This is a genomic window from Paenibacillus taichungensis (assembly GCF_047302525.1).
Lineage (GTDB): Bacteria > Bacillota > Bacilli > Paenibacillales > Paenibacillaceae > Paenibacillus > Paenibacillus taichungensis_B.
Window position 1 is genome coordinate 4,435,618 of the sequence record NZ_CP168020.1, and the last position, 461,373, is coordinate 4,896,990.

Genomic DNA, 461,373 nt, shown 5'->3' on the forward strand with positions numbered 1-461,373 from the left:
TGCCGGAACAATCAGCTTCAATTCATCCTGCATGACCGGCTCTACAATCATATCCGGGTGGTTTACTGGCGCTTCAATCAGTCCAAAGTTAAGCTGATGTTTCAAGATATCGTCCATAATTTGCGTAGTATTCATCACTTTCATAACGATCGAGATATCAGGGTATTGACGAGCAAAAGGACCCAGCATTCGTGGCAACACATACTCACCAATCGTCAAACTTGCCCCGAGCTGCAATCTCCCTTGAAGCATCTGTGTAAACGCGGACATCGCCTCATCTGTCTGTCTGACCAACTCTACACTGCGTTTGGCATGAGGCAGTAATGTCCGCCCCGCCTCGGATAATTCTATTTTCTTGGTAGAACGAAGCAGCAGCTTGGTCCCAAAATAATCCTCAAGTGATTGAATCTGCATCGTCACCGCAGGTTGTGTCATATGTAGTGCTTGCGCAGCCGCTGAAAAACTTCCCTTCTCTGCTACGGTATAAAAAATATGCAATTGATGAAAATTCATATCTTCGCCCCTCTTCTGTACGCTTTCCCCATTGTAGCCGATTTCCTGAATTCCAACAAAAAAAGCATGCAGCTTGTCTGCATGCGATGTAGCCTGAATCTATCAATTCGAAAATATGGATTATTCCAAACTTACTTATGCTTGCGACTGTTCTTGACAAGAGTCATTCGTCTTGAATGTCTTAGCCAAGAATAATACGATTTTAAATCCCGCAGTTCAATCGTCTCGGACATTTTCCCCAGAAACGTAACAACAATCATCTTATGAAGCGGATTGCCAGCAATGTCATATTCCCCTTCAAGTTCGGAAAATTCAGCAACCACGACCAGATCTTCGTCGATCAGGTAAACATCCTGCTCATTACGGTAGTATGGTGTAATACGGTCCTGCTTCAGACACTCCCATAACCATGCCGCAATATGGTCATCATCATTACGTGCCGGCTCAATACGGTCTGCATACCGCATCTTGGCATGATTGGTAATGACGATGTCGGCCACTTTTTTGTCTCCAAGAGCCACGAAAAAAGGCTCGTACGTGCTCCAACGTTGCATCACCTTATCACGCATGGGAATCACTCTCCACCAGATAGGACTTTCTATCTATTTATTTACCCAATATATTACAACATAAGTCCCGCAACCTCAAGGCGTAAGTTCAGATTTTTTCACAAAATCCAGTTTATGCCTAATTCAATAAAAGAGCGGCCCCGAAGGGCCCCTCTGGTTAATCGTTTCGAAATGTTCAGTGCAACAAGTTCACTGCACATTCGCAAACCATTTTTGTTATATCCCGTAAAAACTCGTTTTGTCCATCGTTTTGCTAGCATACTCTGTTTTAATCTCATTCCGGTAGGAACGTTCGACCTTGCGCACATAGGAAAGTCTGTTCACATTTTTCATCGTATCTTCAGCCCGCTCTGCATTAACATACATGACGACATAATGCATACGGCGGGAGATGTAATGAACGGTACCATACTTTTCGAGATTACGAGCCGCTTTCAAATCACTGACCCATATAATGAATCCTGTCCTTTCCGCAAACATCATTTTCCCCGCCTTTCTATAATGGAGACCGGATCCTCGGAAAGGTCCGGTCTGTCATGAATTTATTTTCTTATCAAATCTTAGCTACAACCACACTTGCCTCCGCTACCGCAGCCGCCCTTCGGATTCGGATCATTGCTCGGTACCTTGATGGTCGTTGACACGGCGAATGCAATCGTCTCCGACATCTGGAACAACATATCGTCCAATGCCTTCTCCGCCTGTTTGAAGCGGGCTACCGCCTCGAAATGTTCCAATTCAAGCTCTAAAGCCTGAACCTGATCTTTTGCGGCGTGATAGTCCGGGTGAAAATGCCCAAAACGCTGGGTTTCTTCAAATAGTTCCTTTTTGGCGTCCAGCTTGCGTATTCCCGCCTGAATTTCAGGGTTCGTCTCCACTTGCTGCTTCCAATATAAATAATCCGATACTTCGGCTGATTGGTTAATCATGTCGCCCAGTTCATATGCGCCCGTTAACACTTGGGCCATATCGACCGTGTTCATTTCCGCTACGCTCATGAAATTCATCCTATCTATATATAAAGTTCTACTTAACGTAGACTACTTCATCATATCATATCCCCGAAAAGTTAAGAAGAGTTTTTCCTGCAAATAGAAATAAAGGGAACAGGCGATCTGCTTTGGCAAAGTCGATCAAGTTTATGCATGGTCCGGAATAATCAAGCGTATCTGGTTCCATTCGTTAGGCGAAAAAGTACGGCGTTCTGCGGGATCTGTATCATCCTCCGATATGGACCAGCCTGTTAGTGTCCAATCTTCATGACCTTGAATCTGATCGGGGATAACATAAACGATATTGCTGTCCAGCTTCAGACCCAGTTTTGTCTGCCATTCAATGGCTTTCGCAGCAATCTGACGAGCTGTGGATACATGATACCCTCGCCACTCGTTATGCCACATCTCAGGGATCTCTCCGTATCCGGGAAACAGACCCGACTGCTCCGTGATGGAATGATCCTGTTCATACGTGTGAAGTTTGGAGTCACCTTGAATGAGCCCTACCCTTCCACGAATATAAAAGAGTTCCTTCTGCACCTCAAGTCCGTCTTTGAACTCATCTGCTCCGACAATGGACTCATCTGCAATTGCCTTCGACTCTATCCCGTTCAACTCCTCAGGTAATTCACTTCTCGATTCATATATCCATATATCCTTTTTCTTAACTTTATCCACCGATTCATCCTGATCAACATTCTGCCCAGCATCCATGCCAAGTCTGTCTGCATCCTGCCCCCACTGCTGGATCGCTAGCTCCACATGTTCAGGCACTCCCGAACCGGCATACCGTCTAAGGAAGTTTATCATTACATCAGCTGTAAGACCGATCTCTGATGCAGCGATGATTCGTTCCTTTGTTATGCGATATATGGACATTCGATCTCGACTCACAAGCTCTGCACCAATGTCCAGATTCCAGCGGACTTGGGGAGTTACATCTGGCGGAACCATAATTTCAAAGTCAGGCTGTACAAAAATGGTATTCTTTCCCGCATGTTCTTCCACATGATCCACAAAGTTCAATAAAACTCCCGGGTCAATCTGCCAGCGATATAGAAGCTCTCCCGCCACTGACTCACCAACCTCACCATATCCCAAACCTGCCAGAACATCGAGCCAACCCCGGATATGTGTTAAGAAGGATCCTGAAGAACCTCCACTCTCTCTACTTTCCATTGATTCTTCCAGATCGTCATGGTCTATAGTTCCTACTGGAATACTCAACCATTCATTTTCCTGTGAAGCAAACATCAGCAATTGATGACGAAAATGTTGAAGTTTAGGCTCCGCTATACCATATCGGTCCATACATACGCTATAGATTTCTCGGTGCATTGAAGACCACGACAACGTTAACCAGTGATAAAGACGATCAAATGACACATGCATCCGATTATGCACCTTTTCAATCAAACCCAGACTGAGCAGCAAATCAATAACAAGTGCCACATGGACTGGATACACATCCGCATGATCGTAGCGAATACCTAGTTCGGTGAAGTCTTCAGGGCCCAAAACCGTCATCCGACTTAATCTCTGCACCATTTTCTTGTGGATAGTTCCTTTACTTGTTAATGGGAGTCCTCCTTGAGCTTGACTTTCTCTTACCATCCAAGCCAATACATGAAGAAGCTCTGCAGCAATATCCGGCTTTCCCTCTCGAACAATCTTCACTTTCTGGACTTCATTACTGGATATGGACTTATCTATTTTCATTTCATCCTGTAATACATTCAACTTCTGCTGAGCGAACTGACCAACCCGTGCTGCATAAGCAATGGTTAACAAAGAAAGTAGTGATTCCGGTATGTAATACAGACGTTCTCCCCAAGACTTGCGCACAGCTTTGATCCAGCCTTTATGCCGAAGCGCTATAAACGCCATCACCGCTTCAGCTCTGCTAAGACCATCTGTAGCCCACTCTGCTGATGTCAGCATGTTGGAAAAGGGTTGTCCGGCATATTTGCAAAAAATCACACCAAGTACCGTTCTTTCAACGCATGAAAGCTCTTTTAATGAATTCACATCCAGATTACCTTGTGTATGCATTGCTTCTCAGGCCTTTCCCATTATTTTTAAGTAGAGATGTAACCCGCCTTTTCATTGCAATTCATGAACAATTTTGTACTCATATCCTTGTTCGACCAGAAACATCTGACGACGTAATGCAAACTCCTGTTCCTTACTATCCTCGGATACAAGGGCATAGAAATAAGCTTTATTTTCTCCAGACTTCGGCCTTAAGATCCGACCCAATCGCTGGGCTTCTTCCTGCCTTGAACCGAAACTTCCAGATATCTCAAGTGCCACAGCAGCATCCGGCAAATCTACGGCAAAATTGGCAACCTTGGATACTACAATCGTTTTGATCTCACCACGCCGGAACGCTGCAAACCATTTCACTCGCTCTTGTTGGGACATCGAACCCGATATGAGCGGCGCTGCAATTTCCCGGGCAATGCTCTCAAGCTGATCCAAATACTGTCCGATGACAAGCGCTGGCGTCCCCTCATGATGGTCCAATATCCGTCTGATCACAGCTAATTTGGCCGGATTTTCGGCTGCAAGGCGAAATTGATGCTTCACCTCCGCTTCCAAATAGTTTGATCGTAGTTCAGGAGTGAACGGGATGCGTATTTCCTGGCACTGTACATTCGCAATCCAGCCTTGCTGCTCTAATTCTTTCCACGGCATGTCATATAGTTTCGGACCAATTAGCGAAAATACATCCTGTTCACAGCCATCCTCACGCACCAATGTTGCTGTCAACCCCAGTCTTCTTGTAGCCTGAATATCTGCAGTAGCCCGAAATACAGGTGCTGGCAGCAGATGGACCTCATCATAAATGATGAGTCCCCACTGACGTTCACTGAGCAATTTGATATGGGTAAAATCAGCATCTTTGGATTTTCTATGTGTAAGAATCTGATAAGTAGCCACAGTCACAGGTTTCACCTGTTTTTTCTGACCAGAATACTCACCAATCTGTTCACTCTTTATCGTTGTTTTGTCCTGTAATTCCTGAATCCATTGCCGCACGGATGTGGTGTTCGATGTTAAGATAAGGCACTCACATTGCAAACGTTCCAATACCGCCATCCCAATAACCGTTTTGCCTGCACCGCAGGGAAGAACAAGCAGACCACTTCCTCCCATGCCTTCGCTACCTTCAAATGCATCCACTGCATCTCGCTGGTAAGGGCGTAACCTGAATCCTTCTGAACTGTCACTTTGAGTATTCGCTTGCCATTCAAACGGAAGACTTGTTCCTTCTCGATATCCCGCGTAATCCAGCACCGGATAACCCAAACGAGTCAGTTCACGCTTCAGCAATCCGCGTTGCTCACCGCCAAGTATGAGCTCATGGGGATCGACACGTTCCATCCGAAAAGCCGAGATGGTCTTCATACTGCTTAATTCATCCAGCAATCGTTCATCTTCACTCACGAGACGCATTCTCCCATGATCTGCCTGTGGCTTCAATTGCAGCTTCCCATATTGATGGATAATTCTTTGGATATCTTGAATCAGGGCGGCAGGAACATTCCAACGAGACACTGATTCCAGACTTGCTATCACTTGATCAGCACTCCATCCGAGTGCAGCGGCATTCCACAGTGATAACGCAGTGATGCGATATGTATGAAAAGCTGCAGGTGTCTTCACCAGTTCGGCATACATTCCTAGTTGAGCTCTGGCCTGGTCAAATCCAGGATGTCCCACTTCAAGCAATACTGTAAAATCACGCTGGACAATACAGGCGTCCGTTTTCTCCATTCCGCTTCCTCCCTAATTTGAAAATGAGTTATATGTTTTTCCGAATAACAGGCATCACAAAAAGTCCAGTTCCGGTTTCTTCCGAAATTGAACCTGTATAATACAACAGTTCGACCTTAACTTAAGCTTTATAAAGACCTAACAAAAAAAGCACCCTGCTCATACCTTGGTATGAATAGGATGCCCAACTATACTCAGATCATTCGGCTGTATATCCTTTAGCCATTGCTATAAATAGTTTCACAGCATTTTGCATGGCATCCTCATCAAAGTCAAACTTGGGATGATGATGCGGATAGATGGCATTCTTCTCCGGGTTGCCTGCTCCTACAAACATAAAGCAGCCAGGAATCTGTTGTAGGTAATAAGCGAAATCTTCAGCTGGCATCAACATCGGTGACTTCTGTACATGTTCTGCACCAAATACATCTACCGCTTCCTTGAAGAATCGTTCCGTTTCCTGCTCATCATTCACGACAGGAGGATATCCCATAATATAGTTCAACTTCGTCTCGGCACCATAGATCTCTCCGGTCTGAGCCACGATCGTATGCACACGTTCCTTCATGATACTGCGCGTCTCTTCATCGAAGGTTCTCACTGTACCCGTCATTTTACATAACTCGGCAATGATATTCTGTGCTGAGCCCGCCTGCATTGTGCCAATCGTCAACACTGCGGGACGCAAAGGATCCACCGAGCGACTGACAACCGTCTGCAATTGCATCACAAGGGCTGAACCAGCCACGAGGCTGTCCACCGTGGATTGCGGCATGCCGCCATGTCCACCTTTTCCTTTGATCTCAATATAAAAGTCATCTGCCGCTGCCATCATCGGTCCTGGTGTGCTCGCAGCTACGCCTACTGGAAGCGGGGTCCATAGATGAATACCATAGATGACATCTACCCCTTCAAGACCGCCGTCAGCTATGACCTTGAGCGCACCACCTGGAAGCAACTCTTCTGCAGGTTGAAACAAAAAGCGAATCTCACCCTTGATTTCATGTTTATGGCGACTGAAATACAGTGCCGTGCCTAGCAAAATGGACATGTGACCATCATGGCCGCAGGCATGCATGGCTCCTGCTTGTTGTGACGCATATTCAACGTCCTTCTCATCCTGGATCGGAAGTGCATCCATGTCTGCACGAAGCATTACGACAGGCCCTGGCTTGTCCCCACGAAGGGTACCTATAACCCCGTGTCCGCCAACGTGCCGTTTCACTTCAACGCCAAAGCTCTCCAGCATACCCGCTACAAAAGAGGATGTCTTCTCCTCATGAAAGGAAACCTCAGGATTCCGATGAAGATGACGACGCCATTCTACCATGTGGATTTGCAGGTCATTCCACCATATATTATTTGTCATGTCTCTCCATCCTTTCGCTCTCTATACGGGACTTTCATCAAGCCCGAACCTTCCTCTTGAAACCTATTGCTGTATATTGTAGCAGAATTGGAAGAAAACCGATACGAATGACCGCTTGAAAGCTTGCACGGGAAGGGGAAACATACTATCATAAACTAGAGAAAAGAACGAGATTTATACTCTCGGAAGCTTATGAGGAGGATCAGACGCTTATGATTTTTGAGAATACAGGCTTGGATGGCTTGAAGAGCGACTTGGCATACCTGGATGAGAGCGCCGAGAAAGTCGGATTTGTCCGGTGGCAATGGGAATATTATCGTGCTACATATGACTACAAAATTGAAGATGAACAAACCAAAGCGGAATACTTTGTACGTATTAATACCCGTGCGATAGATGGCAAACTCGAAAAACCGGATACGGTTCTCGCAGTTGAAGCTGTTTATCTTGGAAAAGCAACCTTTCCACATGGTCTGGATTATGACTCTACCGTACCGCAGCCAGTCGTGAAGCTGGCGGCCCAAAAACTACAGCAGCTTAAAGAACTGCTGGAAGCATAGGCTGGGCCGAACCATGAAACAACAAACGGCCCAAACGAAAACGAAGAGAGGCACGCCGGATTTTCAACTGCTAATCCTCACTTTATTGTTGGTGGGCTTCGGACTGGTGATGGTGTTCAGCTCCAGTTCCAGCATTGCAATTGCAAACAAAAGTTTTAACAATGATGCCCTGTTCTTCACGAAAAAACAACTTATGTGGGCGGTTATCGGTTTAGTGGGCATGTTTTTTGCCATGAATATCCGATTTAACAAATACAAAAAACTTTATGCACCATTTTTCTTACTCACCACGGTACTGCTACTAATTGTATTGGTTGCAGGCAAGAAGGTAAACGGTGCCCGAAGCTGGATTGAAATTGTCGGCTTCAGTATTCAACCTGCAGAATTTGCCAAAATCGCCATTGTTTTGTACCTTGCAGCGCTGATCACCAAAAAAGGTGAACGGTTCAGGGATCTTAGGACAGGATATATTCCCGTGCTGGTCATTGTCGGGTTCATTGCAGGACTGATTATGCTGCAACCTGATTTTGGTACCTGCTTCATTCTGGTTTCTACGTGCGGACTGGTCATTTATGCGGGTGGAGCAAGTATGAAACACATTATGGGTTCCATTTTATTGGTAGTGTTGGGAGCAGCATTGGCGCTTGGAGCGAACGCCTTGTTTTCTTCCATGTCTTCTTCAGATACTGCAGATAGCACCACTACTACGGAAGCTGCACAGAACTATAAAATCGGGCGCATTCAGGCATTCCTTGATCCTTTATCCGACAAAACAGGTGGAAGCCTTAACCTCTATCGCTCCCTTGTTGCAATCGGGGATGGAGGCATAACCGGCTCCGGAATCGGACAAGGTACAATGAAGCTGCATTATTTGCCAAATGCCTATAACGACTTTATTTTCTCCGTAATTGGAGAAGAGCTCGGCTTTGTTGGAACTGCTCTGTTTCTGTTGGTCTACCTCTACTTCATCTGGCGAGGCATTATCGTCTCCCTTCGCTGTCCCGATCCATTTGGGACGCTGGTTGGTATTGGTATTATGGGATTAATTGCGATCCAGGCCTTTATTAACATTGGGGGCGTAACTCAGACCATTCCGGTGACAGGGGTTACCCTTCCGTTCATCAGTTACGGCGGTACCTCACTCTTTGTGATGATGGTGGCCATGGGAATCCTGCTCAGCATCTCGCGCACCAATAATTTGGACGTCATCAAGGAAGAGAAAACGAAGTCGGTGACGGTTCAGACATCCCGTACCTCTCCCGCACTTCGTTCACGTGAATCCATTCGCCGAATTCGGTAATGTATTGGAAACAGAAAAAGACTTCGCATCGAATTCGATGCGAAGTCTTTTTGGTGTTGTCTATCTAGATGAAGAACCAGGTCAATATACCGCTGTTCTTCCATCACGGATTGCTAAATTTTACAGATCGTCGCCTCTGAAAGATACGCCTTCTACCTTTACATTGACTTCAACAACACGTAACCCGGTCATGGTCTCTACCGCTTCTCTTACATTCTGCTGGAGCATGCGGGAAACTTCATGAATCGGTGTCTCGTACAGAACGATGATGCGCAGATCAATGGCTGCTTCCAGCTGGCCGACCTCCACGCCTACGCCTTTCTGTACGTTTTTACCGCTCAGGCGCTTGGCCCAGCCCTCTGACAATCCTCCAGACATTGCGGCAATTCCGGGTGTCTCCATCGCAGCCATTCCGGCAATTTTCGCCACTACGTCATCGGCAATCCGGATGTTTCCGCCCTCTAGTTGAAGTTGTTCTGCCATGCCACATCCTCCTTCACTTCGTTACTCGTATTTTAAATCCTTTCGACCCCAAAAAGCAAATTAAACTCAAAAAGATGCGTTTACAACCTACCATGATTTGGTTATATTGAAATATGAAAATAATCTCATAAGTGTTTAGTAATATCGTTTAAAACAAAATAATAAGTTACCGAGGTGTTTGTTGTGAGAAACCGAATTTCATCCATTTTGCTGATTGCCACCTTTGCACTCAGCGCCGTCGCCCACTACTTGAAATGGGATTCGATTCTGCAATTCGTCATTTCAGCCATTTCGGTTATTTTTGTGGCCGGTTTTTTAGGCAAAGCCACCGAAAATGTAGCCCATTATGCCGGACAGCGGTTAGGCGGATTTTTGAATGCTACATTCGGCAATGCCGCCGAATTGATCATCGCCATTTTCCTCGTCAAAGAAGGATTGTTCGACATGGTTAAGGCCAGTTTGACAGGCTCCATTATCGGTAACCTGCTGCTGGTGCTTGGTCTAAGTATCTTTGCCGGAGGACTCAAGTTCAAAATTCAGAATTATAATGTATCCCTTGCCGGTCTAAACGGCTCTCTGATGATTGTAGCCATCATTGCCCTGTTTATTCCAGCCGTCTTCCTGAATACCCATTCCATCACACAGAAGGATACGAATACACTCAGTCTCATTGTCGCAGGCTTGCTGATCCTTGCCTACATAGCGTGGCTAGTGTTCTCCATGGTTACACACAAGAACTATCTCGCAGATGTCACTGTGGATGAAGATGAAGAATTGCCGCATGAACATGCACCCGAGTGGTCTAAGAAAAAATCAATTCTCTATCTTGTTCTTGCAACCGTCATGGTTGCCTTCGTCAGTGAATGGCTCGTTGGCACCCTTGAGGTGTTTACTGAACAATTCGGACTCAGCGAACTGTTCGTCGGTGCGTTCCTCGTTGCCATTATCGGTAACGCCGCGGAACATAGTGCAGCCATCATGCTTGCCATGAAAAACAAAATTGGTGCCGCCGTGGAGATCGCAGTCGGCAGCAGTTTGCAAATCGCACTCTTCGTTGCCCCTGTGCTCGTTTTTGTCAGCTACTTTACAGGCAGAACGATGGACATTGTGTTTACAACGATTGAGCTGGTCGCCATTGGTGTAGCCGTATTTATCGCCAAGTCCATCACCCAGGACGGTTCAACGAACTGGTACGAAGGTCTGCTCCTAATGGTCGTGTATGTTATTTTGGGTGTATCTTTCTTCCTGGTATAACGGTACTCCCATGATCCTAAATGATAGACAAAAAATAGCGCGTAAAAGGCAGCCTGGAAATCGCATTTCCAGGCTGTTTTTTCTTTTTTCCCTCTGCCTGAACCACATCAGACGAGCTGTTCCAATTCAGGCGCACAAAAAAAGCATGCAAACACCTGCATGCCTTCTATTCTGACCCACGCTATTGCAGGCTATTGCTCATTCTTCTTGTTCAAAGCTTCATATAGAATCGCCAGATTCCGCTCAAGCGCGCTTACCAGCTGCTTACCAGCACCTTCTGGAAGAAGCCCTGCACGAACAGCAAAATCGACTTCCTTGGAGAACCCATACATCTGTGTATCCAATACTTCCTCATAGAGAGGGCAGTAGCGGGTAGCCAGATTCTCCATCTGTACTTCAATAAGCTTCTGTATTTTATCTGCATCTTCTTGAAGAAGACTGATCGCTTTCAAGTGCAACTGGTCCTGCAGATCAGATGAAGTCATGCATTTTTCCCCCCTATGTCCCAAAAATCGCGTAAAGACGTTCTACCTCTAATATTAGACGAAATCAGGAGCTAATACAAGAACCTGACCAAAATAACCATAGATTATGAAGAGCTTTATTCCTGCCTAATCCCCCTATTTTACGGAGGTCTTGCCGTACACCTGAATTATCTCATGCAAAAAAAAGCACCTCTGCCATAATAGGCAGAGATGCTTCTTAGTGCCATTACTCGGATGCGATACTTACATTCAGTCCATGTTTGGCAAATACTTCTGACATAGCTGCTTTGGCTTCAGCTGCATCCGGGCCATGAACGTGCAGTTCATAGCTGTGCGTGCTGATCAGCGTTGTAAACAGTCCGAGAATACTTTTTACATCGATATACTTGTTCTCTGAATGAAGTACGATTGAAGAAGTAAATTTGCTCGCTGTTTGAGCAATTTCAACTACCGCTGCGTTATTACTCGACATAGGAATCCCTCCGTCTTTTCACTTTTGGTATCATCTATTAATTACCACTACATGATACCGTGAATCCGCTTTCCTAGCAACAGCAAAATACTGTTCCTACTTCAGACGATCCGGATTGAGGCATTCCAGCTCAGGAATAACGAAAATACCGTCTTTACGGATCAATACATCATCAAAATAAATTTCGCCACCACCGTAGTCTGGACGCTGGATCAACACCAGATCCCAGTGAATGGAGGAACGATTTCCGTTATCTGTTTCTTCATATGCTTGGCCTGGCGTAAAGTGCAAGCTGCCTGCAATTTTTTCATCAAACAGAATGTCCTTCATCGGGTGCAGGATATGTGGATTAAATCCAATTGCGAATTCACCGATATGACGCGCGCCATCATCTGAATTCAGAATTTCATTGATGCGGTCTGTATCGTTGCTTGTTGCTTCAACAATTTTACCTTCTTTGAAGGTGAATTTAATATTTTCAAAAGTAATGCCGTTATACAGCGTTGGCGCGTTATAACTAATCGTTCCGTTCACTGAATTACGTACAGGGGCACTGTACACTTCTCCATCCGGAATATTTTTTTGGCCAGAACATTTCTCTGCACCGATATCTTTAATGGAGAAGCTCAGGTCTGTTCCTGGTCCAGTGATACGCACTTTGTCCGTGCGTTTCATCAGATTAGCCAATGAATCTTGTGCTTTGTCCATTTTAGCGTAATCCAGGTTACAAACGTCGAAGTAGAAATCTTCAAACGCTTCTGTGCTTGTATTCGCCAGCTGTGCCATACTTGCATTCGGGTAACGAAGCACAACCCATTTTGTATGTTTTACCCGTTGCTCGCTATGTACCGGATGGGAATAAAGTGAATTGTACATTTTCATTTTCTCTTCCGGTACATCGGACAGATCATTCACATTCTCCCCTGCACGGATACCAATGTAACAATCCATTTGTTTCATCCGGTTCAGATCGATCTCTGCCCAGGTTTTCATCATTTCTTCTGTCGCATTTTTGAGCATGGCACGCTGTACTGTTTTGTCAGTCAGCTGTACAAAGACGTTACCGCCTTTTTTGCCTACTTCTTCAATAATTGCATTAATCAGATCACGCTCCGTGCCGATCATCTCAACCAGCACATTCTCGCCGGGCTGTACATCTACAGAGTAGCCCACCAGATTGGCTGCGAGCTTCTGAATTCTTGGATCCTTCATCGTGTAAACTCCTCCTGTCATCCGCTATTCCTGAATTGAACAACGGTAAATTACGATACTATTGTAGCACGCTACAACGATCCCGTCAGCAGGCAGCCCCGCAACTTATCTATTCATAAGCCCTGAAGTTTACATCCGTGACAAGAGCTTCTTTGTTCCTTTTGCTGTTCATGTCCTTATAGCTCACCTGGCTTTCCGAGGAAAGTCGCAAGGGCAAGCTAGTTTTCCGATCTACAGTTAGATGATACACCGTCTGTACCTCGGCCTGTTTCATCATCTCTTGCATCGATGTTTCCCCTTGCTCCCACACTTTGTTCAAATCCTTCTCCAGCTTCTCCTGACTACCTCCCTTAACCGTAGTTGCCTTATGCATATACTCTGCCCGAATCGCATTCATCTCGTCGTCAAGCTGCGCGAGTGCCCACGTTTTGGCGTCTTTTGGTGCGAGTTCAATTCGCAGTATTTTCGTTCGACGGCCTGAACCGTACTCTGACTTTATCGTTTTGTTCAACCGATCGATACTTTCCATTTGAGCGATGGGATTAAAACGGGACAGCGATCCGCGCAGGGGCTCATGTTGGGCAGTTAAAGCCATCCATTGTCCTTGTTTGCGTTCAAAAGTTGCACTGAATCCACTCGGTTGCCCGTTATTGTTAACAGCGGCGGCATTTACTCCTTTTACTCCCGTTCCGGCAGCAGTCACAGCTCCAGGCAGCCTCGTTTGCAAGGTCAAGCGGTCATGATCCTCCAGCTTGCCCTCAAATTTAAACTGATTTTCGAACAGCCCGTTGCTTTCGCGTCGTAATCCCGCTTCCCCATCAAAACTCAGCTTTTCTTTACCTGCAATTCCTGATAAAGCCAGTGAAAATAATTCCTCAGGAGTTCGATCTCGCTCTAACAATCCACAACCAGGAGCACACAACACAACAATGCTCAGAATCAACAATAGCCCACGTATATACCGACGGTTCAACATGTTCTATTCCACCTTTCCATCAAACTTTCTCCATAGCCTGCCCCTCCCTTATTTGCTTATACTTCCTTCCTTTGGCATCGCCTCTTCAAAAAAATAAAGAGAGGACGACTCCGCAATCGGAATAGTCCTCTCTTAACGTGTAACTTCCTGTTCTTCCATGACGATCCGATTTCGACCACCATGCTTCGCATCATACAAGGCCATATCAGCCCGGTAAAATAACGATTCCACACTAACCTTCTCATCCATCCAGTTCCATTCGGCAATACCGCTGGATACGGTTACGGAAGGCCTTGTTTCTTCAGCAACCCTGGTGCGAATGATTTCCGCATATTCCAGTGCCTGACGAGCACCAATCTGAGGCATATAGATGGCCAGCTCTTCCCCGCCCCATCTGGCGCAGATGTCCTCAGGCCGGACGGAACTTGTTACAATGTCGCTTACCTGTTTCAATACCTGATCACCTGTTTGGTGCCCAAACGTGTCATTCACCTGCTTAAACTGGTCAATATCCACAACAACCAGTGAGCCACAGAATTCATGAGCCTGACGTTCATGGATCACACTATCCAGGTAATGCCTCACATATAGTCCCGTCAGCATATCCAGGTTTGCCAAACGTCGTACCTCGGCGTGAAGCGTTGCATTGGAGAGAGCAAGTCCAATATGAATGGACAGCATCTGCAGCAAACGGTAATTATCGTACGAAAAATACTGCTTTTTCGGATGCCCCAGCAAAATGGCACCCTTCACTTCACCATTCACCCGAACAGGTGAAGCGATCAATGACATCGAGCCGGTAAGATCCATGAAGACCGATGACACTCTATCGTATTTCGCATAATTGGATAGGATGAGCGGTTCTTCGGTTTGATACAGCAACCCTGCTATTCCATAATCAATTGGAAACGATTTGCGACATATCTCATTCACATTGGATGACATCACTTCGAAGTGATCCGTACTGTCATTCAGTTGAAGAATACAACATGATTCAGCCTGAAAGATGTCCTTCAACTCCTGCTCGGAGAATTGATAGATCTCCATTAGCTGCAGGCTCTTGTTCAAACGTTGTGTCAGATCGTTGATTAGACGAAGTTCCTGGATCAACATATTCGATTGCTCGTGCAGCTTGGCATTTTCAAAAGCAGTTCCTGCTGTATCCGCCATCATCGTAATGAGTTGCAGATCGGAATCTTCCATTAACTCCTCATTCATCTCAATATGAAATACACCATAGATCCCTTGTTTACCTTTTAGAGGAAGGCCAACCTCCAGAATACGATGTTCACCTTCATCCGATCGAACAACAATGAGCTTTCCTTCCATAAACGATTGTACACAGATGTCTTCTCCACGTTCATGAACAAGCAACGGTTTAATGCGAGGGTTGAGACTGCTCTGATCCTGAGACATATACAATGTCATTCGGGTTGTTGGATATAAGTAGTCAATACTGTCAAACACTTCATCCAATATGGCGTCCACATCCATTTTGTCATGCATCCGTTGAACGATTTGGAACAGAATCGACCTTCGGTGCTCTTCACGGGCCGTTTGTTCATGAGCATGTAATAGATCCGTCATAAATATGTATTCAAATCTTCGGTAAAAGCAGGTACGATAATGCAATGCCTCCGATCGAACAACGGCTTCAGACGTGTCATCTCGATTTTGCTCGTAGGTTACAGCAGTGAAGACAGCAAACATATCCTTGTTTGTCCTGGAGAAGAGAGGTTCAGCCATTAGATGGTACTCTCCATTTTCAGTGGTTCCACGTAACGACTGAGCCTGTCCCGTTTCAAGGCATTGCATCACAGTCGAATGTACATCGAGCAATGGAGCCCCTTCAATCCCTTGCCCCATACAGATCCCTTCTGTATTCCATACGTTGTATATTATCGATGATCTGTCTGAGTGTGGCCGCCGTTGGAAATGCCAGTCGGTGTATGCTTGTTGCAGCAGGCTTCCCAAATATGAAAAATCAAAAGGTGTGATGTCCATTTTTTGCATCCAGAATACATGCGCTTCGTGAGGAGCGGCAGAAGATGCGGAATCGCCCGAACTTCGCGAATTCAAGCTGGCTGGTTTACTTCTTAGATGTTCTAACATGTCAGGCGCTCCTTTGCACCGTTTTTGCATCCACTCGGATGCATTAATCTGCAGACGTTATCGCAAACCTGCAAATTCTATGCGATAACCTTAATGTACAAGATCATTTAAAGTTAAGATACAATCTATTTTACTCTCTTTAAAGCATTTTTGCATCCATATTTCAGAAAATTGTCCCATTATTTTGGGCCTAAGGACCTATCGACAAATTTAGACGTTTTTTTGCTTTTATCACAGGCTTGACTTTGGTTCTAGTAAACTGTAAAATAAATTGTTGATGAAGACTACTAATGGGTCTTTAAATTTGGGCATTACCGGTTGTGTCACCCTCATTCTTTTTGTTGCTTTCAGGACAGCGGCTGAACTTTCCTGATCGTTCTATGCGTGGCTTAGCCCGCATCAACAAATTGGAGCGCAAACAGAGCCCTATATGAACTTTAACTAAAAAGGAGCTACTTTAAACATGGCACGTTACACTGGTCCTAAATTTAAATTGAGCCGTCGCCTCGGCATTTCCCTGAGCGGAACAGGCAAAGAATTGAAACGTCCTTTCCCTCCAGGTCAGCACGGAGCTAACCAACGGAGAAAAATCAGCAACTACGGTATGCAATTGCAAGAAAAACAAAAACTGCGTCACATGTACGGTTTGGGCGAGAAGCAATTCCGCACTCTCTTTGCTAAAGCGCAAAAAATGCAAGGTATCGCAGGTGAAAACTTCATGTTCTTGCTTGAGAGCCGCCTTGATAACCTCGTATACCGCCTTGGATTCGCTAACTCCCGCGCTGGTTCGCGTCAGTTGGTATCCCACGGTCACGTAACTGTAAACGGCAAAAAAGTTGACATCGCTTCTTACCAAGTAAGCACTGGCGACGTTATCAGCCTGCGTGAAAAAAGCCGCGGTCTTTCTTCCGTTAAGGAAGCTTTGGAAAACCGTCCGCATCTTCCGGCATACGTAGAATTCAACGATACTGCTCTGGAAGGCAAATTTATCCGTTTGCCTGAGCGTTCGGAATTGTCCCAAGACATCGACGAAAAACAAATCGTCGAATTCTACAACCGTTAATCGTTGGAATTTCATTAAGCTTCACACCAAACAGCTGTCCGAGATTTTCTCGGCAGCTGTTTTTTTATTTCAAGAGAAACAAAGAGCAAAAAAGGAGGTCGTACCTGCATCTAATGTATGGATATGGCCTCCTTCCTATACATAGTACATCTATTTACGTCCACTCTCGGACACTCAATGCTTCCACGTTTTACTGAAATTCTCCACGACTTCTCATGATATGTAATTCAATTCCGCATGATATATATTATAATCCAAGAAAGAATGGCAATTTTCGACCATTGCTTGTATTTCTCAGGCATGCAAACCAGCCTTTTTATGCTATAATAAGTGCTGTTAAAAGGAGGAAGACACTGAATGGTTGATGTTAATAAGAAACAACCCGATGAACAGCCTGCCCGCAAGCGCAGTTTTGCCCGCAGACTGGGTAGTTTCGTCAAATGGATGGTTGTCCTGGGATTCATGGGGGTACTATTTGTAGGCGGTGCTCTGATGGGATACGTCAGTTCCATTGTAAAAGACGAACCTGTCCGTTCAAGGGCGCTGATTGAACAAAAAGTCAGCGAAAACTCCATCACAGGCTTTGCTTACTTTGCCGACGGCAGCCCGATCGGTCAATTACGAACAGAAGAAGATAGGCGTCCGGTCACCTTTGACCAGATCCCGCAGAAGGTTATTGATGCAGTCATTTCGATTGAAGACAATCATTTTTACGAACATAAAGGTGTAGACATGAGCGGAACGCTCCGTGCCGTGAAACAGAAAGTGCTGAAAGAATCTGTTCAAACCGGCGGAAGCACACTGACTCAACAATTGGCTCGGCGTGTATTCCTCAATCTGGATCGAACCGAGGATCGGAAAGTGAAAGAAATATTACTTTCGCTCCGACTCGAACGTTTCCTGACCAAAGACGAAATTATGACAGCGTATCTGAACAAGGTTCCTTTTGGTAACGGCTCCAGTGGATATAATGTATATGGAGTCAAGGCAGCTGCCAAAGGACTGTTCAATATTAATGATTTGAGCAAATTAAACACAGCTCAGGCTGCTTATCTTGCAGGATTGCCTCAGCTCCCCTCCTCTTACTCTGCCTTTAATGGAAAAGGCGACTTTGTTGAGGACAATTTTGAGCGTGCAATCAATCGTCAGCATCTGGTCTTGCGCCGTATGCTGGAACTGGGCAAAATTAATCAATCCGAGTATGACGAAGCTCTTGCTTTTGACATCAAGAGTTCACTCGCACCCAAAACCATCAAAGCTTACAATACTTATCCATACCTTATGATGGAAACGGAACGACAAGCTGCACAGATTTTAATGAAGCAACTGAATTCGGATAAAGCTGACGGCACTGATGCCAATGCGGATACAGCCAAGGATACGGATGCCGATACACCGCAAAAAGAAAACAGTGCTCTGCTGGAAGAAGCTCAGCAGCAATTGCGTACAGGCGGATATCGTATCTACACGACTATCAACAAGAGTATCTACAAAACGATGCGTACCATTGCCGAAGATGACAGTAATTTCGCTGCTGACGATCCCGTGAAGGGAAAAGAACAGACTGCTGCCATGTTGATCAATCACAAAACAGGCGCCATTCTCGGCATGATTGAAGGCCGTGATTTCCAGGATGAACAGATGAACTATGCAACCCAGATGGTGCGTCAGCCTGGTTCAACTATGAAACCCATTGCTGCTTATCTGCCTGCACTGGATGAAGGACTGGTTCAACCGGCTTCCATTATTGATGATTCACCGATAATTCTGAAGGACGGCCAGACCGGATTCCATATTCCGAAAAATGCCAACAATCGCTACCAGGGACTTGTGACTGCCCGTAGAGCACTCAACTACTCACTGAATGTTCCTGCGCTGAAGCTGTTCAACGAAGATGTTGGTATCGACAAATCATGGGCTTTCGCCAAGAAGCTTGGGATTACCACCATCCAACCGATTGACTACCAAGCCCAGACTGGTGTTCTTGGAGGACTTCAGTACGGTGTTACCGTTGAAGAGCTTACCAATGCCTATGGAGCCATTGCCAACAATGGTGTGTACAATGATTCCTATATGATTAGCAAAATTGTAGACTCAAAAGGGAATATCGTATATAAACATGATGCAGAACCTGTTCAAGCTTTCTCAGAACAGACGGCATACCTGATGACAGATATGCTTCGCACCGTTATTACGGAAGGTACAGCAGATAAAGTTCGTGAAAATTATAAGTACTCCAAGAGTGTGCCTATCGTAGGCAAAACGGGTTCAACCCAAAACTATGCCGATGTCTGGTTTGAAGGCTATACGCCGGATGTCACATTGGGTGTATGGGTTGGATACAAACAGCCGATAAACACGCTGGAGACAAGATCACAGAAAAAACGTGCACAGCAGCTGTGGACGCAAATTATGAATCAAGTCATCGCTACAGATAAAGAAATGTTTGTAACCGATTCGTTCAAAAAACCATCCGGAATCGAGACACGAACCGTATCCGCTTATAGCGGCAAATTGCCAACATCTCTGACTGACAGATTTGTCACTGATATTTTCAATAGCAAGTTTGTGCCGAAGGATAGCGATGATGGCGTCGCAAAAGCCAAATATATCACTTACAATGGTGTGAACTACATTCCGCGTGATGAAACGCCTGGAGACATGACGAAAGAGAAAACCGTCGTCAAGCGTAAGAAACCGATCTCTGATCTCATCAAGGAACTGCAAAGTGCATTCTCACGTATGAGTCGTCACGAATCACTTGCGTATTACCTGCCGGAAGATGCCGATTCAGACATGCCGACACAGGTCGATCCAAGAACGGATAACGGCAAAGCACCAGATGCACCAGGCAATGTGAGAATTTCCGTCGCCAATGGGAACGCCGTGATTACGTTTAATGCAACACCGGAAAGTGACGTGGTTGGTTATCGCCTGTATCGCTCAGTAAATGGCGCCGGATTCCAGAATCAGGGGCAGGTTGTCCTGACAGGTGAGTCCAGATCATTTACTGCATATGCACAAGGTGGAAACTTTGCGTTCTACGTTACAGCAGTGGATGTAGCTGGTCGTGAGTCTGCTCCTAGCGCAGCAGTTAGCAGTGCAGGAATAGTAGAGCCTCCTTCAGATGAAGAAATAAATGAACCGATTAATGTTCCAGGTACAGTCGTTACACCGGAAGATTCCCAGAATGAGAACGCCGCAACTACGGCTCCGGCTACACCTGGCCAAGTGAGCGTGTCGGCGCTTTCCCAAGGACTGCGTATTCAGTGGGCCTCCAATCCGGAATCGGATGGCGTTCAAAGTTATGCTGTATATTTTAGTGAGACAGGGGCAGCCCCTTACACCAAAATTGGCACAACTTCAGGTACCTCCATGGACTACGGAGTACCTGCATCTACCAGTGGATGGTTCAAGGTATCCGCTAGCAACAGCATAGGCGAATCTGAGCCGTCAGGAGCCGTGCATTTCCAACCGTAATACAGAGTTATCATGACTCCACTCTTAACCCCATTCTCGCATCATGAGGATGGGGTTTTGTTATTCATTGATACCCAAAAGTAAAAGCCTGATCCGCAATGAGATACGGATCAGGCTTTGAATTGGAATCATGGGACATGCAGGCACGTTGTATCCGCTGGTTTACTCTTTAGTCTTCAATGGTCGATAGATCACCTGTCGGCAGGTCCAACTCCCAAGCTTTCAACACACGGCGCATAATCTTGCCGGAGCGAGTCTTGGGCAGTTTATCCTTAAACTCAATCTCACGCGGAGCGGCGTGGGCAGACAAGCCTTCTTTTACAAACCGATAGATCTCTTCCTTCAGTTCAGGTGTCGGCTCATACCCCTCACGCAGTGCCACAAAGGCCTTAATGATCTCTCCGCGGGTTACATCCGGTTTGCCGATAACGCCCGCCTCTGCTACCGCAGGGTGCTCTACGAGCTTGCTCTCCACCTCAAAGGGGCCAATGCGTTCGCCTGAAGAGTTAATGACATCATCAATCCGGCCCTGGAACCAAAAGTAGCCATCTTCGTCCATATAAGCGGAATCACCGGATACATACCAGCCAGAAAGTCGGAAGTACTCCTCGTATTTGGCCGGGTTATTCCAGATCTTCGCCATCATGGACGGCCAGGAAGTACGAATAGCCAGGTTACCCATACTGTATGGCGGCAGTTCCTGTCCTTGATCGTCAATAATGGCGGCTTCAATTCCTGGTAATGGACGACCCATGGAACCTGGTTTAATTGGCATGCCCGGGTAGTTACAGATTAATTGTCCACCCGTCTCCGTCATCCACCAGGTATCATGAATTCGCTGTCCATAGGCTTTCCAGCCCCAACGGACAACTTCGGGATTAAGTGGCTCACCCACAGACATAACGTGACGGAGACTGCTCAGATCATGCTGGGCAATGGTCTCTTCGCCTGCTCCCATCAACATGCGGAAAGCCGTCGGCGCACTGTACCATACGCTAACTTTATTTTTCTCAATGGTGCTGTACCAGTCTTGCGGACTGAAACGTCCTCCACGAATAACGTTGGTCACACCATTCAACCACGGTGCAAAAATTCCGTAGGAGGTACCTGTTACCCAACCTGGATCGGCTGTGCACCAGTATACGTCATCCTCACGCAAATCGAGTACAACCTTGCCGGTGTAATAATGCTGAATCATCGCATTCTGCACATGATATACACCTTTCGGTTTGCCTGTAGAGCCGGAAGTATAGTGAATCAGCAGACCGTCTTCGCGAGTCAGCCACTCCACTTCCATATCATCCGAAGCTGCGGACATCTCTGCATCAAAGTCGATGAGTCCTTCTTCCGTCTGCGGACCGCCACCCACAACAAAAATATGCTTCAGTTCAGGCAATTCGGAACGTTTGATTCGTCCCAGCAATTGAGGGGTCGTCACCAGTGCCACAGCTCCGCTATCCTCCAGCCGGTCCTTCACCGCAGTTTCCATGAAGGCTTCAAATAGCGGACCTGCAACAGCCCCAACCTTCAATATGCCCAACAGACTAAAATAGAGCTCAGGACTGCGAGGCATAAAAATAAATACACGATCACTCTTAGCAATACCATATTTGCGCAGAACGTTACCGAAGCGACTCGACTGCTCACTCAAGTCAGCAAACGTGTATGCCTCTTCACGAGAAGCATCACTGTATAATAGCGCCGTTCTTCCGCCTCTTCCTTCCAGCACATGACGATCTATCGCTTCATGCGCCATGTTGACTTTCCCGCTGGCGTGCCACGTAAAGTGCCTTTCAACCGTTTCCCAATCAAATTGGCTTCGGGCCTCCGTGTAATCGCCCAGATTAGATTCAGACACAACCGTTTGCAGCATCTCACCATGTGCTTGACTCATGCTTGCCAGCCTCCTTCAACTCGACATTTCGATTCCCAATATGGGTCACTTCTGATTGCCTTTGTGTTGACTGAACTTCCAGTTAGCGCTTACATTAGTAGAGAGAACTTCTCATCATGTACTTGCCAGGCCAAACCGATGAACCCAAACTGCAGTTGAATTGTGAACATTTTTTGTCTACGCAATTATAGCAAATCTTTTCAATCATCGTCTATGGCTTTTCAAATTTTTGGTTTTTTGCTATAAGTAGGGGGAGAGAGGAGCATGAACTATGGAGCATATTAAGGAGCATCATATGCGTTCCATCTTCAAGTCCGGCCACCGAATCATCATTGAGGGACCAGTTCAGGCCGCGACGATTACGCAGCTTGAATTTCATTCCGATCTGGATGCCTTCCGGCGCCCTTCGGAACAACAGGAGGCATTGGCCGAAATTGCCGCATTACCCGAAGGTCGAATCATAATAGCGCGGGAAAATGAGACCATTGTCGGTTATGTGACTTTCCATTATGCAGATGAATGCGAGCGTTGGTCGGAAGGCAATATGACTGATCTAATTGAGCTGGGCGCCATTGAGGTTGCGGGTTCCTATCGCTCTCTCGGGATTGGGCGCGAAATGCTGCTCACTGCGTTTGAAAATGGACAGATGGAGAAATATATCATATTCACAACGGAATATTATTGGCACTGGGATTTGAAGGGCAGTGGCCTTTCCGTATGGGATTACCGCAAGATGATGGAAAAATTGATGCAAACCGTAGACATGACCTGGTACGCCACCGATGATCCCGAGATTTGTTCACATCCGGCAAACTGCCTCATGGTCCGCATTGGAAGCCAAGTACCCCTGGAATCGGAAGAACAGTTCGACCGCGTGCGATTCCGCCATCGTTTTATGTACTAATCACGAATTCACATGGATGATTCCGAATACGTATACATAGAAAAACCGCCTCTCCGCGAACAGGTTCATCATGGATGATCTGCAACGAAGAAGCGGTTTTTGTTGCTTTTTAAGCCTTTATCATGCTCAACATGCGTATACCTTATGGGGTTACATATGTTCCAGCATATGTTCAACAATACGGTGAGAGCGCTGGGAAGACTCCACAGTAAACTCGGCAAAGTTCACATGTGCTGATCCATCTGCTTTGTCTGACATTGCGCGAAGTATAACGAACGGTACACGGTTCATGAAGCTCACTTGCGCTACGGCAGCTCCCTCCATTTCCGCACATGCCCCATTCATTTCGGTATACAGCATTTTCACCGTATCCTTGCTTGCAATGAATTGATCTCCTGACAGCACTTTGCCGATCAGATAGTTCGCTTCCTGCGCTTTGCAGGCTTCTTCAGCTAACTCGATAAGTGATGCTTCCGCTGGAAAGGCGGACGTCTCCTGGTAAGGAATAACCCCGCGCTCAAATCCAAGTGGGGTTACATCCATATCATGCTGTACACATTCGGACGAGATGACCATATCTCCAATATTCAACTCTGGATTAACTGCACCCGCGACACCTGTGAAAATAATACGGTTAACCTGAAAACGATCAATCAAAATCTGTGTCGTCACAGCCGCATTTACTTTACCCACGCCTGATTTGCAGACCACAATCTGCTTACCCAGCCATTCGCCTGCAACATAGGTAATACCGGTTTGTTTTACTGTCTCTAGTTGCTTCATACCAGCCAAGAGAAGTTCTACTTCCTCATCCATTGCACCAATGATACCGATTGATTCTCGCATGTTCTAACCTCCTGTATACATTTTGCATGTTAACCTGGACATGTTTCCCTCCAAGTATGTTTTTCCGTCTAGGTTCAGAGCCCCATTCAGCACAAAAGCTCCGTTTCCGGAGCTTCCGTCATTCCACTATGTAGAGAGAATGCCTTCTCCCTTTCTTAAACCATTGCCATTTCAATCAGAAATGACGATGAACCATCCAAGCCTGTATTTAAACTACGTCTGCATGGCTTACAGACAGACGAAGAATCGTTTCATGCGGCAAAATAACCCGTGGGTTTTCCACATTTTCTTTCTTCATCAGCTTGGTCAGCAAACGCATCGCTACAGCGCCCAAGTCATACATCGGTTGAGCTACAGTAGTCAACTGAGGACGGACCATGGAAGCCATACGAATGTTATCCACACTGATGATGGAGAAGTCATCCGGTACTTTCAGACCTTCATCCTGAATGCTGTGAATAGCACCAATTGCCATCTCATCTGTTGCAGCGAAGATTGCCGATGGTTTTTTCTTCAATCCGAGGAAATACTTCATCGCTTCTACACCGGACTCATAACGATAGTTACCAATGCGTACGAGATCCTCCTGATATTCCATACCTGCTGCTTCAAGCGCTTTCTTGTACCCTTGGAAACGGGCATAACCGTTGGCAGGATCTTGCAGTGTACCACTGATCATTGCGATTTCCTTGTGTCCATGACGGATCAACGTATTTACAGCGTCAAATGCCGCTGCTTCATGATCGATATCTACAGAAGGGTATGTGCCCTTCTCGTCACTTGTTGCACAGAGAACAATCGGCACAGCCGCTGATTGGAACGCCTGAATATGCTCGTCCGTCACAGTTCCACCCATGAATAGCAGACCGTCCACTTGTTTCTCCAACAACGTGTTAATTACACGAATTTCTTTTTCTTTCTTCTTATCCGCGTTACACAAAATAATGTTGTAGTGATACATATTCGCAATATCTTCAATTCCGCGGGCAATCTCTGCAAAGGTTGAGTTCGAAATGTCCGGAATAACGACCCCGACCGTGGTAGTCTTCTTGCTCGCCAAGCCTCTGGCTACCGCATTCGGACGATATCCCAACCGATCGATGGCTTCATATACTTTTTTGCGTGTCTGTGGCTTAACATTAGGGTTATTATTAACAACCCGTGATACCGTTGCCATAGAGACACCGGCCTCACGTGCCACATCATAAATGGTTACCGTCACAGTACTTCTCTCCATTACCAGTAAATTTTCATACCATTTTCATTAAGATTTATATTACGACAAATTTATGCATTAATCAATTAAAATAGGCTTTAGGACTCACGCAGTGCTTTCGTGATTGTGGTTGAAGTAATATTCGAGTGGGAAGTATGCCATACAGGAATTCCCTTTTTGACTAGAATCGCCTGCGGAGATTCGTGCTTAACACCCAGCTTGTCCGCTGCTTCATTGGACACAGGGCGATCTTCCACTACATAAATGATACCGTATTTCACTTGTTCACTTGGACTATTTTGCAAATAATCGTTCATCTCCTGATAGGCGTTCGCGCTGATCGGGCAGCGTGTACTGTGCTTAAACAGAAGCAAGGGTTGATCCTCGGTAGCCTCCACTGCGGAGTTTAGCTGTTCAATACTTGTCATTTTAGTCATGTCAGCCATTTGATATACATCCCCCTTTACCAGGATTACCGCTATGTTGAGCGTTTTCACTCTACGATATCTTAACAAAAAGCGGGCGAAAAAGCCAATTTTCATGAAAACAAGCATTTTGCACGTCAAATTAGACAGCATTCGAGAAGTGCGCCTGCCATACAAAGCCGGATAATTGACCTAATCTGCGCTGTGTTATTTCGATCCATTCTTCATCATTAGACTCTTGGGCGTAACCCATAATATCCAGCAGCAGGTTAATTCTCTCCTCCACAGCATGTTGCATTCGATGCTCCATCTCACGATCCGTTGCATCCGGCCAAGCCAGCAGTTGTTCATGGAAGAGGTCCGCAAGTTCATTTCGCTCTCCAAACGATACATCCTGTTTTGTTGGCTGTTCACCGAGTGTACTGATGCACTCTTTCAAATCCGGCTTGACCGGTTGAAGCACTTCATAGGAAACGCAGTCTGTACAAGCAAATACAGGTACGTTACGAATCTCTACCTTTTTGGCATATACCACCGTTCTTAATTCCAGTTCCATTACATGTCCGCATCTGCACGTCTTACGCACAGTCATCACCTCATTCGTTCTATACTCTTATATAGATACCATTCGACCTATTTCCGCTCAAATCCTGCTATAAACCAGAGGTTGCACAAATTACCACTGTCTCCAGATGAAGGTTGTCGAATGTAGGCGTTCATTGAGTTGTAATCGCTTCCCCAATGGCGAGATTGCATGACGATGAAGTCACCATGAGAATCTGTTACAATAAAGACGCTATGTGCTAATTACCGCAAAAGGAGAGATGATGATGATGAGATTAACAGGCAAAAAAGTCATCGCCCTGGTCGATGAAGAATTCGAAGATCTGGAACTGTGGTATCCGGTACATCGTGTTCATGAAGAAGGCGCTGAGGTGCATCTCGCCGGAGAGAAAAAAGGCAAAACCTACATTGGTAAATATGGTGTTCCCGCCGAGGCGGAATACAGTTTTGATGAACTGGATAGTTCACAATATGATGGTATTCTTGTACCCGGGGGCTGGGCACCGGACAAGCTTCGTCGCTATCCCAAAGTACTTGAGCTCGTCAAGGAAATGCATGCGGATCGTAAGCCGATTGGACAGATCTGTCACGCAGGCTGGGTACTGATATCCGCCAAAATACTGGACGGGGTTACGGTCACATCTACACCGGGTATCCGGGATGACATGGAAAATGCCGGAGCCATCTGGAAAGATGAAGCCGTTGTTGTGGATGGACACATCATTTCAGCTCGCCGTCCACCTGATCTTCCGCCGTATGGCAAAGCATTTTGCGATGCACTTGCTGAAAAATAAAACAAAGCCCCGCGCCATATGGCGTGGGGCTTTATCGTTAAAAAAAGACTATTTTCCAAAATTGTACAAAAGTTAATATTTTCACTTAAAGGTATTTATTTGAAAATATCCCATTCAAGATGCATTCGATCCACTCTGTTCATCCGGACTGCCCATCGAATCATTGAAGACCTGTAGGCGCTCTTCGATGTCTGCACTTGTCCGCAGGCTGAAGCAATCATGGGCTGCCTCTTTGGCAGCAGCAGCCGTTGTATTCAATACCCTGTGCTTCACACGCAGCAAGGATTGTGGAGACATGCTCAGATTGCTGATCCCCAGCTCCAGCCATAGGGGAATCGAACGTTCGTCTCCTGCCATCTCTCCGCAAACACTGACATCAATCCCTCCAGTATGAGCCGCATCGACTGTTGCGCGAAGCATGCGCAGTACAGCCGGGTGATACGGATGATACATATGTGCAATCTGCTCATTCATTCGGTCTACAGCCAGTACATATTGCACGAGATCATTCGTACCGATACTGAAGAAATCAGCTTCTTCGGCAAGCAAATCGGCTATCATCACCGCTGCCGGAACCTCAATCATGATGCCCACCTGAATATGCGGATCGTACGGCAATTCGCGCTCGTCCAGATCAGACATCGCTTCACGCAGGATTTCATTGGCCTCCTGAAGTTCTTCTACCGAAGAGATCATCGGGTACATAATTTTGACATTGCCCGCAGCACTGGCCCGCAGAATGGCTGTGAGCTGTGTTTTGAACAGATCTTTGCGGTCCAGACTGATCCGAATCGCACGATATCCGAGAAATGGATTATCTTCTTCTGGCAGTTCAAAGTAGTCTAGCTGCTTGTCACCACCAATGTCGAGCGTACGAATAACGACAGACTGTCCTGCAGTTTTCTCAGCGACAAGACGATAGACCTCATACTGTTCCTGCTCACCCGGGAACGTAGCACGGTCCATGTATAGGAACTCTGTCCGGAACAACCCCACGCCCTTCGCCCCATGTTTCAGTGCCATATCCAGTTCCTTGACGGAACTGATGTTAGAAGCCAGATGCAGAACGGAACCGTCTTTGGTTACGGCATCTACTGTTGCAAGTACCTGCAACTGCTCTTTTTTCTTCAATTGTTTGCTGCGAATCATTGTGTAACGTTCAATTGTCTTGCGATCCGGCTCCGTAAATACGAGGCCATTATCTCCATCAACAACCAGCATATCTCCGGTCTCCACCGGCATGCCAAGACTCGCTTCCAGACCGGAAACGAGAGGAATGCCAAGGGCACGAGCCATAATTGCCGAATGTGACGTTTTGCCTCCGATAAGTGTCACAATGCCCAGCACGTGGCTTGGATTCAAGTGCGCTAATTGAGAGGGAGACAGCTCTTTGGCCACGAGTATATAAGGCTGGGTATCCGATGGAAGCGTAATTTCCGGTGCGCCCAGCAGATGCTTTAACAAACGGTTACCCACGTCCTTGATGTCGATGGCCCGCTCCTTCATATACTCGTCTTCGAGCAGATCAAACATGGTGACAAAATGATCAATGGCCTCTTTGACGGCTACTTCTGCAGCTTTGTACTGCCGTTCAATAATGCCGCGAATTTCGTTCATGAACACCGGATCTTCCAGAATGGCCAGATGCGCATCAAAGATGCTGGACTCTTCAGGACCGACGACTTCCTTGAACTCATTCTTGATATATTCAATCTCATCCTTCGATGTCCGTATGCCCTCGTACAGCCGTTCGAACTCTTGGGCGAGATCCACCGAATCCATCTTCTGATCCGGCAGATCCCATTCCCAACTGGGCAGGACAAATGCTTTGCCGATGGCTATGCCTGCAGCGCCGTTGATGCCTTGTATCTTCATTCTACCCCTCCAACGTTCCTGTCATAGAGCACCACGGACATAACGGATGCCTGACCTTTCTTAACTTGCTTAAATGGAGCAAAGCTCCATGATTTGACACGATCGGGATTCGTGATGACCATCGGTGTCGTCAGCGATGCCGCCTCGGCTCGCAATACAGCCAGGTCAAACTTGATTAACAACTGACCGGGCTCCACCGTATCCCCTTCCTGAACAAAGGCTTCAAAGTGGCCTTTCAGTTGGGATGTGTCAATACCGATATGCAACAGGACCTCAAGTCCTTCCCTGGTGGAGATGCCCAAGGCATGCATCGTTGGATACATGTGCATAATCGTTCCGTACACGGGTGAGACCAGCTCTCCCTTTTCCGGGACAAAGGCTACACCATCGCCCACAAGCTTGGCTGCAAAAATCTGATCCGGCACCTCTTCAATCGGCAGCATTTTGCCCTGCACAGGAGCACAGAACAGAACTTGTTGCAGATCCCGTTCGAGCAGCTTCGCAATCTCTTCCCGGATTAATTCCGAATAGGTGCCAAATACCACTTGTACGTTACCGCCACCCAGCTTGATGAGCCCAGCAGACCCCATACTCTTCATTGCACCTGTATCGATTAACCGATCATTATGCACTGTGAGTCGAAGTCGTGTAATACATGCCTCAACCTGCACAATGTTTTCTTTCCCGCCCAATGCTTCCAAAATAAGAGGAGCTTGATAAGGAATGTTACCTACCCAATCTTCCAGCATGGACCCCTCTTCGCGTCCTGGAGTTGGAATCTTGAACGTGCGAATCGCCCACCTAAACAGGAAATAATAGACTAACCCATATAGTATGCCAATCGGTATGAGCTTCCAAGCATTCTCCGATAGATGGAAATTGAGTATGTAGTCAATAATGCCAGCCGAGTAGGAGAAACCATGGCGTATATCAAGCCAGTAACTGATCCACATTGCAAGTCCTGACATGACTGCATGCACGATGAACAGATAAGGTGCCGCAAACAAAAAGGCAAACTCAATCTGCTCCGATACCCCTGTCAGAAAACAAACGAGTGCGGAAGTGAGAAAAGTTTTTTTGATTTTCGGCTTCAGGTCTTCCCTTGCCTCCTGAATAATCGCAAAGGCAATCGCTGGAATCGCAAACATCATGATCGGGAATAACCCGGCCATAAAATACCCTGCTGTTGGATCACCCGCAAAAAATCGCGGCAAATCCCCTTGTACAATATTGCCGTCTGCTGTTTCATACGTCCCCAGTTGGAACCAGAACACATTGTTAAGCAGATGATGCAGTCCGAAGGCCACCAGCACCCTGTACAAGACCCCATATATAAACAGCCCAAAACCGCCGAGACTGTATTCCCAGGTGGCGATGGCGTTCAATGCATGTTGCAGAATGGGTGCGATCCATAACATAAAGAAGGAGAACAGTGCCGAGCACAGCCCTACTATGAGCAAAACAAACCTTGAACCGCCAAAAAACTGTAAGATTTCAGGCAGCTTAATGCTTTTGAACCGATTATGCGTCACCCCGGCAAGTGCGCCGAGAATAATTCCGATTAAGGAAGCAGGTTGAACGGTGCCATCCCCGAAATTGCGAGTCACCTGATCATATATCACAATACCAGCCAGAGCAGCGAGTCCCGCTTGTCCGGCCTGGTTGGAGAGTCCCAGCGCTACACCGACAGCGAACAAATACGGCAAAAAATAAAAAATACCGTGTCCGGCCACGGTAGACACTTCACCAACAACTTTCAATCCCCAGGCGTCCCAGGGCAAACTGCCAACACTCAGCAAAATTGCGGCGGCGGGCAGGACCATTGTAGGCAGCATTACCGCTCGTCCGAGCTGCTGCAAGGATCCGAGCCAATTCATGGCGACCTCTCCTTTCTATCCTAGATGGTAAGCTTTACGCAACGTTTTGTCAAAGCAAAACAGTAACCTATTGACAATTTGTATTACTCTCCCGCCAGGCATGACAAAAGGAGGGTATTTCTTTGGTCCCCCAATGATTAAATAGAGCGGAATACCGCTTAAATTTAACTTCATTCGATCCTCTAATCTGCAAAGTATATTTTATATTCCAATTATACAACAGAAAAAATCCCGTCAACTCGAGGTTAACGGGATTTTTAGTGATCGAGATTTAACCGCGTCCAGCACCGCGCAGAACGATGGAATCCTCTACCTTGATACAACGATTCGTTACCGCTGTCATACCGTTCTCAGCAGCAATCTGTACGGCTTCATCACTGTGGATACCAAGCTGAAGCCACAATACATTTGCTTTGATCGCCGCAGCTTCACGAGCGACATCCGCGCAATATTCATCACGGCGGAATACGTTCACGATATCTACCGGCTCAGGGATATCCGCCAGGGTCGCATATACCGTCTCACCGAGAATCTCACCTTGTACCTGTGGATTTACCGGGATGATGCGATAACCTCTGCTTTGCATGGCTTCCGCTACCATATAGGAAGTGCGATCTGATTTGTCCGATAAGCCGACGACTGCGATGTTGCCTGCCTTGCGTAAAAGTTGTCCAATTTCTTCACGAGTAGGATTGTTAAATTCCATGTTCAAGCACCATCCTTTTCTGATTAAAGTGCGTGTTCAAAAGACAGGTTTTCAGTTATTTACTCTTTTACCCATTGAACCGAGGCGCCAAGCGCCTGCAAATGATCGAAATATTGCGGATAAGACTTGGCTACATGGTGTGCATCCCGAATACGAAGCGGTTCTTTGGAACGCAGACCGACAACGGTCAGTGCCATAATTACCCGATGATCGTAGTGAGCGTTAATCTCAACGCCACCTTCGACGCCTTCCGGACGACCATGTACGATAATCTCGGCCTGACGTTCTTCTACGTTGGCTCCTGCCTTCCGCAGTTCGTTCAAATAATCTGTAATTCGGTCACATTCCTTGTAACGTAAGTTCTCTACATTATAGAACCGTGAGGTTCCTTCCGCAAACACTGCCGCCGCTACCATGGCCAAAACCGCGTCTGTAGCGGCATCTCCATCGAATTCCACCGCTTTCAATGTACCGTTACCTTGCACATGTACCACATCGTTCTCATGAGTCAACGGCACTTCCATCATACGCAGAACGTCAACAATAGCACGCTCACCTTGTTTGCTCTGTTCCATCAATCGCAAAATTTTAACATCTGATTGGGTGACAGCCGCGGCCGCGAGGACAGCTGCTGAACCCGGATAGTCTCCTTGAACCGTATATGTTTGCGGTTTATAGGCTTGGCCGCCAGGTACGCGGAAGGACATGTAATCATCACTTGCATGAATGACGATACCCGCCTGTTCCAGTACTTCCAGCGTCTGACCAATGACCACTTTAGATTTCAAGTCGTTCAATACTTCAATCGTGCTGTCTTCGGCCAGAAGCGGAGTTACAAACAGTAACGCGCTCAAATACTGGGAGCTGACGGAACCGGATACACGGATATGTCCACCCTTAGCCTGCCCCCCTTTGATCGTGATTGGCAAGCGCCCTTGTTCGTGCTGTACCTCAACACCGAGCTGACCAAGCGCATCGATCAGGTCATCATGTGGACGTTTACCAAGAGAATCCGGGTACGTATTTACAAACGTAACCTCAGGACAAAGTGCCGTTACCCCCATCAGGAAACGCAGCACTGCACCCGCATTGCCTACATTCAATTCACGCACATCACGTGGATGGCTGCCAAAGCCCTTAATGACGATTTTGCTGTCATCTTCTTCAAGCACCGCTCCAAGATCACGAATACATCTGCGCATAGCGTCACTATCTTCACTGTGAGCCGGGTAATGGATCGTACTCGTGCCTTCTGCCAGCGCAGCAGCTAGCAAGTAGCGTGTGGTGTAGTTTTTGGAAGACAAAGCTCCAATTTCCCCGTTCAGGGATGGTGTCGGTTTAACGATAACGTCCATGGATGAAATTCTCCTTCATTGATTATAATGTGCTTCGTTAGATGATCCTGTTACGTATTTGGTTCAGGATACATGCGGTGATGCTGTACTGCCAAATTGACATTCCATACATCGCTTGGGTATCATTATAGGCGTTAAGTCCATACAGAAAAGAGGACCTGAATATGACACAAATTGCTGAAATTGAAACTTCTGAGCTGCGCCGCCGTTTGCAGGCGGGAGAGAAGCTGCAGATGATAGACGTCCGTGAGGACGATGAAGTCGCACAAGGCATGATCGAGGGAGCGAAACACATCCCGCTTGGACAGATTCCGGACAGACTGTCCGAAATCCAAAAGTCTGGTGAGATTGTTCTGATCTGCCGCAGTGGATACCGTAGCGAGCGTGCTTGTGAGTACTTGCAGCAGCTCGGATATGATGGCTGCACCAATATGGTTGGCGGCATGTTGCAATGGCAAGAGGAAGACTAAATAGCATCAGGATCGGGGGCGAAAGTTAGGATAACTGCAATCAGCAGTTCTCGGTAACCACTGTGCATCCTGATCCTTAAGTCAGTCAAACGGGCCAATCGGCCCGTTTTTCACATCATTCTAACGCGATCACATGGCTCCATTCCCACTTTAAATCCTTCGGCATATCTTCTTCCGAATGCGAAATGTAAATGTATCCCTCTCATGCATCGACCTGCACTCATGTGTAGTGTCTATCCCTAAACTCACTGACGAGAAAATGAAATAATTACAAGCTTAGACGCGGTAATGCGCTAAAATTAAACGAGTCACTTCAGAAGCGGATAACTCGGTTGTATCCACCGTGTAATGCGCAAACCGGTATGCGTCCTTCCGTTCCTGCATAATGGTCTGAATGCGTTCCTCGGCATTACCTGCCAAGAGCGGACGGTTCTCGCAGCCGCTGACGCGTTCTACTATCACTGCCGGATCAGCAGTCAGGGCAACCACCCAGCCGTTCTTCGACATGACATCACAGTTGTCCGAACGCAGAACCACACCGCCTCCGGTTGCAATCACTTGCGCCTTTTTCTCTAACACCGAGCACAACATGCGACTCTCGGCGTCGCGGAAATACGTCTCTCCCTTGCCTGTGAACAACTCAGGAATCGTACAGCCTTCCTCTTTTTCCACCGCGGCGTCTACATCAATCAGTCGGTAACCAAGCTCGCGTGCGAGCATGTCAGCAACGGTTGATTTGCCAGTTCCCATCATGCCGATGAGAATAATATTGTTAGACTTGCTCAAGGTGTACACTCCTTTAATTCAAGCAATTCGTGAGCACTTTTGTCCTATCATAACACAGCCCTGCGGACGGGGGAAGGCCATAGTATGACGACTTCCCTCCAAGCATCCGCAAGCACTTCCAGAGCATATCGAAGCATGTCCATGTACTCCAAACGATTTTAACGAACTCAGATAAGTTTATTTTTAAATTATAGGCGATTTTAAAATTCTAACGAATCTCAGAAAACTTATTTCACAAGAACACCCTCAAAACAGCGCAATTTCGCTCTAAATGTTCTAAATAGGATCATCTTCTGAGTTCGTTAGAGAATAGAAAAGGTTAATATCCACGAAATAGAGCATCTCAGGTTCGTAAGATGTAGGACCAGCTTACACATACGGTAAAATAAAGAGACCTGGAGCTCATCGGTATGAACCGACTCTCCAAGTCCCCTTTTCAAGATTCTGTCCATGCCTTTCTTTCAGCCAAGGCTCCTGATTCAGGACACTTTAGCCAAATCTCATGGACTTGCGTATACGTTATTATTCCATCCAGTTGTGGTGGAAGCTACCTTCTTTGTCCAGACGTTTGAACGTATGAGCACCAAAGTAGTCACGTTGTGCTTGCAACAGGTTCGCAGGCAAACGCTCTGTACGGTAGCTATCGTAGTAGGATAATGCACTGGAGAACCCAGGAACCGGAACGCCTTGAGTTACCGCAGCAGCTACAACTTCACGCCACGCACCTTGGTAGGATTCTACAATGTTTTGGAAGTATGGATCCAGAAGCAGGTTTTTCAATGCTGCATCTTTGTCATACGCTTCTTTAATGTTTTGCAGGAACTGCGAACGGATGATGCAACCACCACGGAAGATCATGGCGATGTTGCCGTATTTCAGATCCCAACCGTATTCGTCAGATGCTGCGCGCATTTGGGCAAAGCCTTGTGCGTAGGATACGATTTTACTTGCAAACAGCGCTTTGCGCACATTCTCGATGAACGCTTTTTTGTCACCGGAGAATGCTTCAACCGCAGGTCCGTTCAAGATTTTGCTCGCTGCCACACGCTCGTCTTTCATCGCAGACAGGAAGCGGGAGAATACGGATTCCGTAATCATGGACAATGGTACGCCGAGATCCAGCGCGCTTTGGCTTGTCCATTTTCCTGTTCCTTTTTGTCCAGCTGCATCCAGAATGACATCAACCATTGGTTTGCCTGTTTCCGGATCATATTTGGAGAAGATGTCTGCCGTGATTTCGATCAGGTAGCTATCCAGCTCTCCCTGATTCCATTCTGTAAAGATGGCATGAAGCTCCTCAACGGATACATTCAACACGGATTTGAGCAGATGGTAAGCTTCACCAATCAGCTGCATATCTCCGTATTCGATACCGTTATGCACCATTTTCACATAGTGTCCGGCACCATCTGGTCCGATATATGTACAACAAGGATCGTCACCGACTTTGGCCGAAATGGCTGTCAGGATCGGTTCAACCAGCTTGTACGCACTCTCTTGTCCACCTGGCATAATTGCTGGGCCTTTCAGAGCGCCTTCTTCCCCACCGGATACACCTGTACCGATGAAGCGAATGCCTTTGTCTTCCAGCTCTTTGCTGCGACGTTGGGTGTCAGGGAAGTATGCGTTACCGCCATCAATGATGATGTCGCCCTCATCCAAATGAGGAAGCAGTTGTTCGATGGTTGCGTCGGTTGCATAACCAGCTTGTACCATGATCAGGATTTTGCGCGGGGATTCCAGGGATGCCACAAACTCTTCAATGGAGAATGTGCCTGTCAGGTTTTTACCTTCGGCTTCTTTCAGAAGATCGTTGGTTTTCTCCGGGGAACGGTTAAATACCGACACCGTGAAACCTCTGCTTTCAATGTTAAGGGCCAAATTTTTGCCCATTACTGCAAGTCCAATGACACCGATCTGTTGTTTCGCCATCTGGTCCTCCATCCTTTGCTCCAATTAATTTTATTGAAATGAACTCTCAACAATACCCCCATTTTAACGGTTTTACGCATAGAAGTGAACCCCGGACCATGGTCGCACAGCGAGAAAACACCCCAATTACCTGAGGTGTTCATCGTATTTTCATAAATACAGCGTTATATTTCAGCCTTCCAGCATCAACATGTGCCGTGACAACTGCATTAAGACTTTACGACAGGTATTTGCTTTTTCGATATTATCCATCTGAATGGCGGCATGCAGACGCTCCAGTTCATCGTCCACTTCCATGCGCAGCAGCATGAGTCGCTCCTCGCCTTCATGCGAGAGAAACATTTCTTCCATTTCTTCCGCCGTCGGCGCAGGTTCCTTTTGAAAAATAACTCGCTGTTTGAACCCGGATACTTCAACGAGACGAATGACTTCACCAAACAAAATATTCTCCACGGTCATCTGCTGATCCTTAAATCGTTTCACAACAGCATGCCCGCGTGTATCCCCAATCAGCTTCTCCAACCATTCCGCAAGCTTTGCGTCCTTGATAATATAATCTCCGGTCATCTTGTAATTCCCACTGCGCGTCTGTTGAAAACGGAGCTTTACCAGTTTGCGTCCGGTGCGGACTGACAGAATAAAAAAGGTTTCGTCCTCGCTCCAATATAGTGAATACCCCTCACGAATAAGGTCTTTGATCAAATTTTGGATATGCCGACGGTTGAACCGCAGCTCCAGATTGCAATATTCAACTTCATAACTCTTATTCACGGCACTCCCTCCATCTGTACCGGAGATGCTCCGGCCATCTTCTTCAATCGCTTCTACTCAATCGGCTTACCCTATTTTATACTTCATTTTATGTAAGGGTACTTGGTTATTTGACTATTTTTCACCAATTGATCCGGAGGATCGCAGCTTTCCGCAGATGCACAGGGGCAAGCCCCCGTTTTTCATGATATAATGGACGCGAAATGGAGGTATACAGTATGACTTTCTCAGGTTTTAACAGCAGCGATTTTGATGTATTTCAGATTCCTGGGCTGGAACCGCGTATGGAAATGCTGATTGAACGTGTTCGTCCGAAGCTGGAAGAGCTTGGTACTGAACTTACGCCTTACCTGACAGATTTATGCGGGGAAGAGATGTTTGTCCATGTCGCCAAACACGCACGGCGTACCGTCAATCCTCCAAAGGATACGTGGGTCGCCTGGGCATCTTCCAAACGTGGATACAAAGCACTGCCTCACTTTGAAGTGGGCATGTTCGATACACATGTTTTTGTCATTTTCGCCATCATCTACGAAAGTCCGAACAAGGCTGCATTCGCCGAAGGGCTCGAACGACAGTTGGATGAAGTGCGCAGCAATCTGCCTGGTCAGTACTATTGGTCCATGGATCATATGGCTCCTCACGGTACACTGCAAAAGGACATGCAGGATGAAGATTATGACAAAATCATCACCAAGCTGAAGACAGTGAAAAAAGCAGAGGTCATGTGCGGTCTGCGAATTGATCGCGATGATCCGCTTGTTGCGGATGGAGAAAAGTTCCTGAAAACGGTTCGTTCAACGTTCAAAACGCTGCTGCCGCTCTACAAGATGTCTTTGTCTTAAGTAGACATGGAGTACGGTGAACGATTAGTTCCCGGAGTTGATCACCGGCGGGCAGAATAATCTTCCCGTCGTTAGCTGAATGGATGCAATGGATGCACCATGCTACATAAAAAGGGAGTTCCACAACCTCTACGGTTGTTGGAACTCCCTTTTCTTATTGGATCAACCTTATCAGACTTCAATAGCATCATTTGGCAGGAGCTGTACGATACGGTTTACGGGATAACACATAGTGCACAACAGCAAGTCCAGCCATAACGACAGCACTTCCGATAAATGGAGCCGGATGACTAATGTGATCCCACAGCAGTCCGGATACAATCGGTCCTACGACCATGCCTGAACCCTGAAGGGTCAGGAAGAAACCCCAGATCGCTCCGCGTTCTCCTTTGGGAATCAATGTGGCTACAAACGCATTCCAAGCCGGGAGAATCATCGCATAGCTGACGCCAACCAGCATCACGATACCGAACACAACAGGAATAGACGTAATGGAAGAAAAAGCAAACAAGCTCACTGCTGCCATCAAAAAACCGATGTTCAGGAACGGTGCCGTTCCAAACCGGTCTACCATTTTCCCTACAGGCAACAGTGCAATGACCGTAATGCCACCACCCGCTATCAGCAACAAGCTGTACAGGTTGGGCGAGATGTGCAGGTCTGTGCGAGTGTATAGGGTAATCACGGGACTGAGAAGACCAATAACAAAGGACTGCATGAACAGTGCAGGATATACGAGCGGATTCACATTAAGGGTGCTGCGTACCCGTTGCAATGTGCCCTGGACACTGTTTTTGAGTCGGATGAAAGGCGTAAGAATATTCGGTTTAGCCGGATATTTCATATCTGCCCGCTTGGTTTCACTTTCCGCATGCTCCCCCTCAACAACTACACGTCCGGGTAGAATCAAGGCCACCAGAATGACTAGAATTGCAACACCCATCAACACCAGGAAAATGGTGCGATAATCGTGATGCGTCCGTTCCAATAACCAGTTCATTCCGATCGGCCCAAGTCCAGTCCCTCCAAGTGCCGCCATCTCCAGCGCACCCATGGCTGTACCGTTCTTGTTCTGCGGCCCCGACATCGCGGTCACGCCCGTCATGGCGCAAGGCCAAAGGGGTGACGTACCAACTCCAAGAATGAGACAAGCCATGGCAAGGCCAAATGCACTTTTGAAAAATATAATCATGATTACAGCAACTAATGTACAAATTAGCGCCGTCACCATTGTTGCCCGGAACCCGATTCGTTCTGCTGCCCAGCCAGAGGGAGCCCGGAACAGATTATCTCCCAAATATTGAAGGGCAAAGGCCACACCAATCACACCAGCGGACAGGCCCAGAATATTGTCCATATACACGGGCAAAATAGCGACCAGCAGGGCACCTTTAATAATTTCAACTAGAAAAAGCGTTAGCCACATGGCGATAAAGAAAGGTGATCGCAGGATTTTGGCTGGTTTTGTATTGGTTTGCATTCTTTTTCCCCTTTCGATGCTTGCTTGCCCATCTCCTATCCTTACTGTAACCCTCGGGGATGTGTCCAAATCTCAGCAATTCGGAAAATTGTCAAGCAATACTGCTTGCATTCGGTTCTTAATTTGCTATACTCAAATTTGTTTGAGATTACAAAATGATAAGTTTTCAGCGAAGCTGAACTAAATCCGTGATCGCAAGAAAAACATCCGCTACATGCGGTCTGTCTTCATAGAATTTACGTCGAAAGACGTTTTTCTTACAAATTATAATTAGGAAAGGTTGTGACAGCACTGATGGATCACCGCCGTACGCCGCTGTTTACCGCTTTAAAAAATCACGCGGCACTCAATCCGGTGCAATTTCATATTCCGGGACATAAAAAAGGATTGGGAACGGATACCGAATTTCGTGAATTTATCGGCGATAATGCCCTCTCCATAGATTTGATTAACATCGCACCGCTAGATGATTTGCATCAGCCAACCGGTGTCATTGAGGAAGCGCAGATTCTGGCAGCCGATGCCTTCGGAGCCGATTATACCTATTTTAGTGTACAAGGCACAAGCAGTGCCATCATGACCATGATTCTGTCGGTATGTGAACCGGGTGACAAGATTATTGTGCCCCGTAATGTGCATAAATCGGTCATGTCTGCCATCATTTTCTCAGGAGCGAAACCCGTGTTCGTCTCTCCTGCGCAGGATGCCAATCTAGGGATCGATCACGGTGTCACTACAGGCGCGATCCGACGTGCTCTTGAGCGTCATCCCGATGCCAAGGCATTGCTCGTCATTAACCCAACGTACTTCGGCGTATGTACCGATCTAAAAGAAATTGTTGAACTGGCGCATAGCTATCAGGTTCCAGTACTTGTGGATGAAGCGCATGGCGTACTCATTCATTTCCATGAAGATCTGCCGCTCTCAGCCATGGCCGCCGGGGCTGATATGGCTGCAACGAGTGTACACAAGCTGGGTGGTTCGATGACCCAGAGTTCTGTACTTAACCTGAACACGAAGAATGGATATGTGAATCCGCAACGTGTACAAACCATTCTGAGTATGTTGACTTCAACGTCGACTTCATACATCCTGCTGGCTTCGCTCGACACGTCGAGACGTAATCTGGCTCTGAATGGCCATCAGATGGCACAGAAAGCCATTGATTTGGCTGAGTTTGCAAGACGCTCCATTAATGATATGGACGGACTATATTGCTTCGGCAGAGAGCTGCTGGGCACAGAGGCTACCTTTAATTACGACCCAACCAAAGTAACCATTCATGTTCGCCACCTTGGAATTACAGGCTACGAAACAGAGAACTGGCTACGTGAGCATTACAACATCGAGGTGGAGCTCAGTGATATGTATAATATTCTGTGCCTCATCACGCCGGGAGATACGGATGACTCCGTAGAAATCTTGCTGAACGCCCTGCAAGATCTATCCCGTACGTATTATCAAGTGAATCCAGCCCATGAGCTGGTGGTTAAGGTTCCAGATGTACCACAGCTGATGCTGACTCCACGTGATGCGTTCTATGGTGATACCGAAGTCATTCCTTTCAAGGAATCCGCAGGCCGGATTATTTCGGAATTCATCTACGTATATCCACCAGGAATTCCGATTTTGCTGCCAGGTGAGGTTATCACTCAGGAAAACATTGATTACATCATTGATCATGTTGAAGTTGGACTTCCTGTAAAAGGACCCGAAGACCGTAGCGTAACCAACGTGAAAGTCATCGTGGAAGCAGATGCAATATTCTAGAACATCCACCTCTGCATGAGGTTGATCGATCTCTAAGGACCAAGCGGGATGCTTGGTCTTTTTTATTTTTTCTCCACGCAGACTTGTCCTGCCTTGGGCTTATGATCTCTGTATCGTTTGCATTTTCCCACCTATTCCACTGTCTCTATCGCAAGAAAAAACAGCATATACACCTAATAAAAAGCAAACAAAAGGCCCCCTGTGATCAAGGAGCCTTCTTGCTTTATTCCAAAAGGATGACTATTCTTGGCTTGCAACGAGTTCGTTGTACGCCGCTTCAACACGGGTCCACTCTTCTTCGTCTTCAATATTGTAGAGCACCATTTCCTCGTCTTCTTCTTCCATACGCAGAATGATGCCGTCAGCTTCAGGATTGTTACGTTCCAGCAGGAGCGCATAAACATGCTTCTCCACGTCAAACGTCTCCACCAAAACCATCTCCACGTCATTTCCGTTCTCGTCTGTCAGTGTCAGAAGAACTTCTTCATGCTCGTGGTCGTGGTCGTGGTCTTGACCGCATCCGCAGGCATCGCCGTGTTCATGTGTGTGATCGCTCATTGATATACCTCGCTTTATAAATAGAAATTGTGTAACCTTGCATATCGTAACATGTTCAATGGTTCAGGTCAATTTAACCGCCAAGGTTATTTTTGCTTCAATCGTTCAGCGCGGTAATGATTTTCTCGGCTGCCAGCACATAATTACTATTTGCATTTTCTTTAATATAAAAACCGACTTGGTACTTGCCAGCACGGCTGAAATCATACGTAAAATCGTACGTCCGGAACCAGAAGTTATCCTTCTGTGTCTTAAGCTCCTGGGACTGAATATCCTTAACCTCACCACTTGGATTGGTAATCGTCACCTTCACGGCAGCTATATCCGTTGTCAAACTGTCGACTTGTGAGAACACATTAAATTTCAACTTACCCACGTTCACGTTGCCAAACACGGTATCTCCCTTGAAGAGAAAAATATGTACATTCGGTTTGATAACCGTTACTCTCTTGTTTGTGCTATCCCATCTGGCGATTCCGCCCGCTTCCCTTACAGGTACATAGGTCGTTCCGTCAATCAGATAACCACCGTCAGCTGCTTCCTTGCCGTTAATGAGAACCCGAATCTTCTCGTTCACTGAATCTGCAAACAATAAAGACCCGCCGAGCAAGGAGAATACCGTGACACACAGCAAAATTCTTTTCCATTTCATTCCGTCAATATTCCCTCCCCTGCTGCTAGCTGTTGTACATTTATACTGCAGGTTCATCCACAAAGTTGCGCTGTTTTTCATCATTTTTCATTTTTTATCCAGAATATTTTCCACCCCTTGGAACGATCAAAAAGAGGCGTTCCCTGTTAAAGGACGCCCCTATAGTATAGTTGTTGACAATACGTAATTATACGAACTTCTTGTAGGTCAAACTTATTATGCTGCTGACTACGAAGTATGACGAGTCAATATACAAGGTACACCCTTGCCTACAGCTCCATCGGTTCGCATCCGTGCTGCATAATCCATTCCTCGTGTACAGGGGGTCTTGCAACGCTCACATACATCCGAAGTAACCAATTTCATGGATACACGAAGTTTGTCACTCTTTAACGCGGGAGCCTTTTTTCCCTTTGCTTTTGCCATCCCGAATTCCCCATTTCCCCAATTGCTTGCTGATGTAATGCATCATATGGGGATTCGCCCGGTTGTGTGTCAAAAGCAATAAACTTCGTGCGTGATATGGTTAAATGAAGCCGCCGTTTGCACGCAGCGTCTGTCCTGTAACCCATTGCGACTCTTCACTGACGAGGAAAGAGATTACATTTGCAATGTCTTCCGGTTCACCCAGACGACCAAAGGCATTCATTTTACGCAGCCCTTCGAGCTGTTGCTCCGTCTTTCCGACAGAAAACAATTCTGTATTCACCGGACCTGGTGCAACAGCATTAATAGTGATTTGTCTGGAGCCAAATTCTTTTGCAAGCTGACGAGTAATCTGTTCAACTGCTCCTTTGGTTCCCGCGTACACGCTGTATCCCGGAAACATCTGTCCAGTTACAGAAGTGGAGAAGTTAACGATTCGGCCCTGGGCCTCCATGTGTTTCAACGCTTGCTGACAAGCAAAAAATGTACCTTTTACATTAATAGCAAACTGCTGATCGAATTCTTCCTCAGTCACATCTGCCAAAGGCGTTGTCTTCATAATGCCTGCATTGTTAATCAGAATATCAACTTTTCCAAGCTGGCTAATCGTTTCGGAAAATAAACGCTCCACATCTTCCTTCCGGGCAAGGTCGGCCTGAACGGTAATGGCAAGCACTCCTTTTTGGCGAGCAATATCTGCCACCTGTTCTGCTTTGTCGGGGCTGCTCGCATAGTTAATGACGACATCTGCGCCCAATTCAGCGAGTTGCTCTGCTATAGCACGTCCGATCCCCCTGGATGAGCCAGTTACAATGGCCACTTTACCTGTTAACTTTTTCATTTACGATTACTCCCTCTCTTGTTCCAAATGTAATAATCCCTTTTCTATTAACAACCATACCTGTGCAAATTCCGCATCAATTGTAGGACTCTGCCATTCATAGGCGTGTGCAGGATGATGAAAACGAGCTGTAGCTTGAAGGATCGCCGTTGCAACCACATCTGGGTTGTTAAATTGGAACTGGTTCTCCTGCTGGATGATCTCACTCAAATGACGTACAAGATGTTGCACATGTTTATCAATAATATCTGCGGATTCCTGGGTTACCCGTGCGTACATCTCAAACAACTCTGCATCGGATTCGGCATAATGACGTTTACGAGCGATTAATGCTTCTATATATACTTTCAGATGACTTGTTCCCTCTCCGGTGTAACTCTGATCCTTAGTTATTGCCGTCAAAGGCGCGATAATCTCATCTTCGAGCCATTGTGCGGTCACACCTTCAAGTAATTCTTTCTTGCTTTTATAGTGCCTGTAAATCGTACCGTGACTAACCCCAAGCAATTTAGCGACATCCGTAACAGATGTTTTGGCAACACCGAAGCGCCGGAGAGTTTCCTGCGTTGCTGCGATAATTTGTTCCTTGGTTAAAAATTCAGAAGTTTTGTCCTTATCCATATGATTAAGATGGTTACACCATCCTCAAGTCACCTCCGTTGAAATTAGATTAACACAGCGAATAACAAATGACAAATATTTATTTCTGTCATTTGTTATTCGCTTGATGGTTTTATATGTACGAGCGTAAAAAAAAGAGCCCATTTAATATGGCCCTTATCCAAAGTTTTAATGTTTCTCTTTTTCTAAAAAACAAATTTAAACAATACGAAGATCACCGCAAGTATCCCACCGAGAATCAGCCAGTTGCTGATTTCCCACCAAATGCTTTTCCCTCCGGCTAAAAGCTGTTGTTCATTTTCTTCATGGCGCTGTTTGTGTGTATGTGATTCGGAGGCATGGGGCGGCTTGCTGAAGTCCATCATATACATTCCCCTTTCCAGCAGCTTTAATCTTATCGTTCCATTATAACCCATAAATGAGCAGAAATTTATTAATTCTCAAAAAAGAGGCTATTTCCATACAACAAGAGAGGAAGCGTGTCATTGATCCATTGTTCCATAGGCTCGTTCCGCCCCTGCAGGTTCCATTGATAAGCCGCGCCATACATCCCCCAGCTTAAAAGGACTGCTGCTGTCTCTTTACGAGAGTTTTGCTCCGGGTTGGAGGTTTTCTGACGATTCAGCAGTTGCAAAATAATAATCTGTATTTTTTCTCTAATCTGAAGTTCCAGTACGGGTCCCAGTGACCTGTAACTTCGTTCGCAGCGAGTACTGACTTCAGCATGAAATTCACACAGAGCTGTTAATATTTTTCTCAAGACTTCTTCATTAAATGTATCATCCTGATCCATTCGATCATTCAATTTCTCCATGAATGAATAAGTAACGGTCGAATCCAGAATGGCAAATTTATCGGTGAAGTGTGCATAAAATGTGGCTCGATTCACCGTAGCTTTTTCGGTAATATCCCCCACGGTCAGAGAATCAAAGTCCTGATGCTGCAAAAGGGATAGGAACGCATCCTGCAGTAGCTGACGTGTCCGTATGACACGAGGATCCTGGTTATTTTTGATCGTCATTCGAACGTCTCCTCGCCTTTTGCAAAATGTTCACAACAAAAATATAGGAACTGTTGTCTACGCAACGATTCTGCATTTTTGCTGATTGTAAGCCTGATTGGATTAGTATAGCATACTTAACAACAATCGTTGTTTACATTACTCTAGTTGTCTAGTCTATTTACAATCATAGAATGAAAAGGAGAAACATGATATGAAAACCATCGTCATTGTTGGCGCAGGCCCCGGACTCGGGATGGCTATAGGACAGAAATTTGGACAAAACGGATTTCAGGTAGCTCTGGTATCACGAAACCAAGACAAACTCGATAACCTGGCAGCCCAGTTAAAATCAGAAGGTATTGAAGCATCAGGCTTCGCAGCCGATTTATATAACCCGGAACAATTGACACAAGCTTTTGACCAAATCAAAGAGAAGTACGGTTTTATTGATGTGCTGGAATTCAGTCCTACCGTTGGACAGTTTCCTCCGACACCTGCCATGAATGTTACTGCGGATAATGCACTGGATCAGTTCCAGGGTCTGGTACTTGGTGCAATTCATAGTGTGCAACAGGTATTACCGGCTATGCTGGAACGTCAGACTGGAGCGATTCTGTTCACTACCGGACTTTCTGCTATATATCCAATTCCGATGATGGGTAACGTGGGAATCGCTTTGGGCGGATTACGAAACTATGCCAACAATCTGCATACGGACCTCGCTCCGAAGGGCATTTATGTGGGTCACCTCTCCCTGGGTATATTCATCAAGCCGGATACACCAACAGATCCTAAATACATTGCTGACGCTTGGTATGAGATGTATGTGGAGAAAAATAAAGCTGAGGAAACATTCCCGGTTGGTGTTACTCCAGAAACGATTATCTGGTAACTGGAGATTTTCAAAAGATAGTTTTGCGTTGATATATATAAAACCACCCTTTTCACTTAAAAAGTGAAAAGGGTGGTTTTGGTATTCACATAATGACTAACACAAGTTATACGCATGGATGTGAGGCTTAACAACTATTACTTCAGGCTATTACTTCAAGCTCTCTCATTTAGCAGACAATTCTTCTTCCGTGACCCATTTATGATTCTTCACCGGATCTCCGCCTGTGGTCGGGGTATAATCAACCATATATACCGTCGTTTGCTCAGCGGAGTCAATCGTTGCCTTAGCCCCTTTCATTCCTGGCATGTGGTCAGCGTTCAGCACAACCTCTGCTCCTGCTGCATACGGTTGATCCGAATGGTCCTGAATTTCCTCTTGGATGACCCATTTATGATTTTTCACAGTGTCTCCCCCTGTGGTTGGTGTATACGAGACTGCATACGCTGTCGTCTCATAGGCTCCCACAATGGTCGCTTCTGCACCCTTCATTCCAGCCATATGGTCCGTACTCAACACGACATGGCTGCCCACTGGATATGTAGGATTTTTCTTTTCCTGAAGCCCTTCCGGTATTTCTCCCGAATCCGAGTGGTGCATCTCTCCTGTGCTCGCTGTATGACTATCACTACTGCTATTATCCTGCTCAGCATTCTTGCCACATCCACTTAACATCAGACTGCCCGTGATCACCGTAGTCAGTAATACCATTGCATACTTTTTCATGAGTTGCACTCCTTTGGACTTTCGAGTTCTACTCTTATAATATACCCCGTACGGGTATATTTCAATCGTGATTTATTTCTTTATCTATTATTGATATCGCTAAAGAATTAAAAAACATATCAAAAAACCTCCGATTTCTCGGAGGCCTTCAGTATTTATGGTACATGCTTCAGACTTCAACAATGAAGTCCAAAACGAGACCGTTCAATCGACTTGGCTCAATGATTAGGCTAGCCCCACGGTAACATTAACGTTCCCTTTGATGCCTTTGGAATATGGGCAGTAGTCATGAGCAAGTTTGACAAATTTCTGTGCTGTCTCCTCATCCAGACCCTCAATTTTAACTTCAAGTTCCACTTCCAGCTTCACACCATTATCCGTAGGGTCTGTCACGAGCATAACCGTAGCCGATACTGTGCTTCTCTCAATTTCGACTTTGTGTTTCTTCAACTGAAACTCCAGCGCTGAATTAAAGCAAGCACTGTAGCCTGCTGCAAACAATTGCTCTGGATTCGTAGCTGTCGTCACTTTGCCTCCCAGTTCAGGTGGGGCAGCGACATCAAGCATAAATATGTTATCTGGCGATTGCACAATCCCTTGACGTCCACCTGTATTGATAACTGTAGTTTCATATAATGTTTTCATGAGTATTGGCTCCTCTGTATGTTTAGATTTTATTTTTGTAAAGATGATTTCTCTTTTGTTTTGATTACAATTAGATTGTACACAATTTAATTGTGTTTGTAAATCATTATTATAAAATTAAAAACAACCATTCCCTCTTGTAATAGCAGGAAATGGTTGCTCCGTAATTGATAAATATCTATTACTGATCCAAAAGTTGAATCTACCTAATATATATTAGCTTTTACATTTTCTTCTCAAAGCCCTCCATCGGTGCAAGCGAATTCTGGTAGTCAGTCCCTTCCTGACTGTCGGTAGTAAAGTGCATGACCTCCCGAAACGAACCTTCCAGATAAGTCTGCATGGCCAATGGAATGCGCAATTCATCCATATCCGACGGGGATATTTGGTAACGAATGCTGCCAAGGTCTCCTGCTTTCACTTTCTGTACCCATTTCGGCTCGCGAATCAATTCCCGTCCGAGTGCAGCCAAAGTTACCCCGGCGTTGATAACTTCTTCTGCGTCCTCCGGCCGCTCAATCGATCCGATACCGATCAGAGGTTTTTTGTGATCCAAAACCCGGACGAATTTAGTTAAGATCGGCTCCTTGTCATCGGGTTGGTTTAAAGAGGTTCGTTTGTAACTTCCCATCGACAGATGAATGTAATCAATCCGAGTGTCTGTCAGAGCCTGGGCAAAAGCCAAGGAGTCTTCGAGCTGGATGCCCGGCATATGAATTTCTTCCGGTGAAATCCGGTAACCGAGGATAAAGGGTTTATCCGCATGGGCATCGATCACCGATGCAACCTCCTGAATGACTGCCAGCGGAAATCGCATACGATTTTCAAAACTACCACCCCACTGATCTGACCGTTGATTGGAATTGACGGAGAAAAATTGCTGCAACAGATATGTGTTGGCCCCGTGAAGCTCTACCCCGTCAAAACCAGCTTGAATAGCCCGTAAGGTTGCTCTGCCGAAGTCCTTAATAATGCTTTCGATTTCCTCAGGTGTTAATTCACGCGGCGTCTCCGAGCCGATTGGATGAGCGGCAGCGATTGCACTCGCACTGGTGGGTTGTACACCTCTTAGCGTTTTGGAGTTCGTTTTGCGCCCTGCATGAAAGATTTGCACAATGGCTTTCGTTCCGTCTTTCTGAATGGCTCTTGCAATTTTGGACAGTCCTTTGATTGTAGAATCACTTGCGATGGAAAGCTCACCTTCAAAGCCTTTTCCTCCATCGGTTACGTACGCGACACCTGTAATGATCATTCCAGGGCCACCAGCCCGTTCGGCATAATAATCGACTTCATCATTGGTGATGGAACCGTCGAAGAAACTGGACATTGTTGTCATTGGCGCCATGACCACTCTATTTTTCAACGTAAAACCATTCGCAAATGTATAAGGCTGCAAGAAATTACGATTACTATTCTCCATATATATTCTCTCCTTTTATTAGGCTTGTTCGCCCTTGTCTCTGTTTCATGAGTTATTGTATAGTAGTGTGATATGTGAGTATAGTATGCACTTAAAAGGTAGATACTATCTAAAAGGAGAGTGGAATATGGAAACTGCGGAGGAAGTAAACGTTAAACCCTTTTCACATGCCATGTCGTTGATCGGTGGAAAATGGAAAATGCATATCTTGTTTTGGTTATGGAAAAAAGAAACATTGCGATATGGAGAATTGAAAAGAGCCTTGGGAGGGATTACGCATAAAATGCTAAGCTCTCAACTGAAGGAATTAGAGGCCGATCAATTAATTATCCGTACAGAGTACCTACAATTACCACCCAAAGTAGAATACTCTTTGTCTCGTGAAGGATTAACGCTGATGCCTGTGCTTGAGGTTCTCTGTAATTGGGGAAAGCAGAATCTTGCTGATTTGCAAAAGAATTAGTGATCTTATTGCATTGCTGCGAAGGATGTATTTCTTTTAATTTCCGTCCCCCAATTGTCCCCCAAGACTTTCATAATGCCTTGTTCTAAAACTAGACAAAAGAAAAAAGCCCTTGCTGCGCAAGGACTTTTTGTTATGATCTGTAGTGGGCTCGAACCACTGACCCCTACCCTGTCAAGATAGTGCTCTCCCAGCTGAGCTAACAGATCATGATATCTAATTGTTTTCCAATCAAGTAACAGTATCATATCAAGTAACCGTGTTCATTGTCAATCGTTTTATTGGTAATATTTTATTCGAATTGGTGCACAATAAAGGAATGATTACCATTTTGATGACGAGGTGACTTCCATATGAGGAACATGAAAGAACGTAAGCTGCGTTTATTTATCACAGCCAAAAACTTAGCCTGTTTGATTGCGCTTGTTGCATTAATATACGTTTCTGCCGGTTGTAGTTTGGAACGGGATGAACATACCGTACAATTCCAACAGTTGAAAGTGCCCAATGAGGTTAATGATGACCTGCCCGTTTGGCTGGATGTATATTCCAAGTCTGTTGTGCATGACGTTTACTCCCCACAAGGCAATGTTGAAGTCTTACCTTGAGGAACTTTATGTCGCATTTCACTCGTCTTCGTCCCACTTTTTGGAATACGCCTTCTTGGTCACATAATACAACAAAGCAATCATTCCGGCCGCCATCAAAAGGGTGATTGCCATCACTCCTGCCATGCCCATGGTTCGCACCTCCTCTCCCAGTATGTTCCAGACTTAACTATACAGGAAAAGCATTTTTTTGTATAATTCACTCTGATAGCGTAGAGCAGAAAGAAGGAATGGAATTGGCAGCTGAGATTAGTTATGTAACGACTGAAGAACAACTCGAGGAAGCACTGGATATTCGCAATCATGTTTTTGTAATCGAGCAGCAGGTGCCTGCTGACATTGAGATTGATCAATATGATATCATCAGTCCTGATGTGCATCACGTATTGTTGAGTAAAGATGGACAGGCTGTAGCCACAGGGCGCCTGATCTATTACACCAAGGATACCGCCAAAATGCAGCGTATCGCTGTACTCAAATCTCATCGTGCATTTGGGTACGGACGTGTGCTTCTGTTAGCCATGGAAGAACGGGCACGTGAATTGGGATTGGCCTACTCTGTTTTGGACGCACAATGCCAGGCGCAGAAGTTCTATGAGAAGCTCGGATATGAAGTAATCTCTGAAGAGCCTTTTTATGATGCAGACATTCTGCATGTTCGTATGCAAAAGAGCCTATAAATAAACCTCTGCGTGCGATATGAACCTATGTTGTGCATACTTTTTTTTGATCCGGACAGGCTAAAGAGGTAACCAGATTCCTATTTGGTCAGATAAGGAGAGTGTGACATCATGGATCAAACGACACGCGAAAGCTTCACAGCAGTACAAAAAAATGGTGACGGCGATCTGACGGCGTTTCAAACTTCATCCGGACGTGTGCTGGATTACCAACAAGCACTGGCAGAAGTAAAAGCAGGATCAATTGCAGGTGTGAACGTCTTTAAAGGCAAAGATGGCGAAATGTACATTCGCGGTGACGCAGACGGCGACCCCACCAATAACCTTGATCAACTTCCTATCTTCTAATAGATGTATGCTGCCTAACAAGGCGCCTATCCGGCTTTCCGGGTTGGCGTTTTTTGCGTTTTTAATATTCGGTAAAATATTTCACGGCATCGCCAGCAGGCTGGCTTTTGCGAGTGGGTTGTGGTTCCTGCTCCCATGCTTGCAGAATTAGTATACCTTCCAGCGTAGACTTGTTCTCCCACACAATATGTTGCCTGCGCTCAAGCTCAAGCAGTGACTCATGAATGAACGCCTTGCTTCTTCCCGTCTTATTCTCCAGCTCATCCATTCGTGGCAATCGGCGGCGCTGGCCTGCATAATTAACAATAATACGCAAAATTTTGCGTTCAAAATCATTCAGCATATTTCTTCCTTCCCTTCCTTATGGAGTACGGGACGCCATGCCAGAATACCTTGTTCCAGAAATGTTCGGGGTGCCCCCTCTTTCCCTGCGGATGCTCTAATCTTCCCTTCCCGTACACTGTTGATTCGAATCTGCCGCTGTGTAATATGCCCTGCACGATCCATGTAGACGAGCTCCACCATCTGACCAATATATTTCCCTAGCATAATCATCCCTCCAATAAGAACATGTGTTTGTTTTATTATTATATGCGAACGTAAGTTCTTTATTCAACAACTAAAAAAAGGATTTTTTTGAAATAAAAAAACCAGACTCACTCCCTTTCATAGGGAAGTCTGGTTCCTGTCCTGCCTTGCTGTCCAGTTCATGTTCAGTTCAACGTCGATCCGATTCCGTGAATTGTACTTTTTTCAGCTGCTGGGTCGACGGGTTAAAATCAACATTTACAAATACAGCAAATTGTTTACCGTCTTTGTTACGTACCCATAGCTTGAACTGTTCACGGGATTGGTCTGCTGTTAGTGAGGTGCGGCCGATGTGTTTGTAATCCAAAATGTCCACGTTGTACTTGGTTTGCGTTTCCTTCACTGCAATGATTCCCCACTTCGCATAATCCGGAATCGCAGTTGCTGAACTTGTTGCTAGTCCACTTAAACTTAGTATCACCGTCATCAGGACTACGATGAGCATTCTCATATCATTCACTCCTCGGGGCAATGTTTACGTTAGCCTGCCCTGTAGAAGTTTATTTTACACCAGTAGACGAATGATAAACGTAATCGGTTGCTGGAGCGATTGAACCGTACTTATCGCCATCTTATACCGTTCGATTGGTGAATTGATGCTTATCCCCCAGTCACCCTCCAATAAAAGATTTCGCGGTGGTGGATCTTCCGGCTTTTCCAAACCGTACTTTTCTATGAGCTCATTTTTTCTTTGTTGATCCAGCTCACTCGAATAATCTGCATATGCTGCCGTAACATCGCTACATCTAAAAACGGCAAGCAGCAGCACACCCCATCCTACCATAATCCAACTTTTGCGCACTCTCAGTTTCTCCTTCATTTAAATCAGATAATGACAACCATACTTAACTTCATTCGTCCTGATTGTACATAAATAATACGGGATTGGAAATAACAAATGTAGACTCAGCTACATACGCCTTAAGCCTCATTTGCATAATTATGGGTTTAGCGTATTCGATAAACGTGTAATAGGCCATGACAGCATCACTTCATTATTCTTAACACTCATTTCAAGGAGGTTACACCCGAATGTTCAAACGTATGGATGAAATCGCAATTGAAATCCCCAATGTCGAGAGACCGGACCCGAATGCAGCGGCAGCGATACAAGAATTGCTGGGTGGTAAATTCGGAGAGATGTCAACGTTGAACAATTACCTCTATCAATCCTTTAATTTTCGTTCCAAGGAAAAATTGAAACCCTTCTACGATCTGGTGATGAGTATCACCGCCGAAGAATTAGGTCATGTAGAGCTTGTGTCTCATGGCATTAACAAATGCCTCAGAGGTTCCACCGAATACAAAGAGCCTGACGATACACCACTTGGTTCCGTGAAGGATGCGCGTCTGTCCTATCATTTCCTGGCTGGTGCACAGGGAGCAATGCCTTTCGACTCCATGGGTAATCCATGGACAGGCGCCCATGTTTTCAACAGTGGGAATCTGGTCGAAGATCTATTGCATAACTTTTTCCTCGAATGCGGAGCACGTACTCACAAAATGAAAGTTTACGAAATGACCGATCACCCCGCAGCCCGGGCAGTTGTTGGCTATTTGCTGGTACGCGGCGGCGTGCATGTGGTCGCTTATGCTAAAGCGCTTGAGATCGCAACCGGTGTGAATGTAACCAAATTGGTGCCGATTCCATCCCTGAGCAATAAATCCTTTAACGAGGCGTGGAAATACGAAGAAAAAGGCCTACACACAAAGCTGTATACCTATAGTGATAAAGACTTTAATGCGATCAGTCAGATCTGGAAAGGGACACACCCCGAAGATGGACAACCGCTGGAAGTCATTCAAGGCGTGCCTGAAGGTTTCCCGATCCCAGAAGCTCCTGCGGTGGAAGAAGAATTCGCACCAGGTATTTCGCAGGAAGACTTCCAGGAAATTGCACGACGTCTGAAGATGGCGGGAAATATTGCGGATTAAGGTAGCGTTATGTAGTGGAGGTATTAGTTGTTGTTGATATAGCATGAAATGGATTGAGCCCTCAGATCTTGCTGCTTCAGTGGCAGGATCGAGGGCTTTATCATTGATATATTAAAACATGGATTTAATGCTGTTGATGAACTTTTGCCCTGTGTTTGCTTCCGTCAGTGTAATGTCCCACATCACTATATTTGTCATCAGATTTGAACTACCATTCATTACTTTTATAGTCAGTTCATTAACTCCCTTTAACGGAGTTTGAAAAGAGTCAAGCTGGTTCTCCCCGCTGTTCGCTGATACAACCAAAGAATAAATTTCTGTTCCATCGGCGATAAAGCTTACTGTAATACTCTCATTGCTTGTTGTGCGGACAACATCGTCCGGTATAGCGAAACAACCTGTCATATTTTTGTATTTTCTATTTAAGAGATATGAAAACTCATTCGTTTTTTGTTTTTTTCTACTGTACAGATTGATTTGAGGCTCAACATTTGTCTGGCCTACTGTAAAACCGGAGAGTTCTTCATCCCATACTACAGCCCCGTCACTCGAAACAAGTTCATTCAGTGCAACACTTTTTCCGTCAACGTTATCTAAATAATGATTGAGGCCTCCAACAATAGTGACCATTCCAATTGAAAAAATAATCGCTGTCAGGAAGATTCGAATAAATCCTTTTAATGTAGTCCGATGATGCTTTACTATCCGCTGTGCTCCATATCCCACGGCAGCCCCTAAAGTATTAATCAGGATATCGTCTATATCAAACGCACCTAAACGGGAGATCATTTGCAATGTCTCTAACATCGTAATACAGAGAATGAAAATGCTGATAAAGCGAATAAACCCACAGCGAAAGAGGAGCGGAATGATCACCCCGAAGGGGATGAAAGCTATAAAGTTCCCCATTTCAAAAAACCAAATCTTAAAATCTCTCCCCATTGGAGAATGTAAAGGAATTCCTTGAGGAGATAAGCTGTATCGCAAGCCCTGATCAAGACTGGACGAGCTTCTATCGAAGCCCAGGAATAAGAAATAAAATGTTAAACAAGTATATAACGATAACAATACAATAATGAATTTTCTTGACTTTCCTTGATACAAAATCAAAATCACACCTTCTTTTTTCAATAAACTTCTACATCATCAAATCATTCCTACACTACAATCTGCAGAAATTGCCTCGACTTGATGAGCGTTCTGCACATGTTAGGATATTTATGCAGTCAGCTCATTCGTAGTGATTGCGGGATAGAAAGTAGCGCTGTTCTTCGAGGGACTCACGTTGCTCCTTGATTTCTTGGCAACCCTGAAAGGCTATGCCGTTCAAGGTTGTTTTGCACTGCTCCTTAGTATGAACTTTTCTGAATCACAAAATGAAAAATACGCTTCTTAAATTGCTTGTTATTGTATTTTATTCAGTAGTGGTACTATAACCTCATCCAATTCTTCAAGGATCTCACTTTTTGTAGGATTTTTCAAAATTCTTTCCAAATCATTCTTCAATACTATTAGATATCGCGAAGGCAATCTACTAATTAGTCCCGTCAGCATAAAATATTCCCACTGTGAATCTTTTGTTTTAAATACATTTTGAATATAAGGAATAAGTTCTTCTCCGAATCTTAAAAGTAAATCTTCTACGGATCTGGCAATGGGCCAATTCCCATCTTGCAACCACTCCATAAGCTCAGGAATGATATCTCTCAACTCTTCATTACCTAATTCACTTAACTTACGCACCGCTTCAGTATCATGCTTGTCGCGGGGAAGCCATTCTCTAACATTCATACCTATCTCCTCTGTTCATCCAACAATGAAATTCTACATCCTTACTCCTGCTCCCCTACTGGCTCAATGTCTTCTACTTTCACTTCTATCTGATCCTGAGTATCCGTCGTTGACATTGCATCTCGTATACGAATGGTCCATGTTCCTATATCCTCATCGAAATCGACATTCTCAATTACAGGAATACGTACTTGCTCTCCGTCTGATGAGTACAATCCAGCCCGGATGGCATCCTCCTCACTCATATGAGCACCATCTGGAGTGGCCGGGCAAGCTACAGCAATCGTTTCCGCTCTGGCTTGTCCAGGGTAAGGCTCGTTTTCGGGGCTGCCATCCGTCCAGACTTCAACATAGGAGCCAACCTCTGGATTAGGCGCATTGGAGAACCATTTTGCCGGATAATACCGACTTTCTCCTCCGTTAGCACCGAAGTCTTCATATGCAGGATCAACCACTAGAATGGAATCGCCTTCGCGGTCAACCACATAACCAGTGAATCCATCTTCACTTGGTGTATTCGCTTGAGTTTGCACTGAATTACAATCGTTATATCCCGAACATCCGGTAAGGCATACGATCAGGATCGGGAGCGATATCAGAACTCGACGAAGATGGGACATATGTAAATCCCCCTTTATTAAAACCTATTTCTAATTTCAACGTTCCATATATGGTTATTGTTGCATGCAAACATATGTTTATCATAAACATGAGGGCAACAAAATCACTTCTTTCTGTAATGCTTATACCCATACCTTCCCCAGATCACTAATGCCACGCATAACAAGAGGGCACAGTATGCCCAGGTAAAAAACAAAGCCAGTCCCAATCCAATGTTGGCATCCAGCCGCTCCACACCCCACTCTGTATACAGCGCAAAGCCCAAAGGCACAGTCCCCACAACAAATAATCCGATCAATAATCCACCCCAACGTCTGAAGACGGATTTGGCTCCTGCCTTCGAATTCTTTCGAATACCTTGCACCAAGATGACCAGAATCAAAATCAATATCAGCCAGGTCATGAGAATTACCAGCATAGTGTTCATAACGTTCGCCTCCTCCATTTAGAATTGTTTTATTTTTGTACAAAGGATTTCCGCCTGTTTGTCCATTGTACAACCTACCCCGCTTTCGATAAACTGATCACATTCGAACTAAATTGATAATGATTATCATTATAAAATAAGTAACCTATGCGGGAGGAACTATAACGATGAAAGCAACACGCAAGCTCGGTCCCCTTATACTCATGATTACCCTGATTGGCGCGTTGTTATCAGCCTGTGGTAGCAAAGCATAACCATCCACAACGACCGCTGAAGCAGAATCAGGTGAATCCACCACCTCAACTCAAGCGGAGTCCGAACAAAGTGAAACTAAGAGATCGTTTGCTCAAGTCATGCCACGTATTTTAAAACATCCTCTGACTTAGATGCGTGATTCTCTTCTCTTGCCAACAGGCACAACTTGAAATTAAAAAGTAGAAAAAGACGCCTTCGCTTACTCAGGATAATGAGTAGACGAAGGCGTTATTTTTTAATTCTTATACAGTTTTCTTATATTACGTTCACAAACGCTCTGTTACGTTCAGGCACCAAACTGTGCATAATGCAGACGGCTGTATACTCCACCTGCTTCAAGCAATTCTTCGTGTCTTCCCTGCTCTGTAATCCCTTGCTCGGCAACAACAATAATGCGATTCGCATTTTTGATCGTAGCCAATCTGTGGGCAATGACTAATGTAGTCCGTCCTTCGGACAATTCCGCAAGGGATTGCTGGATTGCTGCTTCTGTCTCAGTATCCAGTGCAGATGTAGCTTCGTCCAAAATTAGAATTGGAGGATTCTTCAGGAACATACGCGCAATGGACAAGCGCTGTTTCTGTCCGCCGGACAGTTTCACACCGCGTTCACCAATTAACGTGTCCATTCCTTCCGGCATGGAAGTGATCAGTGTTTCCATCTGTGCACGACGAGCTGCCATCCAGATTTCTTCTTCTGTTGCATCCAGCTTGCCATACGCGATATTCTCACGAACTGTTCCATCGAACAGGAACACGTCCTGCTGAACAATTCCGATCTGACTGCGCAATGAATCCAGCGTCATGTCTTGAATCTCCTGACCATCGATCGTGATGCGACCTTCCAGCACATCATAGAAACGAGGCAGCAGACTGCACAACGTTGTTTTCCCTGCACCGGATGGTCCTACAAGGGCCACTGTTTCGCCGGCGTGAATATTCAGATCAATCCCTTTAAGAACAGGCTCCTGATCCGAATAGCCAAAAGTCACCTGCTCATATCGGATATCTCCACGCAGATGAGATACCGTAGTGGCACCCGGTCGATCTTCAACGTCCGGCTCCATATCGAGCAATTCCGTATAACGTTTGAAACCTGCAATCCCTTTTGGATACGTCTCAATAACGGAGTTGATCTTCTGAATGGGTGTAAGAAACACATTGGACAACATAATAAATGCAATAAATTGACCATAGCTCATACTGCCTTGAATAACAAACCATGTGCCGCATACCAGTACAAAGAGGGATACCAGCTTCATCAGCATGTAACTGATGGAAGAGTTCCAGGCCATAATTTTGTATGCGATCAGTTTGGTCTGACGGAAACGGCTGTTGTTTACAGCGAATTGTGCTTTTTCATGCTCTTCATTAGCAAAAGCCTGAACCACGCGAATACCACTTACATTGTTTTCTACACGTGCGTTGAAATCCGCTATATCCCCGAACATTCGGCTAAATGCCTTGGACATCTTGCTGCCAAAATACAAGGATAGATAAATAATGAGCGGCACGATGATAAATGTTAACACGGCCAGATTTCCGTTAATGCTCATCATGATGCTGAATGCACCAATCAACGTCATGACTGCGATAAATACATCCTCCGGACCATGATGGGCAATCTCGCCGATATCCATCAGATCATTGGTCATACGAGAGACCAGGTGTCCGGTTTTGGTATTGTCAAAGAAACGGAATGATAGCTTCTGTACATGATTGAAAAGAGCTTTACGCATATCGGTCTCGATGTTAATGCCAAGCTTATGTCCCCAGTATGTAACAACAAAGTTGAGGAATGAGTTTAATAGATAGATCGCGAGCAGCGCAAGACATGCCCATAATATCCAGTCCCAGCGTCCCCCTGGCAAAAGGTCATCCACGACTCTATTGACTGCCAGCGGGAAGGCCAGTTCCAGCAGAGCTACGAAAATCGCGCAGCTAAAGTCCAGAATGAACAGCTTTTTGTAAGGCCTGTAATAGGCAAAGAAACGGCGAAGCATGGACTTAAGCCCTCCTTATAGCAACCATACAACATGATTGCCTTTCTATTTCGTTTTGCTCAAGAGATACAGGAAGTATGGGGCACCAATGATGGCAACCAGAATACCTGCTGGAATCTCTGAAGGCTGCAAAATTACACGTCCAAGCGTATCTGCAACAAGTACAAGCAATGATCCGACCAATGCGGATGCAGGCAAAAGGAACTGATGTTTTGGTCCCACGAGACGACGTGCCAAATGTGGACCGATTAGACCCACAAAACCAATGCCGCCACTGACGGATACGCATGATCCGGCTAGTCCCACGGCAGCAGCCAGCAGGATCAGTCTTTCGCGTTCTACCGGAGCGCCGAGACCACTTGCTGTTTGATCACCAAGGTTCAGTACATTGAGCACACGGGCTTTATACAGAACAAGCGGTACAAGGACTATGAGAAACGGCAGCAGCGCCGTTACGAATTTCCAATTGGAACCCCAGATGCTACCTGCCATCCAGGTCGCTACAAATTGATACTTCTCCGGACTGAGCCGAAGTGTTAGCACGATCATGGCTGAGCTGATCCCTGCTGCTACCCCAATCCCTGTAAGCAACATGCGAGTAGGCATGAGACCCTCTCCCTTTTTGTAAGAGAGCACATAAATCAGAAATGCAGCAAAAGTTGCACCGATCAGGGCCAGGATTGGCAGCAAAAATACTGGAGCAGCCGTCGTTGTCGGGAAGAAGGAAACAAACAACATAACAACCAATCCGGCTCCAGCGTTGATACCGAGAATCCCTGGATCAGCCAGAGGATTTCGGGATACCCCCTGCAAAATACAACCGGATAGTGCAAGTCCCGCACCGACCATAACCGAAATGACGATACGCGGCAAACGGAATTCAAACAGGATCAGTTCCTGCTTAGCTGTCCCACCGCCAAACAAGGTCCGCATAACCTCAAGTGGAGAAAGCCGAGTGAAGCCTGTATTCATACTGATAATAAAAGCCGTAATAATCAACGCACCAAGCACAATCATGACAATGGTGCTTTTTGTTCTCTTTTTGCGTTCTGCTCCAACCAGAGTTGAGGATTCCATCGTTACAGAGTCCTCCTTTCTTTACGCGCCAGATAGAGGAAGAAAGGTACCCCAATTAGGGCAACCAAGGCGCCAATTGGCGTCTCATATGGCGGGTTAATCATACGTGCAGCCAGATCCGCGAATACGAGCAGCAGACTGCCCATCACTGCGGAACATGGAATAATCCAGCGATAATCGACCCCAACTAATTTACGTGTGAGATGGGGGATGATAAGCCCTACAAAACCAACAGCACCAACCACGGATACCGCTGTACCTGCGAGGATCAGTACAACAATCAGACCAACCAGCTTAATCAAGCCAGTACGTTGACCCAATCCAACGGCGATGTCTTCTCCCAAGCTAAGCAGCGTAATGGAACGGGAGATAATAATCCCTGCAATAAGCGCAGCTAAAACCCAAGGAAACATGACTTCCAACTGGGACCACTTTGTCCCGGCTACACCGCCAGCTGTCCAGAAAGCGAGGTCTTGTCCAATTTTGAAATACAGTGCAATCCCTTCACTGAGTGCTGACAGCATCGCAGACACTGCCGCCCCCGCCAGAACGAGCCGGAGAGGTGTAAGTCCGGATTTGGACGCTGCACCGAAACCATAGACCAACAGAACCCCAAGTCCTGCCCCCACGAAGGAGTACAGAATAATATACATATATGGCATGCCCGGGAAAAAGGCAAAGCAGACAGCGAGCGCAAATCCTGCGCCAGCATTCAGTCCGAGCAACCCGGAATCTGCCAGCGGGTTACGGGTCATCCCCTGCATAATGGCACCGGCTACTGCGAAGCAGGCACCCACCATCGCTCCGCCAAGAATACGCGGTAACCGAATCTCCCATATAATCTGATGCGGAGTCAGTTCAGGATTAAAGTTAAAAATCGCCTCCCATACAACGCCCAGCTTGATATCTGCGGCCCCAAACGAAATGGACAACGCCATACCCAGCGCGAGCAGCAGAATCCCCCCTGTCAGGATCAATGTGGCAGCCCAGGGACGAGTGTGTATTTTGGCTGTCGGTGATTCCGCAGGTTGACTTGCCGATGAAACTTTCGAACTCATATGCCCCCACCCTTGTTATGAGTGATGTAGACAGATCCTATGTACATAACATTCACCTCTCTATTAATACAAAACTGATATTGATATTGATTCTCATTCCCATAGACCATTGTATGTCAACTAACTGTCTCTGGCAATGGACAAATGGGACATGTTTATTGCATAAATGAATTTTTGTACTAAAAAAGCTGCATGGAGTATAAGAACTCCAATGCAGCACCTTGGTTTTAAATATGAATTAACGACTATGTACAGCAGTCAATGCTGCCAGTACATCAGGCACATCTGTAATGATTCCCTGCACACCCATGTCGATCAGTTCCTGCATTTCGGCAGGATCATTCACCGTGAACGGATGTGTTGCAATTCCCTGAGCCAGCGCAGCAGCAACTTCTTCTCGTGTTACAGCCAGCTTGTAGGGATGCAGAGCAGAAGCTTCCAGTTTGGCAGCATAATCATATGGGCGGTACAGCTTTTCCATATATAGAAGTGCTGTACGAATTTCCGGGGCAAGACGTTTGCACCTCACTAATGAGGCATGATTGAAGCTGGAAAGAATGACCTGTTGTTCCATGCCCCAATCCCGAATCGCTTGTAGCATCTTTTCTTCCATTCCCTTATAACTGATAATACCATTTTTCAATTCAAGGTTAAGTAAAATGTCTTTCCCCCGAACCAGATCGAATAATTCATCCAAAGATGGAATGCGTTCTCCAGCAAAATCGGCATGGAACCAAGTTCCTGCGTCAAGAATACGCAACTCCTCATATAATTTATCCTTGACCCAGCCTTCTGCTCCGGCAGTGCGGCTTAACGTCTCATCATGTATCAGTACAAGTCTACCATCACTGGACAGCTGCACATCCGTTTCAATGCCTGTCGCTCCAAGCTGCAAGCTGCGTTCAAATGCAACCATCGTATTCTCGGGACATACGGCGGATGCTCCCCTATGGGCAATATTTTCAATTCTTTTCATTCCAGCGCCTCCTGAGTTCAACATTAACTCTATGATTCTCACTATAAACGCAGTTTGTCATACCTGTATTAACAGAGCGTTTAATTGTATGCTTCGTCCGTGTATAGGGCAACATCTTGGAAGGCTGGGGATTCACTCATTTTGTGAACTCAATCTGTAAAGCAGACATAATATAGTATCAGTCATAGACAACTGCACTCCGCTGTAAGGAGGTCGCCCTTTGAAACCCCTAACGAAGAAGAAATCGGTATCTCCCAAATCTTCCTCCAAAAAAGCTCCCTTACCCAGAATTTCTGCAAAAAGCAGATCCAGCAAACCCAGCTGTAAAACCCGAACTCCACCCGGACCACGCCAACACATGAAAAAGGCATCCGTTCGGGGTCTGGCTGTTCCCGACAAAACGAGTAATCAATCATCTATTATTAATGAACAGAGTCAACTGGATAAGTTGGCTTTTATCGCTGCCATCCTTGCTCTTATTGCAGCCGCAATTGGACTATACATTGCCTGGAAAACACTCAGTTTGCCTGGTGATACTGTGGTAACGGTCTAACTCCCCTCGCCCCACTCTGTCTCTCTTTACCATGGAGGCGGAGTTCTTTTTTTTGCAGACAGAAAAAAAACCGTTCCCCTGAGACACCGGCCGTACCGGCGTCTCTTGGAAAGGCCATTTCTTCATCGGGCGTTGTCCCGGCGACTACGTCACCGTCCCGGAATGGCTGATCGATTTACAGAACGAATGTACGAGAGATGATAACGAGCAGGATGAATAACACCAGAATTGCGCCTGTTGATGTCCATGCTCCACCGCCAAAACCTCCGTAACCGTATCCTGTGCCTTTGATTTCGCTCATGAGTGACACTCCCCTCTTTTTAAGAAAGTACACTATAGACTATGTTTGGGGAGGGAACTTGCTTGGGCACATCGGAAAGTTTTCCGCTGGAGCGGGTAGTTATTTATCATGAAGCTGTGACCACTTCTGGGTCAACTGTGCCGGAATATAGGATGACATCCGGTTCAACAGTTCAGCCGGGTCAGACTCCAGACTCCATAGACTGAGATGTGAGGTATTGGAAAATCCTTCATGCACGCTGTGCTCAACCATTTTCATCAGCGGCTCGTAATATCCGTTTACATTTAACAAACCGACGGGTTTACGATGAATGCCAATTTGTGCCCAGCAAAGAACCTCGAATAATTCTTCGAATGTCCCCATACCACCAGGAAGCGCTACAAATCCGTCGGACAGCTCGGCCATCGTTGCCTTGCGTTCATGCATCGTTCCCACTTCAATCAGCTGCGTAAGACCACCATGTACGACCTCTCCGCGGAATAAACCAGTCGGCATGACACCAATCACTTCTCCACCCTGTTCCAGAGCAGCATCGGCGACCGCACCCATTAATCCCATACATGAACCGCCATAGACGAGAGCGTACCCGCTATCGGCGATCTGTTTACCCAATTTAATAGCCTGCTGTGTGTAATCGGGGTGATTTCCCGGGTTGGAGCCTGCAAAAACACATATACGTTTCAATGGGTTTCACTCCTTCTCATTATCTATTTCATTAGTGTATAACATGAGTGTAAATACTATGTTACATCACTCATCATACACAAGTGAATAAAAAAAACACCCGACCGTTTGCAGCCGGCCGGGCTCCCATAATTAGTACACATCTTTTAGAAGGGGTTGTTACTGTTTACTATAAAGGCCGAACATTAAATCCATATGATCTTTGCATGAAATGAATATTAAATATCAGTGGACTTATCGTATCCCACGCCGTGAGCGCACCACAAACATATGCTTGTCCTTGCGAAGAATCCGGCCGTCTGCAAGCTCAACCTGATCATCATCATGACGTATAATCGTTGTGGATAATGCTACAATTTTGGCCCGACGCCAAATCATAACCTGTGATTTGAAATAGATGGCATTTTCAAATTGTACCGCCTTTTTCATCACATATCCAACCTTATGCACCTCGGAACGCGCTTTTTTCAAGGGAAGGCTTTCTTCAGGCAGAGGCCGGATCATTGCGATATTGTCGAACGATACCTTGATCCGCTTGGGTCCGATTCGTACACAATCCGCTTCTTCATCCCACTCGACCAGCGTTCCTTTCAGTGGCTCTCGTATGCCGGTTGCACGATATACGGCTACTTTCCGTCCTACCCAATGTCGCAATGCCTTCGCCCCCCGTTTGTCTAGTTTTCCGGTATCGTCCAATCAATCGGTTCAATACCTTTGGAGGTCAAAAATTCATTGGCTTTGGAAAAAGGACGACTGCCCAGGAAGCCACGATGTGCTGCAAGCGGACTTGGATGCGTAGACTCCAACACCAGGTGTTTATCCCGGTTAATGAATGCCCCTTTCTTCTGGGCATGACTGCCCCAAAGCATAAATACCATCGGTTCTGAACGTTCATTCAATGCCCGGATGACAGCGTCTGTAAACGTCTGCCATCCCAGTCCCTGATGGGAGTTCGGCTGCCCTTCCCGTACCGTCAGAACCGCATTAAGCAACAGCACACCCTGCTCTGCCCAATGAACCAGCGATCCGTGATTCGGAATCGGCAGACCTAGATCCGCGTGAAGCTCCTTATATATATTTTTCAAAGAAGGAGGAATGCGCACCCCCGGTCTGACAGAGAAACTTAATCCTTGAGCCTGACCTGCTCCGTGATAAGGATCCTGACCGATAATAACAGCCTTGACCTTATGATACGGGGTCAGTTTAAGAGCCGAGAACAAATCTTCCTTGGGTGGAAAGATGGTCTGTGTTTTATACTCGGCGGCGAGTGCATAACGAATGTTGTTGAAATACTCGGCTTCAGTCTCTTCCTGAAGTACCGTGTCCCAATCATTTCCAAACATATGTAAAGGCTCCTTTCCCTGATGAATACATATCCGTGCAGTCCACATAACGAACTGCCACCTGCGTGAGCCGTATCCTACGACTCATAGACTATCCACCATTTTAACATAACCGGGGACAGCAGACCAGAAGTGTACATCAGGGGAATAGGTTGCCTGTATAACTAACGTTACTTCAGACTTACCACGGAATGGCTATCGCTGTGAATTGATGCGTTCTGAATCTGTACTTCAGCGTTAAAGCAATTCTGTACCTTGTTTATAGTTAATTGAATTCAGACTTGAACGGGTACACCCTCATCTTTATTGACCAACACAGTGCTTATTCTTCTGAGCCCCTCTTCAAGAACCGAACGCGGACATGCCAGGTTCAGACGGATACACCCGCCTCCATTAGCTACAAACATATGCCCATCTTCAAGTAATACCCCCGCTTGTTCAGCGAAAAATAAAGGCAGGTTTACATTTTGGGGGACGTATGCCGTAATATCAATCCATGCCAGATACGTAGATTCCGGAATATGAAAGATCGCCTGTGGCAGATAACGTTTCACATATTGATCCACAAAGGAAAAATTGTCATCGAGATACGTTTTCAACTGTTTCAACCATTCGTCGCCATGTTCATAAGCAGCTTGAGTCGCAGCAATGCTCAGCGGATTTTTGAATCCATAATGCCGTGTTTGCCAGATCGTTCGGAGTCCTTCATTTGCAATAATTACGTTGGAGAACATCAGGCCCGCCATGTTGAACGTTTTGCTCGGCGACATACAGGTAACAATTCGATCCGTATCCGGGAACAGCTTGGCAAGCGGTGTATGCTTCTTTCCTGTACGCAGCAAATCACAGTGAATTTCATCCGAAATTACCCACACGTTATGGTTCAGACAAATCTCGCCCACACGTTGTAACTCTTCTGTTGACCATACCCGTCCGGACGGATTATGCGGATTGCAAAAAATACATAACGTGACTTGTTCATCGCTGGCTTTGGCTTCAAAATCTGCAAAGTCTATTGAATAATGTCCCTGCTCGTTGATCAGATCTGAGCAAACTAGTTCAAGATGATTATGCTCCGCAGCCGATTTGAAAAAACCATAGGAGGGTGTCACAATCAGCACCTTTTCATTCGGTTTGCAAATATATTCAACTAATTCATATAGAGCAGGAATGATCCCATGCGATGTCTCCAGATGCTCCTTGGGAAAAGACCAGTCGTAGTATCTGTTCATCCAGTTGGAGACAGCTTCGTAGTATGCCGGATCGAACACCTGGGAGTACCCCATAATTTTCCGGTCCAAACGCTCCTTAACTGCTTCCCGTATTTCGGGAGGTGTGGCAAACTCCATATCTGCAATCCACATGCGAATAAATTCTTCATCCTTAAAGGGAAATTTCATATCTTCTGTTGCATTAAAAATATATTGACGGAAACCATCCGTATTCATGGCATTGGTTCCTGTGCGATCGATAATCTCATCAAAATCATACTTCATAGCCTTCTGCGCCTCTTTCTCTCTGTTCTCCATCCTGGGATGAGGTTCTGTTAGACACATTATTTCATGGCTTAGAAGTGACATCAAACGCAATACAATCTATTCAAAAGAAACAAATCCATCTTAATGTTTCTTCTGAATAGGTATTTTCATGAAAAAAGTGTTATATTTTTCGTATAGATTGATTTTACCAATGGGTTTCACCTTTTCTCATATTCTTAAGAAACTTAGCAGAAGGAGATCCGATATGAACACCATCAACAAAGAAGTCGGCAAGAAAATCCGTAATTTTCGCAAATGGAAAGGGTTAACGGTCCAGCAGCTGGCAGATCAGATTCACAAAAGCAAAGCTACTCTGTCCAAGTATGAGAGCGGAGATATTACACTTGATGTAGTCACGCTGCATCAAATTGCTGATTCATTGAACATTCAAGTGGAGCAGCTGCTGTATATCGAGCCCAAGCAAGCTTCTCCTCTTATGAATACGGTACCGTCCAGCTTTTTCAAAAATTCCACAAGATTTTATTCGTATTTTTATGACGGGCGAAACAATAGCCTCATCCGTTGTGTCATTGACATGATGGCACAGTCGGACGCGAATCGTTATCGAACCGTAATGTATATGAACGTCAAGAATTTTGAGAATTATCAAGAATGCGAAAATATGTATTGGGGCCACACCGAGCATTACGACACACTCACCACGCTGATTCTGAAAAATCAGGCTACACCGCTGGAGAATCTGTATATTAACATTTTAGCATCTTTTCAGGAGTCCGAGAAAAAGTGGGGATTGATGGCAGGTGTTTCCTTCCGCCCCTTTATGCCCATCGCTTTGAAAATGCTATTCTCTCGAACGCCCTTGCCTGAGAATCAGGAGTTATATAACGAGCTGAAAATTTCTAAGGAAGATCTGCGTACGTTAAAGATCTATAATATGCTCGCCGTCACCTAAACCTTCAACATAAGCTGCTGATTGATCAGATTAGATTGGAAAAGAAAACCCGGTAACAAGAAAAGGGCGGCAGTTATAAGCTATTACAGCTCATAAAAGCGCCCTTTGGGATCAGATGTTTATTGCTTCATGCTTCGACTTGATGCATCATTCGATTAGTTCTTGATTAAATCAAGGGTTTCGTCAAATAATTGCTTCTGGTCCTCAATCTTGTTTTCATTACCGATAACACAGCGTTGCTGCTGCTCCAATATGGCGGATACCACTTCCGCAAAACCTATAATGTCACTTTCTGTTGTGCTTAGCACTTCATCCCGTTCTTTCTGAAGATCGGCTTCGGTGACATTAGACAGATAACATTCCAGAGAGAATGATCCTTCGCCATAAGGCGTTCTTGGTGTATCGAGGTCCTGGATGGCGCCAATGATATATCTCGTCATTTCCCGTGTATCTGCTTTGAAATCCTTCAGGTATTGCGGCATCTCTTCATAAACTTTGTATGTTTTTTCGAGATTCGGGTCGCGGTACGATGCTACATAGCTGTCTCCGTTACGTCTGAAACCTGACATGCAGCCGTATGCTCCGCCTTTGGCCCTGATATTGTTCCACAAGTAATCCAGAGATAGAATCCCCTGCAAGACACGGAGTGAGCCTGTGTACGAATACCCTTTATCAATAAAGTTACCTGTTTGAACAACATATTGGACTTCAGATGGTGATCTGAATCCTTCTTTGTGATGAACAGGTGTAAATGCCTCTTTTTCTTTGGCAACATCTTGGGTGAACAGCTTCGCTTTCAAATCGGATACCTGTTTCTCTAAGCCCGTATATCCCTGATCATCCGCAGTGTAACTTACCAGCAAGTTTTCTGGTCTGAAAATAAAGCTAGTCAACGATTGAAGGCTGGTCGACAGTTCTTCTTTTCTAGCCTCAAAGTTCGCCTGAAGCTCCTCAAGCCACTGGTAAAAGGCGATGCCGCTAACCGCTTCCCTGAAGTCTGCAACAGCCGAGTGTTTAGAGGTAGAACGGCCAATTCCCGCTGAATGCCCTCCGCTGATCAGATTGCGCTGCAAGTTGCCTTTCAACTGAGCAATAATTTCGTATAAACGCTTCGAATCATCAAATTTGGACGTAAACACAATTTCCTTGATCATGTCAAAAGCAAATCCAAGCTTGTCATACAGCACTTTGGCGTTGAATTCATACGTAGCCTTGAAATCACGGTGCTCATGCGCGTTTGCATACGTACCGATGCCACTATGAATGCCCCCGGAATGAATGTGAATTTCATTCGACAATTCATTAAATGAGAAATTCTGAGTGTCGACGTAACCAAGCACACTTTTCAGCAATCCAACATACGGCAGCAAACGCCGTGGGACTTCCTTAATATCGAACAACAGTCTCAGATAACCGATCCCATTGGTATAGATGTTATGGTGCAGAACGGTTGTACCTTCGACCTGATTTACCGTCTGATACAGCGTCGATGCTTTCGGTTCAATATCCTCTATCGATAACGTTGGAATCACCTGTTGTTGTTCCTTGGTTGAAGGTGCATTCTGGTACTCGGCAAGAGCCTCAGTTCTCTGAATGAGTTGCTGAATCTCTTCCTGACTCAGTCCCGCCTGAACTGATTTCAGATGTGCTTTCAGCGCTTCCTCTTTACGTGCGTTCAATCCTTTATCCGGGGTGACAGCAACGAAAGAAGTATGCGTATTTTTCAGTAAATACGTCTCAATCAACTTCTCGAAGTAACCCTCGGTCATCTTCGTTCTCAGCTCAGCAAATACGTCATTCGCTTCCAAATGAGTAAATGGAGCTTCGACATCATACAGCCAGCTTTGCAATGAGGAGAAACCATAGATTAATCCTTTGGGCATTCTTCCATAATCGGCTTCACGGTGGTTGAATTCATAGGAATTAATACCTGCGAGCAGCGCTTTTGGATCAAAGCCTTCTTTCACAACACGCTCCAGCACCTCTTTTACCGTCCCCAGAAAATCTTCTTTGCTTGCCAGATTACTCTTCTTCAATCCAACGGTGAACACAGGCTGATACAGGCTGTCATCATACGTACCATATACATCCTTCGCAATGCCCTTATCCAGCAAAGCCTGCTTCAGAACCGCTCCTGGAGCGTTAAGCAGTGCGTACAGCAAAATTTGAAACGAGATGTTTAATTCCTTGTCCAGACTTGTTCCAATGACCGCATTATAGGTCAAGAAGCTGTTATCCACTTCTGATTCGGTACTTCCGGCAGAATATGTCTTAACTGCGTCCACTCTTTGTCCGAATGCAGGCTGGAGCTGAATGGCAGAATCAATCTCGATTCGATCATACTCACTCAGATAGTTTTCATCTAACCACTGCAATTTCTCTTCCATATCCATATCCCCATACAAATAAATGAAGCTGTTGGACGGATGATAGTATCTGGAGTGGAAATCCAGCAAGCCTTGATAGGTCAGATCGGGAATTGCATCGGGAAATCCGCCTGATTCACAAGAATATGTAGTATCCGGGAAAAGTGAATTCAGGACTTCTCTGCGCACAATCCGTTCCGGTGAAGAAAATGCGCCCTTCATCTCGTTATATACAACACCGTTATAAGTTAACTCATCTTCAGCTGAGGTCAGCTTGTAATTCCAACCCTCCTGCAGAAATATTTTTTCATTATCATAAATATTCGTGTGGAGTACCGCATCCAAATAAATATCCATCAGGTTATGGAAGTCATGATCATTCCGACTTGCAATCGGATAGATCGTTTTATCGGGATATGTCATCGCATTCAGAAATGTATTAAGAGAACCCTTCAGCAATTCAACAAAGGAATCCTTGGCCGGAAATTTCTTGGAGCCACACAGTACGGAATGTTCCAGAATGTGAGCTACACCTGTATTGTCTTCCGGAGGAGTACGGAAACCGATACTGAACACTTTATTATCATCCTGATTAGATAAGAGTACAATTTTGGCTCCGGATTTCTGATGTTCCAGGAGATACGCATCTGACTTCAACTCTTCGATTCTGCGTTCCTGCAGCACCTTATAGGGCTTAAGCTGTTTCAACATGGGTCGAGTCCTCCGTCCATAAAATTGTTTATTTTGTTATGCAACCTTGAGTTCTTCAAGTTCAAAGATAAAGGTAATTTATGCCTACGGATAGTATACACCATCGATCCTGGTAATTCATAATGGGCAGCCCCACAGGCGTCATCTGATATGTATTATCATTTTTTAATGTTTATGAACCTGAATGGCACGGCAAAGAATAACAAAATTTTCAAACAAAAAAAGATCGCATGAACAACTTGTTTAACAAGCGTCATGCGATCTTTTCTTAGGATGCCGAGGACCGGGATCGAACCGGTACGGTAGTCACCTACCGCAGGATTTTAAGTCCTGTGCGTCTGCCAATTCCGCCACCCCGGCATATGTATGTATTGCTTCATCACTTCAGGCGACAAGAAATATCTTACCATAAAATTTATCACTTTGCAACACCTTAATATAAAATAATCCAAAAAAAATGAAACAGGCACTGCCAGCGTTAGCGAGCAGTGCCTAGAAAGTTCGAGTTGCGGTCCCGAACTTTCTTTAAACCATCTATATTAAGGGAGGTGTGAAATAAGAATACCTCCCCAACATTAAAAAAACCTAAAATCAGGCTTAAATTAAACTAAAAAAGAAGAATAGGTGCAATTCGGGCCGCCTCTTCCTCGCTGCATTCCACAACCACCAAGATATGCCCCTGCACCAGCCAATCTTCATAATAATTAGCATCTTCTTCGGAGACCCCTGCTTCTGTCAAGGTAAGCACCAGATCATCCGTGTCATTTCCAATCTCGTTGCCTGCGAGTTTACGTACCGCTTTTCCGATGGACATCGTCTGATCCATCCGCTTGCCCAGACCAGCAAGCACCCCTTTAAGCACGCCTAGTGCACCGTCTGTTCCTGCGCCCTTCAGAGGCATAGGCAAACCAGTCTTCTCGCTTACCATTTCGAGATTAACCTGTTCTTTGGCTACCGCACCCAAATATTTATCTGCTATACCTTCTTCTTTTAAGTTATTCAGCATGATAATGGCTTCATTCTCCGTGCGTACAATTCCAATCAGCAATTGTGTCATTTATTCCCCCTCCTTTTACCCTTATATAACCCTTGTTGCTTCTTCAAAAACGGATCACATGTAATAAGTCCTTTCACCTATGTAAAATTTAATTTCTGATCTGGAAATCTATACCTAGTTCTGATAGACTAGATAAAGAAGACAAATTAACCATTGAAATTATTGACATATCGAATTACTATTCCATAACCAGGAGCAATGACATATGAAAAAAGAGGTAGAAATTGCCATTCGACGCAAACAACAAATCATCGTTCGTAATACAAGTGGACAAACGGTAGCTGGATTTCCGGAACGTACAGCCGATGCTTCCATTCTTTCCTTACGGACAGTCCATGGAAGCCTGTGGATTCCATTCGACGAAGTGGAACAAGTCACACGTCTGTTAAGCATTCGCTCTCATCATTTAAGTGGAATGCAGTTGTGTACGGCTGATCTGTAAACAGGGAACAAGTACTTCATGTATTTATACGTGAACTAGACGTGTTTATTTCGTCCTTCATAAAATAAACCAGACGCTTCGACGTCTGGTTTTATTTTTGCCTTTTACGCTATGCCACAATTTTTCAAAGCCAAGGCATTTCTGCATCAATTACTTTCTCATTCATAGTCCGTCGTTATTTCACCACAAACTTTACTCGTGTTCCATCCGGATATGTACTTAGTTGGTTTCCCACCCATGAGCCTGCACCACGATTATCTTTGGGACTAATATATTGGATATCCGCACCCGCACCGCCTTCCGCACACATCGCCATTGGCCATTCATCCCGGTCTTTCCCCTTTTTGACCGGAACACCTTTGAGTGACAAATCCCGATTACCTTCAGCTCCACTGCGATCAATGGTGCATACATCCGAATGTCCTGCTTTGATGGCCGTCTTGATATGATTGGCCGTTTCGGGATATCGCTCGGCTGGGAATGTGATAGTATGATCTACGCCCCCCTTGCTTCCCCCAAATTGGGACGGTATATCCAGAGACCATTCTCCCCCAACCCATGCATAGAGAGCTACCATTAACATTGCCACCAGCGTCAATATCTGCTTTTTAAATCGTTGCTTGCCCTTGCTCTTTCTACTTCTGCGTCTTTTACTCATGCTGTTTCTCCCCCATTCAACACTTGCATTATACCAGAACGCCAGTTCGCTAAACAATATAAAAAAACAGCCGACATTTCCCGGCTGTTCTGCATAGACTACCCCACGTTAGGAATCGCCTGTTGTCGAAGTAAAGGCAAGGTAACCTGAAACTTCGTTCCTTTTCCCTCGATACTCTCCACCGATATTTGACCATTCATCAATTCGAGCAACTCTTTGCAGATGGTGAGTCCAAGTCCGCTGCCGCCAAATTTGCGTGCGTGGGAGACGTCCGTCTGCGTGAATGCTTCAAACAATTGATTAATTTTATTATCTGGAATGCCAATTCCCGTGTCGTGTACAGTGAATACCAGGATAACGGTATTCCCTCGCTGCTCCTGAATATCCATCTGTAATTGCACTTCACCTTGTTCCGTGAATTTAATAGCGTTGCTGAGTAGGTTATCCAGCACTTGTCGGAGACGCAGAGGATCTCCCGTGAGTACATCAGGAGTAGCCAGATCCGCATGACAGAGCAAGCGAATTTGTTTATTCTGCGCCGCGAGTTCATGTGTCTTAATAATCTGTTGAATCAGCTTCAACGGCTGAAACTCAATTTGCTCCACTCTCATTTTCCCTCTGCCCAGCTTGGCCATATCAAGACTATTGTTGACAATATTCAGAAGAGCTTCCCCTGACTGGCGCGCAAGCTCCAAGTACTCTTTCTGCTCCTCACTGTTGTCACCCATGCCGACAAGTTCGATCATGCCCATAATCCCGTTCAGCGGCGTGCGAAGTTCATGGTTCAGCTTCCCAATGAACTCCAGCTCTCCCCTACTGTTCATTTCTGTTAGCGAAGCTGCCATCCGCAACTGCTGCTCACCATATTTCCGCTCCGAAATATCGTATTGAATCCCTACAAAAAACAGACATTCCCCTGAATCATCGAAAATAGGATCGATATTCAGTTCATTCCAGAATTTCTGTCCATGCTTCGTATAGTTCAGAATCTCTGTCTTGATCGACTGCTGCTTCTTCAACGCTTCGCGAATTTTCTGTACGGTTTCCGGGTCCGTATCCGGCCCTTGCAGGAACCGACAATTCTGTCCCATCGACTCTTCTGCACTATATCCGGTTAATTCACTAAAATATTCATTTACATACATTAGCGGAAAATCAGGCAAGGTAGCATCGACTACGGTCACGGAAGATTTAATCTTAGAGATAATAAATTCCCATTGTATAGCGAGTTGATTGTATTTAGTCATGCTTCCTCCTTCATCTCACCAAACTTTGTTGTGTTGTGTTCATGCTCATAATGAAGCTATCGATAACCCGATGGTATGTGATTATATAAAAACAATATAATTAATTGTAACATAGTTATTCAAGCCATGTGTTCCTTGGGTAATATCTGATTAATACAGTCACAAAAACTTATCATGTCATCAGGAGGATCACTCATGAAATTTTTATTAATCGTCATTATTATTATTTTGCTTGTTTTCTTCTTCTCCAGACGTAAACGTTAATTTTGAGCCGGTCATGTAAAATGAGGAAGGAAGATCGGGCATGAGAACCCTCTTTTTTATATTCATGACACTTTGTATCATTAATTTGTGCTTCCCGAAATTTGGCTGGTACTTGCGTTATGGCTGGATTTCCCGGGGAGAGGCTGAGCCCAGCAGACCTTATATGGCGATGACCAGAATGACCAGTCTGTTGATGCTGCTTATCGCTTTTACGCTCGTTGTGGCTTGAATTATAGAAACCAGAACGGCAGCTGTCCCTTGGGACAGCTGCTTTTTTGCTGCTTCAATGACGGGAAAATGACAACTTTGTTTGTGGTGCGTTTGCAACGATACCCGTAATATATAATTATCGTTGTGGAAAGGACACCTTAGCATGAACATCGCATTTTATCCATATTGGGCTGCCAAAACGCTGCTTTCTCTCATTAATGTTATATATATCATGGTTATCACGACGTTTATTTACGGTCAGACCGGGTCTGTCCTTTACGCTGCGTTGTTTCCATTCATTCAAATGTCAGCGCGTATCGTGGCAGGATTTACTGCACCACTGCTTGTGAACCGTTTCGCATTCTCCAGGCTGATTATTAGCATTCCTTTAGCCAAAACATTGATGATTACCGGAATCGCCATCGCATTTACCGATCTCACTGCTCACATTCCTCTTCTGCTTGTGGGAATAGCGATCCTCTCGTTCCTGGACGGATGGGAGTCTCCATTAATAAGCACATTAACCCCACGATTGGTTCAAGGAGAAGATCTGGTGAAGGCGAATAGTTTTCTCTCGTTCTCTACTCAGACCGTGACGATCATTGGATATGCGATGACAGGATTCATTGTTATGCACTGGGGTGCTTCACAAACATTTTGGGCAGCTACAAGCTTATCCTGGGCTGTCCTGCTTCTGATGATTACGATCAGCTCACTTACCCGCGATATTCGAGAAAAAGTCGAGAAGTCCACTTCCAGATGGGATGTATTAAGGGAAGGTTGGCTTATCCTTTGGAAAAATCGGTCGTTGCGCCTGATAACGTTCATGGATCTGGTTGAAGGTCTTGCTGGCTCCATCTGGATCGGCGCTATCACGCTTGCTTTTGTGAAAGAAGCTTTGGGCCAAGAGGAAGGTTGGTGGGGACTTATCAACTCCAGCTATTCTGCCGGCACCATTCTTGGGGGAATTCTGGCCATCACCTTGGCCACTCGCATACAGAAGCACTTGATCTCCAGTATGGCCATAGGTTCTCTTCTCTTCAGCTTGCTGACCATCGCATACGGTTTAAACAGCCTTCCTTGGCTTGCTCTGGTATTGTGTATGCTTATGGGTCCTGCTTATCAGATCCGCGATATTGCTCAGCAGACGGCTTTTCAGACCAGTGTGCCCATCGAATCCCTGTCCAAGGTATACGCAGCACATGGAATTATTCTCTCAGCTGCCATGAGCATATCTACGGTAATCTTCGGTCTGATTGCTGATCAAATGGGGATTCGGCTGGTATATTTGATTGGCGGTGCCTTATTCATCGTATCCTCCCTGTGCTCTTTCCGGTTAAATCGAATTAAAGAGCAAAATGATTAAATCAAAAAAAGACGAGCACACATCTGCTCGTCTCCGCTGCATCCGAACATCATCGGTGCAGCCATTTTATTCTCAATCTAATCGGTAATCTGTCAACGGCTTGCCTTGTTTATAATACAGCGCTGGTGACAGTATATTGAAGAAAATATGCACATCAGGCAAATCCGCTTCTTCCAAAATAACCTGCATTGAGGAAGCAATCCGATTATGAATCTCCTGATCACGTTGGAACATCAGGATCTCTACTGAAGCCGGAGAAGGAGTAAGGGCTTGTACGTCATGACGTTCTGCCTTCATTCTCTCCCGCGGAATATTGGTAATCAACGCAAATTGCTCCGTGATGCGGGGTACAACTTCCTCCAGTTGGGGTCCTGTGAATCCTTTAAAACGAATAAACGGCATTGCTATCCCTTCAATCTCTATTATTAGTCTCTTATGTGATTTTAAGCACATTGTTTTCGGTTGTCAAATCTCTTTCATCATATCATTTTTTCATAGAAACGCAGAAAAGCCCCGCTGAGGTCTCAGCGGAGCATACACGTAACCAGGGTCTCACCTTGTTCTACAGCGGCTTACAGCCAGAAAGATTTAGTGATAATTACGAGCAGGATGAAGAGTACGAGAATTGCGCTTGTGGAAGTCCATCCGCCAAATCCACCAACATTGCCGCCACAACCGTATCCAACTTCACTCATTTGATTGGCCTCCTTTGAATTTCAAGGTATGCCATAACATATGTCGATTCTAACATGAATGACCGGGCTATACGGCAAGCTAACCGGCCCAATCATTTTGTATTCTGTTAGTTGAATTATGCCGAAGGAATGATTTGGATGTTCACATCATTTCCTGGTACTTCACGATAGAGGTCCGCTGTATTTTGCTTCTCCAAGACAATCAAACGAGTACGTGTATCGTTTCTGGACGCGAAGACCACTCGCCCATCCGGGGCAATACAATAGGCGATTGGAATTGAAATTTCACTGTCACGATACGAACCGTCCGCATGGCTGGTCCCCATAACAATGCATTGATTTTGTATCGCCATCTGCCGTGCTTCTTCAATCCACTCTGTATACTGCTCTTCACTGAACATCCCCACACCAATGGAATGCATAATCATATCCACTCTGCCAATACTCTCGTTGCGAAAACCTTGCAGCACCAGCTCGTCACATAACAAGGTGCTTATGGTCCACCCCTGTTCCTTAACTACCTCAGCAGCGGTATACTTCGCTTTCTCCAATACAATCTCTCCGGCCTTGTTAATGATGATCGAACGGTCCTTGGGACGTTCATTCAACCTGCGATGACCTGACACAATCATCGTTCCATATACAGCCGCCAGACGTCTGGCCTCTTCCACGTTCTGATTCAGGTAGCCTTCAGGAAAGAACAACACATCCGCTTCTGGATGTTGTTTCAATTCCGCTTCCAGCTGCAGCAATTGTTGTTCCAATCTGGGTTGTCCAATAATAATCTTCAACGTTTATCCCCCATTCATGAATAAAAGCCGGTTCATACCTGTATCAGGTACGAAACCGGCTTAAAGGTTGTACAGGCAGGATTCCTGCTCATCGCACTTCGCTTCAAGAGTAATTGTCTTTGGCATATCGTTACGTCTAACAATTACTTTTACAGTTTAAATGATATGTAGTTAGGAATTTCTGTGTTCAATTCTATCATAAATCTCCTGCCCGTCATAACCTCCATCTGTAGTTATATCCTTAGTCAACAGTATAACATCAGCGGTCGCAGCTGAATTCGCACCCAGTACTCCCAGAACTGCCAAAAATGGATAGAATAGAATGGTCAGAACCTTCTTCATGTACTCATCTCCTCTTCCGTATACAGGAAATTTTTGTGTGATCATCCTAATAATACGATGAAGAGAAGTAAGTTTCAATCTTTATAGACACTCGAAGCTTTTCAACAAATCTATTGCTTCCTCATGATCAGGTTCCAAAGCCAGTACTTTCCGCGTGTAAGCCAGCGTTTCTTCTTCCAGTTCAAGTTCATAACAACACACAGCCAAGTCGTACAGCACAGCTGAGTTCTGTTTTCTCCAATCAGCATCTAACGACAGCTCCAGAAATCGCTTGGCGTCCTCATACATATACATCCCATATAACAGCTGACCTACAAGAAACGCCACATCCCCTAGCCGCTCCATTACATAATATGAAGACCACATGATGTGGATTCCAGACTGAATATCAAGCATTTCCTCATCGCTTGCATCCGGTAGAAGGTTCGAAATCCGGTTGGCACTAAGAATCAAAAACTCAGCATCATATCCGCCCAGACGCCAGAACGGTATAATTTGCTTCAGTTCCATCCGCTCTACCTGATGATCCATCCATTCTTTCATACTAAAGAAATCATCGGGTCCAAAACGTTCAACAAATCGGTGATACGCAAGTCGAGTGTTTATGTACCCCAGTGGTTCGTCCACCATCAACATACATCCAACGTTCAGGTCTTTATAATGATGTGTTGTGAAACGAGTGTGGGCTCCTTGCTGTTCCAATACATATTGAATGGCATGATAATTTGCCGTTAAAGAAAAACTTCCATGAAGTACGAATTCAGGCGGATCGGCGAACTTCCAGTTGTCCAGTCGATGGTCCCCTTTATCCGCAGTAATCAACACATATCCTGACTCTGATAACTTGTTCAATCGTTCGAGACAGGACAAACCGACTGCCGGGAACATAATGTGCGAATCCTCCAACTCTTCCTTGTACAGAGCGATAAGCTCTTGATATGGATAGTCTTCTGCACTGTACTCAGGTGCACGGCGGTATTCATAACTCAGTATCATGTTTTGCAGCAACTCGGCAGGCTCCGAATGAAGAGGAGATTCTGGAGATTGGACCAGTACGTCACACTCATATATCTCACCCTCACCGACATAAATTAATTCCTGTGGAATGCTGTCAAAAAAGTAATTGGCAATCAACAGCAAAGGTTGCTTCAGATCGCCTGGTCGAATAACTGTATCCGCCACTACCAGATTCAACTCGGTGTCCTGTATCGCGTCAAAACGTGCGAAATCCAGTATTCCTTGGTCAATAAAGGATTGCATGGACAGATGCTCTCTCCAGCCCAATACATTATCTTCGACCAGATCGGTCATTACATATCGAAAAGCTGGCAGCTCCACGCCTGCAAAATCTTTCAACTCTGTCAGTTTGAACAGAATTTGGTGCGCCAAGCGGCCTACGCCCGCTCCAAGTTCCAGAATGGTCACTGTCTCGGCCGTCTTTCCTTTGCTGGCGAGATCTTGAAGAAAACCAAAAATCATCTCGGCATACGCCATTGCAATCATGGGGTTACTCGTAATATATTGCGGAACCTGATTCTCGGTCCAAGCGTGCAGCCCTTTCTGTTCATAATATGCCCGCTGCCAGTCCCATACCGGAGCTTCACTGAAGCGGAATCGTTGTCCTTCGTTTTGCATCATTGGTTGAAAACCTGCTTTCCATTCATAATTTCATCGACTTCTCGGACTTTCAATTCCATGCTCTCATAGACCGTTCCCTTAATCTCTAACGCATTATATCATAAACGATGCCTGAGCAAATGAAGGCGCTCAACGTTAGTCCGAATATACCGCTCCATCAAAGTTCTCCTACACGGATCGTACCGAGCAAGTTAGAGCGCTGATAAATGCAGTGTACGTCATCTGAGTTGTTATTGATGGATTGAAACCATTCGCATAGAACGTAATAACCTAAGGAGCCAGAATGCTCAAGCTGAGCGTAGACGTCGCAGAATAGATAATGGATCCGTTGCCAAGGTTCCTCTGACAATTGTTATCGTTACACCTACGAGGGCTAATGGAAGCTACACTGAAACACTTCCTTTGAATTGAACCAGTGGGTTTGCTCCTGGCGGTTTGCAGGCCAATCTGACCAAACAGTTGAGGTGTATTGATTACGAGGAACGGGATAGCAATAGAGTTGGCCAAACTCGCATCAAGAAACTCATGGAATCTACCTACTATTAATAGGGATATGATAGTATATCTGAGATTTGAGATATGGCACAGACAGACAATGATTTTTGGAAAAAGGGCATATGAAAAGGACACTGCCCGTATTGCTACGGCAGTGCCTCTCTCGTTTAGCTTGCAAATTTGCAATTAAATATTGAATATTCTTCTTTTTAGAATGGCTTAATCGAGGTTATGTTCGTTTTTCTCCATTCTCTCTTTTAATAATCGAATCTCTTGCTTCAAACCTGAGATTTCCTCCCTTAAACCAGATCTTTTTATTGCCATTGAGAACACAGCATATAAAATCAGACCTACCAAACCAATGAAAATAAATATAGTTAAAATCCCTACAAAACCCACAGCACTAGCACCATTCATAACTTTAAATTGTCACCCTTCCCTCATGTTTTTTTATTATAATAACATAATATTAGCAATTATTGGAATTATTATAAATAACATAATCCTTACTCCTCTATCTACATTGCATATGTATGAAGACAGAAAAAAACCCTTGCTATGCAAGGGTTTTGAGAGAATGGGCCCTACAGGACTCGAACCTGTGACCAATCGGTTATGAGCCGACCGCTCTAACCAACTGAGCTAAGGGCCCTGAACAAAAGTGTATAACGTTCAGATGATGGCTGTGAATCATCCAGTAAAACTAAATTGCGGGGGCAGGATTTGAACCTGCGGCCTTCGGGTTATGAGCCCGACGAGCTACCGGGCTGCTCCACCCCGCGTCAGTAAGAAATATTAAAACAGCGACTTAATTAATATACACCATCCCTATCCCATATGTCAAGGGGTAATGTTAGGGAATGAAGCGAACGCCATACCGCCCCTTTTTTGAACGATATACTTCCACTTCTGCTGGCTCGTTATGACCGTAAATCCAACCATCCTGCTCCATCCGTTTTGCAAGACACCCTGCCTGAAATTTGGTTGCATACAATTTGCTGAAATATACCCAGTGCATTCCACTCGTCCTTTCTTGAAGTCATCATTTATCCCTGCTTTTGTAGAATACCCCAATTCCATAAAAATAGCCGCCGAAGATATAAATCTCCAGCGGCTACATCTATGATTTTATTACAAGATCATCTAACTTTTATTGAAACGTGGCTTTAGGGTTCTTTTTCAACTTCTCTAACATCTCGTTCCCTTTGGCTGCCCATTCACCAAGCGCTTCTTTTGGTGTTTTTTTGTTTTCAAGCACTTGATTGAAGAATTCCATGCCCTTATCATTTACTTGCCACAGATTCGGCATTTTTTGATACATTTTATCCAAGTTCGTATTGGTCGGAGGTACAGGTTTCAAAGTATAGAATGCCTGAATGTTGTAATCCAAACCATCCTTCGGTTTAATGAAGCTCTTCCGAGAAACCATCTCATAACTGCTGCGCGCTTTGATCTTCGCCCAATCTTCACTGTTCATATACTTGATCAATTCCCATGCATCATCAGGGTTCTGAGCTGAACTATTAATGGCCATGAGGTTACTAAGATAAATATTGCCTCCGATTTCAGGAGCCTCCGGATGAACCGGAGGTGTCACAACATCCCAGTCTACCTTCGTAAAGTCTTTCATTTTATCCGCATTTTTATTGGCATCGATCAATTGATTAATGTAGCTGTAATCTCCGATTACCATCGCTGTTTTGCCATTCAGGAACATATCATTCTGAAGCGGATTATAACGTCCACTGTCATCCTGATCCTGCGGTTCGTCTCCTTTAGGAATGACTTTATCCAGGGCAAGCTTGCTTATGGTGCTCCATACTTTCTCCCATTGTGGAGAATCTACAGTCATTTTCTCTGCTTTGTCATCAAAAACTTTCAACTGTAGAGAATTATAATACTGCTGCATTGAATAATATGGAGAACCACCTTGATAGGTACTGAAAGAGAAACCAAATACATGGTCTTTTCCTTCACCTTTGGTAAGGCGTGTACCCAAGTTGAAAATATCATCCCAAGTCATGTTATCCGTTGGAGGCTCCACGCCTGCTTTCTCAAACATACCCTTGTTATAGAACAAAGCAGAAGAGGAGAACGTTGGCGTCAAAGCGTAGATGCTCTGATCTCCCAAATCCTTGATTCCTTCGAGAACACTTGGCACAATATCCGTAGTATCAAACTTATCTTCCTGCATCAGTGGGTCCAGTTGTTTCACCATGTTTTCCTGAATTAACGACTTGACTGTCGCCGTATCCGCCACGATGACGTCTACCGGGTTATCCCCTGTCATAATCTTCTTCAAGCTTTCCATCGTATCCGGAATGTCCTGCTGTTCTTCCTGGTTACCATACCCATACATGCTGCCCTGATCTACCGCAGGTACAACTTCAATCGTTATATTTGGATGTGTCAATTCAAAAGCATCGGTAAACTGCTGACGGAAATAACTGTCATCCTGTCCCCCCCATAACGTCGCTACACGCAGTACACGCTGCTCGTTATCCTTGGACTCACTCGCTGTACAACCCGCAAGCAGCGGCAAAGCCAGACTGGCTGTAGCCAGCACGGCTAGCACCCGTTTTCCCCAAAACCTGTTCTTCATCTCCCAATTCCCCCTCTAAAATTATCTTGGCGGTGTAATGACAATACGTTCACCGTCAAATTCCAATGTGGCACGATTATCAATGGACAGCGCCTCCAGATACTCCTTGGGCACCTGAAGTCGTCCCGCACGGTCAATAATGACAAAAGCTTCATGAATATCCGGGGCTCCTGCCTCCGATAAGCCATGTTCGTCATCCAGATTCGGATTGCGTTTCACAAACTCGGTGCTGGTCAAGCCGTCCCGAATCGCCACGATCCGGTCCACCTTGCCAGCGAGGGTTAGATCATGAGTAACAATCACAATCGTGACCCCGAGCTCCTTGTTCATTTTGCGAAAAATGCCCATGATGGTATCACATGTCTCTGAATCCACCGAACCTGTTGGCTCATCGGCAAGCAGCAGCTTGGGGCGATTCGATAGCGAGATGGCAATCGCCACCCGCTGCTGCTCCCCACCGGACAATTGATGCAGCTTGTTGTGCATCCGATCCTTCAGTCCAACCCACTCCAGCAGCTGCATGGCATAGGCGCGATCGCGCTTGCCTCCCAAAATCATGGGTGTTTCCACGTTTTCAAGTGCTGTGAGGTATGGCAGCAGGTTACGGCCGTTATTTTGCCAAATGAACCCTACGGTATGACGTTTGTACTCGACCAGTTGGGCGTCTGTCATTTTCAGCAAATCCCAATCCCCGACAACGGCTGTACCGGCTGTTGGACGATCAAGTCCACCCAGAATGTTGAGCAATGTGGATTTACCACTACCACTGTTACCGATAATGGCCATCATTTCACCTTGATTGACAGTCAGATTGAGACCTTGAAGGGCAACGACTTCCACATCGCTGGATTTAAAAATTTTGACAAGTCCTTCGCATTGGATCACGTTTACCTCTCCTCTCCCATTTTGACTGCCTGGTGAACCCGCAGCCTGCGGATTTGCCACAGCAGCATCGTTGCTCCAATGACCAGCATGACCACGGTCACGCCGTACAGTTGCAGCATATCTTTCTCTTCAAATACAATTCGGAACGGAGGTACCTGTGCGGACACATTATCTGTCGTTTGCAGGAAGGGCAGGAACAGACGACTGGATACCTGACCAATGCCAATACCGAGAATGATGGACAGACCCGCCGTGAACACCTGCTCTAACAGCAACATACCGCTCAGTTGCGCCCGGGATAACCCCATCGCCCGCAGGACACCGAACTGTACTACACGCCCGGATAGATTGAAGAACCAGTACAGAATGTATCCGATCAGGGAAATAATCACCGACACAAGGAATCCGAGACTCAGTATGCCGAACACCCCGCCCCTTGATGGATGTTTGCCCTGGGATACCAGCTCTGTACGCACATCGCGTACAGACGATAATTCAATGCCTTCTGCTGCAAGTTTCTCCATCAAAGGAGCGACTTTGGCATCCGGCTCCATCTTCAGCCAGACCTCATATGGAATTAGAGGCACCTGATCATAGATGTAATCCAGATTGGCAATGAAGAACGGCATTTGATCCGGGTACTGGGCAGGCCAGTACGGTATAATGCCAAAGACCACAAATTCAATCGCCTGGCCCTGTACACCAATGGAGACGAGGTCTCCGGTTTTGAGCTTGAATTTGTCTGCAAATTTGGAAGAGATCAATACGGCCCCTTCATATTTTCCAAGCAAGTCAAGGTACTTATAAGGATGAGCCGGGAACAGATCGTTGCGGAACCACGCCACTTGGGCAAAATCCACATTGTCGATCCCCACCAGCATTCCCTGTCCACCTGATTTGCCAGAGACAATAATATTGCCTTTCGTCTGCAGCACTCTCGCTGCATGTTCGACACCATTCAGGCTGCGGAACACTTCAAAAGGTGGCTCGGAATAGATCATCTTCGTGGGTTGTGAAGAACCACCGCCCCCACCTGATCCACCTCCGCCGCCGTTACCACCACCTCCAGAACCACCGCTACCGTTTCCTCCACCTTGCTGTCCACCGCCTGAACCTCCGCTTTGTCCGGAACCCGTTGGTTTAACCTCAGGTGTGCCCTCCCATACCGTCTGCATAATAACATCCGAACCATATCGGTATAACGTACGCTCAGTCGAGTTCAGATCAATAGTACGAGCCGCTGCCGAGTTATACACACCAAGTCCGAGTGTCAATACAAGCAGGATCATCAAAGGATAATAAGAAGATGATGAACGCGAAAGCTGTGTCAGTGTCAGATACAATGGAACCGGGAGAAACTTTCGTCCAATCAGCTGAATGAGCTTCAAAATCCACGGGAACAACCGTAAGAAGAACAGTCCCAGTGCAAAGATGGCGAGTGCCGGTACAAAGAACAGAAACGGCTGCACCTGAAGCTGATCTGTCGTCATTCCGGTCTGGAACGTCAACATTTGCCGTTCATAGAACAAGTAGTATCCATATCCGGCGAGCCCCAACAGCGCGATATCCAGGAACCAGCGCTGCCATACCGGCGCACGATCTGTACGTGCTTGCCGCCGCTTAGCCGACACAATCGTGGCCCGCGCATAGGTTACTGCCGGAATGAGCGAGGCTATAATTGCCACCAACACGGCGATAAGGCCAAGCAGGATAGCTTCTTTTGATATTCCAATTGGAATGGATTTACGATCCACGAACGACAGAAATCCGCTCGCTGAACCGATGCTTTTCGCCATAAACCATCCAAGAAACGGTCCGATGACAAGAGCAATCGCTCCCAGGAATATACCTTCAAGCAGATAAAGAGAGAATATCTGCCGGGCAGAAGCTCCACGACTGCGCAGAACTGCGATGTCACTTGCCTGCTTCTGTAACGACTGTCTGGCATTCATGGCAATAAAATAAAAGACCATCGCAATCATCGGTGCTGCCAGTGTGAACAGCATGGTCTGCAATTGCAGACTCTGACTGCGGAATTGTTTCAGCAGATCCCCGAAGGTGATGTCCACTTTCGTATCCTTCAACCGCTGATACAGATCGATATCCAGCCTTTCCAGCACAGAGGTCAGTCCCGAGAGCTGGCTTGTTTGAATCTCTTTCAGATCAAATGCATAATACCAACGTGAATTCTGAAGAGGGATCCCTTTTTCCTTTAACAAAACATTATTAAATACCGATTCATCCACATATAGTCCGTTCATCATACCGTCAAATCCCTGTACCCAATACGGGCTGCTAGGATCATCCGCTTTGAAAGAACCTATAATCTTCACACGCAACGTAATATCGAGACCGCTGTAAATCGGATATTCCAGAACATCTCCGATATGCAGATCGTTACGATACATGCCCTCTTCCAGCATGACCGCTTCAATAGTATCGTCCTTGACCTGGTTGCCCGGCTTCACTCCCGCAGAATAATTAACCTGTGCATCCAGGCCTGTCATCGTACCCAGACTCATGCTCCGGACCCGGCTGGCATCCACTTTGGTTGGGTCTTCCGGGTTCACCTCTGTGCTGCGGATGGAACGGGAGTTCACATACGTATGAAAAGGAAAACCGATGTCACGGGGCACATCCTCGCGAATATATCGATCCACCTCTTCCAGACCACGTGTGTCTGTCTTAACACCACCAGGTGCCTGGTAACTCATGAGCAACGAGCCGGCTGGCAGTCCCTCACTGTTATCCTGCAGCGTCTGGGCCACGACCCGCTTCAGCGCACCATCGGCATACATCGGAATACTAACGGTGAACGCTACCGCCACAATCAGTCCGATCAGTGTGCTGAACGTCATCCAGCGAGTGTTCCACATTTTGCGGAACAACAGTCGAAGCAATGGCAGCCCCATTAGCGGCCCACTACTTTCTGTCCAACGGTCAGACCTTTAAGAATCTCCACATCCGTGGATGTCTGCTGCCCAACTTCTACGTCCACTTCACGCTTGCTTCCATCACTCTCCAGCACTTGCACGTACGTTCTTGAACCGATGGAGCGCAGAGCGGATACAGGAATGACAATCGCATTCTCTGTACGCTGCGTGACAATCGACACCGTTAGAGGTGTACCGCGTTCAACCCCTTTGGGCATTTTCGCCAGCGAGACGATAACATATTGATCCAGGCTTTCTTTCGCTGGAGGCGTTCCGCCTTCCCCCGAACCTCCGCCGTTACCACTTCCACTTCCCGACGCTTGGGCTACAGGCATCACTTTAACTTTGCCAGCCACTTTGCCTGCGCCATTAATGTCCACATCCGCCTTCATGCCAGCCGAGAACTTTTCCAGATCTTCCTTGGCAAACGTAGCTGCGACAACCAGGTTGGATGTATCTGCTATGGTCGCAATCGGGTCATAGGCTTTGACAGCCGCGCCCTTCTCCACCTGCACGGCAATGATTGTTCCACCGAATGGAGCGGTCAAAGTGGCTTTACCCAACTGATCCTCCAGATCGGCGAGTTCCTGACGAAGCTCTTCAAAGGCAATCGTGGACTCTTCGAACTCTACCGGGTCCATCTCATCCCGTTTGCGAAGCGTTTCCTTCATTTGGACTTCCGATTTGCGAATCTGTAGGTTTTTGGCCCGAATTTCCTTCTCCACGCTCTCTACATCAAGAACAGCGAGGAGTTGACCTTTTTTCACTTTATCCCCTGGTTTTACATTCAACTCTTTGATATGCATACCGTCCAGCGTAAAATAGACCTTTTCTTCCCGCTGGCTCATCATTTTGCCGCTTCCGCTTACTTTCTTCTCCAGCGTCTCTGTCCGAACTTCATATTCCGGCTTCTTGGAGATCGTTGGCGGTGTAATTGGCGGAAGTACTTCTTCCTCTGTTTCTGCCGGCAGCAAAGAGCAGCCGGACATCGTTGCAGCCACTATCGCACTAAGCACAAAAAGCGCTGCGCGTTTCCCCCTCTTCGGAGCGGCCCCTTTACTTGATAAATCTGCCGTCCGCCATTTCATAAACATGGTCCGCAACCTCCAAAATCGTAGGATCGTGTGTAGTCATACAAATCGTTACTTGTTCAACTTCAATAATATTGCGAAATACAGCCATAACCTGTGCCCCCATTTTGGAATCAAGTTCAGCTGTCGGCTCATCCGCGAGCAATAATCTCGGTCTGTGGGCTATCGCCTTGGCGATAGCCACCCGCTGCTGCTCTCCCCCGGACATCTCGAATGGACGGTGCTTGACTCGTTTGGTTAGTCCAACCAGATCCAGACAATGACCTACCCGGTCCTTCCATTCCGAACGCGGCACGTCCGCCATGCGCAGCGACAGCTCTACATTTTCCCAGGCAGACAACAAGGGCATCAGCGCATACGCCTGAAATATAAAACCAATTTCTCTGCGCCGCAAAGCGGTCCGCCGCCGGTCACCCCAATCCTGAAGAGGCTGGCCGGAGAACAGAATGTCTCCACTGGATGGCTGATCCAGCCCACCCAGCATATTGAGCAGCGTCGTTTTCCCTGAGCCTGAACGCCCTTTCAACATCACCAGCTGTTGCGGGTTCACTTCCATATCGATGCCTTTGAGCACATGAATAATACGGCTACCCGTCTGGAAACTGCGATGAACATTGCGAACCTCCAGCACAGGTCCGTCATATGGAGGCAACAGATCCTTCTTGGAGGACTTGGACTTCACTTCAGGTTCAGCTGCTGCAACCGCAACCTCCTCTTGGCTTGTTTCACTGGTTATGTCGTGCGGGTCGATGGATGTATTCTGCGGTTCACTTATGTATGCCGATTCCTCCTGCCCGACTGGTTCCTGCTGCTCCCTTTGTCCGACTGCACTGTCCTCGCCTGACTGGCTCTTGGCAGGTCTGATTTTGGAAAATAAATTCTTCATGCCAGCAATCACGCTCATCCTTTCTTCATATCCCGTTCACTTCATCAAGACACTAAAAATAGAAATCTATTCCATACTACACTGCATTATAAACGACGGATCACAACTAAAAGTTACAAGCTTTTTACAACGTTCCCGTGAAAAAGTTAATATTTTGATGAACAAACGAAAAAAGCACCCCAAAGTGCGGGATGCCTCTTGAATATTCGATGAATTTGCCTCTATGGCGGCAATCATTACAATTTTGATACCGTTCACAATCAAACTGTTCAGTCGGATGTGAATGATATTATTTACCAAATGAAGAAGGATCTTCACGCCAGGATTTGAGCAGTTCAAAATCACTTTCCTGGATTGTCCCCTCAGCCAAAGCCACATCCATCAAAGCGGTATAATTAGACAGAGTTTGCAGCGGAATTCCCGCTTCTTCAAAAGCCTTAATGCCTTTGTCGAGCTGATAGCTGAAAATCGCCAGTACTGCCAGTGGAGTCGCCCCGGCTACACGTACCGCTTCAGCGGCTTTAATTGAACTGCCACCAGTCGAGATCAGGTCTTCAATGACAACAACCTTCTGCCCCTCAGTGATCAGTCCTTCAATCAGGTTCTCTTTGCCATGTCCTTTGGCTTTATCACGAATGTAAGCCATAGGCAGATTCAGCTTTTGCGCCACCCAGGCAGCATGTGGGATACCCGCGGTTGCTGTACCTGCGATGACTTCTGCATCGGGATATTGATCACGAATGATCGCAGCAAAGGCTTCAGCAATGTCGTTACGAATCTCGGGATAAGACATCGTTAGACGGTTATCACAATAGATTGGTGATTTGATGCCGGATGTCCAGGTAAATGGCTGCTGCGGACGCAACGCCACCGCTTTAATTTTCAACAGTTGGGAAGCAATATGGTTAGGAATCTCAGTAAGTTCGATCATGCGTTCAACATCTCCTTCAAAATGGTTTCTGCCGCTTCACGTGGATTGGGAGCGCCCGTAATTGGTCTGCCTACAACAATGTAATGGCTGCCTCTGGCAATGGCTTCACCTGGCGTCAGGACACGAGTCTGGTCTCCGAGGCCACTTCCCGCTGGGCGGATGCCTGGTGTGACCGTGTGAAAATCACTGCCACAGGCTGCGCGGATCGCCGGTACTTCCAGCGGGGAAGCAACGACGCCATCGAGACCTGCCTCATGGGCCAGTCCTGCATAACGGACTACTGCTGCCTCAACGTTGCCCTGGATGCCAATCTCGGTATTCATCGTTTCCTGACTGGTACTAGTCAGCTGGGTAACCGCAATAATCTCAGGTCTGCGAAGAGAAGGATCAGCAGCCAGAGCGGCCTCTGCACCTTCACGTGCGGCACGCATCATGCTTGTACCTCCAGCTGCATGCACATTGAACATATCCACTCCCAGACGGGTTATGCTTTCAGCACCCCCACGAACCGTGTTTGGAATATCATGCATCTTCACATCAAGGAATACCGAGTACCCCTTCGACTTCAGCTCCCGAATAAAGTCCGGGCCAGCGGCGTAAAAGAGCTGCATGCCCACCTTCAGATAACAGGGAATACCTTCGAGGGCCTGTACCAATTCCTGCGCCTGCTCCGCTCCGGGATAATCGAGTGCTACCATCAGACGGCCAGCCATTTCGTTGAAATTCGGGTGATTCATATTCCAGCGCTCCTTCCAAAAGCTTGATTTTTCCGTTTTTGCCCGATATAAAGGACATCCCGCCAGCCCGAAGGCTGACTGATGTCCTTGATCAGTGACAAATCGTCTTATTTATTGTACAAGAGCTGGCATAGCCTCAGAGGAAAAGTTGATCGTTTGCAGCATGATCAACAGGGCACGGATCGTATCCAGTGAAGTCATACATACAATGCCGTTCTCTACCGCCTCACGACGAATACGGAATCCGTCACGCTGCGGGGTTTTGCCTTTGGTCAGCGTGTTGAACACAAAGTTTGCTTCGCCGCTACGAATCATATCGAGAATGTTCGGCGAACCTTCACTTAATTTGTTCACCGTCGTCACCGGAATGTTCGCTGCTTCAAGCGCAGCCGCCGTACCTCCGGTAGCCATGATTTTGTATCCCAGTCTATAGAAACCTTCAAGCAGTGGAACAGCTTCCTCTTTGTCTTTATCCGCTACCGTTACCACGATTGCTCCGGTGGCCGGGATCTTCATGCCTGCACCGATAAGACCTTTGAACAACGCTTTAGCGTAATTCGGGTCACGACCCATAACCTCACCTGTGGATTTCATCTCAGGTCCAAGCGTTGGTTCCACACGACGCAGCTTCGCGAAGGAGAAGACCGGAACTTTTACGGAAACATGATCCGACTCAGGCCATAGACCATCGACATAACCGAGGTCTTTCAGCTTCACGCCCAGAATGGCTTGTGTTGCCAGGTTCGCCATCGGAATGTTGGTTACTTTGCTCAGGAAAGGTACTGTACGGGATGAACGCGGGTTCACCTCGATGATGTACACTTGACCCTTATGGATAACAAACTGGATGTTAACCAAACCGATCGTTTTCAGTTCTTTTGCAATCTTGATTGTAATCTCTACAATTTTCTCTTTGAGATCCTGGGACAGGTGCTGTGGCGGATAGACCGCGATAGAGTCACCGGAGTGAACCCCTGCGCGCTCGATATGCTCCATGATACCCGGAATCAATACCGTTTCACCATCACAGATCGCGTCAACCTCAACCTCTTTACCCATCATGTAACGGTCGATCAGGACCGGATGCTCCGGATTGATTTTAACCGCCTGTTCCATATATGTCAGCAATTCAGCATCGGAGTATACAATCTCCATCGCACGACCGCCGAGTACATAGGAAGGACGAACCAGTACCGGGTAACCCAGACTTTGAGCCGTTTCAACCGCATCATCTACCGAAATGACCGTTTTACCTTTTGGTTGTGCAATTTCCAGACGGGAGAGCAAACGCTCAAACTTCTTGCGATCCTCTGCCTCATCAATGTTTTCCAGATCTGTTCCGAGAATCGTTACACCAGCGGCACGTAGTGGTGCTGCCAGGTTGATTGCCGTTTGACCACCAAACTGTACGATAACACCTACTGGCTGTTCCTGTTCGATAACGTTCATTACATCTTCGAAGAACAGGGGTTCAAAGTACAAGCGATCCGATGTATTAAAGTCCGTAGACACCGTCTCCGGGTTGTTATTGATGATAACTGCTTCATAGCCTGCTTTTTGCAGAGCCCATACCGCGTGTACTGTTGAGTAGTCAAACTCAATCCCTTGACCGATCCGGATTGGACCAGAACCAAGTACGACTACTTTTTTCTTATCTGAAGGAATGACTTCATTCTCAGTTTCGTAAGTAGAGTAGTAATATGGCGTTGTTGCTTCAAATTCAGCTGCGCACGTATCTACCATTTTGTAGACTGGGCGAAGGTTTTCCTCTTCACGGCGTGCTCTGATTTCAGCTTCTTTCGTTAGCGTACCTCCTGGTTGACCTTCAGCACGCAGCTCAGCAATGGCACGGTCTGTGAAGCCAAGACGCTTCGCTTGATATAAGGTTTCGGAGGACAATTCGGATTCCTCGCGAATGCGATCTTCGAAGCTAATCAGCCCTTCGAGTTTATCCAGGAACCACCAGTCAATCTTCGTCAGATCTTGAAGCTGTTGCAATGTATAACCTCTGCGGAATGCTTCAGCGATCAGGAAGATACGCTCATCGTCGGCTTTGACCAAACGCTCGTTCAGCGTTGCTTCATCAAGTGTTTCGGCATCTTTCAGATACAGACGGTGTACGCCGATTTCCAGGGAACGAACAGCTTTATGAAACGACTCTTCGAATGTACGGCCAATCGCCATAACTTCGCCTGTCGCTTTCATCTGTGTACCCAGTTTGCGGTTCGCCGAGATGAACTTGTCGAACGGCCAGCGTGGGATTTTGCTCACGATATAGTCCAGTGTTGGCTCAAAGCATGCATATGTTTGGCCCGTTACCGGGTTCACGATTTCGTCCAGTGTGTAACCCATGGCAATTTTGGCAGCCATCTTAGCAATCGGATAGCCCGTTGCTTTGGAAGCTAGTGCCGAAGAACGGCTTACCCGTGGGTTAACTTCGATAACATAGTATTGGAAGCTGTGCGGATCAAGCGCAAACTGTACGTTACATCCACCTTCGATGTTGAGGGCACGGATGATTTTCAGGGAAGCTGAGCGCAGCATTTGATATTCACGGTCAGACAACGTCTGGCTTGGCGCCACAACGATACTATCACCTGTATGAACACCTACCGGGTCAAAGTTTTCCATGTTGCAGACTACGATACAGTTATCGTTTTTGTCCCGCATAACCTCATACTCGACTTCTTTCATGCCAGCAATGCTTTTCTCCACCAGACATTGCCCGATCGGGCTGTAACGAATTCCTGCTGCTACGGTTTCACGTAGTTCTTCTTCGTTCGCACAGATCCCGCCGCCTGTTCCGCCAAGCGTGTATGCTGGACGGACGATGATTGGATAACCAATCTCATTCGCAAAATCAAGTGATTCCTCAAGTGTTGTTACGATTACACTCTCAGGCACAGGCTGCTCCAGTTCGCGCATCAGATCACGGAACAAATCACGGTCTTCCGCTTTCTCAATGGATGTGAGTTGTGTTCCGAGCAGTTTGACATTCTCACGCTCAAGGACGCCAGCACGTGCCAGTTCCACAGCCATGTTCAGACCCGTTTGACCGCCAAGGGTTGGCAGCAAACCGTCTGGACGTTCCTGACGAATGATTTGCGTTACAAAATCCAGTGTAATCGGCTCAATGTACACTTTGTCAGCCATGTTGGTATCCGTCATAATCGTAGCCGGGTTGCTGTTGATGAGTACAACTTCCACGCCTTCTTCTTTCAGTGCCTGGCATGCTTGTGTACCGGCATAGTCGAACTCGGCCGCTTGACCGATGACGATTGGACCTGAACCAATCACCAGGATTTTTTTGAGATCTTTGTTAATCGGCATGTTATTGTGCTCCTTTCACTGCGGCTGCCAGTACGGCTTGACGCGGCTGTTGCGGGTGAGTAATCTTGTGCTCCCGAATCATCTCGATGAAGCGGTCGAACAGATAGCTGTTATCATACGGTCCTGGAGCTGCTTCCGGGTGATACTGAACGGAAAACGCCGGGAATGTTTTATGTTTCAGACCTTCAATGGTCTTATCGTTATTGTTGATATGTGTCACTTCAAGCTCTGTATTTTTCACAGATTCTTCGTTTACGGTGTAACCGTGGTTCTGAGATGTGATGAAGCAACGTCCGCTCTCCAGTTCTTTGACCGGGTGGTTTCCGCCGCGGTGTCCAAACTTGAGTTTCTCTGTATCGGCTCCTGCCGCAAGTGCAAACAGTTGGTGACCCAGGCAGATTCCGAAGATCGGATATTCGCCGAGCAGTTCACTGATCATTTTAACCGCGTGAGGTACGTCTTTCGGGTCCCCAGGGCCGTTGGACAGCTGAATGCCATCCGGGTTCATGCGGCGAATTTCGTCCGCTGTTACATCATGCGGAACTACAACAACGTCACAGTTGCGTTTGCTGAGTTCACGCAAAATTCCTGTTTTTGCACCGTAGTCAACCAATACAATACGTTCAGCCGTTCCCGGGCTGTTGTAGACATGTTGAGTAGAAGTCATAGGAACCTGGTTACGCAGCTCAGCGATGCTGGTGTCTCCCATCATCTCCAGTAACTCTTCCACAGGTTTCGATCCTGTTGTGAGAATTCCTTTCATTGTGCCGTGGTGACGAATCCGGCGAGTCAGCATCCGTGTATCAATCTCGCTGATCCCAACGATGCCATACTCTTTAAGCAAATCGTCTACGCTGTATTCCGCACGCCAGTTACTTGGTGTCGGCTCATGACGGCGTACCACAAAACCGTGTACGAACGGACGAATCGACTCGAAGTCGTCCCGCGTAATGCCGTAGTTACCAATCAGTGGGTACGTCATGGTTACGATTTGACCGCAATAAGAAGGATCCGAAAGCACCTCTTGATAGCCTGTAATTCCCGTATTAAAAACGACCTCACCAGTTGTTTCACCTTCAGCACCGAATGCTTTCCCGGTGAACAGTGTGCCGTCTTCCAACAATAATCTTGCCTGTGCCTGCATCCCATTTCACTCCTCTGTGTTTATCAAAGTTGAATACTTTGAGTTGAACATGGGGGACGTTACGTTTGGTGCGGCTCCGTGGGCAGAAAACCCTTTGATCGCTGTTATCCCCGGATTACTTTGATCCCATTCTTCAAATGGAGTAATCCGGTGATAAAGGCGAACGCTTTGCTTCTTCGGGTTCTTTCTGCCCACTCCGCAGTTACGTTGGTGTCCATGTTCAAAAGCATTATTCAACTTTTCTTTGTTTCGTATATTGGACTCTCGGCATTGGTCTGCCTCGAGTTAGTTGTAAAGATGTTATTGAATTAAAGAGTTAATGATTCATTTGTGTAGCGATTTATTGTTGTACCGTGTTATTCCACACGCTTTTGCCGTCCACCCATGTCTGTACCGGCCATCCTTTTAGCTTCCAGCCTGTGAATGGTGTGTTTCTTCCTTTGGTAGCAAAAGTTGCAGGATCAACTGCTTGTTCCTGGTTCAGGTCAATCATCGTGATGTCCGCAGGTGCACCCTCTTCCAGCTTGCCAGTATCCAGTCGGAATACCCGTGCCGGATCAGCTGTCATGCGTTTAACGAGGAAGTCCAGGCTCCAAAGCCCTGTTTCCACAAACTTCGTGTACAGCAGCGGGAAAGCTGTCTCGAATCCAACGATACCGAACGGTGCCAGCTCCATGCCTTTTGCTTTCTCTTCTTCGCTATGAGGCGCGTGATCGGTAACGATCATGTCCAGCGTTCCGTCCAGCAAACCTTCGATACAAGCTTGCACGTCGCGTGGTGAGCGAAGAGGCGGGTTCATCTTCCAGTTGGCATCCATGCCAGGGATATCTTCATCCGACAACACCAGATGGTGAGGACATACCTCGGCAGTTACTTTAATACCGATGGACTTCGCCAGGCGAATCAAGCGAACCGACTGCTCCGTACTTACGTGGCAGACGTGGTAGTGAACTCCCGTTGCTTCTGCAAGCAGGATATCCCGGCCTACGTGGATGGCCTCAGATTCATTAGGGATACCTTTGATACCGTGACGCTTCGAAAACTCGCCTTCTGTCACATATCCACCAACTACCAATGAGTCGTCTTCGCAGTGAGCGATGACTGGCATATCCATGCTTGCTGCGAGGCTCATAGCATCTTTCATCATTTGAGCGTTTTGTACGCCCACGCCATCATCCGTGAATCCAATCGCACCTGCTTCTTTCAAAGCAGCAAAATCCGTAAGTTCACGTCCAAGCTCGTTCTTCGTAATAGCTGCATAAGGCAGTACTTTAACCAGGTCGGCTTCTTTGGCTTTATCCAAAACCAACTTAACGACATCCGCGCTGTCTGTTACCGGTCTTGTGTTCGGCATGCAGGCAATCGTTGTAAACCCACCTTGCGCTGCCGAACGGGCACCCGTCTCGATCGTCTCTTTATGCTCGAATCCAGGTTCACGCAGATGCACGTGCATATCAATCAAACCGGGAATGACCAGTTTGCCTGAAGCATCGGTTACGCTATGCGCTGATTGCTCTGCTTTCAATACCGCTTCGTCTTCCACTCCAGCGATCTTTTGAATTTTTCCTTCATCTATAATGATCGTTTTCCGTTCAAGTTCCCCTTGTTGATTCAAGATGTTCGCGTTCTTTATAATCTGTAGCATAATTGCCCTCCGCTTCGGTTCTGTCCGACTTGCCAGACAAGTCGGATGATTTTCTTTATCGTGTACCCTCACATTGCTCTATAAGAACTTCCGTCCCGTCAGCCTAAGACCCACAGCCAGACCCTGTTACAGTTTCATCGCACGTTCCATAACCGCCATGCGGATTGGAACACCGTTTGCCATCTGCGGGAAGATCCGTGATGCTGCGCTCTCCACTACCGCGTCATCTACCTCGACATTGCGGTTCACAGGAGCAGGGTGCATAATGATTGTGCTTGGTTTCAGGCGTGATGCCCGTTCTTCCGTCAATCCGTAGTGTTCGCGATAATCCTCAGCCGAAGTAATCAGGCCATGTTTATGACGTTCCAGTTGAACTCGGAGCATCATGACTACATCCGCATCGAGTGCTTCTTCCAGACCTACATAAGGCGCGTGTTCTGCGAGCTCCGGTGCCTGCATCGTTTGCGGTGCGCAGAAGCGCACATCCGCACCAAACTTTTGCAGTGCCCACAGATTGGAGCGAGCTACCCGGCTGTGCAGGATGTCTCCGATGATCGACACACGCAAACCTTTCAGCTCACCGAAAGCCTTCCGCATCGTGTAGAGATCCAGCAGCGCCTGGGTAGGGTGCTCGTTATTCCCGTCTCCGGCATTCACTAGTGGAACATTCACTTTCTGAGCCAGTTGTTGCAGAACACCCGAAGGTTTCAACCGGATCACTCCTGCGTCAATGCCCATGGACTCCAGTGTGCGTACCGTATCATAGATGGATTCACCTTTCTCCACGCTTGATGCAGCCGCCGTGAAGTTCAGTACTTGTGCACCCAGACGTTTTTCTGCCATCTCAAATGAGAAGCGAGTACGCGTGCTGTTCTCGAAGAACATGTTGGCTACGAAATGGGATTCCAGTACAGGAACCAGTTTCTCCTTCTGTGCTTCCCAGTGTGCTGCTCTGTTCAGAATGGATTCGATCTCATCGCGACTAAGGTCCTTAAGGCCAAGCAAGCTCCGGTCCTTCAATGCTGGTTGTGTAATCATCATGCCTGTTCCCCCCGGTCCTGAATGATCTTGACTTCGTCCTGTCCGTCCGTTTCCATGAGCGCAACCTCGATCTCCTCTGATTTGGAAGTCGGCACATTCTTGCCGATAAAATCAGGTCGAATCGGAAGTTCCCGGTGTCCGCGATCTGCGAGAACCGCCAGCTGAATGTTCTGTGGTCTTCCACAGTCCATCAGGGCATCCATCGCTGCGCGAATCGTACGTCCGGTATAAAGCACATCATCGAACAAAATCACTTTTTTGTTATGAATCAAAAGTGATTCAGGTGTCATCGTCAACAGTTCCTTGCGATTCGCTTTATTCTCATCCAAGCGATCATCGCGATAAGGGGTCACATCGAGCTCTCCCCAAGGGATCGGTGTACCTTCGATTTCTTCAATCTTGGCGGCGATCCGTTCTGCGAGGTATACACCCCGTGTTCGAATTCCGATCAGTACACAGCCCTCAATACCTTTGTTTTTCTCCAAAATCTCATGGGCAATCCGTGTTAATGCGCGGCGGATCGCGGTTTCATCCATAATGACATGTGTCTCTGTGCTCATGCGTTCAGCCTCCTCAGGATTTACCTTTCAGATCATGGCCCCGTGACGAGGAGAACAAAAAAGACTCCTTGCCGTGTTTATTGGCAAGGAGTCTCCGAACTTCAGACCGCTCTGAAGAAAGTTTACTCTCGGGATGCATCGCTTCATTTGCCGCAGCAAAAAACGATGTATCGTTCACGTTACCTTGCCAGTCTCACGGGACTGATTTAAAGGTGCTATTCATGTCGTTCATATTGAAGGACCTCACAGGGTTCTATACTCAATATGTCCGTTTGTCTTCATGAATTATGACAGAAAGACAACCCACTGTCAACACCTCAACATCACAGGCGAAATTCCTCTACTGTATTCCCTTTAGAATCAGCAGTTCGGCTGAAAAACATCCAAACACATCACATTTCATTCGTTATTCATAATTATACAATAATTCTGTATATTTATCCATAGGAAATTGCGGAGAAACTTACAGCCAAAATAATCCTCTGACTATATTCAACGTTAAGACAGAGCCCTTCCCCTTTGGAACATGCAGTGAGTTTCGTATTATCTGCCTTAAGTTTTGAAGGCATTTTTAATATGATCCATCTCTTCTAATTTTAGAGTTCAACGTCCAGAAACACAGAATACATGAAGGCTCTGCATTAGTACCCAGTGAAATGGGTAAAGTTTATAAACATGAAACAATTCATTGAAGCTGTAATAAAGCCGATATACATAAGGATTTACAAATATGCGACATAGAAATAAGATAAGACCTACAATTATTTACATTTAGGAGGAAGTTATGCGTCACATTTGGCATGTTTACAAAACAGACTGGTTGCATATTTTGAAGGTTCCCACAGGTATATTTCTAATTGTGGCTATTATTTTACTGCCCGGGGTGTATGACTGGGTCAACGTGAAATCCGTATGGGACCCGTACAGTAACACCCAGGGGATCAAAATTGCGGTGACAACCCAAGACAAGGGTGCAACTGTTGCAGGAACTAACGTCAATATCGGAGACGAACTGGTAACCAGCCTGAAAGAGAACGAAAAACTGGGATGGACTTTTGTGGACCAGGCTGAGGCTGATCGTGGTGTGCAAACAGGAGAGTATTATGCAAGCCTACTCATTCCCGGGGACTTTTCATCCAAAATTACAGGCATCGTTGACGGGAAGCTGGAGCGCCCAGAGGTAATCTATACCGTTAATGAGAAGGTTAATGCCATCGCTCCAAAAATCACAGGTTCCGGTGTATCTGCGATAACAACACAAATCAATGAAAATTTCACTGAAGCCGTCAGTCAGGCTGTTCTAACCAAATTGAAGGAAGCCGGAGTTGAGATCAATGCCCAGCTCCCAACTTTGCGCAAGATGGAGAATGGCATTTTCACGCTGGAGAAAAATCTTCCGGCGATACAAGCTGCAGGTCAAAAGGTACTGGAAGTGGAAAAAGCCATGCCTGGTATTGTAAAAGATGCTCAAAAGATCGTCGAGATCGAAAAAAAACTGCCCGAAATCAATGAAGCCACACAATATGTGCTCAAGGTACAGGAGTATTGGCCACAAATTAATGATGCGGCTTCCGAGGTGTTGGCTATTCAGGGGCGGATTCCCGATATTCAAAAAGCCGTAGAACGTATTCAAGAAGTGGATGCAAACTTTGGTCAGGTATCAGGTGTCATCCAAACGGCCCTCGATAAAACCGACAAGGCTCTGTCCATCGTAACGGCCGCAGAGCAAGATCTGGACAAAGTATCACAACTCGCTGGTAACGGGATTGAGCTGGCCGAAGGCTTGAATCAATTTGTAGATTCCAGTGAAGAAGCGTTTCAGGCTATAGGCCCGGCGATCCGGCAAAACCTGCTGCTGGTGCAACAAATCGCAAACGCTGCGTCAGACGTATTTGGGCAATTGCAAAATACGGATCTTAATAACCTGCCGACAGCAGAAGATCTGGACCGGATCGCTGCCCGCTTAGGGATTGCGGTAAAACTCGTCGACAGTATGGCAGAACTACTGGGCAAAATCGACAACTTGCTTCCAAGCCATCCACTTGCCGATAAAATTACGCAATTGAACACCATTTCAGATAAACTTCAGTTGCAAATCCGCCTGGCTGGGATTATCAGTGATGCTCTGCGTCGCAATACAACTCCGCCCGCAGACGTCATCGCCCAGTTAAATGCTCTGTCCAAGGACATTAGCAGCGGCATTGGTAATATCATGAACACCTACGAGAGCGAAATATCGCCGGCTCTTGCGGCTGGTGCGGATAAGCTGAGGTCTATCCTTTCCACTTCAGCAGATGCACTACAGGGAGCAAGGGATCGAATTCCGGATATTGCGGATATTCTTGCATCAGCCAAAGAAGGGATTACGTTTGGGCAGACTGAATTGACAAAAATCCAGAGCGAACTGCCTCAAATACAATCTAAGATCCATGAGATATCAGAGACACTCGCGAACAAAAGTGAAGGCTTTATCCAAGCTTTGAACACAGTGTCTTCATTAATTCGAAACGATCTGCCCAAGCTGGGGACCAAGTTGAACGAAGCAGCTGATTTTGTTCGGAACGATCTGCCTAATGCCGAGAAACAGATAGGTAAGGCATCCGATTTTGTACAGAACCAGCTTCCGGAGGTCGAAAAAGGAGTACATCGTGTTGCCGCGCTTGTACGTGATGATCTGCCAGCATTGGAAAGTGCCATCAGCAAGGCTGCAGACAAACTTAGGGAAGTCGAAGGCAATAACCAGTTTGCCGAACTCGCCAAGCTTTTGCGCGGCGACATTGAAGAAGAAAGTGCTTTCCTTGCAAGTCCGGTGCAAATCAAGGAACAACAGCTTTACCCAATTCCGAATTATGGATCGGCAATGTCACCATTTTATGGCGTGCTGTCCTTGTGGGTCGGCTCAACGCTGCTGATTTCTCTGCTTCGTGCCGAAGCTGAGAATCCAGAGGGCAAGTTCAGGGGGTACGAGTTGTATCTTGGGCGTCTCGCCACTTTTCTGACCATTGGATTGCTTCAAGCGGTCTGTGTCAGCCTGGGAGATATCTTGATCCTCGGAACCTACGTCGCAGATAAACTGTGGTTTGTCCTGTTTGCCATGCTGGTGAGTGCCGTATTTGTTACCATAACGTACACCCTGCTGTCCGTTTTTGGGAATATCGGAAAAGGGATCGCGATCATCTTCATGGTGTTCCAGTTCTCCAGCTCCGGCGGTACGTTTCCGATCAGCATGACATCCCCCTTTTTCCAGGCATTGAATCCGTTCATGCCCTTCACGTATGCGATCAGTCTGCTGCGTGAGTCGGTCGGCGGCATCTTGTGGTCGACTGCCATCAAGGATATTCTATGGTTGTGCATGTTCATTGCGCTGAGTCTCATCGTTGCTCTCGCTTTGAAACGTCCACTCAGCAGTCTCACCAAACGTTCAGCCGAGAATGCCAAGAAGACCAAAATTATTGCTTAAATCATTTGTTTGACTCTAAACAAGACAAGGCCATTGGACTGTTAATCCAATGGCCTTGTCTCGTTGTATAGGATAATTAAAATGTCTGATTATTTCACTGTACGTTCCTGTTCCAACTGATTATAGGACTGTTTAATAGTTGTTAAAGTTTCTACATGACGATAGATGTTGTTCCCTGCAGTGACGAGAATACACAGCATGATCAAGCCTATTAGCACTTTTTTGCCCATCCCCGGACGAAGACCGATGACGAAGCCCCCACCGAGGAGGAAAAACGCAAACAGATAGTGTCCTGCATACAGGTACATATCGTATTGAAATACCGCCAGCCCGAAACCAACAACGATATGAAGTAAAAATGCAAACAGAATGTATGGCACAAGAGTCCACACTTCCCGTTCACGGATGCCCTTGATAAACCCAGTGAGCGCCAGCAGCAGAATAAAAATACCCGTGAGCTGAATATAGATCGGATTGGAACGGGACAGATCCGTTACAAACGCGACCATGCCCGGGTCCAGCAAATGCACTTTCGGTGACAGCATCGGATTAATCGTTAGCAAGCTTAGAGCTTTCCAATGAACTGCGAACTGAAATGGAGTGGCATAGCTTGTCCCCCCATTTTGAATGCCAAGCAACCAATTGCTGACCCAACTGCGACCTCCAAACGCGATGTACTGGATCCCTGTCAATACTATGATGAAAGCAACGGCCAGTGCCATAATCCCGATGTACTTTTTCCAACCAGACTTGCTACGCCACGTACGCAAATTGATAAATATGGCGGCCGCAAACGGCACAATGTTGGTCGACGTCAGTCCGAAGTTGATGGATGCCAGCAGCGCATTCGGGATGTAGCGGACATCTTTGCGTTCACGGTTGTATTGCATATACAGCACAGAGAACAGGATAACAAACTGTACATACGGATAGGAATCCGGAATCAACGCAGTAAACATCAGATAGGAGCTGAAACCGAACAATAAAGCGAAAAGTATCGGTGTAGTGCTTTGTTTATCTTTTTGATTCAAAAACAGAAACACCAGCACAACCGAACCCGCATTCACAAGGGACTGCAGGACAAGAAAGAACCAATTCCCGCCCAGCAATTGAGCACCTGCTTCAAGCGTGACCGCTAGAAATGAAATTAACGGATGAATAACCGAAGAACTGTTGTCTCCGTAATACATGGAAGGATCGAAGTTAAATAAATTAAGTGGAAACTGCGTCGTACTAAATGGCGTGTATGACCCAAGAAGCTCTGTGTGATTCGCAATGTACGTCACGTAAGGTCCATTCATGAGAGCGTAAAAAAGAGCAAAACCCGCAAACAGGCAAAATGCCGTCCAATTGGTTCTGCGATTATAAAATATGTAGTCCAAAAATTTCATGCGTTCACATCCAGTTTCATTATTCTAGAAAACCAATAAACACAACCCGCCCATAATACAAGCGACACCTATCCAGCGCAAAGGACCTACTGTTTCCTTAAAGGCAAACCGCGCTATAATGAGCGTCCACACATACGTTAACGCATTGGCTGGCAGCACAACCGTTAAGGGAAGGAATTTCAACAATACAATGTTCAGCAGCGCACCTGTACCATAGAATCCTAGCCCCATTAGAACATGCAGCTTTTTGCGGCTGGTGGCGTAGGCTTTCAAACCCGCTCCCCCCATCGCTCCACACAGGGTCATTGCAATTAGCACAGCAATCATCCAGCTATCGGTCAACACTGGTCAACGTCACCCCAATTCCAAGCAGCACAACAGCGGCCAGCTTCTGCACCGTAATTTCTTCTCCTAGCAAAAAGTGTCCATAGATCAGCGCAAACACATAGCTGGCACACATCAAAGGGTAGGCTACAGACAGCTTTTCCAAAGCAAAAGCCTTGATCATCAAAATGGCACCCAGTCCATAACAGAGAAAGCCGATGCCCAGATAGACCCACTCAGTTAGCCCCCACTTCCAGAACAATTGGCCCGTTGCTGTAAGAAAAGCGGAGACCAGCATTAACAGCTTGCCTGTATGGCGCCCTTTTATCTCCCCCACGACAATGCCTCCATCTCTGGCACGCGCTTGTTAATAAAGTATCGCTGACTCACCAACTGCATCACTGGAAGATCGGATAAGGAGTCGGAGTAGGAGCAGGATTGATCATAATCAATCACCATTTTTTTCTCATCCAGATAGGCCTGAATTCGGCGAACCTTCTCATCCCCTTTGCAATTGCTGCCTTCGATCCTACAGGTATAGCCATTCGAGTGACGAACCAAATCGGTACCAATGACATGATCCACCCAGGGAAAGTTTTTAAAATATTTCATATAGGCATGCGGAGATGCGGTCACCAGCAATACATGATAGCCTGCTTCCTTACGGTGCTGCATCTCTACACTTGCCTCCGCAAAAATGGCAGTACGCAATCGTGTATCAAAAAAATGCTCCAGATCTTTTTCGGACATGCGCTCAATGCTTTTGAAATAGGAACGTTTGACACGTTCAACGGACATTAGACCTGCCTTGAACAGCGCGGTATGATATGCAATTACAGGCAATCTCCATACCTGCCATGGGTAACGCCGAACGCCGTAATGTACAAACTGAAACATGGAATCTCTGCGTATAATTGTTTTATCAATATCAAAGATGGCGACTTTCGTGCTTTTCACTTTGATCCCCCTCTACCTTCCAGACTCTAACTTTTATTCAAAAATAGCAAAAATCGAAATAACACTTATGACATACAAAATGACCGTAATCAAGATGGGCTTGTCCTCAAACAGAACTCGATCAGGCGAACCACCTTGGTTCTTCATATGAATCAGATACAAATAACGGAACATGCCGTATATGACCAAAGGAATTGTCCACATTAAATGAATGGTGCGATCGGATGTGAATGTGAAGAGCGAATAGCTGATAATGGTCGCCGTTGTGACAATGGTATTGAACTGATCCAATAACGTAATTGAATAGTTATCCAATACTTTACGATGCGAACCGGTATTTCCCTCAAGCAGGGTAAGTTCATTCCTCCGTTTGCCGATAGCCAGGAACAGGGACAGCAGCATCGTACAAATGAGAAACCACGGCGTAAATGGTACATGGATCAGCACACCGCCCGCAATCGCACGAAGCACAAATCCAGCCGCAATGGTCATCATATCCAAAATAACGAGATGTTTCAGTACAAATGAGTACGACACATTCAAAAGGAAATAAACAATACATAACACTCCGAATAACGGGTTCATCACGAAGGCTGTCCCGACGGAAAGAATCAATAACAGAATTCCGAACAGCAAGGCGTGAGCCGGGTTGACCTGTCCAGAAGCAAGGGGACGGAACATCTTCATCGGATGCTGACGATCTCTGTCTCGATCTACATAATCGTTTAAAATATAAACGCAGCCTGCAACCAGGCTAAATAAAATAAAACCTAGCAAAGTCGATATAATGGTCTCAGTCCGAATTTCCTCAAATGAAAAAAGCAGCGCGGCAAACAACAGCAAATTTTTGGTCCATTGTTTTGGTCTCAATAATTTAAGCAATCCTGAAATGGTATTACCTGTCCCTGCAGCAGGTGTAGACACGGTACTGGTACGTGATGATAACAATTTCCATAACTCCCTTCAAAAGCAACTTCTGACTTATATAAATAACGTAAAGATCTAATCATATGTTGCTTGTATAATTTTGTAAAGGGATTACAGGAAGAATTTATATTTTTTCGCATAAAAAAGAGACCGTTTCCGGTCTCTTTTTTCTCTACATCATTATGATTATGTGAACTCAATTAAAATTCGAATTGCACGTCGCTCAGGCGGCGTTTAATTTCAGCGATAACACGTTTCTCTTCCTCTTCCCCTTTAGCTTCAAAGGTAACGGAGAAACGAACAAAGTTACCGGCATCATCCCAAGGCACCGAAGAGATCAGTTTCTCACGGATCAGGAACTGGGAGAAGTCTTCACCTGATTCAAAGCGGCGGCCTCCAGCAATACCTTTTGGAGCTTCAACATAAAGGAAGAAGGAGCCTTTAGGTTTCTCAGCCTGGAAGCCCAGCTCGTTCAGTGCAGCTACCAGCAGGTCGTGACGACGGGAATATTTCTCAGCGATTTTTTCCGTGATTTCCGGGTGGTTCAATCCATAAGCAGCAGCCTTTTGGATCGCGATGAACTGACCGGAGTCATTGTTGTCTTTCACGTCGCTGAATGCTTTGACAACAAGCGGGTTACCTGCAACAAAACCAATTCTCCAGCCTGTCATGTTGTAGGACTTGGACAGGGAGTGCAATTCCACACCCACATCCTTCGCACCTGGTACAGACAGGAAGCTGAACGGTTTTTTGCCGTCATATGTCAGTGCTGCGTATGGAGCATCATGTACAACGACCACGCTGTATTTCTTCGCCCATTCAACCACTTCCGTAAAGAACTCTACGGTAGCACTAGCGCCCGTCGGGTTATTCGGATAGTTCAGATAGAGCAACTTCGCACGTTTCGCAATCTCTTCTGGAATAGCCGACAGATCTGGCAGGAAGTTGTTCTCCTTGGTCAACTGGATGTTGAACACTTCACCACCCAGGTATTTGGTGTGTGTACCCATAACCGGATACCCTGGCACCGTCATAATTGTTACATCACCTGGATTGATGAAGCAAGAAGGCATCATCGCCAAAGCTGGCTTGGAGCCGATGGAATGAACGATTTCAGTTGATGCATCGATACCTTCAACATTAAATACATTTTTCAGGTAAGCAGCTGCCGCTTCCTTGAATTCAGGAATACCGTTATCCGCGTATCCACGGTTTTCGGGTTTGGAGGCTTGCTCCGCCAATGCAGCTACGATGCCTGCATCTGCCATCTCGTCTGGTTCACCTACGCCGAGGTCAATCAATTCTACATTGGGAAAATCTTTTTTAGCCGAAGCTTTGGCACGTTTGATTTTCTCGAATTTATAGATGTTGGTGTCTTTACCATAGTTGGAGCCGCCAATACGGTCGGCAAAATTAGTCTGAATGTACGTTTCCTGATATTTATCGATACTCATGATTTTGTTCATCTCCTCATTTGACGCAAATTTCTACACTTTAATATGAAGCATTTGCGCGTTCAAAACCATGGACAAATTATCCGAACATTTGTACTTTCTCGAGCTGTCAGCGGCTACGCAGTGAGGCTAGAACATCTTCCATATCTTGCGGAAGCGGAGCTGTAAATTCAAGGTATTCTCCGGTCGTTGGATGTACAAAACCGAGAATTGCCGCATGAAGGGCTTGTCCCTGCATTTTGATCCCTTTGTTACGACCATACGTCGGATCTCCAACAAGCGGATGACCAATGAACTTCATGTGAACACGAATCTGGTGGGTACGTCCTGTCTCCAGTTTCAGTTCCAACAACGTGTAGTCATTGATACGCTCGGTGACGGTAAAATGCGTGACCGCATGTTTACTGTTACGCTCTGTAACGGTGTACATTTTGCGATCATTGGTATCTCGACCAATCGGTGCATCAATCGTACCCTGATCATGGCTAAGATGCCCATGAACGAGTGCAATATATCGTCTATTCACACTATGCTCTTTGAGCTGAGCGGCCAGCGAGGCGTGAGCACGATCATTTTTGGCAGCCATAATTAGACCTGATGTGTCCTTATCGATCCGATGCACAATACCGGGACGCAGCTCGCCGTTAATGCCTGAGAGATCTTTACAGTGATACATCAGTGCATTAACAAGTGTTCCTGACGTATGTCCTGGTGCTGGATGTACAACAAGGCCACGCTGTTTGTTGATAACAATCAAATCACTATCTTCATACACCACTTCAAGTGGAATATCTTCAGCAATAATCTCTACAGTCGTCGGTTCAGGGATCAGAAGCTCTACCAGATCGCCTTCAGATAATTTGGCGTTAGCTTTGACTTTAGCCCCGTTCACTGTTACGAATCCGTCTCCGATCCACAATTGAACTTGGGAGCGCGATACGTTATCCATGGATTCTGTAATATATTTGTCAATTCGTTCTTTATTATGTTCAGCGGCAACCGTCCATTCCATACGATCATTGCCATTCAAGAGTTCATCGTCATGCGTTGACGTGTCTCCGTTAGTCTGTTCTTCATTTTGCGATTTACTCATGATGTTCATTCCCTTCGACCTTTGCGGCTGCTTTCTCGCGCCGTCCTTCAAGCAACGTTTCCACAATAATCAATACCACACCGATACAGATCGCTGAGTCGGCTATGTTGAAAATGGGAAACGTATAGCTACCAAAATTAAGCTGGATAAAATCGACAACTTCTCCGGTCAAAGCCCGATCCAGGAAGTTACCAATAGCTCCCCCAAGCACCAAACTAAGCGCCACAGGCAGCAATTTGTGCGGAGTATCTTTTACCTTTTGCAAATACCAAACCAAAGCCACCACGACAACTAGTGTAACCACAATAAAGAACCAGCGTTGATCCTGTAGAATACCAAAAGCTGCACCTGAGTTACGATGTGATGTGATGACAAAGAAATTGCCAATCACCGGAATTTCATCTCTAAGTTCCATCCGGGTTGCAATTAGGAACTTCGTTCCCTGATCGACTAAAAATACGATAAAAGCGAGGATATAATACACCACGTTTGTTTGTCACTCCGTTCTTGTCTTTTCCAAACGATACCAGGCTTTACGCCAGACTTGTTCATTGTAGCACAGCTGTTTGGAAATCGTCCACGACGCGGTTAGCCGCAGCCTGGATGGCAAAAACGATAACATTTCCCTTCTGTAATTCAGCACCAAATGGTACATCCTACAACAGAGTTAAAATCCGGAGTTCATACGGAACAGAAAGGGGAAAATGATGTCACATTTCACTGCCAAACAACTGCAATCGTTACGTTCCCAACTGATAACCGAAAAGAGCGATATTGAACATAGACTGGAGCAGAACGAACATTATGGTCTTGGTGACTCCATGAAGCTGCAGACAGGTGAATTATCACCGATTGACAACCATCCGGGTGATGTAGCTACCGAGATGTATGAGCGCGAAAAGGATATTTCCCTACTGGAGCATGATGAATTTCAACTGGAGCGCATCGATTCTGCTCTGCATTCCATCGAAGAAGGGCATTATGGAACTTGCGCCGTGTGTCAGCAACCTATCCCATATGAACGCATGCAAGCTGTTCCTTACACCAAATACTGCAAAAAGCATCAACCGGAAACCGTTGTCTCCGAAAATCGCCCTGTCGAGGAAGAGTTCCTCGCTCCTGCCTTTGGCCGCACAAGCCTGGATGAACGTGATGACCAGAACGGCTTCGACGGCGAAGATGCATGGCAGATTGTTGAAAGTTGGGGCACCTCCAACACGCCGGCCATGGCTGAGGGACGCGACATCGACAGTTATGACGTTATGGCGATTGAAGCCACTGACGAAGTGGAGGGCTGCGTTGAGGCATATGAGAGCTTTGTCGCAACCGATATCTACGGTCATGACGTGTCCATCGTACGCAATCGGCAATATCGACAGTATCTGGAGAACCGTGAAGGTGATGGTTTGTTAGAACCGGATATCGAGTCAGACGACTCGTATTAAACCTACAATTACCTAATAAGTGTTCAATTCCAGCTGTCGCTGCACAATCCGTACAATATCTGCGATGTAATCACCCACGATGGGGAGATTAAGCGCGCCTAGCACTTGTAACACGTAAATGATGGTTGCTGCAAAAAAAGTAAAACCGATGGCGATCCCCACGCCCCTTGCGGCGCCAGACAACAAATTAAGTCCGATCAGCTTCCACGGTCGGTTCAGCAATTCCGTATACTGTGCGATTCGTGAACGTTCGAGTTCATTCGCGAGCCGGTTAGTGAGCTTGTGAAGTTCTTCAATCTTGTCCTCCGCATTCTTGGAATGCGTGGTTTCTGAATTAGACGGCGATTGGGTATCCTGTTCGTTCATAATTTACTCAGTTCCTTTGATGTATATAGAATGTCTGCACAATAGAAATCATTGCCCATTTGCTGAAAAACCAAACGAGCCAGGACACAGGATTGTTCTCCTGCATCTGAGGCTCGTTGGCATGTCTGTCTCTATATACTGTCCTATTTGAAATAGAGTTACTCTGTCCACGTTAAAGTCTGACAAAGCTATCCTTTCTTCAGAACCGCCTTACGTGAAAACTACTGTTTTACCCCTCGATATATACACCGAAGGTTTTACCTCCGGCTTCAATGCGTTGCATCGACTCGTTCGTTCCGAAGGTAACTTCGGTTACGAGGACATTCTCACGCAGCACATGATCAAAGGCCTGGATCGCTTCTTGAAGAGCAGAGTCCACATCCAGCGTCAAACGTACTCTTTTCTCAATCGGCAGATCCAGCTTCTTCCGTGTGTCTTGAACTGCACGAATGACTTCACGAACCCAGCCTTCCTGTTCGAGTTCTGCTGTAATCTCCGTATTGAGAGCTACCGTCAAACCATAGCCGGATGCCGAGGCAAAACCGGACTTGGCTTGTTTCTCCACCAGCAGTTCTTCACCCGTCACTTGCAGCTCTTCGCCTTCCGGAGAAACGACGTTCAGAACATCTTCTGTCACCACTTTACGCGTCTCATCTGCTGACATTCCCTTGAAGAAATTCTGCAGGAAGCCTACGTTTTTACCGTATTTTTTACCCGCCACTTTCAGGTTTAGCTTCAAAGTGAAATCAACGAAATCCGCATCATCATGCTCGGTACGAATAGTTTTGACATTGATCTCATCCTTGATGATCTCTTCATAACTTGCCAGATCGAAGCCTTTATCCAGGGAAACGATCAGTTCAGACAACGGTTGACGTGTCTTGATACCTGTTTCGTTACGGACGTTACGGGCAAGTTCAACGATTCGGCGTGCTGTCTCCATATCCTGCTCCAGATCCAAGTCAATCAACGTTTCATTAGCAACCGGATAATCATCCATGTGCACACTCTCACCGGTAGTCAGGTTCAGATAGATATCTTCTGCAAGCATCGGTGTGAATGGAGCTACCAGCTTGGCTGTAGTCACCAGCACTTCGGTAAGTGTACGGTAAGCGTCCAGTTTATCTTCTGTCAATCCGCTACCCCAGAAACGGTCACGGGAACGACGGATGTACCAGTTACTGAGTTCATCTACAAACGCTTCAATGGCTTTGGAAGAGTTCAGATAGTCGTTAACAGCCAGCGCTTTTTCTACAACGAGAATCAGGCTGTTCAGTCTTGACAAAATCCAGCGGTCCAGGTTGTGTGAAGACAACTTGAACGGATGCTCCTGTGGATCAAATCCATCAATCGTAGCATACAGCGTCAGGAATGCATGGGTGTTGACCAGCGTATCCACCATTTTGGATTTCGCTTCGCCCACAATGCCTTTGGAGAAACGTTTGCTGTTCCACGGTGCGCTGTCAGACAGCAAAGCCCAGCGGAATGCATCTGTACCGTATTCTTCGATAACTTCCCAAGGATCGATAACGTTACCTTTCGATTTGGACATCTTTTGTCCGTTCTCATCGAGCACGTGGCCTGTTGCCATAACCGCTTTATAAGGCGCTTTGCCTGTCAAAAGTGTAGATACGGCCAGCAAGCTGTAGAACCAGCCGCGTGTTTGGTCAATTCCTTCACAGATCATGTCTGCCGGATATTGCTGTTCGAAGATTTCTTTATTTTCAAATGGATAGTGCTGCTGAGCAAACGGCATGGAGCCGCTGTCGAACCAGACATCGATCACTTCCGGTGTACGTTTCATTTCATATTTGCCACAAGAGCTCATGACTTTGACGTCATCTACATACGGCTTATGCAGCTCCAGATTCTCAGGCACGTCCCCAATGGCACGAGCACGCAGTTCAGCGATGCTATGCGGTGCGAATTGTTCACCCGTCTCTTCACATACCCAGATGTTCAGTGGCGTTCCCCAATAACGGTCACGGCTGATATTCCAGTCTACTAGATCTTCAAGGAACTTCCCGAATCGCCCGTCACGAACGTGGCCCGGGTACCAGTCCACTTCACTGTTGTTGGCGATCAACTGATCCTTGATTGCAGTTGTTTGGATAAACCAGCTGTCCATCGCATAGTACAGAAGTGGTGTATCACAACGCCAGCAGAACGGATAGCTGTGCTCATATTTTTCTTTGCTGAACAAACGTCCTTTTTCCGACAGGTATCTTACGATATCAATATCGCAATCCTTGACAAAACGTCCGGCAAAATCAGTTACCTGTGGCACAAACTTGCCTTCCAGGTCCACCATGTTCACAAAACTGATGCCATTCTCACGACATACACGATAGTCATCTTCACCATGTGCAGGTGCCATGTGTACAATCCCTGTACCACTTGCATCGGTTACAAAACCTGCGCCCAGGATGATGTTTGCTTTCTCAGCCTGTACGTAGTTGAACGGAGGATCATATGTTTTGCCAACCAGGTCAGAACCTTTCAGGGCACCGATGATTTCATACTCACCTTTGGCATCCTTCATGACTTTCTCAACGAGATTGGTCGCCATGATGTACACTTCGTTGTCCTGACGAACACGGGAGTAGTCCATATCAGGGTTCACGGCAAGCGCAACGTGTGAAGGCAATGTCCAAGGGGTCGTTGTCCAGGCAAGCACGAATTCGCCGCTGTCCTCCAGCTTGAATTTGGCTGTAGCACTGAGGTCTTTCACGTCTTTATACCCTTGCGCTACCTCATGGGAGCTAAGTGTAGTCTGGCAAGACGGACAGTAAGGACTCACACGGTGACCACGGTACAGCAGGCCTTTTTCATGAATCGTCGCCAGAATGTTCCACACACTTTCGATGTAATTGTTGTCGAGTGTGATATATGGATTATTCATGTCTGTCCAGTAACCGATACCTTCGGTCAGATCGCGCCATTGTTGTTCGTATTCGAACACGCTAGCTTTACATTCGTTAATGAATTTTTCCACGCCATAATCTTCAATTTCCCACTTGTGAGAGATACCCAGCTTTTTCTGAACACCCAGTTCTACAGGCAGACCATGTGTATCCCAGCCTGCTTTACGAACGACGCGGTAACCCTTCATCGTGTTATAACGTCCCACGAAATCCTTGATTACTCGGCCCAGTACGTGACCGATATGTGGTTTACCATTGGCTGTAGGCGGTCCCTCATAAAATACGAAGTTCGGCTTGCCTTCCCGGTTTTCGATGGATCTTTTGAATGTATTCTCTGTTTTCCATTTGTTTAACACACGTAGTTCTCTGGCACGTGCTTTCTCTTTGACGTCAACTCGTTGCATGATAATCTTCCTTTCAAGTATGGATTGTGGACCGTCCACAAAAAGCGTTTCAATCCCCCTAAATCCCCCTTACCAAGGGGGACCCCATAGGCGCTCCGCCCTCTGGACACCCGGAATGGGTTGTCTTTGGCGGGAACTGCGGCGGCGTTGGCGAGGGTGTGTATGTTGGAGTCGGCCCTCTTGCGGCTGTCCCCTTCGGGAACGCCGCAGGGAGTTGCCGGACGCTTCGCTCCTCCGGCGGTTGGCTCTCTCCTTGAGGTCCCTTCGGGCCTCATGTACGTTCGCCTTAGCGAACCCCAGTGCCGGACGCTTCGCTCCTCCGGCGCTGGCTCTCTTCTTGAGGTCCCTTCGGGCCTCATGCACGTTCGCCTTGGTGGAACCCCGCTGCCGGACGCTTCGCTCCCCCGGCGATTGGCTCTCTCCTTGAGGTCCCTTCGGGCCTCATGCACGTTCGCTACTTTTTTTGGACACAAAAAAACCTCATCCCTGGAAAGGGACGAGGTTATGCTCGCGTTACCACCCTAATTCTGTTCATCACAAACCACATCCAATATAATTGGGTATGCTCTGTCATCAACAGCGCTTATGCCCCGCTTAACTACAGCAGGGTGCCGATATAACGTTCGGCTCACGGTTTCGCTTACACACGGCCAATCCTTCACCGCTTCAGCGTCACTTCTCCGGGGAGATATTCGGCTATAACTCATCCATTGGCTTGCACCAAACGCCAACTCTCTGAGGGATGAGATCATAACGTACTGAACCCGTCATGGAATCACTATTCATTATGAATATAGTTATAGCCTCTTTACAGGCAAAAGTCAACCAGGCGGATAGACTAATAAATTTCCTTCATTTCCCGCTCACGGTCACGGACTTCCTGCTCCCGGCTCTCCAGCGCTTCCCAACCATCCTGAGTCAACAGTTCAAGCTGTGCTTCCACAAGTGTACGGAAACGGGCACGATAGATAGACGCCTGCTTTTTCAGCTCTTCGACTTCCAAAGCAATTTTGCGTGATTTAGACAAAGATTCGTTTACGATCCGGTCCGCATTTTTCTCGGCTTCCTTCACGATCAACTGTGCTTCTTTTTTCGCATTGTTCTTCACATCATCCGCAGCTTCCTGAGCAATGATGATCGTTTTACTCAGCGTCTCTTCAATCGTTGCAAAATGATCAAGCTTCTCCTGAACGGACAGCAACTGATTGCTCAGCTCTTTGTTTTCGCGAATGACGCCTTCGTAATCTTTGATGACTTGATCCAGGAATTCATTGACCTCATCCTCGTCATACCCGCGCAAGCGTCGGGAAAATTCCTTGTTGTGTATGTCCAGCGGCGTTAATGGCATGCTGTCCACCTCCTGTAAAAGTTCCTTCCCGGACTGAGAAGGTTTGCAGCATATGGGTTCCACCCAAGGGGCCGTATATGTGATGCCCAATCCTGGCACGAATACGGAATGCAGGATCAGACTCTGATCCTTTGGAGGGTCATATCAACCTTTGCACTTTAATGTATATCGGAAACACCGAATGTTTTTTGCACCTTTACCTTAAACATTTCGACAAGAAAGCGGGTTTTCCTGCAACACACTTAGGCAAATTTGCCGATTTTTACGCGGCAGCGTCCCTTTTTGGTCATACCATCCTGTTCCATCACCTTGAATCGACCAAATCCTTGAATGGATACCACATCTCCCGCCTTCAGCGTTTTGGACGGATCTTCCTCCACTTTCCAATTCACACGACAGCGGCCAGCCTTGATCGGAACCAGAACTTTACTGCGACTAAGCCGATACACATCTGCACAGATGCCATCCAAACGCAGGGAAGCCACGGTAATGTCCATCGTCTCCAGTTTGCTCTCGGACCATTTCAGTTGATCCAGTGCCAACAACTCCGTAAACACATGTACCCGGTGCACCTGATTCAGTTGAAGCGATAAAAAAGCGCCGGTTTCCGACGCCACCACAGTATGGCACCCGTCCTCCAGCACTTGAATATCACCGATCTTGCCACGTTTCATGCCAAGCCCGAGCAGGGCACCCATATAGTCCCCATGCTCCAGCTCTTTGATTTTCTGATCGTCAGACGTAATGCTCATGACCTGCATACTCATATCTTCATCGTCCAGATACCGATAATCCGGTGCAATCAGCGCACGCTTACGTTCAGCTGTTTCATAACCACCATCCAGACGAATCTGTACATCATCTCGACGGTTCACAAGCGTTTGTAAAATAAAGGCCTGTCTGGGATCAAGAAAGTCAGTTAGCTTCAAGTCATGATACTTACCTGCGCGTTCAACCCAGTCTGAGGCTTTATCCACAAAATCCCGCTCGTCATGACTAAAATGCTCGTAAATTTCACCGCTCATCTATGTTCACCCTACCTTAATATACAAAGTATCGGAGGATGGAGATCAGCCCATTAAGCGCGAGTTGAAGAACGATCAACGCCACAATCGGTGAAATATCCAACACACCGAACAAAGGCGGAATAAATCGGCGGAAAGGTCTTAAATATGGTTCCACAAACTTACCTAGCCATTCACCGATGAAGCTCTCCCGTGCGTTGGGAAGCCATGACATCAATATGTAGACAATGACCATGTAAAAGTAAATCTGGTATAACGTGTACAACACGCTTTCAATCTGATACAAAAGTGGCTCACCTCATTCTGTTATAATCTTGCTCGCTGTCAGCCAGTATTTCCGTAATTGAACCCTGAATTTCAACCGTATCTGGCGTACAGAGAAAAATGTTGCCGCCAATTTTTGAAATACCGCCGCCCAGTGCATACACTGTGCCACTCAAGAAATCAATGACGCGCAGTGCCTGATCCTGACGCACCCGCTGCAGGTTAACTACAACTGTACGATGGGAGCGCAGATGGTCAGCAATCTCCTGTGCTTCGTCATAAGAACGCGGTTCATAAAGGACGACTTTAACATTTTTCTGGGAATGAATGCTCACCACATTATTACCCCTTTGGTTTCTACGTTTATCGAGACTTGAGGTTTCAGCTTCCTGTTGATCAGGATCATGTTCCTCTTGTGCCGCCATACGTTCACGTTCCACAATCTCTTCCTCTTCCTGAAGCCCGAGGAAATTCATAAACTTATTCATTACGCCCATTGCGAACCCTCCTCTTTTCCTACGAGAATCGATCCAAGCCGAACCCAGGTTGCCCCTTCTTCAATCGCCACTTCAAAATCATTGGACATGCCCATCGACAACTCGGTCAATGGCTCCGCTGTCAAAGCTTGTCCATTCAAATGGTCTCTAAGCTCACGCAGTCCGCGAAATACGGGACGTGTAAGCTCCGGATCTTCCTCATGGGGTGCCATGGTCATCAGGCCGATGACCTTCAGGTTGTTGAACGAACTGATTTCACGCAAAAAGGAACTCGCCTGTTCAGGCTGCAAGCCATACTTGCTTTCTTCACCCGAAATATTCACCTGCAATAGTGTTTCCACCTGGATGCCAAGAGACGCCGCCTTTTTATCCAACTCCTTGGCCAGGGACAAACGATCCAGTGAATGTATGTAACGGAATTTACCGATGACGTCCTTCACCTTATTCGTCTGTAAATGACCGATAAAATGCCAGGTTCCCTGCTGACCGAATGCTTCCCATTTCGCTTGTGCATCCTGCCAGCGGTTTTCGCCAATATGCTCAAGACCGTGGTCCAGCACAGCTCCCGTTGTTTCAAGTGAGACATATTTCGTGACAGCAATCACATTCACATCTTCACGTTGACGGCCACTGCGCTGACACGCGGCTTCGATCTTCTGATTTACCAGTTGTATACGCTCCTCCAATGACACAGAGGGTCACCTCTCTTCCAGCCCAATCCAGCTCGCCATTCTCCCGGTAATGCCATTTTCTTTACGATACGAGAAAAATAGCTCGGGATTGCAGCTTGTACACCAAGTTGTACATTCGATATGATCCGGCAATATTCCTGCTTTCATCATAATGTGTCGATTGCATTCTTTCAAGTTTAACATCGTTTTGCCATTTGCGGCAGGCCGATATACTTGATTAGATGCAGAGTTCTTGTATTCATCATTACCCGAGGAGTGGTCCAGCCAAACCCGTACATGCTGCATAACCGCTTCATCCACTTCATAACAGCAATCCCCAATGGAGGGACCTATTGCAGCATGGATATCCTGTCTGCGGCTTCCGTATTCCTGCTCCATCTTTTCGACCATTGATTCGGCTATACCGGCAACTGTACCTTTCCATCCGGCATGAGCAAGTCCCACCGCTTGTTGTACGGGGTCATAGAAGTAAAGGGGTACACAATCTGCATAAAAGGAAGTCAGCAGCACACCAGGCACATTGGTGACCAAACCATCCGTATCCTGTAATGCAGACTGTCGATCCAGCAAACCTTTACCCCGCTCTTCAGCTGTGATTACAGCAACATGTTTACCATGTACCTGTTCTCCACAAGTCCAGGATTCCAAAGGGAAACCCAGCTTTTCAGCCACAAGTTTGCGATTATTCAGCACGTCAGCCGGATCATCACCCACATGATAGGCACAGTTGAGACTGGCATACGGTGTGCTTCCGACACCACCCTGCCTTGTCGTAAAACCGGCTTTCATATGCTTAAACTGCAATTTCCACGGCTCCACATATAGTAACAACGGGTCAGGACCCCAATTTGAGTTCTGGCTTCCCGACCGTATTTCCTTATCTAAAATAAACGGTTCCATCTTCTCACCTCACAACTTCCAGTGTACCAAATGAACCCCGTTCTGTCTCGGTTATATCGTTCGGCGCTGGTTCCGATCCAACCGTTCAATACGTTCCACCCGGTCCATCGGGCCGTTCTGCTCGTCATACAAGCGGGCTTCACGATCGCGCTCATCGTAGTTATTTTCCTTCATTTCATCCATTTTAACCAAAATCACATCCGAACCGATCTTCACAATGTTTCTCCAAGGGATGATTAGATCCGTTCCCCCGCCGAATAGCCCCATAAAACGACTGTAACCTGGCACAACAATCGCTTCAATTCGTCCCTGCTTCAGATCCAGCTCCAAATCGCTAATCTGACCCAGACGTTTGCCATCTGTAATGTTAATAACATCTTTGGTTTGAAAATCCGAAATTTTCATCCCGCTGCCCACCGGTTCACCTGTATTCACTTTCATTTGGTCCCGCCCCCCGATTAATCCGCTTCTGCCCGTTCTCCGCTTCTATACAATATATGTTTCATACGCGAAAAATGTCCTCTTTTTCGAGGAAAGGCAATGGAACAATTCCAAATCCCTCTGATGTCGAAATCCAAAAAGCAAAAAGACGATCAAAGGAATATTTCATCCCTTTGATCGCCTTCTGGCTTACCCCTTGTTACGACTTCACATGTTTCTGCATTTGTTGTATCGCTGATTTCTCCAGACGGGATACCTGCGCCTGGGAAATGCCAATTTCATCAGCCACTTCCATCTGGGTTTTCCCTTCGAAAAACCGCATCGACAGAATCATTTTCTCCCTTTGACCGAGACGGTGCATCGCTTCACGCAGTGCAATTTCCTCAATCCAGGACACATCCTTGTTTTTGTCATCGCTGATCTGATCCATCACATAGATCGGATCTCCACCATCATGATAGATCGGTTCGAAGAGCGAAACCGGGTCCTGAATGGCATCCAATGCAAAAACCACATCTTCCTTCGGCACATTCAGTACCTCAGAAATTTCGAATATCGTCGGTTCACGGGAATTTTTATTCGTCAGGCTGTCACGCACCTGAAGTGCTTTATAAGCAATGTCCCGCAAGGAGCGAGATACCCGAATTGGGTTATTATCGCGCAGGTATCGACGGATTTCACCGATAATCATCGGCACCGCGTAGGTTGAAAATTTGACATTCTGGGATAAATCAAAATTATCAATGGCTTTCATCAGGCCAATACATCCAACCTGGAACAGATCATCGACAAACTCTCCCCGATTGTTAAAGCGCTGAATGACACTGAGCACAAGACGTAGGTTGCCATTCACTAATTTCTCCCTTGCTGAGCGATCATGGTGTTGCTGAAGGGAATGAAACAATTCCCGCATTTCTGTGTTGGTGAGGACAGGCAATTTTGCGGTGTCCACGCCACAAATCTCGACTTTGTTTCGGGTCATCGTGATTTACCTCCCAAGGAGAAACATTAATGTACATTATCTCCGGGGCAGGCTTTTTTATTCGCACTTGGCATCCTTCCCATTAATACCCATTATGAAAAATGCTCCTGTTCAGACCATCTTGTTGAACTCCTTGCGGAGTCTTTTAATGATTCTTTTTTCGAGACGAGAGATATAGGATTGGGAGATTCCAAGCAGATCGGCGACATCTTTTTGTGTCTTTTCCTCACCATCCGTCAAGCCAAAGCGAAGCTCCATAATCATTCGCTCTCGCTCGGTTAATTTTTCCAATGCTTTATGCAAAAGCTTCCGGTCTACCTGTTCTTCGATATTCCGATAGATTGTATCGTTCTCTGTACCGAGTACATCGGATAATAGTAGTTCATTTCCATCCCAATCAATATTGAGTGGTTCATCAAAAGAAACTTCTGTACGAATTTTACTGTTGCGTCTCAGGTACATCAATATTTCATTTTCGATACAACGGGAAGCATAGGTTGCCAGCTTAATTTTCTTTTCCGGGTCAAACGTATTAACGGCTTTAATCAAACCGATTGCACCGATGGAGACCAGGTCCTCGATATTGATACCTGTATTTTCGAATTTACGTGCGATGTATACCACCAGTCGCAGGTTCCGTTCAATCAGCATGGCACGGATCGCCGAATCCCCTGAAGACAACTTTTGCAACAAAAATTCTTCTTCTTCACGTGTTAATGGGGGCGGTAGCGCCTCACTGCCTCCGATATAATAAATCTCTTCACTTTTCAAACCAAGCAGAAATAATAAACGATAGTACTGTAGCTGCGCCACCAGTTTCCATTTTACAAGCATGTACGTTCCTCCTATACCACATTCAGCGGCTTTTCTGTTGCTCCCGCAGAGATAGCCGTAGACTGCGCAGAAGCAGCGTCTTGCACAAGCTCAGGGTGAATCACGGCCTGGTATTTTCCATCGGATGACAGTACGCCCCCGTCCAACCCTATTAATACCTTTGTCGTCTCATAACACATCTCATCCATCGTTACCTTCACCCGGTCTGGCTTCATCGCAAGCATAAACGCAGTTCCTTTGTTAATGCCTCGATAGGGTACAAGCCTTAAACGATCCTGCCAGTGGAAATCCACCTGATCGAGCTCCATGATAAGGTTGTCCGGCGCCTCATCCTTCAACCTGCCCTTCCATGCAGCAGGCAGCATGTCTTGCCATAACGACACCTCCATTACCATGACGGGCATACGTGAAAGGGGGTCTGTGAGTTGATTTCCTGTATCCAGAAGGCCTGTACAAGAAATAGTCACATCATCAATAAAAACCTCCACTTTACCCAAGTACGTTGTCATTCGGTCTGTTTTTCGTTTTGAGCTCTGCACGGCTTTGAATAGAAAAAGCACGGCAAAAAAGACGACAAACGTGAACCAGAAGGCAATTTTCAAATCAAAAGACATTCCACCTGATGCCGTAAACCAAATGCCGTTGAACAATTCCCCAGAGCTTTGCAGCATGTAGTGCACACCCAGAATTCCCCCTGCGGCGACAAAATTGATTACATAGAAGGTACCCAAGGTCCTCATAAATGCCTGAAGACCCTTAAACCCAAATGCAATACTCAGCATCACCAGAGACAATCCAAACTTGATCAAAAAGGTGAACATAAAATCAAACTCCGGTACAAACATCATGACCACGTACAGCGCACCCACGATCGCGGACAGCAACCATCTCCACCAGACCAGCTTCGTTTTGCGCATCCAGGCCGTCAGTCCGATGAGTGCACCGTCAATACACAGGTTCGTCAAAAAAATAAGATCCACATATACAACCACATTCTTCACCTGCCTGCGCGCAACATATCGAAATAACGTTATCCCGATATTCATGAGCATATTCACAAGTATAAGGAGCTCACTTTTCAAAGTCTGTCTAATCATGGGGGGATCGTTCCAACTTTTTTTGTCGGAATTGCTCAGACCCGTTGTTCAGAATTTGTTCAATACGATGTGATAGGATAATAAAAAAACAAAAAGACCCGGTTACTCCCATCAGGAGTACCGGGTCTTCATTGAAATCTATTGGAGTATTAATCGTTGTTATTATTGCGTGAACGATTGCGCAAAAATGTCGGAATATCCAGCTGATCATTGCTCGGCTGATTTCCGAACGGACGCAGGTTCGGAGAACGGTTATCCGCAGGCTCACTTGCTGGAGCAGGTTTACGTCCTGGTGGGGGTGGAGCAGGTTTATCTTCAAAGCCGGTTGCAATGACCGTCACTTTGATCTCCTCCTTCAAATCCTCATCAATGATGGCACCAAAGATCATGTTCACTTCCGGATCGGAAGCGGATGTAACGATCTCCGCTGCTTCATTGACTTCATACAGGGACAGGTTAATGCCACCCGTAATGTTCATGATAACCCCACGTGCACCTTCGATGGATGTTTCAAGCAAAGGACTCATGATGGCTTTGCGTGCCGCTTCTGCTGCACGGTTCTCGCCAGTCGATTCACCGATACCCATCAGCGCAGATCCACGCTCGTGCATAATCGTTTTGACGTCTGCAAAGTCAAGGTTGATCAGACCCGGTACTGCAATCAGATCGGAGATACCTTGTACCGCTTGACGAAGCACGTTATCCGCTTGGCGGAATGCTTCCAGCATCGGTGTCTTTTTGTCAACAATCTCAAGCAAACGGTCATTCGGGATCACAATCAGTGTATCCACTTTTTCCTTGAGTGCTTCGATCCCTTGTTCTGCATGGCTGGAACGCTTGCGCCCTTCAAACGTGAACGGGCGTGTTACAACACCCACGGTAAGTGCGCCGCACTCTTTGGCGATTTCGGCAATAACCGGAGCCGCACCTGTACCTGTACCGCCGCCCATACCCGCTGTAACAAATACCATGTCTGCACCTTTCAAGGTGTTCATGATCAAATCGCGGGATTCTTCCGCTGCTTTTTTACCTACATCCGGGTTGGCGCCAGCGCCAAGACCACGGGTTAATTTATCACCGATTTGCAATTTATGCTCGGATTTCGCGAGGTGCAACGCCTGAGCGTCCGTATTTACCGTAATAAATTCTACACCTTGTACACCGTTTTCGATCATACGGTTGACTGCATTGCTTCCGCCGCCGCCTACACCGATGACTTTAATTTGAGCCAAGCTCTCCATCTCGAAATCAAATTCCAACATATTATTCCATCTCCCCCTCAATGTGCATGGATGGCCCGTCCAATTTTTGATTGAACCGAATCAATTTCATATATCGACGAACGAAAGCGTTTATTTTAGAACCAGCGCATTCAAACGGCTTCAAGAATTGTATGAAATGGATTCAACCTGTTATATAAATTCGCTGAACATATTTTTCAGCCGTTCGAACAGACCTGGTTTTTGCTCCGATTCCTGGGCCGCATTCGGCTTAGGACGGTTGGTCGGTTTTTTGTTGTTATTATTGTTGTTGTTGTTTCCACCGCCGTTGTTGATCGAGGGACGAATACGCAAACTGCGGATTACACTGTGCAAAATGCCGACTCCGCTCGTGAAGCCAGGGTCACGCACACCGATATAATCCGGCACCGCAACTCGTACCGAAGCAGCAAGCTCATGCTGAGCTACCTGCAGAACACCCGGCATAGAGACCGTACCTCCCGTTAGTATATAACCTCCAGGAAGATCATTGTAACCAAGACGCTTCACTTCTTGAGAAATCATCTGGAATATTTCTTGAACCCTCGGTTCGATAATAGCCGCCAGATCCTCTTGAGAGAATTCCTTGTCTACGTTGCTGCCGATCCGTGTTACTTTGAACATGACATCCGCAGCAGCATCATCCAGCCATGCGCAGCCATATTTCAGTTTCACCTTTTCGGCTTGATCTGTTAATGTACGCAGACCATAGGCAATGTCATTAGTTACAAACTCCCCACCGATAGGCAGCGTTGAAGTTGCGACGAGACTGTCTTCTTCAAAGATGGCAATGGTTGTAGCCCCTGCTCCGATATCAACAAGCACGGAACCCATCGTTTTTTCATCCTTGGACAATGCCAGCTGACCTGCTCCAAGTGACATGAGTACCAAATCACTTACTTTCAGACCCGCTTTTTCCACGCAGCGCAAAAGATTATGTATCGCGGTTTTTGCACCCGTAATGATGGTCGCCTCTACTTCCAGACGAACACCAATCATACCACGGGGGTCCTGTATGCCCTCCAAGCCATCTACAACATACTGCTTGGCTACAACATCAATAATTTCCCGTTCCGGTGGAACCGCAATCACTTCGGCTGCTTTCAACACCCGCTCCATGTCTTCTTCTCCGATTTCACGATCCTCGTTAGACACTGCCACGACGCCGTGACTGCTCATCAGTCCGATATGATTTCCCGAGATTCCAACATATACTTCGGATATTTGAATACCTACCATACGTTCTGCATGATCCACTGCATTACGGATCGATTGCACCGTTTGATCGATATCTACGATTACACCTTTGCGAATTCCCTCCGAGTCGGCAGATCCAACTCCAATAATATTAAAGGTTCCATTATTCATTTCCCCAATAATAGCGCGAATTTTGGATGTACCGATGTCCAAACTAACAATGATGTCATTGTTGCTCAAGTCTGTGGCACCTCCTGACTCCAAATAGTAAAATACGTTCGGGTTTAAACACTCTTAAAATATATTCAACACACTTTAGGCTTTCCCTCTTTTTTCTACAATTTTTTTGGGTGCCAAGATCTGGTTGCGAGACATAAAACCTTGAAGAAAAAAGAAGGAGGCAACTCAAGTGCCATAAGTTCAAGTGTATCATTTTTTCTTCGTCTCAGAAAGAACAACTTTCAGTGGATAAAAGGGGCTAAACCCCGATCCCGCCTGGTTTTGATTACTTCTCAACCGAATAAAAGGTGGAAATCAGGGAGTTGCTCCTGGTTCAGCATCTTCTTCCGGGTTATCCGGAATGAAAGGCACGTACGTATCAGCCTCCAGCATCGTGATTTTCCCTGGCCGTTCCGTCTCAATGACCTGGTTGAGATACTCTACCTTATTGGACAATAGAGAAACGGTTGTAATCACTTCAAACTGTGACTTGGTATACATCCGAATCTGATCCGGGAATGAAGGTGTAGGATTCGGAATAATCTCTGAAATATCCGTCGTTAATTCATTCGGGATCTTGGCCAACGTTTCACTCAGCTTGGCCTTGAGCGGATCATCCGCCTTCCACTGGGTCAAAATCGGTTTCTCTACGGCAACTCCAATGGTGGCAGGAACCGTTAAGCTTGTCCCGCTTGCCAGTATGGCTTTTAGCGTACCGTCAGAACCAAGTTCATACGCAACCGTTGGATATTCCTGCACCTTGATAAGAATAGTCCCGGGAAATTGTTTATCCACAGTTACGGTTGATATAGCCTTGATCGTTTTCAGTCGCTCAATCACATCAGCAGAGGTTGTCCCAAAAAACTGTTCGCCCTCCTTCAGACCGCTTTTCTCCAGCAGTTCCGAAGTTGTTGTGTATACATTACCCGTAATCTCAATTGCCGAAATCCGACTCATCGAAGAACGAAAAAAAAGTACAGCAAGTAATACAATAAAAAGAAGTAAAAGAATAAAAACAATTTTACGGCTTGTGTTTCGTTTAGGCCGATTCTTCTTCAGAACCGGAATTTGACTTTTAGGCATAGGTCGCGCTCCACAAAGCCTCCGGCCCCCTTCCCTTAAGAAGGGGACTCAAAGGACGTTAATTGGCAAAATCCAGCTGCTTCGAAACGGGGGACTGTCGCTCAACCGAAGCTCCAAGGCTCTGAAAGAGCTTCTCGATACGATCGTACCCTCTATCAATATGATGCACTTGCTCCACAACCGTTTTTCCCTGGGCAGCAAGGCCAGCAATGACTAGTGCTGCACCTGCACGCAGATCGGTTGCTTCCACTGTAGCCCCGTACAAACGGGGAACGCCACGGATAAATGCTGCATTCAGGTCTACCGAAATGTCGGCTCCCATGACATTCAGCTCATCCACATGTTTGAACCGACCCTCGAATACCGTTTCCTTCATCACACTGAAGCCGTCTGCCAGACTGAGCAGCACCATAATTTGCGACTGCAGGTCTGTTGGAAATGAAGGATACGGAGAAGTCACAATGCGGTCAACTGATTTGGGACGGCTCATACAGCTCACCGTCATTATATCATTGCAGACTGTGATTTGAACACCAGTACGCTTCAACACATGTATAAGGGAAGTAAGATGGGCCGGATTGCAGTGTGTAAGCGTTACATTCCCTCTCGTTGCTGCGGCTGCAATCATCACCGTTCCTGCAACGATCCGATCAGGTATAATTTCGTAAGAACAAGGCTTGAGTTTCTCCACACCATTAATGGTAATCGTATCCGTTCCAGCACCGATAATCCGTGCACCCATAGCATTCAGAAAATGTTGCAAATCCTGTATCTCAGGTTCTCTGGCTGCATTAAATATCGTTGTTGTACCCTCAGCCGTAACAGCAGCCATCATAATATTTTCTGTGGCTCCTACACTGGGGAAATCCAGATGAATGTCTGTACCCACCAGCTTGCGCCCGCGGCATATGATCTGCTGATCCAACTCTTCAATCGAAGCTCCGAGCGTCTCAAGGCCCCGAAGGTGAAGATCAATTTTACGTTCCCCAATGGCACAGCCACCTGGCTGGTACACGGATACTTGCCCAAACTTAGCCAGCAATGGTCCCATCAAAAAAATGGAAGAACGCATCTGCTTCATGAGATCCTCAGGCACATCATATGACCGGATGGACGATGTATCTATCGTCACTGTTCCCTGTTCATGCCGACACGTGCATCCAAGTCGTTCCAGGATATACAGCATCACTTCAATGTCCAGCAAGTGTGGAACGTTGTGCAGCGTAACTTCTCCGTCTGCCAACAAACTTGCGGCCATGATCGGTAAAGCGGCATTTTTTGCTCCATGGATGCGTATGGATCCTGAGAGGGGTTTCCCGCCTTCAATCACCAATTTGTCCAATGTATCACCTCCGGGGTTTACCGTTCACCCACTACGAAGACTTCCGGTACCAGGTTAATACCGTTTTGAGATGATATAGTGTTCTGAATCTGCTGCATTAGGGTGATAACGTCCTCTGCTGTTGCTTGGCCTGTATTGACAATGAAATTGGCATGCATGGTGGATACCTGTGCGCCTCCTTGAGTCATACCCTTTAGCCCCGCTGCTTCAATCAGGCGGGCGGCATGATCACCAGGAGGATTTCGGAACACGCTGCCAGCACACGCCATCTGCAGTGGCTGTGTACGGCGTCTACGGTCTTTATAAGCCGCCATCGATTCCGAAATGACTTTGCGTTCTCCCTGCTGGAGTGCAAATGTAGCCTCCAGCACGATGCCTCTCCGGTCATGCAGAACAGAGTGGCGATAGGCAAATTCCATGTCCTCCTTGCTGTAACGTACCAATTCCCCTGTCTCCAGTACAATCTCAGCGGATTGAAATATCCGTGACACATCCGATCCATGGGCACCAGCATTCATATATACGGCTCCGCCGACTGTTCCGGGGATGCCGCTGCCAAATTCCAAACCGGTCCACTCTTTCTTTGCAGCAACAACACTGAGTTTAACAAAGGAATGTGCCGCTCCGGCAGTTACCCCGCCCTCGTGAAACTCGGCATAATCAAAGCCTTCTCCCGGTTTCACGACAACTCCGCGTATTCCCTTGTCAGACACCAACATGTTTGAACCCCGTCCAAGCTGCATCCATGGGATCTGATGTTTGTGCAGCAATTGGATGAGATTGACCATCTGCTCCTTGTTTTCCGGTATGACCAGCGCATCTGCAGGACCGCCGATCTTCCATGTGGTGTATTTGGCTAGCGGCTCGTTTTCAAGAACTTTGCCGACATTGTTCTGGGATAGTAACGATATCCACTGCTGCATATTAACATCCTCCTTTACTTCAAAACCGATGAGCACGGCAATTTTCGTTGCTGCAAGCCGTGTTGCGGCGCCATGGAACGATTGTCACGATTTATAGGGTATCTTATGTCAGTCCCGCCGTGTGTGTGACAATCGCCCAAAACGCACTTTAACGCCCTGCAGCAAGACGCCGAATCTCGCTCACAAGTACCTCGGCTGCATCAGGTTTCCCCAGTTCCCTGGAGGCTTCCGCCATCCTTTTGCGCGCCGCTTCGTCATTCATAATTCCAGCAATCGCTTTATATAGCGCCTGGCCTGTCAGATCCTTCTCCAGCATCGTAAGCGATGCACCGCCACCCTCAAGCGTACGAGCATTCGCCTCCTGATGATTATTCGTCACGTTAGGTGACGGAATCAGAATGGATGGAATACCTAGAGATGTAATCTCGGCAAGGAATGATGCCCCTGCACGATTTACGATTAGCGACGTGCATGCAAGAACCTCAGGCATGTTGTGTACATAAGGCAGCACATGCAGATGATTTGGCATCGTTCCAAGGGAACTCCGGATCGCTTCACGCGTTTCATCAAAATATGAATCACCAGTCACATAGACCACGTGCACATCTTCAAGCTTGGCCAGCATCGGTGCCATATCCACCATGGCTTTATTGATTGCTTTCGCACCACGGCTACCACCAACCACAAGAACAACTCGGCTGTCCATGGGTACACCCAATGTCGCAAAACCACGATCGCGGCTAGCTTGAGCTACCGTTGTAGCCCTTGGATTCCCGGTATACACAACCCTTTTGGCTCCAGAGAATGCTTTCTCCGAACCCTCAAAACTAACAGCTACCGTGTCCACATACCGGGTAAGGAACTTGTTAGTTAACCCGGGAATGGCATTCTGCTCGTGAATAACACTTGGAATACCAAGTTTGGCTGCTGCATAAACGACAGGCCCACACACATAGCCCCCCGTACCGATGACAACATCGGGTTTGAATTCCTTGAGCATTTTCTTGGCTTTGCGTACACCTTGCAGAAATCTCATCACAGTCTTCACGTTGTCAAAGGACAATTTCCGGCGAAAACCTGTAATATCAATCGATTGAAACGGAATATTCTCTTGTGGCACCAGTTTGCTTTCCAGTCCACGGGTACCACCGATATATAAAAATGTCGAGTCGGGATTCTCCGCCTCACATTGCCTTGCTATAGCAACGGCCGGATAGATATGCCCACCGGTACCGCCGCCACTTAGAACGACTCGCATCGTACATTCACCTCGCATAACGGGATAAGTTCAATAAAATGCCTAACGCTGTCAACATCAAAGTCAGAGATGAACCGCCATAACTGATGAGTGGGAGTGTAATCCCCGTAACCGGCATAAGCCCGATCACAACGCCAATGTTGATAATGACCTGCACGGCCACCATACCCACAATGCCTACGCCCAACAGACTGCCAAAAGCATCCGGTACCGTCATCGCTACGCGCATCCCTCTCCACACCAAGACCAGAAACAGCAATAATACAATCATTCCACCAATAAAGCCAAGCTCTTCTGCCAAAATGGAAAAAATAAAATCCGTTTGCGGCTCGGGTACGTAGCTGTATTTTTGTCGACTCATACCCAGCCCCAAGCCCGCAAGTCCTCCCGGGCCGATCGCATATAAAGATTGAATAATCTGATATCCGGCACCAAGTGGATCAGACCACGGGTCCAAAAAAGCCGTTATTCGCTGCAATCTGTAAGGAGCTGCCGCAATCAGTCCGGCAAACCCTGCTATACCGCCGAGGGCAAGCAGTGATAGATGTTTCATCCGTGCTCCTGCTGTGAAAATAATCAGCATCGATGCACCCATCATCACGGTGCCTGTCCCCAAATCGGGCTGAAGCATAATAATGCCAAAGGCCAAACCAATCAAGCCGAGCGGTGGCAGAAGCCCCGTCGTGAACGTTTTGATTTTGCCGGGTTCCTTGCTTAACCAGTGAGCCAGAAACAAGATCATACCCAGTTTCATGAATTCTGAAGGTTGTATGCCGAATGAGCCAATGCCCAACCAGCTTCGTGCCCCTCCCCGAACCACTCCGATGCCAGGAATCAGCACCCCAATCAGCATTATAAAACAGGCAATCAGTATAGGCTTTGCATACTTTCTCCAGACCCGGTAGTCCACATTTGCCGTAACAAACATGGCAGCAAGTCCAAGTCCGGCGAACAGCAGCTGTCTTTTGACAAAGTAAAATGAATCACCATAGTCATGAAAAGCAAGCACCGAGCCCGCACTGTATACCATAATAATGCCGATGGCAAGCAATGCCAGAATACAAATTAGGAGCCAGAAATCCGGCGCCGGTCGCGTCTGTTTCATCAGGAGGCCACCCCTTGCATGGAAGTAGGGGCTTTTCCACCCCCCTACTTACAAGTTATGCGCCGCCTCTTTAAAAATGCGTCCCCGCTCTTCATAGGAAGCAAACATGTCCCAGCTTGCACACGCCGGTGATAACAAGACCACATCACCTGGAGCTGCAAACTGTGAAGCTTCCTGCACGGCAGCGGTTAACGTCCGGGCAGCGTCCTCCTCATTATCGACGACCTTAATTTGCTTTAATCCCGCCAGTTCCGCGACCTTTGCAATTTTCTCTCGTGTCTCTCCAATAGCAACCACAGCTTTCACCCGCTCTTGGAACAATGGCAGCAATTCCATCATGTCTGATCCACGATCCAGTCCTCCGGCAATGAGCACAACCGGTTCCTTGAATGAGTTCAGCGCCATTACGGTTGCTTTGGAGTTAGTCGCTTTGGAATTGTTGTAATAGTTAGCTCCATTATGTTCAAGTACATACTCAAGACGGTGTTCAACCCCCTTGAAGTCAGCCAGAGGCGCAGCAAGCACAGATGGGTCGGCTCCAGCGGACACAGCAATAGCTACTGCTGCCAATGCATTTCCCACATTAAATCGTCCTGGGAGTCCAATGTCTTCCACATCAATAATGACGTAATGGTTGCCCTGACCGTCTGCGTAGATCACCTGACGCTTCACATCATCCTCTTCCCCATCCACGTATGGAGGATCAGCATATACCCCTGCTTCAAGCTTTTCTGTCAGCGAGAATGGGAGCAGTCTTGCTTTGATATAAGGAACCAGTCCGCGGCATACCGGATCATCCCAGTTCAGGATAGCTACATCCTCCGGTTGTTGGTTGGAGAATAATTTGGCTTTGGAAGCCACATAATCATCCATGTCCCCATGGTAATCCAAATGAGTCTCCGCCACGTTTAGCAAACTGGCAATGCGCGGACGGAAATCGGATGTGCCTTTCAGTTGGAAACTGCTAAGCTCCACCACCATCCAGTTATCCGCAGAAGCCTGCTCTGCCGCCTCACACAATGGCGTTCCAATATTACCGGCAACGATAGGTTTCAAACCGGCAAGCTCTAACATGTTGCCTACCCACGTTGTTGTGGTCGTTTTTCCGTTAGAGCCAGTGATCCCGATCATAGGCGCAGCACATAGATGGTAAGCTACCTCCACCTCAGTCACCACTTCTATGCCTAAGGCAAGTGCCTGTTGCACAGGAGGCGCCTGATAAGGAATGCCCGGATTTTTGACTACAAGCTTCACATCACTATGAATCAGATCGTCCGGATGTCCCCCGCATACAACAGAAATTCCCAAAGCCTCCAATTCGGATGCTTCGGGACACTGTTCTCTCTCTTTTTTATCATTAACTGTAACTATTGCGCCGGCACGATCCAGCACTTTGGCAACCTGCACGCCGCTTTTGGCCAGTCCAAGCACAACCACTTGTTGCCCACGATATGATTCAGGATGATTCATTGTTTACAACCCCTTGTTGAGATAAAGTCCAAGAGCGGCCAAAATGGCACCTACCGCCCAAAAAGTAATGACAACTCGCCATTCCGACCAGCCACTCAGTTCAAAGTGATGATGAATCGGGCTCATTTTGAATACGCGTTTGCCACGAGTTTTGAAAGATACTACTTGAATAATAACGGACAGGATTTCGATGACGAAAATACCGCCAATGATGACAAAAAGAAGTTCTGTCTTCGTCACAATCGCAACGGCACCAATCGCACCACCAATTCCGAGCGAACCTGTATCTCCCATAAACACTTTGGCCGGGTGTGCGTTATATACCAGGAAACCAAGCACCGCACCAATCATCGCCGCCGCACATACCGCTGCTGGCATGGATGTTGCCTGCATCGCCACAATGGCAAATGCCCCAAATGCGATGGCGCTCACGCCGGACAGCAAGCCGTCCAGACCATCGGTAAAGTTAACTGCATTCGTGATGGCAAGCATCATGAATACCACAAACGGATAGTAGAACCATCCCGTCCAGTCAAAGGAGACTGATGTACCTGGAATCGATATGGCTGTACTGTGTCCATTCTGGATCAGCAAGTAGCACATCACTGCACTGAAGAACAACTGACCAATCATCTTTTGTCTAGCCGTCAGCCCCAGTGATCGTTTAAATACAATCTTGATGTAGTCATCCAGGAAACCAATCAGACCGAAGCCGAGTGTAGCCACCAGTAGGACGTAAAAGTCCGTATTTTTGACCGCTGAAAATTTCAAAAAGGCCAATGTGAACGCGAGTAAAATAACTACTCCGCCCATTGTAGGTGTTCCGCTTTTTTTCAGATGGCTCTGTGGCCCATCTTCCCGAACCTGCTGTCCGAACTTCATTCGACGCAGCAATGGAATCAAGAGCGGTGCGGCAATCACCGCCAAAATAAATGAAACACCGATTGTTAACAGTAATACCTGAAAATCCATGGGTTCACCCCTCTAGTCTACTCTATTCTGTAATGGAGCTATTTTTAGCGCTTCGACCACATCTTCCAGCTTCATGCCCCGGGAGGCCTTAAACAAGACAACATCTCTGGATTGGAGATTCTCCAGTAGATATAGGGTCAATTCTTCCTTGCTCTCAAAAGTGTGTACGGCTTCTGCTGGCATGTTTTGTCTTGCTCCTTCTGCGATACTCGCAGATAAAGGGCCATAAGCCAGCACCATATTCATTTTGTCGGGTGTGATATATTCACCGATTCCCCTATGGAGCTCATGCTCCTGAGGCCCCAGTTCTAGCATATCACCGAGCACGGCTACTTTGATCCGATACCCCTTGAGGCCCTCCAGCACATCCACAGCGGCTTTCATGGAGGTTGGACTAGCGTTGTAAGCATCATTGAGCATGGTCAAACCACTGACACCGTTAATAATCTCGATACGCATGCCGGTTAATTTCAAACGTGACAGTCCTGCTACAATCTGTTCAGCAGCCACTCCAAAATGACGGGCAACCGCTAATGCAGCAAGACAGTTGACCACATTATGTGTTCCCAATAATGGCAGTGTAAGAGCACCCTCTCCAGACTGCTTGGTTGTAAACGCGACCCCGCTCTGTGCATTCATAATGCCGGTAGGATAATCATCATTATCCGTCTGCAAGCCAAATGTATACCGCTGAAGTCCTTCAGGCAGCTTAGTGGCTGGCTCTGCCAGAACCTGCTCAATCAACGGTTCGTCTCCGTTGTAGATTAGTAACCCGCCTGGTTTCATGCCAGCAGCAATTTCAACTTTTGCCCGAGCAATCTCCAATCGAGATCCCAGTTGAAGTAGATGGGATTCTCCAATATTCGTGATGATTGCGACATCCGGCTGGGCAATTAAAGATAATTCTTCAATCTCCCCTCGGCCGCTCATGCCCATCTCCAGAATTACGATCTCAGTGTCCGGTTCCATACTAAGTACGGTAAGCGGCAAACCAATATGGTTATTGAAGTTGCCTTGGGTCTTATGCACTTTGAACGTTGTAGACAGAATGGCATCCACAATGTCCTTTGTTGTTGTTTTACCATTGCTGCCTGTAATGCCTACAACGGAAGCTTTGTTTTCTCTTAAATAGGAGGACGCAAGCTCCTGCAATGCAACCAGGGTATCCTCCACAATAATCACAGCACCTTGAGGTGCAGTTCCGTGATCCTTTTGCCATAATGCCCCGGCAGCGCCCTTCTCTACACAGGTTTGCACAAATTCATGTCCGTCAAACCTTTCGCCCACAAGCGGGATAAAGAGACTACCTCGAACGGGCTTACGCGAATCTGTAAATACACCTTCAACACCAACATCACCATAGGCAGCAACGTCAGTTAGTGTTCCTCCACACATCTCGGCCAATTGTGCCAATGTTCTTTTTATCAATTGGATTTGCCCCTTATCGCTTCTTTCGCTATGATCCGATCGTCAAAGTCCGTCTTGGTTGTGCCGATAATTTGATAGGTCTCATGCCCCTTGCCCGCAATCAATACTACATCGGCAGGGCTTGCCATTTCAATAGCTTCATGAATCGCCTGGCGCCGGTCCACAATCATCGTATAACGGTCCGATTGAATAGCATCTTCAATCAGGCCCTGTTCAATATCCTTGAGAATCAGATCGGGATCTTCTGTCCGCGGATTATCGGAAGTAACAAATACGATATCGCTATACTTCGCTGCAATTTTGCCCATTAGAGGCCGCTTCGTACGATCTCGGTCACCACCACATCCAAATACGCAGATCACACGGCCTTCAGCAAATTCCTTCACCGTCCGCAATACGTTCTCCAGGCCATCTGGGGTATGAGCGTAGTCAACAATGACAGCAAACGACTGTCCTTCGTCAACAGCCTCAACACGTCCATCTACGCCGGGTACCGTCTCCAAGCTACGTTTGATCTCCTCCAGCGGAATGTCTTCAACCAGAGCAGCAGCGATGGCAGCCATTGCGTTGTACACATTGAATTTGCCTACCATGCGTAAACGAATATCGGTGCTGCCTCTAAATGTGTCTACATGGAAGGAAGTACCTTGTGAGGTGATTGAAATCTGGGATGCGCGTACATCCGCATTTTCCTCCATGCCATATGTAATTACTTCAGCTGCCGTTACAGATATAAAATAGGCTGCAGCGGGATCATCTGCGTTGATCACTGCAAATTTGCGCTTGGAAGCATCCGTAGTATATCCGTTACCCAACCGTGCAAAGAACAGTCCTTTGGCTCCGCGATATTCTTCCATGGAATGATGGTAATCCAGATGATCCTGCGTCAGATTGGTAAATACCGCCGTACGGAATTCCGTCCCCTTCACCCGACCTTGCTCCAAAGCGTGGGAGGAAACTTCCATAACACAACAGTCCGTGCCCGCTTGGACCATATCATTCAGACTGCGCTGTAGATCAAGTGCTTCCGGTGTAGTACCTGACATCGGGTACGTGCGCCCGTCATAGCGCATTTGAATAGTCCCGATTAATCCTGTTTTTTGACCAAAGTCACTCATGATTTTTTCAATTAAATAGGTAGTCGTTGTTTTTCCGTTGGTTCCCGTTACACCAATCATATTCATCTTGCGGCTTGGTGAGTCAAAAAAGGAATCCGCCAGTACAGCCATAGCGAAACGACTGTCTTTTACGAGCAGCTGTGGAACAGGCACATCCAGCTCTCGTTCCACAACCAGAGCGACAGCTCCAGCATTTACTGCCTTCTCAGCATAGTCATGTCCGTCAACCGTATGTCCTGGAAGACAGATAAACAGATCTCCCGGTTGTACCTGGCGAGAATCTGTCTGTAGGTTTTGACATTCTGTATTTGGTTCGCCAATGACACGGGCGGTTGTCAGCATTGATGAAATTTGTTTTAAAAGCACATGAATAACCTCACTTTTTCCAAGTTTACTTCAATTTCAACATATCTCTGTATTCATTATTATCGTCAATACAGCCAATTAATGAAACGCAACTCAGTGCATTTTGTTGCGGTGGGGATCAAGAGCCCCATCAGGGCTCTTGTCCTTCCTCCTTGGTATGATCATGAATATCATTCAGAACATCACCCATATAGATGCGTATAGTAGAACCCTGATCAACCCGTGCTCCTGGCTTTGGAGCCTGGTTAATGACATATTTCCCACTGCCGGATTTGGCCAACATAAAGTTCATATTCAGATCCTCATACAGGTCTTCGACCGTAGCTCCAGTCAGATCGGGAACCGTCACGATTTTGGTTTCTCCATACTTGTATTCTTTGGCTACCTGATCCTTCCGAACCGGAACATTCATATAATGCAACGCATCCTCCAGAATGTTCTGTACGATCGGTGCGGCAACCACGCCGCCGAACTGAATCCCTTTCGGGTTATCCACCGCAGTATACACAACAATCTGCGGATCATCCGCAGGAGCAAAACCGATAAAGGATACAATATGCTCGGTAGAGGAATAACGTCCATTGATTACCTTCTGGGCTGTACCCGTTTTGCCGCCAACCCGGTATCCATCAATAAACGCCGGACGTCCCGTACCCTTGGCAACGACACTCTCTAGTGCTTCTCGCACTTGCTTGGACGTATCTTCCGAGATGACTTGACGAACTAGTTCCGGCTTGGCCTCTTCCATCACTTCACCCGTTTCCGGATGAACCCATGCCTTCGTAACATAAGGCTTGTATAGTTTACCACCATTAATAGCTGCCGACACAGCCGCTACTTGCTGAATCGGTGTAACGGATACCCCTTGACCAAAAGCAGTGGTCGCAAGCTCCACAGGTCCGACCCGTGACAGTTTGAACAGAATTCCGCTGGCCTCACCGCTCAGATCGATGCCTGTTTTGGTGCCGAATCCGAAGTCTTTAATATAGGAGAATAATGATTCTTTGCCCAGTCTCTGACCCAGTGCAACAAATCCAGGGTTGCAGGAGTTCTCCACAACTTGGAGGAAGGTCTGACTTCCATGGCCGCCCTTTTTCCAGCAACGCAGGCGTGCGCCTCCTACTTCAACAAATCCGGGATCATAGAACTGATCCTGCGTCAGATTTACTTTTTTCTCTTCAAGTGCTGCTGCGAGTGTAATAATTTTAAACGTTGAACCTGGTTCGTACGTCATCCAGATCGGTAAATTCCGGTTGTATACATCGGCCGGATATTGCTGATAATCGGCTGGTTCGTATCCGGGTCTACTGGCCATGCCAAGGATTTCACCCGTCTTAGGGTTCATTGCAATGGCAAGCGCCGAGTTAGCCTGGAACTTGACCATAGCCTGATCCAGCTCGCGTTCCATGATGGACTGAATCGATTTATCAATAGTCAGCTTCAGGTTCAGACCATCCTTTGGTTCCACATACTTCTCAGATGAGCCCGGCATAAGCCTTCCGGCCGCATCGGACAAGTAGGACACACTGCCATTCAAACCGTTCAGTTTATCATCATACTTTTTCTCTACACCCGTTAAGCCCTGATTATCAATGCCTGTAAAACCAAGAATATGAGCCGCCAGATCATCATAAGGATAAAAGCGTTTATTATCCTCAGCAACAACGATACCCGGAAGCTTCAAATCACGGATGTGCTGAGCCTTCTCCATCGTAATTTTGCGGCCACCGGGTTGTAGTCGTACAATTAGTTCTCTTTTCTTGATGGTTGCCAGCACTTTCTCTTCGGTCATACCCAGCAAAGGAGCCAGTGCTCTTGCTGTTGTCTCCGCTTCCTTCACCTGGGCAGGAATCGCCATAATGGTTGGTGTGGTTATATTGTAGGCGAGAGAGGTTCCATTTCGATCCAGGATCTCTCCCCGTTTGGCTGAATAAGGAATATTCCGCCGCCAAGACTCTTCCGCTTTCGCAGATAGTTCCGGTCCTTTCCCTAACTGTACATAAGCAAGCCTGATCACCAAGGCTGAGAATAACAGAACTAAAATCACTAAACTCCATAACAACCTGCGCCGCAGATTTACGCTTGACCCCTTCACGAAAAGATCCCCCCACTCGTCCCAAAATCATGATTGTGTTCAATTCATGAATATTCAGGACAACCGGGGGTTAGAACAAGCTGTCTGTGATCTCTATGGAAGCGAAGCCCCGTCCGATGTGTTATCAGACGATTTTGTCTCATTTAAAGGTGGATTTGTAGTATCCGTTTTGCCCGTTTCTTCGGTGTTACCCGTTCCATCAGCTGCTCCCTGATTGATAGTCTCGTCCCCTAATGCTGGATCAGAAGACTCGGGAGCTTCATCTGCTATACCGGTAACTGCCGCTTTGGCCGTCTGCAGCACAAGCTCAACCGTTCTCTGTTCGCCTGCCACCTGCTCCGTTTGCTTCACCACATATCCTTCACCTTTAACGGTCACGCCCACTTTCATGAGGGAGAGCACTTCAAGTGCATCTCGTAGAGATTCGCCAGTCAGATCAGGGATCTTCATTTTGCTGCTCTCTTCGGTCAACAGGTAGATTCGTTGGCCAGGATTCATGGCTGCACCCGCCACAGGATACTGGCGAATAACATTTTCACCCTGACCAAGCGTCTCATAGGCAATTCCTGCGTTCAATAGTTGGCTTCTAGCCTGTTTGGCTGTCTTACCTGACAGATCAGGAGCTTTAGCTTGAACGACCGGCGTTGTTTTTGACTTTTTGTCAGTGGTCTTTACTGTATCTTTGGGAACTCCCATGTACTGAAGAGTCTGGCTCACAATCTTCTTGAATACCGGAGCAGCTGCAGTACCTCCGCCAATATTGGAACCATCTGGCTGGTCAATTACAATCAACATCGCGATTTTGGGATTATTAACGGGTGCAAATCCAATAAACGAAACGACGTCTTTGGATTTACTGTATTCCCCGTTCACTACTTTTCTAGCAGTACCCGTTTTACCTGCCACACGGTATCCTTCGATATAAGCATTGCGCCCTGTACCAATCGTTTGGTCAGCTACAACCTGTTCCAGATACCCGCTCACCAGTTTGGAAGACTCCTTGGAAATGACCTGACGAACAACCTTCGGCTTGATTACTTCTGATGTACCGTCATTCGGATTAATAATTTCCTTAACCAGATGCGGTTCCATAAGTTTGCCGCCGTTGGCAATGGCCGAAATGGCTGCTACCTGCTGGATTGGCGTTACTTGTACAAGACCATGACCGTATGCTGCTGTGGCAATTTCCGATTTATAAACCAGCGGCTTGATTGGTGAAGCCGATTCACTCGGCAGATCAATGCCCGTCTTTTTACCAAAACCGAATTGGTCTATGTAATGACGCAAACGTTCACCGCCAAGCATGTTATATCCCAGATTAACAAACGCAATGTTACTTGAACGTTTGACACCTTCCAAGTAGGAGATCCGGCCATAGGCGTGACCGTTATCACTGATTGGATAGCCACCGATATAGATTCTCTTGGATTCAAACGTAGCATTCGGATCAAACAGCTTCTCTTCAACCGCACCCGCCAGAGTAACAATTTTAAAAGTAGACCCTGGTTCATAGATGGATTGTATCGCATGGTTGATAAAATTTTTCTGATCCGGCGTTTCCGCATACGTATTAGGATTAAAGGTCGGCCAATTGGCCATTCCTAAGATTTCCATCGTGTTAGGATCTGCTGCAATGACAGTCATGCTCAGTGGATTGTACTGGGCTACCGCTTCTTTCATTGCATCTTCGATGTAGTACTGAATTGTATCATCAATCGTCAGCTTCAGATTGTTCCCGTTTTGCGGAGGAAGATAATTATCCTGGGAATCAGGAAGCTTAATACCTTTTGCATCCTTCTGATAGTTCAGATAGCCATCTGTACCTGTAAGCTGTTCATCATAGGAGACTTCAAGTCCGTTAACAGCCTTGCCATCACGGCTCATGTATCCCAGCAAATGAGAGGCGAGCGTTTCTTCCGGATAATATCGCTTCGACTCCTGTGTCATGACAATCGCGTTTTGACCCTTGTAGTTATCTTTCAGTTCTTTGCGAAATTCTTCTACTTTAGCAGCCAAATCAGGGTTAATTTTATACCCTTCACTTCGCACTTCACGTTGTTGAAAGAATGTCCCATCTTGCTTTTTCGCTGTTACAAGTGCGCGCATTTCACTCTCGCTTTTACCCAATAAACTAGATAATTTGTCAATAACCACATCTTCAATCCCAAGTTGATTAATTATCTTTGGGTTTACAGACACCGTGTAAGCAGGCGCATCCGTGGCCAGAATGTTACCATTGCGGTCTGTGATTGTCCCGCGACTGGCCTTGATGGTTTGTTCGCGTTCGACCAAACCAGCCGCTCGCTCCTGCCAAATACCTCCATTAACAACCTGAATAAAAAATATGCGGGTTATCAATACAAGAAAAAAGAGGGTAATACATCCCCCTATAAGCAACGTGCGCATCTTTATTCTTTTTACCATCGGTACACCTCTTTTGCTTCAGCATTTTGTATGGCTTGATACAAAATGTTCTACTTATTTGCTGTATCCGAGGACGATTCAGTACCTGTCGAGTTCGTTGTACTTGTTGAGCGAGGTACAAAAATGACATCCTTACCGGAAGCCTCAACGTAACCAAGTTTGCGAGCATTCTCGATGACCAGATTGTTCAGTTTTTCTTTTTCCACTTGCAGATCTGCAATAGTTTTCTCTGCTTCTCTCACGTCAGACAACGTCGTCTGTGCCTGCTTATTCAGATCATAGATGTGAGCGTAACGCGACATCATAACACCACCCACAACAATGACTGCAACCAGAGTAATCAGATACAAAAATTTCTCGCGTGCCGGAAGACCGGTACGACGGGTTACCACTTTGGTGGTTTCCTTGTACCGCTGCTGGGTCACACGTTCTTGGGACGCCTTTTCTTTCACTGCCAGATTACCACGTGTATATGCCATACTCCGACTCTCTCCTCCGCTCTTGATTTACAGTTTCTCGGCTACGCGCAGCTTCGCTGAACGAGCACGGGAGTTTTCGGCCAGTTCCGTTTCCGTTGGAATCAGCGGCTTTCTGTTCACTAAACGCATGACACCCGTACCTCCGCAAACACACAACGGGAAATCGGGAGGGCATGTACATTTCTCCAGATAACTGCTAAAAATCTGTTTGCAAATTCGGTCCTCAAGTGAGTGAAAAGTAATAACAGATACACGTCCGCCTGGTGCCAAGCACCGAACGGCCTGATGTAACGCTTCTTCGAACGCGCCTAGCTCATCATTAACGGCAATTCGCAATGCCTGAAAGCTGCGTTTTGCAGGATGTCCTCCGGTACGACGAGCCGCCGCTGGAATCCCTTCTTTGATCAACTCCACCAGTTCGCCCGTAGTCTCAATTGTGGACTGCTTTCGTTTTTCAACAATGACACGAGCAATTCTTCTTGAGAATTTCTCTTCACCATAGCGATACAAAATGCGGGCTATCTCCTCTTCCGGCCATTCGTTAACAATCTCTTTGGCGGTAAGGGATGCGTCCTGATCCATGCGCATATCGAGTGGAGCGTCGTGATTGTAGCTAAATCCACGTTCTCCTTCATCGAATTGCGGCGATGATACCCCCAAGTCGTACAAAATACCATCTACCTGCGGCACGCCATCTCTCATCGGAACATCCAGTTCTTTCAGTACCTGTTCCAGATCACGGAAATTGGTTTTGACCAATGTAATCCGCTCTCCATACGGAGCCAATTTTTCACGCGCGTTATCCAAAGCCCAATCATCCTGGTCAAGTGCGATCAGACGCCCCCCTGGACCGAGCTTGGATGCAATCACGGAGCTATGTCCGCCACCGCCTAAAGTGCAGTCCACGTATATACCGTCCTGCTTGATGTTTAAACCCTCTGTTGCCTCTTCTTTGAGTACGGTTATGTGGTGAAACAACCTGCACCCCTCCTGACTTTATAGATCAAAATTAAAATCGACCAGCTTTTCGGCAATGTCGTTGAATGCTTCTTCGGATTGATTGAAATAACTCTCCCATATGCCTTTGCTCCAAATCTCCACCCGGTTCGACACGCCAAGAACAACGCAATCCTTGTCCAGCTTGGCATACTCTCTAAGATTGCCCGGCAAATTTACCCTGCCCTGTTTGTCCAATTCACATTCGGTGGCACCCGAGAAAAAAAACCGGGTAAACGCACGTGCATCGGATTTCATCAATGGCAGTGCTTTGAGCTTCTGTTCCATGCCCCCCCACTCCTCCATGGGGTACACGAAAAGACACTGGTCCAAACCCCGTGTGACAACGAAAGACGGTCCCAGAGATTCGCGGAATTTAGCCGGAATAATAACCCGACCCTTGTCATCAATGCTATGTTGGAACTCCCCCATAAACATTGGCCCACTCACTCCTCACCCGTTTCTCCCACTTTGCCCCACTTTCCACCACCTAAGCATAATAGATTCGCACAAAAAAATCAAAACCCTTCTTACTGGCTTTATTTTTTTTAATTTAATAATCGCAAAAAAACGTCTTTGATCCTGTCACTCAGGATCAAAGACGTTTCCCGTTTACGGGCAATCGCACGTACACCCGCATATGAGCCATATCATTAATAAACCATTTTAAACCCTTTGAAGCACTTAATCAGCTTGTAATTAATGGATGCCCCTTAGAATCTCCAGCTGTCCAGATATCTTTCCTGCTCGGCGGACAAGGAGTCGATGGCAATATTAAGGCTTTCCAGTTTGTAGCTGGCAACCTGTTGGTCAATGTCATAAGGTACATTAACAACGGTTTTACCCAGTTCCGCATAGTTCTCGCTCACATAACGCAGACCCAGCGCTTGCAATGCAAACGTTGTATCCATAATCTCGGCAGGGTGTCCATCGGCTGCACCCAGGTTTACGAGACGTCCTTCAGCCAGCAAATACATCTTACGGCCATCTTTGAAGCGATATTCTTCAATGTTGCGGCGTACGGTACGAATCGAATCGGAACGTTTAGCAAGTTCAGGTTTGTTTACTTCCACGTCAAAGTGACCCGCATTGCTAAGAATTGCTCCATCCTTCATCACATCGTAATGCTCTCCGGTGATCACATCTTTATTGCCGGTAACAGCGATGAAGAAATCACCCAATTTTGCAGCTTCCACCATCGTCATGACACGGAATCCGTCCATATGTGCTTCTACGGCTTTAATAGGATCAATTTCAGTTACGATAACATTTGCTCCGAGCCCTTTGGCACGCATCGCTACACCTTTACCACACCATCCATAACCCGCTACAACTACGTTCTTTCCTGCAACGACCAGATTGGTTGTACGGATGATACCATCGAATGCAGACTGACCTGTACCGTAACGGTTATCAAACAAGTATTTGCAATAAGCGTCATTGACTGCAACCATTGGGAAACGCAATTGTCCTTCTTTCGCCAAAGCTTTCAGACGAATGATGCCCGTTGTCGTTTCCTCTGCTCCGCCACGAATCGTGGCAGCTAGATCAGGACGTTCAGATGCAATAATAGTGGCAAAGTCTCCACCGTCATCAATAATCAGATCAGGTTTCACTTCAAGTGCACGGAGTTGCAGCTCTTTGAACTCTACAGGGTCCGGATTATGTTTGGCATACACGGTAACGCCGTCTTCCACTAGAGCAGCACAAACATCGTCCTGTGTTGACAATGGATTGCTGTGTGTAATCGTCACTTCTGCACCACCAGCTTGGATGACTTTCGCCAGATAAGCCGTTTTGGCCTCAAGATGAAGGCAAATAGCTACTTTCAAACCTTTAAACGGCAGATCCTGTTCAAATTGGCGACGAATGCGGTTCAACACCGGCATATGTGCTTCTACCCAATCAATTTTCAGATGCCCTTCCGAAGCGAGTCCCATATCCTTAACGATACTGTTTTGTAATGCAGGGGTAGTCATTCCTCATCCTCCTTGATTATCTATTCCTTCTATTATAAAAGGTCACTACAATGTGATCACTTGGTGTTGTCCACGGAATTCGTTCTGACTTTCAATCAGTTGTCCAATCCACTCGGTTCCATAACGGTTCAGGTAAAAGAGTGCGTTATGCACTCGTTCCTGTGGTTTGTTCATGGGAAAGAGTGAGTTTTGCATCCCGTTCCAGTGCCTTAGACTCACATTGTGCTTATCTTTGATGGCTTTGTGGGTCTGCTGTTGCAGATACTGCATCTGTTCGCTGATCTTGCCTACATTGGTATCTCCAATTCGGTCCAGACCAGGATGAATCTCTGCGATCTGATCAAGCAATGGACGATATAGATCAGCAAATGCTTGCTGAACGCGCTCGAATTGTTCATCGACCTGGAAGGTCTCCTGCTGTGCCAGCCATTGTTCCTTCTTTTCTTCCATATGATATTGAACGTCCTGGAAAGAAAGACCGTACTGCTTCATATGTTTGTGATGAACATCTTCCATAATGGTAAAGGACAGACGTGGAAGCAAGATAGGCATCTGCAACCCGAACCGGCCAAACGCTTCACGTGTCAATCCCCAATACGCGATCTCACCTTGACCCAAGATAACAGCCGCTACAGGTAAAATGGAATCTTGCATCAATGGCCTGGTCAATACATTGTTGCTAAACCGCTCGGGGTGTTCAGCCAGTTCCTGAAGCAGTCGCTTTTCTGTAAATGAAACCAGACCTTTACGGTCGCTGTACAAGCCGTCTTTCAACATCAGAAGCAACCGTGCCCCTTCATGTATGTAAAACAGATTGGCCCCATCTTCCGCGACTTCAGCAGGCATGGCATATCCGGCTTGTTCCAATGCGGAGGCACCTTGTGCATATGCTTGGCGTAATGTCCCATTTTCACGAATCAAACGCTCAAATATAGGCTGCTCAAGTCTGCGCAAGTCTGGATCTGCAGCATCCATCAGAATAAGTCCACTGCTGGCAAACAACGCTGAGATTAACCGTGCAAACGCATCACTCAGGTTCGAACTAGACTGATGGATCTCCGTAACCAGCTTCATTAATCCTGGTTTGTGCACCGTATCCGGTAACAGATGCTCCACCTGCTCCAGCACGGTCATCCATTGTTCCGTTTCCACATGGACATAACTCACAGAATCCCTGCCTGCAAACCGCCCTTGTAACTTGATCTTCGTCATGTCCCCGCTGGCGTCAGGCAAGTATGTGTGGTTGACTTCATCCCAGTCATGGTCTTCACCTGCAATCCAAAAAACGGGAACGACCGGCCGCTGTAGCCTGTTCTCCGCTTCCCTCGCAGCTGCAACTACACTTGCTGCTTTGTAAATTACAAACAACGGACCTGTAAGCAGGCCGCTTTGCTGCCCTCCCGTAACAACCAACGCATCTTGTTCCGCGAGACGTGTGATGGATTCATGGACTGCACCATGATCGTTCACCCGTTTATTATATATACGTAGATACTCTGCCAGACGTTGACGAGGAATACGTGTGTTCTCCGATTGGTCCAACCACTCGGCACGCGTATGAAGCCCCGATTCCCAGCGAATGTCATACTCGTAAAGGCCACGCGCAGCATCCCTTGAACAGACATAGTCTTCTGCAAGTCGCGTTCCGCTGCGGAGTGCCTCGGTAATACCTTTCATGAGGTCTGCCTCCTATTCTGCTTCAAAGAGCCTTTCTTGATTGTACCGAATGAGAGCCCTCTTCGTCAAAAGAAAGTGCATCAAAAAAATAAAAAACCGCCGAACAAAGTCGACGGTTTGATATTCATGGATAAGTCCAAATGAAAAATGTACTTTTTATACGTAAGGTTCTGCAACCCAGTGACCTTTGGATACCTCAATCAATTGAGCATTCTCCAGGTTGTATGGATCATTTGCAGGACCACCAGATCCATTCTTAAGCGCTTGTTCTTCCGGCAGCAAAATGCGACGTTTGCTCGCTTCTACTTCCGGATCAGGTACAGGGATCGCGGACAGCAATGTTTTGGTGTAAGGGTGAATAGGATTAGCATAAAGTTCTTCACTTTCTGCCAACTCAACCACTTTACCCATGTACATTACAGCTACACGGTCACTGATATGTTTAACCATGGACAAGTCATGCGCAATAAACAGATATGTCAAGCCGAGGCGTTGCTGAAGTTCTTCAAGCAAATTAACGACCTGAGCCTGAATGGACACGTCCAATGCTGACAATGGCTCATCACAGATGATGAATTTAGGGTCTACGGCCAATGCACGGGCAATCCCTATCCGTTGTCTTTGACCACCTGAGAATTCATGTGGATAACGGAGTGCATGGCTAGGATTCAGACCTACCAGGTCTAGTAGTTCTTCAACGCGTCTCTTCCGCTCTGTCCGACTTGATGCCAGACCATGAATATCAAGAGATTCACCGATGATATCCATAACGTTAAAACGTGGGTTCAAGGATGCATAAGGATCCTGGAAAATCATCTGCATATCTTTACGCATTTCTTTCATTTTGCGCGGGGACAGCTTGTAGATATCCGTTCCATTAAAGTTAACATTTCCGCCTGTTGGCTCATAAAGGCGCAGAATTGTACGGCCAGTTGTGGATTTACCACAGCCAGACTCCCCTACAACTCCAAGTGTTTCGCCTTCAAAAATATCAAAGCTAACATCATTAACCGCTTTTAGAATGTTCCCTTTGCCCAAATTGAAGTATTGTTTCAGGTTCTTCACTTGAACCAGCGGCTTGTTGGCACCTTTGATAATACCAACTGGAGTAGGCTTTTCTTTTTTAGGCTCGTCCAGACGAGGCAGAGCATTCAGCAATTTAATCGTGTATGGATGTTGAGGATTACTGAAGATTTCAGCAGTTGTTCCTGTTTCAACAACTTCGCCTTCCTTCATAACGACAACACGATCACACATTCCTGCGACTACTCCAAGGTCATGCGTGATAAGCATGATCGAAGTTCCAAGCTTTTGCTGCATGTCCTTCATAACATCCAAGATTTGTGCCTGAATCGTTACGTCGAGTGCAGTTGTTGGTTCATCCGCAATCAGAAGGGATGGACGGCATGCCAAGGCAATCGCAATCATAGCACGCTGGCGCATACCACCGGAAAATTGGTGTGGGTAATGGTTCATACGCACATCCGCATTTTTGATGCCTACAAGTTCGAGCATTTCCAATGCGCTTTTTTCCGCTTCTTTTTTGGACATATTCTGATGCTTGCGCAGCACCTCGGTAATTTGCTTACCAATTTTGATGGTAGGATTCAAAGAAGTCATTGGATCCTGGAAGATCATGCCGATATCTTTACCACGGATGGCTTCCATCTGTTTATCTGTCTTATTCAGCAGGTCCTGCCCGTGAAAAGTAATTTCTCCGCTTTTAACCTTCGAAGGCGGGGAGGGAATCAATTTCATGATGGTTTGGGCAGTAACACTTTTACCACTACCAGATTCACCTACGATCCCCAGCGTCTCTCCTTTGCCAAGTTCAAAACTCACATTTTTAACGGCATCAAATTCACCAGAACGCGTCGTAAATGACACACTCAGGTCTTTGACTGTTAAAATCGGCTCCATAATCCCACCTCCTATTTCTATTTACGTAATTTCGGATCAAGCGCGTCGCGCAAACCGTCACCAAGCAAGTTAAATGCGAGCATTGTCATAACCATCAAACCTGCAGGGAACCACATCCGCCAAGGATACAGCGTCCAGCCTGTAAGTGCATCATTGATCATAGATCCAAGAGAGGATTTAGGGGCAGATACACCCAATCCGAGGAAGCTCAAAAATGCTTCTGCGAAGATGGCATTTGGGATGGACAACGTCAATGTAACGAGAATTGGTCCGACAGCATTTGGCAACAAATGACGGAAGAGTTGACGTCCCGTGCTTGCGCCCATGGAACGAGCAGCAAGGATAAAGTCTCTGTTTTTGAGTTGCATAATCTCACCACGCACAATCCAAGACATACTGATCCAGCCTGTGATGGTAAGTGCAATGATAATCGTTGTCAGACTTGGCTCCAATACAACCAGCAACAAGATAACAACGAGCATGTAAGGCAGGGAGTACAGGATCTCGGAGAACTTGTTCATGATGCCGTCAACACGCCCACCGTAGAAGCCCATAATTGCTCCATAAATTACCCCAATGACAAGGTCAATTAAAGCAGCAGCTAAACCTACAGTAAGAGACACACGTGCACCTACCCAGGTTCTTACCCATACATCACGACCCAGTTCATCTGTTCCGAACCAGTGTGCTGCACTCGGTGCAGCATTGGCATTCAACAAATCATTGGAATAATAATTATAACTTGAGAACAAAGAAGTTGGACCAATCATAGAGAAAATGACAACAAGGACTAGAACAGCCAAACTAATCATAGCGGCCTTGTTGGTTGCAAGTCTATACATAGCGTCTTTGAATAGTGATACACTCTCTTGCGATTTCAACGCTGCCTGACTATCCAGGCCTGTGTTCACCGTTTCATTATTGTTGTTATTCGTGCCAGACAACGTTATGCCCCCTTCCGGCTTTCTAGCTTAATTCTAGGATCGATCAGCACGTAAGCAATATCCGTAAGGAAACGTGCAAGCATCAAGAGAATACCATAGAAGATTGTGATCCCCATAATCATCGTATAATCACGATTCGTAATACTTTCTACGAATACTTTACCAATCCCACCAATATTAAAGATCTGTTCAATAACAACGGAACCTGTAATAATGTTCGCTGTCATTGGACCAACATAAGTAACGACTGGCAGAATACCGTTCCGTAAAACGTGTCTAAACATAATAGCCGGCCATTTCAAGCCTTTGGCTTTGGCTGTCTTGATGTAATCTGCATGCAACACTTCCAACATGCTTGAACGCGTCAAACGAGCGATAAAGGCAATTGGAGATGCCGACAGTGCGGCAACCGGAAGCACATAGTCGAGCGGGCCATCGAAGCCCATAACATTAAACCAGCCGAGTTTGAATGCAAAAACATATTGCACCAGGGATGCGAGCAAGAAACTCGGTACAGCAATCCCGATAACAGCCAGAATCATTGTAATATCATCAATCAACTTGCGATGGTACACTGCGGCAATAAGCCCCAACAAGACACCCACAACAATTGAGATAATAATCGCAAAGATTCCTAGCTTCAGCGATGCTGTAAACGTTTGAGTGATCATACCAGTTACATCTTGATTCAGGTATTTCATAGAAACCCCGAAATCACCTTTGATGATTCCACCCATATACTTCAGGTATTGTTCATACATCGGTTTGTCCAAACCATACTTCACTTCCAAAAGTGCCCGGATTTCAGGTGATACTTTTTTCTCGGATGTAAAAGGGTCACCCGGAATGGCCTTCATCAGGAAGAAGGTTGCTGATGCGAGTATGAAAAGCGATAGCAGCATAAATAGCAGTTTTTTCAGCACGTACTTAACCAACCCTTGCACACCTCCACAAACAATATTTTGTATACAAATCGATTGTAGAATTAGACATGAATAATGTCCAATCCATTTATCGGAAATTTCAAGAATTATAAGGAAAATCGGTGCACATACAAAAAAATCGGGATATATATGGAATTCCACATATATATCCCGAAGTAATCATATAGACTTCAGAACAACTTATTTCTCTTCCAGATATGCACGAGTGAAGTCAATAGCTCCACTGAAATCAAGTTGTACGCCTTTCAGGTAAGGCTTAGTCAAAGATACGTTAGTGTAGTAATAGATCGGCAATACGCCCATTTCATCTTGAATCAGGATTTTCTCAGCGTCAGCAAAAGCAGCCATACGAGTAGCTGGATCTGCAGATTTTACAGTCTCTTTAACATCTTTGTCATACTGTTCGTTGCTGAATTTGGAATCATTGTTTGTGTTTCCAGTAGTCCACATTTCCAAGAAGTTGTACGGATCGTTGTAGTCAGCAGACCAGCCCGCACGAGCGATTTGGAAGTTTTGGTTTTGACGGTTCTCAAGGAATACGCCCCACTCTTGGTTTTCCGTTTTCACGTCAACACCAAGGTTTTTCTTCCACATATCAGCAACAGCAAGAGCGATTTTCGCGTGACCGTCACTAGTATTGTAGATCAAAGTTACTGCTGGCAATGTTGTGTAGCCTTCTTCTTTCATACCCTCAGCAAGCAATTTCTTAGCTTCTTCTACGTTTTCAGTGAAGAAGTCATCTTTGTGCTCATCACGGAATTCGCCGTTTTCACCGCGGATACCTGGAGGTACAAAGCCGAAAGCCGGAATTTGTCCACCTTGTGTTACTTTGTCAACGATCAATTGACGCTCAATTGACATTGCAAAAGCTTTACGGATTTTAACGTTGTTAAATGGAGCTTCATTAACGTTGAACTGGTAGTAGTACGTACTTGCAATACCAGTAGCTTTAAACTCGTCCGGCAATTCCGCTTTTACAGAAGGAATTTGGTCGGAAGGAATTTCACCGTTAGGTGCGCCTGTGTAGTCCAATTGTCCAGACTTGTAAGCTTGCAGTTCGGAAGCACTGCTGTTTGTCAGGGACATGTTAATTTCAGACAATTTGATGTCAGAAGCTGCATGGTAGCTTTCGTTTTTCTTCACGACGATTTTTTGACCTTTAGCGTATTGATCCATTGTGAATGGTCCGTTAACGATCATGTTTTTGTAGTCTGTGAAGAATTTGTCATTCGTGTCAGCAGACTTGTGTACTGGGTAGTACGTGTAGAATGCTGTCAGACCCAAGAAGTAAGGTGTTGGGTTTTCCAACGTTACTTCCAACGTGTGCTCATCAGTAGCTTTAACACCTACTTGAGAGAAGTCTGTGATTTTAGTACCTTTATATGTTTCGTCTTTGCTCAGGTTGTAACCCTCAGCACCTTTGATGTAATACAATTGGTAAGCATATGGAGAAGCTGTTTCCGGTTTCAAAGCGCGTTCCCAAGAACGTACAAAGTCTTCGGCAGTGATTGCATCACCGTTGCTCCATTTAGCATCCGGGTTCAGGTTGAAAACATATTTCAGACCATCTTCGGAAATTGTCCAGTCTTTAGCAACACCTGGAGCTTCTTTGCCATCAGGGTCGATACGCACAAGACCTTCATACAAGAATTTCAGTACAGTGTTGGTTTGGCTGTCTTTTGCTTGAGCCGGGTCTAACGTAGGAGGTTCAGCTGACAGGTTAATTTTCAGGACTTGATCTTTAGCAAGACCATTTCCTTCGGTTGCAGAACCAGTATCGGTGTTACCTGTGCCTTCGTTTTTCGATCCGCACGCTGCAAGTACGGTACCGAACGCCAAAATCAGCGTCAAAAGGACTAATAGACTTTTCCTTTTCATCTAACACTTTCCCCCTAAATTGATGTGGTATATGTTTATAGATTATACAACCACCGGTCAAAAAAATCTACATTACTTTTTCAGAAAGTAATGTTTTTTTCAGTTTTCGACAAAATCGACACATTTTTTAGCCCTTTTGCGTTATGTATCCTCACATCTGTTTCATGAAGTATCTAAATAATCCAAATATAGTAAACAAAACATACCCAAAACTCATGATAACAAAAGCCATGCGCCAAACGGCCCGGAACATTCGACCCCCATCGACCTTACCTTTGAGCCGATTTTGTGCACCTCCGATGAATCCAAGCGCTATTAGTATGAGTATTAGTGTTAAATAAAATCCAAAATTCGAATCAAATGTTAAGTTGAATAACGCCGATACAGAGAATATAAGGAATAAGGTTGTTACATCCATTGCCGAGCGCAGCGCCACACGCTTATCTTTTTTCCATCCATAAATGATCCAATACACAAGAAAAAACGGAAAGAACGGCAGTATGCTCAGCATAATAAAAAATCCCATTAACTCACTCCTTCCGGTTGCATACCTTCAATCAGATGAAGCAGTACTTCATGCATCGGAGCAGACAGGCCACACCGACACGCCATGCTTACGATTTGCCCGTTAATGGATTGCACCTCCGTTTGTTGTCCATGCAGAACGTCCGACAGCATGGAAGATGTATTCGAGGCGGTGGAACGACAGACGGAGAGGATTTGTTCCCACACATCCACATCAAGAAGTATTCCGCTTGCTTTGTATACCGCCAATGCCTCGTCGTACAGCTGACGCATAAACATGATTCGCTCTTCCTTTGTAATTAATTCACCGTTAGGAATACGCCATATCGCGGTAAGAGGGTTAATGACAGCATTGATTAACAACTTCCTATAAATCAGCTTATCGATTTCATTCGACACTGTACAGCCAAATCCTGCCTGCTGCAAAAGTCCCTGTAACCGAATGGGTTCATTTGGATCCATTGGCGTTAGAGATGAGATACGTACATCTGCACTTTTGCCCAACCAGGTCTCTCCTATACCTGCACGGATGACTCCATCTTGCTGACGTTTCGCCCCTTCTGTGGTTATGACGCTGTATATATTGGAATGTGGCATATTGGATTGTACATCATCCAGATGTCCAACCCCGTTTTGGAAACATGCGATGTTCATCACTCGCGTCTTCAATGAATCAATTTCACGTATAACATCATGTATCGCTGTCTGCTTCACCATTAATAGTAGCCAATCTCCAGGTGATTGTTCCCATACTCGGGTTAAATCCGTAATCGGCTTGACCTGGATATGGTTAGGCGTAATCTGAATGGTTTTCTCCCTTTCAATGACCTTAAATCCTTCTATACTCAGTTTATTCGCCTGTTCAGCCGTTCTGGTCCAAAATCGAACCTCGTTGCCTGCGTCCTGAAGCTTTCCTCCATACAAAAGACCCAGTGACCCTGATCCTACAACGTCAATGATCATGCTGCATCCCTACCTCTACTCCAATAGTTACTTTTATCTATAATAGAACAAAAACAGCAAACAAAAAACCCATCATACCCGCCGTTATGTAACGGAGGTGTGACGGGCTCTAATCTAATGCTGATCATCAAACACATTTTGCTTTTATTCAATTCGTTCCAGATTCCCGTTGGCGTCCATTTTGAATCTCGTTTTGAGTTCTTCTTCTTCTTCTGTCAGAAATGCGAGTCTACGAGCACGATCCATAATCTGAATCAGTGCTTTATAATCGTCATTTACAACACGATAATCGGTCTGTACTTCATTCACTTCCTTAGAGAGACGATCATTCTCGCAACGCAGTTCATGAAGTTCATCCTCTTTTTCACGAAGCTCTTTCTCAAGCATCTTGAGCTGGCGACCGTTTTCCTGCACAGTTCCCTTCCATTGCCGCAGGAATCGTATAACTGCATCAATGGATAGAGAGTCTTCCGAAATACCATCCGCTTTGTACAGATTTTCTTCTGTATCGAGTGTGGACAAAGCTGCTACCTGTGGTCCAAGCAAAGCCGGTTGTTTGCGGAGATAACTTCGTTTTTGTCGTTGAGCCTTAGCATTGCTAATAGCAGACTCATACTTCTTACGCACACAGCTGTTCCAGCGAAAACCGCAAGCGGCAGAAGTTCTGCCTATTTTTTCGCCAACCTCTTCAAAAGCGGCCAATTGTGTACTTCCTTCCCGAATATGACGCAAAGTAACCTCAGCCAAAATCAAATCGTCCTCTGTACTCCAAGCATCCTGTCTCACTGCAGTCATGCTATAATACCCTCCTAACAACATCCTAAAATAACCGTCCCCATAACCGGATTTCCCGGCATGTGAATTAGGTATAAAAGCTGCTTCATTCATTCTTATGCCTCTCATAGAGTTCATAGAATTGATTTCATACTAAAATGTATTTCCACATTTATGTGTGCTCATACGTTACATATGCAAAACAAACCATACATTAACTCTTTTCGGCCAAAAAAGAATTCGCTTTCATATCCAATTTTGTTTACACCTTTTTCCTTTCCCGGTATAATGTTGTGTAGACAATCTATGAACATACATAGGAGAGGAGGACTTACCGTGGCGCGCATGTTTCGGGTACTCGGGTTCTTCACGCTAGCGATTGGCCTGATGGCTTTTGCGGGAGACCTGGTCGAAATGGCTTTGCTTTTTTTCCTGCAGACTGCGTTTTTTGTCATTTTGGGATATTTGAAATTTACCGAACGTACGTACATATTGCTCTTCTGGGGTTATATGATCGTGACATTCACAGGGTTCAGCTACTGGACCGTATTCCAAATGGATTTGCCGCTCTAATCCGCCAGCAGCATCAAAGCGATCCGGCTACAGTCGGATTGCTTTTTTGTGGTTTTCAGATTAAATGACTATTCTTTGTGTTATGTAACCACTACGGATATTTCACGTATCTATTTCATATATTGTCTGGAAGAGATAAGCCAGTTCGCATCATATGTAGATATGGAAAGGAGAATGATGGGTGAAACGTCGATACGGCATTCCTGGCTTCATCGCATGTATTATATTTTTGATCCAGCTACCTTGGACTTATGCCTATGGAGAGCCTTCATCTGAGGATACACGCGAAATATTGCAACAAAGCCTATCCATCGTCGAAATCGATCATGAAATCGAACGTATTGCAACAAGACAAAAACAGCTGGACGAACAGCGTCAGACGTTATCCATTCAGCTTCAGGAACAGGAAGAACAGATACATACTCAGCAAGACCGTGCGGGTGCAGTTGTGAGATCCTACTATACCGGGGAGCGTGATAGTCTCTTGATGACGGTTCTGGGTGCAAGATCCATGAAAGACCTGTTCATTCTATACGATTACTATCAGATTATTATTGGCAGGGATCAGGCTGTTCTGGACAAGTATCAGGATCGATATCGCACTATGCAGCAAACGTCTGCCCAGATTAATCAGACCTCTGTAGAACTGTCTGAACTTAAAAACAATCTTCAAAATCAACGTGAACGAGTACTTGCATTACAGAAAGAAGTGGACGGAAAAGTAGCTGCCAGCGGGGATGCTGCAGCCATGCAGAAATTGATGGACGAGTTGACCATCTATTGGGAGAACATCGGCATTTACGAGGTCAAGCGATATTTCAAAGCATTGGCATCAGCCATGCAGAACCTGCCACAATTTATCCAGGAACAAAACGGAGGAATCTCCACTACCGGAACATCGTACACCATTCGAATCGGACAAGATGAGTTAAATACGTTTCTACGTTCGCAGAATCCGATCTTTGAAGACTTCGCCTTTCAGTTCGACAAAGATCGAATTACTGCTTCTGGGCAGCGTGATCAGTTGCAATTAAGCATTGAAGGACATTATACGGTTGAGAGTGAACCGCAGAATTCAATTCGTTTTCATGTCGATAAACTTGTGTTTAATCAGTTAGAACTACCTGATACCACACGTCGTATGTTGGAACGGGAATTCGATCTCGGATTTTACCCACAGAAAATTCTGTCGTTTGTCAAAGCCACAGAGGTATCCACAAGCGAAGGCATACTTGAAGTAAAGCTCGCCATTTCATTTTGACGAGCTTTGCAAGGCAATAATGCTTTTGACGTACTGATTAGCCGTGATCTCTCCCGCGAGAAGTTGTTGGATCTTCTTTTGAAAGGCAGAAGTTAATATAGGACTTTCCGTCATTACGGCTTGTGAAGATTCAGCTGGAAACCAGGATTTTACATCCGTCGCATCATACTTCTTTATTAGTTTCTGTGACTCAAGTTCTAGTTCTTGCTGCTTTGCTGGTAAATAGTTAGCCTGTTGGTACCACTCCGATTGCACGGCAGAGGAAGTCATTCCTTCAATCCAGCGGCTTGCCTCTTCCGCCTCAAGTGATCCAGCTGCGATAACAAGACTTCTTGATCTCAGCGGTTCTAACGCACTGAAAGCTATCTTCTCTGATGAACCCTGTTCGCCTGCCACGCCTTGATCTCCACTCAACAAACGTGATAGCAATGTTACTACCATAGGAGCCCCCGTTTGCTCACCAGAAGCAGAGATCGTCGGATTTATGGATTCGACCGTAATATGCGACTGAATCTGATCCAGCAGCTGTATGCTCTGTTGGTACGCCTCCGTTTGCGAGGAAGTTTGCGCTTTCTTAATTTTGTCGGGGGCCATGCCTGGCTCAAACTGATTCAACCACGCACTTACCGCGTGAAGGTCATTTAAGTTTACACTTATCAAATCCGTTTCATCTTGCGTTGCTTGTTGTACAAGTTTGTTCCACTGTTCCTTATTTTCGGGTAAACCTGCCAAACCGGCTTCGTCCAGGAATGAAGAGCGAGCTGCGAGTACATAGGCGTCAAAATCAAACGGCATCCCCCATTGGTAACCATTCCACTCTGTCATTTCCCGCAAGCCAACCACAGTTTCTCCCAAAGACTTGGACAGCGTTGTACCGTTTAACGGATACAGATGTCCTTTTTTGGCATGATATTGAACTTCCGCGCTATCCAGAAGAATAATATCTCCGCTCTCCCCTACCGAAAATTTATTATCAAGCACTCGCTTATATGTATCTGACTCCAAATTCCGAAGACTGATTTCCACATGTTGAGAAGTTGCTACTTCATTAGCCATTTTTTTAAACGACTTAAAGTCGGTCTTAGACATCGAGACTACAATCTCTAGTGGAGCATGTTGGTCTTCGCTGCGCGATGACGTGTTGGGAAATGCATCTTTTTCCTGATCTCGTTCCTGATTAAGCTGTGAACCTCTAAAATCAAAACTGGGAGACAGAATCGTTAACGAAAGCAGTAGCACTGCGAACAAAACAACCTGGTGTCCACGCTTCATTAACTTCCCCTCCTTGCTCACCTAATTTTTTCCTGCAACACTCATTGTAACAAATAAGTAGTGCTCTTGTCCTATCCTGCCAAAAAACAGTTTTCCGATATTTTGCATACCTCGAGCATATCGAGTTCTGTGCAATAACTGATTTTTATTTTTTCAGCAAAAAACCGGCCCTAAGAGCCGGTTCAATAGAAACATTTTCCGGGAAATAAACTTCCCGTTACCTTACAATAAATCCGCTGCAAGCTGAGCCAACTTGGAACGTTCTCCTTTTTCCAGCATAATATGTCCGCTGATTCCCTCTTGCTTGAATCGCTCCACAATATACGTCAAACCATTACTTGCTGAATCCAGATAAGGGTGGTCTATTTGCTCAGGGTCACCCATCAAAATAATTTTACTGCCTTCTCCTACCCTCGATACAATGGTCTTCACTTCATGTCGAGACAGGTTCTGCGCTTCATCGATAATGATAAACTGTCCTGGTATAGACCGTCCACGAATATAAGTGAGTGCCTCAACCTGAATACTGCCAAGACCCATCAAAATTTTATCAATGTCGCCTGCTTTTTTGGTATCAAACAAAAATTCCAAGTTATCATAAATCGGCTGCATCCATGGTCTTAGTTTTTCTTCTTTCTCACCAGGGAGATAACCGATATCTTTCCCCATTGGCACAACCGGACGGGCGATCAATAATTTTTTGTACTTATGATCATCCTCCACTTTAAGCAAACCTGCAGCAAGCGCCAACAAGGTTTTCCCCGTACCCGCCTTTCCTGTAATCGTGACAAGTGGAATGTCATCATTCAGGAGCAGTTCTAGGGCCATACGCTGTTGCGCGTTACGTGCACTGATGCCCCAAACATTATCATTACTCAGGAAAAGTGGTTCCAGCTTCGTTCCCTCTGTATTTACTTTGAGCAAAGCCGATTTATTGGTTCCCATCTCATCCTTGAGAATTACAAATTCATTCGGGTAAAGCGAATAAGACAATTGTAACGGTTTGATCGGTAGAAAGCGATATGTGTAAAACTCATCAATGACCGAAGGATGAACCTTCAGGGCAGTATACCCTGGATATAATTCACTAAGACCTGCCGTTCGATCTGATAAGTAATCCTGTGTGAAAAGACCGAGTACATCCGCTTTGATACGAACAAGCACATCCTTGCTGACCAGAACCACTTGTCGCTCAACGACCTCTTTCTCATTTTCCTCAATCTGATAATTCAGGGCGACGGCCAAAATCCGATTATCGTTGGACACTTCTCCAAACATTTCCTGTACTTTCACAAAACTACGATGATTCAGTTCCACTTTCAGATTGCCTCCATTAGCTAAAGGGACGCCACTGTGCAGATGTCCCAATTCACGCAACCCATCAAGAAGTCTCGATACATTACGGGCATTACGCCCAATTTCATCGGCATTTCTTTTTTTGGAGTCGATCTCCTCCAGTACAACCGCGGGAATGATTACCTCATGTTCCTCAAAGGCAAATATGGCATTGGGGTCATGCAGAAGCACGTTCGTATCCAATACAAAAATCTTTTTCATTCAATCCCCTCCAAAGCGGCGTCGTTAAAGGCATGGATAAGTGTGATCTTTCAGCAGCGACATGGACAATCATGCTCCCATACATAAATGTATTCGACTAGGACAAAATAATTGTCAACCATTCTGAAAAACTCCAGGAAAGGATGAACATTTATGAAATATTGGGTTTGCACGCTGCTTCTGATCTTTATACTTACAGGCTGCAACAGTTCTACACGTAATGCCTCGCAGCAACAAGGTCAGCATGCCAAAGGTTACGGAGGAAATGTTACAACTCAGCAAGACCAAAGGAAAGGATCTCACATGCTCAATACTCAGGAAGATCGGTTGCACCCTTCAGCTGTGGACCATCTGACCGAAAATACAGGCGAGGTTCATGAGAAAAACGTCATGGACAACACCAAGGCCGATCGGATGCCAAACGAAAAAAGGGTCACCCACCTCAAAACACTTGCCAAGCAAGTGGAAGGTGTCAAAGATGCCAACTGTGTCATTCTTGGCAATACAGCCGTAGTTGGCATTGATGTTGATGGTGATCTGGAACGTGCACGAGTAGGTACAATTAAATACTCTGTTGCCGAAGCTCTTCGTAAAGATCCAGAAGGTGTGGATTCCATTGTTACCGCAGATGCTGATGTCACTGAACGCATTAAGGAAATTGGTGAGCATATTCGTCAAGGTCATCCAATATCCGGTTTCGCTTCAGAACTCGCTGACATGGTGGGCCGGATCATTCCCCAACTACCCAAAGATGTCAAAGTCCGTCAAAATCCGGATGAACATGTTGAACGTGAACAACAAATGCAGCAGCTGCATTCTTCTGACAAAAGACAACAAAAAGCCCAGTGATCTCTCACTAGGCTTTTTTCATTGCAGTAAAAACCTGCTCATCTAATTTCTCAGCAGCACGCTGATCATATATTTTGACATATTGAGGCACAGAGGACAGTTGGGCTCCATAAAAAAGGGCATTCCTTACCGCTTCAATGGAAATGTCGAAACAGCACATGTTAAACGGTACATCCTGTAACGGATTTTGTCGTACGGAAGCACGTCCGTTTACCGCATAGACCATCTCTTCTCCAAAAATAGTGACGGTAATGACCGGATTCTCGATCATATTGTTCACGAGACGTGAACGATGATCAATCGCCACACGAAGGGTAGAAGCATTCTCCGCATAAATCCAGGAAATTGCTGTTGATGTCGGACCTCCAGATTCAATGTCCACGGTGCTCAAGAGCACAAAGGTTTCGTTCTTGAATTGCTGTAAAAGAGATTCAGTCAATTGTGTGACGGCTTCGGACATCCAACCAGCCCCCTAATCTTCTTTATGCAATTCTTAATTCGTTGTTGATGATATTATAGCATACCATCAAACTCGCTTCCAATCCTAAAAGAATGAATGTTACTCGGCTGTTGGAGATGCTGTTACTTTACCTGAAAGTGTATCCTGCAACGCCTGTTTTGCATTAGCCAATTCAGTTTCGTTGATATATACATATGGACTTCTCCACTCTCCGGTTACAGGTGTGTAGTGCACATCCGATTTGGAAATATTCCAATAGGTTGAAATGAAGTTCTTCATTTGCTCCGATTCCACATCTGTTGTCATGTTATCGTCAACAGCGCCTATCACTTTACCAATCTTCGTTACGCCTCCCAGTGATTTTAACTGATCCAACATGGAATTCAACACTTGATTCTGACGTTTATTTCGGTCAAAGTCGTTGGATTCATCTGTCTTCGGCTTACAGTTCGATTTACGGTAACGAACAAAATCAAGTGCTTCTTTGCCATCCAAATGCTGTGCACCAGCTACCAGGTTAATATCCGTGCCATCGGCCGTATCTTTGTAACACATGTTTTTATCCACTGTCACATCCACGCCACCTACAGCATTAACCGCATCACGGAACGCTTGAAAATTCAGTACCGTTGTATAATTGATATCCACATTCAGATATTTGCCCATCATTTCTTTCATTTGATCCTCTGCATTTTTACCAGAGGTTTTTTCTTGCGCTTTAAATTTAGGATAATAGGAATTCAATTTATTCGCCTTATATCCATCCAACTGAATACGGGTGTCCCGAGGTAAAGATACAATGGTTGCCGTCTTGGTCTCCGGATTCAGAGAAGCTACCATAACCACATCCGAGAGATACGTACCTGTTTCGGGACGGTTATCCGTACCTAGCAGCAACATCGTAATGGGTTTGGTTTTCGCTGACATTCCAGCTGGTACTGGCTTGTCAATGCCCGTATCAGCTACCTGATTGTATACCCAATACAGATATCCACCGCCTACCACAATTGCAATAACCAATAAACTTAAAATCAGTCTGCCAAAGGTTCGCATCCGTTTCTTCTTCTTTGGTTGCTTGCCCTTGCCGTTCTTCGATCCAGAAGCGCCGGATTGAGTCGGTGCCTGTTTCCGTGGAGGCAGTCCGTTCGAATTCGAGTTCATATCTTCAACACCTTTATCACATCTGTTTTGGCCTATATATAAGACAACCGCTTTCCCTAAGGAAAACGGATGGTCTATACTATACAGAATTTATGAGTTTCGAGCGGCAGCTTCCGCTTTTTTCTTTTGACGACCTTCAATAAAATAGCGCACTCGCACTAACAGCATCAAACCAACAGCCACCAGCAAACATTGAATAATTGGCAACTTGTCGATTTGAAAAACAAGAAGCATGAATGTGCCCATCGCCATCAATATATAGAGAACGATTTCCTTACCAAGCGGTAATTTCTGACGTACCCGAAACACCTTGTTATATACGTAAGTAATCAATACAAAGATGACGATGTAGGCTACGATCGGGTTTGATGCGAACCATGCTTGCATACACAGCTAGCTCCTTTCGTGTTCATGCTAGATATAAGTCTATTGTTGATGATACCCTTTCGATAACTCAAGAGAAGTGCATCCGTAGTGACCGTTTCGGTTTCGGATCGTTCTTTCGATCGCTGTTGTCTCCAAATTTTCTTGAACGAATCTTCAAAGGTTAAAATTTGGAGACAAAGGCGAGCGCTTCGCTTCTTCAGAATCGATTCCGATCCCTTCACTACTTTGCTGTACAAACCTTTCGTTACTTTCCGTGTACCCTCAAACATTAACTTATATCATTTATTTTAGTTGTAGTTAGGCGTTATTTTGTAGCCATTTTACGTTGTTTCTCTGCACGCTCACGCTCTGATTTATTCAGGATCTTCTTACGAAGACGAATAGATTTCGGTGTAATCTCACAATATTCATCTTCATTCAGATATTCAAGCGCCTGTTCCAACGAGAAGATAATCGGAGTTTTAATTTTAACCGTATCATCTTTACCTGAAGAACGAACGTTAGTCAGTTGTTTTTCTTTGCAGATGTTAACAACGATATCATTGTCACGTGTATGTTCACCAACAATCATACCTTCGTAGATTTCAGTACCTGGCTCCAAGAAGAGAGTACCGCGATCCTCAACGCCCATCATGCCATAGAACGTAGACGTACCATTTTCAGTTGAGATCAGTACGCCTTGGTGACGTCCACCCACTTGACCGGATACTACTGGAGCGTAGCTGTCAAATGCATGGTTCATTACACCGTAACCACGAGTCAATGTCAGGAAGTTTGTGCTATATCCGATCAGACCCCGTGCTGGGATCAGGAACTCCAGACGTACTTGACCACTACCTGTGTTAATCATGTTAACCATCTCTGCTTTACGTGCGCCCAGGCTCTCCATTACGGAACCCATGCTCTCTTCAGGGATATCAATCAACAAGCGCTCAAGAGGTTCCATTTTCTTACCGTCAACTTCTTTAACGATAACTTCCGGTTTGGATACTTGAAGCTCATATCCTTCACGACGCATATTTTCAATCAGGATACCCAAGTGAAGCTCACCACGTCCGGAAACGATAAATGCATCTGGGCTCTCTGTTTCTTCAACACGAAGGGATACGTCAGTTTCCAACTCTTTGAACAAACGCTCACGAAGTTTACGGGAAGTTACCCATTTACCTTCACGACCTGCGAATGGACTGTTGTTCACGAGGAACGTCATTTGCAGTGTAGGCTCATCAATTTTCAAAACTGGAAGTGCTTCTGGGTTGTTCGGATCAGCAATGGTTTCACCAATGTTGATGTCCTTGATTCCTGCAATCGCAACGATGTCGCCTGCTCCTGCTTCTTCTGTCTCAACACGTTTGAGACCTTGGAAACCAAACAGTTTTTCGATACGTGCAGTTTTGCTCTTACCATCACGCATAATAACCGTTACAGTTTGTCCTTGACGGATCACACCGCGGTTAACACGACCAATGGCAATACGGCCAAGGTATTCATTGTAGTCCATCAAAGTTACGAGGAATTGAAGCGGCTCTTCAACATTCTCTGTTGGGTGAGGGATATGACTAACGATCGTATTGTAGATCGCCATCATGTTGTCATCCTGTTTAGCAGGATCATTTTCCATGCTGGATGTTCCGTTCAATGCGGAAGCATATACAACAGGGAATTCAAGTTGTTGATCATTGGCACCTAGTTCAATGAACAGGTCCAATACTTCATCAATTACCTCAGTCGGACGAGCCGCTGGACGGTCAATTTTGTTTACAACAACGATAGGTGTCAGGTTGTGCTCCAGTGCTTTACGCAATACGAATTTTGTTTGTGGCATGCAGCCTTCGTAAGCATCAACAACGAGCAATACGCCGTCAACCATTTTCATGATACGTTCCACTTCACCACCAAAGTCGGCGTGTCCTGGTGTATCCACAATATTGATCAGGTAATCTTTATAGGTAATAGCTGTGTTTTTGGCCAGAATCGTAATACCGCGTTCACGCTCCAAATCGTTGGAGTCCATTGCGCGCTCCTGTACCGTTTCGTGATCACGGAAAGTACCGGATTGCTGGAGCAACTTGTCGACGAGCGTTGTTTTCCCGTGGTCGACGTGGGCAATAATCGCAATATTGCGAATGTGTTCTCTTGAATGCATGGTTTGTATCCATATCCTTTCCAATTTCAATTCTTATCTACTAAACTTCCCGCAAATTCGCAGGTTACTCACCCAAAATAAGCGTCGGTGATATCCCGACGCATGCCTATATCCCTTATATTATAGTTGATCATAGGTAAAAATCAAGATATTTCGCTCGAAAGACCGCTGGGAATGTTACCAGCCTCTCCCTTGGCGTCCTCGGCCAAACAGTAACCACATCCCGCCTACAATTAAAAGTACCGCCAGAACGTAGATAATACCGGTGTGAAGCAGTGTAAATCCGAATAAAATAATTGAAAGGATGCCCACGCCCAATGCAACTGGTAGTACCATTGCAGGTCTTCGGTGATCGGCCAGTGCATATTCAAGCAAACCAACGGCAATCCCCAGCAAAAATGCAGGCCACAGGTTGCTCATCAATCCGCTGCCCCATGTATTCGTGATCCCGAACAACAGACCATAGACGGTTAACGTACCTGCTGGAACGAGTGACCAAGATGGTGTAAGCCTTGCATAATATAATGCATGAAGAGCAATACCAGGCAACAAGATGAGCAAAGGCCAGAAGTGCCGTCCAATAAAGCCAAACACACCAAATTTGCCGAGTAAAATAATTAAACCCGCAACCGCAATAAATAGTCCAATTGCTTTTTCATTTCTCATTCTCATCTACAATCACCTCTTATAACATTTGGCTATGTACCCCGTAAGATAAACTATAAGCATACCATGATGACTGACTGTTCCCAGCCTTCTTCTAGTGTAGCCGATGTGTATGCAAAAAACTACACTTTATGTCGTACTTCGCCTCTCTCCATTATCCTGTATTACCCTAAAATGATCGGTCTATGACTTATTCAAGTTCGCCCATTCCTTCAGAACAAATAAATATAGCAAAAAACCGCCCTAAAAAGGGCAGTTAGCCAGAAAAATTTACATTTCCTTTTGTTCAAAATCATTTTACACGTTTCGACGAACAAACTTGTGCGCTCCTCCAACCGCGATTACAAGACAAGCCATAGCTATAGGCAGTAGTGTATGCGCCTCAGCTGCCAAGCCACCGAGCCACTGTCCCAGCTTTGGATCATTCATCACCATCTCACCTGCTGTGAAGGCCAGAATACCTGAACCGGCAAACACCAGAATCGGAAATCGCTTCAACAAACCGACAATTAATCCGCTGCCCCACACCACAATCGGAATACTTATGGCAATCCCGATGACCGTGAGCGCCAAGTCCCCATCCGCCAGAGCAGCAATCGCTAGAACGTTATCCAGACTCATGACAAAGTCAGCAATCAAAATCGTTTGGATTGCTTTCCAGGTCGTCGACGCCTTACGAATATGTACTTCATCTTCATTCTGAAGCAGCAGCTTGACAGCGATCCAGAGCAACAGCAAACCGCCAGCCGCCTGAATAAAAGGAATGCCCAACAGCAGCACAGCTGCAAAGGTTAACAAACAGCGCAAAACAACAGCGCCGAAAGCCCCCCACCATACCGCCTGTTTGCGCTGTCTCGCCGGCAAATCCTTGCTTGCAAGTGCAATAACAACCGCATTATCTCCACTTAGAACCAGATTGATCATTAATATTTCGGTCAACAGCCATAGCGTATCCATGCTTCTCATCCCCCCACTCTAACTTGTATGTCAAAGTTGTCCATGCTATTCTTAAACGTTGAACAAGCTTTCTCAGGTTTGGATATATAGAAGGAGTGACATCGTATGGAGCTGTTTAGCCCCGCTTTTTGGCTAGCGTTGTTGAACGTTGTATTTATTGATCTAATTTTGGCTGGCGATAATGCCATCGTGATTGGTCTCGCAGCTCGAAATTTGCACCCTTCTGTGCAGAAAAGGGCGATTCTTTACGGAACAGGCGGCGCACTTTTGATTCGTATTGTAGCCACCGTGATTGTGCTCTGGCTGCTTAAAGTGCCATGGCTACTCCTTGTTGGGGGATTACTCCTGATCTGGATTGCGTACAAGCTATTAGCAGATCAAGGGGAAGAGCATTCGGATATCAAGGCCGGCAGTTCTCTCTGGGTAGCCGTGCGAACGATTGTCATCGCAGACGCTGCCATGGGACTGGATAACGTCATCGCTGTTGCTGGTGCAGCACAGCAGCACTTGGTACTTGTTATACTCGGACTACTGATCAGTGTACCTATTATCGTGTGGGGCAGTACGTTGTTTATCAAATTAATTAACCGTTTCCCTTGGATCATTTATCTTGGAGCCATCGTGCTGGGGTATACGGCTTCTAACATGATTACAGAGGAACAGCGTCTCGTGCCTTTCTTCACTGAGCATCCTGCACTTAGAATCTTATTTATCGTTATAGTCACTGCTGGTGTCGTGTTTGCCGGGTATCGCAAACGTGCAAGCAGCAATAAACCAGGTGGAGAGCGGCAGCATTCCTATTCCTAAGCTTTTAATAAATGATGCTCTCATCAACCACAGGCACATAAAAGAAGGACTGACCGATATCATCGGCCAGTCCTTTTTCTTTATGAAGATAACATAGTCCTTATTATGTCATTCAATACAGAATGAGGGTCCTCAGAACCACTCTTCTTTCATGTCATTAACTTCATCCTGCTGATTGGTTACCATAAAGTTTTCACCTGCATGTAGCGTAATTGTTTCTGTCTGCTGCACCGCCTGCTCCACCCATTCCGGCAGTTGACTCATGGTCGATTCAATCTTGTCCACAATTCGAAGATTCGGATTGGTGGATGGGGATTTTGGTACAAAAAGAGTACAACAATCCTCATAGGGCAGAATCGATATATCGTACGTTCCGATCTGTTTAGATAATGTAATAATTTCCTGTTTGTCCATCATGACAAGAGGTCGCAGCAACGGCAAATCCGTCGCACGCCCGATGACATTCATGCTTGGCAGGGTCTGGCTCGCTACCTGACCCAGACTATCTCCGGTAATCAGTGCAAGCGCACGTTCACGTTCAGCCAGCTTGGTTGCAATACGTAACATGGAGCGGCGCATCAGTGTGATGATCAAGTTATCCTGTCCCAGTTGGGTAAATGCAGTTTGAATTTCCGTAAAAGGAACCAGATGCAGCTTAATTGTACCTGCATGATCTGCAAGCGCACGCGCCAAATCAATGACCTTTTCTTTGGCACGCTGGCTTGTGAACGGATAACTGTAAAAGTGTACGCATTCCACTTCCAAGCCTCTGCGCATCGAAGACCATGCCGCTACAGGACTGTCTATGCCACCCGATAATAACAGCATCGCTTTTCCATTTGTACCCAAGGGGAATCCGCCTACGGCTGGAATCACCTCACTGAAGATATACGTGCCCTGATCCCGAATTTCCACGCGCAGTTCAATGTCAGGTTGACGCACGTCAACGCTTAACTGCTGGAATTTCCGAAGAATCGGAGAACCCACCAGATGGTTCATTTCATGCGAAGAATTGGGAAACTCTTTCCATACACGCCGTGCATTAACTTTGAATGTGGTACCGTCTTTGAATTCAGACTCTCTCTCATCCATAAAAGCAATGGCTGTCTCCACGATTTGGTCAGTTTCAGATGGGGTCACTTTAACGGGACTGATCGACATTACGCCGAATACTCGTTTCAGCACAGCAATCAGTTCTGTATGAGATTCTCCACCCAGATCGACATACAATCGTCCAAACTCCTTACGCAGACTTGCACCTGGATAAGGTTTGAGCAGGGAACGTACCTGGGTGATGATTGTTTTTTCGAACCGGGCACGGTTTTTTCCTTTTAACATAAACTCTCCGAAACGGAGAAGCAGCATATCATATTTCATCTAAATCACATCCGCCTTTCCAACGGGCGCAGCTGCGCCACCATCTGATGTAAAGCCTGCTCCAGCAGAGCCACATCTTCTTCTGTATGTTCATCTCCAAGACTAATACGTAATCCACCAGCAGCACAAGCATTATCCCTGCCCATGGCAAGCAATACCCTGCTGGGTTCAGCCGATCGCGAAGAGCAGGCAGATTGTGTAGAAACAGTTACTCCAAGTTGTTCAAGGGTATGCAGCGCCACTTCTGCCTTCATTCCAGGATAGGAAAAATGAACAATGTGCGGTGCACCCTCTTTACGACTATTTAGCACAAGTCCGGGAATTATATTTATGACCTCCATAATACGGTCTCGCAAAATGGTTGTACGCTGCGCAAAGTCAGCCTGACGTTCCGCAGCGAGACGCATCGCCTTCGCCATACCCACAAGCAAAGGTACATTTTCAGTACCCGCTCTTAGTCCCTGCTCTTGGGAACCCCCTGACAGTAAAGGCGTAAGCTCCACCCCACTTCGTACGTAGAGAAGACCAGCTCCTTTGGGACCACGAATCTTGTGAGCAGACAAACTGTACAGATCCGCGCCCCATGCCGCAGGTTTAGCTTCCATCTTGCCAAAACCCTGCACACCATCTACATGAAAAAGCACCTTTGGTGCTTCCTTTTTCAGTCGTGCACCGATTTCAGCAATTGGATGTATCGCTCCTGTTTCATTGTTCACATGCATCAGACTCACAAGCACCGTATCCGATCTTATGGCATCCATTACCTGCTGGGCGCTAACCAGACCATCGGAATCCACGGGAAGCCAAGTGACCTCCCATCCCCACTGCTGTAGCTGCACAAAACTCTCGTATACCGAAGCATGTTCCGTTGCAGTTGTAATGATGTGTTTGCCCCGAGACTGATACTGTAATGCCGCCCCTTTAATGGCAAGATTGTTGCTCTCAGTTGCGCCTGAGGTGAATACGATTTCTTCTGGTTTCACATCAATTGCGGCGGCACAACCAGATCGCGCTCGGCGCAAAAGTTGATGGGCTCGCTCACCATATCCATGTATCGATGACGGATTCCCATATTGCGCCTCCATAATCTCGGCGATTGTCCGAACGACATCGGGATGAGGAGGCGTCGTTGCTGCATAATCAAAATATTTCAAATGAGGTTCCCCTCCTTGTCTCTTCGTTGTGGAATCTACAGTGAGCATTGTAACACGATCCCCGCTCAACACAAAAAGACCAAACAGGAACTAAGCACATTTAAGGCTGCTGTTCCCGCGTTTGATCTCTTCCTGGACGTACTGTTGTGTTGCCATTTCTTTGGTCTATACCATTTATACCATATATTTAGACTGTGCTTTTTCCACTTTGGAGATATAAGCCTGTGTTTCCGAAGGGAGGCGGTTAAGTACACTCATCAGTTCAGCGTCACTCGATACACCCAGACTCGAAACCCGTCCCGGTCCGGCATTATAAGCAGCAAGTGCCATCTTCACCTCGCCCCCAAAACGCTGGAGCTGAAGAGACAGGTATTTGGTTCCACCATCTATATTCTGAGCGGGATCGTAAGCGTTGCTTACTCCCAACCCTGCTGCCGTCCCATCCATCAACTGCATTAGTCCTTTGGCACCTGCGGAAGAAACTACATTCGGATTGAAACCTGATTCAGTATCAATAACCGCCTTGATCAAAGATTCAGGCACCCCATATTTTGCGCTCGCTGAGGCAATCAAAGATTCAAAATCTGTAGGTACAGATGCATCCGAATCCACTGCTCCAGTATTTAACAGGGAAGATAAAGAAACCACATTACTGTTCGAGGAAGAAACAGAACTTGCATCCGGGTTATACATGCTGCCCAGTTGCAGCCACAACAGACCGTCACTGGATCGTTTGGAGATAGCAGTAGAATTTACGTCTTCTCCTCCGGTATTGTTTAATGAATTTGAGTTCGTCCCGAGCAGCCCGTCCATCATACTGGCAAAATCCACTGTTGAACCGGAATTTCCATCCGATGCATTTGTTTCGTTGAGACTATTGGACAATTGCAGTTCCAGCAACTGCCGCGACGCGCGCGGATCAATCTGCATGAGTTATATTCACTCCCGTATAATGTAAACGTAGATTATGACTTTATTCTACATTATTTTACAGGGAGGTTCCATTGTTTTCAAAAAAATAGACCGATTATACAACTTCATTACGCAAATGCGAAGAAACCTTCTGCAATCCCCCTTTAATAAGGTGGAAGCAGAAGGCTGCAAATAATCAGCTCATATCCTGTTCAGTTAAGCACTTGTGTATTCCTTATTAGATCATGTTTTTGCTTTATTAACGGGCGAATGGAATCATGAAGAAATAGCTGAGTGTTGCCACTGCGCCAAGTCCAATGGACCATGCCCCCGCCGTTTTCCGGCCATTGACGTAAGCATAATAACCAAGTACTGCTGCAGCCGGACCAAGGACAATGGACCACATAAATAAGGATGCGATACCAAAGGCCAGACCCATATATCCGGAGATACGGCCAGTAGATTTCATGACACCGTCATCTTCACGCTTCACTGGGGTATGATCTTTTCTTTCCGTAGGTTCTGTTCGAATAGAACCTGTTGGGGGCGCTACCTCTGCGCCATACTCTTCCCTGTGGCTACGTCTTGGATAGTCTACACGCTGACGCTGCTTTTCATCTAACGGAGTCGTTTCTGGACGTTGGAACTGGTTATCATCTTTACGGTCATTATTCAATGCAAAGCACCTCCATATAAATGGGAATGACTGCTCATTTCGGTTTGAATGTGTGGCAGCAAGTCGCAGATGAAGTACGGGCATGATCATGATGATCGGAATCAAAGGTCTCTCCGGCAAATTCCTCATGTAAGCGACGGGTGGCATGCTGGTCAATGTCAATCATGATGGCATCAGCCTGGCAGAAATTGTTTTCTCCCCAAAAGTGGCAGTTAGCAACACTGCATTTGACGATCGGCTTCTCTTGGCTCATTTTTATCACCTCGACATCTATTGTCTCCGCACCGTAAATCGGCTATTCTCCGACGAAATGCCAGATGATGACATGATCCTTTATCCGCAATGCTAGTTAAAAAAAACGCAAAAAAACCGCCACAAGGGCGGTTTTGTCCAATTCGTATATAAGTTGAAAATGTAATTACGCGTGATTGCGTTGGTTTTGCATCCGACGCTGCGTTAGGTAGTCACTTTCATAAAAGGCCAGATCATCGCGCAATTCTTCGTACGTTTTCGATATCTCAAGAATGACATCCCGTACTGCACGAATTGGCTTATCACGGAAACGGATTGCATCCTGACCAGTGTAAGCATATCTTCCATCTTCGGAGTAACATTCATTTTTAGGATAAAAAAAGCTGTTTATGCTTTGATGGTATGTGTTATAGAGAGCCTTTTCGGCAAAATCGACATCAAAATTGGCACGACGCAGCACAACGCCAAGTTTTTCGTAAGAAACTTCAGAAAAAACGAGCAAATGACGGAGATCCGAAAGAAATCCTTTGTAGAAGGCTGATGACTCCTCCGTCTGATTCTGATCCAGTTCAGGCAAGGCATTTTCATTCAAAAATTTTTCGATCCGATCGATAGCCGGTTTTAACTTTTCCCTAGTTGACTCACATGTTTTCTGTACATTGGCTGCTGACATAAAGGTAGCTCCCCCTTAAATAAGTCCTTACATATAGATCGGCCAACGGGAGGTTCTCCCCTGACCTTGAATTCTCAGGTACTATCCTACCATAAAAAGATGACGAGCGGTATCCCTTAATCAGGCTTTCCCTTTCTGTTACTAAAGATGCCCATTACACACAGCTGACCTGATGTTCACCTGCATAAAAATAACCGCTTTTCCTAACGATAGATATATCCAGTGACAACGATGAAATCAGAGCACTGTAAGATGATTGTCAAAATAAACGAGGAGGTTCCATCCCCTATGTCCAGACCGAAATGGGTTAACTGGGCCATTGCCGCGGGTGCGGGCGCACTTGCCTTGACGCTTTTGCTTCCGACGTCCAATCGCCCTGTTCCGGCTCCAAGTGCCATGCCCGATTCTCCACACGAGGAGCATGCGAGCAAACAACGTCTTAAAGTTCAGGATGTAAAGTCAACCGATCTGCTGACCCGTGCGGATGCCAAACAGCACCTTAACATCATGCTTGAGAAGACCTCCAAAATGAACGATGTGCAAATAAGTCAATACGTTAAAGAGCTACAACAAACACATGATCATATACGGTCTGTTGATGTAATGAATACCAAGGGATCTCGCAGTCGGCACTTTGACAAAACAGCAGCAAAAGGAAGCAAGATGGAACAGCAAAAGCTGGAACATTCCCTCGCCCTAGCCAAAAAAGCTGTGAGCAAACGTCAAAGCTTCGAATCTTCTTCCTTTCCTCTGGGCAAGGAAAAGTTTTTTGTTATGGCGCAACCCTCCAAGGATGGAGAACGTGCCGTCATCGCTCTTTTTAGCCAAAATGTACTGAATGCCGTGGAACAGCATCAGCGCAAAAATTTGCGCATGATCCCTTATCCGCGTGAAGGTAAATTCAAAATCGAGTCTGTGCACCCCGACACCCTTAAAGAAATCACTGTAAAAACAGGGCATGATAATGCCAATGCCAGCCATTTTTACGAAAATGAAATCGTCATCCGTTTCCGTCAGGATCCAGGTGAACGCGATATGCGCATCATTAAATCCGACCTGCGGACTCAATCGGCACGCAAGCTGGGTTACACGTATGTTTTTCGGTCAGAACATATGAATTATGAGCAATTACATGCTTATTTCGAACGTAAATGGAATCCGCTGTATATGGAACCCCACTACATGTATTTAACCAATGAAACCGTACCTGAACAAAAAGATGTAACCGTGCCCAATGATATTTTGTTCTCCGACTACCAGTGGAACCTGCCCGCCATTGAGACTAACCGTGGCTGGAATATTACGAAGGGAAACAAGGATGTTATCGTTGCCGTGGTAGATACGGGCGTCGATCTGACCCATCCCGATTTGAAGGGCAAGCTGCTGAAAGGTTATAACGTTGTTGATCCAGCGAGCAAACCTCTTGATGACGTAGGCCATGGTACACATGTAGCAGGTATCATAGGCGCTGTTGTGAATAACAACGAAGGTGTAGCAGGCATGAGCTGGTATAACAAGGTATTACCTGTTAAAGTGCTGGACAATTCGGGTTCAGGCACAACCTACGCTGTGGCCGAAGGCATCATTTGGGCAGCTGATCATGGAGCCAAGGTCATCAACATGAGTCTGGGTAACTACGCAGATGCTCAATTTCTTCATGATGCCATTAAATACGCTTTTGATCGCGACATCGTATTAATTGCAGCAACCGGTAACGACAATACGGAGCGTCCGGGATACCCTGCAGCCTATCCGGAAGTATTTGCGGTATCCGCTACGGATGCGGACATGAACAAAGCTTCCTATTCCAACTACGGGGATTACGTGGATGTGACGGCCCCAGGGTCCAGCATTGCAAGTACGTATCCGAACAACCAATATGCAGCCTTGTCCGGAACGTCCATGGCAAGCCCCCATGTAGCGGCACTTGCAGGCTTGATTCGCTCGCTGAATCCTGATCTGACCAACACAGAAGTCATGGATCTCATGCGTCAAAGCGTCATAGATCTCGGTGACCCAGGTCATGACAAGTATTTCGGTTATGGTCAAATCGATGTATTTAAAGCATTGGAGGCGGCCTCTGGCAACAGTGCCCCACTTCAGTTTTGGCCGCAACATGTGAGACAGCAAATGGACAATACAATGAAAAAGTACATCAAACAATAACCGTACACTGGATATAAAAAAAACAAAAGCAGCTGCGCCCCGGGGCGTATGCTGCTCTTTGGTATGTTCACCTATTCCCCCGGGGCACCCGCTGCGACTAGCGTTTGCGAGAAGTTGTGCGGGATTTGCCTGATTTTTTCACCGATTTTTTCTTGCCGTTGTGGCTTGAAACATAACAAGGATCTTCTTCTTTGACCACGACAGGATACATGTGATGATGGATTGGCACACAGTGATGTTTTTTGATGACTTCGATCGGATGAATTACGGGTACGATTTGTGGGATGTAGTAATCTTCAACAACCTGGATTGGGTCACATACAATCGGACAAAGCGGTGGACAGAAATGGTTCATTTCAAACCAACTCCCTTTCAAGTGATACTATAACGTATTGCACTGGGTCCAATCTGGATTGGATGTATGTCCGTGTTCGAAAAAATTAAATAAGCGGGAGCCTGTCCGCCGTTGCCCCCCCCTGTTGCGGTGTAATGTTCTTTATAACCCTGCATAATACCCGCAGTCCTTCACATAACAGCTCCTGATTCGTAACCGTGAAGCAGATCCGCAGACTCGCCGTATCCGTTTCCCCCACATAACAGGCTGAACCCGGCAAAAAGGAAACACCTGCGGCAAGCGACTGGCGGTGTAGCTCACGCATATCCAAACCATCCGGCAATTGCAGCCACAAGTTTAGTCCACCATCAGGCAAAGTCCAGTACATCCCGGGAGAACCATGTTCCTCCAGTACCGTTGATGCGGCAAGCAGCCGGGAATATAATTCATCCCTCAATCGCGCTGTATACGCACTGTATTGATGCTGTATGAACGATTGCAAGGCCTTTTGTGTAAGCAGCGGACTCCCGAGATCCGCAGTGGATTTGGCTGCAACAAGTCGTGTGAGCACACTTCCGTCTGCAACTGCACACGCCACACGACAGCCGGGGGATAATACTTTGCTGAAGCTTTTGATATATATCACATGGCCCGTCCCATCCATGGATTTAATGGAAGAAGGGGGCGAATCACGGAAATACAAATCGGCGAACGGATCATCCTCCAGGATGAGACAATGATAACTCTGAGCAAGATTAAGCAGTTGCGCACGCCGTTTAGCACTCATCGTAATGCCTGTAGGATTGTGAAACGTAGGAATGGTATATATCAACTTGGGCGGGTATGTATCACATAACCGGGTTAACAAATCAATACGCATACCATCGTCATCCATCGGCACCGTAATGATCTTCGCTCCTCTGCTTGTGAACACATCAATGGCTCCCGTATAGCTCGGTGCTTCCATGTATACGACGTCACCAGGACCAACAAACGTACGCGCGACAAGATCGATTCCCTGCTGGGTACCGCTCGTAATCAGCATCCGTTCGGGCATTACCCGCAATCCTCTTTCCGCAAAATGCCCGGAAAACGTCTGACGCAGTTCCCGATCTCCCTGAAAAGACCCGTAGGCAGCCATGCGCTCTGGATGATCCGAGGAAAGCCGGTATGCACTGTCGATAATCTCACGCGTTGGCAACAATTCAGGCTGGATTGCCGACATATGCAGCTCATATTTAACTTGTGGAGATGCATCAAAATGTCTCCAGAGCTGAGCTCGGGGCAAATAATCCACAAGGGCCATCTGCCAGTTCCATGGTGTGCTGGATTCATTCTTTGCTTGAGTACGGTGAGTCTTTTCCATATCCTCCGTTTTCTCCAGCTCTTGAGCCCCTCGTACATAACAACCCTTCCCCTGGGAACATGTAATTAGCTGTATGGCTTCGAGCTCGGCATAGGCTTTGGACACGGTGACCAGGCTGACGCCCAGATCTGTGGTCATTTTACGAACCGACGGCAGACGGGTTCCAGGCTCGATTAGTCCAGACCTTATTCGGTCAGCAAGTGTAAGGGCAATCTGAACATACAATTTGGTGCTGCTTCCCCGTTTCAATTCAATATGCACACATGCACTCTCCCAACTGTTATGATCAGCATTTTACTGTTATACTGCATTCCGTCTATTATAGTTTATAATATCAGTATAACAGTGAATAACAGGAGATGAGAATAATATGAATATCCCTTGGTCCAAAATGGCACAAAATACCCCGTCCTCTGTCGTTCGCGACATGTTACAGGCTGCCCAGGCACCTGGAATGATTTCTCTTGCCGGAGGTTTACCTGCCCAGACATCATTCCCGCTTGAAGCCATCCGTGACGCATACGAAAAGGTATTCATGGGTGGTTCAGCGGCTCTTCAATATGCAGAGACGGAAGGTTTCCGACCATTACGTGCCAAAATTGCCGAACGTCTTGAATCCAAGGGCATTCCCGCTTCACCTGATCATATGCTTCTGACTACCGGATCTCAGCAATCCATTGACCTGGTGTGCCGAATTTTGCTCGATCCAGGCGACAGCGTACTGGTTGAATCACCAACCTATCTGGCTGCCCTTCAAGTCATTCATTCTTATCAGGCTGAGGCGCACGGTGTTGCCTGTGACGATGACGGAATGTTGCCTGAATCACTGGAGGAACAGCTCCAATTGCATCGTCCCAAGCTCGTCTACATTAACCCTACGTTCTCCAACCCGTCGGGCAAAGTATGGAGTCGCGCCAGACGGCAACAAGCCGTGGATCTGTGCCGGAAATATGGCGTACTGATCTTAGAAGACGATCCCTATGGTGAAATCCGCTTTAAACCGGAACAACTGGATGCCCCTGCATTAGCGCAGCTGGATGCAGCATCCTATGAGGGTCCATCCAATGTCATCTACACCAGCACATTTTCCAAAACAGTAGCTCCAGGCCTCCGCACTGGCTGGATATTGGCTGCTCCGGATGTTATCCAAATAGCTGCCCGCGCCAAACAAGGTGCAGATTTGCATTCCAGCAGCATCGACCAAAGAGCACTTCACGCACTACTGGAGTCTTTCGATCTGGACGGGCATATTCGCAATATCTCACAGGATTATGAACAACGGATGAAAAAAATGACCACTCTCATGGCTGCAAAATCGTGGGAAGGTATCTCCTGGAACTCGCCGCAGGGCGGCATGTTCCTATGGCTGCAACTACCTGAGGGTATGCTGGCCAGCAATCTGTTTACCTATGGAATTCAGGAGAAAGTATGCATTGTACCAGGAGATTCCTTCTATGCAGGTACACCGGAGCTGAACCGTATGCGGATCAACTTTACTCATACTGATCCAGATCTGCTTCCCGAGGCTGTAGAGCGTATGGATCGTGCCATTCAACGCTGGCATGCATCATTGCAGTCGGACAGCGTAGTTACACTGTAACGAACTGTCATCAACTGTATCATTAGGAACAATTTCTCATTCCAACGAATAACAACAAAAATAAGGCGTCAGACCCGAGAAAGCTCGAAGTCTGACGCCTTATTTATATGACCTGCAAGAGCAGGATTCTTTTGAAGTTTAATCGCGTCCTTCTGATCAGTCAGGCACATCAGGTACAATCGTTCTGTTTGCCCTTGACTGATAGTGGACTACACTTGTTACTGTTGTGTTGTAGTTAGGAAAGCTTACCGTAAGCCGGGTTCTGTGCTCTTCGTGGTTCAGACGGGAACTACCCTCCCACCACAAGCGACAATCATCTATCTAGGCCATACATTGCTGCACAGCTCAAGCGACCAACCTAGACACACCTCGGGCTAAGGCTGCCTTCTCCGAAGAGTCGACTGTGTCCCATTAGGTCTTGCTCCAGATGGGGTTTACCAGGAACGAAGTCACCAGCGTTCCTCGGGGTCTCTTACACCTCGGTTCCATCCTTGCCTGTGCCGGAAAATCCGGCCATCGGCGGTCCATTTCTGTGGCACTATCCTTCAACTCGCGCTGACTGGACGTTATCCAGCATCCTGCCCTGTGGAGCCCGGACTTTCCTCTCGTGGCAACGAAGGCCACCAGCGATTGTCTGTCAAACTTTCCGAACAACATTACATAGTATACAGGCATTTGAGTTTACAAACAAGCTTAATCTTACTGGAAGCAATGAGCCCGGGTGCTTTTAGATAAACTGGAATACTTCCGTGTTTACCTCGGATGCAGTTACTTGCGTGTCATAACGTTTGTCTTCTAAACGTGAACGAAGCCAATCCGCAGTTTTCGGTTTCATGATTTTTTCGGCATTATGCCCGGCGTCGATGATACACATACCTGCCATCAGCGCATCGTGAGCCGTATGATAATCAATGTCTCCAGTTACGATGACATCGGCACCTTTGAACCGTGCAGGAAGGGTATAACGGCTGCCTGAGCCGCCAAGTACTGCTGCTTTTTTGATCTGCCGATTGAGATCGCCTACTACCCTAACGTATGGCACATCCAGCTGGGCCTTCACGACCTCTACCAGCTCACCGAGTGTCTTTGGTTGTTTGAGTTGTCCCAAGCGCCCCAGACCCAGTGTACGGCCTTTTAAATCCATTGCATACAGGTCATAGGCAACTTCCTCATACGGATGAGCCTTAAGCATCGCTTGTACAACTTTGCTGCGCAGACTCTGCGGTACGATGGTCTCAATCCGCATTTCCTCTACATGCTCCATCTGTCCCTCTGTACCGATGAAAGGCTGTGTCCCCTCACCCGGTACAAAAGTACCTGTGCCTTCTGTATTGAAGCTGCACTTGTTGTACTGACCAATACTGCCAGCGCCGGCTTCGAGGATCGCCTGGAGCACCTGCTCATGATGGGTGCGGGGTACAAATACAGCCAGTTTGAACAAATGATCTGTATGTACATCCTCAAGTGATTCCTTGCTCTCAATTCCAATGGCCTCGGCCATCCAGTCATTCATGCCGCCTTCAGCCACATCCAGATTGGTATGACTAATGTACACCGCAATATCATGCTTGATCAGCTTCTCGTACAATTTCCCCATGGGTGTGTCCGTATTCAACGATTTGACCGGGCGGAAAATGATGGCATGGTGCGCAATAATCAGATTGGCTCCAATCTGAATGGCCTCGTCGACAACTTCGTTCGTAACATCAAGTGCGATAAGAACGTGCATAATTTCCTTTTGCAAACTGCCAAGTTGAAGACCGATCCGATCGTCCGGCACGGCCAGATGTTTGGGAGCAAGCTGCTCCATCAATTGAATTACAGTTTGACCTTTGGCAAACATGAAAGTACCTCCTTCAAGTTCACAATATGACTCTCCATCTCAGCCGCCTTGTCCCGTGAAGACTCCTGATCGGATTTGGAGATGGACTGCACTACACTTTGCAGCTTGACGATTTCACTCTCCCATTTGGCAAAAAACACATCCGTTGGACGGTCTGTTAAATAAGGCCCCATGCGCAGCAGCAAATCTGATGTCAATTCCACTCCGCCTTCAAGCGGACGTGCGCGATACACTTCCTCATTGGCGATCGGACTGAGTTCTTGCGGCATTGCTGTAATAATCTCGTACACTTTTCCATCTTCCTCAAACAGCTGTTCTGCAACCACCACCCAGTGATGCTCCAACAACCAACGTCTGAGAATATCCTCACCAACATTAGGCTGCAAAATGAGAAGCTTGACCTCCTCAAGTTTGGAGAGGCCACGATCCAGAATGGAGGCAATTAGTGCTCCTCCCATACCGGCAATGGTGATAACATCCACTTCTCCTGCAGAGATGACATCCAAGCCATCTCCACGACGTACTGTAATTCGTTCCTTCAGGCCTGCATCGCTGACTTGCTTGCGTGCAGCTTCATAAGGACCGGGGTTGACTTCTCCGGCTACTGCACCCGCTGCTTTCCCACTGCGTACTGCCGCTACCGGGAGCAAAGCGTGGTCTGAGCCAATGTCAGCCAAGCGGCTGCCTTCGGGAATTTGATCATGTATTCGCTGTAATCGATTCGAAAGTTTCATGAAGCACCTACACCATTCATTTAATTTATTGATTTGCATTGAACAACGAAAAGCGATAAAATGAAATCCAATAAAACATTTCAAGGATGATTTACCAAAACCAAGAAATTTAGATGTTCAATTTAAAAATAAAGGAGACCCCGCCGCCGCTTAAGCGTCTTGCGGAAAGTCTCCCATAGTGATGTTATTCGAGGAAATCTTTAAGCCGTTTACTGCGGCTAGGGTGACGCAATTTACGAAGAGCCTTGGCTTCAATTTGACGAATACGCTCACGCGTAACACCAAATACCTTGCCCACTTCTTCCAGCGTTCTAGTACGTCCATCGTCCAGACCGAAACGCAGACGAAGCACGTTCTCTTCACGTTCAGTCAATGTATCCAGGACATCTTCGAGCTGTTCTTTCAGCAACTCATAAGCAGCAGCATCCGCCGGAGCCAATGCTTCCTGATCCTCGATGAAATCACCCAGATGGGAATCATCTTCTTCACCAATCGGTGTTTCCAAGGAAACCGGTTCCTGAGCAATCTTCGTAATCTCACGAACTTTCTCCACACTCAGGTCCATCTCGGCAGCGATTTCTTCCGGTGTCGGTTCACGCCCAAGTTCCTGCAACAGCTGACGGGATACCCGGATCAGCTTATTAATCGTCTCCACCATGTGCACAGGGATACGAATAGTACGCGCCTGGTCCGCAATCGCACGGGTGATCGCTTGGCGAATCCACCATGTCGCATACGTACTGAATTTATAACCCTTTTTGTGGTCGAATTTTTCAACCGCTTTGATCAGACCCATGTTACCTTCCTGAATCAGATCCAGGAACAACATTCCACGTCCAACATAACGCTTGGCGATACTTACCACGAGACGAAGGTTAGCTTCAGCCAAACGACGTTTCGCTTCCTCATCCCCGTTTTCAATCCGTTTAGCCAGTTGTACTTCGTCATCTGCAGACAACAAAGGTACACGACCGATTTCTTTGAGATACATCCGAACAGGGTCGTTGATTTTGATTCCTGGTGGAAGGCTCAGATCATCATCAAAGTGGAATTCATCTTCTCCCTCTCTGGTGTTGTTCTCGGAATCTTCACTAGGGCGAAGGGTTACCTCTTCATCATTTTCGTTCACAACATCAATACCTAGGTCACTCAGTTGTTCATAGAACTCATCCATCTGCTCTGCGTCTTGCTCAAATGGGGAGAGTTTTTCTATAATTTCCTTGTAGTTCAACGAAGCTCTTTTCTTACCTGATTCAATCAATTGATCTTTAACCTGATCCAGCGTCAATTCTGTTTCTAGTTCAGTATGCTGATCATTCGCCATAACTCGACTCCCTCCTCCCTAGAAACATCCAACATTCAGATGTTCACTGTCTCTCTAGGGCAATCATTTCAAGTACAATTTGTGCCGCGCGTACAGAATCACCTGCCCGCTCTGCAGCAATCATTTCTTCTTTTTTCAGATCGTACTCTTTCTTACGCGGATACTTCAGCACTTCCCTGATGCAATCATCAAGTGCTTGAATACTCCATTCACCTGGACCATCCATCATTGAGATTGAACTGACCGTCTTTTCCAGTCGGTCGTCATGAAGTGAAGACATAAAACGGCTTGTATCCGACGGTTTGCCTTGCGCATAATAGGCATATAGATAAGCAGCAATAGCTGCATGATCATCCAAGTTAAAAGCTTCACCAAGATGCTCATTCACGTACTGGGCAGCCTCATCATCTTGGAGCATCCAGGCAAGCAGCTTGCGTTCAGCAGCGTGATAAGCCGGCAACAGATTGGGTGTAGGCACCTGCCTATTTTGTTGCCTACCATTATTCCACCTTTTCGGGTTATTATCCCCATACTGGAGGTTATTTTTCATGGCCTCCCGTTCTTCATTACACTCCTGCTTCAGTGTTTCATATGATACGTCCACTTCCGCAGCTAGTTCCCGAAGATATACTTCCCGTTCTGTAGGAGAAGACAATGGAGCAATAAGTTTCACCGCTTCCTTGGAGTAAGCGATTTGTCCGCCGCCTTCTAGCAGTATATGGTTTTTTTTAAGGTTTATAAGCTTAAATTTTGTAGTCGTTACGGCGCCGTCCACAATCTGGTTTCGGAACCGTTCGCCACCATGCTTGCGGATAAAATCATCCGGGTCGAGTCCATCCGGAATCAGAGCAATTTTGACCTGCAACCCAGCTTCCTCGAGTATAGGAAAGTTTTTGAGCGCCGCAGCCTGTCCAGCTCGATCACCGTCATAACATACAATGACTTCATCACACATGCCTTTAAGCATTAGTGCCTGGTTTTCAGTGAGCGCGGTACCCATTGCCGCTACACCATTCTGGATATCCTGATCCCAAGCGGAGATAACATCGCCATACCCTTCGAACAATATGGCCTGCCTTTGTTTGCGAATTGCATTTTTGGCATGATGCAGATTGTAGAGAACGCGGCTTTTGTTAAATAACCGGGTTTCCGGTGAATTTAGGTACTTCGGTTGCCCGTCTCCCAAAATGCGACCTGCAAATGCAATCGGCTTTCCGCTCCTGCCATTAATCGGAAACATGACCCTGTCTCGAAAACGGTCCACATACCCTTGACCTTCGTTTCGCTGTGACAGTAAACCACCCTTTTCCATCTCTTCAAGCGGAAATTCGCGCTTTTCCAGAAATTGTACCAAGGTATCCCAGCGATTAGGCGCATAACCAATCTGGAATTGGTCAATGAGTTTGTCGCTAAACCCCCGTGAGCGTAAATATTCCATAGCCACTTTACCGTGCTCTGTATTTTTCAATAAGAAATGATACAGCTTCGCGGTAAGCTCATATGCTTCCAATAAACGTTCAGTCTCTGGATTAACATGAGCCGATTCACGCCCTTGCCAGTCCCCCATTGAAATGTGGCTTTCTTCTGCCATCGTCTTGACAGCCTCGGGAAAGGATAACCCTTCGATTTCCATCCTGAATTTGATGGCATTTCCACCCGTGCCGCAACCGTAGCAATAGAAAATTTGTTTCTCAGGCGTAACTGTAAACGAAGGCGTCTTCTCAGAATGAAAAGGACAGAGGCCTTTCATATATTTCCCCTGTTTGGTCAGATGTACAAATCGGCTCACCGTATCGACGATATCATGCTGCTGTAACACCGATTCAATAATGCTTTCGGGTATACCGCCTTGTCCGGTACTCATCTTGGTCCACCTTCATCTCTTTAACACGTAAATATTATTCGATAAACTTACACATTCTCCTGCAAATCTTTCAAAAGTTTTGTCAGTTTATGTTGAAAAATTTCCCGATCCTGCTCTGTGAAAGGCTTAGGGCCTTTTCCATAATGCCCTCTTTTTCGTGCTTTGGCCGCAGTATGACGGGAATCCAGCATGAAATCAATGTCACGATCATTAAACTCACGACCACGAAATGATAAAACATAACAACGTTTGCCAAGTGCGAGTGCCGCCAGTCCATAATCCTGTGTAATGACCACATCGTATGGCTTGATGTGATTGGCAATGTACAGGTCTGCACTCTGATCACTTCGATCTACTTGAACGGTACGCACTCCTTCTCCGCCCTGAAGAAAATGATCAAAAGAAGAAACCATCAATACAGGAACTTTGAATCGGAGAGCTGTTTCTGCGATCTCAGCCTTGACCGGGCAAGCATCACCATCCACAACAATGTGGCGTACATTCAACTCACTCAAACCCAGACCACCCGGTTTCATAAAATAGCTGCTTATTGTAATATACGACCCCAGCCAGTCAAAATCCTTCTGACCGGTCTATGGAAATCAAAGGCTAAAATACGGAACGGCTGTAAATATAAATTTTTCACAATCCGTTCCGTATATTTATACCCTCATATATCCTTCTTTAATACTGAATTTATGCTTTGCCGCAGAACTGTCCTCCCGGAGCAAAAACGGACCCAACTACCAGACCAGTTTGGAGAAATCAGCAAAAGCTTTCAGATCACGGTCAATGGCTGCAAGCAGGGCCAGACGATTCGCCCGCACAGCTTCGTCTTCAGCCATAACCATAACCGAATCGAAGAACACGGTGATAGCTTCCTTCCAAGCCGATGAAATCGCGAGCGCTTCAGCAGCAGCATGCTGAGACAATACCTGACGATATTCTTCATTGGTCTTGCTCCATGCCTCATGCAGCTGACGCTCTCCTTCTTCTGTGAAAAGCTCTGAATGTACCGAAGCATTGGATGCTTTGGCAGCCAGATTACCTACACGGTTGAAGGATTCCACAGTTGTTTTGAAGGCATCTCCCGTTTGGACAGCTGCCATAAGTGCCTCACCTTTTGGGACTACCGCGCTGATATCATCAAATCCGGAAGAAATCACTGCGTCCACAACATCATAACGAACCGTTTCCGACAACAGTTTCTTCACACGAAGACCAAAGAAGTCCTGCAAATCTTTACGAACCTCTTCATCCGCACGTTTCAACAGGTTCATCTGAGCATGCACTTGAAGTGCAACTCCGAACACATCGGACAATGTCAACGGAAGATTGTGATCCAGCAAAATTTGTACGATACCTGCTGCCTGACGGCGCAGCGCGTACGGATCTTGAGATCCTGTTGGAATGATATTTATCGAGAAGCAGCCTACAATCGTATCCATTTTATCCGCAGCACTCACAATGGCACCAACGAGTGAAGCAGGAGATTGATCCCCAGCGAAGCGTGGCAGATAGTGCTCAAATACCGCTTTGGCCACTTCTTCTTTTTCACCAGCTTTACGGGCATAATCCTCACCCATCACACCTTGCAGTTCAGGGAATTCTCCCACCATAAGTGTAACAAGGTCGAATTTGCAGATATCCGCAGAACGACTCACCGCTTCGGCTACATCGGCTGGTACTTGCAGCTTGCTAGCCAGACCATCCGCAATTTTGCGAATACGGCGAACTTTATCTCCAACCGTTCCAAGCTCTTCCTGGAAGACGATACTTTCCAGTTTCGACAATGCATCCTTAATCTCCAGCTTTTGGTCTTCCTCGTAGAAGAACTTGGCATCAGACAGACGTGCACGAAGTACCTTCTCGTTTCCTTTCGCAATGACATCCAGTGAATCGCTGCCGCCGTTGCGAACCGTAACGAAGTATGGCAACAATTGTCCATCATTATCAAGCACCGGGAAATAACGTTGATGCTCACGCATCGAAGTAATCAGTACCTCTTGTGGAATATTCAAAAATGAAGATTCGAATGTTCCGAACAGCACCGTTGGTGTCTCAACCAGGAACAGGACCTCTTCCAGCAAATCTTCCTTGATCGCAATATCCCATTTCTTCTCGGCAGCCAGTGCCTGGATCTGGGATACAATCATCTGCTCACGTTCTTTGATATCCGCAATGACGTGCTCGGAACGAAGCAATTCCACATACGAAGCGGGATCCGAAATAACCGCCTCTTTCCCGAGGAAACGATGTCCACGTGTTACATTGCCAGACTTTACTCCTGCAACTTCCAACTCAATAACATCACTGCCCAGCAGAGCGACAATCCAGCGAATCGGACGTACAAATTTGAAATCATACGAAGCCCAACGCATGAATTTCGGGAACGTCATAGCATGCAATATAGCCAGCAAACCCTGACCGATCACAGATGAGGTTTCAACGCCTTTACTGCTCTTGGTAGCGTAGATATATTCCACGCCGCTCAGTTCCTTGAATGTAAACTGATCCGGTTCAACACCCTGACTACGGGCAAATCCGAGTGCAGCTTTACTCCAGTTACCACTGTCGTCGAGTGCTATTTTACGGGAAGGTCCTTTTACTTCTTCCTCCACGTCCTCCTGTTTCTCGGCAACATCCTTGATCAAAACAGCCAGTCGGCGCGGTGTGGCATAGGCATTCACTTCACCATAAGCAATGCGGGATGCATCCAGCCATTTCACGACACGATCCTGCAGCTGTTCAATTGCTGCTCGCATGAAGCGTGCAGGCACTTCTTCCAGACCAATTTCAAATAACAGATCCTTAGACATGCTCAGCTCCCCCTTTCTTGATCAGCGGGAAGCCGAGCTTCTCACGCTCTTCCACATATGTTGCAGCCACTTGACGAGCCAGATTACGGACACGGGTAATGTACCCAGTACGCTCCGTTACACTGATTGCTCCGCGCGCATCCAACAGGTTGAACGTATGCGAACATTTCAACACATAGTCATATGCCGGGAAAACTAGATTTTGTGCCATAGCCTTGTTCGCTTCCTCTTCATGCATGTTGAAGAGCGTAAACAGCATTTTGACATCAGATACTTCAAACGTATATTTGGAGTGTTCGAATTCAGGCTGACGGAACACATCACCATATGTAATGCCGTCTACCCATTCCAACTCAAACACATTTTCTTTTTCCTGAATGTACGAAGCAAGACGCTCCATTCCATACGTAATTTCAACTGCTACCGGATTCGTCTCGATTCCACCGACTTGTTGGAAATACGTAAATTGGGTGATTTCCATACCGTCCAGCCAGACTTCCCAGCCAAGACCAGCACAGCCGAGGGAAGGGTTCTCCCAGTTGTCTTCAACAAACCGAATATCATGTTTGAGCGGATCAATGCCCAACTGTTTCAGACTTTCCAGGTAAATTTCCTGAATATTGTCCGGCGAAGGCTTGATAATAACCTGGAATTGATGATGCTGATAGAGACGGTTTGGATTTTCTCCATAACGACCATCCGAAGGACGGCGGGACGGCTCTACATAAGCTACTTTCCAAGGCTCGGGTCCAAGCGAACGCAAAAAGGTCATCGGGTTCATCGTACCTGCCCCTTTTTCCGTATCATATGGTTGAACAATAATACAGTTGTGCGCGGCCCAGAATTGTTGCAGCGTGAGAATCATCTGCTGAAAATTCATAATCATGCTCCTTTTCGATGGTTTGTGATGAACAAGCCTAGAACGGTACAGACAATAAATAGCCCTCGTCCTACGCCTGTTATACAGACATAGGGACGAGAGCTATTCCCGCGGTTCCACCCTACTTGGCTTAGATATAAACAGAGATCCTGTTCATTCAAGCCCACTTTTCCGTGTCATTCATGCTCCCGAGTGCCGTTTCACAGACCGATTCAACCCGGCTCCCACCATCCCCGGCTCGCTCACACAAGATTAGTAAGGTCAACCGACCTCTTCTGCTCCTGAATGTATAAATCAAGTCTCCTACTTTCTCGTTCAATGCATGTCTCCAAAAGAGAAATTATAGTTCATAATATATAAAAATAAGTACGAAGTCAAGATATATTACTTATTTCACATCAAGACGACTCAAATCCCGTACTTTTCCATTTGATCAAGAAAAGAACGGGATTTTAGATTCAAGCCAAGCTGATGATCCATAAAGGCCCGCATGATCTTTTTGATCTCATCGCGGGTGCCTTCGCTAACCGATATATTACCAAGCCTTTGCAGATCCAGCTGCGCAAACAGACGTAAGAGTTTCAACGCCTTCGGACTCACGGACATCGCCGGAGGATCAAAGTGTTTGCAAGCACGGCACAGAACGCCTCCAAGCCTTGGACTAACAAATAATTGTTCATCCGGACGCTCGTGACCACAAGAAATGCAATCATCAAGCTGAGGTCCGTACCCGGCTGCCTGTAATATTTTCATTTCATACAGGCTTGTGATGACGACCGGATCTTTCTCTTCCTTCAACGCCTGAAGACAGGCTTTCAACTGTTTGAACCAGAACGTACCTGTCTCTTCATCCTGCAACACACGATCCAACAGTTCACAAGCATAAGATGCATAGGAGGCCTTAATCAGATCCTCACGCAGCTCATGATAAGATTCGATGATCTCACCTGCGTTTAGGGTTCCCAGACCGGTGTTACGAAAATATACATATTGACCGTACGTAAATGGCTGCACCAGTGCAGCATGTCGGCTTTTGGGCTTTTTGGCACCGCGGACGAGTACCCCTACTTTCCCGCCGCTTTCGGTGCAAAGCGTAATGATTTTGTTCCCCTCGCCGTAGTCCATGCTGCGGATGACAATCCCTTCCACCCTGTATAGCATGCCTCGTCACCTAACCATTCCCGAATTAGCCAATTAACCTTCGGCTTCTTCATCTTCAATCACTTCCCTTGCAGGTTCCGACTCCTGTCCCACCGAGCTACATGCCTCGGCATACAACAGATAGGATTCCACATCCCCCGTCATCGCAAAAACCTTCCACGAAAAATCTCGCATCGGAATTTCATCCTCTCTTCGGAAATGACGTCTGCTTCTACCAGATAGGATGGAGTCTTGCAAGGTAAACTATGTGTTGCAATTACTGGATACAATTCCGACGATTAGTCGCGGCCAAAGCCAAGGTCACGCAGAACTCGATCCTGATTTCTCCAGTCTTTTTTCACTTTAACCCACAGATCCATGAAGATTTTGGAACCTAACAGGTTTTGAATATCATGGCGGGCACGTTTCCCCACTTCTTTAAGCAAGGCACCCTGTTTACCGATAATGATCCCTTTTTGCGAATCACGCTCCACAAAAATGACGGCAGAAATATAAACGACGCCGTTGTCCTGTACTTTCATATCCTCAATCGTGACCGCAATGGAGTGAGGCACTTCTTCACGCGTCATTTGCAAAATTTTCTCCCGAATCAACTCAGCACAAACGAACTGCTCCGGATGGTCTGTAACCTGGTCTTCCGGATAGTACTGTGGACCTTCTGGCAAATACTTGCCGAGCTGCTCCAGCAATGTGCTGACATTACTACCGAGCTTGGCTGATACCGGGACGATCTCGGCAAAATTGTGCAGCTTGCGATATTCTTCAATGAGTGGCAGCAGAGCTTCCGGCTCAATTTTATCAATTTTGTTCATAACAAGAATGACAGGCGTGCGAATATTTTTCAACTGCTCAGCAATATAACGGTCACCACCGCCCATGCCTTCAGAAGCATCGATCAGGAACAGAGCAGCTTCGACTTCTCCGAGCGTGTTCAAAGCGGTCTGGTTCATGTAATCGCCCAGCTTGGATTGACGTTTGTGAATACCCGGCGTGTCAAGGAAAACGATTTGCTGATGTTCGGATGTATATACACCATGAATCTTATTACGCGTCGTTTGTGGCTTGTCCGACATGATTGCAATCTTCTGTCCAATGACTTGGTTCATCAGTGTGGATTTACCTACATTGGGACGTCCAATAATGGCTACAAAGCCGGATTTGAATGCTTGTTTTTTCATATGTTCCTCCTCAGGCGCCTAGGCCTGGAATGTATTGGTTTTTACTTTTTAGCAGAGTTCAGATCAGATGGTCCAAAAGCCCATGGCAATAGTTCGGCAACTGTAGTCTCCTGCAGATCACCTTTCATGTTACCCAGAATAACTTTCATATCTGGTTCACACAGTTCATACATCACTTGACGACATACGCCGCATGGAGCAATCGGGCCGTCTGTATCTCCTACAATGGCAATGGCTTTGAAACTGCGTGGTTGCTTACCTCCTGCAATCGCACTGAACATGGCTGTACGCTCAGCACAGTTACCTGGCGTATAAGCAGCATTCTCAATATTACAACCATGATGCACATGTCCCTCACTGTCAAGCAAAGCTGCACCTACACCAAAATGAGAATAAGGGGTATACGCTTTCGTACGTGCCTTAATTGCTTCTTGCATCAACAAACCATTATCCATAATTAATCTCTCCCTTAGGGTGTACTATAAAGTTGCACTCAATGAGTTAAGTTCAACTTAAAAATATTTGCACTGGCCTCTCCGCTGTCAGAACAACCTTACGATCGCTGTTATCCCCGGATTTTATTAATTCCCTTTTCCAAAGTGAAAATCCGGTGATAAAGGCGAACGCTTCGCTTCTACAGGTTATTTCTGACATCTCCGTTATTGTGCAAACCAGAAGTTCAACTTAAAAATGAGTCCAACTTTACAATTAGTGTGTAATATTAAAATCAGAACAAACCCAACCAGCTCATCACCGGCTTAATGAAAACGATACACCCGATGATGACGGCGAACACCGCAGCCAGCAAAACTGCACCGGCCGCGGTGTCCTTCGCCGCTTTTGCCAGCGGATGTATATGCGGATGCGCCAGATCTACCGCAGCTTCCACTGCTGTATTCATCAGCTCCGTCACAAGAACCAGAAAGACGGCTGTCAGTACAAACATCCAGTCCGTTCTGGAAATCCCGAAAAAAAAGCCGGCTGCACACATCAAAATGGCGACTCCTGTATGAACTCTTACATTCCGCTGAGTCCGCAGCCCGTATACGATTCCTTCCGCAGCATTGCGGAATACCATCCCCCAGGAGCGCCTTTTCATTATCGTGTCAACCCGGCTTGGGCGAGTACTGCTTCCTGTTTGCCCATCATTTCGGCTTCGCTGGCTTCATCCTGATGATCATAACCAAGCAGGTGCAAGAAGCCATGAACAAACAGGAACCCGAGCTCACGTTCAAATGAATGCCCATATTCTTCACTCTGCAGAATCGTCCGTGGAACAGAAATAATAATATCCCCCAGAACATCCGGCATTTCTTCCATTTCTTCATCTTCATCCAGTTCGTAGATGATATCCAGTTCTTCATCCACAGTCTCATTCATCGCAAACGATAGTACATCTGTTGGACGATCAATGCCGCGATAGTCACGGTTCAGCTCATGAATCTGCTCATCATCTACAAAAGTCAGGGCCACTTCCCCGTCCGCAACGCCCTCTGCTTCCCCTGCAAGGTTCAGCAGCTGCTCCAGCATTGCGATCATCGGTTCGGTGATTTCTTTATCCTGTTGTTCATTATTCCATGCTAGGTTAAGACTCATTCTTCCATACTCCTGTCTTGTCATATTAGCGAATCAACCCGCTTCAGGCGAGGTTGGCTTCGGTTTCTTCATTTCTTCCGGATATTCGATCCTGGAGTGGAATATGCCCATGACGGTTTCCTTAAGGGTCTTGGCGACGATATCCAGTTCCCGCATCGTCAGATCACAGTCGTTAAACTGATGATCGTCCAGCCGACCTTTAATAATTTTTTCGATCATGGACTCCACTTGTTCCACAGTAGGCTTCCGCAAGGAACGGACCGCAGCTTCCACGCTGTCAGCAATGCCAACAATCGCAGACTCTTTGGACTGAGCCTTGGGACCCGGATAACGGAAATCATCTTCCGTGAAATCAGGTTCCACTCCTGCTTCCTCAGCCTGACGCAGTGCTTTGTGATAGAAGTAATGCAGGAAGGTTGTTCCATGATGCTGCTCAGCAATGTCCCGAATCGGCCTCGGCAGCTTGTAGTCCTTCTGCATTTCCACACCATCCCGTGCGTGAGCAACGATAATGGACTTGCTCAGCTTTGGATCAATCGAATCATGCGGGTTTTCCATATTGTTTTGATTTTCAATAAAATAAATCGGTCTCTTGGTCTTGCCAATATCATGGTAATACGAGCCGACCCGACATAACAACCCGTTGGCACCGATCGCCTCCGCGGCGGCTTCTGACAGGTTTCCTACCATCACACTGTGGTGATACGTGCCTGGTGTCTCTGTTAGCAGTTTGCGCAATAGCGGATGATTGGGATTAGACAATTCAACCAGTTTCAACGCAGACAAGATGCCAAATGAGGTTTCGAAAAACGGCATCAGCCCAATGACCAATATGGCGGTCAGTACGCCTCCAGCAAACGCAAAACCAATGCCATACAGCGTTGTCGTCCGGTTCCAGTCACTTGAGTCAATCAGAGCCAGTGTGAAGACTGCGATCGATCCAAACAGACAGACCATAATGGCGCCTTTTAGGATCGTAGACCGCTGACTTGCCCGATGGGTGGCGAAGATCGCAACAAACGATACCAACACCGCGAAGAATCCAAGTTCAAAGTCAAAAATCTGACCCTGATGCGTATTCAAAATAATGCTCGACAGCATGCCGATAATAATCGAGCAGACAAAGGCAAGCGATGTATCCAGCAGCAACGCAATTAACATTGCTCCTACGGCAACAGGGGCAAGAAAGCCTACGTATGAATTCTCACTGGTCTGGAGTATCGCAGTAACATGCATAACCACAATCGTAATAATAAATATGAGAACAAGCATCAGCAGCTGAGCATTGTTATATTTGAAATGCGTTCCGCTGAATTGCTGAATATACATGAGAATCGCTGCAGACAACAGACAGGACAGCATAAGCAGTCCAAGCTGAGGCCAATAGTTCACTTCGTTTTTCAGCAAATCGTTCTCGCCCAGAAGGGTGTACATCTCTGGGGTAATCATCTCACCCTTGGCAACAAGCGTATCTCCTTGCTTAATGAAGACCGTTTGAGTGTTCTCACGAGCCTGTACTTTAGCTTCTTTTGTACCCTCTTCATCGTAGAAGCGGTTCGACGTCACTACAAGACGAGCAAGCTCCTGTACAACTTCACGCTGCGTACGCTTGCTTAGAGAGCTCACACTCACCATCTCGGCCACTTTGGCACGAGCTGTTGTAGCCTCACTAATCTGGTCGGTCATTAATCTGGAGACGATATCCCGAGCAACGGCCTTCATCTCCTGAATATCATCCGAAGTCAGACGTGAAATTTTGATATATGTCTCTTCCGGGATGCGGTAGCTTTGCTCCTGTACCACATTTCTGATCTCTTCCAAGAGAGTTTCGGAGTATGTACCCGCTTTCCGGTTGTTGTTGATAAAATTGGAAACAAAGTCTTTCTGACGCTGTGGTATTTCATCACGATAGATATCAATCTTGTCCTGACTGGAAATCTGATCATCCTGATTAAGTCGATCAATACGATCAAGCAGAGTCGTCATCAGATTTTCGTTCCGCATCTGCACGATCTGAAACATCGGCTGTACACGTTCAGCGGCTTCTTCTTGTGCTTTCAGTGTAGCCTTGGTATTCGGGATCTGCATGGGCGCAGCAATATTCACTTCACTTCGTGTGCCTTCCTGAATATCATACCGCTCTGGGAGCAGCTTGGAAGCAAGACTCACGTAGAAGAGGATCACCAGAAACAAAAACAGAAGATAGCGTGCCCACACGCTATACTTCCATCCTGTAGCTCTATTTTGAAAAGATTTGCCTTTTGACAGTTCCTTCGAGGTCATCGAGACAATCCCTTTCTATTCTTGATTTTCTGCGGCGTGGTTATAGGCGACGATGATTTTCTGGACGAGGGAGTGCCGTACAACGTCTTGCTCGGCAAAATAGACAAATCCAATCTCTTCCACTTGGCCCAGTATTGCATTTGCTTCCACAAGCCCCGACTTTTTGCCGCGCGGTAAATCAATTTGTGTCACGTCACCGGTAATAACCATTTTGGAACCAAAACCGAGACGAGTCAGAAACATTTTCATCTGCTCCGGTGTCGTATTCTGAGCTTCATCCAGGATAATAAACGAATCATCCAGTGTACGTCCCCGCATATAGGCAAGAGGTGCAATTTCGATCAAACCGCGCTCCAGTGCCTTCGCAGTCTGCTCTTGTCCCATAACATCGTACAAAGCATCGTACAGCGGCCGTAAATAAGGATCAACTTTTTCCTGAAGATCACCAGGCAAGAAACCAAGACTCTCTCCCGCTTCAACAGCAGGTCTTGTGAGCACGATCCGCTTGACGCTTCCTTCCTTAATTGCTGCCACAGCCAGGACAACAGCAAGATACGTTTTACCTGTACCGGCGGGACCGATACCAAATACAACATCACGTTTTTTAATTGTAGTTACATAGTGTTTCTGTCCAATCGTTTTAACCCGGATCGGCTTACCACGGTACGTCGTTGTAATCTCGCCTTTGAACAGATCCAGAAGCTGGTCTGCACGCAGTTCCTTTGCAAGTTCAATGGCATACTGAACATCCCTTTCGGTTAACACATATCCGTTACGTACCAATTGCAACAACACATCAAATAATTGTTCAAGCGATTCCACATTCTGAATGTTGCCATGGATCACAATCTCCGCTTCACGGGATGCGATCTGGGCAGGAATCTCGGATTCAATCAGTTTCAGAAAAATATCTTGGGGTCCAAAAAGAGATTGACCCTCTCCCGCACTTTGGAGGGAGATTCGTATGCTGCGTGTTTGCTCTGACAAATAGCCTCATTCTCCTTGACTATGGACTAACGGAAGTTCTTCCGCAATGCTTTCTTCCACTTCAAATAATACTTTCATATAAACTTTACCATTCTCTTTCTTCTCATGCAAAATTTTTTCGCTTAAAATTTTCGTTCCTTTGCCATTTTTGGCGATAATATCGTTTCTTGCTCCTTCCAATCCTTTCGTTCTAGCCCATTCAATCGTGTGCTGCTCCTCTTGTTCCTGAGTTTCCAGATCTTTCTCTGTCAGCCATCCCATGGGAAGTGTGAAGGATCTCCAGGTCAGAGGCTTATGATCACTTTCGGTATCAAATGTGGTGAAAGGCGTATTCCCGTATCCCCAGAGTTGTACCGCCCATTTCCCCAGCACAATGTAAAAACGTTCCTTACTCTCTCCAGTCATCGTATTATGTTTCTGCACAAGAGGAACTTCGACCTGATATTCACGCCATACCAGTCCGCGCACTTCCCCTTTGGCTACAATGGTCTTTGTATTCTCTTCATCTCCCAAAATACCGGATATCAGTACCTGTCCCTTCTTGACACGCATGTCCTTCTGCACAACAGGGCGTCCCTGCTCCGCGTAAATTTGAGTGATTACAGCGTCTGTTTTACTGACCAGATGTCTCGGGTTCAGCAGTGGTTCACGCTTGGGCTGTGCTGACTCCACAACCTGGATGGTGATGGTTGTCCCTTCTTTGCTCACCCCAATCCAGGTTACATCTGGCAGAGCCAGCGCGAGCTGCCTGGAGAGCTTGTCCTGGCTTTGCAGCCGAAATCCCCACTGGAAGGGATAGATGCCTTCTTTCTTTGCTGCCGCGAGCACCTCATCCGTGGGAATCTTCACATTGCCTTTCACTTCTACATTCCAAACCATCGATGACAACGCAAACAGAGCTGCTATAAAAAACAGCATGCCGCCCAGAAAGAACTTCCTTCTCAACAAACGGGCTGCAAAAAAAGGAAATCCACTCCGGTGTGTCACCTTTACCCGGCAGCCTGTCCGTTTCAGCAAAGGACGCAGCCTGAAAAAATGCGGTAGCAGAATATTCATCTCTGCCTTGCGTCCGTCATGGGCACGCAGGTCCCATACTTCCAGTCCCTGCTCTGCCACCGTATTGATTAATGCTTCAATATCCCCCCCAGTGACCGTGATTCGGACTGCTCCGCGCAGTTTGTACAGACTGGGCTGCTTCATCCGTTCCCCTCCGCTCCATTCATATGAATATCCAGAATTGTTCCTTCAACAGCCACTTCATCCGGCAAAATATTGCGAATCATCAGTTCAGTTCCTTTGATCTCCAGCTGACCCTGTGAGAGAGCAAGAACGATGCGATCCGGTGTAAAATGAATGACACCACGATGATTCTCTATATACAATTGCTTTGTGCCGATCAGGGTTAACCGTGGCATATCGTAAAGCACGTCCTGCGGCAGATCCAGAACTTCACTGGTCCATCTGCGCAGCTTGCGGCTGATCCGGGTCATTCGAAGGTCTTCCCCCTTCCTCTACAGTTCAACTTATGCGCAGATTCTTGAAATTATGAAAACTACGGACCGTGTTAGATGTGAAAATAAAAAGAGGCCGAGACAGAAAAAAAGCCGTCGTCTGGAATTATGCTCACCAGAGACGGCTTTTCAGTTATTAAAACAATATGAAGTTATAGTTTGCCTCGTGTTCCAAAGGGTTGTTTAGAGCGCGGAGAACCGAGAACTTCTGCCCACAACACACCAGTACGAATGTCTTCCCGGCGAAGCTGGGACGGTCCAGACTCACTGGATGGAACTTCATCCCAACTGGAGTCAGACACAACCGGTGTATTTGCAGTAGAAATACGATCTAGTCGCTCCCGAATTTCACGTTGTCGTTGCTCCATCACTTTCATTTGTTCTTCAAGCGAGTTTGCCATTCCACCCAGAGAACCCTGTCCTCCAAAGTCGTCATTCACGGGACGGGCAGATGTCGTTGCCGGCTGCGAATAGGTTTGATCATATCGATCATCATACTGATCGTCATCATACCGCTCATCGTATCTTTCGTCATACTGCTCATCATAGCGGGGATCTGAAGGACCCGATGACTGCTGCGGTGCGGTATTTCCCCGCGAGCGATCATTCCGGTCCGAATCACCACTCCCTCCAAACGTAGGCATCCCGTTATTTGCACGCTTTTTGTTCGGATCAGCCGACTTGGCTGCTTTTCCAAGGAAGGAAAAGAGTGCAAAAGCGATGACTGCTACAATATACAGATTGTTAAAAATCCATTCAAATAGGCCCATATGCACTCACCGCCTATCTTCCGTTTTTGGAATCACCATGATCGTTGGAGTTTGTATTTTCAACAGGTTTTCCTAATGTGTTGCGCATTTGAGTATCTGCTTCAATGTTTTTCAGGTTCATGTAGTCCATTACACCAATTTTACCGCTACGGAGTGCTTCAGCCATAGCAAGAGGTACTTGGGATTCGGATTCAACTACACGCGCTCTCATTTCCACTACGCGCGCTTTCATCTCTTGTTCTTGGGCTACGGCCATTGCGCGGCGCTCTTCCGCTTTTGCCTGTGCAATACGTTTGTCAGCCTCTGCCTGCTCCGTTTGTAGGAAGGCACCAATGTTTTTACCTACATCCACGTCCGCGATATCAATAGACAGGATCTCAAAAGCGGTACCTGCATCCAAGCCTTTGGACAATACGGTACGGGAGATCAGATCCGGATTTTCCAGAACGTCTTTATGGGAATTCGAGGAACCGTTCGTACTTACGATACCTTCGCCGACACGGGCAATAATCGTCTCTTCACCCGCACCACCGACGAGGCGGTCAATATTGGCACGAACCGTAACCCGCGCTCTTACTTTAACTTCGATACCATCTTTGGCTACCGCAGAAACAATCGGCGTTTCAATAACACGTGGGTTTACACTCATCTGTACGGCTTGCAATACATCACGACCTGCAAGGTCGATCGCAGCAGCACGTTCAAATTCGAGTGGAATGTTCGCACGTTGTGCAGCAATCAGGGCGTTGACAACTCGGTCTACGTTACCACCGGCTAGGAAGTGGCTCTCCAGTTGATTCATTGTCAATTGAAGTCCAGCTTTGGTTGCTTTAATCAGTGGATTTACGATCCGGCTAGGTGTTACACGTCTTAGTCTCATCGCTACCAGCGTGATAATCCCCACGCGTACGCCCGATGCAAGGGCTGAGATCCAGAGCATAACCGGGAAAAAGCTGAAGAATACGCTCAATACGATAATCGCAACTACCGCAATGAGCAAAACCGTAATCAAGGTTGGTTCCATAGTCAAAATTCCTCCATTTGCAATTTTAATTTTTGTAAGAAACATGATAAAAACGGTGTGGAACTTTGCTGCTGTGCATTGATTTACACCACTCCACTAGCAGCCTCCGTAGAATGGTTATGTACACTGCCGAAGCTTTAATCAACTCCGGCAACAGAGCGGGTTACACCGGTAAAGCTTGTTGAACGACAATCCGGGTACCTTCCGCTTTGATCACAATAATTGGTGTATCAATCGGAATGAAATCTCCATCCGACACCACATCGACACGCTCTCCGTTAAATATCGCTGTTCCCGAGGGACGAAGTGGAGTCAAACTGATGCCCTGCAAACCGATCAACTCTTTGCGTTCTGTCGCCGAAGAGTATCCTTGATCAGCAGACAGCCTGTCACTTAATATGAATCGGTTCCATATGCCTCGATCCTTAAACAGAATAACAACGATTGCAATGACTACCAGCGCTGCTCCAAAAGCAATACCTAACGATATAAATGCATCACTTGTATCATAGGCGGCTCGCACGACACCAGCGACAAGCGCAATCGATCCCAAAATGCCCAGAATACCGAAGCTCGGTATAAACATCTCCAGAATCATCATGATGAGTCCGACAGTGAATAACACCCATGTCTCCGCTCCGGCAAAACCGGCAATGTAGTTCCCTGAGAAATAAAGCACAAAGCACACGATACCAACAATACCAGGCACTCCGAACCCAGGTACAATCAACTCAATGATCACACCGGCTATTCCGAGGAATAGCAATACCGTCATGACGACAGGATTGGTAAGAAAAGTGGATATGTTCTCTGCGGCTGTTCTCTGAACGGTGAACACATCATCCTGACTGTAACCAAGCCAGGCTGCGGCTTCTTCCGGCGTGTTGCTGATATGGTCCGCATAACCCACTTTCAGCGCTTCTTCGGCCGAGAGAGCAATAATTTCACCTTTTTCCTTGGTTTTATTAATCTCAGGCATCTCCACGACCATGTTAACATCCGTCATTCCAGCTGCAATTTTGCCGTCACGGCCACTTTTCTCAGCCGCGCCCTGCATCTTGCTCTTCCAGAATGCAACCAGCTTCGGATCATCGACATGTTTACCTGTGCTGTCCACCATCGCTGCCGCACCTATCATGCTGCCTGGCGACATTACGATCTTATCTGCATTCAAAGCCAGAAAACTTCCGGCCGAGGCAGCATCTCCACGGACAAATGCAACGGTTTCAACTGGACTTTGCTTAATTAAGTTACCCAGTTCTTCTGCCGTGTCGACACGCCCTCCCGGCGTATTGATATCCAGAACGATCAGGCCAGCATTCATCTCTTCTGCTTCCTTGAACCCGCGTTCCATAAACTTGCCAAGTCCCTGCTCGATTGGTTTATCCACCGGAATGATATATACGGCGCCACTTTTCTCAGCTGCATGCGCTGACGGTGATCCAATCCAGACAGGAAGCAGCAGCGTCAGTAGCATCATGAGCATCAATGGCCCCGTAAGCTTCTTCCGGTGCTTTCCCTTCACAAATAGTCCCCCCTTTTCCATTAATGTTATACTGTCCAGCTTATGGTATTTATTACGTACAATGCAACATTTCGTTTCAAAATCTTAAAATTATATTTGAAACCGGAAGCAATTGCAACATTTCAAATCCATAATCATATATATTATCCATTTAAAAGCAATATTTGTGAATTTCTTTGACAAATGAACGATTACTACTCACGTTTCAAATTCCTTCTGGGAACTGAGCACCGTATCAATGATGTAAAACGGAAAAAACACCCCCTGACAAGTCAGGAGGTGTTTATTGATTTGCTTTATTGCAGAAATTGTTGAACTGCTTGATTTACCAGTTTGCCATCCGCTTTGCCTTTGACTTTCGGCATAAGGGCAGACATGACTTTCCCCATCTCGGCTTTCGAAGAAGCACCGGTTTCCTGGATGGTCTGCTGTACAATAACTTTAATTTCTTCTTCGGTAAGCTGTGCGGGAAGGTACTGACTGAGTAATTCAATTTCCGCTTTTGCATTTGCCGCGAGGTCCTCACGGCCCGCTTTGTCAAATTCTTGGAGGGCATCTTTGCGCTGTTTGATTTCACGACTCAGAATATCAAGCACTTCGTTATCATCCAAATCTCTTTTCAAATCTATTTCAAGATTCTTGATCGTCGAACGAATCAACCGAATGTTGGAGAGCTTGAACTTGTCCTTGCTCTTCATCGCTTGCTTCATATCTTCGTTCAATCGTTCGCTAAGATTCATGTAGTTAAAATCCTCCTAAAACTTTCTCTTACGAGCAGCCTCGGACTTTTTCTTGCGCTTTACGCTTGGCTTCTCATAATGCTTACGTTTCTTCACCTCAGCCAATACGCCATCTTTTGCGATGGAACGTTTAAAGCGACGAAGTGCAGCATCAATAGTCTCGTTTTTGCGAACTTTAGTTTCAGACACCAGTTTTCCCTCCCTCCGACCAGACCGTCCAAGAGCAATAACACGGTTCATCACCTTTCATTATAGGCGAAAGGTAATAAAGGTGTCAACCTTAACGTAATGATCATTTATTTTATGTGAACTTCAGCTCCATATTCATGCCTTTTATGCATATATGAATCAGTCCTGATTTAGAGTAACTTGGATCGTTTATTTGTGTGAGTCTGACAAACTTGTCAACACGCCAAGTCGGGTCCCACCAAGCAAATGATAGTGCAGATGATGAACGGTCTGTTCTCCATCCTTACCGCAGTTATTAATCAGTCGATAACCTGTTTCTTCCACGCCGAGGCGCTTGGCCGCTTCCTGCGCAGCCAAATGAATCTCACCGATCAACGGCAAGTCTTCCGCCGTTACTTCATTCATGGAAGCAATATGTTTCTTGGGAATAACGAGTACATGGGTCGGTGCAGCGGGCTGGATGTCATGAAAGACGATGACATGGTCATTCTCCAGTACCTTATTGGAGGGAATGCTGCCCTCTACAATTTTGCAAAACAAGCAATCCATTGTTCATACCCTCCTTCGATTTAAAAATTATGTATACCCTACTATCATACCGGAACTGAAAACTCACGTCCAATTTAGCCTGTTCAGCTATGTGACTAAGATCGGAATTTCCAACAAAAAAACCTTTCACATCTTAGTGGACTACTGAGCGTTCACCACAGATGAAAAAGGTCATTATTTGCATCACACGCATTACTCCATCACGCAACTCTATTAATAATAAGGCAATAAGGATAAGGCAGTGAGGCCAATCAGAGGAAGTACCAGCCTATTAAAACGTCTGCGACCATAACCATAGTAAGGGTATGGATAGCCATAGCCTGGGAAGAATCCCCGTGCATGAGCAGGATAAGTAACCGGCATCATATTGGGTCCCCAGTTTGCGTTCGCATGATTAACCACAGCTTCATGCCCCACGGGAACAGCCAAATAAATCATGTCATCATCCACATTTTCCACAATGCCATCATAATGGGCACCGTCATGCATTTGTACACACACATAGCGATGCATGTGTTCCTTACATAGTTTCTTCGCTTCTACCTTTTCCACGTTCGATCGCCTCCCGGATCTGTTCTGCTCTTCATCACCCTTTCATGGTATTCAGATCTGGGCGAAATGACACTGTGAATGACAAGAGTTTCAAGATAAGTGCCTAAGGAGTGATATCCGTATAGAAGTTGTACCTTGTGAATTAAAAAAAACGAAAAAAAGAAGCACCCCGTTGCAGTTTCCATGCGGAAGTCTGCTGTCGCGGACGTCTAACCAGGATTATTCCTGATCAGACGTCCGCCGGGGTGCTTAACATAAGTTTGTCGGCTTAACTGTAGTATAACAACAGGATGAACCTGTATCTGTGAGCTATCTCACTCAACTGTCACAACGAGTATATTAATGAGATTCAAACTTACAAACCTCAATCAATCAGGAGCTTCCCCTTAGCATCAAACTTTAAAAATTGGTTTATGAGAAGAATCAATCTCAATTTGGACTCATTCAAACGTATGTGTTCTGTGTTTAAGCCCCTATAATGTTTCCAATACTACACGAGAGCCTGCTCCGGCTTCACCTGCTGGAATCACCACCAGTTTGCGTGGCAAGCGTGCTCGAAGCTCCGGAACATGGCTGATAATACCAACGGCAAGACGGTCATCATGCAGTTTTTCTAACGACGTAATCACAGTATCCAGCAGTTCAGGGTCCAATGTGCCAAACCCTTCATCCAGGAAGAAGAACTGCAGCGGGTACTGACCACGCAACTGAATCTGGGCAGACAGAGCCAGGGCCAGTGACAATGAGGTCAGGAACGTCTCTCCACCGGACAAGGTGGACACCGGACGTTTAACTCCACCGTTTGCATCGTCACAGATGACAAAGCCGCCGCCTGAATCCACCTCAAGTGAATAGCGCTGTTTGGTCAGGAAGCGCAGACGCTGTGAAGCAGCCTGACTAACCTGCATCAGCTGTTCTTCTGCAATATACTCGACAAACGCATTACCTCTGAAAGCTGCTTGCAGTTTGCTAAGCATTTCACCTTGTCGGCTCACTTCCACCCGTTTGTTCTCCAACTCGGTCCAGCGAACGTGTCGCTGCTGCACATCTTCCAGATCACGTTCTGCACGTGCCTTGGCTCTAAGAGCCGCTTCATCCTCTGCACGAGACAGTTGCAGTCGCTCTGTGCATGCCAACCATTGTTCCTCGGATACAACAGCTCCGCCCAGTTTTTGTTCCAGCTCACGCAATTGAGAAACAAGTTCACGATCACGCTCCCGATGCTGCTGAATTTCATCGGCAAGCCGCTCTGCTTCTTGGGAAGGGAGGGCTGCCTCCACAACAGCATTCTCCGAATCAAATGGCGATTGATCCAGCAATTGCTTCCAACGTTCCTGTGCCTGCTGCAAATGCTCTGCTGCCGAGGTTGCTGCTTGATGAGCCATGACATCCTTCTTGGCCGATTCCTGTTTCAACACATCCGCTTCCTTGAAACGCTGTGCTGAATCAGCAGCAATTTTCCGCAGCCCATCCAGTCGAGTCTGGGCCGCAGCAATCAAATCCTCAACCCGCTGCTCGCCAACCCATTGGCGCAGACGTTCTTCCTTCTCGGCAAGCTGTTTGCTGTTTCCTTGCCATTCCGTCTGCCACTGAATCAGCTGTTTGTCCAACTCAACCAGCTTCTGCTGGAGGGACTGTACCAGCTGTTCCTTTTCTTCAAGGAACGTCACGCTCTTGTTCAGCCGTTCCTTGATGTCTTCTGCGCGCGCGTCGCGCTCCTGCATCGCCTGGTGAAGGGCCATGGCCTCCTCTTGAGCGATGCCTGGCAATTCCGCGGCCCAGCGGCCGTGCAATGCGGCTGCGGCGGCTTCACTCTCGGCCAGCCGGCGCTCCGCCTGGGCGAGCCCGGCTTGGCCGGCCTCCTGCGCAGCAGCCGCTTCCATGCGGCGCTGCTGCGCGCCTACAGCCGCCTGCTGCAACGCGGCGGCTTCCGCTTGCAGCGGCGCTGCGGCTTCGCGCAGTGCGGCGGCACGCTCCGCCCAGTCCGCCGGGGAGCGCCCGTGTACGGGCGAACCGGCGGGCTCCGGCTCTGCAGCCGCAGGCGCGGCCTCGGCTGTGGCCGGGGCTTCGCCGGCCGCAGCGCCAAGCTGCGTCAGCAGGCTGCGACGTTCGTGCAGCTGCTGGCGCAGCCCAAAGCGCAGCTCCTGCAGCTCCGCGTGCAGGCTGCGCAACAGTTCCAGGTCCGCATCGCCTGCGAGCGGACCTTCTCCCGGCGGCGCAGCCGGGAGCGGGTGGTGTGCGGAGCCGCACACCGGGCATGGCTCGCCGTCGCGCAGCTCGGCGCGCAAGGCGGAGGAGAGCCGGTGCAGCTCCTGCTCGCGCATTGTTCCGCGCAGCTGCTCCTCCGCCCTGGCCAGCAGGCTCTGTTCGCGGCCAATGTCCTGCTCACAGGCAAGCAAGGCCTCAAGACCCGTTGCCGCCTGTTCGATCAGACGCTGACGCTGTTCACTCAGACGACTCTCTTCCTGGGCAGCCAGCTTCAGCCTTTCTGCCCCCTGTTCAGCCGACTGCTTATTGGCTTCCATCTCAGCCTTGTTCTGGCGCAATTGCTCCGCCGCAGTATCCAAACGATGCTTCAATTCCAGTGCAGCCTGCAGCTGTCTGCGTTCTTCGGACTTCACTTCATTCGGCTTCAGGCTTTCCTGTAATTCTTCCCGCCGTTTGCGGCCACGCTGCTTTAGTTCTTTTTCCTTCTCCAGCTGTTGTCCGATGACGCTCTGTTCAGCCTGTCCTTTGTCCAAAAGCTGCTTAAGACGGGTACGATCCTCTCGTAGCCCGTCCCGTTCCCGTTGCAACTCCTTGGCCTGTTCCAGCTGTTCCAATCGAAGCAGCAGCTTGGGTTCTTCCTCAGCCATCTGTACACGGGCCGTTTCGGCCTTCTCGGCTTCCAGTACAGACAGCCGTTCATGTTCCACCGCTTGCTGGTGAGCAATACCGGCTGCATTCTCACGTAACTTCTGCTGTGCTGCTGCGTCACGCATCGTCTGCAATGAAGGGAGTATCGCGTCTGCCGCCCCGGCCAGTTTCAGCCGTTGTTCCCCAGCTTCGATCTGTGGTGCACGTGCTTTCAGCTTTTCGTGTTCCTCCATACGAGCCTGACGTTCATGGCTTAACTCACGAACTTTGCCGAGCTGCTCGGCTTCCTTCATCGCTTCATCAAGCGTTTTGCGTGACAATTCAGACTGTTTCACAGCAGCTTGAAGAAGAAGCTCCGTTTCTGCCAACGTCTCTTTGCTGGCATTCCCAAGCCCCTGCTGCTCCGCGGCCAATGACTGATGAACCATATCATTGTCTTTCACCCGCCGGCTGAGCTTGATGGCAAGCTGATCTCCATACTTCTCCAGATGGAATAAACGTTGCAGCATCTGGCGTCTTTCACTGCCTTTCAGCGACAGAAACTCAGCGAATTTACCTTGTGGAAGCACAACGGCTCGCGTAAAATCATCCATTTTCAACCCAATGACATCTTCAACGCAGCGGTTCACGTCTGCCAGTTTATCAGCCAGCACCTGTTCCTCTCCGTTAACGGTCTCAATGAATTTGCTTATTGTGTTGCTTACCGATACCTCATTGTTTCGTTTGAAGCGTCGTTCCACCCGAAATCTTCTTGTGCCTTCTGCCGATACAAGTTCAAATGTAAAAGCAACGGACAACGAATCCTCAGCGTGGTTCATGATTCCCTGGGTACCATTAACAGCACGTTCCACTTTTCCGTACATCGCCAGCGTAATTGCGTCGAGCAAAGAAGATTTCCCGCTGCCTGTAGGACCAAAAATGCCGAACAGTCCCGTTTCCGTTAATACGGTAAAATCAATCTCCTGAATCTCCCGATAACTTTGCAGACCTGCAACTTTCAATAAAATCGGCTTCAATTTCCCTCGACCTCCTCACGCACACCCGGCTCGTCCTCATCGACGAGTTCCAGGAACAGTTGAACCAGACTGTCTTCAGGTAATGCCCCACCTGTCTGACGCTGATAAAATTTGCGAAAAAGCTCATGTACCGGAAGCTCGGACCGTTGCTCCAAAAGCCCTGCCGCTGCCATCTCGGGATACACCGGACGGATATGGATGATCCCGTCATGCGACTTACGGAGCTGCTGGATTTCTTTCAGAGACATGGCGTCATCCAGCCATACTTCCATATCAATAAAAGCCTGAGGATCACGCCCCTCGTCCAGCCACCGATAAACCTCAGCCAGACCGCCACGCGCCTTCCAGCGCACAAGTGGACGTCCGGAGGTCAACAGCACTTCTTCCACGTTTGCGGCTCCCCCTGGTGCCAGATCAACCATTGTGACGGACTTGCTCTGTCCCGCTTCGGAGAAACTGTAGGCCAGTGGAGAGCCACTATACCGAATCACACCTTCTCCTTTAACTGCCTGCGCACGATGGAGATGCCCTAGTGCTGTATATTGCGCACCTGTCGCCAATGCAGAAGGGTCAACCGTATAGGCCCCCCCTACCTGAATGGGACGTTCCGAATCACTTTCCACTCCGCCCAGAACATAAATATGACTCATCGCCAAATTCACCGTATCCGGACGAAAAGAAGCAGCCAGACGCTGCATTAACATGCCAACACGGCGACTGTATGCCTGGCGAAGCACATTCTCGTCCCCATCCGTTGTCAGCAGTTCGTTCAGTCGCGCTTCAGAGGGATATGGCAATGCAGCAATCTGGGCAGTCTCTCCAGTTCGCTTTGCATGGATAGTAACTGCTTCTGAAGTAGGCATACCTACAAGTGTAATTCCCTGTCTGTTCACAAGCGGGGTCACTGAAGCCACTCGCTCCGGCTGATCATGGTTTCCGGCAATCACCACAAGTGGTCTCCCTTGTTCTGTCAGACGCGCCGCAGCCTCATAAAAAAGCTGTTCCGCCGATGCAGGCGGATTTACAGAATCGTACACGTCGCCAGCCATCAATATGACATCTGCTTGCTGCTCATCCGCGAGTTTAACAAGCTCATCCACAAAATCCTCCTGCTCTCGCAGCCGGCTCCGTCCCTCCAGCGTTTTCCCCAGATGCCAGTCCCCTGTGTGCAAAATACGCATCGTCCGTTCAACCCCTCTCTCATGCAAAATCCAATGATACGAATTTGAATCATCCGGTCGTTTTAAAATTTCACTTTATAGTTTCATAGCATGTCCGCCATCAAAAAAGTACAGCCACTTCCGATCGACTTTCCGACCCAGGATATCTTCAATGGCCCGGCCATAGAGCTCCAGCTGGAAACGATAGTTTTCCGTCAGTTTGTCCAGTCCGCCCCGATGCTCCAACACCCGATCTGTCTTGTAATCGAGCAAAACAAGTTCGCCATCCACCTCATACAGACAGTCAATAATCCCCTGTACCAGCACCGTTTCATTTTCTAGTGATGCCTGCATGTTACCGTCTTCCTCCAACGTTTGCATACCTGCATCTGGTGACAGATTTTGAAGCCATTCGGCAGGAGAATGATGTGCCGGAAGTCCATAAATAAATGGAATCTCCCGTTTCACCCACTCCGCACGCAACAATTCTGTACCAGGCTCTGTATTGAAAAATCCAGCCAGTTGATCAGACTCAATCACCTCTGCCTGATGGGGAAGCAAAATCTGGAGCTCAACTAACCGCAAAAGTGTCTGCTCAACGATTTGCGAATCAACGGGTGAGCCATCCACAGGAAGATGCTGCATCAACGTATGATACACCGTTCCCCGCTCGGCTCCAGTCAATTGTTTCTCCTCCATGAATTTGGGACGACGCAGATGCAATTTAAAGGACGATCCTCCATCCTTCACTCCACGTTTCTCAGAATCCACAGAAGCCTCAGATTGTTCTTCAATTTCCTCCATCATCTGTAACGACTGATGGTCTTGCATGGCTAGCAATGTTTTCAGCTCGGTAACCGATGTGCTGGCAGCCACTTGAGTTGCTGCTTGATGAGGGTATGTCCATGAGAGCCGTTTATCTACCTCGCGAAGCAGCTGTACACCCTCTTGCACACCTACTGTAAGTACATCTTCCTCTCTGATGTCTCGTGGGGTTGCATCTTGTGCATCCTCAACCGTCTCTTCTTCAGTTGAGGAAGAAAATAGCACCACAGGCTGAACTGCTTTCAGGGCAGCAATGTGATGTTTCCGAACTTCTGTCATACCGTCTTCTTCACCAAGTCTCTGATCCACAAATATTTCTCGGGATACTTGATCAGCAGAAATTACGGAAATGCCCCAACGTGATTCATCATCCACAAGGCAAGCAGCATATGAATCAGTACCTCCCGCAAGTTCACGCAGCAAAGCGGCGTCCGGATGTCTCATCAGGGATGGACCGATCCAATCCAGATAGCTCCGTCCGGCTGCAAGCAGATAGTCAGGCAGTACCCGTTCCGGACTGTCCTTAATCTGAGACCAGGCCACTGCCTTTTTAACAACATCTTTCACAGTACCGACCAAAATCATTTTCTCTTTTGGACGGGTCAGAGCCACATAGAGCACCCGCATCTCTTCCGCAAGCAGCTCAAACTGGGCCCGACGACGAATCGCCAGATTAGCCAAGGTTGGATAGGCAACCCGATTCTCACGATCTACAAACCTCGGGCCAAACCCCAACTCCTTATGCATCAGAAACGGCGAGTTCAGATCCTGCTGATTGAACATTTTGGATATGCCCCCGACAAAAACAATAGGGAATTCCAAGCCCTTACTCCGGTGAATCGTCATGATGCGTACTGCATTGTCCTGTTCACCAGAACCACCTGCTACGGTGCCGAGATCTCCCCCGTTCTCACGTAGTCTGGATACATAGGTCAGGAAGCGGAACAATCCACGATTGGCCGTTGCCTGCTCATATTGCCGAGCGCGATCATACAGAGCCTTCAAATTACTTTGACGCTGCATGCCTCCCGGTAGGCCGCCAACCCAGTCCAGATAACCCGTTTCCCGATACATGCGCCAAATGAGTTCACTCAGGCTGCCTTGTCTGGCTTCAAGCCGCCATTGTTCCAACTGACGCATAAAGCGAATTAACTTTTGTTGCAGCTCTGAGCTGGTACCGTTCTCCCTATTCGTATCTTCGCTTATACGTCCACCATTACTTGCATCTATACCAGCATTCATAACCTCATCTGTATCAGCATGTACATAGGATTCTTGTACGCCTTCCATAACGTCTGCCTCGGCGGATACAGCCGATTCCTGCTGCCCCTGTTCCATTTCCGACCAGGCTTCCGGCCATTGCAGCTGGATTGCAGATGAATTGGGATTCAAAGCTTGCACGCCATGCTGTTTCGAAACATTCGACGAACTAGTGAATGATCCTGTAGCAGATACAACAGCATCATAAAAAGACTGTCTCTTGTCCCCAAGACGAATCTGAGCCAATTCCTCTTCATCCAATCCGACAATCGGCGAACGAAGCACTGAAGCAAGTGGGATATCCTGCCTTGGATTATCCACAATCTGCAGCAAGGACAACATCACTTCCACTTCCGTCGCCTGAAAATAGCCTTTGCTTTGCTCCCCTCCGGCAGGAATACCCTGCTGTCTGAATTCTTCAATCATGAGTGGAGCCCACATCAGGGCAGAACGCAGCAAAATGACAATGTCTCCATAACGCGCAGGGCGCATGGATTGAAGGGCTTTATCATAAACATTCAGGGCTGGCTTATCCGTATCTCCGACCATTTCGCGAATACGGCGAGCCATGGCCCGAGCCTCCAGCTGGGCGGTTTCGAGCTCGGCACTCTCCAGCTCAGCAGAAGGTAGCGCATCCCCATTCTCGTCCGTGCTTTCCGTAAGATCTGGTCCTCCGCCTTGACGATCGATCAACATGAGTTCAGGTGTGTAAGCCTCATCTCCAAGCGTCTCTGCCGGGAAAGTAGCACCATAAGCTAGCTGCGCTCGTTCATCATAGGCAATCTCGGCTACCCCTTCGTTCATGAGCTGCTTGAATAACATGTTGACCGAATGGACAACTTCTGCACGACTGCGGAAGTTACGAGCAAGATCAATACGTCTTCCTGCATGCAATGAATCTCTCTCTCCGTCCACTTCCATATCCGAATTCGCTGCGTATTGACGGTACTTGTTCAGAAACAGACCGGGTTCAGCCAGACGAAAACGGTAAATACTCTGTTTTACATCACCAACCATGAATCGGTTTCCTGGATTTTCTCTGGAAATCAGTCTGACGATATCTTCCTGCACTGTATTGGTATCCTGATATTCATCCAGCAGCACTTCATCGAAACGTGCCCGATATTCCATTGCTGCATCCGAAGGCATGGACAGCTCAGGGGTTGAATCTTCATGGCGCAAAATATGAAGACAGTAATGCTCCAGGTCACTGAAATCGACCTGACCGCGCTCCTGTTTGGCCTGTCGATATCGCTCTCCAAATGTACTGACCAGGTTGGACAGTTCCTGCATTAGTGGTGCCGCCTGCTCCAGCTCCTGCCAGAAAGAAAATGCACTTCTTCCAAACAACGACCCTTTCAGGTCCGTCACGGCTTTTTTCGCAGCCTCACGCAGTTCTTTAACCTGTTCTTGTAACCCCGGGTCCGTCTGGTCCTTTTTGCAAGGCTTCAGCTTGCCAAAAGCTGCTGGCTGAAACACTTCAGGCAATCTCTCCCACGGCATGACCTCAACAGCTGACAGAAGCTCTTCGACCATTGCCAAATCTTCTTTTAATGTATCCGCATAAGGTTTCGGACCTTCCGGCTGTATCGATATACTGATCCCTTGGCGCAGCAGGCCAGCAGCACCACCCAAAGCAAGAGCGGCATCGCGCAAAATACTCTGAACCCATGCAGAATGCCCAAGTGCTTCGACACTTTCCACCTGAAAAGCAGATGCCATCTCCGCAAGCCAATGATCCGGCCAGGAATGACTGCGTGAGAAATCATACAAACGCTGCACAAGTCGATGCATGGCATCATCGTTTCGTTCCCCACTGAACCAATCCACCAATTCGCGGAATGTACTGCCTTCGTCTTCTTCCCCATACTTTTCTTCAAACAACTGCTCCAATAATTCCTGCCGCATGATTTCTGCTTCATTTTCATTCAGAATCCGGAAAGCCGGGTTTAGCGGTATTTGCTGATAATAGCGACGAATGACTTCCATACAGAATGAATGCAGTGTCGTAATGGATGCTCGCCCGAGCAATGACAGTTGTTTGCGCAGATGTTCTTCCGCAGGCTGCTCTTCAAGTGCACGTTCCAGTGCTTCACGTATCCGCTGCTTCATCTCGGCAGCAGCAGCTTTCGTAAATGTCGCAACCAGCAAACGATCTACGCTGAATCCGCGGGAAGGGTCTGCAATCTTGCGAATAATCCGTTCAACCAATACAGCCGTCTTCCCGGAACCCGCTGCAGCAGCAACCAGAATGTCTTCTCCACTCTGTGAGATGGCACTCCATTGGTCATCACTCCAGAAGCTTCCCTCCGGTTTTGGCATATTCGTCATGATGTTTCCCCTCCCTTGCCCTGAGACAGCATGTCCCAGATTTGCTGTTTGCCCGGTTTGGACAACAGATTATATTCATTACCTTCGATATTTTCATCAAATTGACAGACTGGCTTGTACGGACAAAAGGTGCATGCAACCTCCTGCTGGATACGGTAAGGTTCAATCGCGACATCCCCTTCCGTAATCCGGGTGCCAATCTCACGTATATTGCTGCGAACTGAAGCCAGCAAGGTATCCCATTGCTCTGGCGTAGCTACAGCAGCGCTACTATAAAAGCTGCCATCCGCCTTAAGGGCAACTGGAATAATAGCTGAATAGCCCTTGTCCAGGGTATTATCCATTTGAGCGATCGCATCCCGATCCGCCAGCAGCAAGCCTTTCATTTTGAACCGTTTCAGCAGTTCTTGTCCTGCCTGCTCAGATGTCATGCCGTTCGCGGATTGAAGCAAGGGGTTATGCACATGGAAATAGAGTGTTCCTCCAGGCATCGCCGATTCTCCAAGCCATTCCTCGGCAGCACTAAGCAGTACCTCCAGGTACGTAAGCATCTGTAATGACAGGCCATAATACACCTCATGCAGTTTAAGATCGGTCTGGCTGGATTTGTAATCAATGACTCGCAGCAGCAAGCCGTTTTCTCCTTCAGCCACATCCACGCGGTCGATCCGACCCACAATCTCCATCACACAGCCATTTTCCAATTCAAAACGAAGCGGCGGCAGGGGTTTACCTGGTCCAAAATCAAGCTCCAACCCAATCGGTTCAAAGCTTCCCCGTCTGGACTGTTCACCCAGAATAACCGACGCCCTGCTAACGATATCCTTCAGCTTGCGGAAGATGTAACCATACCGTTTCGTGCTTAGCAAAATCTCTCCCTGCAATTGTGGGGCAATCTGCTCCACGGTGTGCTCCGCTTCCTTCCGGCATTCTTCCGGAGACAGACTGCCCCAGCTGCGATTCTGCTCACGCAAACGTATTGCAAGCTGACTCAAGGCAGCATGGAACAATTGTCCAATATCAGGGGCTTGCAAGCGGTACAACTGGCGCTCTTTCAGCCGCAGCCCATGAGAAGCAAAATGGGAGAACGCACATGCCACAAAACGCTCCATTCGAGAGACACTCGTCCTTACCTCTGTACCATATAATCTGCGGCTGGTAGCCGTACGCAGAGGTAACGCCCGATTGCGATAAAAGACCGATCCAAGTAATTGCTCCAGCTGAGGTCTGCTCGTCTCCCGAGAGACATGCCAGTTATAGATCGCCCACCACATTTCAGGAATATCTTCTCCACGACGCCATCTGCGCAACTGTCCGATGAGATAAGAGAGGCTTTGACCAGGATGAATAACGTAAGACCAGTGAATCTCTTCTGAATCCGTAACCGGCGGCTGGGCAAGTAATGGCTGCTCATGCAGACCGAACATCTTCCGTACATGTCGTACAATTTCTGAGGGTAGTAATGTTTTCCCTTCATCATCTGCAACGGGATAACTCAGCCATAACTGCTTGCTCGCCGCTGTCAGGGCTGTATAGATCAAAAAGCGTTCGTCCAGCATTTGTCTTGTTGCTCCCGGCCCAAGCCCCAAACCTCTCTCTGTCAACAACAGCCGTTCCTGCTCGGTTAATACACCATCATCCTGAGGCACAGCAGGCAGTTCTCCGTCTACAGCACCCAGAATAAATACGTACTTAATATCCTGAAGACGTGTACGGTCCATCGATCCAACCAACACTTGATCAAGCGCTGGAGGAACAAGTCCCAGCTTCAGTTCGGTTAATCCGGTCTCCATCAGCCCGGCAAATAGATCGATATCCAGCCGTTCGGCACCCATCATATCAACCATCTGATCTAACAGATCAAGGACAGCACCCCACATTTGCCGATGTTCTCTCGAACGTTCCGGATCACCCTGGACCTTGGCTTCTGCTGACATCTGATCCAGCTTCCAAGGAATCTCGGCATCTTCCAGTAATCTGTAAAGCGCTGCACATTGGTCTTTAGCTGTCTTTGCCTTGCTCATTCGTTTCTCAAAAGCACCCAGTGGATCAACAATCACCGTTCGGCATTTTTCCATTAAGGACAGCATTTGTTCCCGGCCCCGGCTGCGGACATCCTGATCGTTGTCTTCCAGGGACAGGCTAGGTACATACTTCCATGGCTTGCCATCTGTCCAGCGGTATCCGTGAATTCCACAAGCCAATATATAATTTTCAAGCTGGTCCATATCTTCACGCGTGATGGAACCGTCCCGTGGAAGCAGCAGATCTGTTTTGACACAGCGAAACACATCCTCATAACGCCAGCGACGGCGAACGATATCGAGTGCTGAACGAATAAATTCCGATAATGGATGATGTAGTTCATTTCTTCTCCGATCCAGAAAGACAGGCACGCCATAATCCCTGAATAGGGGCTCAGCAATGTCGGCATATGTATCCAACTGACGAACGAGCACTGCCATATCTCGGTAACGCGCACCTTCATCTTGCGCCAGACGACGCATCTCACGAAGTGCTCCTTCCATCTCAGCCCGGCGGTTCTCAGCGGCGTAAAGTCGGACACCCACATCGCGCCCCTCACTCTTCCAGCGAACTCTGCGATCAAAGCCAGCCTCCAAATGCGCCAGTCCAGGACTGCCTTCATATCTTGGAAAAACTTCCGGTTGAAGCACGGTTGTCTCATTAAGGACACCCAGATCCTCAGCCATGCCTTTGAGACGTGCATATGCACTCGCTGTGGGATGGAATAGCTCCAATTCTCCTGGAAGTGTGCCGTGGTCGTAAGCTCGATCCAACGTCAATGCAATTGTGACGGAAGAAGCTTGCAGCATCAGTCTTCCAATGACACTCATTTCCTGCGGGGTAAATCCCTGAAATCCATCGATCCAGATCTGTGCATCTTGCAGCAACGTGCTCTCCGGCAACCGCTCTGTTAGTTCAGTCAACGTGTCTTCATCATCGATATATAGTTCGGTTAATTCCTTTTCATAATCACGGTATATAAGAAGCAAGTCATGCAGCTTGTCTCCCAGAATCGGTGCAGAAGAGGAAGTATTCCATGCGGAAAGTCCTTCTTGCAGTGAAGTGGGGTCAAGTTCATAACGTTTAAACTCACTGTATAAATCATTTAAGTCTCCTATAAATCCCAGCTGACTGCCCGATGCTCCAAACAGCTTCAATTCTTCCTTACGACGCTGGAGCACTTTGTAGAGCAGCATTTTTTTCCCTTCAGCTCCAATGGGAATACGAGCAGAACCACCTGCCTCCTGCATTACCCGATAGGCCAATCTTCGAAAACCAAGCACTTCAGCACGCATGGTACCTTTAATAGCCCCTGAAGATACCAGTGACTGTTCGGTTCGAAACGAACTCTGTTCCGGGACCAGCAGAATCAGTGGTTTACCTTGCGGTTCCTTTTGAAGCAGGGATGTGATTTCCCGGGTAATCAGCGCACTCTTACCGCTGCCTGCCCGGCCAATAACAAAGCGTACGGACATGTTTAATCCTCCAAACCATCACGAACAAGATTTTAATTCCCAGTATAACATATCTGACTTGGTTCGGAACATACGTTTGCCACTATCCGGCAATTCCAGAGAGCTTTTGCGCGAGCATAGCAAAAAGCCCGCAGCTTATGAAAACTGTGGACTCTTTGCGTAAATGTATGTTCGATTTAAGTGGAAATCGTTCGATTAATTCTTTTTGCTGCGCACTTCGAAGATGGCAAATTTCAGGTAATGACCTTCGTCTACGCCCAAAATTTGCGGGTGATCCTTACCAGCTGCTTTCCAGTCGATTAGACGAAGCACTTTGCCCGCATCTTCGGCTGCATCTGCAATGGTTTCCAGGAAGAGATCCGGACGCATGTGGTATGAACAGCTTGCGGTTACCAGATACCCGCCCTCATTCACCAGCTTCATTCCTTGCAAATTGATGTCCTTATATCCACGGCATGCGCCTTTAACTGCTGATTTCGTTTTGGCAAAGGCTGGCGGATCGAGGATAACTACATCAAATGTTTTACCACCGGATGCAAGTGCTTTGGAAGTATCCACTTTCTGTTCACCGGCACGCGCACGTACGTTACGATCATCGAGGCCTTTCACCTGCTCACGCAAGTATTGGAATGCATCCGCAACGACAAATTCGACCCGGTCAGTGAAACCGTTCAGCTCTACGTTGGTACGTGCACTTTCAATCGCATGCTCTGAGATATCAAGACATGTTACTTTTTTGGCTCCATATTTGCAGGCGTTCAATGTGAAGCTGCCTGTGTGGGAGAAACATTCCAGCACAGTGGCCCCATCCCAATAAGGGAACGTCACAACCTTGCCACTTTTATTCACAGGAAGCAACTGCTGCGTACCATCCTGCTCAGTCTGTTGGAGCGTAATACCACTCTTGTAACCCCAACCCTTCATAAGCGGTTCGATGGCTGCACGATTCTCGCGTTGGTCAAAGAAGTACCCTGTCTTCTGGCCTTCCACGATATCCACCTTAATGAGCAATCCATTCTCCGTTACCGTGACATGACGCGGGCAATCCCCATATAATGGTCCTTTCGTCTGCTCCAGTCCTTCCAGTTCACGAATGGACACATCACTGCGTTCGTAGATGCCTTCCGGCTGCATCACTTCAATTAGAGCTTGTACGATCGCTTCGCGGCAACGGTCCATGCCCAATGTGAGCAACTGAACAACAAGGATGCTGCCAAAACGGTCAACGATCAGTCCTGGCAGGAAATCAGCTTCCCCATAAACAAGACGGTATGCCTCTCCATCCTGAATAAAACGTTCCCGGTGGCGCAAGCAATCGCGGAATCGCGCTGCAAAAAACGCGGTGTCCATCTGTTCAAACTCCAAAGGTTGATATGCCACGACTCTAACTGTGATTTGAGATGCAGGATTATAGTAACCCGTCGCGAGATAGCGACCTTGGTGATTCAATACGTTGACCAGATCTCCCGGCTCGGGGTTTCCTTCAACAGAGGCAATTTCATTGTTATATATCCATGGATGTGCATGTTCAAGCCGCTTTTTGCGGCTGCGTTCCAGTGTAACTGATGGCAAGATAGATCCACTTCTTTCATAGTTAGTTGAAAAGATAGGCTTGGTGCAAAGGTGACCGCTTCGGGGATGGATTGGACTTTCGATCGCTGTTACGTCGTTGTACAGATGAATCTCAAATTCCACACTTGCCACTGCGATGACAGAACAACCTTCCGATCGCTGTTACCCTCAGATTTTTTTGATTCCTTTTTCACTATAGGAAAAATCCGAGGATAAAGGCGAGCGCTTCGCTTCTTCAGGTTTTTTCTGCCCTCTTCGTTATCGTGTGAATCTTTAGATCAACTCTATGACCGTAAACGCTTCGCTTCTTCAGTTCCAATTCCAATTCCATCCCCTCCGCTGCGTTTGCAGAATCTCCGTATCTTTTGAATTGGGGGCGATAATTTGGGTGACCGTTATGGTGACTTACCGATCTTTCAAATGCTATTGACTCCAGAATCCCGTTAGCCTGTCATGGTTGTCCTTATTTACTCATAGGATGAAAATAAGGATATGCACGGAAGGAATGATGTTAACTCATGTTCAGAGATGTTGTGCTGCCCCTATTATATGGGCTTCTTATCTTTTTTGGTGGGATGAAGCTGATGGAAACAGCCTTACAGCGGATGGCCGGGCCCATGCTGGCTGGATGGCTGAGCCGGGCTACCTCTGCTCCCTGGAAAGGCATGGCTTTCAGCGCGGGCGCTACAGCCCTGCTGCAAAGCAGTACCGCCGTTACCGTACTAACCATTGGACTGGCGAACGCCAGATTAATTACCTACGGACGCACACTTGGTATTATTCTCGGCACCAACATCGGGACGTGTCTAACCACCGAGCTGGTCGGGCTGCAGATCGGACGGGTTTCCCTGCCTCTGCTTGCCTTGTCCCTGACAGGCTGGGCCGTCTTTGTTGTGCTTGGTGAACGAAATCAGTTCGCTCCTGAACGCACACGCCGGACACTGTTTACCATACAATACAGCTTTCTCACGTCAGCCGGATTTGCACTCGTCATGACAGGCATTCAAGTGATGCAATCCATTGCCGTGCCCCTGCGTAGTATGGGCGTATTTCAGTGGTTTCTGGATCGATCAGCCGACAGCTTGTGGTGGGGCTTTCTGGCTGGTGCCTGTCTGACGGCTCTCATTCATAGTAGTGCAGCCGTCATCAGCATGGCGATTACGCTTGCAGCCACAGGAGTACTGCCTGTGGAGATCGGCATCGCCATTGTGATCGGATCAAACGTGGGGACCTGTATCACCGCCGTGATTGCAGCCGCTGGCGGAGCATCCGCAGGCAAATTTGTCGCAGCCTCCCATGTCGTATTAAACATTGCGGGAGCGCTGCTATTTATGCCGCTGATCAGCCAGCTGCATGCAGCTTCGGCCTGGCTGTCAGCGGATAACGGGGCACAGATTGCGCATGCCCAGACCCTTTTTAACGTCACCAGTTCACTGCTTGCCTTGCCATTCTGCTACTTGCCGATTTGGCACAAAAAACCACCGGTCTCCACCCCAGTGGCGAAGTCACCCGTGGCCTGATGTTCAGCACTCTTTCGACAAACAGTAGCGATACGTCACTCAAAAGAAAACAAAACAGCTATACGTTAATGCCTAATTTGTTCAGCGCCACACGTAAAATGTCATCGTTATTATCGTATCCACTATGCTGCTGTCTGGACCAAGCTTCTTCAGGAGCGTACCAATCCACACCTTTGATTTCTTCAATCTGAGGCTGCAGATCGCCGCTTTCCGCTTCAACGAGATAGTAATGAACTTCCTTGTCCACCGGACCAAACTCTGCATGCTGATACGTATAGGCGATGATATCGACGGGTTCTACAATTCGACCGACCATGCCTGTCTCTTCCAGAATCTCACGCAGTGCGGTCTGTTCCACCGTTTCTCCATCTTCCATTTTGCCCTTGGCGAGGGTCGTTTTGCCGTACCGATCTACAATCAGTTGAATTTGAAGCTTTCCGTCTTCTCCCGTGCGGTAGACGACTCCGCCTGCCGAAATTTCTTTTCTGTTCATGTTGCTCTCCCCCATTACGGAATTGTCTGCATCTTTTTTTGGAAAAAGAAGGACCTCATCTCCACGGGTACACTCCCCAAGGAAATGAAATCCTTGTTTCTGACGCCTCGATTACATCGCTGCGGACTTGAGATTTTCTTCCAACACACGAACCAGCGTAGCCTGGCTTTCATTCACACCCGCTTCGGTCACTTTGACACGGCATACTTTGCCGACCATATCCATGGAACCATCAAAGACCAGCTGAATGTAATTGTCACTGTAACCGTGCAGTTTACCACTGCCTGCACGGCCCTTGGCTTCACCTTCAGGAATGACATCCAGTACTTGCCCCACAAACTGCTTGGCGTATGCCAGTTGCATTTGCTCGGAAAGATCAATCAGTTCATGCACGCGTGCATTTTTGACTTCCTCATCCACCTGATCCTCCATACGTGCTGCCGGTGTTCCGGTCCGCTTGGAATATGGGAACACGTGCATTTCGGAAAAACCGATTTTCTTCATCAGCTCGTATCCGTTACGGAACATCTCATCGGTCTCACCCGGGAACCCTACAATAACGTCGGTTGTAATCGCTACATCCGGCATCGCTTCCCGAATGCGAAGCATTTTATTGTAAAACTCTTCGGTCGTATATTTACGGCGCATACGTTTCAGTACGGTATCATCGCCCGCTTGCAGCGGAATGTGGAAGTGGCGCACAAGTTTGTCTGAACGTTTGATCACATCCAGCATCCGGTCGTCAATCTGGCTCGCTTCAATCGAACTGATCCGAATACGCTCCAGGCCCTCTACTTTATCCAAGTCCCACAGCAGATCCGTCAGATCGTAATTCTCCATGTCATCCCCGTATCCACCGGTATGAATGCCTGTCAGGACAATTTCCTTGTATCCAGCGTGCACCAGTTGATGAGCCTGTTGGATGATGCTGTTTGCTTCCCGGCTGCGGGAAAGTCCACGCGACCACGGAATAATGCAGAACGTACAGAAGTTATTGCAGCCATCCTGAATTTTCAGAAATGCACGGGTACGATCGGCAAAATCCGGTACGTCCATCTCTTCAAATACCCGCGTTTTCATGATGTTTCGCACAGCATTGACGGGCTGACGTGATTCCTGAATTTCATTGACATATGGCAAGATTTTGTCCCGATCCTGTGTACCGATAACAAGATCCACACCAGGGATGTCCAGAATCTCTGCCGGAGAAGTTTGCGCATAACAGCCTGTAACGGCTACAATCGCATCCGGGTTGCGCCGAATGGCACGACGGATAATCTGGCGGCTCTTTTTGTCGCCGGTATTGGTTACTGTACAAGTATTAATCAAGTATACATCCGCTGTCTGTTCGTCAAAGTCTACCTGATCGTATCCTTCGTTTTTGAACAATTGCCAAATCGCCTCTGTATCATAAAAATTAACTTTGCAGCCTAAGGTGTAAAACGCCACGGATGGCATAATTACATTCCCCCCATTTCTCCGGATTCATATAAGACACAAGTTAGCGCCGCCATTCCGGCTGTCTCGGCCCGCAAGATGCGTTTGCCCAGTCCAACGGATACAGCACCCGCCTGATCGGCTTCAATCGTTTCCCTCTCCGAGAATCCGCCCTCAGGTCCAACAACGATCAACACTTCAGCACTCGCACCAGGTGCAAGCTGCTCCACAAACGGCTTCAATGCGTCTCTTAACTGCTTGCCGTTTTCCTTTTCATAACAATAACATACCAGACTGTAGCCCTCAAAAGAAGATAGCAGCCCTTTCCAGGAAAGTGGCTGCTCGACGGATGGAATGCGGTTCCGATGGCTTTGCTCAGCGGCTTCCTTGGCGATTTTCCGCCACCGCTCCAACCGTTTGCCTTCTTTTTTGGCATCATATTGCACAATCGTACGCTCAGACAGGAAAGGAACAAAGGAAACCGCTCCGATCTCTGTACATCTTTGGATGACCGTCTCCATCTTATCGCCTTTTGGCAAGCTTTGAGCCACGGTTACACGTATCCGTGCTTCATGGTCCATTTCGAGAGGTTCCACAATATTCGCTGTTACTTGCTGGGCTTCGATGCTTTCAATCTCCACCAAAGCTTCTTTGGAGTTTCCGTCACTGACAATCAGTTTATCTCCAGGTTTACCACGCATCACTTTGCCGATATGGCGCGCATCATCACCCGTGATGACCACGGAATGTTCATTAAACTGTTCTGCAGATACAAAATAACGCTGCATTAGTCTGTCCACCCATTCTATCCTGTTATGACTGGAATTCATCCCGCCTGATGGCAGGCATGAATCCAATCGCCACAGATGATCATACAACTTTTATGTCCTTCTGACCAGTATTCCAGTCCAAAAACGCTCCTAATTCTTCCTCTTAAAACAGTTTCAAAATCAAATATGAAAAATCTACATACATATCATACGCCAATTGGTATAAAGGCTGAATCGTTGCTCTTTGCAACGGTGGGATTACAAGAATCAGCAGGAAAATAAATACGGACCATTGCTCAACTCCCTGCAGCTTGCGGCTAATTGAAGGGGGCAGTAAATCCTCAAGAATTCGATAACCGTCCAGCGGCGGCAATGGAATAAGGTTAAACAAAAATAGGAAAAAGTTCGTCAGGTTAAACATGTAAAAGAAGGTCGAGATCGCCGTTAACAAACGCTCATTTTCAATACCACCCAGTGCTCCCGAACCAACCAAGGATGCATAGATGATCGTACCGATGATCGCGAGCAGCAAGTTGCTCAAAGGGCCTGCTACGGATACAATGACACCCATTAATCTCGGTTTGTCGAAATTTGCCCGATTCACTGGAACAGGACGTGCCCAACCAAAACCAGCTATAAGGAGCAACAACACACCAAACAAGTCAAAATGTACGACCGGATTCAGCGTAACCCGGCCCAGCAGCTTGGCTGTCGGATCGCCGAATTTGTTGGCAAAATACGCATGAGAAAATTCATGCACCGTAAAAGCAATCAGGATGGTCAACAGGAAAAACGGTAGTTGATCCAGTGGATAACGAAAGAACGAGTTTAAGTCCATCGGTTACCTCTTTCTGGCCACAAACGCGATCCAGTCCTCATCGCGATGAACCGAACTTATTTCGAATCCGGAAGCAACGAGCGCGTCATGGACGAGCTGCTCTTTATTTTTCCAAATGCCTGAAGTAATATAAACGCCACCAGACTCAAGCGCATGATAGACATCATCCACAAACAGCATAATAATCTCAGCTAAAATGTTGGCAACGATAACTTTCACCGGAAGCTTCACGCCCAGCGCAGGGTCCTGACTTCCCAGAACAGACAGCAAATCACTCTCTTTAACCGTAATTTGTTGTCCCAGCCCATTCAGTTCCACATTTTCTTTGGCACTTGCTACCGCAACCGGATCGAGGTCCAGCGCAAGCACATGTTTTGCTCCGAGATGCACAGCTCCAATGGCCAAAATACCAGAGCCTGTACCTACGTCAATGACTTCCTCGCCACCCTGAATTACCGATTCCAGTGTACGCAGACAAAGCGAAGTGGTTGGATGTGTTCCTGTACCAAACGCCATGCCTGGATCGAGCTCAATAATTTTCTCATTCGGGCCTTCCGGCGTATACTCTTCCCATGTCGGTTTAATGGTTAGACGTTCCGAGACACGTACTGGCTTGAAATATTGTTTCCAGGCATTCGCCCAGTCATTTTCATCCACTGTTCGAGTCTCAAAACGAACCTCACCCGTTTGGATATCGAATTCGGAAAGTTGCTCAATGCGTGGACTTACTTCAGATTGCAATGCATCCATGTCCGTACCTTCGGAGAAGTATCCTTTAATGACCGCAAAGCCTTCAGGAATATCATTCAAAGGAGACTCGTACAACTCGCCATACGTCGTATCCCGTTTTTTATTTAAAGTACCGGACTCTTCAATCGAGACCCCTCCAGCACCCGCTTCATGTAAAAAATTCGAAATCATCTCCACAGCTTCTTCTGTGGTATGTATTGTTAGTTCATGCCATAACATACTTCGTTTTTCCTCCTCATTTTTCAAACATCCCAACTATTGTACTACACAAGCGAGCAGGAGTACAAAACCGCGGCAGTAAAGAAACAACAAAAACAGGATACCCGCAGCCTGACTGCTCGAATACCCTGTTTTAATTATGTCTAAACTCGTTAACTTGTTAGCAAAAGCGTCCACCGTTCTGGGTAATCATCTCTGCAGCTTGCGGGAGAGAGTCACTGGAGACGGATACGGTCAGCAAGATTTCTTGCTTGGACCTGCCTTCAGAGCCTGCATCCGGAGCGTCATACACTTGTCCACCCGACAACACCTCGGTCTCATCGCTAATGAGGGAAAGTACATTCAGCTCACCACTGAATCCCCCAATCACAGCCATATTCGAGTTATCCGTACCCTCAGGCACTCCAGAATCCACTGAAGATGATGAGTCATTCAGACTCTCGATACTCAACTGGTTTGGGTGCAACAATTCCAGAGCTCTGCGTGCAGATTCAGCCTCGGACCAGCTTGTAAACACCGCTTCGATAATCACTGCAGAGCGATCTTCAGTCATGAATCTCCCGGCCCTGACGACGATCGGCGGCTTCACTGCGACGCAAAGCCTCTATATCTTCCTGATCCGCAGCTTCAGCACTGAATTCCACATCCTCATTTTTGGCGGACTGCATTCGCTTCATCTTTTCCGTTTTCGTCAAAATCTTGCCTGGACGTTCATGTTCTGCCATCGTTATGCTCCTCCTTCAAATTGTATAAGTTTAACTAAAGAGTATTTACACTGACACTCCGATGACAGAACAACCTTCCGATCGCTGTTATCCCCAGATTTTTTTGATTCCCTTTCTTAAAAGGGAAAATCCAGGGATAAAGGCGAACGCTTCGCTTCTCTAGGTTTTTTCTGTCCTCTCCGTTATCGTGTAAATGTTTAGGTTGAAACTTACTCAGTGTATAGAGTTTGAAAACCTAGATCATTCCGCCGGCTTGTTCGATAATGGATAGGGCACGATGATGTACTGCCTCGTCAACAACGACGGTCAGTAATACATCTCTGCCTGTCGGACCCTCTTGTCCGCCATCGCTCATACCGCTCGCAGAAGGATCTGCTGCAGCCATGATTCCCGCGCTGGCATTTGTGCCTAGAGCACCCGGTACCCAGGAAGAAAAACTGCCTGATACGCCTGGCGTATAGGATGCTCCGCTTGGCCCGACACCCGCATAACGACTGAATCGATTGATAGACAGGTCTTCCACTCGTAATGCCTCCAGTTTTTTGGCTGCCCCTTCCGCTTGCTCCGGGCTATGGAAATAAGCCAAAATATTTTTTTCGGTCATCCGGTTCACCTGCTTCCCTAGTTTCGGCACATCAGTAAACCCCTGAATGCTCATGTCTGGTATCTTTCCGCAACAGCGCCCATATTATGCAAAAAAGGACACCCTGCGGAAAAACCGCTGTGGTGTCCTTTTTAAATTAATAATTAAGACTCAGTCTCCACGGAAAGCCCGTTTCACCCGGTCAAAGAAGGATTGCTCATGCTCATGAGTTTGTTCTCCATCCAGCGCAGCAATTTGGCGAAGCAGGTCTTTCTGCTCGTCATTCAGCTTGCTAGGCGTAACTACAACGACTTTCACATGCTGATCCCCTTGCCCCATACCGCGCAGGCGTGGTACGCCTTTGCCTTTGAGACGGAAATACGTTCCTGTCTGTGTACCGGCAGGTACTTTCAGCTTCACTTTCTCGGACAGCGTTGGAATTTCAATCTCATCCCCCAATGCGGCCTGAGCAAAGGTGAGCGGAATTTCGCAATAGATATCATCGCCTTCACGCTCGAAGAAATCATGTGATTTCACACGGATAACAATATACAGATCTCCTGCTGGTCCTCCGCGCAGACCACCTTCACCTTCACCAGTCATACGCAATTGAGCGCCGTCATCTACACCCGCTGGAATGCGAACATGAATTTTGCGTTGTTTGCGTACTTTACCGCTGCCGCTGCACGTTGTACATTTTTCCTTGATAATTTGTCCCGAACCGTTACAGTTCGAACAAGCACGACGATTGACCATACGGCCAAACGGTGTATTTTGAACCACTTCCTGTTGACCGCTACCTTGGCAGACGGAACAGGTTTCCGGTTTGGTTCCTGGTTTCGCACCTGAGCCATGACAAGTATCACAGCCTTCGGTACGCGGAATGGTAATGTCGGTTTCCTTACCAAATACCGCTTCTTTGAACTCAATCGTCATGGTGTATTGCAGATCGTTCCCCCGTTGCGGAGCATTTGGATCACGTCGTCCACCGCCACCGCCAAAGAACATATCGAAGATGTCGCCAAAGCCGCCGCCGCCAAAATCGCCACCGCCGCCGAATCCGCCCTGATTTGGATCAATATGACCGTATTGATCATACTGTGCTCGCTTCTGGCCGTCACTGACTACATCATAAGCTTCTTTAACTTCCTTAAACTTGGCTTCCGCGTCAGCAGCCTTGTTTACGTCAGGGTGATACTGACGGGCAAGCTTGCGGTATGCCTTTTTGATTTCCTCGTCGCTGGCATTTTTGCCGACGCCGAGTACCTCATAATAATCACGTTTCTCAGCCACTCTTCCACCCCCATATCATTCACCATATCGCACATCGTGACAAAAGGAAAGCCAAAGCACGGGAGCCCCGGCTATGACTTTCCCTTCGATCCGAACGTCACCGATGATTAATTCACTAAGAATCGTGAATTAGTTTTGTTTTTTATCTTCATCCACAACTTCGTAATCAGCGTCTACGACGTTGTCACGTTTTGCAGAACCTTGTTGCTCTTCAGCCCCTTGAGCTGCTTGCTCTTGAGCTTGTGCTTGCTCATACAGTTTTACGGACAGTTGTTGAACAATCTCTGTCAGTTCTTCTGTAGCGGCTTTGATGTCTTCCAGATTGTCGGAAGCCAGAACACCTTGCAGTTTTTCTTTTGCAGCATTCGCTTTTTCAACTTCACCAGCATCTGCTTTTTCGCCAAGATCTTTGATCGTTTTGTCAACAGAGTAGATCAGTTGATCTGCACTGTTTTTCGCTTCAACGAGTTCTTTGCGTTTTTTATCTTCTTCAGCATGCAACTCAGCATCTTTCATCATTTGCTCAACTTCAGCATCGCTCAGACCGCTGGAAGAAGTGATGGTGATTTTTTGAGTTTTGTTTGTACCTTTGTCTGTTGCAGATACGTTAACGATACCATTGGCATCAATATCGAAGCTAACTTCGATTTGTGGAACGCCACGTGGAGCTGGAGGAATATCACCCAGCATGAAACGACCAAGGGATTTGTTACCCGCTGCCATTTCGCGCTCCCCTTGCAGGACGTGAATCTCAACGCTCGGTTGGTTGTCTGCGTAAGTGGAGAATACTTGGGATTTGCTTGTAGGGATCGTTGTATTGCGCTCGATCATCTTAGTGAATACGCCACCCGCAGTTTCAATACCCAGGGACAATGGAGTTACGTCAAGCAATACAACGTCTTTCACGTCACCTGTCAGTACGCCCGCTTGTACAGCAGCACCCAAAGCTACAACTTCATCCGGGTTAACACCTTTGTGAGGCTCTTTACCTGTCAGTTTTTTGATTGCTTCCTGTACTGCAGGAATACGTGTGGAACCACCAACCAATACGATTTTGTCGATATCGTTAGCCGTCATTCCAGCATCGCTCAGGGCACGACGAGTTGGTTCAAGCGTACGCTCAACCAGACCAGCAGAAATTTCTTCGAATTTCGCGCGACTCAGGTTCAACTCCAAATGTTGAGGAACCCCATCAACCACAGTAATAAACGGCAGGGAAATTGTTGTAGTCAATACGCCGGAAAGTTCTTTTTTCGCTTTTTCCGCTGCATCTTTCAAACGTTGAACCGCTGCTTTATCTTTACTCAAGTCAATGCCTTGATCTTTTTTGAACTCACTAACGAGATAATCAATGATTACTTGGTCGAAGTCATCGCCACCCAGTTGGTTATCACCACTAGTCGCTTTAACTTCGAAGAAGCCGTCACCCAGTTCAAGGATGGATACGTCGAATGTACCGCCACCCAAGTCATATACGAGAATCGTTTGGTCTTCAGATTTCTCCATACCGTATGCCAAAGCTGCTGCTGTTGGCTCGTTGACGATACGCAGAACTTCCAGACCTGCGATTTTACCTGCATCCTTTGTTGCTTGACGCTGGCTGTCATTGAAGTAAGCTGGTACCGTGATAACCGCTTGAGTTACCGTTTGACCCAGATAAGCTTCAGCATCGGATTTCAGTTTTTGAAGAATGATTGCAGAGATCTCTTGTGGGGAGTAGTCTTTGCTATCGATTGTTTCTTTGTGGGATGTACCCATATGACGTTTAATCGACATGATTGTACGATCCGGATTCGTGATCGCTTGACGTTTAGCCGTTTCACCGACAACGCGTTCTCCGTCTTTTTTGAAACCCACTACGGATGGGGTTGTACGTGCGCCTTCCGGATTTGGAATAACGACAGCCTCGCCGCCTTCCATAACTGCTACGCATGAGTTTGTTGTTCCTAAGTCAATACCGATTACTTTGCTCATCGGAAAATTTCCTCCCTCGACAATTTAAATGGATCAGATTGATCCTTATTTGTATTTGTTGTTCCTAATCGTGCTCTATGTGTGTACTAACCTTTATATTAAACTTCGGTGGCATCGTACAATCAAGAGTGAACTCATTTCATTCTTTAATAGAAATTATGAGCTAACTTTAACCATAGCCGGACGAAGTACTTTATCCTTCAGCATATAGCCTTTTTGGACTTCCTCGACAACGGTACCTTCTTCATAGTCGTCGCTCTCCACTGACATGATCGCCTGGTGGAATTCGGGATTAAACGGTTGTCCTACCGTATCCATTGACGTCAGACCTTCATTGTTCAGCACAGTTTCCAGCTGACGGAAGATCATTTGGATGCCTTTGGAGAAGGACTCGACTTCAGTACCTTCCGGTACAGTAGCCATGGCACGCTCGAAGTTATCAATGACCGGCACCAGTTCGGTGACCAGCTTCATCGAAGCGTATTTCGCCAGTTCTTCTTTTTCCTTCTGTGTACGACGACGGAAGTTATCAAAATCAGCTTGCGCACGGACAAAACGTTGTTGATGTTCCTCAGCTTCCGCCTTCAAGCGAGCGATCTCATCTTGCTCCTGATCTGTCATCTCTTCCGCCTGTGCTTCTGCAGCTCCGGCTTCGTTGACAGGCTCCTGCTCCGCTGCTGTAGTTGCTTGCTGTTCCTGTTCTTCTGCTGCGAATGATTGCTCCTCTTTCAAGATGTTCACCTCCTTATAAGAATGAAATGGTTCATTCCCTTATTTGAAGCGATGCGTTAGCATGGCCGTCAAATCACGGGATAATGTATTTAAAATATGAATGACACGTGCGTAATCCATTCGCGTAGGTCCCAAAATTCCGATGGAGCCCAAAGCCTCTCCATCCAATGAATAGGATGCCGTTATCAGGCTGCAATTGGCGAAGGCTTCATGATCATTCTCAGTGCCTATTCGCACCTGAATACCAGATCCACCCTGCACGGGCATCATCAATTTCATGAGTGTTGGTGTCTCATCCAGCAGGTCAAGAATATCTTTTACCTTTTCAATATCTTTAAACTCTGGCTGGGTCAACATATTGGTGGCACCACTAAGGAACAGACGATTGTCATGCTCGTTGTCAAAGGCACTGTTCAGCACCTGCATGACTTCCTCATAACGTGTAATATGCCGTTCCATCTCTTGCCCAAGCTCGGTGTAGAGACGAGACTTTAATTTGTAAATCGGCACGCCGACCAGCTTGCTGTTTAATAAACGAACTACGTTCTCCATCTCCGCTACCGAAATTTCAGGTGGAATCTGAACTGTCTTGTTCTCTACCTGACCCGTATTCGTTACGATGATGGCTACAGCCTCATTTTCATTAAGCGGAAGCAGTTGAAAATGACGAAGTGACGTGTGAAAAACTTCCGGTCCGAGCAGGATCGAAGTATAATTCGTCATATGTGACAAAATGACTGAGGCATGCTGAATAACTTGTTCCATCACGTTCAGCTTTTCTGCGAAAAATGATTTCAGGTCGTCCAGCTCTTGCGGCTCCACCTGATTCCAGGGAACCAAATGATCGACATAATATCGATAGCCTTTGTGCGAAGGTATGCGACCAGCCGATGTATGCGGCTGTTCCAGAAAGCCCATATCTTCAAGGTCCGCCATTTCATTACGGATCGTCGCCGGACTGTATCCAACATCTCCCCTTTTGGAAATGCTCCGGGACCCTACGGGCTCAGCTGAACGGATATAGTCATCCACTATAGCGTTCAGAATCATTCGTTGACGCTCTGTTAACATGGTGAGTATTCCCTCCTTCTGACTGTACTGTCCCATGTCGTTAGCACTCCGGTTAGATGAGTGCTAAGCGGTAATACAAAAATACCAAAATGACGTGAGCATTGTCAAGTCAGTTTGATGAGTACGCTCATCTATTTATAGTATAGACCAATGTCTTCAAGACATAACAACTTTACTGTACATCTCATGAATTAAAAAGAACCGCAGGTGAGATAGAGTATACTCGGCTCAATCCATACGGTTCATCCATTTATCAGGCTGAAATATTCAACTCTTTCAATACAGCAATCTCATCACAGCAATCCTGTTTGCTGCAATGAACACAGTCGGTCCATACTTTCTCCGGGAAAATCTCCTTGTTCACAACGGCAAAACCGTTTTTGAGAAAAAAGGAAACCTCATATGTCAACGCCATGACCTTGGGAATTTGCTGTTTCTCCGCTTCCTCTACCAGCCGGTCCAGTAGCAGTGAGCCAATGCCCATGCCTTTGTGACCTTCGGAGATACCAAGCGATCTGACTTCCACCAGATCATTCCCCAAACGGCAGAGAGATCCACAGCCCACAACCTGACCATTCACTTCTGCTACAACAAAGTGCTCCAGCTGCCGTTGCAGTACTTCCCGTGAACGCGGAAGCATGATCCCACGCTCTGCATAGCCCTTAATCATTTCAAATAATGGTTCAACATCTTCCGGTACGGCTTTTCTGCATATGGCCGACATCCAGCTCTCCTCCTATAAGAAGCTTTCCAGAGGAAAGCCGACTTCGTAGTTGTATAAATCACACGCTCTGTAAAATCAATATGAATAAATATACAACAGAGCGTATAGAATTTCAAGCTACGAATTCAGCGATATGGACCCGATAAACTCGGCAAAAACGTCATTTCCGAACAGGATGCCCTGCTCACTAAGCCGGAAGCCGTCTGACGTCTTCTCCAGCAGTCCTGCATTCAACATTTTGCCCAAAGGCTTCGCAAACACTTCCTCCATAGGCTCCCCGAACTGATCACTAAACCGTGAGGATGAAGCACCTTCCAGCATTCTCAACCCAACCATCAGATAATCTTCCATTGCCTCGGCGCGGCTGATCTCAAAATGGTCGAGACGCGGCAGACCTCCTTTGGAAGCTTCAACATACGGGTTTATACCTTTTATATTCATATGGCGTTCGCGGCCTACGTATCCATGTGCACCTGCACCCAGACCGTAATAGTCCTCATTACGCCAGTACGTGATATTGTGACGGCTCTCGAAGCCGGGTTTGGCAAAGTTACTGATCTCGTATTGTCCGTAACCTGCTTCTTTCATACGCTTCATTAATAGAAGATACATTTGCAACTCGTCGTCTTCATGAGGAAGCGGTAGCTGGTTCTTCTGATACAACGTATGGAAAAGAGTATTCTCTTCCACCTTCAGGCTGTATATGGAGTAATGCGGCAGATCCAGTTCCAGCGCTTTGTCGATACTCTCGTTCAGCATCTCGACGGTCTGGTTTGGTAAACCAAACATGAGGTCAATGGACAAGTTATGCAATCCAGCTGCTCGGGCATTTTCCAAACTGCGGTATACATCATCTGTATTATGAATCCGGCCAATACCTGTCAACAGATCATTTTGAAAAGCCTGTACTCCAAAGCTGACGCGGTTCACTCCGCCTTCTTTCATAACTGCGAGCTTCTCTGCATCGGTCGTGCCCGGGTTAGCTTCCATTGAAAACTCAATATCATCTGCCCAGTTCGGGAAATAGGTCTTAACGGACTTCAGGAATACGGCCATTTCGTCCGGTTTCAGTGCAGTCGGCGTACCGCCGCCCACAAATATAGTTTTGATTTCTCCCGGCGGATTCGCTTTAACCGTATGTTCCATCTCCCGTTCCAGCGCTTCAAGGTATTGCATAACAGGCTGGTCCTTCAATACATAGGAGTTAAAATCGCAGTAGAAACATTTATTTGTGCAAAAGGGAATGTGAAGATACACCGCTTGGGGTGCACCTGTTTTCCGGCTGTGTGCTGCCAATGTCATGGCAAGTCCCCCTCTATTTGAAAAAAGGAAAGCCATCCGGCTTCCCTTTCAGCTTGGTTTATTGGTTATTCTGTGTGTGTGCGAGCAAACGTCTTTACAATTCAATTTTGATACACACACTCAGTGTTGTACCCAAAAATGAATTATTAATCTAATTTGAATTCTGTGTTGTACCCGAGACAAAATATCGTTTATCCTTTCATACACAAATTATTGATGTACCGAAAGGGTTCACGTGACGTTTGCAAGCAAACGTCTTTAATCATCAATTTTCAGCACCGCCATGAATGCTTCTTGCGGCACCTCTACGTTACCAACCTGCTTCATCCGCTTCTTACCTTCCTTCTGCTTCTCAAGCAGTTTCCGTTTCCGCGAGATGTCACCGCCATAACACTTGGCAAGTACGTTTTTACGCATTGCTTTTACCGTTTCACGAGCTACAACCTTGGTACCCACAGATGCCTGGATCGGTACCTCGAACATTTGCCGTGGAATCAGCTCGCGCAGCTTCTCACAGATAATGCGTCCGCGGTTATACGCACGGTCACGGTGAACGATGAAGGACAGGGCATCGACCTGTTCGCCATTGAGCACAATGTCCATTTTCGCCAGATTGGACTGACGGTAACCAGACAACTCGTAATCCAAGGATGCATAACCTTTGGTGCTTGATTTCAACTGGTCGAAGAAGTCATATACAATCTCGGACAACGGGATCTCATACGTAATGGTAACCCGGGTTGTGTCCAAATATTCCATATTCACATATTCGCCGCGTTTATTCTGGCACAGCTCCATAATAGTACCTACATAATCATTCGGTACGATAATGGCTGCCTTAACGTACGGTTCTTCGACATAATCAATCCGCCCTACCTCAGGATAGTTGGATGGATTGTCAATTTTCATCACTTCACCATTCGTCAAGGTCACGTGGTAGATTACACTTGGTGCGGTTGTGATCAACGGAATGTTGAATTCACGCTCGATCCGCTCCTGGATAACATCCATGTGTAGCAAACCAAGGAATCCGCAACGGAATCCAAAACCGAGTGCACTGGAAGTCTCAGGCTCAAAGCTGAGCGACGCATCGTTCAACTGCAATTTCTCCAGTGCTTCACGCAGATCAATATAATCCGATGTTTCAATCGGATAGAGACCGCAGTAAACCATTGGATTAATTTTGCGGTAGCCCGGCAAAGCTTCAAGTGTTGGATTTTTGGCATCTGTTACCGTATCCCCGACTTGAGTATCGCCTACATGCCGAATACCTGCAACGATAAACCCTACATCGCCCACGTTCAGCTCGTCCACGATCGTCATACGCGGTTTGAAAGCTCCAACTTCAATAACTTCAAAGGATTTACCTGTTGCCATCATTTTGATTTTGGAACCTGATTTAATCTTGCCGTCGATAACACGCACGTATACAATTACGCCTTTGTACGGGTCATAGTGAGAGTCAAAAATCAGCGCTTTCAAAGGCTGGTCAGGATCACCTTGTGGAGCTGGAACACTTAGCACTACTTGCTCCAGAATTTCTTTGATACCAATTCCCGCTTTGGCTGAAGCCAAAACCGCATTACTTGTATCCAATCCAATGACATCTTCCACTTCCTGTTTAACCCGATCCGGGTCAGCACTTGGAAGGTCAATTTTGTTGATTACCGGTAAAATTTCAAGATCATTATCTAATGCCAGGTACACGTTAGCCAGCGTCTGGGCTTCAATACCCTGAGCCGCATCCACAACCAGCAAAGCACCTTCACATGCAGCAAGGCTGCGTGATACTTCATACGTGAAGTCTACGTGTCCAGGCGTATCAATCAGATTCAACAGATACTCTTCGCCGTCATCGGCTTTGTAAGTCAGCGCTACCGCCTGCAGCTTGATCGTAATTCCACGTTCGCGTTCAAGTTCCATTTGGTCCAATACTTGTTCTTGCATTTCACGTGTAGTTAGCGCACCTGTGTACTCCAAGATCCGGTCCGCAAGTGTTGATTTGCCGTGATCTATATGTGCAATAATTGAAAAGTTACGAATTTTACGTTGTCTTGCCCGAATGTCAGTCATTCCTTACCCCCAGAAACAGCCTAGTGTCAATCACTTCATTATAACAGTTGATGCAGGGTGCATCAATCCCGCGTTGCCTCAACTTTATATTTATCGTCACAATTGCGAACTCCCAAGGGTATATTTTGCCTATATTTCATAACCTTTTATTCAGCGACTCCGCTAAATAAGGATACTACCCACTTCATTCCGTTATGGGACAGATTTTGAAGAAGACCTGCCGTTTTGTCAGCCAGCACGTCGACCGGTGCTTTGCTCTGCTCTGCGCCAAGCACCTGACTCGGTGACAGAACAGGTACGGCTGGGGGTTCTTTGACCTCCTGTTGTACCGCCGCGGTCGGAACAGACTCGGCAGCCGGTGACACCGGCTCCGTTTTCACCACTGCAGGGTTGCCAGTCGAATCATCGCCCCTATTAAAGTTGCTGCCTGCCAGCTGCATTCCAAACAGTACACCCAGCAACATTAATACACAGATGGAAAACAATCTTTTGCCGAATCTGGACACATTCCTCGCCTCCTGTTATATCTTCGATTCTTCTATTCTTCCATATCAGGAATACTAGCCACCTTGTGATGTCTTTTCCGCACTCGCTTTGTCCACCTTCTGATCATTCCAGTACACCTCTGCAATCATGTCGGCGAGTACTTTGGAAGTCCGCTCCAGTTCAGCAGCCGTATTGTCGATGCCGCCAATCTCAATCAATATACTGTTGGGAGAAAGCGTCTGGTTGTATTCACCATTGTTGGCCCCTCCGCCGTCCTTGCCCCAGACGCCCCGAGATACCCCAGGATATTTCGCTTCCAGCTTCTTATGAATTTTGGCCGCAAAGGCTTCATTCTGCTGCCAGTTTGGATTTTCATGTCCTATAATAAAATATACTTTGGCATAACCCAGATTATTAATGGTCGTCGTTGTTTTGTTATGACGCTGTGAGTCACGATGAATATCGATAAGATACGTAAGATCATCATTTTGAGCGAGTGCAGTTTTCACCGTCTGACGGGAGTATTTATAGGAATAATTCCAGTTGTAATCCTTGACCTTGGTTGGGTAATCCTCCTGCGCATGTTCCACCCCAATCCCCAGCTTCTCCAAGCTGTCGGACAAGTAGGTTCCCACTTGAAAAACATTACCAGTCGATTTACCAGAGGAAGGATTGTCACTCTTCGTGCCCAAGAGAGGATTGTATCCTTCACGTGGATGGGAATGGTAGACAAGAATCGCTTTTTTTCCTGTCGTTGGTTTGCTCGGTTCATCTTTACCTCCACTCTTCGGTGGGGGATCACCCTTTACTTCGCCATCACCCGAATCCTGCGGATCAGATGGATCTGGATTATCCTGACCTGGTGGGACATGCTGCTCGCCACCTGACTTTCCTCCGCCTGCTGATGCCGTATCGATGAGTCCAGGACCCGGCTGATAATCTTCTGGAGCTTCAGCTTTTTCATTTCCCGACCCTGGTCGCAGCAGTACGGGTTGATTGGAACCCATGCCAGGCATTTCTCTAGCGATTAGACTTTTGGGGTCTTGCGGATTCACATTCGTCAGCAGTTGGAATACAAACGAAGTCAGATTCTCACCAGAAAATGCTGAAGCCTGTTCCTTCTGAGTTAGATGCGGCATTTCCATGCCGAGCATGTCCACAAAAAAGCTACTTGATACGGCTCCCGCAAATCCTTTCATAGAAGAAACGGGTGAGCTATTCAAATGCTTCTCTGCCATGCCCCCTAGACCGAGTACAACAAAAAACAAGGCAGATATAATCATAAGCAACAACAACGTACGGCCCATGGCCAGCACGTGCAAACATCTCTTTTTCCATTTACCAATATTCCAGGCCAATATTTTGTTCATTGCTTCTGTCTCCTTCCCTGCTGGACAACGCTTATACTTCAACTCTATGAGCCTGCCAGATTTGATAGAACAGGAAAAAGAAGATTGCACACAAAAAAGAAAGTCCGATAGATTCGGACCTTCTTCACAGGAGTCTCAAGCATTTAAATTTCAAATGTTAATTAATGGGTGTAGGCGGCTACATTCTCAGCATTTACCGCATCATGGAGCGCTGCATTTAGACCTGTTGCAATAATATTGGCAATATCTTCGACAAATTCATCGATTTCTTTGGGGGTAACGATCAGATCATGACCTAGTGGCTCCAGTACCTCTTTTACCAAACTAAGACGGTCATTTTCGCCGATATCGTCCAGCATGCCCATAATCTGTTTCGTCTGATCGGTCTCTTGCCGAAAATGAGTACGCATCATTTCGATGACGTTATTCACGATGGTCGACGCATAACATACGGTAGGCACACCGATGGCAATGCAGGGAACACCCAAAATTTCACGTGTAAGTCCACGTCGCTTGTTCCCAATGCCTGAGCCAGGATGAATGCCGATGTCTGCCACTTGAATCGTTGTATTAACACGTTCGAGGGAGCGTGAAGCCAGCGCATCAATCGCAATGATCGCATCCGGTTTCGTTCGATCCACAATCGCTTGCACGATGTCACTGGATTCAATACCTGTTGTACCCAGCACACCCGGCGCAATGGCACTGACCTCCCGATAACCGGGTGCAACCTGATCCGGTACCAGTTCAAAATACTGACGGGTAACCATCAGATTCTCCACTACCAGTGGACCAAGTGAATCAGGCGTGACGTTCAGGTTGCCCAAACCCACAATCAGCACCTTGGACGTCTTGTTAATTCCCGCTTTGGCCAAAAAATCTTCCATCTCTCGCGTGAATTCTGCCGCCACCCGCTCCTGAAGATCGGTATCCCCGTTACGAAGCGATGGAACCTCCAAAGTGACATAGTGCCCCTTCACACGCCCAATTGCTGAAGCGGCTGCATCATCAAGCACATCAATACGTGTGATTTTGATACCGTCTTTCTCATCCACATCCTCCCGCAGCCCGGGAATCGTCTGTTTCTGCCCCCCCTGAGCCATCTCCTTGGAGTCAATTGCCAAGTCGGTACGAACTGCATAATTTTGCAAATCCAGTGTCATCTGTCCCTGCCTCCCTTACCGCATTTGAGCATATTGTGTGGGAAAATGGTGTGCTTTATGCAGCACTATCGAACATCATAGGAAAATCTGTTGCAATTTGCATGCCAGCGTGCTAGAATATTTTAAGTTGTGAAACGTTTGTATTCATGCAAATGCCTTACAGGAGGTGAATGTAATGCCAAACATCAAATCCGCTGTTAAACGCGTAAAAACGAGCGACAAGCGCCGCGCACTCAACGCTTCTCAGAAATCTGCACTCCGTACAGCTGTTAAAGCTGCTGATGCTGCTCTGGTAAGTAACGAAGTTGATACTGCAAAAGCTGCGATTCAAGCTGCTTCCAAAAAGCTGGACAAGGCTGTAACTAAAGGTCTGGTTCATAAAAATGCTGCAGCCCGCAAAAAGTCTCGCTTGGCGAAAAAACTGAACGCTCTTTCCGCACAAGCGTAAGAAGCGTTACTTATACGATCTAATGGAAAAATCCTGAACAGCAAGAGCTTTCAGGATTTTTTAGTATCTGATTCTATAAGCACTCATTTAAACGAAGCGGCCTTTATTCCGATGATCTCACCATCAACGAAATAAAGGCCGCTTTGTGTTACAGTTTTATCTAAGTTTAAGCTCCGAGCCTTAACAAGAAAAGCTCCAGTCCGAGCACTTTATCCACTGCCCCGGTCTTCATCTGATAATCCAGTTCACTGAGATGACTCAGAATTAGCCTCAAACGTTCTGCCTGAAACTTGCGAGCCTGTTCACCAGCAATTTTGACAGCATATGGATGCAGACCAAGCTGGCTGGCAATCTGCTGTTGGGAGTAACTCTGCTGCCCTAACTCTTTTACCTGGATCATAATTCGGAATTGACGGGCAATCAACGCTGCAATTTTGATCGGTTCTTCACGCTGCTTCAGCAACTCATAAAAAAGACCCAACGCTTTCTCCAGCCGCAAGTTAGCAAGCTCCTCCACCAAAGCGAACACATTCTGCTCGGTGCTTCGCGCCACCAGTGATTCGATATCCGCGCGTTTGATCGTGCCTCCGTTACCAGCGAACAAACACAATTTGTCCACTTCCGCAGATAATGTCTGCAAGCCTGTTCCTGCATAATTCACAAGCGTGTCTGCTGCTCCAGTCTCAAAAGATACATCCCGTTGCTTCGCCAGCTTTACAATCCAACCCAGCAGCTCTTCACCACTTAGCGGAGCAAATACAAGGACTACGGCTTGTTTCTTGGCTGCCTTGACTAGTTTTTTACGCTCATCCAGCTTATCCCCTTGGGCCAGAAACACAATAGTACTATAATCTGCCGGATTGTCCATATATGTAAGCAGCCGATCAATCTGGTGATCAATTTTGGAATCCTTGCCTGCTGTAAACAAATTAGCATCGCGAACGATAATGAGTTTACGTGGAACAAGAAATGGAACCGTCTCCGCTTCTTCAATGACCACTTCCACAGGTGTTTCAGAGAGATCATATGGTATGATCGCAAATTCTCGGTGCTCTTCTTCAATTACCTGTTGTTTTAACATATCCGTAAATTGCTGTATCTGGTACTTCTCCGTTCCGTACAGCACATATACCGGAGCCGTTTCTCCATTACGTATTGCCTTTGTCGCACTCTTTACATCCATCACGGTGCCCCCTTATCCCTTTTATCCTACCAGAAAACGTGACAGACAACAAAGGGGCCTTGCATCCGGTTAACGGATGAAGGCCCCTGTCCTAAATCTATATAAACGCTGACACCAACAATTCTAGAAAAGGCTGGTGCGCGGTCATACGACGTCAGTTATTCCAACTGAGATAGGACGTTGTTGTTACTTTCAATATATTCTTGATACAACAGAAATGTTCAGCAAGTCTTGAGGCCAAACGTGTAATTTACAGCCTATTTGGCAGAGGTTCCGCTTGAGGCAGTGGACACGTTAAATGATTTCTTCACTGTTGTCCCATCTTGATCTGTCTCGTAATTGAATATAGTGCTATCCTTGGACCAGCTCGCAGATTTTAGTGTACCCTCCACATTACGTTGCTCGACCAGATTAAGCACATCCGGGTCAGCGGCAGGTTTAGAGTAGATGCTGATCTGATCGCCGAGCAGCATGACCAGATAGGAGCCATCGGGTGACTTCCATTCTTTTGGAGTCGTGGTGGCAAGTGCACCTGAATCCGTGGCAACCAATCCTTTATTGCCTCCCGATGCATCCATGCCTGTCTCGGAATCAGGACTCGTAACGCCCTCTGTCGGCTCTTCTACCTTAACATCAGGCATATCCTGAGAAGTTAATGATTGCGCGTCCCCATTTTCAGGCTCCGTTGCTCCACTCTCAGTAGAGCCTGCCGAAGGTCCGGTAGCAGATCCTGAATCCTGACTTTTTTGCTGATCCATACTCTGGGTACTATCAGCAGGATTGGAACTGGAAGGGGTGTTTTTCGTTGCATCACTCTTGTTCAATTCTGACCCCGTATCCGGCTGTTTAGGAGTTTGGTCTTCCTTCAATTCAGGTTCCTGCACCTTCTCTGAACCGTCTTCTTTAGGACCTACCTCTTGAGCTTGTTTATCTTGAGCGGATGGCTGACTTTCCGAAGTGTCAACCCACACGCTGTTATCGCTCTGTAGAGAGGAGGATGAATCTTCATTATTGATCTCTCTGCTCAGTGGATTTTGATCCTCATTCCCGCCTTCTTGAGTACTGCCAGTACTCATTATCATTTCTGCATTTTCAATCTTCTCTGGCTGATATCCGAAAATGGCAACGCCCAGTACAACAGCTGCTGCTGCGCCCATGGACATCCGGCCTGCCATAGAATTCAACCATTTTTGCTTCGGTTTCCGCTCACTTGAACGCTGTAAATTCTCAAACGCAGCAGGGACAGGACTCATTTCCTGTATTGTACTGCTTTGTTCCCTCTTCGCTTCGTCGATTGCATCCAGTTGCGGCATAATGGCATCAACCAGACTGAATCTCGGGGTTACCTGGGGCAAATATTCCAGTTCTCTGGAGAGAGCTCTGAGCAAACTAAAATTTTCGGCGCACTCCGCGCATTGGGCCACATGCTGTAGCATCTGCGCAGTTTCCGCCTCACCCAGATCATGATCCAGATACCGGTGCATCCATTCCACCACCTCTTCGCATTTCATCCTGTCACACCACCTTTCTGATACTCCTGTAGTAGATTCTGTAATTGCTGTCTGGCTCTAAATAAATAAGATTTAACCGTATTCAACGGAAGATCGAGGCAATCCGCAATTTCGTTATAGGATAAGTCCTGCAAATATCTTAGAACAATAACGGTACGATGATGCTCAGGTAGCTTGTTAATGGCATCCTGAATATCCTTTGCCACATATGTGGACATCACTTCGAATTCCACATCCTGATTGTCCTGAAAAACCATATCATGCTCGTCAATGGAGACGGAGGGCTTGGTTCTTCTGAATTTGTCAATACAGATATTCGTGACGATGCGCTGAACCCATGTCTTAAACTGGGCCTTTTCCTCATATGAATTAATCTTGGTGTAAATTCGGATCAACGCTTCCTGAGCAGCATCCAAAGCGTCTTGTTCATTATTTAGAATGTAATATGCGGTCCGATAAACATGCTGTTCACTGTCCCGCAATAGGGTAATTAGAGCGTCGCGATCGCCCGATTGAGCGGCTCTGATGAGTTCCGGCTCTACCACAAAGGATCCCCCTCTCCCTGCAACCTTACAGACGTGACCATCAATAAAATTGTTGCAAAGTTAAGTATTTTTTTTAGATATCATAAAGTAAAACTTCGGAGATTCCGCATCCGGATACCGCAAGAAAAACTTCCACTAAACGCGGTCTGCTTTCCCTGAGGTGCGTCGATAGACGTTTATCTTATATTGCCATAACAAAATAACGGCTTATGTATTGGGGCCGCTGAAATCTTCTCTTAGAATAACAGAAATTGCATAACGAGTCATCAAGCTAGCTCAAAAGTCATTCCAGTACTTACACGACTCAATTTAATTACAATGGCATACATTATAGCTAACCACACTTATAGCATTGAAAATAAAAAAGTTCAAATTTCGTACAAATTTAAGCTCATTTTAATGTAATTTTCATGAAAACAGTGTATTGTAAATTTACATTCATAACACGAGGTGATGAGCATGCCAGCTCTTGCAAAAATTCAAGCGTTAAAAGAACAAATGCCCAAAGAATATCAAAGCATATCCCATTTTGTGGAACATGCGTTGCAGTCTATTGATACCCTGGTTGAGGAACATCGGAAATACACCGCTGCACAGGCATTATACGGCGATAAAATCGTCGGATCGGAAGAACGCTTGTACAGAGAAACCGTGCTTGATGTACGAGCACAGCTCTTGCTGACGCTTGAGAAAACCGTAGAAGATCTGTTGCACAAAGGCGACAAACATTGGAGTAAACACTTCAAAGATGGCGTTGAATAATTCATTGTTATAAGTCATTCCAAAATTAGCCCGCTTTCCGGTATTCTCCCCGAGGAGTATACCGGAAAGCGGGCTTTTGGTTTCATTCTACGAGCAAATGATGTACTTCATACATAAAATTAATAAATGACAATTAGTTTTCCACCGACAAAACCTAATGCACGTATACCTGCCGAGCTACCTATATACCCACACTTCAATCTCACCCTTTGAACTCATCTCCTGGGTTATACTTGTTGGATCTCCCCAGGCCAAACGAGCCTGTTTTGAGACCATTATCATTCCAAGGTAATGATAATGGAATTCTGCATAACTGCTGAAAAAAAGCCAACGACACCAGTTGAAAACAGCAGCCATAATATTAGCTGCCGCTTGCCCTCTGAATATATCGGCTATTCTCCCCACCAGATTATTTGAGCCTTCGAGTTACCTCCCTCATGATACTTTAATTCATTCTCTGCGGGAATCTTTGAATGCTCAATAACTATGGGTACAGGGAAGCCTATGAACCGAACCCCCAATAATAAAACAAAACTGATCACAAGAATTCCAAACAGGGTAATAATAACACGTTTCATATTGCTCCCCTCCTCGAAAATCACCAAGATTGATTCCCAATTACAAACATATTGAAAAATTTCTCCCTAAATATAAGGAGGAGAAATCTTGGTGGCAAACTGATCCTGAATTTTCCTAAACTAGAATTTCCCGTTAGGGAGCTTAATGAATTAGCTACCGATATATGACGTGATACATGCCTAATCGTTAATGGGAACATGTTCTTGTCAAATACGGTAATCGGTACAAGTTCTTGTCCCTCGACAATGCTTCAATGTTTTTCTTTCTGGTGGACCATCAAACATGCTTTCAGAAAGCTCAAGATCGTCAGCAAAAAAAGTTCGTGAAACTAGGTTTAAGGTTTGGTAATCATCCACGTAACACCGAATTTATCTATAACTTCACCATAGTATGCACCCCATGGTTGCAAAGCAAAAGGATACTTGTTTTCTCCACCCTCACCCAGCTTGGCGTATGCCTCTCTAGCTTCAGACTCATTGTCATAGGTTAAAGCAAGACTGATGCTGCGGTTGCTGGATACCGGTTCAAAGGAATCGGAGATCATTAACATATTTTCTCCAGCTAACATCAAAGACAGATGCATAACTTTATCCTTCATCATTTCTTGAGTTCCTGGTGCCTCAGCAAATGTTTTAAGTGATAGAATTTCCCCACCGAGTGACTTTACGTAAAAATCCGCCTGGCTTCTTGCATCCTCCGACATTAGATAAGAGTTTAAATGTGCTCCCATTTTTTCAACAACCTTTCAATTTTAATTTGTCCTTCTATAATTACGACGAACATACATTGATGAAATCGACAAAGGAAAAATTTTTTAAAAAATTTCTTTACATGTTGAGTCCCAGAGTCTCGTAAGAAACCCCAGGGAATCATCATTAATTTTACTTATTATCCACACCGTTGCACCAGGTAATTTATACACTGATACCTGGAATAAGTACATTTAACATGTCATTAAGAGCATCTGTTCTTTTAGCTCTCCAATTTCTGTACATATCATTTAGTGTAACTCAAATTGAAAACCAAAATCTTAGACTGAGGAAAACATGCTATGTTTAAATCATATAACTGGCTGACAGAGAGTAATTAATCTATGATCTTTAACAAAAAAAAGGCTGTTAACTCCGATCCAATAAGTTTGGCATTTAGTTTTTTTGTATGCCCGAGCCCTTTTTTGCTTAGTAACTCTGCGTTGGGGAGTATGCTTGCAAGTGCTTGTGCCCCACTACGTAGTGAAGGCGGACTTTCGACACCTTCCAAAACGAGAGATGGTTGGGTAATCCCTTTTCCCAACTGAGTGGGTAAAGGCGTGCCAGACATATAGCCTTGCATCAATCGAGCATCGTATGGAAGCGTATGGGCAACAGACATGAGATTAGCCCATACGCCAGGCATGATACGCATCATGGATACGATCAATGCAGGAGCACCCATGCCTTGCGTCATAAAGTACTTGATGGCTTCTGCCCGTTTTTCTTCCTCGATCAATCGAGTCACCTGATCCAGGAAATCCTCAGGTGGTGTACGATCAGTCGCTTTTACGATGAACGGAGGCTCATGCAGAGCTAATTTGGTGATTTTAGCACCCTTCTCCGCAGCGTTCATAGCCAGAACCGCCCCGGATGATAGCCCCCATACGTACGCTTTCCCTCCGGCTTCTTCAATAAGGGCCTCTAGATCCTCAATTTCTCTCTCGATGGAATAATGTTCTCCGTCTCCACTGTCCCCTCTGCCACGCCGATCGTAATTATATACCGTGAACTGATCGGACAATTCCTTAGCTAACTGCACCTGGCCAGGAAACTTTCGGTAGCTGAAAGCTCCTGCCACGAGAATCAGCGCTGGTCCTTGCCCGATTTTGTCGTATGCGATTTTAGTCCCGTCTTTAGAAATGATGATATTCATGTTTAAATCTCCTTTAACATTAGAATTTGAGGTGATGAAATATGCAATCTTATGCATCTATACTTACACGACGAACACTCTTTATCGAAATCGACATTACTAAAAATTTTTATTTCATCTTCCCTGTACTGTTGTATCCACGACAATGAAAAAGCCGCCAACCCAGTTGGCAGCTGTATAAAAATTTTATTCCAACGTCGAAGCAGCCTGATTCAACAAGGAAGTTAATAATTTCTTGCTCCATTCTTGGCCCTCACGCAATTTATTCGTTTTTCGTTCCGCTGGTCCATCGAAACCTTCTGGGAATGTCAGTGCTGCGGTATTAAATATGGTGAAACTCACTGCATCCTTCGAAGCGGAAATGACGCCAACATATTTCCCGTCTTTCAGAAAATGTTATATTGTATCCGTTCCTGTGCATCAGGAATGACGGATTGTACAAGTTCTCGCAGTTCGTTACATAACTGGCGTTGCCAAGGTTCTTTCAATGGATTCGATGTATTCTGTAACTACGTGGTTCATGGTTGTATTCTCCTTTGCGGACACACTAATGTTGTTCCATTACAGGCCCAGTTGATTTTTCAATTCGTTTTCCATTCCGTAAGCCAATGCATGACTATTATTAACGACGGGGTCTTGGATTCGACGCAGTTCGATGCTCCCTTCTCCATACCCGTTCGGGTCAGGCATCCGTCTAGCCCAAGCAATAGCCTCTTCTTCAGATTCCACTTGAATGACCGTATATCCCGCTATGAGTTCCTGTGCGTTATTCAGCGGACCTGATTTCATAGCCGGTTGGCCATTCGGATCAGGAAACGTTAATTGCAACCCGTTATTGCTTGGATATAACATTTCATATGTGAGCAGAATACCCGCCGTATCAAGTTCTTGAAGAAACATTTCCAACGCTGCACGACTCTCTTGACTTGCATGGATGCCAGCTTCAGAATGCCGACTTGCTTTGGTTAACAGAACATATCTCATGCTTCTTCCCCTTCCCCGTGAAACGCTGGTTTGCATCTTGCAGCACGTTTAAGCAACAACACCCGTTCCTGATCATTTTGTGCGAGTGAGGCTGCGTATTGATATGCCTGATATGCCTCGTTGTTTCGTCCGAGCTTTTCGAGGAAATCTCCTTTCACGCTGGGCAGCAGATGATATTCTCGCAACGCTTTTACTGTTTCCAATTGCTCTACAAGCTGGAGGCCAAATTCCACGCCAAACGCCATTGCGATAGCTACTGCCCGGTTTAACTCAACGACTGGTGAGGGAAGAACCCGAGATAAGGCTTCATACAACGCGGCGATCTTGATCCAGTCGGTGTTCTCGGCAGTACGTGCCTCAGCATGGCATGCGGAAATGGAGGCCTGCAACGTATAAGGACCAAGTGGGGGACCGAACGATTTTGCACGCTCAAGCGCTGTCATCCCTCGACGAATTAATAGATGGTCCCATAATCCCCGATTTTGGTCCTGCAAAAGGATCGGCTCACCTGAAGAATTTACTCGGGTCCTAAAACGAGATGATTGAAGTTCCATTAACGCGACCAATCCATGGACTTCTGGTTCTTCCTTTGCAAGCTCTGCTAAGATTCGTCCCATCCTCAGCGCTTCTTGGCATAATAACGGACGTATCCAGGAAGTACCCGTTGTCGCGGCATATCCTTCATTGAATAAAAGATAGATCACTTCCATTACGGTTTTGAGGCGTTCCTTGAGTTCGATTCCTTCCGGAATCTGAAATTCTGCCCTGCCATCGCGCAATGTCCGTTTTGCACGCACGATCCGCTGGGCAATGGTCGGTTCGGCAGCGAACAGGGCACGGGCAATTTCATCGGTCGTCAGTCCACAGAGCAAACGAAGGGTTAACGAGAGGCGAGCTTCACGAGTCAATATCGGATGACACGTCATGAAGATCAATCGCAGAAGATCATCCCCCACTGCTCCATCCGATGCACTTATCTCTTGTTCATCAAACATGTCCGAACTGCGGCCGACCTCTTCATATTTTCGCTGTTGTACCTTGTTTCTTCGCATCATGTCAATGGCACGTCTTTTGGCTGCAGCCATCAGCCAAGCACCAGGATTATCAGGAATGCCCATTTCTGGCCACTTTTGTAGCGCAATGAGCATTACGTCTTGGGCAAGATCTTCAGCGAGTTCGATATCACGCACCATTCGGGTTAATACGGCAATGATCTTCGGCGATTCCATTCGCCAGATTGCATCGACCTTGCGATGGACATTACTCTCCATCATGGCTGATTACGTTGCTTTAATTGTGCAGTCAGTACTTCATGGGCGGCTAGCATTTTGGCATCATTCGTCAGATCAGTTCCTTCGAATACCTGCCTTAACTCAATCTGTCCCTCTCCCATTCCGTGTGGGTCAGGCATTTTCAGCGCCCACTCTATCGCCTCTTCCCGTGATCTCACCTCAATTAGTGTATATCCAGCAATCACTTCCTTGGATTCTGTAAATGGACCATCCACAATCGTAGGTTTTCCTCCAGGTTCCGGGTAAGAAATCTGGATCGCTCCAGAACTTGGATGCAGTCCATCTGCGGCCACCAACACCCCTGCTTTAGCCAACTCTTCATTAAACCGCATCATTGCTTCGAATAGTTCGGGGCTAGGCGGGTTCCCAGCCTCAGAATCCTTTGTTGCTTTGACAATCATCATAAATTTCATGTTTTCGTCTCCTCCTTCTTAATAGATGCTGTAAGATTCATTTCTCAGGCTCTCAACATAACGACGAATGCCAAACATCATAATCGACAAGTAAAGTTGAAAGTTTTAAAAAAAATCGAAAGTCCACTCCAGGATACCAATTAGTCACTAGTGTTTATTTGAATAATTCTTCTAAGTAGGTCTTTACACCTTCTATGCTGTGTAGTCACATTGTGACGGTAAATAACAAATCGTCCGCTTACTAATAAGTGCTCGTATGTAGAAAAAATGAAAAAAAATTCTTATCCTCAGCCTAGATTAGAGCACTTAGTTGCTTAAAACAAAAAAAACGATATAAGATATCTTTCATTTCTTCCAATTGCTTTTGATCCTCCATCCGAACTCCTCTTTTCCCCTCGCAAATGCCTTCCAACTAGCGGCAAACTCAACTCCAGGTAGTAAGGCTACTTGGAGCTATCAAGCTTAGAGCTAATATACGCTTGTGAGAGCGTGACATGTGCCAGTCCAGTTAAGAGGATACTCAAATTTATCAAACTAACCTGCCCGTTAGTTTAATGAAAAAGACAGCTGATTAATTGCCGGCTGTCTAGATTTAATTATCATAAATCGTCCTAATGGGGACTCACGGCAATTGTCCTGAAACAAGAACATTCGTTCTTAAATCATAGTTTTATCTTTTCTTGTGGGAATCCCCCTTGATTTACAAGGCTTTGCGCTGTTTTTTTTATCATTTACTGTGGAGCTATTATCAATTTGTGTGGTGACCTACAACGATCACCAGGTATCTCTCTAGCTCTCCTCAAAGCTGAGCCGAACTATTATTCGGTAAAAATAACCATTATCCTGCACTATAAAAAAATTCATTATGGGCTGTTTGGAACCAACTTATAGCGCACATCAATCTTCCCATCTTTGATCTTCATCTGAATCTCCCCCATTTGATCTGTTCGATAGATGGCTGTACCCGAATCTACAAGACGTTCAAGCACCCCAGGATTGGGATGTCCATATGTATTGTTGGACCCAGCAGATATCACAGATGCGGATGCATTCCAGTACTGTAACCAAGCTTCCGTTGACGATGTTTTGCTACCGTGGTGTGCAACTTTTAATACATCTATGGTGACAGGAACCTCCTCATGATTCTCCCCCGAATGACGTGTAAACATCTCCTGAACGGAAACATCTGCTAATGTAGCATCTGCACCGTATTGCCCAAACGAGGCTGCGAGCGATCCATCCTGAATCATATAGAGCAGATCCTGCTCGGCTGCAGCATCCATGTCTCCCGTGAACAATAAGGATGCGCCTGCCATTTCCAGCATAAAGACAACCGAATCATGATTCTGATGTTCCGAGACGGGCAATCTTTCTCCTGTATTCATCCCTTTCTCAAGATCCGGATATATAAAATGTAGTCTGGTCTCTCCATCAGGAGCGTAGGACATCCCTTGGCGAATGGCATACAACGGAATCCGCTTGTCTATAACGGTATCCAGCAATTTCTCGAAATTGGCTGTACCGCTGGTTGTCCCATTGAACATGAATCGTTCCACCGGGATCTGTTCGAGCACTGCCTGTAATCCCCCAGCATGATCCTGATCGGCATGGGTTACGATTACGGCGTCCAACCGATGAATCCCCCGCTTTTTCAATAAAGGAACGACCACCTTGGCCCCTACTTCGTATGGATCACGTCGTGTCTTCCAGGATTGTTCAGACTTCCCGAACTGGACTGTACCTCCACCATCGACCAATATATGTTTACCTTCAGGTGTTGTAATTAGTGTACTGTCTCCTTGTCCGATATCCAAAAACTGCACCACTCCTGTCCCCGCAGGTTGCGGTGTCTGGTACGCCCACCATAATCCCACCACAAAGCTGAGAGCCAGCAGCGCACACATCCATTTGTGGAAGACGTTCATCCGTTCACCAGAGTAAAAACCCGCCCCTCGCGCAGCAAATGCACTTGTATATTCCGGCCAGGCAATACTTGCACTTAATGTTGTCATCGAACCAGGACTAACCTCACGTCGACCTTTGTTTAATCCTTGTGATGATACATTAGACAACCCAGACAGCCCCAGAGCCCTTTCAGGCGTTCCTCCAACAAATCGGCGATCTAGTGGAGCCGTATCCTCTTCTGTGCCCTGAACAACAGGCTGGTCACCTCGGCCGCGATTAAGGACCCGCAAAAGTGCATAGAGAACGGCATAATATGCTGCAATCCACAGTAGCGATGGGGTAGCCCAGATCAGCACAAATCCAGGTAAACTGTTCATCCATTCCACACTTACAAAGGTCAATTTGTTCAGCATAATAGCAATCCACGCCAATGGTTTAGCCAGAGGCATCCAAAGAAACGATAAAATCAGGGCAACCGTTCCAAGAGGAAGTACAATGGCACTGATCAAAGATACAAGCAGGAAGTTTGCGACAAATGAAAGCAGTGAAAACTGGTTGAAATACAGAATCGTGACCGGAAAAGAAATGAGCTGTGCTGTTACCGTCACAGAAGCTGTTGCTGCAAGTCCTTTGGGCCAACTGCTAAATATCCGATTAATCAGTGGCATATAAATCATCAGTCCGGCTGTTACCAGAAAAGATAGCTGAAAGCTCACGCTTAGTAAAAAATACGGATTCCACCACATCATCAACAACGCTGCTGCACTGATCATCTGCAATCCATCCCTCGCAAGCCCGCGCCGCGCCATATACAAACCAATCATGGACATGATACCCGCACGAACGACCGATGGCGAACCGCCAGACAACAGTACATATGCAGGTATTAGCAACAACACAATGGTGAGCGATGTTTCTCGGGTTAACCTAAGCCAGGATAAAAGGAGCAGCAACGATGCGACATACACCGCGACATGTGTTCCGGAGATCGCCAATATATGAGTTAAACCAAGCTGTGAAAATTGTCCATATGTATCCGGATCGATATCATTAGCCATTCCGATAATCAAGCCTTTCATATAGCCCGCATGAGGTTCGGGAAATATCTGTTCTACCGCTGCGCCAAGCTTATGCCTGACGATGTCATTCCACCGGAGGATATTGAGTTTCCCCAGCCCTTCGGGCGGAACGGTGGTTACCGAGCTGGCCCCCTTCACTTTAAACAACCAATTAATATGAAGAGTCCTTAGGTAATTTCGATAGTCAAACCCACCAAAATTTCTGGCTTCGCCGGGAAGCGCAAGCGAACCCGTCAACGTTATCGTATCCCCTCGCTGCCACCCTGCTGCTTCTTGCTGTTCTTCTTCCTCAGCCAGGCGAACCTGGACCATTAGACGTTCTCTCACGTTAGGCGCTGTTCGCGCTTCTGACACTACTGTCGAGAGTCCATCGGATAGTGAAAGCATCGACGTGACCTGCATTTCAAAATCGGCCCGATCCCCATCTATGCGTACATCAGACATAAGCTTACCTTCAAAGGTAGCTGCATAACCGTCCAAATCCTCCGCAGCCATATGTGTGATATCGGGCAGACTGCTCCGATTCCGCGCATCATTCCATTCCCAGTGCACAGCACCGCCAACGAGTGCTCCGATCAGTAACAAGATGGACCAACCACGTATATCAATCCATCGTAGTAAAAGTGGCAGACAAACGAATGCCCCGATCATTCCCACGATCAAGGACCAACCCGATAATGCACATGCCATCCCACTACCGCATAACCAGCAGACGGTAAATACCAGTAAAGGCCTGCCTTTCATTTTCTCCCCCTCCTTTGTGTCACCCGTATGAACGCAGAAAAACCCCCGGCAGCTGATACAGCAACCGGAGGTTCTTCCCCGCAAATTCGAATATTATATTGGTTCTAATCACTTACCGTCATCATCGTCTCACGTGGAGGCTGGTAATTTCCCAGCTGACGAAACGTAATGCCTTTCTGCTTCATCATGTTTGTAACCTTGCCTGTATCCTTGGGATATGGGCGATGAAACACGATTTCTGTAATACCGCTATTCGCAAGCATATTGGAACAAGTCCAGCAAGGTTCATCCGTGACATATACAGAAGAGCCTTCGCGGTCAATTCGATCGGTGAACAAAAGCAAATTCTGCTCCGCATGAATGGTACGAATGCAGCGCTGCTTTTTAACCATTTCCTCCTGACCGTCGGTTACCACCAGCTCATATTCTTCCGAGATCATGCATCCTGCTTCAGAGCAGTCCGGAACCCCCATGGGCGCACCGTTATAGGCTGTTCCAAGCAGTTTCTTCCCCTGCACAAGTACAGCCCCAACATGACGGCGTGAACAGCGGGAACGGGTAGAGACCATATATGCGATGTCCATGAAATACGTATCCCAGTCTTTGCGTACGTCTGCCGTGCTCATAACCGTTTCCCTCCCATCGGATACAAGTTGAACCCATCCTTCGTTCTTATGTCATTTCCAATTCAACTTATATCCTAATATTTAATATTGCGTGATTACCTGATCTGAACATAAGGAGCCATTTTCTCCAGCATCTTCATTCCGATTCCTTTCACCTTGGTCAGATCGCTGACTTTGGTAAAAGGACCATGGGAATTACGATAATCAATAATGGCTTGCGCCTTTTTCTCCCCAATTCCAGGAAGGTCCATAAGCTTCGCTGCCGGAGCTGTATTGACATCAATTTTGCCATTGTCGACAGCTTCATTGCTCACCAAAGCTTGGTTATTGTCTGGTGAAACAACCGCTGCCTCGGATTTCGTTTGTGTCCCATCAGTAGAAGTATCCGTTTGCTTAACTGCAACTGTCTGATCAGCCACTTTCCCTGCTGTGGCATCAACCTGATTAGTCTCTGCAGGGGCCTCTGTTGTTGACGGTCTCTGTTCTGAATCGGAAGCCTTCGTTTGTTCCTGAACCAAAGTAGCCGACTGTACAGCAGGGGTTTCCTGCTCTATTGTCGGCTTCTCGGTGGCGAGCTGCATAGGTTCCCAGCCAGAAGGCGGCTGTTCACTTTTGCCCGACCATAATATCAGTATACATCCGACCACCGCAGCAGCAATGGTCATCCCCTTGTTCCATCTCATTTCTTCTACACCTCTCCCTGGATTCAAAATAAATCTATTCTGAACACGGGCGGTGCTTCCGAACCGTTGGACTTGCCTGGTAAACCAAGCTGTATTATTTTCATGTCATGTGAAGCAGGTCCTGACGCATACACTAGAGGGAAAGAACTGCGCCATTACCTTAAAGCATGAAAGGAGGCCTGAACAATGAAGGTTGGATTTATCGGAACCGGCAGCATGGGCAGCCTGCTGATCTATGCCTTGATTCAATCCGGTGCACTTGAGCCACGGCAGATCGCCGCCAGCAATAGAACCCCTTCCAAAGTACGGCAGTTATCCCTCCGTTACCCCGGTCTGCATGAATCACAGAGCAACCGGGAAACCGTCATCCGCAGCAATATCATCTTTTTGTGCGTGAAGCCACTTGAATTCAAACATGTCATTGACGACATCCTGCCTGTCGTGAATCCCAATCATATAATCGTCTCGATCACCAGTCCCGTGCAGCTGCGCCATCTGGAATCTTCACTTCCTTGCAAAGTCTCCAAAGTTATCCCCAGCGTTACGCACCAGGTCGGCAGCGGAGCGTCCCTGTGTATACACGGTGAACGAATGACTACCGAAGACCGCGCTGTGCTGGAAGGGCTGCTCAGTCATATCGGCAGACCCTATCAAGTGGATGAAGCCTGCACCCGGATCACATCCGACTTCTCCAGCTGCGGACCTGCATTCATATCGTTCTTTCTGGAGCAATGGATCGAAAGTGCCGTTAAGCTTACAGGCATCAAACGAGCCGACGCCTGCGCTCTTGCCGGCGAGATGCTCCTGGGAACAGGCAAGCTGCTCACCGAAGGAGGATACACCCCGCAAGAACTTCAGGCTCGCGTGGCTGTACCTGGCGGCATCACCGCACAGGCACTTGCCCTGCTAAAGGTGAGTCTGAATGGTGTTTTTGACAGTCTGATCCAGACGACTCATGACAAATATGATGAAGATTTGTTGAAGCTGGATGAACTATTCAAAGCCGGTGAGATTAACCGGCAACAATATTAACGAGTTTGCCTGGAACGGCAATGACCTTGCGAATGGTCTTGCCTTCCAGTGCCTGTTTCACAGGTGCAAGTTCCATTGTAAAGTCCTGCATGCCCTGTGCGTCCAGATCCTTCGCGATCGTAGCACGGGTTACAATTTTGCCATTCACTTGAACAACAATCTCCACTTCAGCGTCCACCGTCATGGACTCATCATACTCAGGCCAAGCTACGTAAGAGATTCCACCTTCATGACCGAGACGGCTCCACAGCTCCTCTGCCATATGCGGTGCCAGCGGTGACAAGAGCTGTACAAAGTTCTCCATTGCTTTACGCGGCAGCGTATCTGCTTTGTACGCATCGTTGATGAAAATCATCAACTGGCTGATTGCTGTGTTGAAACGCAGATGTTCCAGATCCTCTGTAACCTTTTTGATCGTCTTGTGTGCTGTCCGCTGGAACTCATCGGTTCCACCATCTGCTGTGATCTTGTCATGGATTGCACCTGTATCTTCATTGATGAACAGACGCCATACACGTGACAGGAAGCGGTGCATGCCCTCAACCCCGTTAGCGTTCCACGGTTTTGTCGCTTCCAAAGGCCCCATGAACATTTCATACAGACGCAATGTATCTGCACCGAATTCATTGACGATCTCATCCGGGTTAATAACATTACCACGAGATTTACTCATCTTCTCATTGTTGGTTCCCAGGATCATACCTTGGTTGACCAGTTTGTGGAACGGCTCTTTGGTATGCACCACACCCAGATCATACAGCACTTTATGCCAGAAACGAGCGTACAGCAAGTGAAGCACAGCGTGCTCTGCTCCCCCGATGTACAGATCAACCGGAAGCCACTGCTGCTGTTTCTCCTGAGAGATCAGTTCCTTGACATTGTGCGGATCGATAAAGCGCAGGTAATACCAGCAGCTACCGGCCCATTGTGGCATCGTGTTCGTCTCGCGACGTGCTTTCATTCCCGTTTCCGGATCTACGGTGTTAACCCATTCCGTAACATTCGCCAGTGGTGATTCTCCAGTACCCGAAGGTTTGATCTGGTCAATATCTGGCAACAGCAAAGGCAGTTGATCTTCCGGCACCGTCTTCATCGTTCCATCTTCCAGATGCAGAATCGGGATTGGCTCACCCCAGTAACGCTGACGGCTGAACAACCAGTCACGCAGACGGTAGGTCGTTTTGCCTTGTCCCTTACCGTTCTCTTCCAACCAGGCAATCATCTTCGCAATCGCTTCTTCGTTGTTCAATCCGTTCAGGAAATCGGAGTTCACATGCGGTCCGTCTCCGGAATACGCTTCTTGTGTCACGTCGCCACCCTGTACAACCTCAATGATGTCCAGACCAAACTGTTTCGCAAACTCCCAGTCACGAGCGTCATGTCCCGGAACGGCCATGATTGCCCCTGTGCCATATCCAGCCAGAACATAATCGGCGATCCAGATTGGCACCTTCGCTCCGTTTACCGGATTGATTGCATAAGTTCCTGTGAACACACCGGTTTTGTCTTTAGCCAAATCGGTGCGTTCCAGATCGCTCTTGCGAGCAGCTTGTTCCTGATATGCCTTGATTGCTTCACGCTGTTCTGTCGTTGTAATGACTTCCACCAGTTCATGCTCAGGTGCCAATACAGCATAACTTGCGCCGAACAACGTATCTGCACGTGTCGTAAATACCTTAATGACTTCTTCATGACCCTCAATGGCAAAAGTAACTTCCGCCCCGGTCGATTTGCCGATCCAGTTGCGCTGCATATCCTTGATGCTTTCCGACCAGTCAAGCTCTTCCAGGTCTTCCAGCAAACGCTCTGCATATTCCGTAATTCTCAATACCCATTGGCGCATCGGTTTACGAACGACCGGATGTCCACCACGCTCACTCTTACCGTCGATAACCTCTTCGTTCGCCAGTACCGTACCCAAAGCTTCACACCAGTTTACTGCCACTTCATCGACATAAGCCAAGCCTTTATTGTACAACTGGATGAAAATCCATTGCGTCCATTTATAGTATTCAGGGTCTGTTGTGCTGATCTCCCGATCCCAGTCATATGAGAAACCGAGTGACTTGATCTGGCGACGGAAATTGTCAATATTGCGGAATGTAATATGCCGTGGATGTTCACCTGTATCCAATGCATGCTGCTCAGCAGGCAGACCAAAAGCGTCCCAACCCATTGGATGCAATACATTGTAACCGCGCATACGTTTGTAACGGGAAACAATATCCGTTGCCGTGTATCCTTCTGGGTGACCTACGTGCAGGCCCGAACCGGATGGATACGGGAACATATCCAATGCATAGAACTTTGGTTTAACCGGGTCTTCACCCGTTTTAAACGTTTTATTGTCATCCCAGTATTGCTGCCAACTTTTCTCCATGACTTGTGGTTGGTAGCCGTGTTTCGGCTGTTGGTTCTCACTCATCTATTGTTCCTCCTCTTGGTTATTCGCTTTTATTGCAACAAAAAAACCTCAGCATCCCGTAGCGTTTGCAGCGCTAGGGACGAGAGGTTGAATTCCCGTGGTACCACCCTAGTTAGCGGACGAACGTGCTTCGTCATCCACTCCCTTTGGACCTGTAACGGCGGTTAACCGATGCGGATTTCCATTCCTGAGCCCGAGTGTTACTTCGGTCGTTTGCAAGATGGTGTAATCACCGCATTTCTCCAAGGCGAGTTCGTGAAATACTGTCAACCGGCTTGCACCAACCGCCGGCTCTCTGTCATGTACAGGACTCACTACTGATCCTTATCATCGAAATATGTATACGATATGATCCGCACCATTATATAAAAAAGTAACACTAAAGTCAATATAATACGATCTGTTGCCTATAAACGATGCTATGCATCAGCATGCACATCAGAACGACTGGAATCGCTTGATTCCTTCTTCTAGGTTATCAATCGTCCACTGAATATGTTCCTTGTTATCGTATTGACGATAAGTACACTCGATTCTCAGCGCCAGATCAAAGTACAGATCATATAAAATTCTTCTTTTTCGTTCACTATCTGTTGTAGCTGCTCTTCCATATCCTTTGAGGAATCCTGGTGTATTATTAAAATGACTGAAGTAGTGCTCCATTAGAGGATCTGCCCAGAGGGATCGTTCGAAATCGATAATGGCTGTGATTTCCCCCGCCTCCACAAATAAATTCCCATCCCATAAATCCCAATGCACAAGCACAGGCTCTTTGACGTCATCCAGCATATCCGATTTTTCTTGAATCAAACGCTCCAGTTCCTCATAACGGATCGAAAATTCCACTCCCGCTTCTTTGCCATCTGCGAGCATATCATCCATCAGGCTCAGGAAAGCTTCTTTCCACGTCGCATGATGCGGTTTCTTTGAGGAAAAGTAACCATATTTCTCCCCTTTAATTTCATTGATCCGACGATTGTATGCACCCAGTTGCTGCTCAATGGATTCCTGCTCTTCTGCACTGTACTGATCCTTGACTTTGTTATAAGGCGTCCCTGGCATATACTCCATAATAAAATATTCTGCCGGAACCAGGGTGAGCGATGGATCATAGGCCAATACCCGGGGAACGGGTACATCCTGAAGCTCTGCTGCGAGTCGTAGTGCCTCAACCTCAGCAACCATGACATGCTGTTCACAGCGCATCAGCTTAATTCCATTAGAAGGAGCTATTTTGAGTACAACCTTCTGTCCGTCGTCCTTAGTGATAAAGTAAGCGTGGTTTGCCCAGCCGTCGATCATCTCTTTGTATTCTTGGATACCTGTGTTAAAATGCTGCTGCACAATTCCGTCTAACTGTTTGGAAGTCAGCCTTGTTTTGTATGTACTTTCCATTCTGCACCCACCCAGAATTTTAATTTTCAGGATTCTACTATTTAAGAAAACGGTTTCCATTCAACTAGTATGGCTTTCTCTAACCCCGCTGGCAATAGCTTTTATTACATATGACGGATTGTAATATGAAGTGCGACACCTACTGGAAATAAAAAATGGCTCATAGCCTGATTCGTGTAGAATGAAAGTTACCACACCAGCATTCACACAAGGAGAATCAGTCCATGAGTTATTCACATCTTAGCATAATCGAACGCAGCAAGCTAGAAATCCTACATCGACAAGGGAAAAGTGCAAGAGCCATCGCCGAGGAACTTGGTCGGCATCATACGACCATTTGCCGGGAGATCAGCCGGAATGTTCAACTACAATCTTATCAGGCAGAAAGATCACAACAAGCTTATGTGCAGCGCCGCAAAGCTTCCGTATCCAAGGGTAGATGGACGAAAGCACATGCTGAAGAGCTGGAAGAGAAGTTGCACGCCACATGGTCCCCTGAACAGATCGTGGAGCGCTTTAAAACTGAAAATCGACCCACCGTATGTTTTAAAACGATCTACCGCTGGATCTATGCAGGTCGTCTAACCAAAGGTGCTTTGCATGTACTCCGGCACAAAGGTAAACGTCAGAAACCTGCGGAAACACGCGGTAAGTTTGCTGTAGGCAGACCCATTTCCGAGCGTCCGAAGGACGTTCGCTCTCGGGAAACATTTGGGCATTGGGAACTGGACACGGTGGTTTCGGGACGTGGAAAGAGCAAGGGTTGTGTAGCAACCTTCATTGAACGGAAAACACGTCTGTACACCGCGATTCAAATGCCCGATCGGACGGCTTTGTCGATGGAGATCGCCTTTGGCGTAGCCGCTGCTCAGTATCCTACTAAGGCTTTTCGAACCGCTACGGCAGACCGTGGCAAGGAGTTCGCCTGCTACGCGAACCTGGAACAAACACACGACGTACAGATTTATTTTGCTGACCCTTACTCTTCCTGGCAACGCGGTTCGAATGAGAATGCGAACGGCTTACTTCGAGAGTTCTTTCCCAAGGGCACGGACTTTAAGCAAATATCAGATGCAACATTGGAGCGTTCGCTTCACTTAATCAACCATCGCCCCCGAAAATGTCTGGGCTGGAAAACCGCTCACGAATCTTTCATAAAGGAACTGTCGCACTTGGTTTGACAATCCGTTATATAAAAAAACATTCTTTTACATAAAAAACTGCCCTTATGCATCATAAGGACAGCTCTACATCATAATCCTATTTCACGGCTACATAAAACAGACGCTGTGCGCCTTCTCCCGCTTCTTTCCACTCAAAATCAGCATATACACGTACATCTCTGAAACCGGCCTTCGTCAGCTCCAGCTTCATCCAGTCCGGATCATACGCACGCTGAACATGAACCTCTTCAAACCGCTGGTACATATCCTTACCGCTCTCAGCCACACGCGAAAAGATACTCAGATGATGCTCAATCTCACACCGATCATGATCCATATCACAGGTCCAAATATACGATACGGAACGTTCGTCCAACACAAAAGGTTGCTCCTCTTCGTATCGAATAAGGGTATTCGGATGATGTACATCGAACAGGAACGTGCCCTCCGGCTTCAACATCTCATAAGTACGCTGAAATGTACGAACGACATCCTCTTTTTCAAGCAAATAATTCACGCAATCACAGAACGATATCACCGATTCCACAGGATCCGGTACTCTCCAGTCTCGCATATCCTGCTGTACCCAACGGACACTGCCTTCCCGATATAAGCGGTGTCCTTGAGGCGTTGCCTCCATTTTACTGCGTGCAACAGACAACATGTCTGCCGACAGGTCAATACCTGTAACTTCAAAGCCGGAGTTCACCAGTGGAATCGTAATTGAGCCGGTTCCACAGCCCAGTTCAGCCACACTTTTCGGCATGCCATGCCGTTCCCAAGCCGTTCTCGCAAACCTTATCCAGTCCGGATAAGGCATATCCTCCATTAATTCATCGTACACATAGGCAAATTTCCGGTAAGACATGTCAGGCACCGCACTTTCAATTTCATTTTCGAATCTCTTTTGAACAAAAGAAAAAGCAGGGGCGTCCGGAGTTCACCCAGCCTTGCCCTGCCTTTACTTGTGGATTCAAGCGCATGCTTGATCCATGATACCCGTTTGTTACTTGTCCTCGTTCTGATCCTGGGGTGCAGACTCTGTCAGATAGGTCCAGTTTTCCCTTTGAGTTACCAGACCATCCTTCATCAGTTTGCCCAAAGCCCGCTTGAAAGCGGATTTACTAATACCAAAGCGCTGCTTAATGATGTCCGGCGGGGTTGCATCCGAATACGGCATACCGCCCGTAGGGCGCTCTTTCATGAAAGCGAGCAGTTTGTCTGCATCTTCATTGCGACCGACCTCTTTGAGAGGAGACATCGCCAGATTGACACGTCCATCTTCCCGTACCATGGTTACCCGGCATTTCACCTTTTCACCTAGACGCAGCATACGATTTCGTTCCGAGGAATGAATCATGCCAATAGCGCCAAAGCCCAGCACACCACCGTCAACAAGTACAAAAGTACCCATCTGAAGTGGCTTGTACACCGTTGCTTCAACCCATTCATTGACCCAAGAGGTTGGCGCATGGAAGGACAATGGTGCAAGCTCACGTTCCCCAGCTAATTTCGCTCGCAAACGTCCTTGCTTGTCATGCTCCATAAGGACAAATACTTCATCGCCTACATGGGGACGTAATTCTTCCAACTCAGGTAATTCACGAATCGGGAGCAGCAATTGCCGCCCAAGCCCCATCTCGAGGAAACAGCCGAGGCGTGGATGAATATCGGCCACAACCAGTCGTCCCATTTCACCGAGTGTGAGATATGGTTTTTTCATGGTTGCCGCCAGGCGATCTTCTGTATCAAAGAACAGAAAGACCTCCAGCGATTCTCCAATTTTAATGTCCCGTGTGAGTTCCGTATAGTGAAGCAGTACATCTTCCGATCCTGTCGTCAAAAAGTAGCCAAATGGAGACACTTCACGTGAAACCGGCAAGTTGACGACTGTTCCTGCGATCAAACTCATACCGTTTCCACCACTTTGGCATCAGACCACAGTCGTTCAATGTTGTAATACTCACGCTCGTCGCGGTGGAAGATATGAACAACCACATCACCCATATCCATCAATACCCAACGTGCTGAATCCATACCTTCAATGCCTTTGATGTTTACTCCGGCTGCATGCGCCTGTTTGCGAATCTCTGTTGCAATCGCTTGTACCTGAGTATCGGAATTCCCGTGACAGATAACAAAATAGTCCGCTACCAGCGAGATGTTAATCAGATCCAGTGCTACAATGTTGGATGCCTTTTTATCGTCAGCGGCAGCAACCGCCATATTCATAAGTTCTTTCGATGATACTGTCATGAACCAACCTCCATAATCTATAAATGTGCAATCAAGTCATTCCGCGACAACATGGTCAAAGGATAAATGACACGGCGCTGCGAGATCAACAAGCTGATCGTCGAGTCGAAACCGGCAATTAAACCTTCCTCCAGACTATGTCCAGCCTGTTCGCGAATATGATTTACTCCCGGGAAGTCTCTTCCCGGTTCAATATAATCCGCAAGACATACCACTTTATCCAGCAGGCTCATGCCCACTCGACCCGAGGTATGCCAGCGAATGGCATTAATAATTTCGGCATCATCGATGCCGTAGTCACGCTCGGCAACAAAGGCTCCCACTTCGGAATGCCAGAGCTGCTTGTCATGCTGCAAAAGTTCTTCGTTCAATCCATTGTCACGGATGACCGCTTCCATCTCGGATACGGGCCAATACTTGGCCACATCATGCAGTATTGCTGCCAAATCCGCTTTTACAGGATCAGCACCATATTTTTCGGCCAATAACACTGCCGACTCCATGACACCCAGGGTGTGCTTCCAACGCTTCTCTGGCATTTGACCGGAAACTGCGCGGATCAGTTCGTCACGGCTTAGTTCCATATAAACCGCTCCTTACAATATATTGATGGACGGCATCAGGAATCATAAAGCGCACGGAATGCCCTTTGGCAAAACGTCTGCGTACTGCCGTGGATGATATGTCCACCAAGGGCATCTCAGCCAACAATACCCGATCCTGTAACGCGTCTGGCAGGTCATCCAGATGTAACTGGAATCCCGGTCGTCCCACACCGATGAAGGTTAAGCGTTCAGCGAGTTCTTCGATCTGTTCCCATTTGGGAAGATAGTTCACCATATCCGCTCCAACAATGAAGTAAAATTCATGCTGCGGATAGCGGCGCCAAAGCTCCTTCATCGTATCAATGGTATAGGACACACCGCCAAGTTCCATCTCGATGCCAAGCACCTCATAATGCTGTACTTCTTTCACAGCCGCTTCCGTCATTTCGAGACGTTGCTGTCCCGACGCTCCGGCTCCGCGTTTGTGAGGAGGGACATGGGAAGGCATGAACCAGATCTCATCCAGTGCATGCGAATCCCTGGCCGCTTCGGCTGCCAGCAGATGCCCCATGTGGATCGGATCAAACGTACCACCCATGATGCCGATCTTCACCCGCGTCACTCTCCCTTACCTAGGTAGTTCGATTTGTTTGTTGTCACGTGATTCTTTGTACAGAATGATTGTACTTCCGATGATTTGCACCAGTTCGCTGCCTGTTTCATGGGCAATCTCTTCGGCAATCTCATTTTTGTCATCCAGATTGTTGTTCAGCACTTGCACTTTCATCAATTCGCGCTTCTCGATTGCATCTTCGATATGACGGAACAGATGCTCATTCGTTCCCCCTTTGCCGATTTGAAATACAGGGGTCAGATGATGTGCTTGTGAACGCAAAAAGCGCTTTTGTTTACCGTTTAACATGAATACTCCATACTCCTTATGGTGAGCAAGCCTCAGCAACAGCACAATATCTGTCCTAGGCTTGACCGTTCAATTATATTTTTGCATATTAAAAACTGTCTAACACAGCTCGCCGCATCTTCTCCACAGGAGCCGGGATGCCGAGCCAATGCTCGAATGCTACAGCGCCCTGGTATATAAACATACCAAGACCACCATGCACAGTACATCCACGCTGCCTTGACTCGCGAAGCAGGCGTGTTTCCAGCGGATTGTAGATAAGGTCGCTTACTGCTGCGCCTGCTCGAATGAGTGCAGGGTCAACAGGCACGTCATCTACATGCGGATGCATGCCTGCGGCTGTCGTGTTAATCACGATATCAGCCGAAGCCAGTACCGCAGCAGCCTCTTCCATTCCACTACCTGTGATGTCACCCAGTCCATGAGCGCGCAGATCTGAAGCAAGGGCAACGGCTCTGTCGGCTGTACGGTTAAGAATACTAATCCGTTCAGGCTTCTCCAAAGCAAGAGCGTATATCACACCTCTTGCTGCTCCGCCAGCTCCCAGAACAGCGATACGTTTACCTGCGAGTTCCGGAACAGCTTCTTCCTTCAAGGAACGCACATAACCGATGCCATCCGTATTATACCCTGTCAGCTTGCCTTCTTCATTGACAATGGTGTTCACCGCGCCAATCAGGCGTGCACTTTCATCAATGACATCAAGATACTGCATCACCTGTTCTTTGTGCGGAATGGTTACATTCACACCGCGATATCCCAGCGCCACAATGCCTCGAATGGCTGATTCCAGCTGCTCGGGACGAACATGCAGTGGCATATACATTCCATTCACTCCTGCAGCCTGCAGAGCTGCATTATGCATAGCAGGCGATTTGGAATGTGCAATGGGATCACCCATGACGCCAAGCAGGACAGGGAGTGAAGGATTTGTTTTTTTCTGTTCCGACATACTTCCGCCTCCGATCTGGTGAAAATGCTGCTGTAATTACATTAGATCAAGGATGGGCGGATCAGTACACGAATACCTTTTGGAGCATGAACAGCTACAAGCGCCCCATTCTCACCGTTAACCTTAATCCAGCCCAGTCCGGAAATGAATACATCCGACTGGCTGCCACGTTTGATACGGAATTCATGTCTGGTCCATTCAGGCATATCCGCTGCATCTTCACGTGTTGGTGGAGACAGCAATTCACCCAGATGGTCACGATACAAGTCGTCTGCACGTTCCAGCTTCGTCCGGTGAATATCCAGCGCAGTGCTGATAAAACAAGTGAAGGACTGACGATCTCCCTCTACAAAGTCAAAACGAGCCATGCCGCCGAAGAACAGCGTCTGACCAGAATTCAATTGATAAACGGCCGGTTTAAGCGGTTTTTCTGGCATAATGGCAGCCAGATCTTTACGGGATACAATCTCACTGAAACGCCAAGGGTATACAATTCCCGGTGTATCAATAATAGCTTTTCCATCGTCGAGTGGAATATTAACCATATCCAGCGTCGTCCCCGGATAACGGGATGTTGTGAGTTCCTGCTCGAGATCACTGTAATCACGAATCAGACGGTTAATCAGTGTGGATTTGCCCACATTAGTACCACCAACCACATATACGTCACGATCTCCGCGATACGTCCCTACAAGCTCAAGCAGTCGGTCGAAGCCCTGATTTTGCTTCGCACTGCACAGAACGACATCTACCGTACGCAAACCTTGTTCTTTGGCCTGTTTTTGCACCCAGTTGCGAACCTTGTTCCAGTTGGTTACTTTTGGAAGCAAGTCCGTTTTGTTCACGGCAAGCAATACCGGATTGTTGCCTACAAAACGCTGCAAACCAGAGATGATACTGCCATCAAAGTCAAACAGATCAACGATATGGATGACAAGTGCATCCTTATCCCCGATTTTGCTGAGCAGGGCCAAGAACTCGTCCTGATCCACTGTAACGGATGATGACTCATTGTAATTTTTAATACGGAAACAACGCTGGCAAATGACGGGTTCACGATCCAACGCTTTTTCGGGGATGAATCCTGGTAATTCCGGGTTTTCCGTTTGCAGATGCACTCCGCATCCGCTGCACCTTACGGCAATATTGCCGTTATGCGGTTCTGTCATTTCTTCTTTTCCTCCTTAAGCCATAAGCCTTTCTTGCGCAAACTCGTTAGAGCAATCCGTTCCACGCGCCGATTGAAGCGGGTCATGAAGCCTTCATCCCCAATGGAGATCGGCAATACCAGAACCGTATAGAGTCCCAGTCGATTCCCTCCATAGACATCTGTAAGCATCTGATCGCCTACCACAATCGTTTTTTCAGGAGTTAACTCCATCATCTTCATTGCTCTACGAAACGGAACATTCGATGGTTTGCGTGCACTATGCACAAACTGGATATCCAGTGGCGTCGCAAACAGGGATACACGATTCAAATTGTTATTGGACACAATCATGAGCTGGAAACCAGCCTCTTTGACACGTGCGAACCACTCAATCAGTTCGGGCGTGGCATCAGGAGCTTTCGCCCCAACGAGTGTATTGTCCAGATCAGTTATAATTCCACGGTAGCCTTGAGCGTATAGCTCTTCCAGATTAATGTCAAAAACCGTGTCTACACGCAGCTTGGGCATTAACATTTCAAACAAAGAAGTCACCTCAGTTTCATACGACACACTATATCACAAATCCGTCTTTCCTGAAAATGCATACAGCGCCTCACGGCATAGGAAAAAAGGAAAAACGGGACGGGCGACATTACGCCCGTTCCGCTTTAAGTTCCTTACGCAGCTTCGAGGCAGTCTGATAGACAGCCTTCCAGTCGTCTGCAGTTACAGACGCTGGACTATAGCGAGTCTGTTCAAACTTGGCTAGAAGTTCATGCAAAGTCACTGCTGCAGCTGGTTTTGCCTGGCTCCAGCGGGTTACCGATTCACGAAGTGTCTCGTCCCCGCTTCGGGTCAATCCTTTGCGTTTCGCATAACGAATCCAACGTTCGGTCTCTGCCACTACCTTTTGTTCAGGGGTTAGCGGTCCACCTGTCCGCAGACGAAGCACGAAGAATCGAAGCGAGAGGCGATTTCGCCAGAACATATAAGCCACCCACAATACGATGATGGCACCAGCAGCCCAGATTACAAAAGCCGGGATGCTAGATGAAGCCTGCTCAGGCGCAGGAGTCTGCTCTTCCTCTTTTACCGGTTCCTCTTCAGGTTGTTCTTCAGGCTCGTCTACCGGCTGTACATCTGGTTGTTCCGTGAGTAACGGCATGTCAAAGCCCGGCGTCGCTTCAACCGGAATCCATCCATACTCGCCAAAATAAACTTCAGCCCAAGAATGCGCATCTGCATTCGTTACAGTGTAAGTTGTCTCGATCTCAGCCCCAGGTTGGCGCGGGGCCTGCATATCTGAATTCAGCGACAGCTGTCCAGGTGCGTACCCTTTCACCCAACGAGCGGGAATCCCTTCGGATCGCGCCATCATAACCAGCGCAGTTGAGAAGTAATCACAATACCCTTCACGAATGTCAAATAAAAACCCTTCAACAAAGTCACTGCTTACTTTTCGGGATAAATCCGGATTGTTTGTGTAATCAAAATTTTGTTGTAAATAGTTTTGCAGTAATGCCACTTTTTCATACGGCGTATTTGCCGATGCTGTAATTTCAGCGGCCAGGTCCGTCACCCGATCTGGGAACCTGGATGGCAGCTGCAGGTACATATCATCTGCCGGATTACTCGTATACAGATCATCAAAAGATTTGGTACGAAGTTCATCTTCCACAATAACTGGCGCTTCGGATACAATCGTATACGTCTTCGGATATTGCGGTTGCTGACGGTCTGTTACGACATGAAGTTCTGCCTGCTCTGGATTCCATAACATCCGGTCCGAATTCGCCTCACCATTGACAGATGTGACTTCCGAGATGGAATAGGCTCCAAAGAGGATCGGATACACGTTGTCATTCAACATCGTCACTTTCTGAGTGACTTGCTTGGTGGTTACATTTCCGGATTCGTCATTCTCCAGAGCTTGTCCCGCCTCAACATCCTCTGTCGCAACTCGTCCGCGATCATCCCAGCCTGTTCCCGTATACTCTGCGCGCGTCTCACCACGCCAGTAACTGCGCTCATTGGTAGTGACAGACATGACAGGTGTATAGTCGAAGTTAAATCCTCCGCCGAGCTGGTTATCTTCCCTGCTGTATCCCGACTCGGTAGCTGCCGGAATGTCCAGTGTGCCGTTGCCTGTCTGACTCCCCGAACTTCCGGTGTAGTTACGCCACGCGGTATACGGGTCCGTTAAGGTAGGAGGAACTTCCGGCATATTCACACTGGCTACGATAATCAAAGAGAATATAATTGCAATGTTCGCCAGAATTTTATAGGGATATCGGATAATACGCTTCCAGCCTTGTGGATATTGCAGTTGGAAATTACGGAAGTGCTGACAAACCAGCCATCCCATTCCCGCAAACATGACCCAGGCCATTTCAATCCAGAGTGGAAACTGGGTAAAGGAGTCGAGAATTCCCATCGAGATAATGTTAATGCCCAGAAAAACGAGAATTCGACGTGTTGTAGTCACCAGGCGCAGGGCAGCTTCAAGCATCACCCACGCGCACAGGGAGAACCAGATGTAAGGTGTCAGGTGCAGCACAAATTGCTCTGTACGCTCCATTAACGTGCCGTAAGGAATATAAACGGTGTAATCGATTAATGTCTTATGCAAAATATATACAAGGACAACCGCCTTGATTATAGTTCGAATCATTATTTTGAAAGGCAGAATCACTTCCAGAATACTGACCGCTGCGAGCGTCCACAGCACCAATGAAGTGGTCTCGGTATACCAGGATTCCTGTGTAAATGATATCCACTGCATGCCAATCAGGAAAATCCAGAGCAACGAAGCTGCATGATACCAGGATCTTCTCCCTGCTGTCAGCTCTTTGCCTTTAGTACTCATACACTACCTCCCCCCATAACCGTTGGAAGCTCCTGCAAATGGGAAACGGTAAAGGATCTTGTACCTCTTCCACGCAGCATCGCATTCCACTCGGAACTCCGGCGGGAATCAGTGGGTTCAATCAGAATATGACAAGGGGTCATCCCCCGTGTGTCAGCCCATCGGAGCAGTTCGAGAACTTTTTCATCCTTCTGGGGAGAAATCACTACAAAATACGCGCCTTGAGGAAACTGACGTGACATCTTCTCAACACCGGGCAGCAGCCGATTCTCTTGGCCGTTATATTGGATATCTACCAAATGATGAATCATCTTCTGCCGTTCCATCGGACTTTCGCTGGGAGCAAAAAATGATGTCATCTCCGACAGTGTCAGCAGCCCCATACCCATTCGTTCTCTTGTGCCATACTCCAGCAGGGAGGCAGCCGTGGACACAGCCAGTTCAAAGGCCTCACCATGCTCATAGCTGCCTGACAGCGCATCCAGCACCAGAATCGTTTTCGGCACCGACTCATGTTCAAATTCCTTGGACTTCCACGTTCCCGTCTTAGCCGTTGCATTCCAGTGAATGCGGGAAAGGCGATCGCCATAAACGTAGTCACGCACGCCGTTAATCTGGGTCGTTTCCCTGCGTGAGCGGGTCAAGGCCGTCTGTGGACCGGATAACCGTGATTTGCGATCATACAGCTGCCAGTACGGTATAAATACCGTCCGCGGCAGCACTCGGAATTCCCCTTTAGCTTTGAATGTTCCCCGATGCTCGATGAGACCAAAGATGTCCTCGCTGGCACATTCCGTTTCTGAAAAGACATACTTTCCCCGCTCCAGCGGTGGGGTCTGAAATGACAACTCACCATACCCTCGCATGCTCGGAATGAGGCTTTCTTTGAAAGACCAGGATTCACCGTTATGCCGATGCAGCATTTCGCGCACAACCACATAAGGAAGCGGCAAAAATCCCGGGATGTTCAGACTTAACTGCACCTGTACCTGGTCACCGGCATGCAGCAGCTCTTCATGATCCAGACCGGAAGAAAGCTTGCGCACGCCATGAGTACGCCGTACACCGCTAAAACCAGCAATCGCAAGGTAAACACAAAGCAGAGTCACCATCGACAGCAACATCAGGGAGGTCTTCCCGCCCTGGAACAAAACATACGCCAAACAGCACATCCACACCGCCGCGATGCTCCATACGCGGGGGTGGCGTATTCCCCTTCTGACTGTACTCAAAAGCGGCTTCATCAATTATTGCCCCATGGAGACGGGCACACGAACCTGCTGAAGTACGGAATTCAATACAGCCTCGGAGCTCATGCTGTCCAGTCTCGATTCGGGACGCAGCACAATCCGATGGGAGATGACATAAGGCGCCATCGTTTTCACGTCATCCGGAAGCACGTAGTCACGTTCCTGCAAAAAGGCAAAAGCCTTCACGGCCATCATAAATGAAATAGCTGCCCGCGGGCTGGCGCCCAGCAATACGGATGGGTGGGAGCGAGTTTTGCGAACCACATCAAGCAGATAATCCATGACCGGATCACCGATGAATACTTCCTTGATTTCCTGCTGAATGGCTGATATCTGATCCATATGGGTTACGGATTCAAGCCGATCAACAGGCTGACCTGACTGATGCTGCTTCAGCAGCGTTTTCTCGATATCCTTGTCGGGATAACCCAGACTTATTTTCAACATAAACCGGTCCAGTTGCGCTTCCGGCAATGTGTACGTTCCTTCAAAATCGATTGGATTCTGGGTTGCACAGAGCATAAATGGATGAGGCAGATCATACGTATCGCCATCTACCGTCACACTGCGTTCTTCCATGACTTCCAGCAAAGCGGACTGCGTTTTCGTTGTTGCCCGGTTAATCTCGTCTGCCAGCAAAATGTTGGTCATGACCGGACCGGGACGGAAGTAAAAGCGCTCGTCACGTGGATGGAACACTGATACCCCAGTGATATCACTTGGTAAAATATCAGGATTACATTGAATGCGGCGGTACTCTCCGCGCATGGATTTCGATAACGCTTTAACCAACTGCGTCTTGCCTGTTCCTGGTACGTCTTCAATCAGAACGTGTCCGCCTGCAAGCAAAGCTGTGAGCAAAAGTTGAATTTCAAAGGATTTTCCCATTATGCATGATTCCAGATTAGAACGAACTGCTGATATGATTTGGATCGACTCTTTGCGCACAGGCATGTGGTCTAACCTCCTAAAAAAGCATACAGATTTCCTTTTATTGTACATGATCCAAGGGCGCGAGTACACTCGAAGGAACTCATAATTTGTTTCCAGCCGTCAGATTCACCGCAGTTATCGCATGATTACGACAAAAAGAGGCTCGGATAGAAGTTATCCGAAGCCTCTACTGATTCCATATATAATGGTTAGCTCTGCCATGCTCTGTTACCCTTTGGGCCGAACCACCAATGCCGCGAGAAAAGAAAAGATAATCGCTGAGGAAATACCCGCCGCGGTCAAATCAAATATCCCCGTAATGACACCGATCCATCCCTCTTTCTCCAGTTCCGTCAATGCCCCGTGCACGAGGGAGTTACCAAAACTGGTAATGGGGATGGAAGCTCCTGCCCCTGCAAATTTGACGAGTGGATCATACAGCCCAAACGCATCCGCAACCGCACCAGCCACAACAAGTGTACTCATCGTATGTGCAGGAGTCAGTTTGACACCATCCATCAGAAGTTGTCCCACGACACATATCAACCCGCCAACAATAAATGCCCATAAAAACTGCATCCTTTTATCCCTCCTTTTCTATGGCTACGGCATGCGCAATACAAGGAATGCTCTCGCCCTGCTGGTATGAAAGTGGAGACAACAATGCACCGGTAGCGACCACCAATACCTTATTGAGTTCACCCTTTTGCATCCGGTTCAAAATGTGACCGTAAGTCACGGTCGCTGAACATCCACAGCCGCTTCCTCCAGCCACAACCTGAGGCTGCTTTTCCAGGTTATATATCATCAGGCCACAATCATTGAAGACAGTTTGTTCCATCGGAACACCCTCTTTATGCAAAAGCTCTTTAACGATGGGCAACCCAACCGAAGCCAAATCACCTGTAACGATCAGATCATAATAACCCGGTTCCAGGCCTGTATCCCGGAAATGCGAAACAATGGTATCCGCTGCCGCAGGAGCCATCGCAGCCCCCATGTTAAACGGATCTTTGATACCCAAATCCATAATTCGGCCAATGGTCGCTTTGGTGACTACCGGGCCCTCACCAGTACGGGAGATGACACCACAACCAGAACCGGTGACCGTATACTGTGCATATGGCGGCTTCTGGGAACCATACTCTGTTGGATAACGAAATTGCTTTTCCACCGTACAGTTGTGACTCACCGTACCTGCCAGTACATAATCCCCTGCACCCGAATCCACAATAAGTGAGGCTAAAGCCAACGTTTCCATAGAAGTTGAACAAGCACCAAATACCCCCAGATAAGGTACACCCAGCTTACGGGCCGAAAAGGAACTACTGATAATCTGATTCATCAGATCCCCGCCAACAAAGAACTGCAGCTCTTCCTTCGTGATATTCGCATTGATTAATGCCATTTGAGAAGCCTGTTCGAGAAGCTTACGCTCTGCCTTTTCCCAAGTCTTCTCCCCAATCTCCAAATTGTCATATACATAATCGAAGTCAGATACCAGAGGCCCTTGGCCTTCATCTGGCCCAACGACTGCCGATTTGCCAATAATCCGTGGACGGTTCTCAAATTGCCAGGTTTGTTGGCCCAAGCGTTTCATAAATGTCCACCTCCGAAGCCGAGAATGGCGTATACGATTCCCACGATAAAGGCAGCCACGACACCAAACACGATGACCGAGCCTGCCAGTTTGAACATGTTGGCACCAACCCCAAGCACCAGTCCCTCGGCACGATGCTCCAGTGCTGCCGAACACATGGAGTTGGCAAACCCGGTGACAGGTACAGCCGTCCCTGCACCCGCCCATTGCGCCATTTTATCGTAGACACCGAGACAAGTCAGGATGACTGAAATGAGGATCATGACCGCAACGGTTGGACTGGCAGCTTCTTTCGAAGTCATGTCAAACCCGGCCATAAACGCTTCCTGGATAGCCTGTCCAATGACGCAGATGAATCCGCCGACGAAGAATGCCTTAATACAGTTCGTCCAGATTGGACGGGCAGGCTCATGTTTTTTGGCGACTTTTTTATATTCCTGTTCACTGATGGACAGGGATGATGATGATTTTTTACTACTACCCTTAGTTTGAGCTGGCAAGATACAGAACCTCCCTTGTAATGAAAATGAGTCAACAGATGTGACTGCATGTACTGTGTGTAATCCTGTATTCATTGTTTGTTAAGGTTGGGAAAGTTATGTATCCGGCGAAAGACAGCATATGTTTCCAGCACGATGAAGCTGCCGAATGAGATGAGTCGCTCAGCGCCGGATCAGAGGTCTGTGAAATTTATAAATAAAGCAGAATGATCACGAGCAAAATAAAAAGGACGATACAAAGGATGGTTTCATTGCCTTCATCGGGTGGCGTCATCTATTGTCGCAGCTCCTTCCTGTTGTCAGGCAAGTGAAATAAGTGGCTCATTGGATACCTTATGGAATACTGGTTAAGCAAAACGGTTCCTTACTATATGCATATTCAATGCAGCTGCCTGGCGACTGTGCTTGGTGCGGATTTAATGGCCCGATGAATCATCAAACGAGCAAGCATTTATGCCTGAGATACGTGACATAACCATGGACAATTACTTGCGCAAGGTTCATACTGTAGTGTGACCAGTGGTTAAATAAAACGTTCTTCTCTTCCGAAGAACAACAGTCCGGCAGCCGTTCTGCTGAGACCTGATCTACATACAAGCAGAGGAGTTGTCGACACATGAATCAAAAAACGTTGGAAATGTTTCGTACGTTAACGGAATTCCCTTCCGTTTCAGGGTTTGAGCGCGAGCTTCGCGGATGGATGAAAGAACAAATGTCTCCTTATACGGATGAATTTGTCCAGGATCGCCTGGGTAGCCTTTTTGGTGTATTGCGAGGAGAGGAGTCTGGACCCAAAGTCATGGTTGCAGGTCACTTCGACGAAGTTGGCTTCATGACCACAGGTATTACGGAAACAGGCATGATCAAATTCCGCCCACTAGGTGGATGGTGGAGTCAGGCTGTACTGTCCCAACGTCTGGAACTCATCACTCCGGATCGCCGGATTCCAGGGGTTGTCGGTTCAACACCTACTCATCTTCTCGATGAATCCCAGCGCAATAAACCGGTTGATCTTAACCATATGTACTTGGATATTGGTGCGGATAACCGTGCAGAAGCAGAGTCTTGGGGCATTCATCCAGGCATGCAGATCGTGCCGATCTGTGAGTTCACACCGATGGCCAATCCGAAGAAAATTATGGCAAAAGCATGGGATAATCGTTACGGTGTCGGACTTGCACTTGAGCTGGTTGAAGCATTGCATAAAGAAAAATTGCCAAACACCCTATATTGCGGTGCAACAGTCCAAGAGGAACTGGGACTTCGTGGTGCACGCACGGCTGCCAATCTGATTGAACCGGATATTTTCTTTGCACTGGACTGCAGTGCCGCGAATGATATGACAGGAGACAAACAATCATTCGGACATATTGGACAAGGCGCTTTACTACGTATCTTCGACCCGGGCATGTTTACCCATCGCGGTATTGTTGAATATGTTCAGGACACAGCATCAACAAATCAGATCAAAATGCAATATTTCATCTCTCCTGGTGGTACGGATGCCGGAGCGGTTCATTTGAGTGGTATTGGTGTGCCTTCAACGGTAATTGGCATCTGCGCCCGCTACATTCATACTTCTTCTTCCATTATTCATACGGATGACTATGATGCGGCAAAAGAGTTGCTCGTGAAACTGGTTAAGGGTTTGGATCAGACAACACTGAACACGATTATCGGAAACGCGTAACTTCTTCTATAAAGAGATGTCCTGATTTTCAGGGCATCTTTTTTGATGTTCAAAACACTGGAATTCGTCCTAAAGATAAGGGGAAATGGAGATGTAGTGATGAATTGCAAAATGCCAGCCTCTGCATAAGCAGAAGCTGGCATGATTTGGTTTACAGAAATAAAGGGGAGAACGCAAACCAGGCCAAAATAAGAGCCAGCACAATGCACACATTTTCCACAACGGCCCCATGTTTCGTGCCCGTACTCATGAGATTGATCCTTATACGCCACTTGAGTGGCGGCAATGGACGAATGCCGCGATTCGTCAACGAATCTGCCAATAGATGCATGACATAGGCTGTACCTCCGGCTACCCAGATCTCTGGCCCCTGCGAATGAGTTGTACTGTAGAGCAACCCAGTCCATACGGCGGTTCCATATAATGTGTGTGTCAATCCCCTGTGGGTTAACGTGGTACACAGCATTAACAGACTGCCAGCAATTAGATTCCATGGTGCAAATGCATGCCCATAGAATACAAGTCCCAATCCGATCGCAAACATCAACACTTTGCGCAGGGAACGGGATGGTAGGAATGATACCATCGCAATCAGAATGGCGAGCAGCAGATTCCATGGTTTCGCCTGAACATAGAAGTACACAAATACGGCGACAGGCAGCAGGATTGTCTGTAATAGCCGAATGAGGCTGTTCGGCAATGCCTTGGATACCAATAGCGAATTCGGTTCATCAATGTCTGGCAGCAGCGAACCGATCAGGGCCACGGTAACCGCCGGTGCAGTCACGGGCATGCCAGCCAATTGCAAAACAGAGAGGGATACAGTAGTCCCGATAATCAGGTGGGATCTTCCCATCATGGTGCAAAAACTTCCTTTCGAAGAAATAGGGAACATAAACCGTCCACTCCAGATATTACAACGAAAACAATATAAGAACAATAGTTCGCATTTCTTAATTTACTTACTCCAAACCATGTAATTACCATCGGATCTCTGGGCAGACTAACATCTGAACTGATTTTACCTTTACCTCATACGGCGTTAATCCTGTGTTAACATCAATGGTGTATAGTCGGTTCATACCCAACCAACAAAGGATGATCGCTTATATGGGAATTCACACGTACTTTAGGTCACTGAATGATCTTGAACGCATTATTCGGACCCCTGGCAAATTCAAGTTCGAAGAACACTGCGTATCTGCCCATTCCTGGAAAGTGGTTCAGTACGCCAAAACACTCGCCGATATCGAGGAACAGAACGGAGTTATCATCGATTGGAAGAAGTTATATGAAATCACCAGCAGCCATGATTATGGCGAGATTTTCATCGGGGATATCAAAACACCAGTCAAACATCATTCGCTTGAGCTGCGGTCCATGCTGCAACAGGTGGAAGAAGGCATGGTTGAACATTTTATCAACGAGAATATCCCGAAAGAATTCAAGGACATTTTCCGCAGACAGCTGCGTGAAGGCAAAGATAACTCCGTCGAAGGACTCATTCTGGAAGTGGCTGACAAAATGGATCAAGTATATGAAGCATTTGCTGAACTGCAACGTGGCAATACGGAGAAGGAATTTATCGTCATGTACCGTTATGCTCTGATCAAAATTAAAAAGATTGACCTCCATTGTGTACACTACTTCCTCCAGCACATTCTCCCCGACATGATCGAGGAAGGCATTCGCTCCCCGTTTGATATCCGCAAAATAACAGAAGAGGCATTGGCCCAATAATCAGCTCAAGTCAGCTTGGTTCTCATGATCCAGGGACAGGGCTTTTTTTCGTTATTGTAACCTTTGGCGATACTCGCTAGGATACAGTCCTGTCTTGTTTTTGAAAATACGGCTGAAATAATGGGAATCACTATATCCCACCGCTTTACCTATTGTCTTGATATCCATATCTTCAAAAGCCACGAGCATGCGTTTTGCTTCGTTGATTCGAAGCCCTGTCATGTATTTGAGCGGGGTTTCACCCGTCACTTTTTTGAAACACTTCCCCAGGTAATCTACACTAAAATGCATCTGTCCTGCCATGTCCTGCAACGTGATTTCATGCATATAGTTCTGTTTCAGATACAACTTGACTGCCTCTGCAATATCCTCCGACTTCACCTGTTCATCCAGTACCGCACTGACATGTGCCAGCGAATCCCCTGCATGGCCGAGCTTTAATTCCATCGCATCCAGCAGCGTCTGAAGCTGTTGTTCAGTTAGTGGTTTGAGCAGATAATCCTCCACTTTATAACTGATGGCCTGACGGGCATATTCAAACTCGTGGTGACCGCTCAGGATCACAATCTTGACATGGGGATAGGCAAAATACAGATGTTTCGCCAGTTCCAATCCATTCATGACGGGCATCTGAATATCGGTAACGACCAGATCAGGCACCGTATGTTCAATCAGTTCCAATGCTTCCTGTCCATTTCTAGCTTCACCTATAACCTCAAACCTTGTGCCCAGCTCGCTGAATTTCCGGGATACGTTGCGGCGAATTAACGCCTCATCTTCCACAATAATGGTTCTATATGTCATCACCATGAGTTTTAACTGTGCTCCTTTCGAATGGAACCGCCAATCGAAATACTGACGCCGCCAGAAGGTTTATTCGAAATATGCATATGTGCCGCGGAACCATACCATAATTTGAGTCTGATCCAGATGTTTTTCAAACCCATCCCGTTGATCTCAAGTTCTGGCATACGCTCCCATTCCTGTGATTGTTGTATGTACTGTTGGATGAGCGCGAGCGCCTCGGGTTCCATGCCAGGTCCGTTGTCTTCGACTGTCATTTCCCAGGTCTCCTGCAAGGTGTCCAGCTCTCCAATGATATGCAGCTTCCAGGGTGGTGTATCACGTAGTCCATATTTCATGACATTTTCCAGCAAAGGCTGAATTAGCAGCATGGGGACCTGAAGATTTTTCATCGAGTCAGGAACATGGAATTCATAAAGCAGATCATCTTCGAACCGAATTTTCATACACTCCAAATACCGCTCACAGTAGTCGATTTCTTTTTCCAATGGAACACCGCTTTTGTTCGGAGCCGAGATGTAACGCAGCATGGATGCAATGTGACCACAGAACGCAACGATCTGTTCATTCATGCCCTCCTCTGCCATAATGCTGATGTTCGTAATGTTGTTATAAAGAAAGTGAGGGTTCATCTGGGACTACAAAGCCAACAACCTGGCATCCGTTTCCTGAGATTTGATCGCCAGCATGTCCTGGAAGGACTGAACTAGCTGTTGATTCAACTGGATAAAGGTATCATTCAACTCATCCATCTCACGGATGGAACCCGGATATTCCAACTTGAACAACTGACCAGAGTCCTGACCCGTAGTCAGATCGTGGACGCCAGTTTTCTGAATAATGCGCTGCAAACGATGGAGCGGTAAAGTAACACGTTTGGAGATCAGGTATGAGAGGAGCAGAATAAGAATCAAGGTAGCTAAAGTAGCCCCCATGAATAGAAGAGCCATGCGATTCAGATTCGCAAACAGAGATTGTTTCGACTGCATCACGATAACCGTCCATCCTGTCTCCTGCGAGCTCGTGTAGGTCATCATTTGCTTCGAATTTCCATCGGGATCTACAACTTCTTGCATCGTTCCTGGTGGATAGTGATCGTTTCGAATCAAGTTAACAACGTCAGAATGGATTGCTGTTAGCGGATGTTCATTGGACAAAAAAGGATATAAAAGCTCATTACGTTCATTCAATACATAGACGCTCAGATCTTCGTTCCCCGCTTGCACATCGTTCAAATGCTGGAACAGGGTTCCGGCATCCTGCAAAATTTCCACCACTCCTTGGGAGACATAATTTCCATCCTTATACACCCGGGTAAGGGAGAGATATTGTTGGCCTGATTCCCCCTGCCCTGTTGGCATCGGTAATGCCCCACCATCGAGTAAACTTATGACACGCCAGCCATTGCGCGCCCACGTTTCCTCGTACCACGGTCTTTGGGTCAGATCTACGGACAACTGGCCATTGAACGCACCGGCACCCAGCATTTTACCGTTCACATCATAGATATTGGCTTGTTTGGCTGTGTTGGAGCTGCTAATGATCGCCAGAATGACATCAATCAGCGTTGTTGTATCTTTGTAAAACGCCGGGTCACTCGCCAACGTCTGTTCATTGTCCTCCGCTGGAGATAAATAGTGACTGAAGTGCTCCTTGACCAGATTGGAATATACGATGTTCATGGAGAAATTATTCATTTTGACGATTTCCTGATCCAGATTGCTCACCATCGAGTTCCCCATCTGTTTCTGCTGTTCGGCACTTCGACTACGAATGTCATTGGCAAGAAAAACATACAAGAGGCTGGCCACAATCAATGAAAAAACAATAAATACCGCAGAGTAGTAGGCAAACAGGCTTTGCTGAAGCGTTCTGAATCGGTACTTAACCATCTCACACCTCGTTATCGGATGATGTCTTGCAACTTACTCGAAAATGTCCACCCAACAGAACGCTTTTGTCTATTGAGCGCATTCTTCGTTCCGCGTAAAGTTATCCACATAAGAATACGCTTACATGAAGCGTTTCGGCAAGAGCTATTATTCTTTATTCCATGGGAGGTTCATTGATGAGAAAACGATTTCTATTATCCTTCGTAGGTGCGCTGTTGCTGTCCAGCCTGCTTCTTGCCGGGTGCAACTCCGGTGAAAGTTCCAAAGGTTCAGGCAGGGTAACACTAACGTTCGGAACAAGCCAGAGCGGCATTCCACGTACGGGTATCATGCAAACGATGGCTAAAGAATATGAGCAGGAAACGGGTGTGAAAATTGACTTTCAGGTGGTCCCTGATGCCCAGTGGCGTGACTTGATTAAGGTGAAGCTCGCCTCCGGTGAGGCTCCTGATATTTTCAATGTCGATGTGGATCCACTTAGCATGCCTGCCAACGTAAGACCTGAGGAAAATGCAATTGATCTGACCACTGAGGAATTTACAGGACGCATGTCCGAAGAGATTTTACCAACGGTTAGCTATAAAGAGAAGGTGTATGGGGTTTCTTTTGCACCATCGAAAATATGGTATGTGTACTATAACAAACGCATCTTTGAACAGCTCGGCATCCAGCCGCCAACGTCCTACGCCGAGTTCAAGGCGATCAGCCAGAAAATCAAGGATAAGGACATCATTCCGTTCTATCAGGCGCCTGCCAGCGGATGGTATCAGGTACTGCCTTTATTCGAAACCGGTCCAAACTATGAGCAAGCTACGCCGGGAACGTACGAGAAGCTGAACAACAATGAGATGAAGGTCGCGGATTTGACGCAGCTCAAGACGGTCATTGAACAATTGAAGGAATTTGCGGATCTTGGTTACTTCGGCAAGGATTTTCTGTCCAATACGGTCGAGGCTGGCATTGAAGCCTTTGGTCAGGAGAAAGCAGCGATGTTGCTTCGAGTCCCGGGCACCGAAAAGAAAGTGTCTGAGGCCTATCCGGACATGAAGGACAACATGGGATTTTTCGTGATGCCATGGGGCGATAACCAGACGATTGGTGTGAATCCGGGCGGTTCGGCTGCGATGTTTGGCAACAAAAACAGCAAGCACCCGGAAGAGGTACTGAATTTTTTCCGGTGGATTACGGAGCATGATCATCTGCAGCGTGTATTCGATGGTGGTGAAGGCAATCTGACCATCTGCTGGCCCGAAATCGAACCGAAGCTGACACAGGATTACATCGATTATGAGAAAAATCATGAGAAAGGCACGGTCATGCAGGCAGCTGTGAAGTACATTGATCCGCAATGGATGGATATCGGTAAAGATCTTTCCGGTATGTTCGCCGGAGCGATGACCCCTGATCAGATTCTGCAAAATATTGATAAACGCCGGGCTGAACAAGCCAAAGTGCTGAAGGATGAGGCGTGGCAATAATAGCGCAATATATCAGGTAAACTTAAACAATGAACAGCGTTACATGCAGCGGGCCTTGCCCGCTCATGTATTTTGGCAGGAAGGAAAGGTGTTACAAGTTATGAATGTGAACAAGATTTATCCTTGGTATTTCTCATCCGGAGCGATTGTGCTGTATCTGCTGTTCATCGTCGCTCCCGCCCTGCTGGGCATCTATTATTCCTTCACTGATTGGAACAGCTACAGTTCGGAGAAAAACTTTATTGGTCTGGAGCATTTCCGAACCATTCTGGCGGGTGATCCAACGTATTTACTTTTTATTAAGAATACAGTCCTTTTCACTCTGATTACTTCGATTGCCAAGACGGTTCTGGGCCTATTCCTAGCTCTGTTACTCGTCAGCGGTGTGAAAGCCGCCAATCTGCATCGGATGATCATATTTTCACCCCAAGTACTTTCATTCCTGATTGTCGGCCTGGTCTTCAAAAGCCTGCTCGATCCCAACAACGGTTTCGTTAACGTGACGCTGCGTTCGCTGGGTCTGGACGTTCTGGCCCAGAACTGGCTGGGCTCCCTTACCTGGGCAATGCCATCTATTATGGCGGTGGATACGTGGAAAGGCATGGGGTACATTATGGTGCTGTTCATTGCCGGACTGCTCGCCATTCCTCGTGATTATTATGAAGCGGCATCGATTGACGGTGCCGGCTTCTGGCAGAAGCTGTTTCGAATCACCATTCCGATGCTGATGCCGACGATCACCATCGCTACGGTGCTCAATATTACGTATGGGCTGCGGGTATTTGATGCGGTATATGTACTGACCAATGGTGGACCGGGCAACGCGACGGATGTGATTAACACAGCGGTGTATTCCTCTTTTGCTAAAGGGTATTGGGGACTTGGCAGTGCATTGTCCACGATTCTGTTTGTCATTATGGCGATCATCTCCTTCTTCATCATCCGCTTGATGAACCGAAAGGTGGAATACTAGATGCGAGTGAAAAAACGGCTGGTTTCCATCGGATTAAATGTACTTGCCTGGCTGCTTAGCCTGGTGGTCCTGATTCCTTTTGTCGTCATTGTTCTGAATTCATTCAAGTCCGATGCCGAAGCCAAAGTGTTGAAACTGACCCTACCCGAGAAGTTTATCTTTGAAAATTATAAAATAGTCTATGAGCAGGGACACTTGGGTGGTTCCTTTTTTAACAGTCTGCTGCATTCGACAGCCTCTTCCCTGCTGCTGGTATTTGTTGTGGCGTTCTCGGCCTTCACCCTGTCGCGTAATTATTCAAAGCTAAGCAAGTTCTTGTACTTCTTTCTCATTCTGGGCATTACGCTGCCATTAAACTACATTCCATTAATGGAGGTCATGAAGTCGCTGGGCATGATTAATTCGCATGTGGGCATGATTCTGCTCTATACGGCGATGGGTATTCCAATCTCGCTATTCATCACATATGCGTTTGTATCCAATATTCCGAAAGAACTGGATGAAGCAGCTATCATGGACGGATGCAACGGGATTAAGCTGTTTCTCAGAATTATTGTGCCTTTGTTAACCTCTGTACTGGTTACGGTATTTGTTCTTAATTTCCTGAGTGTCTGGAATGAGTTTACTGCCCCGCTCTACATGCTCAATACCGTCGAGATGTGGCCGATGACGCTCGCTGTCTATAACTTCTTCGGACAATTCAGTGCTCAGTGGAATCTGGTCAGTGCGGATATTGTACTTACGTCCCTACCTGTATTGATTGTGTTCCTGATTGGGCAAAAATATATTGTGGGTGGTCTGACTTCAGGGGCGGTTAAGGGTTGAGATGTATCCAAAATGATAATTCAATACACCGGGCTACTTTGAAATTCATCATTGACATCGCGTTTATTTGTAACTATTATAGTTACAACGGTGGTGATCATGCATGAAACAAATCAGCAGTCGCTTTTCCATTGCGGTTCATACGCTGTCCCTGGTCGCTGTTGTGCCCAATGAGTGCACGGGAGATTTTATCGCCAAAAGCGTGAATACCAATCCCGTCATTATTCGGCGCATTATGTCCAAACTGAAACAGGCCGGCCTGATTGAGGTCAGACCCGGTGTCGGCGGTGCTTCTTTGTTAAAGGACCCCGCGGACATTACCCTTTTGGATATATATCGTGCACTTGAGGTTGTGGAGGATGGCGAGTTGTTTAACTTCCACAAGCATCCAAACCCAAATTGTCCGGTTGGCAGCATGATCGAACAAACCTTGCGTGCCGAACTTATTGAGGCTCAAATAGCCATGGAGCAGCGTTTGAAACGTGTAACGATACAACAGATGATGGATCAGGTTCACGTCTCTGAATAAAAAAAGCTCATTACGAGCTTTTTTTAAACCTTTCGTTGTAATCACACCTGTTATAACACATACGATTACATCCATTCATGTAGATTGACATTTCACATTAGTGTCGACACAAAACATACTTTATAGGAGGAAAATACAATGAAAATTTTAGTTACTGGAGCAACAGGTCACTTGGGTTCACTGGTCGTAGAGGCTCTGTTAAAAACGATATCTGCTGGGGATTTGGCTGTAAGTGTGCGCAACCCGGAGAAAGCGGAAGCATTGCGTGCTCAAGGTGTTGACGTTCGTCAAGGTGATTTCGATCAACCGGAAACGCTGGAAAAAGCATTTGCAGGGGTAGATCGGCTGCTGCTTATCTCTACTGACGGTGACAATGAAACGCGTATTCGCCAACATCAAGCTGCCGTGGACGCTGCCAAGAAAGCAGGCGTTGGATTCATCGCTTATACCAGCGTTGTGAATGCGGAGAAAAACACCCTTTCACTGGCTGAAGTACATCGTGCCACAGAACAGGCTATCCGCGAATCTGGCATTCCTTATTCCTTCCTGCGCAACAACTGGTACCTGGAAAATGAAGCAGGCAGCGTTCAAGCAGCTTCTCAGGGCGCACCTTGGGTGCATGCAACTAACGCCAGCCAAGTGGGCTGGGCTACTCGCAGTGATTATGCGCATGCTGCCGCTGCAGTACTTACAGGTGAGGGACATGAGAATTCAGTATATGAGTTGTCTGGTAAACTTCGTACTCAAGCTGAGCTCGCCGCTATTGTTGGGGAAGTACTTGGACAGGACATCAACGTGCAAAATGTGGACGATGCCGCATATGCGGACATTATGAAGGGTGCAGGTCTGCCTGACTTTGTAGTCTCCATGCTCGTTGATATGCAAAGTGCCATCCGTGAAGGTGCACTGGCTGTAGAAAGTGATACATTGGAGAAATTGCTTGGCCGTCCGGCTCAACCATTGCGTGAGGGTGTTAAAGCGATTTTGGGCAAGTAAGTTTAAATAGAAGATAATAGAATGGGAATCAAAAAGGGACACACCAACGAATGTTGGATGTGTCCCTTTTGGTGTAACAGCGATCTATAAAAAGATATAGCAGTTGAACGTACTATTTATAGTAAACTAGTTCAATTGTGATATAAATTCGATGTAGATATCGGTAGTCTCCATCAACGTTACATTGGTCATTGCTCGATATACCGTGCCGGAATGTGATCAGCCAGCCAAATATTTTCGTTTCCATGATAGAAAAGAATTCCATCCTTGGCCGCTTGAGCCGCGTTAATTTTCAGTATTACTGGCTGGTCATCACGTCTTCGTCCCACCTGATTGGCGGTATCCATATCTGCAGACAGATGAACATACTGTCTCTGCCGAGGCTTCAAACCTTCCTTCATAATGGAAGCAACCGACCGCACTGGCGTGCCATGATAGAGTATCTCCGGTGGATCGGCAGGTGTATTGGATATCTTTTGCGGAGTCGAATGACCATATAATGCGCGGATGCGGCCAGAACGGATCTCATGTCTCTTTTTCTCCGAGGCTTGGATCATCTGCTCCAGATCCGCTTCCGTGACGTCCTTCCACTGTGGACTCTCATGTAAAGCCACCAGCAATTGCGAAATCTCCACCCAACCCTTTTCGTCCAGCTCTAGCTCATACTCCCAGGGGGCGTGACGCAAGGCGTAGGAAAGTTCCTTGCTTAATTTCATCAGATCCATTGCGATCATCTCCCAATTAAGTTAACAATTCATTAGACATATACTGTCTGTACCACTACATGAAAGGGTGAACGCTCTGCTTCTTCAGGTTCTCTCCGGTTGTACCGCCGCTAAAATCTCCTGAATGTTGCGGCTCAACCCTTCATCGTCTTCCTGGTTAAATTGACGATGTCCGTCAATCCCACGATGAATAATCGTGTTCATCACAGGATGCACCTCACGGTCTGAAGCCACCCGGATCAGATCATCGGCAAAATCCACCGCCTGCTGCTCACTATAGTTAAACGGCTTAATCAGCATACGGATGCTCAGTGCATGAGCCTGCGGCTCCGCGAGTTGATCCCGATGGGTTATGCCATATACAGCGCCAAATCCAAAAGCAGCAATCACCTGACGCTCCAGTTCCGTTGTCTGTTCCAAAGGCGTGCCGATCAGTTCACATATTTTGCCCACCATCTGCTCCAGCTCCGAAGCCGCCGCAGCCAAAATTACGTCATTAATATCGTCAGCATTGATAAATTCAGTCATATTGTATTTCTCCATTTCTGCTCCGTATTTGATCCATTCTCTTAGACTCTATGAAAACATTGTATCGGAGTTGGGGTATTCGTTTCAAATCACCCATATGTCGTCGACACTTCTCTTACTCTTCTATTACCCTTATATAAGTAAAGTCGCTTGCGATTTGAAACGATTTTTTGCGAGCCTGAGTGCCTTATCCTTTTCACCATGTTTCAAATAGTACTCAAACAATATCTCTTCATAACGTTCGGCGAGAAACTGGGAACCAAGTTCACGATAATAAGGAAGAATCCGCTCTTCTATCATTTCATAATACGCTTTTTCCTGCCCTTGTAAAATGACACATTGGAGTTCCAGTTCCATATAACTTGCGTCTGCAACAAGTTTAGAGTTGTGCAAGGCTTTCAGAGACATATCCAATAACTTGTTTGCAGGAATGAGATTACCCAGTCTACTCGTTTCTATGTAATTATTGAGCACCATCAGGTATAACGGTTGTTTCTCCGGTATAATATCAAGCGCTTGTCTATACCAGTAGGCAGCATCCTCATATTGATTTCGCCGGTTATATTCATAACCCAGATTGTTCAGCAGCTTGGCCTTTCGGTCGATAAAACCACAATCATCACAAATCCGAATGAGATTTTCATATCTGCGTTTCGTCTCAGGAAAATCATGATACTCACGAGAATTGAGCTGAACCAGCATAATGGTTTCGGTATCAATGATCCGCACCATATTAAGTGTTTTCCGAAAATGCTGGATAGCTTTCTCAGCGTAATAGTAAGACGTAATATTCGAATATATCGAGTGATAGGCCAGAGACAAATGATAAAAGTACTCATGATTCGTATATTTGGAATGATTTATTGAAGTTAGGGTCTGGATTGATTTGGTATAATGCCCTGTGAGGAAATAGTAAATCCCCATCACATGGTGATAAAAATAATGCTCATACGAATGCTCCGATTCATCCGGAATCTCCATCTCGGCAATAAGTCTTTCTGCTTCATCGATATCATTCATAAACAAGTAAAATCGGATCTGCAGCAAGTCATAAGATAAACGCAAGTCAGGTATACCTTTTAACGGTTCTTCTTCCAACTTGTCTTTGAGACGAATAGCTTCAGCTGTTCTTTGCATAATAATGGCCTCTTGCCATGAATCCAGGACATCGTTCATCTGATGATATCTTGTTACTTCCGTTGCCATATCAATGTATAATCGCTCACAGAGCATATCCATAATTTCCTGTGAATACTCTGTCATTCCCCGCTCAATTTTGCTCAGATGTGTGACCGAACAGATCCCTTTCACCAGTTCCCCTTGAGTTCGTCTATTTTTCTCCCGGTAAAATTTAATAATCTTCCCTTCAATCATCACTACACCTCTTTTTATCCATCGTTTTATTCCTAATTATAGGGATCGAATATGGACTCTACCAGTTATATATTGGAGTCTGGCGTACTTGGGAAGAGAATTTCAGGAGAACAACAAGGTGCAATCATGACAAAATAAGAGGCTCCCCCCCATGCTGGAGGAACCCCTTATACTTGTACATCTTATTTGAGCAACGAAAGTAAATTGTGAACCGTTTGGGCCGTTTCGGCACGTGTCGCATTATTTTTTGGTTTAAATTCGCCACCCGTAGAACCTTTCATTACACCGAGCTCAGAAGCTTTATTCACAGCTTCTTTTGCCCAAGATGCAATGTTTGCTTCATCCGTATAACCGGCTTTAGCCGACTTGGTATGGTTTGATTGGGTTTGGTATTCGTATGCTCTCATCATGAGCACTGCCATCTCTACACGAGAAATGGTTTGGGTCGGAGCATACTTATCATTAGCTATTCCCTGAACCAAACCTGCTTGATATGCAGCAGCCACGCTATCTGCGTACCAGGCATCCTTACTCACATCACCGAATGGCAATTCGTTACCTTTTGCCTCTAAGCCAAGGGATCTTACGATTAAAGCGGCGAATTCGGCACGAGTCGTTTGACCTTGTGGATCAAACGCAGTCTCTGTTTTGCCCGTCAGCACATGTTTCGCCGAAAGCGATTTGATTGCTTCACTTGCCCAATGCGTTGAAGCCACGTCTACGAACGATTTATCGTAAAGAAATGGTGCAAACGTGCCGAAATGAGACACTTTGGAAGTGACAGTACCTTGCTGTGGATCTACAACCCCACCGGCATAGTCCCAATTATTAATAGTTGAATTTTCATTGTACATTCCAATGAGATTACCATTAAGATCCCTATTGTAATTGAGTGTCAGCGTAACATCTTCCGGAAGTGTGGACAAAGATAACTTCTCATTTGAAACCTGAAGGTACAGTTCGAACTCGTAAGCCGTACCTGCAATTGTCCACGTTAGGCCTTGTTTCGTTTCTGGTGCTTGTACATCTTGTTTTTTTATATCCAAAATGATCTTGCCACCAGCAGCACCAGAACCTCCTTTTGATTGCAGTTCTTTTAATATGCTAGATGGAATGGTGAGTGAAAGTACACCTGGCTCAGACAATTTAAGTGAATTCGTACCCAACAAGTCTCCAGCATTGACAGGCAACTCAATCTTCTTACCGGCCGTGATATTCACATTCGCTAAACCGTTTGTCGCAGCTTTCAAATCTTTTTCTGTAATGACCTGATTTTGGCTTGGATCTGGTTCTGTGGTTGGTGCAGGTGTTGGGACAGGTGCAGGGGTCGCAGAAGATCCGCCGCCACCATTATTGCCGGAACCGCCGCCGTTATTACCAGAACCGCCATTGTTCATTTCCTGAATTTTATTAAGGAAGTACCCTAAGTCTTTGTCACCAATTTGCAAGACGGGCTCCTTGGTAGAATGGTTAGTGGTCTTCCCAAAATTATTCATAATATAGGTAACTTCGGTGTCTCCTACATAACCATCCTGGTCAATGTCGGCTATTCCATCCGACGTTTGATAATATTTCGTTACAAGCTCCATATCATAAATATCAATGGCTCCGTCCCCATTGATGTCTCCAGCATAGGTATAATCTGAACCGCTGCCTTTATTGACGCCATAATACTCGCCATTTATCATTTTGCTCAAAATCACTTCTTGCTTGGAAGGTAAATGGCCTGGAACTCGTGTGTAGATGGTAATAATCTCGCCTGTTGCCGGAATACCATCAATGAGAAACTCGCCAGATTCCTGCACGGCCCCCTCATATTTCTCCCCAGAAGCGGTTTCTGCATAAACTTCGATATCCATGGTTGAGTAGTCTTTTGATTGATCCAAAAACTCCCCATCGACCATAAAAGCTTCAGGAAGCACATAACCATACGTTCTTGACGATTTGGAGATCACTTCAAAGTTGGCTGTATTAAACGTGGTTAAGGTTAATTTCTCTTCGTTTTCTTCCATGTCAACCGTAGTATACTGTACTTCACGTAATGGTAAGTCACTTTTCTTGTAATAGAAATCATCACTAGGTAGATCAATGACTACATTGAATACATCAAGATCACCTGTAATTCCTTCAAAGGACCCACCAGCTATGGATGCCTCAAATTTGATATAGCCTTGTTCTACCACAGGATTACTAAATTTCACAGTAGCACCTGTTGTATTAAGCAATGCCTGCAGTTCAGGGGTTGGCTCAATTCGGTTAATCTTATAATAGTCATCCCAAGTTTCCAGGTTAAAAGAAATATGGTTTAATTTCTCCACATTATTCAGCTGAATGGTCTGAGTAACGGTATCTCCTTTACGCACCTCGTCCTTGTCATATTTACTGGTCACGTAGGGTTTCCCTTCGGCAATAAAGCCATAGCGATGATCCTTAACGGTATCTGCCGCTGTAGCTGCATCCATTCCGAACAGACGAAGTTCGTAACCTTGTTCATATTCTTCTTCAGTGATACCAAAAGATATTTCCCCTTCTTTTGAAACGAGTAACTCGCCCGAATAGAAAGGACTATCATATTCATAGAAAATGACACGATTTGAAGATTGATCATAGGCAGTTATCCCATTGTCAACGAATGTTTGGATCGTGGGATCGATGACTGTTCCATCATACCAAACGCCTTTTTGGCCTTCTCTTTCAGACAGCATACTATCATTTAGTTCATATACGCCCGGTTCAATACCCAAATCAATCTCTGGTGGTGTATTGTCTACAACAACCAATGTTTCGTATGCATACTGCTTCTGGTCTAAATCCGTTGCAATGAATTCAAGTGTATAATTACCCTCAGGGACAAATCGTTCGACGCTGGAGATCTTCCCATGTTCAATAGGGAATACATAACCTCTAAAAACGTTCATCATTAGGTATTCTACTCCCGGAAGCATTGACTCTGAATTCAATGTACCTAAAAACCCTAATTCTTCGCCGGTTTCGCGATCCTTCAGCAATACATCCACCGAATTCATAGGGCTTCCTAATTTAATAGCACTCAGTGTAATACGATTCAGGAACTGATGGAAAGGAGTATCGTTTGTGATGGATGGTGGAATCAATTCCACTGAAGTAATGCCCTTTTCGGTGATGCGGATCGAGAACGGGATCTGAATATGATCCGCCGCATTTTCCGTATCCAGATATACATATCCTTCATATCGGCCGCTCGGCGTGTCCTGAGGTATATCAACAGAGACGGTCATCTCTTCGGTGCTTCCACCACTTACAGTAATCGATTCTGGAAGATGAACATTTAAATTCATATCGTTTAACAGCTTCATGGAAGTGTTATATGTTCTAGCACTGTCTCCTTTATTCTCGATCTCAACTATTCGGCTGTCAGATAAGATCTCTCGGCCATTTTCTTCCAGGTATGCACTGTCAAATACGATTGAACCTGTAATTTCATCAATCAGAATGGATTCCTCATTCGAGAAGTGAATGGTTTTATCCTGTACTTTGGCAAATACGGATGTGTGGACTGCTCGATAAGGGTCTACACGACCTGCACCTACTTCATATACGGAATAATCACCATTCAGATCGACGGCTGTATTCATAAGAGCTGTCTTCACATCAAAAGGCGAATAATCTCCGTGTGCCTGCAGCATAAGTGCGCCAATACCCGCCATATGCGGCGTTGCCATGGATGTACCTGAAATTCGTGCATAGGCAATATCATCATTCGCACCTGTGTGATCGTTCACAAATACAGGGTAGGTCGAAAATACAGCTACGCCCGGGGCTACGATATCCGGCTTAATATCATTATTGACGGCGGCTGGACCTCTCGAACTGAAATCAGCCAGTTTATTGCCTTCCGTAACGGTTTCGCCCGTTGTGCCAAAAGTAATCTTCACGCCGTTCGTACCCTTAAGTTTTTCTCCAAGCTCTTTCATCATTTGGAATGTAGGAATATATCCGTTCATATCACCCAAATAATTAGGGATTGTTCCTTCAACATTATTATAAATAATTGCGGCTGCTGCCCCTGCTTTTCTTGCATTGACAATTTTGGAATCGAGTGCAATATCCCCCCGAGCGATAAGAGCCACTTTGCCTTGCACATCAATACCTTGAAAATCAGAAACATCACCAAGACCTGCAAATACTACATCATATGTTTTTCCTTCGAGAGTAGTTAGATCGTCTGTGAAGTCCTTACCAAACAAAGATAACTCCTCAGTATAAGTTGTAGAAGGTGTTTCTTCTGCTGCTGGTGCTTCCTCTTCTACTTCAGCTGCTTCTGCTGCTGTTGGCGCTTCTTCTTCTACTGCAGGTGTTCCTCCTGCTGCCGTTGGCGCTTCTTCTTCAACTGCAGGTGTTTCTCCTACTGCCGTTGGCGCATCCGCTGCTGCTTCTGCTGCAGGCGTTTCTTCCTCCCCTGCGGATGCTTCTTCATCCACTATAGATGTTCCATCTTCCTCTACGGGTGCTTCTTCAACTGTCTCTCCCGCACCTGAATTGTTGTATACATCCAGAGTCACAGTAGCCGTAGGAAGGGTTATTGGAACGTCGGATGCACCGATCGTAATCGCCAACGCGCTGGCTCCCGGTGAACCTAATGTACCTTCATTTGGACCATCGTTACCTGCCGCAACCATACTCACAATACCTTGCAGCATAGCATTGTTCAGTGCAATTGAAGAAGGATCTAGCGGATCATTCGTAGCAGCCCCTAAAGATAGATTGATAACATCAATTCCATCTTTAATCGCTTTTTCAATCCCAGCAATAATGCCACTCGTCTCACCACTTCCACCAGGACCCAGTACACGGTATACATACAAATCTGCGTCTGGAGCAACCCCTTTTACAGCATACCCCACGTCATTTTTGGCCTGCCCAGCGATCGTTCCCGATACATGTGTTCCATGGGAAGTATAATATTCTTCTGCTAATACACCTTGTTCTTTATAACCCGAATTTTCCCAATCTTCGTAAGTTGTCTCCATGGGGTCAGCATCGTTATCGACAAAGTCCCAACCTTTAACTGTAGTCGGATCCACTTGTTTTGGATCCTCACCCGCATGGGCACGATATCCTTTATACGCTCCGGTTAGATCCGGATGATTATAATCAATCCCCGTATCCAATACACCGACCTTAATTCCCTTACCTGTAATGCCCTCTTCATGAAGTTTGTCGATGCCAAGATAAGGCACACTATCAGCCATTCGAGGTTGCATTCCACCTCCCGTGGCAAATTCACTTTGCGTGTCTGTCTCTGGTAGATCAAGAGCCACTTCCTGGTCAGTCCATACTTTTTTCACTACCCCGGATTTCATCAAATCTTCTACGGCTACGCCGGGAATGGTTAGAGCAACACCATTTAGTGCGGTTTCATACTCTTGAGTAATTTGGATCGAGGCAGCATCATAAGATAGATCTCTCTTTTGTTGCAAGGACTTCATGTATTGCTCGAATTGCAGATGATTTTGTTTCACTTTGCTTGTCGCCGTAAGCTCTGACATCTTCTCATTGTTCAAAGCAGCTCGTTTCAAGGCGACTGCAGCGGGTTCACTTTTGAATTGGACAATCACTTTTATCAAATCTGTACTTTTAGTATTCACCTTGGCGTCAATAACTTCTCCATCCATCACTTGAAGCTGGTTTAGAGCTTGTCTTTCTTCCTTCGTTAGAGATTGCAGAATGGACTTAGTGCTTCCACTCTGCTGGAGAGCGCCATAGGCAGGCGCTGCATAAGCAGGCACGGAAAACATAGAAGATAACAAGACTCCTGTTGCTATAAAACCGGATAACAATCGGGCTGATTTTCGTTTCATTTCATACCTCCTGCGGTTTCCTATTAGATTAGGATCATCGTATTCCGCAGCGTATGGAATGTAAATTGGGGTAATTGTGTATGTAAATAGATTGAATCATTCTGATATCCTTCAAAAAAATTTACATATAAGTAGACCGAATTATCTAATTTAGAGACTTTACTTTACAAAACCAGGCTGACACCTTTATTTTTGCAACTTCTTTCAACAAACAAGTATCTCTAGACCTAAAAACACTTTCGAAAATGAAGAGTATTTTTAATAGAAAATTACTTTTTATGTTATTTTTTTATTAGGTTCAATATAAAATATCTGAAAAAAAACGTAAAAAAGCTCACACCAATGTTCTAAATAGAACGAGACATGTGAGCTTTTTTAACCTAGCGAAAATTATTCTTATAATATCCCTTTTCCCTAAGTTACTCAGTTCTTCTTCCGGAAAAAGTTTAAGGGTGGGGTTAACTGACTCTCCACTTGTTCATCCTGAATTTGTACTTGTTATACTGTCATAACTAGATAGTATATTACCTTTGCGTCTTACCATAATGGCATTATTCAACCGCATAGAAAGCGAAGATAACAATAAACAGGTCAATCATCGTTAATTTAGATGGTGGACCTTTGGATAAAAACGTTCGATCTACACCATTTCAGCCGACTTGGAAAGAATCCGAAATATCTTTGCCTAAGTTGTTATCCTTAGCTATTTGTTTGGCTACTTCCTCTCCAAAGTCACCTTTATCATGATGATAATATTTTGAATTATCTATTTTCCGCTCATACCCTTCTACATTGGATACATCGTAATTATGACTAATATCATCTGGTGTATCCAGCTTATTGGCCAACTTACTCCGTTCACGCCTTAATTTCTTAAGTTCTTCTTTACTTGCCCCTTCTTTTTCGCGTTTCTTTATTTCTCTATCTAAATCTTCAACTTCTTTTTTGATTTGTTTCTGAGTTTTCCCTTGTGGTTTCTTTTTCTTTCCGCCTCCGGAGCTGCTCATAATCAACATTGCGGACATCAAAATATTTGAATCCGCATAATTACCGAGCATATCCATTGCGGCAGTGAACATAGCATCGGACATCACGTCCGCCATCAGGCCATGCGTGAAATCAGTTGCTTTGTTAAGGGCATTCGCCAGCTTCGGCGACTTCATCAGCAGATCGTTCAGCTTACCTTTTAGCTTGTTCGCTAGATCCATTGGACTGAAATTGCTCGCGAGTCCCTTCGCCTTGGTCATGACCTTGCCTAGCGCACCAGAGAATAGCTTCTCCGGTTCTATTCGCTAAATCCGCGATCTAACAGACGACTGGAACCATCCCAAATACAGTTTCTGCTACTCTGGGACTTTTAAAAAAACTCTTCACCTTTTTTCCTTGCTTGTACAAAAAAAGCGGCATAGGATGGATGTTTTCCCATACCGTTTTATAATCTTTGTTTCGAATGGCGTCTATAAAATAGACTTAAGGACATTTCTTCCAGCCACTCCATTTTTCACTTCATTCAACTTATTTATTGAACAATTAATAAAAGAAATGTAGATATCCCTTATTTGAAGTGATTTACTCAAATCGGATTATTAGGATAATCCTCTAAATATCGATTTATTAAAAATTGACCTCGCTCATCATTTGGCATTATATTCAAATATTTGTACTTCCAGATCTTTAGTTGATCACTAAAACCGTAATCAGTCTTATACCAATTCGTATAATCAAAGTTTATATTGAATTTACCTGTGCTATCTAAACTTAGAGTAAATGAATACCATAATTCTTGATCATTGTCATCAAAAACTTTACGTATTTTCTCAGCTAGATTAAGTAACTTCATTTCGCTTTCTTCGAACTCTCTTTGATCAATCTGAAATTTTTGAGGTATTTTCAAACTATATTCGTATATCTCGGGGGAATTAACTGGACTATAAAAGAAATATGTGCCTCCCCCATCATTTGATACTTGTGCGTAGAATGAAAATTCACTCCAATTTTCTGGAATCATTTTATCAACAGTTATAGCTATCTCATTGTACAACTCATTTAGCAATAAATCCATTTGACTATCCCCCTGCTTGGTTTTTAATTACTTTCTTTATCATATCATCGCCTTCAATTTCATAAACTACTTCGAAAGCATCTGGTCTCATTGAATTGCCCGAATAGATTGGTTTAATTTGCACTGTAACTTTTCTAGGTGGATCTTCTTTAAGAGCGTTGGCCCAATCAGTTTCCATGTCATAACATACTCCGCCACTTCGAATGATATAGATATTTTATAGGACGAGGTTCAGCAATCGTTCAGCTTATTTTCAGCTTGTAAACCAAATCTATTTGACTGAAGTTGCTCGTAAGTCTCTTAGTCTTGGTCATCACCTTTCCTACCGCACCAGAGATGCATCCCCTGCTCATTAATCATTGTATACTTACAAAAACACATTGCTAGTTATCGTTCAGCCTTGAATGTTGTGTCGTAATTCATAATATACATTCCGTCACATACAAAAAAATGTCCACCACCGCTAGGATTATTTAAACGGTAGTGGACACTGAAAATAGAAAACTATTTTCTATGAAAAACAGGCCTGTTACGATAAACTAAAGTAACAATTTCTCTACATCTTTTTTTACCCCTGCATCAAACGTTGCATTTTCAATAACTGCACCTTTCCATTGTACATTTTTTAAATTTGCACCTTCAAAGTTCGCATCTGTGAAATTACCAGAAGATAAGTTTGCTTCACTAAGATTTGCACCACTAAAATTCCCATTAATAGCAACAACTTTAGATAGGTTGGCTTGAATAAAATCCGAATTCGAAAAATCACCTTCAATTAATATCGCTTCAGTTAAATCAGTCTCATCAAAAACAGCTTCATCTGCTTGAACACTGGTAAGATTTGCACGCTTAAATGTAGACAAAGTAAAAGACGTACCTGTAAGGTTTCCCTCCGTAAAATCCACTTCGTCAAAGCATCCTTTGATACAAGAACTTATTTTTATTTGAGCTCTGCACAAATTAGCCTTTATAAAGTTTGCTTCATTAAAAAAACAATCTGCGATATCTGCCTCCTCTAAGCTGACTTGTTCCAAATTACTTTGTTGCCAATCACAATCTCTTATTGAGATCCCATTTAAGTTAGAAGCACGAAAATTCGTCTTTACTGCCATTATTCGATCAGCTTTTAAATACGAAAAATCTGAGAATGATAGATCCATTTCTCCAATTTCTAATCCATCCAAAATCTCTTCATTCAAAATTGCAATTTGGATCTCCTTTTTAATTTCTTCCAAAGAATTCTCCAATATGTATCCCACCCATCAATTGTTTTTTAAATATAAATCCCAATTTTCAGAAGGCCTAAAATCAATCCAATCATTATCTTCACTGAAAATAGGGATTGCCAGATTATTGGATAAATTTAGATATTCCATAACTTTCATCCAGTTTGATAACAGTTCTCCTAGATTCGCATCCCACGGTTTATCCATTAGATCCAGGCGAATAGCCCCCCAATCAAGTTCTTTAACAAGACAAGGAGCCTTCATCAGGAAGTCCCTACCAAACATATCAAGAACAAACCCGTCAAAATACGTATACATTCCAAGCCCCAGTGGTCCGTTCGGCAAAAACTTTACAGTTACTGGATCTGCGGCTGTATCCATCCAATGTTGAACTTTTTCCAATTCATTAGCCCAAGTAAGATTGGAATGCCAGAACAAATGGGATACTCCAAATGTAGGTCGGCATATCCTAGCTATTTCATCCGACAGTTCGAAAAAATCAGGCCATTTTTTTTGAGGAAACGCTTTTCCCACAGACATACTAAAAGTAGATCGCACATTAAATGAAAAATCAAACTCTCCACTTAACTTAATTTTTTTATCCCCATAGATATAAATATCTGAAGATAACCCGTCCTCCAATCTATGCAGTATCTCTTCCCGACTGTATTCAAGTTTAAGCATGTCCGTGTCCCCCCACAACAAGGGATGAAAGACTTCATTATCCTCAAACAAAGATAGCAATTTATTGGCAATCTCAAGTTTGTTCTGATTAATTGCGGGATACATGATTGTACTGAGAAGACTCATTTTTTTATTCATGACTTTGCCCTCCAAGACTGTTTCACTTTTTGTATGGAATCCATTTTCCTCCCCCAGGAAACTTAGGGTTTGAAATCCATTTATATTTTATTTGTCCACTTGTTATATCCATATAATATATTTCACTCTTTTCACCGAGTGGTTTACTTGGTCGAGGTTGAGGAGGTGATCCACTTAAATTTGGTTTATCACTTGAAATTGTAACAACATGCTTGCCGTTTACTTTGTCTTCTAGCATATCTCTCTGTGCTTCCATTTGTTTATCATTATGAATGACTTGTTCCTTACCGCCAGTCTTATGTTTATGATCGTGAACTAGATCAATTTGGTTATTATTATTGTACCCAATGCTATCAGGACGCGTTACTTTCCCATTTTTCTCATGAGTTCTGTGATCTGGACCATTATTATCTATTACTTCTTTCCCAGGAAAGTGTTCAGCTAGAGCCTTCCTTCCTTTATCTTCTGCTTCAGCACCTTTCTTTCTATTATTTTCAGCTCTTTGATTATCTTGGTCCCATTGGTTACGCGGTTTAGGAGCTTTTCCTTCGTTTTTCTTTCTTTCAACGTAACGTTCATATCTTGCATCATTAGCTTCTTTTTTGTCACCACGTTTTTCAGCTTCATCAATTTTGTTACGGTAGTGCTTCTCTTGCTCACTTGTTAATCCATTCTTATTTAACTTACCAGGTTCATTTTTTGAAGATTCTCCATCTTTTGTATCCTTCTTACCGTCTTTATTATCCCCAGAGGATTTAGAACTTCCTGAATCCCCAGAGCTTTTATTGTTTGTGGTGATTCCCTGATTCTGATTCTTCTTATACTTACTATTCAACATACTTAATAGAATCATTGCTTTGGTAATTGTATCCGAATCCACATATTGACTTAGTTGTTCTAAGCCATAATTCATCGCCTCACTGATCAGCAAGTTCTGCATGAATCCGGTAGCCATACCGCCCGCCGTCTTGAGTCCGTTCGCCAGCTTCGGCGACTTCATCATCAGATCGTTTAGCTTGCTTTTCAGCTTATTCGCCAGATCCGCTGGACTAAAGTTGCTCATAAGCCCCTTCGCCTTGGTCATGACCTTGCCTAGTGCACCAGAAATGGCATCTCCGGCTTTGTTCGCCAGATCGCCGATCGCCTTCGCTACCTGACCGGCTTTATCCGCAATCTTTGTTGCTACACCTACAACACTGTCAATCACTTTGCCAGCTTTTTTGATTAACTTGGCACCCTTGACCGCAAACTTGGCACCCGTAGCTGCCCAGCCCACAAACGGAATTGCAGCTGCGGCGGATAATGCCGCGTTGGTATAATCTCCTCGAGCGGCATAGATGCCCGCGTTCGCCAAATCGGCGACTTCACCAATGACCGGAATCATACCGGCGACGTCCAGCACGGTCTGAGTCACATCCAGCACTTTACCCCAGAAGCCTTTTTTCTCCTCTTCCGGTTCCTCTTCCATCTGCACCTCGGACACAAACGGTGCTTCTGGTACCGGCTCCAGATCCTCCACGGTTACGGGCATTTTGATCAATCCGTCCAGTAGCACTTCGCTGCCCTTCAGATCCGTCATGCCGTCCAGAATCATACTGCTGTCTCCGCACTGAAGGAAGATCGTCTCCTGAGCCTCGATCCCTATCTTTTTCTCGCTCTCCAGTGAAATCTCCTGCCCGCCGGATGCTACAATTCCGCTATCGCTCTGAATCATGACCCCGCCGCCGTCCAGCGTGATGAACAGACTTCCTTCCGTCGCGATCAGGGACATTTCTGAATCGGTCATCTTCATTTCTTTGCCGTAGTTGGTTCCCCAGCTCTTGGTGGCTGGATCAGCGGTCTTCGGGGAAGGCTGACTACCACGACGGACGGAGCCCATCGCAAATGCATCACTCTCTTGCCCACTGGAGAAATACACCTGAACAGCGGAGCCCGCTTCCGGCATACTGTAAAACCCGCCGCCATCTCCGGCATATACCGCAGAATACGGCATCCAGCTTGCTTCCGATTCGGATTGGTCAGCATCCACATCCAGATGAACTTTCACCGTATCTTTGGTAACCCCGATGATCTTCCCTTCCAGTGCGACCCCTGCAATGTCATCGTTCCGAATTTCATTTTGCCGAATGCCACTTTCCGGACTAAGTGTGACGGTATGCCGAAGCATGCCCCTTACCGTTCGACTGGTACAAGCGGCGACCTTCAGTTCTTCTTCGTGGAAGAGAACGGTATCTCCGAGCGCCAACCAGCGATGGGTATCCAGCACGTAACTCGTAAAGTCTTTCTCCGATACATCAGAGGCTCCCACAGACCAGGCTTCTTTTAAAGCTCTCATATCCCGTCTTAGCGTATACGCCTGTTCCGGCAATTCTGTATATCGCCCATCCGGTACACCAATATACAGTTTGGGAGAATCAGCCGATATTTCGGGAATGATCGCTGCGCCGAACCGGGATGCTAATCTGCGTAGAAATTGCCAATCCGTCTCCCGATATTGGAGGGTCAAGGCCCCAAGCTTCGAACTTCCACTCACATAATCAATGACATCCGATTTCGGGTAAGCTTTCAGTACCTGCCGAATGACATCTTCGCAGTCCTGATCCTTGTTCTGGAACGAACGAATACGAGGTTCAATGTCCAGCAAATAGGAATAGGACACGGCCTCCAGTTCCAATATGTATATCCCCTGAACTCGGCGGATGCTGACATCCTGCACGAGTCCCTGGAACAGTTTGCGTACTTCCTGCCCCTGATCCCCAATCTCCACCAGGGACACCGTTTCATCCTGAGCCAGGATGTTCAGATCCCGATCTTGATGTTCTTCCGGGATGATGCCTTGTAGATACAGGCGGGCATGATCCCCTGCTTTGCGCTCGATACGCAAATCTTGTATATGCTGCAGCGTGTATGGAGATATACATCGGATATTCCCCATACCCACAGCCGCTTCCACTACACTCATTGTCTCACTTCTTTCCTCTAGCAATGTCAGCACACGGAAAAAAGGACTCAGCTATATTCTAAGATGTACGTTACCTGATGTTACCGCCGAACCCTGTTGTGCCGCCTATGGAAGATCCGCCAAGCTCTTGACCATCATCTTCAATCTGGATGTAGCCTCCATAGAGGCACATGTTCATGCAGGTGCTTAATAGGGCTGGTTCATTTTCGATGAGCACATCGGTTTTGCCATCCATCCACGGTGTAGACACGGACGGAATACAGGGTGCTTTCTGAACGCCCTCAATGTCGAATTCGCCGGTCTGCACGACAGGATTCAACTGACTTGTGCAATTTCCAAAAGGCATGATGTGGATCATGGGTGTTGCATCGGCCACATTCAGTTGTGCTTTTTCCTTCAAATGAACGCCGTGGCTGTAAGGGATTTTCAATCGATTTAACTGCGTACCGCAAGAACAGCTTAATATCGCTCCTGCCACAACATACGTTGGGCCCCCGGCACCTTCATCCACAACATCGGGTCTTGTAGCACCAATAGCTTCAGCCATTGTTTTTCCTCCTCTTTGGCCTTTCGCCCAGATTATTTTTAATAGTTCCGTTAACGGTTCTGCCTCTAAACCTGATCCACGCGTTGCAGGCGCAGTCCGGTATAGTCCCGGCGTAAAATCGCTTCAGCCAATGCCAAATTCACCAAGATCACGGTTTCCTTCAATCGTTCGTCCGTCAACTGAATAATTGGCCAGTTTGTGCTGCTCAATCGTTCGCCATCAACCTGAAGTACGTTCAACTTGCCACTGCTGTCAAATGTACTGTCCATGGATAGTGCTGCCAGCTGTGGCGGCACCATGAACCAGTAAGGGTGTAACTGCTGTCTCTCCATATCCATCAGCCCAGCCAACCTGAACATCAGGCGTGGAGCGAATGTACTCAGCAAACGTTTAAGCTCATCGGACCATAACGGATACGGCCGCTCGATCAGATCCACAGGAACAGGATTTCGATTAGGGCGAATCGTAAACTGCAAATTCGCTTGTTCCAGTTCATTCAATTGCTTGCCTCTAATCCACTCGGGCTGAATAATTCCTTTGACACCAATCGGTTCAAGAGCCCCTGTTACACGCATATCCTGCATGATCCGGAACCAGTCGTTTCTCATGCCATCCGCCCCTTCTGCTGTAAGTTCCGCTCCATAAAGTAGGCTAACTGGTCCTCGATCGTCCTATCGATATGCTCCAGGCCCTTTCGTTTCCGGGCTGCGGGACGACCCTGGATGGGGCAGGAAGCTCCCGTATCCATCTGTGCCCCCTCCAAACGCGAACCTGTAAAATCGACGCTGGACACATCCGTTCCACGGAAATCCGCATCAGCCAAGTTGCATACGCCAAACACAGTGCCTTCTAGCAACGCTCCCGTAAAATCCGCTCCTTGAAGATCCGCCAGTACAAAGTCTGCCTCTCTCAGATCCGTCCCTGCAAAGGATATCGGATGAAATCCCGGGATTTCCCAGATCTCAGGATCAACCAACCCCTGCTTCGCCTCGATCCCATGAAATATGGCCCCTACCATCCTGCATCTTCGGAAACGAGCACCATACATCTGGCTGCTATTCCATCGGGTATCCGTCAAGTCACATTGCTCCCAGACGGTATTCAACAGGTTGTTGGCTTCGAATTGGGCCCCTCCAAACGCCACATCGCGAAAAGCCGTGTAACGGAAATCCATCCCACTATAATCTCCTCCAGCCAGGTCCAGATGTTCCAAAGCCGCATATCCGTAGGCTCCCTCGATTCTTTCAGCAAGCCATTTTCGCATCTCTGATTCATCGCCTGGATCACCATTCGTTTTGTACACGGATTCGCTCACATCCAGATATTCACCTACCCGAACTTCAAAGGACGGGCACTTCTCCAGATGAATAAACGATTCACATTGCACAGCCTCCGGCATTGCCAGATGAATCAGATTCGTCACATAGGCGTGTCCGTGTTCAGTTTCCTTCAGGAGTAAATGTTCCAGATCTGGTCGTGAAATGGAGCCTGCATAGAGCGAACCCGGCCGTTGCAATTCTTCTTCCCAACAAGCCAGCATCACATCCAGATAACCAAATGCCCAGGAAGCATCATATTCTCCTTCAATGGGAGAGGGATCAAATAACCACGTTTCGTCAGCCATTTCGGTCAAATACAGGGCCTGCCCATCCATTAGTCGTGTTCGAAGCATGGAATATGTAAAATGCCCCACTGCTCCATGTTCACCGATCTTCTGCGCATCCAGGACACACTCACACTGCTTAGCAAAATGACGGAGAAACTCTTCTTTCAAACGTTCGCGATTCTGCTGGTACACCTGCTCGAAGCGGATCATCACTTGGTTGCGTAGTGGAATTACGATCTCTTGCTTGAACTGCACAAGCGCAGTAGTCACAAGCATTCCTCCTTTCTCCTTTTTAAATATCACCAATTCACTGTTATATGAACAATCCAGAAGTTGATTTGTAGTAGAACTCTAGTCACTTTTAATTGGTTTTCAGTTCTGTGCCCACCAATGAGGTTGTTCCGTCCATTTTGATGTTGCTCTCTTTACAGCTCAGGCTGATTTCTTCTTTTGCAGAAAAAACAATACTTTTCTCAGCATTCATCATGATATCTTCCTTGGCGGAAATCGTGATCTGCTGACTGCTAATAATTTCGATACCTCCGCCTTCACTCAGCCGAATAAAAATCTCCCCGTCTTTGCCCGTAACAATCACCTCTTCGGGTGTCATCTTCAATTCCTTACCAGCGGCGGTACGGAAGTATTTATGATCCGGGTTACTCAGCTTGTTGCTCTCGCCTTCGTCCGAGTTCTGGCGTACCGAGCTCGTAGCTACCCCTTCTTCTTCCTTGTTGCCGGGAAAATAAACCCGCACATGATCCCCTTTTTCGGGCATCACGTACCAACCACTGTTTCCTTCCGCCGTATACACGGACTGATAGGGAAAAGCATGCGCCTCACCCTCGTTTTGCGCTGGATCAATGTGCAGATGCACTTTCAAGCGATCCTTGTCGATGCCAATGACGACACCTTGCAGCGAAACTCCGATAATTTTATCGTTATGGAATGTATTTTGCCGTAGTCCCCGATGTGTACTTAGTGTATAACGATGCTTGAGCAGACCATTTTTCATTTCGGTAAATGCCTCATATACATACAGGAGCTTGCCCTTGAATTCGATGGCATTCCCCAGATCCAGTACGCGATTTGTCTCCACTTCGTAATACACGTAATCCTCTTCGCCAACCTCAACCTTGGTGTTCTGCGAGGTGTAACGGAACTTATCCATCCGTTTGCGAACTCTGTAATTGAAATCCTCCAGCCTTCCCTTGGATGACGTATCAAACACACCAAAATAGAATTTTGGAGTATCAAATACGGATGCAGGCATCAAACCCGTTCGAAGACGGGATGCAATACGCTTCAGAAACTGCCAGTCCGTTTCCTCATATTGAAGGGTGAACTTTCCAATGGCTGCCCCATCTGTTGCAGCATCCATGATATCGATGTTGGGATAGTCAGCCGCAACTTGGTCTAACAACTGTGGATACGTCATTCCATGATTTTGGAACGAACGGCTTTTCCTACGGATATCCAGTTCATGGGTATGAGAGATGCCCTCCACTTCGAGCATATAGACGCCACCGGTCACCATTACCCCAACATTTAGAATCAAGCCGCTGAACAGTACAGATGTACTGCCTTCCTCATCGATCTGACTGATCTCGACTAGCGTATCCGAACCGCTTAGACGCACGTATGTATCCTTTTTTTCTTCATCTACAATTCCCGTGAACTTCACACATGCGTGCTCATTCATTTGTTTGGTAATAACCAGTTCATGCAGACTGACCAGTTCGAACGGGCTTACTCTCACATTTTTGTAAGACAAGGCTTCAATACTCACATTACATCGCCCCTTTCCTCATCGACCTCAAATCGGATGGAGTTCATCATCGCGGAAGCCACACGTTTCCAATCGTCCAGTTCCAGATCTGTGCAGTTGAAGGTAAAGATCAGTGCCCGTTCATCCAACGAAGTGAACAGCATGAGATGATACAGATTCGCATTCACGACAGGAGTCAAAAATTCGCAAGTTGCCGCAGCACGTTCTCCCACGGTGCGATCACCGTCCCCATACCATTTGGTAAGCTTCTGCGTTCGCCGCAAAATCTGAATCATGCTCTGTTTAAACAAGGGCAGATCCTCCTCTGGCAGTGGGTTAACCGTGTGATTCACGGCGATATTAATCGTGCCTTCTGCATTCGTGTAGATCGTACCGGGTCTGTGCTGTGAAGGATACTTTAGATTCATCATGTGCTCAGACATAGGCTTGAAGGTCCGTGGCAGCATAATCCGGGCCTTTCCTTCAAGCAGCTCCGTTTCTTGAAATGAATAGGGCTCACCACCAATTTGTAAAAAAGCAGCCGTTAAGTCCAGGTCTTGTTCTTCCGGAATATGTCCATATCCATCATCAGGGGCATCCGTTGTCATGCCGTTCATCATTGCAACAATTTTTTCATCCCAATGCTTCATCGTTTCCATCCTCCCATTCTCTTGAAAATTTCAATCCACAATCATGCGATGTGGTCCACCTATCGGGTGCCCCGAACGTCCCGTTCCCCGACCTGCATTCGCCAGTATACGATCCAGATATCGATGAATCTGCGCATTATCGTATTCTCTGTACTCCAGCCCCAATCGACTGGCAATGTGATGCAAAATGACGCTGCGCGCAACCGTTCCTTCATTAAGACACATCATGGCGAAGACCAGATCCTGGGGATCAGAGGTGCCCGTTCGAAGCAATCTCTCGGCATAATCCTTCATGACAACAGGGGATAAGGTGCTTGCCCCCTCGGCTGCATAAGGGACATGAATGACATGCAGTGTGTTGAACTCCGTTGCCAAGTCAGCAAAGGTCTGGTAGTCCCGCCGCAGCCGGGCCCCTTCCTTCAGCTTGAATCGAGCCAGCTCCAACTCTCCAGATGTGCATGTTGTCTCTTCATCCAAGAGCAGTTCCGAATGGCTTATCGTCATGTCACTCACGGTCTCCTCCGCAGTAAACCGAAGCTTCAGCACATTGATCCGGCCCGTAGCGTGGTATGCCAGTTCCATAGGCTCTGTCAGCATGTAAAGCCTTCCTTTATGCAGCACCATCCCAGGGGAGACGACCAACTTGTCCGGGAACACTTCTACCTCTGTACCTGCAAGAATGCCATCTGCATAACCGCGATAGTACAGTTCGATGTAGTCTCTGGGGAAATCGCGTAGTCCCTCCAACATGGATGTTTTCAGAATTCTTCCCTTGTTAAAATGCGGATACGAATATGTGAACATGAGCGGTGTCCCTCCTTTCTGCTCTTGGTCCTCACTTCATTCCGTCAAAGAAGTCGAGTTCAGACAAGTCTGTTTCAAACGGAAGCAGCTTCTGAGGCCCCAGATACAATCGTTCATTCCTGCGGGCAACCGGCAATACATGAAACCCCCAATGACGGTCATCGGGAAAAACAAAAAACTTCGTTTCTCCATTCACAATAGAGTCCGTATCATCCTGCGGGATTTTATCTCCGTACTGATCCCTGATGTCTTCGTAGAGCACCTCTTTATAGGCATCCGGACGGTTGGCATAGACGAATTTCTGTCTCAGTTGACCATCACTTCCGCTAAGGTACAACTCCACTTCTGCCGTCTCGAATGGACGGGAAATGCTGCCCGGAATGCCGTCACTCCGATCCAGACTGCTGATCAGCATTTTTTCACGTCCATTATGCGTGTAGGCACTTACGGTATAAGGAATTACAGCGGCATCATGCGTGATGTCGGCTTGAACGCTTCCTGTTTTGCGGGCACTCAGATAACGAATCGCCCCTCGAAGGCAGGCAAGTTTAAGATCAGGCACACGCCCTTCCGCAGGTTTTTGCCGAAACTCAATGCTTCTGCCTGGAACGAACTCTTTCAGTGCTTCCCGAAATACATCAATGCGGCAGGACTGACCTGTCAACTTGATAATCGAATATTGGCTCATCCGCCCTTGCCGATAGAAATCATCCAAAAACTTGCGGACCACCTCGTAGATATCAGCCTTAATCAGCTGAGTAATTTCCTTGATATTAAACACCACATCGGGGAACTCATATTCATCTTTCAGTTCACCACTACGTTCCACAGATAGAAACCAACGTTCCATGGTCGTGATCTGCAGGTCACTATCCCCATCGTCCTCCATCTCCGAGTGGAATCGGTTACGCAAGATGCCGGTTTTGCGAAAAAATTGCTGCTTCATCTCTTCTGCGATTTCCCACAGAAAGTAGAAGTTGCCTCTCACCCGCAGATACTCATCCCGTGAACGATTCTCTCGACGCGCAAACGCAGTCGGGATGATATGTTCTGCCTCCTCATAGCGTTGTTCCAGCTTCTGATAGACGGATTTCACACCTTCTTCGTCCACCTGGCGGAACACATCCGCACCGGGTGCCTCGATCAGGCTATCGATATCCGTCACCTGACGGCGTCCGCTGTAGTAGTCTGCGAATACGATCTTCATGAACTGCATAATACGATAGGTAATGTTGTGACCTCCGAAGTTGGTATCCCCATTTTCGTAAGTGGTATGGATATCCAGCTTGTACGCCATATGTCCGTCCTCGATCGTAAATGCACAAGATGACAAGTCAGTTGTTCCACCGCCACAATCAATCACGAGCGCATGATACGTCTGCCCTTCCATGAAAGCACCGCGTTCCATCCCGTCGGCAAGGGTGTTATAGAGCACAGCCATTCCCTCATCCAGTGCATACGTCTGTTCAATCCGATAATCCGGAAGCATCTCTCCAAACATCTGCAAAAACTGTGTTTTCATCTTCACGGGACTGGTAAAATGCACATGGCGAAACTTGCACTTGAACTGATGCTCTGCTGTTCGGATGATGTAATTCATGTACGCACGCAGCAGATCCATACGAGAAACCATGGCCGCATTGCCATGAACATCGACGATCTCTTCCATTTTGTTGTAGTTGTTCACCCAGCGCTTCATGCTGCGGAAGACACTCGCCCGGCTGCTGTACCCTCCCCGACGCATGCTTCGCAGCGCTTCATAGCCGAACTCGTAGCGAATGTTCGCTGGATCCGAGCACTCCGCCACACCGATGGCCGTAGGTAGGACCTCGATCCAGTCCGTGTCTTTGTATGTAGGGTCGGGAAAAGCCACATAGTTAATGGCATCCATACGAACCCGCCCATTCAGCAAATCCTGGCTGCTTGGTGCCTGAATATAACCATTATGCAAATAGGCGCCTGCCGTCGTGTTGGAGGTGCCAAAGTCAATTGCAAGTACAGCGTCTGTCGGTTCGAGTTCCCGGATGTTCAGATCGGCCAGTGGAATTTGAGTATATTGAATATGAACCGGAGGAAGAGGCCTGCTAGAGTAATAGGTCTGATATAGATATTCCGAATCGCGTTTACGGAAAAAGAGAAGACTGTACTGTCTGTTGCCCGATCGTTTCCAGGTCGATCCACTTCCTGCCGTCAAATAAAAGGTTCCGGATATGGACTCGTCCTTAACCAGATTAAAGATGCCACACAGCTCCATACTCTCATTGACCAAAAGTACGTTGGATTCGGTTAAACCACCCGGTGCCGTGACAACATACTGATCCAGCTTGTCCACTTTCAATCCTTCGTACAGAATCAGCCGCGCGGGCACACTAATACCTCCATCGCTGCTCATAGGAGCCGTCATATGACGAGAAATGGCCTTTTGTATGCGCTCGAATCCGCCTTCAACAGACTGATCGATCCACAATACATCGTCCGCTCCCAAAAATTTCAGAATAATCCGAATCAGTTCTTCACGCTCCGTGCGGGGCCCCAATCCCTCAACCAGTCGCTCCTTGTAACAAATATTCCGTAATTGAAATGTGGTCATGTCCATCAACTCTTCGCGCGTATAACGCATGGTTCCTCTGGCCCGTTCCCTGCCCGTGGCATCGGGATACAATCGGTATGAATAGCCGTTCATCTATACTTCCTCCTTACAACTGCTGATGCTGCTTAATATAGGGCAATACCGTCCTGTATCATCGTATAGTCCACATCCAGAATGCCAAAATGATGACCCCAGTATATTTCCGTGTCAAAACGAACCGGCAGGAAGAGTTCAAGAATCAATTCCAGCTTCTCCTTCGCTTCCGTCCGTTCTACCTGACCAATATATAAGAGCAATTCATCCTTCTCCTCACAATTGGCATAAAGGGTTGAACGCGGGAACATCCGGACAAGAGTATCCCTTAGCAGATGAACGGCCTCTCCCGTATCGTACAGACGGAGCATATTGCAGGCGATCACTTCCTGTTCCTCTCGTCCGAACAACTCCAGTCGCCGCCGTATCCGTTTCCCGTATACACCCGAATGCATATCATTCAAAATGAAGCGAATGTAATACTCCCTTTTATTCATCCCCTGCATCAAATCCATATCCGCCAGAAAATGAATGACCAAATCAAAGAGCGTCTCCCGCAATTCCACCTGCTCTTCGTTATTGATATCGAACAAATCCCTGAAAATATCAAAAAAACGATAATACGGATTGACTTCAATCGTACGTTCCACGTCTGAAGCATTCAGGTTCGTATGACTTAATTCCATATATGGCGAATATACACGTGCAGGAACAAAAGTTACGTCTCTCAGATCAGTTCCATTACGCTTGGCGCGAATAATCAGATCCCATATATAATTCATGTTAAGCTCACATCCATTCCCCTTCGCAGCGATATTCAGGGAAAGCCAACTGGATCTCGGATACCAGAAAGCTCAGCAAATCATCCAGAAAAATAGCCTGTTCTGGCTGAATTCCGTGTTTGCTGAACCTTAAAATCATTCGATGTTTATCTGCCTCAACACGGACATGATCGCTAACAAATCCATTAAGCGGGTACGTGATGCCCAAGGTTGGCCCAGGTGCCACCACTTTCACATCATCCAGTTCCAAGCCCTCTGCTGCCTGGAAAGCATGAACCATACGGGCAATCTCCCCTTTGGATCGCACAGAGCGTCCTTCCTGACGCGCATATTTACCGGCAAACCCTTCCCGTTTGTTGTTGGAAAAGAGCGGAAAGTCCATTCTACCGATTCGGGTTGTAACGGGACCGGCTATTTTCAGTACCGTCCATGAATCGGATTTCTCCAGCGGAGATACGATGGTGATATCTTCTTCCGATCTTTTGATATATCGAATATGCGATTCGTCTCCATCCACTAAATATCCGTGCTCAGTCCCTGTTTTGCGGAGCGGTAACACATGTTCATAATTGATGCGGTCCGAAGCCGGGACAGGGAATCCACCTGTTTTCATATCAAGCTTCTGAATATTCCAAAGGGGGATCATGTTCGTTCTTTTATATGACTCAAACTCCTCCAGATGGATTGAAAGTTCTTTGACCACATGCTGTTTGTCCCATGCATCTCCATCGTCTGAACCCACTAGAACACAATCAACGAATTTGAACACATAGGGTGCATTAATCGATTTCCATGGTAGGCTGTTTTTACGAAAGACCCGGTACAGTTCTTCAATTTTGGAGATATACGCAGTACTTGATTTCAACCGAACCGTTATGGCATGTCTGCCTTCACTCGTTACAATCTCCCCGCGGAATGTCCGATTACTTTTCAGCAGGGATTGGAGCTCCTGTTGCCCACATTCCATGTAGAACGTGAATAAATTCATCTCTTCCTTACGTGCCAGCGCTTCTGAAGCCTCGCTCAAATAAACAGTCTGTGGTGCAGCATCCTCCGGAAGAATCGGATACAGAAATTCATGAATGGGGTCCAAATCTTCCCGCGGACATAATGTGACATATACATCGTGGCGTTCCTCCAGCGGTACCACCTCGTCAAACACCCGTTGCTCGATCTGTTTGTTTAGCGTCTCCTGATACTCGACCAGATTAAGAAAAACGCCTGTCATGAGATCTTTGAGCATGCGACGTTGTTCCAGATCCTCCATCTTGTTTAGACGGTCACGAATAATATCTTTCATCACGAATCTCCTCCTTCCGTTGCTTCCTGTTCATTCGCTTCAGCCTCGGTGGTGTCGGTGCTTCCTTTAGCCTTTGAGGCGGAATTAATGCTAGCATTGCTTGTCGTTTTTCCTGAAGAAGACCCGGAGCCAGAAGCATCCGCAGTCCCACTTCCGGCCGAAGAGGAATTACCCGTGGAAGAAGTACTTCCCACTGAATTGCCTGCGCTCATTCCTCCCGTATTCCCGGTCCAATCCGAGTTCAAACCAGACGTATCTGTTGTTCCTAACCCTGCCGCATCCTGAGTAAGATCAACCGCCGGTACAGGTGGATTCAGTTTCTCATCCAGCTTATTTATTTTCCGCTCCATAGCCAGCACGCGTTCCAACATATCGATCTCCTGATAAATTTCCTGTGCCGAAGCATAGGCATCCATGGCGCCACTATAATCTCCGGCTTCATTGAAGCGGTCACCCTTCTGTTCCAGCGTATCAGCCTGAAGCTGTCTGGATTGGCGCTTGATATCCGCCCGTTTGGTTTCGGCTGTCTCCAGTTTGGTGGCAACTTCCTTCAGCGCTTCCTTATATGCTGTTTCCGTAGCCGCTGTTCTGGCCCTTTTATACAAAATGATCGCTCCACTGTAGTCTCCGTTCTGGAGTTTCAGATCGCCCTCGGTGATCCAGTCTTGTACTTGCTGAAAGGTGGTCATCTGTTCCAAACGTTCCTGAATGACTTCACGGTTAAACATATTGTAGGACTCAGACAATTCTAGTGCTTTGGTGTAACTGGCGGTTGCCTTGGGAATATCCCCTTCTTTCAGATGAGCCTCGCCGTCAACCAATGTCTGAGCAGCAGCCATCTTCGAAGTCAGCAACTTTTTGTGCACAGGGTCCTTTACTTTGATCGAATTGTTGCGAGCAAGACTGTAATCTGAGACGGCCTTGGCGTACTCCTGTTCCTTCACGTACTGGTCAGCGTTCTGTTCGTATTGCAGCATATCTACGACCAGCTCGGCTTTTTTGGCTGCGCTTTTCACCGCGTAGAATATGCCGGCTCCGCCAAAAATCAGGAGCATAATCAACATGATGGCAATCCGTTTAATCCACTTCTTACGGTTCTTGGGTTCTTCATGAAAAATCTTGTTCACATAGATGGCTGCCGCACTATAATTCTCGATTCGTGAACGTTGCTTGCTGAGCATCACTTCTTCCAACGTGTCGGCCAGCGCCTGCGGGTCATTGGCACCTTCCACTGCATCAATCATCTCGGCATCCTGCACGCCTTCCCATAATCCAGGGGTGCATAGAACAAGCACATCACCATCGGCAAGCTTGATCTTATCGGATACATACGGTTTGATCATGCCAGGTTTGCCCGCATATTCATTCAGATTACCGCGTTCATCATGCTGATCCACACGATCCTCTGCAATCTGGCCTTCCGCTGCCAGTTGGGCAGCTACACTATGATCCTTGCTTTTTAGTGCAAGCCTATTTCCCCGGAAATGATACAAGCGGCTATGTCCGGCCGATGCCCACACCATGCGTGTATAATCCGTTACAACAATAACGAATCCTGCTTTGAGCCTGACCCGGCGGCTTTCATACTGCAACCATTCATGTGCGATCTTGATATATTCCGTCAGTCTGCGTTTGGACATGGTTGGCTTTTCCAAAAAGGATTCCAGAATGGTCTGTACTGTGATCTGTGCACTATTCACTTCCGTATCGGTGTCCAGACCATCTGCAATGACATAACAAGCCCAGTCTTCCAGTTCAACGCAGCCGTAGAAATCCCGATTTTTCAGGAAAGACCCCGCCTCTGAGACAAAAGCCGTCTTGAATTCACTGTTCTCCTTCCTCATCCGTCTCCCCATTTCCCGTCCCTGTGCGCTGCCTGATCTGTTACCATCCTTGCTCCAAAATGATAATCGTGGCGTTATCCTGATGCACGAGCTGTTTTTCTTCAATTAAATCAATGATGGCCTGGGCTGCATCAAATGGCGGAATATCTTGCGCCAGAATGGTCTCCAGTTCCATCTCAGTGAGGGAGTTGTATACCCCGTCACTGCATAACACAATCTTGTCCGCCGGCTGCAGTGCAAACGGCTCGTCCGCGATTTCCATTTGTTTAAAATGGTCGTACCCCAAATAGTTGACCAGCCTTTTGCGCTGCGGATTGTCAAGTGCCTCCTGCTCCGAGATCTCTCCAGACATATACTGTTCTTCAAGTTGGCTTTCCAGTGTGTGCTTGTGATTGATGACAAGCAGCTCTCCATTGCGAAACACGGCCAATATACTGTCTCCTACCGCACCCCAATACAGATCCCTGCCCTTGATCATGGCAGACACCAATGTTGTCCCTCCGGGAACGCCCAGCAAATTCCGAAGAATGGCCTGATTCGCAGTATGCGAAGAAGCATCCCAAAACTCTTCCGGATCAGGAAACCGCTCCAGCTCTTCAAACTCCCGAATAAATGTTTCCACGGCAGTCGTACTGGCCACTTTTCCACCGGACAATCCACTGATTCCATCGGCAAGTACAGCAAGTACACCATGCGGCTGCACGGCACAGGCAAAATAATCGTCCTGTTCATTGCGAGCACCAATGGTCTGTCCATTCCCAATCTGAACTCCAACCGGTCTATCGTCACGCTGCCTTACCGGAATCCGGCTTCGTACGAATAACAGCAACCAGATCAACAAACAGCCACCCGCAAGTACCCAGTAGGGCGTTAGCTCCTTGTCGTTCCACAAAATCATGAAGGTGTTCACTGTTGCTCCCATTCAAAGTGCACACCGCACAATGGAATGAAAATGAATTTGCTTCGTCCCAATTGAATAACATCGTAGGCAGCCAGTTCCACCGGAGAATAGACCGCTTCATTGTTGTGATATGCGAGGCCAGAAGCATCGCCGGGCAGCAAATAGAAATTCCGCTTTTTGGGATCGTACACAATCACCGCGTGATTACGCCGAGAAATGGTGTTATCCCCGAGGATACGAACATGCATCTCTTCCGAACGTCCAATAAAGTTCTTTTCAGCCATTATTCGATAATCCTGGCCCATCTGCGGACCCTCGATGCACACCATCCAACCCGTTACCGGTTCAATTCCTGTCGTTTCGCCCAGGTATGGCATCGTTCTGTCATCCTCTGCCGTACGAGGTGCGCGTGGGACTGCACCCGCTGCCTCACCATTACTGGTAACTGGCGATTCAACGGCCAGATTGCAATATGGACACGTATTGCCGTGCCGTCTCGTGCTGAACATATGTCCGTTTCCACATCTAGTCAGACTCATTTCGTTTCATTCCCCCGTAAGCTTGTATGATGTACGCCAACGTTATTTCACCAAAATGCGGGTATTGGCAATATAAATTAAGTCCCCTGCCTCAATCAGGCTGGGTTCTTCGATTTCCAATTTGGATGCTCTGCTTTGATTTCCTTTACGTACGCCTACCCCACTGGCCGAGTCGATATCCTCGATAAACCATTGACCCGAGGCTTTGTTCAATACCGCGTGTTGCGAGCTAATGAGAGACGCATATGGTGTGTCGGAGAGATCGATGTCAGCCTCACTGTTCTTCGAACTTTTCCCGATCAAAACACTCGTTTCGCCCTGAATATACCATTCCTTCACACTTGTGCCGTCGTCGTCCAGGAGGACGAGCTTCACGACACGCGAAGACAATTTCTTCTTTTCCACCTTGGTGGCTGGCATGTATTTAAAATACAGGTATGCTCCTCCAGAGAGGACCACGATAATTCCAGTTACCCACTGGGCACTCATATCCCGGTTGATGATAAATATGTAATACAGCACGGCTAACGAAATCATGGCGACGCAAGCGTCAAGCCCCATCGTCAATACCGACCTTCCTCGTTTCACTTCCATAACCTCCGCCTGAACCGGCATGATCCATAACGAGCTACCGGTCTACTTTTTTCGAACTCCGAAATATCGGTCAAACATGGCGGACATATCCATTCCTTTATTGGGACCGGCTTTGCCACCGTTTGGACTTTCCTTGCCTTTGGGGTGATAGCCAAAAAATTGTTCGAACTGTTCCTGCATCCGCGATGGATCCGACCATACCTTCTCGGCATTTGCACTCCCGGACTTCGCATTGCCTTTACTGGATCTGGCTGTATCGGATGCCGAACCCTTCGCTTGACCTGTATTACGTCCAGTGCGAAGCTGCTGATCATATGCTGCTCTAAGCTCGGAATTTCCGAGTGTACTGTATGCCTCATGTACTTGCTTGAAACGCGCTTCTGCCTGTGCATCTCCCCCATTGACATCCGGGTGAAATTTCTTCGCCAATTGACGGTAAGCCTTCTTGATCTGCTCCGGAGAAGCTTCACGTTCTATACCAAGCACGGCATAATAATCTTTCATGGTATTCTTTCCTGCCTCCCTGCCGTATTCGGGCATAAATAAAGATTAAGGGGCACCAGGGCCCCTTAACATGACAGCGTTGTTCAGGATCAGTCCTAACTGGCCCGAGACAACAGTTGTTCCCTTTTATACAGGGAAGCCGCCTTCAATTTTAGTGAATTCAGTTTTGTCTTTTTTCTGTTTGATGAACAGGCTGAATTCACCTACGCCTTCGGTATCACCGAAGCGCTCTGTGTAATCCACAACAAATGCGTTAGGCAAGTAAATTTTGCGTACCACTTGATCTGCTGCAACCACTTCAAGGGTTACTTTGCGGTAGCAATCCGCTTTTTCCGCAGGCACGAGGGACCACAAAGCAAGTTTCATCGTGTCATCTGCATTGTCACCGTCGGTTGCAGTGATAATTTTGCCGCTGATGCGAAGTGTTGCGCCTACATCTGTGGATCTAGCGTTGGAATCATCTGGTGTATCCGTGTCATACACAACTGTACGGATATTATCCATTCCCAATTCGATTGTTTCTGCGCCTTCTACTTTCAATACAAAACCCATTAATAAAAACCTCCTTAAGATTAGGAAAAAATGTGCCCGGTATGCTCCCCATCTCGGGAGAGGTACCGGAATATATGTATAAAGGCAAGACGATGAAGTCTGCCTCTAACACCAAAATAAATGTCTATAATACGTTGTTTGATGAATCATATTTAATAATCAGACTTGTTCCAATGGTTGTCTTACACTTTCATCGCACTGGTGCCTTTGGTAATCATGACCTCCAGGTTCTTCACGTTGCCGTTAAATACCAGGTCAATATGGCACATGTTGCTCTTTTCATCGATGATAAAGCTCATGTCGTCGCCTTCCTGAATGATCGAATTGATCGACCCTCGAGTTCCCAGCCACCGGCTCTTCTGACTGCTCGGATTGTTGCTGAAGAATTTGACGATATTTTCATGCTTGAAATCACCGGTTTGGAAACGGAGCAAGCGCTCAATGTAAGTACTTACAAGTGTTTTGTACAAGGAATCAAAACCATCTTCGGACATCGCCATGCTTCTCGCTTTATAGACCGTGATCCGTTTGATGTCGCTATCCTGGATTTGGGCATTTTCCGATGAGAAAATAAATCCAAAGTTTTTTCGGTTAATCAAATCCTTGATGGTATTTGTAAATCCGGAAATTTCTTTGGTCATCGTTGTTACAACACGCAAGCTGTTGTCCCCTGCCTCAATGTCAAAACGCACACCTGGATAATCACGGTTGACGTTCTTGAAAGCCCCTTTCAGGTATTCCGGACACTGATACGCAGCAACAATCCCTGCAGATACATAGGACGCGCCAACATACACGCCTTCAATCCACAGTTTCAGAATGTCTTCCTTCTCCTTGGAAAGTTCCACACCATTCTCCGTCTGAAGCATGCGACTGTCGATAACGACACCCGATTTCTCCTTGGGAATAATCGTGAAGTTTGGAGCACTCGGAATGGCAAACTCGCTGTATTCCTTACGGGTCAACACCGAACATTTATCGATATACTTATCAATGCCTGCGGTAGCCATACTGCTGAACGTGGTTTCTTCCCCGGATTCAAAGCTGAAGAACACCTGCACCTTGTAATCCTTAACGACCTGAAGAAGCATTGCCAGAGATTCCATGCTGTTTCCGTCTTGTTTAACCACTTTCTCGTTACCACGGAAACGGGCACGGCTGACTTTGACTTGACCTGTATTTTCCAGTTCTACGGAAGGAACGATACCGAACCAGATCGTATCGGTAAAATCATTCTTCGCGTTGACAGTGTTGAGATATGTCTCAAGCCGCGGAATATTACTGCTCTTGACGAGCATATCCAGTTTGGCATTTGAGATCAGCATGGAAGGAAGCATGCCTTTGTTCTTAATCGCATATTGGTCAAAGAACATTTTGACACCCAATATTTTCTCGACCAGCGGTTTTACCGTTTTCACAAAATCATCCTTGGCGTTTTTGTAAAACTCCAGGTATGTATTGTAATTCTGCACTTCAACAGCAGTATCCACTTCAGACTGTACCGCAGGAAGCGGGCAGAATGTGCGGACCACCAGATCCTGTACATACGGCGAAGGTGTCTCGGAAAGTGAATCGTAATCTTCGGCAAATACTTGCGTCAAATCGGTGCTTGTCGCTTCATCAAGAAGCATCAGCTCGTTGTTATCACTCTTCGGAGCTTCGATAATTTTCAATTCTCCGCTCTCACCAATCGTAAGTTGCCCAACCTGAATCGCTTCTGAAGAAGTTTCTTCTTGTGCGCGGCCCAGCAACAAACGGGTCTTAATATCTTCAATGGCGAGTGGAAGCATGGCCATGACATTGTTATAGTTCCGGCTTGCATCTTCAAACATGACATTCAGCTTATCCCCAATATCCAGCTTCTTCGGATCGCCGTCATCCAGCTTCTCATGCTGACCATACATGTAATGGATTTCCTTCCGGACCTGACGAATGTCATCCATAACTTTTTTCGGTGAGATCATATCGAGCAGATTTTCAAACTTGAAATCAACGTTCGTAATACCTTGACTGCGCTTGGTATCAATCAGGGTGAACAGCATTCTCAGAAAGTCGTTACTATGGTCGATCTTGATCTCCGAGATAGCCTCGTCCGGGATACCTTCCGGCTTTTTAAGCGTATACATGACTTTCTGGTTTACCGCATTGAAAAAGGAGTACACGCTAGGTGAGAACTTGTCCAGGAACTCATCGAAGCTACGAACAAGCAAATGTTCGTTAATCTCCTTGATCTTATCGTCACTCAGACTGTCGATGCCCTTAACATCACCGACAATGGTGATCAAGTCCAACTTCTCGGGATTAATTTCTTCAAAAAGCATCGTTCGGTTCGTTTGATTAATAATGTCCATTCAGGCAACATCCGCCAAGATGATGATCCATTCGGGCGAATGCTTCCCCCCCTCCATCAATTTTTGACACTCCGCACGTCTCTATCGGCCTTCGGTCATGATTCAGGAGAATCAATGCTCCCAGCAAACACAAGACCAATAGAACGAGCTGTCAACATACGACTGGAACTTATGTACCAGATTATGCCGTTTGCTTTGGAGATTTATGGAATTCATCTTAATCATCAGCGATATGTTTTGTCAATATTACCCACTATAGGTCTAAAAGCTCATTTCACAACCTTCGATATACCTATAGAACTAATTTTTGGAATTCGCTTCACTTCCTTACGAATCATGCCGATGATATAGAATATCCTATAATTTGGATGATGTTCAATGATTTAAGACTAGTGGGGTTTTCCCCCTAATCAAGAGTAAAAAGACTTAAAGTATGCGGTGTTGCATTATTCTCAACTAATGAAAACTACGCATAACGGGGTCATATCGTGTATAAGCAAAAGATTCTCAAAAAAATTTGATCACGTCCAAAATATGGGCCGCAGTTTTTAAAGCAGAAAGGAGATTCGAAGCCTCACATGATATTAATTAAATACAAAAACATACTGCTCTCCCTATTGGTGATTAGCGTTTTAATTCCAGCATGGGACATGGGGAGCGTGTACGCGGAATCATCTGTCAAGACCCACGCGTATGAAGGGCTCGATGCCATGTTTGTCCTGGATGTTAGCTACTCCATGAATGAGACCGACAAAGATCGCATCGCCGAAGAAGTTATACATATGTTTATGGATATGAGTAGTGGACCTAAGACCCGATTGGGATTCGTAGCTTATAATGATCAAATCACTTCATCCGTACCTCTAACGGATATATCATCCTCTGGGGCACGCAATAACCTTCGTAGTCGTGTTGATGGCTTAAAACGCTCAGGTTATACAGATCTTGGACTTGGCTTGCGCCGAGGTGCGAGCTTGCTTGAACAGTCCCAGACGGACAAACGAAAGCCATTTATGATTTTGCTTTCTGACGGGGAAACGGATTTGCGTGGTTCGTCGAGCAGAACACCAGCTGATTCATCCAAAGATGTGGACAAGGTGATTGAGATGGCACAAAAAGCTGATTATCCCATTTATACTGTTGGACTAAACCGCGATGGTACGGTTAACCCCGCTGAACTGGAGCGGATAGCTCAGGAGACGGGTGGATCTTCCTTTATCACAGGAAGTGCAGACGACTTGCCTGAAATTTTTAACCGGATTTTTGCAGATCAGATTCAATCTGTTCTTGTATCTGTAGCCGCTGTAACAGCAACAGGGGCAATGCAGGAGGTAACTGTGGACATCCCCAATTCAAGCATGGCGGATGCCAACATTATCATGCTCTCTGATCATGCTGTCTCTGAAGCTCAGCTGTATTATCAGTCTAGCAATGTCAGCTTCATCCGATCTGATAAATATGCTCTAATGAAGATCATTCGTCCGGTTAAAGGACAGTTCAAGCTGAAATTCAAGGGGCGCAGCGGAGATTTAGTGAAGATCAACCTACTTGGCAACTACAACGTGTCTGCGGTTGCACATATGGCAACGGAACAGCCAGTAAAGGGGAAAAGCATCACATTTGAAGCCTCTCTCTACGATCAGGCTGTGGACCCTAAACCCATTCAGGATTTGAATGTTTACAAGGGACTTGAAGCAGAACTCATTGTGACCCCGTCTGATGGGAAAACAGAACGTATCCCTTTGACCAATACAGGCAGCGGATTTACGGGAAAATACACTTTTCCAAAATCGGATCTATACACATGGGGTCTTCGAATTGATGGTCCTGACTTTTATCGGGAGATCACTCCCGTTGAAGTAGATATTACGAATCAGGCCCCCGTAGCAACTGGGGAGTCCATGGTGTTATCCAAAGACGATAGCAATACAGAGGTTGACCTAAGCAACTATTTTAAGGATGCCAATAATGATCCATTAACGTATGCCCTCGCAGAAGGTGGGAGTGAGCGCAAACTCGGAGACGCTATCATTGAAGGTAATATACTGCGTTGGTCTTCGCTCCACACCGGTAGTTCATCCATCAAGGTGACCGCCACGGATTCTGAAGGCGCGAGTGTAACCGCAGACATCCAGTTGAAAATTCATTCTTTACGTGAAAAGATACTTCTATATACGGGACTCGGCCTCCTCGCAGCTGGTGGTATCTTCGCACTGTATTGGTTTGTGCTGAAACCAAAACCTGTATTTCGCGGAAGACTGGAAGGATACTTCTTGGCCACTGCGAACGGAGAAGATATCCCCGTAACGAATTGGCCACTGACTTCATTGGAGCGAAGAAAAGTGAGTCTCAGTGAACTATTTAATCGGATGGACATTGGGGTCAAGGTACCGGAGTCAGGACGAATCTGGCTGGAAGCTGGTAAAAAAGAAACGTTATTGGTACGGCATGACACTAACTGCACAGTCGTCCGGGGACGAACACCAGTGAAGCCCAGACATACAGAAGCTCTGGAGTATAATGAAAAGTTGTATATTACGTTTGAGGATGGTGTCACGGAGATTGAAATTCGATACAAAGCCATCAAACCAAGTACTAATATCTATGTAGGACAAAAGAAAGACCCACAGCAGGCCATGGGATAATCATCGCAGTGTTGAAGAGAATTATCACCTGCAATGGCACTATTGTAAAAACAGATGCACAAAGAGAGTTAACCTACTTATAGAAAATGATTCCTGTTCAGAACAGGAATCATTTTTTTATCCCTTTGGTATCTAGTGCCTATGAGTTGTGAAGATAGCAACGTTCTCTTAAAAGTCTATCTAACACTCCCCTGCCAGCTCCGCATCTGTCCAATGAAGCTGAACACCCTGGCGAATCAGCTGTGCCTGATAGGCATGAAGATGCTCCGTCGAAGCCCTCACCTGTGCTGGTTCAACTTGCTGTGCAATGGCATAAGCGGCAAGGGTTCCGGCAGCCTCGCCAATATTCCATTCGGTGGGATGCAGACGGTAACAACCATTCGCAATCTGGGTCATGGAGATATTTTTGCAAGCTGGGAGCAAGTTCTTGACTCGCACCGGGATGAGTGCACCCAGCGGAATCTCATAGGGATGGTTCGGTATATAAAAAGTCCGCTGACTCACGGTTGTTGGATGGAGATCCAGATGATAACTGCCGACACCCACACTATCCTCGTAACGTTTGGCTCCCTCTGCTCCGCGCAATTCCTTGCTCACATCCTGCTCGGTAATGGTATATACGCCTCGGATTCGCCGTGATTCCCGAATATACGGTGCTTTTGCGAGACCGTCTTCCGTACCGAGCATATCTCCACGCAGCCTTATGCCCGGATAACCCTGTCCGCCGTCCAGGCGGGGAGCTGCCGTCTGAAGCCAGTATACCAAGGAAAGGGTTAGTTGCCTCGCCCCTTCCAGATGCCGCTCTCGTTCCTCCGGCGATACGCCAATGATTGGCCCGGCGTAATAATCGTTCAGTGCCCAGTTGAGCAGCGTGACTTCACCATCATTCAGTGACTCTGTCCATATAGCCGGGTCAACGATCCGCCGATAATCCCACAGGGAGGTGATGCCCTGATCATTCGGGAACATCGTGAACTCTTTCAGCTTGGATGTATCATTGGCATCCGAAGCGTACCAGCTCAGGATCGGATACAGTGAGAACGAGGGAACATACTGACGCCAGTAATCATAGTCCCTCGGACGATGTATCGTGAAGTCTCCACCCGCCACATAATCTACTGCCGCCACATGGGTAATCGACTGCATGTCTAGCGGGTCCGCTTCATCCAGGGCATGTGGTTCACCCGTTTCCCGCCGAGATTCCGCTCCACTTACATGCTCTACTCCGGCGAGGGGAAGCAGATCGCTGCATTCTGTGGCATCCAGATAATAGGCACCCCGGAGTTTAATTAATCCCCCACTTGGCTCTTCACGCACAGTCACGCCAGTCACCCGGTCACCTGCTGTATCTACCTGAACTGGCACGGTATGATAGAGCACCTCGATTCGACCGGTGTTCACGTAAGGCGCAAGCATCTCATGCAAAACGGCAAGCGCGACCTTCGGCTCATGCGCCAAGCGACTCACCCAGCCATTACCGGGGTTAAGAATAGGATCGCTCTTGGCGACATCCGTAAGCGGGTAGTTCCGTCTGTAGTAATCTCTGACTCGGCTGCGGAACTCACGATACGATGCTGTACTACCAGATTGTTCAATCCAGCGGTGCTCATCTGGCGGTACTGCCTGTGAGGTCAATTGACCGCCAAGCCAGTCCGTCTCTTCCGTCAAAAGTACCCGTAGCCCTGCGTTGGCTGCAGCCAGCGCAGCTGCAGTCCCGCCAAGACCACCGCCAATAACTACGATATCACTGTGTTTCTCCTGTTCAATCCCCATGCTTTGTCTCCTCCCTGTCACTGCCTTCAGGCCAGCCAACGCCGTCCTTACGCAGGCGTTCCAAGGCCAGCTGCGCCGCCCCGATACAGCCTGCCCAGTTACCGAGTTCAGCCACTGCAACCCGGTCTGCCAACCCGACACTGGATAACTTAGCGGTAAGCATCGGCCACCATATAGCCTGATCATGGGTTACACCGCCACCAAGAATAATCAATTCCGGATCTATCGAGGCAGATATATTCGCAATAACCGAGGCTAAATCAGATATGTAACGCTCTAGAATGTACAACGCTATTGCTTCTCCCTGGCTTGCAGCGGTCATAATCTCTCGGCCGTGAGTATACGTGTTGCCCTTCAGTTCCCGCGCCAGCCGCATCAGTGCACTACCGGAAATGTATTGCTCCACGCAGCCGCGTTTGCCACAATTGCAAGGCCGACCGTCAGGCACCAGCACACAGTGCCCCCAGTCCCCACCGCGCCAGTCTACTCCCCGTAACATCCTGCCAAATGCCATATTGGCCCCACCGACCCCAGTTCCGAGTGTCAGCATAACCAGGTTCTGCTTACCGGGGCCAGTACCAAGCCACGCCTCGCCGAGCAGTGCAGCATTGGCGTCGTTATCGGCAGTTGAAGGCAGGCCAAATTCCGCAGTTGCCCACTGTGTCAGTGGCATTCCCTGCCAGCCAGGTAAATTATTCGTTGCGTGGATCACTTCACCCGTTTCCACATTCACCCTTCCTGCCGAGGCAATACCCAGTGCCTTAACATCTCCACATCTAGACAACAGTTCACTTATTAACCCGCGCAGCTGGCCAAGTATGGCCTTCCGACCCAACCGGGCCTCTGTTGCACACGTAGCCTCCACCAGAACGACTCCGGCTTCATTGACTACAAGCCCTTTAATGCCTGTGCCACCTACATCCACGCCAATGACCTGTGGCATTTGCTTTCCCCCTATTCACACAAGCCCTTCAATAAATACGGTCGATAACGGCCCTGGCCGTTAATTCCTTCATCTTTTTAGTCTCTTCGCCATGCTCGCGCTCCAGTCCCTGGCAGAGCAAGTCGATAATAAACAGCTGAGAGATTTTAGCTCCTACAGAACCGCCTTCAAGGGGAGACTCCTTCCCCGCGGTCAAGAGCAAGATATCCGCAATAGAAGCAATGGGGGATTTGGCATAGTTAGTCATGGCAATCACATTAGCCCCGTTTTGTTTGGCCTTCATCAGCATATCGTTGGTATCCAACGTACTGCCGGATACGCTGATGCCAAAAGCCACATCACCTTCTCCCATCGTTACCGCCATCATGGACTGGATATGACTGTCGGAATTCGCTTCCGCACGCCGCCCGATACGCAGAAATCGGTTCTTGGCATCCATAGCGGTAATGCCTGACGAGCCCACGCCGAAGAATTGCACATGTCGTGCGCCGTCCAGACACTTCACCGCCTGCTCCAACTGGCTGCGATCCAGCATACCCAAGCTGGATTGCAGCACCCCCACCATCGAGGCATATAAATGGTCGGCGTAATCGTCCTCTCCCTGCTCGCTGTCTGGCTGGTTCTGCCGTTTCGGCAGCCCTTGAGCCAGCATCAGCTTGAAATCCTGATAGCCTTTAAACCCGATTTTACGGCAGAATCGCATCACCGTGGTCTCTCCAGTACCAGCAAAATCAGCCAGCTCAGTCACAGAAAAATAGATTATATTATCCGGATTGTCCCGCACGCACCGGGCCACCTTCTGCTCCGACTTGGTCATGGAAGGATAATACGTATTAATTCGGTCATTCATCTCCATTACTCTTCATCCTCGCTTTTTTGGTCACTGCTGCGAACTGTCGGGTAATTAGCTGTGGCCGAGTTATCGCGGAGCCCACCACAACAGCGTAAGCCCCCAGATCAAGCGCCTCTTCTACCTGAGAGGGCTTACTAATCCTGCCTTCGGCAATGACCGGAATCTTCAACCGCTGTGCGGACATCCCCAGCAGTTCCAAATTTGGCCCTTCCTGCTGCCGGGAATACGGTGTATAACCCGATAGGGTAGTCGAAACACAGCTGACTCCAAGTGACTCAGCATATAAAGCTTCCTCCAGAATGGAGATGTCCGCCATGGAAGCCACCCCACTTTCGTTCAGATAGGAGGTGATTTGCTCCAATGTATGATTTCCCGGCCTACTCTGGCGAGTCGCATCAAATGCAATGATATCCGCTCCGGCCTCCAGCAGCTCGTCAATTTCTCTGAGGGTTGGCGTGATATATACAGCAGAATCCGGGTAATTGCGCTTCACGATGCCAATAACCGGCAATGAGACGGTCTGCTTGATCGCGCGCACATCTGCTGCCCCATTCGCCCGAATACCCGCGGCTCCTCCTTCCTCCGCAGCCGCCGCCATGCGGGCCATCATCGCCACGCCATGCAGCGGTTCGTCAGCCAGCGCCTGGCAGGACACAATCAGCCCCAAATGCAGTTTCTCCAGCACTACCTTTGTCAGGGTTCTCACCCTCTCTCTTATATTCTGCTTTCCTTACCAGGGTTGGATGGTACGAATCGTACAGACAAGCCCACTTCAAACATCCGGTTCCACGGCATATAACAATCGGTAATCTGGATACTCCCCGCTGCATTATCGATCCGCATAGTAAGCTCTTGACGCAGCCTTTCCTCTACTCGGGCGGCAACACGACCGCGAGACCCATCCAGCAAATATTTGCCATAGCCCATCTCCTGCACCGGGCCATTGCTAAGTTCTCCCCGGACGACTGAACAATAGCAGACATCCTCAGCATAGCGGAGGGCCAGGAAATCAAGATGTGACTGCGTACGACCATAGAGCAGATAGATCATAGCCTGTGAAATGACGGTTCCCAGCGAATTGGAGCTGGTATTCCAAGCCGCGTATCCAGCCAGATCAAATAACATGTCTTTTTGCCGCAGCATCTTGACCAGCTTCTGATCCCCACCATTGGCATATCCCACATCCGCTACAGCCACCGGCTTTTTCTTGCTCCTAAGTAGAAAGTGCCCATATACCACCAGTTCCATCAGGTTTCGGTATACATCATAGCTGTAAAAAGAATGCTGCTGCGACACCGCTTCCGCCATCGTCTCTCCAGGTGTACTAATCAACAGCACCAGATCTGCTTCAGTCTCACTGGATGCAATTAACCCACCTGCAGCCAAAATCTGATATTTGAGCGTCTCATAGAAAAATCGATCCTCGAATAGCGGGGTAACAAACGCCCCCTGAACAGATGATAATCGCGGATACACCAGCGGCATCCGTCCGCGAGCCTTGTTCATCATTCTGGTGAGTAGTACACAACCAACTTCGTCCGCACCAGGATACATGTAGACTTTAAGTTCCAGATCAAGGTCCGTAATACTTGCTCGGACTTTCTCCTGATCCTTGGCTGTATGTCCATAAGGTGCCGAATCATCCTGCGGCACAATCATGAACTCGATAATTCCTTCCTTGGCCAGGGCCATCACTTGCTTGTTTGCTTCAATATTTACGGCCCTGCGTCCCAGGTAATCTTCCAGCACTTCAATTGGTAGACGGTTATCGATATCGGCCAGCTCGCGGATCTCCTCGTCAGTCGCAATCCCCAGCTCCAGCCGATGGCTGATGAAACCTTTGCGAAAAATCTCCCGCCCCCAGTCGGCGTAATAATCCGGCTCCTCATCGGACAGGGAATATTGCGGGCAGCGCATAATCAGTTGAAACGCATACAGGGTTAGCTGCGGGTACTGCTGCTTGATCCCCCGAAGGCGCTCCAGACGGGACGACAGTTCATCTGGCTCCAACTGATGCAGCCGGGAAGGAATAATCCCGCCGTAGAGCAACGTATCCAAGGCAACGATTGCTCCATCTGCCCCTGCACAGCTCTCCTCAAACCAGGTCCATAACTGTTCCACATCGCCCGGACGCTTTTTCAGGCCCATGATTTCAAGTGGGGGACGCTCCACTGTGAATTCCGTTCCCTGTGCCAACAAATAAGGAAACTCATAATTGCAAGGCCGTTCATCTAACGGAACAAAGGTTAGCTTATACTGCTTCGGCATGAATGCGTTCACCCTTTCTGTGTTTTTTTATCCTTTAATCGCTCCGGCGATGCCTTCCATATAGTATTTTTGGGTGAAAAGGAACACAATGATAATCGGCAGCACCGAGATCATGGTGCCGGCGGCAATCCAGCCGAAGTTATACGAGAACTGACCGTTCAGATATGTCAGGGCCGCAGCCAGTGGATATTTCTGCGGATCATCCAGCACCACAATCGGCCACAGGAAATTGTTCCAGAATGCCATAACTTCAAGCAAGCCAATGACGGCAACCCCTGGTTTCACCAATGGCATGACAAGCTGCACGAAGATACGGAATTCGGAGGCTCCATCCATTTTGCCAGAATCCCGAATATCTGTCGGTATGCCCAGAAACGTTTGTCGCATCAGAAAGATGTTAAATACCGACACCGCGGCCGGAAGCACAACACCAAGAAACGTATTGCCCAAGTGAAAGGCCTGAATGGTTAAATAATGCACAATCATCGCCGTTGCCGAAGGAATAATCATGGTCGAGATCAGCAGCGTGAACACCAGATTACGTCCCCTGAACCGAAAGGTCGCGAGTGGATACGCCGTTAGGCAGGACAAGAAGATGTTAAACACTACCCCAAGGAGCGTAATCACCACCGTATTTATGATGTAGCGTGGAAAATCCATGAACTCCCACACCTGCACGTAGTTATCGAAAGCGATGAAGGTAGGTAGAATTGCTGGTGGATTCGCGAACACATTACGACCAGGCATCAGCGATACGCTGAGCAACCACAGAAAAGGACCCATCATAAACAGGGCGAGCAAAATCAACAGTACATAAATGATCAAATGACGAAGGGCTTTTTTCATTTTTTTAGACGAAAGCGTATGCCGAATCAATAGGTATTCACCCCGCCTCTCCGGTTCAGCCGGAACACCAACACACTGAGCGCCGCTACCATCACACTGACGATAAGCCCAAGCGCCGAGGCATACCCGAAATTGAATTGCTCCAGCCCTTTTTGAAAAATATATACGCTCGAGGTCAGCGTCGACGTTCCCGGCCCGCCCTTGGTGAGAATATAGACCTCATCGAATACACGAACGGCACCCATCACCGAAATTACGGTGCAAAAGAGAATATGCGGCCGCAGCAACGGAAGCGTCACATGAATAATCAGTCTCAGTGGTCCTGCTCCATCCACTCTGGCGGCTTCGTATAGATCTGCCGGAATTCCCTGAAGCCCAGCCAGATAGAGCATCATATAATAGCCGAGACCCTTCCACATGGTGATGAACATCAGCACATACAGCGCCGTACTGCTCGTGGAAAGCCAGGAGACCTGCTCACTAAGAATGCCAACCTTCAGCAGCAGGTAATTGACTACGCCGTTATTGCCCAACAGCCAGCTCCAGATCAGCGCCACTGCGACCATGGAAGTTACAACCGGTATGTAGTAGGCAGCCCTGAACATTTTGACACCCGGAATCCGGCTGTTAACCAGAATGGCCATCAGGATCGAGATGATTTGAATCACCGGCACAACCAGCACATACACCAACGAATTCCACAGCGAAATCAGGAAATTGTGATCTTGAAAGGCCCGGGTAAAGTTATCCAGTCCAACGAAATGTGTCTCCGTAATGACAGAATAATCCGTTAATGAGAGGGGTATCCCGTAAATAATCGGCCAAAAGGTAAAAACCGCCAGAAACAACAATCCCGGTGCCATAAACGCCCATGCAGCAAAAGATTCGGATCGAATCGCCTTGTACACGGCTACGCCTCCCTCTCCTCTAGAATCGAGGGGGAGTACTCCCCCTCATCAGACTGTACCGCACAAGTTCAGGAATCCTGGTTAAGAATTTGGTTAACTTCCTTCTCCACTGCGTTCAACGTTTCTTTAATATCTGCCCCGTTCATCAAAATTTCCTGCAAGCCTCGTGCCAATGCGGAGTTGATATCTCCTGCATTCGGTACGCCGACCATGTAATCAGTGGCTTTGTCGAGACTTTGGGAGGAAGCTACCTTGGCTTCAGCTTCCAGCGATCCGTCGGATTGCGTAAAGAACGAATCTTCAATGGAGGCTTTGCTCGACGGCAGCGTGTTGGCTACCTTGGAGAAGGCGGTCTGATTCTCTGCATTGGTAATAAAGGCGGCAAATTCCACCGCTTGCTCGGGGTTTTTGGATTTCTGTGGCACGACGAGATCCATGGAATTGGAGAGTCGCAGGTTCGCTTTGCCCGTTGGGAGCGTTACCGCAATCGTATTCTTGTAAACATCCGGTGCTGATTTCTTGATAAAGTTGATAAAGGTTGGACCCGACAATTGGAAAGCGACCTGCTCTCCAGAAAAATACTGGATCTGCTTGCTGAATTCCGCATCCTCCTTCAGCACCACGCCTTCGGCCATCAGATCACGCATTTGAGTGATCATCGCCTCTGCTTCCGACGTATTGAAGGCCGCGGCCGTTTTGTCCTCATTTAGAATCGGGATGCCGTCGATTGGAAACAGCTTGGAGACAAGCTGCTGCGCATAACCGGCCACTCCAGTCTTTTCATGGACCTGACGGGCCCACTCCACGAGTTCCTCTCGGGTCTGCGGCGGATTTGCCGGATCAAGGCCTGCCTCCTTTACCAGCTTGGTATTCATGAACAGTACTTCGGTACCTGTGTACCAAGGAAGCGCGTAAGCTTTGCCATCCAAAACAGTAGAATTATAAATGCCTTCAAAGTAACTCTTCGCTTCCTCATCTGTCAGGTATTCATTCAGATTCAGCAGCGCTCCCTTACTTCCCAATTGACTGGCGAATTCGGTATTGAGGTTCACAACATCAGGGCTTTTGCCACTGGCCGTACTGGTCAATAAACGCTGTGAAATGGCATCATATGGATAGTCCTTCCACTCGACCTTCACGCCAGGATGACTGCTCTCATACTTGGCAATCAATTCATTGAAGTAATCGTTGAACGTTGGCTGTAAAGCAATCGTCCAAAACTCAAGCGTCACCGGCTTTCCAGCTTCCGTACCCGTCTCCCCAGTGCTTCCCGGACTCGGCGTACCAGCCGTATTGTCATTTCCTCCGCAGGCGGCAAGCAGCATAGACATCATAACGACTAGCAGCAAAGATACTGTGAAGCCCTTTCTGTTGGTGGTCACACAACATTCCCCCTCAGTTTGGTATAAGACGGGAGCCGGCGCTTACGTCAGATTTCCTGGCTAATTACTCCATCTTTCCAATGGAGTATATGCAGACCCTGGAGTTAGAATGAAGTATTCTTCCAGAAATAAATTAAAAAAAGAAATAATTTTTCTTTTAGGCTAAAAAACACAAAAAACAAGCCAGTTCGATCCGTGAAAGGACCAAACTGGCTTATTTGTTACGACTATATGTATAAGACAAGGCTGCAATCAAGCCGTCTCATGCTGTTTCTTCGGCTCTGCTTCGTAGACTTGGGTATGTTCATTTTCAGCCAAAACCCATTCTACCGTGCCAGGTTTGCGTATTTTCCACATCCAGGCCTGTACTTGAAGTGATCTCTTAACCCATGCGAGGGACGCACAACGTTGCTCGGAACGAACCGATAATCCCCAGTGAATAACGCGTGCTAGCCACCGGTTCACATACTCATTATGAGAACGTACAGATGGCAATTCATCGCGGAACAGTCGCTGTTTTACATCCATAGGGGGCTGCCCGCATGTCCAATAATGAAGCAAAGCTGCCAGGCTATATATGTCTGACATCGGTCCCTGACTGGATTTCTCCGAGTAGAACTCAAGTGGCGAGTACCCTGCTGAGGTAAAGATCGCCTGTTTTTCCCCGGATTGTACAGGCCAACGAGCTGCTGAACCGAAGTCCAGTAGTTTAGGCGTACCGTCTTCCATCACCATAATATTGGATGGCTTCACATCACGATGAAGAATTCCCTGCTTATGAATATAGTCCAGTGTATCTACCAGCGGAAGCAATGTCTCCGTAATAAATACCGCGTCCAGCGCATGATTTCGCTCAATCAAATATTCGGTCAGGGTTACCCCTGTGCAGTATTCCATAACTAGATACCCTGTGTCATTTTCTTCGAAATGATCCACATACGGAACAATATGAGGATGATTTAACGTGGATAACAGCTCTCCTTCTACCAAAAATGCAGCAAGAAGTTCCTGATACTGACCACTGAACCCTCGTGAAGAACAGAACACTCCCCGTTTGTCAGCCTGACGTGCTGCCAGCCTCTGCGGGAAAAACTCCTTGATCGCTACCTTCGCACCTGTATTCCGATCTCTTCCTGCATATACAATAGCCAGCTCACTGCTAGCCATGAGATGTCTTACCTGATATGTATCATTTAAAATTACATTGCGTTGCAATGCCATTTTGCAATTGTCCTTTTTCATAACAGACCCTCTTTTCAACCTTGTCGATCGGGAGACTTGCCGCATGTTGCATCATTCAGTCCAACCAGACAGGCGTTTCATCGCCAACCCTCTATATAAACCAAATGATGCAATTTGAATCACAACCATGCGGAAATATTGAAAAATTTCTAAATTTAATAATTCTTCTGTAGGAAATGCTGAATTTCTTGGTTCATCTGGATCAACACGTCTTGAGATGGGAAATGACCTGTGTCGTATTTGATTGCTTTGACGTTCGAAATAATCTTCTGAGCTCTTTCAATGACCTTATCTGCCGGGAAAAAGACATCCTTTTCTCCCACCAGCAGCAGTGTTGGCGATGTATAATTCACCAATTCCTCCTGCTCCGTAAGCTTGGGCATATCCTGCTCCAGACTGACGTATTTGAAAATTTTCCCGATTATATTTTTATCTATTTCTTTCATACAACTGCATGACATGATATCCGCGATCTTTTGCAAAGAAGTTGGAGAAGAAGTCATTTTGTACGTTACGAGTGGCAACACGATATCCTGAGCCATCTTAATTTTGGATCCCACGGCCAGTCCAGCGGGTGCTACCAGAACAGAACATGCAATTCGGTCCGGAATGTAAGTTGCCAGTCTTAGGATAATTCCGCCTCCAAAGGAAGGACCGATAAACGCACTTTTTTCGATCTTGTAGTGATCCAGCAAATCAGAAATCCACAAAGCCAAACTATCAAACCTTGCCGAAATTCGTGTTTCTTCACTGTAGCCTGGATGACCGATCGTATCCGGCGCGATAATCCGGTAATCTTTGAAAAGAGAAGAGAACCATGACAACGTCATCGGATTCACACAATTTCCGCCCTGGAGAATAAATAGCGGCTTACCGTCTTCTGGACCTGTTAATAAAACATGCGTTTGTCCAAAACGTGTCTCGACGTACTCTCGTGTAAAACCTTCGCCCAATTGCTCAACATACGCTTCGTATTCCTCAAGTATGCTGCTCTTGCCTTCTTCACTTCTATAAATGGAACTCATGTCTGCCTCCTGCAAAGTATACTCTTTCAACATTTTATGGATTTTAAGGTCCATAAATATAAAAGAGCCCGCTGATGACAGGCTCCTTCATATGTGTAACTTATCATAATGAACTGATTATAGAATGGAAACTGGAAATTGTAAACATCGTTTCTCATAGAAAATTAATAATACAGAAATTGTAGAGAAATAGGGCTATTTTCGGCCGTAATCTGCCTTGATTTCGCCCCACTGCTTGGTCTGCCATTTTAGCACTTTATTGCTGTACGTATTCGTACGCAGCCACTGCTCTGCACGGTCAATCATCAGCCAGATCTCTTCGGTGGAAGCATCCCTTGCGAGTGTGGTGGACACCGCTTTTTGCTTCAACCATTTCATCGCATTGACGGAGTCCGTGTAAACCGTCTTGCTACTGCCCTCTTTTTTGAGATACGCCAAGGCATGTACAATTGCCAGAAATTCCCCGAGGTTGTTTGTACCTTTGGAGATTGGCCCAACGGAGAAAATAATCTCACCCGTGCGGGTATCTACGCCTTTATATTCCACCGGCCCTGGATTCCCACGCGTACCAACATCAACCGAGATGCTGTCATAGTCAATTTCTGCCGAGGTCTCCATGCCCGCGCTTCTTCCGCTACTGCCAGACTTCGTCTTCGAAGAAGCGCCTGAACTACTGGCACCAGTACCCCAGTTTCCTTTCCATCCTGCACGATATGCCTCTTCGGCGGCAGCTTTCGATTCATACGATTTATATTTTGCTCCGGTAAAATGATCCGTCTGTGCTTTGCATTCCGCCCATGTGCTGTATACGCCAGGCTGCTTTCCTGCCCAGACGACATAGTATTTCTGCTTTGCCAATATGACCCGCCCCTTCGTTTGCTGCATTCAATTCCTTATTGTAAACGATAGGGACGTCAGATTGAAAGAAGCGTGTTTATCTCATTCCTACAGTTGATACCTCCATTTCTTCAACATATCTAATGCTACTTCCAGAAGCTTGCTTTGGTTATGTGAGATTTGCATTTCAATAATTTGTTGACACCTAAGGTTTTGTAAATCCGATAACTTATCCATCATTTGCTCTAGCAACATGAATGACTGCGCGCTCACTTCCAGACTGGAATCGCCGATAAATGGAATAATGTTCTCTATATGTACTATGTAATTCAAGTTTTCAAGAGCGTATAGCAACGTGCCTCTGCTTCCTGATGTCTTGGAGTCTGTAATGACTTCAATTAACGGTTCGACTGCTCGATCATCTCCAATGTCAGATAAAGCGATAGCAATTGTGTTGCGTAGTATGGCGTTGTCAGTAGATTTTAGGAGTTCAATCAAGAAAACGAATTGAGTTGTATCCTTTTTTTCACCAATATATGCTACTTGTTTAACAACGCCTTCAATATCTCCTTGGGAAAGATGCTTTTGTATCATGTTTGTATACATTGTCCGTAGTATCACTCCTCATTTTGTTAGAAGAAAGCTCTCCATAATAATATCGGTCATTTCCTTATTTTAGGATGTAGTATAATGGTCCTTATAATGTCGGGACTATTTTCCTTATCCACATCTCTTGTCCTAAGCAATTGTATATTTCAACCAGATCAAGAACAGGCTAAGAAATACGAGACATGATTTGGTACAGAAAGGAATAAAACCAATGGACTGGATATGGAAATCCATCTTGCTTGTACTGATTGCCATGATTCTGCTGCGGATTGCTGGACGTAAATCCATTTCGCAAATGAGCGTAGCCACGACGGTCATTATTATCTCAATCGGAACAACGATCGTGCAGCCAATTGCAAATCATGAGTTAGGTAAAGCGATCGGGTCAGCGGCGGTATTTATCCTCAACTTCTGTTTGTTGAACAATTGCAATTGAAGTTTAATTGGTTTGAAAAACTGATGAGCGGAAAATCGAAGGTTGTTGTGGAAGATGGGAAGTTGAATCTGCCGAATTTGAAACGCATGCGCTTTTCCGTGGACCAATTAGAGATGCAGTTGCGGGAAAAAGGGATTACAAGTATTGCCGATCTGGAAACAGCCACGATGGAACCAAACGGGCAACTCGGTTACGTGCTCAAACGGCACGCACGCCCAGCAACCATAGGCGATTTGGAAGCACTCCTGAAGCAAGGTACGTGGGCCACGGAATCCAAGGAACTGTTCCAGGAGGTCATCCAGGATGGACACTCGCGTCCAATTGACTCCAAGATACAGTAAATGAAAAAGACACCCGAAGGATTCATTCGGGTGTCTTTCAGTTGCCTTAATCCGCAATCCGTTATGAAATTAGGACTTGGAGGAAACTTCTGTTTTGACCATGTGGTCCGGAATGTTGTTATTGGCAATGATTTCTCCAAATGGACCAACAAAGGAATGATCGCCGCTTTCTCCATGTTGCGAGTACTGAAGCTTTGGAAATAACAGCTCCGCGGTACGATAACACTCTTCCAGATGCGGATAACCGGATAAAATGAAGGTCTCGATCCCCAGTTCTTCATACTCTCTGATTCTGGCTGCGACCTGATCGGGATCACCGACAAGTGCGGTTCCGGCACCACCCCTAACCAAGCCGATACCCGCCCACAGATTGGGGCTAATCTCTAGGTTGGAACGATCACCATTATGCAGCTTGGCCATTCTCTGCTGTCCTACGGAATCCATGCGAGCATAGATCTTCTGGGCAGCGGCTATCGTCTCCTCATCCAGGTGAGAGATCAGTTCATTTGCGGCCTTCCATGCTTCTTCTGCTGTCGGACGCACAATAACATGCATACGTATGCCAAAACGAATGCTTCTTCCTTTTCTCGCAGCCAGCTCCCGCATTTGATGAATTTTGGCTTGTACCTGACCTGGAGGCTCACCCCATGTTAAATACACATCGACATGGTCTGCTGCCACTTCCATTGCGGCTTCTGAGGAACCTCCAAAATAGAGTGGGGGATGTGGTTTTTGGATGGTCGGATACAGGACGGAGCCACCCTTAACCTTCAGATATTTGCCTTCATAGTCAACCGCCTCTCCCTCCAATTCCTTGCGCCAAATGGTCAGAAATTCATCGGCTAACGCATAGCGCTCATCGTGGTCCAGGAACAGCCCTTCTCCTTCAAGCTCAATTGGATCTCCACCAGCCACCACATTGATCAGCAGTCTTCCTTTGGAGAAACGATCCAGTGTTGCGGCCATGCGTGCAGCTGTGGTTGGCATCATCAGACCTGGACGCGCAGCGACAAGAAACTTGAGCCTGTCCGTGGAAGAAATCAGCGATGAAGCAACAATCCACGCATCTTCACACGACTTTCCCGTAGGTAACAAAACACCGGCATATCCAAGTTCATCCGCGGCTTGTGCCACCTGCTTGCAGTAATGATAACTGACCGCCCGGGCTCCTTCTTTTGTTCCAAGATACCTGCCATCCCCGTGTGTGGGAATAAACCAAAACAGTTCCATAGGTATGACCTCATTCCTATTTTTTATATTTTATTTTTCCGATTGATTTGGTATGTTTTATTTATTATGATAGCTATTATCCGTTGGATATCAACGATCAATTAGGCAGAATCTGACGGTTAAACAACGCATTTGACCGATGTGTTGCGAAATGTCTTATTAATCTAAATTCCCAAACCATTTGAAGGCTCAACAAAGTTGATCAATCCGTTGTTTTCGAGGTGATGAGAAGTGAATGAATCCCGTGGAGTGGATCGAAGAATTTTACGAACCCGTGTGATGATTTCCAAAGCTCTTCTGAAAATTCTGCCACAGAAAGCCTTTACCGAAATTAGTGTCGTGGACATCGCCGAACAAGCGAATATCAATCGATCTACCTTTTACGCCCACTTTCTGGACAAGGATGATTTATTGGATAGCATGGTGAATGAGAAATTTCAACTGCTTGAGCAGCTACTGGCGGAACGGAATGCTCACCTTGGGAGCCTACCTTCATTTAACGATCCAGATCCCATTTTTGCAGTATTGTTCGAGCATATATTGGAGCATGATGAATTCTATCGGGTGATGGTACTGATCAATCCTGCTGGGAATTTCAACAGCCGGTTGAATGAAGTGATTAGAGAGATGTTTTTTGATCGGATTTCCCAATTAGGCATGGTGCAAAAAGAAGTGCCTCTCGATATTTTGCTGGATCATATCAGCTACTCCACCATTGGAATTATTCACAAATGGCTTGCTGACAGTAAGGTAAACTCACCTCATCATATGGCTCTTCAATTAACCCGCATTGCCCTGTTAGGAACATATAAAGCGATGGGAGCATTGGTTTAGAGGGAGTAGCCCCACCTTCAAAAAAGGTGATGCACAGCATCTGAATACACGTGACATGTGATACTTGACGCTAGAACAAAAAGAACTGTCATTTAAGCATATATTCCGCTTAAAGACAGTTCTTCTTATCACCGTGTACTCAAATAGGCAATACCCAAGCCACCGGTAACCGGATTTTCGTAGATTTCACATTCCACATCGAATACTTCTCCAATCATTTCACGGGTCAGGATATCGGCGGGTTTGCCATGAACCACAATCTGTCCCTGCTTGACGACATAGAGGTAATCGCAATACTCTGCGGCGAGTTCGAGATCATGGAGCGCAGCCAATATGCCGATGTCCAAACTCCGCACAATGTTGAGAATCTGAAGCTGATATTTGATATCCAGATGATTGGTAGGCTCGTCCAATATCAGAAATTCCGGCTGCTGCGCAAGCACTCGGGCGAGGACCACACGCTGCTTCTCCCCTCCGGACAGGGACACGTAATTGCGGTCCGCATGTCCGGTCAGATGTACCTTTTCCAACGCCTGCTCCACGATTTCATAATCCCGTTCATTATCCGTCTCCAGCAGCTTCTTGTGAGGAGTGCGACCCATCATGACCATTTCACGCACAGTAAAATCAAAGCTCAATTCGTTAAACTGACCCACAACGCCCATATGGCGGGACACGACCTTGGGACTGGATTTCAGAATGTCCGTATCATCGAGAAATACTTTGCCTTGCTGTGGTTTGATCACTTTATAGATGCTCTTGAGCAGCGTTGATTTGCCACAACCATTCGGGCCAATCAGCCCGACGAATTGCTTGCCTTTTACCTGTAAAGAAATGTCCCGGATAATATCCGTGTTCAGCACCGATATGGATACATTTTCTACATTCAGTTTCATGTTTATTTCCCTCCAAAACCGTAGCCTTTTTTGACTAACATATACATAAACATCGGCGCACCAATCATCGCTGTAATGATCCCGATCGGCAATTCAACGCTGGAAATCAGTGATCTTGCAATAACATCCGTCCAGATCAGGAAGATGGCACCGAATAGTACGGATACAGGCATCACTTTACGATGGTCCGATCCAACCAGCCCTCTCACAATATGCGGAATAATCAATCCGACAAAACCGATCATACCGCAGCTTGCTACCATTACGCCGGTTACGAGAGCCGTTAACAGCATATACAATCTGCGATATACACTGAGATTAATCCCGAGTGTAACCGCGGCTTCGTCACCCAGCAGCATCGTGTTGAGAACACGGGACTGCAACAGGAAGAACAAAATGGCTACGAGCACAACGATGCTAATCAGCGGAAGCTTGTTCCATCCTGATGAGGCAAGACTGCCCATGGTCCAGAATGTTACCGTCTTGATGCCTTCGGCATTGTTGGCAAAATAAATGATAAAGTTTGAAAAGGCACTGCACAGTGCATTAATGACCATCCCGGCAAGCACCAGCTTGACCGATGTCATTTTCCCCCGAATACCTGCGAGAGCCAGGACCAGCAAGGACGCCCCCATCGCACCGGCAAATGCCCAGAAGGCCACCCCGGTCTGACCAAGCCAGCCAATCGCGCCGAATCCGATCAGAATGGCAAACGTGGCCCCGAGCGAAGCTCCTGAGGAAATACCCAGTATATACGGATCTGCAAGTGGATTCTGCACGGCAGCCTGCATAACTGCACCACACAAAGCTAACCCGGCACCGATAAACATGGCCATCAGTACACGAGGAAAGCGAATCTGCCAGATGATATCCGTAAAAGACCCCGCCTCAAGCGGCGTAGAGCCGAATTGAAATCCGGTTAATTTGTACAATAGAATGCGATAAGACTCGGCGAGAGGAATGCTCACCTGTCCAATGGATACGGCAATCCCAACCGAAACAACCATGACGATGATTAAAGCGGCAATCAATACTGCAAAACCGGATTTGCTGTGAATCAGGGACTCCCTTTTTCCCATGCGCTGCTTCTGAATCTGAGCCGTCTGTGCCATCTCTTCCCCCATCAATTTCACTTGAATTTGAATAATAAAAATGTAGCTATTTACAAAGCATTTTCTCGGATTATAATTGAGAATGATTATCTTTGTCAATTATAAATATACAAAAAAAGGGACATTCGAATAAAACCAATATTGAAATCCGGGCTTGACATTAGTTTGATAACAAACTATATTACACATATGAAAACGACAGACGCTATATCACTCATATCCAAAATTAAAGATAAGGTCAACCGCTTTATTTTATCCGAGATGGCTGAGCAGGGAATCCAGGATCTGGCTACATCCCATGGGGATATTATCTACGCCCTGTACAACAATTCCCGAATGACTATGGCTGAAATCGCCAAAAAAATTGGCAAGGATAAATCCACGGTCACAGCGCTTGTCGACAAATTGGTGCGCAACGGTTATGTCGCCAAAGAACGTGATGCAACAGATTCACGGATTGTCCATGTGACATTGACTGCAAAAGGAGAACAACTTAAACCTGTATTTGAACATATTTCACGGCGGATGCTGGACGCGTTTTATGCGGATGTTACTGAAGCGGAGAAAAAGGAACTGCTTCGAATTTTGATGAAAATTCACGGCAACTTCTAATTTTTTTCGGATTAATAGTTTGATATAAAACTAATTTTTGGAGGTATGTCCTAATGATTGATTTTACTCAATTGCTACCTGAACATGAAGTCAAAACGATAGGAAAACATGATTTGTACCTTGAAATATATGATGCTGAAACGGCTCCACTTATTGTAAATTCAGTAAAAAGGCCGCCCCTCTTGTTTGTTCATGGCGCATATACAGGCAGCTGGATGTGGAGCAAGTATATCCCCCACTTCGTTGAACAAGGCTGGACCTGCTACGTTATGAACCTCAGAAGTCATTACAAAAGCCGGGTAATGGACATGACGAAAATTACGTTTGAGGATTATTTGGAGGATATCCACGAAGTTCTGGCACAGTGCGACGAGCCCCCTATTCTCATCGGCTTCAGCATGGGCGGAATACTCAGTCAGAAGATTGCCGAGACGATTGCTTTAGCTGGATTGGTCGTGATTGATTCCAGTCTAAGCCAGGAAGTTCATCAATTGATTCCCTATCCTGAGAGCCATCAAATTACACCTGACATTGTCAACCCTCCCCCGGCCCGTGAAGAGCATAGTAGTATTGACGAATCTGCGGAGGATATTGCATTTCAGCGTAAATATCTGCAGATGGAGTCATCGAAGGCATTTCTCACGTTCTCAGCAGCATTCGGGTCAAGCGGCGGTGTATCCATCAACGGCGATTTAATTACATGTCCGAGTCTGGTCATCAAAGCCATAGAATCCGATGATGAAGAGCGAAGAGGTCAACTGACTGCAGAACAGCTAGGCGCTGAATATGCAGGGCTGCGGGATACAACCCATACCGGATTGCTCGTCGGCCAGCGGTATATGGAAGTAGTCGAGCGAATCCTTCATTGGCTGAAGAGTTAACGTAACTTCGAAAAGCAATACCGGTAAATATCTTGGACAAATGACAACTGCAATGCAGCTTAAAGCTTACATGAAGTGGTTCGGGTGCCCATGATAACTGCCATAATTGCCATTAATCCATACCTGCGTTTAGCTGGTCTTTAGCCAAAGAAGCTTCCCTTGGACAAGATTGTCCAGGGAAGCTTCTTATTTTTTAATTGGCTCTATTGTGGAATAAAGCTGGATACATTTCCGGGTTAATGAGAGTTCTAGATTTCTAGCTCTTTTGCTTATAAAATTCATGATACAGCTTCATTAGCGCCCGCTTCTCAATCCGTGATACATAGGAGCGTGAGATGCCAAGTTCCTTGGCTATCTCGCGTTGGGTGCGCTCTTCCCCGCCTGCCTCCAAGCCGAATCGGCCAATAACAACTTCCTTCTCCCGATCATCCAAGATATCGAGATTGCGGTAAATCTTGCTTTTTTCAATCTTGAGTTGCACCTTATCTACAACGTCGTCGGCTTCTGTTCCGAGAATATCGATTAATGTAATTTCATTGCCCTCTTTGTCCGTTCCGATTGGATCATGAAGGGAAACGTCTTTGCGTGTTTTCTTCAGGGAGCGCAAATGCATAAGTATTTCGTTTTCGATACAACGGGCTGCAAACGTAGCCAGTTTGGTCCCTTTGCCTTGTTGAAAACTTTCGATCGCCTTAATCAAACCAATCGTTCCAATCGAAATCAAGTCTTCCTGGTCTTCGCCAGTATTGTCAAATTTCTTGACGATATGCGCGACGAGGCGCAGATTGTGTTCGATAAGCAAATTACGCGAATGTGCGTTGCCTTCAGCCATAAGGCGTAAATGTTTGGCTTCATCATCCTCAGCCAGTGGCTGGGGAAATGCATTATTTTTGACATACGAGACGAGTAACGTTAACTCTTTAATGAACAGGGCAATTGCGGTAAACAATCCGGGCACAGATGACACCTCCTGCAGTTTTACAACGATCTGGCCTGAGCACATGTGGGAACAGGGTCGATTTATTGTATGTAGGCGTGTGCCCAGAAGTGCACGTACACTTGAAAAAGGAGATGTTTCTGCGAAGATTTCATACACTCACTGAGACAATAGAGCCCACCTTCTGAAGGATGAGGAATTCTTTCTCGACACTTTCGATAAAATACTTCTTCTCGCCAAATATCACGACATCATTCTCAGCTAATTGAACATCGCTTTTGAAATAGATAAAATTGTCCGTTTCTCTGAACGCACCTTTATAGTAGTACAAGTTGTCACCTTCTCCTTGGGAAAAATGAATTACTATTCTTTTCGTTTAAAACACATCTTGTAAAGCATAAGCCCCATACCAGATGAACAAATAAGATATCCAAAGAACAAGAAAAGTAAATAAATACCATGAAGATCTTCAGGAATCTGATTTACACCTTTAAACCATGCAGAACGAATAGGATACAGTAGCGCTACCCAAATGATCAGCAAGATCAGAATATAATTAATTATTTTCCTCACAATAACGATCCTTTCAAGTCCGAGTGGAAACAGGAAATAATATATAGCAACTCCTACAACGAAAGTAAAAAAGCCGCTAGATTAGCGACTTCCTATGGTACAATGTTTCCGCCCCGACACTTGGAGACTACAAAATCAACATTTTTTCCTAGTAATGTGAGATTGTAATGCCGTGAATGATTCCTTCGGTTGAATTGGAGGCGAAATGGACTCGGGTGTCCCCAAAACGATAGGAGAGTAAATATTCTCCTTGAATATCAGGGTTCTCACCTTTTTGACCTTTTCCCAATATCTTCTCAATGTCACTGAAGGTTTTCATTGGGAGGGTTTTCCAACTCAAATAAATATGGTCAAGACGGTCTGTGTCCCCCTCCCCAAAATTAAAGGAAGCATACTCTACCCCTTCAAATATCCGGAAAAGTCCTCCCATTTCCGGCTCATAATAGGATTCACTTTCTGAACTTTTCAGCGCTTTCGATACGTCTGCTTTCGTTTGTCCAAAACTTATATTTTCAAACCCCGGTATTCTCCCACTCTTCAACTCTTGAATGGAGTTTTTATTTAAATCAAAAAATAGCCTGCTCGGTTCAGACTGAATTTTGGAGAAAGGAACTTTCACCTCTATAAATCCCGCCGCATAAGGCCCAACTTCATATGGATTAAATACCATGACAATTCCTGTGTTTTGGTAGTAAAAGCTAGATATATTAGACAAGGGAAAGTTATAAAAACTCTCCGGGAAAACATTCTCATTACTCTTTAGGCCTGATTCAATACCCTCAGCTAGATTGGCAGCTTGTTTATTGGTTTGAACCACTTGGTTCAAGTAGAGGCGCTTTCCTGTTGTTAGATCATAATTATAAGTCGTTACTTCTTCATACCCGTGCGCGCCGCCTCTGAAATTATAATCTGTATATACAATAGATAGTAGGTTGTTTTGATTGTATTTAGTCTGTGCAGTGGTATTCCAGTAAAAGTAATCTTGCTGTTTTTTTAGATATGTATTCTGTATAGCGGCATTTACGGCATGGATTTTGAGTGTCTTATTAATTTTATCCCTGACCTTTTGTTCGCCGCCAATAATTTGAACATACTTTTGCCCTTTATACGAGTAAATTTTTGTCGTTACTGTGCTCGACCCGGCTGCATTCGCATCACTTGTTGGGATTATAAATAGAAACACCAATAAGAAGCTTATTAACATAGCAAATGATTTTTTCAAATTGAAATCAACCTTTCCAATTATTATGATATAGCAATAATACTTTAACTTGGCTAGTTTGTCTTTTTCTAGTTGAAACTGTAATCCATCCATAGAACAGCCTCCATTCCACACGTTAATGCGGAGTGAAGGCTGCATCTACCTATCTATATTTAATTCACTGGTGCTGTCTCCACAGCGTCTGCGATTTCCGGCAACCTTGTTTTGCGTTCCATTGTCACGCTAATGAATAATCCCACAAGTCCAAGTGCCGCAATAACTGCTGCATACAACGGTACCGAGATGAGCCCCGTATGCGTAATTGCAAACCCGCCCAAATAAGCACCACCTGCGTTGCCCAGATTGAAGGCCGAGTGACTCGACGTTGTCGCTAGCAGCGGCGCTTCGCGGGTCATATTCATAATTCGAATTTGCAACCCTGGCATAATGCCAAAAGCCGCAACACCCCAGCAGAATATGGTGATTACCGCGAGATACGGATTGTCCAGCGTCAACGTTAAGGCCGCCAACAGAACTGCCAGTATACCAAAGTTAACCATCAGGGAAGGCATCAGCTTCCAGTCTGCCAGACGGCCGCCAAGCATATTACCCAATGTAACGCCGACACCGAACAGCACCAGAATCCAGGTCACGCTCCGCTCGGCAAAACCACTAATATCGACAAGCATTGGTGTTATATAGGTAAACACAGTGAACAGACTTCCACAGCCCAGCGCACCAATGAGTAATATTAATAACACTTGGGGGCGAACCAGATTCCTGAATTGCTGACCCAAGTTTGCTGGTGGTCCCTGCTGGATCACCGGAATGAAACGAATGATACCAATCAATGAGATGATACCCAGAATGGTAATGGCTCCGAACGATGACCGCCATCCTAGCTGTTGCCCAATGAAGGTACCAAAAGGCACACCGATAATATTGGCAATCGTTAATCCAGCCAGAACGACGGATACCGCCCCTGCCCTTCTCTCCGGTGCAACCAATCGTGTTGCCATCAGCGAGCCTACACCCAGAAACGTGCCGTGAGCAAATGCCGTCAGAATACGTGCCGAGATGAGCAGCCCGTAAGTTGGAGCAATAACCGACAACGCGTTACCGATGATAAAAATACACATCAGCAGCACCAGCAGTTTTTTCTGCTGAATCTTGTGAGTGAATACAGTAAGTATAGGTGCACCCACCGCCACACCAAGCGCGTAACCTGTGATTAACTGCCCTGCTTGAGGGATGCTCACATTCAAATCCGCCGCCACATTCGGCAGAAGGCCCATAATAATAAACTCCGTCATACCAATGGCAAAAGCCCCTACCGTCAGGCATAACAGGGATAAGGGGAACGCCCCTCGTTTAGCAGATTTCGGAACTTCCAATTCCGGTTGAGTTGATTCTGTCTTACGCATATGATGTTCTCTTCTCCTATCTCTTCTATCTAGCTTCCGCCTTTGACCACAATGCCTCTGTCAATTCACCCAGCGTATCTTGCATGGCCAACTTCTCTCGCCAGTGTGCCGGAATGCCGCTCAATCCATAATACGCTCCGGCGATTTGCCCATATACCGCTCCCGTGGTGTCCGCATCATCACCCAGATTCACTGCCAGCAGCGCACCCTCTTCGAAAGTCGATGAATGATGGAATGCCCATAACGCTGCTTCAAGTGAACGAACAACATAGCCGCTCCCCTGAATATCAGGCGGTACTTTATCCCGGTATGATCCTTGGACAATTTCTTCAATCGCTGATGAAAAAGATTTCTCTTCCCTCCACTGACGGCAGGTATCAGGACGTAACATGACGTCTTTGTCCGCTCCACGAAGTCCTGCAACCATTATCGCCGCCAGCACTTCGCATGCTTCCACACTTTCAACAGCCGCATGTGTCGTTCTGGAACTCAACCCAGCATACCGTACTGCTTGATCCGGCTGGTTGGCATATGCCATGGCAATAGGTGCGAGCCGCATGATTGAACCATTCCCCGCGGTCATCGGGTTAGTTGAACCACTATACGCTTCACCGGTTGCTGCAAACCGTTCAAGGGCATTGCGAGTAGCCCCGCCAATATCAAAACAGGTTCCCGTACTGCTCATATAACCCACCTGATACCAATTCGTATATCTGCGCATCTGGTCCTCGGGATCAAAGTTCTCTTTTCTCACCAAGCTTTCTGCCAGACACAGGGCCATCGACGTATCATCCGTCCATTGTCCAGGCGTCAGATCGAATACCCCTCCGCCCACAATATCGGTAACAGGCTCAAATGTGCCAGGACTGCTGAATTCCACTGTGGTTCCCAGTGCATCTCCCGCGGCAAGCCCAATGAAACAACCTTGGAAACGATCCTTTAGCAGCATCGTCGATCCCTCCTCCGCGATTTAACTCTCAATAACTTCTTCCATTCTCCCACATGGCTTGATATGGCGTAAAGAATTTTAATATGTTAGTTCGATTGCAAATTAACTTTAACCATATGCTGAGTTGTCTTTCTTCTATTATAAAAGTGTCGAAAGCTGTTGAACGGTTGAATTATCCAAATTTCTTAAAAAAAGTTTGATACGTTTAAACTGAAAATACAGGTTTTCCAGTACACCGCTTACACGCAAAGGGTATAACGTTTTTCCACTTTTATCATTTTCAGAAAACACATCATCCATGTGCAAATTTTCCATGTAAACAATCATAACGTGCTTGACCCTTCTATTTGTCCTATGTTACGGTTTTATTAGCTTATACACCTGTTTCCCCCAAATCAATATTGAAATCTTAGCTTTCATGTCAACTAATATACCGCAAGTTTAAATGATTACGGTGTGTATTAGCAGAGAAAATGATTTAGCTTTATCCTAAAACTAATTCTGAAACAGGAGGAACAAATTTATGATTAAGGCACTGGTTTTTGATTTCGATGGAACGATTATTGATACGGAGACAGCATGGTATGTTGCTTTTCGTGATGCCTACAAGGAACACGGCGTAGACTTAACCCTGGAGATGTACTCGCAATGCATCGGTACCAGTCTGAAAACATTTAATCCTTATGAGTACCTCATCACAGATTTGAATCTTCCGATCGATCGGGAAGCGTTCAGGGAATCCGTTCAGCTGCATCATGCAGCATTAATGAACAAAGAACAGGTAAGACCCGGTATCCAGAATTACCTTGAAGCTGCACGCAAAGCTGGATTGAAACTGGCTGTCGCTTCAAGCTCCAAACGAGAATGGGTTGAACAGCATCTGGAACAGCTCAAGCTAAAGGATTACTTTGAAGTCATTCGCACCGCAGATGACGTTGCCCATGTGAAGCCTGATCCTGCATTGTACAATCAAGCACTTGAAGCCCTTGGAGTAACTGCAGACGAAGCCGTAGCGATTGAGGATTCACCTAACGGCGCGCGTGCAGCTGCTGCGGCTGGTATTCACTGCGTTGTCATCTCGAATACCATTACCGGGACACTTGATTTCGATATGCCTCACCAACGGCTGTCATGCCTGACCGACCTCGAATTTAACGATTTGATTTCGAAACCACTCGTCACTACGGTCTAAGGACGGAACGAATTTCGCATTTCAAATTTTAAAGGGGGAGTTCACACATGAAAGCTGTACATTTTGGTGCGGGCAATATTGGCCGCGGATTTATCGGTCATATGTTGTCCGCTTCCGATTATGAAGTCTGCTTTGTCGCACGTAACCCGAAGAAAATCGCCATGCTTCAAAAGAGGCAGGAGTATCCCATTACCCTCGCAAATGCGGATCAGGATACAACGATTGTGAATAACGTAACCGCCATTAATGTCAGCGAACAGGATCGCGTTGCTGAAGAGATTGCTTCAGCAGATCTGATCACAACAGCCGTCGGTGTATCGGCGCTGGAAGATATCGCTGAACCCATCGCCAAAGGCATCTATCTGCGTATGAAAAATAACAATTCTGCACCACTCCACATTATCGCTTGTGAAAATGCCATCGGAGGCAGCACTCGGTTGAAAAAACGGGTATATCCGTTTCTGGATGAAGAGACCCGGGAAAAAGCGGAACGTTGTGTCTCATTCCCCAATGCAGCGGTAGACCGCATTGTCCCCGCTCAGAACCATAAAGACCCGCTACAAGTTACCGTTGAACCTTTCTATGAATGGGTGATTCATCGCCCTGCACTGCTGGAAGGATTTAAGGAAATTGAAGGTGTGCACTACGTGGACTCTCTTGAACCTTATATTGAGCGCAAAATGTTTACGGTAAATACCGGTCACTGCGTTGCCGCATACTTCGGATATCTTGAAGGATTCAAGACGATCCGGCAAGCAATGGGCCATGCACCGCTCCGTGCCAAGGTACGCAGCGTAATGGAAGAAACCGGAGCCGTGCTCATCGCCAAACACGGTTTTAATCCACAGAAACACAGCAAATATATCGATACGATTCTCGAACGTTTTGCCAACCCGAACCTGACGGATCAGGTAACCCGGGTCGGACGTTCACCCCTTCGCAAGTTATCGCCTTACGACCGGCTTGTTCGCCCAGCGATGCAGGCCAGCGAATTCGGAATTGACATTCCTCATTTAACTTCCGCTATGGCAGCCGCGATGCTGTTCAATCATGAACACGACGAGGAAGCCATGAAGCTCCAACACCTGATTCGCGAAGATGGCGTCTCTGCCTTCATTCGTGAGCGCATGGGAATTCCCGACGAACATCCCGTTCATCAGCATGCCGTTGCCCGTTATGAAGAGCTCAAAGGGCGACAGGAATCAACCATTTTAACCTGATTAAAGATGGGACTAAAGGTTTGATTCAGCAACTGAATAGACATACGGCCAAAAAGCCGGGAGGAACCTATGCTTATCGCATCGTTCCTTCCGGCTCTTTTCAAACTCACGGCATACATATTTAATATCGAAGCACAATTACTCGTTCATGATGGAATTAATGGAGGCATAAACCATAGGCAGGAAGCCCTCGGAAGGTTCGCCAACCGGTGCATGGATATGGAAAGCGAAGCCATTGCCATCCAGCTCTTTCACGATGAAATACTCTGTTTTCTTATTATTTTGAGACATCATGAACAATTTTGCCTCTTTCATCGGGCCATTGCTAAGCTTTTCCTCGCTTATTTGCTTGACCGCTCCGTTTTCTGACAGTTCTTTCTTTGCATCCGCCTTCAGTTCATTCAGATTATAATCCAAAGGCAGCTTTTCAATCTCTACCTCGTAATCCGGATCAATCTTCATAGTCAGTTCATGATCATCAGCATCGTAAACCATCGGTTCAAACACATATAATGAGTATCCTTTGCCTTGAGCCAGTGTAACCGGGCGCTTTTCGGTCATGCCTTCCACGGTCACTTCCAGCTCGGATGTTTTGGCACGATCCGATGTAACATTACCACCCGCATTCGTACCGTTACTGTCATCGGACTCGACCTTGGCGATTTTCGTAAGCACCAGCTGTTTGGTCGTTGTATCGCCTTCAATGGCTTTCTCTACATATTTGAATTGAACGGAATCCTCATCATCAATGTCATCCAAAGATTTCTGCAGATCTTCACCCACCTGGAAAGACATCGGCTCCTCTTTCACACGAATTTCAACCGTGTGCGGGTCTGCCCATCCGGTCAAAATGCCTTCGGCTTCAATCACAGCACTTTCCTCTGGCTGCTTCCCTGGTGCCGGTGTCTGTTCTTCTGTATTATTCGCGGGTGGCTGAGCAGTCGGGCTACTGTTGCCGCAGGCCACAAGAGAGAATCCCATAACCAAAACAAGGAATGATGCACTAATATTCATAGTATTTCGCATATGAACACCTCCGTTAGCTTATACGCAATGATGTTTGTCCATGTTGCCTGACTTGTTAACTTGACAGCTTAGTATTACTTACACGGCTGACCCGTCGCTCAATCATCGAAAGTGTTCAATGCTCCTTTGACACCATAAATAGTCAGCCAGCTTGCTCCATTTGTACAAGCTTCGCGTTGGCTCCGTTAAAAGCTTTTGTCTGCTTGTTGAACTGCTGTCTTAACTCGGCAACTTTGGCATATTGGCTGTTCCGTTCCCGAATCGCACGTTTGATCTTGACCAGATTAGGCTCCACATTGCCTCTCATTAATGCATATAACTGCTCGTCCGCATCAAGGCTCTGCCTGTAGGAGGCAACAAAGGCTGCAAGCGACGCAGCTCTTTGCTCATACTGATCCAATACCGTGTGGGCCTGAGCCAGGTTCTCTTCCTTCTCAAAGGATAACTGATCCAGCGAAGTTCGCAGTTCTTCCATCTGTTCTTTAGTCCTGCTCATCACCGCTTCAGCTTGTTCCAGCAGTGTGCTTCGCTTGGCAATATGTTCCTCTGCCTGATCGAGCAAGGCCTCCAGATTACTGTTCTTGTTCTTTCCTTTGTTCAAAATCGATGTATACAACTCCATGTCTTCCCGTTCATGATGAACAAGCTCCTTCAGGCTCTGGTTCATCTCCTGATCGGTAAGAATCAGTTGATTGACTTGATTTGCCGCAGGTACCTGCGGCTGACCGCAAGCACTGACAAGCAGAGCCAGCAATATGCTGACCCCGGCCAGAGCTATCTTTTTTCTTCTAAGCACCTCGGGGTGCCTCCTCTCTTGCAACTGCTATGTTGTTATTACAAGCGGGTGTCTGCGCTAAAATTCGCTACCCAATGTGCATTCGGATCGTAGACCTCAAACTCATAACCCCGATCTTCAAGCAGTTTCAAAATGCGTGGCAGTGCCTGAACCGTTTGCTCGCGCTCATGCATCAAAATCACTTCCTTATCCCGATGCACACTGCTGCTAACCCGCTCCACGATTTTGTCCGGCTGACCTGGAAGATTCCAGTCAAGGGAGTCGGTGGTCCAATCCCACATTTTGAATCCGGCCGCAGCAATATCACCCCTGAAGGATTCTCCGATCTGGGGACTGCTGCCGTACGGAGCACGAATCAGATGCGGCGTAAAACCGATCAGATCCTTGACCATCTTCTGCTCCTTTTTGAACTCCTTCACAAAATTAGAGGAGTTTCCGCTCTTATACAATTTGTTATAGTTATGTGTCATGCTGTGAAGCCCCGGATAACTGCCCTCTTTGACAAGCCGTTCCACTGCTTCCTTGTGTTGATTCAACTGACGTCCAATCATGAAAAAGGTTGCCTTTGCCTCATGCTGCTTCAAAATATCCAGCAGTTGATCGGTATATACACTTGGTCCATCATCAAACGTTATGTATGCCAGCTTGCGCACCTGACCCTGGAACCGCGCAGGCTCCTCTTTGGACTCCGGTGTCATTTCAATCATGCCAAGGTTGGTTGGCTGTTCAATCGCAGCTACTGGCGGAGGTGCTACATATTCCTTGATCCAGTGCGTCATGCCAATGAATACATATGTTAAACCGATAATGAGCAGTGCCAGAAGCGCCAGCGCAGCACTCAGTCTCCCATACCGGATTTTTCTTCTTCCATGCGTCTTGGTTCGGCTTGTTCTATGCGGAATGCCGCCACTCTCTCCCGCTCTCTGTTGTTGAACTCTCACTTCCAGGCCACTTCCTTACTTTCATTTTTTCCCGATTATTGGTACATTATATCGTTTCATGTCTCTATATAGAAGATTAATAGAAAAATGGTCCTGGAGAATGACAGAATAGTTACAAGCCCGGTTACAATCTACTTATCTATTTTTTCTCTTATACTTTTCCTGTGGGCATCATGTCCTGTATAATAAATTGATTTACGCCATTTGACTTCAAGAAGGAGCCACATCCATGACTAGCTTGAACCGTGCCGGCAGATCGATCTTTCTGCTATTCTTTGTCGGCATTATTGCCATTTCGTTTTCTTCCATCTTTGTACGTTGGTCCACAGCCGACGTCGCCGTCATTGCGATGTACCGACTGTTCCTCACCAATCTGCTAATGCTGCCTTTTGTGTGGAAATACCGGCACGAGATGATGCGTTTAAACTTCAGACAGTGGGCTTTACTCCTCGCATCCGGCGTGATGCTTGCACTGCACTTCCTGCTCTGGATGGGATCGCTTCGGCTTACGAGTGTAGCCAGTTCAACGGTCATTCTCGCTTTGGAGCCTATATTGATTCTCGCCGGTTCCGTCTGGCTGTTCAAAGCCAAAATCAACCGCATGATGATCATCGGTATGGGCGTTGCCCTGCTTGGATCGATCGCTATTGGAGCTGGAGATTTCCAGTTGGCAGGCACAGCGCTGCGAGGGGATATTCTTTCTTTGCTCGGAACGATCGCTGTGGCGGTACACATGCTGCTTGGACAGTTTTTACGTGCCGGACTAAGTGCCTTCTCCTATAACTTCTGGGTATTTTTCGTAGCTGCCTGTACGCTTGCGGTATATAATTTGGTTAATGGTCACCCGTTTGGCGGTTATGCGGCTTCCGAGTGGGGAATTTTCCTGTTGCTCGCAATCGTGCCAACGATCTTTGGACATTATCTCTTCAACTGGCTGCTTCAATATATGAATGCTACGACAGTATCGATGGGGGTACTGGGGGAACCTGTATTTTCCTCCCTGTTGGCCTGGATGCTACTCGGTGAATCCCTCAACGGGCTTCAGATGTCTGCCGGGGTTGTCATTATTTTCGGGGTATGGATCTTCATTCGGTATGGCAAAACCAAACCACAGCCCATTCCCTCAGATGCTCCTATAGCTGGAAAAGGGCCTGTCGAACCTACAGTGGTGTAACTTGCGTTTGTATTAGGATATTTGTAAAAAACAACTGGAAACTGCATCACGCAGATTCCGGTTGAATCCATCCCACTACATATAAGGCGGTGTGTTTTCATGAAAAATATTGTATCCATGCGCTGGCTGCTCGCCAGAATGTATGAACCAGATGTCGTCATTGCCGATTGCCGATTCCTGCTCGGTCAACCGGATGCCGGAAGACAAGCTTACGAGGCTGGACATATTCCAGGTGCCGTTTATCTCGATCTGGAAAAGGATCTGTCCGCTCCTGTATCTACCCACGGAGGGCGTCACCCGCTTCCAGATGCGGCTGCTCTGGCAAATCGCCTCTCCAAAGCTGGCATCGGCTCGAATGCACGTATTATTGCCTACGATGACCAAGGCGGTATGAACGCCTCGCGATTGTGGTGGTTGCTTCGTTATCTGGGACATGAACAGGTGTATGTCATGGATGAAGGCTTCTCTGCCTGGCAAAATGCCAAGTTTCCAGTGACAACGGATGTGCCGATTCAGATTCCGGCTTCGTTTGAGGTGAACTTACAGCCTCAGATGCTTGCAAGTGTGCAGGATGTGCAACAAGTCTCTGCAAGTGGCAGCGCCGTGTTGATCGACTCACGCGATGCCCGCCGCTATGCTGGACTGGAGGAACCCATTGATGCTAAGGCTGGGCATATTCCTGGCGCACTGAATTATTTTTGGAAAGATGTGCTGGATTCGGAAGGACGCTGGACGAGCGAACAAGATGCGGAGAAACGCTTTAACAAGCTGGACAAAGATGGTGCGATTATCGTGTATTGCGGTTCCGGTGTCTCCGCTTGCCCAAATGTGATTGCGCTGGAAGAAGCGGGATATTCTAATGTGAAGTTGTATTCTGGAAGCTGGAGCGACTGGATCAGTTATGAGGAGAATCCGGTGGCTACCGGAGAGGAATAACGTGTAATAGATCAAGAGAAAGCCCGCGAATGTCGCGGGCTTTGATTTGTTATAGACATTTCTGCAAATACGCCAATTTCTGGTTCATACATCGCCAATGAGAGCAGAAATCAACACGGAATCACTCTGAGGAAAGGCGAGAACAGTTACAAATCACATAAACTATAATCCCCCTAAAGTATTACTTTCTAGAATCAGGCTCCCAGAAGTCGTTCTTTTTGAATTGTTTATGCTAAGCGACGATTGTATTGCTTTACTATTTATTCCGTAGGTACCAACTTAAGAAGTCGAACGATCAACGCGACTGATTCTGCTCGGGTAGCGTTGGCATTAGGCGTGAATTCATGTACCTTCTTACCATTTATAATTCCGGCATTACCTAATGCGTTAATTTGATCTTTTGCCCAGCTACCATCAATATCCCCAAATTTAGAGTTGGTATCTAGCAGGGTTACATCAAGTACTCTAGCTAGTAATGCTGCGATTTCAGCTCGTGTAATGTCACGATTAGGTCCGAAACTTCCATCTGCATATCCAGTCATGATTCCTTTTTCTAGCAGGGTTCGAATCGCATTTTCAGCAAAATGACCCGTTGCATCTGTAACAACTTCAGTTCCTGTAGCTGTAAGTCCAAGTGCTTTTACAAGCATTTGTGCAAATTCCCCACGAGTTACTTTGGCCTCACCTCGGAATGTACCGTCTGTATATCCCTTTATGATTCCAGCTCGTGTAGCGTAATCAATGTCAGCATAACTCCAAGAAGTCATTTTCACATCGCTAAAGGTTGTTGGACTTGCTAATTCGGCCTTTAGTTTAATTTCAGCTACTACCTTTTTATCCACTTTGTCACTGTAAACAGGTTTACTTACGACAAGTGTTGGCGCTGGTTCCGTTGGTACTGGCGTTGGTTCAGTAGGTGTCGGCGTTGGTACCGTTGGTGCTGGTGTTGGTACCGTTGGTGCCGGCGTTGGTGCTGGTGTTGTTGGTGTCGTTGGTGTCGTTGGTGTTGTTGGTGTTGTTGCTGATTCCACTCTCACGACATAAATAGTCTTCGTGGTTGTATCCTGTGCCGTAACAATAACCTTGTTCCCCGTTGCTAATGTAACCGCTGGAGTTATTCCGTCCGCCTCATATACTTCAAATGTCGCATCGGCTGCTGGTGTAATCGCTACCTTCAACGCAGCTAACGTTGTTCCGTATGGAATGTTCGTAATCGTTTCATTCAATGTGCCACCTGTGCTCACCGTTCCAATGGTTGAGGTTAACGTGGAAACTCTGCTCTTGGCCTTTATGTCCGCTGGATCAACCGTCAATACTTGCTCAGCAGATGCCGGTGTATCCAGTGTGGCCGCTGTACGTACAATGATCTCATCCCCTGCTTGTACACTAATGTTATCTACTGAAGTATCATCCGTTGCAATGGCAACATAACTCTCGTAATTTACGTTGTACTCCATCGCATCCGTAACACCATTCAAACGCGTTGTATCCACGTTGGTTCCTGGTGATAAATATACTGAAGCTGGTGGATCTTCTTGCATCGTTACAGTGTACGTGGTCTTCGTGGTTGTATCCTGTGCTGTAACAATGACCTTATCTCCTGTCGCTAAGGTGACCGCTGGATTGATTCCGTCCGCCTCATAGACTTCAAATGTTGCACCAGCTGCGAGTGTGATTGCTGCCTTAAACGTGGCTAAAGTTGTTCCGTAAGCAATATTCGTGATCGTTTCATTCGGTGTGCCACCTGTGCTCACCAATCCAATGGTCGAAGTTAACGTGGACTCTGTGCTTTTGGGCTTGATGTCTGTTAAATCAACAGTCAACACTTGTTCCACGGATGGCAGTGTATCCAGTGTAGCTGCTGTACGTACAGTGATTGTATCTCCTGCTTGTACGCTAATGTTATCCACTGAGGTATCGCCTGTTGCAATGGTAACGTAATTCTCGCTATTCACTTTGTATTCCATCGCATCAGTAACACCATCCAAAAGCGTTGTGCCACCGTTTGTCCCAGGTGACAAATGTACCGCTGGAGCACCTGCTTGCATCGTTACGGTGTACGTAGTCTTCGTAGTTGTATCCTGTGCTGTAACAATGACTTTGTTCCCCGTCTCTAATGTGGTAGCTAAGTCTATTCCATTCGCCTCATAGACTTCAAAAATCGCATTGGTTGCTGGTGTAATCGCTGCCTTCAACGCAGCTAACGTTGTTCCGTATGGAATGTTCGTAATCGTTTCATTCAATGTGCCACCTGTGCTCACCGTTCCAATGGTTGAGGTTAACGCGGACTCTGTGCTTCTGGTATGAATATCTGCGATACCAACCGTCAATACTTGAGCTTCGGATGCTGGAACACTTGGTTCTGCCGTTATACGGACAGAGATTGTATCTCCTGCATGTACACTAATGTTATCAACTGAACTATCATCCGCTGTAACTGCATTGTAATTCCCGTTATTTACTTTGTACTCCATTTCATCCGTAACACCATTTAATTGCGTGGTGTCAAAATCTGTCCCTGGCAACAAACTTCCCGTTGCGGGTGCTGCTGCTTTTCCTATAACCGTATAGCTTTCGGTCATCACTTCATTATATGTCGTTCCTTTAACAGCAATCGCCTTAATCGTCATATCTTCCGTCACCACGATTGGTGAGACGTATAGTGTACTGTTCAGCGTTGGTTCATCGCCGTTCGTTGTATAATAGATAGATGCGTTCGTCGTCCCGCTGCTAAGCGCGATCTGTGATTTCCACGCGACAAGCCCACCTTCAATATCTGCTCTAGGCGTGTCAGCCAGGAACACTTGCAGTTGAGGATAATGCCCCTCTTTGATAAACCACTCATTGTCAAAATCCCAAGTCGAAAATGTGGAAATCGTTTTCATCTCCGCAGTTGTCTTAGGTACACCTTTCCCTGAATTATCCCATTGCCCTGAAACTTCTCGATCATAATAGGTATCCACGTGTACGCTAGCGTTAGGAGCTGGATAAGTACCGCCCACCAACCCACCGGTAGTGTTGCTGCCAGTAATGCTACCTGCAGCATAACTATTTTTGGTCGAACTTTGATATTCAAGCCCTATTAAACCACCTGCTTGTTGAGATGAAGCATGAACTTTAGCTGTAGAATAGCTGTTTACAACCACACCTGTATCTTGATATCCGATCAGGCCCCCTACATAGTTAGCTCCTTTAACGTCACCAGTCACATAACTGTTTGATATTGTTGACTGACTCCTTTGGGCACCTGCTATACCACCTACAAACATCCCGCTACTAATGATATCCACATTTTCCAATCCAATATTTTTTATATAAGAACCCGAAGCCAAGTCTCCAAAGAGACCGATAAAATTATTATTATTTTTTATTTTCAGTCCCTTGATCGTGTAACCATCACCATCCAAAGTGCCTGAAAAATAAGAAATAGGTGTCCAATATTGACCACCATTATATCCTGCACCCGTTGGAGAAAGGTAGTCCGTTAAATCAATATTATCCCCGAGCTTAAAGTAGCTACTACCATAACTGCGAATGCTATTTAACTGCTCAGGTGTTGTAATGATATAGGGGTCACCTGCCGTTCCCGTTCCGCCACTAAAGCCTGTCGCCGCAAATACCTGCGAAGGATTCACCATAGGTCCGAATAATGAAATCATCATGACCAAACACAGCACTCCGATTAAACCAGTCTTTCTTGATCTACCTGTTCCTGCCCTCTGTACCATAGAATTTCTTTCACTCCCATTTCATGATATTTGTCATAGCACTTTGTAAAGGCCTATCATATTATTAGGGTTTGAAAAAGAATACTCACTAAAGTGAGTATGACGCAAAAAAAGTCGAAAAAGCCAATATCAGCGCCCCTTACGACGTTAATGATCGGCTTCTACATCACTCTATTCCATACATTGCATCTTCTTAAAGTAGTTCTCTTGCTCGTGCAATCGCATGAGCGCGACGGTTCACTCCTAATTTTCCATATATACGATAAACATAACTTTTAACGGTTCCTTCAGTTAATCCCAGTTGATTAGCAATTTCCTTGTTAGAAAAACCATCCATCAGAACGTGCAAAATCTCTTTTTCTCGTTTCGTAAATTGCTCAAGCAACTCCGTCCGATCCTCCGTCAATGTGGCTGCAAGAGGAGGCTCTGCATCACCGGAAGCGATTGTAAGTATATGGGATTCCTCCAGTGATTTGAGGTATACCATCCGAGTGATCATCAGATCCAGCATGTCCATTACCTCCTTGGTAAACACACCGGAAATGAAGTTATTTTCCAAATAAAGAACCGATAGCAATGGTTTACCTGGAACAAGAATGGGCATACATAGAGCCGATTTTGACTCAACCCGACGAATATAAGAATCCGCTGCATAGAAGCTGCGCGAAGCATCTGCAAGCATAACCGCTTCGCCCGTTTTGATCACATATCGAGCAATAGACTCCGCGTAGACAATAGCTTCTTGAGCGTGCAGCGACCCACCTGCCTGATCCGTAATGGAAAAGCGTCCTTCATTGCTGTTCAGTATATACCCTTTCACCGCGCCTGAATGTCTAATTACGGTTTCGAGGAAACGACGGAGTACCGTTTCGTTGATCTCTGTACTGGACCATTCGGAGATTTGCTGCAATAGCGTCCTCTCGCTTGCGATAATGGGTGTCCTTTCCATCTTCAATGTAACGCCAACTTCTTTCACCATCATCCTGTACGGTGTTACCGGTACACTTGATACTGATCCCCACTCGCGGTACGACTCTTTCAGTTCTCTGACCTTGGCAATAGCCCCCCAGCTTGAATAAGCAGCACAAGCATCTGCCATGAGGGTATTTGCTCCAATTGAACTGCCCGCTTCTCTATAGAAAATCGCAGCCCGTTCTAACGAAATACCCTCCATTAAAGAATGACTCTCTAATCGTGCAGTACGAATCGCTTCATCATAGCCTTTCGTCGCAGCTGCCCGATGCCCATTAATCCGCTTGAGTTCGGCAGTGACGAGTAGATAAGCTGAAGATTGATTCCCATAATACCCCGTCCAATTCTTCATTGAATGCAACAGTTTAGTAAGCTTGGAACGGATATGTTCACGCTCCTCTTCCGGCGAATCATCATACATAGCAGCAAGAGTTAACGAGTGATAGATGTGCTGCTTGCGAACTTGCATCCGTGTCTGCCTAAACGTGTTGAACCGCCCTTCCTCTACCCAGTCAAGCGCGTCATGATACCGTCCTTCCAAATAAGCAATTTCAATCTGGCAGGTACAGAGATAATACACGTCATTATTCAGTGTCTCGTCTGAACGGCTATTCTTTAAAGGCAAAACGACTTTATCGCTTTCTTCAACCTCCCCCTGTAATTTCGCGATATACCACCTTGCGATCCGGAATATGCTGTGAGTTTCCTCATCTACAAGCATCTGAGAAATTTCTTCATACATCGAAATACGTGCAGTCAATGCATACAAATCACCGATATGCGTTGTCACACTCGTCAACATCGAAATACTTACATAAGTCAGATTGGCAGATTCCATCCCATAGTGCATCGACTTCTCCAAATGCTTGAAGCCTTCTTCCGGATTCGGTTGAAGTCTGGCAAGCCCTCGGATATAGTTCAGTCGGCATCGTAAGTCCATACTATTAAATGAGCCAGAAAGGAGGATTGCCGTATCAATATAATGAAGCCCGCTACGAGATAGAGAAATTTTATTTCTAAGAATGACTAAACCATATCCAGCGAGTATAAATGCAAAAGCTTCGTTGTTCCCATGCCTCAGACCATACCGAATAAATCTTGAGAATAACATGGCAGTTAGCTCCAGACTTGTAATAAAGACGGACGTTGATATCGCCATGATGAGGTTAGAGAGCGCTTTATAATGTGGGTCACGATTTATGGGTAAGTGAGCAAGATTTTTACGGTTGTTATGCAACGCTATTTGCGTCAGCATCACTTCTTTGACAATTACTGCTTTTTGAGGTTTGAGCGGTAGTTTCCAACCGAATTCCTCCAGCGCTTGCCGCCCGATCTGTACGGCCATATCATTTTTCTTCAGATAACTATACATACCAATCCGTATCAGATAGATCTGCGAGCGTTCAACCAAGTCTGTTGTACAGTGCATTAACCGGTTGAGCAATTCTTCCGCAGCAGCCTGGCGACCGCACATATATTCACATTCTGGCATCTCCAGCAGCAAACGATAGACCAGTGAATCTGTTCTCTTCTCGTCATCCTTCACAAGTCGTAATCCCACTTCGAAATAGTGCAGGGCGGCTGCATATGCAGTCGCAGCTTTCGATTTCAGACCTGCCTGAAGATTGTATTCAGCCAATTCGTTTCTCTCTGACTCCTCCACCATATCGTCCATACCTAGATTTAAATGGTACACCATATCGAAAATAGCATCTTCCTGTTGGGCCGATGAATTAGTACGCAGCACGCGTCCAATCTTCAGATGCAGGGCTGCTTTCGCTGATTTTGGAACAGACATATAAGCAGCCTGCTGTACCCTGTCATGTAGAAACCTATAATAACTTTCTTCCGTTTCATGGGCATCATACTCTCGGTACAATAAACCCTCTTCCTCGAAAAATTGTAAGCACTGTCGTGTATAGGTAACGGAACGGCCACTTACCAGAGCGAGCGTTGAAGGAGGAAAGCGATGACCAATAGCCGCTGCAATAACAAGCAACTCCATCTGGTCTGTCGGTAGCTTCCGTATACGTTCACCAATGAAATGAAGAACACCCGGGTCTGAAGGTATCTGTGTTACTATAGCTTCTTCCCAAGTCCACATGGATGATTCCTCATCGAAATAGATCTTTCTTTCCCTATACAGGCTATCTAGTAGACGGTGTAAAAATAAAGGGTTCCCACCCGTTCGATGATATAACGACTCCCCAAGCAAGCGAATCCTAACCGTGTTTTCATTCAATGTCTGTGATACAAATCGTCTAACCTCATTATAGGACAGGGGGGATAATGCAATATGCTGGAACGAAATCGGAGTATAACTTCCTTTCAAGGCAAGAACGTTTTCAATCCATACGGTTGCTGCAGCTTCGGGATCTGCGCTACTTATTCCTTCTGGCATGGCTTCGTCACGGAAAGTCCCTATGATGAATAAACCCTGCAATACCTTATCATGTACAATGGTACGAAGGACTTCCAAAGTAGCTGAATCGGCCCATTGGAGATCATCCAGAAATAGAACAAGTGAATGTTCTCTGTCTATAAATGCTTTTATAAATATAGGAAGCAGACGGTGGAGTCGAATCGTTGCCTCAGCAGGTGGTAGGGCTTCCGCAGCAGGAGTCTCTCCAAGTAGGGTTTGTACTTCCGGAAGGAGTGCTGCAAGAACACCTGCGCCCTGCCCTAGTACTTTTGCTAATCTGGTCTTCACCATGTTCAGTCGCTCCGGTGTTTCACCCAACGTGTGCTTAATCAACTTTTGAAGCACCTGAAGCATGGGTGAGAAGGGAACATCGTGATTCTTCGGTTCACATTTCGCCTCCATGAACAGACCACATTCTTGTATTTCTTGCATTTGAAATTGTCGGATGAGTGCCGTTTTCCCATTTCCCGCTTGACCGCTAACCAACATCAACACCGATTCTCCAGAACGAACCTGATCATGTGCCTCGCGAAGCTTCTCTTCTTCCCTTTCACGGCCAAAAAGTGTTCTTGGCAGCCGAAAACGGCTTGCTTCATCTGCACGCGAAATTTCAAAAAATGAGATATGACCTTCTTTCATGAGTAAAGAAAGACATGTTTTCAGATCCACTAACAGCCCATACGTGCTCTGATACCTCGCCTCTGTCGACTTTGACAGCAGCTTCATAATGATCGCTTCCAGCGATTCGGAAAGCTCCGGACGCAGCTCTCTCAGCGCTGTGGGAACAATAGCTAGATGGGCATATATGTAATCTTCAGCACTCTCGGCCTGAAACGGTACTTTCCCTGTGAGCATTTCATAATAGATCATGCCCAACACATATAAATCACTTCGCTCATCCGGCCAACGGTGCAGTCTCCCCGTTTGCTCTGGTGAGATATAGACATAATTCGTCTCATGATTTTCTTGAACCACAGCTGAGCGGGTTTCCAAATCGATCCGTATATGAGCGGGATTCAAATTCCCCAGGTCAGAGCCTCGCTTATGTGCCGCATGAACTTGTTCCGTAATAGATATAGCCATATGTAAAAACGTCTGAACGAGTACCGGGGTCTCATCCAGCCATTCCTTTAGGGTCATTCTGTCTGCCTGCGCCAAGTCTTCAATTCCCCCATCTGATTTTTCAAACTACTGGATCATTCCATGATTCTATATTTCGTCTTATTCTATCATGAAGTATCCATTATGGATTGCAAAATCTTTGCATCATGCGTGATGAGCGCTTATCTCGATCATCATAACAGCCCATCAACTAGGTTGTACCTTCAAACTGATTACATGGTACAGAATTTATAGATATATTGAAGTATCAAATTTTACTCTCGCTACGCAGGCATGAAAGAACCGATCAATACCAAGATAGGACATATTCCAGGTGCGGTGAACTACTTTTGGAAAGACGTGTTGGATTCAGAGGGGTGCTGGTGTGGTGCCAAAGCGCTGGAAGAAGCAGGATATTCGAACGTGAAGTAGTATGCGGGAAGCTGGAGCGATTGGATTTCTTACAGTGACAATTCTATTGCGACTGGAGAAGAATAGAAGGCTTATGCAGATATATAATATGTAATTTAGAGTACATCGGTCATGTGGCGATGTACTCTTTTATTTTTCGTATGGTTCTAAAATCGGGAGAGTCGACAAGGTTCTAATTCAATTCTTGATTCCCGATCGATGATTTCACTTGCAGCTAGACGCGCAATCAACGGCGCCAGCGTAATCGCAGAATGCATCACCGTCAGATAAAGTCCCTTTACGTGATCTTGAAAGCCCACAATCGGATAGCCGTCTTCAGGCATAGGTCTCAAGCCGACCTTTATGCTTTCCAGTTCCAGTTGATTCCCATCTTTCAGACTGCGACGCAACGTGTCGAACGCTCGCTTACCAACCGCCTCTGGTCCGTTTTCCTCCGACTCGTCGATATAATCTTCCGCAGCCAGCAACGTATATTCTGTCAGTTGACGCGCTTCAAATTGCGCATTGGAGATTAATGTATGGATCAGTTTATTCGCAGTTTTCATCCGAATCAGAATGGAAGGCGACGACGTTACTGGCACTGGGCAACCTAACGGGTTGCAAAGTTCGGGGACGCCTGTACCTGCGGCCAATACTACGACATCCGACTCCAGAAAACCGTTGGACGTATGCACGCCGACCAAACGGGAATCTTCTTGCTGAAGCTGTGTAACGTTGGTATCGAACTGAACCTTTGCTCCATACTCCCGTGCTTTGTTCAACAACAGCTCCGTTATCTCTATGGGGTCTACCGCACCTTCTTCGCTGACATACATCGCTTCGTCCGGATAGTCCAGCAGATTCGGCTCCAATGCTTCAATCTGCTCCCGGTTTAATTTTTGAAAGTGGGGTTGCTCCCTTAGGGGCGGAGTGTCCCAAGTTAGCGCTCCATGCCAATGAATTTTCAGTTCGGGTAACTCTTGCTGAAGCGTATGATATTCTTCCAAAGCTGCATCGTACAAATGCCAGTAATCGGGAGCCACCCTATGAGTCGTATGTATCCAGGCAAAAGATTTATCCGTGACTTCACGCGCCGCTGCAGGATGCCGTTCAATAACGGTTACATCTTGATTTCGTTTGGCCAGATGATAGGCCATGGACGCCCCGACAATCCCTGCACCGATAATCACAATTTTTTGTTTAATCAATAATGACTCCTCCTTTTTCACCCTATTGTAACATAGGCGTTATGATAATCAGACGTTATAACATATGAGCGGAGCTGGAGCGACTCGAATAGTTCTAAGGAGAATCCGGTTCCTGCTGACGAGGACTAACTTGAGGTAAATCAACTGTTCTAGCAAATAATGCCGCAATTTCAGCCACTGTCGTTTCTATCCAATTGACTGTAATACGAAATAGGACGGACAGGATGCACACTGTATACCAGACGAAACCTGCGATTTGAACTAATAGTGCTATTCTCTAGTGGTACGCTCACACATAGACAGGGACCTCTCCGCCATGATCGGCAAGGGTCCCTGTTCCTGGACTTGATATAAAGCGAAATTAAGTGATGGTAAGACTTCCGCTTGCATATCCAGCTATGGTTGAAGCCACATCAATTCCGGCTGTTACTGATGCTGAGAAGACCATAAGCAGGCGGTCGCCGGCGGCTACTGGAATACTCAGCCCTGTAGTCAATCCGCTGGATATTGTGCCCAATGACAAAATGCCGGTCAGTGGTGGAGCCAAGGTTACCACTGCACCCGGTACAGCCGTAAAGGAGTTATTAGGTGTAGTCGAATGGTATAGTTGTGCAGTTAAGGTTACTGTAGATCCAACCAAGCTAAGCCCAGCTGTTGTACTGAAATAAGCGGCCAGTGAAGTAATCGTTCCTGCACGCGATGCCGAGAAAGCGAAGTTAAGCAAGGTGCCTGCAGCGCCTGTGAGATCAATAATCCCTCCGTTAACACTTATTCCTGTAGCATTGTTGCCAAATCCAACTAAACTGGAGGTATTCAAAAGTCCGCCTAATACCGTAGTCAACGCAACAGGAAGTCCTGATGCGTAAGGGATGAGTGCTCCAGAACCTGCTGCCCCTGCTGCCCCTGTTGCTCCCGTAGCTCCGGTTGTGCCATCTGTGCCTGTCGCTCCCGTTACTCCGGTTGTCCCTGGTGTGCCTGTTGCCCCCGTTACTCCGGTTGTCCCTGGTGTGCCTGTTGCCCCCGTTACTCCGGTTGTGCCTGCTGTTCCTGTTGCTCCCGTCACTCCGGTTGTGCCTGCTGTACCTGTTGCTCCCGTAGCTCCGGTTATCCCTGCTGTGCCTGTCGCTCCCGTTACTCCGGTTGTGCCTGCTGTACCTATCGCTCCCGTTACTCCGGTTGCACCTAGTGTGCCTGTCGCTCCCGTAGTCCCGGTTGCCCCTGTTGCTCCAGTGCTGCTTGGGATTTCACCCAGTAATTCTGAAGAAACTAAACGATGGGCTGTTACCAAAGAGCCTGTGCTGCTCTTACCCCATACTGATACTTGAACAGGATCATCAACCATCGCTGTTGTTGTGAAAGTAAACTCGAAGGCATCAAAATTGGCATAATAGTTGTTGGTTATTACTTGATTTGGTGCGATGTCAAGAGACTCACTGACATACAGAATCCTCAATCCACCACTCATGTAATACCCTTGTAGCTGTATGGTTGAGGCTGTCACATCGCTGCGGTTATCCATTCTGACGGTAACTGACTGAGTCGGTCTAATACCACTAACAGAATTATTTTCTATCGGCCCTGTTGATAAAAAGCTCATCGTTACTCTCCCCTTTCTTTTGAGTAGATTTTATCTGCTAGATGTTTTTAACTGTTTTTTCGTGTTCCACCACCCGGTGTGCATCTACCAATTGTCCCGACGCTTGTTTGCCCCATACTGAAATTCCTACTTCTTCCGCACCTTCCGTACTGGTTTCAAAAACAAACTCAAAAGCATCTAAGTCTGCAAAATAATTTCTGGTCAGTGCTTCGTTAGGTGCAATACTGATCATTTCGCTCACATACAGCGTTCTTGTTGTGCTTAGCACATACCCCTGAACGGATACTGTTACAGAGTCTACAGCAGTTCGACTTACCAATCTAATCGTTACCTGTTGTGTCGGTCTAACACCAGAAACCGGATTGTTTTCGATCGGCCCAGTTGATAAAATAACCATCTTCCCCATCCCACCTTTTTATGAACCTCTTACTCTCTTAAGCTCACATGAATAGTAATATTCAAACATTAAACCAACGGTGTGGACAAAAGACAGGCGTCAATTCACCATTATTCATAAGACATATAAGGTTACCGCAAGAAGCAATATATGAATTTCTTAATGTTGCGTTTAAACATTTAAAAACATAGAAATACATTTTAAACTTGATAATACAGCTTCTATGAAAGCAGTTGAAAATGCTGGAATTCAAATGTATTCGCAAGGGGTTATATACGAATAGGAAAAAGGCTGTCCCATAAGTCATGCTCATGACTTTTGGAACAGCCCTTTTCATGATTATTTTGGTCTAATGAAGCTGGCACACGTTATTCGTTCCCATTCGTACCGTTCCGAAATGTAACGATTCACAGAGACGTTATTTCATCGATTGCATCGCTTTTTAGGCTCTGATACTCATTGATATAACGGATATAATCATGTGCACTTTGGTTAATTTCTTCATCAGTAGCTTGAAATGAGGCACCAAAGACTGCAAAATACGGTAACGCTACGGCGCCAACATGATTTATACTGGCTTTGAAAGGCGTAACCACCTCATCTACGGTAAAGGACACTGAACCATCCCTTGTGTAACTTTCCTTCTTGTCGCCAATGGATATAGCCAAGCCCATCTTTTTCCCATGAAGCTTGTTACCTGTTGATCCGTACGCCCATCCGTAAGTAAAAACATCATCTAACCACTTTTTCAACAAAGGTGGATAGCTGTACCAATATAACGGAAACTGCAAAATAATATGATCATATGCTTCGAGTAAATTCTGTTCTCTGGACACATCGATGTTCCAATCAGGATAGGCTTTATAAATCTCATGGATTGTAACATCGGAGTATTGCAGCAGCTCATCTTTCCAGCGTTGATTTACTCTTGAAACCTCTATATTGGGATGCGCCAGAATGACGAGTGTTTTCATGATTAACATTCCTTTCTATATAAATTGAACTAAAGAATATTTACACTTGCCACTCCGATGACAGAACAACCTTCCGATCACTGTTATCCCCAGATTTTTTTGATTCCCTTTTCAAAAGGGAAAAATCCGGGGATAAAGGCGAACGCTCCGCTTCTTCAGGTTATTTCTGTCCTCTCCGTTCTCGTGTAAATGTTTTGTTCAATTTATAAGGTTCAGTTTCAGACTTCTTTTTCGAATATGGCCATTATCATATAAGCCTGAAAAAAAGAAAATACACACCCGAAAGTAAGATGGTTACTTCAAAGTGTGTATGGACTTCATCAGCCATATTGTGAGAAAATGAGTAGTTATACCACATCAACAAGATGTAACATGAACGAGGTGATATGTCATGAAGCAATATAACCTGGGAATCGAAGCGACCCTCGAAATTATGGGCGGCAAATGGAAAGCGCTAATCATATGTTTATTAATGTCTGGCGTGAAAAGGACAGGCGAATTACAGCGCAGTATAGACGGTATCTCGCAAAAGGTCCTGATCCAGCAATTACGCGAGCTTGAGAAGGACGGCCTTGTCAGAAGACATGTTTACCAACAGATGCCGCCCAAAGTCGAATACAGCCTCACAGCGTATGGAGTCACCGCCAACAAGATCGTGGATGTGATGTGTACATGGGGACGGGAAAATATAGCATTAAGGCAACAACAAGGAGAAGACATTCTACTATTGGAAAATAAAGAGCCTGCTTTTTGAGCTGGTACCCATAGACGGGACACTTTGAAAAGAAGGAGCACTTAAATTGAAAAACTATCTTGTATTTGGTGCTAGCAAAGGATTAGGAGATGCATTTGTCAGGGGTGTGCCTGAGCAAGGCGATAAAGTCTGGGTCGTGTCTCGCACGAAACCTGATAACTTGAAGCTGGACGATGGGGTAGAGCGCATATGGATACAGGCAGATCTGTCTGAGCTCCATGCATCCAAACAGATCTGCGATGTGCTTCAGAACGAAACGTTGGATGTTCTCATTTACAATGTGGGCATTTGGGAAAAAGAGGGTTTCGAGGACCACTATACGTTCGATAAGGACACCCCCTCCGACATCAGTAATCTGATTCATGTGAATATAACATCCGCTATTGTGTGCATTCAGGCATTATTGCCCCACCTCAGGCAATCAACAGCAGGCAAAATCATTCTTATTGGCTCGACTGCGGGCCTGAGCAATGCAAACAGTACTCAGGTATCTTTTGTGGCCTCCAAATTTGCCATTCGTGGGGTTACAGAAGCCTTGAGAGAACATACAAGAAAAGACCGGATCGCGGTTACGTGTATCAACCCGGGAGAACTCGCAGCCGAAGTTCCTTATACAGATGGCATTGACCGTGCTCTTTCCGAATATAATGGTACACGCATCCCTCTTCAGGATATGGTTTCTATCGTAAAATGCATCGTCAGCCTGTCCAATGCAGCCTGTGTAAAAGAAATTAATATGCCGGCAATTACGGATTTGAACGCTTAAACAAAATTCCAACGGGATTATAAAGAATTCTCAAGTTGATCAAGAGAAAATACACAAATCAAAATCAGCAAAAAGCCCGCACAATAGCGGGCTTTCTTGTCATATAATCTCAGGCTAAATCATTTTAAAGAATGTAATTTTACAACTGCATGCGAGCTTTTGAGCTTTTGAGCTTTTGAGCTTTTGAGCTTTTGGATAATTTCATTGCCCTGTTGAACAGCCCATTACTGACAAGTCACTTTGAGTCTGTCATGCATTCCACCAGTGCCCGCAGTGAATAATCGGAGGTCGAACACAGCAGTACGCTTCCGGTCGTCTGCGGCAGTATCTCGTCATCATACGGATTGCGCAGCACCAGATTCAGCAGCGGCTTAACCGAAGCCAAGGCCTCAGCCAGTGCCAGCTGAGCTGTGAATAGATGGGCATTAAGGGTGCCCTGGATAACGACATCCGCATCAGCAGCTTGCTGTACCAGGGACTCTATCTCCTCCGCATCAGGCTTCATTGCGCAGTAGCGGGTCTCCACAGCCAAGCCTTCATCTTTTAATAGAGAGGCTAACCTGATCTCCGCAGAACTACTATTATCGGCCTGGGTCAACTGCTCCTGCTGCGGCAGTATCAGCAAATATTTCAGCGAATCCTTGAGTGGCAGCAGACCCTGCGGATCCCGGCTAACTTTCACGGTCATACGAGCCAGCTTCAGAGCCGCCTCCGCCCACTGCTCTCTGGGAATCGGCTGTGCAGCCGCCTGGTACTGCTGGAATTGGTCATACAACTGCCGAATACGAAGAACCGATTCGTCGATTCGTCCCTCGTTGATGCGCCCATCCCGTACAGCAGCCTGAATACCCGCGATGACCCGGCTCTGAAACTCCGGCGTATGGCACATCAGGATCATATCGTTCCCCGCCTGAACGGCCAGAACCCCCACGTCTTCCGGGCTGAAATTTTTGCGAATTGCCCCCATTTCTATGTCATCGGTACAGATCACCCCCGTAAAGCCCAACTGCTTCCGCAGCAGTTCCATGGCAAAAAAAGGACTGAGTGAGGCCGGAAGTCCGCGGGATTCCGGAATGTTGGGAAACACTAGATGCCCCATCATGATTGAATCCGCCCCGGCTTCAATCGCCTCCACGAAGGGAAGCAGAGGACCTTCCCTGAGTTGTTCAATCGTCAGCTCACATTCCGGCAGAACGATATGTGAGTCACCGCTTACTTGCCCATGACCGGGAAAATGCTTCGCTGTCACGGCTACACCTGCTTCATGCATCCCTTGAATATAGCCTCGACCGAACTGTGCCACCAGCTGCGGATCCTCTCCAAAGGAACGAACACCCACAACCGGATTATCTATATTCGTGTTCACATCCAGCACAGGTGCCCAGTTCATAGGAATACCAAGGGAATGCAGTTCACTGCCGATGATTTTACCGAGCAAACGGGCGGCTTCTGGATCTTCACTTAACCCCACTGCCCGGTTGCCAGGGATATAGGGAAAAAAGGACTTAAACTTGGACAAGGTGCCGCCCTCTTCATCTACCGAAACATAATAAGGCAGAGGGCTGCCACTCTCTCCGGCTATGTTCTTTACTTCTGCAAGCAGCGCATGTGTCTGCTGCTCGCTCTCAATATTATGGGGAAAGATGCCGATTCCCCCGAATCGGTGCTGTGCCATTCTGCCGCGAAACTCCGGCTCGGCCCGAGTCGATGGTGTGCCTACTACGCACATCAGGGCTATTTTGTCTTCCAGGCTCATTACCGTCAGATCGGCTTCTGGATGGATTGCGTCCAGACCCAGTTCGTGATAAAGCGTGCGCTCCAGATAATCATGCAGATAGAACCTTGATTTCACAAAATGCTCCGCCATATCATAAGGCTGGTAACGCTCCAGCGCAGCCTTCATCCGAGGGAGGACACCCTCACGTCCACGGCGGTTTCTCGTATAATTGTTATGGAGTGAGCGCCACTCCGCATCGTCTCCGGGATACAGCTCCCAGCGGTAAGCATACTTATGGATTGCCCGTGAACGATCTGTCGCCACCTCAAAATCATGCATGATCGCAATCAGTTCCGCTTCTTCCTTGTGCTCGCGCACTTCGTCCATCAGCTTCCAGATCACATCATAATAATCCTCCACCCTGTAATTGCCGAGAAGGTTGTGTCCGGTAACAGGATCAATGCCATGAAACCGTTCCAGAAACCGGTCGATGAAGGTTGCGGTATCCACCTTGCGGTTCCAGGCCAAATCCGCATGCAGCAGCATGGGGTACCAGGTTGTTTCGAAAATACCATATGGAACACCGAGGCTGAAAGGCCCCGTCCAGTTGGTAGCAACCACACAGCCAAGATTCAGCTTGTCGGCCGTCTCTGCCCACTGAAGCAAGTTGTCTGTCCTGTTCAGCAGTACCGGATAATTCTGGTGCTCAGCCCAGTCAAAGCTGCGGACTGCTGGTGCTCCCATAATTTCAATGCCGAGCGCCCTGAATTTATTGGCATGCGAAGTAACCTCCGCTTCGATATTGCGCCCGTTGTAGATCCAGATCATGGCGACACTTCGCTGATCCAGCTTAGCCAGTTCCTCTGGCGGGCATTTATCCAGCATGTCATGCCAGAAAATCGGCTGTTTCCCCCGTTCTGCCGTAAATGCAATCAGACGATTCAAAAAGGCGATAAAAGCTCGTTCCCGCACGCCTCCAAACTCGATTTTGCAGCGTTCGCATTCGCATAGGCTATAGACCTCGTCACACCCGAGGTGGATATAACGAGAATCCGGATGAGCATCGATCATCTCCTGGAGTAAGGTAGTTATCAACTCATAGGTCTCTGAATGCGATGGGCAGATCTCCCCGGTGGACTGCTCTGTCTCGCGAAGATGCCGCCAACCCTCGTGGCGCAATACATATTCAAGATGTCCAAAGCTCTGCTGGAGCGGAATAATCTCTATAAAGTGCTCATAGGCGTTCCGCTTCAGTTCTTCCAGTTGTGAGCGACTTAACGCATGCTGTGGATGTGCGAACTCGGGATGCGACCGAAATGGGAACTTATCCTCGTATTCAATCAAAATCGCGTTCGTCTTATAACGAGCGAATTCAGCCAGATATTCCGTCAGCAGTTCCGGCTTTGAGAACGTCTGACGCAGGTCAAAGTTCATTACCCGCAAAGGTGTATCCGGCCAGTCGGTTATGGACACCGCCGGGATGACACCATCCGGTCCATGCAGTTGTACCAGTGTCTGCAATCCATAAAATAGACCCGCCGCATCCAGTGCGTAGACTTCAGCCCTTTCGGCTGACACCTCCAGCTTATACCCTTGTGGAGGTCCGTCCAGCCCAGTCAGATCCGTTCTGTTTTGTTGAGTGAACGAACTGACACCAGGGATGACCGGGCTCTTCCGTTGCGCTCCCAGGACTTCATGAACTGCATGAGCTCCATGTTCCTCATCGACTACCTGCTGCGTTTCCTGCCCTGAGAGACGTTCGAATACTAACAAATAACCCTTTTCTATCCTGGAGCATGTATATTCCATCCCTGGAAATGCCCGGCGACAATGAATTTCCAATCTGGGATCATCCTGTTCCAAGAAAAGACTCCATCTTTCCTCGCCATTCAGCCGCAAGGCTTCTCCTTCGCTCGCTGCAATCTGCTTCGGTTGTGGTATCAAGCTCTGCATCGCTCTCCTCCTATTCTCAGCTCTGTGGACTGATCCGGCCATTCTTCCAACACTGCAAAACACTCAACTTTCCACCATCCATGTTGAAGCTAACGATATCGGCGGGTGCCCCGACCTCAATTCCTGCAGCCTGTTCAAGCCCAAGCAGCCGGGCCGGATGCACCGATGCACAGTCCCAGGCATCGGGAAGCCCGGACAACCCCGCTTCCACAAGATAACCCACCTGATCCGGCAGCATCATCGCCGAGCCAGCCAACAGCTCCGGCTGGCCAGCAATGTGCAGCCGACCTTCCGCCGTCAATACCACATCTCCGCCGATATGCAGGTGGTAGGAACCTGGTGACATACCGCTCAGCGAGACGGCATCGCTGACCAAAATGGCGCGATTTCGTTTCATCCGGAGAATTACGGCCAGCACGGACAGCGGAAGATGATGACCATCCGCTATCATGCACCCATACAGCTCATCGGCCGCCAGCTGTTCCCACAGGTAGTTGGGATGACGCGGAAGCATCAGGTGCGCGCCGTTGCCAAGATGTGTAGACATCACTGCTCCTACGGAGACCGCTTCCCTGATCTGCTCTGGCGTTGCTGCCGTATGTCCAATCGAGACAAGAATGCCGGATTCGCAGCACCGGGCAATAAATGAAGCTGAACCAGGCCACTCCGGGGAAAGGGTAATGATGCGAATCAACCCATCGGCGGCATCCTGCCAACGGCTGAGCGCCTCCCAATCAGGCGGAACAATATGCTGCCTTGGGTGGGCGCCGCGTGGGCCATCCTCCGGCGAGAGGAATGGGCCTTCCAGATGAATGCCAACAATTCCCTCGGCCGCATCCGGGTTCAGCCAAACGGCTTTTGCAATGACGGAGGCTGCCTCAGCCAGCCGTACGGAACTGTTCGTAATCAACGTCGGGCAATAGCTTGTAACACCTTGGCTTTGCAGCTTCCGAGTCAGCTGCAATACCGTATCTGGACATAGCGGGGCTGTGTTCAAATCCAGCCCCCATCCGCCGTTCACCTGTAAATCCACCAGTCCGGGCGCAAGCCAGGGCAGGCAATCTACGGGAGGCGACATTTCAAGTTCAGTAACAGCAGTGATACGTCCCTCTCTGACCTTCACCTCAATGGGCATCCCCGTTCTGTAGTGCTTCCCGATCATTGGCACGCTCACAGGCCGTAGGCTTCCCGGTCTGTGAACATCGTGATTCCGGGATGTGTACGCAGGATGGTGGCAGGACATGCTGTGCTGATCGGATCATATAAAGCTGCCGCAAGCGCACTCCGCTTGGATGCCCCTGGCACAATCGCGAACAGCTCCCTTCCAGCCATCAACGTTGGCACAGTCAGGGTCAGCGCCTCCGCAGGCACGTCATCCAGTTGGGCAAAGCACCCATCGTTCACCTGCTGACGGCGACAGGCTTCGTCCAGTTTCACCGCTTTGACGATCCGCGAATCTTTAAAATCGGCAACAGGCGGATCATTGAAGGCAATGTGCCCATTTTCTCCGATCCCTAGGCAGATGATATCAATAGGAGCCGCACGCAACAGATCTCCATATCTCTTACACTCCTGATCCACATCATGTAGCCCATTCAACAGCTCCACCCGTCCAGGCTGCACTCGACTGAACAGCCGATCCGTTAGATATCGTCCAAAACGCTGGGGAGCCGTATCCGCCAGACCCATATATTCATCCATATGAAAGGCATAGACCCTTGACCAATCGATACCTTGCTCCCGTACCAGACCTTCATACAATTCGTTTTGCGAAGGAGCAGCAGCGAACACCATGCGAACCTGGCGCTCCGAATCCTGAAGCAGCTGTCTTAATCTGGCCCCAACCGCAGCCGCAGCCGCTGCCCCCATCTGATCCCGATCGGCATAAACCTGTACAGACATATGCTCAACGATATGAGTCTTGAGCGGTTCCACCAAGTCATTCACGTTCATGTGCTTCCTCCTCCTTCAGACCATTTCTCGCCTGCTTGTTCAATTGCTGATATTTAGCATCAGCAGCGTTGTATGCGGCGAATCATGACCTACTGCGTAGTAATAGCCGTTGTAACGGATTCTGCGTGGTTCAAAACCAACCTGTCTGTCCGTTCCTACCGCTTCCGAGACAAGCGTCACGCTTCCATCCACTCCAGTTGTCCCGCTAGTGTAACGCCCCGCCGCATAAGTAAATCTCCCCTCGACTTTCGCCCCCGCAAGTACCGCGCCTGTATCATAATCTCTGACCTTCAGAGTGATGGATACTCCTGATCCGCCATAGACCAGATTCATGTCCGTTACAATCATTGGCTTCAATGTGGTACTACCGGTTGTCGCAGACACTTCATCGGTGAGTGGCCCGATATTGCCACGCAAATCGCGGGCTGCAATACGGTAGTAATATGTCGTATCCGGCAGCAGTCCCTTGTCCTGGTAATTCAGGGCGCGGGCGAATCCGACGATATCTACAGCGGCAGGTGTGAAACCCTGCACGGTGCTCCGATATATCACATAGCGTTCCACTTCCATGTTATCCGAGGCCATTCCATAATTCAGATGTACAGTCTGATAATCAGTGGCCTCAATGGAAGGAATCCCTGAAAGGGCGGAAGGAGCTTCCTGGTCATCCGGCGCTGTCCAAACTACACCGCCTGGCCCCCAATAAGAAGGAAGTGCCCGGTAGGAATCATAGTGATGGACAGCAATACCGCCAAAGGCGCTGCTCTGCCCGTAAGCTGCATATACCTTATCCAGCTCGGCTTCCATGTGGATACGACCCTCCTCCCAGAAGGTAATGGTCTCCGGGTCTCCGCTATTGGCGATATCCAGCGTTTCCACACCAATCACCACGGAATTCGGCTTGCCGATCTGATCCGCATAAGCCAGCTCTCCAGTAGCCCCGGCAATAATGCCAGCGGAGCCATCCGCCGTATCCCGGTAATCCATAATGGAGATATAGTCTGATATATCCTGAACATGCTCAGACAGCCATTTGCTGGAGCCATTCCACACGATATTCGCTGCTTGGTCCGATGTGTCATACCACTTGGGCACAGCAGGGCCGAACGGAAGCCGAATACCTGCGGTATCCCGGCGACCAATCATCTTTTGCAAGCCATCCAGGTATTCCTTCTGCAAGAAATGACTTGAGTCTTTAAAGTCGGGAGAGATATAAGGCTCAATATCCACATTGATACCGTCAAACTTCTCCGTATCCCCCGCTGCAAGGTTGTAATTGATCACCTGCTCCATTTCCTGCACAGCATGATGGTGATATTTCTCGTAAGCGCCCATATAAGCCGGCGTAGTGCCGCCTGCAATTAACGCATGCACCTGCAAATTTTTGCTATGCGCCCAACTCACAAAAGAACGTAACTCCACTTCCTGCGCTTCCAGTGCATCGTATCCGGCATAACCACCCACCGCGAGATAAAGCGTCTGAACCGGTGTTTGGCCGAATGTCTGCGTATCGGTGATGAATGACTCCAGCACCTGACGCGATCCAGGGTTCAGCAGCAGCTTATAACTTTCCGGTTCCCAGATCCACATGGCGCGCTCCTGTACAGGAAGGGGAACGGCAGTCTCATGCGTCCCGGTTCCAACCTGAGCGTACACTGTTGGACTATAACCATAACGCTCCGGCGCACTGGCAGCTCTGGCCTCCAGACTGACCGTTCGATCGTCAAGTCCTGCCGTGTCCCAGGCGTATACATATGCAGAGCCTTGCTGAACAGCCTCTTCCCATGCCCCGCGGTTCACCCGAACCTCTACCTGTAAGATCGGCAGAGGCGAGCTGGTCTCGACAGAGACCTCCACCTGACCGCTAAGAGACACGCCCTCAGATGGCCCCGTGATGGTTACTTCGGGAACAGCACCTGCCGGGTTATTAACGGTAAGGGTGGCAGGCACGCCCCATACCCCGTATCGGGTGGACGTATCCAGTCCACGGACCACCAGTTCCACAGTCCCGTTATAGCCTGAGGTATCCAGCATATAAGACCAGGTGCCGCTGTCATCCCCATCCGGATCATTTAATACCACTTCGAATTGAGCCGTTCCGTCCACAAACAGCCGAATGTCATACAGGTCGGTATAACTGCCTCCAATTTCCACCAGCCCTCCATCCGACACATATCCGCCCGCAGGCGCGTCCATTGAAATTGAACCCGCCGCTTCTGCCTTGCCAGGGGCAGCTATTCCAATCGTCACCATACATATCAACAGAAACAATCCCAGTCTGAATCCGGAGTACACACGCAGATGCTGCTTTTTCATAAGCGAAGCCTCCTTTTGCCATTCTGTAATGGTCTAGGATTCCTTTGCCTTACATTCGCTCATTTCGCGCTCAGCTGAACATTCTGAACACGGTCATACGCTTCCTTATAGGTGTGCAGCAGCTTATCTACCCCAAGATTGTTGATTTCCTCCACATACTTTTCCCAATCCGCCAGATTCCGGGAGCCGGTAACAAATTTGGCAAAGCTCTCGTCACGGTGCTTCTTGATCGCCTGACCGGTAATGGATATGACTTCATTTTCTCCTTCTGTAAAAGCAGGTCTTGGCTGCATTGCAGGAGGATCATATTTGGCCGCTTCTTCATAGGCATGCTTCAGATCGTCCGAGAACAGCGACAAGTGGGCGTTAAAATCAATCCAAGTATAGGTCCCGCTGGTCTGAAGCCCTGTCTGCTTGCGCATTTCATTGACATCGTTATACTCCGGCTTGAACTTGATCGTATCGCCTTCCTTTATAAAGGTCTCGCCCTCTACACCCCAGCTGCTGAGCGTACGGCCTTCCTCGGAATAGAAAAAGTCCATGTACTTCATCACATCATCAATGTTTTTGGAGGTAGAGGCCACCGTCAATCCGCCTTCCATATAATGAAAATATGGGTTCAGTTGTTTGCCGCCTGAAATGCCTGCCGGAGGGGCCATAAACTGCATATTGAACTCCGGATTCTCCTGCTGCATGGCATTATTGAAAAAATCAATCCGGCTGATATAATCAATGGTCACGAATGATTTGCCGGTAGAGACCATATCCTGCCACTGCTTGGTTTGCAATGATAAGAAATCGGGTGGGACTAACCCTTCATCGTAAAAACTTTTCCACATCCCTACCATGGCCTTGTAGTTGTCTTCAGTCGGCCCATAACGCCATTCCTTCTGGTCAAAATCATAGTAGGCACCCTCACCGGTTCCGTAGTTCACCGTCATATTGGCATTCATCTCATCCGGGATCTCACCGTAGCGGATAGAGAGCGGATAACTGTCCGGGTATTTCTCCTTCAGCGTCTTCAGCGCCGCATGCAACTCTTCATAAGTTGTTGGAGCCTGAATGCCTTCCTTGTCAAAGACATCCTTGCGGTACATCCAGATCATGCGATTCGTCTCGCCGAATCCCTGATTAGGGAACATATACATTTTACCGTCGGCGGACAGGGCAGCCTTCGCCTCCTCGGGATATTGCTTCATCCACACCTTCAGATTCGGCATATTGTCCATATACTCCATCAGATCCACCAGCGCGCCCTGCTGACCAAACTTGTTCGAATCCTTGCGATTGGGCATATACATCAGATCAGGCAGCGTTTTGGAGGCAATCGCCAGGTTCAGGCTCTCATCCAGCTTGCCGGAAGGTGTCTGCACCTCCAGCGTGACGCCCGTCTTTTCCTTCAACCAGCTCCAAATGGGCCAGCTCTTGGAATAAGGGAACGTGGCATTGTTGTGCAGCAGGGCTGTGAAGGTCTTTTCTGCCCCGGTGGAGTTATCAGTTATTCCGGGGCTGTTTCCCTTGGTATCTGTTTGCAGGTCGGCACCATTGCCGCCGCTGCACCCTGCCACCATCGTTACTGCAATCAGCAGGGGAAGTATTACCGATTTCCATTTGCCCATAAGCTTCTCTCCCTTAATCTGAATTTGCGTTTAACCTTTGACCGCACCAACCATGGCTCCCTTGACGAAATACTTCTGTACAAACGGATAGATGACCAGAATCGGCAGGGTTGAGACCATGATGGTCGCATATTTGAGCGATTCCTCCACCACCAGATTATCTCCCCCAATGGATGTTACGTCGCCTGAGCTTGCGCTCCCGGCCAGTACGAGATTACGCAGCAGCACCTGGAGCGGAAACAAATCGGGAGACCTTAGATAGAGCAGCGGAAAGATAAAGTTGTTCCACATACCCACGGCATAGAAAAGGGCAATCGTGGCAAAGGATGCCTTGGACAGCGGCACAATAATACGAATGAAGATGCCAATATCGTTCAAACCGTCCATTCGGCCCGATTCCTCCAGCTCTTTGGGGATGCCTGAGAAGAACGTGCGCATCAGAATGAGGTTCCAGGTGCTGACTGCCCCCGGGAGAACCATGCCCCATATGGTGTCCACCAGATTCAGGGAACGGACCACCAGGAAGGTCGGAATCATCCCGCCGCTGAAGAACATCGTAATTACAATCAGGACGGTGAAGCTATTGCGTAGTGCCATGTCCTTTCTGGACAAAGCGTAGGCTCCGGTGGAGGTGACCACTAGCGAGATCAGTGTGCCAAGCACGGTATAAATGATCGTATTTCGGTAAGCCGTCCAGATTTGCGGATCGCCCAGCACCAATTTGTACATGCTCAGATTGAAGCCCTTGGGCCAGAAGGAAATATTGTTTTGGATGACGTTTACGTTGCTGCTGAGGGAAACCGCCAGCATATGAAGGAACGGATAAAGTGTAACCACCACAACGAACAGCAGGATCAGCGATGCCACTACGTTATACCAGGAAAATCGGATTGGTTTCACGCCACACCTCTTTCTACCATAGACTGGTCTCACTTAATCGGCGGCTGAGCCAGTTGGCCGTATAGATGAAGATCAGACTGATGACACCCATGAACAAATCAATGGACGCACCATAGCTGAAATTCCCCTGTACCATGCCTACCCTGTAGACATACGTGCTGATAATATCCGCCGTATCGTAGATCGCCGGATTCTGCATCAGGAAGACTTTCTCGAAGCCGATCTCCAGCACTTTGCCGATATTTAGAATCAGAGTAATGACGATCGCAGGAGATATACCGGGCAGTGTAACATGCCAGATTTTGCGCAATCGGCTTGCTCCGTCCATATCCGCGGCTTCATACAACTGCGGGTCGATGGCCGTCAGCGCGGCCAGATAAATAATGGTCTCCCAGCCGATATGCTGCCAGATTTCTGACAGGACGTAGATGCCCCGGAACAGCCCGGGCTCATTCATGAAATTGATCGGTCCAATGCCGATGCCTGCCAGCAAATTGTTAATTAGCCCTCCAGTTGGGGACAGAAACATAATCACCATACTCGCCACGATTACATTCGAGATGAAATGCGGCAGATAGCTGACCGTCTGTACAAAACGCTTGAATGCTGCCCTTCGTATCTCATTCAGCAGAATGGCCAGCAAGATCGGGGCCGGAAAGCCGAACACCAGCTTATACAGTCCCAGCAGAAACGTATTCTTCATCAGCGGCCAAAAGTCGGGATTCTCCAGAAACATCCGGTAGTATTTGAATCCCACCCAATCACTGGCCCAAATTCCTTTAAACAGATTGTAATCCTTGAACGTGATGACCAGACCAAACATCGGCGCATAGCGGAAGATCAAATAATACAGGAGGCATGGCAGGAATAGCAGCCATAGCGCCTTGTTCCTGTTCCAGGTTCTGATCAAACGCGACTTCCGCCGAGGCGGCCGGTGCGCTTCTTTTTGCAGTGTGCGTTGTGTTACGCTAGCATCAGTCATCGGCATGCCCCCTCTTGCTTAGATGAATTAAATCGACTTGTATGTCAGCTAACTTACCCTAGAGTTCCGGGGTTCGTCTCCGAATTATAGCTATAATTCTTTAGAAAGCGCTATCTACATGTTATATAACTTTTCGCCTATACTCCTTTTTTCCAGATATCCGCGTATAATTCAGTAAAAGTGCATATTGTTTGTGTCAGCTTTATGCCGTTATGATAAGATTAACCACTCGATCCGAGGCTGTACTCAAGGGGGAATGTCATAATGAAGGGACTGTCCCAAGACACAATTCTAGCCTCACTCAATCGGATACTGGACAGCCAGCATGAGCATTATGTACAGTACCGATTACAACGAAAAATCGAAGAAGTGGAGGCGTGACATCAGCAAGATCAATAATTGGATTTAAGAGGAAGATGGCGGTACGTGGCAAATGCTCGGCGGTCAGGATGCTTACGTTACTCATATGAGAGCAAACCAACCACCGAAGTCGTTTATGAAACGAAACTCCATCACTACAAATGCGCAGACTGCACGGATTGTCCGCTGAAAAGGCAGTGTAAGAAGGCCGTATCTCATCCGTTCACCGGATGTAGAGCCGGGAAGTGGGTTTGTCGCAACTGAAAAACGTGAAACGGGACAGTGGGTACCACTTGTACATGCGAGCCATGCCCTTTCGTTGACGACATATTAATATATGTGCCCGTTAAACCATTGAGGACAACAATCCAATTGCTACGGGGAAACGAGTAAGAGCGATAATGCCGTATCGGAAGGGGTTGGAGGTTGGTTACGGTTTTGCCTGTACAAAGCAAAAAAAACAGCAGAAAAAGAGCCGTAATGGGCTCTTATATGTAAATTCAATCAGTTAATTTTTCTACCCATTCACTGTTATTCCAGATATCAGGATTGTTAATAGTTTGAATTTTTCCACGTACAGTGGAATCATAACTATCCTTACTACTAGTATACCAATCAACAATAACTAACTTTCCATTCAAACTTTGCACAAGAAATTCAGTTGGTTCAGCGAAGTTACCTATATCCTTATGAACACGTGCATCTAATTTCAAATAAAAAAAGCTCTTATCCCCTCCAACATACTCTACTTGTCTAGCACCAATATCAACGCTTGTCACCTGATTATAAGTGAGCTTGTTCTTAAGGAATAAATCATATTGAGATGAAACTTTTTTTTGCGTATATTGTTTAAGGTTTTCGTTATCGATATAAGTGTCCAAATCAATGTCCGAGCCGTTCCAAATCGCCTTATAATATTCAGAGAGAGCTTCTGTACACATTTTATAAGCCGTTTCAAAATCCCAAGCAGATAGATCACTTTCGTTCTGAGTTAAAAATTCTGGGGATCCTTTTGATAAATCCCCTTTCGTACTCGGCGAAATTTCAGTGTTATTAGCATCCTTCACATTAATATCTCCTACAACAACAGAAATGTTATCTTCGTTGGTACTAGTATTAGCCTGTTCGCATGCACTAAGGGTAAATAAAATCACTAATAACAGGTAAGCACGTTTCATTGCATTTCCTCCAGTGAAAATATTGTTCAACTCCTGTAATTAAGCAGGGGAAGTTCTTTTTGAAACACAACACTTCAAACAAAGATTGGAGAGGAGCACCCTCTCTTGCTTAGAAGATTGTAAATTGACTTGAATGTGAGGTAACTTCCCTTATAAATCTGCTGTCCATCTCCACATTATACCAGTTTTCATAAGGAAAGCGCTATCTACATGTTATATAACTTTTCGCCTTTACTCCTTTTTTCCAGATATCCGCGTATAATTCAGTAAAAGTGCATATTGTTTGTGTCAGCTTTATGCCGCTATGATAAGATTAACCACTCGATCCGGGGCTGTACTCAAGGGGGAATGTCATAATGAAGGGACTGCTTACAAGCAAATTTGCGCTGAATGGACTGTTTGTCAAGCTAATGCTGAGCTTCCTCAGTGTCATCCTGATTTTGGCTTCATTTAATCTGTTCTCCCATCTGTACTTAAGCAACAAGGTCTATCAGGAGATGGTCAGACAAAATGAACTGGGCCTTGCACAGACCGTTGAAGGGTATGAGAATCACTTCCGCCTGACCCAGAACATGATTCTGGCCCTCACTCAATCGGATACCTGGACAGCCAACCTGGGCATTTTGAGCCACATTAAGGAGAACCGCCGTTACGATATTCCCGCAGAGGTGAAGTCGGACCTCTCCACGCTATACGCCAATCCTTTTCTGCATATCGACAATTTCATTCTTTATTTCAAACAAGAAGACTATGTATTGGAGAAGGAAGGTCTTAGCAGTGCCAGCGATATGTTCGGTAAATATTATTATAGTAAAGAATATCCTCCGGATTACTGGAAAACGCAAACGATGAACAACCAGTTCCTGAAAGTAATGCCTGCCGCAGCTTTTACGGAAAATACCCTTCACTCATCCCGCTCCCTCGGTCAACTGATGCCGGTCATGATGAAAGCCATTCCTTACGAAGATGTGTACGGCATCGTTATGCTGGATCCACAGCGTATGCAGGACACATATGGCGATGCCGCTAATAATCCGTTCTTCATTCTGGACAACGAGGGACGCCTGCTTTTTACCACGATGGAGGGGGAACTGCAGAATCCGCAGCTACCTTCAGACGGAAGCAAACATGAACGCATTGGGGATCAGTATTACTTCTATGAAAAAGGTAAACAAACCGGGTTTACTTATGTCCGGGTCACCCAGGCCGCGGTAATCGCCGCGGAAATGCGAGGCATGCAGCTGCTGCTGGCTTTCCTGCTTGGCGCTGCTGTACTGATTAGCGTGCTCTCCTCCCTGTTTTTCAGCTTACGATTAAACCAGCCGCTCCAGCGCCTTATTGCTGCTCTGGACCGAAATCCGGACAGCGGGCCTAACAAATGGAGCAGTGTAAAAGAATTCGCTATGATCGGCGACCGCCTGAGCTCTATTTTGGAAAATAACCGTTACATTCAGAGTGATCTTGCGCAGAAGAACTCTCTCGTGCGCCAGTATGCTTATATCCATAAAGTAAAAAATATACCGCTCAGCTCCTATCTGGCGGAGCTTGAGGATACCCAGCAATCCGAGCAGCCCTATGTCTCCATTCTGTTCAAGGTGGGCTTCAAATCCCAGCCGGATGAATTCGGGCAGCATACCCTATTATTATGGAAGCTGATTCAGAGCCTGTTCACCAGTAGCAAAACCAATAGTGTTGCGATTCAGCCCGAGCAGGACCAACTGCTCCTGCTGCTGTTCAATCCAGGTCCACAGAGTGGTATTCTTCAAGCGCTCGATACACTGAAGGAGTTGCTGGCTGTCGAGGAAACCCTTTATCTGACCATCGCGGTAAGTCCGGTGTATTCCGGAGAAATTCCATTTACCGATGCGTACAGCAATCTGTCCATGCTGTTGAAAGAGCGCAGGCTGAATGGGGAGACTCAGGTTATTGTGGAACCGCGGGCTTCTTCGTCAAATGCCTTCCATGTGAAGGTAACCTATGGGGAGGAACTGCACAACCTGCTGCAATCCGGCAATGAAGAGGCCGTATTCGCTTGGCTGGATCGCCAGCTGGAGCAACTGCAGCACAAGGATGCGGCCGCAGAAGACTTCCGCACATTTGCAATCGGCGCAGTAGAACAGATCAGCAAGACGGTGATGAAGCTGAATTTGACACACATCGAATCCGAGCTTCGCTCTTCTCCTCCGGGAGAGGCATTTGCTGGTTTTCATTCCATGCAGCAGTACAGGGAATGGCTTCAGGCGTTGGCTCAACCGGTACTTGCGGCAGTACGCAGCCAGCTGGAAACGCGTGATCCGGTTATCACCTTTGTACTGGACTATCTGGATCATAATTATGGGGAAGATATTAATTTGAATATTGTCGCCGACAAGTTGAATTTAACATCGGGGTACCTCTCCAGTATTTTCAAGGAAAAGACTAACATCAACTTCAGCGAATATCTGAACAATCTGCGGGTTGAGCGGGCCAAGGAACTGCTTGTCAATGTAGATCTGCGAATTCAGGACATTGCGACACAGGTCGGCTATCAAAATGTGAACTCTTTCATCCGCATGTTCAAGCGTCGGTACGGGCAAACCCCCGGAGAATACCGCAAGCGTCATGCGGGTGATGAGCCATTCATCTCCTCCAGCCATGGTTAGCCAGGCGTGAGCGGGCAAGGACCGAGGATTGTAAATACACAAACGCCCGCTTCGGAGGCGGGCATTTGTGTATTGTTACATTAGAATTTTGGACAGGTGCACAAGAGCCATCGAAGGAATTCGCTGTTCTTCAGGAATCTGCTCATAGATCAGGTGCTCCTTCCCCGATTCAATCAATTGTTTGCGCATAGCAGCAATACGACCTTTGCTGTGATCGACAAAGCGAAAATCCACCTGTCGCAAACTTTGCATTTCAGTCAAACGCTCGAAAGCCTCTGCCTTGATCCCCTTATGTATCTCTTTCAGTTCCAGCACCTCCAATTGATCCGCAGTCCACAGGTTCTCAATCTCTTGCAGGGACTTCATGAAATCCAGTTCAAGCTGCCGCAGATTCTTCATGTGCGAGAAGTCGCACAGCCGCTCGATTTTGGGCAGTGACAGGTGCAGAAAGACCAGATGATGTAATGCCCCCACTACAGCGATCTCGGTCAGATTCTTTACGGACGATAATCTCAGCATACGGATATTCGATTCAGCCAGTACTTCGAGTGAGCCAGCCAATGTACAATGATCGATAGCCAAATACTCAATAAATGGCAAGTCTACAACAAAATCAAGCTGATCAATGTCACAGTTGAGGACGAGGGTACTCAACCGAATGCAGTCCTCAATCGGCGAGAGATCAGAAAATTTCCCGCTAAGTGCGAGGTAATTTAAGTATTTGTAATTTCGGATGAAGTCCAGGTTTTGCTTTTTGGGTGAGCGAATGTTCAGAAACTCCATCTTTTGTAACGCACTCAGTACATTCAAATCCTGTGGTTGCCTGATATCCAGCTGCAAAGCGGTGACATACTTTAAACCGGCGAGTGTCTCCAGAAACTCTTCTGAATACCGCCCCTTCACATCTACGTTGGATACATTTAAAATCAAATCTGGTCGTTTGGCAAACACATGTTCATCCAGTTTTCGCAGATCATGCATCTCGTCTAGCCCTACAACAAAGCTTATCGTAGCCCTATTCCGCAGTTGTACGATAGCCTTGTCCATTTTATCCTCGTTCCAGGGAACTCCACTCATTGAAGCGGCCCACGGTTCGTTCATTATTGGTCACCCTCCAATTCTCTGATACTTATCCATGTCTATCTTTCCTTTAATTGTAAATCAAGAAGAGTGTATTGAGAAGTCGGATATTCGATTGCAATACTGTATTCTGTACTCGGTAACAACTGGTGTATTCATGAAAATGGGAAAGAGATAATCTTTTAAAATCCATAATGTTACATCTAAAGAACATTTATCCGATATAAAGAGATATCTATTTGAAAGAGGGGTGAAAACTGATGAATAGTTCATTAATAGGTCCTGGAACAGGACTTATTGCCATTGCTGCGGGTGTATTGATGATTGCTACTTCCAAAAACGAAAAGCGGATAGAAAACAGCTTCATCTACAAACACGGCTTTAAACCAGGCTACGAAGATAAAGCTCGCAGAACATCAATACGGGCGAATCGCGTCGCAGGGGTCGGTTTGATTCTGATTGGTCTAGCTGCGATCGGAATTATCTAATACCTGTTAGAAGCTTGAAAGCTCATTTCGTGGTTACTTATCACCTGAAAACTCTGCTATAATACCTCCAAGTGTTATTCCCCTAGGGGAGATCAGGATGGAGGATAATCATCATGAAGTTTGCTAAACGTATGGAACACTTCAGTGAAGGGATATTCACCCGTTTGCTGGAAATCAAGAGGCAGCGGCTGGAGAACGGAGAACCTGTCATTGATCTAAGTGTAGGCACACCCAATATTCCCCCGGCCCAGCATATCATGACGGCTTTATGCGAGGCAGCAGCAGATGCTTCAAACTATACATATGCTGTAAATGATCAGAGCGAATTGCTGCAAGCAGTCAGTGAATGGTACAAGCGCCGTTACCATGTTGAACTGAACCCGAAAACCCAAATTTGCTCCTTGCTTGGATCACAGGAAGGTCTTGCCCACATTTCTTTGGCGATCGTTGATGAAGGAGATCTGGTCCTTGTACCCGATCCTTGTTATCCGGTCTTTGCTGATGGACCTCTACTTGCAGGAGCCGAGCTGTATTATATGCCCCAAAAAGAAGAACACGGGTATGTTATTCAACTTCAGGACATTCCTGAAGCTGTTGCGCGCAAAGCGAAATTCATGCTTGTATCCTATCCCAACAATCCCACTACAGCGATGGCACCCGATCAGTTCTATCTCGATCTGATTGAGTTTGCCAAGAAATATGACATTATCGTTCTTCATGACAATGCATACAGCGAGCTGGTGTTCGATGGGAAAACGTGCGGAAGTTTCCTTGCCTATCCCGGCGCGATGGATGTTGGCATTGAATTCAACTCGTTATCCAAAACCTATGGATTGGCCGGGGCGAGGATCGGATTTTGTGTGGGGAACCCGGATATCGTATCCGTACTTAAGAAGTTGAAATCCAACATGGATTACGGCATGTTTCTTCCGATTCAGAAGGCAGCCATTGCTGCAATCACAGGGGATCAGAGCGAAGTTGAGCGGGTCAGAGATATCTACGAGGAGCGCAGAGACGTTCTGTGCGAAGGATTCACCAACCTCGGTTGGCATATCGCCAAACCCGAAGCCACCATGTTCATCTGGAGTCGGATACCAGACCATTATAATACCTCAGAACAGTTTGCCATGGATCTGATTACACGAGCGGGTGTAATCGTAACGCCCGGGAGTGCCTTCGGCCCTTCGGGTCAAGGATATGTGAGACTCGCTTTGGTTCAGGATAAAGAGACGTTGCAGCAAGCGATCATATCGGTAGATGACAGTGGGATTTTAAGAAAAAACAACTAATTTATAACACGAACGAAAAAAGCACTTTATAAGAAAATATCCCCTCTAGGTAAGCAGTGAGAAAAGAGAACATGTCTACATGAACTCAACACTGAAAACCAGAGGGGATTTTTTTATTTAGGATCGAATGTTTAGGCCGATTTGCGCCAGTTGGAGCGATACATTAAATAGAGGAAATACGGCGTTCCAATGATCGCAATCAACAACCCAGATGGAATCTCGGTTGGTGCCATAACGGTCCTTCCGATCGTATCCGCTAGCACCAGCATCACTGCACCGACCAAAGCCGACAGAAACATCGACCGTCTTAATTTGTTTCCCGTCAACAGACGGACCATATGTGGAGCGATTAGCCCGATAAAACCAACCGTTCCCACACAAGCCACTGCACCTGCAGCAAGCAGAACTCCAACGGTCATAGCCAGCAGACGCGTCCGACGAACGCTCAAGCCAAGGCCTGACGCACTATTATCGTCGAATACCAACAGTTCGAATCTTCGCGCCAGCCACCACGCAAGCGGGATCAAAATCAACAGGAATACCCCAATGATCTTCACTTGATCCCACGTGCGTGCATAGGTACTCCCTGTCAGCCAGATAAAGCCGCTACTGCCGTATACAGCGCCGCGAACGATGAGAACCTGAATGCCTGCGCCTGCAATTGCAGACATGGCGATACCCAGCAATACAACTGCAGAAGGATTGAGACCCTTCTTCCAGGACAAGGAGAATACGATTGTTGCAGCGATCCCTGCGCCGACAATCGCCGCTATAGGCAGCAAGAACACCGGAAGACCAGGCCATAGGATGATGACCATCATGGCACCCAATCCTGCGCCTGACGACACGCCCACGATGGACGCGTCAGCCAGCGGGTTGCGAACGGCCATCTGAATAAGTACACCGCTGATCGCCAGCGCAGCACCTGCACCTGCGGCGACAAGGGTACGCGGAATGCGAAGCTGAATAATGGCCGAGTATATCCCATCCGATTGAAACAGGCTTGGCAGAATATCAGCCATTGGAATACGCATTCCGCCAAACATCGTGCTGAGCAGGACCAATGCTAACGTTAGTACAGTAAAAATAATAGCGATAGGGCCGAATGCCCAGCGACGCGAACGTGCTCCTGTGCTCATTGAGGTAGACATGCCTGACCCATTCGCTGCCTTCATGCGTGTAAGTACAAGCCAGATCAGCCATGGTGCACCAATGATCGCCATCACGGCCCCCGTCGGCAACTCCAAACTGGAATTATGAACCATCTTGGCAAGTACGTCTGCACCGACCAGCAGTGCTGCACCCCACAAGAAAACTCCAGGCAATAGCAATCGGTTGGAACGAATTCCACTCAATCGAACCAGATGAGGTGCCACCAAACCCACAAATCCAATTGGCCCAATTACACTGACAATTACCGCAGCCAGCAACACAGCAATAATCAACCCAGTGGCACGGGCCATGCCTACTTTTTGCCCGAGTGAGGAAGCAGTTGATTCATCCAGTTCCAACATATCCCACTGCCGGGACAAAACCAGAGCAACAATCGTAATTCCAATGACCCAAGGCCATACGTAAATTACACCGCTCCAGTCATTCTGAACAAGCGTTCCTGATCCCCATAGAAATAATGCCTGAGTCTCCTGAGAGAAGAAAATGTGCAGCGCGCTTGTAAAAGAACCAAGTACCATCGATACAATCATGCCGGACAGTGCAAGTCGCACCGGACTTGACGTTCTCCCCCCGCCCATGAAGTACGCTGCGGCAGCTGCCAGTAATCCACCGAGTACGGCGAAAAGGAAAGGCGATTGCTGCATCAAGCCTGGGAAAAAAATCGTTCCCAACACCACGACAAAATAGGCCCCCGCATTGATGCCGAGTGTGTCCGACGCCGCCAGCGGATTGCGTGTAATGGTTTGTAACAACGAACCGGCAACAGCAAGCGCCCCTCCGGCGAGTATACCGATTACCGTTCGCGGCATGCGCAGATCCCAGATCATATTATGTTCCAGTGTGTCCTGCCTGCCTATAAGTGAATCCACAACCGTATGGAGTGGAATTGAAGCTTCTCCATAACACAAGCTTACAAAAAAAAGCACGATGAGAGCGGTTAGACCGCCCCCATAAATGCTTATTGTGCGCCAGTTAAACACTGGTCGGGAATGTTGGACCGAACTCATTGGGTAATCGCTCCCACAACCCCGTCAACCAGAGCTTTGGACGAGATAGGTCCACCGAACGTCCATGTTGTGCTATCCAGTTGATAGGTGCGTTTATCTTTGACAAAATTCAGGCCTTTCCATACCGAATTGTCCTTCATCGCTGTGCCAAAAACGTCATCATCCGGTTGCGTGATGTAGATGAAGTTACTGTCCTGAACAGCAGGCAGGGATTCAATACCCACCGTTGAGAAGCCATATCCTTCAAGCTTGTCCGGCTGCCAGTCGTTAATCAGCCCAACCTTCGCCAACGTGCCAATTACGACAGCGTTATCGGTAAACATGCGAAGACTTGCTGCATTTTGATACGTAAATGCTTGTGTCAGTACATAATGGAATTCCGATTTGTCCGCAGCAGCGAGTTTTTCTTTGGCTTCTGCATAATGCTGATCGAGTTCATCGAGTACCTTCTTCGCTTGGTCTTCTTTCCCAAGAGCAACCGCGATATTGTTGAACGTTTCCGTCATTTTGTCATAATTGTACCCGTCACCCGTATACAGATCATATTCAAGCGTTGGTGCAATGGCATTGAGCTGATCATAGATATTCGAATTTGAATTGGCGATAATAAGATCCGGCTTCAAAGCTGCAATCGCCTCCAGATTAGGTTCGTCACGTGTTCCAACATCTGTTACCGTATCATCCAGAGCTGCTTCGGGAGTCACATAAACTTTATAGTTGGCGTTGTCTGCACTACCTACCGGCTGAACACCCAGTGCAACTACATCTTCTGTATATGTCCATTCTAGCGTAACAACTCTCTTAGCTGGTTTATCCAGTTTGAGCTCTCCACCACTATGCTTAACTGTAACAGGACCTGCTGTCTCTTCAGTCGGCGTGCTGCCGGAAGAGGCATTTTCATTTGTATCTGTTGTGCTGCTGGCCTTACCGCAACCTGTCAGAGCAAGCGCCAAAACCGTCAGCAGTAAAAATCCGTTTAAGCTTTTTTTCATATCCTACTTCTCCCCTATTTATATGTATTTATATGATAACAATTATCATTATCACTAATGGATTATCCCGTAGGATTGCGATTTTGTCAATTCAAAAGAGTTATTATTTTCATTTGCAAAATCTTCCCTGTCATCGCATGAACAGAAAAAAATGAAAGAACCCGCATTCAAGGCGGGCCCGGATCACATGGAGTGTTTTGAAATGATGATAGAATGCACCGTACGATGATTTAACTCAACTGCATCGTTGTGATGCACGTATTATCTTCTTCATATGTAGATAGCTGTGTCTCTGCAACCTTTCCATCATGCACCACACGAATGAGGTATGACTTGTCTCGGGCTAACCAAAAATCCATAAAACCGTTGGAGCCGGCCTTCATCTCAGTATCTTTCATGAGCGTATTCCCTTCGGAGTCATGGATGGTCACAATGAACTTCTTATTTTTCATTTCGCCCTGACATCCGGTCAGGCTATGAATTGCACAGGGATGTGTCTGTTCCACATAGGGTGCAATGGAAAGGAAAAACTCCTTTTCAGGCAAGTCGTAGGTTGTCGTTTGGTTACCTTTATCCGTTACGATTAACTGGGTGGCATTAATGGATGCCGATTCCGGTGTCTCCTTGCCTGTACTGATATCTTCTACCAATTTCTTGATATTGGGTGCTTCGGCGTTATCTGCTTCTTCTGTCCCCACATTGTTTACAATAAGGAAGGCCCCCAACACAATTACAACCACTAAGCCAGCAATGATCCACATTTGTTTTTTCATCTGGAGTTCATCTCCTCGTCCGTTTTGGTTTATTATAAAGGAGAACGAACCATCATGGACTGAAAGCCCATGTAATTCACCATTTATTCACATATTTGTATGCTTCATTCGCATCATGTTAGATGTATCATTGATCAGCAAAGGAGGATGTGTATAATGCATAAATCCCTATCTATACCCGACATGGACCGCAGAGTCCACAGATCCAAACAGGCCCTGAAAGCCTCACTGTTAGAATGGATGTCGCGCAAGCCGTTCGAGAGTATTACCATCACCGATATCGTGAAATTGGCCGATGTGAACCGCAGTACCTTTTACAAACATTATGTATACAGAGAAGACTTGCTCAATGAAATTTTGAAAGACGTGATGGCAGATCTGATCTTCGCCTACCGTGCTCCTTACCAGCACTACCGGGATTTCGGAATCATGGACCTGAGCGCTTCTGCTATCAAAATTTTCGACCATGTTCTTGGCCATGCCACCTTTTATGCCTTGCTGGTTAACACAAACATGCTCTCGGGTTTTCGGGATACACTCTATGAGACACTCAAAAATCTGTATCTGGAGGATGTAACCGATATGTCGCCAGACCCCCGAGTGAACAAGGAGCTCCTTGCCTGTTATCAGGCCAATGCTGTTCTTGGTTTAATTACAGGATGGGTGCAAAGCAACTTTAAATACAGCGCCTCCTATATGGCGGAGCAGCTGCTGGAATTTACACGCATGAATCGCTCCCATGAAGTTTACCGTTCGAATCTGAATCCATCATTGAATGAAATGGAAAGAGGCACCGTCTCTCATGACAACTGAGAAACCAGTACCTCTTTGAATGCTTCGATCACTTTGCTGTTAGTTGCTGATCCAGCCACCATCCACTGGCAGCTCCACACCCGTGATGAATTTGGATTCATCCGAAGCTAAGAACAAGTAGGCATAGGCGATATCCATGGAATCTCCGGCATGCGGAGGCAGTGGGGCGAGATTTTTGTAATGCTCTCCCATCTCCACTTGGGACTTGATGCCCGCTTTTTCCACCATGCCGGTAAACACAGCCCCTGGATGTACAGAGTTCACTCGAATGTTATCTTTGGCGAACCACTGTGCACCATGTTTGGTCAGTGAACGCACAGATCCCTTGGAAGCACTGTATGCTGCGCCCTGAGCATCGGCAATTCCGCCAATGATGGCAGCGATGGAGGACGTATTTACGATGGAGCCTTGTCCATTTTGCTGCATATAGGGGATAACCGCCTTCATTCCCAGCCATACACCTGTACCGTTAATGGACATGACCTTGTCCCAATCTTCCAATTCTGCTTCCAGAATGCCTTTGGCGATGTGAATGCCGGCATTGTTGACCAGAATATCAATTTTGCCATAGTTTGCGATGGTTTCTTCCACAACTGCATTCCATGATTCCGGACTGGATACATCCAGCTTTAATGCAATCGCTTCGCCGCCGTCAGCTACGATCTGTTTCACTTGTTCCTGCAAAGCGTCAATCGCTACATCGGTAGCAACTACCTTCGCTCCTTCTCTGGCAAACAATTGAGCCCCAGCCAATCCCATACCGCTTGCCGCTCCGGTTATAATTGCAACTTTTCCAGTTAATCTGCCCATGTCCAATCATCCTTTCCAAATGAAGATGGATGCTCCATTAAGACACATCCGACCTTGTTGACACCTTTAGTATACGGATGAAATGAAAGCTCTTTCAATCAGCAAACGAGCAGGCTTTTGTAGGATAACCGATAGTCGAGTACGGCTTTGTTCATTCCCTGTAAGTTATCCCACAGATGAAGGGTTATTTGTTGTTTTAACATCGAGGTGCTCCTTCTGCATCTTGGTGACATGGTAAACCTATCATGGCTTGTCCCTGTGCAATTCTATATAATAACCATAAATTATGGAAATCATTTTGAACATTTGAATCCATTATAAGTGTCTAACTTATTCTAGCTTGAGGATCAGGAGGGATTTTCATTGAAATGGCACCGTGTACATAAAGAAAAACCTAATACTATACATTCCATCGACTGGAACGGATTGGTCCCGAAACATATCGCAATTATGATGGATGGAAATGGAAGATGGGCGACGAGAAGAGGGTTACCTCGAAGTGCCGGGCACTATGCAGGAATGCAGACGATGCGGGAAACGATAAGCATGTGCCACAAAAACGGGATTGCTTCGCTCACTCTTTACGCCTTCTCTACGGAAAACTGGAAAAGACCTAAGGAAGAGGTCGACTACATCATTAGTCTGGTGGTCGAATTTGTACAGGATACAACCGTTCAGGAACTGAATCAGAATAATATCAAAGTTAATTTTATTGGTGATATCTCAAAATTCCCAGAAGAAACACAGGAAGCGATGCGCAAAGTGGTGGAACTAACCCAAACGAACAGCGGGATGGCTGTTTATTTTGCGATGAATTATGGAGGTAAAAACGATATTGTGCAAGCCATCAAAACATACATTGAAGAAAACAATCAAGAAAACAAAGAAACCTCGGAAATCTCCGAGGCGGAATTCGAAAAGTTTTTGTATACCGGACTAAATCCTGCCCCCGATCTGCTAATCCGAACCAGTGGGGAGAAACGGTTAAGCAATTTTCTATTATGGCAAGCCGCTTATTCCGAGCTCTGGTTTACGGATGTGATGTGGCCGGATTTCAACGAACAATTGTTATATGAATCCATTCTGGATTATCAGCAGCGCAAACAAAGAGCTTTAGACGATGTAACACAGTAATACCAACTTTGTTTCTGCCGATCCTCAGCTTAAATGAGCTTTTAACCAGGAATGGATAATAGGGAGAACGGTACTGGGCTGCATGGCTTTGGTGTGATCCATATCCGCTCCCTTGATTATTTCGACGGTCCAGCCGAGGTTTTCAAGAATTGGTTTATTGTTTTGCAGTTGTCCAGCGATATCCACCGTCACACTGCCAAATTTCTCACCATATACAATCGTATCTTTCTCTCCTGCAAAAGCCAATCTGGGGATATTCAACTGAGTTTGAATACGTTGGTCATCGAAATCAATTAAACCTTGATACAAGGTCGCAAATTGTTTCGTTTGAGCCGGGTCGATCTTTAACTCCACGTTGTCCCAATCTAATTGATCCGGGCTCAATTCTTCTGCTTTCATTAGAGCTTCTGCTGAGTGTATATCTCCCGATTCTTCATGCTGCCTCAATGCTCCCTCATATGTCATTGTGGTCACTATTCGCATTTCCTCATATGGCCCCTCGTATGGCGGGAATCCTCCCATAATGAGACTTTCCATGCGGTCGGTCCGAAGGGCGAGCTGCAACCCGACGAGGGCCAACCAGGAGTATCCATAGTAACTAAATCGATTCACATTCATCTGATCTGCAATTCGTAACAAATCCTGAGCGATATATTCGGGCGTAAAATGTTCCGGATGGGGATGTGCCATATAGTGGCCTTCATAATCAAAATGCAGGATCTGAAATTCATCGGAAAGTCCGTCGATAAACTTTGCACCCAATTCAGGATCAACACCCCATAACTTTAGGGTTTCGGCTTCTTGTCCGGTTACGGACTTTTTGGCTATGGGCAGCATAATGACGTTACGATCTTGCGCTACCGTCAGACCCACTTCAAGCTGCGAGCCATTCAACAATGTAATCATTTTCTGCAATTGAACCAGTCCTTTACTGTTGATATCCTCAGTGTATAACATGGATGCAATCTTTCGGTTTTCATTATAAAATGTGGATAAAATATGGACTTTGGCGGGTTGTATGTTAGTGTAGCACTTGAAGGTTTTACTTGAAGTACGAGGAGAGGTAGCATGAACCGAGCATATACACCTGGGCAGATTGCCACAAGGCTGGATGTAAGTACAACTACACTGCGACGCTATGAAAAGGAGAACCTGATTCCTAACGTTCCACGGACCGCCAGCAATCACAGGTACTATACCCCTGTTCATCTTCAGGCGTTCGTTGCTATTCGTTTATTATTGAAAGGGTACGAGATTCCCGTTGTATATGAGGTTATGAGAAAAGTAAAACAGGGCGATACGATTGATGCCCTCTGGCTTATGAACCAGCAGCTGTACAACAGCCAACTGGAAAAGCAACGAGTGGAAGACATATGGAAGATGGTACAACAGGTGGATTTTGCTAACGATCGAAAGGTTGGAACGACAGAGGCGATGACGATTGGAAAAGCCGCCGAAGCAGCTGGGGTCAACACTTCTGCTATCAGGCATTGGGAAACCGAAGGCTTAATTTGCTCGGAAAGAGACCCTAACAACGGTTATCGAATGTATACCCGAGCTGAATTAAGAAAGATATTGGTCATTAGCAGTTTAAGAAAATCTGTCTACTACATTGAACATATGAAAGAGCTTCTGAACACCGTCGGCACGCAGGATTATACACAGATTAATAAAGCCTTCCAGCTGGCCCTGCAAAAGCTTAACAGTCAACTGTCCCTACAATTTGCAGGCGTGAAGGAACTTATGACATATATTGAATTACATCAGGCACAGGGGTAACTTATTGGTTAGTTGACTTCCATTGAGCTATCCACTCTATGTTGTTGGGCATTTTGTTATCCTTTCTGTGGTTGAAGAATCCATAATTTTAAGTGTTACTACATCAAAAATATATTACATTGAAGTCTTGTTATTACTCTACAATACACGAAAACCCGCACCATCAGGTACGGGCTTTTCATAGTTTATGCGTGTTTCCGCTCCTTTCCTATCATCCAATAGGTGAGGACACCTGACACACAGAAGGAAATAATCAAACCAACGCAGGCATGTAACAGATTCAGGCTCTCTTCTTCCATAAATAGCGGAATTTCCAGCAGACTTCCGTACCCACCCAATGAAACTGCTTTGACGGACAACAGCCCGAAATACAGTCCTCCTGCAGCACCGCCCAGCAATGCTGAATAAAAAGAGGCCCTCTTTCTCATATTGACCGCATACATCGCAGGCTCTGGAGTACCTAATAAAGCAGTTCCTGTTGCCCAGAAAGCCAGCTTCCTGAATTCCCGCTGTTTGCTTCTTAGCCCAGTAGCGAGTGAAGCTCCTGCTTGTGCAACGAAGGCAACCAACATGACAGGGATAATGAGGGAGAAACCATTCACCATCAATTCATTGATTATCAAAGGTAAAAGCCAGTAATGTAATCCAGCGATCATCATTAGGGAATAAACCGCTCCCAGCAGCATAATTGCTACAATCGGGGCATCATTCAGTAGTGAATCCACCACATCTGGTAACTGCTGATCAATCCAAGTACCAATTGGACCAAGTATCATTAGAACCAGTGGAACGAGAATCAGAAACGTCAACAATGGAGCAAGAATTCCTTTGAAGGCTCTTGGGCTTATTTGCTCAACGACTTTTTCCAGATAGGACGCCGCATTTATCGTCAAAATCACCCAAATGGAAGCTGAAAAAAAGATCGCTTGTGACACAATGGGTACTCCCATAAAGTGAACATCCTCTTCACCTGACAGTAAAGCGGTCATTTGCGGGTAGAACATTAGTCCGCCAATCGCTGTGGCAACATAAACATTGCTTTTTAACCGATAGGCTGTACTGATGGCTACCAGGATTGGCAACAGATAATACACACTATCTCCAATGGATTTAAATATCAGGAATGTCTGACTGTCCATCAACGAGGAGGAGTCTGTAGAACTGTAAACGTTAAACAACGTAATGATGGCTAGCACAATCTTGAGCACTGCCGCTCCCAGGATGGCGGGCATCAGAGGCCTGAACACATCGGAAATAAAATATAACAATGATTTTTTACTGGTACGCCTTGTTTCTGGGAGTGCGTCCCCTTCTGTTTTCCCTACTCCCATGGCCAGTAGCGTATGGTATAGTTGGGAAAATTCGTCCTCAATTGTTATGTAGCATTGATCACCTGTTATACGAATATCTGCGTCAAAATAAGGCACTGACATATTTACGCCTGTACGGTTACGCAATATCAGCGTAGTGGTATTCACGTCATGCTGCACAAGACGAATATTTTCCTGTCCTCCTGCGAGATTCAAGAGTTGTTCGATGCTACTGTCACTCATATGTACCTTCTCCTTATGCTGCGGTAATCCCGAGTTTTAAGATGTGCTCCTATCTATATACACATTTCCATGAAAAAACTTCAATAGGATAAAAAAACTAATTCCCCTTTTATTTCATGATTTTTGTGCAAGGTATAATGACCTAATTCAAGCAAAAAAGCAAAGAGCCTACTTACTGTGTAGGCTCCCGTTCAACTTATTTAAGAATCATTTCCCCCGTACTCACCACTAACATCTAATGTTTCAGATAGCCGTACGCGTCATCACTCACCGCAACTTAGGACAATGCCAGCATGGCGTTATGTCTATGTTGCCTTTCAAATGAATATTTCTTCAGGGCCGGCCAAGTACCTTTTAGATGATCTGTTTATGAGCTTCACAACTATATTAACCTTGTAATTTATCTTCCAAGACTATCATCCAAGCCATCACTTGATCCTCAGCATATCCTGTCGAATAGCGCATTCTGTCATAGACAGTTTGTGAAAAATCTAAGGAGGAATCATAGATGGTTAAACAAGTTTCTATCTCCCAAACTTACCCTCGATTAACCGTGTACAGTGAAGAGAATTTCAGAGGTCTCCGAAGAGTGTATCGTGGCAACCTCGGAATTGCCGATATTGACGCCGTTCTGACAGGGATCGAAAGTTTGAAATTTTTCTCAACAAATCCAAACGCCACACTCGTGTTATTTGATCGTTCACGTTTTCGTGACAATTTCGTTGTATTGCGGGGCAATCGAATCATTCGTGAACTGGATGACTTCTTGCGCAGAGGTGATGTGGAATCCCTCATTGCTTCCAATCAGCGGTTAACACTAGCACAGATTCGCGAAATTAGAAGAACCGGCGAGCTTCCTCCCGGCTACAGATTAATCTAATTTGTTAGATTCACCGACGTTATTTCATTGAACATTTCAGTGATGCATGTCTTGTATGTGCATCACTGAAAATAAAAAAAATTATAAATAGGCATATCTGGACTCCTTATGAAAAATACTGTGTACATAAAAAATAATGAAATGGAACGATTCTATATTTTGCCCGTAAGGGTAATACAAGTGAAGCACATTGAAATCTATGATCCAAGGAGCTGGTCATTTGCAATATTACAGACACAGCGCAGAGGAGACGCTTCAGGACGTTCAGAGTTCCACCGACGGGCTCACAACCTCTGAGGCTGCGAAGAGACTGGAGACGGAAGGCTATAACGAGTTAAAAGGAAAAGCTGCAACACCCATCTGGAAGCTGTTTATTGAAAATTTTAAAGATCCCATGGTCATCGTGCTGCTGATCGCAGCCGCTGTTCAGATCGTTCTTGAACACCTGATCGAATCGCTAATCATTTTTCTCGTCATTCTGTTAAATGCGGTAATCAGCGTCGTGCAGACCAAAAAGGCCGAAAGTTCCCTGGATGCACTGAGGCAAATGTCTGCCCCCGAAGCCAAAGTCATTCGTGACGGGCAGAAAAAAACGATTCCCGCGCGAGAACTTGTTCCCGGCGATATTGTTTTACTGGATGCAGGGGATTATGTCCCGGCAGACGGTCGCATTTTGGAATCAGGCAGTCTGAAAATCAACGAAGGCATGCTGACAGGAGAATCCGAAGCGGCCGAGAAACATGCCAAAGCCATACCAGAAGAAGCTCCGATTGGGGATCGTCGCAATATGGCCTTTAGTGGTTCACTGGTCGTCTATGGACGCGGCACACTGGTCATTACAGGCACTGCACTGAAAACGGAAATCGGCAAGATTGCCGAATTAATTGAAAATGCAGAAGCGAAGGAAACCCCGTTACAACGCAAATTGGAATCGTTTAGTAAGAAGCTAGGCTTCTTTATCTTGGGCTTGTCGATTCTTATTTTTGCCATCGAAGCTGGACGTGTCTGGTTAACCGAAGGAACGGATAATATCGGCCCATCCATTGTGAATGCCCTAATGTTCGCAGTTGCCGTCGCTGTCGCCGCCATCCCTGAAGCCCTCTCCTCCATTGTGACGATTGTATTGTCTCTGGGAACGAATAAAATGGCCAAGCAGCACGCCATCATTAGACGTCTTCCTGCCGTGGAAGCCTTGGGTTCTGCCAGCATTATCTGTACCGATAAAACAGGAACGCTTACTCAAAACAAGATGACTGTGGTGGACTATTATATTCCCCATGGCACGAAAGACAAATTCCCCGATGATCCCAAACAGTGGTCTGCAGAGGAACGGCGCTTGTTACATATTGCAGTACTCTGCAATGATTCAAATATTAACCAGGAAGGCAAGGAACTCGGTGATCCCACCGAGGTGGCACTCATTGCCTTCAGTAACCGTGTGAACAAGGATTACAATGAAATTCGTGACCAGTTTCCGCGTGAAGCCGAGCTTCCTTTTGACTCGGATCGGAAACTGATGAGTACAGTGCACACATTTGAAGGACAGACGGCTCTGCTGACCAAAGGTGGCCCGGATGTGCTGTTCAGTCGCTGTAGTCATGTATTTATGAACGGAGAAGTTCAGCCACTGACGCCTGAGATTCGCACGCAGTTTGAAGAAAAAAACGAAGCGTTCTCCAAACGTGCCTTCCGTGTGCTGGCTTACGCCTACAAAAAGTTTGATGACAAAAATCAGGTCACGGTAGAGGACGAACACGATCTAACGCTTGTTGGTCTGACGGCCATGATCGATCCACCGCGTGAAGCGGTATATGGTTCCATCGAAGAGTCCAAGAAGGCGGGCATTCGCACCATCATGATCACCGGAGATCACAAAACAACAGCCCAAGCGATCGGTATTGATATCGGACTTGCAGGCCCGGACGACCTGGCCCTCACTGGGGCAGAGCTGGACAAACTGTCGGATGAAGAACTCGATCAGCAGCTCGAACATATTTCGGTGTATGCAAGGGTATCTCCTGAAAATAAAATCCGTATTGTCCGCGCGTGGCAGCGCAAAGGTAAAGTTGCAGCCATGACCGGAGACGGTGTCAACGACGCACCCGCATTGAAACAGGCCGACATCGGCGTTGCGATGGGTAGCGGAACGGACGTCGCCAAAGATGCGGCAGCCATGATTTTGACAGATGATAACTTTGTCTCCATCGTGAATGCTGTCAGTGTCGGGCGTATGGTATTTGATAATATCAAAAAAGCCATTGCGTACCTGTTTGCAGGAAACCTGGGGGCAATTATCGCCATTTTGTTTGCACTTGTAGTCGGCTGGGTGAACCCATTCACGGCCCTCCAGCTGCTCTTCATCAATCTGGTGAATGACTCCCTGCCTGCCATTGCACTGGGTACTGAAAAAGCTGAACCGGACGTCATGCGGCGGAAACCGCGGGATATCAACGAAGGCATCTTTGCCGGCGGAACGTTGCAGGCTGTCATTACACGTGGTGTTCTGATCGGGGTGGCTGTTATCGTGTCCCAATATATTGGACTTGGGATCTCGGAGGAAATTAGTGTGGCAATGGCCTTCACGACCCTGATTCTGGCACGGAGTCTGCAAACTTTTGCAGCGCGCTCCAACACACAGACGATTTTCCAGGTCGGCTTCACCACCAACAAATATGTTCTTGGCTCCATCCTGGTTTGTCTCTGCCTGTATGGAATCACGCTGATTCCAGGGGTTCGCAGCATCTTCGCCATCCCAGCAGCATTTGGCTGGAATGAGTTCCTCATCGCAGGGGGACTCGCTCTCGCTGCGGTCATTCTGATGGATGTCATCAAGTGGATTCGCAATCGTGGCACACCAGCTACTGCGTCCTAAAAATGAATAAATGAAAATGCTCATGTGCAAAAACGACGTCCTGGGTCAGGACGCCGTTTTTGTTTAACCACCTAATGAATTCGTATGACATTATTGCCATATATATAGATTGAGCGTAAAATAGTTTATTGATTTTGGGTGCCTGTTGTGATTAACGCGAAACAGGTATATGAATGATGAATCCCATTGAATTTATAGACAGGAATGGTCACGTGAAAGATAAAATTGTAATGCCTCTCTGGACTTGCTGCCTATTCATCGTTGTGATGAATACCACCATGTTTAACGTCTCTTTACCCGTTATTATTCATGATCTTCAGATTACATCGGACCTGGGGTCCTGGGTCATTTCAAGCTACTCCATTGGTTATGCCTTGTCGACGGTGATTTACAGTCGATTGTCTGACCGTATTCCGGTACGCAAACTGCTGACGGTTGGATTGCTTATTTTGGGCTTATCTTCATTACTCGGATTATTTGCGCACAGCTTTGCGATCCTATTGCTGACACGCATTTTGCAATCTGCGGGTGCAGGGGTCATGGCCGGGCTTGGGCTTGTCATCGCAAGCCGTTACATCCCGCTGGAGCGTCGCGGAGCTGCCATCGCACTGATCTCATCAGGCAGTGCCATGGCGTTTGGGCTTGGCCCCATTGTGGGTGGACTCATTAGTGAGTTCTGGGGCTGGAATGGACTTTTCGCCATTACCGTGCTTGTCCTGTTTGCACTGCCCGTACTGCTCTATTTTCTCCCGCGTGAAACGGCCAAGCCGGAAAATCCTTTTGACATGATCGGTGCTGCATTAACCGTGATTAATGCAACTACCCTTCTGGTTGCCATCACTCAGCAGTCTTGGTTATGGCTGGCCATCGGTGTCATTTCACTTGTTGTGCACATCGTGTATATTCGCAGGGCGAGCCTTCCTTTTGTGAATCCACATGTATTCCGAACACCCGGGTTTACCCGGCTACTGATCATCGGCTTCTGTGTTCTGGTCGTAAATCTGGGCAATTTGTTCCTGATGCCGCTAGTGCTCGCTGATCTGTTTGGACGCTCGTCACTGGCTATTGGTCTGCTGATTGCTCCTGGAGCCATCGTCTCGGCATTCTGTACCCGTTTCGTAGGTCGCTGGATCGATCGTTATGGCAATATACGTTTTCTGATGATTGGGCACATTTTGCTAGCCGCAGTACTTGCTCTGTTCATGCTGGGTCTGAATCAGTCTGCCCTGATCATCACCGGAGGATATCTCTTCTTCTCTCCGGCACTCTCCGCCTCGATAGCTTCGCTGAATAACGAAGCGTCTCGGGTGCTGCCCAAAGCGCAAATCGGTTCCGGTATGGGCTTGCTGCAGTTGATCCAGTTTTTTGGCGGTTCGGTATCCGTAGCTGTCTGCGGGCTGATGTTGCACGGCATTCCGGGTGTTCCGGTAGAGGAAGCCTATCATTATGTATATGGATGTCTGCTCTTGGTCTGTCTGGCCTCGCTTGTAATCGTGGTCTGGCATAACAAAGCTGCACGATCAGCTCCTACGGTTACGATGACTGAGACTGGATAGGTTACAAGTTAGAATGTGAGCTACGTCGTTCAAAAAAGCACTTATGTATTCGTTTGAGTAAAAGGCCCGCGCATGGCGCGAGCCTTTTTTTTATTCACCAGGATGTTCAAAAGGTGGATCACTCTCCTTGATCACTCGGTCTGGCTTTCAAACAGGCTATGAATGCATTAAAATTGGCAGCGATCTCTCGTACATTTTCCTCCAGCAGTCGCTGTGCTTCCTCCGGCATCTCTGATTCACTCTCGGCATCTTCGCGTACCATCGCCTCTTCATGGTCTATAACCAGTACGGCAGGAGATACTGAATTCTTTCGGTAATCCAATAAATAGTTGTTGCCGCTGCTGACACTCCAAGCAAACGGAATAATCCGGCGTGGATCAGGATTCACATCGTCTACCAGATTGATGTTATTCGCAATGAACTGATCATTGAGAGCAGAGAAACGAATCTCCCAATCGATGACCTCTCCATTTTCAATCATATCAAATGCTTGACCGTCGGCCTCCCGTTGAAACTCCAGATATCCGTGTGGAAACACAATGCCGTAATGCTTCTGAATGTTATCGATATTCAAGTTATTCATACACTCCCTCCATACAGTCCTGTCATAGCACATCATTTCCCAGCCAATGCTGCCTTCCAAGCTTCCTCCACCGCTACAGGAGCTTTGCTGCTGCTCTCGCCGCTGCCCTCCTCCGTCCACAGCGGTGGATAATACGCAAATACTTGTCCTGTCTGAAGCTGTCCCCTGTCATTCTGCCAGCCTTTCCAGCGAAAGGTCTGATAGTACTGCTCCAGATCACCATTAGCCAACCAGTTGATGAAGCCAGAGTATGCCAGTTCTGTCGATTCCCATTCCAGCGTGTCAGGGGCAAAATAGTATACATGTCCTGTACGGCCATACTTGCCCATATCCATTCCGAAAAATCCACCCGCGGCATCGTAGGCGACGACCATCATGCCTTCCAGTGCTGGCACACACGGTTTGTCTCCCACCCCATTCCAACCGGTCAGACTCCCAAAGATGCGGTCACCACCCGATCCAAGCAACGTAATCCAGCCATCATCCAACACGATTCCCTCTGTCTCATAGGCAACGGCTCCCAAATAGGATTTGGTGCTGATCTGAAGATGATAGAGCGCATCCTCTCCAACCTCCCGCTGTGCAGGAACATAGGTGTATTTATTTTGTCCATGGTCCAACAGTTCCTTGAGTTCCTCCCAAGCGTGATGTTCCCGATCCACTAATTCGTTTGCGGATAATTGATGCATGATCATTGCTCCCTTCGATCTACTTTAAATCCAAAAAGGACGTAGTTGCTCCATACGTTCAGACTCTTCCTTCTATGTTTCTAGCTTCACCCAGATATGTTTGTAATCGATTTTTCCCCATGCATTTAAGGCAATGCCTTCAAGCATGGGGTGATGCTGGGCTCTCTGAAGACTGTGATACAGAAAGATGACATTTGATGAACTTTTGAGCTTTTCCTGAATGTCCAAAAGCAGCTTCATTCGCTCATCCGAGCTTGGTTCTCCCATGCATACCGTTAACTTGGCATCCACATATACAGTCAATTCCCGGCTGAGGTGATTACGCAGGAAACTGAAACGGGATTGATACAGCTCCAGCAGGGTAAGGTCTGCCTGCTCGCCAAGCACTTCTCCAGCCATGACCAGATCCGCCTGTGCCAGCACTTGGGGATCAGCCAGATGCTCAATTGGGAGCTTCACCACATTCAGTTGAATCCCCATCTCCTTGCATTGGTTGCTAATCCATGCTGCCGTTTTTTCATTTTCCAACCATTCGTATGTGTACAGGTTCAGAGACTGTCCTTCATATTCGGATGCCTGAATCTGTTTTTTTGCTTCATCCAGATCAGAACCCGGTGTGTAATCCTGCTGCACTTCACTGAGCACAAATCCTTCCGATGCACACTGCCTGAGACCACCCAGTTCCTTAATCATTCGTTCTCGATCCAATCCCAGATCCATGGCCCGACGAAATAGAACATTCTGCTGAATCCCTGCTTTGTTCAGGTTAAAGGTCATATAGGTGCTGCCATTCTCCAACTGACTGAGAGAAGGTTCACTTGTTGACCCCTTGCTCGCACCTGAATATAACAGCTGCATATCCCTGCCTGTCCTGTGTGATCCAGGCTGTCCTTCATAGTCCGGCCACACCCACATCTCAATCCGATCCAGATGAGGACGCCCTTCAAAATAATGATCATTCGCTTCCAGAACAAGCAGGGATTCATTATTATTGATCATGCGGAAAGGGCCCGTGCCAATTGGCAGTGCTGAGAAACATGCAGCTTTGTCGGGACCTCCCAAATCTTCAGGCACGATCGAACAGCGATCTGTACAGAGAAAAGCAGGAAATACCGCATTAGGCTGGGCAAAATAAAAATCAATGCAATATCTCCCGGGAGTCTGTACATCTGTGATTAAAGAAAACATCCATTCCGAGGATGTCCTTCCTGACATACGTGCAAATGTAAATCTCACATCCTGTGCAGTCATTTCCTGACCATGGTGGAACCGTACTCCCTTACGTAAGTAAAATCGCCAGCGGGATGATGATTCGTCCCATTCCCAATGATGGGCTAGTCCAGGAAGAATACGTTTTTCCTCCGGATCAAATATGAGGAGTGTATCAAAGATCTGCCTTACCCAATGCGATTCAGTACGCCGCTGAACCCACGCCGGGTCCAGATGAGGAACTGGCCGATAAAAGGGGAAACGCAGCACCTCCCGTTCCTCTCCATCTGTGCGCAAGATGCCCAACTGCCGTTCCAGCCAATCGGCGAAATCATCCTTCATTCGCTGCGTACCGGAAGAATCAATTAGACGCCATGCTTCATTCAACTGCTCATTCTCCACAAGCTGCTTCGCTTTGGCTGCAAGTAGATCCGACACCGATACGTGAAAAGACATTCGGGATACATTGCCTCGTCCACGACCGGGTATCCATGTCAAATAACCGGATTCCGTCAATTTGTTCAGTACAAGCTGTGCATTGCGCCTCGAACAATTCAGCAGTTCAGTGACCTGATCCATCGTAACTTCAATCATTTCCTGCTCAGGCACGGCCTCAAAGTGGGTGCGCAAGATCAGATAATGCTCTTCAGCGTCCATCTTCACTCTCCTAAAAGGCGAAGTCGAATTATTGAATGCTTCGCTTTTTCTTCCTCTTTTCCAAAAGTATAATGGACCTCATTACCACACGTAAAGAGGAGATTGTTATCCATGTCTGAAATCAACGTACACTCCACACCTGTCACCACGTCCGCCCCATCCGTATGGAGAAATCCAAGCTTTATCATTCTGTTTGCTGCCAGCGGCATCATTGCTCTGGGCAATCAAATCTATGAATTGGCTCTACCCCTCATCTTATATGAACTCACCAAGTCTCCTGTAGCGATGTCCACCATGCGTGGCATTGAATTTCTGCCGAACCTGTTTCTCGCCATGTTCATTGGTGTACTGATGGACCGGGTGCATAAGAAATGGTGGTCTATTGGCTCCATCGTGTTACAGATTATCCTTCTGCTCGTGCTGTTTCTGTCTTTTCAATATGGTCAACCTTCCATTTATGTACTCTACGGATGCGGTTTTATTCTGATGACACTGAGTTATGCTTTTCGCAATGCATCAGCAGGCATGATCAAACAATCGGTGCCCACACCACTGCTAACGTCAGCCAATGCGGCTCTGGGTTTCACCACAACGTTAATCACCATTATGGGTGCCGCCCTGTCCGGAATGCTGTTGATGTTATCCAACCTGTATACGGGTCTGTTAATTACGGCCATTCTGCTTGCGGTATCCTGTATCATTCTATTACCACTGCACTCCGCACCTGTGCCCAGAGGAACATCTCCTCAGGGCTTCTGGGTTGACTTTAAAGAAGGCTGGATCGAGCTACGTCGCAACCATATGTTACTGGTAATCAGCATTACGGTCATTTTTCTCAATGCCACCTATGGTATGGTGGATGCAACCGTCATCTTTTATGCCAAAGACACATTACAACTGCGTAATCTGGAGCTTGGACTTGTATTATCTGCTGCCGGAGTAGGTGGTTTAATCGGCAGTCTGGTAGTAAGCTCCCTGCGCAGCAAATATTCGGCTGGCATGCTAATTGTGGTGACCACACTGCTTCAAGGCTTCGCCTTTCTGATTCTTTATTTGTTCCACTCCACCTACGGACTTGCAGTGGGTCTATTTCTATCTGGTATTTTCCAAACTATCAGCACGATCTGCATCTGGACATTCCGCCAGGAGTCCACACCACATCACATGATTGGTCGGATCAGCGGGATTACCGGATCTCTGTTCAAGCTCGGCATGCCCTTGGCTATATGGGGGAGCGGCTGGATCTCCGAGCTATCCAATCCTGCGTTGGTGTTCGGCATAGCCGCAGCAGCGAATGTCATCATTTTTATCTGCTGCCGCTACAGTGTACTCTGGGACCGAAAACAAAAATAACTAGCAGCATCTACAAACAGGTGGCGAGATCACACTCGCCACCTGTTTCGCTGTTTCTGAGCACCTCTCCCCATTCTGAAATTCTATGAGCATCTTACGCCCTATTTCACCATTCAAATCTGCTATAATCGAACTTCATAGCTATTTATTAAGGAGGAATCATCTTGTATCGTATAACTACAATTGCACTCCTGGCCCTAATTCTGTTCGCAACCGGTTGTCAGAAGGATGAGGCTTCATCCGTCCCTTCTCCCGATGCTGTGCAGATACCGGATACCCAGAAGATGTATTACATATCACCACAAGGAAACGATTTGAACAAAGGAACCATTCAATCTCCCTGGAAAACGTTGCAGCACGCTGCCGACCATGCTACCGCGGGAAGCACCGTTTATTTGAGGGAAGGTGTCTATCACCAAAAGGTCAAAATCACTCGAAGCGGTAATTCCTCCGGCAATCCAACCCTGTTTTCCAGCTATCCACAGGAGAAGGCCATCATTGAGGGTGAAGGTCTATCGGTACGCGGCATAGAGGGTTTGATTGAAGTCGAAAATGCCAGCTATATTACGATTCAAAATCTCGAAATTCGCAACTTTACAACCTCACTTCGAGGACAAGTGCCTACTGGCATATACGTTCACGGGGCAGGAGAACACATTCAACTCCTGGGCAACACCGTTCATTCCATTGCCAATGATGCTAAACCTTCAGGACCGGATTTACAGGGCAGGGATGCCCATGGAATCGCGATTTATGGTACGGAGCATCCCCAAGCATTGCGGGATATTATCATCAAGGATAATGAATTGTATGATCTCGTGCTCGGTTCAAGTGAGTCACTCGCAGTCAACGGGAATGTGGATACGTTTGCCATACTGGACAATACGATCCATGATACCGACAACATCGGTATTGATCTGATTGGGTATGAAGGAACTTCGGAGGACGACACTTACGATCAGGCGCGAAACGGGATTGTACGGGGAAACGAGGTCTATAATGTTTCTTCCAATCTTAATCCGTCTTATGGAACAAACCTCCCCAATGACAGCAATTCTGCCGGTGGAATCTATGTAGATGGAGGCAAAAATCATATCATCGACCACAATCGGGTATACCGTAACGATATCGGAATTGAGATTGCTTCGGAGCATGCCGGGCGTTCAACCAGCAACATTACGTTACAGGATAATCTGATTTTTCATAACAGGCTTACAGGCATCGCCATGGGCGGCTATGATGAGGAACGCGGTTCTACTGAGGACAGTACGATTATGTACAATACGTTAGTGGATAACGACCTGCTGGATGCAGGCAATGGGCAGTTATTCTTGCAAGCCCGGACGAAGAACAATACGTTCAAACGAAACATTCTCGTATCGGGCAGCTCTGACGTGCTCATTTACAATGAATACACCAGTAATTCGGGGAATGTGTTTGATCACAATGTGTACTACTCCTCTGCACCACAAGAAGAGGCGCTGTGGGTATGGAAAAACACGGAGTATTCCGGCTTCACCTCCTACATGGAGGGATCAGGAAATGACGCACATTCATTGTATGTAAACCCCGAATTTATAGATGACGCCAACGAAGACTTCACTCTCCAAGCCAATTCACCTGCCCAGGGATATGGATATATGAGCCATGAGTAACCGGATAATGCCGGTGAATTAATTCTACGATTCGTTGTCAAAATACGTTCTAATCGGCTGAGGCATGGCGGAAAAAATTAATTCGCCCAGTTCGGCGGGTGTTTCCCTCATGCCATTTTCAAGCCAGTCTTTGGTGACATTGACTCCTCCGTAAGCGTTGAACTGGATCGCAAAAACAATATCCCGAGGCAACGAGGCGAGACCCATTTTTTTCTGAATATGCTTGGTGTGACACTCTACCGTATATTGAAAAATAATATTATAGAATGACACATGTGTATCGTCGTCAAATACTTTTTTGAAATAGAGATAATCCTCTTGGATAAACGCTACGATTCTTCCGGCTACTCGTCCCCAGGGCTCCTTCTCAATATATTGATTAATGATTTTATCGGCTTTGTCACTATAGATCCAGGCAATCAGGTCGTACTTACTCGAAAAATGATAATAGAACATCTGTCTGCTTACCTGACAATGATCCGTTATGTTCGTAACGGTGATGGATTGAATCGGATTCCGTTTGGCCAAATCAATCAGGGATTCAGCCAGAAGTTCTTTGGGAGTGATTCTTCTAAGCATATGTATCTTCCTCCTGAGGTTCTAACGATGCCATGAAAAACATGGCTGTATTCTTTACATATCGACGCATTTGTCCAGTTTTTTTACACTCTATCAAAACAGTCTATTATTATTTAAGATTCTTTAATTTATACTTTGATGTGAAAGGGGAGTGGGGATATATGGATTCCAAAACAATCAAAAATGTAACCGTTAATGCCTCAATGACCACCGCCAATGAAGACGCCCGTAAAAACATGGATGTCATTATAGAATTTTTCTCGCTATATCTGGGAGATACAGACCGATTTTACTCACTGTGGGTTGAAGACAATCCGGCAGTTATCACGCCATTCACCACAGAAGATGTAGCTGTTCTGCACGACTCTGTGCAGGAAGGATGGGATGCAGTAAAAAGCTTCTTTAACCCGATCTTCAACGATATGAAAGGTACGTTTGAATGGACTATCGATGAGTTCATGGTCGGTGAAAATCCGAATACGATCATCACCAAAACACGCAGCAACATTGATATCACTGCCAACGGCCCATGGGGTAAGGATAAAAAAATCAAGTATAACGGTATTTACGTGCAAATCTTCAAATTCGAACATAACAAGATCAAATCGTTTGAAGAATACTACGATACCGCTTTGTTAAATAAACAGTACTCCTAAAAGAGATTTAGGTTGATATCGATTCATATCGTTGAAACTCTAATCAAACCGAAAAACGCTCAGCCACGATTGTGGTTGAGCGTTTTTCGGGCTTTAGGTTTTGGTCCAAAGGCATAACGATGCAAATCATTATTCAGCGTCGTCGGTTATTTTTTCGACCAGTTTCCGCAAGCCATGATTGGTTTCATTCAATTGATCGATCACATTCATAAACTCTGTGACCAGTTTGGCCTGCTCTTGTGAAGAAACTGAAATCTGGGCAATCTCCTGCTCCATGCTCAGCACGGATTTTTTTACAGCGTCAAGAGACTGCTCAATCCGTCCCGTGGCTTCTTTGGTCCCTGTGGACATTTTACGGATTTCCGTGGCAACAACCCCGAACCCTGCCCCAGCCTCGCCGACTCGTGCTGCTTCAATTGCCGCATTCAAGCCGAGCAGATTGGTCTGCTCTGAGATCTCTTTAATGTAAAGAACAACCTCATTAACGTTGCCAGAGTCTTCAACGGCCCGTTTTGTATTGCTCAAAATCTCTTCGGATGTCGCACTTAATTCCTCGGAATGAGCAGCTACATGCTGGATTCCCTCAATAAGTCTGCCTGTAACTTCGTCTGCCTGATTCATCAGTTTCTTCAATTGATCCTGGGTATCCATACTATATGTAATACATATGACTGCTTCTATCTCGTTCTGTTCGTTCTTAATCGGATGAAAATAGGAATCCGCAGCGATACCAAATAGTTCGGCTGGGTAGTGCTCCCTTGTTTTCGACTCATTCTGTAACATCTTAAAATCCCTGTGAATATCAGGAAGTGAATCCCCTGCCTTGAATTCATATTTCAAAGCATTGCCGGATTCGAAAAACAGGAACTTCTCCCGATCCATGACCGATATGGAAACATCTTGACGTGCAGCTTCGCGAATAAATGGCATAGCAGCCAAAACAGCTTCAACCTGATTCATAATGATGTTCTCACTTCCTCTAATATAGATAATAGTCCTAAATATTATATCGACAGTTATCAATCAATTATGAAGGTTCAATACCATTAATCGCTGCTTCGGCCGCATGGGTCACCCGATTTCGCCCACCCGTTTTGGAGGCATAGAGCGCCTTGTCCGCTTTTTGAAACAAAGACTGATCTGTATCTTCCTGCGAAACCGTAGCTGCGCCAATACTCACTGTAATGTTATACTCGCCCCAATCGGCGGAATCTACCTGTGAACGATATCTCTCCGCTGTAACCACAGCTTGCTCTCGATCACAATCCGCAAGAATAATAACAAATTCCTCTCCGCCATAACGCGCCACCACGTCCGTGCTCCGTGACACCGATTGCAGCAGGCCTGCCAGATTGCCCAGCACCAGATCTCCAATTGGATGTCCATACGTATCGTTGATACTCTTGAAATGATCAATATCAACGACCAGAAGGGAGAAAAGACACTGAGTTTCCCGGAAGAGTGCCAGGCTTTCCATCATTTTATCCTGAAAAAATCTGCGGTTCCTGAGTCCGGTGAGCAGATCCGTCGAAGCCATCGTCTCCAACTGATCATTCACTTTGATTAACGCCTGCTGCTTCACCTTGTATTCTTCGTGCAGTCGTTCAAGCTCCTGGTTCGCCTCATTTGTGGCTTGATACAGTTCCTGAAGCTTCGTTTTGGTGTTCATTATATCCTTCTCATGTTCAATTCGCTTACGCATCACCACAACCACACAATCCACTACGCTTTCCCCATCACGAGTTTGGCGAATCCCGTTAAGCAAAACTGGAACATCCTGCTGATCACTGGTGCGAAACGTAAAGTACATCTCGTTCACATGTCCATATAACTGGATGTAGGGATAGAAATACGTATGAAAAAAAAGCTTGTTGGTCACCGACATGGTGGACTCGATATGCCGTCCCATCAGCTCATTGCGTTCATATCCCAGCATGGTCAGCAGGGTTTGATTAACCGTTCTTATGATGCCCGAGTCAGAAATGGAGAAGTATCCACAGGGTGCCATATCTAATTGTATATCCATGGATTAACTGCCTTTCTTCCGAGTTTTATGCAATCGTTACATAATCCTTGATTAATCGAATCGTTTCTTCCGGTTGACTGAGATGCGGGTAATGCCCCTTGGCCGTCATCTGCTGAAGCCTGCTGTTTTTCAGATGAGCATGTAGGTAATTCCCTACTTCAACAGGAGCAATGCTATCATCGGAGCACTGCAGAATTAATGTAGGTACCGAGGCCTGATCCAGATCGACACGACAGTCGGATAAAAACGTCACCTCCGCAAATTGTCTCGCAATATGCGGATCTCTTGAACAGAAGCTTTTTTCCAACTCTTCCGCCAGATCTTTCCGTTCCGGATTCTGCATAACAATTGGAGCAAGATAACTCGCCCAACCAATAAAGTTCATCTGCATCATCTCCAGCAACTCATCAATGTCACGTCGATCGAAACCGCCATAATAACCCGGAAGATCATTTACATAACGCGGGGAAGGCCCCAGCATGACGATTTGCTTGAAGTATTTAGGTTCGTGAATGGAAGCAAGCATGCCAATCATGCTGCTAACTGAGTGTCCAACAAATATGACATCTCTTAAGTCGAGCGCTTCCATAATCTCCAGCACATCCTGGGCATATCCTTGAAGATTGCTGTATTTGTCTGCATCATAATAGTTAATTATGGATTCACCTGAGCCTACATAATCAAATAAAACAACTCGGTAGTTCTCCGTAAAACTTGGAACAATATAGCGCCACATATCCTGATCACACCCAAACCCATGTGCAAACATAATCGTTTGGCTGCCTGTTCCCAACACTTTCACATTGTTACGCACAGGGACGTCAATCGTCATCCAAATCACCTCTCTGAGGTAGTATCCTTTTGCTTTGATCTATCTGGTTATTATATCGGAAAATGTTGGGTTATGGATAAGATATATTAATTTTCATGACTTTGGATACATAAAGAACAATCCACTCTGTATGCCAAAAGGCGCTCTCACCATAGGCATCAATCATATCGTACACCCACTGTGTACCTGCCTTCGGAAAGGTTTGATTGCTGCTTCTTCATCGCCATGTTCACAGATTAATGTAAACGTATTCACCATTAACTAACTACAGGGTGTAAGCTTTTCCCATTTTGATATATGATTATGCTTATGACTATGAATGAATGTAACTGTTTGAAAATAATCCTAACACCAGGAGGGATCAGACACCAATGGAACAGCTGAATGCCGCCCTAATCCGTTTTGTGGAACAGCAAGATTTATATAATGAAGCTTATGGACTTTTCAAAAATCATGATCTGCGTCCTCGTGAACAACAACACCAGCCGGAAGTGGACGAACGAATCCCGCTCTCTCCAGAGCTCCAATATCTGTACAGCTACTACGAGATGATGGATGAGCAGGCCAATGGCACACTCAAAATGAAAAATGCAGCCGTCGAGATCGGTGATGCAGCTCTGATCTCCTTTGTTGCACCTGAACATCTCCATCATCAGCAACTAGGTCACCGCTGGATCGGCATGAACGAACCTTATGAGGAGTCAGCCTCTTGGCAAAAAAATCATGTCGTCATCGCGAATTTTAATGATGATCCATTAATCGTTGATACAGCAGCACCGAACTCGCCTGTATATGCTGCTTTTGCAGGTGAAGAACCTCAGCTTATTGCCGATTCATTAACAGACTTTTTCAATGCACTGGTCGTCCTGATTGAAGCTGCACGGGCCTATGCCGGAGAATTAAAGGACGACGAAACTTATGAAACCAAACCCGAGTATCTGGAGCATGTCGATCCTATATTGAATGATTTACTGGGAGAAGAGCATACTGCACATTTATTCGAGTATTTGTCATTTCGTTAAAAGTAAAAATCAAAGAATACGGAGGGTTGAATCATGATCTATGTTGCTTTGCTTCGGGGCATTAATGTGGGCGGGAATAACAAAATCAATATGAAGCAGTTAAAAGAAACGTTTGAGCAAGCTGGCTTGCTGGATGTGGTGACATATATCAACTCAGGCAATATTATCTTTGCCGATCATCAGGAACGCGTGGATGCGAATACGGAATTATCCCAGATTCTTGAACAAGTCATAGCTGTCGATTTTGGCTTACAGATCAAGGTTATGGTACGTAATCTGGATGAAATCCGAACTGTTATTCAGGCACTACCGGAGGACTGGACGAATGATGCCATGGCCAAAAGTGATGTCATGTTCCTCTGGGATGAAGTGAATGATGCTTCAGTTCTGGACAAACTGCCCATTAAACCGGAAATCGGCACATTGCTATATGTTCCCGGAGCCCTTTTATATTCCGTGAGTAAAGAACTTGTCACCAAAAGTGGTATGAGCAAGCTTATAGGCTCCAAGGTCTACAAATATATGACGGTCCGGAACGTGAACACGACCCGCCAGATTTACAAGCTGATGCAGGCTGTGGCTGAGAGATGATCAAGGCCAAGTGAAGTGTCTTACCAGTTTTCAAAGCTTATGTATATCGGAGGTGGATTGCATGAATGATGAGCGGACATGGATCGTTAGCATAAAATCTGTGGGGCAGGAGGAATTTTATTTTGCCCCGCATACGGCTTGGCAGGTGCAAGCACAGGGTTTTCGAGTGCACTTCGAATCAGATCACGGAGTCAAGCTGCGTGCTCAAGATCAGATTTTGATAACGGTTGGTGAGGTTGGAACAGCAGGATGGGCCGCATTTATTGGAACGGTAATAGAATTCGGACCTGATTCGCTCCTGCTGTACACAAGCCCCCAGTATGAATCACGATTGATGGAAGCCTGGCAGTTTGAAATGATCTTCTCACCACTCAATTCCATTGAAGGTGCCCAGAACGTGATCGATACGTTGGGGTTCTTCCCACCCTTTCACTACGATGAACTAACAAATGTGAAGCTGGAAAACGCGGATCAAGGCGATTGGTCTGAAAATCTGTCCTTGACGATTACGCATACTTCCACAGACGGGTTGGAACAGCCCCTCTACTTTAATTTTGAAGACGTCCAGTTTAAGAACATCTCTCCCGCCGAGGAAAGCAATGTCTGCTTGCAGCTCAGCTTCGCTTACGAGGGTGAACAGATTGGCGTGCAACTGGACGCGATAGCCGGATTCGCAGCGACATTCCTCTGCAGCAAAGTCGTGGTTCAGTTAGGCTAATAACCTTACCCGGCTACGGAACTGGTTTGATTTTTCCTTACCCCCAACATGACTGCACCCATGACTAGAACCAACAGGGCTACCAGCATGAACGGAATATGTTTATCCACCTGGTACAGCGTTGTTGTCAGTAAAGGGGTGATCACGGCAGATATGCCTTGAATCGCTGCAACCAATCCGGCTGCGCCACCCTGCTGTTCTTTGCTGACCGAAAGAGAAGCTCCCGCCATGAAACCAGGCATCATCAGACCCGAGCCCATGCCGAACAGGAAGAATGAGAGATAATAGACAACCAATTGACTGGAGATCAGAAACAAAACCATGCTTGCGAGCAGAAAAAGGGACCCGAGCAAAATCATCGGCCGCGGCTGCCATTTCAACCACTTCATCTGGATCACCTGCATGATCAGCATCGCAGCCCCGGAGAACATCAGTCCGAATGAGACCATTCTGGCTGTAGCCCCTGGAGATAATGAGAGCTGATCCTGAAAATAAAATCCGCCGACAACCTGTAACGTCATAATGCCAATCATCGTAACCAACCCGGCAGCAAGATACATACGCAAACCGCGTTGGAGCGGGTTAACCTTGGGCGCTTTCTCTTGAATGACCGGCTTGGCAGCAGGAATGAGTAACAAAGCAATGATAAACGCCGCTATCGCAATAAAAATACCAAAGTAAAGCGGCCACAGCAGACCGATAATGGTAAAAGCACCTGCAATCGCAGGGCCAAATACAAGTCCCAGCCCATTGGCGGCACTAATAATCGCCATCCCGCTTCCCCGCTCTTCCCCTTCCGTTACATCCCCCATATATGCCTGAGAAGAGGATAAAACTGCTGGAATGAACATACCGATCAAGCTCCGCGTTACAATCAGAAGGGTTAACAGAAGGCCTCCTCCGATCCACGCATTTAATCCACTATACATCGCCAATGCAAACAACGCACAGCTTATGGACATACCTATGAATCCAATCAATATGATTGGTTTTCTGCCTTTCAGATCACTGAATCTGCCCCATACCGGACCCATCACAGCCATGGCTATGGACCCGAGTGAAATAATTAGCCCGGAATGACTTTCTTTCATCCCCAGCTCACGAATAAGCGGCGGCATAATGGGAGCAATAAGCATAAGACCCAACATGGCTGCAAATACGCTAAAAAAGATACTTCCTCTGATTCTGTTCACGCTCATACACTCCTTTATTTTTCAGTACAGTATCCACTGTACCTGGAGTATACAAGGCTGAGAGAATCTCGACTGCCTCCATACGGAACAATTAACGGTTAGACGGATTATTAATATATTTTTTTCATTTCCGATGGCTTCACACCGAATTTGCGATAGAATTGCTGGGAAAAGGCACTGATGTTACTGTAACCAACCGCTATCGCTGCCTCAGTGACGTTGTTCTCTTGGCTGCGCAGCAATTTCATGGCGTTATCAAGACGAATCTGGCGCAAATATTCAAATACGGTAGTGCCGAACAGCGCCTTGAAGCCTTTTTTCAATTTAAAATCGTTTAGACCCACCTGTTTGGACAACGCCAGCAGGGATGGAGGATCCACCATGCAAGCCTCCATTATCTCCCGAGCGATATGTAACTTCCGTATATCCTCTCTGGAAAATCCCGCAGGAATTGGCGCCAGATCAAACAGCTGAATCATAAACCGATTCAATATCTCCAATGCGGTCGCTTCCATCATTAAGGAAGATCTATAGGGGTTGTTCAATTCCCCAATCAGACTGTCAATCATCGTTCGAATTCTGTAATCCAGCTGAAATATGATCGGTTTGAACACACAATGTCCCAAAATGTCCTGAAAACGAATGGACTGGCTGGTTGCTAATTGTGCACCCGCATAATTGAACAACGAGATCGGAATCCCGATGGCAAAAGAAGTATAGTTCTCCTGCGCAGGCGGATGAAACCAGGCTTCAAAATCACGCATCATGATGAGTGCTCCCTGTCCAGTGGGCAGAGTATATTGCTGACCGGATATGTCTACATAGCGCGCACCTGACAAGGCAAATTGCAGCTCAATGATGGGAATATTCGATGCAAAGAACGTAGAGCACGGTTCACTATAATTAATCTGAGAATACACAATTTCGATACCACTATACGTGGTTACTCTTTTTATATTGCCACTGCCCGCTTTAGCAGAGAGCAGGTACGTATTTTCATCTTGCTGACTGAATGGTTCCTGCGTTAAATAATGTTGATATACAACGGCTAACGAATCGAAACCCATGTGTTCTCACCTCGTCTATAACTTGATCATGACTCTCACAAAGAGATTTGTTTAATTGAGAATAATTCTCAATAATTCTACCTCAATTTCTCCTTTTAGACCAGCCCCATGACGAAACCACTACACTTCATACCGAAAAAAATCCAGAAACCGCCTATAGAAATGGAATCTTCACATTGAAGAATGAGGAGATACGCCCGCAACTAAAAAAGGACACGAGAGATCATTCTCTCGTGTCCTTTCGCATGACTTATTCCCAGAAAAAGCGTCCGGCAAATACCTTCTCCGTCAGCAACTTGTATGTCTCGTCTGGCAATTCTTTTTTCATTTTCGCCATTACGGCATCCTTGCCTTCATTATATTGCGTGGACATGCCGATCTCGGATGTAGTATTGGTTGCGTCCAGATGCATAATTGGTGCTTTTGCATTTTTTGTCCAAGGAGTCCATTCGGCCAATTCCGATGATCCACCACGATCTGGACTGCCTGTATAGAGGAACTGCTTCAGATAAGCTGCCATCGCTGCAGACAATGCCTCACGGCCGGGTTTATTCTGTTCACTAAAATAACCTTCAGGGAAAAGGTCGGCAACGCCGTCTGTGTGTCCTGTGTAAAAGTCCATATCCGCGCCATGCGGTGCGCCCAGCAACGTTTGCAGTCTTTCGGAAATGACCCCAGGCTGTGTTCCCCATGCAAAACGATAGGCGTATACAGGTGGCTGTCCCGCTTCACTCGTCAGGCGTTCAGCTACGCGCTCTGCATTGAAGCCTGCATAAGCCTCACTGCCATATTTCAGAGCTGCGGCATACAGTTCCGCCTTGGTTTCATCTGTAAACAGAGTTTCATCATGAAATGAGGGTACAAAGTATGGATCACCGAAAGCAAAGCTGGAAAACTCGGTTTCCAAACTGCCCAGCAGAACAGGAACTTGTGCATAATTACCGCTGTTGATAGCATCGAAACCCTCTTTCGGAATAACTGTGCCTTCACGGAACAGATGTGGGAATGGCTGCATACGAATCGCCGTTGAACCATACACAGTGACCAGTTTGTCCGCAGGCAACTCACGCAAATAGCTGGACAGCTGTGCCTGAGACTGCTTGCCGATCCATGTTCTCGCATGTTCAATAGAGGTCACTTTACCCTCTTGCACGAGCAATTTCACAAGTGCATCCTCGGATTTTTGCTCGCCTTCCTCCGGTGCAGCCGTTGTCAGGCCACCACTGAAAGCAGCTGCCTTCTGAAACAAACCTTTGCTCAGTGGCGAGATTAACGCTGCCAGAACATTACGTGCTCCTGCCGACTGCCCGGCCAACGTAACATTGCCTGTATCTCCGCCAAAGCCTTCGATATTATCCTGTACCCACTGCAGTGCACGGAATGCATCAAGCAAGCCATAGTTGCCCGAATCATCAAGAGCATTTCCGGTTTTTAATGCAGCATTTTGAAAGAACCCAAGAGCTCCCAAACGATAGTTCACCGATATGATAATGCTGTTCGTGTTACACGCAAGCTGTTCACATTGAAAATCCTTGCCTGATCCGGTCATATTCCCGCCGCCGTGCAGAAACACCATAACCGGAAGCTTCGAACTGGTTGTATTTGGACGCCAAATATTGAGATACAGTGAGTCTTCACTTCCTGCTGTAGTTTCGCCGGATAACTGCAAGCTGCTCGCAGCAAATTCCTTGGCTGTTCGAGTTCCTGTCCATACATCCGGTTCACGCGGCGCTTTCCAGCGTAGTTCACCTACCGGAGGTGCTGCATAAGGAACGCCTAGCCAACCGAGCGTACCGTATTGTTCATAGGTTTTTCCGTCAATGGCTCCATATTTCGTCTGCTGCAATGTTTGAGGTTTGAACCCCTGATCTTGTTTATGTTTCATCCAACTCTGCTCCAAGGTTCCGCCGCCATTTTTGAGCTGTTCCTGCAACGCTTGTGCAGTCGTCTCAGCCAACTGGCGATTGGTGCGTTCGCTCGTGCTCTTGCCCTGAAGCAGTTCACCCCCTTAACCGATGCGTAAGTGGAAGCCTATCCTTGATTGTAGTTATATCTTTCTAGAGCGTTCGTGCCAATCTCTCCAGCAGTTCCACCGCAGGAGCTAAAACTGCTTCATCAATATCGAATTCCGGATGGTGATGCGGAGCAGGTAGCTCGCTGCCAATGATCATATACGTTGCTTTCCCACCTTGTTCCTGTACACGCCGAATCATGTAACTGGCATCCTCACTTCCGAGTGAAGCACCATCCGAAATAGCCTCCGCATGGGTAAATCCTGCGATGCCTTCACTTTGCTGCACAGCAAGCTCTGCAAGCTCCATATCACAGCGAATAGGGACTGCACCGCCGATGACTTCAACCGTGGAGCTTAATTCATGCATCGCCGCGCTGTGCTCGATGATCTGATGGACCCGTCGCTCCAGCTCACGATTCGTTTCTTCACTCGTTGAACGGGTTTCAATCACCATCCGTGCGTGCTCGGGTATAATATTAGACCCCGTTCCGCCTTCAAGAATACCCACATTAATGCGGGTATCCGCCGTGCTAAACCGAGGCAACGCATGAATATTAAGAAGTGCCGTAGAGGCTCCCAGCAAAGCATTCCGTCCTTCCTCCGGTGTGGCTCCGGCATGAGAAGACACACCTGTAAAATGGGCTTCCAGCTTGGTCGTTGCCAGGAATCCGGCAGACGCCCCTCTCACATGACCGGATGGCACACCTGTACCCAGATGTATGCAGAACAGACGATCTACCTGTTCCAGCATGCCTTTTTCGACCATGGCATACGCACCACGCACACCTTCCTCAGCAGGTTGGAACAACAGACGGATCTTCCCGGCAAACTTTCGATTACTCAAACGTTCTGCAAGTGCAAGCCCAATAGCTGTATGTCCATCGTGTGCGCAAGCGTGCATAATGCCTTCATGATTGGAGCGAAATTGCCTCGATTGTGGTATATGCTTATTTGACTTGCTCTCACGGATCGGAAGTGCATCCATATCGAAACGGAACGCCGTAGTTGGTCCCTCCTGTTCTCCTTGTAACTCAGCGACAACCGCCGTGAACCCACCCCGCATCTGCTGCACAATCGCTGGATCTGCCCCTTCATCGATGGCACGTTGATAAGCATCTTCCAACACTTCAGGCTTTGGCAGACCTCGCCGCGATGTGTCATCAATTGCATCTTTTCCATAGGTCACACGGTAACCCAGTTCCGTTAACATCTGCACGACTTTGGTAGCCGTACGGAATTCAGTGAATCCCAGCTCGGGATGTTCGTGAAGATCTCGCCGAAGCGCAATAATATCAATCATGGTCACTCACCTCTCTCATCCAGCTCTCTATTTCATCATACATACACCTTTACACTACGAATTCTATACCACAGCTCGCTAATCCTGTTTCGCGATTCTTCTACACACGTGCTTCACGCCCATATTGAGAGAAAGCTTCTTGCTGCATATCCGCTACCCCTTTGCCCGTCCCGTCAACAAAAAAGCGCCGGCTGATTGAAACACCTGATCCCCTCCATAATGAGATGACAAATATCCAAAACCTATCCAGACGTGCTTCTCTAATCGTAAAATTTACATTTAGTTAATCGAGTACATGCGCTCATTTATCATTGATTGTATACACTGGTTTTGGATACCAAACTATACATATCATTAGGAGGATTTGTTCATGTTAAATCGATTCAATACCCGTGCTGCCAAAATGATGCTCGCGGTTACAACAATTGTTACAGCTACGCTGGGAGGCAGTGGTGCATCATGGGCTGTGGAAGACACCACCTCATCTGCTTCACCGATTAAAAATGTAATCATCCTGATTCCGGACGGTATGGCGAACGACGCAACAGCTTTGGCTCGCTGGTACAAGGGTTCCTCTCTTACACTGGACTCCATGGCTAGTGGCATGGTTCGTACACACTCTGCGGATGCGCCGATTGCGGACTCGGCCCCTGCGGGAACAGCTTTTGCTACAGGTCACAAATCACATACAGGGTATGTGGGAGTGCTGCCGGATAAAGCAACGATGCCTGGACAAAAAGCAATTGCACCGGGAGATGCCAAAAAACCGGTCGCTTCTATCCTGGAAGCATCCAGACTGGCAGGCAAGGCTACTGGCATTATTGCGACATCTGAAATTATGCACGCCACACCGGCTGACTTCTCGGCCCACTATCCGGATCGCAAAAACTATGATGCACTGAGCAAACAGCAGGTCTATAACGGTATGGACGTTGTTCTCGGTGGAGGAAGCAGTTATTTGGAGCCTGCGGGACGCAAAGATGGCGAAAATCTGGTCTCATCCATCAAAGCACTGGGGTATGATTATGTAACGACTCCGGCAGCGATGAAAGCTTCCACTTCAGGCAAGCTGTGGGGCATGTTTGCCCCGGCAGGCATGGCCTATAACATGGATCGCGATCCAGCTAAACAGCCAAGTCTCGCCGAGATGACAACTAAAGCGATCGAGGTTCTTTCCAAAGACGAAGATGGTTTCTTCCTGATGGTTGAAGGCAGCAAGGTCGACTGGGCAGCACATGCCAACGATCCAATCGGCATTATCAGTGATGTGCTGGCATTCGATGATGCTGTCAAAGTAGCCATGGATTTTGCCAAAAAAGATAAAGAAACCGTCGTTGTTGCTGTCACGGACCACCAGAACGGTGGATTGACCATCGGTAATGCCTCGACTACAGGTACTTACGATAAAGAGCCGTTGTCCACATTTATCGGACCTCTGAAAAAGGCCAAGCTGACCGGCGAAGGCGTGGAGTCCAAGCTAAATGCCAAACGCACCAATATCAAAGCTGTGATGAAGCAATACTATGGCATTACCGACCTGACTTCCGAGGAAATCGCTGCAATTAAAGCGGCCAGCCCGGGCAGCCTCAATTATACGGTTGGACCGATGATCAGCAAACGTTCAGGAATTGGCTGGACCACTGGCGGTCACACAGGTGGAGATGTTGTGCTGTATACGTACGCTCCGAATAATGATCGACCTTTCGGTGTCATCGACAACACGGATGTGGCCAAATACATGGCACGTGTGCTGGCCCTTGACCTCGACAGCGTGAGCAAACAATTGTTTGTGCCCGCGAAACAGGCTTTTACTGCCAAAGGTGCAACGTACAAGCTGGATCTGAAGGATGCCAAAAATCCGAAGATTCTCGTAACAAAGGGCAGCACCAAGCTTGAACTGCAAATCTACAAAAATATCGCACTCGTTAATGGCAAAAAGACAACACTGGATGGCGTTATTGTATACAATGGCGTAGAAGCCTTTGTGTCACAGGATGCAATTGATCTGATTCAATAAAAAAAGTGCCCGCTCATTGAACGGCACTCTTAGCCAAACTGCCCGAGAACATTCTTGGGCAGTTTTTTTCAAATTCACTTTTAAATGCAACTTCTATATGCAAAGTAACGTGGTATGGTAGGCCCACGCACAAGCTTATCGTATAATAAGCATAACGTTGAGGAAAATGACGCAAAAAAGGAGAGACTCATTATGTTGATCAGACTAAACTGGATCACACTGCGGGTACGCGACCTGGAAGCATCGCTCCGTTTCTACCACGAAATGCTCGGGCTGCCGATTCAGCGCAGATTCGAAAGCCGTGGACGGCAAATCGCCATGCTAGGCCCAGAAAATGAAACGAAGCTGGAACTGATTGAGGGCAGCGAAACCACGCTCAAGCCAGAGGCCGGTGTTTCGATCGGCTATGAGGTAAGGTCGCTGGACGAAGCCATGGAGCAGCTCGCCGTATTAGGCATCCCGATTGCACGAGGCCCCGTCCAGCCCAATCCGCATCTACGATTTATTTACATTGCCGACCCAGATGGCTTCGAAGTGCAGCTCGCCGAACATGCATGATTAAGTCGCGAACATGATGGGGAGCGGGTGTCAGTGCTGATTGTGCAGGTTTACAGCTTCATCCGACGCATCAGCGGCACACCTACGCGATTCAAAAGCCGTTCAAGCAGTAGCCAGCACCATCGTCTTCCCCATGGCAGATGGCGCTCATACACGGCAGAATACTCGAAATCCGACACAGCGCCACGGTTGCGCTTGAACTGCGCAGCACCAGCACTCTCATGCAGCAGATGGCCGTTCTCACGGGCCTGTCCAATCAGGCAAGCTGACAGCATGCGGTACAGCCCGATGGACTGAGGTAGCGCCGTATCGTAACCGAACAACGGCGTTGTCATCACCCCATTTCGGCAGAAGTATCCCATAACCGCATCTATACGCCCTTCCTTCCGCAGACCATACAGGATCAGCGCTCCCGAGGCTTTTGCTGTGGCAATGAAATGTTCACTGAATTGTGGATTATTATAAGAGTATTTTTCAAGGTATAGCAGCTTGTACAGCTCCGCGATTCGTGGAATATCTTCCTCCGTCAGATTCGCTTCGGAAACGAATTCATATCCGTGTTTGGCCAACAATTCGTAGTTATCCTGAGCATGCCGTCGTATTTCGCTCCTTGTGTCCAGGGCTCAAGCCTGCCCCCACATCATGGTTGGAGACAGGCTTAGTAGACTGAAATTCAAATATAAAATGTTGTATTTAGGTGACTCCGATGCAGCATGCCAGCTTCAACTCTGCTTTATTTTACAGGGTATCAGTTGTAGAACGTACTTCGTTCTCGTCAGACACCAACTTATTCAAATCCACTATTAGTTGCTCCAGCTCTCCGAAGCTGTCTACCATCTTCTCAGTCAGGTTGCGCTGTTCCTCCATACTGGCAAGAATTTCTTCTGTAGCAGCACTCGATTCCTGGGTCACACTTGAAATCTCCGAAACCTCATTAACCACTTTCGTAGAGGATTCTCTCATGGTGACTGAACTGCTCTCGATATCTGCGGCCTGATTCAATACTTGCTGAGAATTGCTGTTGATCGTACGGAAAACTTCTTCTGCCGTTCGCACACTGTCTTTTCCTGCTTCCAAAGCGAGTCGAATACGCTCAAATCGATCCGTCAGCGCCTGTGTCTGTCCTCTCAAACGGGACAAAATAGCAGCAATATCACTTGCCGACTGGCCGGAGTGCTCTGCCAGCTTGCGAACTTCCTCCGACACGACTGCAAACCCGCGTCCATGTTCACCTGCACGGGCAGCTTCGATCGCTGCATTGAGCGCAAGCAGATTCGTCTGGTTCGCAATATCCGAGATACTGTTAAGCATTAGAGACATGGACTCACTTTCCTCGTTAAACTTGCTCATATCATCGGCTGTGGTATTAATCGTTTCATACAGCTCCTGCATCTGAACATTCAGATGCTCCATCTGTGTGCTGCCTGTTTCCGTGCTCGTTGCCATGCTGGCTGATAGTTCTTTCATCTGAAGTGAGTAGGAAGCAACATCGCGAATATGCTGATCCGACAAAGACAAGGACTCTGAAATTTCAGCCACACTGGTAGCCTGGAATTCAACCCCTTTGGCCACCTCGCTGAATCCAAGCGTTACTTCATGGGTAATGGAGCCGGTGTCTGTTACTTTTTGCTTCAATTGATCCGTATAACGAGATAGGCCTTCCACGGATTCTTTGACCCTTATAAGCATCGTTTCCACTCTCATTTTGGAATGCTCCACCTCTTGCCAACGTGCTTCGCTATCCCAAAAGAGTCTTTGATTCAACTGGGAAACCATCATCAGAATGACTCCGGTAAGTGCAAACAATCCTACATCAACAATATGGCCAATAAACTCCTCAGAGCTCTTTGTCTCCACCAGAACAACCTGAAGAATACTAATGACAAGCAGCACGAGAAATCCGGTTGTGAACAGTTTCTTGTCAGGATAGAGCAACAACACTGAAGTGATGACCAAACTTAAAGTGATGTTAACACTTCCCCAGCCTGCATAGACTCCACAGACCGTAATCAGGAGTGTACAAAGCCACGGGATCACATGAATATACTTCTTTTTGACATTGGCGTAAGTTACCCAACCGGTGAATAAAATAGCTACCCCACTAGAAACAAGCAGCTTGGGTTCCAGAAAGGCCATACCAAAACCGATGGCAACAATAACCCACAGGATGATACAGATCAGCTTGTTCCTTTTCCAGATGATTTCGTCATAACGATTCATGAATTTCCCGTCCTTTTTATCAATTAAAATACGATGGTGAAACATTTCTGTACTATCTTTTATCAGTCTATGGTCCTTGCTTATGAATAAATCGCAAATTCCTAGTGCCTTATTCTAGTACAATAGGTCTTCATAAACATGAAAACATACTTAATGTATATCGGAATTTTAATATAAAATTTTAATATATGAATGAATATAATATGTACTAATATTTCAGATATTTTATTTGGTTTTCTCCATAGTAAAAACCCGGTTGCTTGCCTACCAACGTTTTGTTGGATCCTGATCGTTCAGATTGCAAACTCAACCTTTTTCTGCAACAGCAATCTCCGTATAAGAAAAATGAAAAGACGACACAAAGTCATCTGAAGAAACCATGACTTTGTATCGCCCTTCCTCTGAATCCTATTTGATTTTCAGTTCCAGCTTGTGTTTCTCGGCTTCCTGCAAATCATCGTAAACTTTGCCCGGTTCAGTTGGTATTTTCAATACAAGCGATTGAGGATCGTCCAACATATTGCTGCTGTAGTATACAATCATCCCGTCTTCTGTTCCGCTACCTCGATACATTAGAAGCTTGGTCTGCTTACCATTTTGGGTTATAGAAACAATCTCGTAAGGATGTAATGATTCACTTATAGATTGTTTGGTTTGGAAATCAATCTTTTTATTGGGTTCATAGACAAGTTTGGCTCGTATAATAAGTGGAGACATCTCTACTTGAGATAACATCACCTCATGGCCGTCAATCGTAAATAACTGATTAAGTTTTATAATTTCCGTCTTGGGGACCGAAAATTTGGGGTCTAAGTCAAAAGAAATCTTCATCATCTCTGAATATCGCATTTCAGGTCGCTTTGTCCCTGTTTTTGGGTCTGCAAGCTTCCCTGGATCAAGGGAGACGATTTGAAAGTCGAGCATTAACTTTTCAGGAAATGCATCAGTTCGTTTTAGGTTAATCGCAGTTCGGCCATATATGATATGGTTCCCTTTGGGTACTTGGACTCCCCCCGCATTACTATCATCAAATTTATGATTGGTCAGCATGTCAGTTGCCCTGGAACGGTTCACCGAATAGATTTCCTGAGAAGCATCCGTCTGGGCTGTATACAATACGATCATCTTGTTTTCATCCGCCATAACTGCATTGACGGTTAACTGATATATTCCTGATTTCACAGAACGATCCACGAGCTGCACATAACCATTGTTAATTGCGGATGCAATTGTGTTGCCGTCAATATCGGTTTCAACCAAATCCCGAAAAGGTTCAAGAACTCCCCAATTCTGTGCGGGCGGGCTGTACATTGCCTGTTGTGGTGTAGAGCCGCCAAATGGACCCATCAGCAGCCAACCGGCTGCCAGAGCTGTTACGAGCACCGCAGTAATCCACTTTAATTGCATATGACCTGCCATTCGCCGGGTTCTCGCCTTTACCAGACCTCGCTGAATGGCAAATGCCGTGTCCGCCGGATTAAATTGCTGTCTCTCCAGCTTAGCCTGGGAAGCATCTGCGAAAAGTGCCTGTTCCTCCGGACTAGTTCTCATGCCAATCCCCCCTGTTCTTCATCTGTTTCCGTAACAGTTCCAACCCTTTATGCTGCCAGGTCTTGATGGTGCCCTCCGGTTTACCGAGAATGGATGCAATCTCAATCGACGTCATGTCGTTATAGTATTTCAGCAGTAATACATGGCGGTATTTTGGTTTGATTTTCTCAAGCATGGACCACATCGCAAGTCTGTTGTCGCTGCATCCTGCAATGGCAGACTCGGATATCGCCTCCTCCAACCCTTCGCTCGGCAGTGGTGTGGCCCGTTTGCGACGCCTTTGTTCATCAATGCACACATAGATCAGAATACGAATAATCCACGATTTGAACGCCTTCTCATTTTTCAGAGAGCGACGCTTGGTCCAGGCTCGGCATGTCATCTCCTGCACGGCTTCGAGCGCATCATGACGATTACGCAGGTAACTGTAGGCAATGGAGATTAGCGTGTCCTGATGCTCCATGATAGATTGGACAAATGCCGTCTCGTCTTCGCTCTGTACAAACAACATCTTTTTCATCTCGGCTTTGGTTTCCACCCCACAATCCCCTCCTTCTCTCTCTTTCTGTGGTTTAAGACGGATGAACAAGCCAAACCGTTTTTTATTTATTTTCCATCACAAAAAAGCCCCGCCTAATCCTGAGGAGGAAGCTCTTGTATTGATTTCCGCATCATTATTTAAAGTTCAAAACAAACCCATCTTCATAATGCTCCAGCTTATACAATTCGGAGAAAGTTAAGGAGTCCGCTAGTCGCTTCACAATTCTTGCTCATTCAATTCATTGATCGAGCGGTCCAGCCACAATTCATACCAGTCCAGAAAACCAAGCCGATCCGTGTTGCCCATATAATGATCCGGATAAATTCCATTACTGTTCGCTCGATCATCGGTCCATATCTCTCCATAAGACAATCCCTTCACGATCAGATTAAGCGACACGCCGCAGCCAAAATCGCTGATTCGCAGCATCCCTGCCGACCATTTCGGATCATAATACTCATGTTCAAGCGCTGCCCACTCGTCCTCTCCTTTGCTGTCGTCGTACCAGTCCACATCCCAATTCCAGGATTCCACATGTGGGAATGGCTCGGAAATCGCATTCAACTCATCATCATAATCCATCACCAGATATATGCCGTTCTCAGGCTTTTCCAGCCCATAATAAGGACCTGTTCCGCCACTGCCAATCACTAGCAGAAAAGCTTGATATGATTCTGGCAGCTTTATATTCCATTTCTGTTCAAAAGCCTTAATCTCATCCAATGTCCATACCGGAGCCATTTCATATTGATGATTCTCTCCCCCAAACAGGTTCCATTCCGGGTCCAGAGCTTGGAGCTTGTTCAACTTTTCCTGTATACGTTCCAACTGGGCCTTGTACATGTAAGTATGCCTCCTTCCATCGCGTACTCATAATGTTAGATTCGGATCAAGTCACTTAAGCTATTTTCGCTTTGCAGACTGGGTTTGATGTTAATCCATATTTGATTGGTTTCTCTCGATATTGTGCACGCATAATTTCCGGGTTCAATCTGGAGCAACACACCGCCACACGACTCATCGGGCTCCAACTCGCCTCCAGTGACATCATCAGCAGCTCCCAGATACACGTTACCGGAAGGGACTCGTAGATGGTATACCAGTGCCGTCTCCACTTCCTTCCCAGCATCATCCAGACTCCATTGCACCTTATACTGTCCATCTTCACCCAGGTTAAGAAACAAACAGTTGCCTGCATTTACCTCAGTCAGTTCATCCTCTGCAATAGACCACCAGTCCGGTGTATCTTCAACACGATGTTTTAGCGCCGCCAGATCATACAGGCACAATGCTGCCGTATCCGTGAAAAACTGAAACTTCCCATTCATTCTTCATCTCCCCTTTCTTATTCAAAATAACCCCCCGCTTCTTTCCCATCTGATCCAGGTGAGAAAATCCGAACCATATCCAACCATTATATCAAGCCGTACATACGGGTTAAAGGAACCTCGGGGCTATCTGTGATCCTGTTGCACTTGTAGAAAATTGAAGGTGTTAGCAAACAAGCTTAATCTCTTCATTTTTTTAGCAAAATTGACGATATAATCATAACTGACTTTTTTTGATTTTGTGGAGGAAACCATGGCTATTAACCTTAGAAGAGAACCTTTTCGCTATACTTTAAAGGAACCGATAACGTTTGAAATTTTTATTCTCAGCATTAACGGCGCCTCTGCCCCACCCAAACCCATACAAGCTGAATTGAGCGATATCAGCCGATCCGGCTGTCAGCTTTCATTTCCGTTAAATCTGCATGTGGAGTCCAATAACATCCGAATCGGCATGAACTTGCTGCTTTTTGAAGACCCCTTGTATTTGGAAGGAACGCTCCGTTGGGGCAAAGAAGAGAATAACCGATGGCACTACGGCGTACAGCTGGAGATCCAGCAAGGCAATCATGAGCGTTTATCCAGAGAAATGAGAATGCTTGCGGGGCAAGGCAAAATTATGGTGAAGTAACCCGGGAAGCACGAATCTAACAAAAAAAACAGCCCGGTGAACCGGACTGTTTCAATATTTTAAATTTTCAGGCTGCTTTGGTAGCAGTCGTAGTATTGTCCATCTTGGACCAATCCACTGTGGTTTCGAGCAAAAGTGACACCACAACCCCAATGACAAGCCCATTGCTAATGATCGGAATGAGATACATGGGCAGAGCATGAAACGCTTCAGCAGGGATGTTCATTACAGCAACACCTGTAAGAACAGGCAGTGCCACACGATAGATGGTTTTGGAATTAAAGGTGGTGCCTTCAAGTGTTCTTAGGGCTGTACCAAACATTTGCAAATAGGCTACAAACAGCACAGCACTCCCTACACTGGGAGGAATTTGTGCGAAAAAGGCTGTCACAGAAGGTGTAAGTCCCAATATACATAACATGCCTGCTCCAACAACAAACGCAGCCCGTTTCAGAATGCGGGTGCTCTCCAGAAAACCAATCGAAGAAGCAAATAATCCGAACGGCAGCACACCTACAAACGCAGATAACATGGTGAACAATCCCGTGAGCATGTACGATCGTTTATATTGTTGGCTGGTCGTTTGCACTCCATATATTTTTTCGACGGAGCTTAATGTGGTGATGGAGTTCGTCATATTCACCAGCCCAACAAAAAAAGCTGTGATGACGATTCCCGGTTCCCACTTCGGCGTCCCCCACGGAAACCAGGAAAACAAGTTTAAATTCTGTTGACCGGATACTCCTGCATGTTGTCCAGGGAACACAAAACTATAGGCAATCCACCCCGTCACGATGCCAATTAGGATGGAATAGTTGCCGAGCTTGCCTTTTCCCTTAAGCTGGATTAAGGCCACAAGAAACGCAATAGCAACGGACAACGCCGCTACAGGCAGGTTGAATGTGCCAAACTCGGTGTATCCAACCATGCCTTTGAAGAAATTCATGGTCAATTGAATCGTCATCAGAAATAACATCGCACTCTTGACCATTGGTGTGAACAGCTTCTGAAGCACATGCGCCGCTCCAAGCCCGCCAAGGATCATCATCGTCAGCCCAGCTAACAGGAAACCCGCAGCCAGTCCTCCCCCAATACGTTCCAAACTCATTCCTGCCGATGAAGCCGAGGCCGTTAAGCTTAGCGTCAGCCCCCACCATAACCCCGAGGGACCATCCATCACGGCATAACGATGGCCGAAAAACGCCTGTAATATACACACAGCCCCGGTAAGCAAAAAGGCATGCTGCATCGACGCAGCAATGGCCTCCGGTGAAAGCTGGAAATTGTGTCCGATGGATAACGGCACCACCACTGTGTTGGTAAACAGGAAGAAAAACCACTGAATACCTGCCAATGCAAGCGATGACGCACCCTTTAAATTATTTTGCAAAGATTGCTCTTGATGTCTGTTCATGATTGGGTTAACATTCGCTCCATTTCTTTATAATGATGCCTCCGGGCATGCGCAAATGCTGTAACGCCGTCCCGGTCAGCAATGGAAGGATCGGCACCATATTGCAAAAGTAATACTACGATCTGCTGATGACGAGTGCCGCCATCCCCCAGAATGACCGCTTCCAGCAAAGCTGTCCAGCCCAGATTGTTGATATGGTTCACATCCACATCCGTGCATTTCAGAAGGATCTCCACAATATCGACATGACCTCGATCTGAAGCAGGAATAAGAGCTGTGCCCCCAAACCGATTCGTAATCCGGGTATCGGCACCTGCTTTTATAGCCAGTTCGACCATTTTACGCAAACCTTCCGCACTGGCATACAGCAGCATGTTGTCCAGTCGTTGATCCTGGATGTTCACATCCGCTCCCGCTTCAATAAGCATACTTGCCGTCTCTGGCTTGTTGCCATGTACCGCGGCCATCAGAGGTGTCCGTCCTCGCGCATCCCGGTCATTCACTCCGGTTCCTTGTGCGATAAACCGCAGCACATCATCTGTATGTCCAGCTTCAGCAGCTGCATGTATTGTTTTCAGCATCGCACCTTCACCCTCCAATTCGTCGTCATCCTCACGGCATATATTCGATAGATCATAATCGACATGTGTGATTTGCAGTGTTTAAATCTTATGTATGGTAACATAGGATGTAAGTATAATAAAAATACATGTTTTGTTGGTTTCCCATATGAAAATCATATCGCTGCAAATAAGGAGAACACACGTGGATATCAAACAATGTCGCTATTTCATCGCGATTGCCGAGGAGAGACAGATCACGGCGGCAGCGCGCAGATTACACATGGCTCAGCCTCCTTTAAGCCAGCAGCTCAAGCTGATGGAAGACGAGCTCGGCGTGGCTTTGTTTGAACGCAAAGGACGCAGCATGGAGCTGACACAGGCGGGTCGAAGCTTCTATGATTATGCGGTCACAATGACCAAATATATGGAAGAAGCCGTCATGGAGATGCAAAGCTTCAGGTATGGCATTCGGGGCAAGCTGTCGCTTGGCATTAATACCATTTCAGATCGTTTGATCCCACAGGCGCTCCAGCAGTTTCGGACAACACACCCTCAGGTGACTTATAAAATTCAGCAAAATGAATCTGCACAGCTCTGCCAGCTCTTGGGTGAAGGCAAAATTGAGCTTGCCTGTGTACGGATGCCTGTCAAAACAGAGCAATATGAAGTGCTGCATCTACCGCAGGAAGCTCTCTTCTATATTTCCTCCACACCACTGAAGTCAGCGGATGAGCGCGGGATTTATTTTCAAAAGCTGGCCGATATCCCTCTCTTGCTTCCTAGCACTGAAGGACTCGGGATGTTCGAACTGATATTACAGAAATTCCGTGAGCATCACGTGAACCCTTCGATTGCGGGCGAATGCTCGGATATTAACATGTTGTTGGAACTTGTGCGACTCGGTTTTGCAAGCTCCATCGTGCCCCATACGGTTCTTCAGCTTTATCATGAGCATCCGTTCCATATCTATCGTATTCAAGATGCGCAATCTAACGTAGATTCTGCGCTTGTGTGGCATCGCAATCGTCATCTTTCCAAGCCCGCGCAGCACTTTGTACAATTGGTTCAGGAGCTGCTGCCTTCTCGCTCGGTTTAGTGTCCAGCAGATATTAGCCTGGAAAAATATCGCCCATATATAAAAAGCAGCAGCCTTGCCGAAATAATTTCATCCGGAAAGACTGCTGCTTTTTGATGTTCGTTAAGCTTTTGCCGTGAACAACAATTCTTTTTCCTTAATCGTTGTACGTCCGGCAGACTCAATTGAATTATATTGATGCATGTTCGTAATGATGACCGGCGTAATCGTTGTGTAACCGGCTTTTTCGATTTCTTCTCTGTCGAATTCCATCAGTACATCACCAACGGCAACCTTCGCTCCTGCTTGAACTTTAGGGGAGAAGAATTGACCTTTCAGTTTCACGGTATCAATCCCGATGTGAATCAGCATTTCAGCGCCGTCATCACTAACGAGACCAATGGCATGTCCACTCTTCGACAACGAGAATACTGTACCGTTAATTGGAGAAACCACACGGCCTTCCGACGGCTGAATCGCAAACCCTCTACCCATAATCTCTTCGGAGAATGCAGGGTCTGGAACTTCGCTCAGTGATTTAACTTCACCAGTAATTGGGCTAAATACTTCTTGATCCAGTGCTTTAGTTTCTTCAACAGCAGTTACTGCGGAAGCAGAAGTCGTTGCCGCTGGTGTTGTAGGTTCAGCAGCTGGCGTAGCTTCAGCCGATTGTGGAACATTGTCTTCTTGGAAACCAAGGATGTACGTCAGTACTGCTGCTGCTACGATGGCAATCAAACCACCAGCCAGAGCGTAGAGTAACGTGCTAATTGCCGGACTGATAAATGCTGCAATACTTGGCAGACCCACTAGACCTGTAAGTACATAAGCTTTAACATTGACGATCCCCATGAATCCACCTGCAACAGCTCCACCGATCAGGGCAGCAATAAATGGTTTTTTGAACTTCATATTGATCCCGTACATTGCCGGTTCCGTAATCCCCATAATAGCCGTAAGACCTGTGGAATAAGCAAGCGATTTAGTTTTACCATTTTTCGATCTAAGACCAACACCAAATGCTGCACCACCTTGTGCCAAGTTAGCTGCAAACATCAGTGGAATAATAAAATCGTAACCGAGTGATGTCATCGAACCAACAATGATCGGCAGCAGTGCATAGTGCATACCCGTAATGATCAGAAGTGACATCGTACCACCAATCAAGATACTTGCGAATATAGACATATTGTCGAACAACCAGGAAATACCACCTGACAAACCATTACCGAGCACTGTACCCAATGGTCCAACTGTCATCAAGGTCAGAGGAACCATAATTAACAGGGTAACCGTTGGAACAATCAGAAGCTTAAGTGAAGCATGTGTAACACGATCAACCGCTTTCTCTACATAGGAAGCAATCCAGATTGCGAGAATAATTGGAATAACCGTAGAAGAATAGGTTGCTGCTATAACCTTAATGCCCACAAATGTGGTGTCACCATTAGCAAGCAAGGCTGTAATCGTCGGATGCATAATCCCCGCTGCCAACGCTGCAGCAATATACATATTGCTACCGAGCTTACGTGCAGCACTGATCGCCAGAATGATCGGCAGGAAGTAGAATGCACCATCACCGATAGCAGATAAAATGATATAAGTTGAACTGGTATCAGACAACCAACCTACAGCTACCAGGATTGCCACGATCCCTTTGATCATACCGGCACCTGTAATCGCTGGCAGAATCGGCGTGAATATTCCGGAAATAAAGTCGAACAATGCACTTACTGGATTTCTCTTTTTCTTAACCCCAGTCGAAGTACCGGTTGATCCAGAGTCTGCATTCGGGGATTTGGACATGTTGCCTACAAGTGCATTATACACAACGGGCACATCGTTCCCGATAATGACCTGGAACTGTCCGCCATTCTCCATAACGCCCATAACGCCAGGTGTATTTTTCAGCGTCGCTTTGTCCGCTTTTTTGTTGTCATTCAGGTTAAACCGGAGTCTTGTCATACAGTGTGTGACTTGATCGATGTTCTCTTCGCCACCAACAAGCTTCAGAATATCCTTGGACAATTGTTGTTTATCCATTGTGTTTTGCTCCTTTTATGTGTAATGAAGGTTAAAAAAAACCTAAACACTGAATAATGACAAAGCAGTTTCAGCTTATCATTATTCAACGTTTAGGTTTTGCCTTTTTTGCAGTAACAATCCCAATTATTCAATTGTTTGTTCAGTTCTGACAACTCGTTCAATATGAATGGTCAGATATAGGATTTCTTCCTTGGATAAGACCCGGCTATAGATCTTGCGAGTATAGTCGTTAATCTTACAGGCACAAGCATGTGCCTCAGGATATTGTTTGCTCACCAGGTCATGAAGCGGATTATCTGCTTCCTTATCTTCAATCGCTGTACCGTGTAGTACGCGCTGAGCAAAGAATTTCAAATGTGTCAGGAATCGATAATAACTCAGCGAATCCTCATCCAGCTCAATGACAAAGCTGCGTCGCACAATGTTGAGTATGTCTTTTACGATATTCGTAATGCTGATGGTTTCTCTCATCTCACCGTTCATCTGGGCATTGACTAGATGCATTGCGATGAATGCGCATTCGTCTTCAGGAAGCAGGACACCCAATGTTTCTTCAATAATCTGAAGTGCCTTGAGCCCAATGGCATATTCCTTGCGGTACATGCGCTTGATCTCCCAGAATAATGCATTACGAATCTGCAAGCCTTGACGATGCCGGTCAATGGCAAAATGAATATGATCCGTAAGTGAAATGTAGATGCTTTCATGAAGCTTCTCACCCAACACGGTCTCGGCGTAACGAATAATCTCATCCGAGCATTCAACATATTCAACTGGAATATCAGACAGAAGCGTTTTCAGTTTCTGCGATACTTCCTTGCTTTCCAATGAGAATATTTTTTCGACCAGACTGTCGTCTATCGTTTCACCAGTATGCTTTTTGAAGGCTATGCCCCGTCCCATGACGACCAGTTCGTTTCCTCCTGGATCAATCACAGTAACTACATTGTTGTTCAGCACCTTCTCAATTTTCATTTCTTCACATCACCTTGCACCGTCAAAGTAGTAAAAGGCAAAACCAAAGCTGGTCATGATACACATGCCCCGCTTCTGGTTTTGCCTGATTGAACAGTAACAATCCAGTATTCATTAGCCTTAGGCCCATCTTACCATATAATTATCCATCTGACAATGTTTTTGTGAAAGCGGTTAATGTGCTTGAATATGACACAAGAAGATGCTGCCCACATATGTCTTTAGAACTAGAAATTAATGGTTTTCGGATTTTAGACTTGCGCCGTTTGTATCAATAACTTCTTTGTACCAATGGAATGATTTTTTCTTGTAACGATCCAGGGTACCTGATCCATCATTGTTACGGTCCACATAGATGAAGCCATAGCGTTTCTTCATTTCTGCTGTGGATGCACTCACCAGATCGATGCAGCCCCATGAGGTATAACCCATGACTTCAACGCCGTCTTCAATCGCTTCACCCACTTGCACCAAGTGATCATTCAGGTATTGAATCCGGTAATCATCATTCACTGTTTTATTGCCATTTTCGTCTGTGATCAGCTCATCGACTGCACCCAAACCATTTTCGACAATAAACAGCGGTTTTTGATAACGATCCCAGTATTTATTCAGCGTTACGCGCAGGCCTTGCGGGTCAATCTGCCATCCCCATTCACTTGCTTTGAGGTAAGGGTTCTGTACACCTGCAAACAGATTTCCTTTACCTTCAACACGTTTCTGTGGGTCACCTGTCTCACAAATACTTACATAGTAACTGAATGAGATGAAGTCCACCGTATGTTTCAGAATTTCAGCATCGCCATCTTCAAACTTGATGTTGATATTATTCGCTTTGAAGTAACGATTGATGTATTTCGGATAATAGCCACGTGCATGAATATCGGCAAAGATGTCATTCCGCTGTTCTGCATGCATTGCAGCTACAACATCATCCGGATTTGGTGTCAATGGATAGGTTGGCATACTGAGTACCATACAGCCAATTTTCGCTTCAGGCATAATCTCATGACCCAGTTTAACTGCCAGCGCACTTGCCACCAGCTCATGGTGGATTGCTTGGTACAGATCCTGTTTGGACAGTTCCGCTTTTGGTGTGAAAATGCCGCCACTCATGAATGGTTCTTCTAGAATGGAGTTAATTTCATTGAACGTCAGCCAGTATTTCACTTTTCCTTTGAAACGGTTAAACAGGACGGTTACATAACGCTCGTAGAAATCAATCATTTTACGGTTAACCCAGCCGTCATACGTTTTGGACAAATGCAGCGGTGTCTCATAATGAGAGATCGTTACGAGGGGTTCAATCCCGTATTTGTGGCACTCGTCAAACAGGTCATCATAGAACTGCAGACCTTTTTCGTTTGGCTCCAATTCATCACCTTTAGGGAAAATACGGGACCAGGCAATGGAGGTACGGAATACTTTGAAGCCCATTTCAGCAAACAACTTAACATCCTCTTTGTAACGGTTGTAGAAATCGATGCCGATCAATTTCAGGTTATCCTCTGTCGGTCCTTCCGTTCTTGGCGTCGTAATCCCATGCGGCATTACATCCTGAACAGACAGGCCTTTGCCATCTGTATTGTAGGCTCCTTCGAGCTGATTGGCTGCGACTGCGCCGCCCCATAGAAAATCCTTCGGAAATGGTGTTGTCATATCTGTCATTCCTCTCTGGTTACGTTGTACTCATTCTTTGTTAAAACTGTTGACCCTATGCCCGTGAACACATCAAAAAGCGGACAATGCGCAACTAAAAGGGCTTCAGATTAGATAATCACCGATGGCCTGCTTTATGTTGGGTTTTGCCCGCTTTATGCGGTAACAATCCTCGAATAGCCTAATTACTTACAGCGATCCGGGTTTAAGATACAGGAATCAGACCAAATTATAGTTGCTCACCATTGCTGGCAATTACGTTTTTGTACCAGTCAAACGAATCTTTCTTCGAACGTTTGAGTGTTCCATTACCTTCGTCGTCCAAATCCACGTAGATGAAACCATAACGTTTGGACATTTCAGACGTGGACATGCTCACGAGGTCAATCGGGCCCCATGCTGTAAATCCAATCAGATCCACACCGTCTTTGATCGCTTCTTTCATTTGTTCGATGTGTTTCTTCAGGTAGTCCACACGATAGGAGTCATGGATTGAACCGTCTTCTTCAACACGGTCATATGCACCCAGACCATTTTCTACGATGAACAATGGTTTCTGGTAGCGATCCCAGAAGTTATTCAACGTTACGCGCAGACCGATCGGATCGATCTCCCAACCCCAGTCAGAAGCTTCCAGATAAGGGTTTTTCACGCCGCCAGTCAGGTTACCTGTTGTTTCTTCTTTGTCTGCGGATGCAGATTTGGTTACGGACATGTAGTAACTGAAGGAAATGAAATCAACGGTATTGTTCAGCAAGATCTCATCATCGCCTGCTTCTTTCTGAATCACGATGTTGTTTTCTTCAAAATAACGAGCCATGTAGTTCGGGTATTGACCACGAGCATGCATATCCGTGAAGAAGAGGTTAATCTGATTCTCATGTTGCGCCAGACGAACATCTACCGGATTACAAGTCGCCGGGTACGTTTCCATACGAGCGAGCATACAGCCCACTTGGGAACCAGGAATAATCTCATGTGCAAGTTTGGTTACCAGTGCACTTGCTACAAATTGGTGATGCAACGCTTGATACGTGGTTTGCAACTGGTTGTCCACTTTATCGATCAGAATACCGCCGCCTGTGTATGGGCTAAATAGCATCACGTTGATTTCATTAAACGTCAACCAGTATTTCACTTTATTTTTATAACGGTTGAACACAGTCTCCGCATATCTCACATAGTGCCCAATCACTTCACGACCTGCCCAACCATTGTATTTCTGTGTCAGACCCAGCGGAGTTTCATAGTGAGACAAGGTTACCAGCGGTTCAATGCCGTATTTCAACAATTCGTCGAAGACATCGTCATAGAATTTCAAGCCAGCTTCGTTCGGCTCTTGATCGTAACCGTTAGGGAAAATACGTGCCCAGTGAATGGACAAACGGAACACTTTGAAGCCCATTTCAGCAAATAATGCGATATCTTCTTTATAGTGATGATAGAAATCAATACCAAAACGTTTAGGGAAACGTTCTTCAATTTTGCCAGAGAGGATCTCTTCAATTCGTGTAGAGGAGATTTCCATGGCATGTCCGCCTGTACGCTTCTCTTTGGGAACATGCGCAATCATATCCGCAGTAGAGAGACCTTTGCCATCCTTATCGAATGCACCTTCTAATTGGTTGGCAGCTGTAGCGCCTCCCCACAGGAAGTTTTCGGGGAATCCTTTTTTTGCCGTGGTCATAACGAACAACCTCTTTTCGAATTTTATTTGGGTTTTTCCCGAATACAACGGCTGTATTTCAGGCCAAAAAACAAGAAAAACCTAAACTCAAGGTAAAATAGCTCGCAAAAAAAGAGCCTTCATTTCACCATCAGTTTAGGTTTTGCCTGTCTGCACAGTTACAATCCATCAAAAGATGTTATTGCGTATTCGGTTGTTTTTCTCTTGTAATGTAAGCGTAACATATCTATTTTGCAAAATCAACTTTCCGCTCAATGCACTCGCTGACTACTTTGGACGTTATCGAGGCATCGGCCTTTTCACACAAAAAAACAACTTGCTAATATCTTTCGGAATACCCATCCTGAACATTTTCAACAAATTAAGTGTGCAATTCAGCTTAAAATCTGTTTCAATTGCCTGCTGTTTGTCTTATCTATAAAGATACTACTTAAAGGTTCCAATAGGTGGTAAAAGTGTACATCTGCTCTAGACTTTTCTGGTACACATGAATTAGAGAGAGAAAAAGAACACACACACATTTTCAGGAGGGTAATATGTCTATTCCAAAAAAAGCTTCATTATTTGCCATGTTAATTATGATTCTGTTGGTTGCTGTAGCCTGCGGCGACAAAGCGGATAACAACGACAAAACGAACAAATCAACTACAACAGAAACCACTGCCGGCACAGATACAGACACAGCCAAGACAGAAGATACAGAGAACACGGAGAGCTCAGAAGCATCCACTTCCGAGTCCAAGGAAACAGATAACTCCAAAGACGTTGAATTGGGAACTACGGCAAAAGGCTCTTACAACAATGACTATTTTGGTGTTTCGCTGAAATTCCCCGAAGCTTGGGAGTTCCAGGATGCCGAAGGCATGAATGAGCTGACTAACGCTTCCTCCGAAGTTATTGCTGGAGACGATGAAACGAAGAAAAAACAAATTGAACTGTCCCAGGCCAAAACACTGAACCTGTTGATGGCTTCACAATATCCATTGGACGGAAGTCAAGTCGGTCCTTCTGCTATGGCGATTGCTGAGAAGGTAAGCCTGCTGCAAGGAATTCGTACAGGTAAAGATTATCTGAAAGCAACGAAGAAATTCATGGTGGACAGCCAGTTCCCTTATGAATACAAGGAATTCACAACCGAAACCATCGGTGGCAAAGAGATGGATCTGATGCAAATTACGATGGATGCGGGCAATGGTTCAACCATTACGCAAGATTACTACAGCACTATTATTGAAGGCTATGCATTCAACTTCATTTTCACGTATTTGGATGATACAACGAAGGCCGAGATCGACAACATCAAGAAATCCGTTCAGTTCAAATAATAAGCTCACTGTGCCTGCTGGGCATGAATAGAACCCCGCGCAATGATCTTCCACAGATCACTGCCGGAGTTCTTTTTTGAGTGAAAATAGATGGTTCACCTTATCCGGAAATTGCCACCCAATGTCCCTCTTTTACTTCCACCCATCGGGACTGTTCCAGATTATAGCGATCTTCCACTTCTACCGTCTCTCTTGGCGTTTCGTTTACAGCATGACGTTTTTTCTTCGCTTCCACAGCCGGGTCCGGAACCGGAATGGCCGATAACAAAGCCTTTGTGTATTCATGCTGAGGGTTCGAATATAGTTCTTCACTTTCTGCTAACTCCACAATCTTCCCGTTATACATGACAGCCACACGATCACTGATATGTTTAACCATGGACAGGTCATGTGCAATGAACAGGTATGTCAGACCAAGTCGCTGCTGCAATTCTTCAAGCAGTTGTACGATCTGAGCCTGAATGGACACATCCAGCGCAGACAAAGGCTCGTCACATACAATAAATTCAGGCTCCACGGCCAGTGCACGAGCGATTCCAATCCGTTGTCGTTGCCCACCCGAAAATTCATGAGGATAACGCTGTGCATGAGCCGGATCGAGACCCACCATCTCCAGCAATTCCTCCACACGCTTTTCCCGTTCAGCGGGGCTGCCGGCAAGATGGTGAATATCCAAGGCTTCCCCAATAATGTCCATAATTCTAAATTTCGGATTAAGCGAGGCATACGGATCCTGGAAAATAATCTGCATATGTCGCCTCATCGTTTTCATCTCTGAGGCAGAGAGGCGATTGAGCGGCACTCCTTTGAACAGCACATCCCCACCTGTAGGTTCATGCAGTCGTAGAATGGCTCGGCCTGTAGTCGATTTCCCGCTGCCCGATTCGCCTACGACCCCCAGCGTCTCCCCTTGGCGAATCTCGAAACTGATATCGTTCACAGCTTTTAAAGTGTTGCCTTTACCCAAATTAAAATGTTGTCTGAGGGACTTCACTTCCAGTAAAGGCTGATCATCTTCCAGATCGCGTGGCACCAACGAGACGAGTTTTGGCTTTTTCTTCTCATCCAGTCGAGGTAATGCATTCAACAGCCTTGCTGTGTACGGATGCTTCGGATTCACAAAAATCTCTGTGGTTGTGCCGGATTCCACAATCTGCCCGTCTTTCATGACCACGACCCGATCACACATGCCTGCTACTACTCCGAGATCATGGGTAATCAGAATAATGGAAGTGCCCAGCTGTGCCTGCATATCTTTCATCAAATTAAGGATTTGGGCCTGAATAGTAACATCAAGCGCAGTTGTAGGTTCATCCGCAATCAACAATTCAGGACGGCAAGCAAGAGCAATAGCGATCATCACCCGCTGACGCATACCTCCGGAGAATTCATGTGGGTACTGATTGAAACGTATTTCACTCCGGGTGATACCAACGAGCTCCAGCATGGCAATCGCCTGCTTCTTCGCTTCTCCTCTGGAAAGCTTCTGGTGTTTAATCAGACTTTCGGTGATCTGTTTTCCGATTTTAACGGTCGGATTAAGAGAGCTCATAGGGTCCTGAAAGATCATGCCGATGTCACGGCCACGGATACTCTCCATCTCTTTTTGCGTTTTATGGACCAGATCTACCCCTTTAAAGAGGATCTCACCCTTTTTCATCTGCGAAGGAGGAGAGGCAAGCAGCCTCATAATGGAACGTGCCGTCACACTCTTCCCACTGCCGGATTCCCCTACAATGCCAAGTGTTTCCCCTTTCCGCACTTCAAAACTGACTTCCTTCACCGCCTGAAATTCACTCTCTCCGGAATGAAAAGAAACAGACAACTCATTTACTTTCAGCAAAGGTTGCATCTGATCACCAGCCCTCATCCATATTTTCACAAGTGCTCATATGTATACTCTTCCATACCTTGACAATTAAATAGACTCTAAATAATATATACTATATCAATCGGAATAATGCAATTTAAAATAAGATGAAAGGAGGCTCGCATGGTTTGAATCTTGCAAAAGGCAGCAAAATGTCACAGCTTGTTTACACCCTGGGATTTATTTATGGCAAAATGCTGCTTCATCCCTCCTATCGATATGTTCTATTTATTCTCGGACTGCCCGTTAATTTGGTGGTGCTTCTGATCTGGCAATTTAGAAGGAAAAGGGATGGCTGGGCCGTGGTTCAACAAGCTGTTGATCGCGATATGCTCTCCACTTCTTACCGGGATAAACTTCGGACGGACGTTGAAGAACAGTTGAGGCGTAAACACCGTTTCTTTCGTCAGCAAGTTAGTGAGGCAGAGTTTAAGCGTCAGACGGAGGAGTGGCTGGAGGAATCAGTTCAGAAGGAGTTAAAGGAACGAACGTTCAGCAAACTTCAGGAACAGGGAAAACAGCGCCTGACGATGGCCGATACATTCCAATCGATGATTGATAAACCCTGGTTCCTTGCGATATCGGTTATTCCGGGCTGTCTGATGTACGCCATGATGTTTTTGTATGGCAATCCTTATCTAAAGTACATATTCGAAAGAATTCTGATGACGGTATTCGTCATTCTGGGCGTAGCTACACTTGTATTCACCATCTTGTACCTGTCTCCATTCAATCCGGCGGCCAACATTCTCGGAGAAACAGCGACACAGGAACAGATCGCAGCTTTTAACCATGTCTATGGCCTGGATCAGCCCTACCTTGTCCAGCTCTGGAACAATATCAAGGGCATAGCGCTATTTGATCTCGGCAAGTCTTTTTCAGGGAATGAAGATGTCACGGCTACGATCGCCAGAAAGTTTCCAATCACGTTAACACTGGCCGTTATCTCCTTGCTGCTTGCCCTTGTCATTGCATTGCCAATCGGAATCATCTCGGCGATCAAGCCCAATTCACTGTTTGATTACACGTTCATGTTTATTGCATTGATTGGATTATCGATTCCGAATTTCTGGCAAGGACTTATTTTCATCCTGAATTTTTCGATCAAGCTGCAGTGGCTTCCGGCTACCTTCAATCCACAGAACTGGCTGTCTATTATTATGCCAACGATTGTACTGGGAACGGGATTAACCGCTGCGGTGGCCCGTATGACTCGTTCTTCCACACTGGAAGTTATTCATGAGGATTACGTGATGACTGCTCGTGCCAAAGGATTAAGCGAACGACAGGTTCTGCTGAAACATGCTGTGCGCAATGCGCTAATTCCAATCGTAACCGTTGTAGGTCTTCAATTCGGAGGCATGCTTGGCGGGGCGGCTGTAACGGAGAAAGTATTTAATATCAGCGGTCTTGGCAGCTACATTGTGGATAAACAGTTTATCCCTGATATTCCGAGCATTATGGGCGGGGTCATATACACAGCGATTACGATCTCCATCATTAATGTTGTGGTAGATCTGTTGTACGCTTTTGTCGATCCCAGAGTTCGTTCCAAGATGAAACAATATTAAAGCAGGTGCACTATGACAAAATCGGGTTCACTCACACAAGAAATGCGTTTTCGGCTTAAGTCTTCACAGGAGTACAGTCAGGCGAGCTTCGCCTGGGTCACTTCCCTTCTCTTGTCGGTGTTACTGTTGTTCAACAGTTATGACTGGAGCCTTCGGGTGTTCAGGCCATTTCTGCTGACTGCGCTCGGAATCTACCTATTTTTCACGCTGGTCCAGAGTGTGCTGACGCTCCGGATTCGGAGAGACCTGATTCGGCAGGGGACAATCTCTGTGCTGACTCGCAGACTCGCCTGGGTCCAACTGTTAGGTATCATTTCAGGCAATATCTTTATCGTGACGCCCGCTTTTCATCTGATCAAGAAAACAAAGAGCATTGAGTATACATTTGCCGTGTATATGCTGCTGACCCAGCTGTTCGTTATTGGGGTCTCGGCACTCAATATGTTTAAACCGTATGTTGCGGATACGTTTTTGCCAGCCATGGCTGTGCTCGTACTTGTTCTTGTCATTGATTTGGTGGTGCTGTTTATCGTATCACGGTATACCTCAGCCTCAATCATTCCACGCTGGATGCTGGGCGTGAGCATGATCCTGATTCTGACTTCGGTCACAGGGAATGTGTTTGCACTGCTGCTGGGTATTTCCATCATTGGACGAATCCGTAGACAAGGTAAACAGAAATCCAACTTCTGGAATGATCTGTGGGAGCGTCTTGCTCCAAATGTCACGGCAATGTCCGGTTTGTTTTTTATCATTTTCCTGTTCTCGATTTCGATTTGCAGCTTCTTTACTTTTGATTACAGCATGGCTGTAGAAAATAACTACTCGGCCTTGCTTCAATCCCCATCGCTTGCCTATCCATTGGGAACGGATGACTTTGGACGATGTTTATTTTCCCGGATTGTATTCGGTGCCCGTATATCGTTGATCGTAGGATTCATGTCAACTCTGATTCCGGTTTTAATTGGCGGTATTCTCGGAGCCTTCTCGGGATTCTACGGAAGACACACAGACAATATCATCATGCGACTGCTGGATATTCTCTATGCCATCCCGGGTATTCTGCTCGCTATCGCCATCATTGCGGCGTTCGGGGCCAATACGATCAATCTTATTCTGGCACTCAGCCTGGGCTCGATCCCAACTTATGCACGAACCATGAGGGCTAGTGTGCTCTATGTATCTACTTTTGAATTTGTTGAAGCTGCACGTGCACTGGGTTACAACAATCGCTCCATTATTTTCAAACATATTATTCCGAACTCGCTCGCACCCATGATTATCAAGTCTACACTCACGATCGGCGGAGCGGTCATTGCCACCAGCAGTCTGAGTTATTTGGGGCTCGGTGTGGAGCCGCATATTCCCGAGTGGGGCAACATTCTCAAGCTGGGAAGCACGTATCTGGAAACCCATTCGTATCTGGCCATCTATCCAGGTCTTGCGATCATTCTGCTCGTACTCTCGTTCAACTTTCTTGGTGACGGACTCCGTGATGCGCTTGATCCGAAGCTGGAAAAGGCTTAACCGATTCTACAATATTCAACTCAATTTGAATTCCATTGATTATGAACTTATCTGGAGGTATTTTCATGAAAAAACGCATGCTGATAGCAATACTATTAACTTTTGTCCTTGTGGTCTCTGGTTGCAATGTGAAGACCAAGACGGAATCCCAGTCAGAAACCGCACCGTCCGATACAACAGAAAACACGCAAAACCAAAAACCGGTAGACATCGAATTACTGGCTCAGAGCTCTTCCGAAAATGACGTGAACATTATCCGCGACCAACTTACCAAGAATGGCTTCAATGTCAAGCTGAACTTACAGCCGGATTACGGCAGCTACAAATCCCAGCAGGATGCAGGCAATTATGACATTGCGCTGTCCAGTTGGACAACGGTAACCGGGAATCCGGATTATGCAGTTCGTTCACTCTTCAAAACAGGCGGAGACTACAGCATTCTGGCTGATGAGGAAATCGATAAACTTATTGACCAGGCCGCTACCCAGACTCCAGACGAGTACAAGGATACGTATAAACAATTGGAGGACCGCTTGGTAACCGATCAAGCCTATATCGCTCCGCTGTACATTTCCCTGAAAAGTCAGGCTGTGAACAAAGACATTCTGAATGCAGACACCGTTCGCTTGTCCAAATCCCGCGCCATGGCATGGGAACCTATTGAATTCAAAGACAGCTCCAAAAATACAAAAGAACCATTAATTCTGACACAAAGCGCCTCCGTCCTGACTTCCCTTGACCCGATCAAAGGAAATGACGGTTCCATCAACCAACTGAACACCAACATGTATGTACGTCTCGTTAACCTGACAGATGACGATCAGCTTACAGCAGAGGGTTCCCTCTCTCACAATTTCAGCATTGCTGAGGGGAACTCGGAGTATTACTTCATTCTCAGAGACGATATCAACTTTGCCAAGATTGATAATAAAAAAGCGGTAGATACGGGAGAACGTGTCGGTGCAGATGACGTCATCTTCTCTCTCGATCGTGCCAAAAACAAAGATTCCGTACCGGATCACCGGACATACAGCCTGCACGAACATATCAAGGAAGCCGAGTTGGTAACAGACTTGAGCACCTTGGAATCCATTCAGCAATCCAGTGGCAGCGGTACGGTTAAAGAAGCATTGGAACAAGGGCTTGGCACCAAAATTACGGAACTGGTCACGGACAAAAACAAAGCCGATAACGCTGCCGGGAAGTATCAAGTTGTGAAACTCACAACCACGGAACCTTTCCCGCAAGTATTGAACTATCTGGCTCACCAGTCTGCTGGCATTGTGTCCAAAAAGCAGGTCGAGAGCATCAATACGTATGATGTAGCTTCGTTTGACGTGAATAAAGACATTCCTTACGGCGATCAGAATACCGTGACTGAAGGTGCTGCTTACAACAACACCCTGTATGCCAGCGGCCCATATATCTTGGCATATAAAAATGATTATGAAGGTGTATTCTATCAGAATCCCGGCTACCGTAAAGGCTCTGAATATGCACCCAAAATCTCTCAGGTGAATGTTCGGTTCATCTCCGATGCCGACAGTGCGTTGTCTGCTCTTCGCAGCAGTGAAATCCACCTGTACTACGGAGTATCCGAAACAAAGTATGACATCATCAAAAATGACAGCAAATTGCAATTGCAGAGCATTCCGAGCAATGCGGTTTCCTATCTGTTGTTCAACACAGCTAATCGGGAAGTTGCCAAGAGCAGTGACCTGAGAAAATCCGTACTGTACTCCATCAATCAGGATGACATTTTGCAGTTCTACAAAAACAACAAACTTAAGGCGTACTCTACAGTAAGTCCAATCGTGCAGACCGGGAATGAATTGAAGTCCGATCCGGCAAAAGTGAAAGAATTCTTGAGCGCCTACCAGGCTTCCAAGTAACAATAAAGATAAACGGCTGTCACCCGGATCACTCCAAGATCCGGATGACAGCCGTTTATCTTTATAGAAAGAATATATTATGATGAGCAGTCTGCCTGATACCTTCGCTGTACGCCAGGCAACAGAGTGACGATCTGGATCCCCACTCCCCAAGCAAAATAGACCAGATGGATAACAGATACATGCTGGATCCAGTATACCTGTACCATAATCCAGATGATCAGAGCAAATCCCGTATATAAGGAGAACGTCCATCCCCAGTATTGATTCGAGTAAAGATTTAGTTTTTCACCTATTTCCCAGTGAGTGCGACGAATGAGTGAAATGGCAATGATCATCGGCATAACACCAAGAACCAACAATAGTATAATTCCCGGGATCAGAAAACTGCCAAACGGGGAATGTTCCAACAATGAATCCGGCATTTTGACAAGGTTTCCCGATGGATCGATAATGAGTGCTCCCCCTCCAATGATCGCACCAATGGCCAGTAACCCCTGCACAATAATGAGCGCCCACGATCTTTCAGGTCCACATTCACGCTTCATTCCATCATCACTAGTCCTCATCCCTCACCCTCCAGACATGTTATACAGATTTCACTGAAAGTTCTATTCCATTTTCACATATGGAGAGGGCTGAATCCTGTGCTCTTTCTCACTAAAATCGTCCAAAAAATTCGATTATGGTAAAACTTGATAAAAGAACGTACGTTCGGTATAATAGAGATATACTTAATGAGCGAGAGGCAGATATGGACGACAAATTTATTAAGGAACTACGCGAGATTAGTCGGGATGACAGACGAAGGTCCGAATTTATGATCCAAGGCATGAAGGAAACACTGCAGGGAAGAAAAGATGAAAGTATATTCAAGCGCTGGATTCGGCGTAAGAAGACAGAGAAGAAAATTTCACAACGATTCAATCAGGATCCCTCTTCGGATCAAAAGTAACCACATAAAAAGGAGGCGGAATACGCCTCCTTTATTATTTATATGAATGCCTATTCGCTAGACGTTGTATTGATCAGGATGCTTCTTCCTGTCAATATTCTCTACCCTGGAGCAAGAAACTGGAATTATACAAAATAAAAACAATACTCTATTTCGCACCAGCCCGGACCAAAATCTCTTCGATTTCCTTGAAGCCTTTATTCTTAGCATGAATAAGCGGTGATACACCATCACGATCTGAAAGGTTTACGTCTGCTCCATGATCAATGAGTAATTGAATCGTCTCCTGCTGTCCTTTATTGCCATCGTTTAACATGATCGCTCCCAACAGTGCTGTCCATCCCAATTGATTAACATAGTCCACATTCACTGAAGTTTGGGTCAGCAGTTCTCGTACCACATCCACGTATCCGTGCTCCGAAGCTGGAATAAGTGCAGTTCCTCCATATCGATTCGTTATCGCTGGGTCGGCTCCCGCTCCAATCGTCAGCTTCAAAATATCCAAGTATCCTTCAGCGCCAGCGTACAAAAACGGGCTATTCTTCATATCATCCTGTACATTAACATCTGCACCCGCTTCAATCAACATTGTGGCTGATGCCAGATCATTGTTGTATGTTGCAATCATAACAGCTGTTCTTCCACTCTGATCCTGAGCATTGATATTGGCGCCCTCTTGAATCCATGTTTCAATACTTTCGGTGTCTCTTCCCTCGGCTGCCTTCAACAACAGCTCATCCGGTGAAATCAATAACTTCTCCTCCACCTTCGAGTCGTTTCTCACTTCAGGCACGCAGCCTTGAACGACGAACATACTGCTTATTAGGATAATCATCATCAGCGACTTATTCATACTGCCTCCCTTACTACAGTGCCACTGTTACCAAAGAAGCGACACTCCAATCCCCAACTGGACTTATCGTATAGGTAGTGCCTGGGATTAACTTGCCATCATTAACAAGGTCGAATACGCCCGTGGCGCCTTTCCGACTTGAATATTTATATGTCGCTGTCAGAACGTCACCGTTAGGTGATGTTAATGTTACACTTCGACCGGAGAACAGTTCATCCCCAGGATCTTGTGCCAGCGTAACTTCAATTGAAGTTTCACTCACAGCTTGGGCACTTGCAATCTCCAGCGAATCAAACGATCTTGCGGTGAATGAAGCGTTATTGATGTTCGCCCAGTCAGAAGAAACCGTATATGTCACACCGGATTGCAATGTTTGTCCTTCGGGCAAACGGAACTTCGGTTCTTGTTTGCCATCTGTCGATTGCGTGAACGGAACATATTTGGCAACGATTGGCTCGCCGCCTTCTGGCGTAATCACGACTTGTCTTGCCTGCATGGAGGAAATAATTTGATACGTTTTGCCTCCTGCTTGTTCTTGGTCATTCAACACAAACGCATTAGCCCCTCGACCACCACTGTATGCTGAAATGATATAGCCGTAATCCACTACACCGTTCTCTTGCAGTGCTTCAATCTCGAACGTATCATTCGTTATTTGACTAGCCGTCGTCATGTTTAATTTCGTGCCACTGCCTTCAAAGGAACCAGCATCTTGGCCTTTATAAGTGAGACTGTATACTTCATCTGCATGTTGAACAGACGTTGGAACGATGTAGGTCGCGATGGACCCTGTTTTTAGACGAGGCATGTTGGTCAATGTTAACCCACCACTGAGCGCAAAATCGGTTTTTGCCTTGGCAAATACTTCATCCGCTGCTGTCAGCGGCTTGTCGAACGTCACAATTAACGTAATGGCATTCAGCGATCTAACGCTCTGGATTTGAGCCTGCTCCGAAGGAATAGCCTGGTGCTCCGTTTGCAACAGCACCGCTGTTTCGCCGCGCGTGGTCGAACCGTTCTCGGAGTAGAAAGTGCTCATCCAATGGTGAACGGATTTCACATCACGCTGCATCGCTTTGGATACGACCTGTTCCAGTTCTGCATCCGTCACTTCACTGTGCGGATTGAATTGCCCATTATTCGCCTGCATGATGCCAAGTTCAACGAGCTTTGATGCATACGGTGCGTACCACGCGTTAGGATTAACGTCCGTTAATTCTACGCTTTCTCCCGTCTTGCCCTCCAGATTAAACGTTTTGAACACCAGTGATGCTAATTCCGCGCGGGTAATGGCTCTATGTTCACCCATGGATTGATCGGCATATCCGTTCATGATCCCCAAGCTGTTCAGTTCCTTAATGGCAGCCTCAATCTGCTGGTTGGTAAGCTGTGTCGCTGTAGCTGCAACATTAGTAACGTATGTAGCTGCATGTACGTGATTGGTAGTTAGCGGGAATACTGCTGTGCCTAATGCAGTTATCGTTAAAAATGTAGCCATTTTTCGGGTTATAGGATTCATATTTGAATTCCTCCTCTATAGGTTGAAGTTGCCTGTATCTATAGAATAGAGGACAAAAAGAAACTCCCAAGGACAAAAATATTAACAAACTATAAACTGAATCTAATTTTTCTCGAAACTTATACGGTAAACCGGTAGCCCGCACCCCAGACTGTCTCAATATATTCCGGATTTTTGGGATCTGCCTCCAGCTTCCCACGCAGTTTGCGAATATGGACGGTAACCGTCGCAATATCTCCGCTGGAATCCATACTCCAGATCCGCTCGAACAGATCGGATTTGCTGAATACACGGTTGGGATGACTCGCAAGAAATACGAGTAGATCGAATTCCTTGGTTGTAATTGCTACCTCTTCACCATTAGCAAAAACGCGGCGTGCTCCCTTGTCGATATGAAGCCCGCGAATGTGGATTTCATCTTGTTCGGCTGGTTTGCTTTTGCCAAGCAGTCTCTCGTATCGGGTCAAATGAGCCTTCGCTCTTGCAACCAACTCACTTGGACTAAATGGTTTTGTAATAAAATCATCAACACCCAAATTGAAAGTTCTAATCTTATCGATCTCCTCCTTCTTCGCGGAGACGACAAGGATCGGAACCTCCTTCACTTCACGAATGCGCCTGCAACATTCGAAGCCATCCAGTCCCGGAAGCATCAGATCAACAATAATCAGATTGTAACTCCCCTCCAGAGCCAGCTTCAGCCCTTCATCTCCGTTATGGCAGAGCTCCACAGAAAACCCGTTGAGTTCAAAATAGTCCCGTTCCAATTCCGCAATCGTTGTTTCGTCCTCAATAATCAAAATGTTCGTCATTGCCGATAAGCTCCTCCTCTACATTCAACCGTTTTAGTTTGATATAAATGACCGTGCCGTCATTGGGTTTGCTTTTCGCCCAGATGAAGCCGCCATGTCCATCGATGATTTGGCGAGCAATCGCCAGTCCCAATCCACTTCCGCCTGTTGAGGAATTGCGGGATTGCTCTGCACGATAAAAGCGTTCAAATATATAAGGCAGCGCCTCTTCCGGTATTCCTCTGCCATTATCCTTAAAGGCTATCGTAGTCCATTCGTCGTCTGCTTGAAGTGTAATCCCGAATCGTTTTTGTTCATTCTCCATATATTTGAGGGCATTATCCACTACATTGACAACTGTGCGTTTTAATTTATCCAGATCTACAGAAGCCATGACCGAACCAGATGCCTGGTTATCCCAATCCAAAGCCACCCCTTTGTCCTCCAGATCATATCTCAGCTCTTCAATGCTGTCTTCTAGGAAATCGACGAGATCTACCACTTTAAACAGGAAGGGTTCCTGATTCAAGTCAAGCTTTGAATACAGAAACAGTTCATCCACCAACTTATCCATGCTAACTGCTTTGGAGTGAATGATATTGACGTATGTCTCCATTTTTTCCGGAGTGTTTGCTACTCCATCACGAATCCCCTCAATATAACCTTTAATATTGGTGATCGGCGTGCGAAGGTCATGCGAAATGTTGGAGATGAGCTCTCTACGATTCGCTTCGTCTTGCTGTCGTAACTCATTGGAGCGCTGCAATTGATTCCGCATGCTCTCAAACGCTTCGCTGAGTTGTCCAACCTCATCATTGGAGCTAAGTTGAAGCTTGAAGGACAGATTCCCATCCTTAATATGTTCGGCTGAACTCCGTAGTTGATTCAATGGCTTAATGAAGCTGCGAGTGATCCAGCGGAATAAGAGCAGGTTCGCGATGATGAGAACGCCGATGAGCAGAAGTGACATCACAGGTAGCAGCTTGCGAGTAAGCTCTGCAAATGGGCTTCTCTCACGAATGACAAAGATACTTCCCCTTTCTCCATCTGAATATTGAAAATCAAATTTCGCATATGCATAGAATCGCTCACTAATGTTGAAGGTGCTGCGAATCTGATAATTGTTAAGATCATAGGCAGGCAGTGCTTGCTTCAGTTCTGGCTGGTTGAAGGTCAGCGATTCGAAAATCTGGCTATTCTCCCGTCTGACGTAGAGCCCAGACTTTTCGGCTCGAAGCTTCATGTCGTACTTGCGCAGCAAAACCTTGTTCTGCAGCTCGTCCGGATCATTTTTGGCCAGAAACTTCATCTCTTGAAAGATCGATTCTCCCTGTTCAGTGAGTGGATTCACCTGATAATGTACTTTGTAAATATCGCGGAAACCCTGCAGATCGCCTGTTGCAGCAACCGTATACAGACTAGCCGTAAGCAGGATGAACAGCAGACTTATGACGAGCATGCCCGTGAAGGACAGCAACATTTTTATTCGAATTGACATGGTATCCCCTTCTTAATCATGCTATTGGGCTAGTTAGTGCACATGTTAACACAAGATCAATCCAAATGCCCATATGAGTATTCCATATCAGCAGTTCTGCCTGAACACAAGAAAAACCCAAGGTCGTAAAAATGACCTGGGTTTCTCGACAATCAGAGGAGGAATATATCTCCGTTATTATTTACATATGCTAATCATTCGGAAAGAACTGTGTGTGAGTCAATTGCAATATACATATGTTCAACTTTGTTTTACGGTAAAATGGCAAATGAGCGCACTGGAAAGCCGGACGCCTTTTCCGCCTTGGGTACGATATTGAAGATCACCGCACCTTTGGCCGGTACCTGATCCAGATTCGTTAACAGCTCTACCTGATATGTATCCTGGGCAAGTACATAATATTCTGCCAGAAGTGCCCCGTTCTTTTGATAATCTACAGCTGAATCGGTGTCGAAAGTTTCATGGCCAATCGCCTGTATTTTTCTTTCCTCGAATAAAAACATTAGCGCACTGACTGACCATCCCGGTGCATGACTGTTGCCCTCAGCATCCTTGTTGTCGAATGCTTCATGACTGGGCCAGCGTTTGCTCCAATCGGTACGCAGTGCTACAAAACTGCCAGCTTCAATAACGCCATGCTCTTTTTCAAACTCAAGAATATGCTCGACATCCAGCGTGAAATCCGGATTGCTCTCTACAGCCACAGATTGATCAATAACCAACAGCGGTAGCACAAGCTCCTTCAACCCCAATTCATCCAGATAACGGGTATCACGCACAAAGTGAATCGGTGCATCCAGATGCGTACCATATTGACCGGGAAACCTGAAACTCTGGGCAAAGAAACCTTGATCGTGATTAAACAACGTATCGAATGATGCTGCATCAAAAGCTGAGAAATGTGGAGATTCCGGCCCAAACGTATGGGTCAGATCCACCCACTTCTTTTCTTTTAATAATTGAATCGCTTGAATGAGCTCATTGGACATCCGAATCACCTCATACATAGAATGGAATAAATTGTTACTATTATATCTTATTCCACTCCATGCGAAAATATCGAAATGTCAGCTATTTGATAGAATTCATTAACTCGAAGAAGTATTTTGGTTCATGAGTCTGATATAGATTGAACCATGAATCTAAAGTCTCCGGTGTAAATACATCTAGCACCTTCAATACATGCTTCGCAAATTCCAACGGAGCTATGCCCGATGCTGTAACTAAATTATCATCCGTTACGGCCGATACCATTTCATAGTATTTCTCTCCAATATAATGAGGACAAATCATTTTCAAATATTCCAGATCGTTGCTTGTATGCCTTCTGGAGTCTAGCAATCCCATCCTCGCAAGTCCAACGGTTGCACCACATATTGCCGCAACAACATGACCTTTTTCCAAAGATGTTGAAGCTTTTTTCAATATGGGCTCATGAATGGATTCCATCCAAGTATTTCCCCCTGGAAGAATCAACACATCCTTACTTTCCAACATACAATCATCAACAGAAATGCGAGGTAGTATTTCCAATCCCCCCATGGTAGTTACCGGACTTTTATCAACACCAACGGCAACCACCTCTATCGACGCCAGCCCTTTTTTAAAGTACCTTCCCGAGTTTAGTTCAGCAATTAAATAACCAACCTCCCAGTCTGACATCGTATCAAATACATAAAGATATGCTTTTTTTGTATGCATAGTGCACTCCCCTTTTAGTCGATACCCCTATTATAAAAAAACTTTACTGACATCTTCCGTCAGTAAAGTTTTTAAATTTGAAACATTCAGCGTTAATTCTCATCTATTCTACTCGAATGACCAGTTTCCCGCGTGTATGATGGGTTTCGCTTTTTTCGTGCGCTTCACGCAGTCCTTGTTCACTTAAAGGGTATGTCTCATCAATGATGGGTCTCAGTTTGCCCTCAGCAGCGAGGTCAGCCAACTGATCGAGTTGGTCCCCTTTGGGTTCCATCATGAACACGTTGGCCGTTACACCAGCTTCCTTAGCCAGCGTTTCATCCGGCTGTTCCACAAGCGATACCAGATGTCCACCGGCCTTCAATACCTTGAAGCTATCACGCTGAATGTCGCCACCCATCGTGTCCAGCACGACATCATACCCGGAGAGAATCTCCGAGAAGTCTTCTTTTTTATAATTGATAAAATGGTCCACACCCAGCGAACGCAGCAATTCCTCATTCGATTCACTCGCCGTGGAAGCCACTTCAGCGCCAAGATATTTGGCAATTTGAATGGCATAGGTTCCTACACCACCTGCTCCCGCGTGAATGAGAACCTTCTGCCCTTTGGCAAGCCGCCCATGATCAACAAGTGCCTGCCAGGCCGTCATGGCTGCTAGTGGTATGGCAGCTGCTTCCTCGAAGCTCAGATTTTCCGGAATACGGGCAATGATGTCCGCATCCACAGCCACATATTCTGCATAGGTCCCGAAATGACGAGGACGGGCAAATACGCGATCTCCCTCTCTGAACCTTGCGACATTCGAACCCGCTTCAGTCACCGTACCGGCAACATCCCCGCCCAATATTAGTGGGAAAGAATTCGCTGCCTCTTTCATATGGCCTTGTCTGACTTTAAAATCCACCGGGTTTACAGAAGTAGCATGAATGCGGATTAGCACCTGATTCACTCCACATGCCGGCTTGGTCATTTCCTTTTCCTTCAATTGTTCCGCTCCACCGAACTTTTCAATCACAATTGCTTTCATTAGAGATCCCAGCCTTTCCATAGGATTATCGTTATGCTCTCCTTCTTCATTACCCTTCCCGGACGTTCACTTGACCCTCGAATTGAAGATTCCTTGTGGGTTAACTCCCCGATGTTAGTTGAATCTTATGTAAAAATCGTAACACGGCTTCCTCCAATTCATTCAGCCCTGGCTGTTCTATAGGGAAGTGGCCCGCTCCCTCCAACACTACGCATTCCTTTTCCACTTTCAATCGATCAAAAAAAGATTGGCTGAACCGTAATGGTGTCATCGGGTCCAGTTCGGGGTGAACCAGCAGTACGGGACATTGGTCAAACTGTTCCGGATTTACCTCTGGCTTCTTATTCAGAAATGTTCTTAATAGTTCCAGTGGGACACGCGTCGCTGCCGCGTGTGGATCATTCATAATAAGTCGGGTTACATCCGGATTATTGGTAATCAGTTGCATACGTGATACTTGCTTCACAGAGATCCGTATATGATCCAGTAAAGTTGGAAACTGATCCATCATACGTTTGCCCCATCGGCTAACCAGACGGTTTGGTGCAAGCTGGTCACGCATATCAGGATCACTCGTGTCCACAAAAGTCGTTACGATCAAGCCCTGTACGTGCTCACTGCGTGCACTTGTGTGATAAGCCAGCATGCCTCCGATGCTGCTTCCCAACGCCACAATCGGCTTGCCGTCTTTCCTATATTCCCGATCAGCGAGTGAAACAAGCAGCTTGATCCACAGTTCATAATTGAGACGTGTCCCAGGCAACGGATAGCTCAGCCCATACGGTGGAAGATCTGGCGATACTACCTCATAGCCTCGGAGCTGCAACATTCGAGCATAAGGAGCGAGCAACCTGCCATTGCCTCCGGCTCCGTGAATGAACAGAATTTTGATCGGTGACTTGGGCGCGGGCAGACGATCGATGTGCAGATGAACCCCGTTCGACTCCCACCACTCCTCTTCAGGATTCGCATGGTCCCCTAGCCTGAATTCTTCCGGGAAAAAGGCCTGATACTGTTTCCAGTAATGATGTGTTGAATGATATGAAGGCAGATTATCCATGCTGTACATTCTCCTCTTGTCATAGATCAGTCCCATTCAGGTTGCATGAGCGTGATCCTATATATCCAAAAAAAGGCCGTGCATTGCACGACCTTTCATTAAGCATACATCTATAAGTATACTTCTTTGTATAACAGCCTTCATACATCTGTCAATAAAGGGATGGTACATTCCCCGGTACAATAAACGCCACACCAAGGAGAGAATTACTCTACTCCAAGCAGTGTGGCGTGTACGGTTCATCAGTGGATTAGGACTCAATACGTGTTTGCATCTGTGTGCTAACCTACGCTGTAAAGACGTGGAAAACAGATGCACAATTCATCCCGTCTCTTTTCCCCTCATTCTTTTCCTCAAGCGAACATATTGACTGTAGATCCAGGGTGATTCTTTCGTCAGAATCGGGCCAAGCACTGCCAGAATCAACACATATAACACGGCAAAAGACTGAATGGATGCCATCAGGCCTCCTGCCTTGCCGATGTTCGCCATAATGATGGAGAACTCTCCACGGGAAACCAGCGTGAATCCCACATTAAGAGAAGCACGTGGAGACATCCCGGAGAGTCTGCCAGCGATCATGCCCGCACCATAGTTGCTGGCAATGGTCAGAATAACGGCAATCACGGTCATTCCAACGGCCCCGCCAAGGGTCGAGGGTTCAATGGTCAGGCCAAAGCTGAAAAAGAAGATGGCACCAAAGAAATCTTTGAACGGCATAATCTGATGCTCAATTCGGCTGGCATGTCTGGATTCCCCCAGAACCAGCCCCATCATCAGTGCCCCAATCGCCTCGGCCACATGCAGCGTTTCCGAGAAACCCGCCACCAGAAAGAGCAGCGTCATAACCGTAAGCAGAAATAACTCCGATGACTTGATGTTAAGTGCCTTATCAATATACTTGATGCATTTCCTGCCGATGATCAGAAATAGCACAATAAAGAGCAGCGCAGACAGGGATACGAGCAAGACGCTGAGGAATGAGGTAGCCCCACTAAGTACAAGCCCCGTCAGAATCGAGATATGGATGGCGATGAACAGATCATCAAACATGATCATCCCCATAATAATCTCTGTCTCAGGGTTCGCCGTGCGCTTCAGATCCACGAGTACTTTAGCCACAATGGCTGTGGAGGAACTCGTCATAATTCCGCAGACAACCAACGTTTCTTTGAGTGGTAATTCCATGAACCATCCCAGTAGCAGACCGGAAGCAAAGTTAAGGCCAACATAGAACATGCCACCGGTCAGAATGGCTTTGCCAGACTTCATTAGGCGGGAGACCGAAAATTCCAGTCCCAGATAAAAGAGCAAAAACAGAATACCCAGCCTGCCCATAAATTCAATAAATTCCGAGCTTTCGATAAAACGCAAATCCACAATGCCGATCTGTGGTGCATGCGGTCCAACAGCCATACCAATCAGAATATAGAAAGGAATGACCGAAAATCGTAATTTTGCAGATATTAGCCCCGTAAGTGTAATCAGCGCAACGGCAATTCCCACTTCGAATATGAGCATATCCATAGGCTAGAGCCGTCCATTGGATAACAACTGTTTTAACAGTTTGATCTGATCCCGTTCACCAGCGACAACAACCGTAGCCCCCGCGGTAAAGGTATAGTCCGGACCTGGATTAAACTGTTTCGTCCTGTTCTTCTCCACCACAGCCAGAATAACTGCTCCTGTTGCCTGGCGAATATTCAGTTCTCCGATCGATCTTCCTATGCTCTCTGAATGCGGCTCAATACGGAGCCATTCAATTAACAGTCCCTCCAGCATAACTTCACGTTCATCCTGAAAGGTTGGTTTGTACGTCATGCCACCGACAATAGCCGCAACCGCACGTGCCTCATCATCATCCAGTGTGACCAGTGACACCATATCTCCCAGTTCTTCAGGCGAATCGCCTGATTCCATGTGAAACAGGTCACGTCGCTCATCATTATGGATGACGATGACCAGATGCTCACCGCTTCGTGTGTGCAACCAATATTTGCGTCCAATTCCCGGCAAATCCGTCTCTTTAAAGTGCATGATCTGCACCCCCAGTGGACAGCGGATTCAAGGATTCATTGTTTAACGTAATATCCGTAATGCGTACTCGCATGGAGCCAGCCGGTATATTAATCGACCTCACTTCTCCCTTGAGCCCAAGCAATAATTGCCGCCCCACAGGGGAGAGGAAGGAAATATGCCCCGCATCCGGGTCCGCGTCATCCGGCATAACAATGGTGAATGAATCAGATGTATGGAAGTCAACGTACTCAAAACGGATCAAACTACCGATAAGTACCACCGAGTCCAGAGCTTCATCCGAACCAAGGAGCAGCTTCTCCACACACGTCGTATAGGTCACAAGCAGCCGTTCCATCTGCGAACGTTCTGGATCACGCACGTCAAAATAGGCGTCGAGAAATGTTCTTTTCTCTTCACCGAATATAATGAGCTGGTTCACCAGCATTTCTCTGCAATTTTGAAAGGAGGTCCTATGGTTCATAATAGATCTCACCTCCTATACAAGCCCTGTTCTCCATGTTGATTCGCATGTTTTTCTTCATCATGTTGTTCTCCTCCTTCATATAGATAAAAAAACCACGGATACCGCGGTCTTACTACCATCTTACCAAAACTAATTTTTTAATCCAGCTATTCCGTTAACTTTGCGTTGTATAACGATAAAAAGGGCGTCCATCCAGCTTCCAAACTTAACCTTTACATCATATGACAGATCCATAGAAGATTTTAATAACGTCATAAAAAACATTTTATGGGTTTTCATCTCGTATTTTTATTTTGTTTCCTGTATATTTAACTACAAACTTTTATGCAATTTATACAAATAGCCATCCCAAGACTTTAACACAATAAAGGAGTGCATTGAAAAAGTGTCGACTATAACTAAGGATTCAACTCAAGTAACTGCCGCAGAGTATGTTCATTCCGTTTACGAATCGGTTATCGCCAGAAATCCACAGGAAAGTGAATTCCATCAGGCTGTCAAAGAGATCCTGGACTCGCTTATTCCTGTCATTGCAGCTCATCCGAAATATCGGGAGAATGGCTTGCTTGAACAACTTGTAGAGCCAGAACGTGTCATTACGTTCCGCGTGCCTTGGGTAGATGATCAGGGCAAGGTACAAGTGAACCGTGGATTCCGTGTTCAGTTCAACAGCGCAATTGGGCCTTACAAAGGCGGACTTCGTTTCCATCCTTCCGTTTACTCGGGAATCGTTAAATTCCTTGGGTTTGAACAAATTTTCAAAAATGCCCTGACTGGCCTGCCAATCGGCGGTGGTAAAGGTGGTTCCGACTTCGATCCAAAAGGAAAGTCAGATCTGGAAGTCATGCGTTTCACCCAAAGCTTCATGACTGAACTGTACAAATATATCGGTTCCGATGCGGACGTACCTGCCGGCGACATCGGTGTAGGTGCACGGGAAATCGGTTATATGTTCGGACAATACAAACGCATCAGCGGTGGACACGAAGCTGGCGTACTCACAGGTAAAGGTTTGCTGTACGGAGGAAGTCTTGCACGTAAGGAAGCTACAGGATTCGGATGCGTGTACTTTGTGAAGGAGATGTTGGCATCCAAAGGACTGAGCTTCAAAGACAGCACGGTGGTTGTCTCCGGTTCGGGTAATGTATCCATCTATGCAATTCAGAAGGCTCAGGAGCTTGGAGCTACTGTTGTGGCATGTAGTGACTCTGCTGGTTACATCTATGATCCTCAAGGAATCAATCTGGATACAGTAAAAAGATTAAAAGAGGTTGATCGTCTGCGGATCAGCGAATATGTCAAAGAGCATCCACATGCCGTGTATACCGAAGGCTGTGAAGGCATCTGGTCAATCCCTTGTGATATCGCGCTGCCTTGTGCAACGCAAAATGAAATCGATGAACAGGCTGCTGCATTGCTCGTGCAAGGCGGAGTTAAAGCGATCGGTGAAGGAGCGAATATGCCTTCCACTCTGGCTGCAATTGACGTTTTCCATAAAGAAGGCGTTCTGTTTGGACCAGCCAAAGCGGCTAATGCTGGCGGAGTTGCCGTGTCCGCACTTGAAATGTCGCAGAACAGCATGCGGTTGTCCTGGTCATTTGAAGAAGTGGACGCCAAGCTGCATGACATTATGTCGAACATCTACACTAGCTGTGTTCAGGCAGCGGATGAGTACGGCTGTGCAGGTAACCTGCTTGCCGGAGCGAACATCGCTGGCTTCCTGAAGGTGGCAGATGCCATGCTCGCGCAAGGTATCGTCTAATTGCTTTACAGTTGCTAACTAAATAAATAAACCGCCTTCCATCACGGGAGGCGGTTATTTTACATTCTTAATGTCATTGATGGGGTTTAATCCAGCAGCGGGATCGCCATGGGATCCATATCGGAATTGATCAAAATCCAGTGTAATGGTAAAGTTGTACTGACCTTAAAATAGCAAGTCTTTTAATTAAAGGAAGTGTACAAATGACTAACCAAGCATTCAGTAGCAATCAGGCTACTCTGCATTTAAGCGCAGACTGCGAGCAATGTTTTGGTCTATGCTGTGTCGCCTTGCCGTATGGCAAGTCATCGGACTTTGCTTTTGATAAATCCAGTGGCACCCCCTGTTCCAATCTCCGTGCCGATAACCGCTGTGGCATCCATACACAGCTGCGACAGAAAGGGTTCAAGGGTTGCACAGTCTACGATTGTTTCGGAGCTGGTCAGAAACTATCACAAATTACATATGCGGGCAAGGATTGGCGTAATCATCCCGAATCTGCTGCTGAGATGTTCGATTGCTTGCCTGTCATGAAGCAGCTTCATGAGATGATGAGCTATATCAATGAAATGCTACAGCTGCCGGAAACATCATCCATCCATGCCGCGTTGAAGGACGTATATCGGGAAACGGAACGACTAACCGATCTAGAGCCATCTGCCATATTACGTCTCGATATTCCCGCACATCGGGCGGTGGTGAACGAACTGCTTGTACAGGCCAGCGAGATGGTGCGGGCAAAGGTCTCAGCTTCGGATAAGGGTCCTTCCAAATCGAAGACCAAAAAGCGTACCGGAAGAGACTTTCTGGGTGCCAATCTAAAAGGAGCTGACCTTCGGGGAGCGAGCTTTAGAGGTGCCTTAATGATAGCGGCTGACCTACGAAACGCAGATATGAGAAAGACCGATCTAATTGGGGCTGACTTGCGGGATGCGAATCTGGGTGGAGCGGATCTGAGAGGCAGCATCTTTCTGACTCAATCCCAGCTCAACTCGGCAAAAGGCAGTGCAGATACCAAGTTGCCGGATCATTTAAACATTCCCTCACACTGGCTGTAGGGAAGACTACCCCAAGATGAAGTATGAATTATAAATGAATATGCATAAACCATGAATATGCACTGATTCGTATGTACAACACAAACAGCTCGTCCCTCTGTTTAGAAGGAAGAGCTGTTTGTGTTGTATTACATTTTAGATATGAATTAATCAGGACTTACAACTGCGGTAATGAATTAACGGACTACAGCAAGTCGCGGCGAAGGTCCTCAGCCGATTTAGGAGACAGGTGACCGAGTGGAATATCAAATACTGTCTTAGCCCCTTTGTGTCCTTCCAGACTCAAACGTTGTGCGGCTCTTGCATAAGCTACCAGTACACTTGCTGTAAATTCAGGATTGCTGTCGAGCTTCAGACCAAACTCAATAATTTGTTTCTGGCCTGCACCTGTAACTCCACTACGAATGACAAATCCACCGTGCGGCATGCCTTCATGCTCAGCCTTCAATTGCTCTTCAGTAATAAACGTTACCGTTGTATCGTAATCCGAGAAATAGTTAGGCATAGATACAATCGTTTCACGAATCTCGTCCTGATTTGCACCAGCTTCTGCAACTACATAGCATTGACGCAGATGCTTCTCACGTGTGGTCAATTCTGGGGTCTCCCCAGCACGAATGCTGTTGATTACTTCTTCAACAGGTACAGTGTATTGCACACCAGCCTTAACGCCAGGAACACGACGGATGGCATCGGAGTGACCTTGGCTTACTCCTTTACCCCAGAACGTGTACTCTTTACCTTCTGGCAGGATCGATTGAGCAAGCAGTCGGTTCATTGAGAACAAGCCTGGGTCCCAACCTGTGGAAATGACGCTCACGTGGCCACCTTGCTCTGCCGCAGCGTTAACTTCTTTATAGAATTCAGGGATTTTGGCATGTGTATCGAAGCTATCCACCGTATTGAACAATTTTGCAATTGCAGGTGTCTGCTCCGGAAGATCGGTTGCCGAACCTCCACACAGAATCATCACATCAATTTTGCCTATGTATTGCTCAGCAGCAGAGATATGCTCGAAACGAACCTCTGTACCTTCTGCAACCATCTGCTCCGGGTTACGACGTGTAAATACAGCAACAAGCTCCATATCCGGGTTTTGAGTAATAGCTTTCTCTACACCTTTGCCCAGATTTCCGTAACCTACGATACCAACTTTGACCATGTTCAATCCTCTCCTGTCTTCATCTATAGTTGCCTACTTTATCTAGTATAATGATATAACATAACATGTAAACTGTCAGGTTTCCAGTTCGAAAATAAAAATACCTTGCATGCAGATCAGCAAGGCCTGATATATTCCTTTTATTCTAATCACGTCCAACCGAATGGATAAAAGCTATGGCATCCACGGAAGAAGTAGCAAACAAGACGGAAACGGACAACACCGTTAGAGACAACAGACAACTTGCCAGGAGTAAGGAAAGGAATCTTGATGCGGTTCTGATCTTTTTCATCCATCCTACCTCCTCATCCTGTTTGCTATATTTTGACTGGATCATGTTCTTCATAGTTCACCGAACCGCTTCACCAACTCCAAAATTTCACTAGCGACAATATCCGGCTGACTGTTATGAATATCGTGTTTGGCGTGTGCCACAGTGACCTGTGTTCCTTGACTGGACCATGTAGCAAAATCGGCTTGATCTGCCTGCCATGCCCGGCTGCCTTCGCTCGGTTTCTCTGAACCGGCCGTCAGAATGGTTAGTGGGAAGGAGAATTCCTTTTTATGCGCCAGGATATGGGCTGCGTTCGTCTTGGAATTGCGCATCTCCCCAATCACGTTGTCATTGTATGCATGCTTGAGTGTGGAAATGGTGGCTGCCTTTCTCATTGACTCCGTAACAAGCTCCGGGTTAACGACCAAAGATTCCGTTATCCGATCCGAATGCAGCAAGGTACGCACAATTCCTGTTTTCACCAGAAGACGGGCTGAATCGAAATACCAATCCGATTGCTCCATAGCCACAGTGCTGTAATATTCGGGACTCCCTCCATCGATCATGACCATGCCAGCTACCTCATCGGGATACATTTGTGCGAATCGCACGGTCTCCAGCGATCCGAGAGAATGACCTACCATGATGTATGGCGGACGTTGGCCGGATACTCGCAGCAATTGATGGATTTCCTCTGTAATGGTATCGATATCACGTGGCCGATCGGTATAATCGCTATACCCGTAACCGAACCGATCATACACCGCAATTTTCACCTGGGATTTCAACTTGTTATACAGCGGGCTGAAATCAACATACGGATTGGGCGTACCCCAGCCTGAAGCGAGAACAACTGTCGCATCTCCTGTTCCCGTAGTATAGAGATGCATGTTACGTCCGCTCACCTCATACATCTTGCCTGGTGCAGTATAAGATTTCATGTCCTGTGTCGACTGATACGCCTCGTACGCGGTACCTACCAGCAGCAGAAGTCCTGTTGCCAGCATCAGGCCACCCAGCCCTTTTAAACCTCTCCGTAACCCCTTCTTCATCGTTCTCTACCCCTTACCCGAATCATCTTCTATATGTATTCTTCAATCTTACCCAAGTACGGGTGGAAACGGAACGATCCCGGGTCCAGTTCTTTCCCCAACCTAAGTCTAGTTCCACCCCCTACCCGCAACATGAAAAATACCATTGAGACCTGTACCAAAGGGAAGATAATCATATAGACAACGTAAAATAACCGCAAATTCCCGATAACGGAAACCTGCGGTTGATGATATTCATTTTGTAAAAAGGAAAATATACCCTCTGCAATCTACAATTGCAACGTGAGACCCACCGGACAATGATCACTGCCCATTACATGGCAATCAATATGCGCATCTGACACCTTCGGAGCCAGCTGATTGGACACCAGAAAATAATCGATCCGCCATCCTACATTACGTTCTCTTACCTTAGGCATGTACGACCACCAACTGTACACATCCGTGCGATCCGGGTACAGATGGCGGAAGCTATCTACATATCCGGCAGCCAGCAGATCGGTCATCTTGCCTCGCTCTTCCAGCGTGAATCCCGAGTTGCCCAGATTGGGCTTCGGATTCTTCAGGTCGATCTCCTGATGGGCTACATTCAGGTCACCACATACGATAACCGGTTTGGTCTGCTCCAATTGCAGTACGTACCCTCTGAACCGATCCTCCCATTCCAAACGGTAAGGAAGTCTTGTCAGATCCCGCTTTGCATTGGGGGTATATACGTTGATTAGATAAAAATGATCAAACTCCAGCGTAATCATTCGGCCTTCCGGTTCACTGTCTTCCTCTATCCCGTACCAGACAGATAGCGGCTTGATCCGGGTAAATACGGCTGTGCCAGAGTATCCTTTTTTGACGGCATAATTCCAGTATTGATATACGTCTTCTCCCAGATCCATCTCGATCTGTCCTGCCTGCAGCTTGGTCTCCTGCACACAGAAAATATCGGCCTGACTCTCGTTATAATAATCCATGAATCCTTTGGTAACACATGCCCGCAATCCATTCACATTCCAGGACACCAGCTTCATATCCTCATCTCCTCACATCTCCCCAATATAGCATGGGCGAATTCGGAAGGACAAGCTGAGGTGTGACGATATCGAAACAGAATGAGGGCTTCCTAAACCATATGCTCACTGATACAACCAGGATAATGCTTCGGGCAGATGCTTGGCAAAAAACAAAAGATCATGCGTCCCGCCCTCTTCCTCCACGTAATTCAGCCGCTCAGCAGGATAACCCTGGGCCAGAATCATGCGACACGCGGAACGTGTATTTTCCAGCATTTGTGCTTGAGCATTAGCCTTGTACACACCTTCCAGACTCCCAACGTACATATACAGCTTCAACCCGTGGCGTTCAGCCCAGGAATAGTCACTCATATAATCGAGGAAACCTTCATACCACATAGAGGCCGATAACGCCCCAACCTTTCCAAAGATATGAGGGAATTCCATCGCCGCAAACAGAGAGATCAGCCCACCGAGCGAACAGCCAAGTATACCTGTATTCTCTGAATCTGCAAGAGTACGGAAAGACGAGTCCACATACGGTTTCAGCTGCTCAGTTATCGCCTTCAGATATATGCTTCCCTGACCGCCAAAGGCCGAAAAGGATGCATGCAGCGCTGGTACCGGCCATGGCGTGTAGTCATCGTTGCGATTGTGAGGTTCAATACCGACCAAAATCAATTCAGGCAGTTTTCCGGAGCGAAAAAAATGATCCAGCAGATTGCTGCAGGCTTTGGCTACCGCACCTCCATCCTGAATATAAACGACCGGGTAATGGCGATTTCCCTCTGTGTAAGATGGCGGAAGCAGCAGATGGAGCGTCCAGCCATTAACCGACTCCTGTACCCATTTACTCATGTATGGAACCCTTCCCTCCTGTTTCAAATCTGGTTTGTTACATCCGGTTTTTGAGCAGTAAAAAGATGAAATAAGGAACGCCAATAATGGAGATGACGATACCCACAGGCAGTTCTGCCGGGGCAAACACCGTTTTGCCGATCAAATCCCCTACAACAACCATTGCCATGCCGACCAACCCGGATATCGGAATAACCTGTTTATGGTGAAGCCCCACCAGTCGCCGTGCAATATGAGGAGCGATTAACCCAACAAACCCGATACTCCCGGAAACGGCAACACAGGCACTGACGAGCCCAACACTGCCCAGCAACAATATTTTTCTCTCCCGATGAACATCCACGCCGAGCCCCATGCTGCTAGCCTCCTGCAGCTGCATCACATCCAGCACACGGGATTTAGCCCAAAGCAATGGAATCAGTAGAACCAGCCATGGAATCATCGCCGATATATATCGCCAGTTGGCATTATAAATGCTGCCTGTCAGCCAGACGGTAGCCATCTCAAAATCGGAGGGGTTCATCTTGAGGGAAAGATAAAGCGTAATTGCACTAAAACCTGAACCGATGGCAATCCCGACCAGAATGAGCCTCTGGGAATCCAACTGACCGCGCTCCTGTGCAAACCACAAGATGAGAATAACTGCGGTTAATCCACCCACCAAGCCAAACAGCGGCATCGCCATAATGGATAACCATCCTGTACCCGTTATGGACCCGTGAAACAGAAGCATAAAGAGTACCATTGCTGTTCCGGCACCTGCGTTAATACCAAGCATGCCGGGGTCAGCCAGCGGATTTCGAGCGATGCCCTGAATCACAGCTCCGGCAATCCCGAGTCCCAGGCCAAGCAGTAATGCAATGACAATACGCGGCAGCCTGAAGTCAAAAATGACCAGATCATGCTCATGGACAGGGTCCAGCCGCAATAACGTTTTGACGACATCCATCACCGATATATCAAAGGCACCGTTGGTCAGACTGATATAAACGGCTGTTGCGATGATTACTGTATTTATGAAAATAACGGCCCATAATCTTCCCCGCTGCGGTTCAGGCATGTTTTCCCCCTCCTTTGGTTTTGATCAGATAAAGGAAGAAGGGAACGCCGAATAATGCGGTGACGACTCCAATTGGTGTTTCAAACGGAGAGTTAATGAAACGGCTCAGGATGTCGCACCAAGCCAAAAAGAATCCACCCAGCAGAGCGGAGCACGGAATAATCCAGCGGTAATCCACCCCGAAGAGAAATCGGGTAATATGCGGAACCAACAAACCGACAAAAGCGATTTTGCCCGCCAAAGCCACGGATATTCCAGTCAGGATAACCACACTCAGTATCGATAAAGCCTTAACCCATCCGGTACGCTGCCCCAGGCTTGTTGCCACATCATCGCCCATCGACAGAATCGTAATGGACTTGGAAAGGATGATGGCTAACGCCAGACCCACCACAGCAAATGGAATAATCAGCTTGATCATGCCCGGGTCCATCTGATGCAATCTGGCGTTATACCAGAAACTGATTGTTTGGGACACCTGATAATAGGTAGCCACAGCCTGAGATACACCGCCGAGGAATGTACCAATAATCGTGCCCAGAATGGCAAGCCGAACAGGCGACATGCCGCCTGGCAGTAACCAGGCGATGAAAAATACCAGTGCTGCTCCAAGTGCCGATCCCGCCAAAGAGTAAAATATAAGACCAAGAGAAGACGTATTCGGCATAAATACCATACATAAGGTGATGACCACTACCGATCCATCGGATACCCCCATAATGGAAGGGGATGCAAGATAGTTTCTTGTCATCCCCTGCATGAGCGCACCTGACACCGCCAGAAAAGCGCCGATCAATAGAGCACCAATGACACGTGGGAGCCGGGATGACACGATAATCTGGTGATCGATGCTGTCTGTATCAAAATGGAAAATGGCTGCCGTTATGGTCGAAACGTCAATGCTCTTGGCTCCGTACATGACGGACGCCAGAATGGTAACTGCAATGAACAGAGGTGCTGCTGCGAACAGCACCACCGGATTCAATCTTCTTTTTTGCATAGGAGTATACACGCCTTGCTCTAATTATTTGGATAACTGCTCAACTGCTGCTTTCAGGAATTCAATACGACTCCAGGCCGGACCACCTTCAGCCAATGGATCAATGACATTGACAAAAGCATGATTTTCCTTCAGTGCAGTTGTCTTCTGGATAATCGGGTTGTTCTGTAGATCTGTCAGGGCATTCGGGGTGTCGGAGTTCTCAGATGTCTCAAATTGTACAAACACATAATCCGGGTTCATCTCTGCAAACTTCTCCACCGAAAGTGCTTCCTGTGCTTTGGCTGCTTGAATCTCGGCCGGAACCTGGAATCCAAGGTCTCCATACAGAATCGGATTCACAAAGACAGACTCAGGATACACATACATTTGTCCGTTACGGATACGTACTGCCAGCACTTTTTTGTTTTCCAGTTTGTCCCCAAGTTCAGCCTGGGCAGTAGTCAGAGCAGCCTTATACTGTTCGATCTCCTGTTTGGCCTGTTCCTGCTTGCCTGTCAGCTCAGCCAGCAGATTCAGGTTAGACTCCCAATCCGTAGCAATATGAGACACCTGAATAAATGGCGCAATTTTGCTTAACTGCTCGGCTACTTCAGGTTTAAACTTCGTGGAACCCAAGATAATATCCGGTTTCAGGGACAGAATGGTCTCAAAGTTAGGCTCAATCTTCTGCCCAATGGACTCAGCCTGATCCGTGATAGAAGCATACATCTCCGGGAATTCGCCACCAAAAGTAATAGCCCCTACCGGATGTACATCAAGAACCAGTGCATCCTCCATCGCTTCCATGGAACCGGTAATAACAATACGGTTAACCTCTGTCGGAACCGTGTACTCCTGATCTAAGTATTTGATGGTTCGTGTGCCTTCAGCTGCCTCAGCTGTATCCGTTTCATTGTTCGTCGCCGTGGTTCCGGTCGAAGACGAATTCTCCGCATTCCCTGACACGTCCTCTTTATTGCCGCACGCTCCCAATACAGCGAGCATACATATCATTGTCAACCATAACCCCAATTTCTTTTTCATCTCTGGTGATCCCCCTTCAATAGTTCGATTATTCTAATTGAGAATAATAATCATTCTTGAATGATAAACAAGATTGAGGGACAGAACCATGGACTCTGTCCTGAATCTCTATGGATTTTTCACCGATAGCGATCCATTAGATCGTCCAGGATGCGTTCGTTGGCGAGGGGCGAGTTCTCAAGCCAGGGATCAGCCGGGATGATGAACAACCGGTTATTCTGAACGGATTTTATATTTTGCCACAAGGAGGTTTTCTGCACATCCTCCCAGAAGGATAACGTCTCACTCTCTTGACATACCATCAGAAATATCCAATCCGTCTGCATTTCATCCAGTTGTTCCAGCGTAATCGGCTCGTTATATATCTCCCCTTCCTCACTGACATGGGCTGGTTTGACTGCCAAATCTCCATATAACACTTCCAACATGGAAGGTGAACAATAACGTGTGAATTGATGTTTTAACAAACGGACAACGACAACCTTCTCGTTGCCAAGCTTTTGCTGCATCATCGTTTTGACCTGTTCCGCCTTATGATCATAAGTTTCTAACCAACTCTTGGCATCCTGCTGTGCCCCCAGTTGTTCAGCCAGAATCTGAAGCTGTGAACGCCAGTTGTGATCTGAAACCCTGAGGTAATGAACCGGCGCAATATGTTCAAGCTGTCCTTTTTCCTCAGGTCGCAAGTAGTCGTAACTGATAATCAGGTCTGGCTGATACTCCTGCAGAGCCTGAATTTTGGATTGCCACTCCATGTCAATCCGATAGGCACTCAGATGTACAGGGATGTCCTTGCCATACATTCGATAATAATACGACGTCCATTTCGGGTGCAGCGGTGCCGCATAGGGGATCATGTTCAGGGCCAGCAAATGTCCTGTAATCGCAATGTGATAGGCGGCGATTTTACGGCGGCGGCTGTTCATATATACCGAAGGGGATATTCCCATGGCTTTTTTAAATTTGCGACTGAAGTAAAATTCGTCCTGATATCCAACCTGGTGGGCAATATCCCGCAGACGCATTTCAGTACCGGCCATCAGTTGTTTTGCCCGGTTAATACGGAGTGAAGAAATATAATCAGTTGTACTCATTCCGTATCTTCGCTTGAACAGGTCCACATAATATTTCGGACTCAGCCCGGCCATGCCTGCCAGATATTCCACTGTTAGATTCTCATTGGAATGCTCATCGATATAATCTTTGGTACGCTGGATCATCATCTGGGAATCTTCCTTGAGCGGAGGCGATGCTTCCGTAAGGCTTGCAAGCAATTGGAGAAACTGCACATGTGCCTGAAAATGCCCCATGGCCCTGCCACTATGCCACAGGTTGTGTATTTCTTCGCACATAAATGAGAGCTGAACAGTGGGTGACACTGCCAGCTCCTTGCCAGATCTGAACATCGGGGTATCTTTAACCACATGCAAGGTGTCAGGATCATCATGAAGCTCTTGATAAAGATCAAACCGAATGATCGTTACTTCGGCTCCTTCATCTCTGAAAGAGGTCAATCCAAAAGTGGATTCGGGTACACAGGAATATACTCCTTGTGCATGGATATGGATAGACCCCCGATCCAGTGTCAGTAAGGCTTCACCACCTGTGACCATGACAAGCACATATGAAGAGGTATGTTGCTGGGGAATGTTCCAGTCTGAAGTGGATTTCATTTTCTCCATATCACGCAATTTTATAGTCAATCTGTCGAGTGGATACGTGGAATCCACCTCTTGATTAGGGTATAAGTTAGGGGAAATCATCTATTTGTAGGCCTCCATTTGATAACCATTCTCAATAACTATCACCAGTATATCAAATTTTCGGAGGCTCCCGCATCTACTACTTCTTTCATGATGGTGCTAACCCCGTTCAATCTCTGGATACAAATCGCAGTGCCCTGCTTATCAACACAGGCAATACAGAGATGTGACCTTCATCTTCAAAACCGATAAAGTCAGCCCGGATTCCACTTGCATCGGCATGGTTCAACCATTGGGTAAACGCTCGGGAACGATCAATCACCCCGCTGGGATGACTCCCCTCCAGTTCTCCCGCTGCAAGTAAAACGTGAATTTCCGTACTCTTATCCAGCATACGGGAAGCAAACGTCTCTTGCTGCCGGGCGATCCATGCCGAGTTCCAATGAAGAGACGGACTCCCTGCAATGTAATTTCGGTATGTTCCCGGACGTTCCAGTAACAACTGCAAAACAAATAATCCGCCCAGCGAGTGCCCCACAACGGATTGTCTTCTCCTGTCAATGGCATAGCGTCGTTCAATATCCGGCTTCAATTGTTCCTCGATAAATTGGGTGAATGCTTCAGCGCCGCCATGCTCCGGCCAAGCTGCTCCATCCGGTCTCCGGGGTAATTCCCCTTCGGGAACCGACATCATAAAATCATAGTGCCTGTCCGGTGGAAAGGCTTCCCGGACTGCATACCCAACGCCAACAATAACTGCCGGCACAACCCCGGTCTTCTCCGGGCGTAAAGATTGTACACGCATGGCCTCAACCATCGTACCAAACACCGCATTGGCATCCAGCAGATAGATCACGGGATATCCTGAAGCTGGCGGGTCGCTCTCCGGCACCCAAACTCTGATCTCGTACTCTCTTTTGGTCTGTTCTGCACGCATGTGGTAAAAAGCTGTTCCCGGCAAAGTTACCTCCGGTTCTGTTCCGTCATGTCTCATAACTTGTTTCAATAAAGTATTCCTCCTGGTTGCTACGGCTTTAGTCTCCGATTATATCCAAGGTCGGTCCGGCCTTCCATGGACGAATCACCCATTTCCATATGGAAAATGCACCGCTTCATTGCATGCATGGCTTTTTCATTTCCATGAAAGAACAAAGCCGGCCCCCTTGACGGGGTTACCGGCTTTGTTTTGTATTGTTCTGTTTTGCTTTTTTATAAAAAAATGTCCGAAGCTTTAATGCTATTTGAGACCTGTTGTAGCAATGCCACGAATGATTTGCTTCTGAAAGCACAGAAAGAGAACGACCAATGGTAGAACCGAAAGTGTTGCTCCAGTCATAATCTGCACCCAGTTGCTGCTGTCCTTAGCCTCGCTGGAGAAGAAAGCCATCCCGACCGGAATCGTAAACATCTCCTCACTCTGTGTAATAATGAGCGGCCAGATGAATGAATTCCAACTGCTCAGGAATGTCAGAATGCAGAGGGTGGCAAACGCTGGCCTTACCAGCGGAACAGCGATCCGAAGGAAAATGCCCCATTCTCCCATGCCATCAATTCGTGCCGCGTCCAGTAATTCCGAAGGAAGGGATTCCATGAATTGCTTCATTAGAAAAATGCCAAACCCGGATATTAAACCTGGTAACAGAATACCCCAGTACGTATCCATGCCGTTGAAACTACTGGATACAAGATACCATGGAATAATCAGCATTTCAGTCGGCACCATCAATGTACTCAGAATGAGTACAAAGATAACC

Annotated in this window: 415 protein-coding genes, 4 tRNA genes, 1 other RNA gene, 2 pseudogenes, 1 riboswitch and 2 other annotated features (2 of these 425 cut by a window edge); of the genes and pseudogenes, 82 read left to right on the top strand and 340 right to left on the bottom strand. The window is 46.7% G+C overall.

What is annotated here, in order from left to right; translation table 11 throughout:
• From ACDJ58_RS19800 to ACDJ58_RS19830, 7 genes are all read right to left on the bottom strand, one after another.
• Positions 1 to 513, bottom strand: the 5' portion of a protein-coding gene (locus tag ACDJ58_RS19800; RefSeq protein ID WP_413372540.1) for a selenium metabolism-associated LysR family transcriptional regulator. Its footprint begins 405 nt before the window's first position; the window shows 513 of its 918 coding nt (coding positions 1-513); the start codon lies at positions 511 to 513; its stop codon lies off the left edge, out of view.
• 131 nt (positions 514 to 644) lie between these two features.
• Entirely contained in the window at positions 645 to 1,082 is a 438-nt protein-coding gene (locus ACDJ58_RS19805) for a hypothetical protein (protein ID WP_063565592.1), read from the bottom strand.
• A 216-nt stretch (positions 1,083 to 1,298) separates the two neighbouring features.
• Positions 1,299 to 1,562, bottom strand: coding sequence for a YlbG family protein (locus ACDJ58_RS19810; protein WP_063565591.1), 264 nt, complete (start codon positions 1,560 to 1,562; stop codon positions 1,299 to 1,301).
• An 80-nt stretch (positions 1,563 to 1,642) separates the two neighbouring features.
• The gene (locus ACDJ58_RS19815) at positions 1,643 to 2,080 is read right to left on the bottom strand and encodes a YlbF family regulator (protein WP_076288222.1); all 438 of its coding nucleotides are present in this window, start codon (positions 2,078 to 2,080) and stop codon (positions 1,643 to 1,645) included.
• A 141-nt stretch (positions 2,081 to 2,221) separates the two neighbouring features.
• Positions 2,222 to 4,129 (bottom strand): helicase-associated domain-containing protein, encoded by a 1,908-nt coding sequence (locus ACDJ58_RS19820; RefSeq protein ID WP_413372541.1) that lies wholly within the window; start codon positions 4,127 to 4,129, stop codon positions 2,222 to 2,224.
• Positions 4,130 to 4,180: 51 nt separating this feature from the next.
• On the bottom strand, positions 4,181 to 5,857 hold the full coding sequence (locus ACDJ58_RS19825) for a DNA repair helicase XPB (RefSeq protein WP_413372542.1): 1,677 nt from the start codon (positions 5,855 to 5,857) through the stop codon (positions 4,181 to 4,183).
• A 199-nt stretch (positions 5,858 to 6,056) separates the two neighbouring features.
• On the bottom strand, positions 6,057 to 7,226 hold the full coding sequence (locus ACDJ58_RS19830; RefSeq protein WP_413372543.1) for a M20 family metallopeptidase: 1,170 nt from the start codon (positions 7,224 to 7,226) through the stop codon (positions 6,057 to 6,059).
• Positions 7,227 to 7,438: 212 nt separating this feature from the next.
• Between ACDJ58_RS19830 and ACDJ58_RS19835 the strand changes: the two genes are divergently transcribed.
• Positions 7,439 to 7,786, top strand: coding sequence for a YugN family protein (locus ACDJ58_RS19835; protein WP_413372544.1), 348 nt, complete (start codon positions 7,439 to 7,441; stop codon positions 7,784 to 7,786).
• Positions 7,787 to 7,799: 13 nt separating this feature from the next.
• Positions 7,800 to 9,086: a putative lipid II flippase FtsW gene (gene ftsW, locus ACDJ58_RS19840; RefSeq protein ID WP_413372546.1), complete on the top strand. Its 1,287-nt coding sequence runs from the start codon at positions 7,800 to 7,802 to the stop codon at positions 9,084 to 9,086.
• 120 nt (positions 9,087 to 9,206) lie between these two features.
• Here ftsW and ACDJ58_RS19845 read toward each other — a convergent pair whose 3' ends face one another.
• Positions 9,207 to 9,569 carry an Asp23/Gls24 family envelope stress response protein gene (locus ACDJ58_RS19845; protein ID WP_024631137.1) on the bottom strand — a complete coding sequence of 121 codons (363 nt, stop codon included), beginning with the start codon at positions 9,567 to 9,569 and terminating at the stop codon, positions 9,207 to 9,209.
• Positions 9,570 to 9,752: 183 nt separating this feature from the next.
• Between ACDJ58_RS19845 and cax the strand changes: the two genes are divergently transcribed.
• Entirely contained in the window at positions 9,753 to 10,823 is a 1,071-nt protein-coding gene (cax, locus tag ACDJ58_RS19850) for a calcium/proton exchanger (RefSeq protein WP_063565584.1), read from the top strand.
• Between the two features lie 191 nt (positions 10,824 to 11,014).
• Here cax and ACDJ58_RS19855 read toward each other — a convergent pair whose 3' ends face one another.
• The 5 genes from ACDJ58_RS19855 to ACDJ58_RS19875 all read right to left on the bottom strand — a co-directional run bounded on the left by ACDJ58_RS19855 (position 11,015) and on the right by ACDJ58_RS19875 (position 16,080).
• Positions 11,015 to 11,308: a YlaN family protein gene (locus tag ACDJ58_RS19855; RefSeq protein ID WP_024631139.1), complete on the bottom strand. Its 294-nt coding sequence runs from the start codon at positions 11,306 to 11,308 to the stop codon at positions 11,015 to 11,017.
• Positions 11,309 to 11,534: 226 nt separating this feature from the next.
• Positions 11,535 to 11,780: an HPr family phosphocarrier protein gene (locus ACDJ58_RS19860; protein WP_024631140.1), complete on the bottom strand. Its 246-nt coding sequence runs from the start codon at positions 11,778 to 11,780 to the stop codon at positions 11,535 to 11,537.
• Positions 11,781 to 11,876: 96 nt separating this feature from the next.
• Positions 11,877 to 12,992 carry an aminopeptidase gene (locus ACDJ58_RS19865; protein ID WP_413372548.1) on the bottom strand — a complete coding sequence of 372 codons (1,116 nt, stop codon included), beginning with the start codon at positions 12,990 to 12,992 and terminating at the stop codon, positions 11,877 to 11,879.
• A gap of 109 nt (positions 12,993 to 13,101) precedes the next feature.
• On the bottom strand, positions 13,102 to 13,968 hold the full coding sequence (locus ACDJ58_RS19870) for a hypothetical protein (RefSeq protein WP_413372550.1): 867 nt from the start codon (positions 13,966 to 13,968) through the stop codon (positions 13,102 to 13,104).
• Between the two features lie 132 nt (positions 13,969 to 14,100).
• Positions 14,101 to 16,080, bottom strand: coding sequence for a diguanylate cyclase (locus ACDJ58_RS19875; protein ID WP_413372551.1), 1,980 nt, complete (start codon positions 16,078 to 16,080; stop codon positions 14,101 to 14,103).
• Between the two features lie 463 nt (positions 16,081 to 16,543).
• On the opposite strand from ACDJ58_RS19875, the gene rpsD reads away from it, so the two are divergent.
• Positions 16,544 to 17,143 carry a 30S ribosomal protein S4 gene (gene rpsD, locus ACDJ58_RS19880; protein ID WP_413372552.1) on the top strand — a complete coding sequence of 200 codons (600 nt, stop codon included), beginning with the start codon at positions 16,544 to 16,546 and terminating at the stop codon, positions 17,141 to 17,143.
• Positions 17,144 to 17,500: 357 nt separating this feature from the next.
• The gene (locus ACDJ58_RS19885; RefSeq protein WP_413372554.1) at positions 17,501 to 20,623 is read left to right on the top strand and encodes a transglycosylase domain-containing protein; all 3,123 of its coding nucleotides are present in this window, start codon (positions 17,501 to 17,503) and stop codon (positions 20,621 to 20,623) included.
• Between the two features lie 169 nt (positions 20,624 to 20,792).
• On the opposite strand, the gene acsA is transcribed toward ACDJ58_RS19885, so the two are convergent.
• Entirely contained in the window at positions 20,793 to 22,517 is a 1,725-nt protein-coding gene (acsA, locus tag ACDJ58_RS19890) for an acetate--CoA ligase (RefSeq protein WP_413372555.1), read from the bottom strand.
• A 271-nt stretch (positions 22,518 to 22,788) separates the two neighbouring features.
• Between acsA and ACDJ58_RS19895 the strand changes: the two genes are divergently transcribed.
• Entirely contained in the window at positions 22,789 to 23,421 is a 633-nt protein-coding gene (locus tag ACDJ58_RS19895; RefSeq protein WP_413372556.1) for a GNAT family N-acetyltransferase, read from the top strand.
• A 150-nt stretch (positions 23,422 to 23,571) separates the two neighbouring features.
• On the opposite strand, the gene ACDJ58_RS19900 is transcribed toward ACDJ58_RS19895, so the two are convergent.
• The 4 genes from ACDJ58_RS19900 to ACDJ58_RS19915 form a co-directional block, all read right to left on the bottom strand.
• Positions 23,572 to 24,267, bottom strand: a complete 696-nt coding sequence (locus ACDJ58_RS19900) for a 5'-methylthioadenosine/adenosylhomocysteine nucleosidase (RefSeq protein WP_413372557.1) — start codon at positions 24,265 to 24,267, stop codon at positions 23,572 to 23,574.
• A gap of 208 nt (positions 24,268 to 24,475) precedes the next feature.
• Entirely contained in the window at positions 24,476 to 25,489 is a 1,014-nt protein-coding gene (gene ccpA, locus ACDJ58_RS19905) for a catabolite control protein A (protein ID WP_024631149.1), read from the bottom strand.
• Positions 25,490 to 25,581: 92 nt separating this feature from the next.
• Positions 25,582 to 25,929, bottom strand: coding sequence for a bacillithiol system redox-active protein YtxJ (ytxJ, locus tag ACDJ58_RS19910; RefSeq protein ID WP_064636572.1), 348 nt, complete (start codon positions 25,927 to 25,929; stop codon positions 25,582 to 25,584).
• A gap of 121 nt (positions 25,930 to 26,050) precedes the next feature.
• Positions 26,051 to 26,464: a hypothetical protein gene (locus tag ACDJ58_RS19915; protein WP_413372558.1), complete on the bottom strand. Its 414-nt coding sequence runs from the start codon at positions 26,462 to 26,464 to the stop codon at positions 26,051 to 26,053.
• 274 nt (positions 26,465 to 26,738) lie between these two features.
• On the opposite strand from ACDJ58_RS19915, the gene ACDJ58_RS19920 reads away from it, so the two are divergent.
• Positions 26,739 to 27,266, top strand: a complete 528-nt coding sequence (locus ACDJ58_RS19920; protein ID WP_413372559.1) for a type 1 glutamine amidotransferase domain-containing protein — start codon at positions 26,739 to 26,741, stop codon at positions 27,264 to 27,266.
• A gap of 114 nt (positions 27,267 to 27,380) precedes the next feature.
• Here the strand turns inward: ACDJ58_RS19920 and ptsP are convergent, their stop codons facing one another.
• The 4 genes from ptsP to aroA all read right to left on the bottom strand — a co-directional run bounded on the left by ptsP (position 27,381) and on the right by aroA (position 33,079).
• Entirely contained in the window at positions 27,381 to 29,141 is a 1,761-nt protein-coding gene (gene ptsP, locus ACDJ58_RS19925; protein ID WP_413372560.1) for a phosphoenolpyruvate--protein phosphotransferase, read from the bottom strand.
• Positions 29,138 to 31,018: a glucose PTS transporter subunit IIA gene (locus tag ACDJ58_RS19930; RefSeq protein ID WP_063565571.1), complete on the bottom strand. Its 1,881-nt coding sequence runs from the start codon at positions 31,016 to 31,018 to the stop codon at positions 29,138 to 29,140. The genes ptsP and ACDJ58_RS19930 overlap by 4 nt, the downstream gene beginning before the upstream one ends.
• A 271-nt stretch (positions 31,019 to 31,289) precedes the next feature.
• A complete protein-coding gene (locus ACDJ58_RS19935) occupies positions 31,290 to 31,724 on the bottom strand; it encodes a CoA-binding protein (protein ID WP_053784277.1) in 435 nt (144 codons plus the stop codon).
• Between the two features lie 59 nt (positions 31,725 to 31,783).
• On the bottom strand, positions 31,784 to 33,079 hold the full coding sequence (aroA, locus tag ACDJ58_RS19940; RefSeq protein ID WP_090998370.1) for a 3-phosphoshikimate 1-carboxyvinyltransferase: 1,296 nt from the start codon (positions 33,077 to 33,079) through the stop codon (positions 31,784 to 31,786).
• Positions 33,080 to 33,243: 164 nt separating this feature from the next.
• Here aroA and ACDJ58_RS19945 point away from each other — a divergent pair, with 164 nt between their 5' ends.
• Positions 33,244 to 33,549: a rhodanese-like domain-containing protein gene (locus ACDJ58_RS19945; RefSeq protein ID WP_063565569.1), complete on the top strand. Its 306-nt coding sequence runs from the start codon at positions 33,244 to 33,246 to the stop codon at positions 33,547 to 33,549.
• Positions 33,550 to 33,825: 276 nt separating this feature from the next.
• Here ACDJ58_RS19945 and ACDJ58_RS19950 read toward each other — a convergent pair whose 3' ends face one another.
• The 3 genes from ACDJ58_RS19950 to ACDJ58_RS19960 form a co-directional block, all read right to left on the bottom strand.
• Positions 33,826 to 34,335 carry a shikimate kinase gene (locus tag ACDJ58_RS19950; RefSeq protein ID WP_231952443.1) on the bottom strand — a complete coding sequence of 170 codons (510 nt, stop codon included), beginning with the start codon at positions 34,333 to 34,335 and terminating at the stop codon, positions 33,826 to 33,828.
• Positions 34,336 to 34,857: 522 nt separating this feature from the next.
• Positions 34,858 to 36,267, bottom strand: a complete 1,410-nt coding sequence (gene gndA / locus ACDJ58_RS19955; RefSeq protein WP_064636561.1) for an NADP-dependent phosphogluconate dehydrogenase — start codon at positions 36,265 to 36,267, stop codon at positions 34,858 to 34,860.
• Positions 36,268 to 36,438: 171 nt separating this feature from the next.
• Entirely contained in the window at positions 36,439 to 37,038 is a 600-nt protein-coding gene (locus ACDJ58_RS19960) for a hypothetical protein (protein ID WP_413372561.1), read from the bottom strand.
• A 218-nt stretch (positions 37,039 to 37,256) separates the two neighbouring features.
• Here ACDJ58_RS19960 and ACDJ58_RS19965 point away from each other — a divergent pair, with 218 nt between their 5' ends.
• Positions 37,257 to 37,883 carry a YktB family protein gene (locus tag ACDJ58_RS19965; protein ID WP_413372562.1) on the top strand — a complete coding sequence of 209 codons (627 nt, stop codon included), beginning with the start codon at positions 37,257 to 37,259 and terminating at the stop codon, positions 37,881 to 37,883.
• A gap of 187 nt (positions 37,884 to 38,070) precedes the next feature.
• On the opposite strand, the gene ACDJ58_RS19970 is transcribed toward ACDJ58_RS19965, so the two are convergent.
• Positions 38,071 to 39,363, bottom strand: a complete 1,293-nt coding sequence (locus tag ACDJ58_RS19970) for an MFS transporter (protein ID WP_413372563.1) — start codon at positions 39,361 to 39,363, stop codon at positions 38,071 to 38,073.
• Between the two features lie 294 nt (positions 39,364 to 39,657).
• Between ACDJ58_RS19970 and ACDJ58_RS19975 the strand changes: the two genes are divergently transcribed.
• Entirely contained in the window at positions 39,658 to 41,133 is a 1,476-nt protein-coding gene (locus ACDJ58_RS19975; RefSeq protein ID WP_413379751.1) for an aminotransferase class I/II-fold pyridoxal phosphate-dependent enzyme, read from the top strand.
• Between the two features lie 240 nt (positions 41,134 to 41,373).
• On the opposite strand, the gene ACDJ58_RS19980 is transcribed toward ACDJ58_RS19975, so the two are convergent.
• From ACDJ58_RS19980 to ACDJ58_RS20010, 7 genes are all read right to left on the bottom strand, one after another.
• Entirely contained in the window at positions 41,374 to 41,691 is a 318-nt protein-coding gene (locus tag ACDJ58_RS19980) for a DUF1292 domain-containing protein (protein WP_063565566.1), read from the bottom strand.
• Positions 41,692 to 41,788: 97 nt separating this feature from the next.
• Complete coding sequence (locus tag ACDJ58_RS19985; protein ID WP_076288201.1) at positions 41,789 to 42,343, bottom strand: copper amine oxidase; 555 nt, start codon at positions 42,341 to 42,343, stop codon at positions 41,789 to 41,791.
• Between the two features lie 228 nt (positions 42,344 to 42,571).
• Entirely contained in the window at positions 42,572 to 42,769 is a 198-nt protein-coding gene (locus ACDJ58_RS19990) for a hypothetical protein (protein WP_072735367.1), read from the bottom strand.
• A gap of 100 nt (positions 42,770 to 42,869) precedes the next feature.
• Positions 42,870 to 43,610, bottom strand: coding sequence for an SDR family oxidoreductase (locus ACDJ58_RS19995; RefSeq protein ID WP_413372565.1), 741 nt, complete (start codon positions 43,608 to 43,610; stop codon positions 42,870 to 42,872).
• 6 nt (positions 43,611 to 43,616) lie between these two features.
• The gene (locus tag ACDJ58_RS20000) at positions 43,617 to 44,231 is read right to left on the bottom strand and encodes a TetR/AcrR family transcriptional regulator (RefSeq protein ID WP_413372566.1); all 615 of its coding nucleotides are present in this window, start codon (positions 44,229 to 44,231) and stop codon (positions 43,617 to 43,619) included.
• 185 nt (positions 44,232 to 44,416) lie between these two features.
• The gene (locus ACDJ58_RS20005; RefSeq protein ID WP_053784269.1) at positions 44,417 to 44,596 is read right to left on the bottom strand and encodes a hypothetical protein; all 180 of its coding nucleotides are present in this window, start codon (positions 44,594 to 44,596) and stop codon (positions 44,417 to 44,419) included.
• 68 nt (positions 44,597 to 44,664) lie between these two features.
• The gene (locus ACDJ58_RS20010; RefSeq protein ID WP_413372567.1) at positions 44,665 to 45,252 is read right to left on the bottom strand and encodes a TetR/AcrR family transcriptional regulator; all 588 of its coding nucleotides are present in this window, start codon (positions 45,250 to 45,252) and stop codon (positions 44,665 to 44,667) included.
• Between the two features lie 193 nt (positions 45,253 to 45,445).
• Here ACDJ58_RS20010 and ACDJ58_RS20015 point away from each other — a divergent pair, with 193 nt between their 5' ends.
• Positions 45,446 to 46,126, top strand: coding sequence for an SDR family NAD(P)-dependent oxidoreductase (locus tag ACDJ58_RS20015; protein ID WP_413372568.1), 681 nt, complete (start codon positions 45,446 to 45,448; stop codon positions 46,124 to 46,126).
• A gap of 165 nt (positions 46,127 to 46,291) precedes the next feature.
• On the opposite strand, the gene ACDJ58_RS20020 is transcribed toward ACDJ58_RS20015, so the two are convergent.
• The 3 genes from ACDJ58_RS20020 to ACDJ58_RS20030 all read right to left on the bottom strand — a co-directional run bounded on the left by ACDJ58_RS20020 (position 46,292) and on the right by ACDJ58_RS20030 (position 48,917).
• Positions 46,292 to 46,852, bottom strand: coding sequence for a YdhK family protein (locus tag ACDJ58_RS20020; RefSeq protein WP_413372570.1), 561 nt, complete (start codon positions 46,850 to 46,852; stop codon positions 46,292 to 46,294).
• Between the two features lie 225 nt (positions 46,853 to 47,077).
• Positions 47,078 to 47,497 (bottom strand): organic hydroperoxide resistance protein, encoded by a 420-nt coding sequence (locus ACDJ58_RS20025; RefSeq protein WP_413372572.1) that lies wholly within the window; start codon positions 47,495 to 47,497, stop codon positions 47,078 to 47,080.
• A 223-nt stretch (positions 47,498 to 47,720) separates the two neighbouring features.
• On the bottom strand, positions 47,721 to 48,917 hold the full coding sequence (locus tag ACDJ58_RS20030) for an NADH-dependent flavin oxidoreductase (RefSeq protein WP_413372573.1): 1,197 nt from the start codon (positions 48,915 to 48,917) through the stop codon (positions 47,721 to 47,723).
• Between the two features lie 127 nt (positions 48,918 to 49,044).
• Between ACDJ58_RS20030 and ACDJ58_RS20035 the strand changes: the two genes are divergently transcribed.
• Entirely contained in the window at positions 49,045 to 49,380 is a 336-nt protein-coding gene (locus ACDJ58_RS20035) for a winged helix-turn-helix transcriptional regulator (protein WP_413372574.1), read from the top strand.
• 136 nt (positions 49,381 to 49,516) lie between these two features.
• Here ACDJ58_RS20035 and ACDJ58_RS20040 read toward each other — a convergent pair.
• Positions 49,517 to 49,589 (bottom strand) — tRNA-Val (locus ACDJ58_RS20040).
• A gap of 144 nt (positions 49,590 to 49,733) precedes the next feature.
• Between ACDJ58_RS20040 and ACDJ58_RS20045 the strand changes: the two genes are divergently transcribed.
• From ACDJ58_RS20045 to ACDJ58_RS20055, 3 genes are all read left to right on the top strand, one after another.
• On the top strand, positions 49,734 to 49,988 hold the full coding sequence (locus ACDJ58_RS20045; RefSeq protein WP_413372575.1) for a hypothetical protein: 255 nt from the start codon (positions 49,734 to 49,736) through the stop codon (positions 49,986 to 49,988).
• 236 nt (positions 49,989 to 50,224) lie between these two features.
• On the top strand, positions 50,225 to 50,668 hold the full coding sequence (locus ACDJ58_RS20050; RefSeq protein WP_413379753.1) for a GNAT family N-acetyltransferase: 444 nt from the start codon (positions 50,225 to 50,227) through the stop codon (positions 50,666 to 50,668).
• Positions 50,669 to 50,779: 111 nt separating this feature from the next.
• Positions 50,780 to 51,016, top strand: a complete 237-nt coding sequence (locus tag ACDJ58_RS20055) for a DUF3892 domain-containing protein (protein ID WP_063565553.1) — start codon at positions 50,780 to 50,782, stop codon at positions 51,014 to 51,016.
• Between the two features lie 61 nt (positions 51,017 to 51,077).
• Here the strand turns inward: ACDJ58_RS20055 and ACDJ58_RS20060 are convergent, their stop codons facing one another.
• From ACDJ58_RS20060 to ACDJ58_RS20075, 4 genes are all read right to left on the bottom strand, one after another.
• Complete coding sequence (locus ACDJ58_RS20060) at positions 51,078 to 51,359, bottom strand: hypothetical protein (RefSeq protein ID WP_413372576.1); 282 nt, start codon at positions 51,357 to 51,359, stop codon at positions 51,078 to 51,080.
• The gene (locus tag ACDJ58_RS20065) at positions 51,353 to 51,565 is read right to left on the bottom strand and encodes a hypothetical protein (protein ID WP_064636528.1); all 213 of its coding nucleotides are present in this window, start codon (positions 51,563 to 51,565) and stop codon (positions 51,353 to 51,355) included. Before ACDJ58_RS20065 ends, ACDJ58_RS20060 begins: the two co-directional genes overlap by 7 nt.
• Before the next feature lie 169 nt (positions 51,566 to 51,734).
• Positions 51,735 to 52,055 (bottom strand): DUF3889 domain-containing protein, encoded by a 321-nt coding sequence (locus ACDJ58_RS20070; RefSeq protein WP_413372577.1) that lies wholly within the window; start codon positions 52,053 to 52,055, stop codon positions 51,735 to 51,737.
• Positions 52,056 to 52,109: 54 nt separating this feature from the next.
• Complete coding sequence (locus ACDJ58_RS20075) at positions 52,110 to 52,406, bottom strand: hypothetical protein (protein WP_413372578.1); 297 nt, start codon at positions 52,404 to 52,406, stop codon at positions 52,110 to 52,112.
• A gap of 230 nt (positions 52,407 to 52,636) precedes the next feature.
• Here ACDJ58_RS20075 and ACDJ58_RS20080 point away from each other — a divergent pair, with 230 nt between their 5' ends.
• The gene (locus tag ACDJ58_RS20080) at positions 52,637 to 53,539 is read left to right on the top strand and encodes a manganese catalase family protein (RefSeq protein WP_413372579.1); all 903 of its coding nucleotides are present in this window, start codon (positions 52,637 to 52,639) and stop codon (positions 53,537 to 53,539) included.
• 111 nt (positions 53,540 to 53,650) lie between these two features.
• Here the strand turns inward: ACDJ58_RS20080 and ACDJ58_RS20085 are convergent, their stop codons facing one another.
• The 8 genes from ACDJ58_RS20085 to ACDJ58_RS20120 form a co-directional block, all read right to left on the bottom strand.
• Positions 53,651 to 54,670 (bottom strand): VanZ family protein, encoded by a 1,020-nt coding sequence (locus ACDJ58_RS20085; RefSeq protein ID WP_413372580.1) that lies wholly within the window; start codon positions 54,668 to 54,670, stop codon positions 53,651 to 53,653.
• Positions 54,671 to 54,943: 273 nt separating this feature from the next.
• Positions 54,944 to 55,330, bottom strand: coding sequence for a DUF5071 domain-containing protein (locus ACDJ58_RS20090; protein WP_413372582.1), 387 nt, complete (start codon positions 55,328 to 55,330; stop codon positions 54,944 to 54,946).
• Between the two features lie 41 nt (positions 55,331 to 55,371).
• The gene (locus tag ACDJ58_RS20095) at positions 55,372 to 55,950 is read right to left on the bottom strand and encodes a DUF3221 domain-containing protein (protein WP_413372583.1); all 579 of its coding nucleotides are present in this window, start codon (positions 55,948 to 55,950) and stop codon (positions 55,372 to 55,374) included.
• 104 nt (positions 55,951 to 56,054) lie between these two features.
• Positions 56,055 to 56,378, bottom strand: coding sequence for a hypothetical protein (locus ACDJ58_RS20100; RefSeq protein ID WP_413372584.1), 324 nt, complete (start codon positions 56,376 to 56,378; stop codon positions 56,055 to 56,057).
• 541 nt (positions 56,379 to 56,919) lie between these two features.
• Positions 56,920 to 58,635, bottom strand: a complete 1,716-nt coding sequence (locus tag ACDJ58_RS20105) for an ABC transporter ATP-binding protein (RefSeq protein ID WP_413372585.1) — start codon at positions 58,633 to 58,635, stop codon at positions 56,920 to 56,922.
• A gap of 45 nt (positions 58,636 to 58,680) precedes the next feature.
• Positions 58,681 to 59,712 (bottom strand): FecCD family ABC transporter permease, encoded by a 1,032-nt coding sequence (locus tag ACDJ58_RS20110; RefSeq protein ID WP_413372587.1) that lies wholly within the window; start codon positions 59,710 to 59,712, stop codon positions 58,681 to 58,683.
• A 2-nt stretch (positions 59,713 to 59,714) separates the two neighbouring features.
• Positions 59,715 to 60,770 carry a FecCD family ABC transporter permease gene (locus ACDJ58_RS20115; RefSeq protein ID WP_413372589.1) on the bottom strand — a complete coding sequence of 352 codons (1,056 nt, stop codon included), beginning with the start codon at positions 60,768 to 60,770 and terminating at the stop codon, positions 59,715 to 59,717.
• A gap of 238 nt (positions 60,771 to 61,008) precedes the next feature.
• The gene (locus tag ACDJ58_RS20120) at positions 61,009 to 61,746 is read right to left on the bottom strand and encodes a glycerophosphodiester phosphodiesterase (protein WP_413372590.1); all 738 of its coding nucleotides are present in this window, start codon (positions 61,744 to 61,746) and stop codon (positions 61,009 to 61,011) included.
• A gap of 358 nt (positions 61,747 to 62,104) precedes the next feature.
• On the opposite strand from ACDJ58_RS20120, the gene ACDJ58_RS20125 reads away from it, so the two are divergent.
• Positions 62,105 to 62,299 carry a hypothetical protein gene (locus tag ACDJ58_RS20125; RefSeq protein WP_413372591.1) on the top strand — a complete coding sequence of 65 codons (195 nt, stop codon included), beginning with the start codon at positions 62,105 to 62,107 and terminating at the stop codon, positions 62,297 to 62,299.
• A gap of 175 nt (positions 62,300 to 62,474) precedes the next feature.
• Here the strand turns inward: ACDJ58_RS20125 and ACDJ58_RS20130 are convergent, their stop codons facing one another.
• The 5 genes from ACDJ58_RS20130 to ACDJ58_RS20150 all read right to left on the bottom strand — a co-directional run bounded on the left by ACDJ58_RS20130 (position 62,475) and on the right by ACDJ58_RS20150 (position 66,123).
• Entirely contained in the window at positions 62,475 to 62,600 is a 126-nt protein-coding gene (locus tag ACDJ58_RS20130; RefSeq protein ID WP_236703683.1) for a YjcZ family sporulation protein, read from the bottom strand.
• A 99-nt stretch (positions 62,601 to 62,699) separates the two neighbouring features.
• Positions 62,700 to 63,284 (bottom strand): TIGR00730 family Rossman fold protein, encoded by a 585-nt coding sequence (locus ACDJ58_RS20135; protein WP_413372592.1) that lies wholly within the window; start codon positions 63,282 to 63,284, stop codon positions 62,700 to 62,702.
• A 234-nt stretch (positions 63,285 to 63,518) separates the two neighbouring features.
• Entirely contained in the window at positions 63,519 to 63,938 is a 420-nt protein-coding gene (locus ACDJ58_RS20140) for a hypothetical protein (protein ID WP_064636507.1), read from the bottom strand.
• A 20-nt stretch (positions 63,939 to 63,958) separates the two neighbouring features.
• On the bottom strand, positions 63,959 to 64,627 hold the full coding sequence (gene ung / locus ACDJ58_RS20145; RefSeq protein ID WP_113054054.1) for a uracil-DNA glycosylase: 669 nt from the start codon (positions 64,625 to 64,627) through the stop codon (positions 63,959 to 63,961).
• A 275-nt stretch (positions 64,628 to 64,902) separates the two neighbouring features.
• Positions 64,903 to 66,123, bottom strand: coding sequence for a MalY/PatB family protein (locus ACDJ58_RS20150; protein WP_413372594.1), 1,221 nt, complete (start codon positions 66,121 to 66,123; stop codon positions 64,903 to 64,905).
• Positions 66,124 to 66,370: 247 nt separating this feature from the next.
• Between ACDJ58_RS20150 and ACDJ58_RS20155 the strand changes: the two genes are divergently transcribed.
• Complete coding sequence (locus ACDJ58_RS20155) at positions 66,371 to 67,078, top strand: helix-turn-helix domain-containing protein (RefSeq protein ID WP_413372595.1); 708 nt, start codon at positions 66,371 to 66,373, stop codon at positions 67,076 to 67,078.
• A 155-nt stretch (positions 67,079 to 67,233) separates the two neighbouring features.
• Here the strand turns inward: ACDJ58_RS20155 and ACDJ58_RS20160 are convergent, their stop codons facing one another.
• The 3 genes from ACDJ58_RS20160 to ACDJ58_RS20170 all read right to left on the bottom strand — a co-directional run bounded on the left by ACDJ58_RS20160 (position 67,234) and on the right by ACDJ58_RS20170 (position 71,212).
• On the bottom strand, positions 67,234 to 70,155 hold the full coding sequence (locus ACDJ58_RS20160; protein WP_413372596.1) for an insulinase family protein: 2,922 nt from the start codon (positions 70,153 to 70,155) through the stop codon (positions 67,234 to 67,236).
• Between the two features lie 274 nt (positions 70,156 to 70,429).
• Positions 70,430 to 70,515: transfer RNA gene (locus tag ACDJ58_RS20165), tRNA-Leu, on the bottom strand.
• A 247-nt stretch (positions 70,516 to 70,762) separates the two neighbouring features.
• On the bottom strand, positions 70,763 to 71,212 hold the full coding sequence (locus ACDJ58_RS20170) for a hypothetical protein (protein ID WP_413372598.1): 450 nt from the start codon (positions 71,210 to 71,212) through the stop codon (positions 70,763 to 70,765).
• A gap of 205 nt (positions 71,213 to 71,417) precedes the next feature.
• On the opposite strand from ACDJ58_RS20170, the gene ACDJ58_RS20175 reads away from it, so the two are divergent.
• Positions 71,418 to 71,654 carry a hypothetical protein gene (locus tag ACDJ58_RS20175; RefSeq protein ID WP_413372600.1) on the top strand — a complete coding sequence of 79 codons (237 nt, stop codon included), beginning with the start codon at positions 71,418 to 71,420 and terminating at the stop codon, positions 71,652 to 71,654.
• A 175-nt stretch (positions 71,655 to 71,829) separates the two neighbouring features.
• Here ACDJ58_RS20175 and ACDJ58_RS20180 read toward each other — a convergent pair whose 3' ends face one another.
• Positions 71,830 to 72,312, bottom strand: coding sequence for a DNA-entry nuclease (locus ACDJ58_RS20180; RefSeq protein ID WP_413372601.1), 483 nt, complete (start codon positions 72,310 to 72,312; stop codon positions 71,830 to 71,832).
• A 98-nt stretch (positions 72,313 to 72,410) separates the two neighbouring features.
• Positions 72,411 to 73,559: an ATP-binding protein gene (locus ACDJ58_RS20185; RefSeq protein WP_413372602.1), complete on the bottom strand. Its 1,149-nt coding sequence runs from the start codon at positions 73,557 to 73,559 to the stop codon at positions 72,411 to 72,413.
• A gap of 304 nt (positions 73,560 to 73,863) precedes the next feature.
• Here ACDJ58_RS20185 and ACDJ58_RS20190 point away from each other — a divergent pair, with 304 nt between their 5' ends.
• Together ACDJ58_RS20190 and ACDJ58_RS20195 are read left to right on the top strand one after the other, a co-directional pair.
• Entirely contained in the window at positions 73,864 to 74,052 is a 189-nt protein-coding gene (locus tag ACDJ58_RS20190) for a DUF6199 family natural product biosynthesis protein (RefSeq protein ID WP_053784205.1), read from the top strand.
• A gap of 144 nt (positions 74,053 to 74,196) precedes the next feature.
• Positions 74,197 to 75,399 (top strand): MFS transporter, encoded by a 1,203-nt coding sequence (locus tag ACDJ58_RS20195; RefSeq protein ID WP_413372604.1) that lies wholly within the window; start codon positions 74,197 to 74,199, stop codon positions 75,397 to 75,399.
• A 72-nt stretch (positions 75,400 to 75,471) separates the two neighbouring features.
• Here ACDJ58_RS20195 and ACDJ58_RS20200 read toward each other — a convergent pair whose 3' ends face one another.
• The 21 genes from ACDJ58_RS20200 to pyrR all read right to left on the bottom strand — a co-directional run bounded on the left by ACDJ58_RS20200 (position 75,472) and on the right by pyrR (position 97,145).
• A complete protein-coding gene (locus tag ACDJ58_RS20200) occupies positions 75,472 to 75,801 on the bottom strand; it encodes a DUF1904 family protein (protein WP_063567881.1) in 330 nt (109 codons plus the stop codon).
• 170 nt (positions 75,802 to 75,971) lie between these two features.
• Positions 75,972 to 76,094, bottom strand: a complete 123-nt coding sequence (locus ACDJ58_RS20205; RefSeq protein ID WP_079696179.1) for a sporulation protein YjcZ — start codon at positions 76,092 to 76,094, stop codon at positions 75,972 to 75,974.
• Between the two features lie 116 nt (positions 76,095 to 76,210).
• On the bottom strand, positions 76,211 to 76,885 hold the full coding sequence (locus ACDJ58_RS20210) for a hypothetical protein (protein WP_413372605.1): 675 nt from the start codon (positions 76,883 to 76,885) through the stop codon (positions 76,211 to 76,213).
• Between the two features lie 171 nt (positions 76,886 to 77,056).
• Positions 77,057 to 77,227 (bottom strand): hypothetical protein, encoded by a 171-nt coding sequence (locus tag ACDJ58_RS20215; protein ID WP_413372607.1) that lies wholly within the window; start codon positions 77,225 to 77,227, stop codon positions 77,057 to 77,059.
• 81 nt (positions 77,228 to 77,308) lie between these two features.
• Positions 77,309 to 78,865, bottom strand: coding sequence for an SAM-dependent methyltransferase (locus ACDJ58_RS20220; protein ID WP_413372608.1), 1,557 nt, complete (start codon positions 78,863 to 78,865; stop codon positions 77,309 to 77,311).
• 714 nt (positions 78,866 to 79,579) lie between these two features.
• Positions 79,580 to 79,777, bottom strand: a complete 198-nt coding sequence (locus ACDJ58_RS20225) for a hypothetical protein (protein WP_413372610.1) — start codon at positions 79,775 to 79,777, stop codon at positions 79,580 to 79,582.
• Positions 79,778 to 79,938: 161 nt separating this feature from the next.
• Positions 79,939 to 80,012, bottom strand: a tRNA-Ile gene (locus ACDJ58_RS20230).
• Positions 80,013 to 80,068: 56 nt separating this feature from the next.
• Positions 80,069 to 80,142, bottom strand: a tRNA-Met gene (locus ACDJ58_RS20235).
• A gap of 71 nt (positions 80,143 to 80,213) precedes the next feature.
• Entirely contained in the window at positions 80,214 to 80,378 is a 165-nt protein-coding gene (locus tag ACDJ58_RS20240; protein ID WP_167666091.1) for a hypothetical protein, read from the bottom strand.
• A 132-nt stretch (positions 80,379 to 80,510) separates the two neighbouring features.
• Positions 80,511 to 81,962, bottom strand: a complete 1,452-nt coding sequence (locus ACDJ58_RS20245; RefSeq protein ID WP_413372611.1) for an ABC transporter substrate-binding protein — start codon at positions 81,960 to 81,962, stop codon at positions 80,511 to 80,513.
• Between the two features lie 21 nt (positions 81,963 to 81,983).
• Positions 81,984 to 82,847, bottom strand: coding sequence for an ABC transporter ATP-binding protein (locus ACDJ58_RS20250; RefSeq protein WP_063567873.1), 864 nt, complete (start codon positions 82,845 to 82,847; stop codon positions 81,984 to 81,986).
• Between the two features lie 2 nt (positions 82,848 to 82,849).
• Positions 82,850 to 85,759, bottom strand: a complete 2,910-nt coding sequence (locus tag ACDJ58_RS20255; protein WP_413372613.1) for an ABC transporter permease — start codon at positions 85,757 to 85,759, stop codon at positions 82,850 to 82,852.
• Positions 85,759 to 86,874 (bottom strand): efflux RND transporter periplasmic adaptor subunit, encoded by a 1,116-nt coding sequence (locus ACDJ58_RS20260; RefSeq protein WP_413372614.1) that lies wholly within the window; start codon positions 86,872 to 86,874, stop codon positions 85,759 to 85,761. Before ACDJ58_RS20260 ends, ACDJ58_RS20255 begins: the two co-directional genes overlap by 1 nt.
• Positions 86,837 to 87,775 carry an ABC transporter ATP-binding protein gene (locus ACDJ58_RS20265; RefSeq protein WP_413372615.1) on the bottom strand — a complete coding sequence of 313 codons (939 nt, stop codon included), beginning with the start codon at positions 87,773 to 87,775 and terminating at the stop codon, positions 86,837 to 86,839. Before ACDJ58_RS20265 ends, ACDJ58_RS20260 begins: the two co-directional genes overlap by 38 nt.
• Positions 87,776 to 88,046: 271 nt before the next feature.
• Complete coding sequence (gene pyrE, locus ACDJ58_RS20270; protein WP_062326374.1) at positions 88,047 to 88,688, bottom strand: orotate phosphoribosyltransferase; 642 nt, start codon at positions 88,686 to 88,688, stop codon at positions 88,047 to 88,049.
• The gene (gene pyrF / locus ACDJ58_RS20275; RefSeq protein ID WP_413372616.1) at positions 88,685 to 89,425 is read right to left on the bottom strand and encodes an orotidine-5'-phosphate decarboxylase; all 741 of its coding nucleotides are present in this window, start codon (positions 89,423 to 89,425) and stop codon (positions 88,685 to 88,687) included. Before pyrF ends, pyrE begins: the two co-directional genes overlap by 4 nt.
• Before the next feature lie 111 nt (positions 89,426 to 89,536).
• Complete coding sequence (gene carB, locus ACDJ58_RS20280; RefSeq protein ID WP_413372618.1) at positions 89,537 to 92,755, bottom strand: carbamoyl-phosphate synthase large subunit; 3,219 nt, start codon at positions 92,753 to 92,755, stop codon at positions 89,537 to 89,539.
• Position 92,756: 1 nt separating this feature from the next.
• The gene (gene carA / locus ACDJ58_RS20285) at positions 92,757 to 93,899 is read right to left on the bottom strand and encodes a glutamine-hydrolyzing carbamoyl-phosphate synthase small subunit (RefSeq protein ID WP_053784194.1); all 1,143 of its coding nucleotides are present in this window, start codon (positions 93,897 to 93,899) and stop codon (positions 92,757 to 92,759) included.
• A 340-nt stretch (positions 93,900 to 94,239) separates the two neighbouring features.
• Positions 94,240 to 95,544: a dihydroorotase gene (locus tag ACDJ58_RS20290; protein ID WP_413372620.1), complete on the bottom strand. Its 1,305-nt coding sequence runs from the start codon at positions 95,542 to 95,544 to the stop codon at positions 94,240 to 94,242.
• A 126-nt stretch (positions 95,545 to 95,670) separates the two neighbouring features.
• Positions 95,671 to 96,582 (bottom strand): aspartate carbamoyltransferase catalytic subunit, encoded by a 912-nt coding sequence (locus ACDJ58_RS20295; RefSeq protein WP_413379755.1) that lies wholly within the window; start codon positions 96,580 to 96,582, stop codon positions 95,671 to 95,673.
• Entirely contained in the window at positions 96,582 to 97,145 is a 564-nt protein-coding gene (gene pyrR, locus ACDJ58_RS20300) for a bifunctional pyr operon transcriptional regulator/uracil phosphoribosyltransferase PyrR (RefSeq protein WP_413372621.1), read from the bottom strand. The genes ACDJ58_RS20295 and pyrR overlap by 1 nt, the downstream gene beginning before the upstream one ends.
• Before the next feature lie 784 nt (positions 97,146 to 97,929).
• Here pyrR and ACDJ58_RS20305 point away from each other — a divergent pair.
• Positions 97,930 to 100,605, top strand: a complete 2,676-nt coding sequence (locus ACDJ58_RS20305) for a YhgE/Pip family protein (RefSeq protein ID WP_413372622.1) — start codon at positions 97,930 to 97,932, stop codon at positions 100,603 to 100,605.
• Between the two features lie 89 nt (positions 100,606 to 100,694).
• On the opposite strand, the gene ACDJ58_RS20310 is transcribed toward ACDJ58_RS20305, so the two are convergent.
• The 8 genes from ACDJ58_RS20310 to lspA form a co-directional block, all read right to left on the bottom strand.
• The gene (locus ACDJ58_RS20310) at positions 100,695 to 101,996 is read right to left on the bottom strand and encodes a DUF6080 domain-containing protein (RefSeq protein WP_413372624.1); all 1,302 of its coding nucleotides are present in this window, start codon (positions 101,994 to 101,996) and stop codon (positions 100,695 to 100,697) included.
• Positions 101,997 to 102,020: 24 nt separating this feature from the next.
• Positions 102,021 to 102,341, bottom strand: a complete 321-nt coding sequence (locus ACDJ58_RS20315) for an EamA family transporter (protein WP_413372625.1) — start codon at positions 102,339 to 102,341, stop codon at positions 102,021 to 102,023.
• Positions 102,328 to 102,618 carry an EamA family transporter gene (locus tag ACDJ58_RS20320; protein WP_413379757.1) on the bottom strand — a complete coding sequence of 97 codons (291 nt, stop codon included), beginning with the start codon at positions 102,616 to 102,618 and terminating at the stop codon, positions 102,328 to 102,330. The genes ACDJ58_RS20315 and ACDJ58_RS20320 overlap by 14 nt, the downstream gene beginning before the upstream one ends.
• Before the next feature lie 26 nt (positions 102,619 to 102,644).
• Positions 102,645 to 103,277 (bottom strand): HAD-IB family hydrolase, encoded by a 633-nt coding sequence (locus ACDJ58_RS20325; protein ID WP_413372626.1) that lies wholly within the window; start codon positions 103,275 to 103,277, stop codon positions 102,645 to 102,647.
• 33 nt (positions 103,278 to 103,310) lie between these two features.
• Positions 103,311 to 104,225 (bottom strand): decaprenyl-phosphate phosphoribosyltransferase, encoded by a 915-nt coding sequence (locus tag ACDJ58_RS20330; protein ID WP_413372628.1) that lies wholly within the window; start codon positions 104,223 to 104,225, stop codon positions 103,311 to 103,313.
• Positions 104,226 to 104,404: 179 nt separating this feature from the next.
• A complete protein-coding gene (locus ACDJ58_RS20335; protein ID WP_413372630.1) occupies positions 104,405 to 105,658 on the bottom strand; it encodes an LL-diaminopimelate aminotransferase in 1,254 nt (417 codons plus the stop codon).
• A gap of 109 nt (positions 105,659 to 105,767) precedes the next feature.
• Positions 105,768 to 106,751 carry an RluA family pseudouridine synthase gene (locus ACDJ58_RS20340; protein WP_413372631.1) on the bottom strand — a complete coding sequence of 328 codons (984 nt, stop codon included), beginning with the start codon at positions 106,749 to 106,751 and terminating at the stop codon, positions 105,768 to 105,770.
• Complete coding sequence (gene lspA, locus ACDJ58_RS20345; RefSeq protein WP_024628399.1) at positions 106,744 to 107,238, bottom strand: signal peptidase II; 495 nt, start codon at positions 107,236 to 107,238, stop codon at positions 106,744 to 106,746. Before lspA ends, ACDJ58_RS20340 begins: the two co-directional genes overlap by 8 nt.
• A 220-nt stretch (positions 107,239 to 107,458) precedes the next feature.
• Here lspA and ACDJ58_RS20350 point away from each other — a divergent pair, with 220 nt between their 5' ends.
• Positions 107,459 to 108,196, top strand: coding sequence for a TraR/DksA C4-type zinc finger protein (locus ACDJ58_RS20350; protein WP_413379759.1), 738 nt, complete (start codon positions 107,459 to 107,461; stop codon positions 108,194 to 108,196).
• Between the two features lie 12 nt (positions 108,197 to 108,208).
• Here ACDJ58_RS20350 and ACDJ58_RS20355 read toward each other — a convergent pair whose 3' ends face one another.
• The 37 genes from ACDJ58_RS20355 to ACDJ58_RS20535 form a co-directional block, all read right to left on the bottom strand.
• The gene (locus ACDJ58_RS20355; RefSeq protein WP_413372633.1) at positions 108,209 to 108,562 is read right to left on the bottom strand and encodes a DUF5665 domain-containing protein; all 354 of its coding nucleotides are present in this window, start codon (positions 108,560 to 108,562) and stop codon (positions 108,209 to 108,211) included.
• 229 nt (positions 108,563 to 108,791) lie between these two features.
• The gene (gene ileS / locus ACDJ58_RS20360; protein ID WP_413372634.1) at positions 108,792 to 111,890 is read right to left on the bottom strand and encodes an isoleucine--tRNA ligase; all 3,099 of its coding nucleotides are present in this window, start codon (positions 111,888 to 111,890) and stop codon (positions 108,792 to 108,794) included.
• Positions 111,891 to 112,379: 489 nt separating this feature from the next.
• Positions 112,380 to 112,670 (bottom strand) — a binding site (T-box leader).
• Between the two features lie 58 nt (positions 112,671 to 112,728).
• Positions 112,729 to 113,238 (bottom strand): DivIVA domain-containing protein, encoded by a 510-nt coding sequence (locus ACDJ58_RS20365; RefSeq protein WP_063566974.1) that lies wholly within the window; start codon positions 113,236 to 113,238, stop codon positions 112,729 to 112,731.
• Between the two features lie 242 nt (positions 113,239 to 113,480).
• Positions 113,481 to 114,263, bottom strand: a complete 783-nt coding sequence (locus ACDJ58_RS20370; RefSeq protein ID WP_413372635.1) for an RNA-binding protein — start codon at positions 114,261 to 114,263, stop codon at positions 113,481 to 113,483.
• 16 nt (positions 114,264 to 114,279) lie between these two features.
• On the bottom strand, positions 114,280 to 114,549 hold the full coding sequence (locus tag ACDJ58_RS20375; RefSeq protein ID WP_301290087.1) for a YggT family protein: 270 nt from the start codon (positions 114,547 to 114,549) through the stop codon (positions 114,280 to 114,282).
• 7 nt (positions 114,550 to 114,556) lie between these two features.
• Complete coding sequence (locus ACDJ58_RS20380) at positions 114,557 to 115,024, bottom strand: cell division protein SepF (RefSeq protein ID WP_063566976.1); 468 nt, start codon at positions 115,022 to 115,024, stop codon at positions 114,557 to 114,559.
• Positions 115,015 to 115,716 (bottom strand): YggS family pyridoxal phosphate-dependent enzyme, encoded by a 702-nt coding sequence (locus tag ACDJ58_RS20385; protein WP_072734481.1) that lies wholly within the window; start codon positions 115,714 to 115,716, stop codon positions 115,015 to 115,017. The genes ACDJ58_RS20380 and ACDJ58_RS20385 overlap by 10 nt, the downstream gene beginning before the upstream one ends.
• A 6-nt stretch (positions 115,717 to 115,722) precedes the next feature.
• Entirely contained in the window at positions 115,723 to 116,616 is an 894-nt protein-coding gene (gene pgeF / locus ACDJ58_RS20390; RefSeq protein ID WP_413372636.1) for a peptidoglycan editing factor PgeF, read from the bottom strand.
• Positions 116,617 to 116,667: 51 nt separating this feature from the next.
• Positions 116,668 to 117,057: a YlmC/YmxH family sporulation protein gene (locus tag ACDJ58_RS20395; protein WP_413372637.1), complete on the bottom strand. Its 390-nt coding sequence runs from the start codon at positions 117,055 to 117,057 to the stop codon at positions 116,668 to 116,670.
• A gap of 199 nt (positions 117,058 to 117,256) precedes the next feature.
• The gene (gene sigG, locus ACDJ58_RS20400) at positions 117,257 to 118,039 is read right to left on the bottom strand and encodes an RNA polymerase sporulation sigma factor SigG (protein ID WP_024628410.1); all 783 of its coding nucleotides are present in this window, start codon (positions 118,037 to 118,039) and stop codon (positions 117,257 to 117,259) included.
• Between the two features lie 111 nt (positions 118,040 to 118,150).
• Positions 118,151 to 118,873, bottom strand: coding sequence for an RNA polymerase sporulation sigma factor SigE (sigE, locus tag ACDJ58_RS20405; RefSeq protein ID WP_017687308.1), 723 nt, complete (start codon positions 118,871 to 118,873; stop codon positions 118,151 to 118,153).
• Between the two features lie 11 nt (positions 118,874 to 118,884).
• On the bottom strand, positions 118,885 to 119,865 hold the full coding sequence (gene spoIIGA / locus ACDJ58_RS20410; RefSeq protein ID WP_413379761.1) for a sigma-E processing peptidase SpoIIGA: 981 nt from the start codon (positions 119,863 to 119,865) through the stop codon (positions 118,885 to 118,887).
• Between the two features lie 254 nt (positions 119,866 to 120,119).
• The gene (gene ftsZ / locus ACDJ58_RS20415) at positions 120,120 to 121,232 is read right to left on the bottom strand and encodes a cell division protein FtsZ (RefSeq protein WP_064636455.1); all 1,113 of its coding nucleotides are present in this window, start codon (positions 121,230 to 121,232) and stop codon (positions 120,120 to 120,122) included.
• Positions 121,233 to 121,382: 150 nt separating this feature from the next.
• Complete coding sequence (gene ftsA / locus ACDJ58_RS20420) at positions 121,383 to 122,666, bottom strand: cell division protein FtsA (protein ID WP_063566981.1); 1,284 nt, start codon at positions 122,664 to 122,666, stop codon at positions 121,383 to 121,385.
• Positions 122,667 to 122,960: 294 nt separating this feature from the next.
• Positions 122,961 to 123,728: a cell division protein FtsQ/DivIB gene (locus ACDJ58_RS20425; RefSeq protein WP_413372638.1), complete on the bottom strand. Its 768-nt coding sequence runs from the start codon at positions 123,726 to 123,728 to the stop codon at positions 122,961 to 122,963.
• A gap of 58 nt (positions 123,729 to 123,786) precedes the next feature.
• A complete protein-coding gene (gene murA / locus ACDJ58_RS20430; protein ID WP_413372639.1) occupies positions 123,787 to 125,070 on the bottom strand; it encodes a UDP-N-acetylglucosamine 1-carboxyvinyltransferase in 1,284 nt (427 codons plus the stop codon).
• 17 nt (positions 125,071 to 125,087) lie between these two features.
• A complete protein-coding gene (gene murB, locus ACDJ58_RS20435) occupies positions 125,088 to 125,993 on the bottom strand; it encodes a UDP-N-acetylmuramate dehydrogenase (protein WP_376036363.1) in 906 nt (301 codons plus the stop codon).
• A 148-nt stretch (positions 125,994 to 126,141) separates the two neighbouring features.
• The gene (gene murG, locus ACDJ58_RS20440; RefSeq protein ID WP_063566985.1) at positions 126,142 to 127,251 is read right to left on the bottom strand and encodes an undecaprenyldiphospho-muramoylpentapeptide beta-N-acetylglucosaminyltransferase; all 1,110 of its coding nucleotides are present in this window, start codon (positions 127,249 to 127,251) and stop codon (positions 126,142 to 126,144) included.
• Between the two features lie 7 nt (positions 127,252 to 127,258).
• A complete protein-coding gene (gene spoVE, locus ACDJ58_RS20445; RefSeq protein ID WP_413372640.1) occupies positions 127,259 to 128,356 on the bottom strand; it encodes a stage V sporulation protein E in 1,098 nt (365 codons plus the stop codon).
• A 48-nt stretch (positions 128,357 to 128,404) separates the two neighbouring features.
• A complete protein-coding gene (murD, locus tag ACDJ58_RS20450) occupies positions 128,405 to 129,826 on the bottom strand; it encodes a UDP-N-acetylmuramoyl-L-alanine--D-glutamate ligase (RefSeq protein ID WP_413372641.1) in 1,422 nt (473 codons plus the stop codon).
• Positions 129,827 to 129,829: 3 nt separating this feature from the next.
• On the bottom strand, positions 129,830 to 130,798 hold the full coding sequence (gene mraY / locus ACDJ58_RS20455; RefSeq protein ID WP_063566988.1) for a phospho-N-acetylmuramoyl-pentapeptide-transferase: 969 nt from the start codon (positions 130,796 to 130,798) through the stop codon (positions 129,830 to 129,832).
• A 12-nt stretch (positions 130,799 to 130,810) separates the two neighbouring features.
• The gene (locus tag ACDJ58_RS20460) at positions 130,811 to 132,223 is read right to left on the bottom strand and encodes a UDP-N-acetylmuramoyl-tripeptide--D-alanyl-D-alanine ligase (protein ID WP_413379763.1); all 1,413 of its coding nucleotides are present in this window, start codon (positions 132,221 to 132,223) and stop codon (positions 130,811 to 130,813) included.
• Positions 132,223 to 133,710, bottom strand: a complete 1,488-nt coding sequence (locus ACDJ58_RS20465; RefSeq protein ID WP_413372642.1) for a UDP-N-acetylmuramoyl-L-alanyl-D-glutamate--2,6-diaminopimelate ligase — start codon at positions 133,708 to 133,710, stop codon at positions 132,223 to 132,225. The genes ACDJ58_RS20460 and ACDJ58_RS20465 overlap by 1 nt, the downstream gene beginning before the upstream one ends.
• Before the next feature lie 130 nt (positions 133,711 to 133,840).
• Complete coding sequence (locus ACDJ58_RS20470; RefSeq protein ID WP_053781224.1) at positions 133,841 to 135,805, bottom strand: stage V sporulation protein D; 1,965 nt, start codon at positions 135,803 to 135,805, stop codon at positions 133,841 to 133,843.
• 93 nt (positions 135,806 to 135,898) lie between these two features.
• Positions 135,899 to 138,229 (bottom strand): penicillin-binding transpeptidase domain-containing protein, encoded by a 2,331-nt coding sequence (locus ACDJ58_RS20475; RefSeq protein WP_413372643.1) that lies wholly within the window; start codon positions 138,227 to 138,229, stop codon positions 135,899 to 135,901.
• A gap of 50 nt (positions 138,230 to 138,279) precedes the next feature.
• Complete coding sequence (locus ACDJ58_RS20480; protein ID WP_113053846.1) at positions 138,280 to 138,708, bottom strand: hypothetical protein; 429 nt, start codon at positions 138,706 to 138,708, stop codon at positions 138,280 to 138,282.
• Between the two features lie 27 nt (positions 138,709 to 138,735).
• The gene (rsmH, locus tag ACDJ58_RS20485; RefSeq protein ID WP_413372644.1) at positions 138,736 to 139,686 is read right to left on the bottom strand and encodes a 16S rRNA (cytosine(1402)-N(4))-methyltransferase RsmH; all 951 of its coding nucleotides are present in this window, start codon (positions 139,684 to 139,686) and stop codon (positions 138,736 to 138,738) included.
• An 18-nt stretch (positions 139,687 to 139,704) separates the two neighbouring features.
• A complete protein-coding gene (mraZ, locus tag ACDJ58_RS20490) occupies positions 139,705 to 140,142 on the bottom strand; it encodes a division/cell wall cluster transcriptional repressor MraZ (protein ID WP_413372645.1) in 438 nt (145 codons plus the stop codon).
• 275 nt (positions 140,143 to 140,417) lie between these two features.
• Positions 140,418 to 141,683: an adenosylhomocysteinase gene (locus ACDJ58_RS20495; RefSeq protein ID WP_413372647.1), complete on the bottom strand. Its 1,266-nt coding sequence runs from the start codon at positions 141,681 to 141,683 to the stop codon at positions 140,418 to 140,420.
• 45 nt (positions 141,684 to 141,728) lie between these two features.
• Positions 141,729 to 143,360 (bottom strand): bacillithiol biosynthesis cysteine-adding enzyme BshC, encoded by a 1,632-nt coding sequence (gene bshC, locus ACDJ58_RS20500; protein ID WP_413372649.1) that lies wholly within the window; start codon positions 143,358 to 143,360, stop codon positions 141,729 to 141,731.
• A gap of 156 nt (positions 143,361 to 143,516) precedes the next feature.
• Entirely contained in the window at positions 143,517 to 145,280 is a 1,764-nt protein-coding gene (locus tag ACDJ58_RS20505; RefSeq protein ID WP_413372650.1) for a dipeptide ABC transporter ATP-binding protein, read from the bottom strand.
• A 17-nt stretch (positions 145,281 to 145,297) separates the two neighbouring features.
• The gene (locus ACDJ58_RS20510; RefSeq protein ID WP_413379765.1) at positions 145,298 to 146,191 is read right to left on the bottom strand and encodes an ABC transporter permease; all 894 of its coding nucleotides are present in this window, start codon (positions 146,189 to 146,191) and stop codon (positions 145,298 to 145,300) included.
• Between the two features lie 35 nt (positions 146,192 to 146,226).
• Positions 146,227 to 147,159 (bottom strand): ABC transporter permease, encoded by a 933-nt coding sequence (locus ACDJ58_RS20515; protein ID WP_379443870.1) that lies wholly within the window; start codon positions 147,157 to 147,159, stop codon positions 146,227 to 146,229.
• Positions 147,160 to 147,348: 189 nt separating this feature from the next.
• Positions 147,349 to 149,046: a peptide ABC transporter substrate-binding protein gene (locus ACDJ58_RS20520; protein ID WP_413372651.1), complete on the bottom strand. Its 1,698-nt coding sequence runs from the start codon at positions 149,044 to 149,046 to the stop codon at positions 147,349 to 147,351.
• A gap of 151 nt (positions 149,047 to 149,197) precedes the next feature.
• A complete protein-coding gene (locus ACDJ58_RS20525; RefSeq protein ID WP_413372652.1) occupies positions 149,198 to 149,572 on the bottom strand; it encodes a DUF3397 domain-containing protein in 375 nt (124 codons plus the stop codon).
• Positions 149,572 to 150,534, bottom strand: coding sequence for a ketopantoate reductase family protein (locus ACDJ58_RS20530; protein ID WP_413372654.1), 963 nt, complete (start codon positions 150,532 to 150,534; stop codon positions 149,572 to 149,574). The genes ACDJ58_RS20525 and ACDJ58_RS20530 overlap by 1 nt, the downstream gene beginning before the upstream one ends.
• A 144-nt stretch (positions 150,535 to 150,678) precedes the next feature.
• Positions 150,679 to 151,329 (bottom strand): RsfA family transcriptional regulator, encoded by a 651-nt coding sequence (locus ACDJ58_RS20535; RefSeq protein ID WP_063567002.1) that lies wholly within the window; start codon positions 151,327 to 151,329, stop codon positions 150,679 to 150,681.
• 315 nt (positions 151,330 to 151,644) lie between these two features.
• Between ACDJ58_RS20535 and ACDJ58_RS20540 the strand changes: the two genes are divergently transcribed.
• A complete protein-coding gene (locus tag ACDJ58_RS20540) occupies positions 151,645 to 151,881 on the top strand; it encodes a DUF2626 domain-containing protein (RefSeq protein ID WP_053781237.1) in 237 nt (78 codons plus the stop codon).
• Positions 151,882 to 152,062: 181 nt separating this feature from the next.
• Positions 152,063 to 153,142, top strand: a complete 1,080-nt coding sequence (locus ACDJ58_RS20545) for a hypothetical protein (RefSeq protein ID WP_413372655.1) — start codon at positions 152,063 to 152,065, stop codon at positions 153,140 to 153,142.
• On the opposite strand, the gene ACDJ58_RS20550 is transcribed toward ACDJ58_RS20545, so the two are convergent.
• Together ACDJ58_RS20550 and ACDJ58_RS20555 are read right to left on the bottom strand one after the other, a co-directional pair.
• The gene (locus tag ACDJ58_RS20550) at positions 153,134 to 154,414 is read right to left on the bottom strand and encodes an extracellular solute-binding protein (RefSeq protein ID WP_413372656.1); all 1,281 of its coding nucleotides are present in this window, start codon (positions 154,412 to 154,414) and stop codon (positions 153,134 to 153,136) included. The genes ACDJ58_RS20545 and ACDJ58_RS20550 overlap by 9 nt on opposite strands.
• 222 nt (positions 154,415 to 154,636) lie before the next feature.
• Positions 154,637 to 155,971, bottom strand: a complete 1,335-nt coding sequence (locus ACDJ58_RS20555; RefSeq protein WP_024628438.1) for a PhoH family protein — start codon at positions 155,969 to 155,971, stop codon at positions 154,637 to 154,639.
• 153 nt (positions 155,972 to 156,124) lie between these two features.
• Here ACDJ58_RS20555 and ACDJ58_RS20560 point away from each other — a divergent pair, with 153 nt between their 5' ends.
• On the top strand, positions 156,125 to 156,820 hold the full coding sequence (locus ACDJ58_RS20560) for a YhcN/YlaJ family sporulation lipoprotein (RefSeq protein ID WP_413372658.1): 696 nt from the start codon (positions 156,125 to 156,127) through the stop codon (positions 156,818 to 156,820).
• A gap of 7 nt (positions 156,821 to 156,827) precedes the next feature.
• On the opposite strand, the gene ACDJ58_RS20565 is transcribed toward ACDJ58_RS20560, so the two are convergent.
• The 6 genes from ACDJ58_RS20565 to ACDJ58_RS20590 all read right to left on the bottom strand — a co-directional run bounded on the left by ACDJ58_RS20565 (position 156,828) and on the right by ACDJ58_RS20590 (position 162,597).
• The gene (locus ACDJ58_RS20565) at positions 156,828 to 157,280 is read right to left on the bottom strand and encodes a pyridoxamine 5'-phosphate oxidase family protein (RefSeq protein ID WP_379443850.1); all 453 of its coding nucleotides are present in this window, start codon (positions 157,278 to 157,280) and stop codon (positions 156,828 to 156,830) included.
• 99 nt (positions 157,281 to 157,379) lie between these two features.
• A complete protein-coding gene (locus tag ACDJ58_RS20570; protein ID WP_413372660.1) occupies positions 157,380 to 158,441 on the bottom strand; it encodes an LCP family protein in 1,062 nt (353 codons plus the stop codon).
• Between the two features lie 90 nt (positions 158,442 to 158,531).
• Positions 158,532 to 158,828 carry a YlaH-like family protein gene (locus ACDJ58_RS20575; RefSeq protein ID WP_053781242.1) on the bottom strand — a complete coding sequence of 99 codons (297 nt, stop codon included), beginning with the start codon at positions 158,826 to 158,828 and terminating at the stop codon, positions 158,532 to 158,534.
• 304 nt (positions 158,829 to 159,132) lie between these two features.
• Entirely contained in the window at positions 159,133 to 160,974 is a 1,842-nt protein-coding gene (gene typA, locus ACDJ58_RS20580) for a translational GTPase TypA (protein WP_413372662.1), read from the bottom strand.
• A 177-nt stretch (positions 160,975 to 161,151) separates the two neighbouring features.
• Positions 161,152 to 161,646, bottom strand: coding sequence for a hypothetical protein (locus ACDJ58_RS20585; protein ID WP_413372664.1), 495 nt, complete (start codon positions 161,644 to 161,646; stop codon positions 161,152 to 161,154).
• Positions 161,647 to 161,937: 291 nt separating this feature from the next.
• Positions 161,938 to 162,597: a TerC family protein gene (locus ACDJ58_RS20590; RefSeq protein ID WP_413372665.1), complete on the bottom strand. Its 660-nt coding sequence runs from the start codon at positions 162,595 to 162,597 to the stop codon at positions 161,938 to 161,940.
• A gap of 105 nt (positions 162,598 to 162,702) precedes the next feature.
• Between ACDJ58_RS20590 and ACDJ58_RS20595 the strand changes: the two genes are divergently transcribed.
• Positions 162,703 to 163,404, top strand: a complete 702-nt coding sequence (locus ACDJ58_RS20595; protein WP_413372667.1) for a TerC family protein — start codon at positions 162,703 to 162,705, stop codon at positions 163,402 to 163,404.
• Positions 163,405 to 163,536: 132 nt separating this feature from the next.
• Here ACDJ58_RS20595 and thiI read toward each other — a convergent pair whose 3' ends face one another.
• The 6 genes from thiI to ACDJ58_RS20625 all read right to left on the bottom strand — a co-directional run bounded on the left by thiI (position 163,537) and on the right by ACDJ58_RS20625 (position 168,448).
• Entirely contained in the window at positions 163,537 to 164,781 is a 1,245-nt protein-coding gene (gene thiI / locus ACDJ58_RS20600) for a tRNA uracil 4-sulfurtransferase ThiI (protein WP_413372668.1), read from the bottom strand.
• A gap of 5 nt (positions 164,782 to 164,786) precedes the next feature.
• On the bottom strand, positions 164,787 to 165,935 hold the full coding sequence (locus ACDJ58_RS20605) for a cysteine desulfurase family protein (RefSeq protein WP_413372669.1): 1,149 nt from the start codon (positions 165,933 to 165,935) through the stop codon (positions 164,787 to 164,789).
• A 174-nt stretch (positions 165,936 to 166,109) separates the two neighbouring features.
• A complete protein-coding gene (locus ACDJ58_RS20610) occupies positions 166,110 to 166,865 on the bottom strand; it encodes a lytic transglycosylase domain-containing protein (protein ID WP_413372671.1) in 756 nt (251 codons plus the stop codon).
• A 241-nt stretch (positions 166,866 to 167,106) separates the two neighbouring features.
• Positions 167,107 to 167,523: a hypothetical protein gene (locus ACDJ58_RS20615; protein WP_413372673.1), complete on the bottom strand. Its 417-nt coding sequence runs from the start codon at positions 167,521 to 167,523 to the stop codon at positions 167,107 to 167,109.
• Between the two features lie 34 nt (positions 167,524 to 167,557).
• Complete coding sequence (locus ACDJ58_RS20620; protein ID WP_064636410.1) at positions 167,558 to 167,776, bottom strand: DUF1540 domain-containing protein; 219 nt, start codon at positions 167,774 to 167,776, stop codon at positions 167,558 to 167,560.
• A gap of 165 nt (positions 167,777 to 167,941) precedes the next feature.
• On the bottom strand, positions 167,942 to 168,448 hold the full coding sequence (locus ACDJ58_RS20625) for a YpuI family protein (protein ID WP_063567014.1): 507 nt from the start codon (positions 168,446 to 168,448) through the stop codon (positions 167,942 to 167,944).
• Between the two features lie 288 nt (positions 168,449 to 168,736).
• Here ACDJ58_RS20625 and ACDJ58_RS20630 point away from each other — a divergent pair, with 288 nt between their 5' ends.
• On the top strand, positions 168,737 to 170,614 hold the full coding sequence (locus tag ACDJ58_RS20630; RefSeq protein ID WP_413372675.1) for a S8 family peptidase: 1,878 nt from the start codon (positions 168,737 to 168,739) through the stop codon (positions 170,612 to 170,614).
• A 97-nt stretch (positions 170,615 to 170,711) separates the two neighbouring features.
• On the opposite strand, the gene ACDJ58_RS20635 is transcribed toward ACDJ58_RS20630, so the two are convergent.
• Together ACDJ58_RS20635 and ACDJ58_RS20640 are read right to left on the bottom strand one after the other, a co-directional pair.
• A complete protein-coding gene (locus ACDJ58_RS20635; protein ID WP_090998137.1) occupies positions 170,712 to 170,969 on the bottom strand; it encodes a hypothetical protein in 258 nt (85 codons plus the stop codon).
• Between the two features lie 85 nt (positions 170,970 to 171,054).
• Positions 171,055 to 172,575 (bottom strand): PLP-dependent aminotransferase family protein, encoded by a 1,521-nt coding sequence (locus ACDJ58_RS20640; protein WP_413372677.1) that lies wholly within the window; start codon positions 172,573 to 172,575, stop codon positions 171,055 to 171,057.
• A gap of 109 nt (positions 172,576 to 172,684) precedes the next feature.
• On the opposite strand from ACDJ58_RS20640, the gene ACDJ58_RS20645 reads away from it, so the two are divergent.
• Positions 172,685 to 173,914 (top strand): PLP-dependent aminotransferase family protein, encoded by a 1,230-nt coding sequence (locus ACDJ58_RS20645; RefSeq protein WP_413372679.1) that lies wholly within the window; start codon positions 172,685 to 172,687, stop codon positions 173,912 to 173,914.
• 236 nt (positions 173,915 to 174,150) lie between these two features.
• On the opposite strand, the gene rnpB is transcribed toward ACDJ58_RS20645, so the two are convergent.
• The 30 genes from rnpB to ACDJ58_RS20795 form a co-directional block, all read right to left on the bottom strand.
• An RNA gene (gene rnpB, locus ACDJ58_RS20650) (RNase P RNA component class A) lies at positions 174,151 to 174,560 on the bottom strand.
• A gap of 81 nt (positions 174,561 to 174,641) precedes the next feature.
• Positions 174,642 to 175,757 carry a Nif3-like dinuclear metal center hexameric protein gene (locus ACDJ58_RS20655; RefSeq protein WP_413372681.1) on the bottom strand — a complete coding sequence of 372 codons (1,116 nt, stop codon included), beginning with the start codon at positions 175,755 to 175,757 and terminating at the stop codon, positions 174,642 to 174,644.
• Positions 175,733 to 176,491: a tRNA (adenine(22)-N(1))-methyltransferase gene (locus ACDJ58_RS20660; protein ID WP_053781257.1), complete on the bottom strand. Its 759-nt coding sequence runs from the start codon at positions 176,489 to 176,491 to the stop codon at positions 175,733 to 175,735. The genes ACDJ58_RS20655 and ACDJ58_RS20660 overlap by 25 nt, the downstream gene beginning before the upstream one ends.
• 184 nt (positions 176,492 to 176,675) lie before the next feature.
• A complete protein-coding gene (gene rpoD, locus ACDJ58_RS20665; RefSeq protein ID WP_062835490.1) occupies positions 176,676 to 177,815 on the bottom strand; it encodes an RNA polymerase sigma factor RpoD in 1,140 nt (379 codons plus the stop codon).
• Positions 177,816 to 177,858: 43 nt separating this feature from the next.
• Entirely contained in the window at positions 177,859 to 179,679 is a 1,821-nt protein-coding gene (dnaG, locus tag ACDJ58_RS20670; RefSeq protein WP_063567020.1) for a DNA primase, read from the bottom strand.
• Positions 179,680 to 179,726: 47 nt separating this feature from the next.
• Positions 179,727 to 180,194: a YaiI/YqxD family protein gene (locus ACDJ58_RS20675; protein ID WP_371129144.1), complete on the bottom strand. Its 468-nt coding sequence runs from the start codon at positions 180,192 to 180,194 to the stop codon at positions 179,727 to 179,729.
• A gap of 228 nt (positions 180,195 to 180,422) precedes the next feature.
• The gene (gene glyS / locus ACDJ58_RS20680) at positions 180,423 to 182,498 is read right to left on the bottom strand and encodes a glycine--tRNA ligase subunit beta (protein WP_413372682.1); all 2,076 of its coding nucleotides are present in this window, start codon (positions 182,496 to 182,498) and stop codon (positions 180,423 to 180,425) included.
• The gene (glyQ, locus tag ACDJ58_RS20685; RefSeq protein WP_063567023.1) at positions 182,491 to 183,378 is read right to left on the bottom strand and encodes a glycine--tRNA ligase subunit alpha; all 888 of its coding nucleotides are present in this window, start codon (positions 183,376 to 183,378) and stop codon (positions 182,491 to 182,493) included. The genes glyS and glyQ overlap by 8 nt, the downstream gene beginning before the upstream one ends.
• A 408-nt stretch (positions 183,379 to 183,786) precedes the next feature.
• Positions 183,787 to 184,539 (bottom strand): DNA repair protein RecO, encoded by a 753-nt coding sequence (gene recO, locus ACDJ58_RS20690; RefSeq protein ID WP_063567024.1) that lies wholly within the window; start codon positions 184,537 to 184,539, stop codon positions 183,787 to 183,789.
• A gap of 33 nt (positions 184,540 to 184,572) precedes the next feature.
• Positions 184,573 to 184,713, bottom strand: a complete 141-nt coding sequence (locus ACDJ58_RS20695) for a YqzL family protein (protein ID WP_079696207.1) — start codon at positions 184,711 to 184,713, stop codon at positions 184,573 to 184,575.
• 104 nt (positions 184,714 to 184,817) lie between these two features.
• A complete protein-coding gene (gene era / locus ACDJ58_RS20700) occupies positions 184,818 to 185,717 on the bottom strand; it encodes a GTPase Era (RefSeq protein WP_413372684.1) in 900 nt (299 codons plus the stop codon).
• Positions 185,718 to 185,758: 41 nt separating this feature from the next.
• Positions 185,759 to 186,172, bottom strand: a complete 414-nt coding sequence (locus tag ACDJ58_RS20705) for a cytidine deaminase (RefSeq protein WP_090998102.1) — start codon at positions 186,170 to 186,172, stop codon at positions 185,759 to 185,761.
• A gap of 272 nt (positions 186,173 to 186,444) precedes the next feature.
• Positions 186,445 to 186,816, bottom strand: coding sequence for a diacylglycerol kinase family protein (locus tag ACDJ58_RS20710; RefSeq protein ID WP_285078129.1), 372 nt, complete (start codon positions 186,814 to 186,816; stop codon positions 186,445 to 186,447).
• Positions 186,816 to 187,313 carry an rRNA maturation RNase YbeY gene (gene ybeY / locus ACDJ58_RS20715; protein ID WP_063567028.1) on the bottom strand — a complete coding sequence of 166 codons (498 nt, stop codon included), beginning with the start codon at positions 187,311 to 187,313 and terminating at the stop codon, positions 186,816 to 186,818. Before ybeY ends, ACDJ58_RS20710 begins: the two co-directional genes overlap by 1 nt.
• Positions 187,314 to 187,346: 33 nt before the next feature.
• Positions 187,347 to 189,596 carry an HD family phosphohydrolase gene (locus ACDJ58_RS20720; protein ID WP_063567029.1) on the bottom strand — a complete coding sequence of 750 codons (2,250 nt, stop codon included), beginning with the start codon at positions 189,594 to 189,596 and terminating at the stop codon, positions 187,347 to 187,349.
• 15 nt (positions 189,597 to 189,611) lie between these two features.
• On the bottom strand, positions 189,612 to 190,583 hold the full coding sequence (locus ACDJ58_RS20725; RefSeq protein WP_413372686.1) for a PhoH family protein: 972 nt from the start codon (positions 190,581 to 190,583) through the stop codon (positions 189,612 to 189,614).
• A 6-nt stretch (positions 190,584 to 190,589) separates the two neighbouring features.
• Positions 190,590 to 191,783, bottom strand: coding sequence for a sporulation protein YqfD (gene yqfD / locus ACDJ58_RS20730; protein ID WP_413372687.1), 1,194 nt, complete (start codon positions 191,781 to 191,783; stop codon positions 190,590 to 190,592).
• Positions 191,780 to 192,073 (bottom strand): sporulation protein YqfC, encoded by a 294-nt coding sequence (gene yqfC / locus ACDJ58_RS20735; RefSeq protein ID WP_024628472.1) that lies wholly within the window; start codon positions 192,071 to 192,073, stop codon positions 191,780 to 191,782. Before yqfC ends, yqfD begins: the two co-directional genes overlap by 4 nt.
• Before the next feature lie 173 nt (positions 192,074 to 192,246).
• Positions 192,247 to 192,864 carry a hypothetical protein gene (locus tag ACDJ58_RS20740; protein ID WP_413372689.1) on the bottom strand — a complete coding sequence of 206 codons (618 nt, stop codon included), beginning with the start codon at positions 192,862 to 192,864 and terminating at the stop codon, positions 192,247 to 192,249.
• Positions 192,865 to 192,877: 13 nt separating this feature from the next.
• A complete protein-coding gene (floA, locus tag ACDJ58_RS20745) occupies positions 192,878 to 193,888 on the bottom strand; it encodes a flotillin-like protein FloA (RefSeq protein ID WP_413372691.1) in 1,011 nt (336 codons plus the stop codon).
• Positions 193,889 to 194,051: 163 nt separating this feature from the next.
• Positions 194,052 to 195,374: an NfeD family protein gene (locus tag ACDJ58_RS20750; protein ID WP_413379767.1), complete on the bottom strand. Its 1,323-nt coding sequence runs from the start codon at positions 195,372 to 195,374 to the stop codon at positions 194,052 to 194,054.
• A gap of 335 nt (positions 195,375 to 195,709) precedes the next feature.
• Positions 195,710 to 196,153 (bottom strand): GatB/YqeY domain-containing protein, encoded by a 444-nt coding sequence (locus tag ACDJ58_RS20755; protein ID WP_053781272.1) that lies wholly within the window; start codon positions 196,151 to 196,153, stop codon positions 195,710 to 195,712.
• Positions 196,154 to 196,168: 15 nt separating this feature from the next.
• Positions 196,169 to 196,342, bottom strand: a complete 174-nt coding sequence (rpsU, locus tag ACDJ58_RS20760) for a 30S ribosomal protein S21 (RefSeq protein ID WP_005547957.1) — start codon at positions 196,340 to 196,342, stop codon at positions 196,169 to 196,171.
• Positions 196,343 to 196,531: 189 nt separating this feature from the next.
• Positions 196,532 to 196,891: a histidine triad nucleotide-binding protein gene (locus ACDJ58_RS20765; RefSeq protein WP_024628477.1), complete on the bottom strand. Its 360-nt coding sequence runs from the start codon at positions 196,889 to 196,891 to the stop codon at positions 196,532 to 196,534.
• A 213-nt stretch (positions 196,892 to 197,104) separates the two neighbouring features.
• Positions 197,105 to 197,404 carry a hypothetical protein gene (locus ACDJ58_RS20770; RefSeq protein WP_413379769.1) on the bottom strand — a complete coding sequence of 100 codons (300 nt, stop codon included), beginning with the start codon at positions 197,402 to 197,404 and terminating at the stop codon, positions 197,105 to 197,107.
• A 512-nt stretch (positions 197,405 to 197,916) separates the two neighbouring features.
• Entirely contained in the window at positions 197,917 to 201,315 is a 3,399-nt protein-coding gene (locus ACDJ58_RS20775) for an AAA family ATPase (RefSeq protein WP_413372694.1), read from the bottom strand.
• A complete protein-coding gene (locus ACDJ58_RS20780; RefSeq protein ID WP_413372695.1) occupies positions 201,312 to 202,496 on the bottom strand; it encodes an exonuclease SbcCD subunit D in 1,185 nt (394 codons plus the stop codon). Before ACDJ58_RS20780 ends, ACDJ58_RS20775 begins: the two co-directional genes overlap by 4 nt.
• A 75-nt stretch (positions 202,497 to 202,571) precedes the next feature.
• A complete protein-coding gene (addA, locus tag ACDJ58_RS20785; RefSeq protein ID WP_413372696.1) occupies positions 202,572 to 206,891 on the bottom strand; it encodes a helicase-exonuclease AddAB subunit AddA in 4,320 nt (1,439 codons plus the stop codon).
• Complete coding sequence (gene addB / locus ACDJ58_RS20790; RefSeq protein ID WP_413372697.1) at positions 206,888 to 210,391, bottom strand: helicase-exonuclease AddAB subunit AddB; 3,504 nt, start codon at positions 210,389 to 210,391, stop codon at positions 206,888 to 206,890. Before addB ends, addA begins: the two co-directional genes overlap by 4 nt.
• 195 nt (positions 210,392 to 210,586) lie before the next feature.
• A complete protein-coding gene (locus ACDJ58_RS20795; protein WP_413372698.1) occupies positions 210,587 to 211,963 on the bottom strand; it encodes a class I SAM-dependent rRNA methyltransferase in 1,377 nt (458 codons plus the stop codon).
• A gap of 518 nt (positions 211,964 to 212,481) precedes the next feature.
• Between ACDJ58_RS20795 and ACDJ58_RS20800 the strand changes: the two are divergent.
• Both ACDJ58_RS20800 and ACDJ58_RS20805 read left to right on the top strand, forming a co-directional pair.
• A pseudogene (locus ACDJ58_RS20800) lies at positions 212,482 to 212,967 on the top strand (Na/Pi symporter); the annotation flags it as partial.
• Between the two features lie 126 nt (positions 212,968 to 213,093).
• Positions 213,094 to 213,177, bottom strand: a riboswitch (Fluoride riboswitch).
• On the top strand, positions 213,172 to 213,483 hold the full coding sequence (locus ACDJ58_RS20805; protein ID WP_413379905.1) for a Na/Pi symporter: 312 nt from the start codon (positions 213,172 to 213,174) through the stop codon (positions 213,481 to 213,483). It overlaps the preceding riboswitch by 6 nt.
• A 58-nt stretch (positions 213,484 to 213,541) precedes the next feature.
• Here ACDJ58_RS20805 and ACDJ58_RS20810 read toward each other — a convergent pair whose 3' ends face one another.
• From ACDJ58_RS20810 to gpr, 18 genes are all read right to left on the bottom strand, one after another.
• Positions 213,542 to 213,976, bottom strand: a complete 435-nt coding sequence (locus ACDJ58_RS20810; RefSeq protein ID WP_413372699.1) for an NUDIX hydrolase — start codon at positions 213,974 to 213,976, stop codon at positions 213,542 to 213,544.
• A gap of 111 nt (positions 213,977 to 214,087) precedes the next feature.
• On the bottom strand, positions 214,088 to 215,434 hold the full coding sequence (gene mtaB / locus ACDJ58_RS20815) for a tRNA (N(6)-L-threonylcarbamoyladenosine(37)-C(2))-methylthiotransferase MtaB (RefSeq protein WP_413372700.1): 1,347 nt from the start codon (positions 215,432 to 215,434) through the stop codon (positions 214,088 to 214,090).
• A gap of 2 nt (positions 215,435 to 215,436) precedes the next feature.
• A complete protein-coding gene (locus ACDJ58_RS20820; protein ID WP_063567294.1) occupies positions 215,437 to 216,201 on the bottom strand; it encodes a 16S rRNA (uracil(1498)-N(3))-methyltransferase in 765 nt (254 codons plus the stop codon).
• Positions 216,202 to 216,346: 145 nt separating this feature from the next.
• Complete coding sequence (locus ACDJ58_RS20825) at positions 216,347 to 217,021, bottom strand: site-2 protease family protein (protein ID WP_053781283.1); 675 nt, start codon at positions 217,019 to 217,021, stop codon at positions 216,347 to 216,349.
• Between the two features lie 3 nt (positions 217,022 to 217,024).
• Positions 217,025 to 217,990, bottom strand: coding sequence for a 50S ribosomal protein L11 methyltransferase (gene prmA / locus ACDJ58_RS20830; RefSeq protein ID WP_413372702.1), 966 nt, complete (start codon positions 217,988 to 217,990; stop codon positions 217,025 to 217,027).
• A 160-nt stretch (positions 217,991 to 218,150) separates the two neighbouring features.
• Complete coding sequence (locus tag ACDJ58_RS20835) at positions 218,151 to 218,543, bottom strand: hypothetical protein (RefSeq protein ID WP_413372703.1); 393 nt, start codon at positions 218,541 to 218,543, stop codon at positions 218,151 to 218,153.
• A complete protein-coding gene (locus tag ACDJ58_RS20840) occupies positions 218,536 to 218,715 on the bottom strand; it encodes a YfhD family protein (protein ID WP_413372705.1) in 180 nt (59 codons plus the stop codon). Before ACDJ58_RS20840 ends, ACDJ58_RS20835 begins: the two co-directional genes overlap by 8 nt.
• A gap of 235 nt (positions 218,716 to 218,950) precedes the next feature.
• Complete coding sequence (locus tag ACDJ58_RS20845) at positions 218,951 to 219,319, bottom strand: hypothetical protein (RefSeq protein WP_063567301.1); 369 nt, start codon at positions 219,317 to 219,319, stop codon at positions 218,951 to 218,953.
• Between the two features lie 150 nt (positions 219,320 to 219,469).
• Entirely contained in the window at positions 219,470 to 220,591 is a 1,122-nt protein-coding gene (gene dnaJ / locus ACDJ58_RS20850; protein WP_063567290.1) for a molecular chaperone DnaJ, read from the bottom strand.
• 129 nt (positions 220,592 to 220,720) lie between these two features.
• A complete protein-coding gene (dnaK, locus tag ACDJ58_RS20855; protein ID WP_413372706.1) occupies positions 220,721 to 222,565 on the bottom strand; it encodes a molecular chaperone DnaK in 1,845 nt (614 codons plus the stop codon).
• A 156-nt stretch (positions 222,566 to 222,721) separates the two neighbouring features.
• On the bottom strand, positions 222,722 to 223,297 hold the full coding sequence (gene grpE, locus ACDJ58_RS20860) for a nucleotide exchange factor GrpE (protein WP_413372707.1): 576 nt from the start codon (positions 223,295 to 223,297) through the stop codon (positions 222,722 to 222,724).
• Positions 223,298 to 223,336: 39 nt separating this feature from the next.
• Positions 223,337 to 224,368, bottom strand: a complete 1,032-nt coding sequence (gene hrcA, locus ACDJ58_RS20865; RefSeq protein ID WP_076288070.1) for a heat-inducible transcriptional repressor HrcA — start codon at positions 224,366 to 224,368, stop codon at positions 223,337 to 223,339.
• Between the two features lie 253 nt (positions 224,369 to 224,621).
• Positions 224,622 to 225,092, bottom strand: coding sequence for an N-acetyltransferase (locus ACDJ58_RS20870; RefSeq protein WP_063567287.1), 471 nt, complete (start codon positions 225,090 to 225,092; stop codon positions 224,622 to 224,624).
• A 117-nt stretch (positions 225,093 to 225,209) separates the two neighbouring features.
• Positions 225,210 to 226,394 (bottom strand): radical SAM family heme chaperone HemW, encoded by a 1,185-nt coding sequence (gene hemW / locus ACDJ58_RS20875; RefSeq protein ID WP_413372708.1) that lies wholly within the window; start codon positions 226,392 to 226,394, stop codon positions 225,210 to 225,212.
• A gap of 258 nt (positions 226,395 to 226,652) precedes the next feature.
• On the bottom strand, positions 226,653 to 228,467 hold the full coding sequence (lepA, locus tag ACDJ58_RS20880) for a translation elongation factor 4 (protein WP_064636361.1): 1,815 nt from the start codon (positions 228,465 to 228,467) through the stop codon (positions 226,653 to 226,655).
• A gap of 146 nt (positions 228,468 to 228,613) precedes the next feature.
• Complete coding sequence (locus ACDJ58_RS20885) at positions 228,614 to 228,973, bottom strand: hypothetical protein (RefSeq protein ID WP_413372709.1); 360 nt, start codon at positions 228,971 to 228,973, stop codon at positions 228,614 to 228,616.
• A 54-nt stretch (positions 228,974 to 229,027) separates the two neighbouring features.
• Complete coding sequence (locus ACDJ58_RS20890) at positions 229,028 to 230,323, bottom strand: stage II sporulation protein P (protein ID WP_413372710.1); 1,296 nt, start codon at positions 230,321 to 230,323, stop codon at positions 229,028 to 229,030.
• A gap of 161 nt (positions 230,324 to 230,484) precedes the next feature.
• Entirely contained in the window at positions 230,485 to 231,486 is a 1,002-nt protein-coding gene (gene gpr, locus ACDJ58_RS20895; RefSeq protein ID WP_113053797.1) for a GPR endopeptidase, read from the bottom strand.
• A 175-nt stretch (positions 231,487 to 231,661) separates the two neighbouring features.
• On the opposite strand from gpr, the gene rpsT reads away from it, so the two are divergent.
• On the top strand, positions 231,662 to 231,934 hold the full coding sequence (gene rpsT / locus ACDJ58_RS20900; protein ID WP_024628504.1) for a 30S ribosomal protein S20: 273 nt from the start codon (positions 231,662 to 231,664) through the stop codon (positions 231,932 to 231,934).
• A 166-nt stretch (positions 231,935 to 232,100) separates the two neighbouring features.
• Here rpsT and holA read toward each other — a convergent pair whose 3' ends face one another.
• From holA to ACDJ58_RS20915, 3 genes are all read right to left on the bottom strand, one after another.
• Positions 232,101 to 233,117, bottom strand: coding sequence for a DNA polymerase III subunit delta (gene holA, locus ACDJ58_RS20905; RefSeq protein ID WP_413372712.1), 1,017 nt, complete (start codon positions 233,115 to 233,117; stop codon positions 232,101 to 232,103).
• Positions 233,118 to 233,374: 257 nt separating this feature from the next.
• Positions 233,375 to 234,628 (bottom strand): zf-HC2 domain-containing protein, encoded by a 1,254-nt coding sequence (locus tag ACDJ58_RS20910; RefSeq protein ID WP_413372714.1) that lies wholly within the window; start codon positions 234,626 to 234,628, stop codon positions 233,375 to 233,377.
• Positions 234,625 to 235,173, bottom strand: coding sequence for an RNA polymerase sigma factor (locus ACDJ58_RS20915; RefSeq protein WP_413372715.1), 549 nt, complete (start codon positions 235,171 to 235,173; stop codon positions 234,625 to 234,627). Before ACDJ58_RS20915 ends, ACDJ58_RS20910 begins: the two co-directional genes overlap by 4 nt.
• 459 nt (positions 235,174 to 235,632) lie before the next feature.
• On the opposite strand from ACDJ58_RS20915, the gene ACDJ58_RS20920 reads away from it, so the two are divergent.
• Positions 235,633 to 235,935: a hypothetical protein gene (locus ACDJ58_RS20920; protein ID WP_053781298.1), complete on the top strand. Its 303-nt coding sequence runs from the start codon at positions 235,633 to 235,635 to the stop codon at positions 235,933 to 235,935.
• A gap of 392 nt (positions 235,936 to 236,327) precedes the next feature.
• On the opposite strand, the gene ACDJ58_RS20925 is transcribed toward ACDJ58_RS20920, so the two are convergent.
• The 10 genes from ACDJ58_RS20925 to ACDJ58_RS20970 form a co-directional block, all read right to left on the bottom strand.
• Complete coding sequence (locus tag ACDJ58_RS20925) at positions 236,328 to 236,513, bottom strand: hypothetical protein (RefSeq protein WP_379443674.1); 186 nt, start codon at positions 236,511 to 236,513, stop codon at positions 236,328 to 236,330.
• A gap of 335 nt (positions 236,514 to 236,848) precedes the next feature.
• Positions 236,849 to 237,244 (bottom strand): VOC family protein, encoded by a 396-nt coding sequence (locus tag ACDJ58_RS20930; RefSeq protein ID WP_413372716.1) that lies wholly within the window; start codon positions 237,242 to 237,244, stop codon positions 236,849 to 236,851.
• Positions 237,245 to 237,600: 356 nt separating this feature from the next.
• Complete coding sequence (locus tag ACDJ58_RS20935; RefSeq protein WP_413372717.1) at positions 237,601 to 238,419, bottom strand: alpha/beta fold hydrolase; 819 nt, start codon at positions 238,417 to 238,419, stop codon at positions 237,601 to 237,603.
• A 186-nt stretch (positions 238,420 to 238,605) separates the two neighbouring features.
• A complete protein-coding gene (locus tag ACDJ58_RS20940) occupies positions 238,606 to 238,761 on the bottom strand; it encodes a hypothetical protein (protein ID WP_413372718.1) in 156 nt (51 codons plus the stop codon).
• A gap of 219 nt (positions 238,762 to 238,980) precedes the next feature.
• Entirely contained in the window at positions 238,981 to 239,403 is a 423-nt protein-coding gene (locus tag ACDJ58_RS20945; RefSeq protein WP_413372719.1) for a YciI family protein, read from the bottom strand.
• Positions 239,400 to 240,677, bottom strand: a complete 1,278-nt coding sequence (locus ACDJ58_RS20950; RefSeq protein ID WP_413372720.1) for an RNA polymerase sigma factor — start codon at positions 240,675 to 240,677, stop codon at positions 239,400 to 239,402. The genes ACDJ58_RS20945 and ACDJ58_RS20950 overlap by 4 nt, the downstream gene beginning before the upstream one ends.
• Positions 240,674 to 241,108 (bottom strand): YciI family protein, encoded by a 435-nt coding sequence (locus tag ACDJ58_RS20955; RefSeq protein WP_413372721.1) that lies wholly within the window; start codon positions 241,106 to 241,108, stop codon positions 240,674 to 240,676. Before ACDJ58_RS20955 ends, ACDJ58_RS20950 begins: the two co-directional genes overlap by 4 nt.
• A gap of 863 nt (positions 241,109 to 241,971) precedes the next feature.
• On the bottom strand, positions 241,972 to 244,836 hold the full coding sequence (locus ACDJ58_RS20960; RefSeq protein ID WP_413372722.1) for a ComEC/Rec2 family competence protein: 2,865 nt from the start codon (positions 244,834 to 244,836) through the stop codon (positions 241,972 to 241,974).
• A 104-nt stretch (positions 244,837 to 244,940) separates the two neighbouring features.
• Entirely contained in the window at positions 244,941 to 245,462 is a 522-nt protein-coding gene (locus ACDJ58_RS20965) for a deoxycytidylate deaminase (RefSeq protein WP_076288061.1), read from the bottom strand.
• A 95-nt stretch (positions 245,463 to 245,557) separates the two neighbouring features.
• Positions 245,558 to 246,145: a ComEA family DNA-binding protein gene (locus tag ACDJ58_RS20970; protein ID WP_413372723.1), complete on the bottom strand. Its 588-nt coding sequence runs from the start codon at positions 246,143 to 246,145 to the stop codon at positions 245,558 to 245,560.
• Positions 246,146 to 246,331: 186 nt separating this feature from the next.
• Between ACDJ58_RS20970 and comER the strand changes: the two genes are divergently transcribed.
• Positions 246,332 to 247,177, top strand: coding sequence for a late competence protein ComER (gene comER, locus ACDJ58_RS20975; RefSeq protein WP_063567276.1), 846 nt, complete (start codon positions 246,332 to 246,334; stop codon positions 247,175 to 247,177).
• Here comER and leuS read toward each other — a convergent pair.
• Together leuS and ACDJ58_RS20985 are read right to left on the bottom strand one after the other, a co-directional pair.
• A complete protein-coding gene (gene leuS, locus ACDJ58_RS20980) occupies positions 247,158 to 249,602 on the bottom strand; it encodes a leucine--tRNA ligase (protein ID WP_413372725.1) in 2,445 nt (814 codons plus the stop codon). The genes comER and leuS overlap by 20 nt on opposite strands.
• Before the next feature lie 72 nt (positions 249,603 to 249,674).
• Positions 249,675 to 249,942 (bottom strand) — a binding site (T-box leader).
• Positions 249,943 to 250,040: 98 nt separating this feature from the next.
• Complete coding sequence (locus tag ACDJ58_RS20985; protein ID WP_413372726.1) at positions 250,041 to 250,997, bottom strand: phosphotransferase family protein; 957 nt, start codon at positions 250,995 to 250,997, stop codon at positions 250,041 to 250,043.
• Between the two features lie 224 nt (positions 250,998 to 251,221).
• On the opposite strand from ACDJ58_RS20985, the gene ACDJ58_RS20990 reads away from it, so the two are divergent.
• Positions 251,222 to 252,178 carry an IS30 family transposase gene (locus tag ACDJ58_RS20990; RefSeq protein WP_413372728.1) on the top strand — a complete coding sequence of 319 codons (957 nt, stop codon included), beginning with the start codon at positions 251,222 to 251,224 and terminating at the stop codon, positions 252,176 to 252,178.
• Positions 252,179 to 252,257: 79 nt separating this feature from the next.
• On the opposite strand, the gene ACDJ58_RS20995 is transcribed toward ACDJ58_RS20990, so the two are convergent.
• The 15 genes from ACDJ58_RS20995 to spoVAC form a co-directional block, all read right to left on the bottom strand.
• Positions 252,258 to 253,028, bottom strand: a complete 771-nt coding sequence (locus ACDJ58_RS20995; protein ID WP_413372729.1) for a class I SAM-dependent DNA methyltransferase — start codon at positions 253,026 to 253,028, stop codon at positions 252,258 to 252,260.
• Between the two features lie 138 nt (positions 253,029 to 253,166).
• The gene (locus ACDJ58_RS21000; RefSeq protein WP_413372730.1) at positions 253,167 to 254,072 is read right to left on the bottom strand and encodes a S1 RNA-binding domain-containing protein; all 906 of its coding nucleotides are present in this window, start codon (positions 254,070 to 254,072) and stop codon (positions 253,167 to 253,169) included.
• Positions 254,069 to 254,416 (bottom strand): ribosome silencing factor, encoded by a 348-nt coding sequence (gene rsfS, locus ACDJ58_RS21005; RefSeq protein ID WP_024628517.1) that lies wholly within the window; start codon positions 254,414 to 254,416, stop codon positions 254,069 to 254,071. Before rsfS ends, ACDJ58_RS21000 begins: the two co-directional genes overlap by 4 nt.
• Before the next feature lie 17 nt (positions 254,417 to 254,433).
• Positions 254,434 to 255,000, bottom strand: a complete 567-nt coding sequence (gene yqeK / locus ACDJ58_RS21010; protein WP_413372731.1) for a bis(5'-nucleosyl)-tetraphosphatase (symmetrical) YqeK — start codon at positions 254,998 to 255,000, stop codon at positions 254,434 to 254,436.
• Positions 254,984 to 255,574, bottom strand: coding sequence for a nicotinate-nucleotide adenylyltransferase (locus tag ACDJ58_RS21015; RefSeq protein WP_379443647.1), 591 nt, complete (start codon positions 255,572 to 255,574; stop codon positions 254,984 to 254,986). Before ACDJ58_RS21015 ends, yqeK begins: the two co-directional genes overlap by 17 nt.
• 15 nt (positions 255,575 to 255,589) lie before the next feature.
• On the bottom strand, positions 255,590 to 255,883 hold the full coding sequence (yhbY, locus tag ACDJ58_RS21020; RefSeq protein ID WP_413372732.1) for a ribosome assembly RNA-binding protein YhbY: 294 nt from the start codon (positions 255,881 to 255,883) through the stop codon (positions 255,590 to 255,592).
• An 88-nt stretch (positions 255,884 to 255,971) separates the two neighbouring features.
• Positions 255,972 to 256,835 carry a shikimate dehydrogenase gene (gene aroE, locus ACDJ58_RS21025; RefSeq protein WP_413372733.1) on the bottom strand — a complete coding sequence of 288 codons (864 nt, stop codon included), beginning with the start codon at positions 256,833 to 256,835 and terminating at the stop codon, positions 255,972 to 255,974.
• Positions 256,836 to 256,876: 41 nt separating this feature from the next.
• On the bottom strand, positions 256,877 to 258,004 hold the full coding sequence (gene yqeH, locus ACDJ58_RS21030; RefSeq protein ID WP_024628522.1) for a ribosome biogenesis GTPase YqeH: 1,128 nt from the start codon (positions 258,002 to 258,004) through the stop codon (positions 256,877 to 256,879).
• A complete protein-coding gene (locus ACDJ58_RS21035) occupies positions 258,001 to 258,528 on the bottom strand; it encodes a YqeG family HAD IIIA-type phosphatase (RefSeq protein ID WP_413372734.1) in 528 nt (175 codons plus the stop codon). The genes yqeH and ACDJ58_RS21035 overlap by 4 nt, the downstream gene beginning before the upstream one ends.
• Positions 258,529 to 258,637: 109 nt before the next feature.
• A complete protein-coding gene (locus ACDJ58_RS21040) occupies positions 258,638 to 260,851 on the bottom strand; it encodes a DUF3488 and DUF4129 domain-containing transglutaminase family protein (protein ID WP_413372735.1) in 2,214 nt (737 codons plus the stop codon).
• Positions 260,848 to 262,095 carry a DUF58 domain-containing protein gene (locus ACDJ58_RS21045; RefSeq protein ID WP_413372736.1) on the bottom strand — a complete coding sequence of 416 codons (1,248 nt, stop codon included), beginning with the start codon at positions 262,093 to 262,095 and terminating at the stop codon, positions 260,848 to 260,850. The genes ACDJ58_RS21040 and ACDJ58_RS21045 overlap by 4 nt, the downstream gene beginning before the upstream one ends.
• A gap of 3 nt (positions 262,096 to 262,098) precedes the next feature.
• Positions 262,099 to 263,055, bottom strand: coding sequence for an AAA family ATPase (locus ACDJ58_RS21050; protein ID WP_053781313.1), 957 nt, complete (start codon positions 263,053 to 263,055; stop codon positions 262,099 to 262,101).
• 207 nt (positions 263,056 to 263,262) lie between these two features.
• Entirely contained in the window at positions 263,263 to 263,613 is a 351-nt protein-coding gene (gene spoVAE, locus ACDJ58_RS21055) for a stage V sporulation protein AE (protein WP_053781314.1), read from the bottom strand.
• 4 nt (positions 263,614 to 263,617) lie between these two features.
• Positions 263,618 to 264,634, bottom strand: a complete 1,017-nt coding sequence (gene spoVAD, locus ACDJ58_RS21060) for a stage V sporulation protein AD (protein ID WP_413372738.1) — start codon at positions 264,632 to 264,634, stop codon at positions 263,618 to 263,620.
• The gene (spoVAC, locus tag ACDJ58_RS21065; protein ID WP_063567264.1) at positions 264,631 to 265,134 is read right to left on the bottom strand and encodes a stage V sporulation protein AC; all 504 of its coding nucleotides are present in this window, start codon (positions 265,132 to 265,134) and stop codon (positions 264,631 to 264,633) included. Before spoVAC ends, spoVAD begins: the two co-directional genes overlap by 4 nt.
• A gap of 616 nt (positions 265,135 to 265,750) precedes the next feature.
• Here spoVAC and ACDJ58_RS21070 point away from each other — a divergent pair.
• Complete coding sequence (locus ACDJ58_RS21070) at positions 265,751 to 266,824, top strand: M42 family metallopeptidase (RefSeq protein WP_413372740.1); 1,074 nt, start codon at positions 265,751 to 265,753, stop codon at positions 266,822 to 266,824.
• Positions 266,825 to 266,975: 151 nt separating this feature from the next.
• Here the strand turns inward: ACDJ58_RS21070 and ACDJ58_RS21075 are convergent, their stop codons facing one another.
• A complete protein-coding gene (locus tag ACDJ58_RS21075) occupies positions 266,976 to 267,683 on the bottom strand; it encodes a metal-dependent hydrolase (RefSeq protein ID WP_413372741.1) in 708 nt (235 codons plus the stop codon).
• 251 nt (positions 267,684 to 267,934) lie between these two features.
• Between ACDJ58_RS21075 and ACDJ58_RS21080 the strand changes: the two genes are divergently transcribed.
• Positions 267,935 to 268,564 (top strand): YfbR-like 5'-deoxynucleotidase, encoded by a 630-nt coding sequence (locus ACDJ58_RS21080; RefSeq protein ID WP_413372742.1) that lies wholly within the window; start codon positions 267,935 to 267,937, stop codon positions 268,562 to 268,564.
• Between the two features lie 51 nt (positions 268,565 to 268,615).
• Here ACDJ58_RS21080 and ACDJ58_RS21085 read toward each other — a convergent pair whose 3' ends face one another.
• Genes ACDJ58_RS21085 through ACDJ58_RS21095 form a run of 3 tightly spaced genes read right to left on the bottom strand, consistent with a single transcriptional unit; the run spans position 268,616 to position 271,260 of the window.
• On the bottom strand, positions 268,616 to 269,374 hold the full coding sequence (locus ACDJ58_RS21085) for a response regulator transcription factor (RefSeq protein ID WP_413372743.1): 759 nt from the start codon (positions 269,372 to 269,374) through the stop codon (positions 268,616 to 268,618).
• A 5-nt stretch (positions 269,375 to 269,379) separates the two neighbouring features.
• On the bottom strand, positions 269,380 to 270,000 hold the full coding sequence (locus ACDJ58_RS21090) for a sensor histidine kinase (RefSeq protein ID WP_413372744.1): 621 nt from the start codon (positions 269,998 to 270,000) through the stop codon (positions 269,380 to 269,382).
• A gap of 6 nt (positions 270,001 to 270,006) precedes the next feature.
• On the bottom strand, positions 270,007 to 271,260 hold the full coding sequence (locus tag ACDJ58_RS21095) for a cache domain-containing sensor histidine kinase (protein WP_413372746.1): 1,254 nt from the start codon (positions 271,258 to 271,260) through the stop codon (positions 270,007 to 270,009).
• Between the two features lie 176 nt (positions 271,261 to 271,436).
• Between ACDJ58_RS21095 and ACDJ58_RS21100 the strand changes: the two genes are divergently transcribed.
• The 5 genes from ACDJ58_RS21100 to ACDJ58_RS21120 all read left to right on the top strand — a co-directional run bounded on the left by ACDJ58_RS21100 (position 271,437) and on the right by ACDJ58_RS21120 (position 276,061).
• Positions 271,437 to 272,738 (top strand): ABC transporter substrate-binding protein, encoded by a 1,302-nt coding sequence (locus tag ACDJ58_RS21100; RefSeq protein ID WP_413372747.1) that lies wholly within the window; start codon positions 271,437 to 271,439, stop codon positions 272,736 to 272,738.
• A 100-nt stretch (positions 272,739 to 272,838) separates the two neighbouring features.
• Positions 272,839 to 273,711 carry a carbohydrate ABC transporter permease gene (locus ACDJ58_RS21105; RefSeq protein WP_072734531.1) on the top strand — a complete coding sequence of 291 codons (873 nt, stop codon included), beginning with the start codon at positions 272,839 to 272,841 and terminating at the stop codon, positions 273,709 to 273,711.
• The gene (locus ACDJ58_RS21110; RefSeq protein WP_072734532.1) at positions 273,712 to 274,536 is read left to right on the top strand and encodes a carbohydrate ABC transporter permease; all 825 of its coding nucleotides are present in this window, start codon (positions 273,712 to 273,714) and stop codon (positions 274,534 to 274,536) included. It begins immediately after the preceding gene.
• 103 nt (positions 274,537 to 274,639) lie between these two features.
• Positions 274,640 to 275,065, top strand: coding sequence for an Rrf2 family transcriptional regulator (locus tag ACDJ58_RS21115; RefSeq protein ID WP_413372748.1), 426 nt, complete (start codon positions 274,640 to 274,642; stop codon positions 275,063 to 275,065).
• Positions 275,066 to 275,203: 138 nt separating this feature from the next.
• On the top strand, positions 275,204 to 276,061 hold the full coding sequence (locus ACDJ58_RS21120; protein ID WP_413372749.1) for an SDR family oxidoreductase: 858 nt from the start codon (positions 275,204 to 275,206) through the stop codon (positions 276,059 to 276,061).
• 188 nt (positions 276,062 to 276,249) lie between these two features.
• Here ACDJ58_RS21120 and ACDJ58_RS21125 read toward each other — a convergent pair whose 3' ends face one another.
• The 26 genes from ACDJ58_RS21125 to ACDJ58_RS21250 form a co-directional block, all read right to left on the bottom strand.
• Positions 276,250 to 276,786 carry an RNA 2'-phosphotransferase gene (locus ACDJ58_RS21125; protein WP_413372750.1) on the bottom strand — a complete coding sequence of 179 codons (537 nt, stop codon included), beginning with the start codon at positions 276,784 to 276,786 and terminating at the stop codon, positions 276,250 to 276,252.
• An 84-nt stretch (positions 276,787 to 276,870) separates the two neighbouring features.
• Positions 276,871 to 277,314 carry an Imm48 family immunity protein gene (imm48, locus tag ACDJ58_RS21130; protein WP_413372751.1) on the bottom strand — a complete coding sequence of 148 codons (444 nt, stop codon included), beginning with the start codon at positions 277,312 to 277,314 and terminating at the stop codon, positions 276,871 to 276,873.
• Positions 277,315 to 277,446: 132 nt separating this feature from the next.
• On the bottom strand, positions 277,447 to 278,688 hold the full coding sequence (locus tag ACDJ58_RS21135; protein WP_413372752.1) for a transcriptional regulator: 1,242 nt from the start codon (positions 278,686 to 278,688) through the stop codon (positions 277,447 to 277,449).
• A gap of 182 nt (positions 278,689 to 278,870) precedes the next feature.
• Positions 278,871 to 284,528 (bottom strand): S8 family serine peptidase, encoded by a 5,658-nt coding sequence (locus tag ACDJ58_RS21140; protein WP_413372753.1) that lies wholly within the window; start codon positions 284,526 to 284,528, stop codon positions 278,871 to 278,873.
• 650 nt (positions 284,529 to 285,178) lie between these two features.
• A complete protein-coding gene (locus ACDJ58_RS21145) occupies positions 285,179 to 285,775 on the bottom strand; it encodes a hypothetical protein (protein WP_413372754.1) in 597 nt (198 codons plus the stop codon).
• A 326-nt stretch (positions 285,776 to 286,101) separates the two neighbouring features.
• Positions 286,102 to 286,590 carry an immunity protein YezG family protein gene (locus ACDJ58_RS21150; protein WP_413372755.1) on the bottom strand — a complete coding sequence of 163 codons (489 nt, stop codon included), beginning with the start codon at positions 286,588 to 286,590 and terminating at the stop codon, positions 286,102 to 286,104.
• A gap of 4 nt (positions 286,591 to 286,594) precedes the next feature.
• Positions 286,595 to 286,768, bottom strand: coding sequence for a DNA/RNA non-specific endonuclease (locus ACDJ58_RS21155; RefSeq protein WP_413372757.1), 174 nt, complete (start codon positions 286,766 to 286,768; stop codon positions 286,595 to 286,597).
• 361 nt (positions 286,769 to 287,129) lie between these two features.
• The gene (locus ACDJ58_RS21160; RefSeq protein WP_413372758.1) at positions 287,130 to 287,837 is read right to left on the bottom strand and encodes a pentapeptide repeat-containing protein; all 708 of its coding nucleotides are present in this window, start codon (positions 287,835 to 287,837) and stop codon (positions 287,130 to 287,132) included.
• Positions 287,838 to 287,852: 15 nt separating this feature from the next.
• On the bottom strand, positions 287,853 to 288,638 hold the full coding sequence (locus ACDJ58_RS21165) for a hypothetical protein (protein ID WP_413372759.1): 786 nt from the start codon (positions 288,636 to 288,638) through the stop codon (positions 287,853 to 287,855).
• 22 nt (positions 288,639 to 288,660) lie between these two features.
• The gene (locus ACDJ58_RS21170; RefSeq protein ID WP_413372761.1) at positions 288,661 to 291,600 is read right to left on the bottom strand and encodes a contractile injection system protein, VgrG/Pvc8 family; all 2,940 of its coding nucleotides are present in this window, start codon (positions 291,598 to 291,600) and stop codon (positions 288,661 to 288,663) included.
• Between the two features lie 70 nt (positions 291,601 to 291,670).
• On the bottom strand, positions 291,671 to 292,147 hold the full coding sequence (locus tag ACDJ58_RS21175; RefSeq protein WP_064636287.1) for a DUF4280 domain-containing protein: 477 nt from the start codon (positions 292,145 to 292,147) through the stop codon (positions 291,671 to 291,673).
• A gap of 65 nt (positions 292,148 to 292,212) precedes the next feature.
• A complete protein-coding gene (locus ACDJ58_RS21180) occupies positions 292,213 to 292,755 on the bottom strand; it encodes a hypothetical protein (protein WP_413372762.1) in 543 nt (180 codons plus the stop codon).
• The gene (locus ACDJ58_RS21185) at positions 292,752 to 294,029 is read right to left on the bottom strand and encodes a pentapeptide repeat-containing protein (RefSeq protein ID WP_413372763.1); all 1,278 of its coding nucleotides are present in this window, start codon (positions 294,027 to 294,029) and stop codon (positions 292,752 to 292,754) included. Before ACDJ58_RS21185 ends, ACDJ58_RS21180 begins: the two co-directional genes overlap by 4 nt.
• 85 nt (positions 294,030 to 294,114) lie before the next feature.
• Complete coding sequence (locus ACDJ58_RS21190; RefSeq protein ID WP_413372764.1) at positions 294,115 to 295,539, bottom strand: contractile injection system protein, VgrG/Pvc8 family; 1,425 nt, start codon at positions 295,537 to 295,539, stop codon at positions 294,115 to 294,117.
• Positions 295,536 to 296,168, bottom strand: a complete 633-nt coding sequence (locus ACDJ58_RS21195) for a hypothetical protein (RefSeq protein WP_413372765.1) — start codon at positions 296,166 to 296,168, stop codon at positions 295,536 to 295,538. Before ACDJ58_RS21195 ends, ACDJ58_RS21190 begins: the two co-directional genes overlap by 4 nt.
• Before the next feature lie 30 nt (positions 296,169 to 296,198).
• A complete protein-coding gene (locus ACDJ58_RS21200; protein ID WP_413372766.1) occupies positions 296,199 to 296,972 on the bottom strand; it encodes a DNA and RNA helicase in 774 nt (257 codons plus the stop codon).
• Positions 296,973 to 297,003: 31 nt separating this feature from the next.
• Positions 297,004 to 299,655, bottom strand: a complete 2,652-nt coding sequence (locus ACDJ58_RS21205; RefSeq protein WP_413372767.1) for a molecular chaperone — start codon at positions 299,653 to 299,655, stop codon at positions 297,004 to 297,006.
• A gap of 32 nt (positions 299,656 to 299,687) precedes the next feature.
• Positions 299,688 to 300,377: a hypothetical protein gene (locus tag ACDJ58_RS21210; RefSeq protein ID WP_063567935.1), complete on the bottom strand. Its 690-nt coding sequence runs from the start codon at positions 300,375 to 300,377 to the stop codon at positions 299,688 to 299,690.
• A 7-nt stretch (positions 300,378 to 300,384) separates the two neighbouring features.
• A complete protein-coding gene (locus ACDJ58_RS21215) occupies positions 300,385 to 301,677 on the bottom strand; it encodes a normocyte-binding protein (RefSeq protein ID WP_413372768.1) in 1,293 nt (430 codons plus the stop codon).
• A complete protein-coding gene (locus ACDJ58_RS21220) occupies positions 301,677 to 303,521 on the bottom strand; it encodes a serine/threonine protein phosphatase (RefSeq protein WP_413372770.1) in 1,845 nt (614 codons plus the stop codon). Before ACDJ58_RS21220 ends, ACDJ58_RS21215 begins: the two co-directional genes overlap by 1 nt.
• 40 nt (positions 303,522 to 303,561) lie before the next feature.
• Entirely contained in the window at positions 303,562 to 304,443 is an 882-nt protein-coding gene (locus ACDJ58_RS21225; protein ID WP_413372771.1) for a PP2C family protein-serine/threonine phosphatase, read from the bottom strand.
• Positions 304,428 to 304,961 carry an FHA domain-containing protein gene (locus ACDJ58_RS21230; protein WP_413372772.1) on the bottom strand — a complete coding sequence of 178 codons (534 nt, stop codon included), beginning with the start codon at positions 304,959 to 304,961 and terminating at the stop codon, positions 304,428 to 304,430. Before ACDJ58_RS21230 ends, ACDJ58_RS21225 begins: the two co-directional genes overlap by 16 nt.
• Before the next feature lie 42 nt (positions 304,962 to 305,003).
• Positions 305,004 to 305,555, bottom strand: coding sequence for an FHA domain-containing protein (locus ACDJ58_RS21235; RefSeq protein ID WP_063567938.1), 552 nt, complete (start codon positions 305,553 to 305,555; stop codon positions 305,004 to 305,006).
• Between the two features lie 42 nt (positions 305,556 to 305,597).
• Positions 305,598 to 306,059, bottom strand: coding sequence for a J domain-containing protein (locus ACDJ58_RS21240; RefSeq protein ID WP_413372773.1), 462 nt, complete (start codon positions 306,057 to 306,059; stop codon positions 305,598 to 305,600).
• A 126-nt stretch (positions 306,060 to 306,185) separates the two neighbouring features.
• Positions 306,186 to 306,611 carry a hypothetical protein gene (locus tag ACDJ58_RS21245; RefSeq protein WP_053781361.1) on the bottom strand — a complete coding sequence of 142 codons (426 nt, stop codon included), beginning with the start codon at positions 306,609 to 306,611 and terminating at the stop codon, positions 306,186 to 306,188.
• A 182-nt stretch (positions 306,612 to 306,793) separates the two neighbouring features.
• Positions 306,794 to 308,962, bottom strand: a complete 2,169-nt coding sequence (locus ACDJ58_RS21250; RefSeq protein ID WP_064636265.1) for a hypothetical protein — start codon at positions 308,960 to 308,962, stop codon at positions 306,794 to 306,796.
• A 578-nt stretch (positions 308,963 to 309,540) separates the two neighbouring features.
• Between ACDJ58_RS21250 and ACDJ58_RS21255 the strand changes: the two genes are divergently transcribed.
• Positions 309,541 to 311,607, top strand: coding sequence for a VWA domain-containing protein (locus tag ACDJ58_RS21255; RefSeq protein ID WP_413372774.1), 2,067 nt, complete (start codon positions 309,541 to 309,543; stop codon positions 311,605 to 311,607).
• 180 nt (positions 311,608 to 311,787) lie between these two features.
• On the opposite strand, the gene ACDJ58_RS21260 is transcribed toward ACDJ58_RS21255, so the two are convergent.
• The 12 genes from ACDJ58_RS21260 to ACDJ58_RS21315 form a co-directional block, all read right to left on the bottom strand.
• Complete coding sequence (locus tag ACDJ58_RS21260) at positions 311,788 to 313,380, bottom strand: FAD-dependent oxidoreductase (protein WP_413372775.1); 1,593 nt, start codon at positions 313,378 to 313,380, stop codon at positions 311,788 to 311,790.
• A complete protein-coding gene (locus ACDJ58_RS21265) occupies positions 313,370 to 314,323 on the bottom strand; it encodes an ROK family protein (protein WP_413372776.1) in 954 nt (317 codons plus the stop codon). Before ACDJ58_RS21265 ends, ACDJ58_RS21260 begins: the two co-directional genes overlap by 11 nt.
• 28 nt (positions 314,324 to 314,351) lie before the next feature.
• Entirely contained in the window at positions 314,352 to 315,179 is an 828-nt protein-coding gene (locus ACDJ58_RS21270) for a MurR/RpiR family transcriptional regulator (protein ID WP_413372777.1), read from the bottom strand.
• Positions 315,166 to 315,873, bottom strand: coding sequence for an N-acetylmannosamine-6-phosphate 2-epimerase (locus tag ACDJ58_RS21275; protein ID WP_413379771.1), 708 nt, complete (start codon positions 315,871 to 315,873; stop codon positions 315,166 to 315,168). The genes ACDJ58_RS21270 and ACDJ58_RS21275 overlap by 14 nt, the downstream gene beginning before the upstream one ends.
• Positions 315,874 to 315,890: 17 nt before the next feature.
• A complete protein-coding gene (locus ACDJ58_RS21280) occupies positions 315,891 to 317,444 on the bottom strand; it encodes a DUF4127 family protein (RefSeq protein ID WP_413372778.1) in 1,554 nt (517 codons plus the stop codon).
• 27 nt (positions 317,445 to 317,471) lie between these two features.
• The gene (locus ACDJ58_RS21285) at positions 317,472 to 318,290 is read right to left on the bottom strand and encodes a carbohydrate ABC transporter permease (protein WP_063567955.1); all 819 of its coding nucleotides are present in this window, start codon (positions 318,288 to 318,290) and stop codon (positions 317,472 to 317,474) included.
• A 26-nt stretch (positions 318,291 to 318,316) separates the two neighbouring features.
• The gene (locus ACDJ58_RS21290; RefSeq protein ID WP_099859299.1) at positions 318,317 to 319,198 is read right to left on the bottom strand and encodes a carbohydrate ABC transporter permease; all 882 of its coding nucleotides are present in this window, start codon (positions 319,196 to 319,198) and stop codon (positions 318,317 to 318,319) included.
• A 68-nt stretch (positions 319,199 to 319,266) separates the two neighbouring features.
• Positions 319,267 to 320,580, bottom strand: a complete 1,314-nt coding sequence (locus ACDJ58_RS21295; RefSeq protein WP_413372779.1) for an ABC transporter substrate-binding protein — start codon at positions 320,578 to 320,580, stop codon at positions 319,267 to 319,269.
• Positions 320,581 to 320,832: 252 nt separating this feature from the next.
• Positions 320,833 to 321,822, bottom strand: a complete 990-nt coding sequence (locus ACDJ58_RS21300) for a serine/threonine protein kinase (protein ID WP_413372780.1) — start codon at positions 321,820 to 321,822, stop codon at positions 320,833 to 320,835.
• A 155-nt stretch (positions 321,823 to 321,977) separates the two neighbouring features.
• Positions 321,978 to 322,847, bottom strand: a complete 870-nt coding sequence (locus ACDJ58_RS21305; protein WP_413372781.1) for an alpha/beta fold hydrolase — start codon at positions 322,845 to 322,847, stop codon at positions 321,978 to 321,980.
• Positions 322,848 to 323,042: 195 nt separating this feature from the next.
• On the bottom strand, positions 323,043 to 323,705 hold the full coding sequence (gene rnhA, locus ACDJ58_RS21310) for a ribonuclease H (protein ID WP_413372782.1): 663 nt from the start codon (positions 323,703 to 323,705) through the stop codon (positions 323,043 to 323,045).
• 87 nt (positions 323,706 to 323,792) lie between these two features.
• Positions 323,793 to 324,290, bottom strand: a complete 498-nt coding sequence (locus ACDJ58_RS21315) for a HEAT repeat domain-containing protein (protein WP_413372783.1) — start codon at positions 324,288 to 324,290, stop codon at positions 323,793 to 323,795.
• Between the two features lie 214 nt (positions 324,291 to 324,504).
• Here ACDJ58_RS21315 and ACDJ58_RS21320 point away from each other — a divergent pair, with 214 nt between their 5' ends.
• Positions 324,505 to 324,729 carry a hypothetical protein gene (locus tag ACDJ58_RS21320; RefSeq protein ID WP_413372784.1) on the top strand — a complete coding sequence of 75 codons (225 nt, stop codon included), beginning with the start codon at positions 324,505 to 324,507 and terminating at the stop codon, positions 324,727 to 324,729.
• Positions 324,730 to 324,752: 23 nt separating this feature from the next.
• Positions 324,753 to 325,070, top strand: a complete 318-nt coding sequence (locus tag ACDJ58_RS21325; RefSeq protein WP_413372785.1) for a DUF421 domain-containing protein — start codon at positions 324,753 to 324,755, stop codon at positions 325,068 to 325,070.
• A gap of 69 nt (positions 325,071 to 325,139) precedes the next feature.
• On the opposite strand, the gene ssuD is transcribed toward ACDJ58_RS21325, so the two are convergent.
• Complete coding sequence (gene ssuD, locus ACDJ58_RS21330) at positions 325,140 to 326,300, bottom strand: FMNH2-dependent alkanesulfonate monooxygenase (protein WP_413372786.1); 1,161 nt, start codon at positions 326,298 to 326,300, stop codon at positions 325,140 to 325,142.
• A gap of 231 nt (positions 326,301 to 326,531) precedes the next feature.
• Between ssuD and ACDJ58_RS21335 the strand changes: the two genes are divergently transcribed.
• Entirely contained in the window at positions 326,532 to 327,134 is a 603-nt protein-coding gene (locus ACDJ58_RS21335; protein ID WP_413372787.1) for a TetR/AcrR family transcriptional regulator, read from the top strand.
• A gap of 128 nt (positions 327,135 to 327,262) precedes the next feature.
• On the opposite strand, the gene ACDJ58_RS21340 is transcribed toward ACDJ58_RS21335, so the two are convergent.
• Both ACDJ58_RS21340 and ACDJ58_RS21345 read right to left on the bottom strand, forming a co-directional pair.
• On the bottom strand, positions 327,263 to 328,030 hold the full coding sequence (locus tag ACDJ58_RS21340) for an ABC transporter ATP-binding protein (RefSeq protein ID WP_063568424.1): 768 nt from the start codon (positions 328,028 to 328,030) through the stop codon (positions 327,263 to 327,265).
• A 2-nt stretch (positions 328,031 to 328,032) separates the two neighbouring features.
• On the bottom strand, positions 328,033 to 329,109 hold the full coding sequence (locus tag ACDJ58_RS21345; RefSeq protein ID WP_413379774.1) for a FecCD family ABC transporter permease: 1,077 nt from the start codon (positions 329,107 to 329,109) through the stop codon (positions 328,033 to 328,035).
• A 198-nt stretch (positions 329,110 to 329,307) separates the two neighbouring features.
• On the opposite strand from ACDJ58_RS21345, the gene ACDJ58_RS21350 reads away from it, so the two are divergent.
• Both ACDJ58_RS21350 and ACDJ58_RS21355 read left to right on the top strand, forming a co-directional pair.
• Entirely contained in the window at positions 329,308 to 329,754 is a 447-nt protein-coding gene (locus ACDJ58_RS21350) for a MarR family winged helix-turn-helix transcriptional regulator (RefSeq protein WP_413372788.1), read from the top strand.
• A 53-nt stretch (positions 329,755 to 329,807) separates the two neighbouring features.
• Positions 329,808 to 330,635, top strand: coding sequence for an alpha/beta hydrolase (locus tag ACDJ58_RS21355; RefSeq protein ID WP_413372789.1), 828 nt, complete (start codon positions 329,808 to 329,810; stop codon positions 330,633 to 330,635).
• Positions 330,636 to 330,891: 256 nt separating this feature from the next.
• On the opposite strand, the gene sigK is transcribed toward ACDJ58_RS21355, so the two are convergent.
• From sigK to ACDJ58_RS21380, 5 genes are all read right to left on the bottom strand, one after another.
• Positions 330,892 to 331,593, bottom strand: a complete 702-nt coding sequence (sigK, locus tag ACDJ58_RS21360; RefSeq protein WP_024628561.1) for an RNA polymerase sporulation sigma factor SigK — start codon at positions 331,591 to 331,593, stop codon at positions 330,892 to 330,894.
• Between the two features lie 130 nt (positions 331,594 to 331,723).
• Complete coding sequence (locus ACDJ58_RS21365) at positions 331,724 to 331,903, bottom strand: hypothetical protein (RefSeq protein ID WP_090903677.1); 180 nt, start codon at positions 331,901 to 331,903, stop codon at positions 331,724 to 331,726.
• Between the two features lie 390 nt (positions 331,904 to 332,293).
• Positions 332,294 to 333,460: a DUF3298 domain-containing protein gene (locus ACDJ58_RS21370; protein ID WP_413372790.1), complete on the bottom strand. Its 1,167-nt coding sequence runs from the start codon at positions 333,458 to 333,460 to the stop codon at positions 332,294 to 332,296.
• Between the two features lie 59 nt (positions 333,461 to 333,519).
• Positions 333,520 to 334,770 carry an MFS transporter gene (locus ACDJ58_RS21375; RefSeq protein ID WP_413372791.1) on the bottom strand — a complete coding sequence of 417 codons (1,251 nt, stop codon included), beginning with the start codon at positions 334,768 to 334,770 and terminating at the stop codon, positions 333,520 to 333,522.
• A gap of 25 nt (positions 334,771 to 334,795) precedes the next feature.
• Positions 334,796 to 335,719 (bottom strand): ADP-ribosylglycohydrolase family protein, encoded by a 924-nt coding sequence (locus ACDJ58_RS21380; RefSeq protein ID WP_413372792.1) that lies wholly within the window; start codon positions 335,717 to 335,719, stop codon positions 334,796 to 334,798.
• A 523-nt stretch (positions 335,720 to 336,242) separates the two neighbouring features.
• Between ACDJ58_RS21380 and ACDJ58_RS21385 the strand changes: the two genes are divergently transcribed.
• The gene (locus tag ACDJ58_RS21385) at positions 336,243 to 336,911 is read left to right on the top strand and encodes an HAD-IA family hydrolase (protein WP_310853797.1); all 669 of its coding nucleotides are present in this window, start codon (positions 336,243 to 336,245) and stop codon (positions 336,909 to 336,911) included.
• A gap of 47 nt (positions 336,912 to 336,958) precedes the next feature.
• The gene (locus tag ACDJ58_RS21390) at positions 336,959 to 338,131 is read left to right on the top strand and encodes a mannitol-1-phosphate 5-dehydrogenase (protein ID WP_413372793.1); all 1,173 of its coding nucleotides are present in this window, start codon (positions 336,959 to 336,961) and stop codon (positions 338,129 to 338,131) included.
• A gap of 138 nt (positions 338,132 to 338,269) precedes the next feature.
• Here ACDJ58_RS21390 and ACDJ58_RS21395 read toward each other — a convergent pair whose 3' ends face one another.
• The 3 genes from ACDJ58_RS21395 to ACDJ58_RS21405 all read right to left on the bottom strand — a co-directional run bounded on the left by ACDJ58_RS21395 (position 338,270) and on the right by ACDJ58_RS21405 (position 340,894).
• Positions 338,270 to 339,157 carry a hypothetical protein gene (locus tag ACDJ58_RS21395; protein WP_413372795.1) on the bottom strand — a complete coding sequence of 296 codons (888 nt, stop codon included), beginning with the start codon at positions 339,155 to 339,157 and terminating at the stop codon, positions 338,270 to 338,272.
• A 142-nt stretch (positions 339,158 to 339,299) separates the two neighbouring features.
• The gene (locus ACDJ58_RS21400; RefSeq protein WP_413372796.1) at positions 339,300 to 339,953 is read right to left on the bottom strand and encodes a YkyA family protein; all 654 of its coding nucleotides are present in this window, start codon (positions 339,951 to 339,953) and stop codon (positions 339,300 to 339,302) included.
• 38 nt (positions 339,954 to 339,991) lie between these two features.
• Positions 339,992 to 340,894: a polysaccharide deacetylase family protein gene (locus tag ACDJ58_RS21405; protein WP_413372797.1), complete on the bottom strand. Its 903-nt coding sequence runs from the start codon at positions 340,892 to 340,894 to the stop codon at positions 339,992 to 339,994.
• A 229-nt stretch (positions 340,895 to 341,123) separates the two neighbouring features.
• Here ACDJ58_RS21405 and ACDJ58_RS21410 point away from each other — a divergent pair, with 229 nt between their 5' ends.
• Positions 341,124 to 342,068 carry a DMT family transporter gene (locus ACDJ58_RS21410; protein WP_413372798.1) on the top strand — a complete coding sequence of 315 codons (945 nt, stop codon included), beginning with the start codon at positions 341,124 to 341,126 and terminating at the stop codon, positions 342,066 to 342,068.
• Positions 342,069 to 342,167: 99 nt separating this feature from the next.
• Positions 342,168 to 343,004, top strand: coding sequence for a sulfurtransferase (locus ACDJ58_RS21415; RefSeq protein WP_413372799.1), 837 nt, complete (start codon positions 342,168 to 342,170; stop codon positions 343,002 to 343,004).
• A gap of 260 nt (positions 343,005 to 343,264) precedes the next feature.
• On the opposite strand, the gene ACDJ58_RS21420 is transcribed toward ACDJ58_RS21415, so the two are convergent.
• Together ACDJ58_RS21420 and ACDJ58_RS21425 are read right to left on the bottom strand one after the other, a co-directional pair.
• Positions 343,265 to 346,666, bottom strand: coding sequence for an S-layer homology domain-containing protein (locus ACDJ58_RS21420; protein ID WP_413372800.1), 3,402 nt, complete (start codon positions 346,664 to 346,666; stop codon positions 343,265 to 343,267).
• Between the two features lie 259 nt (positions 346,667 to 346,925).
• Complete coding sequence (locus tag ACDJ58_RS21425) at positions 346,926 to 351,284, bottom strand: AAA family ATPase (protein WP_413372801.1); 4,359 nt, start codon at positions 351,282 to 351,284, stop codon at positions 346,926 to 346,928.
• 225 nt (positions 351,285 to 351,509) lie between these two features.
• Between ACDJ58_RS21425 and ACDJ58_RS21430 the strand changes: the two are divergent.
• Positions 351,510 to 351,725 (top strand): annotated as a pseudogene (locus ACDJ58_RS21430) (sulfurtransferase); the annotation flags it as partial.
• A gap of 80 nt (positions 351,726 to 351,805) precedes the next feature.
• Here the strand turns inward: ACDJ58_RS21430 and ACDJ58_RS21435 are convergent.
• The 4 genes from ACDJ58_RS21435 to ACDJ58_RS21450 form a co-directional block, all read right to left on the bottom strand.
• Complete coding sequence (locus tag ACDJ58_RS21435) at positions 351,806 to 352,846, bottom strand: NAD(P)/FAD-dependent oxidoreductase (RefSeq protein ID WP_413372802.1); 1,041 nt, start codon at positions 352,844 to 352,846, stop codon at positions 351,806 to 351,808.
• A 361-nt stretch (positions 352,847 to 353,207) separates the two neighbouring features.
• Positions 353,208 to 354,443 (bottom strand): exosporium glycoprotein BclB-related protein, encoded by a 1,236-nt coding sequence (locus ACDJ58_RS21440; protein ID WP_413372803.1) that lies wholly within the window; start codon positions 354,441 to 354,443, stop codon positions 353,208 to 353,210.
• Between the two features lie 37 nt (positions 354,444 to 354,480).
• A complete protein-coding gene (locus tag ACDJ58_RS21445; RefSeq protein ID WP_413372804.1) occupies positions 354,481 to 354,840 on the bottom strand; it encodes a hypothetical protein in 360 nt (119 codons plus the stop codon).
• A 407-nt stretch (positions 354,841 to 355,247) separates the two neighbouring features.
• Positions 355,248 to 355,814, bottom strand: a complete 567-nt coding sequence (locus ACDJ58_RS21450; protein WP_413372805.1) for an NAD(P)H-dependent oxidoreductase — start codon at positions 355,812 to 355,814, stop codon at positions 355,248 to 355,250.
• Between the two features lie 391 nt (positions 355,815 to 356,205).
• Here ACDJ58_RS21450 and ACDJ58_RS21455 point away from each other — a divergent pair, with 391 nt between their 5' ends.
• Positions 356,206 to 356,568, top strand: a complete 363-nt coding sequence (locus ACDJ58_RS21455; RefSeq protein WP_413372806.1) for a winged helix-turn-helix transcriptional regulator — start codon at positions 356,206 to 356,208, stop codon at positions 356,566 to 356,568.
• Between the two features lie 46 nt (positions 356,569 to 356,614).
• The gene (locus tag ACDJ58_RS21460; RefSeq protein ID WP_413372807.1) at positions 356,615 to 357,334 is read left to right on the top strand and encodes an SDR family NAD(P)-dependent oxidoreductase; all 720 of its coding nucleotides are present in this window, start codon (positions 356,615 to 356,617) and stop codon (positions 357,332 to 357,334) included.
• A gap of 235 nt (positions 357,335 to 357,569) precedes the next feature.
• Here the strand turns inward: ACDJ58_RS21460 and nagZ are convergent, their stop codons facing one another.
• The 8 genes from nagZ to ACDJ58_RS21500 all read right to left on the bottom strand — a co-directional run bounded on the left by nagZ (position 357,570) and on the right by ACDJ58_RS21500 (position 370,312).
• Positions 357,570 to 361,004 (bottom strand): beta-N-acetylhexosaminidase, encoded by a 3,435-nt coding sequence (gene nagZ / locus ACDJ58_RS21465; protein WP_413372808.1) that lies wholly within the window; start codon positions 361,002 to 361,004, stop codon positions 357,570 to 357,572.
• 16 nt (positions 361,005 to 361,020) lie between these two features.
• On the bottom strand, positions 361,021 to 362,178 hold the full coding sequence (locus tag ACDJ58_RS21470) for an N-acetylglucosamine-6-phosphate deacetylase (RefSeq protein WP_413372809.1): 1,158 nt from the start codon (positions 362,176 to 362,178) through the stop codon (positions 361,021 to 361,023).
• Positions 362,175 to 362,957 (bottom strand): glucosamine-6-phosphate deaminase, encoded by a 783-nt coding sequence (locus ACDJ58_RS21475; protein WP_413372810.1) that lies wholly within the window; start codon positions 362,955 to 362,957, stop codon positions 362,175 to 362,177. Before ACDJ58_RS21475 ends, ACDJ58_RS21470 begins: the two co-directional genes overlap by 4 nt.
• Before the next feature lie 39 nt (positions 362,958 to 362,996).
• The gene (locus ACDJ58_RS21480; protein ID WP_413372811.1) at positions 362,997 to 365,273 is read right to left on the bottom strand and encodes an Ig-like domain-containing protein; all 2,277 of its coding nucleotides are present in this window, start codon (positions 365,271 to 365,273) and stop codon (positions 362,997 to 362,999) included.
• Between the two features lie 59 nt (positions 365,274 to 365,332).
• A complete protein-coding gene (locus ACDJ58_RS21485) occupies positions 365,333 to 366,892 on the bottom strand; it encodes an extracellular solute-binding protein (protein ID WP_413372813.1) in 1,560 nt (519 codons plus the stop codon).
• Between the two features lie 30 nt (positions 366,893 to 366,922).
• On the bottom strand, positions 366,923 to 367,792 hold the full coding sequence (locus ACDJ58_RS21490) for a carbohydrate ABC transporter permease (RefSeq protein ID WP_413372815.1): 870 nt from the start codon (positions 367,790 to 367,792) through the stop codon (positions 366,923 to 366,925).
• Positions 367,793 to 367,805: 13 nt separating this feature from the next.
• Positions 367,806 to 368,774 carry an ABC transporter permease gene (locus ACDJ58_RS21495; protein WP_413372816.1) on the bottom strand — a complete coding sequence of 323 codons (969 nt, stop codon included), beginning with the start codon at positions 368,772 to 368,774 and terminating at the stop codon, positions 367,806 to 367,808.
• An 860-nt stretch (positions 368,775 to 369,634) separates the two neighbouring features.
• The gene (locus ACDJ58_RS21500; RefSeq protein ID WP_413372819.1) at positions 369,635 to 370,312 is read right to left on the bottom strand and encodes a hypothetical protein; all 678 of its coding nucleotides are present in this window, start codon (positions 370,310 to 370,312) and stop codon (positions 369,635 to 369,637) included.
• Positions 370,313 to 370,668: 356 nt separating this feature from the next.
• On the opposite strand from ACDJ58_RS21500, the gene ACDJ58_RS21505 reads away from it, so the two are divergent.
• Positions 370,669 to 372,954 (top strand): helix-turn-helix domain-containing protein, encoded by a 2,286-nt coding sequence (locus ACDJ58_RS21505; protein ID WP_413372820.1) that lies wholly within the window; start codon positions 370,669 to 370,671, stop codon positions 372,952 to 372,954.
• A 75-nt stretch (positions 372,955 to 373,029) separates the two neighbouring features.
• On the opposite strand, the gene ACDJ58_RS21510 is transcribed toward ACDJ58_RS21505, so the two are convergent.
• Positions 373,030 to 374,055, bottom strand: coding sequence for a hypothetical protein (locus tag ACDJ58_RS21510; RefSeq protein WP_413372821.1), 1,026 nt, complete (start codon positions 374,053 to 374,055; stop codon positions 373,030 to 373,032).
• A 239-nt stretch (positions 374,056 to 374,294) separates the two neighbouring features.
• On the opposite strand from ACDJ58_RS21510, the gene ACDJ58_RS21515 reads away from it, so the two are divergent.
• Positions 374,295 to 374,522, top strand: coding sequence for a hypothetical protein (locus ACDJ58_RS21515; RefSeq protein ID WP_413372822.1), 228 nt, complete (start codon positions 374,295 to 374,297; stop codon positions 374,520 to 374,522).
• 113 nt (positions 374,523 to 374,635) lie between these two features.
• A complete protein-coding gene (locus ACDJ58_RS21520) occupies positions 374,636 to 375,811 on the top strand; it encodes an aminotransferase class I/II-fold pyridoxal phosphate-dependent enzyme (RefSeq protein WP_413372824.1) in 1,176 nt (391 codons plus the stop codon).
• A 131-nt stretch (positions 375,812 to 375,942) separates the two neighbouring features.
• On the opposite strand, the gene ACDJ58_RS21525 is transcribed toward ACDJ58_RS21520, so the two are convergent.
• The 3 genes from ACDJ58_RS21525 to ACDJ58_RS21535 form a co-directional block, all read right to left on the bottom strand.
• Positions 375,943 to 377,991: an iron ABC transporter permease gene (locus tag ACDJ58_RS21525; RefSeq protein ID WP_413372825.1), complete on the bottom strand. Its 2,049-nt coding sequence runs from the start codon at positions 377,989 to 377,991 to the stop codon at positions 375,943 to 375,945.
• Positions 377,988 to 378,983, bottom strand: coding sequence for an ABC transporter substrate-binding protein (locus ACDJ58_RS21530; protein WP_413372826.1), 996 nt, complete (start codon positions 378,981 to 378,983; stop codon positions 377,988 to 377,990). Before ACDJ58_RS21530 ends, ACDJ58_RS21525 begins: the two co-directional genes overlap by 4 nt.
• Before the next feature lie 230 nt (positions 378,984 to 379,213).
• Positions 379,214 to 379,756 (bottom strand): CueP family metal-binding protein, encoded by a 543-nt coding sequence (locus ACDJ58_RS21535; RefSeq protein ID WP_413372827.1) that lies wholly within the window; start codon positions 379,754 to 379,756, stop codon positions 379,214 to 379,216.
• A 156-nt stretch (positions 379,757 to 379,912) separates the two neighbouring features.
• Here ACDJ58_RS21535 and ACDJ58_RS21540 point away from each other — a divergent pair, with 156 nt between their 5' ends.
• Positions 379,913 to 380,569, top strand: coding sequence for a TetR/AcrR family transcriptional regulator C-terminal domain-containing protein (locus ACDJ58_RS21540; RefSeq protein WP_413372828.1), 657 nt, complete (start codon positions 379,913 to 379,915; stop codon positions 380,567 to 380,569).
• Positions 380,570 to 380,608: 39 nt separating this feature from the next.
• Here the strand turns inward: ACDJ58_RS21540 and ACDJ58_RS21545 are convergent, their stop codons facing one another.
• The gene (locus ACDJ58_RS21545; RefSeq protein ID WP_413372829.1) at positions 380,609 to 381,379 is read right to left on the bottom strand and encodes an SDR family NAD(P)-dependent oxidoreductase; all 771 of its coding nucleotides are present in this window, start codon (positions 381,377 to 381,379) and stop codon (positions 380,609 to 380,611) included.
• Between the two features lie 363 nt (positions 381,380 to 381,742).
• On the opposite strand from ACDJ58_RS21545, the gene ACDJ58_RS21550 reads away from it, so the two are divergent.
• Complete coding sequence (locus ACDJ58_RS21550; RefSeq protein WP_413372830.1) at positions 381,743 to 382,513, top strand: isoprenyl transferase; 771 nt, start codon at positions 381,743 to 381,745, stop codon at positions 382,511 to 382,513.
• A 24-nt stretch (positions 382,514 to 382,537) separates the two neighbouring features.
• Here the strand turns inward: ACDJ58_RS21550 and ACDJ58_RS21555 are convergent, their stop codons facing one another.
• Complete coding sequence (locus tag ACDJ58_RS21555) at positions 382,538 to 383,470, bottom strand: alpha/beta hydrolase (protein WP_413372831.1); 933 nt, start codon at positions 383,468 to 383,470, stop codon at positions 382,538 to 382,540.
• 111 nt (positions 383,471 to 383,581) lie between these two features.
• Between ACDJ58_RS21555 and ACDJ58_RS21560 the strand changes: the two genes are divergently transcribed.
• A complete protein-coding gene (locus tag ACDJ58_RS21560) occupies positions 383,582 to 384,292 on the top strand; it encodes a MerR family transcriptional regulator (protein WP_413372832.1) in 711 nt (236 codons plus the stop codon).
• 185 nt (positions 384,293 to 384,477) lie between these two features.
• Here the strand turns inward: ACDJ58_RS21560 and ACDJ58_RS21565 are convergent, their stop codons facing one another.
• The gene (locus ACDJ58_RS21565; protein WP_413372833.1) at positions 384,478 to 385,845 is read right to left on the bottom strand and encodes a PTS transporter subunit EIIC; all 1,368 of its coding nucleotides are present in this window, start codon (positions 385,843 to 385,845) and stop codon (positions 384,478 to 384,480) included.
• 508 nt (positions 385,846 to 386,353) lie between these two features.
• On the opposite strand from ACDJ58_RS21565, the gene ACDJ58_RS21570 reads away from it, so the two are divergent.
• The 3 genes from ACDJ58_RS21570 (at position 386,354) to ACDJ58_RS21580 (ending at position 391,153) form a co-directional block, all read left to right on the top strand.
• Positions 386,354 to 386,725 (top strand): hypothetical protein, encoded by a 372-nt coding sequence (locus ACDJ58_RS21570; protein WP_413372834.1) that lies wholly within the window; start codon positions 386,354 to 386,356, stop codon positions 386,723 to 386,725.
• 220 nt (positions 386,726 to 386,945) lie between these two features.
• Complete coding sequence (locus tag ACDJ58_RS21575; RefSeq protein WP_413372835.1) at positions 386,946 to 389,597, top strand: cation-translocating P-type ATPase; 2,652 nt, start codon at positions 386,946 to 386,948, stop codon at positions 389,595 to 389,597.
• A 212-nt stretch (positions 389,598 to 389,809) separates the two neighbouring features.
• A complete protein-coding gene (locus tag ACDJ58_RS21580; RefSeq protein WP_413372837.1) occupies positions 389,810 to 391,153 on the top strand; it encodes an MFS transporter in 1,344 nt (447 codons plus the stop codon).
• 118 nt (positions 391,154 to 391,271) lie between these two features.
• On the opposite strand, the gene ACDJ58_RS21585 is transcribed toward ACDJ58_RS21580, so the two are convergent.
• The 3 genes from ACDJ58_RS21585 to ACDJ58_RS21595 form a co-directional block, all read right to left on the bottom strand.
• Positions 391,272 to 391,736: an SMI1/KNR4 family protein gene (locus tag ACDJ58_RS21585; RefSeq protein WP_413372838.1), complete on the bottom strand. Its 465-nt coding sequence runs from the start codon at positions 391,734 to 391,736 to the stop codon at positions 391,272 to 391,274.
• Between the two features lie 32 nt (positions 391,737 to 391,768).
• A complete protein-coding gene (locus ACDJ58_RS21590; RefSeq protein ID WP_413372839.1) occupies positions 391,769 to 392,425 on the bottom strand; it encodes a DUF2625 family protein in 657 nt (218 codons plus the stop codon).
• Between the two features lie 72 nt (positions 392,426 to 392,497).
• A complete protein-coding gene (locus ACDJ58_RS21595; protein ID WP_413372840.1) occupies positions 392,498 to 394,291 on the bottom strand; it encodes an ABC transporter substrate-binding protein in 1,794 nt (597 codons plus the stop codon).
• Positions 394,292 to 394,402: 111 nt separating this feature from the next.
• Here ACDJ58_RS21595 and ACDJ58_RS21600 point away from each other — a divergent pair, with 111 nt between their 5' ends.
• A complete protein-coding gene (locus tag ACDJ58_RS21600; protein WP_413372841.1) occupies positions 394,403 to 395,644 on the top strand; it encodes an MFS transporter in 1,242 nt (413 codons plus the stop codon).
• A gap of 164 nt (positions 395,645 to 395,808) precedes the next feature.
• The gene (locus tag ACDJ58_RS21605) at positions 395,809 to 397,299 is read left to right on the top strand and encodes a DUF5123 domain-containing protein (protein ID WP_413372842.1); all 1,491 of its coding nucleotides are present in this window, start codon (positions 395,809 to 395,811) and stop codon (positions 397,297 to 397,299) included.
• Between the two features lie 24 nt (positions 397,300 to 397,323).
• On the opposite strand, the gene ACDJ58_RS21610 is transcribed toward ACDJ58_RS21605, so the two are convergent.
• Entirely contained in the window at positions 397,324 to 397,878 is a 555-nt protein-coding gene (locus ACDJ58_RS21610) for a TetR/AcrR family transcriptional regulator C-terminal domain-containing protein (RefSeq protein WP_413372843.1), read from the bottom strand.
• Between the two features lie 161 nt (positions 397,879 to 398,039).
• On the opposite strand from ACDJ58_RS21610, the gene ACDJ58_RS21615 reads away from it, so the two are divergent.
• Complete coding sequence (locus ACDJ58_RS21615) at positions 398,040 to 398,534, top strand: nuclear transport factor 2 family protein (protein ID WP_413372844.1); 495 nt, start codon at positions 398,040 to 398,042, stop codon at positions 398,532 to 398,534.
• 129 nt (positions 398,535 to 398,663) lie between these two features.
• On the opposite strand, the gene ACDJ58_RS21620 is transcribed toward ACDJ58_RS21615, so the two are convergent.
• From ACDJ58_RS21620 to ACDJ58_RS21630, 3 genes are all read right to left on the bottom strand, one after another.
• Entirely contained in the window at positions 398,664 to 399,494 is an 831-nt protein-coding gene (locus ACDJ58_RS21620) for a methyl-accepting chemotaxis protein (protein ID WP_413372845.1), read from the bottom strand.
• A gap of 67 nt (positions 399,495 to 399,561) precedes the next feature.
• The gene (locus ACDJ58_RS21625; RefSeq protein WP_413372846.1) at positions 399,562 to 400,560 is read right to left on the bottom strand and encodes a diguanylate cyclase; all 999 of its coding nucleotides are present in this window, start codon (positions 400,558 to 400,560) and stop codon (positions 399,562 to 399,564) included.
• 25 nt (positions 400,561 to 400,585) lie between these two features.
• Positions 400,586 to 401,392 carry an alpha/beta fold hydrolase gene (locus tag ACDJ58_RS21630; protein ID WP_413372847.1) on the bottom strand — a complete coding sequence of 269 codons (807 nt, stop codon included), beginning with the start codon at positions 401,390 to 401,392 and terminating at the stop codon, positions 400,586 to 400,588.
• A 371-nt stretch (positions 401,393 to 401,763) separates the two neighbouring features.
• Here ACDJ58_RS21630 and ACDJ58_RS21635 point away from each other — a divergent pair, with 371 nt between their 5' ends.
• From ACDJ58_RS21635 to ACDJ58_RS21645, 3 genes are all read left to right on the top strand, one after another.
• Positions 401,764 to 402,414, top strand: coding sequence for a hypothetical protein (locus tag ACDJ58_RS21635; RefSeq protein ID WP_413372848.1), 651 nt, complete (start codon positions 401,764 to 401,766; stop codon positions 402,412 to 402,414).
• Between the two features lie 33 nt (positions 402,415 to 402,447).
• Positions 402,448 to 403,005, top strand: a complete 558-nt coding sequence (locus ACDJ58_RS21640) for a DUF1697 domain-containing protein (protein ID WP_413372849.1) — start codon at positions 402,448 to 402,450, stop codon at positions 403,003 to 403,005.
• A 61-nt stretch (positions 403,006 to 403,066) separates the two neighbouring features.
• On the top strand, positions 403,067 to 403,723 hold the full coding sequence (locus tag ACDJ58_RS21645; RefSeq protein ID WP_413372850.1) for a hypothetical protein: 657 nt from the start codon (positions 403,067 to 403,069) through the stop codon (positions 403,721 to 403,723).
• A 5-nt stretch (positions 403,724 to 403,728) separates the two neighbouring features.
• Here the strand turns inward: ACDJ58_RS21645 and ACDJ58_RS21650 are convergent, their stop codons facing one another.
• The 3 genes from ACDJ58_RS21650 to ACDJ58_RS21660 all read right to left on the bottom strand — a co-directional run bounded on the left by ACDJ58_RS21650 (position 403,729) and on the right by ACDJ58_RS21660 (position 407,868).
• On the bottom strand, positions 403,729 to 404,916 hold the full coding sequence (locus ACDJ58_RS21650; protein ID WP_413372851.1) for an MFS transporter: 1,188 nt from the start codon (positions 404,914 to 404,916) through the stop codon (positions 403,729 to 403,731).
• Between the two features lie 110 nt (positions 404,917 to 405,026).
• Positions 405,027 to 405,983: a helix-turn-helix transcriptional regulator gene (locus ACDJ58_RS21655; RefSeq protein WP_413372853.1), complete on the bottom strand. Its 957-nt coding sequence runs from the start codon at positions 405,981 to 405,983 to the stop codon at positions 405,027 to 405,029.
• A gap of 250 nt (positions 405,984 to 406,233) precedes the next feature.
• Complete coding sequence (locus ACDJ58_RS21660; protein WP_413372854.1) at positions 406,234 to 407,868, bottom strand: carboxylesterase/lipase family protein; 1,635 nt, start codon at positions 407,866 to 407,868, stop codon at positions 406,234 to 406,236.
• On the opposite strand from ACDJ58_RS21660, the gene ACDJ58_RS21665 reads away from it, so the two are divergent.
• A complete protein-coding gene (locus ACDJ58_RS21665) occupies positions 407,860 to 408,006 on the top strand; it encodes a hypothetical protein (RefSeq protein WP_413372856.1) in 147 nt (48 codons plus the stop codon). The two genes, ACDJ58_RS21660 and ACDJ58_RS21665, sit on opposite strands and share 9 nt — an antisense overlap.
• Positions 408,007 to 408,040: 34 nt before the next feature.
• On the opposite strand, the gene ACDJ58_RS21670 is transcribed toward ACDJ58_RS21665, so the two are convergent.
• Positions 408,041 to 409,297, bottom strand: a complete 1,257-nt coding sequence (locus ACDJ58_RS21670) for an amidohydrolase (RefSeq protein ID WP_413372857.1) — start codon at positions 409,295 to 409,297, stop codon at positions 408,041 to 408,043.
• 370 nt (positions 409,298 to 409,667) lie between these two features.
• Between ACDJ58_RS21670 and ACDJ58_RS21675 the strand changes: the two genes are divergently transcribed.
• Positions 409,668 to 411,314 (top strand): alkaline phosphatase, encoded by a 1,647-nt coding sequence (locus tag ACDJ58_RS21675; RefSeq protein WP_413372858.1) that lies wholly within the window; start codon positions 409,668 to 409,670, stop codon positions 411,312 to 411,314.
• Between the two features lie 192 nt (positions 411,315 to 411,506).
• Positions 411,507 to 411,872, top strand: a complete 366-nt coding sequence (locus tag ACDJ58_RS21680) for a VOC family protein (RefSeq protein WP_413372859.1) — start codon at positions 411,507 to 411,509, stop codon at positions 411,870 to 411,872.
• A 50-nt stretch (positions 411,873 to 411,922) separates the two neighbouring features.
• Here ACDJ58_RS21680 and ACDJ58_RS21685 read toward each other — a convergent pair whose 3' ends face one another.
• From ACDJ58_RS21685 to ACDJ58_RS21710, 6 genes are all read right to left on the bottom strand, one after another.
• The gene (locus ACDJ58_RS21685; RefSeq protein WP_413379776.1) at positions 411,923 to 412,492 is read right to left on the bottom strand and encodes a GNAT family N-acetyltransferase; all 570 of its coding nucleotides are present in this window, start codon (positions 412,490 to 412,492) and stop codon (positions 411,923 to 411,925) included.
• A gap of 118 nt (positions 412,493 to 412,610) precedes the next feature.
• Positions 412,611 to 414,092 carry a methyl-accepting chemotaxis protein gene (locus ACDJ58_RS21690; protein ID WP_413372860.1) on the bottom strand — a complete coding sequence of 494 codons (1,482 nt, stop codon included), beginning with the start codon at positions 414,090 to 414,092 and terminating at the stop codon, positions 412,611 to 412,613.
• A 408-nt stretch (positions 414,093 to 414,500) separates the two neighbouring features.
• Positions 414,501 to 415,643, bottom strand: a complete 1,143-nt coding sequence (locus ACDJ58_RS21695; RefSeq protein WP_413372861.1) for a DUF4179 domain-containing protein — start codon at positions 415,641 to 415,643, stop codon at positions 414,501 to 414,503.
• Entirely contained in the window at positions 415,633 to 416,181 is a 549-nt protein-coding gene (locus ACDJ58_RS21700; RefSeq protein WP_413372863.1) for an RNA polymerase sigma factor, read from the bottom strand. The genes ACDJ58_RS21695 and ACDJ58_RS21700 overlap by 11 nt, the downstream gene beginning before the upstream one ends.
• Before the next feature lie 219 nt (positions 416,182 to 416,400).
• On the bottom strand, positions 416,401 to 417,027 hold the full coding sequence (locus tag ACDJ58_RS21705; protein ID WP_413372865.1) for an SMI1/KNR4 family protein: 627 nt from the start codon (positions 417,025 to 417,027) through the stop codon (positions 416,401 to 416,403).
• A gap of 35 nt (positions 417,028 to 417,062) precedes the next feature.
• Positions 417,063 to 417,512 carry a DUF6386 family protein gene (locus ACDJ58_RS21710; RefSeq protein WP_413372866.1) on the bottom strand — a complete coding sequence of 150 codons (450 nt, stop codon included), beginning with the start codon at positions 417,510 to 417,512 and terminating at the stop codon, positions 417,063 to 417,065.
• Between the two features lie 253 nt (positions 417,513 to 417,765).
• Between ACDJ58_RS21710 and ACDJ58_RS21715 the strand changes: the two genes are divergently transcribed.
• A complete protein-coding gene (locus tag ACDJ58_RS21715; protein WP_413372868.1) occupies positions 417,766 to 418,143 on the top strand; it encodes a PilZ domain-containing protein in 378 nt (125 codons plus the stop codon).
• A 67-nt stretch (positions 418,144 to 418,210) separates the two neighbouring features.
• Here the strand turns inward: ACDJ58_RS21715 and ACDJ58_RS21720 are convergent, their stop codons facing one another.
• Both ACDJ58_RS21720 and ACDJ58_RS21725 read right to left on the bottom strand, forming a co-directional pair.
• Positions 418,211 to 419,557, bottom strand: coding sequence for a uracil/xanthine transporter (locus ACDJ58_RS21720; RefSeq protein WP_413372870.1), 1,347 nt, complete (start codon positions 419,555 to 419,557; stop codon positions 418,211 to 418,213).
• Positions 419,554 to 420,138 (bottom strand): ankyrin repeat domain-containing protein, encoded by a 585-nt coding sequence (locus tag ACDJ58_RS21725; protein WP_413372871.1) that lies wholly within the window; start codon positions 420,136 to 420,138, stop codon positions 419,554 to 419,556. The genes ACDJ58_RS21720 and ACDJ58_RS21725 overlap by 4 nt, the downstream gene beginning before the upstream one ends.
• Before the next feature lie 184 nt (positions 420,139 to 420,322).
• Here ACDJ58_RS21725 and ACDJ58_RS21730 point away from each other — a divergent pair, with 184 nt between their 5' ends.
• Positions 420,323 to 421,216 (top strand): LysR family transcriptional regulator, encoded by an 894-nt coding sequence (locus tag ACDJ58_RS21730; RefSeq protein ID WP_063565383.1) that lies wholly within the window; start codon positions 420,323 to 420,325, stop codon positions 421,214 to 421,216.
• 102 nt (positions 421,217 to 421,318) lie between these two features.
• On the opposite strand, the gene ACDJ58_RS21735 is transcribed toward ACDJ58_RS21730, so the two are convergent.
• From ACDJ58_RS21735 to ACDJ58_RS21750, 4 genes are all read right to left on the bottom strand, one after another.
• Positions 421,319 to 423,238 (bottom strand): beta-glucoside-specific PTS transporter subunit IIABC, encoded by a 1,920-nt coding sequence (locus tag ACDJ58_RS21735; RefSeq protein WP_413372873.1) that lies wholly within the window; start codon positions 423,236 to 423,238, stop codon positions 421,319 to 421,321.
• A 126-nt stretch (positions 423,239 to 423,364) separates the two neighbouring features.
• Positions 423,365 to 424,216 carry a BglG family transcription antiterminator LicT gene (gene licT / locus ACDJ58_RS21740; protein WP_053781440.1) on the bottom strand — a complete coding sequence of 284 codons (852 nt, stop codon included), beginning with the start codon at positions 424,214 to 424,216 and terminating at the stop codon, positions 423,365 to 423,367.
• A 234-nt stretch (positions 424,217 to 424,450) separates the two neighbouring features.
• On the bottom strand, positions 424,451 to 425,875 hold the full coding sequence (locus tag ACDJ58_RS21745; protein WP_063565380.1) for a glycoside hydrolase family 1 protein: 1,425 nt from the start codon (positions 425,873 to 425,875) through the stop codon (positions 424,451 to 424,453).
• A 229-nt stretch (positions 425,876 to 426,104) separates the two neighbouring features.
• The gene (locus ACDJ58_RS21750) at positions 426,105 to 427,562 is read right to left on the bottom strand and encodes a glycoside hydrolase family 1 protein (RefSeq protein WP_062325655.1); all 1,458 of its coding nucleotides are present in this window, start codon (positions 427,560 to 427,562) and stop codon (positions 426,105 to 426,107) included.
• A gap of 536 nt (positions 427,563 to 428,098) precedes the next feature.
• Here ACDJ58_RS21750 and ACDJ58_RS21755 point away from each other — a divergent pair.
• Positions 428,099 to 428,887 (top strand): hypothetical protein, encoded by a 789-nt coding sequence (locus ACDJ58_RS21755; protein ID WP_413372875.1) that lies wholly within the window; start codon positions 428,099 to 428,101, stop codon positions 428,885 to 428,887.
• Positions 428,888 to 428,987: 100 nt separating this feature from the next.
• Here the strand turns inward: ACDJ58_RS21755 and ACDJ58_RS21760 are convergent, their stop codons facing one another.
• Positions 428,988 to 430,739, bottom strand: a complete 1,752-nt coding sequence (locus ACDJ58_RS21760) for a dipeptide ABC transporter ATP-binding protein (RefSeq protein ID WP_413372876.1) — start codon at positions 430,737 to 430,739, stop codon at positions 428,988 to 428,990.
• 146 nt (positions 430,740 to 430,885) lie between these two features.
• Here ACDJ58_RS21760 and ACDJ58_RS21765 point away from each other — a divergent pair, with 146 nt between their 5' ends.
• The 3 genes from ACDJ58_RS21765 (at position 430,886) to ACDJ58_RS21775 (ending at position 435,747) form a co-directional block, all read left to right on the top strand.
• Entirely contained in the window at positions 430,886 to 432,328 is a 1,443-nt protein-coding gene (locus ACDJ58_RS21765) for an ABC transporter permease (RefSeq protein ID WP_413372877.1), read from the top strand.
• A gap of 12 nt (positions 432,329 to 432,340) precedes the next feature.
• The gene (locus ACDJ58_RS21770; RefSeq protein ID WP_413372879.1) at positions 432,341 to 433,855 is read left to right on the top strand and encodes an ABC transporter permease; all 1,515 of its coding nucleotides are present in this window, start codon (positions 432,341 to 432,343) and stop codon (positions 433,853 to 433,855) included.
• Positions 433,856 to 433,920: 65 nt separating this feature from the next.
• Positions 433,921 to 435,747 (top strand): ABC transporter substrate-binding protein, encoded by a 1,827-nt coding sequence (locus tag ACDJ58_RS21775; protein ID WP_413372881.1) that lies wholly within the window; start codon positions 433,921 to 433,923, stop codon positions 435,745 to 435,747.
• 77 nt (positions 435,748 to 435,824) lie between these two features.
• On the opposite strand, the gene ACDJ58_RS21780 is transcribed toward ACDJ58_RS21775, so the two are convergent.
• Entirely contained in the window at positions 435,825 to 436,316 is a 492-nt protein-coding gene (locus tag ACDJ58_RS21780; protein WP_413372883.1) for a hypothetical protein, read from the bottom strand.
• Between the two features lie 185 nt (positions 436,317 to 436,501).
• Between ACDJ58_RS21780 and ACDJ58_RS21785 the strand changes: the two genes are divergently transcribed.
• Positions 436,502 to 436,702, top strand: a complete 201-nt coding sequence (locus tag ACDJ58_RS21785) for a hypothetical protein (RefSeq protein ID WP_413372884.1) — start codon at positions 436,502 to 436,504, stop codon at positions 436,700 to 436,702.
• 148 nt (positions 436,703 to 436,850) lie between these two features.
• Here ACDJ58_RS21785 and ACDJ58_RS21790 read toward each other — a convergent pair whose 3' ends face one another.
• The 11 genes from ACDJ58_RS21790 to ACDJ58_RS21840 all read right to left on the bottom strand — a co-directional run bounded on the left by ACDJ58_RS21790 (position 436,851) and on the right by ACDJ58_RS21840 (position 447,654).
• Entirely contained in the window at positions 436,851 to 437,555 is a 705-nt protein-coding gene (locus ACDJ58_RS21790; protein WP_413372885.1) for an ankyrin repeat domain-containing protein, read from the bottom strand.
• A gap of 13 nt (positions 437,556 to 437,568) precedes the next feature.
• The gene (locus ACDJ58_RS21795) at positions 437,569 to 439,074 is read right to left on the bottom strand and encodes an S-layer homology domain-containing protein (protein ID WP_413372886.1); all 1,506 of its coding nucleotides are present in this window, start codon (positions 439,072 to 439,074) and stop codon (positions 437,569 to 437,571) included.
• Between the two features lie 119 nt (positions 439,075 to 439,193).
• Positions 439,194 to 439,886, bottom strand: a complete 693-nt coding sequence (locus tag ACDJ58_RS21800; RefSeq protein WP_090903764.1) for a response regulator transcription factor — start codon at positions 439,884 to 439,886, stop codon at positions 439,194 to 439,196.
• The gene (locus ACDJ58_RS21805) at positions 439,864 to 441,363 is read right to left on the bottom strand and encodes an ATP-binding protein (protein WP_413372888.1); all 1,500 of its coding nucleotides are present in this window, start codon (positions 441,361 to 441,363) and stop codon (positions 439,864 to 439,866) included. Before ACDJ58_RS21805 ends, ACDJ58_RS21800 begins: the two co-directional genes overlap by 23 nt.
• 251 nt (positions 441,364 to 441,614) lie before the next feature.
• Complete coding sequence (locus ACDJ58_RS21810; protein ID WP_413372889.1) at positions 441,615 to 442,352, bottom strand: cyclase family protein; 738 nt, start codon at positions 442,350 to 442,352, stop codon at positions 441,615 to 441,617.
• A gap of 82 nt (positions 442,353 to 442,434) precedes the next feature.
• Positions 442,435 to 443,064 (bottom strand): type 1 glutamine amidotransferase family protein, encoded by a 630-nt coding sequence (locus ACDJ58_RS21815; RefSeq protein WP_413372891.1) that lies wholly within the window; start codon positions 443,062 to 443,064, stop codon positions 442,435 to 442,437.
• Positions 443,065 to 443,167: 103 nt separating this feature from the next.
• Positions 443,168 to 444,094, bottom strand: coding sequence for an NADP-dependent oxidoreductase (locus tag ACDJ58_RS21820; RefSeq protein WP_413372892.1), 927 nt, complete (start codon positions 444,092 to 444,094; stop codon positions 443,168 to 443,170).
• Positions 444,095 to 444,194: 100 nt separating this feature from the next.
• Positions 444,195 to 445,154 carry an alpha/beta hydrolase gene (locus ACDJ58_RS21825; protein ID WP_413372893.1) on the bottom strand — a complete coding sequence of 320 codons (960 nt, stop codon included), beginning with the start codon at positions 445,152 to 445,154 and terminating at the stop codon, positions 444,195 to 444,197.
• Positions 445,155 to 445,475: 321 nt separating this feature from the next.
• Entirely contained in the window at positions 445,476 to 446,681 is a 1,206-nt protein-coding gene (locus tag ACDJ58_RS21830) for a cation:proton antiporter (protein WP_413372894.1), read from the bottom strand.
• Positions 446,682 to 446,684: 3 nt separating this feature from the next.
• Complete coding sequence (locus ACDJ58_RS21835; protein WP_413372895.1) at positions 446,685 to 447,191, bottom strand: cation:proton antiporter regulatory subunit; 507 nt, start codon at positions 447,189 to 447,191, stop codon at positions 446,685 to 446,687.
• Positions 447,181 to 447,654: a GreA/GreB family elongation factor gene (locus tag ACDJ58_RS21840; protein WP_413372896.1), complete on the bottom strand. Its 474-nt coding sequence runs from the start codon at positions 447,652 to 447,654 to the stop codon at positions 447,181 to 447,183. Before ACDJ58_RS21840 ends, ACDJ58_RS21835 begins: the two co-directional genes overlap by 11 nt.
• 388 nt (positions 447,655 to 448,042) lie before the next feature.
• Here ACDJ58_RS21840 and gdhA point away from each other — a divergent pair, with 388 nt between their 5' ends.
• Positions 448,043 to 449,419 (top strand): NADP-specific glutamate dehydrogenase, encoded by a 1,377-nt coding sequence (gdhA, locus tag ACDJ58_RS21845; RefSeq protein ID WP_413372897.1) that lies wholly within the window; start codon positions 448,043 to 448,045, stop codon positions 449,417 to 449,419.
• Positions 449,420 to 449,622: 203 nt separating this feature from the next.
• The gene (locus tag ACDJ58_RS21850) at positions 449,623 to 450,477 is read left to right on the top strand and encodes a pentapeptide repeat-containing protein (RefSeq protein WP_413372898.1); all 855 of its coding nucleotides are present in this window, start codon (positions 449,623 to 449,625) and stop codon (positions 450,475 to 450,477) included.
• Between the two features lie 184 nt (positions 450,478 to 450,661).
• Here the strand turns inward: ACDJ58_RS21850 and ACDJ58_RS21855 are convergent, their stop codons facing one another.
• From ACDJ58_RS21855 to ACDJ58_RS21905, 11 genes are all read right to left on the bottom strand, one after another.
• Entirely contained in the window at positions 450,662 to 451,639 is a 978-nt protein-coding gene (locus ACDJ58_RS21855) for a diaminopimelate dehydrogenase (RefSeq protein ID WP_371121655.1), read from the bottom strand.
• A 145-nt stretch (positions 451,640 to 451,784) separates the two neighbouring features.
• Positions 451,785 to 451,931, bottom strand: a complete 147-nt coding sequence (locus tag ACDJ58_RS21860; protein ID WP_413372900.1) for a hypothetical protein — start codon at positions 451,929 to 451,931, stop codon at positions 451,785 to 451,787.
• A 50-nt stretch (positions 451,932 to 451,981) separates the two neighbouring features.
• Positions 451,982 to 452,965, bottom strand: a complete 984-nt coding sequence (locus tag ACDJ58_RS21865; protein ID WP_413372901.1) for an alpha/beta fold hydrolase — start codon at positions 452,963 to 452,965, stop codon at positions 451,982 to 451,984.
• A 269-nt stretch (positions 452,966 to 453,234) separates the two neighbouring features.
• Positions 453,235 to 453,990: an exodeoxyribonuclease III gene (locus ACDJ58_RS21870; protein ID WP_113053596.1), complete on the bottom strand. Its 756-nt coding sequence runs from the start codon at positions 453,988 to 453,990 to the stop codon at positions 453,235 to 453,237.
• A gap of 105 nt (positions 453,991 to 454,095) precedes the next feature.
• A complete protein-coding gene (locus ACDJ58_RS21875) occupies positions 454,096 to 454,830 on the bottom strand; it encodes an alpha/beta hydrolase (RefSeq protein WP_413372903.1) in 735 nt (244 codons plus the stop codon).
• Between the two features lie 37 nt (positions 454,831 to 454,867).
• Entirely contained in the window at positions 454,868 to 455,890 is a 1,023-nt protein-coding gene (locus ACDJ58_RS21880) for a FecCD family ABC transporter permease (protein ID WP_413372904.1), read from the bottom strand.
• Positions 455,883 to 456,890: a FecCD family ABC transporter permease gene (locus ACDJ58_RS21885; RefSeq protein WP_413372905.1), complete on the bottom strand. Its 1,008-nt coding sequence runs from the start codon at positions 456,888 to 456,890 to the stop codon at positions 455,883 to 455,885. The genes ACDJ58_RS21880 and ACDJ58_RS21885 overlap by 8 nt, the downstream gene beginning before the upstream one ends.
• Positions 456,891 to 456,914: 24 nt before the next feature.
• Complete coding sequence (locus tag ACDJ58_RS21890) at positions 456,915 to 457,916, bottom strand: ABC transporter substrate-binding protein (RefSeq protein ID WP_413372906.1); 1,002 nt, start codon at positions 457,914 to 457,916, stop codon at positions 456,915 to 456,917.
• A 119-nt stretch (positions 457,917 to 458,035) separates the two neighbouring features.
• Positions 458,036 to 459,679 (bottom strand): AraC family transcriptional regulator, encoded by a 1,644-nt coding sequence (locus ACDJ58_RS21895; protein WP_413372907.1) that lies wholly within the window; start codon positions 459,677 to 459,679, stop codon positions 458,036 to 458,038.
• A gap of 109 nt (positions 459,680 to 459,788) precedes the next feature.
• Positions 459,789 to 460,613, bottom strand: coding sequence for an alpha/beta hydrolase (locus ACDJ58_RS21900; protein ID WP_413379778.1), 825 nt, complete (start codon positions 460,611 to 460,613; stop codon positions 459,789 to 459,791).
• 243 nt (positions 460,614 to 460,856) lie between these two features.
• Positions 460,857 to 461,373, bottom strand: the 3' portion of a protein-coding gene (locus tag ACDJ58_RS21905) for a carbohydrate ABC transporter permease (RefSeq protein WP_413372908.1). Its footprint extends 344 nt past the window's final position; 517 of the gene's 861 nt are visible here — the last part of the coding sequence; the start codon falls outside the window, past its right edge — the gene reads right to left on this strand; its stop codon occupies positions 460,857 to 460,859.

What these genes read in the sequence shown, in the direction of transcription:
- ACDJ58_RS21355 (WP_413372789.1), top strand. Translation starts at nt 329,808, where the DNA reads ATGATTGATTTTACTCAATTGCTACCTGAACATGAAGTCAAAACGATA.
- ACDJ58_RS21540 (WP_413372828.1), top strand. Translation starts at nt 379,913, where the DNA reads ATGCATAAATCCCTATCTATACCCGACATGGACCGCAGAGTCCACAGA.
- prmA (WP_413372702.1), bottom strand. Translation starts at nt 217,990, where the DNA reads ATGTTATGGCATGAACTAACAATACATACCACAGAAGAAGCTGTGGAG.
- ACDJ58_RS19820 (WP_413372541.1), bottom strand. Translation starts at nt 4,129, where the DNA reads ATGCATACACAAGGTAATCTGGATGTGAATTCATTAAAAGAGCTTTCA.
- rsfS (WP_024628517.1), bottom strand. Translation starts at nt 254,416, where the DNA reads ATGACAGTATCATCGAAAGAACTTATGAATATGGCGGTTGCTGCCGCT.
- ACDJ58_RS20595 (WP_413372667.1), top strand. Translation starts at nt 162,703, where the DNA reads ATGGAGCTGTTTAGCCCCGCTTTTTGGCTAGCGTTGTTGAACGTTGTA.
- ACDJ58_RS20110 (WP_413372587.1), bottom strand. Translation starts at nt 59,712, where the DNA reads ATGGAATCCTCAACTCTGGTTGGAGCAGAACGCAAAAAGAGAACAAAA.
- ACDJ58_RS19975 (WP_413379751.1), top strand. Translation starts at nt 39,658, where the DNA reads ATGGATCACCGCCGTACGCCGCTGTTTACCGCTTTAAAAAATCACGCG.
- ACDJ58_RS20010 (WP_413372567.1), bottom strand. Translation starts at nt 45,252, where the DNA reads ATGACGATCAAAAATAACCAGGATCCTCGTGTCATACGGACACGTCAG.
- addA (WP_413372696.1), bottom strand. Translation starts at nt 206,891, where the DNA reads ATGACGAATATGCCAAAACCGGAGGGAAGCTTCTGGAGTGATGACCAA.
- ACDJ58_RS21415 (WP_413372799.1), top strand. Translation starts at nt 342,168, where the DNA reads ATGAAAAATATTGTATCCATGCGCTGGCTGCTCGCCAGAATGTATGAA.
- ACDJ58_RS20120 (WP_413372590.1), bottom strand. Translation starts at nt 61,746, where the DNA reads ATGAAAAGAATTGAAAATATTGCCCATAGGGGAGCATCCGCCGTATGT.
- ACDJ58_RS21230 (WP_413372772.1), bottom strand. Translation starts at nt 304,961, where the DNA reads ATGAGTCTGACTAGATGTGGAAACGGACATATGTTCAGCACGAGACGG.
- ACDJ58_RS20870 (WP_063567287.1), bottom strand. Translation starts at nt 225,092, where the DNA reads ATGTCGGCCATATGCAGAAAAGCCGTACCGGAAGATGTTGAACCATTA.
- ACDJ58_RS21325 (WP_413372785.1), top strand. Translation starts at nt 324,753, where the DNA reads ATGAGCGGAAAATCGAAGGTTGTTGTGGAAGATGGGAAGTTGAATCTG.
- ACDJ58_RS20565 (WP_379443850.1), bottom strand. Translation starts at nt 157,280, where the DNA reads ATGTCCGAAGCCGTCACACAATTGACTGAATCTCTTTTACAGCAATTC.
- ACDJ58_RS21070 (WP_413372740.1), top strand. Translation starts at nt 265,751, where the DNA reads ATGAATCAAAAAACGTTGGAAATGTTTCGTACGTTAACGGAATTCCCT.
- ACDJ58_RS21515 (WP_413372822.1), top strand. Translation starts at nt 374,295, where the DNA reads ATGAATAGTTCATTAATAGGTCCTGGAACAGGACTTATTGCCATTGCT.
- ACDJ58_RS21710 (WP_413372866.1), bottom strand. Translation starts at nt 417,512, where the DNA reads ATGAATGGGAAGTTTCAGTTTTTCACGGATACGGCAGCATTGTGCCTG.
- ACDJ58_RS21390 (WP_413372793.1), top strand. Translation starts at nt 336,959, where the DNA reads ATGAAAGCTGTACATTTTGGTGCGGGCAATATTGGCCGCGGATTTATC.
- bshC (WP_413372649.1), bottom strand. Translation starts at nt 143,360, where the DNA reads ATGAAAGGTATTACCGAGGCACTCCGCAGCGGAACGCGACTTGCAGAA.
- ACDJ58_RS21815 (WP_413372891.1), bottom strand. Translation starts at nt 443,064, where the DNA reads ATGCATACAAAAAAAGCATATCTTTATGTATTTGATACGATGTCAGAC.
- ung (WP_113054054.1), bottom strand. Translation starts at nt 64,627, where the DNA reads ATGTTTGGAAATGATTGGGACACGGTACTTCAGGAAGAGACTGAAGCC.
- ACDJ58_RS21045 (WP_413372736.1), bottom strand. Translation starts at nt 262,095, where the DNA reads ATGAAGCCGCTTTTGAGTACAGTCAGAAGGGGAATACGCCACCCCCGC.
- ACDJ58_RS20950 (WP_413372720.1), bottom strand. Translation starts at nt 240,677, where the DNA reads ATGATGGAGAGTAATGTCCATCGCAAGGTCGATGCAATCTGGCGAATG.
- ACDJ58_RS20260 (WP_413372614.1), bottom strand. Translation starts at nt 86,874, where the DNA reads ATGTTTATGAAATGGCGGACGGCAGATTTATCAAGTAAAGGGGCCGCT.
- ACDJ58_RS20095 (WP_413372583.1), bottom strand. Translation starts at nt 55,950, where the DNA reads ATGTCCCATCTTCGTCGAGTTCTGATATCGCTCCCGATCCTGATCGTA.
- ACDJ58_RS20130 (WP_236703683.1), bottom strand. Translation starts at nt 62,600, where the DNA reads ATGAGCGAAATCAAAGGCACAGGATACGGTTACGGAGGTTTTGGCGGT.
- ACDJ58_RS21805 (WP_413372888.1), bottom strand. Translation starts at nt 441,363, where the DNA reads ATGTCAATTCGAATAAAAATGTTGCTGTCCTTCACGGGCATGCTCGTC.
- ACDJ58_RS21635 (WP_413372848.1), top strand. Translation starts at nt 401,764, where the DNA reads ATGGAACAGCTGAATGCCGCCCTAATCCGTTTTGTGGAACAGCAAGAT.
- ACDJ58_RS21880 (WP_413372904.1), bottom strand. Translation starts at nt 455,890, where the DNA reads ATGCCTGAACCGCAGCGGGGAAGATTATGGGCCGTTATTTTCATAAAT.
- ACDJ58_RS21255 (WP_413372774.1), top strand. Translation starts at nt 309,541, where the DNA reads ATGATATTAATTAAATACAAAAACATACTGCTCTCCCTATTGGTGATT.
- ACDJ58_RS21250 (WP_064636265.1), bottom strand. Translation starts at nt 308,962, where the DNA reads ATGGACATTATTAATCAAACGAACCGAACGATGCTTTTTGAAGAAATT.
- ACDJ58_RS21170 (WP_413372761.1), bottom strand. Translation starts at nt 291,600, where the DNA reads ATGAGTGTAGTGGAAGCGGCTGTGGGTATGGGGAATATCCGATGTATA.
- ACDJ58_RS21340 (WP_063568424.1), bottom strand. Translation starts at nt 328,030, where the DNA reads ATGAAACTGAATGTAGAAAATGTATCCATATCGGTGCTGAACACGGAT.
- ACDJ58_RS21235 (WP_063567938.1), bottom strand. Translation starts at nt 305,555, where the DNA reads ATGGAAGTGAAACGAGGAAGGTCGGTATTGACGATGGGGCTTGACGCT.
- ACDJ58_RS21115 (WP_413372748.1), top strand. Translation starts at nt 274,640, where the DNA reads ATGAAACAAATCAGCAGTCGCTTTTCCATTGCGGTTCATACGCTGTCC.
- ACDJ58_RS19965 (WP_413372562.1), top strand. Translation starts at nt 37,257, where the DNA reads ATGACTTTCTCAGGTTTTAACAGCAGCGATTTTGATGTATTTCAGATT.
- ACDJ58_RS21775 (WP_413372881.1), top strand. Translation starts at nt 433,921, where the DNA reads ATGAAAAAACGCATGCTGATAGCAATACTATTAACTTTTGTCCTTGTG.
- carB (WP_413372618.1), bottom strand. Translation starts at nt 92,755, where the DNA reads ATGCCGATTAACAAAGATCTCAAAAAAATCCTGGTGATTGGTTCAGGT.
- ACDJ58_RS20535 (WP_063567002.1), bottom strand. Translation starts at nt 151,329, where the DNA reads ATGACTGCAGTGAGACAGGATGCTTGGAGTACAGAGGACGATTTGATT.
- glyQ (WP_063567023.1), bottom strand. Translation starts at nt 183,378, where the DNA reads ATGAATTTTCAGCAGATGATTCTCACGCTGCAACAATTCTGGGCCGCG.
- ACDJ58_RS20245 (WP_413372611.1), bottom strand. Translation starts at nt 81,962, where the DNA reads ATGAAGAACAGGTTTTGGGGAAAACGGGTGCTAGCCGTGCTGGCTACA.
- nagZ (WP_413372808.1), bottom strand. Translation starts at nt 361,004, where the DNA reads ATGCAGAGCTTGATACCACAACCGAAGCAGATTGCAGCGAGCGAAGGA.
- ACDJ58_RS21745 (WP_063565380.1), bottom strand. Translation starts at nt 425,875, where the DNA reads ATGACAACACCATTTCCGAAGGATTTTCTATGGGGCGGCGCAGTCGCA.
- ACDJ58_RS20155 (WP_413372595.1), top strand. Translation starts at nt 66,371, where the DNA reads ATGAACACCATCAACAAAGAAGTCGGCAAGAAAATCCGTAATTTTCGC.
- ACDJ58_RS20335 (WP_413372630.1), bottom strand. Translation starts at nt 105,658, where the DNA reads ATGAGTATCGATAAATATCAGGAAACGTACATTCAGACTAATTTTGCC.
- ACDJ58_RS21445 (WP_413372804.1), bottom strand. Translation starts at nt 354,840, where the DNA reads ATGGTTATTTTATCAACTGGGCCGATCGAAAACAATCCGGTTTCTGGT.
- ACDJ58_RS20070 (WP_413372577.1), bottom strand. Translation starts at nt 52,055, where the DNA reads ATGAGAATGCTCATCGTAGTCCTGATGACGGTGATACTAAGTTTAAGT.
- ACDJ58_RS20005 (WP_053784269.1), bottom strand. Translation starts at nt 44,596, where the DNA reads ATGATGGACTTCAGCAAGCCGCCCCATGCCTCCGAATCACATACACAC.
- typA (WP_413372662.1), bottom strand. Translation starts at nt 160,974, where the DNA reads ATGCATTCAAGAGAACACATTCGCAATATTGCGATTATTGCCCACGTC.
- ACDJ58_RS21210 (WP_063567935.1), bottom strand. Translation starts at nt 300,377, where the DNA reads ATGAATTATATATGGGATCTGATTATTCGCGCCAAGCGTAATGGAACT.
- ACDJ58_RS21630 (WP_413372847.1), bottom strand. Translation starts at nt 401,392, where the DNA reads ATGACGATTGACGTCCCTGTGCGTAACAATGTGAAAGTGTTGGGAACA.
- ACDJ58_RS21750 (WP_062325655.1), bottom strand. Translation starts at nt 427,562, where the DNA reads ATGACCACGGCAAAAAAAGGATTCCCCGAAAACTTCCTGTGGGGAGGC.
- ACDJ58_RS21375 (WP_413372791.1), bottom strand. Translation starts at nt 334,770, where the DNA reads ATGCGTAAGACAGAATCAACTCAACCGGAATTGGAAGTTCCGAAATCT.
- yqeK (WP_413372731.1), bottom strand. Translation starts at nt 255,000, where the DNA reads ATGGAACTAAGCCGTGACGAACTGATCCGCGCAGTTTCCGGTCAAATG.
- ACDJ58_RS20825 (WP_053781283.1), bottom strand. Translation starts at nt 217,021, where the DNA reads ATGGACTTAAACTCGTTCTTTCGTTATCCACTGGATCAACTACCGTTT.
- ACDJ58_RS20080 (WP_413372579.1), top strand. Translation starts at nt 52,637, where the DNA reads ATGTTCAAACGTATGGATGAAATCGCAATTGAAATCCCCAATGTCGAG.
- ytxJ (WP_064636572.1), bottom strand. Translation starts at nt 25,929, where the DNA reads ATGGCTGACATGACTAAAATGACAAGTATTGAACAGCTAAACTCCGCA.
- ACDJ58_RS20820 (WP_063567294.1), bottom strand. Translation starts at nt 216,201, where the DNA reads ATGCAGCGTTATTTTGTATCTGCAGAACAGTTTAATGAACATTCCGTG.
- ssuD (WP_413372786.1), bottom strand. Translation starts at nt 326,300, where the DNA reads ATGGAACTGTTTTGGTTTATTCCCACACACGGGGATGGCAGGTATCTT.
- yhbY (WP_413372732.1), bottom strand. Translation starts at nt 255,883, where the DNA reads ATGTTAAACGGTAAACAAAAGCGCTTTTTGCGTTCACAAGCACATCAT.
- ACDJ58_RS19855 (WP_024631139.1), bottom strand. Translation starts at nt 11,308, where the DNA reads ATGACTTCATCTGATCTGCAGGACCAGTTGCACTTGAAAGCGATCAGT.
- ACDJ58_RS21480 (WP_413372811.1), bottom strand. Translation starts at nt 365,273, where the DNA reads ATGAAAAAGCAGCATCTGCGTGTGTACTCCGGATTCAGACTGGGATTG.
- ACDJ58_RS21320 (WP_413372784.1), top strand. Translation starts at nt 324,505, where the DNA reads ATGGACTGGATATGGAAATCCATCTTGCTTGTACTGATTGCCATGATT.
- ACDJ58_RS20100 (WP_413372584.1), bottom strand. Translation starts at nt 56,378, where the DNA reads ATGAACACTATGCTGGTAATTCTCATGACCTGGCTGATATTGATTTTG.
- ACDJ58_RS21525 (WP_413372825.1), bottom strand. Translation starts at nt 377,991, where the DNA reads ATGAGTTCGGTCCAACATTCCCGACCAGTGTTTAACTGGCGCACAATA.
- ACDJ58_RS20295 (WP_413379755.1), bottom strand. Translation starts at nt 96,582, where the DNA reads ATGATTACACAACCAGCATTGAAGGACCGGAGCTTGCTTGGCCTTAAG.
- ACDJ58_RS21345 (WP_413379774.1), bottom strand. Translation starts at nt 329,109, where the DNA reads ATGGGAAAAAGGGAGTCCCTGATTCACAGCAAATCCGGTTTTGCAGTA.
- ACDJ58_RS20265 (WP_413372615.1), bottom strand. Translation starts at nt 87,775, where the DNA reads ATGAGCGTGATTGCTGGCATGAAGAATTTATTTTCCAAAATCAGACCT.
- ACDJ58_RS20370 (WP_413372635.1), bottom strand. Translation starts at nt 114,263, where the DNA reads ATGAGCGGTGAAATTTACGAGCATTTTAGTCATGACGAGCGGGATTTT.
- ACDJ58_RS21640 (WP_413372849.1), top strand. Translation starts at nt 402,448, where the DNA reads ATGATCTATGTTGCTTTGCTTCGGGGCATTAATGTGGGCGGGAATAAC.
- aroA (WP_090998370.1), bottom strand. Translation starts at nt 33,079, where the DNA reads ATGGACGTTATCGTTAAACCGACACCATCCCTGAACGGGGAAATTGGA.
- ACDJ58_RS20910 (WP_413372714.1), bottom strand. Translation starts at nt 234,628, where the DNA reads ATGAAATGCGAAGAGGTGGTGGAATGGATGCACCGGTATCTGGATCAT.
- ACDJ58_RS20890 (WP_413372710.1), bottom strand. Translation starts at nt 230,323, where the DNA reads ATGAACAAAATATTGGCCTGGAATATTGGTAAATGGAAAAAGAGATGT.
- ACDJ58_RS21860 (WP_413372900.1), bottom strand. Translation starts at nt 451,931, where the DNA reads ATGAAAAAGATCAGAACCGCATCAAGATTCCTTTCCTTACTCCTGGCA.
- ACDJ58_RS19935 (WP_053784277.1), bottom strand. Translation starts at nt 31,724, where the DNA reads ATGGAATTTAACAATCCTACTCGTGAAGAAATTGGACAACTTTTACGC.
- ACDJ58_RS20365 (WP_063566974.1), bottom strand. Translation starts at nt 113,238, where the DNA reads ATGCCATTAACGCCGCTGGACATACACAACAAGGAATTTTCCCGACGC.
- ACDJ58_RS20520 (WP_413372651.1), bottom strand. Translation starts at nt 149,046, where the DNA reads ATGAAAAGGAAAAGTCTATTAGTCCTTTTGACGCTGATTTTGGCGTTC.
- ACDJ58_RS20645 (WP_413372679.1), top strand. Translation starts at nt 172,685, where the DNA reads ATGAATATCCCTTGGTCCAAAATGGCACAAAATACCCCGTCCTCTGTC.
- ACDJ58_RS20935 (WP_413372717.1), bottom strand. Translation starts at nt 238,419, where the DNA reads ATGAATATCATCATTTCTAAAGACGGGACTAAAATCGCATACGACAAA.
- ACDJ58_RS20585 (WP_413372664.1), bottom strand. Translation starts at nt 161,646, where the DNA reads ATGAGAATGAGAAATGAAAAAGCAATTGGACTATTTATTGCGGTTGCG.
- ACDJ58_RS20175 (WP_413372600.1), top strand. Translation starts at nt 71,418, where the DNA reads ATGAAAAAAGAGGTAGAAATTGCCATTCGACGCAAACAACAAATCATC.
- ACDJ58_RS21720 (WP_413372870.1), bottom strand. Translation starts at nt 419,557, where the DNA reads ATGAACAGACATCAAGAGCAATCTTTGCAAAATAATTTAAAGGGTGCG.
- ACDJ58_RS21495 (WP_413372816.1), bottom strand. Translation starts at nt 368,774, where the DNA reads ATGACTGATGCTAGCGTAACACAACGCACACTGCAAAAAGAAGCGCAC.
- ACDJ58_RS21520 (WP_413372824.1), top strand. Translation starts at nt 374,636, where the DNA reads ATGAAGTTTGCTAAACGTATGGAACACTTCAGTGAAGGGATATTCACC.
- ACDJ58_RS21440 (WP_413372803.1), bottom strand. Translation starts at nt 354,443, where the DNA reads ATGAGCTTTTTATCAACAGGGCCGATAGAAAATAATTCTGTTAGTGGT.
- mraZ (WP_413372645.1), bottom strand. Translation starts at nt 140,142, where the DNA reads ATGTTTATGGGGGAGTTCCAACATAGCATTGATGACAAGGGTCGGGTT.
- ACDJ58_RS20555 (WP_024628438.1), bottom strand. Translation starts at nt 155,971, where the DNA reads ATGAAAAAGATTTTTGTATTGGATACGAACGTGCTTCTGCATGACCCC.
- ACDJ58_RS20395 (WP_413372637.1), bottom strand. Translation starts at nt 117,057, where the DNA reads ATGAAAGTGAATACAGGTGAACCGGTGGGCAGCGGGATGAAAATTTCG.
- ACDJ58_RS20740 (WP_413372689.1), bottom strand. Translation starts at nt 192,864, where the DNA reads ATGGGCCTATTTGAATGGATTTTTAACAATCTGTATATTGTAGCAGTC.
- ACDJ58_RS21150 (WP_413372755.1), bottom strand. Translation starts at nt 286,590, where the DNA reads ATGGATTTATTGCTAAATGAGTTGTACAATGAGATAGCTATAACTGTT.
- ACDJ58_RS20705 (WP_090998102.1), bottom strand. Translation starts at nt 186,172, where the DNA reads ATGGATAATGGTTTGTTGATGCAAGAAGCAATTAAGGCACGTACGAAA.
- ACDJ58_RS20835 (WP_413372703.1), bottom strand. Translation starts at nt 218,543, where the DNA reads ATGACTGAAGATCGCTCTGCAGTGATTATCGAAGCGGTGTTTACAAGC.
- ACDJ58_RS20150 (WP_413372594.1), bottom strand. Translation starts at nt 66,123, where the DNA reads ATGAAGTATGATTTTGATGAGATTATCGATCGCACAGGAACCAATGCC.
- floA (WP_413372691.1), bottom strand. Translation starts at nt 193,888, where the DNA reads ATGGAACCAACCTTGATTACGGTTTTGCTCATTGCGGTAGTTGCGATT.
- ACDJ58_RS20635 (WP_090998137.1), bottom strand. Translation starts at nt 170,969, where the DNA reads ATGAACCATTTCTGTCCACCGCTTTGTCCGATTGTATGTGACCCAATC.
- ACDJ58_RS20655 (WP_413372681.1), bottom strand. Translation starts at nt 175,757, where the DNA reads ATGTTTGCCAAAGGTCAAACTGTAATTCAATTGATGGAGCAGCTTGCT.
- ftsZ (WP_064636455.1), bottom strand. Translation starts at nt 121,232, where the DNA reads ATGTTGGAATTTGATTTCGAGATGGAGAGCTTGGCTCAAATTAAAGTC.
- ACDJ58_RS21105 (WP_072734531.1), top strand. Translation starts at nt 272,839, where the DNA reads ATGAATGTGAACAAGATTTATCCTTGGTATTTCTCATCCGGAGCGATT.
- ACDJ58_RS21735 (WP_413372873.1), bottom strand. Translation starts at nt 423,238, where the DNA reads ATGGATAAACAACAATTGTCCAAGGATATTCTGAAGCTTGTTGGTGGC.
- ACDJ58_RS21670 (WP_413372857.1), bottom strand. Translation starts at nt 409,297, where the DNA reads ATGATTGATATTATTGCGCTTCGGCGAGATCTTCACGAACATCCCGAG.
- ACDJ58_RS19930 (WP_063565571.1), bottom strand. Translation starts at nt 31,018, where the DNA reads ATGAATTGGCTCGGATCCTTGCAGCAGCTCGGACGAGCGGTAATGCTG.
- ACDJ58_RS20970 (WP_413372723.1), bottom strand. Translation starts at nt 246,145, where the DNA reads ATGAGATGGAACAAGGGGATGACCATTGCTGCTGCGGTGGTCGGATGT.
- ACDJ58_RS21315 (WP_413372783.1), bottom strand. Translation starts at nt 324,290, where the DNA reads ATGTATACAAACATGATACAAAAGCATCTTTCCCAAGGAGATATTGAA.
- ACDJ58_RS21755 (WP_413372875.1), top strand. Translation starts at nt 428,099, where the DNA reads ATGTCTATTCCAAAAAAAGCTTCATTATTTGCCATGTTAATTATGATT.
- thiI (WP_413372668.1), bottom strand. Translation starts at nt 164,781, where the DNA reads ATGAAATATGATATGCTGCTTCTCCGTTTCGGAGAGTTTATGTTAAAA.
- ACDJ58_RS19815 (WP_076288222.1), bottom strand. Translation starts at nt 2,080, where the DNA reads ATGAGCGTAGCGGAAATGAACACGGTCGATATGGCCCAAGTGTTAACG.
- ACDJ58_RS20840 (WP_413372705.1), bottom strand. Translation starts at nt 218,715, where the DNA reads ATGGCAGAACATGAACGTCCAGGCAAGATTTTGACGAAAACGGAAAAG.
- ACDJ58_RS21825 (WP_413372893.1), bottom strand. Translation starts at nt 445,154, where the DNA reads ATGGATAATCTGCCTTCATATCATTCAACACATCATTACTGGAAACAG.
- ptsP (WP_413372560.1), bottom strand. Translation starts at nt 29,141, where the DNA reads ATGAAGATACAAGGCATCAACGGCGCTGCAGGCATAGCCATCGGCAAA.
- ACDJ58_RS20290 (WP_413372620.1), bottom strand. Translation starts at nt 95,544, where the DNA reads ATGCTACAGATTATAAAGAACGCGAACATCTTGAATCAACAAGGGGAA.
- ACDJ58_RS21175 (WP_064636287.1), bottom strand. Translation starts at nt 292,147, where the DNA reads ATGGCTGAAGCTATTGGTGCTACAAGACCCGATGTTGTGGATGAAGGT.
- ACDJ58_RS21505 (WP_413372820.1), top strand. Translation starts at nt 370,669, where the DNA reads ATGAAGGGACTGCTTACAAGCAAATTTGCGCTGAATGGACTGTTTGTC.
- ACDJ58_RS21660 (WP_413372854.1), bottom strand. Translation starts at nt 407,868, where the DNA reads ATGAAACATAAACAAGATCAGGGGTTCAAACCTCAAACATTGCAGCAG.
- ACDJ58_RS20380 (WP_063566976.1), bottom strand. Translation starts at nt 115,024, where the DNA reads ATGGGCGTAATGAATAAGTTTATGAATTTCCTCGGGCTTCAGGAAGAG.
- ACDJ58_RS21560 (WP_413372832.1), top strand. Translation starts at nt 383,582, where the DNA reads ATGAACCGAGCATATACACCTGGGCAGATTGCCACAAGGCTGGATGTA.
- ACDJ58_RS21625 (WP_413372846.1), bottom strand. Translation starts at nt 400,560, where the DNA reads ATGGATATACAATTAGATATGGCACCCTGTGGATACTTCTCCATTTCT.
- ACDJ58_RS21000 (WP_413372730.1), bottom strand. Translation starts at nt 254,072, where the DNA reads ATGAGTTTGATCGCAGGAACAGTCGTCAACTTGCCGGTTTCACGTGAA.
- ACDJ58_RS20425 (WP_413372638.1), bottom strand. Translation starts at nt 123,728, where the DNA reads ATGCCTAAAAGTCAAATTCCGGTTCTGAAGAAGAATCGGCCTAAACGA.
- ACDJ58_RS21420 (WP_413372800.1), bottom strand. Translation starts at nt 346,666, where the DNA reads ATGATGATTTCATTATTCGGACCTATGGTGAATCCTTCGCAGGTATTT.
- ACDJ58_RS21260 (WP_413372775.1), bottom strand. Translation starts at nt 313,380, where the DNA reads ATGGGGATTGAACAGGAGAAACACAGTGATATCGTAGTTATTGGCGGT.
- acsA (WP_413372555.1), bottom strand. Translation starts at nt 22,517, where the DNA reads ATGAGTCAAGCACATGGTGAGATGCTGCAAACGGTTGTGTCTGAATCT.
- ACDJ58_RS21165 (WP_413372759.1), bottom strand. Translation starts at nt 288,638, where the DNA reads ATGAATAAAAAAATGAGTCTTCTCAGTACAATCATGTATCCCGCAATT.
- ACDJ58_RS20055 (WP_063565553.1), top strand. Translation starts at nt 50,780, where the DNA reads ATGGATCAAACGACACGCGAAAGCTTCACAGCAGTACAAAAAAATGGT.
- ACDJ58_RS20930 (WP_413372716.1), bottom strand. Translation starts at nt 237,244, where the DNA reads ATGGGAGCACATTTAAACTCTTATCTAATGTCGGAGGATGCAAGAAGC.
- pyrR (WP_413372621.1), bottom strand. Translation starts at nt 97,145, where the DNA reads ATGAGCACAGAGACACATGTCATTATGGATGAAACCGCGATCCGCCGC.
- ACDJ58_RS21800 (WP_090903764.1), bottom strand. Translation starts at nt 439,886, where the DNA reads ATGACGAACATTTTGATTATTGAGGACGAAACAACGATTGCGGAATTG.
- ACDJ58_RS20610 (WP_413372671.1), bottom strand. Translation starts at nt 166,865, where the DNA reads ATGCAGATTGATCCGCGCGCGTCGCGGCAGTTGCTGGAACTGCAATTG.
- ACDJ58_RS21590 (WP_413372839.1), bottom strand. Translation starts at nt 392,425, where the DNA reads ATGCATCAATTATCCGCAAACGAATTAGTGGATCGGGAACATCACGCT.
- ACDJ58_RS19805 (WP_063565592.1), bottom strand. Translation starts at nt 1,082, where the DNA reads ATGCGTGATAAGGTGATGCAACGTTGGAGCACGTACGAGCCTTTTTTC.
- ACDJ58_RS20590 (WP_413372665.1), bottom strand. Translation starts at nt 162,597, where the DNA reads ATGGATACGCTATGGCTGTTGACCGAAATATTAATGATCAATCTGGTT.
- ACDJ58_RS20160 (WP_413372596.1), bottom strand. Translation starts at nt 70,155, where the DNA reads ATGTTGAAACAGCTTAAGCCCTATAAGGTGCTGCAGGAACGCAGAATC.
- pgeF (WP_413372636.1), bottom strand. Translation starts at nt 116,616, where the DNA reads ATGGAACCGTTTATTTTAGATAAGGAAATACGGTCGGGAAGCCAGAAC.
- dnaK (WP_413372706.1), bottom strand. Translation starts at nt 222,565, where the DNA reads ATGAGCAAAGTAATCGGTATTGACTTAGGAACAACAAACTCATGCGTA.
- ACDJ58_RS21270 (WP_413372777.1), bottom strand. Translation starts at nt 315,179, where the DNA reads ATGGAGATGAATGACCGAATTAATACGTATTATCCTTCCATGACCAAG.
- spoVAE (WP_053781314.1), bottom strand. Translation starts at nt 263,613, where the DNA reads ATGCAGTTTTTATGGGCATTTATTGTTGGCGGGTTGATATGTGTCGTG.
- ACDJ58_RS21790 (WP_413372885.1), bottom strand. Translation starts at nt 437,555, where the DNA reads ATGAATAAGTCGCTGATGATGATTATCCTAATAAGCAGTATGTTCGTC.
- ACDJ58_RS21665 (WP_413372856.1), top strand. Translation starts at nt 407,860, where the DNA reads ATGTTTCATCCAACTCTGCTCCAAGGTTCCGCCGCCATTTTTGAGCTG.
- ACDJ58_RS21080 (WP_413372742.1), top strand. Translation starts at nt 267,935, where the DNA reads ATGGGAATTCACACGTACTTTAGGTCACTGAATGATCTTGAACGCATT.
- ACDJ58_RS20625 (WP_063567014.1), bottom strand. Translation starts at nt 168,448, where the DNA reads ATGTCAGCAGCCAATGTACAGAAAACATGTGAGTCAACTAGGGAAAAG.
- ACDJ58_RS21725 (WP_413372871.1), bottom strand. Translation starts at nt 420,138, where the DNA reads ATGCTGAAAACAATACATGCAGCTGCTGAAGCTGGACATACAGATGAT.
- sigE (WP_017687308.1), bottom strand. Translation starts at nt 118,873, where the DNA reads ATGCTTGTAAAATGGAAACTGGTGGCGCAGCTACAGTACTATCGTTTA.
- ACDJ58_RS21600 (WP_413372841.1), top strand. Translation starts at nt 394,403, where the DNA reads ATGTCTGAAATCAACGTACACTCCACACCTGTCACCACGTCCGCCCCA.
- ACDJ58_RS21455 (WP_413372806.1), top strand. Translation starts at nt 356,206, where the DNA reads ATGAAGCAATATAACCTGGGAATCGAAGCGACCCTCGAAATTATGGGC.
- ACDJ58_RS19970 (WP_413372563.1), bottom strand. Translation starts at nt 39,363, where the DNA reads ATGCAAACCAATACAAAACCAGCCAAAATCCTGCGATCACCTTTCTTT.
- ACDJ58_RS21620 (WP_413372845.1), bottom strand. Translation starts at nt 399,494, where the DNA reads ATGAATCAGGTTGAAGCTGTTTTGGCTGCTATGCCATTTATTCGCGAA.
- ACDJ58_RS21215 (WP_413372768.1), bottom strand. Translation starts at nt 301,677, where the DNA reads ATGAAAGATATTATTCGTGACCGTCTAAACAAGATGGAGGATCTGGAA.
- ACDJ58_RS20990 (WP_413372728.1), top strand. Translation starts at nt 251,222, where the DNA reads ATGAGTTATTCACATCTTAGCATAATCGAACGCAGCAAGCTAGAAATC.
- ACDJ58_RS21280 (WP_413372778.1), bottom strand. Translation starts at nt 317,444, where the DNA reads ATGCCGAAGCAGTATAAGCTAACCTTTGTTCCGTTAGATGAACGGCCT.
- pyrF (WP_413372616.1), bottom strand. Translation starts at nt 89,425, where the DNA reads ATGAATCACCCGAATTTCAACGAAATGGCTGGCCGTCTGATGGTAGCA.
- mtaB (WP_413372700.1), bottom strand. Translation starts at nt 215,434, where the DNA reads ATGCCATCCGTGGCGTTTTACACCTTAGGCTGCAAAGTTAATTTTTAT.
- mraY (WP_063566988.1), bottom strand. Translation starts at nt 130,798, where the DNA reads ATGGATTTTCAGGTATTACTGTTAACAATCGGTGTTTCATTTATTTTG.
- ACDJ58_RS20575 (WP_053781242.1), bottom strand. Translation starts at nt 158,828, where the DNA reads ATGCAAGCATGGTTCGCATCAAACCCGATCGTAGCCTACATCGTCATC.
- ACDJ58_RS20320 (WP_413379757.1), bottom strand. Translation starts at nt 102,618, where the DNA reads ATGCTGGTCTCCGCTTTTCTTACAGCAACGGGCCAATTGTTCTGGAAG.
- ACDJ58_RS20350 (WP_413379759.1), top strand. Translation starts at nt 107,459, where the DNA reads ATGTCACATTTCACTGCCAAACAACTGCAATCGTTACGTTCCCAACTG.
- ACDJ58_RS21885 (WP_413372905.1), bottom strand. Translation starts at nt 456,890, where the DNA reads ATGCAAAAAAGAAGATTGAATCCGGTGGTGCTGTTCGCAGCAGCACCT.
- aroE (WP_413372733.1), bottom strand. Translation starts at nt 256,835, where the DNA reads ATGTCGGAACAGAAAAAAACAAATCCTTCACTCCCTGTCCTGCTTGGC.
- ACDJ58_RS20065 (WP_064636528.1), bottom strand. Translation starts at nt 51,565, where the DNA reads ATGCTAGGGAAATATATTGGTCAGATGGTGGAGCTCGTCTACATGGAT.
- ACDJ58_RS21795 (WP_413372886.1), bottom strand. Translation starts at nt 439,074, where the DNA reads ATGAATCCTATAACCCGAAAAATGGCTACATTTTTAACGATAACTGCA.
- ACDJ58_RS20570 (WP_413372660.1), bottom strand. Translation starts at nt 158,441, where the DNA reads ATGAACTCGAATTCGAACGGACTGCCTCCACGGAAACAGGCACCGACT.
- ACDJ58_RS21855 (WP_371121655.1), bottom strand. Translation starts at nt 451,639, where the DNA reads ATGGTCAAAGTTGGTATCGTAGGTTACGGAAATCTGGGCAAAGGTGTA.
- ACDJ58_RS20925 (WP_379443674.1), bottom strand. Translation starts at nt 236,513, where the DNA reads ATGAAACGTGTTATTATTACCCTGTTTGGAATTCTTGTGATCAGTTTT.
- ACDJ58_RS21100 (WP_413372747.1), top strand. Translation starts at nt 271,437, where the DNA reads ATGAGAAAACGATTTCTATTATCCTTCGTAGGTGCGCTGTTGCTGTCC.
- gpr (WP_113053797.1), bottom strand. Translation starts at nt 231,486, where the DNA reads ATGACACTGGATTTGCAAAATTATGCAGTTCGTACCGACTTGGCAATT.
- ACDJ58_RS21610 (WP_413372843.1), bottom strand. Translation starts at nt 397,878, where the DNA reads ATGCTTAGAAGAATCACTCCCAAAGAACTTCTGGCTGAATCCCTGATT.
- ACDJ58_RS19980 (WP_063565566.1), bottom strand. Translation starts at nt 41,691, where the DNA reads ATGAGCGATCACACACATGAACACGGCGATGCCTGCGGATGCGGTCAA.
- ACDJ58_RS21535 (WP_413372827.1), bottom strand. Translation starts at nt 379,756, where the DNA reads ATGAAAAAACAAATGTGGATCATTGCTGGCTTAGTGGTTGTAATTGTG.
- ACDJ58_RS21645 (WP_413372850.1), top strand. Translation starts at nt 403,067, where the DNA reads ATGAATGATGAGCGGACATGGATCGTTAGCATAAAATCTGTGGGGCAG.
- ACDJ58_RS19895 (WP_413372556.1), top strand. Translation starts at nt 22,789, where the DNA reads ATGGAGCATATTAAGGAGCATCATATGCGTTCCATCTTCAAGTCCGGC.
- recO (WP_063567024.1), bottom strand. Translation starts at nt 184,539, where the DNA reads ATGCTATACAGGGTGGAAGGGATTGTCATCCGCAGCATGGACTACGGC.
- ACDJ58_RS21890 (WP_413372906.1), bottom strand. Translation starts at nt 457,916, where the DNA reads ATGAAAAAGAAATTGGGGTTATGGTTGACAATGATATGTATGCTCGCT.
- ACDJ58_RS21095 (WP_413372746.1), bottom strand. Translation starts at nt 271,260, where the DNA reads ATGGTTAAGTACCGATTCAGAACGCTTCAGCAAAGCCTGTTTGCCTAC.
- ACDJ58_RS21135 (WP_413372752.1), bottom strand. Translation starts at nt 278,688, where the DNA reads ATGATTGAAGGGAAGATTATTAAATTTTACCGGGAGAAAAATAGACGA.
- ACDJ58_RS21900 (WP_413379778.1), bottom strand. Translation starts at nt 460,613, where the DNA reads ATGAGACATGACGGAACAGAACCGGAGGTAACTTTGCCGGGAACAGCT.
- ACDJ58_RS21285 (WP_063567955.1), bottom strand. Translation starts at nt 318,290, where the DNA reads ATGAAAAAAGCCCTTCGTCATTTGATCATTTATGTACTGTTGATTTTG.
- ACDJ58_RS19810 (WP_063565591.1), bottom strand. Translation starts at nt 1,562, where the DNA reads ATGTTTGCGGAAAGGACAGGATTCATTATATGGGTCAGTGATTTGAAA.
- ACDJ58_RS19885 (WP_413372554.1), top strand. Translation starts at nt 17,501, where the DNA reads ATGGTTGATGTTAATAAGAAACAACCCGATGAACAGCCTGCCCGCAAG.
- ACDJ58_RS20105 (WP_413372585.1), bottom strand. Translation starts at nt 58,635, where the DNA reads ATGCTTCGCCGTTTCTTTGCCTATTACAGGCCTTACAAAAAGCTGTTC.
- rpsT (WP_024628504.1), top strand. Translation starts at nt 231,662, where the DNA reads ATGCCAAACATCAAATCCGCTGTTAAACGCGTAAAAACGAGCGACAAG.
- ACDJ58_RS20220 (WP_413372608.1), bottom strand. Translation starts at nt 78,865, where the DNA reads ATGATGCAAAACGAAGGACAACGATTCCGCTTCAGTGAAGCTCCGGTA.
- ACDJ58_RS21220 (WP_413372770.1), bottom strand. Translation starts at nt 303,521, where the DNA reads ATGAGGAAGGAGAACAGTGAATTCAAGACGGCTTTTGTCTCAGAGGCG.
- ACDJ58_RS20180 (WP_413372601.1), bottom strand. Translation starts at nt 72,312, where the DNA reads ATGAGTAAAAGACGCAGAAGTAGAAAGAGCAAGGGCAAGCAACGATTT.
- ACDJ58_RS21225 (WP_413372771.1), bottom strand. Translation starts at nt 304,443, where the DNA reads ATGGGAGCAACAGTGAACACCTTCATGATTTTGTGGAACGACAAGGAG.
- ACDJ58_RS20920 (WP_053781298.1), top strand. Translation starts at nt 235,633, where the DNA reads ATGCCAGCTCTTGCAAAAATTCAAGCGTTAAAAGAACAAATGCCCAAA.
- yqeH (WP_024628522.1), bottom strand. Translation starts at nt 258,004, where the DNA reads ATGACAGAACCGCATAACGGCAATATTGCCGTAAGGTGCAGCGGATGC.
- ACDJ58_RS21240 (WP_413372773.1), bottom strand. Translation starts at nt 306,059, where the DNA reads ATGAAAGATTATTATGCCGTGCTTGGTATAGAACGTGAAGCTTCTCCG.
- ACDJ58_RS20020 (WP_413372570.1), bottom strand. Translation starts at nt 46,852, where the DNA reads ATGAAAAAGTATGCAATGGTATTACTGACTACGGTGATCACGGGCAGT.
- ACDJ58_RS21090 (WP_413372744.1), bottom strand. Translation starts at nt 270,000, where the DNA reads ATGAACCCTCACTTTCTTTATAACAACATTACGAACATCAGCATTATG.
- ACDJ58_RS20755 (WP_053781272.1), bottom strand. Translation starts at nt 196,153, where the DNA reads ATGAATCTTAGCGAACGATTGAACGAAGATATGAAGCAAGCGATGAAG.
- ACDJ58_RS20985 (WP_413372726.1), bottom strand. Translation starts at nt 250,997, where the DNA reads ATGGAAAGTACATACAAAACAAGGCTGACTTCCAAACAGTTAGACGGA.
- ACDJ58_RS19995 (WP_413372565.1), bottom strand. Translation starts at nt 43,610, where the DNA reads ATGAAAAAGTTAACAGGTAAAGTGGCCATTGTAACTGGCTCATCCAGG.
- ACDJ58_RS21840 (WP_413372896.1), bottom strand. Translation starts at nt 447,654, where the DNA reads ATGAACCATAGGACCTCCTTTCAAAATTGCAGAGAAATGCTGGTGAAC.
- murD (WP_413372641.1), bottom strand. Translation starts at nt 129,826, where the DNA reads ATGAATCATCCTGAATCATATCGTGGGCAACAAGTGGTTGTGCTTGGA.
- ACDJ58_RS20710 (WP_285078129.1), bottom strand. Translation starts at nt 186,816, where the DNA reads ATGAAAAGGCGCTCCTGGGGGATGGTATTCCGCAATGCTGCGGAAGGA.
- ACDJ58_RS20240 (WP_167666091.1), bottom strand. Translation starts at nt 80,378, where the DNA reads ATGCACTGGGTATATTTCAGCAAATTGTATGCAACCAAATTTCAGGCA.
- ACDJ58_RS20620 (WP_064636410.1), bottom strand. Translation starts at nt 167,776, where the DNA reads ATGAGCCAAGAGAAGCCGATCGTCAAATGCAGTGTTGCTAACTGCCAC.
- comER (WP_063567276.1), top strand. Translation starts at nt 246,332, where the DNA reads ATGAAGGTTGGATTTATCGGAACCGGCAGCATGGGCAGCCTGCTGATC.
- pyrE (WP_062326374.1), bottom strand. Translation starts at nt 88,688, where the DNA reads ATGATCGAACTTACTGAGATTCCTAACCATATTGCTTCCCAACTGTTG.
- ybeY (WP_063567028.1), bottom strand. Translation starts at nt 187,313, where the DNA reads ATGAGTCTTAACCTAGCATGGAATAATGAACAACAGGATAAAGAAATC.
- ACDJ58_RS21830 (WP_413372894.1), bottom strand. Translation starts at nt 446,681, where the DNA reads ATGGATATGCTCATATTCGAAGTGGGAATTGCCGTTGCGCTGATTACA.
- ACDJ58_RS21305 (WP_413372781.1), bottom strand. Translation starts at nt 322,847, where the DNA reads ATGAGTTCCATTTATAGAAGTGAAGAAGGCAAGAGCAGCATACTTGAG.
- ACDJ58_RS21875 (WP_413372903.1), bottom strand. Translation starts at nt 454,830, where the DNA reads ATGAGTAAATGGGTACAGGAGTCGGTTAATGGCTGGACGCTCCATCTG.
- ACDJ58_RS20475 (WP_413372643.1), bottom strand. Translation starts at nt 138,229, where the DNA reads ATGGTAAAAAGAATAAAGATGCGCACGTTGCTTATAGGGGGATGTATT.
- ACDJ58_RS21155 (WP_413372757.1), bottom strand. Translation starts at nt 286,768, where the DNA reads ATGGAAACTGATTGGGCCAACGCTCTTAAAGAAGATCCACCTAGAAAA.
- ACDJ58_RS21040 (WP_413372735.1), bottom strand. Translation starts at nt 260,851, where the DNA reads ATGAGTACTAAAGGCAAAGAGCTGACAGCAGGGAGAAGATCCTGGTAT.
- ACDJ58_RS21120 (WP_413372749.1), top strand. Translation starts at nt 275,204, where the DNA reads ATGAAAATTTTAGTTACTGGAGCAACAGGTCACTTGGGTTCACTGGTC.
- ACDJ58_RS20810 (WP_413372699.1), bottom strand. Translation starts at nt 213,976, where the DNA reads ATGAACAGAAAAGAAATTTCGGCAGGCGGAGTCGTCTACCGCACGGGA.
- ACDJ58_RS21850 (WP_413372898.1), top strand. Translation starts at nt 449,623, where the DNA reads ATGACTAACCAAGCATTCAGTAGCAATCAGGCTACTCTGCATTTAAGC.
- ACDJ58_RS20965 (WP_076288061.1), bottom strand. Translation starts at nt 245,462, where the DNA reads ATGAGCACGGCAGACGTACGCAAAGACTGGGATACGTATTTCATGGAC.
- ACDJ58_RS20205 (WP_079696179.1), bottom strand. Translation starts at nt 76,094, where the DNA reads ATGAGTGAAGTTGGATACGGTTGTGGCGGCAATGTTGGTGGATTTGGC.
- gndA (WP_064636561.1), bottom strand. Translation starts at nt 36,267, where the DNA reads ATGGCGAAACAACAGATCGGTGTCATTGGACTTGCAGTAATGGGCAAA.
- ACDJ58_RS21200 (WP_413372766.1), bottom strand. Translation starts at nt 296,972, where the DNA reads ATGTTCACATATTCGTATCCGCATTTTAACAAGGGAAGAATTCTGAAA.
- ACDJ58_RS19920 (WP_413372559.1), top strand. Translation starts at nt 26,739, where the DNA reads ATGATGAGATTAACAGGCAAAAAAGTCATCGCCCTGGTCGATGAAGAA.
- ACDJ58_RS21770 (WP_413372879.1), top strand. Translation starts at nt 432,341, where the DNA reads ATGACAAAATCGGGTTCACTCACACAAGAAATGCGTTTTCGGCTTAAG.
- ACDJ58_RS21125 (WP_413372750.1), bottom strand. Translation starts at nt 276,786, where the DNA reads ATGGATCTGATGAAATTAAGCAAGGAACTTTCCTACGCCTTGCGTCAC.
- ACDJ58_RS20530 (WP_413372654.1), bottom strand. Translation starts at nt 150,534, where the DNA reads ATGATCATTGACGTTGTAGGATCAGGGTCACTGGGTCTTTTGTATGGA.
- ACDJ58_RS20505 (WP_413372650.1), bottom strand. Translation starts at nt 145,280, where the DNA reads ATGGAGCCGATTTTAACAGTCAAAGACCTGAGTGTGTCATTTACGACG.
- ACDJ58_RS21530 (WP_413372826.1), bottom strand. Translation starts at nt 378,983, where the DNA reads ATGAAAAAAAGCTTAAACGGATTTTTACTGCTGACGGTTTTGGCGCTT.
- ACDJ58_RS19915 (WP_413372558.1), bottom strand. Translation starts at nt 26,464, where the DNA reads ATGGAACTGGAATTAAGAACGGTGGTATATGCCAAAAAGGTAGAGATT.
- ACDJ58_RS21675 (WP_413372858.1), top strand. Translation starts at nt 409,668, where the DNA reads ATGTTAAATCGATTCAATACCCGTGCTGCCAAAATGATGCTCGCGGTT.
- ACDJ58_RS20560 (WP_413372658.1), top strand. Translation starts at nt 156,125, where the DNA reads ATGAAATATTGGGTTTGCACGCTGCTTCTGATCTTTATACTTACAGGC.
- ACDJ58_RS20255 (WP_413372613.1), bottom strand. Translation starts at nt 85,759, where the DNA reads ATGGGGCTGCCATTGCTTCGACTGTTGTTCCGCAAAATGTGGAACACT.
- ACDJ58_RS20190 (WP_053784205.1), top strand. Translation starts at nt 73,864, where the DNA reads ATGAGAACCCTCTTTTTTATATTCATGACACTTTGTATCATTAATTTG.
- ACDJ58_RS20550 (WP_413372656.1), bottom strand. Translation starts at nt 154,414, where the DNA reads ATGAAGCGTGGACACCAGGTTGTTTTGTTCGCAGTGCTACTGCTTTCG.
- ACDJ58_RS20215 (WP_413372607.1), bottom strand. Translation starts at nt 77,227, where the DNA reads ATGAAGAAGGTTCTGACCATTCTATTCTATCCATTTTTGGCAGTTCTG.
- ACDJ58_RS20170 (WP_413372598.1), bottom strand. Translation starts at nt 71,212, where the DNA reads ATGACACAATTGCTGATTGGAATTGTACGCACGGAGAATGAAGCCATT.
- ACDJ58_RS21450 (WP_413372805.1), bottom strand. Translation starts at nt 355,814, where the DNA reads ATGAAAACACTCGTCATTCTGGCGCATCCCAATATAGAGGTTTCAAGA.
- ACDJ58_RS20060 (WP_413372576.1), bottom strand. Translation starts at nt 51,359, where the DNA reads ATGCTGAATGATTTTGAACGCAAAATTTTGCGTATTATTGTTAATTAT.
- ACDJ58_RS20185 (WP_413372602.1), bottom strand. Translation starts at nt 73,559, where the DNA reads ATGACTAAATACAATCAACTCGCTATACAATGGGAATTTATTATCTCT.
- ACDJ58_RS21485 (WP_413372813.1), bottom strand. Translation starts at nt 366,892, where the DNA reads ATGGGCAAATGGAAATCGGTAATACTTCCCCTGCTGATTGCAGTAACG.
- ACDJ58_RS19860 (WP_024631140.1), bottom strand. Translation starts at nt 11,780, where the DNA reads ATGTCGAGTAATAACGCAGCGGTAGTTGAAATTGCTCAAACAGCGAGC.
- ACDJ58_RS19825 (WP_413372542.1), bottom strand. Translation starts at nt 5,857, where the DNA reads ATGGAGAAAACGGACGCCTGTATTGTCCAGCGTGATTTTACAGTATTG.
- ACDJ58_RS21785 (WP_413372884.1), top strand. Translation starts at nt 436,502, where the DNA reads ATGGACGACAAATTTATTAAGGAACTACGCGAGATTAGTCGGGATGAC.
- ACDJ58_RS21245 (WP_053781361.1), bottom strand. Translation starts at nt 306,611, where the DNA reads ATGGGTTTTGTATTGAAAGTAGAAGGCGCAGAAACAATCGAATTGGGA.
- ACDJ58_RS19985 (WP_076288201.1), bottom strand. Translation starts at nt 42,343, where the DNA reads ATGAAATGGAAAAGAATTTTGCTGTGTGTCACGGTATTCTCCTTGCTC.
- hemW (WP_413372708.1), bottom strand. Translation starts at nt 226,394, where the DNA reads ATGACATTGGCAGCACACAGCCGGAAAACAGGTGCACCCCAAGCGGTG.
- yqfD (WP_413372687.1), bottom strand. Translation starts at nt 191,783, where the DNA reads ATGAAGCAGCCCAGTCTGTACAAACTGCGCGGAGCAGTCCGAATCACG.
- ACDJ58_RS20195 (WP_413372604.1), top strand. Translation starts at nt 74,197, where the DNA reads ATGAACATCGCATTTTATCCATATTGGGCTGCCAAAACGCTGCTTTCT.
- ACDJ58_RS20765 (WP_024628477.1), bottom strand. Translation starts at nt 196,891, where the DNA reads ATGGATTGCTTGTTTTGCAAAATTGTAGAGGGCAGCATTCCCTCCAAT.
- ACDJ58_RS20200 (WP_063567881.1), bottom strand. Translation starts at nt 75,801, where the DNA reads ATGCCGTTTATTCGTTTTAAAGGATTCACAGGACCCCAACTGGAGGAA.
- ACDJ58_RS20695 (WP_079696207.1), bottom strand. Translation starts at nt 184,713, where the DNA reads ATGCGAGATTTTTCGTGGAAGGTTTTTGCGATGACGGGGGATGTGGAA.
- ACDJ58_RS20495 (WP_413372647.1), bottom strand. Translation starts at nt 141,683, where the DNA reads ATGACTACCCCTGCATTACAAAACAGTATCGTTAAGGATATGGGACTC.
- ACDJ58_RS20340 (WP_413372631.1), bottom strand. Translation starts at nt 106,751, where the DNA reads ATGAGTAAATCGCAAAATGAAGAACAGACTAACGGAGACACGTCAACG.
- ACDJ58_RS21300 (WP_413372780.1), bottom strand. Translation starts at nt 321,822, where the DNA reads ATGAAAAAGGACAATTGCAAAATGGCATTGCAACGCAATGTAATTTTA.
- lepA (WP_064636361.1), bottom strand. Translation starts at nt 228,467, where the DNA reads ATGACTGACATTCGGGCAAGACAACGTAAAATTCGTAACTTTTCAATT.
- ACDJ58_RS21145 (WP_413372754.1), bottom strand. Translation starts at nt 285,775, where the DNA reads ATGACCAAGGCGAAGGGACTCGCGAGCAATTTCAGTCCAATGGATCTA.
- ACDJ58_RS21205 (WP_413372767.1), bottom strand. Translation starts at nt 299,655, where the DNA reads ATGAACGGCTATTCATACCGATTGTATCCCGATGCCACGGGCAGGGAA.
- ACDJ58_RS20945 (WP_413372719.1), bottom strand. Translation starts at nt 239,403, where the DNA reads ATGAGATATGTTCTGTTAACCAAAGCAAGTCGGCATTCTGAAGCTGGC.
- ACDJ58_RS20115 (WP_413372589.1), bottom strand. Translation starts at nt 60,770, where the DNA reads ATGAGTTCGAAAGTTTCATCGGCAAGTCAACCTGCGGAATCACCGACA.
- ACDJ58_RS19865 (WP_413372548.1), bottom strand. Translation starts at nt 12,992, where the DNA reads ATGAAGGATCCAAGAATTCAGAAGCTCGCAGCCAATCTGGTGGGCTAC.
- ACDJ58_RS21380 (WP_413372792.1), bottom strand. Translation starts at nt 335,719, where the DNA reads ATGCTGCTAAAGGATCGTTTCCAAGGTTGTTTCATTGGGCTTGCCGCG.
- dnaG (WP_063567020.1), bottom strand. Translation starts at nt 179,679, where the DNA reads ATGAGTACCGGACAAGGCGGTATACCCGAAAGCATTATTGAATCGGTG.
- murB (WP_376036363.1), bottom strand. Translation starts at nt 125,993, where the DNA reads ATGCAGCAGTGGATATCGTTACTATCCCAGAACAATGTCGGCAAAGTT.
- ACDJ58_RS21865 (WP_413372901.1), bottom strand. Translation starts at nt 452,965, where the DNA reads ATGAAGAAGGGGTTACGGAGAGGTTTAAAAGGGCTGGGTGGCCTGATG.
- ACDJ58_RS21565 (WP_413372833.1), bottom strand. Translation starts at nt 385,845, where the DNA reads ATGAGTGACAGTAGCATCGAACAACTCTTGAATCTCGCAGGAGGACAG.
- ACDJ58_RS20955 (WP_413372721.1), bottom strand. Translation starts at nt 241,108, where the DNA reads ATGAAATTTATGATGATTGTCAAAGCAACAAAGGATTCTGAGGCTGGG.
- ACDJ58_RS21385 (WP_310853797.1), top strand. Translation starts at nt 336,243, where the DNA reads ATGATTAAGGCACTGGTTTTTGATTTCGATGGAACGATTATTGATACG.
- ACDJ58_RS21500 (WP_413372819.1), bottom strand. Translation starts at nt 370,312, where the DNA reads ATGAAACGTGCTTACCTGTTATTAGTGATTTTATTTACCCTTAGTGCA.
- ACDJ58_RS19990 (WP_072735367.1), bottom strand. Translation starts at nt 42,769, where the DNA reads ATGGCAAAAGCAAAGGGAAAAAAGGCTCCCGCGTTAAAGAGTGACAAA.
- ACDJ58_RS21545 (WP_413372829.1), bottom strand. Translation starts at nt 381,379, where the DNA reads ATGGGCAGATTAACTGGAAAAGTTGCAATTATAACCGGAGCGGCAAGC.
- ACDJ58_RS20000 (WP_413372566.1), bottom strand. Translation starts at nt 44,231, where the DNA reads ATGGATAAGGACAAAACTTCTGAATTTTTAACCAAGGAACAAATTATC.
- ACDJ58_RS20025 (WP_413372572.1), bottom strand. Translation starts at nt 47,497, where the DNA reads ATGAAAACATTATATGAAACTACAGTTATCAATACAGGTGGACGTCAA.
- ACDJ58_RS19870 (WP_413372550.1), bottom strand. Translation starts at nt 13,968, where the DNA reads ATGTTGAACCGTCGGTATATACGTGGGCTATTGTTGATTCTGAGCATT.
- ACDJ58_RS19945 (WP_063565569.1), top strand. Translation starts at nt 33,244, where the DNA reads ATGACACAAATTGCTGAAATTGAAACTTCTGAGCTGCGCCGCCGTTTG.
- ACDJ58_RS20355 (WP_413372633.1), bottom strand. Translation starts at nt 108,562, where the DNA reads ATGAACGAACAGGATACCCAATCGCCGTCTAATTCAGAAACCACGCAT.
- hrcA (WP_076288070.1), bottom strand. Translation starts at nt 224,368, where the DNA reads ATGTTAACAGAGCGTCAACGAATGATTCTGAACGCTATAGTGGATGAC.
- ACDJ58_RS21655 (WP_413372853.1), bottom strand. Translation starts at nt 405,983, where the DNA reads ATGGGTTTCGATTCGTTAGCCGTTGTATATCAACATTATTTAACGCAG.
- ACDJ58_RS19835 (WP_413372544.1), top strand. Translation starts at nt 7,439, where the DNA reads ATGATTTTTGAGAATACAGGCTTGGATGGCTTGAAGAGCGACTTGGCA.
- yqfC (WP_024628472.1), bottom strand. Translation starts at nt 192,073, where the DNA reads ATGACCCGGATCAGCCGCAAGCTGCGCAGATGGACCAGTGAAGTTCTG.
- ACDJ58_RS21760 (WP_413372876.1), bottom strand. Translation starts at nt 430,739, where the DNA reads ATGCAACCTTTGCTGAAAGTAAATGAGTTGTCTGTTTCTTTTCATTCC.
- ACDJ58_RS20305 (WP_413372622.1), top strand. Translation starts at nt 97,930, where the DNA reads ATGCGTCACATTTGGCATGTTTACAAAACAGACTGGTTGCATATTTTG.
- ACDJ58_RS20045 (WP_413372575.1), top strand. Translation starts at nt 49,734, where the DNA reads ATGAGGAACATGAAAGAACGTAAGCTGCGTTTATTTATCACAGCCAAA.
- ACDJ58_RS19900 (WP_413372557.1), bottom strand. Translation starts at nt 24,267, where the DNA reads ATGCGAGAATCAATCGGTATCATTGGTGCAATGGATGAGGAAGTAGAA.
- ACDJ58_RS21690 (WP_413372860.1), bottom strand. Translation starts at nt 414,092, where the DNA reads ATGAATCGTTATGACGAAATCATCTGGAAAAGGAACAAGCTGATCTGT.
- ACDJ58_RS20660 (WP_053781257.1), bottom strand. Translation starts at nt 176,491, where the DNA reads ATGAAACTTTCGAATCGATTACAGCGAATACATGATCAAATTCCCGAA.
- ACDJ58_RS20125 (WP_413372591.1), top strand. Translation starts at nt 62,105, where the DNA reads ATGAAAAAGGCATCCGTTCGGGGTCTGGCTGTTCCCGACAAAACGAGT.
- ACDJ58_RS19875 (WP_413372551.1), bottom strand. Translation starts at nt 16,080, where the DNA reads ATGTTAGAACATCTAAGAAGTAAACCAGCCAGCTTGAATTCGCGAAGT.
- ACDJ58_RS21585 (WP_413372838.1), bottom strand. Translation starts at nt 391,736, where the DNA reads ATGAATAACTTGAATATCGATAACATTCAGAAGCATTACGGCATTGTG.
- ileS (WP_413372634.1), bottom strand. Translation starts at nt 111,890, where the DNA reads ATGCAACGAGTTGACGTCAAAGAGAAAGCACGTGCCAGAGAACTACGT.
- glyS (WP_413372682.1), bottom strand. Translation starts at nt 182,498, where the DNA reads ATGTCTAAGGATCTGTTATTTGAAATTGGTCTGGAAGAAGTGCCTGCA.
- murG (WP_063566985.1), bottom strand. Translation starts at nt 127,251, where the DNA reads ATGCGAGTCGTTCTAAGTGGCGGCGGTACCGGTGGGCATATCTATCCG.
- ACDJ58_RS21110 (WP_072734532.1), top strand. Translation starts at nt 273,712, where the DNA reads ATGCGAGTGAAAAAACGGCTGGTTTCCATCGGATTAAATGTACTTGCC.
- ACDJ58_RS21180 (WP_413372762.1), bottom strand. Translation starts at nt 292,755, where the DNA reads ATGAGAAACGACTGGTTCCGGATCATGCAGGATATGCGTGTAACAGGG.
- ACDJ58_RS21595 (WP_413372840.1), bottom strand. Translation starts at nt 394,291, where the DNA reads ATGGACGCTGAAGAGCATTATCTGATCTTGCGCACCCACTTTGAGGCC.
- ACDJ58_RS21615 (WP_413372844.1), top strand. Translation starts at nt 398,040, where the DNA reads ATGGATTCCAAAACAATCAAAAATGTAACCGTTAATGCCTCAATGACC.
- ACDJ58_RS20035 (WP_413372574.1), top strand. Translation starts at nt 49,045, where the DNA reads ATGGAAACTGCGGAGGAAGTAAACGTTAAACCCTTTTCACATGCCATG.
- ACDJ58_RS21705 (WP_413372865.1), bottom strand. Translation starts at nt 417,027, where the DNA reads ATGTACAAGGCCCAGTTGGAACGTATACAGGAAAAGTTGAACAAGCTC.
- ACDJ58_RS21140 (WP_413372753.1), bottom strand. Translation starts at nt 284,528, where the DNA reads ATGAAACGAAAATCAGCCCGATTGTTATCCGGTTTTATAGCAACAGGA.
- ACDJ58_RS20525 (WP_413372652.1), bottom strand. Translation starts at nt 149,572, where the DNA reads ATGGGATTTTTTATTATGCTGAGCATACTGCCGTTCTTTCCGTTTTTT.
- ACDJ58_RS21195 (WP_413372765.1), bottom strand. Translation starts at nt 296,168, where the DNA reads ATGAAGCATTGGGATGAAAAAATTGTTGCAATGATGAACGGCATGACA.
- ACDJ58_RS21810 (WP_413372889.1), bottom strand. Translation starts at nt 442,352, where the DNA reads ATGTCCAATGAGCTCATTCAAGCGATTCAATTATTAAAAGAAAAGAAG.
- carA (WP_053784194.1), bottom strand. Translation starts at nt 93,899, where the DNA reads ATGCAGGCACAGGCAAGATTATTGTTGGAAGACGGCACACTGTTCACC.
- ACDJ58_RS21570 (WP_413372834.1), top strand. Translation starts at nt 386,354, where the DNA reads ATGGTTAAACAAGTTTCTATCTCCCAAACTTACCCTCGATTAACCGTG.
- leuS (WP_413372725.1), bottom strand. Translation starts at nt 249,602, where the DNA reads ATGAGTGAGAACCAACAGCCGAAACACGGCTACCAACCACAAGTCATG.
- addB (WP_413372697.1), bottom strand. Translation starts at nt 210,391, where the DNA reads ATGTCCGTACGCTTTGTTATTGGCCGGGCAGGCAGCGGTAAGAGTGCG.
- ACDJ58_RS20770 (WP_413379769.1), bottom strand. Translation starts at nt 197,404, where the DNA reads ATGCATCGCTATGTGTGTGTACAAATGCATGACGGTGCCCATTATGAT.
- ACDJ58_RS21075 (WP_413372741.1), bottom strand. Translation starts at nt 267,683, where the DNA reads ATGATGGGAAGATCCCACCTGATTATCGGGACTACTGTATCCCTCTCT.
- ACDJ58_RS20090 (WP_413372582.1), bottom strand. Translation starts at nt 55,330, where the DNA reads ATGAATGTTAGAGAATGGCTTCCCCGCGACAAGCATGATACTGAAGCG.
- ACDJ58_RS21715 (WP_413372868.1), top strand. Translation starts at nt 417,766, where the DNA reads ATGGCTATTAACCTTAGAAGAGAACCTTTTCGCTATACTTTAAAGGAA.
- ACDJ58_RS21410 (WP_413372798.1), top strand. Translation starts at nt 341,124, where the DNA reads ATGACTAGCTTGAACCGTGCCGGCAGATCGATCTTTCTGCTATTCTTT.
- rpsD (WP_413372552.1), top strand. Translation starts at nt 16,544, where the DNA reads ATGGCACGTTACACTGGTCCTAAATTTAAATTGAGCCGTCGCCTCGGC.
- ACDJ58_RS20630 (WP_413372675.1), top strand. Translation starts at nt 168,737, where the DNA reads ATGTCCAGACCGAAATGGGTTAACTGGGCCATTGCCGCGGGTGCGGGC.
- ACDJ58_RS20720 (WP_063567029.1), bottom strand. Translation starts at nt 189,596, where the DNA reads ATGACCTCGAAGGAACTGTCAAAAGGCAAATCTTTTCAAAATAGAGCT.
- ACDJ58_RS21835 (WP_413372895.1), bottom strand. Translation starts at nt 447,191, where the DNA reads ATGCACTTTAAAGAGACGGATTTGCCGGGAATTGGACGCAAATATTGG.
- licT (WP_053781440.1), bottom strand. Translation starts at nt 424,216, where the DNA reads ATGAAAATTGAGAAGGTGCTGAACAACAATGTAGTTACTGTGATTGAT.
- ACDJ58_RS20995 (WP_413372729.1), bottom strand. Translation starts at nt 253,028, where the DNA reads ATGTCTTACCGGAAATTTGCCTATGTGTACGATGAATTAATGGAGGAT.
- ACDJ58_RS20750 (WP_413379767.1), bottom strand. Translation starts at nt 195,374, where the DNA reads ATGCTCATGATGCTACTGACGCTGCTGCTTCCTGTCTGGATTGGATCA.
- ACDJ58_RS21695 (WP_413372861.1), bottom strand. Translation starts at nt 415,643, where the DNA reads ATGAGAACTAGTCCGGAGGAACAGGCACTTTTCGCAGATGCTTCCCAG.
- ACDJ58_RS21370 (WP_413372790.1), bottom strand. Translation starts at nt 333,460, where the DNA reads ATGGATGGATTACAGTTTCAACTAGAAAAAGACAAACTAGCCAAGTTA.
- ACDJ58_RS21780 (WP_413372883.1), bottom strand. Translation starts at nt 436,316, where the DNA reads ATGAGGACTAGTGATGATGGAATGAAGCGTGAATGTGGACCTGAAAGA.
- ACDJ58_RS20480 (WP_113053846.1), bottom strand. Translation starts at nt 138,708, where the DNA reads ATGGCATATACACGTGGTAATCTGGCAGTGAAAGAAAAGGCGTCCCAA.
- ACDJ58_RS21475 (WP_413372810.1), bottom strand. Translation starts at nt 362,957, where the DNA reads ATGAACGTGAATGACTTGGTGGAACCGCTCAAGACTCATATCGTTGAG.
- ACDJ58_RS20780 (WP_413372695.1), bottom strand. Translation starts at nt 202,496, where the DNA reads ATGCGTATTTTGCACACAGGGGACTGGCATCTGGGGAAAACGCTGGAG.
- imm48 (WP_413372751.1), bottom strand. Translation starts at nt 277,314, where the DNA reads ATGACTGAATTTATCAATGCTGACGATATTAATGACGTAATTTTGGCT.
- ACDJ58_RS21510 (WP_413372821.1), bottom strand. Translation starts at nt 374,055, where the DNA reads ATGAACGAACCGTGGGCCGCTTCAATGAGTGGAGTTCCCTGGAACGAG.
- ACDJ58_RS20225 (WP_413372610.1), bottom strand. Translation starts at nt 79,777, where the DNA reads ATGAATGGTGCTAGTGCTGTGGGTTTTGTAGGGATTTTAACTATATTT.
- ACDJ58_RS21185 (WP_413372763.1), bottom strand. Translation starts at nt 294,029, where the DNA reads ATGCTTGTGACTACTGCGCTTGTGCAGTTCAAGCAAGAGATCGTAATT.
- ACDJ58_RS21555 (WP_413372831.1), bottom strand. Translation starts at nt 383,470, where the DNA reads ATGTTATACACTGAGGATATCAACAGTAAAGGACTGGTTCAATTGCAG.
- ACDJ58_RS21820 (WP_413372892.1), bottom strand. Translation starts at nt 444,094, where the DNA reads ATGAAAGCAATTGTGATTGAAAAGTTCGGTGGAGCGGAACAATTGAAG.
- ACDJ58_RS19845 (WP_024631137.1), bottom strand. Translation starts at nt 9,569, where the DNA reads ATGGCAGAACAACTTCAACTAGAGGGCGGAAACATCCGGATTGCCGAT.
- ACDJ58_RS21265 (WP_413372776.1), bottom strand. Translation starts at nt 314,323, where the DNA reads ATGCCACAGGTCATTGGCGTGGATGTAGGTGGCACAGGCATTAAAGGG.
- era (WP_413372684.1), bottom strand. Translation starts at nt 185,717, where the DNA reads ATGAAAAAACAAGCATTCAAATCCGGCTTTGTAGCCATTATTGGACGT.
- holA (WP_413372712.1), bottom strand. Translation starts at nt 233,117, where the DNA reads ATGGATGTAAAGAGTGCGACAAAGGCAATACGTAATGGAGAAACGGCT.
- ACDJ58_RS20030 (WP_413372573.1), bottom strand. Translation starts at nt 48,917, where the DNA reads ATGGAGAATAGTAATCGTAATTTCTTGCAGCCTTATACATTTGCGAAT.
- ACDJ58_RS20845 (WP_063567301.1), bottom strand. Translation starts at nt 219,319, where the DNA reads ATGACCGAAAAAAATATTTTGGCTTATTTCCATAGCCCGGAGCAAGCG.
- ACDJ58_RS19830 (WP_413372543.1), bottom strand. Translation starts at nt 7,226, where the DNA reads ATGACAAATAATATATGGTGGAATGACCTGCAAATCCACATGGTAGAA.
- ACDJ58_RS21050 (WP_053781313.1), bottom strand. Translation starts at nt 263,055, where the DNA reads ATGCCTGTGCGCAAAGAGTCGATCCAAATCATATCAGCAGTTCGTTCT.
- spoVAD (WP_413372738.1), bottom strand. Translation starts at nt 264,634, where the DNA reads ATGAAACGCTTGGGCCAACAAACCTGGCAATTTGAGAACCGTCCACGG.
- spoVE (WP_413372640.1), bottom strand. Translation starts at nt 128,356, where the DNA reads ATGAAACAGACGCGACCGGCGCCGGATTTCTGGCTCCTAATTTGTATT.
- ACDJ58_RS20960 (WP_413372722.1), bottom strand. Translation starts at nt 244,836, where the DNA reads ATGAAAGGCAGGCCTTTACTGGTATTTACCGTCTGCTGGTTATGCGGT.
- ACDJ58_RS20310 (WP_413372624.1), bottom strand. Translation starts at nt 101,996, where the DNA reads ATGAAATTTTTGGACTACATATTTTATAATCGCAGAACCAATTGGACG.
- ACDJ58_RS21895 (WP_413372907.1), bottom strand. Translation starts at nt 459,679, where the DNA reads ATGATTTCCCCTAACTTATACCCTAATCAAGAGGTGGATTCCACGTAT.
- ftsW (WP_413372546.1), top strand. Translation starts at nt 7,800, where the DNA reads ATGAAACAACAAACGGCCCAAACGAAAACGAAGAGAGGCACGCCGGAT.
- sigG (WP_024628410.1), bottom strand. Translation starts at nt 118,039, where the DNA reads ATGACCCGAAACAAAGTCGAGATTTGTGGCGTGGACACCGCAAAATTG.
- ACDJ58_RS21680 (WP_413372859.1), top strand. Translation starts at nt 411,507, where the DNA reads ATGTTGATCAGACTAAACTGGATCACACTGCGGGTACGCGACCTGGAA.
- ACDJ58_RS21085 (WP_413372743.1), bottom strand. Translation starts at nt 269,374, where the DNA reads ATGGTGATGACATATAGAACCATTATTGTGGAAGATGAGGCGTTAATT.
- ACDJ58_RS20015 (WP_413372568.1), top strand. Translation starts at nt 45,446, where the DNA reads ATGAAAACCATCGTCATTGTTGGCGCAGGCCCCGGACTCGGGATGGCT.
- ACDJ58_RS21395 (WP_413372795.1), bottom strand. Translation starts at nt 339,157, where the DNA reads ATGCGAAATACTATGAATATTAGTGCATCATTCCTTGTTTTGGTTATG.
- rpoD (WP_062835490.1), bottom strand. Translation starts at nt 177,815, where the DNA reads ATGGCGAATGATCAGCATACTGAACTAGAAACAGAATTGACGCTGGAT.
- ACDJ58_RS21870 (WP_113053596.1), bottom strand. Translation starts at nt 453,990, where the DNA reads ATGAAGCTGGTGTCCTGGAATGTGAATGGATTGCGGGCATGTGTTACC.